We start from the raw sequence: 461,373 nt of genomic DNA, 5'->3' as shown, positions 1-461,373 counted from the left end.
GTATTTCTCTAAAAAGTTCGTTTGATCCATGTATGGTTTTAAATCTAAAATCTTCATTGGATGTGTCACGTCAATTTCCTGTGCTACAGGGATTGGTACACCACCAGTACGGTTAAATCCTTGAATATCACCATTCTTCAACATTCCAGGCAACTCACCCCAAGCATTATATACCGTTTTAATGTCATCACTTAAACCTGCTTCTTTAAGGAGTAAATCGGCACCCGCCGCAGATCCAGAACCAGGTGCTCCAGGGGAAAACGTTTTTCCAACTAAATCCTCTAACGTATCGACTCCTGAGTCGGCTAAGACGATAAAGTTCCAGCCACTAATCTGTTGTGCAGGACCTAATTCATAAAAATCTTTTAGTTCGTTTTCATATGGATCCTCACCTTGCCATGCATTATATAAATCACCAGAGAATGACATACCAATTTGTGCTTCTCCTGATCCAACTAGTCTAGTATTTTCAACAGAACCACCTGAAGTAGACGGAATAACTCTTAAACTATCGGAATTTTCGTTCACATATTCAGCTAGAGATGAACCTTGAATATAAAAAGTACCAGATGTTCCACCAAGTGACATTGACAAGTTAGCTGATGAAGAGTTATTACCTGACGTTTCAGAGTTTCCACAAGCAGCTAATAACAACATTAGAGCGATAACAGAAATAAATTGCATAACTTTCTTTCTATTCATTTTTTTCTCCCCTTTATATAATTCAGTTTAATTGTTACCAATAAAATATATTTTCCGCTGACTTTTCTAAGTTGGTAATTATTTCGTTAGATTGAGCTACTTTGCCATAAGTTCTAGCAAACGTTTTGTAAGTAGCAAATTGTGTTTCTTCATTTAAAGTAGCACAACCATCTTCTACTAACGCAACATTGTACCCTCTATCAGCAGCATCTCTAGCAGTTGTTTCTACACAATTATTGGTTAAAATGCCACCAATTACTAAGAACTCGGCACCAACATTTCGAAGCAATTGATCTATCGCAGTAGAGTTAAAAGCTCCTGAGGAGTTTTTATCGAGAACAAACTCGTTTTCCAGCGGAGCTAATTCATCTATGACACTATGTTGAAAATTGCCTTTCACGAGTGCTTGTTCTTCTCCTACCATTCCACTTCTTCTCGCATCCCGAAGTGCCCGCCTTTTAAACTGATCTTTCCCATTCGGTAGTAATGGACCTACTCGCACATGAAAAATTGGTAGATTTTCATCCCTAAAATAGGTAAGTAACCTTTTTTGCGCGGGAATTACATTTTCAACAATGTTACGCATAAAATAACGTTCCATGCCTGGAAATTGCTCTTTTAAAATTTTTCGGAATAACCCTGTTTCATGTATATAATAATTTTGCATGTCAATTAGTAATAAAGCAGCCCTATCTCGATTAACTTCTAGAGTTGGTAAACTACCAGGCCATTGATCCACATCATGTTTCCAGCTTGTCATCATTCCCCCCCCTTTTTTATTTCGTTTGCATCGAGAATGGATCCCGTTTATCATCAGATAAGTTCACCATAATATTTTTTGTATACGTAAAGTCGTACAAAGCATGCCAACTTCTTTCTCTACCGTGACCACTAAATTTGATTCCACCAAATGGTGCTCCTACTTGGGACGTTCGGTATGTGTTAATCCATATGTTTCCGGCCTCTATTTTGGAAGCAACACGATGCGCTTTTTTAATATCTCTAGTCCAAATACCGGCTGCTAAGCCATAGTCGGAATCATTCGCAATTGAAATCGCTTCCATTTCATCTTGAAATGGAATGATGACTAAAACCGGTCCAAAAACCTCTTCATTTGCAATCGTCAGTGAAGCAGGGTCTTCTGTATAAAAGATCGTCGGTTTTACAAAGTATCCATCACTATCTACGACCGGATCTTCAAGTCCTCCTGTTAATAATTCCGCCCCTTCATCAATCGCCTGTTTTATCATCCCTTTAATTTTATTTAATTGCTGTTCATTGGCAACAGGGCCCATTTCAGTACTTTCCTCAAGAGGATTACCTAATTTAATCTTTTCTGTTCTGTCAACTAAAGCGGTTACCACTTTATCTAAAACATCACGGTGGACTAATAGTCTCGATCCGGCTATACAAGTTTGTCCTGCTGCCCCAAAAATACCTGCCATTGCACCTACAATCGCTTCGTCTAACGAAGCATCATCAAATATAATATTCGGCGATTTTCCACCGAGCTCTAAAGTAGTAGGGATTAACTGGTCACTTACAGCTCTTGAAATTACTTTTGCTGTTGAAACCCCACCGGTAAAACTAACTTTTGCCACTTTCGGATGTTCCACTAAGCTACCGCCTGTCGATCCATCTCCTGTCACTACATTTACTACACCAGGTGGGAATCCGGCTAAATCTACCAGTCTGGCAAATTCCAATGTTGATATAGACGCCTGTTCTGACGGCTTTATGACAACAGTGTTCCCTGTAGCTAATGCTGGAGCAAGTTTATTTGCCAACAGCGGTAATGGAGAATTCCATGCTGTGATTAATACACAAACTCCTAACGGCTCCTGCGTTGTGAAATCCAGTAAATTTTTATTATCAACTGGTATTGTATTCCCAAGTAGTTTATCTGCATATCCAGCAAAATAACGATAGTTTCTGGCAGAAAATCGCACTTGGTTTTTTGTCTCTCGTATTACTTTCCCATTGTCAGTAGATTCGACTAACGCTAATTTGTCTGCATTTTCTTCAATTAAATCAGCTAAACGAAACATTAATTTAGATCGTTCTAATCCATTTAAGGATTTCCATTCACTAAATGCCTTACTAGCTGCTTCAATTGCCGTGTCGACATCATTTTTCGACATTTTCGGAATCTCAGCCCATACTTCTTGATTAAACGGATTATACGATGGCATCGTATCACCGCTTTCACTCCCTAACCATTGACCGTTTATGTAGGCAAGGTATTTTTCCATATCTAATCCCTCATCCTTTTTTATTTTGTATACTTGTATACTATTATAAGTCGAAATATTCAAAAAAATAAAATCGAATTCTTTTATACAATGATATAAAAGAATTTTATATAGACAGAAAATAGGATTATGAGCACATAGTTTTCAATTTTAACAAAGCATTGTGGATCAATAATTTGTTTAATATAATTTTAAAATAGATAAAGATGAAAGGGCATGAACCCGTTAAAAAACGAGCTCATGCCCAATCATTCATTGAACAATCTCATGTGAAAAACACTTCAAAAATTGTCACATCTTCTATAGGATTATTCTCCAGATCCAGCTGATCTCCAGCTTTGATACTCTAAGTCATCCCAAAATGTTGTATCAGCCGTTTCAATTGAACCGTCGGCAATGGAACGTACTGCAGCATCCAATGTCACTACCGCTTGTTTAATTAAGTATCCTTGACTCTTCTGTCCTAACACATATGGTTCATAGTAGTGGTCAGCCATACCACGCATTTCAAATAGTAAAGTTGCTACATCGTAACGTAAAGCAATTCCGTTTCTACCAATATTAGGGGTATTCCCACCACGATATTTTCCTAGGTGTCCCCAACCTTTCGATTCCACAGCATCAAACACAACAGAGCCTAACCTTTTTGATTTTTCTACCACTTCCGGATCCACCAATTCGTTCGTTGGGTATAAAATAGAACCAGAAACTAGCTTCCCTTCTCGCTCACTTTGTGTACCTTGATGGTGAAGATCAATTAAATAATCAATGTCATAACTCTCTAATACATTTTCATGGAGCGCTTTTGCCTCAGGCTGCATTAGCAGTGTTGGCTTATCATGTTCACGGTTTAAATCAAATTCATTCGCGTTATAACGAGTGAAATTCCGATCTCCATCTGCCACATAATCGTCTAAGGAGAAGTTAACATCCCCCATCGCACCGTCAGGATTCATCATTGGTAAAATAAGAACATTTACGTTATCCAGTACATTCTTAGTTTTGCTCGTACCCAAATGCTTTACAAATTCTAACGCTCCTTCAGTGGATAACTGTTCGTTTCCATGTTGTTGGGTTAAAAATAAAATTGTAGGATTATCAGGATTTGAAATGTACTTAACGAGGTAAAGATCACGGTCTTTCACGGTTTGCCCAATCACTTCAAGCTCCATTTGTGATTGTTTTTCATCTTGCTTCTGTAGAAATGTTACCATCTCTTCATACGTAGTAAGACTATCCGTTCGAATAGATTCGTTGCCGTTGTAGTTTGGTCCTTCCCCTACCGCTTGAGCCGGCAGTCCTGTAACACTAAATGAACCTAATACCATCGCGCCTGACAATGTTAAAGATAAAATCGATTTTTTCATGTAATTCCTCCCTAAAATAGATTCAATTCTAGCGTAACGAATTACAAAAATAGATTAATGAGGGGAAGGAACTATCTTTTCTAAAGAAATTCGGACAACGTTCCGCAAAATTCATGGTAAATATTATTAGGATTGTCGTAATGAGAAAGGACGAGAAGTAGTAGAAACACGAGGGCTATATTTCCTATAAGAGGAACCATTAATACGATGTATACCGTTGTAGTGCTTCGTGACACTCGTCAAATACGTCGATACTTTTCTCCCAATTCCTTATATTTAATACATGACCAATTATAAATGCTATATTCGGAACATGTAAAAAGTCACTAATTACATTTCATGGTAACTATTTTTCTCCCACTATATACCACTTACATCAGTCCTATAATAGACAAAAACAGACATGTCCCACATAGCCACGTTTCATACATGCTATCAGCATACGTACCGTTTGACTATATTTTTACTTGTTAACTTGTTTTATGTTTTAAACGTTCATGAATCTGTTCGTTCATTACAGTTTTCGTAATATTCGCTTCCTTAAAACGATGATATAAATAGGCTATTTCATACTCCGTTAGCTTAGGTGCTTTATGAAGCATTTGTTCATACGATATTTTCCGTTGAATCGATTCGTTTACATTTACATCATACATTACACATTCATCAGCTTTAACATTACGTAAATTCATATCTACCTTTAACGTGCACTGCTTAGAAAAAGATACTAAGGAGACAATTTTTTCTCCGTATTTATGTTCCATGCAGTTCTTTAAGGCATTGATAATACCATCATTTTGAAATAAGGGGTTCACCATCTTAACGTTTCCGTTAATGAGCCAAAATTTACATTCTCTGGACCCATATATTATGCCTTGTTCATATCTCGTTTCAATCACAAATATGCCATAGGGAGTAATGACAACATGATCAATATGAGAATATCCAGTACTCGATTCAGGATTTTCAATTAATAAATCATGTAACACTTTATAATTCTTAGAACCCCTGGACATTTGAATATCGATTTTGAATTCATCTATTTCCTCTTGACTACCGGCCATCTTTTCCGTGTGCTCTTTTTTTATATATGGAATTACTTTTTTTTCTTCAATTCGGTGTTCCCATAATCTTTTCAATAGATTAGTAAGCTTAAACATGATTACACTCCTAAATTAATGTTACTCACTTTATATACTTCACATATCGGCTATGTTCGACACATGTTTATATAGAAATAGGATTTATTAAAAATAAGGTAATTGGTCCTATCAATAAGAAACATTCAATATGTACCACTGTTTAATGAACGAATCATAAGAATAAAATCATTCAACTTAGTTCATTCTCTCACTGTACAATCATGTTACGGTACGCCATTTGCAAACTAAAAAACACTTGTTGTCAGGATGAAGAGACCTATTTAAATGAGACAAAGGAAAACACACCCCTTAAGTCGTAATTATTATTTGACTTACAGGAGGTGTTTTTCTTATGGGGAGAACTAAGAATTATTACTCATATGAAACAAAAATGAAAGCTATTGAAATGAAAATGTCTGGACAATACTCCAATCGTGAAATTATGGAGGAGTTAGGTATAATAAATGACTCTCATCAGGATATGGTTGATGTGGTATAGAAAAGGAGAAATGTTCCGGTTTTCTCAGCCTATTGGTAAACAATATAGTTTTGGAAAAGGTCCTGACGGACTAACAGAAGTTGAACTTTTAAAGAAAGAGAATCAATCTTTACACATTCATCTAGAAATCTTAAAAAAGTACAAGGAAATCGAAAGGAGTTGGTACCAGAGATTGTTTTAGAGCTTGTAGAGGATCTAAAAGAAAAATATACGATTTCTACGATTTGCAGTTGCATTGGGGTCCCCCGTGCTACTTATTACCGCTGGCGGAAACGAGGAGTTCGTAAACCAAGTGAGTTGAAGCTGCAAATTAAAGAAATTTGTGAAAGGCATCAGTTCCGTATAGGTTATCGGACGGTAAGAGCCTGGCTTAAAAGAGATTATAATGTGAAGGTTAATCGTAATACGGTACAAAAGATTATGCAGAAGTACAAATGGCAATGTAGAGTTAAGCCAAAGAGAAAAGTAAAACTGGCAGGAGAAAGTCAGATTGTCGTTCCAAATCGTTTGGAGCGTAATTTTAAGGCAGCTAAGCCTAACGAAAAATGGGTAACAGATATAACGTATCTTCCATTCGGACAATCCATGATGTATCTATCTAGTATTATGGATTTGTACAATAATGAGATTATTGCTTACCGTATTAGCTTGAATCAGGATGTAACTCTAGTATTGGATACTTTAAGAGACGCTGTTGCAAACCGTAACGCCGAAGGTGTTATTTTACATAGTGATCAGGGATCCCAATACACATCTTACGCTTTTCAAAATTTAGCTAAAGAAAAAGGCATTATCACAAGCATGTCTCGGAAAGGCAACTGCTTGGATAACGCCGTCATTGAATCCTTCCACTCAACCATAAAGTCAGAAGAATTCTACTCTCAGCCACGAGAGTTTCTTACAAATCCTATTGTAGTGGAAAAAGTAAAGAATTTCATCTATTATTACAATCAAATACGACTTCAGGCAAAATTAAACTACCTGTCCCCACTTGAATTTGGGGAACAGGTAGCCTAGGTGTTTTTTTCTGTTGTCTCAAACTCGTAGATCAGTTCAAGGAGACAACAAGTGTTTTTTTATTATTTTAAATGTAATGTTGGTTCTAATTCTGCCTCAAATGTCCTTGGCCAAGGTAGTTGGACGTGAACATCCACAAGCCTGTCAATTGTACGATAGAAGTCTTTTTCCCCTCTAGTTCCAATGTAAACTTGTTTTCCATCGAAATGATTATACCACTTTTCTGTTTCAGCAGTTAAGTTTTCGATCACGAAGTCATTTACTACATCATAATAAGTACCTAAATTCCAAGGACTTGCCCCAAGTGATGCTGCATATGCATTAGCGGCACTATGAACGACGTTTTTATATCCTTGGTCCTTAGCGAAACGGTGCAATAAAAACTCATAATGGGCTTTTGCTGTCTTTTCATACAGTGGAACCCCAAAACCAGCCTCTTGTGTTACGAAGGAATCCCTAGCTATTGCGTGACCTAATGTAATGCCGAGGGCATTCCCGGCTGTATTCCAACCGCTATACGCATGAACTTTTGTTAAGTCTATTTGTTCAGCGAGTCGGGTAACAAATGGACCATCAGCACGATTCACCAGGCGAACATCACCGATAGCAACTTTCTTCCCTTCATCAATAAGGGATTGAATCTTTCCGATTAACTTGTCGATCTCGGCTTGGCGGTCATGATCTTTCTGTGGCGTATTAAGTACTAAGTGTATATCAGCTTCTGATGGATTATTAGTTATAACACTACCAGCTGCAAGAATATGTTTCTCAACATTAATATCAAACGTTGTATCTTCGTAAGGAGCTATCCATTCACTTCCATGTACACCACCATACGTAATATGGATTTTGGATGATGTGTTGAACAAGTTCGTTACAAATCTTGATACAAGAACGACATCAACTTCATCAGCACCCGGAAACACAGACACTTGGTCGTTTACATGAAGGGATTCCGCTTTTTCAACTAATACCTCTCGTTCAGCGCGGTGAAGACCATGTGGTGCAGCATCATCTTGGGCTAAAATGAGATAATCAATATGCCCTTCATCCACCCAATCTATTAATGTTTTATTCACTTCATGATTTCGAGCTCTTGCCGCTTTATAATCTTCTAGCACTTCGGCTGGTATAATTCGCTCTAATTCTTCCAAATCTTCCCGATGTTCTTCCATCCCTAAATTATGAACTTGATCATATAGAATAGCCCAACTCTGGATTTGACTGTAATACTGCAGATACTCATCACTAATGGCTGTAACGGCTAATCGTTGGATCGTATCATAGACGTATAACGGTTTTTCTGGATATTTTTCCTTTAACTGTTTAATAACCTCTATATTCAGCATTGCATCTTCCAACGATTTTACACCCGTACGTGAAGCGATTAACCCGCCATATGCTAACATACTCGTCGAAATTACAAAGCCATCTGCATCTTCTGCATGTTTTAACAACCACTCGCTAATCTGTTGTCCATCACCAGGGGTTGTAAAGTAACCTAGCATTTCCTTTGGTGGTGTGACAACATTGACACCAGCCGTTTTTCCTACCTGTTGTGGAAAATATAAATTAGCAGGGCGGTCATCTAATGGTACCATGAGAAGATTAGCTAAATCTTTATTTGTACTCTTCGCTTCAACTTCAGAAAAGGTCGGAAACAATAACGTTACCAATAACGTGTACACAAAAATTTTCTTAAACATCCTCAATCATTTTCCTCCTCTTTTCAATTAATTCGGTTTCCCAAGTGTCTGTTTCATACGCTCTAATGGATCATCTTCAAGGCTATCGTCCCACTCAAGTGCTTGATCAAATGCAAGTAACTGTTCGCGAAGTTCCGCATACTGCACGTCCTGAACAGTCGTTTCATTTTTCAATGCGAGTGCTGCTGCGACACCAGCTGATTGACCAAGAATCATAAAGACAGGTTCCATACGAATCGATCCGTAAGCTATGTGAGAGCTAGATAGACAAACAGGAACTAATAGATTTGTGCATTCTTCCGCTCTTGGTCGGATAGATCGATATGAAATGGGGTATGGATAGATAGGAATTTCAACATCCCCTTCATTCACAACACGTCCATCAATAACCACTCTCCGTACATGGTGGGAGTCCATATGAAAAGACGCCATCCCGATGGAATCTTCTACAACAGTATGTTTTAGGCAATTGCGGTCTGTCATAACGTAATCCGAAATCATTCGTCTCGCTTCTCGAATGTATAATTGATGCGGCCAATGACCAGTATCCTCAAATTCATCCTTCGGTAGACCCCATGAAGACACTTCTTCACGTATGTCTTTTGGAACCCTGGAATCATTTGCCAGGAAATAAAGCATACCTAAATCGTATGTGAAATGATCTTGATAGATCTTTTCTCTCGTTTCATAACTTCCCTCTGGCCACTCATAGTTCATCCCGATATTATCAGTGGAGAAGGCACCGTGGTTATTTAAATCGGTCTTACCGTTTGGCATTGGGGTATGCAAATTCATCGCATCCCACACTCCAGCTTTAATATAACGAAGGAGTAGTAAATAACGATCACTATCATAGTTTGATGGTTTCGGAAACGGAATCCGATTGTCTTCGTCTTTTGTTAAACATATGCGGAAATTATAAGCTTGAATCCGCTTATCCCCTTCACCATTAAACCCTAATAATTCATGGTCGTTTTCGGTAATACCTTGCAACAAACCACTTTCCTTTTTCCCTTCAATGACATACGGGTCAATCCACTTTTCAAATTTATGATGAGGACTACCGAAGTGAACTCCGTTATAAATCTCCTTATAGGTAGAATTAGATTCACGGCCAACGGCATATGATATACCTGCTTTTGCTAATAAATCTCCTTCATAACTAGCATCGATAAACATGTCACCAACATATCGCTGCCCATCCTCCATCGTAATCTCTTTGATTTTCCCGTTTTCTTTTAAAACTGATTCAAGATGTTGATTTAAATAAACCGGAATGTTTTCATCTTTCAACCACTTTTCAAAAACGTATTTTGCGGCTTTAGGTTCAAACCTCCACTGTTCATCCGTTTTATAATACTTCCCGATGTCACGGTAAAACTGGCGTGATAACCCGCCTACCGCTTCGGGTGCCCCTAAGTCAGTTGCCCCCAGCCCACTGGCTGTCATACCTCCAATATGTTGACTAAATTCAGCAATCGCAACGGACAAACCCATCCGACTTGCTTGTACGGCAGCGGTTATGCCTGCAGGGGTACCTCCATAAATGATTAGATTCTTTTTCACTATTTCCTGGTTGATAGATTTTTCAACCGGTCTATAATAATAAAGATTTTCAAAACTCATTGTGTAAATGCCTCCCTTAGTGGCCAAATCAAACGTTATTATTTCACACTACCCGCGGTCATCCCTTCAATGAATTTCTTTTGTGCAAAGAAGAAGATAATTAATAAAGGAATGGTAGCTAAAGTAGTCGCACTCATTAGATGGTGCCAAGCTGTTCCAGTTTCGTCCGTAAATAATGATAGTCCCACTGGTAGCGTCATAAGTTCTCTTGATTTAATGAAAATAAGTGGATATAAAAATTCGTCCCAATTCGTGACAAATGTGAAAATGGTTAGCGTCGATATGGCTGGAATGGACAACGGCAACATGATTCGCCAATAAATTTTAATTTTCGAACACCCATCCATTACAGCAGCATCTTCTAACTCCTTTGGTATTGCCAAAAAGAACTGACGCATTAAAAAGATACCAAAGGCTCCCGGCGCCCCAAATACAGGGAGTAAAATTAAAGGAATGTGACTGTTCACTAACCCTAAATCCCTCATGAATAAAAATAATGGAATAATCGTTACTTCCGGCGGTATCATCATGACACTTAAAAATAGGATAAAAATAACGTTATTACCCCGAAATCTAATACGGGCAAAGGCATAACCAGCTAATGATGAAAACATGATGACTAGTACGGTTACGACAACAGCAATGTAAATGCTGTTCCAATATTGTTTTAAGAAGGTGACTTGACTTAACACTTCCGTATAGTTCGCCCAACGTATTGGATTAGGAATAAATTGTGTGAAAATACGGGTAGGTTCTTTTAAAGAAGTAGCAATCATCCATAGCAATGGACCGATCATGAAGACCGTAATTATGGATAACCAGATATATTTTAAAATAAGCCGTTTTCTAATCTTCATAAAAAACCCACCTCTTTCTCACAACCCAGGATATAATGGTGAAGACTAGTAAAATAAAGAATAGTACAAAGGCTAATGCTGAAGCATAACCCATTTCAAAATGGTTAAAAGCCGTCTCCCAAATATAGTATACGAGTACCTTTGTACTATCACTTGGTCCCCCACGGGTCATAACATAAATTTGACCGAAAATTTTCATCGCACCGATAGTGGTAATGATGATGACAAGGAAAATTGTTGGGGTAATTAACGGAAGTGTAATGTTGCGAAATTTCCGGAAGCGGGATGCTCCATCTAATTCTGACGCTTCATACAACTCTCCTGGTACTTGTTGCATTGCTGTTAAAAACAATATCATATTTAAACCAACATTTTTCAGCACACTGACAACAATGACCGCAGGTAAAGCCGTATTTTCATTGAAGAGCCACGATGGACCATCGATTCCGATAAAGCCAAGGATTTGGTTAATAAATCCATACTCAGGAGCTAATAAATATTTCCATACGATTGCCCAAACGATTAGAGATGTAACAACGGGAACAAATATAGCAGTTCGGAAAAAGCCAATTCCTGCAAACTTTTCTCTTAATAAAGAAGCTAGAAACATAGCTAAAATAATGTTCAAAGGAACTAACCCTAAACTAAAAAGAACGGTGTTCCATAGTGCATTCGAAAAGTCTGCATCTTGAAAGATTTGTTGATAGTTTTCCATGCCAATAAACGTTTCTTCCCCTAGTAACGGCCATTCGTGTAAGCTCATAAAAAGGGCATAAAGCAGAGGCCCAAACATAAAGATTGTAAATCCTAGTAGCATTGGTGATATAAATAACCAACCTTCTAGATTGTCCCTCCACTTCATGCGTACATGATTTCTTTTCTTCTTTTGCTTGTTATGCCTGACATTTTTATTCGTTTCTGTTGATATAGTAGACATAGAATCATCCTTATGCGATTGTTTCTTTCTGCTTACGGAATGCTAAAACTGTCTCATAGATAGAATCTGCTGTATTACCGATTGTAACAGCTCCAAGCATAACAGCATTAATGCCAATTTCACGGAATGTAATTAAATCTTCAGGTATTAGCTTCTTCTGTGATGGGACAATGAGAGGCAATGAGGTATGGTCACGGTACGTTTGATATGTGACGATATCTAAGAAGTCTAAACTCTTCCCATAGTCCTCTTTTCGTACAATAGATAGTTCGACCGCATCAACGCCTAGTGATTCAATTGCTTTCACATGGTGTGGGTTGAACTGATAATCAACTGCTACTGTTTTCGCCAAATCATTTTGTTGAAGGATAGTTGAATCCACATCCTTCCCATATAAGCTAAAATAGTTAAATCCATAGTTTTTTAATACCTGGGTACTGACTGTACGAACTTGGTCAATATCATCACCAATTACGACTCCTATTGGTCCAGCAAAATCCTGGCGCACCTGTTTGAACAAATGTTCATAATGTTCAGGTCCTTTAAACTTGTTTCCTGTAGCATGGTGGTGAGCATAAATATGAAACTTTAATGCGTCAGCACCTGCCTCAATAGCTGCCTGTGCCAGCTCTTCCTTATTGTCTGGTAAACTAATAATGATAGACAGATCTTCTTTCTGTAATAAACGTTCTATATGTGGTTCCATTTACATGTCCCCTTTTTACACTTATTGTAGGATGTCGTTCACTTCTTCTTCCATTTGGTCTAAAATTTCTTGTGGTGTCCCCATACGAGAGAATAGTCTATCGAATCCATTAATAATTTTACTTTCAATTTTTGTCCAATCTTCATGTAATGGATAAATGTACCCATTGTTCATTTGATCAATTAACGCAATTTGAATCGATTCTCTTGGTGGGTTATTCGGAATGTTGACAAACTCATCAGATTTCAATACGCTCTGTCTCGGTGGAACAAAGAACGCAGATTGGGCTTGAATTCCCGTTTTACTACCTAAAAATTTCAATAATTTTTTCGCTTCATCCGGATGCTCACTACCTTGGAAGGCTACAATACCTGCCTGACCCAATAACGGAAATCTTCCTTCTGGTCCTTTTGGTAATGGAGCTATATCCCAGTCAAAGTCTTCGATCCCTCTTACGTTCGCTATATAGCTATACATGAACGGGAACATTCCAACTTGACCACTCTCAAAATTTAAGCTTTCACCTGGTGGTACGTGAGATTCATCTTCAAAAATCATTCGGTCCAGCATTTCAAACGTATCTACACCTTGAGGAGAATTCCATAGAAATTCAGACATGTCGTCAGAGAACATTGCCCCACCGTAAGATAACGTGTGTGACGGCATTGTTGAAAAATTCGTCCACTCATAGAAAAGTCTTGCACCGTATTGACGATCGCTACCTTCTCCATTTGAGAGAGCCTTTGCCGCTTCTTCAAACTGCTCCCAAGTCCACTCACCTTTTTTTGCAAGTTCAATTGGCGTTTCTAAACCTGCTTCATCAAACATTGTCTTATTAAAATACATAATCATTGGTGGTGTAGAGAATGGCAAACCTAGTAATTGACCATCATGCTTCCATAGATCCAATGTTGATGGTGTAATATCTTCAAAATCAAAATCAGGGTCATCCTTAAACTCTGAAATGTCGGTTAATATGTTATTTTTGACAAACTGTGGTACCATTCTTTCCGCCACCCAACCAACATCAGGTAGTTCGTTTCCGGCTGCAAGTACAGAAAGTTTTTGTTGGTAATCACCATGTGGAATACTTTCAATAGTTACATTAATGTTGGGGTTCTCATCATAAAATTCTTCTAATAATTCTTCATACATAGCAATATGTTGGTCATTCCCCCACATCGTAAACGTTAATTCAACTTCTCCTGAGTCATCTTTACTCACTTCATCGTCGCTACAAGCAGCTAATAGAAGCATCAACAACAAACTAAACAGGATAAATGATATTTTTTTCATTTTCTTCCCCCCTTATGTCAAATCGTAACAAAAATGTAAGCGCTTTATAATGTCGTTAAATTAAGAAAAGGTTTGTAATATTAAGAACATTACAAACCTTTTCGGTATTGATTTGGAGTTTGGCCGGTTACCTTCTTAAATACAGAGGAAAAATGTTTTGCATTTGAGTAGCCAGCAAGAGAAGCGATATCATACACTTTTAATCTCGTATTTTGCAGTAGGTCTTTTGCTTTTTCCACCCTCTTTTTTAATATGTAGTCAGACAGTGTACTACTTGTCTTTTGTTTAAATAGTTGACTTATATAGTTCGGGTGTAAATTTAACGTTTTGGAAATAAATTGTAAGGACAGTTCTTCTTCGAGGTTATTAGAAATCAGTTCTTTAATTTGACGCACTTGTCTTGACTCTTCCGTAAGGTGTTCCTTTGATTTCTCCACATCTTTTCCAGCAATACGGTACAACGTATCAGCCAGTTCACTACGGTTAACCGGCTTTAAAATGTAATCTTTTACACCTAATTTAAGTGCATCCCGCGCATAAGTAAAGTCATCATACCCACTTATGACAATGACAGGAATATTCGGTAATTTCCTACGTAACAATGAGATAAATTCGATACCATTCATTTCAGGCATCCGTATATCCGTAATGATAATATCAGGGATAATTACATTAATCATGTCTAGTCCCTTACGACCATCAGATGCTTCCCACATCACCTTATAACCTGTAATAATGTCTTCAAGTAACACTTTTATTCCTTGACGAATCACCTTTTCATCTTCAATTAAGAGGACATTTTTCAAACTTATCACCTACCCTTTATCGGAATTGAGATGTGAATACGTGTTCCTTTCCCACTAGCTGAATGAATGTGAAATTCACTTTCACTTCCATAAATGAGTTTTAACCTGCTTGCTATATTTTCAAGCGCAATCCCGTTTTGGTTTGATCGTTTTTGAGTAGACGGATTCGTTCGTTGTTCAATTGAAGCGGCGAGTTCATTTTGTTTTTTCAGAGGGATACCGGCCCCATTATCTTCCACTGAAATATGAAGATATTCATTTTGTCGCTTTACTCGTACCGTTATATGAATTTTTTCTATCGAATTCGTTAATCCGTGTGTAATGGCATTTTCAATCAATGGTTGAAGAATATACTTTGGAACGTAATATTGTATTAATTCTCCCTCAATGTCCCACACATCATTAATCGCGTCTCCTAATCTATGTTTCATAATATTGACATACGTTTTTGTAAAATCAATTTCCTCTTTTAACGTTATTTGTTTTTCATCATTACGCAGGCGGTATCGAATAAGTTTTCCCAATTCGGATATCATGTCAGATAACTGGAGCTGTCCATTTTTTAGCGCAGTCATGTTAATGGATTCTAGTGCATTAAACAGGAAGTGAGGATCCATTTTCGACTGTAGGGCCTTATACTCCGCTTCGGAATTTCGCACATTTAACTCGTACATCTCCTCTACTAAAGAATTGATTTCTCCAAGCATATTATTGTATGCTCCCCCAAGTTCCCCAATATCACCTGTAGTAGTTACATCTATTTGGTTTGAGTGATTGCCTCTTTGAAACTCTTCTATCCGTTTCTTCAACCTCTCTAATGGTTTTAGTAGATAACTAGACATGTAATAGGACAACATAAGGGATATAAACAAACAGAAAATAATCATCGTTATTAATAAATTATTAAATTCTTTAATTTCGCTGTATAGATAATCCTTCGGAATTACATTACGAATTTCAATCCCTGTTTTATTCGATGTGTTGGTTACACATAAATATTCCGACTCTGATTGTTCACTTTTCACCCACGTACCATTAGCTTCACAGTTCATGAGAAGGTAGTCTTTATCTTTTTTAAATAAGGGCTCTCCATCCCGATAAATTTGCCAATGGTCACTGTGAAGTTGTTCTGTAATCTTTTGAACATATTCAGGCGAGAAATCTACTTTCATAAATCCGAGTTGTCTTTGATTGTCTGGATCCCGTAACAGACGAATTAAACTAATATATGTTTTATCTCTATTATTACGGTAATACGATGGAATTTCTCCTGGATAAACAATCCAGTCCCCTTTCTTTTCCTGAACTTTAGAATACCAAGCTTGACCAGGTAAATAGATCGATTCCATTATTCGATAGTCATCCATGTGGCTAAATACTTGTCCATTGTTGGCAAATACGTGCATGCCATACATTTGCTCACGGTTATAAATGGCACCGGATAAAAATAAGGAGAAAGCATTTACATGATTGTAATTTCTGTATTGAACAGGAGTGTTATCGTCATATTGGCGTAATATATTTAACAGTTGATCATTGTAAAGTATCGTTAGCGTTGTCCGTGCAGCATCTTCTAACATTAAATCAAGGTTTTGATTGAGTTGAGTAATCGATTTTTCTGTTTGTGTAATCACTTCCTCACTCTTCGCTGACGTAAATATTTTATGGACTGCTACCCCAACTGATAGAAGAGAAAAAAGGACAAGTACAGAAAATGTTAGAAAAATTTTATGTCGCAGTATCACCCCTTTTTCACCTCACTATATTTGAAAGCGTTTACTTTATAAGTAAACCTATTATAACACAGTTCATTTCCCACCTTTACGATCATTTTTATCCCCACCTTTCTTCCTAGCATAATTGCTAACATGTCCCCATACCCTTTATTAACCATCATCGTTGTACATGTTTTCACGTAATAATGAAAGGAAGATAACATGCTGAATTCATTTATTTCTCATCCTTTTGTAGAAGTTACAGATCGCCAGCTCCAGTGGAAAGACGCAATAACCCTTGCAGCGTCACCACTCCTTAAACATTCATACATTGAACAACAATATATCGATTCAATTATCTCCCAAACTAAGAAAATTGGACCCTACTACGTTATTGGACCTAAAGTTGCCCTTCCTCACTCCCGGCCAGAGGACGGGGTCAACCAGTACGGCATTAGTTTCCTACTAACCAAAAATCCCGTATCCTTCTCCTCTGAAGCAAGACATGATGTTCACTTCATCATATTTTTGGCTGCAGAGGACAATTCAAGTCATTTAAGTACGTTATCGAGAATTGCCTCCATGTTAGGCGATGAGAATAACAGTAAAAGACTACTAGAATGTGAGAGCAAGGAAGAACTACAAAAGCTTTTACTACAATACTTAGGAAAGGAGTGTTGACATGAAAATTTTAGTTGTTTGTGGCAACGGATTAGGAAGTAGCTTTATTGCGGAAATGAATGTAAAAAAAGCACTCGCAGAACTTGGGATTGAGGCAACCGTCTCTCATACGGACCTTACGACGGCGAAATCAGAAGCAGCGGATTACTATATTGGGACACCAGAAATCGTCGATTTACTTGAAGACGGTACACGAAGAATCATTCGATTGGTCAACCTGTTCAATGTTGCCGAGATTAAAAAGGTTTTACAACAACATTTGGAGGTGTAATTCATGGATATGATAAATCTTATTATGAAAGACATATTAGGATCACCAGCAATATTAGTCGGTTTATTTGCTTTTATTGGACTATTATTACAGAAAAAGCCCGTGGCTGAGACCATTTCAGGCACATTAAAAACTGTTATGGGTTTTATTCTATTGGGGGCTGGGGCAGGTGTGCTTATCGGTTCCTTAGACCACTTCGGAGCAATGTTTAAAGAAGGCTTCAATGTTGACGGAGTCATTCCAAACAACGAAGCGATTGTTGCTCTCGCACAACAAACTTTCGGCACCGAAACAGCACTAATTATGCTATTTGGTATGGTAGCAAATATCGTATTTGCTAGAGTTACACCATTTAAATATATTTTCTTAACTGGACATCACACAATGTTTATGGCTTGTCTCATCTCTGCAGTGTTAGTGACAGCAGGAGTAACGGGACCTATTCTTATTATAATTGGTTCTACTATTCTAGGTTTACTTATGGTGTTAATGCCGGCACTCCTTCAGCCTTATATGCGAAAAATAACGGGATCGAATGATATAGCATTAGGTCATTTTGGATCAATTGGCTATTTTACAGCAGGGGTTGTTGGTCAACTTGTTGGCGATAAAGGAAAAACGACAGAAGAGATTCGAGTACCAAAAAGTTTAGGCTTCCTAAGAGATACGTCTGTTGCCGTCTCTTTAACAATGGCCATTATGTTTTTCATTGTTTCCTTTGCTGCTGGTCCATCCTACGTTGAATCTGAACTCAGTGGGGGTACTAACTTTCTGATATTCGGTTTAACCGAAGCTATTGTATTTGCTGCCGGTGTTTACATTGTGTTAGCTGGTGTACGGATGATCTTAGCGGAAATTGTTCCTGCCTTTCAAGGAATTGCCGACAAGGTAGTCCCGAATGCAAAACCTGCCCTCGATTGTCCGGTTGTGTTTCCTTTTGCACCTAACGCTGTAGTAATTGGCTTTCTATTCAGTTTTTTCGCAGGTATTATTTGTATGTTCCTTCTTCCAATATTCGGCCTTAAAGTAATTGTGCCTGGCTTAGTTCCTCATTTCTTCACGGGAGCAGCAGCTGGTGTATTTGGTAACGCTACAGGCGGGAGAAAAGGAGCAATGTTCGGTGCCTTCACAAACGGGATCCTCATAAGCTTCCTTCCAGCTCTATTATTGCCAGTACTCGGGTCACTAGGATTTGAAAACACAACCTTTGGGGATTCCGACTTCGGTATTATTGGAATTTTATTAGGTGGTTTCGCCAAGCTATTTATGTAAACATAAAAAGAGTGAGCGTGGTCTCGCTCACTCTTTTTATCATGTTTATATTAACCTTATGGGAAGGTTACGATTGTCAAGAACGTCAAAGTGTGAACTTTGGCGCTCATTTTTGTTCCTTCTATTATGCAAGGAACACGGCTCCGTAAACTAGCGAGCCAAGGATAACGAAGGCTGGGTGAACTTTTACTTTTTGCATAAGCACATAACTTACAACAACTAAAAATATTGTTTGCCACAATCCTGCGCCTTCATATGACTGTTGAAAAAATTCGTATGCCATTAATCCTAATAAAATAGCAATAGTAGGTCGGATTAAGGCGGTCATCTTCTTTACTTTCGGTGAATCTTTAAATTTATATAACACACTTAATAGCACAACCATCAGGATCAATGAAGGAGCTACAGTAGCAAAAACTCCAACGATTGAACCGAGAACTCCACCTTCCAAATAACCTATATAACCTGCCATTTTGGTCGCAATTGGTCCGGGAAGTGAATTGGCAAGAGCTAACATTTCACTAAATTCAGTTACTGTTAGCCATTCATACCTTGTTATAACTTCATTCTTGACTAGTGGGATGGAGGCTGGTCCTCCCCCATAGCCTACAATTCCAGGTATAAAAAACGCTAAAAAAATCTCCCATAATTTTTCCATTATACCGACTGTCCTTTCTCGTGCTTCTTCTGTTCCTTAACTTCTTGAATTGGTGCTAATAGGGCATACAACAATAATGCACCAATGACAATCCCTGGATGAATATTGAGCCACTGTATAAGAAGAAAGGATAACACAATAAAGGCAATCGTTTTTAACCAGCCGAGATTTTTTTCCGCTTTTTTCGTAAAATCAAGTGTCAGAACTGCTAACATAACCCCAACAACGGGTACAACTGCTTTTGTCATACCTGCTACCCATGGTTCGTCTTTTACAAACGTTAATGATGTTAATAATAAAATCATGATTGCTATTGTAGGAACAATCGTTGCAAGCACAGCATTAATCATACCGAAGATACCTGCTACCCGGTACCCGATATAGCCCGCCATTTTTGTGGCGATTGGTCCCGGTAACGAATTCCCCAGTGCTAATACATCGGCAAATTCATCATCGTTCATCCATTTATATTTTTCTACCACTTCTTTATGGACGAGAGGAATGGAAGAGGGTCCTCCACCATATCCCAACATTCCTACACGAAAAAATGCGAGGAACAGGTTTCGTTGCTTCATATTTATATCAATCCTCTAAGTTGAAATTTTGATATAACACCTAAGGAACCCTTAGGTGTTATGATATTACCAAACGGCAATCGCTCCATCAGTACGAGATTCTGTACCTCCAGCAAGAGTGCCAGTCTTCGGATCTCTGACGATAATTTGGCCACGGCCAAATGGTCCACCTTCCGTTGCTACATGAATGTCATGGCCTTTGCGCGCCAATGCTTGTGCAATATGGTTCGGGAAGTTTGGCTCTACTAATACCTTTTTGTCTTTCTCCCATTGCCAACGCGGTGCATCAAGGGCAGCTTGTGGGTTCAAGTCAAAGTCAATCATGTTCATGACAACTTGCATATGACCTTGTGGTTGCATGAAACCTCCCATAACACCAAATGGTCCAACTGGACGACCATCTTTTGTTAAGAATCCTGGGATAATTGTATGGTACGTACGCTTTCCACCAGCTAGAGCATTTACATGTTCCGGATCCATCGAGAAGTTATGACCACGGTTTTGTAAGGCTATTCCAGTGCCTGGGACAACTACTCCAGACCCAAAGCCCATATAGTTACTTTGGATAAAGGAAACCATGTTCCCTTCACCGTCAGCAGTTGCTAAATAAACAGTTCCACCTTTTGGTGGCTCTCCAGGTTCTGGCTGTAGTGCCTTCTCACCGATTAACGATCGACGAAGAGCACCATATTCCTCACTTAACAATTCGTCTGTCGTAAACTCCATTTGATCACGTTGTGTAATATGCTTTTGGCCATCGACAAACGCAAGCTTCATAGCTTCAATTTGTTTATGGAACGTTTCTGGTGTATCTCTTTCGCTATAGTCAAACTCTTTCGCTATGTTTAATGCCATAAGTGCAATTAACCCTTGGCCGTTAGGCGGGATTTCCCAGACGTCGTACCCACGATATGAAACAGAGATTGGATCTACCCATTCTGGTTCAAATGATGCTAAATCGTCTTTTGTAAGGAAACCGTTATATTTTTCTGAGAATGATGCAATCTTGTCAGCTAAAGCACCTCGGTAGAAAGATTCTCCTTCTGATTCGCCAATCTCTTCTAACGTTTTCGCATGGTCTTCTGAAGACCAAACTTCACCAATTTCCGGTGCACGATTGTCTTTTGCGAATGTTTCGAACCATCCTGCAAACTCTTCATCTGTTAACGTCTCTTTAAATTTTTCGTATCCGCGTTTCCAATAGTAACCTAAAATTGGTGAGATAGCGTATCCTTCACGTGCTATATCAACGGCTGGTTGTAGTGCTTCTTTTAAAGATAAGTTTCCGAATCGTTTAGATAATGCAGCCCAAGCTGATGGCGCACCTGGTACTGTCACTGGTATTAACCCATGCTTTGGCATCTCTTCTATGCCACGTTCCTTTAACGCTTCTATGGAAATGTTCTTCGGTGAAAAGCCACTCGCGTTTAACCCATATAATTTGTCCTTCATCCATACAATCGCGAACGCATCACCGCCTATGCCGTTCGATGTTGGTTCCACTACTGTTAACGTCGCTGCGGTTGCAATAGCGGCATCTACAGCGTTTCCGCCTTTCTTTAAAATATCAAGGCCTGCTTGAGCCGCTAACGGCTGTGAAGTAGCAACCATTCCTTTTGTGCCATATGTAACCATCCTTTGTGATGGATACGGATTAAATAAAGAATCAAAATTCATACTATTCATCCTCCCTCTTTTTTATGTGTTGCTTATGCTTTCTTTTTCTGTAGGTTCAAACTTCACTAATGATAAGTATACGGATAAACCGAAGGCAATTAGCACACCAATTTCAAATTGTAGTCGGAGTAAAGATAAATACCCTATCCCTGAACTAAATATAATTGTTAACGGAAAATGTATGCTTAATGTGCTCTTCGTCCAGAGTAGTTTTATAAAGGCTGGTAAAAAAGCAGCGTATACAATACCAAACAAGAAAAATAAAGTTAAAAAGTCGTGAAGCCAGCTTGTACCATACATAAATGGAACGAGCAAAAACAGCCCGTACGGAAATCGATTTTGATCATTCTCCCGGTAACGATTAAAAATTCTCGTCTCCATTTCAAATGTATCTAACAATATATATATAAATAAAATAGCTAAAGTCATATATATAAATTCTTGATTTAAAAAGGAAAACAAGTTTTCGAAGACCGTAACAATCCCATGGAAAAAGCCTATATAAACCATCGCATATGTGATAGCTGCAAAAGCTATACCAATAGATGACCAAACGAATGCTACCATATAAGGCGATCGGTACGATTGTCTACTTCGTAACTTCACTAACGCCTGCCATGTAATTGGGTCAATGATAAGCTTCCCACAAAGAATAAGAAACGACACGATAAAGAACATTCCAACGCTTTTTCCGTCTACATATAATAAATACGGATGGTAAAGCCGAACTCCATTATAAACTTGTTCTAAACTCTTCGTCATAAATATATAAACAAGCAATCCAGTAATCGTTAGTAAAAATAGACCAACCTTTACATGATGGCGGTGCGGTGCACCTGGTTTAAACTGAACCATAAATATAGCCAATAGTAAAAAAATAAACATACTAACCTGCATCGATATCAAAAACAACGCATGTAATATATATGCCCCACCTAAGGCTAATAAATAAAGTTGGAAAAACGATAATAATCGTAACAGAGCAACGGTAAGATCATATCCATCCGTTGTAAAATGTTGAAATAGTTTTTCCCCTAAAGTAGGTTCCATTTTTCCAAAACGATTCCGAAATACTACTGTTATAAAAAAAACAGCTAAAAATAACGCTATACTATAGACAAAATTATGAAGGAACCCATGGCGAAGCGAAATCGCAATTGGTATAAATAAGATGAATGGGGACAACCATCTTGACAACATTAAAATAGATGGTTGGCTTCCCATCGTAGGAAATAGCGGATTAACGTTCTTCATTTGACTTTCCCTCTTGACGAAACGCTTTTGGTGTCAGCCCTGTTTTTTTCTTAAATACAGAACTAAAATAATGTAGACTACCAAACCCACATTCTTCCGCAATTGTCGAGATGTTGTCACCTTTTCCTTTTAACCTCTGCTTAGCAACTTCTATTCGGTAATTCAAAAGAAAATCTGAAAAGGTTACCCCCACCTCATTGCGAAATTTTCGACTTAAATAAGACGGATTAGCATAAAGTTCTTGTGCTAAAACAGATAGGTTTAATTTTTCGTGATAATGCTCCTGAATATATTGAACAGCCTTGGTTACTAAATTGGAATGGTCCATTTCCTTTGCATACTTTTGTAAAATTTCCAGGAATTCACTTTCAATTACAGGCTTTGTGATATAGTCGCTTACCCCTACTTGAATTGCCTCCCGTGCATATTCAAAATCCTGATGGGCTGAAAGCATAATTATGTTTGTATAAGGGGATTGATCTTTCATGATTTTCGCTAACTCTAAACCTGATTTCCCTGGCAATTCAATATCCAGGATCGCCAAATGGATTTCCTCGTGTTTAATCACCTCTAATGCTTGGCTTCCGTCCATACCTGTATAGGTATCCCAATGTGGATAGGTATTACTGATCATATGCTTTAATTGTTCCAATACAAATGGCTCATCATCTACGAGTAATATGCTCATAAACACTCACACCCTCACTTGTTTCTTCCGTATGATAAGGAAACTGGATGGTTACCCTAGTCCCCTCTTTTAAAGGTTCCAAGTTTACATTTACTTGTTCACGATTAAATAACAATTCCAATCGTTTTTGGATATTTTCTAACCCGTGACCCGAATCGGTTTGTTGAGGAGTAGAATCAAGCCCTGTACCATTATCACTAACTTCAATAATGACAATGTCCTCATCTCGATAACAATGGATGCTTAATATTTTCTTACCTACTTTTTTCTCTAAACCGTGTTTAAACGCATTTTCGGTCACCGTTTGAAGGATGTATGGCGGGACAAGTGCATCAAGTACATCATCCTTAATATCTTTCTGAATTGTTAAAAATTCACCAAACCGATTTTGTTGTATCGTTAAATAATAAACGGTGTAATTTAATTCCTTTTGAAATGGAATTAAATATTCTTTCACTTGGTATTTAAACTTCAGCAGGTTCGATAAGCTTTCCAATGTTTGAATCATCAGTTTCTTCTTATCTAACCGAGCTAAGCCTAATATTAAATTGATCGTATTAAATAAAAAATGAGGGTGAATTTGTGCATTTAATTGCATATATTGGCTATGTTCAAATTCTTTTTCTAACTCTGCTTTTTGCTTTTCTACAGTTAATAGTCGGAATTCCCTCTCATATGCCATATTCATAAACAACACGATAGAACCAATTATCGGTACAAATACAGCTATAATGATTAAGGCAGAAAACATCTGCTGTGTTAAAAACATCCTTATCACTCTTCATAAGTTTTATATTTTATTCTACAGCAAATTTCGACAAATTTCACTACTCGTTAATCTGTATAAAAACATGATACCTTTTGCAAGCCATCCTTTTGTTCTAAGACAGGTTCATTTTCTTTACAGTATTCCGTAGCTATCGGACAACGTGTATGAAAACGACAACCTGATGGTGGGTTAATTGGTGATGGAACATCACCTTGTAAAATAATCCGTTCCTTCTTTTTCTTCCGATTCGGTTCTGGAATGGAAGAAAGCAACGCTTTTGTATAAGGATGTTTCGGATTTTCAAATATTTCTTTCTTCGATCCAATTTCTACAATTTTCCCTAAATACATGACCATCACACGGTCGGAAATGTGACGTACAACCCCTAAATCGTGGGAAATAAACAGGTACGTGAAATTATATTCTTTTTGTAACTTTTTCAACAAATTCAAAATTTGGGCTTGTACAGATACATCCAAGGCGGAAACTGCCTCATCACAAATAATGAGTTTTGGATTTGCAGCTAATGCTCGTGCAATCCCAATACGTTGTCGTTGTCCACCACTAAATTCATGGGGAAAACGAGTAATATATTCAGGTCTTAATCCTACTTGCTCTAGTAATTCTTTCACTCGCTCTTTTCGCTCTTTCGCAGACATATTATGAAGAATTTGTAATGCTTCTTCTAATATGCGTCCAACCGTTTGACGTGGGTTTAAGGATGCAAACGGATCCTGGAATATAACTTGAATATCCTTCCGGACATGACGCATTTGACCATTACTTAAACTAAGTAAATCTGTCTCGTCAAACATAACATTCCCTTCCGTCGGATCTTCAAGTCGAAGTATAGCACGCCCAGTTGTAGACTTCCCACAACCAGACTCTCCTACAATACTTAGCGTCTCCCCTGGATATACATCAAAGGAAATATCATCAACAGCTTTTACATGATTCACTGTTCTGGAAAAAAAGCCACCTTTGATTGGGAAGTATTGCTTTAAGTTCGTTACCTTCAATAGGGGTGTTTTAGTTTCCTGCGCTGGTGTTGACATATTCTTCTACCTCCCCTGCGTTTTCCCATTCCTCTGTATACGCTAAACAACGTACAGTACGATCACCAACTGACACGAATTCAGGTGATTTCGTATGACAGATATCTTTTGCTAGTGGACATCTTGGTGCAAAACGACATCCTTCTGGCATATTATCCGGACTTGGGACTGTCCCTTTTATTGCATACAATTCTTCTTGATCTTCGTCAATTCGTGGAATTGATTTTAGAAGCCCCTTCGTATACGGGTGAAGTGGTTCATCAAACAATGAATCTACATCCGTATATTCCACAACCTTGCCGGCATACATAACGAGAACTTTATCACATGTATCTGCTACAACACCAAGATCGTGCGTAATCATAATTACTGACGAATTAAAATCTTGCTGTAATTTTTTCAGTAAGTCTAATATTTGGGCTTGGATTGTTACATCCAACGCTGTCGTCGGCTCGTCTGCAATTAATAGAGACGGATTACATGATAGAGCCATCGCAATCATGACACGTTGGCGCATTCCTCCACTTAATTCATGGGGCTCTTGTTTTGCCCGTTTTTCTGGGGAAGGTATCCCCACAAGACGTAGCATGTCCACCGCTTGATCCCATGCTTCTTTTCGTGGTAGTTGTTGGTGAATACGGATTGCTTCTGCAATTTGCTCTCCCACAGAATATACGGGATTAAGAGATGTCATCGGCTCCTGGAATATCATGGAAATTTGATTTCCGCGAATTTTTCGCATTTCTTCCTCTGTTTTGTCCAGTAGGTTTTCACCGTTAAAAGAGATGTTATCAGCCATGACCTTACCCGGTGGTTCCGGAACGAGTCGCATTAAGGATAGTGAGGTCATACTTTTACCACAACCAGACTCCCCTACAATTCCTAATGTTTCTCCTTGCTTTAATTCAAAATCAACGCCATCTACAACTTTTAGTTCTTTATCATCTACATAAAAGTAGGTTCGTAAATTTTCTACTTTTAATAATGTCTTTTTCTCTTCCATTTATAACCCTCCCTTTTTGGGATCTACTTTTTAGTTCAAATCCACTCGTTTGTTTAGAAAACGGTACGTAATATCAACTAACATATTTACGAAAACGAATATAACAGAAACAAATAAAATGGAACCTTGAACAAGTGGTATATCTCTCATTCGAATCGCATCAACCATCATTCGTCCAACTCCATTAATAGCGAATACAGTTTCTGTTAATACTGTTCCACCAAGTAATGCACCAAACTGTAATCCTACGACAGTAACAACTGGAATCAAAGCATTTTTCAGTGCGTGTTTATACGTAATGTATTGCCTCTTTACCCCTTTTGCACGTGCAGTACGAATGTAATCTTGACGGATAACTTCTAACATACTAGAACGAGTCATTCGGGCAACAATTGCTGCTCCACTCGTTCCTAACGTAATGGCTGGCAAGACGACGTGGGCAAAGCTTCCCCACCCTGCAACCGGGAATATTTGAAATGTAACGGAAAAATATAAAATTAACATTAAACCTAACCAGAAGTTTGGTAAGGATACACCAATGAGCGCAAATACCATAATCCCGATATCAGATGGCTTATTCTGTCTCATTGCTGCAATAATTCCAGCAAACATACCTAGTACAATAGTAATTAAAATACTCCATACCGCTAACTCAATAGTTACTGGTAAACGAACTAAAATTTCATCAAGTACAGGACGACCGGAACGAATGGAAGTTCCTAAGTCTCCTTGGATAACATTTTTCAAGTAATCAAAATATTGAATGTATAAAGGTTGATCCAGTCCGAGCTGTTTTCTGAGTGCATCAACTTGTGATTGTGTTGCACTCTCGCCAGCTAGTAACACAGCAGGATCACCTGGTACCATTTGCATTATTAAAAAGATAACTAACGTAACCCCAAGTAATACCGGGATCATTTGCAAAAACCGTCGTACGATAAATGCGGCCATGTTTAACACTCCTTATTGTTTCATTCTTGGATCGAGAACATCACGTAAACCATCACCTAATAAGTTAAAGCCTAATACAACAAATGCGATTGCTAAACCAGGGAAAGCAGCAACGTGTGGTGCAGAATATAAAAAGCTTCGTCCCTGTGATAACATCGCTCCCCATTCCGGTGATGGCGGCTGTGCGCCCATGCCAAGGAAGGATAGTCCTGCTGCGGACAAGATAGCTGTAGCTAGACGTAAAGTCCCTTGCACAATGATTGGTGATAAAATGTTCGGTAATATATGAACGAATATGATTCGACCATCCGTTGCACCTAGTGATCGAATCGCATCTACATATTCCATTTTCTTTTCAGATAACGTTGAGCCTCGAACAATACGTGCAAACGTCGGTATAGAGAATATACCAATTGCAATCATAACGTTAATTAAGCTTGGTCCCAGAGCACTAATAATCGCTAATGCTAATAAGATTCCCGGGAATGCTAACAGAACATCGATAAAACGCATGATGGCTGTATCTAACCATCTTCCGTAATACCCGGCAACTAGTCCTAAAATAATTCCAACAATAGCACCAATTGCAACGGAGATAACACCTACTGCCAGTGACAGCCTTGACCCCATAATGACACGGCTTAATATATCTCGGCCCTTGTCATCTGTACCCATCCAATGATCCCAAGAAGGTCCTTGAAGCTTTTTCATTAAATCAACTTGAGTAGGATCATAAGGTGCAATCCACGGGGCGAAGATAGCTACCAAGGCAAATAATCCTATAATAAGCCCACCCGCTACTGCCATCCTATTTTTCATAATCTTCTTCATTACGTCAAAAAATTGTTCCAGCTTTACATTTGTATAGGAAACGTTAACGACTTCCTGTGTTTCTGCTTCCTTTGCTACATTGTTGTTCATGATGACCACCTCGTTTCTTTCAAATCGTTATACAAAAATTATCAGAAAATGTCGATTATTTGTTATGTTTTTTCTATTTTGTCATCATTCCTTAAATTTAAGTAAAGAAAACAGAAACACAAAATTCAGAAATTTTTTATAATAGGAGAAACGCGCAAGGTGGTAGTCCATCAAATATTCCTCTACTAGCTCCAACAAGTCGGAAGAAAGTTATATGAAGTAGATAACCTTTATCTTTCTATGAAGCCAGCTTCTTCCACTTTATGTTGCTAGTAACCTTTCAATTTGCTTAAATGCACTTCTTTCTACCATGGACAATCCACAATCGCGTCGTTATCATCTGCATTTCTTAATAATGATGATTACAATTCATGCAATATGGTAGAAAGGCATGTATACGAGCGCTAGCTACTGCATGGCGGTGATTACCTTTGGAATTGTTTGAACGAATGTTCGACAACTTCCACATAATTGTTGGGCAGTCTTGTCCATACAAAAATAAATCTATATTAGGGGGAAATACGATGAACTTTAAAAAGCCGTTTTATCTACTTATGATGACAGCTTTACTATCCGTCTTCATCGTCGGATGTGCACAAGAACCAGATAGTGATTCAAATAGTTCCGGTAATGGAGCTGATGGTGGAGAACTAATTATTAGTGTCCTTTCGGATGCAGCGCAATTAGACCCACATAAAGGAACAGATATTCCTTCCGCGATCGTATATCACGGAAAAATTTATGAAGGTTTAGTAAAGCAGAACAAAGAAATGGAAGTACTTCCAAACCTTGCAACAGGTTGGGAACAACTTGATGACAACACTTGGGAATTCTACCTGCGTGATGACGTTGTCTTCCATGACGGCGCAGAATTTAACGCTGAAGCCGTTAAGAAAAATTTCGAACGTATTTTAGATGAGGAAACTGCATCTCCTCGTAAAAAACTGTTTGAAATGATTGAAGAGATTGTAGTAGTAGATGATTACACTATTCAATTCGTTACAGAGTACCCATTTGCTCCGTTACTATCTAACTTCGCTCACTATGCTGGTGGAATTGTGAGTCCTAAAGCAATTGATGAGCATGGGTCTGATTTAGGACAAAATCCTGCTGGTACAGGTCCTTTCGTATTTGAGAACTGGATCCCGGGACAAGAAATTGAACTTGTTAAAAACGAAAATTACTGGGGCGACAAGCCAAAAATTGATTCTGTTGTATTCCAAGTGATTCCAGAAGATGCAACACGAATTTCACTTGTTGAAACTGGAGAAAGCCACATTGCTGATCCAGTACCAGTTACAGAAATTGAGCGAGTAGAAAATAGTCCAAACATGAATTTAGTTCGTAGTACTGGTCTAGGTATTGACTATATCGGTTTTAACACACAAAAAGCACCATTTAATAACAAGTTAGTACGCCAAGCAATTAACTACGCAGTTGACACTGATATCATTTTAGAAGGTGTATTTAACGGTGTAGGAACAAAGGCAGAAGGTCCTATGGGTCCTGGTGTTTGGGGTTATAGCGACAAAGTTGAAGGTTATGGTTATGATCTGGAGAAAGCAAAACAACTTCTTAAAGAAGCGGGCTATGAAGATGGATTTAAAACTTCTATCTGGACTAATGATAACCAGGCACGTGTAGATGTAGCTGAAGTTGTTGCTTCACAATTAAAAGGAATTGGTATCGATGTTGAAATTAAAGTAATGGAATGGGGCGCATACCTAGAATCAACGAAGAAAGGTGAACATGATATGTTCGTTCTTGGTTGGTCTAACATGACTGGTGACGCTGACTACAACCAGTATTTCCTATTCCATACAGATGCTCACGGTGCTGAAGGTAACCGTACGTTCTACGATAACGCTGATGTCGACGAGTATATCGACCTTGGACGTAAAGAATCAAACGTTGAAAAACGTCTAGAATACTATGAAAAAGCACAATTACAGGAAGTAGAAGATGCACCAATGATCTTCCTTCGTAATGATGAAGACATTTCAGCTGTTGGTAAAAATGTTGACGGATTCTGGGTTCACCCATCTGGAATTTATATGATCAATGACGTAACAATCAACTAATGACTAAAGAGCCTGACACAACGATGTGTCAGGCTCTTTTATACTGTATATACCTTCCTCAGAACATATAAACTAAGAAACACTATTAGGATACCCCCGAAATAGATTACGTCATATCTCGTCCATCGAATGGAATCATAATAACTACGATCTCGACCACCGTCAAATCCTTTTGATTCCATTGCAATTGCCACTCTTTCTGCCTTTCGAATACCACTAGCTAATAAAGGGACCGTATAACGTTTCATTTCTTTCACTCTTTCTTTAAACCCTTTTGGTTTGCCGAGTCCTCTAATTCGGTGAGCAGTACGCATTTGATTTAACTCCTGTCGGAACATTGGTAGGAATTGATAAGCTGCCATCACACCATAACCGAAACGAGGGGGAAGTTTACAATTTTGAATTAAACTGAGCATAAGCTTTGTTGGCTCAGTGGTGAGAACAAACAACATTGACCATGAAACAAATACTAGAGATCGTAACCCCAGGGATAATCCCACCATTACATTTTCGAGTGCTACAGGAAAGCTGCCAATATGAAATAATATTGTAGCACCTGTTTCATCAGGAAAAACAACTTGTATCCATAAAAAGCTAAAAGCAAATAAGGTGAAAGGAAGCAATATGAATAATAAGAAACGGATCGGAATGTTTCCTAAGAGAGTAATACTCATAATGGTAATGATGAGCAAACATAACGGTGTCCAAGGATCAAAGACGAAAGCCAAAAATCCAATCACAACAAATAAGCTAGCAAGCTTAGCAACTGGATTCACTTTTTGTAAAAAGTGATTACTTTTTTGATAGTTTGCTAACATACACCCCCCCTTTCTTCACTTCCATAATTGCTTTATCTAAATTGTAGGAAACTGGCAAAGTTAAGGAAGCTTTTTCTAAAATAGATGTTCTTTGAAAAAAGGATTCTACGTCACCTTCATACTGAATTTCTCCCTCATTTAATAAAATAACTTTGTTTGCGTATTGATAGACGAGATCCATATCATGAGTAATCATAAAAATCGTCTTTCCTTTACCATTTTCCCTTTGCAATAAGGTCATTAACCGATCTGTATTCACTTCGTCTTGACCAAATGTTGGTTCATCTAGAATTAATAAATCTTGAGCATGAGCAAGCATCGATGCTACAGAAAGTCGTCGTTTTTGTCCTTGACTTAATGAAAACGGGTTAGAGAATCGTTTTTTCTCGAGTTGAAATTGCTTCAATAGATGATCAACCTGTTCATTCATCATTTGCTCTTCCAGACCAAGTAATGTCATTCCATAGGTTAGTTCTTCTTCAACCGTATCACAAACAAATTGATGCTCAGGATTTTGAAAAACATACCCAATTCGTTTTAATAGATCATTCGTATGTGCCGGTTTTCCATGCAGTCTGATCTCACCTTCAGCAGACAGTATTCCGATTAAAATTTTAGCTAACGTACTCTTTCCTACACCGTTTGGTCCTACGACTGCTATAAATTCTCCTTTATGTATCGTCATATTAATATTTCGTAATGTAAGGTTTTCGCTATAACCAAAGGAAATATTCCGCAATTGTATAACAGGTGGACCCATTTTGCTCTTCTTGTTTTCAATTATAAGTGGGAGGTTGGTCTTTTCTGGAAGCTTTGCTTTCTTCCATTCTTGTTCCCATTCCATTAACGTAAAAGGAACACGGGTCCAATTAACTCCTTGCTTTTCTAAGTCCTTTGCAAAACGATACACTTTCGGAATCCATATGCCTTCTTCTTGTAATGTTTTTGTATATTTTTCGAACACTGATTTAGGTTTATCGTCTGCAATCATACTCCCTTTCGCACCCATTGCAATAATACGATCGATATAAGGCAACACATGATCTACCTTATGTTCAATAAAAATAACAGTTTTATTGAACTCAGTCGCTAATTTATTTACAAGTTGAAACAGGCTTTCTGTTGCCTGCGGGTCTAAATTGGCTGTTGGTTCATCAAGAATCAAAATATCTGGATCCATCGCTAGTAAACATGCAAAACCGAGCTTCTGCTTCATTCCTCCGGATAAATCATGAATGTTTGCATTCCGCCATTCCATTAATCCTACTTGGTCAAGCGCTTCATTTAAACGGTAATGCATCTCTGCTTTACTTAACCGTAAATTTTCTAATCCAAATAAAATTTCATCTTTTACGGTTAACATACAAAACTGTGCCTCAGGATTTTGAAACAGTACTCCAATTCGCTTACTTACTTCCCATAACGATATACTTGTTACCGATTTTGATTCAATGATAACTTCACCTGACTTGTTTGCGTCAATCGTCCTCGGAATAATACCATTAAGGGTAAGAGAAAGGGTGCTTTTTCCACCCCCACTCGGCCCTAGAATAAGCACCTTTTCCCCTTTTCTTACGTTCAGATTTACATTTTGTATGGTTGGATTCCTTTCAAGGGGATAATGAACGGTTACATCACTGCTCTTGAGAAGCATACTGTTCATTCCTTTGCTCGTGATATATTTTTCCAAGTGCAAAGTTAGCAAGCACCCCTGTACGACTTAAACCATCTGCAATGCTCTTACTGCCCCAACCGGCTATAAGTGCTCCACTAATAACCATTGCCATAAACATAAGTCCTGTTAGAATATTGGAATATTGGCTATAACCGTACAAGAAGTAAATGGTCATGAAATTCGCTGATGTCCCAAATATACCGGCTAACATTAACACTGGAAGTCGATAGTTACGATATAAAAATATAGCAAACGCTAACTCTGCTCCTATACCTTGAGTAAAGCCTAGAAGTAATACGACCCCTGCATTTACAGAACCGACTAAAACCTCAATCGTTGCTGCAATCAACTCTGCAATAAGAGCTACACCCGGTTTACGAATAATATAAGCGCATAGAATAGGCGCAATAATCCAGAAACCAGAAATAAATCCCCACCCTACTGGTCCAAATGTGGCCTGAATAAACTGACCGAAAAATATCCATACCAAATATAAAACACCAAAAACGGCGGCAATAGCTGCCATAACAATAATTTCCCGTAAGTTTAATCCTTTGGTCGTCTTCATTTCACTCTTTCACCTTGAACAGGCCAATCTTGAACACGATATGCCATATCAAAGAACATCCATTCCAACTGACTACTCGTCATAAAGTGATCATACATTTTTTGTTTCTCTTCCTCTGTTGATTGTTCTGCTATTTCATCAAGTCGTTGTAAATAAACATTCATTCGCGGCTCTTCTTGGGCCCCGTAGAATGTAATCCAATCATAGAATGGGTGGTCCTCATGAATCTCAAACTCTTCTAAAATTCTCTTTCCAACATACAAGTAAATCCAAGGACATGGTAACGTTACTGCTAAAGTTTCACCTAATGTTCCTTCTTGAGAAACGTTTAACATATGACTAACATAATGTTGTGCCGTTGGTGCTAAAGGGTATCCTTGCAAATCTTCATATTTTACTCCAGCTACTTCACAAAAGTTGTTATGGGGATGAATCTCACTGTTAAGAATAAAATCGATACCTGTGTTAAACATTTCCATGTCCTCACGATTTGTACACTTAGCCATCCCAAACGCCCGGGACTGAATCATCGCATTTAAATATTCGAAATCCTGCTTTACGTAATGAATTAACTGATCTTTCTCCACCTCTCCTTTTGCAATTCCTTGAATAAATGGGTGATGAAAACACGCATCAAAAATGTGATCCGCTTCGTTACGTAATTGTTGTGAAAAACTCATAAACAAATTCCTCCTCTTTCCTATGTATTGTTCAACTTAATGAGGAAGTCACATAGGGGAGAATCTCTATAAACATAAAAAAGCCGCTCCTGGTGGAGCGACTTGGAAATTAGATAGGAAAAAGAATACACGAATGCATATAAATTACAGACGCATAGACTAATAACAATAAAAGTCGTCTCCACTTCCCTCCGCTAGTACTAACTAGATCAGGTTCAAAGGGACTAAGGATTACATCCTTTTCTCAGCCAAATGGCGCCCCTAGTGGACTTCCATATTAAGTTGTTTAACACAATATCACACTGCTTTGACCTTGTCAAAAGTATATGTATGATGCAATTTCAACAATCATTCATTTTTATATAAAGAATCATTGGTAAAAATTTAGACTGATGTTATTGGTTGACCCAGACCTATTAGTCTTAAATCTGTTAATTTTATCACTATAATAAGGGACAAACACTTATAGTTTTTCCTTGAACAAATAATCTACGATTCTCTCAATATGGATATCAGTAGTATTTAATTGATGTATTTGCAAATCTTCTTCTTTAATCAACATAGGAAATGGTGCTGATGTATTTGGAAATATGAATTTGATCGGTAATGTGAACGCAGCTTATATACGTAGCCTTAATGATTGGAACCATCACATTGATCATTTTAATCAAGTTAAAAATACATCACTAATAAAAACATTTGTTCAGAAATTAACTATGACAGAACCAATCACTTATCAAGATATTAAAGATAAAATCGGAAATCGTAATAACAACAATACGAAAGAACTATCAATACAACTCCAAGATGGAACGACAGTATATCTCATGTTAATAAAAGGCGGGTACATACATTACGGTATTGGTGGCGTTTATTTTCATATGAATGATGAAGTTTTTTCACAATTGTAGGAAGAAATAGATAGATAGATGTATTTAAAAGGGCTCTAGTTACATTAGAGCCCTTTTTATATGATACAATTTTTTATAATGAAAAAAATTATAGAGGTGTTTTAAATGAAAGAAATGCAAGCTTTCTCTAAAGAATTTGTAAAATATATGAACTGGGAAATAGATGATGAAAGTTACGAAAAGAGCCGAGCTTCCTTATTAAACAATTACATGCTCCTTACTACAGAGGTTGGCGAAGTAGCTGAAGAGTTGCGAACGATGTTTAACTTAACGAACAAAGATATTCAAAACGGAATCTCCGAAGAAGAGGCGTTTCAGCATGCAATCGAAAATGTAAAGGATAACTTAGGTAAGGAAATGGCTGATTGTATTGCATACTTAATGAAAATCGCAAACTTTTTTGAAATCGACTTAGAAAACGCATATTATAAAAAGATGGAAGAGGTAAAGAAACGGAAAAATAAAGACGTTCGATATATAAAGTAAAGTAGCCGAGGTGAAGTTCATGCACAACAAAAAACGGATTCGTGATTATGGAGTTACCATTGGGGAGCTTGCGACTGGACCGCGAAATGCCATAACAGATGTTGAAGGTGTAACGGTTGGACAAGTTACCCTTAGTAATGGCGAGCAACAGACTGGAGTTACTGCCATCCTTCCCCATCAAGGGAATACATTTCAAGAAAAGCTGATTGGTTCGAGTCATGTTTTAAATGGGTTTGGGAAAACAACTGGCACTGTTCAATTAGCAGAACTAGGTACATTAGAAACCCCAATCGTATTAACAAATACATTGAGTGTAGGAGTTGCGATGGATGCAGTTATATCCTATATGTTAGAGCATAACCGGGAAATAGGCCGTACAACAGGAACAGTTAATCCAGTTGTTGGGGAATGTAACGACATGTTACTTAACGATATTCGGGCAGGATTTGTTGGGAAGGAGCATGTATTACAAGCATTAGAAACAGCAGATTCAAATTTTGATGAAGGAGCAGTTGGTGCAGGAACAGGAACATTATGTTATTCGTTAAAAGGTGGTATTGGTTCTGCATCTCGAAAAATTAAACTCGATCACGGCATATATACAATTGGTGTACTCGTTCAATCTAACTTTGGCATTTTACGTGATTTAACGGTAAACGGTAAATATGTTGGTCAGGAATTAAAGGATTATATAGAAAGAGATTATGAAGAAAAAGACAAAGGTTCCATTATGATGGTCGTTGCTACTGACTTACCCGTATCTGAACGACAGCTAAATCGAATGATCAAACGTACGGCAAATGGATTGGCGCGAACTGGTTCAATTATGACAAACGGCAGTGGCGAAATTGCCATTGGGTTTTCAACCGCAACAACCATTCCCCATGCAAACAACAAGGACATCATTTCAACTAAAATGATACACGACGATGATTTAGATGTTGCTTTTCGTGCCGTTGGAGAAGCAACAGAAGAAGCAGTACTTAATTCTTTAGTAACCGCCCATGAAGTAGTAGGACGGGACGGGAATAAGCGCCCTGCTTTCAAAGATCTATTAAAAAAATATCAAATATCATTAGTATAAAAAAGGAAGGAGCATGAAAACTCATGCTCCTTCCTTTTTTATATTTGTTTTATTCAGTTTTTAATACAACTGAATTCATTTTATCGGGGTTAATTTTTATTTTCACTAAGGTATCATGTATAGAACTTTCAACCTTTTCGTTTTTAAAGGTAACTATGATCTTTTCGTCGCTTTGCCCCACATCCACTTCACTATAAATCTTCGAATGTGCGTAAATATAGTGGCGGTTGTTAGTCTCGTCATTAATTTCATATATTCTTGTTGGAGTTTGATCTGATTCGTTTAACCACTTTAGTATTTTATCCTTATCTTCCTGTTCAATTACGTCCATTTCAAATGAGTAAGTAAACTCACTGTTCGTGTTGCTAGTAGTGCTCGTATTGTTCTTACATCCAATGAAAAATAATATAAATACTGACAGAATGAATATCTTTATATTCGTACTTCTCCCCTTCAATTCAGTCACTCCCTCTCATGGAACATAACACTAGACCCGATTCAAATGGGTTTCCTTAAAACTGGTTGGGTACTTTAAACCGTATCCAATCATTCGATCCATACCGATGTGGGCTGACCATATTAATCCTATCATTACTAAAGTTTCCATTGTTGAAAAGACTCCCATTAAAATGAAAATAGTAGGAACGGTGTAAGTATGAAATATATTGTATGTAAGAGCACCAAACTTTTTACTAATTCCGTATCCTACCATAGACACATCTGGAATAAAAAACAACACAATAAATAAAAGCCAACTAAAGTTTAACGAGGCGTAAAAATATACACTTACCAATAACACAGCTAACCCTTCCATATGTAATAAGGCTTTATTCAAACGATTCCCCTCCTGCTTTCTCTTGGCAACCTGGCTATTTTGCATAATAAATGAGTTGTTTATGCTCTTCTAGAGGAAGATGAGGCATATGACGTTCAACCAATAAAAGGACTTCTTTGATAAGTGTCTCTAATTCTCTTAATCCGTTAGTAGGGGTATCGAGCAAAACATTTTCCATCTGTTCTACTAGTCTCTTAGGTTTTATATTCATTTGGTCAATCGTATTTTGCATCCATTTAAACTGTGGATGTTGAATATACATATGATTCAAACCAAATAATATGCCAAACAATTTCCGTTGTATAGTATTTATAACATCATAAAGCATAACCCAGTCCTTTCGTTGAAGAAGTCCGTTCCGATTATTCCACTGATTCCCAAAATCTAAATTAGCAATAATCATTTTTTCATATAACTGAACCGGGTATGAGTCTACTTTTTCTCTCATTGCTTTTATTTTATTCTCTCCAAATAAACCAATTCCTGTTTTGACTGCTGTGACAATACATTGTTTTCCATAATCCGTATCATATCGTTCTACAACATCCCGTATAACATTCTCCACTGTGGATGTTAAAAAACTACTAACCTCTATTTTCATACCATTGGTAATATAGCTTTCTGACCATTCCTCTTCTTCGTAGGGATGATAGGATAAAAGGTTTCCTTCTACTTTTTCTATCGGTTGTTTTCGATCTTCATCTGTAATTCGTTCTGCCCAAAAAAGGTTGAGTTCAATATCAGAGTACTTGTCATGCCATCCCCTTGATACAGATCCTGCTAACATAACCGCATCTATCTTCGAATTCTTCGAATATATCCCTGCAATTTCCAAAGCTTTTTGTTTTAAATTCACGACACCACCACTTTATCTACAATATTGTTAATATTCATTCATCACCCATTTACCTATATCAACAAATCCTAATCTTTTATATATTTTTCCAGCTTCTGGGTTGTCATAAAATAAGCAAAGTTGTTTTCCTTCCTGTAACAATTCATTGCACAACCTTATCATACAAGCACTTGCATATCCTTTTCGCTTATATCCCGGAAGTGTACAAACCCCTATTACCATTGCAGACATACTATTTTCCGCTGTTGTCATGGCAGATGAAACCATCTCACCATCTTCCTCTACATAAAAAACACGGGAGAACCCATCCTTCATATTTCGGGTCATACTTTCTTGACGGCCTTCTCTCGTTTCAAATTCAGGGATTTGATCGTGTAATTCAAGAATACGCGGGATATCGACAATACTACCTTTTCTCACTTGCACATATTGCTTTTCAACCTCTTGGAGTTGTTCACATTTGGCATAAAAAAATTCACGGGATTTTCCTGGTTGCATTTGTACATGTGGCATGATTTGATTCACGACCGATGAAATACCGGAGATGATTTTCTTTTGCTGTGGATGTTGTTCAATCGTTTGCGCAATGCCTTTTGTATCAAACTGCCCTTGTGCATAGACAATAAAGTTTTGACGGTAACGAAGCAATATCGCCCTCATCTTCCCATTGGCGTCAAAGTCTCCCCACACCTCTTGGAAGTCTTCATCAAAGCCGAATGCCTCTAAATCTCCTATAATAAATAAATTTTCTGCTGGTTCATCACTTATGAATGAAACACAATTATCTCGATCAGTTTCATTTAACTTCCTAATCATGCCCCTCTCCCCTTCACTCATAGAAATTGTATATAATAGTACCAAACTTTACTAAAAAGACAATAGGAAGTAAACAATTTTTTCCACTACTCAGCACGAGAACGACGGAATAAACATACATATCCCAATTGTACAAGCATACATTTTATTGATAGTTATATCCTTTAAACTAAATGTAGGGACGTTTGCTATGAAATATATATTCGGGAAAGGTCAGCAAGTTATAGCAGGGGGTATCATTCAAGGGTTTGGTATGGGTGTGTTCCTATTCCCTAATGACATTCCTTCAGGAGGAGCAGGGGGATTAGCTGTCCTAATTAACCACTTATTTCATGTTCATATAGGAATTGCATTGTGGATAGTAAATTTTTCTCTCCTCCTCTTAGGCCTAAAATATCTAGGTGGAAAAAGTGTTTTCGGTACGTTAATTGCAATTACCGTTACATCGATATTCATATTTGTATCACAGAACATTTTTTCAATCAGCTATCGATTGGTTTGGGTTGATTTAATTATCGGTTCTATTTTCTTAGGATTAGGAATTGGATTATTGTTACGGAATAACGTTTCAAATGGTGGAATTGGGGTTGTTGCACTTATCATTTCAATAAAAAAAAACGTCCTGCCTGGACGTCCTCTGTTTTGGATCAACTGTAGCATTTTTATTTTAACGGCGTATGTGATCGATTGGGATATCCTAATTTACGCCTTTATTAGCCAATGGATATCAACAAAAATGGTGGACCTCGTTTGCGGTTATGATTACATAACAACATACACATTAAGCTGGGAGCGAAAGTCATAACTTATATATAGTTATAACGGAACGCTCCCTTTTCTTCGTTTTTACCACCTGTATTTTTCACATGAATAAGCATCCAAGCAAGTAAACCAACTAAAAGGGTAAATGCGGCTAATGATAAAAACATTCCTGTTCTTGACCAATCCATTAACCGGGTGAAAATCGGCGGACCAATTGCTACACCTAAAAATCGTACCGAACCATACAAAGATGTAACAAACCCTCTTCGTTCTTTTCCAACAGACCCTGTAATTAGACTATTGATACAAGGTAGCACGAGTCCTGTACCAATACTACTTATAGCGAGTACAAACAAAAACGGAACAATCGATTTAAAAAATACAAGTAAACTATATGATAATGTCATCATCAAAAAGCCAAGGACAATTAATTTCTTCATTGTCGCTTGATTTTTTCCGATTTTGCTTCCAGTGATATATGATGATGTCCCCATGACTAGTAACGGAATGGCTAAAATTAATCCTTTTACAACCCCATCAATATTGTATTCTTTCTCCAAAATATCAGATAAGTAAAATAAAATGCCAAACAATGTAAACAAACATGTCGCTCCTGCTAAGTACGTAACGAACAACCACCGGCCTTCAAATTTAAACACACTTACAAGGCCACGGACATATTTCCCAAAAGGCGTTGGCGCTTTATGTTTTTTCCGTTCTTTAATGAACACCCAACTTAAAATAATCGAAATGGAACAAATAGCTGGAAAGGCAAAAAAGACACTATACCAAACAATAAGTCCTAACAGTGAACCAAGTATCGGTGACAGAACTTTCCCAAAACCATTCGATGCTTCTACAAGACCAAGAACCCGACTTCTTTCTCCTCCCTTAAACAAATCACCGGTAAGTGCCATCGCCACTGGTGCAGTACCTGCTGCACCAATCCCTTGCAGGATGCGCCCTATAATTATCCATAAATAACTATTAGAAAAGACGGTAGCTCCGAAACCAGCTAATAATCCTCCTAATCCATAGAGGATTAGAGCAGGAACTATAATGACTTTACGGGAAAAACGGTCAGATAAGTAACCTAAAATCGGTATAAATATCGCCGCTGCAATAGAAAAGACAGTAATGGTTAAACTTACTTGCATCTGGGATATGTCTAAATCTTTTTTCATTTGCGGCAATATAGGTATGAGCATCGAATTACCTAATGTCATAATGAATGGTATGGATCCTATAGCGGCAATAACCATCCCTTTATTTCGTTGTGACACAGTCTGCACTTCCTTTTCATATTACTTAATATTTAATGGTGGTGGTACAAGCCATCCTTTTTCTTTTACAATTTTCATCAGCTTTGTTTCATATTCTGATTTTAACGTATGAAACTCTCCATACATTTCTGCAACATCCTCCCGAACAGAAATCCCCATAATAAAGCTGCACATCACTTTTCCAGACATAATTTCCTTCTGTACGAGCATCGCAATTTCTGGGTCATTAAACCTAGCTCCTGCTGGAATATCTTCTAAATGTACATCTGGTCTCCCTGGAGGTGCTGGTGGCAATCGAATCCCATTTGCTTTCAAGATTGCTTCTATATCTTCTTCCTCTGGTTTGACACAGTTTTCTCGAAAATCTTCAAGGAATATTTTCAAGTCGTGATCTCCTGTATGATTCATTAAAATTTGCGATGTAACTAAATAACTTTTTGTTGCAAATAAGTGCGACCATAAGTGATATATTTCACCGGAATGTAACGGTTCATCTTGAGGGTTACCGCTTAAAATGCCCAAAAAAACCACCCTTTCTTCTTTTTTTCACAGTCTTGTTATAGTTTTGCTTCCACTTGAAAATTTATGCCCATCACATTTTTATAAAGGACAGGAACCTATATAAATTCCAAACATAGGCTAAAAACAGTTAAGATTTCATTTTTATCACAGGGAGTGGAAACAATTGAAAAAACTACTTAGCCTACGGGTTATGGTTCTCTTATTTTTTGTGGCCGGGACATTACTCGTCGGCTGTAACCAAAGTGGTAAAACAGAAGGAGATAAAGATAATGTCGTAGTTATTGGCTATCAAAAAAATTGTCCCCTTGTCATTTTAAAGTCACTAGGGACACTTGAGGAACGGTTAGAAGAAATCGGTTATACAGTCGAATGGAAATTATTCCAAGCAGGTCCTGCCCTTTTAGAAGCATTAAACGCAGGTAGTATTGATTTTGGACGAACAGGAAATACACCTCCAATTTTTGCGCAAGCATCTAATGCACCGATTGCCTACGTATCTGCTGGAAAACCAAAATTTAAAGGTAGCGCCATACTAGTTCCGGAAGATTCTCCGGTTGAATCTCTGGAAGATTTAAAAGGAAAAACCGTAGCGTTTGCGAAAGGATCCAGTTCACATTACTTTACAGTAAAAGCACTGGAAAGTGCAGGACTATCCTATGATGATATAACACCTGCATTTTTACCACCTGGTGATGGACGGATTGCTTTTGAAACGGGAAGTGTTGACGCTTGGACAGTATGGGATCCATACACAGCTTCGGCTCAGATTGACGCAGACGGTCGAGCACTCGTAGACGGAGAAAGATATACAACAGACCGTGATTTCTTTATTGCGACATCAACATTTGCTAGTGAACATAAGGAAGCGTTAGATGTTCTATTAAATGAAATCCAACGTTCATCTGATTGGGCAAATGAAAATCATGACGAGTTAATTCCGATGTTAGCAGAGGAATTAGGGATATCAGAAGAGGCAGTAGAAATGGCCGTTACCCGTCGTGTGTATGGTTTGGATCCATTAACAAAAGACATTATTGACGAACAACAAAGTATCGCTGACTTGTTTTACGAATTAGGTATTATCCCGAAAAAGCTCAACGTTCGGGATGTTATCCCAGATTAAGGACCTAATGAAAGGGGTGGTATGTTGAAACGAACGAAGAAAACTTTTGTATCGCAAATTATTCCTTGGGCAATCCCCCTTTTCCTACTTGTATTATGGCAATTGCTAGCCCAGATGGGGTTAATCCCTGGTACAATATTGCCTGCTCCAACAGAGGTATTCCTAGCAGGAGTTGAGTTATCCAAAACCGGTGAGCTAATGGAGCACATATCTATAAGCTTATGGCGTGCTTTAGCAGGCTTTCTTATTGGGGGAATCGTTGGATTCGTACTTGGACTCTTTAACGGGATTTTTCGAAGTTCTGAACTCCTATTTGACACATCCGTACAAATGTTACGGAACATCCCCCACCTTGCGCTAATACCATTAGTCATTATGTGGTTTGGAATTGGAGAAACTTCAAAAATATTCCTGGTCGCACTAGGGGTATTATTCCCTGTCTACATTAACACATATCACGGTATTAAATCCGTAGACAAAGGGTTGATTGAAATGGGAAGAGCGTATGGACTAAAAGGGCCTTCCCTGTTCTTTAACATTATTTTTCCCGGGGCCCTTTCCTCTATATTAGTTGGGGTTCGTTTCTCGCTGGGTGTAATGTGGTTGACTTTGATTGTAGCAGAAACAATATCTGCACATTCAGGTATTGGCTTTATGGCCATGAACGCACGAGAATTTATGCAAATGGACGTTATCGTCCTAAGTATCGTCATTTACGCTTTATTCGGAAAGCTTTCTGACATGATTGCCCGTTTCTTTGAAGACCGTTGGCTTCAGTGGAAATCTTAAGTGAAAGGGGATTGATGGTGGAAAACAATAATCAAACTGACGTGCATGTTCAAATTGATAAATTGAAAAAGTCATACGGTGATCTAAATGTATTAAAAGGGATTGACTTAAATATTGCGAAGGGTGAATTCATTGCGATTGTTGGTAAAAGTGGTTGTGGAAAAAGTACACTTCTTCGGCTCATTGCCGGACTCGAGTCTTACAATGAAGGCGGACTTTACATTAACGGAAAGAAGTTAACTTCCTTAAACAAAGAAGCGAGATTAATGTACCAAGACGGACGCCTACTCCCGTGGAAAAAGGTCATTGACAATATAGGGCTAGGGTTAAAGGGAGATTGGTATCCAAAAGCATTAGATGCGTTAAGGAGTGTAGGACTAGAGGATCGAAAAAATGATTGGCCATCTCACTTATCTGGAGGACAAAAGCAACGAGTCGCTTTAGCAAGGGCCCTCGTGTATCAACCTGGATTATTATTACTTGATGAACCGCTCGGTGCATTAGATGCATTAACTCGTATCGAAATGCAGGAATTAATTGAATCAATTTGGCAGCAGAAACAAATTACATCAATTCTCGTAACCCATGATGTCGAAGAAGCGGTAGCATTAGCAGACCGAGTCATTCTCATTGATCAAGGTAACATTACATTAGATGTCAAAATTGATTTACCTCGTCCTCGAAAGCGAACACAACTTACATTTTCAGAATACGTTGATCAAATTTTAACAACAATCCTTGGCAGGAAACGAGAAGGTGATGAAGAGGATAGTAATGATTTACGCTTAATTGTGAAGTAAATGCAAAGTGCTGTAGCTTTTATTACCTACAGCACTTTTTTTTGATAAATTCATTGTTTCGTGATACTTTGAAAGTACTAAAATACTGGAGGTATTTAAAACATGATTGTTCTAATCATTGTATTTGTCATCGTTCTTTACTATGGCCTAAAGCGTTATAATAATCGAATTGATCGCATTGAAGAAGAGGTTCAACAACTGAAGGAAACGCTATCAAATTTACATAAGTAAAAATGTTGGTCAAAGTGTAGCAGGATAACCTACCTATTCATACTTTACTATCAAATAAGTATGTTGGAGGTGGTTTCTGTTTTATGATGACTACAGGAGAAAGAATAATACCTTATTTCCCGATTAGGCCACAAAAATTGTATTATAACCCAACCTACCGTGTAAGTTTACGATATCCAGCACACTGGGCTAAAATTCAAGGTTATGATGAACGGTACGGTGCTCATGATGGATACTTTCAAGTTGGTTTAATTGCTAGTCACAACGCTTCCATTGACGAGGTTGTTCGCCAAGAAGCTTTCCATTCATTAAACCCTTACGGTACGAGACCGTCAATCATTCCTTGGCGAATACAAGGGCAAAACGCCCGTTTCATATTCCCTTCTTTTGACCAGCCGACGGATATGATGTTCCAATCAGCCCTTATCGTGCAATTAAGACGGCCTGTTCAAACTTCTACAGGCATGTATGATTATTTCATTTTATGGGCAGACAAATACCATCTTTTATTTATTAGTCAGACAACTCGATTTTTCTAAAATATTGACCTTTAACGGGTCTTTTTTATTGAATAAAAACACATCGTATATAATGGGGAGGATTAGAAGGATACCTTATTATTTCAGGTTGTTTATTTATGAAGGTTGAATAGACCATCATTGTTTTGTATAACTTCCTATCATAATGCTTACCCTACAGGTGATATGTAAAGACATATTACATAAAGGAGTGGATTATAGTGAAAGAACTGCTTCAACAAGTAAAGGAAGAACTTGAACGTGCATTTGATGAACCAAATTCCTACAACCTTGACCGTAGTCTTCAGCTTTTACAAGACGCGAAAAATCAATATGGTGATAAAGGGACAATGATTAATGATATGATTCGCTCATTAACACAAGCAAAACACGCCCAAGGCCAGCTAAATGATGTTGATGATGAAAACATATCTCCATCTGCTGCATTCGGACAAGCTTACAATGCCATTGAACAAGCTATCGAGTCATACAACGATCCAAACAACGACCCTTTTTAAAAAACCTTGGTGTAACCAAGGTTTTTTTATACATTCTTTATGTTTTGGTTTATTAGGTAATTTTTTAAGTACTCAAATATTTGAATGTTCTATTACAGATTGTCTCAAAATAAAATCGGGATTCACGTTCAACACGAACGGAACCCACTTAAAAAGCGGGGAGGAATGTAACGTGCAGATGAATTCCATCCAACAGATTAACGAATGTCGTCAAATTATCCAACAATTAATGAATCAAACGCAACAAAGTAATCAACAATATCGTCAAATGTTGCAACGAGAAAATCAAAATGCTCAAGTACTCCAGCAAATGCTTAATACTGAACGCCAAGCTGCACAAACAATTGAGCATTCTTTAAGAGAGCATGAACGTGCAATCCAACAATGTCAACAAGCGTTAAATATTTGTAACCAACTTCAACATGAAATTACATCACAACAAACATTTAACAACCAAAACATTCACGGAACACATCAAACGTTTACGAGTCATACTCCTTTCCAACAATAAACAAGGAACTCCCTGCAACAATATACGAGCTTGGGTTATCCCCAAGCTCGTTTAAAACCCTATATTTATTAGGATTTTTCGACTATGAAACGGTTAGTTAACCTTCCTAATTTTTCAATTTCTACACTTACTTCATCACCATCTTGAAGAAAGACTTGCTCCTCTTCAGGATATCCTAACACAACCCCTTCTGGCGTACCTGTTAAAATGAGATCCCCTGGTTCTAAACTCATATAATGTGACACATATGAAATGATTTCTTTACAATCAAAAATCATATCAGATGTATTAGAATGTTGCCGTACCTCCCCATTTACAACTGACTTTATCTCAAGATCGTTTGGATTTGGGACCTCATCCTTCGTCACAAGATAAGGACCAACAGGACAAAACTTATCATATGTTTTCCCCAGTAACCATTGCGGTGTTCTCATTTGTAAATCACGTGCCGATAAATCATTCACCGTACAATAACCAAACACATAATTGAGAGCATTTTCCTTTGAAACATTTTTTGCTTTTTTGCCAATCACAATTCCTAATTCCGCTTCATAGTCAAGTCTTTCTGTCACGGCTGGAATTTCTATATTTTCCCGGTGAGATGTAATCGCATTATGAAACTTATTAAATAAAATCGGTACTTCGGGATAAGCAGCACGAAGTTCATCAGCGTGTCTACGGTAATTCATTCCAACGCAAATAATTTTAGGTGGATGAGGAATTGCTGGTCCCCAATTGATATCATCCCTATGGACGGTATAATTATGATGACCTTCCTCTACTTCTTCATTCAAGAATTCCTTTACCAGCTGAAGGCTTTTCTCCCCTCCGCCAATTAGTCGTTCCACCGTACCAGGTAATTTTTCACTTGCCATGGAAGCTGATGTTATATCCAATATGACTTCCCCAACCTTCACTCCTAAGTGTAGCGTTTCGTTTCGGAAAAATGTTATAAATTTCATGATAAGTCCCTTCCTTTTTGTTATTTCTGCTTGTACTTATTTAACTTATGGTAATTTACGATTGTATTCATATGAATTCCTTCATGAAACAAACTAAAGCTTAAAAATTCCGCTACAGTTTCTAAATGTATACCACTTTTTGTAGTGTGAGGACGTGTTACCTCCTCATCTAAACGATAACTAAGTTGTTGTTTCACTCTCTTTGGCTGCTCTTGAAGTAACCCTCTCAACTCGTTTAATGTCGGAACCTCTAATTCCCAATCCTTTGGGGATGTGCCCGGGGAGAAGAGTGATGAATAATCATGAGGAATATGTTGTGATAAACCAATCGGACCAAATGCAAGTTGTTCTTGAACAAGGTAAATGTGTCCTACATTCCAACGTATACTATTCCGGAAACCGTCATGGACTACATCTGCATCCTCTTCGTTAACACGCTCTAAAACTTTTAATGTAATTCCTCTTACATGTTCTAACTGATCAAACAAATAATGATTCATATACACACTCCCTTCATTACAAAATATGAATTATATGTAACTTCTATCCCTGCAACCATAGTCCTTCAAAACATAGAAAAAAGCTGAATAACTCAGCTCTTCTTTTCCTTTATAATTTCATGTTGTAAGTCCTTTTTACCGTTAATCACCAAAACAAAGGTTTAGGTATATATAGAAACATACATATAACCAAGCCAAACATTTCTATTTTCCTGCTGGAGTAAGATGTTATCTTCACCTTCGTTTCTTCATAAAAGAGACAAAAGTGGTTAGAATAATTTTGTATACTAGATTGAAGGTAGGGGTTTCAGCATGGAAACGGAACACAACATTCGTCTTACTTCCGCCGAATTGTCAAGTCTCTGGACAACTTATTTAGCTGATACAATTTCCATTTGTATTTTCGAATATTTCCTAGCGAAAGTTGATGATACGGAAATTAAACCCATTTTAGAACATGCGTTGAAATTATCGAAAGACCATGTGGACATTATCGAAAAGATTTTTACAGAAGAAGGGATACCTATTCCTCGGGGATTTACAGATGAGGACGTAAACCCTAAAGCACCTCGCTTATTTCAGGACACCCTTTTCTTAAATTTTGTTAAACATATGGCAAAAGGCGGGTTAGCAACGTACGGTTATATACTTCCACTCACCGTAAGAAAAGACATTCGAGAATTTTATTCTTCCTGTCTTGCTTCAACCACGGAGTTATATAATGAAGCAACTTCACTATTATTGTCAAAAGGCATTGAGCTAAGACCTCCTTATATCCCATACCATAAAGAGGTTGACTTTGTAGGAAAGCAACGTTTTATGGCTGGTTGGTTCAGTGATAAGCGACCACTAACAGGACAAGAAATCATGAACCTTTTTGCAAATTTTCAAACGAACTCGATTGGAACCGCGATTATAACAGGCTACACACAAGTAGCAAGGTCAAAAAAACTTCGTGAATTTTTCCACCGTGGGAAAGAACTCGCAAAAAAACAAATGGAAATTTTCGAGCAGTATTTAAGTCAAAATGACCTACCTGTACCGATGACTTGGGATCATATGGTGAGCCAAGAAACAGAACCTCCGTTTTCAGATAAATTAATGCTCTATCATGTTGGCGTTATGAATACTTCAGGCATTGGAAACTATGGTACCTCTATTTCGATGAGCCAACGTAGAGATATTACGGTAGCATATACCCGCTTAATGGGGGAAATTGGTCTGTTTGCAGAAGATGGACTTCAACTTTTAATTGAAAACAAATGGTTGGAAAGACCCCCACAAACAATTGACCGGGACAAGTTAATCTAAATAAATTCGAGGAATTACAAAATTGTAGCTCCTCTTTTCATAACTCAATTAGATTGAAACATATTGAAACTAACACATATTGACAAGGAGTTTTGACTATGGATGATCAACAAGTGCACTACGGGGATGATTATAAACCTATACCCGCTACCTCAATAAGTGACGGAATTAGTTTAGAAATTGCTCCTCATGTTCATTATCATACAATCCAAATTGTAAACATTTGTTTTGTGAAATTAGATACACCAGGAGATTTTGTATTAATTGATGCGGGAATGCCTGATTCCGCAGAACATATTATTACAGCAACAGAAGAAAAGTTTGGGGAAGGAGCAAAACCTTCCGCAATCATACTGACACATGGACACTTTGACCATGTGGGAGGCATTATTGAACTAATTAAACGGTGGAACGTTCCTGTCTATGCTCATGAAAAAGAACTCCCCTATTTAACTGGGAAAAAACATTATCCAAAGCCTGACGGTACGGTTGAAGGTGGACTTATTGCGAAAATGTCTCCTATGTTCCCGAATGATCCAATTGATTTAGGGGGACACGTTCAAGCACTACCTATCGACGGCACTATCCCTCATATGACAGGATGGCGCTGGATTCATACACCTGGTCATTCACCAGGGCATGTTTCATTCTTCCGTGATTCTGATCAGACGTTAATTGCCGGAGACGCCTTTGTTACAGTCCGGCAAGATTCACTCTACAAAGTATTAGCCCAGGAGATCGAAATCAACGGTCCTCCTCGATATCTTACAACTGATTGGAAAGAAGCTTGGAAATCTGTAAAGACATTAGCTGAATTAAACCCATCCGTAGCCGTTACCGGTCATGGTGGCCCAGTCTCAGGTGAAGAGTTATCAACTGGTTTAGACATTTTAGTCAACGAATTCGACCGTTTAGCAATTCCTGACCACGGTAAGTATGTAAATGATAAAGAACACTATAAAAAAGACCATTAAAGAAGGGACACTTCTCGTTTTAAGCGAGAAGTGTCCCTTCTTATAAAAATGATTCTCTTTCCCTGGACCGGATTGTTTCAAATTAAGCTGAAATTCCCACTTGCCATTGAGAATCGTTTTCAATTATAATGATATTGAAAATCATTATCAATTAAACAACAGACAAGGAGAGAGGAACAATGAAACAAAAACTTGCATCAATCCCACTTTTACTAATGGCTTTAATTGGGGTAATCTTCATCACTGGTTGCGCCAGTAACGAAAGTGGTGCAGAAGAAGACCAAGAGGTTGTAAACTTATATACGAGTCGTCACTATGATATTGACGATGAGCTATTTGAACAGTTTAAAGACGAAACAGGTATAACAGTAAACGTAATTAAAGGGAAATCCGACCAACTGATTGAACGTATCACCCGCGAAGGTGAAGCTACTGAAGCAGATTTGTTTTTCACTGCCGATGCTGGACGACTACATAGAGCAAAAGAAGCAGGCTTACTTCAGTCTATCAATAGTGATCAATTAAGTGAAAATATTCCGGCAAAGTTAACAGATGAAGATAAACAGTGGTTCGGCCTGACAAAGCGTGCCCGTGTTATCGTTTATGCGAAAGACCGTGTAGATCCAACTGAATTGTCAACTTATGAAAATTTAACGGATGAGAAATGGAATGACAAAGTATTAATCCGTTCTTCATCTAACATTTATAATCAATCCTTACTCGCTTCCTTTATTGAATTACATGGTATAGAAGAAGCAAAATTATGGGCTAAAGGTATGGTGAATAACATGGCGAGAGAACCACAAGGTGGAGATCGTGATCAAGCGAAGGCTATTGCAGCTGGCGAAGGTGATGTAGCAGTCATGAACACGTATTATCTTGGGCATATGCTAAACTCCACTGATGGTGAGGAAGTAAATGTAGCAAAAGAATTAGGAATCATCTTCCCTAACCAGGAAACAACCGGTACTCACGTTAACGTCAGTGGTATTGGTGTGACAAAACATGCCAAAAACAAAGAAAATGCAATTAAACTAATCGAGTTTCTATCTACACAATCAGTCCAAGAGCAGTTTGCTAGTGTAAACTATGAGTATCCAGTCAATCCTGATGCTACTGCCGGGGAACTTCTACAATCATGGGGAGACTTTAAGGAACAAGATTTAAACCTTTCCATTCTTGGTGAAAATAACGCAGAGGCTGTTAAAGTCTTTAATGAAGTGAACTGGAAGTAAATTAAAAATGTTGCCGTATCATTTTGATACGGCTTTCTCTAATAGGTGGGCACAAACATGGGTATCTTACAATCTATCAAAAAACATGCAAATAGCTGGGCGATTCTTAGTATTATTTTACTAATTATCGTAATCCTACCGAATAGCGCAATTCTATTTCAAATGTTCACAGCGCCAAATGAGAATTGGGAACACATTCAACAATTTATGTTGATAAAATATGTAGGTAATACCCTGCTAATTGTTACATTAACAAGTGTACTTACTATTATTTTGGGAACAAGTTTAGCATGGTTAATGGCCGCATATAATTTTCCGTTACGTCGTTTTTTCAAATGGGGAATCCTCCTCCCCCTTGCCTTTCCACCTTATATTGCAGCCTATACATATCATGGGATATTAGATTATACTGGCGTTCTGCAAACAACTTTACGAAAACAGGGGATTTATATTGACCAACGTTTTGTAGACATTATGAATATTCAAGGAACGATCTTTATTTTCACTTTGTTTCTATATCCTTATGTTTATAGTTTGACTCACGCCTATCTAGTAAAACAATCAGCATCATTAATTGAAAATGCTAGATTATTAGGAAAAAGTGGTTTTCAAATATTCATCCAAATCGTTATACCTATTTCTCGTGTAGCAATCGTCGGAGGCGTTAGTCTCGTCGCACTAGAAGTATTAAATGATTATGGGGTAGTGGAATATTACGGAATCCAAACGTTTACAACCGCCATCTTTCAGACATGGTTCGGATTAGGCGATTTACACTCTACCATGAAATTGGCGGGAATATTAATTGGTGTCGTTTTAGTTATTTTAATCGTTGAAAAAATTTTAAGAGGACGTAAACAATTTAGCTTTTCTACTTCAGACGGAAGATCCTTACGAATGAAAACTTTATCACCCCGAAAGGGAATGCTCGTTACCGCCTACTGTTTTGTGATTTTTTCTCTTGGTTTCCTAATACCAGTCACACAATTAATCGGATGGATGTTAAGGACGTATAACAAAGTATTAAACGAACAGTTTTTTTCCATTATAAAAAACTCTATTTTGGTTGCATCGGCTGCCTCACTATCAATTGTGGTGATTTCGTTAATCGTAGCTAATTTCACCCGATTAACGAAAGGTTGGATAGCAAATGCTTCTTCAAAGGTAATGATTCTCGGCTATTCCACACCAGGATCAGTGATTGCTGTCGGAGTTTTAACTATGATGATTGCTTTAGATCAAAGGGTCATTGAATTGTATAGTTTTTTAGGTGTGCATCCGTCATTCGTTTTCAGCACGAGCTTGTTTATGCTTATCTTCGCATATATCATTCGTTTTTTAGCAATTGGTTATAATTCGATAGAATCTGGCTTCGAAAAAATTGGCAACCAGTATACAGAAGCATCTCGAATGCTAGGTATGAACGTCACAAAAACTTTCTTTCTGATTGATATAAAATTGATTAAGCACGCTGTGATGGCAGGGTTTATCCTTTCATTTGTGGAAACATTAAAAGAATTACCGTTAACACTGCTTTTAAGCCCATTTAATTTTAGTACGCTATCTACGAAAGCTTTTCAATATGCAAGTGATGAAATGATACAAGAAGCTGCCCTTCCGTCACTTTTGATTATCTTCATAAGCGGACTCTTTATCTTCCTATTCCATCACTATTTCGAGAAGGAGTTGTAAAAATGTCATACGTGACGATTGAAAATTTGCAGTTTCATTACAACGGGGTTAATGACCATACAATAGAACATTTCAATTTATTGATTGAGCGAGGAGAAATATTGTCCATCCTCGGTTCAAGTGGAAGTGGGAAAAGTACAGTTCTTCGGTTAATTGCTGGACTCGAAATCCCAAGTCAAGGTACCATTAAAATTAATGGAGAGGTGATGGCCAGTAAGGACCACTTCATTGAACCTGAGAAAAGGGGGATTGGCATGGTATTTCAAGATTATGCTCTCTTTCCTCACATGACCGTTGGGAAAAATATTACTTATGGTTTAAAAAAATGGAGTCGACTACAAAAGAAAGAACGTTTACAAGAGATGCTATCCCTTGTTAACTTAACAAACTATACCTATCGCTACCCATATGAATTAAGCGGTGGACAACAACAGAGGGTTGCACTGGCCCGTGCATTAGCCCCAAATCCATCTCTATTGTTACTAGATGAGCCTTTTAGTAACTTAGATGCAGACTTACAAAATAAAATTCGGGAAGAACTACGGGATATCTTAAAGAAGACAGGAATTACAACCATTTTCGTTACCCATGACCAAAATGATGCAAGAATATTAGCTGATAAAATGGTATTGTTGAACCAAGGTAAGATAGAAAAATACGGTAATCCATGTGATATGTTAATCTCATCGTAAACCAAAATGCTCATTTCCCCGGAAATGAGCACTAAATTTATTTCGAAATTACTTTTTTCATTTCCTCTACAAAGCATTATCTTTTACAATAAGAAAATAAAGCAAAAGGAGGGTGAAAAATGAATAAAATACTTGATCATATTGGCATTGCAGTTCGTGATATGGAGAAAAGTATTCAATTCCACATTGAAATACTAGGTGGAACATTAGTCGATCGATATCGAAGTGACAAGCCTGGAGTAGAGAGTGAAATTGCGGTGATTGATTTAAACGGCAGCCGCATTGAATTGTTATCACCGACGAACAATACAACGTCACCTATCGCCCGTTTCCTAAAGCAGAAAGGGAAAGGTGTACATCACGTAGCATACCGTGTTCATAATTTATTAAAGGAAATTGAAGATGCGAAGCAAAACGGTATTCGAGTACTAGAAGATACATATCGTACAAACAAGCATGGACGTCGCCTTATTTATTTAAATCCCGCGGATACAGAAGGAACTATTATTGAGTATTGTGATTATCCCGAGGGCAATCAACTAAAAGCTGATCAAGGAATCACTTAATTAACGATTCACGAAATGAGCGTTAATCCTAAATAGCATTAACGCTCAATACATTCTATCTATCGTTTCGTTTCCACCCCCAGCTTTTTTACGCCAATCCTTAATCCAACTTTCTATTATTTTGATCTTCTCTGGACTATTTTTATTTTCGTAATACCACTTCAGACGAAAACCTGCCCATAGGCAAAATAGAGAAAGATCCTCCACATCAGAAATACCATATCCATTTGACCAACCTTTTTCAAATGTTTCGAGGGTTGATATTGAAGCAGAGTGAACAAGATGATCATGCTCTAGACGGAGTAACGACAACGTTCTTGCAACATCATAACGGTAATCACCTATGGAAGCATTTACCCAATCAATTACCCCACTTATGTTCTCACCGTCTGTTAAAACGTTAAGAGGATGATAGTCCAAATGAAGTAAGGATGGTGGTGTTTTGTCATGTAAAGAAGCAATATGTTGTTGGATATTCTCTTCATCCTTTGTTTTCGGTAAAAGCCAGTTTCCGTCTATATTGCCACGAATACGATGAATTTTTGCTTGAACTTTTCCAAATTGAAACCCTATTTGTTCAGCATTTTCAGGACATTGTTTTAATTCATCAATTACAGTTCGTCCTTTTACCCAATCCATCAACATGATCGAAAATGATTGTGTTTTCTCTAAGAAATGTATGTCCGGAACAGGAATATGATGTTTTTTCAAAATGTCCATCGTCTGCCTCTCTACCACAAACTGATGATGCTTATCGACCGGTAGTACCCGTAAAGCGTAAGTTCCATTGTCAACTGTTTTTACTTTCCACACAAAACTGTCGAGTCCATCGAGGATCCGGTCATAACTTATTATCCGTTGATGCAGTTGTAACTCGTGTAAAACATCCTCTATCCTCATTGGATCCTCCCCTTTTCTTATGTACAACCCTTATTCATCATCTCCCATATCATTTCATATGATGGTACTGTATAGTGGTTCTTTTGTAAGTAATGTATAGAACTTTATGTCATGTGGAGGCGATCAATTTGGATAATAGTGTAATTATTCTCGTTACGGTAATTGTGTCTAGTTTATTAAGTTTCGTATGGGTAGCGCAAATTCGGGGATTACAAAAACCTAAAGTTTTACAAGACGAACACGGACAAAAATACTTTCAAATTGGTTGGATCGGGCCTGTATTAACCTCCGTTATTTTTTCAATTATTGTGCTTATCGCATTCATTGAATTCGCCTTACATTTTGGTCACGTTTTTCTCATTTCTTTGTTCGGGACAATGATTGGGCTTGCATTAACAAAATAACGAAGAAAGAAAAAATCCCCGTATATGAATACGTTCTTTACAAGACAATATGACAAAAAAATACTTATGAATAAATGCGCCCCGTCTTTTGGGAACAGGGCGCCTATTTTATGAATCTATTTCCTATCGTCTCTTTAGCTGTAATGGCCGCTTAAGAGAATCTATATCTTCTTCTATATTCATTACCTTTTGTTCAATCATTACCTTTGTTTCCTCTATACCTTGGTTAAAATAATGTGGTGCAATTTTTTCTTCTATAAATACGAGGAGATTTTCCCCCGCTAAATCACCAATGTTTTCAGATCGTTCCTCTGAAAAATAAGTTTGGATTTCTCTTATCATATGATTTCGTGTTTCTTTCGTTAGTTTTTTGTTCATGATTATCCCCTTATATATTGATTTACTGTATGTATATTTCAATCTCATCTTCGTATTTAACGAGTAAACGTTCAAAATGCTCCTCTATTCTTTCAGTTACATTTTCTATTTTTTCTTCGTCTTTTGGCCATTCATCTACAAGTACAGTTTCAATATATTTATTTACATACGTGCTTCTCTCTGTAGATTTTACCATGTATATATCATAATATTCTTCTGGACTCATACCTAAAGATTCTGCTTGATCATCAACAAACTTACGAATGGAAGGGGAATTTTCACCCTTAGGAGGAAGTTTATCAAAAAAGGTTACACCCTCTTCTACCTCTTTTGAAACGTCGATTCCTAAACGTTTTGCCTCTTGGATGACGACTTCCTCTTTCACAAACCTTTCTTTCACAAACGTGGGTAATTCTTCATCTGTTACACGGTATAAAAAGCGAATATCCCTAACGGTAATCTCTTTACCCAACACAACCGCAACAATGTCTTCATCATCATACGTATTCGATGAAGATGGGCTTGAACAAGCTACTGCGAATAATATGGCAAGAAGAAAAAAAACATTTCTCATAACATCCCCCATTGTTTTAAAACACTTTCTCCTAATTATTATATTAACATAATATACCATTTACATTTGCGGTTCAAACAAGAAACAAAACTACGACTTTTTTTCCTTATTTTTTACTTAAAACATGTTGGAGACAAAATAATTCTTCTAATCTACCATTCTTTTGAACGGTTATGTCGGAATTATTCGTACGATGTCTGACATTTTTTAACAACATATTCAGGAATTAAGACCTATAATACAAGCCGTAACAAATAATACATAAGGAGTGAAGGTATGTTTAAAAGGAAGGTATGGGCGTTATTGCTGGTGTTTTTGGTAATATTACCAGCGCAAGTGTTTGCATTGCCAGTTGGAGATGGTGGTCCAACTATTGGAAAAAAAGAAAGGATCACACTTGTCGCGTTGGGGGATTCGATTGCTTATGGAACTGGAGCTGATGACAATTATGGGTACGTTGATCGTTATGCAGATTATTTAAGAGAAAGAGGGAATCAAGTAAATTTACAGAACTACGCTATCCCTGGCTTAACAACAGAAGAACTTCAATCGTTGGTTGAATATAGCCCAATTTTGAAAGTTGCAATCAAAAAAGCCGATATTGTTACGATAAGCATTGGCGGGAATGATCTATTAGAATGTATTAATTTGGAAACAGGAGATGTGGATGAAGATTGTTCAAGTGCAACAACTGTTCTAAATTCCTTTCACGAGGTTATAAAGACCATTAAATCTTACAATAACGATGTTGATATCAAAACGCTAAACATATATAACCCCATTTTAGATGTACAATCAGAAAATTATAAAAAAGCAGAAAAAATTCTTCATTTTGTAAATACATCTTTCCGTTCTTCTCATAGCCAAATAATGGATGTATATTCAGCCTTCCAACATAATCTGTCGAAGTACACCCATATTCTAGAGGGTGACATCCACCCTAACGACGATGGCCACGAAGTAATCGCAAAACTGCATTATGAAGACTAATTAATATTAGAACCCGGCGCTAACCCCGCGCCGGGTTTTCTATTATATGTTTTGACCTTTCAATTGTTTAATAGGAAGTTGATAAATAACGTCAATAATTCTTGTGCCAATGTACTGACAAATAAGTGCATATACGATAATCATCCAATCAACGACAATTCCGGTTAGTAAAAGTAAACTGCTGTTAATCCAAAATAATATTCGTCCAGGTGTTCGTCGCATTACTTTTGCGACGATTAATGCCAAAATATCCATTCCTCCGGATGACGCCCCCATACGAAACAATATCCCAAGACCAACACCGAATAGAACAGCACCGAAAACGAGATCTATATATATATTTGTAAGAGGTTCTCTCATATAGCTAGAAACAAAATCGATCATAGCCGATGTTACGGTGACACAATACATCGTCCATAAAGCGTTGCTTCTGCCTAACCATTTCGCCGCTACTAATAACAAACTCGCATTCAACACGAGTAAACTAATCGCATATGGGACATTACATAAATATTTTAATAGTACTCCTACACTAGCAGCCCCACCAGAGGGAATGTAATACGGGAACAGAAACGTTGCCATAGCAGCTCCTTGTATAATCGCTGCTGCTCCTAGAATTATCGCTTTTTTTATCGTATCCATCATGATATCTCCTAGTTTTCTAAACGAAATTTATATAATACTCTTATACTACCTTATAAACATAATAAGTCAATGATAGGCTGACATGTATGTCGGCCATTTACTCTTATATCAATCTAATATCCTTTTTCTTAGCGATTTCGTTGCTTCCTTAACATCATGTGCCCGGGATATTGCAGAAATGACCGATACCCCATCAGCACCAGCATTCATAACAAGGTGGGCATTTTCAGCAGTGATCCCACCTATACCAACGATTGGAATCTTCAATCCGTTTTGACGAAATGAATATATAATAGAGGGATCTTGCTGTTTCACAATGTCCGACTTTGATTGGGTTGGGAAAATAGGTCCTACCCCTAAATAGTCTGCACCATCTTCAATTGCCTTCTTCCCTTCTTCAATTGTATGGGCTGACACCCCTAAAATTTTATCTCGCCCTATTTGTTTCCGAACGACGTGGGCTGGTTCATCATCTTGACCGATGTGAACCCCATCTGCATCTAATTCGACAGCTAAAGGGACATCATCATTGACAATGAAAGGGACATTGTACGTCTGACAAATGGCTTGCATTTCACGACCTAACTCTAATTTAGCCCTGCTGGTTAAGGCTCCTTCCCCTTTTTCACGGTATTGAAACATCGTAATACCGCCAATGATTGCTTCCTCTAATACGTACACAGGGTTACGCTCACTATCTATACTACCCATAATAAAATACACTTTTAAATCATGGGATAGTTTATTACGATCAACCATAGCGCACCTCTCCTCTACAGTGATTGCTTGTAGGCCCAATGATTCGTCGGACCATGACCTTGCCCTATTCCTAACGTTTGCTCAATGCCCCTTTGAATAAACAATTTTCCGACTTGAACTGCTTCTTTCATCGATTTCCCTTGCGCGAGTTCAGCCGTTATCGCGGCCGAAAAGGTACATCCAGTTCCATGTGTATGGGGCGTTTCAATTCGTTTTGAAGGATGTTCCACAAACTGATCCCCATCATAAAACAAATCGATAATCTTTGCTCCAACACCGTGACCACCTTTTACAACGACAGACTTTGCTCCCATCGATACAATCCGTTTTGCAGCTTCCTTTTGATCGGCTACCGTATTGATAGTTAACCCTGTTAAAATTTCTGCCTCTGGGATGTTTGGTGTTACGACCGTAGCAAGAGGAAGTAGCGACTCCTTCAATGATTTTACTGCATCGTCTTGCAGAAGCTTGGCTCCCCCTTTTGCAACCATCACTGGGTCCACTACAATATTCGATAGATTGTACTCTCGAATTCGACCACTCACAGCTTTAATAATGTTACTTGAAAATAACATACCAGTTTTTGTAGCGTTTGGTGGCAAATCCTTGCCAATGGCATCAATTTGTTCTACAATTCCTTCTTCCGGAATTGGATAAACCCCATGAACACCTATTGTATTTTGAGCTGTAACAGCAGTTACAACTGACATACCAAAAGAACCAAGCTCTTGAAATGTTTTTACATCCGCTTGAATACCTGCACCTCCACCACTATCTGAACCTGCAATCGTTAACGCTTTTACCACAGTCATGACTCATTACCCCTTAAGTTTCGTTTCTATAATTTTAGCTCGCTGAAAATCCGTTTCATCTACTAATGATAGTTGATCAAGAAATGCAAGTTGGAAACTCCCTGGTCCGTTTGTTGATTCGTTTTCCTCAGCTTTTTCAGCAGCAATTCCATATAGTGCAGTTGCAGCAGTTGCTGCTTTAACAAAATCTTTTTCTACAGCGGCAAAGGCACCAATTACCGAGGAGAGTAAGCACCCTGTACCTGTTACTTTCGTTAATATTGGCGTTCCATTTTTGACAACGTTGATGCACTGATCGTCCACAATAACATCTTCCTCACCTGTAATCACAACTGTACATTCAAATAATGACGCCACACTTTTCCCAATCTCAATTGCGTTTCCGCCTTCTGCAGCATCTACACCTTTCGTCATGACATCTTCTCCTGCAATTACTGCTACTTCGGATACATTACCACGTAGGATAGAGACGTTTACTTCCTTTAAAATCCGTTGTGCTACTTCCGTACGATATGGCGTCGCTCCTGCCCCTACTGGATCGAAAACAACTGGAACGTTATGTTTGTTGGCTGATTTCCCTGCCATAATCATCGCTTCTACTTCTTCAGTAGTTAAAGTTCCAATATTGAGGACAAGTGCACCCGATATTTGAGCGATATCTTCCACTTCCTCTTTCGCGTAGGCCATAATTGGTGATGCTCCTAAAGCCAACAGCCCATTTGCCGTAAAGTTTGTGACGACCACATTTGTAATATTGTGTACTAACGGTTTCGTTTCCCGTACTGTTTGAATTAGTTTCTTCATGTAAATTCCCCCTTTCCTTAATCCATTACAAGTCCGCCATCAACGACAAGGTTTTGGCCAGTAACAGCCCTAGACCAAGGTGAAGCAAAAAACAACGCTGTATCAGCAAATTCTGCTGGTGTCGTCACTTTTTGTAATGGTGTAGTGGTTTGGATAATATTGAACACTTCTTCTGTCGTTACGCTACTTGCATCTGTTTCCTTTAATAATCCGCCAGAAATCATATTTACCGTAATTCCGTATTGACCTAACTCACGGGCAAAATTTCGTGTGAATCCAACTAAGGCAGCCTTTCCTGTTGTATATTCATGATACGGAACGACAGGGTTTTGAAATAAATTCGTTCCAACGTTAATAATTCTTCCAAATCCGATTTCCTTCATATCTTGCAAGCACGCTTGAACTGTATTTAATGCCCCTTTCACACTACCTTCAAGCTGTGTTTCAAACTGCTCCCAACTTATATCAAAAGCAGTTTGTTGTGCAGTTGGATCAAATTTAAAGCCGACTAACGCATTATTTATGATCGTGGTGATGGAGGTACTGAAAACTTCCTTCGCTCGATTTACCATACCTTCCACTTCTTCTTTATTTCTTACATCAGCTTGAATTGCAATTACGTTTTCTCCTAGCTCATTTGCCAGTGCAATCGCTTTTTCCTCACTTTGATAGTAATTGACGACAACATTTGCCCCTTCTTTCGCAAATGCACGTACAATTTGTTCTCCTAAGCCTCGGCTACCTCCTGTAACTAAGACTGTTTGTTCTTGAATGTTCATTACAGATCCTCCTTTTTTTTGAGAAACCTGCCTGTAATGCCCAATTCTACGTAGTTTTAAGTATAAAAAAACCAGGCCTAAAAAAGACCTGGTTTAGTAGCAATACATAACGTAATATGTATAAACAGCTACTTCCCTACGCTGGCATGATCCAGATCAGGTCTTAAGGGTCGAAAAGTTCCATTCCTTTTCTCTCAGTCTGAAAAACAGACTCCCCTAGTAGTTGCATTTATTTTATTATATGAATACAAAATTTTCAAATGATAAACAAAATTTTTGTTATCCTACAAGAATTCCAAGTTCATTGTTTTGTTACAATGAACTTAACGTCTAATACCCAAGGTGATGTATGATGAATATCTTTGATAAATATTATATTCTCTTTGTTTTTGTATCGATCGTCTTAGGATTTGGATTAGGCCAAATCAATACGGTCCCCGACCTCGCAGAAGCCGTTATCGTACCTCTATTAATCGGAATGTTATATTTCACCTTTTTGGAAATTCCCATTCGAAAAGTAGTGTCTTCTTATAAACACATTCGGTTCACGAGTGCTTCTCTTATAATTAACTTTCTATGGTCCCCATTTGTCGCATGGATCTTAGCACAATGTTTCTTAACCCAACATTTTGCTCTGTATGTTGGGTTTCTTCTATTGATTGTTACACCTTGTACAGATTGGTATCTCATTTTCACAAAAGCATCTAATGGAAATGTTCACTTATCGACAGCGATATTACCGTTGAATTTCCTCGTCCAAATTGTGTTATTACCGGTTTTCTTATATGTTTTTGTTGGAATAACCGGGATACTACATCTTGTAGACGTAATAAAAAGTATTTTTCTCATGTTCATATTTCCTATGTTTGGTGCATTCTTGACAAAACAGATTGGTAAGACTAAGACTGTTCAACGTCTTCAATTAAGCATTTCGAACATACCTACAGTCCTTTTATTGTTAGCTATCACTGCAATGTTTACCTCCCAAGGAGGCATGTTTATACAACATATTCGCTCCATTTGGTGGATTTGTATCCCGTTAGCCTTATTCTTTTTTATTAATTATGTAGTTAGTTTTATTGTTGCAAAGAAATTACAGTTTCCAAAACGTGATCGCATAAGCTTACACTTTACAACATTGGCTCGTAACTCTCCACTCGCTTTAGCTTTTGCGATGACTACTTTTCCCAATGAACCTTTGATAGCATTATTGTTAGCGACGGTCCCTTTACTTGAACTCCCTTTTTTGGCGGCGTTATCTGGACTATTAAAATGACTTCTAACCATATCATTAACACTGTAAATAAAGGGCGAAAAATTAAAAAGAAAGGCTTGGAGTTCCAAGCCTTTCTTCTAAACTTGTTGATGTTCTTCTTTAATTTGTTGAAGTAATTCCGGCTGAACAAATAGATCCAAAGCAGTTAGTGCTAATCCTTTTGCTCCTGTAACAAGTGCATGGTCCCCTTGTTCAGACTTGGCAGCTTCACGAAATGCCTCTGTATGTGGAACTAAATCTTCAGGGCCGATTTTAATAAACGGGTGAATGGTTGGCACTACTTGACTTACATTTCCTGCATCTGTTGAGCCAATGCCTTTCCTTTCTACCTTATATTGTTCGCCTAACGCTTCAATCTTCTTACGGAATAGCTGTTCAAAGCGTGGTGTAACTTTAAAATCGTCCACACCGTTTTGAATTCTCTTCATTTTATATGTGGCACCTGTCATAAGAGCAGCGCCTTTAGCAATTTCCTCTACCTTTTTTGTCACTTTATCACAAGCTTTTCTCGTAGCAGCTCGGATAAAAAAACGAGCACGAGCATATTCTGGCACAATATTTGGTGCTTCTCCACCGTCCAAAATAATACCATGAATACGAACATCATCTGTAACATGTTGACGTAAGGCATTTACGCCATTATACAGTTGAATAACGCTATCAAGTGCGTTAATTCCCGCCTCTGGAATTACCGCCGCATGAGCAGGCTTGCCGAAAAACTCAAAATCAACCGGGTCAACTGCTAATGTAGGACTTGATCCACATGTTCGACCTTGAGGGTGGATCATCATACATGCATCTAAATCTTGAACTAATCCGTGGCGTACAAATGTCCCTTTTGCACTACCGTTCGGACCGCCTTCTTCTGCCGGCGTCCCTAAAACGACGACTTCTCCGCCAATTTCCTCTAAGTGCGTCGCTAAGGAAATCGCTGCGAGAACAGATGTAGTACCAATAATGTTATGACCACAAGCATGACCTAAACCAGGTAGTGCATCATATTCTGCTAAAAAGCCGATCTTCGGCCCGGGTTTAGATGAACGTATCCTTGCAAGAAACGCAGTTTCATGCTCAGGGATGTTTACATCTACTTCAAAGCCATTTTTTTGAAGAAGGCTCCGGAGGAGAGAGGAAGCGTACACTTCTTCATTTCCTATCTCCGGATTTTCATGAATAGAATGACTCGTTTGAATATACTCGTCTTTATGTTCTTCAATAAAATTTACGATTGAACTTTCTAACAAAGCAGTTGTCATATTATAACTCTCCTATTACCAGCCGATTTGATCTAAAGGTACAAATGTTGGAATTAATGAATCACTATAAACGTCACGGATATGTTGGGCTACTACTTCCTGCTGATAAATGTTAGCAATTTTTTGATATGTCTCATTATCAACTTCTTCTGCTCTTGCTGCTATGATATTAATATAAGGTGTTGCTGTATCATCTTCAATAAAGATGGCATCTTCGACAGGCGTGAAACCAGCCTCTACCGCCACACCGTTGTTAATAATTGAGATGGCAACATCCGGAAGTACACGTGGAGTTTGCGCCGCAACAATCGGTTCAAAGTCTAATTCTTTTGGATTAGCTGCGATTTTTTCAATTGATCCATTTCCATCGAAATCATCTGGTAATTCAATTAACCCTGCTGCTTCTAGTAAAAGTAATGCACGCCCCATATTCGTTGCTTCTTTCGGTAATGCAACCTTTGCTCCATTTGGAATATTTGTAACATCCTCATATTTCTCAGAGTAAATTCCCATAGGAGCAATTAACGTCGTAGCTACAGGAGCTAAATCTAAGTTATGTTCTTCAATAAACGAGTCAAAATATGATACCGTTTGGAATGCGTTTAAATCAACATCACCGTCAGCCAATGCTAAGTTTGGTCGTACATAATCAGCAAATTCTACTAAATCTAACTCAATGCCTTCTTCAGCTGCTAGCTCTTCAATCTTTTCCCATATTGGGAATCCGGAACCGTTTAGACCTATTTTCACAACCTTGTTTTCATCCCCAGATGCAGATGATCCACACCCCGCTAATGCTAATACGAATAAAATTGATAGAAATCCGATAAGTTTTTTCATGTTTTTTCCTCCTGTTTAGTTATAATCTTCTTAATCTTTTTGATAAATAATTTCCTATTGTTTGAACAATTTGAACGATGACAACGAGTAATACGACCGTTGTAATCATGACATTTGTTTCAAATCGTTGGTAACCGTATGAGATGGCGAGATCCCCTAAGCCCCCACCACCAACAAACCCTGCCATTGCAGAAGCTCCAACGAGCCCAATTGTTGCAATGGTAATGTTTAATGCGATAGAACTTAATGCTTCCGGTAAATATACCCGCCAAATGATTTGCCAGTTGGTCGCCCCCATCGCTGTTGCCGCTTCAATGACACCTTTGTTTACGTCATGTAAACTACTTTCTACTAGACGGGCTATGTATGGACCAGTAAAAAAGACAAGTGGTACAACGGCAGCTGCCGTTCCAATTGAAGTTCCAACTATTAATCTTGTAACTGGCAAAATGGCAACAAGTAATATAATAAATGGGATGGAACGAAAGATGTTAATAATCGCGTTTAAAACAGTAAACACCGCTCGATTTTCCATTAAACCGTTTGCCTTCGTAACAACTAGTGCAATTCCGAGTGGGAATCCAATTAAGGAAGCAAGTGCTAAGGCAATGGAAACCATTTGCAACGTTTCAACTGTGGCCTCCCATATTCTAGGTGCGAATTGAATCAAATCAACTTCCATGTTGGTCCACCTCCTGAATTAATACGGTTGATTGTATGTAATCAATTGCTCGTAAAATTTCCGCATCTTCTCCTTGAAATTCAACGATTAAATTTCCAAATGGAACTTGTTGTAGTTCTGTAATTTGTCCATATAAGACATTCACTTCCACATCAAATCGCTTTGATACTTGAGATAAAATAGGCTGACTAGCTGTTTCTCGGACAAACGTTACCCGATAAATGTGACGCCTTCCACCGTGTTGATCGATATCTTTTAATATCGATTCCGGAATGTCATCTTTCATTACACTTTGAACAAACTTTGCCGTCGTTTTATGTTGTGGGTTTGAGAAAACATCGAATATTGATCCATCTTCAATCACTTTCCCATCTTCCATGACCGCTACCCGGTCACAAATTTCACGGATGACGTTCATTTCATGTGTAATCATTAGAATCGTAATATTATACTCGTCTCGCACCTTCTTTAAAAGACGGAGAATCGATTTTGTCGTTTCCGGGTCCAGAGCAGACGTTGCCTCATCACACAAAAGGATACTTGGTGAAGTTGATAAAGCTCTCGCAATTCCTACCCGTTGCTTTTGCCCTCCGGAAAGTTGATCAGGATAGTGGTTCACCTTATCTGTTAAGCCTACGAAATCTAAAATTTCCTCAACTCTTCTTTTTACTTCCTTCTTTTTTGTGCCAGCTAGCAGTAAAGGAAACGCAACATTATGATAGACCGTTTTCGTTTCCAGTAAGTTAAAGTGTTGAAAAATCATCCCTATGTCTTGACGGACTTTTCGCAATTTATGCTGCGGGAAGCTCGATATATCTTCATTACCAACAAGTATTTGACCTGATGTTGGTGTTTCCAATTGATTTACAAGCCTAATTAATGTACTTTTACCTGCCCCACTAAAACCGATGACACCAAATATTTCACCAGTATTTATTTTTAAACTCACATTATCAACAGCAATTATGTCACTGCCATTATGTTCATAAATTTTAGAAACTTGATTAAACTGAATCATTACGTAAGCACCCCTTTCTTGTTGTATTTTTTGTCCATTAAAAAATCCTCTCTTCTTTGAGACAAGAAGAGAGGATTGTATGTATACATGCAAAATCCGTCTCTTCTTATCTCTCAAGTGCGTTATACACTTGCTGGAATTGGCACAGTATCTGACATAACGTTCAGATCCGCTGCCGAGGTTTCATAGGGCCAGTCCCTCCACCTCTCGGGATAAGAAGAATAAATAATATTCGTTTTTAATGTGATAGTGATAATAATAAATCAAAATTCAGAAAAAAGTCAACGGTAATTTTTAATTTTTTTAATTTTTGATACATGATTCTCATGAAACCCCTATTTCTCATTGCTCCCTTTTCTACCCAATCGTTTATTTTCGGTAAAATAAAAATAGGGCAACGATCATTAATAACAAAGCAAATGTACGCTGCATATCAATTGGAATCGTCTTGCCAACAAACCCGTAATGGTCTAATAGAGTACTCATAAATAGCTGTCCAATTATTACAGCCATAAGGGAAGTCGCAACCCCTATTTTAGGTGCTGCATATATAATACTCCAAACATAAAATGCACCTAATAGTCCTCCTGTAAGTTGCCACCTTGGTACAGAAAATGTTGCTAAAATGTTACCTCGACCAAAAAACAACATCAGTAGGAATAGAGCAACTGTACCAATAAAAAAAGACACAAACGAAGATTCTAAAACCCCAATTCGCCTTCCAAGTGTTCCGTTAATACCTGCCTGAGTTGCCACTGCAACACCGCCTAGGAAGACGAAAACAATCATAAACCAATGCAATCTTCTTTCCCCCTGTCACACTATTCTATTATTATAGCGATTCAATTGATTATAGGATCACTTTCCAAGTTTCATACAGACATCTGTTGTTCACAGTGCTTCATATCCAACTACGTGTCTTCAACTGTGTTTGAGGGTATGGGTTGTCGTTCATTCTCCTGCTTCCTCCAGAAAAAAACGCGTGGCTATTAAAAATCACCACACGCACGTCAGTTTGAAGTCATCTATTATACATATCTTCGAGCTTTTGCTGATTTCAAGGTCATGTTTTTCTTGCCCGTTTTTGAATTTAACCGTTTGAAACCGAATTCATAATTGGCTGGAGTTACTTTGGTATCTGTAGGTATGGTTGTAACGGTTATGGAAACTGCTGTTTGATTTTTCTTATCTTCTTCCCATCTCATTGTTTAAACCACCTTTTCTACAATATATTTTACCATTTTTTCGGTAAGATTGTCTATTTTCCCTAGCAACATTAGATAGGAAGATGCTATATGGAATTGTTTTAATCTTTCTTCTGTTACTTTTCCATATTGATTGAATAATAGAGCATACCCTAAACGAAATTCTCCATAATTTCTTACAAAAACAAACTCTTTATGTACGCCTCGAAAGTTGCGCTTTATTCGATCATCCCAAAACTGTGGATTTGGCTGGCGTAATGCCCATTGAATAATCCGTTTTTCTTCTTCGGTTGGATGTGACTCATCATTTAAATCTACGATACAGAGGTACGTTTTATTCTCATTATCGTACCGACCCACTTTAGATTTTCCGAAATATTGCTCGTACTCCCGTTGCCCCATCTGTAAAACCCATAAACTTTTTAAATCTTTCCTGTCCATCCCGAACATTTGGGCCGTTGTTTTATCAAATTCATTCATAAAATGAATGATTTTCTCATTTATATGAAAGTCTGTACTAGATTCCACTGCATCTAACATGGCTGCAATTTCATCTTGGCAAATAATTTTCGGGTATGATTTGTTCTCTTTTTTATATAATAGCTTGACCAACCCTAAGGAAAAAATAATATAGAACCCTATACTTACGACAATCGCTAACCAATGTAAAAGTTTATGACTGTCTGCCCCTGGTATTATCTTCTCTGAGAACGGGAACAGAATGAAGCCTGACAATAAATGTAAACTTTTTTCTGGTAGGGTAATCATAAAAATAAAAAAACTTATAATACCTAATATGCTAGAAACAAAAGTTACATTCAACAAGGGTCGTTGTTCCATTCCACCACCTCTTCTGCGTCGGTCATTTACAAATCAAATTTTATCAGAGGAAATCATAAAAACATATAAAAAATGGTGAAAACAGGAATATTTACCCTTTTTCACCATGATCATTCATAGGCGGTTTGGCCGACGGAATTGGTGCTTCCACTTCCAATATAGCATAAGTGACCTTTTTTTCTTCATCGACGAAAGCGCCTTCTTTTATTGTAATGGGATCATGATTATGTGTGCATTCTCCCGTTTTTTTAATAAATGAAATGCCAATCGCCCCCCGCGAAAAACCTCAATCTGTATCTATATATATTATGCCAATAAGCGATTATCCTGAAACCTTTAAATTTTCCTTATAAAAAATAAGACCTGTTTCGCCATTTTTTTTATCAGAATGAGAACATATCATGCAATGAATCATCAACAAAAAAGCTTGAACAAATATTTATAATATTTGTCACAAGCTTTTGATGATTATACCTCTAACAAGTGTGGAGTATTCGTAAATCGAATTCCTATTGTGTCACCTTTTTGATATAAGTCCATATTTGAAATATCAAATTCATCTACACTTACTTCATGTTCTCCGATTTGAACGTAGTACCGAATGAAGCTTCCGTTATAAATGTATTTTGTAATTGTACCTTTAATAGAACTCGTATCATCAATGGTTATACTTTCAGGCCGAATAACGGCCTTCGTCTCGTCAAGAGAACCTTGTTCCTGGGAAACAATGTCAAATTGGACATCTTCACTTTTGAACTGAACGTCATCTCCCTTAGATTCGATACTACCTTCTAAAATATTTACATGACCAACGAAATTGGCAACAAATTCATTTGCAGGCTGATTATAGACAACATCAGGCCTATCCAGCTGTTGAATAACCCCTTTATTTAATACAGCAATTCGGTCAGAAATACTTAACGCCTCTTCTTGATCGTGGGTAACAAATATGATTGTAAGGTTTAATTCCTCCTTAAGGCGTCGAATTTCTTCACGCATATCCATTCGTAGATTGGCGTCTAAATTTGATAACGGTTCATCTAATAATAATACTTTCGGTTTTAAAACGAGACAGCGAGCAATGGCGACTCGTTGTTGTTGTCCACCACTTAGTTGGCTAGGCTTTCGATCTCCATATCCAGCAAGCTGTACTTGTGCTAAGGCATCCTTAATTCGTTTATCCCGTTCCGCTTTGGACACTTTCTGTTGCTTCAAACCGTAGGCTATATTATCGTACACAGTCATATGAGGAAATAGTGCGTAATTTTGAAACACCATTCCCGTTGATCGTTTATTTGGTGGTACATCATTTACAACAGACCCATCAAGTATAATGTCTCCAGAATCCTGCTCATGAAAGCCACCAATAATTCGTAATAATGTTGTTTTTCCACATCCACTCGGCCCTATAAAAGAAATCAGTTCACCTTCTTTTATATCGATTGAAATGCCGTTAACAGCCTTTACATCTCCAAAGTGTTTATATAAGTTATCTAACACTAAGATTTCTTTTTCCATATTAGCGCAATCCCTCCTCTACACTTTTACTCCACTTTTCTTTTCTAGGATTTTCAATAGACCGATACAGCCTAGCACAATGACAATTAAGATGAATGACATCGCTGAAGCCATGCCTATACGTGCCTGTTCAGCTAAGTTTAAGATGTACGTAGCAGCTAAGTTCGTACCAGGAGATACTAGGAAAATTACTGAACTGATTGATACCATCGCTGTCATGAAAGCATACACGAATCCTGCTACAAAGGCAGGGGTTAACAATGGTAATACAACACTCCAAAATGTTCGGTACGGACCTGCACCTAAATCTTGTGAGGCTTCTTCCATTGATGTATCGATTTGGTGCATTTTACTAATCCCTGCTTCAAGACCTACACCAATTTTACGAAATGCCATATTCAACACGAGCAGCATGACGGTTCCAGTTAAGAAGAACGGTGGGCCATTAAAAATAAGTACATAACCAATTCCCATAACCGTACCTGGAACAGCTAAACCAAATAATGTTAAAAATTCAAGAAGTTTCTTGCCCGGGATGGCCTTTCGGGCAAACAAAAATCCTTGTAATATCCCCAATCCGGCTGCTAATAGCGCACCAAAAAAGGAAACGACAATACTGTTATATAAAGAGTCCCAACCAGTTTGATTAGAAAAATGCTCTAACGTAAAAGCATTGTTAATACCAATAATTTTCACAAAAGCACCGAGCACTACCATAATAAACATAAGGGAAATAAATGCGATAAATATAGTAGTAACGGTCGTAATCACCCTTTTTACCGTCCCTTTTAACGGTGCATTGTTACCGCCTGATTCTCCACTTATCGTTTCAAGGTTTGTATCTTTTAAGAAATATGTTTGAAAAATAAAGACAAGTAAGCTAGGTACGATTAAAAAGACACCGAGAACAGCTGCCATCTCAATGTTTTGCTGTCCAACAACTAATAAATACGCATCAGACGCTAAAAAGGGTAAGCCTCCCCCTATAATCATCGGGTTCGAAAAATCAGCTAACGCCATAACAAAAACAAGTAATCCTGCTTTAATTATCCCCGATTTCGCCAACGGAATGGTAATGTTAAAAATCGTTTTCCATTGGTTTGCACCTAAATCTTGTGAAGCTTGCTCTAAACTTGTATTTGTTGTTCGTAATGTACTTTCTACTAACATATATCCAACCGGAAAGTACCCAATTATTTGTGCGAACACAACTCCCCAGAAACCGTATATACTAAACTCCCAGCCGAACCAACTATTTAAATACTGGGTAACCACACCATTACGGCCAAGCAAAATAATTAAGGACAATGAAAAAATAAATGGGGGTGCCACTAACGGCAATAAAGCGATACCTCGATATGTTTTCGCAACAAAGCTTTGTGACCTTGTAACATACAGAGAGACAACAACGCTTAACAATACTACAGCAGCAGTAGAGATAAGAGCGGCTTTGACACTATTTAATAGAGAGTTTATGTAATATGAAGTTTGAAAAAATTTTTCATAGTTGGCAACTGTGAAATCACCTGTGCCAATCCCGAAGGATTTTAAAAGCACTGCAAATACAGGAGCTACGATAAAGATGATAATAGATAATGCCAATATAATAGTTGCTATGGCAAATAAAGGTTCAGACCACAACCTTTTCCACTCTCGTAGAAAAGGTCGTGTCTGAAGAGATCGTTGTTGCGATCCTATTTCCATGAATAGACACCTCGTTTAGTTAGAAAATTTCGTTCTCCATTCTTCCATAACCCGTTCGCGGTTTTCTGCTGCCCATACTGCATCATAGTCGATTAAGTACTGGTCAATGTTTTCTACTGTTCCAACAAAACCAGGCTTTGTAACCATTGAACGATGTTTCGACGCTTCTTCCATACCATTTTCAGAACCAATGTAATCAATGATTTCTTTTACTTGGTCTTGATTTTCCGCATCTTTAAACATCCAAATAACGTCTAGATCATAACCTACACCTTCTGTTGGAAAAACCGCCTCAACAGGGTATCCTTCTTCCACACGGTCAAACACTGCTTGATCCCACGTAATTCCAATTGCATATTCACCTTGGGCTACCATTTGAGCAGGTGCAGATCCTGACTTTGTATATTGTGCAACATTTTGATCCAACTTCTCTAAATACTTCCAACCTTCTTCTTCACCCATAATTTGCATAATGGTAGATACAAATAAAAATGCTGTACCTGAAGTACCTGGGTCCGGAAGAACAATCTCCCCTTCATATTGTGGATCCAATAAATCTTCCCATGACTCCGGCTTATCTAGCCCTTTACTTTCCAAAATATCTGTATTTATTGCTAATAGGTTAAACCAATAGGACCAACCATACCATTTACCGTCTGGATCTTTAAAATTATCTGGTACATCTTCCCATGTTGGAGAGTGATAGGATTCTAAAAAATCATTTTGTTCTGCTTTTAATGCAAAACTATGTAACATTCCCCACTGCATTTCAGCACCAAAGTTTGGTGATTCGGATTCAATACGGCTCCATGCTTCACCACTGGACATACGTAATACATCTACTTCAATACCTGTTTCTTCCTTTAATCCTTTTACTAAATCCTGCATTTCTTCTGAATCATTATGTGTATAAACTTTAATCGGTTCTTGACTTGAATTTGCATTATTACTACCACATGCTGCAATCACCATCGCTAAAACAATAAGTAATGCATTTATGCCAAATTTTTTCATATTATCACCTTTCTATTAACCTATTTTTATAAACTCATTCGTATAATCGCGAATAATAGCATCAGCATTTATTAAATGATCTGTGGATTGTCCTTCTTTCGATACAATCCCAATACTGCTTAATGATTTTGCATTTCTTCCTAATAACATATCTCCATTCGAGTCTCCGATCACAATGGTTCGTTCTGGTTTCACATCCATTCGTTTACAGGCAACCTTTACCATTTCAGGAAACGGTTTACCTTGTTCAACCGAATCGTGACCAACAATCGCTGAGAAATAATGATCAATTTCAAGTAGTTTTAATTGGTGACGAGCCCTATCATAATTATCAGAGGTTACAACCCCCATTTTAATTGATCGATTTGATGCTTGTTGCAAAAAGTCTCTCAAGCCGCGAATTGCCTTTACGCTATCATGCCAATTGAAATCGGATTCGACTTCTTGATAACTATCATTAACAAGTTTAAACGCGTCATTCCATGGTACACCATTAGAATATAATTCACGGGATAGGATTGATATGATATCTTGCAGTGACCCAATGGCCAAAGGTCCTTTTGGGTCCCATGTACGTTCTTCATAAGAAAAACCTAGTGCATTTGCATACGTTTCTTTATTGCATGATATGTCTGTCTTATGAACGATTTTATCAATCAAATCCTTCGTCCACGTGATCCAAAGACTCCCAAAATCCACTAATGTACCATCTTTATCAAATAAAATGCCATCTATTTCATAGACTTTTTCATTTATCACAATTTTCCTCATAAGTACCCCCTTTCCACAAACACACAAAAACACATGATTTTTTATGCTTTTAATTGTAGTTATGTGTGTTTATTTGTTGTTTTTCATTCTAATTAACGTTGTATAAACTGTCAACAGCAAAAACGGTTTTATCTACATGCAGAAGTATTTAAAGCTGTTCATATCAGGGGTTAAAGGATTTTTTAGAAAATAAAAAAACTTAGAATTATTATTCTAAGTTTTAACGCTGTTAAACGATTACTTCTACACCGTTATCTTTATATTTCTCTAAAATTGGCTCATTTAATTTTGAATCTGTAATAATACGACTCACTTGATGGAAATCACACACTTTCACAAGTGAAACAACATCAAACTTACTACTATCCGCAAGTACAATACCTTGCTGTGCATTTTCTAACATCTTCTTTTTCACTTGTATCTCACCAATACCATAATCAGTAAAACCTTTATTTAGCGATATTCCGCTCATACTCATAAAGAACGTATCAATATGAAAATTGGATACAAATTGCTCTGCTAAATCACCAATTGTACAAAGTTCTTGGTTTCGTACAATACCTCCTGCAAACAAAATTGTATAATCTGGCATATCCGAAAGTTCCTTTGTAATTTCCATAGAGTTTGTTAATACAGTAAGTTGTGTGAATCTCGTCTTTAATGCCTTAGCAAATTCTGTATTGGTTGTACTAACATCAATGGCTATCGATTGACCTTCAGTCACATATTCGATTGCTTTTTTCGCAATTTCTTTCTTTTCTTCGATGTATTTCGTTTCTCTCACCGTTGATGTCAGCTGTTTACTATTTACTTTCTCCAACACTGCTCCACCATGCACCCGTTTTAAATGTCCCTCTTTTTCTAAGTGCTCCAAGTCACGTCTAATCGTTTCCACAGAAACACCAAACTCCCGCACTAAAAAGGATACGCGAACAGATCCATCTTGTTGAAGTTTTTGCATAATAATTTCATGCCGTTCTTTTGCAAACAATATTACACCCTCCCTCAAAAACTGTGAACAAAACCACATATTTGCAAACTAATACAACTATACAATAATCAAAACACCCACTCAACCACTTTTTCTTTCTTTGTACTTTCATCCACATAAAAGTTGTTCCGTTGTAATAGTTCAAATGTGATGTTTTTTAAAGTATACAGAGAGGATCTCCTTGTCTATACTATTCAGGTAGTACTCAACGAACAAGACAACTTTCATGTTTTTCCCATTGTCTGGGTATACTAACGACAAACATCGTAAGAACAGGAGAGACATAAATGGATAACTTCGATGCTGTTATTATCGTACCAGCCTTTAATGAAGAAGATGTTATTAAGGAAACAATACAAAAACTACTATGGGCGAGAAAACAATTAAACGGTCTAGATATTTGTGTTGTCAATGATGGATCAACAGACAGAACGGCAGAAATTTTAGATGAATTTGACGACATTACAGTTATTCATCTCCCATATAATGTCGGAATAGGCGGAGCAGTTCAAACCGGTTATAAATACGCTGTTCAAAAAGGATATGACCTAGCTATCCAGTTTGATGCTGATGGTCAGCATAATGAAAAAGATTTGGAAAGTTTAATCCACCACTTGATTGAACATGACTTAGATATGGTTATTGGCTCAAGATTTTTAACCCAAACCGATTACAAAGGAAGCCCATACCGCAGAATTGGTATATGGTACTTTCAAATTTTAATTTTTTTACTTACACGTCAGAAAATTACCGATGCAACATCTGGATTCAGAGTGGTAAATAAAAAAGTCATGAAAAAATTTTCCACCAACTATCCTAAAGACTATCCAGAGCCTGAAGTTATTATTGATCTAGTCAAAAATAATTATAAGGTTGCAGAGAAAACGGTATATATGTCTGAACGACAAGGCGGAAAAACATCCATCTCAAAAATTCGTTCCCTTTATTACATGCTTAAAGTATCTTTGTCCATCTGCATGCGTACCATTCTCAAGGAGTGATTTATCATGGACGTCTCACTAGTATCCTTTATTATTGTGTTACTTATTTTTGTATTTGTATTTGAATCAGTTCGAAGAGGAATTTTAGAAACGAAATACTCAATCCTTTGGTTTAACACTTGTTTTGCATTGGCGGTTCTCATTATGTTTGAAGGGTTAATTAATAAAATTGCAGATGTTATGAATGTATATTACGCTCCATCATTACTCTTTTTATTTGGGCTTCTATTTGCCCTCATCCTCATTTTTGATGCAACCCGAAGGATTTCAAAGCTACACCGGCAACTAGACACCCTCACCCAGGAATATAGCTTACTCCAACTGAAAATAGAACAACAAAAGAAGCAAGGCAGGGCAAATGAATGATCTACGGTTTTATGATCGGGAACATTTTTTTGTTAGTTCTGGGACAAATGTTTTGGAAATTATCGGTTGAAGATGTGAAGCAATGGGACGTTGACGCCTTCACAACCGTGTTTACTAGTCCCTTTTTTTGGTTTGGAGGTTTCACGTACGCCATTGCAACGGTTTGTTGGCTTTATGTGTTGTCCAAGATGCCCTTAAGCGTTGCGTATCCTTTTCAAAGTATTAGTTATGTATTCGGAGCAATACTAGCAGTTGTAATTTTTAAGGAAACAGTAACCGCTCAGCATTGGCTTGGGATTTTAGTCATTATATTGGGCGTGTTTTTAATTTCTAGATAGGTGGTTCAAATGGAATTAGGAAAAAAACATATCCCCATTACGATGATTCTACTAATAGCGTTAGCTTTTCATCTCTATTTATTACTATTTGGTCGGACAATTGAATTATCTGCACCAGATGAAATTAAATATATTAAAATGGCTGAAACCTTTATTGAGGAAAATTATTATTCCTATCAAGGACAAGGACCCGACGCCTATGTTACACCTGGACACCCCTTTTATCTTGTATCTATCTTTATGATTGCGGACTTTTTAAATGTAGATAAGTTTTTCTTAACAGCAGTTTTTAATATGATGCTAAATTTACTCACTATTTTCTTTGTTTATATGATATCGGAGAGACTCTTTCATAATCGAATCATTTCTATCCTGGCTGCAGTGCTGTTTTTAGTTACAATTCCTCAATACCATTATTTTAAAAAACTCTTAACCGAGACACCGGGATCGTTCACTCTTTATTTAGCTATATTGCTTTTTATTATGGCTTTTCAAGAAAATAAAACAAAGTGGCACATTCTCTTCGGCTTTGCGGCGGCCGTTAGTTTAATGGTACGCCCAACCCCTGCACCAATGCTTCTATTAGCATTTGGACTAGTGTTATATAAATATAAGTGGAGAGAAGGTATAAGGATAGGGTTATTATGGTGGGTTGGACCTTTGTTTTTGATTTTCCCATGGATTATCCGCAATTATCTCGTCTTTCAACAACTACATATTTTTTCTTCTCATGCAGGTAATCCAATGTTATTAGGGACAGATCCCTTTTATCAAAATCCAAGTGTAAACTTGGCAAAAGAAGCGAGAGAGCTCGGCCTAAGTTATAAGGAATACGCCAAACAACGGATTGTAGAGGGGTTGAAAAACGATCCTGTTCTTTGGATATCTTGGTTTACGTTAGGAAAAACATTGTGGATGTTTAGAGAACCTGATCACCTATACCGATTTCACTTTTCATCATTCATGAATGCTATGTTTTACATTCACCACTTTTTCATTTTAATTACCGGTACAATTAGTGCTTATTTTTTAAGAAAAAACAATGCAGTAGCCGGGTTAGTGGGTATCATTTTCATTTATATAGCCGTATCTAATGTATTTTTACCCCTAACGCGTTACGGTCAATATATTATCCCTCTATTTTGCATTCTTTCAGCTGTCGGCATTTATCACTTATTCAAGTCTCTTCAATTTGGAGTCTATGATAAACTGTGACATAACGCATGGACTCACACATGCGTTATGTTCAATTATCAATCTTTAGTTCGTTTTCTTTTTTATTCTCTTTACTAACTTCTACTTTTTTCTTTTATTTAATGATTCATGGTATTGTGTAATTCCCCATTGCTACCTTTACAATGTCATAAATAAGCCCCATAATGAGATATTAGATAATTAAATGATAGCCTAAAAAAGCTTATTTACGTACAGCTAGATATAAAAGGTGGTTTCATGTTAAAACAAGCTGAACAATATTTACAAGATATATTTGGTTTTCCTTCCTTCCGAAAAGGACAACAGGAAATTATAGAACACGCACTTAATCAACGAAACACACTTGGGATTATGCCTACAGGAGGCGGAAAGTCACTTTGCTATCAGATTCCCGCTCTCGTCATGCCAGGCACTGCCATTATTATTTCACCTCTTATCTCGTTAATGAAAGACCAAGTTGATGCACTGCAAAATGTCGGGGTGCCTGCGACATATATTAATAGTACACTCTCACGGGGCGAGGTTGATGAGCGGTTACAACAAATGAAGGATGGAAACTATGATATCGTCTTCGTTGCTCCAGAGCGATTTGAATCCGGAGCCTTTTTAAATTGCTTATTTTCCATTCAACTCTCTTTAATCGCCTTTGATGAGGCACATTGTATTTCCCAATGGGGGCACGATTTTAGACCAAGTTATCGATCCATTATTCCGAAAATTCAACAGTTGAGTCGAAAAGCTGTCATTATGGCGTTAACAGCAACTGCAACCGAAGAAGTTGCGTCAGATATTCGTACATTACTTGACATCTCAAAGGAACAAACAGTATTTACGACTTTCGCAAGAGACAACCTTTCCTTCAATGTACTAAAAGGAGAAAAGAAACGCCCTTTCGTCCTCGATTTTATCCAAAAACGAAAAGACGAATCCGGGATTATTTATGCGACAACGAGAAAAGAAACAGACCAACTCTATGAACATTTGAAAAAGCAAAATATCTCTGTTGCGAAATACCATGCTGGTCTTAGTGAAGAAGAGAGACAACATGCACAAGAACAATTTATACTAGATAATGTATCCGTTATGATAGCAACAAATGCTTTTGGTATGGGAATTGATAAATCGAACGTCCGTTACGTCATTCATTACAATATGCCTCGGAACATTGAATCGTATTACCAAGAGGCTGGTCGTGCTGGTCGTGATGGTGAAGAAAGCGAATGCTACATTCTATACTCTTCTCGAGATGTACAAATTCATAAGTTTTTAATCGAGGAAAGCCAATTAAGTGAAGAAAAACGGAGCAATGAATACCAACGTCTTCAACAAATGATTCAATTTTGTCATACAGAACAATGTTTACATACATTTTTCCTTTCCTACTTCGGGGATCATCAAGAAGAAACGGATTGTGAGAAGTGTAGTAATTGTCAAGACGAACGGGAAAAAGTAGACATTACAATTGAGGCACAGAAGATTTTTTCTTGTGTAAAACGAATGGATGAAAATTTTGGTGTCACACTTATTGCTCAAGTACTCAAAGGCTCTAAAAACCAACGTATTAAAGAATTAAAATTTCAAACTCTATCTACGTACGGCATTATGCAAAATCAAAAGGAAAAGGACATCGTCGTCTTAATTCACTATTTATTAGCCGAAAACTACTTATCTCTTACCGAAGGCAAGTACCCTGTCGTTAAACTAACGCCAAATGCTGTTCAGGTATTAAAAGGGGATAAGAACGTTTACCGAAAAACGGTTAAAGTTTCTAATCAAAGCGAAAAACATAACGAATTGTTTAACCAGCTACGAACATTACGGAAGACTATGGCCGAGGAATATAACGTCCCACCCTACATCGTTTTTTCTGATGCAACATTAAAAGATATGGCAACCTATTTTCCTACAGATGAAAACTCAATGTTGGAAATTAACGGTGTAGGTAAAGCGAAGTTTGAAAAGTACGGCGAACCGTTTATGAATACCATTCAACAATACGTTAAAAAACATAAACCTGAACGAAAAAAGAAGTCCAAATCATTGATCCAAGTAGATGTCACAGGCGGAAAAAAGGAAGAACAACTGACGAAGTCAGCTTCTATTGATGATTTGTTCCCAGACACCCCTAGTCATCTCATTTCTTTCAAGTTACATGAACAAGGCATGTCTATTGAAAGCATTGCTAATAATCGAGACTATTCACCTGCTACAATTGAGAAACATCTCCTCCGAAGTGCAGAGGAGGGATACGAATTACAATGGGACGCCCTTTTTAAACGTGACGAAGAAAAAATGATTTTACAAGTGAAACAAACCGTTAACGAAAACAAATTAAAACCATTAAAAGAGGCTTTGCCTGACCACATTAGCTACTTTACTATTCAAGCTGTTCTACAAAAAAATAGTAAATACAGCAATTCATAATTTAGCCGATTCCCGCAGAGGAATCGGTTTTTTAATGCTTAAATGACTACATCAATATCCAATAAATTACAGTGAATATGGATATATCATTTCTCTCATGAAAGTTGGTGGAAAAAATGGAATTTTTACTTATTCTCCTTACCTTTCCTGTTCTCGTCATAGTTGTTACTATAATTGGCAGCTTCTTCGTTAATCACTGGATTGTAATACCGTTAATTGTACTCTTTTTATCTACACTGCTTATGTTTATATTTTTTAATGTAACGTTTTTTATGTGGGTCCTATTATATACACTCATATCCTTCATCATTAGTTTCATCGTAATGATCATTCGAAAATAAATAATAACAAATCAACAAACCCTTTTTTACCATACATTTCTATGTAACACACCTTGATTACGAACGTCTAAATGTTGTAAAGAAACTTATAGATAGTTGAGGTGTGTATAATGGGGAAGCGGACTGATTATATAAAGAAGAAAAAGCATAAAAGATTACGTTTCTTTTTCATATTTATCACAATTCTTTTTATAGGTGTAGGTGGATACGCTTATCACCTCTACAATGAGATAAAAAGAACCGTTGATGTAGACATATATAAAACCGTCGATAGTATTGAGTTAAACCCGAAAAAGGCCGAAGAAGGAAAGGAAACATTGCATATCCTCCTTATGGGTGTTGATGAACGGATTAATGATATAGGACGTACAGATACTTTAATTCTCTTATCCTTAAATCCAAACACTGATCGTATGCAATTGATGAGTATCCCCCGTGATACGAGAACGGAGATTGTTGGTAAAGGGATTCAAGATAAAATAAATCACGCTTACCCTCTCGGTATAGCTGCTGGTGGAACAGAAAAAAACGGCATAAACATGACTATCGCCACTGTTGAAAACTTTTTAGATATTGAGTTAGATTACTATATTAAAATGAACATGGAAGGATTACCCCAATTGGTGGATGCGGTCGGAGGTATCACAGTGAAAAACCCGATAAGTTGGGTTGATTCAGGTTATTATAAAAAAGGCTATCATTATAAAAAAGGCACAATTACTTTGGACGGAGAGCAATCAATCGGTTACGTCCGTATGAGAAAACAAGATCCAGAAGGAGATGTAGGGCGTAACAAACGTCAACGGTTAGTGATTCAAGGGATTATCGATAAAGGAGCAAGTTTGAGTTCAATTAACCATATTGATGAGATCCTTCATACACTTGGGAACAATATGAGTACGAACCTTTCCTTTCGTGAAATGAAAGATTTGTTCACAAACTATCGTAATACACGTAAACATGTTGATAGTTATCAAATATCAGGTCGAAATGAAAACATAAATGGTTCTTGGTATGTCATTGTACCTGAAGAAGAACGCCAAAAAGCACATGAGAAACTTATTACGTTTCATGACCATCAATCATAAAGAGCACACTAGGACGAATTCCCAGTGTGCTTCTTTAACTTTACAGTTGAAAATATTACTTTAGATTACGTACGTTTGGAGTTAGCGGTCACCATCATTAACCGTTTATTTACTAACCTCGAAATAAGTAAGGTCAATATGCCGAAAAGAAGTATGATATAGCCACTTAATTTAATTGATACTCCAAATGATGGCATAGACTTTTGCACTAATATAATTAGACTGGTGGTTGTACCAAACAATGCAGCAATGCTTACGAAATTTTTTATATTTTTTCGTTTCGATTTCATATAAACACCGTGCTTTAATATAGATAATGTCCCTACTGCAAATGCCCCAATTAAGATAACGATAATAATAAGAATGGCTATTCCAGAGCCCAGTTGTACCGTGGTAGGATTCACATTGCCAAAATATGAAAAAGCAACATCAATAACACCTTTTCCGATCAGAAACCAACCTAAAAGTTGCAATAGGATATAACTACCAAAAAGAAACATTTTGCCTTTCGTTTCCTGCGGCACTTCCTCTATAAGCTTATTACAATACTCTTTCGGATTCTCCCCAAATATGTCCTGTGCAGTATTCCCTTTCTTTTGTTCTTCTATTAAATAATCCAATTGTTCTAGTAGGATTTCTTCTATCTTCCGTTCGGACAAGGTAAAGTGAAAACGGATATAGGCCAGCATATCTTCATAATAGTTGCGGTTTTCTCGTGTTAAGTGCTCACGCTTTTCATTATTTAATAAGATAAGTTCTTTCGTATTCATCCCTCTCCCCCTTATGTGTTTGTTACATCCTCTCCCCTTATTACCTAATTGTACCATACATATGAAAGGCTAATTTTCACGATACGATAAAGGTCCTGTTTTTTCCCATTAACTGTATACAGAACGAATGTTCGGTTATAATAGAGGTAATATAAAAATAGAAGAAAGAAGGGATAATGCGGTGATATCGTTAGTATATGATCGTGAAGAAGTATACATATGCTATATAAATTGTGAGGCACGTGGGTTTTATGAACATATAGTTGTGCAGCTACGAATCACCATTCAATTTACATCATGCAATTGTATTGTAGTGTTAACTGGACTTTTGGATAAAGATGAGACTAGTGTAAGCTTAATACCGTTTATTGAAAAGCCGGTATCGAAAACTAACGACTTCAATTTTGAGTTTACAGAACGGTTTCTACAGAAACATAAAATGACTATTTTCGAAGGATTAAAACCATGGTTTCATCACGATATGTACAATAGATTACTCAATGAAGATGTTGTATCAAACAGGCATCCTAAGGTTAAGCAAGAATTAGATAGCCGTCAAGACAAAGCTTTTGGATACTGATTAAGTTATACAAACATTCGTTATAGATTGGTATGGGTTTTTCTTTTACTACTGCTCGGCCATTTAGATAACGTATGGCTATTGTTACACCTAATAATGACTGGTTGCGTCGTAAACACCAAAAATTGATAACGACGATACATTGTGAGTATGTCTACCGTTTCTCACTAGTGGGGGTTCGATTATTAATAATTTTCTAAATTTTTTGTTTGTTTACACGTGTACATGCTATAATAACATCAAATATACTTAACAATTTCCTCTGTCATTCACTAAGTGTTATTAATGGAGAGATATTCATGATTAGTAAACTAAGGGCGTTCATGGAAGTAGCTAAAACGAAAAATCTAACTAAGGCTGCAGAAAATACCTTTACATCTCAACCTTCTATCAGCATGAAAATAAAAAGCTTAGAAGACGAGTTAGGTACAAAATTGTTTGATCGATCAAAAAAGATGATGATATTAAATGAAGAAGGAAAAAATTTTTTACGATATGCTGAACAGATTATTCACCTATATGATGAAGCAATTACTGTCATTAATGACTTTAATGATTTAAACCGAGGCACATTAGCCATATCTTCCGGATCTTATTTTGGATCTTATTTATTACCTGAATTGTTAGGAATTTATAAGGCCCGTTTCCCCAAAATCGATATCCAAATCAAAATTGCCTTTTCCCAAATAGTGATTGAAAACGTGATTATGAATAATCATGAACTCGGTATTATTGGGGAAACAGACCTCGTTAATAAATACCCAAACTTGTTATGTCACCCTTTTTTTAATGATGAACTTTTATTAATTTGTTCTGTTAGTCATCCTTGTGCAAAGTTAGAAGAAATTGAACTCACAGATTTAAAAGAAGAAACGTTTATTAAATCCGATAAATCATCTGCATTACTTCGAATGATTGAGGAACATTTGCGTGCTGAAAATATTGAGTTTAAACATTCTATTATTTTAAGTAATGTTGAGGCAATTAAACGCTCCGTTGAGAACAATTTGGGGGTTACAATTCTGCCGAAATTATCCGTTGAAAGGGAAGTTGAACTTGGTTTATTAAAAGGACTTCCAATTAAAAATATGAATACGAACAGACGGCTATTTTTCATTTACCGTAAGGACCGAGTATTATCCCAAGCATCAAAAGAGTTTTTAAAAATGTCATTACGCCATTTTCAAGGAGAAGATTTTTATTATCCAGTACATGAACAATAATTCAATAATCTTATTAAAAAGGGCTCTTGTGGTAAGAGCCCTTTTTTTATTGACTAATATTTGCTTGCTCCTTATCTATGAATACTAGTTGTTTAGCCCCTTTTATTTGTAAAATCAAAATCGTTATAACTATTAATAACCCGACAACATTTAAGAGATAGTCCTGGTAGAATAAGAATAATGCAGAAATGAACAAAAGAGTTCTTGCAAGCATATTGATCTTCGTCTTTAAAAATCCTTCAATCGCAGCAGACAATGCTATAAAACCGGCTAAAGTTGCAACAATCGTAACAGTAACAGCAACTTTGGAACCTGTTATAAGTAACGGACTATATACAAACATAAATGGCAGAATAATCATCGCCAAAGCAAAGCGTAAAGAATGAAAACCTGTTTGAATAGGATTTGCTTTAGCAATAGCTGCACCAGCATATGCCGTTAAGCATACAGGAGGAGTAATGTTTGACAGTTGGGTAAACCATAACACGACTAAGTGAGCAACTAATATAGGTACCCCGAGTTCAGCAAGTGCTGGTGCTGCCATTACGGCTAACACTACATATGCAGCAATAACTGGTAGGCCCATACCTAGAATTAAGGCTGCAATTGCTACAAAAATTAACGCCATGAAAAGATTTCCACCTGACATAGATACTACAATAGAAGAAAATTTCATCCCTAATCCCGTCAATGAAATAATTCCGACAACAATTCCAGCACATGCTGTAGCCGCTACAATTGGTAGTGATTGCTTAGCACCACCTATTAAGGAGTTGGCGAAAGCTTGAAGGGACATACGGGTATTTTTTCTCAAGTTTGTTATGACTAATATTGACATAATACCAATAAACCCCGCGAAAATCGGTGTATAGCCATCAATTAAAAGATATACGAGTAAAATTAAAGGAATGGTTAAGTGCCATCCTTCTTTTATTGTTTCTTTCACTTTTGGTAATTCTTCTTTGGAAAGACCACTTAACCCTTTGTAACCCGCGCTAAAATGGACGGTAAACATGACGTAAGCGTAATACAAAAAAGCTGGAATAATACTAATAAGCAAGATCTCCCAATAAGGAACACCAGTAAACTCCGCTACAATAAATGCAGCGGCCCCCATAATAGGTGGGGTAACTTGTCCTCCTACTGATGCAGAGGATTCAATTGCAGCAGCCTCGTGAGGTTTATATCCTGTTTTTTTCATGAGAGGGATTGTTAATGAGCCTGTTGTAACTACATTACCAATCGCAGTACCAGAAATAGACCCCATCAACCCACTCGCTACTACAGCAGATTTTGCAGGTCCACCTCTCATACCTCCAGTACTCCCAATGGCTAAATCAATATAAAATTGTCCTGCTTTTGTATTCTCTAAAAATGCTCCAAAGAGAACAAATAAAAACACAAACGTTGCTGAGGCGGATAGTGCTACTCCAAAAATACCAGATGTAGTAAGATATAAATTTTCCACAACCCGATCCATCGCATAGCCTCTATGTGAGAAAACTCCAGGCATGGAACTGCCGTAGAAGCCGTAAAGTAAAAAGGCAACAGCAACAAATACTAAAGGTAAGCCTAAACTTCTTCGCGTCGCCTCCAGAATAAGTAATATCAAGGCAAATCCGAACAAAATATCGAGGGTGTAAACTTCGGAAACCCCCCACCACCTTGTCGTGATTCTATCATAATTGATAAATATATATAGGATAGACATGACGGATACGACAATGAATATCCATCTAGAATGATCAAGTTTACTAAAGCCTTTCTTACGTATCGGATATATCAGGAATATTAGGACTAATGCAAATAATAAATGAACACTTCTCTGTAACATCCCTTCCAATGAACCAAAATATGCAGTATATAAATGGAAAGAAGACATTCCAATCGCAACAATACTTATTAGGATCCCTAGAACTTTTGGATTTCTAGTCATATAAATACACCACCTATATGTTGGGCCTGAGGAATATCTCAGGCCCTATTCTGTACTAGTCCATATACCCAACTTCTTTGTAATATTGTTCTGCTCCTGGGTGTAACTCAATTCCTGTATCTTTCCATGCCGTTTTAGGATCAAATTCGTTAAATAATGTATGAACATCGATTAATTTTTCATGTTTCTCATTAAGAATTTTTGTAAGAGAGTACACAACTTCATCTGAAACATCCTCGCGTGCAAATAGAACTACTGGCATTGTTACCGTTTTAATATCTTCATCTTGCCCTTCATACGTACCAGCTGGTAACGTCGTTTCAACTAATTCATATTTTTCTCTTAACGTTTGAATAATATCGTCATCAATCGATAAGAATACAGCATCTCTTGCTAAGGTTGACTCTGTAACCGTTGGTGCTGGAATCAGCGTATGGGTAGAATACATGTTAATATGGCGATCTCTCCATAATGACACTGCTTCTGACATCGTGACGAAGTTTACTTCTCCACCCCAATCTTGAACATCTTCATATGTGAATCCATACTCTTGGATAACCTTTTGAGCAATCCATTCGTCTCCAGTACCTCTTTTGTTCGGTACCCACTTCACACCAATTTGATTATCTACGATATCCTGTAAAGAAGTGATATCAGAATCTGCATCAACAATTACTTGCCAAGCCAAGTTGTATAATCTCGCGATAGCTTTCAAGTTACCATATTCTTCTTCGTATGGATCTGTCCCTTGTAGTGCGGAGAATAAAGTAGGACCATAACTAAAGCCGATATCTGCTTCCCCTATACTTACTGCTGCAGGATTTGCTGTTCCTCCACCAGGAACCGCAGAAATATTTGTACGTTCAAGGTCCTCATTCATCATATCTGCAAGAGCACCACCGATTGGATACCAGCTTCCCCCTTCAGAACCGGTTGTAATGGTTACCGGGCCGTCTTCAGTTCCACTTGATGATTCACTATTACATCCAACAACAAAAATTAGCATTAATGTACCAACGAAAAACAATAAATTTTTCATTTAAAAATCCCCCTTAAAATTTTTTTAAAAACACTTTCAAAGGTGGAGTGAATGATTTCACCCTTGAAAAAGCTTATAAATTATTGAATTTGGATTTGAAATATTTTGTCAATGCCACAATATCTTCATTTGCTAACCCTTCATTAGCTGCATTTTCATAACTGTCATAGACAAAATGACAGACGTTTAAATCAATCCCATTCCTCTTTGCCCAATTCAACGCTAATTGTAAGTCTTTTATCCCCAATTGAATTGGAAACCAAGCTGAATAATCATCATGTATGACTTTCGGGAACCTTTTCACGAAATGATGTGAAGTTCCCCCCATTTTGCTGAGGGTGTCATATAACATTTGTTGGTCAATTCCATAATGGGCCCCCATTGCAAATGCCTCAGATGCGATAAGTACATTCCCCATCGTCATCATATTATTAATCAATTTCACAGCTTTTGCAGAACCGATTTCTTCCCCTACAATAGTAAAGTGACTACTTATAGCATTTAAAATTTCTTTCGCAGCATTTATGTGAGATTCAATCCCAGCAACCATTAAGTTTAAGTTTCCACTTGCTGCTTCCACCGGTCCACCGCTAATCGGACAATCAATTATGCTTAGCGGTTGGTCTTTATAGTGACGGGCCATTTCTTGAATGACTTCAGGCGATATTGTGCTTAACTCAATCAATGTGACTGACTCTTGAATCGTTCGTAAATCGACTTGATTTAAAAACACATCTGTTACAATTTCATCATTTGGTAAACTTGATATAACGAACTGTGAATCACTAAATAACTCATTAACATTCCCTTTTCCTTCTGCACCATGAGATTCAAGTTCTTTTACTCTTTCCTCATTAATGTCATATACTACCACTTCGTAGTTATGGTTAAGGAGACATCGAGCTACTCCGCTTCCTATATTTCCTAAACCAATTAATCCTATTTTCATAAATTGATAGCCTCCTTTATGTAGGTTACGTTTTCAGGCTAAACGGATCCCGGACATTATCAGACATATCTAGCATGACATTTTTTACTTTCGTATAATCTAGTAACGTATGCCAACTTCGTTCTCTTCCATTACCACTTAACTTCATACCTCCGAAAGGCGCTCCGACTCCTAGCGTCCGATATGTGTTTAACCAAACAGAACCGGCCTCGATGTTTTTCGCCATTCGATGTGCCCGTTTTACACTATTTGTCCATACACCAGATGCTAGGCCATATTTGGAATCGTTCGCAATTTTAATCGCGTCCTTTTCTTCCTTAAAGCGAATAATGGATAGTACCGGTCCAAACACCTCCTCTTGAGCAATGGTCATACTATTGTTCACATCGCCAAATATAGTTGGACGGATGAAATATCCTTCTTGTAAACTTTCATCTTCAATTGGATCTTTGCCAAGCAGCAACTTAGCACCTTCTGAAATTGCATCATTGATCATTTGGGTAATTTTTGTAAATTGCGCCCGGTTAGCAACAGGTCCCATTTCGGTTTCTGGGATTAAAGGGTTACCGAGTTTGATCTTACTGGCCTTATTTACAATCTTGTCTACGACTTTATCGTAGATTGAATCTTGCACTAACAATCTAGAACCAGCAACACAAGTCTGTCCACTTGCTGCAAAAATACCTGCTACTGCCCCTAATACTGCATCATCTAAATTAGCGTCTTCAAAAATGATGTTAGGAGATTTCCCTCCTAATTCCGTCGTTACTGGCGTCAAGTTTTCACTAGCTGATCGGGAAATCATACGAGCGGTATTAAGCCCACCTGTAAATGAGATTTTTTGAATGTTAGGGCTGCTCGTAAGTGCTTCCCCAACATTCCCATCTCCTGTAATAATGTTCACAACACCTGCGGGAAACCCAGCTTTTTCAATTAACTTTCCAAATTCTAGAGTAGACACACTAGCATGTTCTGACGGTTTAACCACGACCGTGTTACCAGTTGCTAACGCTGGTGCTAACTTATTGGCGAGTAAGGTGATTGGTGAATTCCAAGCGGTGATCAATGCAGCGACACCAAGAGGTTCAACAATTGTATAATCAAACAAATCAGGATTATCCATCGGGACAACTGTCCCTTGTAACTTATCTGCATATCCAGCAAAATAGCGATAATTTCTAGCGGCAAACATCATTTGATGTTTTGTTTCCCGAATTACTTTTCCATTGTCAGTTGACTCAATTTCAGCCATATAGTCAGCATTTCTTTCAATTATGTCTGCAAGGTTATGAAGTAGAGAAGATCTTTCTTTTCCTGAAGTGTTTTTCCATTGTTTGTGAAAGGAATGATTAGCAGCGGTGATGGCTTGATTTACATCACCTTTTGTTGCTTGTGGAATGGTTGCCCAAATTTTTTGGTTATATGGATTTACAGAATCAAATATCTCTCCTGAACTACTGTCTACCCATTGACCGTTAATATACATCTGATATTTCTTTGACATTCGTTGTCCCACCGTCCTTGAAATATTTTATTGGGTAGAATACTAGTCTTTGCAGTAATGGGGATCGACCCATTAACGGAAAATTCATATTATTCATACTACATCCTAATATAAATGTTTAGTCAGTATAAAACAATTTAAATATATTATAGATAACATAAAGAAACGTTATAGTTTACTATTGACATAGAATGAGAACGTAGAGACAAACGGAAGAAAAACATAACATTTACTTATACAAACAATTATGTATTCAAATTGTTTTCTTTCTGTGGGACATGTATATTAGATTTATAACAATCTATATATAATAAAGGAAAGGGGAACTTACATGAAAGTATTGTTGTTTGGTTCTAGCGGTTACATAGGTAGTAAAATCGTAAAATTATTAAAAAAAGACGGGGTTTCCGTCGTCGGAGCTGATATAACAAAAGCTGTGACTACTGATGAAATTGTAGATATACGGTTTCCCGAAGATACCTTCAGCTTAGTCGGAAAAGTAAAACCAGATGTGATCATTAATATGGCTTACATTTTAGCAGGGGGGGCAGCGGCAGACCCACATAAAGTGATGCGATTGAACATTACTGGAGTGAATGGAATTTTTGAAGCTGCAGTCCATCATAACATTCCACGTGTCATTCATTCGAGTTCAATTGCAGTATATGGAGACCAAAAAGATTTTGGCAGTGAGGAAGTTACCGAAGATACACACGGTAAACCAGCCACCCTTTACGGCTGGATGAAACAGTATAATGAAGCATGTGCAAGACATTATGATGCGCATAGTGACACAAGATTTATTGGCGTAAGAATTTCGAGTTTATATGGCGGTGGACGAGTTGGAGGAAAATTCAATCCAATCGGCACGTTAACAACTGCACCTCAAGATCATTCCCCAATTACAATTCCTACCCCTAGTCACCACGAAGCCTGCTTCATTCACGTAGATGATGTCGCGAAAGTATTTTATTTACTCACAACTAGTGAAAATCCTAAATATGATATGTATAACACAGGTGGAGATACCTTTACTGTGAAAAAGTTAGCGGAACTTGCATCAAAAGTAATGAATCGGACTATCAGTTGTGATGAACATGGAGAAGATTTTCCACACGTTAGTCGGGTAAATAATGACCGGTTTGAATCTGAGTTTCCATTCAAACGAATTAACATTACAGATTATATAAAAGAGACTTTTTCGGAAAATAGAAATGAAGTAATATAACGATAAAAAGGGGCAAGGTCAACTTATGACCATGCCCTTTTTATGTTAAAAAAGCTATAGTTTACGATCTACTCCAAACCTTTTTCCCCATTCATTTAACTCATTTCTCAATTGTTCAGTTATGACAATACCTTCTTCATAATAGTGAACCTTCTTTTGCTTAGACCTTTCGCCAGGCAAGCGAACGGATTCATTTTGGTCTTTCATAAAGTCGTCCAACGACTCCACTCTTTCTTTAAAAACCTCCATTTCAACAATCCCTTCAATTTTTAACACAATAGCTGCTTGGGAATGAAAATGATGGCCGAATAATTCATTGATATGCTGTTTTTCATTCACCATTACCCCTCCACTTAATATTGTCGTTAATAACTCAACAATTATCGCCCACCCGAATCCTTTATGATAACCAACAGGTAAAGCAGCCCCTTTTAGTGCTTCAGTGGGATCCGTCGTGAAATTTCCATGTTCGTCAACAGCTGTATAACTGGGAATCTTTTTCCCTTCTTCAACATAAGCTTTCAAGTTCCCTACCGAATGATAAGCCATTGAGGAATCGAAATTTATGTTATATTCCTTTCCAGGCGCACCGAAACCTAGTGGATTATTTCCAATTACCGTCTTAGAAGATCCGGGCATGCTCATTACCGGTTGAGCCGAGGATAACAAAAGTGTCACATATCCTTGTTCAGACATATCCTCGATAAAAGGACTAGCAGATAAAAAATGATTGCTATTTGAGACATTACAAAATCCAATTCCAAATTTGTCTGCCAATTGCTTAGCTCTAGCTGTTATGTAATACGAACATAATTCTCCCAAACCGTTGTCCCCATCATATGATTCGATTGCCTGAAAACTGCTTTGTCGTGAAATATTCGGTTTGACATTGACTTTTTCGTTTGCGATTGCCTCTAATCTTTTCGGAAGGTCATAAATATCATGATGACCTACCCCTCTCAACGTTGCCCGCTTATAGATATCCGTCACAACTTTTGCGTCTTTCTCCTCAAGTCCGCTTGCGATGAATAATTCGCAAATATACTGAAATAAATCTTCGACATTGGTTTTCATCCTATCCCCCCTTTACGATTCACCGCTACTCTTATCGAAAGTACTCACTATATGAAACTAGTGAATGAAAAATCTAAATACTCTATAATTTAAAACATAGCATACTTCATCTCCCCCAACAATCAACATTATCAAAAAATCACTTTGATTTATGATCCTTTGTAGTAATAGGATTATGAAGATATGTTCACTGGAGTCCCAATAGGTATAATAATAGCAAGCTCTTCAACATCCGGATTAAACATACGGATACATCCTCGTGACACGTACTTACCGATGGAAGAAGGGTCATTTGTCCCATGAATGCCGTAATGTTTTTTCGATAAACTCATCCACATCGTTCCGTAGGGACCTCCCGGGTTAGGCGCTTTGTTAATGATAATAAAGTTCCCAGTAGGAGTTTGGTGTAACATACTTCCTACAGCTACCGGATAGACTTTTTGTACTTGATTGTTGTGTTTTAACGTTAACGTTCTAGCGGCTAAACTTACATAAATGGAATAAGGAATAGATTCAATCGGTGGGAAACCAGGTATGTTCAATTGTTGGCCAATGAACAAAACATCTGGATTGATATTTGGGTTAGCAGTAATTAGAGATTGGAGCGGTAATCGATAATCCTCTGCAATTGACCATAACGTTTCTCCTGCTTTAACTATGTGTATCATTTTCTCCCTCCTTACAATATATAATATGCTATTCAGATTGGAGGGAAATGTCACGAATATACACGGAGTTTTTACTTAAGTAATCATTTTACAGAAGGGGTCTTGTCATGAAAATAGCCCCTCCAATGAGAAGCGGCTCTGTTCATGCTTGAATCGAGGAAATCATGAAGGAAAAAAATAATTTTACTCAGCGCAACTATTATTTATGAAAATTTCTTTGAAAATACGATTTTCCAAAGAATTGTTATAATGGCAAAAGACAGGGTGACACTTAAGCCAATAATGAAAATACCGATAAAAACTCCCTTGCCAACTCCAAAATTAACATATTCGTCATTCGGAAAAAAGAATACTCCTAGTAGTAGATCATAGATAGCGATAGTAATAATTATCATTATTGGAAATCTAACAATAGAGCTATTAAAACGTTTCTTCAATCCATTAGTAATGAACAGTACCAGTATTCCAACTAAAGCAATTGATAGCAATATAAAACCTAAACCACCTGTCACAGTTTGTATAAAGTTCCAACTATTCATATACATATAACCTCTCTTCAAACACTCTTTCTTTATCTTTTCATAAAATATATGTTGTTGCAACAATATAAAAAGCCTATTCTAGTTAGAATAGGCTTTTCATCGTTTATCGATTTAACATCCAAGCTGGTTTTCCAAATCCTTTAAACTGTTCATCAATTGTTGCTTCAAAGTCTACAGATTTAATGGCGTCTTCGATATCTTTTACAAATTGTGCATCTAAATCTTCGGTACGTACTGCAACACGGTTACGATAGTCATCTGGCATCTCTTCTAAAGCAAGTGCATCAAGTAAGTTCATATCAGCAGCTAGAGCAAAGTTTCCAGGAACAGCGGATAAATCAACCGTTTCTACGGCACGTGGAAGCTGTGCCGCTTCAATTGGAGATAATTTTAAATTTTTATAGTTTTCTACCACATCTTTTTCAGAAGCTTTTAATGGATCTACATCTTCACTAATTTTGATTAAACCCGCAGCTTCTAAAATTAACAGTGTACGAGCAAGATTTGTCGGGTCACTTGCAATCGCAATTTCGCTTCCCTCTTCAATGTCTTCAATGGAGTCAAACTTATTTGAATAGATACCCATTGGAGCTGTCGGAACGATAATAACTTCAGATAAATCTAAATTATGTTCGGCAGAAAATGCATCCAAATATATTTTATGTTGGAACAAGTTTGCATCTAATGAACCATTAGCTAACGATTTATTCGGTTGTACATAATCACTAAACTCAACGACATCAACTGTGTATCCTTTTTCTTCCAAAATTGGCTTAATCGCCTTCGTTACCATATCACTATATGGTCCTACTGTTGCACCAAATACAATTTCCTTCTTGTCTTCAGAATCACCTGACGCATTATCACTACCACACGCTGTTAGAGCCGTAAGTAATAATACTGCTAATAATGTAAATAAACCTTTTTTCATCTTGTTGTACCCCCACTTTTTTCTTTTTTTATATAAAAATGCTAATATAGCAATTTTACCGTTTGTCTAACGCCCTTGCGATACGGTCACCTGTAAACTGTATGACTTGTACAAGAGCAATTAAAATGACGACAGTCGTAAACATGACGGTATTGTCATAGCGATAATAACCAAATCGAATCGCAAGGTCACCTATACCTCCGCCACCAACAATACCTGCCATCGCGGAATAACCAATTAGACTAATCGTTGTAATGGTTAGGCCACTGACAATGCCCGAACGGGCTTCTGGTAGAATGACATCTTTAATGATCATCCATGGTGAGGCCCCTGTTGAGATTGCTGCCTCAATAACACCTTTGTCAATCTCCCTTGCTGATGACTCTACAATTCTCGCAAAGAATGGGATCGCCGCGACCGAAAGAGAAACAGAGGCTGCCGATGGCCCAATGGTAGTCCCTACAATCCATTCCGTAAATGGTAATAAGAAAACGAGTAAAATGATAAACGGAATTGATCGAACAAGGTTCACAACAACACCTGCAATCCCTTTTATAACCGGATTCTCTAAAAACAACCCTTTATCTGTCACATATAGCAAAATGCCAAGGGGCATTCCGATCAAAATGGCAACCCCAAGGGATATACCAACCATATGTAGCGTTTGTAAAAAGGCTTTTATTAAATCTGGCCACAATTCAATAATTCTATCCATGTGAAATCACCTCCACATGTTTCGTTCGTTCATCTAAGAATTGAATAGCTTTCTCGATTTCGGAACGCTCGCCGAGCAATTCCATTACAAAAATCCCTAACGGTATATCGCCTATATATTCAATTTTTCCGTGTAAAATATTGCCCTTCACTTGAAACTGTTGTAAAGCCTCAGATACTACCGCCTCTTCAGCAACTTTCCCTTTAAATTGCAATTTCACCAATGTACCCGTTCGTTCTTGAATAATTCTCTCAGGTAAATCAAATTGAATAACACCTTCGATAAACTTTTTCGTTAAATCTTTCGTTGGGCTCGAGAAGATATCATAAACAGGTCCTTCCTCTATAACTAATCCGTCTTGCATCACTGCTGCCCGGTGACAGATTTCTTTCACGACTTCCATCTCATGAGTAATAATAACAATGGTAATATCGAGTTCTCGATTAATTTTTTTCAACAGTTTTAGTATCGACATTGTTGTACTAGGGTCTAGCGCAGAAGTAGCTTCATCACAAAGCAGCACTTTCGGGTCATTGGCTAATGCCCTCGCTATACCAACACGCTGTTTTTGCCCCCCACTTAGTTGAGCAGGATACTGATCCTTTTTATCCAGTAATCCTACCATATTTAAAAGCTTATCAACCTTTTCTACAGTCTCTTTTTCTGACTTACCAGCAGCCTTTAACGAGAAGGCAACATTTTCTGCCACAGTCTTTGCCGAGACTAAGTGGAAGTGTTGAAAGATCATACCAATTTTTTGGCGGGCTTTCCGTAACTCCTTGCCTGACAATGCTGTCAGCTCTAAATCATCGACAAAAACTTTGCCGGTTGTAGGCCTTTCAAGTAAGTTTATACAGCGGAGAAGGGTACTCTTACCGGCACCGCTATAGCCAACAATACCAAAAATTTCACCTTGCTCAATTGATAACGTAACATTGTCCACGCCAATAACTTTCGACTTCTTCTTCGTTACGTACTCTTTTACAAGGTTTTCTATCCTTATCATGGTTGAGTCACCTCATTAATTGTCTAATGCTATAAAGCTATAAAGCTATAAAGCTTTAATCTGTAAAAATCCCTCTTTCATTCGAAAGAGGGTTCATATTGAATCCTTATCTTTCAGAATGAAACACATTCTGCAGGAAGTAGCACCACTCCACACGGAAGGTTGCCGGACGTCTTAGGGCCTGTTCCCTCAGTCACTCTGGATAAGTTATTATTTAGTTAAATGATAATGAATATCCTATCGTAGTCCAAAAGTATTGTCAATTAAATTTTACAAAAAAAACGATGATTTTACCTTTTGAAAATTTTCAGATTACGGATTCGTTCAACAGCCTCTTTTAATCTACTTTCATCCGCTAGTAATCCTACTCGAACGTAGCCTTCACCGTTCCTACCGAAGCCAATTCCTGGTGCAACAACGACATGTGCTTTATGCAAGAGTAGATCAGCAAATTCTTCAGATGTATAACCATCCGGCACTTTTAACCAGGAGAAGAAGGAGCCCTTTGGTGCTTCCACTTCCCACCCAATTTCTTTTAATCCATTAATCAATACATTTCTCCGTGACTCGTAAAGTTTTGTCATATCTTCTGTACATTGTTGTGGACCTAGTAAAGCATCCGCTGCTGCTTTTTGAATTCCTCCAAACAAGCTTACGTAAAAATGATCCTGAATCAACTCTATCGCTCGAATTACATCCGGATGTCCGACAGCAAAGCCGACCCGCCAACCTGCCATATTATATGATTTTGAGAGAGTGTATATCTCTATCCCAACCTCTTTCGCTCCGGGTGTTTGTAGGAAGCTAATTGGTTTTTTTCCATCAAAACCGATCGTAGCGTATGCGAAATCATGGACAACGCAAATATCATATTTATTTGCTAGATTCACGGTCTCTTCAAACAATTCTTCTGTCGCTATTCCTGCAGTTGGATTGTTAGGGTAATTAAGAAACATAAGCTTTGCTTTTTCGAAAATTCCCTGCGAAATATCTTGATAATTCGGTAAATAATCATTCTTTTCTAGAAGAGGCATTGTTTCCATTTTTGCATTGGCCATCGCAATACCAGACCAATAATCTGGATAACCTGGATCAGGTACTAATGCAACATCTCCTTTATTTAATAGACATTGGCTAATTTCAACTAATCCTGCTTTTCCTCCAAACAAAACCGCGACTTCTATATCGGGATTCACATCAACATCATATTCTCGTTTATAAAAAGTTGCTGCTGCATCCTTTAGAAATTGATGACCACGAAATGGCGAATACCCGTGGTATGCAGGATTAGCTGCTGCCTCTTGTAATGATTGTACAATGTGGTCAGGAGTAGGTTGATCTGGATTCCCTTGTCCAAGGTTAATCACATCATGACCTTCGGCTTGGAGGTTTTGTACCTTCCTCGTTAAACTTGCAAAAAATTGCTTCGGTAGCCGTTGTAAGGCATCGGAAAATTGAATTTGTTTCATTCCATCACTTCCCATTTGCTCAAATAAATTCTAACTATTTATGTTAGCGACTCAGGACTTAGTTGTAAAGGACTTTTTTAAATTTTCAAAGTTGACAGAATTCCATTTCCAATGACATAATAACGTTATCTTTTTATACATTACTTTTTATAGTATGTGGAGTGGTCTTATGAAACTTTCTGTTTCACTTCTTCAAATGGATATTGTCTTTGGAAAACCAGAAGAAAACCGAAAAAAAGTTCAAGATTTCGTAAAACAAGCTATGCGAGATAAACCAGATGTGATCGTTCTTCCCGAACTGTGGGACACCGGCTATGATTTAACAAGACTCCAAGATATTGGAGATGTTGATGGTAAAGAAGGAATGGCATTACTTTCATCATTAGCAAAACAATACAATGTTAATATTGTTGGTGGTTCTATTGCGAAAAGGACAGATGAAGGTACAACGAACACAACATTTGTATTTGACCGGCAAGGAAATAATGTTGGGGAATATAGTAAAGTACATCTATTCCGTTTAATGGATGAGGAAAAATATTTAGTACCTGGAGAGTCAACTGGATTTTTTCACATTGATGAGGTGTCCTGTGCTAATTTTATTTGTTATGATATTCGCTTTCCAGAGTGGGTACGATTACACGCAGCAAAGGGTGCCCATGTTCTATTTGTTACGGCAGAATGGCCGAAACCACGTGTAGAACATTGGCGTTCCTTACTAATTAGCCGTGCAATTGAAAACCAAAGTTATGTCATAGCATGTAATCGGGTAGGCCATGACCCAAATAATGAATTTGGTGGACACTCCATGATTATTAGTCCGTGGGGGGAAATCGTTGTCGAAGGCGATACATCAGAAACGATTTTAAATGGAACGATTGATGTTCAAGATGTAGAACACGTCCGAAAAACGATTCCAATTTTCGAGGATCGATTGCCCTCTTTATATGAAAAATACGAAAAAAACTAGCTAAACATTAAAAACGAGGGACAAATCCCTCGTTTATTTTTTCCTCTTATATTACAATTAACGCCCTTTATAATCCGTCCTTAATCGTACAAAATATTCGACTCTTTTTCACAATCTGTCTCAACTTCATTATGTCATTTGTATCTTAAATATAAAAAACCTCCTCATTTAATAAAGTTAATTCTTGATCCTATATTGCAATTGTATGGAGTGGAAAAAACTTTAGATTGCATATCATTTCAGTTTAAAGGGTTGAATTCCGATACATTCAAAATCATTCCACCTTTTCCACACGACGATATTTTAATAGTAGTAGTAAGAACATAATATATAGCAAAAAAACGACTAGAATAAGAATCAGGATAAGTCCGTTTAACAGGCTATTATGAAAGTTCATGGTGAAGGGTAAGTACATCTCAGTGATAAGTACAACAATTATATACAGTGGAAACAATCTTGAAGTTTGTTGAAAAAGGGAGTGATGATTGAAATGTGACGCTACTTTTAACATGTACTGAAATAAATGGTAGGTTAAGATGATATACATGAATCCAACTCCATTGTTATATATCCCCCACCATGACCACTCGTCATGAATGTCAAACTTAGGATAAAACATTGACGGAAGCGCCAATACAATTAGAAGTGCGGTTAATTGTCGCAGAGTAGCATTTACTTCCACCACTTTTGAAAGCTGATCCAGCCCCACATAAATGAATCCTATACCGGCAGGGTCTGCGAGTACGTCAATAGGACCAATTCGAAATTCAAGAAATAAGAAGAGAAACCCAATAAAAAGCTTTAAAAATCCATTCCTCACTATGACTCCTCCCTTATCAATCTTTTTAACTCTTGATCTGTAAATTCAGGACGAACTGGATCAAAATGAATATAGGAATGGAATGGTCTACCAGATGCACTTATCCCACTAATTCGGAAGTATTTCCGCACGAAAACTTTCTTGTTTGGATTTAATTGTGCATACATCGTAAATCTATCTTCTTCACTAAGTTCCAACGGTAATAAATTATCATGAAATGGTGTTCTATCTATATGTTCCCATTTTTCTTTCAATTCATGGCTGAACCAGTTAGGTTCATTATGTGTCCCTTCAAAATCTATATCGTTACTCCCTAAGGCTATATACAAGTCCTTTTCAAGCCCATTTTTCGCACTAACAATGTTTGTAATTTTCATAGATTCTTTTGCGATAAATTGTGATTCCCACCGCTCACCTAGAAAGGTTTTCGTTTCATAAAGGTCATCATGTAGTGATATCTCTTCTATTACTACAATGTTTCCAACATTTACTGTGAACGGGTCACCTATTTCCGGAAAAACCTTGGCTTCACTAAAAGCCCAAATCCCCTCTTCATTCTTTTGATTATCAAATATAGCTTTCGGAATATGAATCATCACTTTCATGATTGTATGATGTTGAAATTGCTGTTCAGGTTGGTTATGCGATTCGTTATGTGGAAAGTAAGATGTAGGTGTAAAGTTGATACCATTAACCTCTATAGAGTTAATCATAGTGGGGTTATGTTTATTCGTTACATAATATAGCGTAACATCGGTGTGATCACTTTGAACAATGTCATAGTAATGTTCAAAAAATATCGGTTTGTCTAATTGTTGGTTCACATAATACACAATATTCCCTATCCAACAGGCAATAACAATGAGAATTCCTATTAAAAATACCTTTCCATTCATCCCATCTCCCCCCCAATTGTTACAGTAATATTTTACCATAAAAAAACCTATCCAAAAGGACAGGTTTAAAGTGATTACTGTTCTTCTTTCGATATATCTTTGAATACATTTTCCATCTCTTCAGACATTGCTATGCGAAACTTTAGCTCTACACGACGTGACTTTGACTTATTTTCGCTCCCATTTTCTATGATCGGCTCGCTTTCAGAACGTCCAATTGCTGCAATTTTCTGACGCAATGCTTCCTTATTTGGGAAATCGCCAAATTCATCACTTAAAATGTAGCTAACAATACTAAACGCACGTTGTTGTGACAACTCTAAGTTATACATATAAGACCCATCTGAATCTGTATGTCCTTCAATAATAATTGAGTCAACCATTTCGCGATTTTCTTCATGAAATAAAACAGAGGCATAGATGGGGATAATATTTTGTAATTGTTGCTTAAATTCGGGGCGTAAAACAGCCTTATCATAATCAAACAATAAATCACTATCAAACTTTATCGCTCCTGAATTCGGATCAACTTCTACCTCAACACCTTGTTCTCGAAAAGCAGCAGACAGGTCATCAATAACCCCTTCTCGAAACCCAATTAATGCTTCAATCTGCTGTTCCTGAGCCTCGATTTTCCCCTCTTTATCACTAATCTCTACTTGTTTTGTAAAAAGCAATGTAACGAGTATAAGTAAAATAACCAGTAGTAATGTTGCTAATATATCTGTGAACGCTGGCCAAAACTTCCCTTCTTTTGTCCCGGATGCAAACAAACGGTGGTATTTTGACTTCATCGTTTACCGATTCTCCCTTTGACTTGGATACACGACTGCTGAATTTCGTTGATTATTCCACCTTTGAATTTGTTCCGATAATTGTTGAATCGCAAGTTGTAGGTTTTCCGTTGTATATGTATTGTTTGATAATTGGTTGTGCAGAAGATCATTTAACTGCTTTATTTGATGATCAACACCATTTTGATTATTTTTCATAATGCTACTTTCTAACCGTGATAAAGAGCTATCAAAATTTCGACTTAGGGAACTGTCCATATTTCGAACGGTATCACCAAATTGGTTTGTTATTTCCTGAATTTCCTGTCGTACTTGATTCCCTTGTTGATGTAGATTATCTTGTAGCGATTGTTTTAAAGACGTAGACAGTTCGGCAGTTTTCTGAACTAAATCGCGATTTGTTTTGTCATACTGTTCAAGTGTATATTCAAACTGGTTTTTCATTCGTTGATTGTCAGCAATAAAAGAGTGGATTGCATCACGAATATTTACGAGTTCAGCTTTTTGTTCTTGGGCAAAGGTTGAGAACTCTTGCCGTTCTTTCGATATTTTTTCATACTGATTTTCTAAACTTCGGAAATGATTCTCCAATTGACGCACATTGTCCGCAAATCCTTTTGTTACTCCAATTAATTGGTCGAATGCTCGATCGCTCAATATTTCCTTCATCGTTGTCGTCGCTTTTTCCACATTCATAATGTAGTCCTTATTTTTTTCTTCTATTAATGACATAGATTGGACAACTTGTTTTAACTCCCGCATACTATCATCATAAAAAGATTTCGTATGTTCACTTTGTTTCGTTGAGTTGTCAGCAATTGATTCTAAATGGGTATTGGCTTGTTGAACATAATTTGCAACATCGCGATAGAGGTCAGAGGACCCTTTTTCAATAGCTCGTAATACATGTTGTTGTTCCTCTTGGTAGTGATTTAGTTGATCAAACCTTTCATTTAAGCTATCCATCCGTTTATTAAAGTTTTCTCCAACTGTTTCCATATTGTGAAAGATACTTTGTAGTGTTTCGGAGCTCTCTTCAAACTTAATGTTATATTCATTTAAATTTTCTGACGCCCGTTCCATTGTATCTGAGAAGTGATCCAATTCTCTTAAACTACCATGCATATCTTGAATCGCATTTTTCACATCTTCTAAGGATGTAATCATTCGATTTTCCCAAGTATGCTGGTCATATGGATGTAACAAGTTTTCTACTTTTAACGTTATACGTAGCATGACATGTTCTGCATCCCAATGTTTTTGCACAAAAGATAGAATTAAAGATGCCATAATACCAAATACACTGGTAAAAAACGCAATGTAAATCCCGTTTAATACATTTTGAATAGAAGATTGAATTTCTGTTCCACTTACATCTATTCCATACAATGCGCTAATTAAGCCAATGAATGTCCCTAATACACCTATTAATATAACCGTTGACGTTGAAGATTGAATTCGGTGAATACTACTCATCACACTTTTCGTTACAAAATCAATGGAATAATTGGACATAAACCCTTCCACAAAGGTTTGAATGTCAAGATGGTTCGTTTCTTTTCTTTTTTCTGCTTCATATTGCATTTTCATATCATGCCAAATATCGCTTTTTTCCGGATCTCGTTCTAACTTTTCAAGTTGTGTATGTAAATGACGATAAATCAACATATTTTTCAATGTTATACGAACTACCATAATAAAGATGAGTATAAACGTTATAAGGATTGCGATGTTTCCGACAACGTTATTGCCTGGAAGAAAATCAAGCACAAATGTTCACCCTCTCCTTTTCCGTAACCTGCCTGTCTTCTAACACTTTATTAGTCACGATAATGAATTAGAACATGACTATTATTCCTCTTCAAAATCTTTTCAACATATTACTTCATAGTACCTTTGACACAGTTTTCAATTGACATTGAATTCATTGTCCGATAACCTGTAATTATAAAATGACAAAAATGGAAACCGACAGATTTTATTTAAACTCTTACATTAAGTTTCTTTAGCTTCTATCCAAGACCAATTGGGTAGATGAAAAAGTAATCTATGATATAGCAGTGACGAATGAAATAAATCGGTATGTTTCACAAGCGAATTCTCATGCAATTTTTATTTGAATTCAGATGAAACATACTGCTTTTTTTGTATAGGGAGGTTTCATAGCACCGATGTGTAAAACCATTGGAACAGTTGAAGCAGAAATCGGAAAGGCATTAACCCACTGGGAAAAGGATTTTTTAGGCCGTGGATCTGTATCTGTAAAAACTGATATACTCCGTGACATGATTATCGTCTCTTTACGTGGCATATTAACACCTGCAGAATATTCTGTATGTAACTCCATAGAAGGTACACTTTCTATAAAACGAAATCGTGCCGATTTAGTAGAGTCGGGTACATCTCAGCTTTACGAGATTATTTCGAATATAGCCGAGGAAAACATTAAAAGTTTTTATACAGATTTAAGTACCGTTACAGGTGAACGAATAATGGTATTTAAAATGGAAATAGATTTGGAGACAAAATGGAAAATAAATTAGTGGAAGATCTTGAAAATACCTTTTGGTACGTTAAAGATAATCCGACAACAGATTGACCTCTTGGATGAATCACAAGCAGGTCTAAGTTGTCGGTTTTTTTATGGAATGGAAAACTAGGAGGGGTGAATATGAGTAATAGTGCGAAAAGAACGTTAATAATCACACCATTAAACGATCAATTAAAACCGTTCTATACAACGATAACGAACAAAAATTTAAAGGATTGTATAATCTCCCATTGTTTTGGAACGCTCATTTCTCAACCTTACAGTAATACATTAAGAGAGATCATGAAGATGATCCTGTCTCAACCTATTGATGCTATATATGTTATAGGTGAGGTAGAGCAACCCCTGACGATAAACATTGAAAAATCTTTAGGAAAAATGGGGATTACAGAAGAGGACTTTCAAATATTACACATTCAACCGAAACAATGGATTGAGTGGTTGAATAGGCCTATTGATGTTGAGGGAGTTGTCCAGGAAAATGTACAAATGCTTAAAGAACACCCTTTAATTCCGGGTTCCATTAACATTTACGGATGTACTGTTGATACAAGAACAGGAGAATATCAATTTATCTAACAAACGGTAGCTTTAAACTTAAGCTACCGTTTGTTTACTGTTGTGTCGTTATGAGGATATATCCCTTTTTCGATAAATAGTGCTTGTATTTTATCCGTTATTTTATGATCGACAATAATGATACGCTGTTTCTTTTTCCACTTTTTCTTCGTACGTATGACGAGTTCATCTTTCCCGTTCATTTCCTCACTCATACCGTAATACTTATGGGCCATGTCAATTTTGTTGATTTCAAAACTGATGATCTCTTTCCATTTTAAATCATCTCCATTTATAAGGATGCGATCATCAAAAAGAACGAATGACTCTAAATCTTCTAATAAATATTGAAATTGAAATGCTAATGCGACGATAAACACAAGGAAACCAGTATCCTCCGACACAAATGCTACATACAGAAAACCAGTCATCATAAATACGGAAATAAAGAAAAAGATAAGAAAAGATTTGTTTGCTCTCCGATAGCCAAAGGGGTCCAGATTCTTGCCACTAGGATGGCGATAGGCATTTAATTCTTTTTCATTCACTGGAAAAACAGGTGTACCTTTTGTATTCCGATACTTTACATATCGAACTAGCGCAAAAATTATAATACCGTAACCAATTATGCCAAAACCATATAGTAAGAGGGCGTTCAGTATGAACATCAGACATGCTCCTTCTTTTTTCGTATATATTTACTCTACGAAACTATGGAAGAATTGTCTACTTTTACCGATTTCATTTCTATTTTCCTATAAAAAATGTACACTAAATGTATGATTGTGATTTTATAAAAAGGAGTGAGTCCATGCTTGCAATTCAACACGCTAGTGGATTTATTGGAAATGGAGAAACGATTAAGGATGTAACGATATTAATTGAAGACGGTAAAATTCAATCTATTGGAGAAAACATTCATATCCCGCCTAACTACGACGTTATTGATGCTAGTGGAAAAGTTGTTACTCCCGGCCTCATCGATGTACATACCCACCTTGGTGTATTTGAACAAGGTGTTGGAAAAGAAGGACACGACTTTAACGAAACAAGTAGTGCAACTACGGCTGAAATACGTGCTATTGACGGCATTAATCCGTTTGAAAAAGGGCTTGAAGACGCACGTAGCTCCGGTGTTACTACTGTGCAAATCCTTCCAGGGAGTGCTAACGTTATTGGTGGGGAAATGGCAATCGTAAAAACTGCAGGCACAGTAGTTGATGAAATGATTGTAAAAGAGCCTTCTGGTTTAAAAGCCGCAACTGGCGAAAACCCAAAACGTGTTCATGGAGATAAGGGAAAAATGCCAACTACACGTATGGGCGTAGCTGCTCTATTAAGAAAAAAATTAATAGAAGGTCAAAATTATCTCAATGAACGAGAATCCGAAAAAATCGGAAGGAATTTGGAGTTAGAAAATATCGCTAAAGTGTTAAGAAAAGAGATTCCGTTACGGGTTCACGCTCATCGGGCAGAAGATATTGCAACGGTCCTACGTCTTAAACGAGAGTTTGATATTGAGTTAACTATTGAACATGGTACAGAAGGGCACTTAATGGCTGATTATATTGCTAAGCATAATGTAAGCATTGCGGTAGGTCCAACGATGACGTCCCGTTCAAAAGTGGAGCTTGAAAATCGTGGTTGGCACACTTTAACCGCTTTTGCTGATGCGGGTGTTCCCTTTGCAATTACAACAGACCACCCTGTTGTCACAATTGACCACTTAATAACGAGTGCTATCATGGGAATAAAATACGGCTTACCGGAAGCAACTGCCCTACAAGCGTTAACGCTAAATGCAGCTAAACATATTGGAATCGATCATCAAGTAGGATCCCTTGAAGTAGGTAAGGATGCAGATGTTGTAATTTGGAATGGAGACCCCTTTGACTTACGTAATTGTGTTGTGACAACCATTTTAAACGGTAAAGTTGTATATAGTCATACATTATAAAAAGAACGACATAGAACAACATGCAAAAAAAATGCACAGGATACATAGTTCCTGTGTATTTTCTTAATTTACCACAAAATAGAAAACAAATGGAGTTATTAAGATAACCACGCCAACAATAATAACTGCAAAACCGCCAAATTTATTTAATAATGGTTGGATAATCTTTTTTATAATATCCGATTTATTTGTCGTCGTTTTATAATAAAAAAGAGCTGTCCTCTTTTCCTCTTCAGTTATTTGTAACGGATGAAAGACAAAGTCATGATTTACTGGTTGATTATAGATCTCATTCACTTTCGCAATGTGTTTATCAAAGTTTTTCTCAAATTTTATTTCTTTTATAGCAACCTTGTCACTTCCTAGACGATTAACGATTTTTTCCTCTTTTTATTGTCCCTTTCCACTGGTGATTTATAACTACATTTCCAACCCCTTAAAAATAACAAATAAAAAATGCCCAACATTAGTGAGCATTTTGAGGAGCTTGTTTTTCTTTTTCTGGTTTTATTGCTAGAAAGGTCCACAATGCACCAACAGCACTAAGGATAGCAAAACTAACATACATAATAGCAGGGAAATTTTTCATCATCATCGCAGCTACAGGTGGCCCGGCAGCGACACCTACAAATCGCATACTGCTATATATGGAGGTAATTGTACCTCTCTCCTCTTTTTCGATTCCTTCAGTAATTAATGAATCTAAACTCGGTAACGAAATACCGATTCCCAACCCGGCAACTGAAAGTAAAATTAGCATGATCATTAGTGTCATATCAGCTCTCACGAACACAAATGCACCTGCTGCCGTTGCATTGCCAATTAAAATTACCCATTTCATGACCACTTTACTGCTACCAATTTTCTTACCTGTAACAAATGAAGCGGTACAGAGGACGAGTAACGGCACTGCTAATACGACACCTTTCATAATACCGTTAATGTCATATTTATCTTCTAATATAGAAGATAAATGAAACAAAAAACCAAACAGAACGAACATATTTATACAGCCTATAAAGAAAATAGCTGTAAGCCATTTGCTATTCTTTTGAAATATTTCTTTCACTTTTTGTAAGAACTGCTGAAACTTTTCTTTTTGTACATCATTTTGTTTCGGAGGTTTAACAAATACCATAATAAGGAATATCGCAATAGCTGATAAAATAGGAATCGATACAAACGGTACGAACCAAATAATAAAAGCTAGTGCTGCTCCTAATATTGGACTCAGAACCTTACCAGCTGTATTTGCCGTTTCAATGACGCCTAATCCATGACTAACCTCTTTTTCATCTTTAAACATATCTCCAACCGTAGGGATGACAACCGGAAATGCTCCCGCTGCTCCTACCCCTTGTAAAAAGCGTCCGATGAGAATGAGCATGTATGGGTTATCCAATTTCCAAGCTGCAAATGCTGATAGTGCTCCACCAATACCGGTAATAATTAAACTCGGAATCAGGACTTTCTTTCTGCCGAATTTATCTGACAGATACCCTGCAATTGGAATAAGGGGAATAGCAATAATGGAATACACCGTAATAATCATACTTGATTGAAAAGGTGTAATATCAATTTTTTTCTCTATTGTTGGTAAAACTGGTATAAACATTGAATTTCCCAATGTCATGACAAGAGGAATTGAAGCTAATGCAAGCAATGCCAATTTTTGTTTATCCACGGTGACATCCTCCAGCCTATTGTAGTATACATATTTCTAATTCCCGTTTTATACTTTGCCCAAAATTTCGTCATATCATCTATGTCATACAAATAATTTTTCCGAAAAACTTGTCTGTTTCTCCAAAACATAGGAGGAATTTGCCCTATCTTATCGAAATAAGTTAAATAATTTCTAATAAAAAAGGAGGTTACCTATGAATGAAACAAAAATGACGGTGAGGGTATTAAAAGACATTATCGCAGGAAAAGAACCAAAGGCATACCATTATGACTTAAACATACAATCCTTTGGTGAATTGGTTAACGAAGCCATGGGTCGAGGGTTACTCGTTAATGGGATCGTGTCCAGAAGCCGATTCGGAAATCATATCCAATATGTTCTTTTAAATGAGGCTGAAGTAACCAAAGTTGGTGAAGAATACATATCCGATAACACTTTCTTCAAGAGATTGATTAGAAAAATGAACTTATTAAGACTTTTATCTGGAAGTCGTGATGTAAACTCATAAAAAGACCCTTTGGGAACCAAAGGGAAAAGGTCGGATGAAGAGAACGTTATCGTACAATTAAGCATATAGTTTTAAGATACCTACAACAACAGCAGCAATACTTACGCCAGTTCCAATCATCCACTTTAACATTTTCAGTTGGGCTTCATGAAGAATATTTTCCATTTCTTCGCGGCCAACAAAGGATTTACCTTTCATGGAATCTTCGATTAAAATGATCACTTCATTTTCATTCACAATTTTTTTTGCTTGTAATGATTCATCTATTAAAACACGAACATCATTTTTATCCGTCTTATCTTCTAATATTTTTTCGTGACCTTCTATTGTACCATTTAAATCTGTAACCTTTGTTTCGAGGGCTGAAATTTTTTCTTCTATACTAACCATTGTTATCACCCCCTCTTTATAACAAATGAAATCCGACAAAATTTGTGCGGTTATTTTCATTACAATCGTATTAAATGAATCCTTTTACCCTGTTGATTTGTCTATGATTACTAGGGAGGAATAAATATGTATCCATTGTTAATACATGCGTATGATTGAATTACACCAACTAATCCTTTTGTTGCAACCTGTTTTGGACTTCTCGTAACAGCCTTGATTGCATTTGTTGTTCATTTTGAAAGTAAAAACAACAGGTTATTGGGCTTCATTTTACTAGTTGGGTCCATTACATCCATTATTGGTCCCTTTATGTTATCGATTATCGGTTTTTATGATTAATATCGAATAACCTCAATAAAACATCAAAAGCTAAACATATGAGAACAGTCATATGCTTATTTACTTTATTCTTTATATTTAATCCATTCATTGCTGACGCAGATGAAATGGTATCAGTAAAACTTGTCAATTATATTAAGGAAACGTCAAAGATTAACATAAAGATAAAAGGAAATTATGAAACGTTAAGCCCTACTCTACAGTTAGAGGAAGGAGTGAACTATACGTTATATACGAAGAGAGGGCAGCTTTACTTAACAAGGGCTGGAGAAGACACGAATAAACTTGGTGACAATCTAATATTAATTCCCCAAACATATGATAAGACTCACCTCGTATACATTAACGACCGAGCCTACTTAGGTGCCATGGAGTTTACAATAGAAGATAAAAAGCATATCCGGCCAATCAACCATCTCCAATTGGAGGAGTATTTAAAAGGTGTTGTACCTTTTGAAGTTTATCCAACATGGAATATGGAAGCATTAAAAGCTCAAAGTTTGGCAGCTAGAACATATGCTATCACCCAGTTAAATCAAAACATGGATGATACGATCCGCTTTCAAGTATACGGAGGATATGAAGAGAAATTCAATCGAACCACTAAAGCTGTAGAGGAAACAAAAGGAGAAATTATCACATTTAGCGGAAAGCCGATAACAGCCTTTTATTCTGCCAGCAACGGTGGGATGACCGAAAGTAACGAGAACGTGTGGGGAGGAAAGAGACGCAGTTATTTCCCAATAAAACAGGATCCTTTTGATCCTGTGAATCCATGGGAATTCACCCTACACAAAAGACAAATCCAATTAGGTCCTATTGATTTAGTTACTCCATTACATTGGAATAAGTTGCAAGAAAAGGATAAACAAATTTCCAATAGTATAAAAAACTGGTTAAGGAAAAAAGGATACGGGAGTCAAATAAAAATTATTCGCATACCACACTTTAATATCTCCACAAAAGACAAGACAGAAGGAAAGCGCTCCACAAAAGGTTCGATTACTATTGATTTTATGTACCAATTCTTCGGTTTTGTTTTATTTGACAGCATTGAATTAAAAGACGTTCCATTATCACGTATTCGCCCCATGATAGGTGGAACGTTATTCAAGAGCTACTTGATTGACTCGTTTCAAGAAAGTGAACAACTTTACAAAGTAACAGGAAGAGGATATGGTCACGGGGTTGGGATGAGTCAATGGGGTGCTCACTATATGGCAGAGACAGGCAAGAACTATAAAGAAATTATCGACTTTTACTACCCCGGCACCCAAATTACAAAATTGTATTAAACATCGGACGGTTGGTGGAATAGACGATTTTTTTCACCTTATTCGTAAAAGTAACCATTGTTTCTTTACTACAGGATGATTCATGGGACAATAAATACATTGAATATGTATTTCTACACAAATAGGATCCAGTACCCAATTGTTCCTTTCTCTTCGTTATAAAATTGGGCTGGATCTTAACTATTTGAATTGTCACTTTCCGAAATAATTTTTGGCGTACGTTCCTCATTTGTCAAAGGATTTTTCACTCCCAACCTTCTCTCTTTTCCATTCCTTCGCTCTTCTATCAATGCTTTTAATAAAAGAATCTTTTCCCTTCATATATCTATCAATATCGAAAGGATATCGAACCGCTAACTCTTCCTTTAACTGACAATATTGAAGAGCTTCCTTTGGGTGGGAAATTAAGTAATCCCGAAATGATAGATGTCGTTCAATTTCCATATTACCCTCTGGAAAGACATGGATATGATGAGTCCGTTTAACGCCTCCCTTTATAATGAAACGTCTATCAGGAATACCATGTTCCCCAAATGATTTATATCCTTTTTTTATCATTTCGTTATTTTGCTTATCTACTTGCTCCAAACTCTTCACTTCTACTAAAATATCAATAATTGGTTTGGCACTCATATTCGGAATTGAGGTACTTCCAATATGATAAATATTTTGTGAATTCGTTCCAAATAAAGATTTTAAATTGTGAGCTTCTGCCTCAAACTTTCTCCTCCAGTTCTCTTGATAAGGAATAACCTCAACCTTCCGCATAACACAATTCCTCCACACATTCATCACTCGATTGGTGAGTTATTACGATAAGAGACAACACCTAAACAAAGAACGACAAGACCAATTTGCCAATATAGTCGATCAGGAGCATGTAAAAATATGTAATAAAAAAAGTGATACATCGTCTGCCATTCTTTATAAGGGTATATAAAGAAAACCGGAATAAAGCCAATGATTGTAGAAACCAATCCAATGATAATAAGAAGGAAACTTAATTTCTTCATTCCTCCACCTCTCTTTTCCCGAAACTTTGATTTATAGGTTGTTGTTCCAATGTAAAACCTTATGCATATAGGTTCCTAATAATGAAAATGAATGCTGTATCTTCTGCTATTTCCACATCTCCATATCAAATTCCTTCCCATTAGTTGACAAATGCGATTTCCTAAACCTTAGGAGTCTAATCACTAATTACTACTATCCTCTCATCCTACTTCCGGTTTATATTACCTCCCCTTATCCAAAATCGTCTATGGATTTAGGTCACTGCAAAAACCTCTTAAAAAACTTTGGCGAGTTGATTGTAGAAAATTTCGATATATGAAATAATATAAAGGATTTAAAGGAGGATGAATAATGTCTGAATTTCAAAATAACTTAGAAAAGTATGCTGAACTAGTAGTTCGTATGGGTGTCAATTTACAAGAAAGCCAAACCTTAATGATAAATGCTCCTACAGAAGCGGTTGATTTTGTCCGTGTTGTAGCTAAAAAAGCATATCAATTAGGCGCAAAAGATGTACATATGAATTGGATGGATGAAGAGTTAACTCGTTTAAAATATGAACACGCGCCGCTAGAGACATTAGTCAATGTACCACAATGGCGGGTGGATATGTTGGAGCATTACGCGGAAGATGGTGCAGCCATCCTTTCGATTAAGCCAACAAACCCAGACCTATTGAAAGGAATCGACCCTACTCGTATAGCCTCTGCGAATAAAGCAAGTGGTGAAGCTTTAAAGAATTTCCGCCAATATACGATGAATAGCCGCCTTACATGGTGTGTTGCGGCTGTGCCAGGAAAAGCATGGGCTCGTAAAATATTCCCGGATGTGGATTCTGAAAAAGCAGTAGAACTTTTATGGGAACAAATTTTCAAAATTACCCGTGCAGACCATGAAGATCCTATTTCTTCTTGGAATGACCACAATAAAAATTTAGCCAAAGTAAGAGATTATTTGAACGACAAGCAATACAGTAAATTAGTTTATACAGCACCTGGCACAAACTTAGAAATTGAACTACCTAATAACCATATTTGGAAAGGTGGTTCAGGATTATCTGAAAAGGGCACACCTTTTAACGCAAACATTCCCACTGAAGAAGTATATACAATGCCTCATAAATATAAAGTCAATGGAACTGTCAAAAACACAAAGCCCCTTAATTATGGTGGAAATGTTATTGATAATTTCACACTGACATTCAAGGACGGGAAAGTTGTTGAATTTACTGCGGAAGAAGGATACGAAACGTTAGAAAATTTACTAAACACAGACGATGGCGCTAGTCGACTTGGTGAAGTAGCACTAGTCCCACATGAATCACCAATTTCTCAGTCCGGACTAATTTTCTACAATACGTTATATGACGAAAATGCCTCTTGTCATATTGCTTTAGGAAAGGCATATCCTACAAGTATTGAAGGCGGCACTCAAATGGATGATACCGAACTCGATAAGCACGGCGCGAATAATAGCTTAACTCACGTCGACTTTATGATTGGATCAGGGGAATTGGACATTGACGCTGTAACACAAGATGGAAAAATTGAACCACTATTCCGTAACGGTACGTGGGCATTTCAAATCGACTAACCTTTAGAGCCACTGTGACATAAGATACAGTGGCTTATTTTGTAAAAACTTTACGCCAGCATCATTAACCATAAAAAGAAGGTCACAACAGTATATTCGTTTCTCCAATTTGATTTGAACAAAACGGACCCCCCCTTAAACAATAACTACACTCATAAGTCAATTAACAGTGCTACTGAAATTATGGTTTTTGTAAGTTATGAATATATGAAAAGAGCTTTAGAAATTGCTATCATATAATTTAAGAAAGTTTGAACTTAAAGAGGAGTAATAATATGAGTTATATATTTATGGCCATGGTTATAGGTTACATTTTCGGGTGTATTCAACCTTCTTATATCGTAAGTAAATGGAAAGGGAAAGATATCCGCTACGAAGGTAGCAAAAATGCCGGCGCATCAAACGTCACCATTATATTCGGCTGGAAGTTTGGACTTATGGTAGCTTTAATCGACATTTTGAAACCTATATTGGCTATGGCAATAATGGTCCTGTTCATTGGGAATCAGGTGACGGTAAGTACTCTACAATTGTTGTATTTTATTAATGGATCATTTGTCATTATCGGCCATAATTACCCTATTCATATGCAGTTCCGTGGAGGAAAAGGAACGGCTTCACTAATAGGGTTTATCTTTGCATTAAATTGGAAAATCGCTCTATTAGGATTAGCTATTTTTATTCTCGCTGCAGTAATGTCTGACTATATTGTTATCGGGGCCTTTTCATTATACTTCTTTTTAATTGGCTATACTTATTTCGGTGGATACGGACTCTATGCCCTACTTATCACTTTATTTATTACTTTGGTTGCCATTATTAAGCATGTGGAAAATTTCATTAGAATCTACAATAAAAAAGAAGCAGGATTACGACAATTCATTAAGCATAATAAAATAGAAACAGGTGCCTAAACAGATTGGACCTATAAATTTACAATAAATATTTTTTAGAAATTATCTATTTTCCCATAAAGGGTTTATAAGTATAATTTAATATAGTCCTATGTTTCATGTAACATAGGTTATATTTAATCGTCTAAAATATATAGGAGAACCTCAGAAACATCCTCTTATTTTAAGATGAATGAAGGAGGAAAAACATGCATCGTACTATATATGTCCTTTTACTATTCCTATTCCTTCTTGGATGTGGGGACGAGAGTAAAGAATACACAAAAGAAAATCACGAGAAGAAAGCAAATGAACAGGAAGAAAAAGAAGAATTAGATGACGAAAATGAAGAACAAAAAATTGAGGATGAAAAACCTAGCGGACCAACATTAGAGTCTATATTCTTTAATCAGATTGAAGTTGTAGATGGCCAACCGACAATCGTGAATCCTGAAAACAGATTGGCTTTAGTAAACAAGGAATTTGCTCTACCAAACGACTATAAGCCTGAAGACCTTGTAAGGCCTGATGTTCGGTTTGTATTTGGGGATGAAGATGTTGAAAAAAGTTATTTACGTGAGGAAGCTGCTACAGCATTAGAGGAAATGTTTCAAGAAGCGAATCAAAATGATATATTCTTATTTGCTGTTTCAGGCTATCGTTCTTATAAACGTCAAGCTGCTCTTTTCCAAAATCAAGTGGATCGTGTGGGCGAAGAACAAGCCTTGCTGGTCGTCGCTCAACCAGGGACGAGTGAACATCAAACCGGTTTAGCGATAGACATTAGTTCAGAGAGTGCTGGCTTCGGATTAACAGAAGAATTTGGGACCACAACTGAGGGCAAGTGGTTAATGGAGAATGCTCACCGCTTTGGCTTTATTTTACGGTACCCCGAGGGGAAAGAAAATATTACGAACTACATCTATGAGCCATGGCATTACCGCTATGTAGGAAAAGAGATAGCAACTGAAGTCTACGAAAACGATTGGACACTTGAAGAATATTTTGAGAACGTCCAAGAAATTTAATGAAAATAATGGTGTTGCTCTTGAATTTTAAGAGTTGCACCTTTCTTTTTTAGTTGAAAAAGCCCCTCCTTCACTTTAAATGAAGAAAAGAGGCTTATATATTTTGGGGTGCATAAACCATATTATTTTATTTCACCCGCTTTTGTGCCACTTCATACGCAATGGCATATTCGTTCATTTGCATCATCACCTAACCCACCCTTGCATGTTTGATTATTTTGGTCGACGTTCTTGAATTAACGTTTGAATGGTATATTCATTAATCATCGTTCTCTCTCCTTATTCTCTTTTGTCTTACTTAGGTCGACGATCTTTTATGATTTGTTCTAATACATAAAAATTCACTTCAATCACCCTTTCGTTTATGTTGATTTCATTATAGCCTGCAGGAAAACATTCCATAACGGTAAGACGATTGAATTCACATCGGTCTTTAGACCTACATTCTTTTAAGACCATAAAAAAAGAAGTAGCCTTACATAGGCTACTTCTTCGAGTTGTTAATCCACTGAAAATAACTGACATCTAACCATCTACCATGTTTAAAACCCACTTCATGCAATGTACCTTTATGTTCAAATCCGAACCTTTTATGAAATTCAATACTTTGCTCGTTTTCCGTTGTAATAATAGCAATTATGGAATGGATTTCTCGCTTTTTCGCTTCTAATAAAATCATCTCCATTAACTGCTTACCAATTCCAAATCCATGAGAATTGGGATCTATATAGATTGACAACTCCATAGTATGTTTGTAAGCCTCTTTCTTCTGATAAGGTAACAAGCTGGCATATCCTACTACTTCATTATCTTTATCAGCTACAAATAACGGAAAATCTTGAAATTGATGAAACCATTCTTTCACTTTTTCTACCTTTTTCTCTTCAATATCAAATGTAGCAGTCGTTTCATGGATATAGTAGTTCATAATGTTTCGTATATCAGATAGGTCACGATGCTCGCCTTTACGGTATCTCATCTGTCTTTCCCCTTTCATATGTATCCTCCTCTTATTGTATAGGAGATGGTTCATGTTTTACTAGTAACACTTGTCCTTTTGATTCTATTAACATAAACTTTTTATATATTAAAGTTACGAAAGGGGGAAGATCCGATGAAAGTTAAGATACGTACGGTGGTCCAAGAGGACGTCTCCTCTCTTCCACAGTTAATTGCACAAGTGGAACATGAATCTTTATACATGCTTTACGAAGGTGGAGAACGAAACATAACAGAGGAAAAGACGGAAACGTTGATTCGCTCTACAATGAACCAACATAATAGTACTATACTAATTGCTGAAAAGAACCACCAGCCTGTTGGTTATGTAATGGCATTCGGAGGTAATGCTATCAGAAATCAACACTCCGCATATGTTGTGATTGGAATCGTGAAACATGAACGAGGTCAAGGAATTGGTAAACGTCTATTTGATGAACTATTTCGGTGGGCTAATGAACAAAACTTACATCGGTTGGAGTTAACCGTCGTAACGGAAAATGAGCCTGGCATTAGCTTATATAAGAAAATGGGTTTTCAAATTGAAGGGACGAAAAAACATTCTTTATTTATTGATAAAGATTTTTATGATGAATATTATATGGCAAAATTATTATAATCTCGTATTATGAAAAATAAAGGTAAATATATTGTTTTCTATCCCATCTCTGCTATAATTTTTACGTTATGTATTTTTTGTAACAGCAGTTCGAAACCATCCTGCTTTATCAAAACTAGGGAGGAATCAAAATGGAAAAAGCGTGGTTACCTTCTTCTGGTCCGATGCCAAGGCCAAATAGTGTTGAAGAAGGAAGAGAAATTTTAAAGAATGAGGCGTTTCCTAGTCCGAACGTCCAAAAAATTAAATTTAATGCACTAGAGTTTACCGCCGTTTGTCCAAAGACAGGTCAACCTGACTTCGGACGGGTTGAAATCGAATATATACCGGATGAAAAGTGTATTGAATCGAAATCATTAAAATTTTACCTATGGTCATATCGTGACGAAGGCGCATTTTGTGAAACGTTGGCAGCACAAATTGCTGAGGATGTCGTTTATGCCATTGACCCAAAACAAGTAGAAGTTACAGTGTATCAATCTGCTCGTGGAGGTATTGAGTTAACGACTACTGCCATTCGTACAAAGGATGAACAACATGCATAATTCTTTAGCGGATCGAAATTTAGTCTTGTTTAATGTTCTGTTTGCAACATCTATTGTGATTGCAAACGTCATTGCAGGCAAAATTATTATGGTAGGAAATTTCATTTTACCAGCCGCTGTCGTTATGTATGCTTTTTCTTTCTTGTTTACCGATGTTATCCATGAACGCTACGGAAAAGAAGAGGCTAGACGGACGATTTTAATGGGATTCGGGGCACAAATCTTTGCGAGCATTATGATATTTCTTGGGATGGTTTTACCTGTTGCTCCATTTGCCGCCGATACTCAAACTGCATACGAAACGTTGCTTGGCCAAAACTATCGTTTCGTACTAGCCAGTTTAATCGCCTACTTTATCTCACAACACGTAGACGTATATGTCTTTTCTTACTTAAAAAAGAAAACGATGGATAAACATAAATGGTTACGAAACAACGGTAGTACGTTTGTGTCACAGTTTGTTGATACGTTAATCTTTATTACGATTGCTTTTTACGGTACACCAGAATTAATCGTTATGGTTTTTTCACAATATATTGTAAAACTCGCTATAGCATTGTGTGATACACCACTTTTTTACCTTCTATCCAAGGACAAAAAGACAACTCACGTAGAACAACATACGACTGTATAAACCAGCAATTTTTGCTGGTTTTTTTGTTCTTCGTATAAATAATGGACAAAACTGAGGAATAATCAGGTTTTTCTACTAAATAGGGGATTCATTCCGTTATATTACGGCTTCTGCTATTAGCTCATATGATCTAAGTTTATCGTCAAAGTGATAATTATTCATAATAATCATAAACTCATCTGTTTTATATTCATCACTTAATCTATCTAGTTGTTCCTTTACTTTTTTTGGTGTGCCAATTATCGTTCGTTTTCGATTTTCTTTCATCTTATCGATTTGTTGTACTGAAAATCGTTTTTGTTTTACTTCATCAGTTGGTACAATGCGGGTATCTGTTCTCATCTCGCCAACTGATAACAACCACATATCTTGGCTTAGCGCAATTTCCTCTGCCTTCTCCTCTGTATCTGCACATACAACAAAAATACAGACATTAGCTTTTGGTTCCTTTCGGTTGGAAGACGCCTGAAAGTTATTGTAGTAATACTGTAGTGCCCTCTTGCCGTTCTCAGCGTTTATAAAATGCCCATATGTAAACGCAGTCCCATTTTCCGCAGCAACTCTCGCTCCTCGATGGGTAATTCCAAGCAACCATAAATCCGGAACCACATCGACTTCAGGATATGCCTTGACACCATAAAAAGGATGGTCCGGAGGTAATGCATTCGTTAAAAAGTATTGTAACTGTTTCACTTGACGTGGAAACTCATTTAAACTTTTCTTTACGTTATCCGTCAATGCAAGTCGTGTTTTGGCATTCCCCCCCGGTGAACGCCCAACACCTAAATCAATTCTGCCTGGGTAAAGAGCTTGTAAAACCTTAAAATTTTCCGCTACTTTATAAGGGCTATATTGAGGTAATAACACTCCCCCTGTACCCACTTTTATACGTTCCGTATTTGCTGCAATATGGGATATTAAAATATCTGGTGATGTACCTGCTATTCCATTCGTGTTATGATGTTCGGCTACCCAAAATCGAGTGTACCCTAATTGTTCAGTATATTGCGCTAAACGAACCGTTTCGTGCAAAGCATCTTGTGGATGATATCCTTTTTTAATAACCGATTGATCTAGTACACTTAATTTCAAGCTTACTCCCAACCTTCTATGTTTAAGTATATTTGACATCATATGTTTCTCTGACTATGTTATCAAATTATTCATGAGACATTAAAACTTCTGCCCTTCACTTCCTATGCTCCCCACCCCTTCAAAGAAAATGAGCGATTGGCCTCACATTAATTTGTTTGATTTTAACCTCTCTTGGAAAAACTGAAAATAAAAAGGAGGGATTTTATGTTAAAAGAGTTACGTGAAAATGATTACGATTCCGTTGTGAATTCCAATGATACAGTTGTACTTAAATTTACTGCTGACTGGTGACCTGGTTGTAAACAACTGGATCCAGTTGTAAGCAGTGTAGCAGCGGAAATGGAAGGACCTGCATTTTATAGTGTGGATGTTGATGAAGCACCAGGTATTGCCCAAAAATTTGGTATTATGAGCATCCCAACAATGGTATTAGTGAAAAATGGAGAAGAAAAGGACCGAGTATCTGGTGTAGTTCCAGAGGAAGCAATTAAAGATTTTGCATCACAATAAACGAATAGCGACCCAAAAGGGTCGCTATTACTTTACGTCTTATCTCCCTGCATTTTTCAGCAATGACGATTAACATGGAAGTCACAGTCACATGTAACCAACAGAAGAACTGAACCATAAGTATTTCGCTACTCTTCTAATCGAACATTACGTAAGTAAACTTTTTAATTTTTGAATGTTTTGTTGTTTACGAGCGATTTCCATCATTTGAAATGGGCAGCCTTTTAGATTAATCCGAGAAGGGACTGTTTTTAAATTGTAATCGGTCGGGTCTAACTGTTCACTTACCTCTTCCCAAAACAAAGGCGTTGCTACCGTACCCTCCTCAGTAGCTCTTGGAGAATATGGTGCAATAATCGTTTTTCCCTCAGCATGCTGAATATAATCTACATAAAGGCGATTTCCACGATTCTTTTTTAGCCGTTCAATGGTAAAGAGCTCAGGATGCTGAGTAACTAAAGTCGTCGCAATAGCTTCAGTAAATTGTCTCGTTTCATCATATGTTAGGCTTTCTTCTGGGATAGGGATGTGAAGTTGTAACCCCTTATTGCCCGATGTTTTAACAAACGGAATAATCTCCAAATAATTGCACATATCCTTAATCACATTGACCGCTTTGACAGCTAAAGAAAATTCCTTGCGTGAAGGAGGATCTAAATCAAATACAATTTCATCGGGAAATGGTCGGTTTATCCGTTGAAACGGAATGTGGAATTCAATAGCAGCTTGATTCCCAAACCAACAAAGACTTTTTATGTTATTACACACGATAAATGTTTCATCCCCTTCTATGTCTATATCGACAAAAGATGGGCTATAATCTGCTCGGTGTTTTTGAAAAAAAGATTCGTCTTGAATTCCATGAGGATAACGGATAACCGTTAACCGTTTTTCTTGTAAAAAAGGTAACATGTAAGGAGCTATTCGACGTAAATACATGACATGATCCATTTTCGTTAAATTCGGGGTCGGCCATAACGGTTTATCGGTGTTCGTTAACTCGACATCCTCTGGCAACATAGACAGGTCAATTTGGACTTTATGTTCTGTATTCTCTTCGACCTCTAGGTCAAACCGAAATTGATCAAATAATGGCTCCCTTAATTCACCATCATACGCATCTAAGCAATGGATTTGGACTGTAATCCCTGGAGGAACTGTAATTATTCCATCTTTATTTTGTTTACCATGCTCCTTTACAAAAGCTGATAATGTATCGTATTGTTCCTCTGTGAAGCCATGTTTAAAGCTGCCTATTGGAACAACTTTGTCTTCATCGTTAAAAACACTTACTTGAAAATAATCATTATTCGAATCAAAGCCCGTAATGACGCCCGTTATATTCCGCCAATTTTTTATTTTTAACCAGTGGTTTACCCGCTTACCTGTTTCATATTTATTTGCCCCCCTTTTTGCGACAACCCCTTCCCCGTAGTTTGTCGTTACCTTTTCCCACAGCTCACTAAAATCCTCGTATTGTTGAACGATACCGATTGGGTACGCAGGTGTAACGTATAAGGGCCATTTCATGGTCTCGAATAATTGATATAATTGCTCTTTCCTTTCAAGAAAGGTGTTTCTATTTAACCCATTCCCACTTTTCATTAGCAAATCAAAACAAGCAAATGTTACAGGTCTTTCCTTTGCATATTGTTTTATTTTCCTTTGTTGCTTGAGACGCCCCCGTTGTTGTAATAATGGAAAGTTTCCTTGATAAGGATTGTTTAATAATACAATCTCACCATCAAGTTGGAGGGGCAAATAGGCTGAGACTTCATCCATCTTTTCTTTGCAAAAATTAATAATTTCGGGAAAGTTAGCTGATAGGTCGTTTCCATTACGGGAAATTAATTGTACTTTTGATGTTGTCCAGTGCAGCATAGCACGAAAACCATCATATTTGACTTCAAAATACCAACCACTTTTATCTGGTATCTCATCCGATAATTTCGGTAACATCGGTTTCCACATTGTTATGTACTCCTTTCCTTCTTCCATATTATGACCGCCCTGAAAATTCCTATAAGAAAGAACATATTTTTAATGTTTCTACAAATCCTAACGAAAAAGGAGTGATAAGGATGCACACGATGTGGAAAGGCACCATTAGTTTTGGCCTCGTTAACATACCCGTTAAACTCCATACCGCTACCGAAAATAAAGACGTTAAGTTACGTCAGTTGCATAAAGAATGTAAGACACCTATTCAATATGAAAAAATCTGCCCTGTATGTGAAAAAGAAGTTAATAACGATGATATTGTAAAGGCTTTTGAATACGTCAAGAATAAATTTGTCGTCTTAGAAGAGGAAGAACTTGCAGAGTTAAAAGAAGAAAAGACGGATAAGTCCGTTGAAATTATAGACTTTGTCAAACTAGAGGAAATTGACCCTATATTTTTTGAAAAAAGTTATTATTTATCCCCTAATGAAGGGGGAAATAAAGCCTATTCTTTATTACGAAAGGCGTTACAAGATACTGGTAAAATCGGTGTAGCTAAAATTATGATCCGATCAAAGGAACAACTCGGAGTAATTCGTGTGTACGAAAATACATTAGTAATGGAAACAATCCATTACCCTGATGAAGTTCGAAACGTACAAAACGTCCCAAATGTACCTGCAGAAGATAATATCGCAAAAAAAGAATTAGATACAGCGAAAATGTTAATTGATCAGCTTACGACAGAATTTGATGTTGAAAAATATAAAGATGAGTATCGCACTGCACTACTAGAACTCATTGAAGAAAAGAAAGCGAACGAACAAGTTGAAACCGGAAAAGAAAAACCAAAGCCAGACAATGTGACGGATTTAATGGAAGCTTTACAAAAGTCGTTAGATAAAACGAAAAAAGGAACAAAAGGAAAGAAGAAAGCACCAACGAAAAAGAAGACAACAACAAAAAAGAAAGCGGCATCCCAATAGTTTCACACGCCAAAACGCTCAATACTGAGCGTTTTTTGCTTATATAAAAGTACTTTCATTTCTGACAGACAAAAAAACGCATGCACTTACGTTATGATGCATACGTTTCTTTCCTTTTTATATAATTACACTAAACGTTTTCGAACTTTTCCGGAGAAAAAGTCGATAACAGCTACGACTACAATAATGGACAATATAATTAAGCCCAGCTGTTCCCAGTTACGGTTTTGAGCCGAAATAACGATTAACGTACCAATACCGCCGGCACCAACCAAACCTAACACTGTTGAAGCTCGAATATCAATTTCAAATCGGTATAAAGCGAAGGATAAAAATTCGGGTAATACTTGCGGAAAAATACCATAGAACAAAATTTGCATTTTATTTGCTCCATTCGCTTCCATTGCTTCGACCACTTTCATATCTATACTTTCAATCACTTCAGCATATAGCTTCCCTAACATTCCGAAAGCGGTTAATCCGATTGTCAAAATTCCCGCAAAAGGTCCAGTTCCAACTGAAATTACGAAGATAATCGCTAATATTAATTCAGGAAATGTTCTGTCTAAAATTAGTATCCATTTTCCTAACGTATTCCAAGCAGGTGTTTTCACCATGTTTCTTGCGGCCCAAAAACCAAAAGGTATAGCTAAAATGGCAGCAATTAACGTACCTGCATAAGCGATAAAAATCGTCTCTAAAATCAAGTCCGTTACTTTTCCGAGTTCATTAAAATCAGGGTTAAAAAACTTCGGAATGATCCGTTTAAAGTTTTCGACAAATTTCTCTAACATGTACCAATCAACTTTTTGATTCACACCGGAAAACGCCCAGTAATATATGATACCAAGAACAACCGCAATCATAATATTACGTACTCTTTTTCGTTTATAGCTTTTTGGTTTTGGCGGTAAGACAAACTGTTCCTTATTCATTAGACAACTCTCCTTCTCAGCATATTACTCACCGTTTCAATGATAATAACTGCGATCAGCAACAGAACGAGAATTGCCATTACGTTTTGATATTGTAAGAAGTTTAGTTCAGTATCGATAATCGATCCGATACCACCGGCACCTACAAACCCAAGGACAATCGATGCTCTTACGTTTAATTCAAATACATATAAACCATAGGAGATAAATTGAGGTAATACTTGTGGCACTACCCCATACCATATTACTTGAATGATATTTCCACCTGTTGAATGGATGGCTTCCAACTGTCGTGGATCAATTGTTTCTATCGTTTCGCTTAACAGCTTGGCTAGTAAACCTAAAGAAAAGACCGTTAAAGCTAATATCCCCGGAAGAATTCCGATACCAAACAAACTAACAAAAATAATGGCTAATAATATATCAGGAATTGTACGTAAGATGTTCATTACCGTACGGAAAAATTGATAAACATATTTATTACGAACAATTGTATTCGCCGATAACAGGCTTAACGGAATACAAATAATAATCGCAAAAGTAGACGCCACGACCGCAATTTGAATGGTTTCAATTAATGGATCAATTGCGTAAGGTATGTAATCCCAGTTTGGCGGAAACATACTAGCTAGTTTATTAATAATAACATCTAAATTCATAAATAATTCAAGGAATCGCGCATTTGTTTCACTTAAGCTATAGAAGTAAAAAGCTAACACGATAAAAAACACCATTGATATTTGAATTTTTAACCTCTTCGGATATAAAGAATAATTTTCTTGATCTACTTTGTTATTCTTCTGAGGAAGACTCATCCTTTTCACTTCCTCTCAAATCTTCGTCACGAATTGGTCGATCATATATTTGTTCAAATGTCTTCTCAGTTACCTCGCTAACCGAGCCATCAAACACAACTTCACCTTCACGCATACCAATAATCCGATCAGCATACTCCATCGCCATATCAATAAAGTGTAAATTAACAATCGTTGTGATGTTATCTTCTTTATTAATTTTGCGTAAATATGTCATTACCTGGTGAGAAGTAGGAGGATCCAAGCTTGCTACAGGCTCATCCGCTAAGATAATTTTCGGTTCCTGTGTTAACACACGCGCAATACTTACACGCTGTTGTTGACCACCACTTAATTGGTCGGCCCTGTTATAAATTCGGTCTGCCATATTGACTCTATCCAAATTACCGTACGCCATTGCACGATCTTCTTTTGAATATAAATTAAAAATACTACGTAACGTACCTGTATGACCAAGTCGTCCACTAATTGTGTTTTTCATCACACTTGAACGGTTCACTAAATTATAGTTTTGAAAGATCATACCAACCTTTGTCCGTAATTTGCGCAAGTTTTTTCCTTTTAGATTAAGGATGTTTTCACCGTCAACGATAAGTTCCCCTTCTGTGGGAGAAACCATGCGGTTTATACTGCGGATAAAAGTTGACTTACCCGCTCCCGACAGGCCAACAATTACGACAAATTCACCTTCGTTAATCGTAACATTCACATTTTTCAACCCTTCATGGCCGTTGGGATAGACGAGTGATACATCATTGAAAGTAATCATAGATAGGCTCCCCTTCTTTCCTTAAAAAATAGGGAGAAGTTAAGGCTTCTCCCTATTAACGTTTACATATTCAATTCATTTTAGCACAACTTTTTAGTCGAGTGGAATGTTTCCACCTAGTTTATTGTACGTCATACGTACGATATCATAATCACTGTCATCTGCTTCTACAATTGCATCCCAGTTGTATACCTCATTCATAATTTCAATCATTTCATCATCATCATTGAAGCTTAGGAATGCGTCTAAAATTTCTTGTGTAAGCTCATCATCTAGAGCTCCTGGTACAGTAACAGTGTCATTTGGAATTTGATCAGTATAACCGATAATCTTTAAATCCTCTTCGATATTAGGATATTCATCAGTCATTGTTGCACGAACATCATCAAATGTTGTCCCGATGTCTGCCTGTCCTTCTAAAACAGCAATTGCTGTATTGTCATGACCACCTGTTTTTTGAACACCTTTGAAAAATTCATTTTGTAGTTCAGTCGTTGTTTCTAAACCAAACTTATCCATTAACTGTGCTGCAGGATAAAGATAGCCTGAAGTAGATGATGGGTCACCAAATGCCCAAATCATATCTCCTGCATGCTCTTCAAGGTCATCTAAACTATTCACAGGGGAGTCTGCACGAACAACATATTGAGCAACATAAGAAGTGCTGCCGAAACGCTCAGACTTTAAAATGACGTCAACATCATATTTACTACTCGCTAAAACATACCCAAACGCTGGCAAGAAACCAATATGTACTTGGTTATTTCCCATTGCCTCAACTAATGAAGCATAGCTGGTCATAGTTTGAGCTTCAACTTCTTTGCCTAAAACATCTCCTAGCTTGTCAGCAAGTGGTTGTGCAGTTTCCGCAATTTTTTCAGCATCTTGTGATGGTACAAATCCCATGACGAGTTTATCTGGATTGATTGACTCTTCACCGTTCCCTGCACCGTCTCCACCATTTCCTTCATCTGAACTTCCACATGCTGTTAACATTGCTAGCATGATAGTAAATACAAACATCACACCAAATTTCATACGCTTCATTTCTTTTGCCCCCTCTTGTTTTTAAAAAGTGTTACACAATTGAATAGTGCGTGAAATCAGGAAAGTTGTCTAGCCTTATTATGTAACATTTACATTTTCTTTAAATTTTACTTCTCATTTACAACGATTTTCGACAACTTTTTTCACAATGTATAGAATACCATATTTCTATCAAAATGAAACAGTTTTAACGAAAAAAATTCTTTTTTTCATAATCTTAACTCCTAAATTATGGATTTATCATTATAATATCCACACCAAAACTAAACAAATTCAATAAATAATTACATATCGTTCGTCTTTTCAGATGAGGTGCTTCCCTGATTCCTTCATAAGACAAACTACACCTATCCCCCTAGATTGTTCCACCTTCTCCCTTTCATTAATTAACTAGGAGAAAAGGGGTACCTTGACGCAAAATACATTAGTATCCCATAATATTCATTCATGTTTTAAAGGAGTATTTATGGTAAGTTTAAACAACCTCCTCTCGTATTTTTACTTTAGAGTTTTCTCAATGGCCTGTCCATTAATTTAGGTTGGATAAGGCATTATCTATAAATCATCAAAGGATTCGAATGAGGTAGATGAGGAGGTTACCGAACTCACCTATTTCGCCAATTAAAGCAGTTATTACTGAATACGAAAACCATCACAAGTATTATAGTCTATCCCTGCTTTTTATCGTGAACTCGTAATGATGGCTGGAACGCTCCTCCCAGTGAGACCGGCACCCAAAACGGTTTATTAAATTTGTTTATCTTTATTTCCCTTTTGAACACGATGATTGTACACTCGCTTCCTTAACAAATCCTGGATAATTACGTAATAAATAAGAATCGGAACGACAATAACAGCAACAAGTGTATCCCCGAACCACCCAAGACTATGAAAGATGGCAGCACAAAATAGTATAACTAAAAATAATCCATTAAGGATAAGTAGCAATCGCAATTTCTTCACCTTCCCTCTCTTTCATTATATGGATAAGTACTTGGGCAAGTGTTACGTTTGAAAAAAAAAGAGTTCTCAATTCATGAGAACTCTTTTTCCATTACACCTCACTATGTAAAGATGATCCACACTCTTTACAAAAGTTAGAACGGCTTATATTATATTGTCCGCACTGTTTGCATGGGGTGGTGCTCGCGTCATTTTTTACTGGTTGTTGCTCTACATGCAAGTTTGTACCGCATCCTACACAAAAATTCGCATGATTTCTATTTTCCGTGCCACATGATTCACATTTATGTGGGTTTTGAGCTGTTATCGGGGATTCCTGTTGGGAGTGAATTGAAGATGTACCATTTACATTTGGTTTTTGGAACCTAGATACAGTTTCTTCGACAGTCGGTGCACTCTCTTCAGTCGCATTTCCTATTAACGTCTCCTCCAGCTTGTGTGAATGATGTATCTGTTGTTCAACAGGCCTTTTAAATGGTGATTGATCACTAGTATCTGTTGATTCCTTTTGGTTAACATTTAAATTTACATTTTCCTGGCTTCGGTCTTTATAGTCTAATTTTTCTTTCTGTATTTCCGGTTGTTCCTCATGAAAGTTTTCATTTGCACCAGGCAGGGGGGATTCCTCCTCCTTCGGCTCAAATGAATAATTTGTTTGAGAAGTAAGATGAACGTTTTGTAGAACTGCCGCTAAAATTTCCCTTTGTTCGATTCGACCACCGATAAAAAAGAATATAGAACTGAACAGAAATACAGCAGCTAAAATATAAAAGATTATATTATCCCAAACACTAATACTCTCCATCCAAAAACCAATGAAGCCTAATGCACTAGAAACTACTCCTATAAACCCTATCATCCGTAATACTGTCCCCACCAACAATACCCCCTATTATGTATTCACCTAATTATTACACGAGCATCCGGAATGTACAACGACTAGTTTTCTAGTGTTCGACAATTTTCCCTACTCGTACCCTTTTACGTATAACTCTTTTCGGCGGTAAGGATTTATTAGACGTGGAAGGGCAATACCAACAAGGATTAAACATACACCTAACCACATAAACGGTGTTACTTGTTCATTTAAAATAAACGAAGCTGCTAAAACGGCTGCCGGTAACTCTGCAGCACCTAATATTGTCGCTATTCCTGATCCGATTTTTGGAGTGCCAATTCCAAATAAAATAACAGGAATTAACGTGCCAACTATACCTAGTAATAAACCATATTTCCATAAACCTGTTTGAATGGATCCGTTAAATAAAAATGCTGGTGATAATACGTACATGACCATCAGCATTCCTCCAGTAATTAAAAGCAGGCTTCTTTGTACTTGAGGTAGACCTACGCCAACATGTCCACTCACATAAATAAAGAGAGCGAATGTTATAGCTGCCAGAAGACCAAATGTAATGCCACGGCTGTTAGGCTCCCAATTAAACTGTCCGATCAAACCACTAGCAAAAATAGTACCAATAAGAATGATGGCAGTCGCTAACCATTTATCTATCGTCGGAAATTCCTTCTTTACAAAAGCTTCAATTATAATGCCAATCCAAGTAAACTGAAATAATAAAACAATAGCTATAGCTGCAGGTGTTGACTCTAAGGAGATTCCATAAAATATTCCTGTTAAACTTGTAGAAAAGCCAATTGTAAGCAAAGTTAAACTTTGTTTTAGCGTTAAGGTTTTTTTACTAGAAAAGAGAAACGCAACAAGCAAAAGCAACCAACCAAAAAGATATTGAGCACCTATGACTTCATTAACGGTGAAACCGGCTGCATATGCTCGTTTTACTATAGTTGATAAAACTCCGAAACATATTGCTCCCATTAAAACAAATAGTGAATATTTCCAATTTCCCATGTTGTAACCCCTCTTTCAACGTTATAAGCATAACAAATATAGGAGTTTTCAACACATCTTTTGCATACATTTATAAAAGCATGATGTTTCACAAGTGCTATCATTTAACTATAATAAATAGAATACACCTATTTTTTACCGCCAATCTCTTTGTTAAGGAGGAACAATATGAAGTTTTATTCGTTGTTTGCCCTCTTTATTTTCCTTACAGGATGCTTTCAATCTACACACGTAAATCAACCAACAAAAGAGGAAGAAAAGCAGTTGCCAAATTCCATCTCCTTACCAGCAGATGGACAAATGTTAAACGTAACGCCCCAAGATGTTCCGATGCTTTACACCTTTTTAACAAGTGCAGAAGAGCCCCTAAAAGAAATACAAAAACTTAGGATTAAATCATTAAAACGAAACTACGATGGACCGCCTATATACCTGCTTTCGTATGCGTGTAAACGTAACGCTCCTTATTGTTCACACATTGTTATACAAGATAACAAGGAAAGGAAACTTTCTGTTCCTACAGCTGATTTCACCCAATTTGACCAATATGCTTTTTCACCAGATAAAAATACTCTTTTAGTTAAGTTTAAACGATTAAATAAAGAGGATAAAATTCGCCACCACGTTATCGCCATCGATTTAAAAAAAATGGATATTATCCCCCTGAAACATCCAAAATTAACGATAGATATATTTAATTACCAATATAAAATCGTCCATTTAAATTGGGAATCAAACAATAGGATCAAATTTCACTTAAAGGCAGACCCATCATTAAATCACATTGAGTGGATTGAACATCGTGATGAATACATGTTTATAGATTTTAGTATATAAAAAGTTAGAAAGGGAAGCGTGTTATATGGATAAAATAAATGAAATCATACATAAAATTAACAACTCGCAAAACATCGCCGTGTTAACTGGGGCAGGGGTTAGTACTGATAGTGGTATACCCGACTTCAGATCTACTGGTGGACTCTGGTCATCAGGGGAGTCCCGAGAATATTACATGTCAACTGATTACTATTCTAAACACCCAATGGACTTTTGGAGAAAGTATAAGGAAATCTTTCAAATGAAACTTGCTCAGGAATATACACCAAACATTACACATTCCTACTTAAAAAGACTCGAGGATGTCGGGAAAAACGTTACAATTATCACACAAAATGTTGATGGCCTGCATAAAAAAGCAGGAAGTAAACACGTAATCGAGTATCATGGTACATTAACAACTGCTTCCTGCCCTAATTGTAGTCAACGTTATCCATTATCTTATATTATGAAAGAAGAGGTCCCGTATTGCGAACGATGTCACATCCCCCTTAAGCCAGATGTCATATTATTTGGTGACATGATACAAGAACATGAAAAAGCAGAAGCAGCGATTAATCATTCTAATTTAATCCTTGTCTTAGGCACTTCACTTTTAGTTGGTCCGTTTAACTTGTTACCTGAGTTAGGAGTCATAAGAAACATTCCATCTATTTTAATAAATCGAGAGTCTACTTCGAAAGATGGTTTATTCGATATTGTAAAACTCGGTGAATTAAAGCCAATAATGACCATACTAAACAACTCCTTAACGGGTGAATCATAACCGTTAAGGAGTTGTTTTAGTTATTCCCCTATTATTCTATCTTTAAATAAAATTAAAATTCCGTTAACATTTCTATGCTATATTTTTCATATCTTGAATTTCACTACTATATGAAAGAGGGATAGGATATGACAAACGTCTTTCACCACATCTTTACTAGGAGTTTCCCCTCTTATTTGAACTACAAAAAATATTCACGACGTAAAGATTATAACCAATATAAGAAATTTACAGAATTACAAAAGATTTTGCGACACGAGATGTTACATACATTTTTTCAGCCCGTAATCAATTTACAAACCGGACAAAATGTTGGATATGAAATTTTAAACCGCCCTCCATCTTCATATGCTTTCCCAAACACGGAGTCGTTTTTTGATTATATTGGCCAAACAAATCAAGTTTTTCAAGTTGAACAATTATGTAGAAAAAAATCCCTAGAAATGTATTCTAATTCCTGCAAAAAAAGACACATAAATCACAGATCATTAATTTTCATTAATGTTCATCCCCAAGTTCTAACACACACTAATTATAAAAGCGGAACTACATTAAACTTATTAAAGAAATTTAATATTTCTCCTAATCAAATTGTATTTGAACTTACAGAGAAAACAGCGGTAACCGATTACGATCACTTCACAAAAGTGTTAGCAAACTACCGTTCCCAAGGTTTCCGAATTGCTATTGATGATGCTGGTTCTGGTTATAATAGTCTTCAATCACTAGTTTATATAAAACCGGAATTTATTAAACTTGATAAAACGTTAATTCGTTGCATCGACCAAGATAGGGTAAAACAACAACTGTTAAAACTTTTAATCGATTTTGCTAATCAATCAAATACAACTGTTATTGCAGAAGGCATTGAACGGTTTGAGGAATTAATGTATTTACGTCAACATCGTGTTCATATGGGACAAGGCTATGCTATAGGTAAACCAAGCTCCATAATAACAGAAGGGAAATTCCCTAAACATGTTGTTGAAAAGCGAAGCACAAGTTATCTGCCAAATTAGATATTAGATAGGAGTTTACTTTATGGATATTATGATTGGAGAAATTGCTGAGACTGTTCCTTGTGTTTCACCTACCACGAAAAGTCGTAACGTAGATAAAATTTTTAAAAAGCACAAAACATTACACGGCATTGTCGTGTTACTTAACCACGTACCAGTAGGTATTGTTATGCGATCTCACTTTTACCAAGAAATCGGTACATTATATGGATACAACATTTATATGGGACGTCCAATACATTTAGTTATGAATGACAAACCATTAATTGTCGAATACTCCACTAATATTACGAAAGCTAGTAAACTTGCCATGAACCGAATAAGTACAAATCTATATGACCATGTCGTTATCACAAAAAACGGCCAATTTCATGGGATAGTAAGTATACGAGAACTTCTAATTAAGTTTGCAGAAATTCAAGTTAATTTTGCCAGGTTTTCAAACCCACTCACCGGACTACCCGGAAATAATGTTATCAACGATAAATTGAATGAAGTTATTAATGAACGGGAGTATTGTATTTTATATATAGATATAGACCATTTTAAAACGTATAACGACCGATATGGTTTTACGAAAGGAGACGAATTAATTAAGCGGACCGCGGACATATTGAGAAGACGTATACAAGGAAAATCTTTCTTAGGCCATATTGGAGGTGACGATTTTATCATTATACTATATCATCACCATTATCAATATATATGCAAATTGATTATAAAAGATTTCGACGAAGCTATGAGTGAATATTATAATGAGCGGGATCTACAAAATCGTTACGTAATCTCAGAAAATAGATTCGGACAAATGGAAAGAGTCCCTATTACGACAATATCAATTGCAACTGTGACAAATGAAGTTTACAACTTCAAGAGTAAAGAAGATATCGTTTATAATGCAACTATGTTAAAAAAAACATGTAAAATGGAAGATAAAAGTTGCTACCGTGTAAATCATAACTTACACGAGTTCGATCATACCCAAAAATTAGAGTAAATATAGGTCAAAGGTGTACATCATGACTGCCCGTATTGTTCAAACCACGTTTTCACCTCGGCTAAGTAATTATCGATTTGGTCTGACAATGTATGGTATTTACTGTCATAAATCCTTAACTTTACTTGTTTTTGTTCGGCTTCCAACATTTTCGCTAACCGTTTCGTTTGGTCAATTGGAATAACTGGATCATGCTTCGCGTGAATTAATAACATTGGAACATCAATTTTATCGGCCCAATAGACGGCAGACCTCGCCTTGTAGGAATCTAAATTTCCTTTTAAGAAGCCTAATCGTTCATATAAAAAATATTTAAAAGAGGATGGGGCTTGATTGTAACCGGATACTAAGTCTGAAATACCTGCTACTGATGCAGCTGCTTTAATATTTGCCCCTCGTTTTATCGCCTGATATGTAACCATACCACCTCTAGATAAGCCATACATAAATATATTATCTTCATCTGCACCTTCGATTTCAGGTACAACCTTTAGTAAATTCAACACATCTGTAACTTCCCCGTCCCCAAACGAGAATTCTCCTTCACTTCCGGCAACTCCTCGGTATTGGGAAGCTAACAATATGTATCCTTCACTGGGCCAATAGGCTAGCTTTTCAAGCATACTTTTCGTTATTGCTCCAGAATCAAGAACCCCCCCATGATTAAACACAACAACAGGAGCGTCTTTCTTCATTTGCTTTGGCATAAGAATATATCCCGCAATTGTTAATTGGCCACTTTTATATTTAATAGCAAACCCTTCCACATCTCCACTATATTGCTCTGTTAACTGAATCGGTTCTTTTTCTACCAGTATTGATGCTTTTTTATCATCGGAACAAGCAGTAACAAAAACGAATCCAACGACAAGAAGGAATAAAAGATAATTTCGCATTGCTTCACCTACCAATCGAATTACAATACCATTGTCCATGATACATTTTTATTCTCAACATACCGATTGTATAAGTACTTTCTATAGTAAATCATAAAAAACAAGTGAACCTTTTGGTCCACTTGTTTACATAACTTTTGTTACCAAATGATTATCGCAACGGTCGTAGATAAAATGAGCCCGATCATAACAGGTAAGAAGTTTTTCCGAACTAACTCCATGACAGATATTCCACAAAACCCTGCAATTGCTATAACGGATGACCAAGCAATAATTGTACCTCCACCAGTCCAAATGGACCCCATTTGACCTATTGCAGCTAAAGTTGAAGGATCCATCCCAGTTGATGACAGGGCTCCTGATAGCGCCCCTGTTAATGGCAAACCTGAAAACCCAGAACCATCTAAACCTGTGATAATACCAATTAACAAAATACTGAATGCTGCTAACACCGTACTGTTAGGCAAGATTTCTTGAGATGCATTCACTAAATCGAACAGGAAGGCTGGTGAATCGTCACCAAGGGATAAAATGTTCCCCGAAAACTCAGAACTACCGAGAAAGAAAAAGCCTGCAATAGGTATTACAGGACCCATTGCCCGAAATGCGAAGACAAACCCTTCGGTAATGTGTTCACTTATATGATCTAAAGCTTTATGTTTTCCAAATGCTACCGTAGCTAATAACAGAAGAATTACAGCGACCCCTCCAATAAATGCTGCTCCATCTCCACCTTCGAATCCGCTCATTCTACCAGAATTTAATTTCGTAAATATCATATACGTAATAACCGCTAACATAGCTAACGGAACAATTACGGCAAATATTTTGCTCCAAGTCGATAGGTTATTACCTTTTGCTTTTCGTTTACTTTCATCAAGCCCTTGCATTGCATGAATTTCTCTTTCAATTCTTGGATCATCTTTTTTCCGGAAATGTTTTCGGTTAAATAGATAAGCTAAAACAATCGCCGTTACACCGGTAACGATAGATAACACTAATGCTTTATCAACGAGTACGGCTTTATCTATTCCCGCTGCTTTCGCAGATAAATCTGGCGCAATTTGAATAATGTAGTCCGAGGATAGCGCCATCCCTTGACCTGCTAACGCAATAGCTACAGCGGCTACCATAGCTGGCAACCCTGCTCGAATTGCGGCGGGAACTAATAACGCACAAATTAACGGAACCGCTGGTGTAGGCCAGAAGAATAAGGATATAACATATGTTACGACTACTAAAACAAAATAAGCAATGTGGGCGTTTGTCATAAATTTTTGAATGGGCTCTATCATTCTACGATCTGCCCCTAGATCTTTTAAAGCATGTAATAGGGCAACCATAAAAGTAATAATTAAGAAGATGTTAAACAATTCTTTTGCAGCAACTAGGTTTGCATTAAAAACTGCTGTAAAACCACTCACAACGCTACCTTTATATACCCATGCTATTAAAAATGTACCGAATAATGTTGGAAGGACAACTCCTTTTCTACATACCATAGTGGTAATGATCAAAAGCGTAATTATCCCATATAATACGTGGCTAATACTTAAATCCATTTTTTCCACCACCTTTGTGCCTCTGTTAAAACACATTTCATTGTGTTCTACAGAATATGCACAAACACCTAGAAGGGTGATTTATATAAACAGAACAAAATGATAAAAAAAGTTTAGGATTCTCAATTGATGGGTATTTAATAAGTAAACTCCCTTTTATTCCAAAAGAAAAGAACAGAGGTGATTACACCTCTGTTCCCCATTCAATTAATACAATCCTAATGGATTGATATTAGAACCGTATCTCTTTACTTCAAAATGCAAATGAACTCCTGTTGAATTTCCTGTTGAGCCCATCATACCAATTTTTTGACCTTTTTTAACTGTTTGACCTGGTGTTACATTTATCGAAGATAAGTGGCTATAACTTGTTTCATACCCGTTATTGTGATTAATTACTACGTGATTACCGTATCCACCACGCCAACCGGCATATGTTACAGTACCATTATCAGCGGCATATATGGAGCGATTGCTGACTCCGGCAATATCAATGCCGTTGTGCATTTGCCCCCATCTCCAACCCATTTTACTTGTAACTGTACCACCGGCTGTTGGCCAAGCCCAATCTCCTGTACCACGGGAAGGAATGACCTTCGTTCCTCGAAGGATGACTTTCGTGATAGGTTCACGCAAAACCTCTTCCTTAATCACTTCACGGTTTATAACCTCACCATTTTCGATTGTTAGACGGTAGTGAACTTCTTTCATGCCTTCTTTTCCTTGGGTCTTAACTTTTGTTTGTCCTTTATATAGGCTATCAGTATTTTCATAAACTGTTTGGTAACTGATGCTTTGTTGCTCGACTTTTTCTTCTTCCACAATAACATCAATATGAGGTTTACGGCCTGTTACGACAACTTCCTGTCCAATTTGTAATATCGAATTTTGATGTAAGTCAGGGTTCATGTTTAATAAATCGTTCATTGACAAATCATATTTTGAAGCGATAGTACCTAACACTTCACCCGACTGGATTTTATGAATCTTATCCGTTAGCGTCCCTCTTTCTAAAAGTTTAACACCTTGTTCTACAGTTAATAGATCATGGGGACGAACTTTATCTTTCGTAATGGAAACTTCACCGGAGAACGAAATGTCTAAAATAGCTGAATTACCATTTGAGAGTACCTTTTTTTCTTCTTCTGGTGAATAATCAGGGTCTTCAAATTTTTCTAATATATCTTCTGGAACATATTTTGTCTTAAATTGTTTCAAAGCATTTTCCGCATTTTCCCGATCTTTAAAATACCCAATCAGCTCACCATCAACTTCTAGTTTCACACCTTCGATTGCATAGGATACTTGTCCATCCAAAGCTGCTAAAACTTCCTCATTGTCGTATGACGGCTGAAACGTAATTTCAGGTATGTAACTAATATCCTGAGAAACGGTTAAGTTCATCCCCTCAAAGTTTTCTTCTTCTTGGGACATATTTTTCTTAATATACTCCTCGATGACATTTTGATCGCTCACTACACCTAAATATTCCCCATTCATATAAACATGATAAACACGGGGCCACTCTTTAATAGAATCTGCTTTAATGATTCCGAATGAGATACCCAATCCTAAAAGTAAGGTGAGGAACATTAACTTTATAATCATGGTGTAATTGAGGAATTCTATCTTTCTCATCCTTGATCCTATCACGTTTTCTCCTCCTAGACTCACTATTCATCTTTCGCTCATCTAAATCTATTAATAAATTTACCACATCAATAGTCCTAAAAAAACCTTTATCAACATAATGTAACAAACTTGTATAATTCTTGTTAAATATTGTCATATATTATGTTTAATTGTTACATTACTCAACTAATTTTATATAATATCATATTGCTAGAATTGCCAAAAGAAAAAAAGACTTGTTTTCAACCCTTCACCGCCTTTATTTTACACTTATACTATAACAAATTAATGCGGTGAACGGTTACAGGATCGACGGAAAATCATGATGAAAGTTGATGAAAAAAACGAGACTCCTGCGGGAAAAGCAATCCAGGCGAAACCCCACAGAACGAAACGCAAGTGGAGTTCAAGGAGGCTCGCGGATCGCCCGCGGAAAGGGAGGCTTTTTCATCAAGGATGAAATAACATTTAAAAAGGCCGCCGAGACTTTCTCGACAGCCTGAAGACTTTTGGAAACAAGTCTTTTTCATAATGGGACATTTACCGTTATAGTTGCTTACTATTTTATTTTACATATAACAATATAAGGAGACCTATGGATTCGTCTCTTATTTCTTGCCGAAGATAAATTCAGGAAATCCAACAGATACAATATATCTATAAACTTCCTATATTGCAAATCAGCTTTTTTAGAAATAGAATTTTTTATTGGGCTACTGGGGTTGTCGCTTTTTCAATCGCTTCGTTTAAGTCATCAATTAAATCTTCCGGTGATTCAATGCCAACTGACAGTCGAATCAATTCTTCTGTCACACCAGTTTGTTTCAACTCTTCCTCATTTAGTTGTTGATGTGTCGTAGATGCCGGATGAATAATTAAGGATTTCGCGTCTCCAACGTTTGCTACATGTGACCATAAATGAATGTTATCTATAACACGGCGACCAGTTTCTCGACCTCCCTTTATACCAAAGACTATGATTGAACCTGCGCCTTGATCTAAATACTTTTTCGATAATTCATAGGACGGATGGCTTTCTAACCCAGGATATGATACCCAATCTACAGCATCATGGTCCGCTAAATACTTCGCTATCGTTAACGCATTTTCATTATGACGTTGTACTCTTAAGTGCAGTGTTTCTAAACCTTGCAGCAAAGTAGAAGCATTATCCGGACTTAAGCAAGGTCCAATATCCCGTAGCAATTGAACACGTAATTTCGTTCCAAATGCAGCTCCTTCTACATCAATTCCAAACCGAATATTATGGTAACTACGATCCGGTTCTATAAAACCTGGGAATTTTTCGTTATTCCAATTAAACTTCCCACCGTCTACAACTACACCGCCTATAACTCGACCATGTCCTCCAATCCACTTTGTTGCTGAATGAATAACAACATCTGCACCCCATTCAATTGGTCGACAACCATAAGGTGTCGCGAATGTATTATCAACAATTAACGGAATTTCGTTATCATGGGCAACGTTTGCAACAGCTTCAATATCTAATACATGCAAACTTGGGTTACCAATCGTTTCGGCAAAAACGGCTTTTGTTTTAGGTGTAATAGCACTTCTGAAATTTTCTGGATCTTCCGGGTCAACGAATGTCACATTTATCCCGTATTTCGGTAACGTATTGGCAAATAAATTATATGTTCCTCCATATAAATTTGTAGCTGCTACAATTTCATCACCTGCATGTGCAACATTTAAAATGGACAACGTAATAGCTGCCATACCTGAAGATAAAGCTACAGCATTTGTTCCACCTTCTAGAAGAGCAATCCGCTTTTCAAAGACGTCTACAGTTGGATTCATAATTCTTGTATATATGTTTCCCTGTTCTTGTAATGCAAACAAATTTTGTGCATGTTCTGTATCCCGAAATACATAGGAAGTTGTTTGATAAACCGGAACTGCTCTTGCACCTGTTGTTGGATCGGGTTGTTGTCCCCCATGTAATAACTGTGTTTCACGCCCAAAATGATCTGAATTAGCCATTAAAACCACTCCTTTAATTTTTAGTAAACCAATAAGATTACTCAGATTTATTTTTTTATAAGGCATAGAACCTTATCGTTCACCATTTGTCTCGCATTGGGGTTTATAGTGTCGTGTAAGGTAAAGAAGAAGAGGAAAAACTGAAAAACCCTCTTCATAAGAAGAGGGTCAATATACAGATCCTCCTCTTATCTTTCAGACCTAACGTCTGTAGGAATTGGCACCTTTTCAAGCCGCTGCTTGAAGGTTGCCGGGTTTCATCGGGCCTATCCCTCCACCACTCTCGATAAGAGATTAAATTGTAAATTTATTCTTAATTATGTAATGATTGTTAGGTGAATTATATATTGTAAATTCAAAATTGTCAATAAATTTAGCGTTACATTTTATACTTTTATATATAAGCTATTGTGATATACATTATGCAAAGGATTTTTTTTACAGTTTTCACACATTTTTCGTTAATGGTTTTTTTTTGTTCGTGAAAACTATAATTAGAGTTTAACTAATGGAAGGAGATCAAAACATGTTATCAGCAGACCAAATATCCACCTTCCGTTCCAAACTAATGAAGGCGAAACAGCATATTGAAAAACGTTTAGAAGACAATGACCATTTTGATTTGGAACATGGACATTACCATGATGCTGTGGGCGAATTATCTAGTTATGATAATCACCCAGGCGACGAAGGCAGTGAGTTATACGAGCGTGAGAAGGATATTGCGTTAAATGAACACACAGAGGATGAACTTAGAAGTATAAATAATGCTTTAGAAGCAATAGATAAAGGGACTTATGGTAAGTGTGAAGTATGTGGTAAGGATATCCCGTTGGAACGTTTAGAAGCCATGCCTACAACAACTTACTGTGTCGAGCATACTCCGGAACAATTCATAACCGACCAACGTCCTGTGGAAGAAGATGTGATTGGTCCTCCATTTGGGCGATTTGAATACGACGAAACGGAAGGGGAAGTATTCGATAGTGAAGATTCGTGGCAAGAAGTGGCTAAATGGGGGACGTCCAACTCACCTTCAGACTTTGTTGTTGCACCGGATCATTATAATGAGACATATATTGAGTCTGATGACCCGGTTGGCTATGTAGAGGATTATGAAAATTTTGCTGCAACCGATATTGAAGGGAAAAATGTAAAGGTGTATCCTTCACCTCAACATAAGGAATATGAAGAGGCCCTCGATGAAGAGGGAATGATGACAGTTTTTGGTGATTTAAAGCCTTATGAAATTGACCCCTATACAGAAGAAGAGGCAGAAAAGAACGAAGATAAATCCTCTCCCTAACCGGAGAGGTTTTTTATTGCTTGTTTCACGATTTCTTTTTAAGATAAGTAATAAGGAGTGAAACAAACATGTATAAATTTGGTTATATATTAATGGGGTTATGGCTCATCATCTGCACTATATTAGCGATTTCAGCAGAGAGTGTAGAGTGGTTACTGTTTTTCAATTTCTTTCTGTTCGGTGTTGGATTTTTTCTCGTTTTCTTTATCGTTGTATGGATGATTAACCGTTGGGGGGAATAGTGTTTCGGCCGAAGCACCCCTCTTATGAGACCGGCTTCGCATATACAATATAACGCTGGGGTGCATTGCCGATATAACGAAATGGATAACATGTCGAAATCGTTAAAAGTTCCTCTGGATATGTAGAGCGGATGACAGTTGTATCATCTGCATCGACTACCTCCGTATCAACAATTTTATAGACGAATGACCCATATGAAACATCGATCATGACCTCATCACCGACCCTCAAATCACCTAAACGTTTAAAAACTGTATCTCGATGGCCTGATAACAAAATTTGATTATTTTCACCTGGCATTGATGATGCTGTGTAATAACCAACACCATACTCTAACTGTTCCTCATTTGTTCCTTCAATGATTGGAAGCTCACCCTCGATTGTTGGTAAATAGAGAACACCGAGTACATTGACCGGGAGTTCATCACTGTTTTCATCATCTCCTATGTTTTCATCTACCTTTTTTATAGATATTGGTTTTTTTTGCTTTGTTTCAAGGGCCACTTTTGCTTGTTGTAATGCAATATGTTGATTGTTTTTAACATTATCTATCTTCCAAACTGAGGACAAAAGCATTATAACACCTGCACTTATAAAAAGAATTGCAATCTTCTTGATATTGATCACTTCCCCTTTTGAAAAACCTATATAAAAGCAGTGTTTTTATTACTTATATTTACTTTGAAATAGCATTCGACATGCCGGTATTCAATTTTTTATGTACGAAAAAAGTAGATGAGTAAACCTATCCTCACCTACGTCTCACTTCTTTTTTTGAACAGATTTTCTATTTCTTCTCCGTTTACAGGTGGACTAAAGTAATACCCTTGGTACACGTCACAGCCATGTTTCCGCAGGAACTGACGTTGCTCTTCGTTCTCAACACCTTCAGCCACGACCGCCATGCTTAGTTTTTTCCCCATTTCAATCACTAATGAAGTAATCGCCATATTATTTTTATTTTCAGGGATGTTTTGAACAAAACTACGATCAATTTTTAATGTATCAATTGGTAACTGTTGAATCATACTTAACGACGAATAACCAGTTCCAAAGTCATCAATAGAAATTTTAACACCAAGTTCTTTCAATCGGTTTAATTGCTCAATTGTATGATCTACATCCCTCATCATAATTGTTTCTGTAATTTCTAATTCTAAATACCAAGCTGACATTCCCGTTTTTTCCAAATGTTTTTGTATCATTTCCATTAAATCTTGTGATAAAAATTGGTTGACTGATAAATTTACACATACCCGCATGGAAGGATATCCCTTTTGTTGCCAACGAACATTTTGTTTGCAAGCTTCTTCAAGAACAAAATCACCTACTGTATTTATAAAACCGGTTTCTTCAGCAATGGGAATAAATACGTCCGGTGGAATTACCCCATACTCCGAATGATTCCAACGTACTAAGGCTTCAACAGCTACTATCTCATTTGAGTTTGTACACACCTTCGGTTGATATAGCACATACAATTCTTTTCTTTGTACAGCTTTACGTAAATCATTTTCTAATTGCAATCGATTATACCGATTGCGTATGAGTTCAGGCATATAGACATGGTATTGATTTTTTCCTTTCTCTTTTGCTGTATACATCGCATGGTCAGCAGCTTGTAATAAACTGTTTATATCCTCTCCATGTTCTGGGAAATAACTTATCCCAACACTTGTAGTCACATTAATTTCTTTACCTTCAACGTAAAATGGTTCTTGAAACACCTTAATAATTCGTTCAGCTAGGAGGTGAACAATTGAATAGTCCTCTACGGTAGACAATATGAGAGCAAATTCATCTCCCCCCATCCTTATCAATAAATCGTTTTGTCGGACAACGTTTTTCAAGCGGGCTCCCACATGTTGTAAGAGTAAGTCTCCAATATCATGGCCTAACGTATCATTAATAATTTTAAATCGATCGATATCAAAATAAATTAATGCTGCATGACTTCCTTGGTTCCGTGCTTCAAAGATTGCTTCTTTCATCGAGTCTTCGAACTTTCGCCGATTAGCCAATCCAGTTAGTAAGTCATGATAAGCCATATGAGACAGTTCCTCTTCCAATTGCTTACGTTCCGTTATATCTCGACTAACGATGATGATAGACTGTAATTTTTGTTCTTTCAATACAGGGGTTAAATTCGTATCAAGCCACACGTACTCCCCCTCAGAAGTCTGTCCGCGAAACAATGTAGATATTGGTTTTTCATCTTGTTTTACTTCGTAAATTTTTTCTTGTAACATATCAACGTCTTCCGGGTGAACAAAATGGAGGTCTGTCTTACCTATTAAATCCTCCGGATCGAATCCGAGCAATTGTTGATAGGATGGTGAAATGAAGGTAATCGCACAATCTTCATTTAATACAATAATAATATCGGATGTATTCTCAGCAATAATCCGGTACTTTTCTTCACTTTTCTCTAATGCTTCCTCTGCACGTTTTCGGTCTGATATATCAATTCCCGATGCAATAATTTCAACGACTTTACCGTCCTGCTTCACTGGGCGTAATGCAACTAAGTAGGTAATCCCTTTATATTCCCCTACATATTCAACTTCCTTACCACTCCAAGCTTGGTTAAACCATTTCTCCATCTGTTCTGCCCGTTCTTTAGAAAAGAAGGACTGAAGTGATTTTCCGGTAATCAAGTCAGGGGTCAAACCCATTCGATACAATAGTTCTCCATCACTTAATTGAACGATAAATTGCTGATTTTTCTTGACTATTTTAAGGGTCATACCTTGTTGCTCACGTAACGTTGTTTGTAAATTGGTTTTTACCTTTTTTATTTCGTCTTCTGCTAATTTTGCCTCTGTAATATCCTTGGCAATACCGTATGTTCCTGTAATGGTGTCGCCAACATAATTAGGAAAGGACGTTACATATACATAACGAACCTCCCCCCCTCTTCTTACAACCCGGATATTGTATTGCTGCATGTTTCCTTTTAGTGCTCCACGAAAGTGACTCACTGCTTTTTCAATATCCAAAGGATGGATAAATGGAATAAAAGACGACCCTAACAAATCTTCTTGTTTGCATAAAGTTAACTTTTCTAACGAAGGATTCCCAGCGATAAATTTGCCGTTTTTATTTAGTTCAAATACAGCATCGGGATTATGCTCAAATAAAGAACGATATTTTTCATTTTGATAACGGCTTTCTAGTTTTTGTTTTTCCAGCTTACGAGCATTATATTGTACCCTGTCATACTGTTTTCCTAAAAGCCAAGCAATAAGAATAAAAAAGATGTGAATGAGTACATCACTTACTTTGACGAATCCCAATTCTAAGTAGTCAATATATATATTTACCGTTGCTGCTAGTGTAGTCAATGTCGTTGCCGTCAGTCTTCCTTTATATTTCAAACAAGGACACCTTCCCCTAGAAAAAGTGATATCTTTCTTAGAATATCTAGAACTTCCTTAACTATCCTTTTTTTGTCGATTTTACAACCAAATTCCGTTAACATAAAAGACAATTGAATCGTTTGTTATGTAATCGTCGTTTCATTCCTAACACATTATTTCATGCACAACAATTTACGTTTATCGTATAACAGCCCGTAACGGGATGTTATGTATAAGACCGTGGATGCAGGTCAGACGTGGGTACGTATGTAAACAAAAAATGAGCTAGGAGGTACCTAGCCCATTTTTATTACGATTTATTTTTCATAAATTGGAGTACTTCTTTATCAATTTTCCCCCGCTCTAATTCACGCTCTTCAAAGTTTTCTACATGAATAAAGCTTGTTAGCCCTTTATAGAACGTATCTTCGTCAACATCCTCCGCCTTTAAATAGCCTAAGCGTACAAGTTCTTCACTTAATTCCTTTTTTACCTGTCCCTCAATCGCTAACACATTCTCAGGCTTCGTTTGGCCAAAGTACAGTTGTTGTAGTTGATAAATGCGAATCAATTCTTTAATTGGATCTGGATGGTCATCGACTCGAAGGTCGACATAACGATCGTTATGACCTCCGTATCCACCCTTTTCTTTAACAATGTAAATGGCTGCAGATTGCTTACCTCTACTATCTCCGCCAGCACCTTGTCCAGCATCCAATGCCTCTAAAAGACGTTCCGCCAAGGAACCTTTCGCATTTTCGAAAGTATTAGCCATTGCTTCTACTGTTTCTTCGCTCACTAAAATGTTACCTTGGGCAGCATAGTGCTTCCCCGCCTTACCACCAGCCCATGGAACACAATTTTCTCCTGTATATGTATAAGCATTTCCTTTTGCATCAATAATCCCGAATTGACGCTCTTCTCTACCTTCATCTTCTGCTACTAAAATTTCAGCTGCTTCTTCTGCTGTCTTGCCTTCTTCCATTAAGTTCAATCCATTTGGACCATATGATGGATTAGCCAATGCTTGTGTTGCAACAGCTCCTACTCCCGCTTTTGCCCATGGTACAACAGAACCGACACCAATAAATTTCGATTGTACAGCTACACCTAGTTCTTCAGTTTCTGGATCAAATCCTACAATTGAGAATGTTGCTACAATATTTTTTGGTATATGTGTCATTATTCTTCATTCCTTTCTATATATTTTTGAGAGCAAACGAAACAGTAAAGTGCATTTTCAAAGTACATACCTTCAAAAAATCCACTTAAGCAATAAACATGCTTCTCACACATATAGCATTTACCTATATACTCCTTCATTTTATCAAATCTTTCCCCCTTTTTCTTAATTTTTTTATTCGAGATTACTTTCCACTGAGTAAGTCTTTGTCATTATGTATATTCAACATTTGGAAATTTTTTAAAAAAACGAGTCATATTTGTAGGATAAAAGACTTATATATAAAGTGTGTTCATTATAAGAAACGGTTAGTTCTTTATTTAACACATATGATTATTAAGCAGGAAATAACTTAATGTAACTTAATTGTTCTTTAAAGAGAACAATTAACATTAAAATAACGAGCCTTTTCATATAAATGATATCAAAGATGTATTTTTCAAACTGAATAGGTAAAGAGGGTGAGGAAAATCCGTTCTACACGATTACAAAGGTATGGTAAGCGAAGGCTAAAAAGAGTTTTATTGGTGTTTCAAATTATGGCAATTTGGTATTCGATGATCATCACCGGTATCTACCTAACCTCGAATACTGGAGCAGCGTTTAATGATGTAGAAACAATCGCTAATTATCTTCATGCAAAATGGGATGTGGATTATTGGGATAAAAGCTCCTTAACATTTGACGGTACAAGAGCTTGGGGAGATTGTAACACCATTTACTCGACAATTATAAACGACGATGATGCAGAAGATATGAAGTACTCAACCTGGCGCTTCTTTCTCTACGAAGTAAATGACAAACATGAGTTCATGGGGGATCCCGTTGACACAGGGACCGTTTCTTTCCTTGAATCAGGGGAGGAAGGCGTAATTGAATCTTCGGCTATTGAAGAAGGAAAGAAATATCGCTTTGTAGTTCGAAGACCTAAGGACCATCCTGGGAAAAACAATCAAGATGAAGACGGGTATTCATACATGAAAAGTGACAACATTATTTATCTTGAGAACTGTGAAAAAGACGCTGTCATTATGAATGAAAAGAACAACAATAAAAAGGCCTCAAAAGCGAATAGCGAGGACGAAGAAAATGATGAAGAAACTACAATTAGTCAAACGGGAAATGGTGAAACAGAAAGCGATGAGGAGACGGCTGAAAACGATGACAGTAATGAGCAACAACAGGTACAGGAAAATGACGTCACTAACAGTGAGGAAGACGTAGGCCTAAGTGAGGAAAACGAAAATGCCGACTCAACGTTAGACGATACTGAGGGTGAACAAAATGATGATTCTACTCAGGATGCTAGTTCAGAAGATACATCCGAAGACAGCACAGACACAAGAAAAGAATAAATTCACGAGGTGATATTCATGAGAAAAAAAATTAACTATAAAAAGGTTGCTAGTAGAACAATTTCTACAATTCTAGCTCTAACACTATTATTTATGATTTTCGTATTCATTTCTTCAAAAGCATCAGATGGCGAACCTAAATTATTTGGATATGAGTTTAAAACGGTTCTATCTGGATCGATGGAACCAACATTTTCTACGGGATCAGTCATTGCACTAAAACCTGTTGAAGACCCTTCCGTATTAAAAACGAACGATATTGTAACGTTCATGCAAAGGGATAATTCGTTTGTCACACACCGGATTATTGACGTAATTGACCGTGAAGGGCGACTTTACTTTCAAACAAAAGGGGATAACAACGCTCAACCTGATATGAACTTAGTTCCTGCAATTAATGTTACTGGTGTTTATACTGGTTTTTCCATTCCAATACTCGGTTACTTTATTGAGTTTTCCAGGTCAAATGCTGGAGCTGCATTACTACTAATTATTCCAGGCGTACTGCTAGTCATTTACTCTGTGATTACGTTACTAAAAGCTTTTAAAGAAATCGATCCGCCGAAAGAAACAAAACTAGAAAATACAAATTCGTAAAGGATTGTTCCTCTTATGCTTTGACATAAGGGTTCAATATAAATATTACATACCTCGACATGAGGGAATAAGGAGGAAGATGAATGAGTATTAAGAAGAAAATTGGTATGGGGGTAGCGTCTGCTGCTCTAGGCATTTCATTAGTTGGAGGTGGAACGTGGGCAGCATTTAACGATACTGCAACAATCAACAACCACTTTGCAGCAGGTACACTAGATTTGGAGGTCGGAAAGAGTCATAATAAGCCTATTTCGTTTGACCTTTCCAACTTAAAGCCTGGTGATAACATTCAAAGAATTTTTGAACTAAGAAATACAGGTACACTAGCTATTAAAGAGGTATTGCTAGATGTTACGTCTGACAACTTCGTTGATGACACGAATGCTGTAAATGGTGGTTCAAACACAGAATCAGAATTTTTGGCGCAATTTAAAATTGATTTTATGAACGTAGATGGAGAATCTACTAATTGGGAACCTAGAGAAAACGTCGTAAAGGACGGTGAAACTTTAACATTAGCGGATCTTGTTGATGGTTCATACGTAAATAAAATTAAAACTGATTACCTTGCATCTGACGGTTCTAATCGGATCAACCTTGCCCCATTAGTCGTTGATGATACTGATTATCGTGGTATTCCTGTAAATCCATCAGATATTGACGATGTATTTATTCAAATTACATTTATCGATAACAACGATCTTAATAACGATGGAACATATGTCCAAAATAAATTCCAAGGTGATAGTGTAGATTTCTTCTTTAATCTGGAAGCCACTCAGTGGGATGGTGTTCATGTAGATACGAATCATGGAAATGGCGAAATTAACAACGAAGTAGAAAGTTCTGCTGACGGTGATAGCATGCCAGACCCTAGAACAAAAGGTGACGCTACACATAACGAAGAAGTAACTGATTAATTTGCATCTTACAAGAAAAGGTGGGTCCTCCCACCTTTTCTACCTATTAACTAGACATTGAGGAGCAAAGTTATGAGAAAAACTCACATAATGATAATCTTTTTCCTTCTCGTGTTGATACCGATTTCAACTATTGCTAGTACTCACGATAATGAACGCCAAGCAGTAATCGATATATCTGTAAAACCACAAAAAATCCTTTTTGACTTACGTAATACGAAACCTGGGGATTCGGTCGCCCGCTCTTTTCAAATTGCGAATAACGGGAAAGAGCAATTAACATATTTGATCAACAATACGTTTACAGATGGATCTGAACATTTTTATAATCAACTTTTACTACAGATAAAAGACGAAGGTGAAAATACCATTTTCAATGGTAAACTTAAAGATTTTCAGCAATTAGATGAGCGTACTCTACAAAGTGAAACGAGCGAAAATTTGTTATTCCTCATTGAGATTCCGACTGAACTTACAAACGAATTTCAAGGTTTAGGAAGCGAGTTTCAATTCAAAGTTTATGTTGAAGGAACGTTAGGTGGGGTATTGCCTGTAGATAAACGATTGCCTTCAACTTCTACGCCGTTTTTTAATTATTTCTTAATAGGATCCGTTTTCATTCTGATTGGCGCTAGTTTATATGTCTATCAAAGGAGAAATTCTATAAAGAACAAACAGGACTAAGCAGCCTTGATGATTGTCATACATAAATCAAGGCTGTTTTTTTAGTTTATAAAAGGGTGATGACATGAAGAAATGGATTTCCATTATTATCTATGCCGTAATCGTATTATCATTTGTTTTAACCAAAGATACACTTTTATTTACCATTCACTCGGGCAATGACTTAGCGATTTATATAAGTATATTCTTTTTCTCATTACTTGTATTCTTTCCAATCGTTCCGTTCATCGTTGCGACTGGAATTGTCGGTTCGTTGTTTGGAGTCGTAACAGGCACCCTTATTATTTTCACAGGTGTTATGACTGGGACGATGACAATGTTTTTTATGGCACGGTATGGATTCAGAGATTTCATGCGAAACTTCTTGAATAAGTATGAAAAGGCAAAACATTATGATACGTTATTTCAAGAACATGCATTTATTACGATATTAGGTGTACGTATATTTCCTATCTTGCCTTCACCGGTCGTCAACATTATGTGTGGTAGTACAAACGTAAATTGGGTTATGTTTACAATTGCTACTTCATTTGGTATACTGCCTCGAATCATCATATTCACGCTTGCTGGTTACCAAACTACTGAAAGTATCACAGGCTCACTTTTACTGTATGGTGCCTATTTTCTCATCGTGACAATCGTTATTTACAACAAGGTTAAACGAAAACCATCTGCCGTTCGCACATAAAAAACGTTCAATCGGTAGTTGATCCCGTTGAACGTTTTGTTATTCTTTCTGTTCCTGTTTCCACTTATTATATTCAATAAAATCTTTAAACTCTTCTTTTGATACTCCTGAAGTCATTGCCTCTTGAACTAATTGTAACCAGTCAGCATCAAGTGTTTGTTTCAACTGGTTTTCTTCTTCTTGAAATAGTAAAAGATTCACTGGTATACCAAGAACTTGGGCTACTTTTTCAAGAAATTGAACAGATGGATTGGATTGTATATTTCTCTCTATGGAACTTATATACGATTTTGCGACACCTGCTTTTTCAGCAAGCTCTGATAGAGACATCTTTCTATATTTACGGTACTTTCTAATCCGTTCTCCGATCATAATATGGACACCTTCCTTTTCATTATTATACCATATATGGAAGGTTATTGTTTGTTATGGAGAACATTTTTTGCTCTGCTCTACTTCTGATTATTCTCTCCTAAATATTTTAGAATCTCCTCCTTACTTATCCCTTCTCTTAATGCTTCAAGAATTAACTCAACCCATTCTTGATCCAAGTTCAAACCAGCCTTGCGTATCATCTCATTCCCCCTAAAATACATCAGTATTTCAGGCAGCTCAGCCGTCTAGTAGTACACACCTGATGTATTACTTAAACCTGTAGCTTTGCGCCCCTATCTTTCAACAGGGTTGCCTTTTTCTGAAACACTCACTGGTATACCAATTCCATATATATGTAACTTTTTTCCTATATAGAAGTGAAAATGAAACTCCTATCTCATTATGTAGTATGTATTCGTCTTATAGGTGTGAATGATGTTTCCAAACTGGGGAAATGTATTAATATAATGATTATAAGAACGAGGTGGTATGGAATGAGAATTGTGATTTCCACTTGCATTGTTTTTTTATTGAGCCTACATATGACAGTACATGCCCAAATACCAAATCATTTTGGGGCAAAGGGCGCACTACAGGACCAATCGATTGATTTAAACAAAGCGATTACATATGCTCTTGAAGATGAATTTCTAGCTCAAGTACGTTACGATGTCATCATGGAGCAATATGGAACGCCAAAGCCTTTTACTGAGATTCAGTTTGCTGATAAAGAAAATGTAAAAGATCTACTATACTTAGCCGGGAAATACGACATTTCAGTTCCTACACATAACGCCAATGCTGAGCACTATGTAGTACGGGAGTCATCCTTAAGGCAGGCTTTCAAAACAGTTATTCATGCAGAACACCGGAACATTTCAATGTATGATAAATTTTTACGTGAATACACTTTCCCTAAGGATGTTATGGAAACATTTATGGACATTAGGGAAGATTCCCGACGACATTTATTACAATTAAAAAGTGAAATGAACAAACTTTAATCGAAAGAAACGCTGTTGAGTAGAACTCAACAGCGTTTCTTTATTTTGCCCTAGGTTTGCTATCAAAATCAATTTTTTTATGTGTTCCGTCACAAAATGGCTTTTTCGCTGACTGACCACAACGACATAGTGAGAAGCTCTTTTTCGTTTCAAACACATTTCCCTCAGCATCCACCAGTTCAACATCACCGCTCACTCGAAACGATCCGTTATCGTTTACTTTAATCGTTACCTTTTCAGACATGTTAACCCCTCCCTGTTATTTCTCTCTCTATAATAAAACATTTAACGAAAAATTGAAAAAAATAAACCCTACTCGTATTCAGACAACCAGTTCGCTACCGATAATAAATCGGAAAACACTGCATCCGCCTCGATATTTACTTCCTCCCTATTCCCAATTAATACAGTTTTCGTTCCTGCGCGTTTCCCTGCAAGAATATCAGCTTCTCGATCACCAACCATAAAACTCTGTTTTACATCAATGTCATATTTTTCAGCTAAATCAAGAATCATTTTCGGCTTTGGTTTACGACATGGACAATTCGCATGGGGCTTATGGGGACAGTAAGCTATATCATTGATGACTGCTCCGTACTCCTTTAAGTCTTCACGCATTTTGTCGTGCACTTTATGTAAATCCGATTCTTTCATGTGCCCGAGACCGATCCCACCTTGATTTGTGACAACAAACACTTTATAGCCACTGTCATTAAATAATTTTATCGCTTCACCAACACCATCTAAAAAATAAAAATCTTTCGGCTTATTGACAAACTTTACTCGATTCGTCAGTACTTCGTTAATGACTCCATCTCGATCTAAAAACATCGCTTTACTCATTCATGTTCCTCCTAATATCAAGACTTAACTTATTGAATACATTATATAAGAATAGAAAGGAGGCGTTCCCATTGAATTATGATTACTCCATGATTCAATCTCCTAGAGTTCCAACTCGAAACCATCCTTCCATTTTGAAGGTATATGGAGAAGGAAAAGTGAACATCGAACCTAATGTAGCTTATATTACACTTGGTGTCATAACAATACACGAAAGTTTAAATACTGCTTTATCAGAAAATGGATTAGCATCTTCCCGTGTAATTGACGCACTGCTTCAGTTACAGATAGATAGGGAGCATATTCAAACAAAGGAGTTTCACGTTAACATGGAATATGACTATGAAAATGGCAAACAAATATTCCGTGGATATCGTGTAACACACATGATGATCATTCAGTCCAACAACATTTCTAATATAGGTCAAATCGTTGATAAAGCTATATCGAATGGTGCTAATTATGTCTCAAACATTCAGTTCACCGTGTTACAATCGGACGTGTATTACGAAAAAGCATTACGTATGGCGTTGCAAAATGCACAAAAAAAAGCGTCATCGACTGCTGAAACAATCGGTGTATCACTTCACCGTACACCTGAACGGATTACGGAGTTAACAAGCACAAGCACTCCGCAAACAATGATAAATACAATGGTATCTAATGTTGAATTCCCAACCGAACCAGGTATGCTTTCTGTTTCAGCCAGGGTAGAGGTCGAATATACCTACTTTTCCTAGGATTGACTGAAATGCGTAAACATTTCAGTCTTTTTTTGTAGATAAACGCCTATTTTTTCAACCTTTTAAAAGGAATCATTGGTGCAGAACCCCCCATTATGAACCTATTTACGTTATTTTCTTCTACAATAATATATCTTATGTGCAAAAAACCAATCCGAAGAAACTTTCATAAAATGGTTATGAATTCACATAAGGGGGACTTTCAATGTATAATCAATTTCCACAATTTCCAGATCCAATGCAAGCGCAACATGGTGAGCAAGAACGAGTTTGGCCAGTTGTTCCTTTCTTATTAGGAGCAGCAGCAGGAACAGCTGCACAAGGGTTTCAAGGGTTTCAAGGGTATCAACCGTGGGTCGGATACGATTATGGCTATCCTTTTTATCACGGTTATGGACATTATCCTCATTATGATCACTATCACCATGGACATTACCATGGACATCACCATCATGGTAAGCTTCATCCATGGCATGGGCATGGACCTGGACTATGGTAAACAGAGAACGCTTGGTTTTCCAAGCGTTCTTATTGTTTGTTTTTATTTTTATATTGTCTTTTCAAAAAGCTAAAAGCGTTCGTATCAATAAACCAACCTTCTACAGATTTAGGTGACTGGGTTACTAAATGTTTTAACGTTTTGAGTAAGGAGTTCAATAGTTTCTGATCTTTTTCAGATAACTGAAATTGAACACCGTATTTATATATATCGAATCCAACATTCTCTGACCAAACGATTGTTCCTGAGAGCGTAATAGTCTTGCCACATAGGTTGGTTTCAAGGGTGTAAAGTACATCTGTTTCTAAATGTAATGGAGATATAAATTTCAAACCTTTAACACTAATATTTTCAACTAATACTTCAGCAATTTCCTCACTTTTCTGTAAGGATGGTTTACGAAGTATTGCTTTCAGGGGTAAGTGTAAAATGACACGCTTGTGTTTCCGTTCATCCGTTATGTCCTTTTCGTTTTTTGTTGATAACATTACTTTTTCTTCTAGGAAATTCGTCATCTTTAGATCCATAACAGGTTTACTAAACAGGTACCCTTGTACTTCATTACAACCGTTCAAACGAATTAAATCGTATTGTTTGACTGTTTCAATACCTTCAGCAACAACAGTCATGCCTAAGTCTTGTGCGAGATTAATAATATTTTTCACAATGGTAAGATCTCTTTCATTTTTTTCAAGATCTCGAATGAATGTACGGTCAATTTTTAACGTGTCAATAGGGTAACGTCGTAAATAGGAAATAGAAGAATATCCGGTACCAAAATCATCAAGCGCAATTCTGAATCCCATCTCCTTCAATTTTTCTAATTCTCTTTTCACTACCGTTTCAGCTGATAAAATCGACGATTCTGTAATTTCAATTTCAATAAACTGAGGAGACACACCTGTATCTTCGATAATTTTACCAATTGTTTCCGTTAATCCTTCATTTAAGAAATTCTTTGCAGATAAGTTCAGGGAAATCGTTTTTACATCATATCCATCTTGCTGCCACCTTTTAAGTTGAGTACAAACTGAGCGAAACACAAATGTAGAAATATCATCAATCATATTCCCTTGTTCCGCAATACTAATAAACTCAGCCGGAGATACAATCCCCCATTTCGGATGGCGCCAACGAATTAAAGCCTCCGCACCAACAATACGATTCATCGGTAACGCTAACCTTGGCTGATAAACCATGAACAGTTCGTTCTTTTCAATCGCATAATGTAGGTCCTTCTCTATAGATAATAAGCGATATGATTCATCGTTCATTTCCGGTGTATATATTTGATAATTGTTCTTGCCATAACTTTTCGCTTGTCTTAACGCAGCATTGACATGGTACATAATTGTATCAAACGTTTCCCCATCCTTTGGGTAAAAGCATATTCCCATACTAACAGTTAAAAAGATTTCTTCTGTTCCAATCGTAATGGGCCTTTCGAATTCTTGAATAATTTGCTGAAGCAACTTCTCATACGACAAATTTTTTGTAGTCAGTACCACTAAAAATTCATCACTTTCCAAACGGAAGAAAACACCATTTTTACCTGTGACATGTTGTATTCTTTGGGCGGCAACTCTTAATACTTCGTCCCCAATCATATGACCTAAAGAATTGTTAATTCGTTTAAAACCATCTAAATCAATATTTAACACTAATGTCTTTTGTTTGTTTTTTTGAATAATATGGGCGAAATATTTTTGCAATTCCTTTCGGTTAGGTGCCCCGGTTACTTCATCATAATTAACTGTTTCTTGTAATTTTTTTTGTATCAATTTTTGTCTCGTGTTATCTTGAATAATTCCAACTAATTGAACTAACTCATTATGTTCATTCAAAATAGGGATTGTTTCATCTACTACCCATACAATGTCCCCATTTGGTCTTACAATACGGTATTCATGAAGCAAGTTTTCCCCTGACCACAGCTTAGCTTGACGGTCTTCTACTACAGATTGATCATCGTGATGAATAAATTTTTTCCAGAGATCGGAATTATTAAAAAACACTTCTTTATTTACACCGTAAATGTACTCTATTCCTTTTGAGACATATAACACTTTCTTCTCAATCACATCGTATGACCAAATGCCAACACGAAGATGATTAACAATTTTACTTAGCTCTTTATACCAACCATTAGCAGATTGATAAAACGCATCATTATCTTTTCCCACTAAATACTCTCTCCTATGAATCTTGATTTTACCCCGCTTACACTTTCGCTAACAATATGTATCATCGAAAAGTATCCTAGCTACTAAGACTCTTCTATTTTCACACAAAAAAAGCACAATGATTCAAAATTGAATCAGTTGTGCTATCAACTGTGCATTCAATTTTGCGGCAACCCGGCTACCATAATTTCATACGAATCGTTAGGCCCGTGGCTTTGCGTCCCAGTTTTTCAACATGGTTTGCCAACTTATCACAAGATTGTATTTATAGTTATTTAGTAATAGGTAGATAGTCTTGTATAATGAATAAAATTATACGTTGTTTATAAAAAATGTTCAACTACATTTTGCTAAATATTTTGTGAATAGGTAGAAAGAAATAATAAAAAAGAAGATTTCATTCTGGAATGAAATCTTCTTTCTCTCTTTATGATATATTAATCAGTTGGTTTTGGTTGGCTAACGATTGTATATGTGCCATCTTTGATAAATCCATATTTCCACCACTTACGATCACTCCACAATGCTGTGATTGAAGGCGATGGCCGTGAACGAGTAATGCTGCAAAAGCACTTGCTCCTGCACCTTCAATTAAAGTTTTACTTCTTTCTAATGCACAAATCATTGCGGATGCAATGTCTGTATCCGAAACGGTTACGATGTCATCAACATATTGTTCTATAATGGGCAATGTTAAAACTCCTGGTTTTTTTACCGCAATTCCGTCAGCAATCGTACTAACTTGTCGTAAAGCAAACGGCCCTTGCTGGTGATAGCAGTTATACGTAGCACTAGCACCCTCAGCTTGAACTCCAATAACCTTGATTTTCGGATTAATAAACTTGGCTGCAACTGCAATACCACTTATTAATCCTCCTCCACCTATTGGGACGATTAACGTATCAAGCATTGGTTGTTGTTGGAGCATTTCCATTGCAACTGTACCTTGACCTGCCATTATATCAACATCATCAAAAGGATGGATAAATACACTATTGGCTTCCCGCTGTTCTTTCATGGCGGCTTCATATGCCTCTTGAAATGATTCACCCGTTAACACAACTTTAGCCCCATAACTCTTCGTTGCAATCACTTTCGCTTCAGGTGTCTTTTCCGGCATGAATATTTTTGCTTCAATCCCTTTTTTTGCTGCTGCTAGAGCTACACCTTGTGCATGATTACCAGCAGAAGCTGCGATAACTCCCCTAACAGCTTGTTGCTGCGTCAGTTGGGCAATTTTATAGGTAGCTCCACGTACCTTAAACGCCCCTGTTTTTTGTTGATTTTCCATCTTAAAATAAATGTTCTTACCTGTAACACGGTTCATCGTTTTTGAAGTTGTTAAGGGAGTACGATGTACGACATTCCCTAACTGTTCCATCGCATCCGTAATTTTTTGTCCATTTAAGCAATTCCCAACGTCTTCACTCTCCTCAATTATCATTTTACTTTTTCATACTGCTCAATTTTTTGTTCGTGAGTTAAGGTAACAGCAATTTCATCCCATCCGTTTAACAACATTTCTTTCTGATAAGAAGAAATGTCGAATTGTTCGTGAAATCCATTTTCATCCTTAACCGTTTGATTTTCTAAATTAACTGTAATGCTATAAGAAGTGCTTTCCGCGTTATTGATCAACGTTTCCACACCATCTTCACTTAATATAACTGGCAGTATACCATTTTTAATACAATTATTGAAGAAAATGTCAGCAAAGCTAGGTGCTATAATAATTTTAAAACCATAATCAAGTAATGCCCATGGTGCATGCTCTCGAGACGATCCACATCCAAAGTTTTCACCAGCTACTAAAATGGTAGCGTCGTTGTATTTCGGATTATTCAACGAAAATTCTGGTCGTAGATTGTCTTGTTCGTCGAAGCGCCAATTGTAAAATAAAAATTGACCAAACCCTTGACGTTCAATTCGTTTCAAAAATTGTTTTGGAATAATTTGGTCTGTGTCAATATTTGCACGGTTTAATGGATATACAAGGCCTTCATGTTTGCGAATCGGTTCCATTCATTCCCCTCCTCCTAACTTAGAGCCGGTTTTGCATATTTTCTAACGTCAACAAATCGGCCCTCAATCGCTGCTGCTGCAGCCATTTCAGGACTTACTAAGTGCGTTCGAGCACCATTTCCTTGACGTCCTTCAAAGTTTCGATTTGATGTTGATGCACACCGTTCTCCTGGTGGGACGATATCATCGTTCATTGCTAAGCACATACTACAGCCGGCTTCTCGCCATTCAAATCCAGCCTGTTTAAAAATAACATCTAATCCTTCTTTTTCGGCTTCCATCTTTACAGTAAAGGAACCGGGTACGACAATCGCTTGCACATTCGGATGGACTTTTTTCCCTTGAATCACGTTAGCTGCTTTCCGTAAATCACTTAGGCGTGAATTCGTACAAGATCCGATAAATACATGTTCAATTTCAACTGAAGAAATTGGTTGATCAGGTTCTAGACCCATATAGGATAGAGCCCTTTCAATATCTTCTTTTTTGCTTTCTTGTTCAACTGTTTGTGGATTCGGTACTGAGGCACTTACAGGTATACACATTCCTGGATTTGTCCCCCATGTTACTTGAGGCTCAATTTCCTCAGCATTGATTTCCACTGTTGCATCGTAAGTTGCTCCCTCATCAGTGGCCAATGCTTTCCACTGTTCCACAGCAGCTTCAAAGTCCGCTCCTTTTGGTACATGACGTCTTCCTTTCATGTAGGAAAAAGTTGTTTCGTCAGGACTAATTAATCCTGCTCTAGCACCAGCTTCAATGGACATGTTACACACTGTCATACGTTCTTCCATTGACAACGAACGAACAGCTTCACCTGTATACTCAATAACATATCCTGTCCCGAAGCGAATACCGTATTTAGCTATGATTGCTAAAATAAGGTCTTTTGCTGTTACACCAACCCCTAGTTGGCCATTTACTTTTACGTTTAATGTTTTCGGCCTTGCTTGCCATAATGTTTGTGTAGCTAAAACGTGCTCTACTTCGCTCGTTCCAATACCGAATGCTAGCGCTCCAAAGGCTCCATGAGTAGAAGTATGGCTATCTCCACAAACAATCGTCTTCCCCGGCTGTGTTAAACCGAGTTCTGGTCCAATTACGTGGACAATCCCTTGATCAGGATGATGAATATCGGCTAATTCTACGCCAAATTGCTCACAGTTTTCTTTTAACTTTTCCATTTGTGTCTTTGAAACTTGATCTTTAATTACATGACGATCACGAGTTGGTACGTTATGATCCATCGTAGCGTACGTCCGATCCGGTCGTCGTACTTTTCGTCCCTTCAACCTCAAGCCTTCGAAGGCTTGAGGAGAAGTAACTTCATGGACGAGGTGAAGATCAATGTACAACAAATCCGGTTTTCCATCCTCTTGATGGACTACGTGCTGATCCCATATTTTTTCAATGATCGTCTTCGGCTTTGACATATTGATCAACTCCTTACTCATTTCCGATTAAGAATAACAATTCATAATACTTTCCGTTGCATTGGTGGAAGAAAGAGCATCAACAAGACGTTCTGTCATTTCCTTCGTTCCAACTATTTTTCCATTTTTCACGTGTAGATCTGCTGTGTGATACCCTTCGTTTAAAACGGACTCCACTGCTGCTTCAATTGCTAAAGCCTCTTCTTCCATTTGGAAAGAGTGACGCAACATTAAGGCTGCAGATAATACCATTGCAACTGGATTCGCAATTCCTTTTCCAGCTATATCCGGTGCAGAACCGTGTACTGGTTCATATAATCCTACACCATCTGAACGTAAGCTTGCTGATGGTAACATTCCTAATGAGCCAGTTAAAACAGAAGCCTCATCACTCAGGACATCCCCAAATAAATTTTCCGTTACGATAACATCAAATTGTGTTGGGTTTGTAATGAGTTTCATTGCAGCAGCATCTACTAGTAAATGCTCCACTTCTACATCTGGATAATCCCTGCTCTTCTCTTCTACTACTTCTCTCCAAACTCGACTCGACTCCATAACATTAGCTTTATCTACAGAAGTTAAATGCTTTCGCCGTAGGCGTGCTGCTTCAAATCCTTTTTCTACAATTCTTTCAATTTCAAATCGTTGATAAACTAGAGTATCAACGACTTCCTTGCCATCATGTCTACGTTCACTAGGCTTACCGAAGTAAATGCCTCCAGTTAGTTCACGAACAATTAATAGGTCGCTCCCCTTCACAACTTCCTCTTTTAAAGGTGATGCATGTAGCAGCTCTGGAAAGCCTTTCACAGGACGTAAATTTGCAAACAATCCTAACGCCTTTCTTATGCCTAGTAATCCTTTTTCAGGTCTTAAATGAGTTGGATAGACATCCCACTTCGGTCCTCCAACTGCCCCTAACAGAATGGCATCCGCTTTTTCACAAGCACTGATCGTTTCTTCCGGCAAAGGTGTTTCGTGTCGATCTACTGCAACTCCACCAATATCATAAGTTTGAAATACAAATGTATGATTAAACTGCTTCGCGACTGCATTTAATACATCTTTGGCAGCATGAATGATTTCTTGCCCGATGCCATCACCAGGTAATAAGGCAATTTGCTTTTTCATGACACATACCTCCTATGGGTTATTAATAAATAAAAGCGAGTAATGTTAAATATGTGCCTGTTTCTGTTCGATATTTCTATCACTCATTAAGACGCGATTAATGGCGTTGATAAACGCGTTTGCTGATGCTTCCAGTACGTCTTGGGCAGTGCCACGTCCGTTTGAAATTTTACCATTCACTGTAAGGGTCACATGGACTTCCGCTAGTGCATCACGACCTTGACCAATAGAATTTAATTGGTAATCAGCTAGATGAATATCCTCTTGAACTAGTGATTCAACCGTATTGTAGATTGACTCTACACTCCCTTGACCTGTTCTTGCCGTCTCTACTCGGTTCCCGTCTGGTGAGGTAAGGGCAACAGTTGCAGTTGGTAAATTGGATGAGCCACTTTGAATTTGGAATGCTTCTAACTTATACTTTGGAACATCAACAGCATCTGTTTGTAAATCCATTAAAATAGAGAATAGATCGTCATCGTTAACTTCCTTCTTTTTATCAGTTAAAAGTTTAAACGCATCAAAGGCTTCTTTTAATTTATTTTCTTCCATTTGGAAGCCGAGAGATTCTACTTTATTTTTAAATGCATGGCGACCTGAATGTTTACCAAGCACGAGATTGTTAGAATCAATCCCTACCATTTCCGGGGTAATAATTTCATAAGTGGAAGCATGTTTTAAGACCCCATCTTGGTGAATACCTGATTCATGAGCAAAGGCATTACGTCCAACGACCGCCTTGTTCGCTGGGACAAACATACCTGTGAATTTGCTAACAAGATCACTCGTACGTTTAATCTCTTTTAAAACAAGATTTGTGGAGTGCTGATATTTATCATTGCGAATATTCAACGCAACCGCCACTTCTTCAATAGCTGCATTACCTGCACGTTCACCGATTCCGTTTATCGTTCCTTCGATTTGTGTTGCTCCATTTTCAATCGCTGCAATGGAGTTTGCAACAGCCATTCCTAAATCATCATGACAGTGTGCTGATAATGACACTCGGTCGATGTTCGGAACATTTTCCCGAATATAACGGAACATATTTCCGTATTCCTCTGGTGTCGTATAACCTACTGTATCTGGCAGGTTAATAACAGTTGCCCCAGCGTCAATCACTTGTCGAATAATTTTCACTAGAAAATCTAAGTCTGAACGACTAGCATCTTCAGCTGACCATTGCACATGTGGAAATTTTTTCTTCGCATAGGCTACTTGTTCAACAGCCGTTTGGATTACTTCTTCAGGCGTCTTTTTCAACTTATATGTCATATGAATAGGTGAAGTTGCTAAAAAGACATGTAGTCGTGGTTCATCTGCATCCTTTAACGCTTCCCATGCAATATCAATATCTGACTTAATTGTTCTAGCTAGCCCAGTGACGGAAGTGTTTTTTATCGTACGAGCAATGTTACGAACACCTTCAAAGTCCCCTTTGGAGGAAGCAGGAAATCCTGCTTCCATAATATCTACTCCAAATCGTTCTAGTTGTTTGGCAATCTCCATTTTTTCTAACTGATTCAAATTTACGCCAGGAGATTGCTCCCCATCTCTTAACGTTGTATCGAAAATGTTAACGTGTGCCATGTGATACCACTTCCTTCTTCTTTTTGTTATCTTTCTTGACGAATGGCATCAATTCACGTAACTCCTTTCCTACTTGTTCGATCGAATGTTGTTTTTCATTTTCATTAATTGCGTTAAACTGTGGACGGTTCACTTGGTTTTCGAGGATCCATCCTTTGGCAAATTCACCATTTTGAATATCAGCCAATACTTCTTTCATACGTTGTTTCGTTTCTTCGTTAATTACACGTGGTCCTGACTTGAAGTCACCCCATTGAGCGGTATCGGAGATAGAGTAACGCATATATTCCATACCGCCTTCGTACATCAAATCAACGATAAGTTTAAGTTCATGTAAACATTCAAAGTAAGCAACTTCAGGTTGATAACCAGCTTCGGTTAACGTTTCATATCCTGCTTTTACTAGACTAGTAAGTCCTCCGCACAAAACAGCTTGCTCTCCGAAAAGATCTGTTTCTGTTTCTTCTTGGAACGAAGTTTTCAGTACGCCTGCACGACCTGAACCGATTCCTTTTGCGTAAGCTAATGCAATGTCGGCTGCCTCACCTGTTACATCTTGGAAAATACCATAAAGTGCTGGTACTCCTGCACCTTCTTCAAAGGTTCTTCTTACAAGGTGTCCAGGACCTTTTGGTGCTACAAGAAATACATCAACATCTGCTGGTGGTACTACTTGATTAAAATGCACGTTGAATCCATGCGCGAAGGCCAACGCGTTTCCAGCCTGTAAATTTGGCTTAATTTCCTCTTCATAAACTTTTGGTTGGTATTCATCAGGTAATAGTACCATTACTACTTCAGCTGCTTGAACTGCTTCAGCTACAGTTTTTACATCCAGTCCATCCTCTACTGCTTTATCCCATGATTTTCCTTGTCTTAAACCAACAACAACATCAAATCCACTTTCTTTTAAGTTTTGGGCATGAGCATGACCTTGTGATCCATAACCAATAACTGCTACCTTTTTATTTTTCAATACCCCTTCTTGAATATCTCCGTTATAAAGTACTTTTGCCATCTTAAATCATCCTTTCAAATTTTTTTATTTTACTTGTGTATAAGAATTAAACTCCGCAACTTGCGGTTGGTGTCCCCTTAAAAATGCAGTAAGACCAGTTCTTGCTAGTTCTTTAATTCCGTATGGGCGAAGCAAATCAATTAATGCTTCAATCTTATCGGTCTTACCTGTGACTTGGACGGTTAAACTTTCCTTACTTACGTCAATGACGGAAGCTCGAAATGGTTCAATCATCCCTTGAATTTCACTTCGAACTTGCCCGTTACTTACAACTTTTATGAGGGCTAGTTCCCGAGCAACAATCGCTTTATCTGTTATATCTGACACTTTTAAAACATCAATTTGTTTATTTAATTGCTTCATTAATTGTTCTAACTTTTGGCTATCTTCGACTTCAACGACAAAGGTCATTCTTGATAATCCTTCGGTCTCGGTTTGACCAACAGAAATACTGTCTATATTAAATTGACGCTTCTGAAATAGGCCTGTAATACGATTTAATACTCCACTACGATCTTGTACAGTTGCGGTTATAATCCGTTTCATCGTTTCACCCCAATCATTTCATGTAATCCTTTGCCTGGCGCAATCATTGGGTAGACATTTTCTTCTTGCAATACGCGACAATCTAGCAAAACAGGTTCATCACTTGCTAATAATTCAGGTAAAAGTTGCTGTAATTCCTCTTGGGATTCAATTTTCAACCCTTTTATTTCATAACTTTCGGCTAGCTTTACGAAGTCTGGTTGAATGTTCAGTATGGATTGTGAGTAACGTTCGTCATAAAACTTCTCTTGCCACTGTCGTACCATACCTAAAGCTTCATTGTTTACGATGATGACTTTTACGGGAATCTTTTTCTCCTGCAACAATGAAAGTTCTTGTAACGTCATTTGAAAACCGCCGTCCCCTACAATGGCAATGACAATATCATTTGGCTTCGCAATTTGTGCCCCAATGGCAGCTGGGAAACCAAATCCCATCGTTCCAAGTCCACCTGATGTTACCCATCGATCCGGTTTAGCAAATGTATAATACTGGGCCGCCCACATTTGATGCTGTCCTACGTCAGTCGTAACAATTGCTTCACCATTTGATTCTTTGTAAATCGTTTCAATTAACCACTGAGCTGTCATGGCTTTCTCCGGTCGGTTATACCAAAGTGGATATTCCGCCTTATAAAATTCAAGTTTCTGTTGCCATTCTTCAATCGTAGGAGATTCAGTGGCTTGAACTAACAATTGATTTAACGCTTCTTTTGAATCAGCAACAATTGGGATATGTGTTTCTACGTTTTTCCCTATTTCAGCTGGATCAATATCTATATGTGCTACATGTGCTTTGGGAGCAAAGTGTTTTAAGTTCCCTGTTAAACGATCATCAAATCGTGACCCAATATTGATGAGTAAATCACATTCATACAGAGCCATGTTAGCTGCATAAGTTCCGTGCATTCCAGCCATACCAAGTGCTTGTGGGTGATCTCCAGGGAAGCTACCAAGCCCCAACAGAGTTGTCGTGACGGGAAGCTTGTGTCTTTCGGCAAACTGTTTTAAATTTTCAGTCGCTTTACCATGTAAAACTCCAGCTCCAGCAAGCAAAACAGGTTTTTTAGCCTTTTTTAATGCCTCTGCTAATTTTTTAACTTGCAATGGGTTCGGCTTCGTTGTCGGTTGATAGCCTGGCAAGTGAAAATCTGCTTCCGTATCAACTGCGTTATATGGACTAGCAGATATATCTTTCGGAATATCTACAACTACAGGTCCTTTCCTGCCGGTTGTCGCGATATGGAACGCTTCTTTCACAATACGAGGTAAGTCCTCAATATTTTGGACTTGGTAATTATGTTTCGTGATTGGGGTTGTAATCCCGATTACGTCAGCCTCTTGGAAGGCATCGGTACCAATAACAGTGCGTGCTACTTGGCCAGTAAATATAACAAGTGGTAAAGAATCCATCATCGCATCTGTAATACCTGTAATTAAATTTGTTGCCCCTGGTCCAGATGTTGCAATTACGACACCTGGCTTCCCAGAAACTCTCGCATAGCCTTCTGCTGCATGGATGGCGCCTTGCTCGTGACGAGCGAGTACGTGATCAAAGGATTCCCTTGCTTTATATAGTGCGTCATATATTGGTAATACAGCACCTCCTGGATAGCCAAATATGGTATCAACTTCCTGCTTGATTAACGATTCTACGAGAAGATCTGCACCTGTTTTCTGAACTGGACCGGATTGTACTTCCGGCTTTGCTTCTACCTTCACGTTTATCCCTCCTAAAATCAATTTCTAAAGAAAAACGGGTTAAAAAAAGACCTATTCCTCCCTAATAAACTGCACAAAAGTATATACGTGCAGAATAGAAGGGGAGAAAAGGTCTTTGCTTTTCACGGTACCACCCTTTTTCGTAGAATTCTTACGAATCCTACCTCGTGAGCCATTACTTAAAACATGAATGCCTCGTTTGGTAACAGGTATTTTTCAACACCTGGTTAAGTCTAGTGGGAATGCCGTTCGACTTAACACTCCGGGACGAAGTCAGAATAAGGCGTATTACCGGGCTTCCAGCAACCCCGGTTCTCTGGAAATACGTTGTCTTATTCTTTTGTTCCCGTCATCGTTTTTGCTATATTAAAATTTTAAATTTTCATAACTCCACCAGTATTAGCAGATGTAACTAACTTAGAGTACTTACCTAAATACCCTGTTTGAATTTTTGGTTCTGGTTCTTTCCAATTTCGTTTACGTTCAGCTAGTACTTCATCATCTACGAGTAGTTCAATAGAACGAGTCTCTAAATCTATGACAATTTCATCGCCATTTTCGACTAATCCAATTGGCCCTCCCTCAGCAGCTTCTGGAGAGATATGGCCAACTGAAATGCCCCTAGTTGCACCTGAGAATCGACCGTCGGTAATCAATGCTACCTCTTTACCTAAACCTCTTCCAGCTATTGAAGCTGTAGGGGCAAGCATTTCCGGCATTCCTGGTCCACCTTTAGGCCCTTCATATCGAATGACAACGACATGACCTGATTGAACGGTCCCGTTATCAATTCCTTCTTGTGCTTCTTCCTGGGACTCAAATACGATCGCTTTCCCTTTAAACTTTTTAATTGATGGATCAACTGCCCCTACCTTGATGACACTACCATCTGGAGCAATATTTCCATAAAGGATTGATAATCCACCGACTGGGCTATAAGGGTTGTCAATGGTTCGAATTACATCTTTATTAAGTATTTCAGCATCTTTCACATTTTCATAGATCGTTTTACCTGTAATCGTTATACGATCCTTATGAATAGCGCCGTCTATTTTTGATAGTTCTTTAATAATGGCACTTACACCACCAGCTAAATGTACGTCGTGCATTGAATAGTCTGATGCTGGACTAATTTTTGATAAATAAGGAACACGTTCAGCAATTTGGTTTACACGATCTAGGTCATATTCAATACCTGCCTCATGAGCAATTGCTAATGTGTGTAGCACCGTATTCGTTGACCCACCCATTGCCATATCTAGTGCAAAAGCATCATCTATAGCCTCTTTTGTGACAATATCACGTGGACGAATATCTTTCTTTACAAGTTCTACTAAATGTTTTGCAGCCTGGCGTACTAGTTCATGTCTTTCTTCTGATGTTGCTACTATTGTCCCGTTACCCGGAACCGTTAAACCTAGCATTTCGGATAAACAATTCATCGAATTGGCGGTAAACATACCGGAACAGGAACCACATGTAGGACACGCTAACTTTTCTAATTCGGATAATTCGGACTCGCTCATAGATCCTTGCTTATATGAACCTACACCTTCAAACACTGATACTAACGATAAATTTTCACCTGTAGGTGACACTCCTGCTTCCATCGGTCCGCCTGATACAAACACAGATGGTACATTAGTCCTTACTGATGCCATTAACATTCCCGGTGTAATTTTGTCGCAGTTTGGGATATAAAACACACCATCAAACCAGTGTGCATTAATAACAGTTTCAGCAGCATCAGTAATAATCTCTCTACTTGGTAATGAGTACCTCATACCAATGTGACCCATCGCAATCCCATCATCTACACCAATCGTATTAAATTCAAATGGAATTCCCCCGGCTTCTCGGATTGCTTCTTTTACAACTTTAGCAAATTCATTTAAATGCCGGTGCCCAGGGATAATGTCGACATATGAGTTACATACACCGATAAACGGTTTACCTAAATCACTTGTCTTGACTCCTGTTGCATGTAGTAAACTCCGATGGGGAGCACGATCAATTCCTTTTTTTATCATGTCGCTTCGCATCGTATACCTCCTAACTTACGTAAGCATCGCTTTCATTCTGATAACATTGAACTCCGTCTGTAGTTACGACCTTGCGGAATTCACTTAGCAAATGATTTGTTACCTCTCCTGGTTTGCCATTTTGAATTTGTCGGCGATCCACTTCTACAACTGCGATCACTTCTGCAGCTGTTCCTGTTAAGAATACTTCGTCAGCTACATATACATCGTGCCTTGTGAATGGTTCTTCTTTCACTTCATACCCTTTTTCTTTCGCAAGATCTATAATGGCGTTTCTTGTAATACCTTCTAGTGCCCCTAAGTATACCGGCGGTGTATAAATAACGTTGTTTTTCACGATAAAAATATTGTCAGCCGATCCTTCTGTTACATATCCTTGATCATTCAGCATTAGAGCTTCATCTACCCCTGCCTGATTTGCCTCAAGTTTTACGAGTATGTTGTTTAAATAATTTAACGATTTCACTTGTGGACTTAATACGTCTGGTCGATTTCGTCTTGTTGAAACTGATCCAAGTTTTAATCCTTTTTCATATAGCTCTTTCGGGAAAAGAGCGAGTGCTTCTGCTATGATAATCACTCTTGGGTTTGAGCAGTGTGTCGGGTCAAGACCAAGGTTCCCTACCCCACGGGATACAACCACCCTGATGTAAGCATTTTCCAGTTGGTTTTTCCGGATAGTCTCTACAATAATCTGTTTAAATTCCTCTTTTGTGTAAGGAACATTAAGCATAATAGATTGTGCTGATTCATAAAGCCTCTTTAAATGCTCATCTAACTTAAAAATGTTTCCACTATATACACGGAGTCCTTCAAATACTCCATCCCCATATAGAAATCCGTGATCATAAACAGATACAACAGCATCTTCTTTTTTTACAAATTCGCCACTTAAAAATATCCATTGACTGCCCATTTCAGCACCCATCTCCTTTAAAGTGATAAAATTCTTTTTGAAAAGAAAAAAACTAAAAATTTTGAATCTTTTCTCCAAAAAATATTCTATAAAAATTCAGCGTTAATGCCGTCTATAAAAGCATGTTTTCTTTATGAATTTTTAATATTGTCGATAATCATAACGCCATTTTTATACGAGGTCAACAGGTAAAACGAAAATTTTCTGAACTTTATGATTTATCAGAAACTTAGTAAGCGTTTACAACTTAATTACATCAAGGTTTGTTCCGTTTTTAGATATTTTCATTATTTTTTAATGAAAACGCTTACTTCATAAGGGATTTAAAATAGGGTAACAAGGCGTGAAAAAGGGAAATATTTGACCATTATTTTGCTGAAATATTGTTTTTGAATTTCTCTTATAAAAACGATTCGAATATTACATTCTCCTTATACAATGGTTTATCAATTGAAAAGGTAGGTGGTAGGCAAAAAGAGCCTCTGTTCCCTATATTCAGTAATATTAAACTATAAAAGTCTATTTGGATAACAGGAACAGTTTTGATGTATACCGATAACTTAGCATTTAAGCAAACTAAGGTACTGCTATTTTGATATAACGACAGTAACAGTCCCTAAAAAATGGACAAAGATCACTCTTTCAGTTATGGGAAGCAATAAAGACGAGCATAATAGTACTACTTTGTCATTCACGTTATGATGGGAGGTATTACAGTGGTAGATGATACGGAAAACCAATCACCCATATATAAAAAATGGTGGTTTTGGTTAATCATTTTCACAATCATAGCATTTATAGCCATGTCTGGTGGTGAAGAAAATGAAGTAGGTCTTGATCCAAATGAGGCGGAAGAAGACTCAAATCAAATAGCTAATGAATTAGAGGAGGATCATGAGGACCGGTTAGATGATGATAACGATCCTAATAGTGAACAAAACGGTATAGGAGATGAGCCTTCCAATGATACTACTTTTAACACAGGTACATACAGAGTAGGTGACGAAATTCAACCCGGGTTGTACCGCAGCTCTGGGAATATTACATACTGGGCTAGATTATCAGGATTTAGTGGAGAACTAGACGACATCATTGCAAATGGAAATCCAGCCGGGGTAGCTATTGTGGAAATAAAGGAAGGCGATGAAGGGTTCGAATCCTCTGGTGAGGGACAATGGATATTCATAAAGGACGATTATGAAGGAGAACTACGAACTAAATTTAGTGATGGCACTTACATCGTAGGAAAAGATATCGAACCAGGACGCTACCGAAGTAATGGGGGTGGTGAATTCGGTGGATATTGGGAACGTTTAGCAAATTTTAGTGGCGAGCTAGAGGATATTATCGCTAATGGAAATTCTGAGGAACAAACTATTGTAGAAATTAAAGAGAGTGATAGAGGATTTCGTACAAGCGGTGGATTAACTTGGACTAAAATTGAGTAACAACACCCCGTCTCAATGAAAGACTAGTTCTTATATTGAGACGGGTGTTTTGATAGGATTAAACCTCTCTCCTTAATGCTTTTAACACATCAATTTTTGTTGCCTTTTTCGCTGGATTCATTCCTGAGAAAATCGTTACTGCTAAACATATGGATACGGCTATCACAATTAAAGAAACAGGAATATGAGAAAATTTAATTCCAAGGGGGGCTTCTGAATCAAACATCCCCCTCAATACCATCGGCAAGAAGAAATTGATGCCGAAACTTACTGCGTAAGCAATGAGTGTACCTATAATGGCTCCTATAAACCCTATATAACAACTCTCTAGTAAAAAGATATGTTTAATCGTTTTTGGACTTGCACCTAATGCTTTCATTATCCCTATGTCTGGCGCCCTTTCTGTAACAGCCATCGTCATCGTATTATATATACCAATAGAAGCTATAATAATTGCAATGGTACCTACAATAATCAATCCTGTTTTTACAATGATAAATATCGTATTTATTTCTTTCATTTCACTTACAATGGAATAGCTTAAATAGTTTTGATCTTCTAACTGATGAACAATTCCTTCAACATTATTCACATTATTTGCATAGATAAATACTTCATCGAACCCATCGCCCATCTCTCCCATTTCATTCTTTTTTCCTTCTGGAATCATAGGGGCTCCCCGGCTTATTTCTGTAAATTGCTCAATTTCATGTAATATCTCATTAGAAATAAACGCTTTACGAGATTGCATCCAACTACGTGTAGGTTCTTTTTCTATTCCAACTATAGTAACGGGAATAGAATGGGTGTGCTCTTCCCCTTCCACATGCTTCACAACTTTTAATGCTACTGTTTTACCAATCAAACTCTCTGTATATTGATACTCTTCTTTTACACTGCGATCTTCCTCAAAAAGTTCATCAGGTTCTATTCCTTTCATCGTTAACCCATTTTGGAAATGATAACCGACTACAATTTCATTGTCGGTTTCAGGTAAACGACCTTCCGAAAGTTCAAAGCCTGCTTTTATCTCTGCAGAAAAATCCGTTACCATAACATCACCATGTACCTCATAATCTTCGATTGAAAAGATGGGCATCTGCCGCAGTCTGATTCTTCTAACTACACTTTTCACATTGCCCATTGATTCGAAATATCGTATATCTTCTTCCTGAATCCGTTCATAGCCATTTCCAACATCTTTACCGTGCACATCAATCTCCGTGACAAGACGTTTTTCGGTAACTTCTTCTATGATTGAGGAATGTAGGCCAAATCCTACAGAGGCAAGCAAAATAAGAAAGGCAATCCCGATTGCTGTAGCTAATACCGTCATAAATATCCGTAGTTTACTCTTTTTCATATTTTGACGTACAAAACGAAGTTGGTCTTTAAAATGCATAATTCATTCCCCTCTCCACAATTTCCCCATCTTGAATTTCAATCACTCGGTTTCCTATCTTCGCTACTTTTTCATCATGGGTTACAATGAGGAACGTGATCTCTAGCTCAGAATTAAGTTCTTTAATGAAGCTTAGCAAGTCTGCCTCTGTCTCACTGTCAAGACTTCCAGTAGGCTCGTCAGCCATGATAATGGGCGGGTTCACCACTAAAGCCCTCGCTATACTTACCCTTTGTTGTTGCCCTCCTGATAGTTCACTAGGGTAATGATCGTAAAACTGTTCTAATCCAACTCTATTTAATGTCTCTTCTGTTATCTTTTTGCGCTCATGTTCCTTCGTTCCCCTTAGAATAAGAGGTAACTCAACATTTTCAAACGCATTCATGCTCGGAATCAATTGATAATTTTGAAAGATGAACCCTATATTATGTAACCGGAAATTAGAATACTCCGTTTCATTAAATTCACTTACTTTTTCATCGTTGATAAAAATCTCTCCTGAGCTTGGTTTACTAAATCCGCTTATTAAATTTAATAAAGTCGACTTTCCTGACCCACTTCTACCAATAATGGACACAATCTCCCCTTTATGTACGTCAAAATTTATATCCCGTAATACGGATATAACTTGTTGGTTCCCCTTTTTCCCCGTCGTAAATTCGTGACTTAACCCTTTTACTTGAATCATAATACCCTTCCTTCCACCATAACGTCGTATATTATATAGACGTATTTAATATGAAATTTTTTCAACATTAGCTGTTGTTTATAAATAATTTTATTTCAATAGAAAAAAACAGACTTTAACAGTCTGTTTTCCTTCCTTTTATTACGAACTTTTTCGAGAATGATGTTCCTTTTCGACAATCCAGTCGATATCCTGCTTAAAATATTCCTGGATCGTTTCTGGTTTCACTGGTCGACTAAAGTAATACCCTTGCATTTCGTGAATGCCAATCTGTTGAAGGAAGAGTGATTGCTCTTTTTCTTCTACCCCTTCTGCAACAATCTTTAAATTTAATGTTTTACATAGCATTACGATTGTTTCGATGATTGAATTCGCTTTCTCGTCCTTATTAATTGCATCAATAAATAACTTATCTAACTTAATTGTATCTACTGGTAATTGTTTGATACGCCATAAACTACTATATTCTTTCCCAAAATCATCAACCGCGATGGATGTTCCTTTTTGTTTCATTTTTTCTAGGCTGCTGATAACACTATCATCTTCCGAAATTGAATTTTCGGTAATTTCCAGTTCGATATTTTCGCAAGATAGTCCTTCCTCTTCAATAATTCCGATTAAACGTTCAATATGCTTCTCATCGTGTACTTGTTGTACAGATAAGTTGATAGAAATCGATCGAATTGGATAACAATGAGACTGCCACTTCTTGAATTGTTTACATGCCTCTCGTAATACCCATTCCCCTAGCTTTGTAATAAGCCTATTCTCTTCAGCAATGGGAATGAAGACATCTGGTGTCGCTTTATCCCAACGAATCAACGCCTCTACACTGTGAATCTTACCTGTATGTGCGTTAATACGAGGTTGATAATGTAACTTGAAGTCTTCGTCTTTAACTGCTTTTCTTAGCTGTTGTTCTAAATATAAGCGAGCATGAAAAGCTTGGCCAATTTCATCGGTATATAATTGAAAACCGTTGCGTCCGTTCTTTTTACGGTGAAACAAGGCTAAATCGGCATTTTGTATTAATTCTTCGGTCGTTTTTGTATGTAATGGACACATTGCTGCACCTATACTTACATTCATTCTTACTTTAAAATCATCAATTATCGCAGGACTATTAAAAGATTGTAATACTTTATTAGCAATCTTTTCGACTTTGTCCTTTGTATTCGCTGAAACGATAACCGCTAGTTCATCTCCACCCCAACGTGCAATAATATCATCTGCCGGAATTTTCTTTGAAACACGCTTTGCAAATTCTTGAATAACTTTATCTCCTACTTTATGTCCTAATGAGTCGTTAATTTTTTTGAAATTATCAATATCAATAATCATTAATGCGATTGGCTTGTTCTGTTTCATACGAATCTCTAGAGCTAAATGGAAAAATCTTCGGTTACCAAGTCCCGTTAGTTCATCATGGGTAGCTAAATGTTGAGCTTTTGTTTCTGCCCGTTTTCGATCTGTAACATCTCTAGCACTAATAAACATTACGTCTTTACCTTGAAAATGAATAACTTTCCCCGTCATTTCCACAGTCAATTCGTCTCCACCTTTGGTAATAACTCTCCGATCGATAGGTGGTAACTCTTTTCCTTTATAGATGAGTTCATTTCGTTTTAAGGTGAGAGGTTGATCAGTAGGATGTATAAATTGCATAGCATCTTTTCCAATGATTTCTTTACTAGATTTATAACCAAGTATTTGAACGGCCTTCTCATTACAATAGATGATCCTTGTATGATCTAACAACATAATTGGTTCTGGAGAAGATTGGATTAAGTTCACAGTACTTTGTTGTTCTATATCAAAACCTTCTATTTTTTCAAACCGTTCTTGGCGATTTCTATAGAAAAGGATCGTATAAAGCAGTATTATAATGATAAGTCCGTTTATTGCAGCCGTTATTAAAAACAGCCTCTCACTCATAAGCTGGAATAGTAATGTTTGTATCAATACATATAAGCCTACAATGAGAAAAAGACTGTTACGAAACGTTTTCGGCGTTAAAATTATATTTTTTTTATTTGCCATGCAAACGCCACCTCTATTCAATGTCCTCGACATAAAGTAACATTATTCAACATCTTACCATATTACCGTTGGAAATAAAGTGAAATTGATAAAATTGATTAATTCCGTATACATTTATCCCAATCATTACCACGTTTATTTATGGAATATTACCTACTAAAAAATGATATGATAGTCATGGATTCCAACAATACGTTAAATCTTTTTTCCTTATAAGTTTTATATAACTAGAAAAAGAGATCGAATAATATGCTAAAATGTATCGAAAGACCTATTTTTGGAATAAATATCAAACTTTTATTAAGGTTAAGGATTTCTTATAGTAAAATATACTGAATAAGGATTTGGTGGTAAGATGAACAATACATCAGGATTAAATATACTTCGACAGGAACCACTTGAAAGGGTTACCGGCAAAGGTATTGAAGTAGATTTACTAGCCTCAGGGGACGGAACTGAAGTTATCTTACATAAGTTAGAGCCTGGTGCAAAATGGGGCATAGATTCCGGCGGTGAGGAATGGGATGGCCTCGAGTATTTTTATATTCTACGTGGTGAACTGCTTTGGAACAGCGATAAAAGTGGTGAGGTATTAACTACTGGTAACTCTGTTTTCACTACCAATATAACAGAACATTACGAGTTTATCGCTCAAACGTATGTAGAATTTCTTTACGTCTCATCGAGACCTGTATTCCATATCTATAGTATTATTTTAAAGAGATTAAGAGAATTAGCCATTTCTGTAGAACAAAAAGATGGCTATACCGCGGATCATTGCAACAGAATTATGGAATTATCAATGAAAGTAGGAGAAGAATTAGATTTAAGTGCAAGTGAATTATATCAGTTAAACCTTTCATCCTTTTTCCATGATGTCGGGAAAGTTTCAGTCCCAGAATCGATTCTTAATAAGCCGTCAAAATTAACGAGTCAAGAATGGGAAACGATGAAAACTCACACAACGAAAGGTAGGGAACTCCTTGAAGAGTCAGACCTCCCTGATTTACAAAGTGTTGGGTACATTGTCGAACAACACCATGAAAGATATGATGGTAAGGGCTATCCGCACGGTTTAAAAGGTGATGAAATTGATATAAAGGCAGCGATAATAGCTGTAGTTGATTCGTACGATGCTATGACTACAGATAGAGTCTATCAAAAAGGTCGTAGTAAAGAAGAGGCATTAAAGGAAATTAAGCGATGTCGTGGCACAATGTACAACCCTAAAGTAGTTGATATATTTTTAAGGATTGCTGAAAAAATCGATTAAGGAGGTGATACAAATGAAAAAGCTTATCGTAACATTAACTCTTGCACTCATGTTGACGTTTATTGCTGTTGATACTAGTTATGCAGCTTATGTCCCTGAAAGTGATGTGTATATTGAAATTACACAAGAAGAAGCGAGAGAATATGCCGACTTGTTAGGGTTCGAAAACTTCCCTTTAGGTGAGGAAACTGCTAGACTATCATTTGAATTACAAGAAGCAACGATTGGTAGTGTTTTCACTGAATTAGGAGTAGATTACTACTACATATGGTTAACTATTGATGGTGAACCCGTATTAGCTGTAGACCCTCCAAAGGCTTACCCTTATGGCGGAAACTAAACCTGTTAAAATTACAAAAACACACTGTCATCCCATGACAGTGTGTTTTTCTTTAACCATTTATATTTTGATTTAAATGCACCAGCTTATTTTGAAACAATTTTGATTTAAAGTATTGTTGGTAAACGTCAGCCCTACACATAATAATGTCACAACTAAAAAATTGCTCATCAATTTCCATAACCATAATCGGAAATTCTGTGTGGTCATAGTAAACGACTACATTTACTTTTTCATCAATCATGGATTGAACAGCAATTCCATTCTGACTATGTAAGGCTAACGGAGTGTATAACAGGAAATACAACTCTGCCCGGTTTTTCCCCATTTTCTTTTCATAAAATATCATGTCTACTTCATCTGATTTTAATGGTTTTTCTTCCACACTGTGGTTGGAAATATTGTGTGCCATAATGGTTTGAAAATATTCTGAAGTATCGTCCGGAAGTTCTTCAAATGTCGTCCGCTCATATGGTATATAAACCTTTTGAAACCGCTTCTTTAAAAATTTATACATAAAAAATAAAAAGGGGATAGCACTTATCGAGATCATCCCAATAACATTTTCTCGTAAATAAAACCAAACAAACAAACCTATTACACTGAGAACAGCAAATAAGAATAAAATATAGCGAATCATGTTAGTTCTCCTCTAATCATTTAAATAACTTTTTTATCTTTTTATTAAACATAGACGCTTTTCTCTTTTTCTATTTAGTACCTTTTAAAATATCAAACGGTCCTCCTCATTTTCATATCATAAAAGCCTTACAGTCATCATATCTTATGTTCTTTCCCCTTCGCAAGAAGAAATATCCTTTGTCTCTTCGCCTTTATACACCTAATAAATATAGCAATACTGATATGGTTAAAGCACTAATCACCGTCGTAAATAAGGTAATACTCGACACTACTTCCGGCTCCGTATCAAACTCCACTGCGTACATAGTCGTTATGGCAGCTGTAGGCATAGCTGCAATTACAATGAGGACTTTGTCTAGTAATGAATTAGTAGGAAGTAATTGAAGGATGGCAAACGCCAGTAACGGTGATATTAATAACCGAATAATCGTCCCATATAACACCTTCGACCATTGAATGTGTTTTATTGTAATTTCTGCTAACTGTAACCCTAAGACAATCATCACTGTTGGAACAGCTGCATTCGAAACAAACTGAATCACTTGATAAATATTGTCATGAAGATTTATGGATGCTAGATTCATAGAGAGGCCTAATATTAAAGCATATGTAGGTGGCATTTTACATACTGTTTTCATGGCTCCTGCGATACTGCTTTTCCCTTTTGCCGCGTAATATACTCCAAAAATATTCATAATAATCGTCGTTAACACAAAGTAAGGTATTGCATAACGCATCCCTGCATCACCAAAAGCAAACAAAATGATTGGTAAACCATAATTACCAGAATTCATAAAAGCTGTAGCTAATATAAGTCCATTTTTCATTCGCTCAGTTTTAGCCACAAACCGAGCAGTTATAAGATTAACGAGGATAATTGAAAAAAATAGCAGAAACGAAAAGATGAGTATGTTTACGTATTGCAAATCTAGTGTAGTTGTATAAAAACTTTCAAACACTAGGCAAGGTAACATTACATAAAGAGCTACGGTAGCTACTGATTTTATATCCACTGGCATCTTTTTTCTCAGGAGATATCCAGCCCCATATACGAGGAATACAGGTAAGACAACTTGTAAGAAAATCATAATGATCACCAATCTTTTTATATTTATTTTCAATTTCACACATAATTACATCGTAATCGTTATTCTAAAATAGAACAACCCCTGCAATCATGCAGAGGTTGTTCCAAGTATTTTAATGATGAGTCATGCCACTATAATAATCATACGTATCAAGGGCGAGTGTTACACCTTGGGAAAATGCTGCTCCTCCTCCTAATGCAGCACTTACTGCGACAGTTTCCATAACTTCTTCCTCAGATGCACCATGCTCCACTGCACCTTTTGTATGATACATAATACAATATTCATCTTGTGCATATATACTTACCGCTAGAGCCATTAATTGTTTTTCCTTTTCTTTTATCGCTCCTTCTTGAAAACACGCCTCTGTAAAATCAAAATACCCTTGTGTCATTTTCGGTAGTCGTTCACGAATACGATTTGTACCTTCTTTATAGTCAATTATTGACTCCTCAAAGAAGCTGTCCATTTCCTCTGGAAATGTGTCCATTGTATCACCCCATTTTATGTAATGTATTCATCTCTTAGGTTGTAACGATTTATGCATCCGATACGTGGGATAAACTGGAATATGATGTTCATTTCGGTTTAGAAAGAACATGTCCACATATATAAAAAGACCTCTGACACTAAGGCTTGTCATAGTCTTAATCAGCCAATTTCATAGCAGCTTTTGACGCTTTAACATCAACCTCTAATTGCTCATTTAAGTCACTCGGATTGTAATATCCCTTTTCCATCATATATTGGCTAATTTGTTCATGGGCGTTGATTGCATCATTTAACTGTTCACGCAACACTTTCCTTACATCTGGTGTTACAGACTCTGTTAAAGCAAAGGTGAGATTTCGAACCGCTGATTTCGAACTAATGAGAAAATCTGTAGCAATTACTTGATCAGTCATCCCAGCCATACCTGCAATTTTTTGTAACATATTTGTCAAGATGAAACACCTCCATTTTGTAAGAGTTTATTTAATTGTTCTACATGATCCTTTCCCTTGTCAGCTTCTGTTTCAAGAATTTCTTTTAATTGTTTACACCCAACAAGACCTTTCATCGTAGCTGTTTTGGTTAATGTTAAATTTTTTAATGTCAAAATTTCATGCAATTCTAGGCGTTCATGAAGAGCTAACTTGTCGACCATTTTTCTCACCCCTAATAGAAAATCAAACTTTTACATAGGTTACGTAGATACTCATTTGTTATTCAAAAATGAAACTGATACAACGATACTTAGTGTATAGGCTAACGTTACAGAGACAAAATATCAGTAGAAAAAACGTGAGGAGGTTTTTGTATGGGAAAGGAAAATTTAGCATTCCATGAAACGATGGATACACATGAATTATTAAATATGAAAACAGTGGCTTTGTTGAAATCAAAGTTTATCCAAGGGGTCGTGTTTGACCAAGATTTACGAGAGCTCTTGGAAAAAAACGTTCAAATGTCCATAAAGGATATTAAAGAGTTACAACGCCTCTACCCTTATTCGCAAAAAATCGATGAGGTGAAAACATGAAAGATTATCTAGATCCTATTAATGCTGTAGGTATGCCAGAAAAAATCGATTCTGCTATCGCACTTGATTTATTAATCACCACAAAAGAAGCCATTCGAAATTATTCTGTTGCACTAACAGAGGCAGCTAGTCCAGAAGTTAGAACAACAATTCGCAATCAAATGGAAGCTGCTATTGATTATCAAACCGAGATCATCGAATTAATGATGGAAAAAAAGTGGTTCCATCCGTATGACTTGGATGAACAGCAACTCCTTGATTTAAAATCGTCACAAACTGCAATTGATATAGCTAATCTTACATTATTTCCGGAAAACCATAATCGGAAAGGGTTATTTCCTACCCCACCTAAATAAATGGACTGAGGAGAGATAAATATGAAAGCTGTAACGTATCAAGGCGTAAAAGAAGTCGTCGTAAAAGAAGTGGAACCCCCTCACATTCAAAATCCTGATGACATTATCGTCAAATTAACGAGCACGGCTATCTGTGGTTCTGATTTACACCTTATTCATGGTATGATTCCGAACGTCCAAGAAAATTATGTTATTGGACATGAGCCAATGGGAATCGTAGAGGAAGTTGGTCCTGATGTTACGAAAGTAAAAAAAGGAGATCGTGTCGTTGTTCCGTTTAATGTAAGTTGCGGTGAGTGCTGGTTTTGTCAACATGAACTGGAAAGCCAATGTGATAATGCTAATGATAACGGAGAGATGGGTGCATACTTTGGATACTCTGGAACAACCGGTGGTTATCCAGGGGGACAAGCAGAATATATGCGCGTTCCATACGGAAATTTCACTCCTTACAAAATACCAGATGATAGTGAAGTTGATGATGATAACCTAGTATTACTTTCAGATGCTGGGACTACTGCATATTGGAGTGTTGATAATTCTGGTATGAGAGAAGGCGATACCGTTATTATCCTTGGATGCGGTCCAGTGGGGTTATTAGCACAAAAATTTGCATGGTTAAAAGGAGCGAAAAGGGTCATTGCTGTAGATTATGTTGGCTATCGGTTGCAACATGCAAAACGTACAAACAACGTGGAGATTGTCAATTTTGAGGATTATGAAAATGCTGGTGCATATTTACATGAAATGACGAAAGGTGGAGCTGATATAGTCATTGACTGTGTTGGAATGGACGGTAAAATGACTGATTTAGAATTTTTAGCTACAGGACTAAAGCTCCATGGCGGATCTATGAGTGCGTTAGTAATGGCTAGTCAAGCTGTTCGAAAAGGCGGTAATATTCAAGTAACCGGTGTGTATGCATCTCGTTATAATGCTTTTCCACTTGGTGATATATTTCAACGGAATGTCAATATTCGAACTGGACAGGCCCCTGTCATTCATTATATCCCTTTTCTACATGACCTGGTAGCTTCAGGTAAAGTGGACTTAAGCGATATCATTACACACACATTATCATTGGATGAAGCGAAGTATGGGTACGAGATTTTTGATACAAAGACAGAAGACTGTATTAAAGTCGTTCTTAAACCTTAACAGAAACCTTGCTCCAAGTAGAAGGTTTCCTACATAAAAAAGCAGGCTACTCCATGAATTTGGTAGCCTGTTTTCTTTATCTTTTAGGAAGGTACAGTTTTATTAACTTTTTACTTTTATCCGAAAGACAAGTTCGATATCGGTGGGACCATATACTTTTTTACGATTTCAGTTTTTTTGCAAATTCATCTGCGTTAATTGTAAGTAACTGTTTGCTCGTTAACTTTCTCTCCTCTTGGTATTTCTTTACTAAGTAATAACCAACACAATACCCTAACATGTTTGGATAAAATTGAAGTCCATACAAGAGAGTGTTATGTTTCGGATGTAATGTCGGCAACTGACAATTAGGACGGACCAATTTCCTCCACATTTCACTTAACTCATTCTCCGTATAATACGTAGTCCATGACGCCATATACTTTTTTCCATACCTTTCATAAACAGCCTGTTCTGCCAAGCCTTCCATAATAATTGAATCTAATAGAACGTAATCCTTTTCCTTCTTTGCATAGGCCGAAACCCGACAAACGTGATGATATTCGTGTGTAAGGAGAGCTTTAATTTCTGTTTCTGTATTTGTTTTTGATAAAAATAAAAATAATTTATCTTTAAACGCTATCCCTGATTTGCCGTTAAACTCTTTCCTTATTTTGCGATTGTTTCCGTCTGCAAGAAAAATAAATATAGGAATATTTGGTCCTCGCCAAATCTTACGTAACTTTTTCTCCTCATCCGAAACAATTTGCCATACTTGCTTTTTTTGCAATGCCTTAACAGTTTCGATACCGTTTCGATAAGGGATATACATACCATGCAATTTTAAATATTGATATATGTCGTGAGCCGTCTTACCATCAAAATAGTCTTCTAATTTTTCACAAATGTCTATTGGATCATCAAAAGATTGGAGTAACATTTCGTCGGTATTGATTACGCTCAACCCCACCACTCCCTTACAAATACCGTGGTGAGATAAAGTATGCTGAACGAATTGTGTATGTTACAAGCAAAATATAAAGTTAATTGACGATAAAAAACGGATACTTTGAAGCACCTGTTTTAAGCCATCTCAATTTGGTTTGGACCGTATGTTTCGTATGTTGCTTTACCTTATCTAAATTTCAATATTTTTTATACTAGGATTTTTGCGAATTCAATATAGCAAACGATAACTAAAGAATACCTTTCGTAAATTCCGTCCGGTATAATGAGTTATATACGTAGTTGATCATCGTTGTATAATCGAATACCGGTAATCCAGTTTCTTCCTGAACTGCCTTTGCGTAAGGTGGTAATAAACTACATTCCAACAAAAGAATTTTCATGGATGGGTTCTCGTTTTGTAACTCCAATGCAGTATGAACGACTTCTTCTTTTACCTGCTCAAAATGTAACTCACCTGTTTCTTGAATCGCAAAGTCATAAAAGTGCTTGTTGTTTTCTAAACCCTTTATAACAATTGGAAAAGATGATGAATCTATATTAATACTATTTAATAATTTGTCATCTAACGTTTTTGAGTTTGCACAAATGATGCCGATCTTTTCTTCATCACTAATCAAATGTTTCAAAAAGTGTAGTTGCAGTAAACTCGTTAAAAAAACAGGTACACCTAAGTCCTTCATCAATCGTTTTTGAAACATTGCCATATAACCACAATCAGCAGTAATCGCTTTAGCCCCATTCTTTACAAGGTTTTTACCTGCCTCCAATATAGGTTTGTAATAAGCTTCGTCTAAATTAACAATTTTAGAAACTGTTAATCCTTTTACAACTTCATATCTTACAGGAAATGAAAACGTATAGGCATTTCCGACATCACCGGGAATAAACGGGGCATAAGTATCAATCATAATGATACCGATAACTTCACCATAACTGACCTGACTTTTTTTCGCGTAGTATATCAAAAAATTCACCTACTTTTATCTACAATGTATTTTGGACTCTATATATATCCGTTTGTTACGTTTGTCTAAATTATTACCCCTTTAGCATTTTTGGTATTTTTCCAACTATTGCTTGTTTATAACTCCCCTCTATCCATATAGTTTTTTTTGTATAGGTCGATATATTAATAAATAAGCATACGAGGTGTAAACATTATGAAAAAACGATTTTATATTTTACTTATTCCTGTTGTTATCGTAATTTGTAGCTTTGGTCCCTCTATAATGGTCAATACGGAAACTTCTGATCAAACCAAAGTGCAAATTCTGCCAGGCAATTTAGATGTTGAGGTTATCTCCTCACCCAATAACTTTTCTACACATGATAACCAGTCCTATATATACGCCAATTTCGGGGAAATACTGATTACTGATGCTACAGGGAGCGGGAAAGGATGGCACTTACAAGTAGAGAGCAGTCCAGTTACGGTCCACTTTGATGATGGTACATATGAAACTATACCCAAAGATAAAGCGAAAATAGAATTATCCAATGAACAAGTAATGGTAACATCTAATGGAAGTACATTACCACAGCTATTCCAGTCGAATTTTATTCCACTGAACGATGGCCAGCCTGTAACGTTGCTTACAGCTAAGAGGGATGAGGGAATGGGAATTACTACCGTTCAATTTCCTAATGATTCATTACGTATTCAAGTTCCAGAAACAGATCGCAGTGTTGAGTATGACTTCACGCTCACATGGCATATTCAGCAAGGCCCATAACAATATGTATGTTTTTATGACCTTTGACGCAAAATATGGAAAAGCTTTTCCGAGGTGATTTGATGGGATTTATGCAATCATTATCTGCATGGAATCAGGAAAGAAAGGAAAAAAGATTATCCCAGTATGAAGAACAAGGGCTTTGTCCAGATTGTCGTGGCAAAGGATTTCATATGCTGGTCCAAACTGAAACCTTTTATTCCCCACCTTATGATTGTTATGGATGTAATGGTAGTGGTTCTTATACCGATTGGTCAGCTAATCAACTAACTTAACCATAAGAAAAAATGTTCAAGGTTTTCAATCTCAGATATTTAAAAGCCCATAAGAAAAACGAGCTTATAACAAAAGCTCGTTTTTCTTACTTTATGTTTAGTCTTCTTTCTGGACTTTAAAAACAATCAAAGTTATATCATCTTTTTGAGTGATACCTTGTGTAAACGATTCGATTTCATCTAAAACGGTATCTTTAATCTGAGATGCATCATGATTTTTCACTTCATCAAGTGTATCAATGAGTCGCATACGCTTAAACTGATTTCCCTCTTTGTCCATGGCCTCAACGATACCATCGGTATAAAAGAATACAGTGTCTTTTTTTCCTAATTGTAATTCCTCTTCTTTATATTGTTGATTTGGCAATCCACCTAACATAATACCTGAACACCGAGGCAAGTCCCTTATAAAATCATTGTGTATCCATAAGGGTAAATTATGTCCTGCATTTGCATAAGAGAGTGTGTTAGTTGTTGGATCCCAATCTGCACAAAAAACAGTAACAAAAGAGTGTAATGTTCTTAAATCAGAATATAACGCATCATTCATTGCTTCTAATGTTTCACTAGGGCTGTCAGTGCTTTCGCATGCACTTCGAAAGGCTCCTCTAGTTAATATCATTAACATAGCAGCAGGAATTCCTTTCCCCATTACATCACCAATAATAATCCGTACTTTTCCATTCTTTAAACGATAGAAGTCATAATAATCCCCACCAATTAGACGTGCAGGGATGGAAGTACCTATAAGGGTTGCACCGTCAATTGTTGGTGCGTTCGCATTGAGCAATCTTTGTTGTATATCTTGGGCATTTTTTATTTCGCGTTGTAACGTTGCTTCATCCCACAAGGAGCCATTTTGATTATTGATCATGCCCCATTCTCCCCTTGAACGACTTTCAGGAGTTGAAACAAACCAACCGTTTCAAATACTTCTTGTAATTCTTCGTTTAAGTTTTCAAATAGTAACGAAAAGCCCTCTGATTGCGATAGGTAAATGACTTCCATTATGGATCCAATGCCGGTTGAGTCCATAAACGTAATTTTTGAAAAGTCGATAACAACTTTTTCACAGTCTTCTATTTGCTTCAAACTGTCATTAAACTCGGCAATAGTTGTGATGTCTAACTCACCCATTAAGTATAGGCGAACCTCTTTTTCTTTTTTTTCAACCTCGATACTAAAAGACATAATATAACCCCTTATTGTCCAATTTGTTCGATGGATGCAGGTTCATCCAGATGTACATCCATTATCAATGTAGTTCCTTTTGAGTTCGTATGGAGCATAACTTGGTCCATATATTTTAATATTAATGTAAATCCATGTCCAAGCGACACTTTACTAGAGTATCCAGATAATAATGTCGATTTTGGTAAATCAGCTATGTTTATACCGCTTCCTTCGTCCTTTACCATAATTCTAATTTTATTATCAACAATCGAAACTTCCATTTTACCAGACATCGCATGTTTTAAAACATTTGTTGCTGCCTCTGATGTACATAGTAGCAATTGAAATTTACGTTTTTTATCTAAATTGTAATCATCAAGTAAGACGTCAAGTTGTTGACGACAAGTAACAATATCTTTTGTATCTTCAATGATTTGTTCCATTATAACATTTTCATTATTTATCGTCTCTAGTTCATGTTCTTGCAATAGTAATAGTTTACCTGAGGTAACAGAATATATCACTTCACGGTATAAACTGTGAACTCTTTTCTCTTGTTTATTTTCATATTCTAATACATATGTCACATCAAATAAGATAATATGACAACTTTGACCAGTTGGGACACAGTAGACATCATATATGTTTCCTGAGCCTTCTACAAAGTCTCGAATTCGTCGCTTTGTTTTGATCGCATTTGTTACTAGTTTTAATATTGAATTTTGTGCTGGTATACTAATTTCTTTTCCATCTTCGTCCCTAAACGTTCCATCATACGTTGCAATTAATTTAGCACCGAAATTATTTAATAAGCTAGATTGATATAACTTTTCACGGGTTTTACTTATAACCATCTCTTCTATGATTGTATCCTTAAATTCATTTTCTGATGGTAATAAAACAGATCCTCTGGAAAATTCCAACAACTCCAAAGCTTTATCCACTAGATTAGGATCAAGTTCTTTACCTTTTAATTTTTTAAATTCTTCTTTCGGATTTTTCACTTTATCATCATACATATACCGATCATATAAATTGGCTAATGCTATTATTCTAGCACCTAATGATATTTCAGTTCCTTTCAGGCCTTTAGGATAGCCTTTACCATCCCATTGTTCATGGTGTTGCATGATATGGATTGCTGCATTATCCATTCCTGAGATTTTCTGTACAATTTCCGCACCAAAATCCACATGTTTGCGATATTCATTTTCCTCTTCAATTGTAAGGGGGCCCTTTTTGATGAATATCTCCTGTTTAATATGTTGTTTCCCTATATCATGAAAAAGAGCAGCATAATGTATTTGATCAATCTCATCTTGCGATAGATTTAGTTCTTCTGCAAATTGCCGCGCGATTCGCCCAACTCTAGTTGAATGACCTGGTTGGAGTGACAATTGTTTCTCTTTCATATTCGTAAGGGTTTCAATAGAAGTTAAATATGTTTTGCGCAGTTTAATAAATAGATTAAAAGCATAACGTAATGATAAAAAGAACAAAACTACAAAAATTGTAACTATAAATGCTAATATATCATTCCCAAAATGATATGTTGTTCCCAAGAGAATCGTAAGAGCAATTGTGACTAAGTAATTCAAAAAGGCATACTGTAGGAGTTCAGCCATAACATGAATATATGGTTTTTGATGAAGTGTTGATAAAACAACGGATAACAACACTTGATTACATAAAATGTATGTTGCAATAGCAATCATCATATAAGGTATATCTGTTAACGTAAACATATTTTCGGAAGTAGGGAGAGCCGTATAAATAAAACCAGCTACAAAAATACAGATAATATATTGTGCAACATTATATAAAGATTTTATAATATCAATTTTAATAAAGTAGAGCCCAATGAGAAAAGCAATTAATTCAACAAATACCGCTTCATAAACACCTAAGAAGACTACTGCAATCATGGAGATTGCTAAAGTACCGGAGAAGAATTTACCATCGGGAAGCTCCACCATATATTTCTCAAGGAAACCAGCCACAACACCAAAAATTAAAACGGGTAATATGTAAGTGAAGTCAAAATTGATTCCACTGTATAAAAGTAGGACTAATCCCAATAATATTACTGAATATATATAAGATTTTAGTTTTAGTGGCATTTAGCATCGATCCTTTTGTTTATTACACAATTGGGGGCACAGAGACATAAGTATAATCACATTTAATTAATTAAGTGAGACTTATGGGTACCAAGGGTACTTAGCTACTGCAGAAAGACCCATAGCAATTACAGTTAGCAAAAAGAAAGCTTTTCTTTTCATAGGTATCACCACCTCAGTTTTTGGTAACTAGGCTACCATAGTCACGTGACTTTAGGCCCTTAGTTTTGCGCCCCCATTTTTCAATAGGTTTGCCTTTTTCAAAAATTCTTACAATAACATAAGTCTCTGTACCCCCAATTCTATGATAACATTTTATGAATGATTTTGAATTGGGTCTTTAGTCACTCTTTTATATATAAACCAACATAAACCAGCAGTTACAAGAAGATCACCTACACTGGCGACCATCTGCCAATATACAAATGGCTGTACAATTGGAATCACATCTGTCAAAAATGATAGATTCGTATTTTCCGTTAAAAATTGATGCTTGCGGTATCCCTCTCCCAACTCTTGTATACGGTCACCAAGTCCAATCGTTTCAATCGCTTCAATGGAAACCGGCATCCTTCCACCATTTGTCACAATCGCTAAAAAATTCAAGATCAAACCTGTAAAGAAAATTTTAAATCCTGGTAAATGGAAGTTCTTCCATACAGCATATATTAAAATAAGATATGATCCGATAATCCAAAACGAGAACGTTTGTTCAATAAACGTAACGCGGTTATAAAGCATCATTGTTCCAATTTGTATAAAAACAGATAATAAAATGATTGGCTGGTGCGTTAAATTTGTTTCTAGAAATTTTGTTATGGACCCTTTTTTAAATAGTGCTATTATGAATGCAAGAAATATATATTCATAAATCATCTATACTAAACCTTCCTTCTATACTTTTACCGATTATACAAATATATCTTTTCCTAATATCTCCGTCAATTGCAATATATCAAAGACAGCCTGTATGTCTTCGTTCACGTTTGCAATCACCACTTCAATATCTTTACTTTGTAATTTTTGGACAGTTTTCATTAGTAATCCTATGCCAGTTGAATCTACAAACTTAACATATTGAAAATCTAGTTTTACATTTTTCCCCTCTAATAATGAGGATAAAAAGGGACCTTCTACCTCTTCTGTTGAATCGATATCTAAATCCCCAAACATTTCTGCAATTATGTTGTTATTTTCTTTATGGATAACATAATCAAACACTGCAATCTCCCCCGTTAGTTAATGATGATGGTTTCTTCTTCGGTTAGTCTGGCAATCACATTTGTTTTTTCTTCAAGAAATGTGTACGTCTTTGTCCCAATAACAATCGTTGTTCCATCATGAACTTTCCTCATGTTAATTGTTTGATTTTTGGGCACCATAATCGTTGTTTTCACACCGTTTTTTACGCCTACTTCACTTAACGAAACACCTTGTAAAGCATAGATTAGCCCGCCACGAACTACTCCATCGACCGTCAACTTTCCACCACAACGAATAGTCGTTTGGAAACTTCCTTGTCCTGTTATGTTTACATCACCACTACAGTAAATTGTACTGTTTATTGCATATGGGACCGTGATGGATGAGTTTGGTTCTAATGGAATTTCACTTAATTCAAATAACTCCTCTGTCCATTGTGACAATTCAGCTAATTTCGTTGTACTTTTATATTCATTTTGCACATCTAGTGAAAAAAGAGTTTCTATCGCTTTACTATGATCTAACCAAATATCTTCCAACCTATTTTTTCCTTTATTTACTACTGTAACATATTTTTTAACAATAGATGGAAATGTTTTGAACTTTTTTTCGACTAAAAGTAACAATAAAGGACGTATTCCCCGCTTTTCAAAATCAGTTGTTTTGAATGCAGCCGTTTTCGTTAACTGATTAACTGCCTGAATAATTTGTTTTAATTGGTCATTTAACACGGCAAGAATTTGATTGACTTCTGACATTAACATCGAACTTTTCCCTGCGGAAATATTACTATTCAAGATGTTTCGTTGACCGATAATTCGATAACCTGCATTCACAGTTGCTCCATTTACATTACCAAAGAGGAAGACATCTCCCTCTGCATCTACCGTCATTTCTTCATGAATTTCACCACGAATTTCTACATCTCCAATAAAACGAATGTTACCGCTGGATAAATTTACATCACCACGATGAACGAGCTTAGGTAATATGGATATTTTTTGACGTCTTCCCTGCTTAACTAAATGAGGTCGACCGTGTTCGGTGGCTACAATTCGCTCCTCATCGTCCATCAAAACAATACCCTGACCGGCTCTAAATATGATTGGCTTCGATTGTTTTGGGGGGATGGACTCACCAAATACATTTTGCCCTGGAACACCTTCACTTGGTGGATGAATTCTACCTATTATTTGGCCTTTTTGTACAGAAGGGTAAGTTTTAAAGTCACGAAAATCGACAGTTCCGTCCTCCATCTCCTTTAAGTCTTCCATTTCCTTAAGCTGCACCAACCATTCAATCCACCCATCATTACCTGGTGTAGGCTCCTTACCTGTAGCGACTGTAAATCGACCCGGTTCTGTTGTCACTAATGCTTCCTGAATTTGTTCAGCATTAATTCCGCTAGTTATACCAAGTTCATGTAACCGTTCTACAACGTTTTCATATGTTAAGTCGTTAATCAACGTTTTTGTCTCTTTTACTTGGATATGGACATTTGGAGCCGGTTCATGATCAACAATCTCTCTATCAATTTTATAGCCTGGGACGATGTTTAAAATAGTGTTCATTTTCAGGTTGTCAACTGTTATATCCCATTTCGTCCCAATTGTTTCACTCTCAGCTTCTAGCTGCAGATGGTCGGTACGCTTTATTACTGTTGTTCCCTTAACCGGCTTATAATTTTTTAGTAATGTAACGCCTTTCTCAACAGTAACCGTTGGAATTTGAGTTTCCGATTCTTGAGCATATAATTGACGATTTTGCACCCAAGCTTTTCCTTCCCAATCACTGGCTTTTTCGGAATGTTTATTTTCTCGTGACGAAGCATAACTCGGTTCATGCATCGCTGTTTGATAAGGTTGCTTAATCGTGTCATCTGCTTCTGTTGTGGCTTGCAGTTCTTGTCTTGTAAGGCGAACAATGGCTTCTCTAGAACGAAATAAACCCTTTTTTTCATATTGAACCACTTCTATATCAACTTCATTTTTGGACACGCTTAATATATGTAACCCCTTCATTATAGCGTCATCAACATCTTTACCTTTAGAGACAATGGTTTGAGCCATTTTACCGCGCTCCTTCACTATAAAACTGAACTTTTGATATAAAAAAACACCCATTCTAAAGATGGGTGATGAATGCAATCAGCATTATCCCCTTCTTCGGAGGCCCGGCGGTCATAGACTATTCATCCTTAGACCCGTAGCTTTGCGTCCTTACCTTTCGATAAGTTTGCCGTTTCGGAAAGGTTTCGTATAGTTTTCCTAATTTTATACCATAAGTGGAAAGGTGACAAGATAGAATTGAGAAATTTGTCGGTACATTAACTTCCACTTTTAGGTAAATAGGACTAGTTATATATCCTGCTTTCCTGAATTAACGATGGTGTAATAAAAAGAGAGAAACTTAATTAAAGTTACCCTTTTGAATTCCTGATGAAACCTCATTAATATATCCATGGCATCCTCGTCTTGCTCCTTTGCCATGTTCCGACAATCCTTAGTATTTCATTTTTTTCATCGAAGTAGTTAATATGATTCTCTTCCAAAAAAAGAATTCTTTTTTTATAGTACTTTTAGAAGGGTCTCTTTCCATGATATAACGAATGAATGTTTACTTATAGAAAGTTTAAAACAGGTTAGGAATGTATAAGAGTCGTTTGGGTAAGATAAGCACATAACTTGCAAGGAGGAATTCGATGAAACACGTACTAGAACAAATGCTGTCAAGGGCGAGGTCAGCATCCCACAAGTTATCAGATAATTTGAAGAATAAATTCGAACAATTAAAAAGCAATAAAGTTACCGTAAGTGATTTAGCAACCTTAATTTTACTACACCCAGAAACGAAAATAACCCGCAGTGAATACCTATCATTAGTTTTTCATGACTGTTGGTTAGTGGTGGATGACTATAAGTTATATTTAGAAACAAAAGGTGGCCGACATGAGAAAGTATTACAATGCAAAATCATTCACGATGGTAAAGTAATCTCTTCCTTTCATTCCTACAGTTCTAAATCCAAGCTAAGGGATAAAATAAAGATCCCAGATGGAATACATGTGTAGAGTGAATATAGGAAAAAAACTGCACTTTCATCACCTGTTTAACAAGTGTGTCCATATAAAGTTTTTGGTTTAGTTTCTGTCACAATTAAACTCAATAATATTTCCATTTGGATCATTAACAAAAAGTTGGTGCCATTCTGTTTGATTATCCGGTTTATTAGCATATACAATTTGGTATTGATCTAATCGACGTATCAACTCTTCCATATTCTCTACACGAATCGCTACATGACCGTCACGACTATCAATTTCTCGAGTTTCTCTATCTGTTTTACCAGCATGAACAATAATATGTATCTGAGTATTCCCTACATCGTACCATAGACCAGGGAATGGAAAATCTGGTCGGTCATGATTTTCTTTAAATCCTAAAACTTCACTATAAAAATGTCTCATCGAGTCTATATCTTTGGCAACTAACGAGACGTGATGAATACCTTTGTACATGTGATCGCTCCCTTACGATTGTAAAAGCAAATCAGGCAAATTCACTTAGTGGATTCATATTATTTAACTTTTACAGCTGTTCCATATGCAACAATCTCCGATGCTCCTGACATTATAGCTGAAGTTTGCAAACGCATACCAACGATTGCATTGGCACCGAGATCTTCCGCATTTTTTACCATTCTCCCTATCGCCAACTGTCTGGCCTTTTCAAACATATCATTATATTCCTTAATTTCTCCACCAACTATTGTCTTTAAGCTTGCCATAATGTCTTTTCCAACATGCTTTGATTGAATTGTACTTCCTTTCACAAAACCTATTACCTCTGTCATGTCTTTACCTGGGATTTCGTTAGTAGTCACGATAATCATCATCGTTTTCCTCCTTCTTTTCATCTACTCTTTCCTTAACAAACACCATTATAAGAAAGATGAAAAATACAACATTTGCCAATATTAGGGTTACTGCAATTTTAACATTAATGAATAAATAAACGAACCCTAATAGCTGCGCTGACACACATAATGTAAAAAGTATATATTTTAAGATGTTCAAGGGATATATATACCTCCTATTTCTTATTTACTAAAAGAAGCCAACCATTTTTCTAATATATTTTTCACTTTCGTACTTATTGGTTTATCAATATTTTGTAAATAATACTTTAACAATTTTTTCATTTGAATCGGTTCTTCCTGGTCTTTTAACATATGGTTTACATTTTCTAATTCATATATATCCACATTAGGTATAAGCTCTTTCACCTTTTGTAATGTTCGATAGTCTGTTTGAGCATCTTTTGTACCCGTCATAGTTAGAACAGGGCATGTGATGTTCGACATATCCGTATACAAGTCATATTCCAAATGTTCTCTCAACCATTTTGCAGGAAAAGGAAAGAACCATTGCAACTTTACAACGTCCTTATTAGTGTTTTGCACTTTATCATACAGTTTTTGGGCATTTTTTCTATTTTTTATCTATGTTAAATTTTCTAGCAATCCATCCTTCAAAACCTTTTTTATTTGTTAACTCGTTTGCTAAAAGGGATCGTTGGAAAGTAAGCATTGGGCCCATCATTCCACCTCCACCGTACAACAAAATTAATTCTGCAACATGTCCCCGGGCACAAACCGCCGTACCAATGAGTGTGCCTTCACTGTGACCGAGGACAATCACTTTGGCATCACTACATTGGGATGTTCCTTTAAGAAATGGACTGCACTCGTTGCATCATGAACGAAATCCCACAGACCTGCACGATTTGGATCTCCTCCACTTTCCCCAATACCACGTTTGTCATAACGTAGTGTAACGAATCCTTTGTCTGTTAAGAAATGGGACAGTTCCTTATACAAGTTAAAATGATACTTTTTCTTTTTGGGATTTCCATCTCGGTCATTGGGTCCTGTGCCTGGAATAATTAAAATAGCTGGTTGCTTCTTCTCCTCGTCTGTGGAAGGAACAGTCATGTACCTTTCAATTGTACATCACTAACGACAGTGACTTCTTTTTCCGTGAAATCCATTTCGTTTCTTCCTTTTTACTCTACCTTCACTAGCGAAGCGTGATTATATTAGACACTCGTTGTGCAATTTTTTTTGCTATTAATTGTTTCCCACCGTCGAGCGCTTGGCCACCATTAAAACACTCAGAACGAAGGAATCATTTTGCCATTTTATCGATTATCGTTTAACTCCAATATATATAATTATATATTCATATCATTGATTATCATTAACTATGTTTTACATTTTCTGGTTAGTTTTTGCTCTTTTTTTATATCAAAACGTTGAAAGGTTTATGGTATACTGTTTTATACATGGGAGGAATTATTATGAAAGAAGTTATTACACTAACAGCCGAATTAGTAAACGTAACTCACGACATTTTGTTAGATATATTTGGTGTATCCATGACAGATAAACAATTACACTTTTGGATTGTAGGAATTATTGGAATGATTACTTTTTTCCTTGTCTATTTTTCTTTTAAACTTATTCATAAACTGAAGTGGAGTCTTACCATTTTGGCATTTATATACACATTTACGGTCATGGTTGTCTTCGTCTTTGCTATAGAGATACAACAAGCTGTCACTAATAGAGGGAATATGGAATTTGCTGATGCAATGATTGGATTATGGGGGTTTATAGTATTCTTTTTCTTCTATGCTGTAATAGTACTATCCATTATGCTCGTCACCTATTTGGTAAAAAAGAAACGAACTAAAAAAATACAACGCTTTACAAGCAGAACTAGAGTAAAACATTGATTAAATCCTCAAACCCAAAACAGTCGATAAAGAATTGAACATCGAAAAAGGAGCTTGATTTTTCAAGCTCCTTTTTCTTAGCTTAAATCATTACATTTGTATGATTGACCACCTATAAATGTTCCCTAATAAAACTTATATATGTATTTCGCTTTCACCTAAGACAGTGTCACCCCACATTAATTGCAAATAATCCTTATGATATACAGGACCGACTCCCTCTGGTGTACCCGTAAAGATAATATCCCCTTTACTAATCCCGAAGTGTTCAGCGACATAATCAATAATGTACTGTAAATCAAATATTAAGTTTTGGATATTTCCTTTCTGAACTTGTTCCCGATTTTTAAGCAAAGTAAATGATTGCTGTTTACATTTGGCCAAACCGGGAAATGGAATGAACCTTCCAAGTAATGCAGCATTCGGGAATCCTTTTGCTAATAGCCACGGATGTCCTTGTTGTTTAAGTACTGTTTGAACATCCCGAAGAGTAAAATCAATTCCTATTGTCATTTCATCAATTAATTCATCAACGGATAACCCTTTTTCATAGGCTCGTCCTACTTTTAATACGAGTTCTGTTTCGTAATGTATTTCTCCTTTACCCTTAGGCAGTTTAATAGGATCACCGACAGCTGCAGCTAATGAATGGGTTGGTTTAGAAAATACGAGGGGCTTCGCTGGTACTGAATTGTTCAACTCTTTTGCATGTAAGACATAATTTCTGCCGATACAATAAATATTTTGAATCATTTCTATATCATTCTCCTTTTCATTTACCCATATTTCCTATTATAAATAAAAAAGCTTCGCAATCTAATGATTACGAAGCTTTTTATTTATATTCAACTATATATTTTAAGGGGGGAATACATAGATTACAATTTATCTTTTAAACTATTAGTCTAAAGTTGTCGGAGTCAGGTTATATAAACGCTTATAAATTAATCCTTCATAACCTTTTGATAAGATCTTTCTTGGGTTACCTGCTGGTTAACAGTCTTTCATCACTTCTTTTACCAGGTGTGGACCATGTCCTGTCGTTATAAGCTGATAGACTTCTTCACCTAGATCTTATTTCTATACATTTATTTAAACCAGTGAACTGGTTGTGGATCTAAGTTTGTGAAAATATGTTTTGTTTCTGTATATTCTTCTAAACCTGGTTTTCCAAGTTCACGTCCAATACCAGACTGCTTATATCCACCCCATGGTGCTTGTGCAAAATATGGATGGAAATCATTAATCCAAACAGTTCCCATACGTAATTGACTCGCAACCCTTTTTGCTTTCAATCCGTCTGTTGTCCAAACAGCACCTGCAAGGCCATAGATTGTGTCGTTAGCAAGGCTTACAACTTCTTCTTCTGATTGGAAACGTTCAACCGTTAATACTGGACCAAATACTTCTTCCTGTATAATACGCATGTCAGCAGTACAATTTGTAAATATTGTTGGTAGATAGAAGAAACCATTCTGTAGTTCGTCCTCTTCTGGACGGCTTCCGCCAACGGCAAGGGTCGCACCTTCCTCTTTTCCTAACTCTACATATTTTTCTACTTTTGCACGGTGTTCAGCAGAAATTAATGGACCAGATTGTGTACTTGCGTCAAGCCCATTTCCGAGTTTAATCTTTTTGGTTCGTTCTACTAGAGCTTCAACGAACTCATCATGAATAGAATCTTCAACTAGCAAGCGTGCTCCTGCAGAACATACTTGACCAGCGTGGAAGAAGACAGCATTAAGAGCTTGGTCTACAGCCGTTTCAAAATCTGCATCAGCAAATACAAGATTTGGATTTTTCCCTCCAAGTTCTAGTGCAATGTTTTTCACATTGTTACTAGCTGCTTGCATAATTTTCTTACCTGTTTCAATTCCACCAGTAAAGGAGATTAAATCAACATCGTTACTTTCAGAAAGTTCAGCCCCAACAGTAGCACCTGTACCTAATACAAGGTTTGCTACACCTGCTGGTACCCCAGCTTCTTCCATTAATTCCGTAACTTTAATTGTAGTTAATGGTGTGATTTCACTTGGTTTTATAACAATGGTATTTCCGGCTGCTAATGCAGGAGCGATTTTCCAAGCTGCCTGTAGCAGAGGGTAATTCCAGGGCGTAATTTGTCCACAAACTCCAACTGGCTCACGGACAATTATACTATCGGAATTAGGAATTGGAGAATCAATAACTTCCCCTCCATCTTTATCTGCCAGTCCAGCGAAATAACGGAATACTTCCGCAATATCATCCATATCTGCTTCACTTTCTATCAACGTTTTTCCCGTATCCAATGTTTCAAGCTTTGCAAGCTCTGCTTTATCTCTTTCAATCAACTGCGCAATTTTATAAACAATTTTCCCACGTTCATTTGCAGGAGTATTCGCCCAATCACCTTGATCGAATGCTTTTCGTGCAGCTTCAATTGCTACCTTTGCATCTTCCCGATTACCTTCAGGAACTTTCGCAATCACTTCTTGGTTAAATGGATTAATAATTTGGCGTGTTTCTTTAGTTAACGAATCAACCCACTCACCGTTAATAAACATTTTTTTACTAATCATATGTAGCCCCTCCGTTTAATCTTCATCTATCATTAAGTTTGTTAAATAATAATTTAACGTTTTGAACATTTTTAACTCTAACATAAGCCAATTTTTTTTGTAAACCCCTTTTATTGTAATGGTTATTTTTTAAAAATGTATTTTTCTTTTTAAATAATAAGGTAGAAAGTCGAAATTTGACGGAATTGAAGAAATATTTTTCCTTTCCCGGGTTTGACATAAACTGAAAATACGATATAGTTATGAATGTGCAATTAACAAAAAACGAAAATAACGTTAAGAATATATTTAACACATTTTACACAGGAGGTTGGAAATTGAATACAGAGGATGCACAACAAAAAATTGAACAAGCAAAAGAATTAGTCATTAGTTCCATCTCAGAAACGATGGATTTATATGGAGTAAGTTCTTCTGCCGGACGACTTTACGGTGTATTGTATTTCCAAGGTAATCCGTTATCATTAGATGACATGAAAGATGAACTCGGGATGAGTAAGCCAAGTATGAGTTCTGCAGTAAAGAAACTTCAGGAAAATGAAATGGTTCAAAAAACATGGAAAAAAGGAACAAGAAGAGATATGTATGTTGCTGAAAAGGACTTTTTCAAATCCTTTTCCAATTTCTTTTGTAAAAAGTGGGAAAAAGAAGTTGTAGTTAATTTAAAAGCTACATATAAAGCTCTTGAAATACTTGAACCTCTCCTTAATGATAATGAAGAAATAGATGAAACAACTAAAGAAGAAGCAACAACATACTATTACCAAATTAAAGAATCCCAACTCTACTATGAATGGTTACAACAACTAGTAGAAGGATTCAAATCCGGGAAGATATACGACTGTTTTCCTAAGACCTAAACTATGTTAAATTAGGCAATTGCCTAAAATATATATTCATACAAACAACAGGAGGTATTACATGTTTTTGAAAAAAACAAAAACTCTATTATTTACGGCAATATTACTAACATTAACACTAGCATTAGTCGCATGTGGGAGTGATAGTGACGCTTCAGGCAAAACAAAAGAAACGATCACTTTCGGTGAAGGTGATTGGGATAGTATCCGCGTACACAATGCAATCGCAAGTGCAATTGTAGAAAAGGGATTTGAATATGAAACAGACACAATGCCTGGATCTGAGATTGTACTGCTAACTGGTACAGCAAAAGGTGATATTGATGTATACATGGAAATATGGACTGGTAACTTTCTAGAACAATATAACGATTTTAAAGACAGCGGAGATTTAAAAGAAGTATCTGTAAACTATGATGATACAGCTGAAGGGCTATATGTACCAACCTATGTTATTGAAGGAGATCCTGAAAGAGGAATTGAACCAATGGCTCCAGACTTGAAGTCTGTTAAAGATCTACCAAAATATTGGGAGCTATTCGAAGACGAAGAGGATCCATCTAAAGGTAGAATTTACGGTTCTATTCCTGGCTGGGCAGCTGATACAGCGTTGGCTACAAAAGTAGAATCATATGGACTTGACGAAACATTTAACTATTTCCAACCTGGTTCTGCTGCATCACTAGCAACATCACTTACAACAGCAATTGAAAAAGGGGAACCATGGGTAGGTTACTACTGGGAACCTACATGGATCGCTGGAAAACATGATTTAACACTTTTGGAAGATACACCGTACAACGAAGAGGACTGGGTAAACGGCTATGAAACTGCGTTCCCATCACAAAGACTTACAGTGGCTGTAAATAGCGAGCTAGAAGAAACTGCGCCAGAGGTTACAGCATTCCTAAGTAACTATGAAACTAGTGCCGAGATTACTAATAACGCTCTAGCTTACATGCAAGAACATGATGCTACAGTAGAAGAAGTTGCAGAATGGTTCCTTGCGGAATATGAAGATGTTTGGACAGAGTGGGTTTCAGAAGATATTGCTGAAAAAGTAAAATCTGACCTGTAAGGCATCAGGAAAGAATAGCCGCTTAGTACCAAGCGGCTATTTCTTTGCAACAAAACCAAATGGAGGTGGAACTGTTACTATAAGAGGTAACAGGTTAACATGAATGAATTTCCCGAAAATTTACAGTTTGATTTAGGTAAGTATGCAGCACAGCTAGTTGATTGGCTTGTTGAAAACTTTTCAGGCTTTTTTGATACTACGACAAGCATCTTACGTTGGACATTAACCAACTTAGAAGATTTACTACTATGGTTTCCATGGTGGTCAGTGATAATTGTTGTTTTTCTACTAGGATACCGCTATACAAGTTTAATAGGAGGAATCACGTTCTCCTTCTTACTATTCCTCGTTGGAACATTCGGCTATTGGGATTTAATGATGATGACACTTGCCATTGTCATTGGATCAGTTGTTATTTCACTTATAATTGGTATACCAATTGGTATTTTTATGTCATATAGTCGTATTCTTGAGAACATTATGAAACCTATACTTGATTTAATGCAAACAATGCCGACCTTCGTTTATTTAATTCCCGCCCTAATACTATTCGGAATGGGTAAAGTACCAGCGGTATTTGCGACGATTATATATGCAGTCCCACCTGTAATACGCTTAACAAGCTTAGCCATTCAAAATGTATCAAAAGAAATGGTTGAAGCTTCGAACTCATTTGGAGCTAGCTCATGGCAAACGTTGAAAAAAGTACAGCTTCCTCAAGCACTTCCTACCATTATGACAGGAATTAACCAAACGACAATGATGGCACTGGCAATGGTTGTTATTGCTTCAATGATCGGTGCAGATGGTTTAGGAATGGAAGTACTTGTTGCCATCAACCGAATTGACATCGCACGAGGATTTGAAGCAGGTCTAGGAATCGTATTTCTAGCTATTATTATTGACCGTATTACACAAGGTATTGCGAATAAATCAAACGTATCAAAATAATCCTTAAGAGGAAGGTAGAATATGGATAAAGTACAAGTGAACAACTTAACGAAAATTTTCGGAAGTCGACCAAATACTGTTTTAAAAAAGCTGCAAAACGGTAAAACAAAAGACGAAATATTAAAAGAGACCGGGCATACTGTCGGTATTAACAACGTTTCCTTCTCAGTAAAACAAGGAGAAATGTTTGTTATCATGGGACTGTCTGGTAGTGGTAAGTCAACATTAATTCGTTGTTTAAACTTATTAAACAAGCCAACCCACGGTGAAATCAAAGTTGACGGGGATAACATTGTGGATTATCAGAAAAAAGAACTTCGTGAGTTTCGTCAAAACAAAATTTCAATGGTATTCCAACACTTTGGCTTATTTAATCACCGCGATGTTATTTCCAATGTTGAATATGGATTAGAAATTAAAAATGTTTCAAAAGAAGAACGCTATGAAAAAGCGAAAACCGCACTTGCAAATGCAGGGTTAGCCGGATGGGAACATAAGTTTCCAAATGAGCTAAGTGGTGGAATGCAACAACGTGTAGGTTTAGCAAGAGCACTTGCAAATGACCCTGATATTTTACTAATGGATGAACCGTTCAGTGCCTTAGACCCGCTTATTCGTCGGGATATGCAGCTTGAACTTATGGAACTTCAGGAAAAGTTACAAAAAACAATTATTTTTATTACCCATGATATTAACGAAGCCTTTCGCATAGGTGACCGTGTTGCAGTAATGAAAGACGGGCAAGTTGAACAAATTGGAACACCAGAAGAGATCATTGAAAACCCGAATAGCGAATATATTAGTGATTTCGTTCAAGATATTGATCGTTCTAAAGTATTGCAAGCACAAAACGTTATGACACAACCAACGGCCCTTGTTTCTATTAAAGAAGGAATTAAATCAGCGATTAAAGAAATGAAAGATAACAACATTTCTAGTGTGTTCGTCGTTGATAAGAATAGAAACTTAAAAGGACTCCTTACGATTGATAAGGCAATTGAAGGTTTAAATGAGAAGAAAAAGATGGAAGAATTATTAGACAAAAATTACATTACAACAGAACCTGAAACATACGTTCAAGATTTAATTGCCGATGCAACAGAATCAAAATACCCAATTACAGTTGTAAATGAAGATGGTAGATTATTAGGGATTGTATCAAGAGTAAGTGTTTTATCAGCTTTAATTCCTTAAAATAAGGAACAGCCGTAACATTTCGTTACGGCTGTTTTTTATATTCTATGAATAAACATTCTTCTTTTCGAGATAAACACCATTAAGCAAATCTAAGTTTTCTATTGATAAATCTCGCTTTCCATCTTCTATATCTTTAATCATTCGTAATGTTGTCTCCGTTAAACCCATTCGTACATGCTTCTTATGGCCTTTAGCAATAATTGGCTCTAAATGATACGGAACCTCTGTTTTACGTTTTCTAACGGCTAAATCACGCCATATCCCTGTCCTAGTTTTAGTATAATTTCGCAAATGTGAAACAAGAGTATCAAATTGACGATTGATGTCATCTAGTTTAGCTGTTTCTTTAGGGTATAATAACCCTGGTTCCCAATTATCAAATCCCTCTGGCTTAATTCCTTCTAAATGGGCAACTTCTAACACTTCTCTCGCCAATTCAATAAGCATATCTCGGTATTGATGAGAATCCAATATGTCCGCAATTTTTTCATTTGTTAAAGCTGTAGCTGTTAATATTGCCCCATATGCTAGTTTTCCCCATAAATAACCTTCTATATTATCTGTTGCTTTTGCATCTCCCCATACCTTTAAACGATTCACAATTTCTTCTACTCTAGGAGTTATGTCTTTGTTCAATTCTCCTATATATACTGCTCCTACCCCACCATAATGGATGTATCCTGGTCTTATGTAATCCGCAAATAAGTTTACGAAACAGCCCACTGTTCGTTCTTCACCGATGATTGCAGCTATATCTTGCTCACATAAACCATTTTGGAAGGACACTACAATAGAATGTTCATTTAGTAAATGTTGAAATTGGTTGACAGCATCTTTTGTGTGTAATGCTTTAACACAAAGGAAAACAACGTCTAATTTCACTTCTCGTTTAACCAATTCTTCTAATGTTAAAGCTTTTACTGGAACAGTAAAAACGTTGTCTTTACTCTCAATTGTTAACCCATCAGTATTCATTTTTTCCACGTGATCTTTGTCAATATCTACAAATGTAACATCCTCACCTCCTTTAACAAGGTAAGAACCAATCACACCACCTATTGCACCCGCTCCGATAATAGTAAATTTCATACTGTTTCCTCCTAACCGATCATAAAAAGGAAGGGATTGCCCCTCCCAAATTAATATGCGACATTATATACACCAGGTAACTCTAAATCTACGCCTAATTCTGTTGCCGCTTCTTTTACCCAGTAAGGATTTCTTAACATACCTTTCCCTATACAAATCATATCTGCCTGACCATTACGAATGACCGCTTCCGCTACATTCGGGTCTTCTAATTTCCCTACTGAAATAACAGGAACATTTAATTCTTTCTTATAAACTTCCGCATAACTCGTTTGATAGGCTGGGTATACTTCAGGGCGGGTCGGACAATCTCCTCCTGTACTGACATCAAATGCATCAATACCAGCATCCTTGAATTTCCGGCAATAATCTAACATTTGTTCAAACGTATAACCACCGTCCGAGAATTCAACGGCAGATACTCGTAAAATTAAAGGCATATCTTCAGGGATGACCTTTTTCACTGCACGTATCACTTCTAATGGAAACTTAGTATAATCCCCATATTCATCACTTCGTTTATTACTTGCCGGTGACATAAACTGGTGCAGCAGATAACCGTGAGCACCGTGTAATTCTATCGTATCAAAACCTGCATCCACTGCTCGCTTCGCACCATCTGCAAACTGTTTAACAATACCTCTGATTTCTTCTACCGTTAGTTCTCGAGGTACAGGACTCTCCTCGGAAAACGGAATAGCTGAAGGACCTACAATATCTCCATCTTTAATTACGGATTTACGCCCTGCATGAGCTAATTGAAGACCGATTTTTGAGCCATAACGATGGACTTCATTTACAATTTCACGAAACTTTGTCACTTGCTCATCATTATATATCCCTAAGCATTGTTCGGTAATTCTACCTCTTGGTTCTACATTTGTCATTTCTGTAAAAATAAGTCCTGTCCCGCCTATTGCTCGGGAAACTAAATGGACAAAGTGCCAATTTTCCGGAATTCCTCTTTTATTCTCGGCTTGGTACTGGCACATAGGAGATAATGCAACACGGTTAGGTACCGTTAATTTTCCTATTTGGATTTGATCAAACATACTTGGCATAAAACACACTCCAATTTATGATTTTTGAATAGATATTAATGTATTTTCAACTGTTTTAATTGCTTGTTTTAGTGAATAGTTTATGCGATTCACTCGGCGTTTCAAATGGGTTATCGTTTCAAAATACAAATCACTATTTAGCTCTATATCTTCTAGAGTCGTGATTTTATTTAAAGATGGAACAGGTGATTGCTTCATGGCTGGATCATGATCGAACAAATCGCCTGATACATAGTTTAATGGTACAAGTAACCTTGATAACTCCAGTATCGTTTCATTAGCGAGTTGTTCATCTGAACTATTCTTTACATTTTTAATAACATCATGGAATTTGGCTGTTAAGTGTTCCAACTCCTGTAATCTAGCGACTGTAAGAGATAAATCAAACTTATCTCCATACTTCTCTGAATACTGTAAAACTACTTCTTTGATTTCCCTAACCCCTTCTACCTGGTTTATAGGTAGAATGCGCTCTGTTAGTGCTTTGTATAGAACTTCTACGTATATTTTACAATCACGTTCTAAATTATTTGGATCGATTTTATCTAGTGTATCTTCGGTTGTATGCCACCACCAACCAAATCCTCCCCCACGACCAGCGCCAAATAATTGACTAAAGGCTTCTGAGGCAGGGTCATTGGATTTCGGTTGTTCTGATAACCCCATGAACAGTGAAGGGGTACCCGTTCCCCAAAAAGATTGGTCCCCAGCTCTACCGTATCGTGAACCTTCAAAGCACTCTCCTGTTTGTGACTCTATTACTTCCTTAGCTAAATCAACCATTTCAGCCATGCTATTTCCTTCTGATATGATAGAGGCATTTTTCGCCCCTACAGAATCGATGTTTACATGTAATACACAGTTTTCGTGTAGGTCTTCCCAATTGTCATCACAATAAGAAGCAGATCCAGCATATCGCCCGTGGGAATGTCCTGACCAAAACGCGAAACGTACCGATCTATGAAGATCATTTTGATGTTCAGATAGAATGCGCGCTACCTCAACCATTGTTGCATTCGCAGTCCCATTATCCATAACCCCATAATGCCATGAATCAATATGTCCACTATATAGGACAAATTTTTCTGGTTCTACTCTTCCTTTAATATCTGCAATTAAAGTAGGTATCTTTCTCCAGCCAGTATCAACTGTCGTCTTTAAAAAGGCCTTAGTCGAATTTTCACTCACCTGCTGCTTAATTTGTTGACCGTCATCATAATTAACAGACAATACTGGAATATTCGGTAGTAATTCTTTTGTATCTGGTGTCGGATTACCCCAAACAGGTGATACAATCATTTCATGTGTATATTTTGCATTTATGAAGAGTGCAGCGATTGCACCAGCTTTCTCTGCCTTTTGCACTGCTCCAGGAATGGCTAAGCCATCTATTAATGCAATTTTTCCCGTTAAATCTCCAAATTTAGCGTCTGTCATTGATCCGGCATATACAACCTCTGCGGTAACTCCCTCATCATTAGTGGGAACTGCCATTGAATGAGTAATACTTTCATAGCTTTCTCCATTTATCATTAATGATGAGTCACCGGGTAAACTAATATAAGCGTCAGTAAAAAACAATTCCGTTTCCAATCCATAACTTGTCAGCTTTTCTTGTACGTAGTGAAAGGCACGCAGTTCTTCTTCCGTTCCAGATAATCGTACTTCCTTAGAAATATTTTCTGTATACTCCATTAAACGTTTTTTGTCGACTTTATTTACTATATGATCTGTTGCTACTGCCATTACTTCTCCTCCTTTAAAAAATGGTTTATTAATAGAGCAACGAGAGCACTTCGCTTTGGCATTTCTGATACATACAAATGTTCATGCTCTGCGTGTGCTCCATCCCCTACGGCACCTAAGCCATCTAAAGTAGGAGCAATCGGAGCAGTAAAGTTACCATCACTACCTCCACCTGTAGCCTTTTCAGTTAATTCAAAACCTAATTCATCTTTTGCCAATTGTTTTGCAATATTAGCTAAATAAGCTACTTTTTCTGATCTTTCAAAAGGAGGACGATTTATTCCACCATTTACTTCTACTTCTACCCCTTCAGTAGTCGGTTCGATTTCTTTAATAAGAGGTAACATGCGATCAAATTCTGATTGATAGCGAACTCGTAAATCGACATCAGCTTTTGCACTTGCTGCGACTACATTGGACGTAGTACCTCCTTCAACGACACCTACATTCACTGTAGTACCTTTATCAAAATCGGTAAGACTATGAAGGTATGTAATGTGGGAGGCTAGCTCGCCAATGGCACTTTTCCCCTTTTCTGGATCAATACCCGAGTGTGCAGGCGTCCCTTTTACGTTTACTTCAAATATTCCAACACCTTTTCTTTCTGTCTTCAGTGAACCTTCTGTTGACATCGCCGGTTCTAAAACGAACACCGCTTTACTCTTTTTAGCTTCCTCTTCTATTAATTTTTGTGAAGTAGGGCTACCAATTTCTTCATCACTATTAAATAAAAATACGACTTTTCCCGCTTGTTGGTTCAATTCTTTTAAAGCATGTAACGCAAAGACACCCTGAACTAGTCCACCTTTCATGTCAAAAACACCAGGACCATACGCTTTCCCGTCCTTAATTTCAAAAGGCTTCCGTTTTATGTCTCCCTCACGCCATACGGTATCAAAGTGGGCTAATAAAAGTATTTGATCATCGCCTTCTCCCCATGTGCCCTTTACATGGTTTCCATATTGCTCGTTTTGAATAAATTCAGCTTTCCCCCCTGTGTACTGTTCAAAAAACTTGGCAATTTCTTTGGCGGCTTGGTCTGTTAGCTTTTTGTCCAGGGAAGGAGTCTCTAACTCTACGATATCTCTTAACCGCTCTACCATTTCATCATGTTTATTTGTTAATAACTCTAGTACTTCATTCATTGATTTAACCCCTCTTTCTTTTTCGTTTGAAAAACACGTCCTGCAGTATAACCTCCATCAACGAACAGGGTCTGTCCTGTAACAAAACTCGCATCCTCTGAAGCTAAGTATCGTACTCCATTAGCTATTTCCTCAACACTACAAGTTCTTCCCATCGGAGAATACGAAATTTTCTCTTCATGTTCCTTAATTGCTTCCTCAGTTACGAGTGTATTTTGTAATGTTTCAGTCTCTACTAGACCTGGAGCTAAAGCATTTACACGTATGCCATACTGAGCCCATTCAATTGCTAATGTTTGTGTTAACATTTTAAGCGCAGCCTTAGACGCTGAGTAATGGGCTACCCCAGGGCGAGTAGTTATACTAGCCGATGATGTAATGTTAATGATATTACCTTCAATTTCTTGATCTACCATGTAGGTGGCTACCTGTTGACTTAAGAAAAAACTACTTTTGAGATTCAAGTCCATTAACCGATCCCATTCATCTTCTGTAATATTCAGGGCATCTGTAGACGGGTATATACCTGCACAATTTACTAATATATCAATTGTCCCAAATGTACTCAGCGTATGGTCATAAATAGTTTGTATGACTTCAGATTGTTGTAGATTACAAGTTAAATATGTAACATGGTCACTATTATAAAGAATTGCAAACTCTTCCACTGCTTGGTTCAGCTTTTCTTCGTTTATATCTACGAGAACAACTTTTGCACCTTCTTTTACAAACATTTCCGCAATACCTTTTCCAATCCCACTAGCACTTCCTGTAACAATGGCAACTTTATTATTAAATTGAGACATGAAACCTGCTCCCTTCCACAACAATACTGATATTGAACTAAATGACAAAGACAAGAACCACCATAGAATCAAGGAAATCCTACGTGGTTCTTGAATTTAGATATGTTAAGCGGCTTTTTTATCTTCTTTCGTATCTCCGAAGAATGGTCGTAACGATTCTTCCGGAACTGGTTTCGTAAACTTACTTACTACTAGTAAAATGATTAGTGAAACAAGTACACCAGGAATAACTTCATTTAATCCAAACGGTTTTCCAATAAGGAAATACACCAATACAGTTGCCACACCACCTAGCATAGCGGAAATAGCTCCTGCCTTCGTTGCACCCTTCCAGTTCAATCCGACTACAACGATAGCAAAGAAGAAACTCGCAACTAATGATGCTTGTAACATTACGATAAACTGAACCATATCAAACGGCTTAATCGCAAAGATTAATGGGATACAAGCTAGAACAATAACCGCCACTCGATTGACACGCATTTTTTGACGGTCTGTAGCGTTTGGCTTAATCACCCCGAAGATATCATGGGAAACCCCAGAAGCCGATACAATCATGATTCCAGAAACGGTACTCATAATAGATGCTAATATAGCAACCATTAATAATGCTCCGACTAGTGGAGGAAGTACATTGATTGCCATTACAGAAGAGGCTGCATCACCATTTCCTAGAACCGGGAAGATTGAACGCATTGCCATACCACCTAGAGCAACGGAGATAGCAACAATCGCCTGGAAAACAAATGAGAACCCAATAGCTAATCGAACTGTTTTTTGGCTTTTTAACGTATACATTCTGGCTAATTCATATGGTGCAATGGCCATGGATAAACCAAACGCTAATCCAAATCCAATTAAATCCTTCACACTGAAATGCCAACCTGTAATACTTGCATCTAAGTCGGTTAACAATGTTCCTACATAGCCAAATCCACCTGCTTGTGAGAATAAAAGTGGAATAGCTGCAAAGAAACACCCTGCCATAATAATGGCTTGTACGAAATCGCTGTAACTCGTGGCCTTCATACCACCTTTTAATGTATAGATCATCGTAATACCAATCGTAATAATGGCGCCCCATATCATCGGTATGCCGAAGATTGTATTCATTAACACGCCACCTGCTACATATTGACCAATTAAATAAACGGTATAGGCAACGATAATAAGAACTGCAGCGATAACTTTTCCAGCCTTACTGTTATATCTCGCCTCAACATAGTCTGGTACCGTAACACCATTAAAGCGCTGAAACTTTGGTGCTACCCATATGGCTGAAACAACCCATCCAAGCCATAATCCTGGCCAAAACCACATAAAACTAGCACCTGTTAAGTAATGCACACCCATCGTACCAACGAACGTACCGGCACTCATTTGAGTGGCTGCAAGTGCTGCTCCACCAATCAATGCGCCAATTGATCGATTTGCTACTAAATGGTCCTCACTCGTTTTATTTCCTCTACCTGACCAAAAACCAATACTTAAAATAACTATGAAATATCCGATTATGACGTAATAAAACACAGGACTTATTTCAAACATACAGTCTCCCCCTTTATATTTTCAAAGTCGTATTACTCCTCTTCTTGTGCGTTTTTCTTAAGAGCCCAAATAAAATATCCTGAGATAAAAACAACAGCATAAATCACTAATCCCCAAAAGCTAAATCCCATTATGCAGCCACCTCCATCTCTTTTTTACGTTCAGCTCTGAACCAACTAACGAGAATTCCAACTAACACTACGAAGATAATACCGGAGATGACGCTATAAGAGTTAAACAGAGGTGTTGGTTCCGGTCCATAGATATAATTCACGTGACTCGGTACATTAATTAAGTGGTTCGTCACTTCCCCTTCAGCTGTTTCATTTTGAACAGGAAATGAATTTTTGTGAATGTAATTTCCCTCTGGAGCTACAAAATTCACATTTACGACTGCGCTTTCACCAGCTGTCGGATACATCGGAACTACAATCGGTGTCTTAAATTCCCCTTCGGACGAGTGAACAGAATAACCAATGACATATTGCAAATTATCAGTTGAAACATCCGCAACTGTCACTTCCAGCTTATCAAGTACTTCACCCTCATTTAGTTGGTAGTCTAATGCTTCCCCGTTAGCGGTAAATGTTAAATCACTAACCATGTCTGCATCTACTAAACTGTGATTAATCACTCCATCAAGACTAGAACTGTTTGAAATCGTAATGACTTCCTCAACGTAGTAACCATTATCATCTGTTACTGTGATCGTAATGTCTGCTTGATCAAGTAGTGGGTCAACACCATCAGCATGGATACTAACACTTAACAATAAGAAAAAAGTTAAAAATAAAAGCACAGTTTTCTTCATCCCAAATCCCTCCATTGAAAAAAGTTTTTATTAATAGATTTCATTAATAACAAAATTTTAAAAGTTTTCAGATTTATTTAAGCAAAAAAATTAGGGGAGGTTAACACCCCAGTCGTATGATTGTTTATGTAACTCTAGTATCATAGAAGAGTCAGTCGATAGAATTCCATCAATTTCACTCAATTCTTCCTTCATAATTCTGTATAACTCTTTATTGGAAGACGTAATAATTTGGACGTATAAATCAAACGCTCCAGTTGCTGCTGCAACAAAACGTACTTCTGGAATTTTTACGAGCTTTTGAACCACTTCATCTAATTTATTTAATTGAACCTTTAATCCAAACATCGAAACAGATTCCATCCCCGTTTTGAATGGGTCTACAACACCTACAATTTTCATAATCTTGTTTTCTATTAAACGTTGTACTCGATTTCTAACTGTTCCCACCGTTATTCCTAGTTCTTCGGCAATCTCCGTGTATGAGCTTCTTCCATCCCTTTGAAAGAAGGCAATAATTTTTTGGTCTAGTTCATCAATTCTTACATCTTCTTTTTCTAAATGTTTATTCATATGAAACCCTTTCCTACTAAAAAGATTACATTAATGATAATAGAGTTTTTTGAATTTTTCAATATAAATATTGCATTTTTTTTATTTTTTTGAATTTACATTGTATTTTTTTCAATATATGGAAGTTGGTTTTAAAAAAATAACAATTTGATCATTTCTCACAAAAATTATCCCTACTACTCTAAGTAGTAGGGATAATAGATTACCCTTTATCAAACATTGCACTACATATTTAAGAATACTTCAGTCCATCCGCGAACACTGTTAATGTGCCATATACGGTCAAAAGATTGAAGTTCTTGAATTGAAAATGTTCTTTCTAACACGATTCCTGCGTTCATTTGCGCTTGCCGAAAGGTTCCAGGAAGTAAACCATCCTCAACAGGTGGAGTATAATAGTGCCCCTCTTTTTCAACAACGATATTTCCATTTATAAATTCGGTTATGAAGCCTTTCTCATTCCAAAGTAAGGTATCATAATATCGGTCATCTTTGTGCGGCTCATATATGGATCGGTTTGTCGTCTTATGATAGAGAAACGGATCTCTTCTGTCGACTGGACTTTCCGCAATTCGAACTTCTTTCTTCTCATTTGATAATGAGATAGGATGGGCTTCTACTTTAACCTCACCATCTTCTGCAACTAATAACCTTACTTTACATGTTTCATCACTCGTTTCATCACGGAGTTTGCATAAAGCCTTAACTATCTTTTCTTCCTCATAATCAAATTGAAAATATTGCGCAGATTTTTGTAGTCGTTCAAGATGAAGTTGTAACAATGTATAGCCCCCGTTTTCAAGCAACATACTTTCTAAAAGATAAAATGGTTGACGAGGCACTGTCGAAAGAATTTTTCCTTTCGTAATCATTTCCTCAAATTCCCCATTTGCATTAGAATCCCACGTAATCCCACCACCAACTCCGTATTCCGCTTTTTTCGTATTATGATCTATCCATACCGTTCGAATTGGAATATTAAATATAGCTTTTCTTTCAGGTGTTATGTAACCCATTGAGCCACAATATACCTCTCGTGGAGAATCTTCCAGTTGGTCAATAATCTCCATTGTACTTATTTTCGGTGCCCCTGTAATTGAGCCACATGGGAAAAGTGCGGTGAATATATCTGTAATTGATGTCATATCGGTTAAGTCGGCCTCTATGGTTGAAGTCAGTTGGTGGACCGTGGGATATGTTTCAACTTCAAATAATTTCGAGACATTGACAGATCCAGACTTGGCGATTCGACCTAAATCATTTCGGATTAAATCGACTATCATTACATTTTCAGCCTGCTCCTTTTGAGAAGTCGTTAATGACGCTTTTAATTGTATATCCTCTTCAAAGGTAAGCCCTCGCTTTGTTGTACCTTTCATCGGTTTTGTAACAATACGGTTGTTTTGAACTGCGAAAAATAGTTCAGGTGATGCGGATAATATGCTAAAATCCCCTAAATTTATATAACTACTGTAATCACCTTGTTGAGCATCCTTTAACTGTTTAAAGTAAACATAATCATCTTCTTCGAAGGGGACATTTAAACGTGTCGTATAATTAACTTGATATGTGTTGCCATTTTCAATCTCATCATGGATTGTACAAATATCCTTCTCATATTTTTCCTTCGTTACATTCGGAGTCCAATTAAAAGATGTATTTACCTGTGATGGTGTATGATCCTCTAATTCGTCGAATTCCCGATATATACTAAAGGATAAAAGTGGCATAATCGGTTTTTTCTTCGTTTTCATTTTTGAATGAAATGCTGGAGCTGCCTCATAGCTGACATAACCTGCTGCAAAATAGCCTTGCTCAACATATGATTCCACTTCTCTCATTTTAGGACGAACCTCTTCAATCTCCCGCGCCTCAATTGTTGCAATTGGATTGGAAAAAACAACTGGAACATTCTCGTTACGAAAAGGATCTCGAAAATGAAATTCCATATAGCCTTGCTTCATACTCTACTCTCCTTTCGAACCAACCTATTCATAAAGTTTTGCAGGAGGGTTTGTCCATGTTCTGTTAAAATAGCCTCGGGATGAAACTGAACACCTGCAATAGGCAGTGTATTATGTTGTAGTGACATGATTTCTCCCCGTTTTGCACGTCCTGTAACGTAAATTGGACTTTGAACAGATGAGGAATGGGCTACTAAGGAATGGTATCGAGTTACAGTTAGTGGATTTGGTAACCCGTCATAAATCCCTCGCTCATCATGATAGACGAAATCCACCTTTCCGTGCATTGGTTCGACCGCCTTTGTGACTGTACCACCAAATGCTTCAACAATAACTTGGTGGCCTAGACAAATACCAAACAATGGTTTTTTTCCCTGAAAGTATTGAACTACGTTAAGGCAAATACCCGCAGTATTCGGTTCACCTGGACCTGGAGATAAAAAAATAGCCTCGGGATTTAGTTTTTCTATTTCACGAATGGTAATCTCGTCATTGTAATATACAACAACCTCTTCCCCATTTTCTTGTAAATATTGAACAATGTTATATGTGAAAGAGTCATAGTTATCAATCATTAAAATCATGTTGTTCCCCTTCTTTTACAAAGATAATACAAACATATTCATTATAACGGATTTGCGAAAATTCATCATTTTTTGTTGAAATTGAAAGAAGAATATTTCCCGGGAAACGAGATGCTAAACAACTTGTATTTTCCAATAAAAAACGTCGTAATCAAATGATTACGACAATAAACGGTTATGTTCAACCTATTACAAAGGTATAGTATCATCAAGTCCCCATTTTGTAATCATGAACGTAATTTTCAGCAATCACGTATCCTGCTTACATACACAGAAGATTATAGCCCTTACCTTTTCTTTGGTTTAAACGTGAACAATCGTTTCAAACTCTTTTTCTTAGACGCTTTTTTCTTTTTGCTATAAATAGCAAAGGTGTTCTTACCTTCATTTTTCGCCACGTATAATGCTTCGTCTCCCTCTTTTACTAGCATTTCCATCGTTTTATGTGTATCCTTACTTCCATAGAATGAAATGCCAATACTCGTCGAGATATGAAGAGTTCGTTCGCCAATTTGGAATGGTTGTTCCATAGCTGCTATGATGCGATCGGCAACATGAATCGCATCTTGACGGTTTTCAATTTCCGGTAATATAACTTGGAATTCATCTCCACCCATTCGAGCTACTGTATCTTTTTCGCGTACGCTTTTTACAATTCGGTTTGAAAACTCCATTAACACTTCATCACCGACATCATGCCCGTACGTATCATTTATTCCTTTAAAATTATCACAATCTAGTGCAAAAAGAGCAGTCATTTGACCTCTCCTTGCTGTTGTTTGTAACGCTTTTTCCAAACGATCTTGAAACAAGATACGATTCGGCAGACCCGTTAATTCATCATGTAATGCCATTTTCTCTAACTTCTCTTCTTGTTCTTTGCGAATAGAAATGTCTCTCGTAATGGTCACGATTTGATCAAGTTCCCCCTTTTCATCTAGTACAGGTACCCCAATGGACTCAAACCAAATCGCTTCGCCTTTCTTCGTTAACTTACGATGTTCAATCTTAGTAGGTTCTTTCGATACATTTATTTGTTCCAGCCATTTCTGAACTTTCGACATATCTTCTTTATGGATAAATGAAAGGATTGATTTATTAACAAAGAACTCTGGTGAAACGCCTAAAATGTTCTCATGGGAAGGAGAAGCATATCTTATGAAGCCATCCTCATCTAAAATTCGAATTAGGTCGGTAGAGTATTCAGCAATAATACGGTATCGTTCCTCGGTTCTACTTAGCCGGTCCTCTAATTCCCTTAAACTCGTTATATCTTTGTAAACAGCAATACCACTAACCATGACTCCATTTTCCATAACAGGGGCATAGGAAGCTAACATTTCAATAATTCGACCATTTTTAGCTTTTCTTTTGGAGAGATGATTTTCAATTATCTCTCCTTTTTGTAATTTGCTTAGAATAGACGGGAAGTCTTCCCTTTCTTCAGGTGGCACAATAGTGATTGATTGGTCCATTAACAATTCTTGTTCAGTCCATCCTAATATTTCAGTGAAACGATTGTTGACAGAAATAAAGTGCCCTTCTGCATCGAATGTAATAATAACGTCGGCAGTGTTATGGTAAATTAATTCTAAGTGTTCATTCATTTGTTCTATTTTTCTTTGATTATTCACCTCTTCGGTTATCTCCCGAGAGACAGATATGATATTTGTGCAAATCCCATCATCATCAAAAATAGGTGTAGATGTGGACTCCAACCAACCAATTCTTTGTTCACCATCTCTCCAAGGAAAGAGCATTTTTTCTTTATATTTAACAGGTGCTCTTTTTTGTATCGCCTCTTTATATTTAGCTGTAATTTTATCTGCAGATTCCTTTGGCATTAAATCGTAAATAGATTTACCACTATAATCCTTCGGAAAGCTTAACGTATTGATAGCTACCTCGTTAGTAGTTACATACGTAAACGTTTCATTTTGTTCAACCTCAATGAGAAATACCATTTCAGAAAGATTATTAAAAATGAAATCTAAATATTTAAAGTTTTTTATTTTTGAAAGCATATTTCTTTTCCTCTCTAATTTAAATAGACGCTATATTACCAAAGTATCATTTTTGGTTCTATTTTACTAGTCATATATTCCTATTATCATTTTTTTCAAAAATTCTTTTTTTAATTCCCGCTGTAATTCTTGATGCTTTTTCTTCCAAGGCTGAGCCCGCTCTAATTGTGATGCCACTTGAAATAATAAATGATCTTCCCCTATTCGTCCTGTTAGCATAGAGCCTATTGGCACATTACTCGACGACCAATATAAAGGAACGCTCATAGAAGGTTGTCCTGTGACATTCGCTATAGGTGTAAAGCTACAATAATTCGTGAAATTATCCAGCATATCATGAATTGGATCCCTTTGGTCTTGTAAAAAACCTATTGAAACGGGGGTTGTATTCAGGACAGGGCTCAATAGTAAATCATAAGATTGGTAATACGAATTAATCTTTCTTGCTTCTTGCTGTAATGCAATTCTTGCTTCCTCATATTGAAAAGCTGTTAGCTTTTGCCCATATTGGTATACATTAAAGGATAGACGTTCAATTTGTTCTTCACTCAACTCTTTTCCTGCTAAGCTTCCTAAATGCTTCACGACTACAGATCCACTACCAAGCCAAACTGTAATAAAGTGTTCCGCAAATTGTTCAAACTGAAATGACGGAGCTGCATAATCAACTTCGTGTCCGAGTGATTGTAACAAATTAGCCGTATGCCTGATTGAATTCTTCGTTTCATCGTCTACGAACACTTTTTCATCCCAGTCGTATGTTACACCAATACGGAGTTTTTTCGGTGGTTGATTTACTGAGGACAAAAAAGAGTGTTCCTTTTTAAAACCTGGATATGTATCAAACCTGCCTCTTCCTTGTATGACATCTAGTAAAGCAGCACTGTCTCGTACAGATTTTGTAATTGCATGGTTTACACTTAAGTGATTTACATAATCTGAATAGGGGACTTGTCCTCGGGATGGCTTAAACCCAAATAAGCCACATGCAGAGGCCGGAATTCTAATGGACCCTCCCCCGTCACTACCGTGCGCAAATGGTGCAAGTCCTGCAGCAACAGCAGCCCCTGCCCCACCACTTGATCCTCCAGCAGATAGTGAGGCATCCCAAGGATTTTTTGTTGGACCAAACAATTGTGGTTCTGTTGTCGGTAAAAAGCCAAATTCAGCTGTGTTTGTTTTCCCTAAGAAGATAATACCCGCGTTTTGAAATCGCTTAACTATTTCATCACTCTCTTTGGCTATATAATCTTTTAACATATGTGATCCAAATGTAGTTGGATGCCCTTTCACCGGATTTAAATCCTTAATAAAGGTTGGGACCCCGGCAAGCGGACTTGTTTTATAGTCAACATGCTTGGCCACCTGCTGAGCTTCTTCAAACATTGTATGAACCACGGCATTAAGAAGGGGATTCAATTGATGTATTTGTGCAATGTAATATTGCACTACATCGTAAGTTGATAGTTCACCCTGTTTGATCAAGTTGGCTATACCTATTCCGTCTAGTTTTGCAAATTCATCCATATGAGACATTATCCTCCTTACCTTCACCTATTTGTTATCTTATCATTAATGCTTAATAAAAAAACATCCTACCTCTGATGGTAGGATGTCATATAGTATTAAACATTTTTTAATTCTTCACCTAAATATTTCGCTAATTCGAGCATTCCAAATTTACCTGCTTTTGCCTCTGCATCACTATTATAGTTTGTATTTGTATTGATGTCGTATGTGAAAATTTGACCATTCTTATCTTGAATAAACTCAATGCCCGCCACTTGAATGCCATTTGCAGCTAACACTTTTTCATACTTTTCAATAATTGGACTGTTGAAGTCTTCAACTATTTGGAATTTCGGCTTTGAAACTTCTTGCTCTTCCGGCTCTTCCCCAACTGGACAAAACAAGTCATCAATCGTACATGCGTCAGCTGGACATAGTTCGAAACCTTCTGACGTATCTACTCTTACCGCATAAACAAATTTTCCTCCGACAAATTCACAGCGAGTGATATATGATTCAGGGGATTCAATATATTCCTGAATCAATGTAATTCCATCTACAGGTTCTTCAAAACTTGGTCCGTTAATATATTCTTTCAATGCAGCGACTGAATGAAATAATTGTACACCCAATCCTTTACCTGCCCTATTATGCTTCGTTATAAACGAACCTTCAAATGATTCCGCTGCTTTTACAATCTCCTCTTTTCCAACCGCAGCAACGGTTTTCGGCGTTTTTACACCATATTTTTCAAGTTCAATATATTGAAGGACTTTGCTTACTTCTAGTTGCAACGCACGACTTCCGTTTATTACTTTTCTACCGTGCGTTTCCAACCAGGCTAGAACAGAACTCGTTAATTCAGGTGCAAAACGGTTACCACGGGTATGAGATGACGCACTCATTCGACTGTAGAACACACCTTCAGGAGGTTCAGCAGTTAAATCAACTGTACCGCTACTTAATAACCACTCTTCATAAGGAAGGTTTAATTCTCTTAATCTATTCGTCAAATGTTCTGTCCACTCTTCGTTTTCATGAATTACATAAATTTTACTCACTTAGATCACCTCTTCGTTTTTTGCTTTTAATTGTTCTACTAATGGCATAACTTGTTTTGAAAAACGTTCCATTTCTTCCAGTTGCGGAGAGAACTGAAGCAATAACAAGTCCACTCCTGCTTTCTCATATTCTACAATTCGCTTTGCAATTTGCTCAGGTGTTCCTACTAACTTAGGGCGCAAGCCTCTATTTGAAACAGAATAATCTTGTAATTGAAGCTTCTGTTCAAGTTGTGATTTTGTTGTAAAATCTTTAAATCCTGCATAACCGCTAGCATCTTTTACGTCGGTTATTCGTGCTAACTCTTCCTGTGCCTCTTCCTCAGTATCGCGGCAGATAACATACGCAGCCATACCAAAACTATGGAACGGATGTTGCCCTGCTTCCTGTCTCTTTACTCTCATATCTTCTATTTTACTTTGAACTTCATCTATTGTGCCACCGTGCATAACATATGCATCACAATGAGAAGAAATCACTTGCTTACCCTTATCACTTTCCCCACCGGCATAAAGAATTGGGTTTGGATTTTGAACCGGCTTTGGAGAAAGTTTAGCATTTTCTATATTGTAAAACTTTCCTTTATATGAGAATGTATCTTCCGACCACATTCCTTTTAACACTTCGATAAACTCCGTTGTTCGGTCATATCGCTCATCATGCTCTGTAAATACTCCATCGTACTGCTTAGCCTCTTCTGCCCACCAAGCTGATACAACATTTAAGGTAAATCTTCCTTTACTAATATGATCAATGTTTGCAGCCATCTTGGCTGTTACGGCTGGATTATGGAATCCCGGACGGACCGCAGTCATAATTTCAATTTTTTCTGTTACCGCAGCGAGGCCAGCAGCAGTAGACCACGCTTCCAGTGAATCCTGTTCTGGACCTTTAATATCATTTAAATATAATTCCGCAATTAAAGTAGTATCATAACCCCACTTTTCAGCGGATTGTATAACATCCTTTGCATATTCAAAAGTTGGTGGCATTCCCTCATCATCAACGTTACGTAACCAACCACCGAAAATAGGCAACCAAAATCCATACTTCATAAGATGTTCACTCCTAGTAAATGTATTATGATAATAAATAAAAAGCTCTCTTCCTATAAGAAGAGAGCATATGTATAGCTTAGACTCTTCTTATCTCCCAAGCGAACGCTTGCTGGAATTGGCACAGTATTCGACGGACGAACCCGCTGCCGAGGCTTCATAGGGCCATGTCCCTCTGCCTCTCTTGATAAGAAATTGATTTATAAATTGTTAAAGTATTATAGTGATAATAATCGAAATTGTTTTTGTTGTCAATCAATTTCGATTGGTTTAGTTGGAATTACAAAAAAGCTGCTTCGTGTAATACGAACGAAGCAGTTTACTTTAAGAAGCAATCATAGCTAGGAGAAAAAACGAATATAGAAACGAAAGGAGTTGATTGGAAAATGGACTTAAAAATTTTACTATTAACTTCAAACAATTACGCAGAAATTGTAAGAGAGCAAAAATCAGAATTGCCTGATTTAGAAACCATAAAAAGGTATGAAGAAAAATGTTCTAATGAAACACTTTTGTATAATCTAGGAGTTATAACTCCAAATGGAGAATTAGTTGGGTTTGGAAGGTATGTCTCTGGAACGTGGGATCCAATACTAAAGCCAGGATATGTTGAGGTTACAGTAAAAGTCGATAAAGAATGGCGTAATAAAGGTATTGGTAGTTGGATTCTAGATGAAATTGAAAACCGGGCCCATAAAAATAATGCAAAGGCTCTTCAAACTAATATACAAGATATAAAAGAAATGGATATTGAATGGGCTAAAAAGAAAGGCTTTGAGATAACTAATCACACATTTGAATCCCAATTGAATCTATCGTCATTTGATATGAGTCAATATGATTCTGTTTGTAAAGAGTTAGAATCTTCAGGAATTCGTTTTACTAACCTCGCTGAATATCCCCAGAATGCGGACTCCAATAATCGTTTTTGGGATTTTTGGTGGGAACTCGTTACTGATGTGCCTGGTATGCAAGAGAAACCACGTCCAGATAATGAAAGAATGATTAGCCTTGCAAAAGATTTCGATAAAAAAGGGTTTATTTTAGCTGCTGATGGAGAGCAATGGGTAGCTTTATCTATGATACTGAAAGAAAATGATGACCTCTGCTATAACTCTATGACTGGAGTTAAAAAGGAATACCGTGGTAAAGGACTTGCTTTAGCTATTAAAGTAAAAGCAATTGAATATGCTTTACATCACAATGTGAAGTATATTAGAACTCATAATAATTCGAAAAACTTACCTATGTTATCTGTTAATAAAAAGTTAGGCTACAAATCAAAACCTGGTTTTTTCGGGTTAATGAAACCAATTAAATAGCGATTAAACTAACCTCAAGAGACGAGCGCAAATGCTTTGGAGAATATTGTACTAAACGTATATAAAGCAATAAATCTAATGATGAATGAGAAAAAGTTATTGCACTAAAGAGGCAGGTTAATGGAATAAGATTAAGAGGTGAAAATTTGAATTTTAATAAAATTCTAGAAGAGCCAAAAATTAAAAATTTCATGGGCACCATTCAGAGGGAAGCAGTCAGAGCTATTTTAATTACTAACAATAATATTCTACTAGTTCAATCAAATAGAGGGGACTATAAATTTCCTGGAGGCGGAGTTGAAGATAATGAAAGCCACTATAATGGATTGATACGAGAAGTGAGAGAAGAAACTGGTTACATTAACTGTATTGTCAAAGACAAGGTTGGCATAGTAATTGAACGGAAAGTTGACGAATATGACAATAATGTATTATTCCAGATGACTTCGCACTATTACTTTTGTGAATTAACAAACGAAGAAAAACTCACTCAACAATTAGATGATTACGAGTCCATACTGGGGTTTACTCCAAAATGGGTATCCTTGGATGATGCAATTAAGCAAAATGAAAATCTTATAAAAGAATTTGAGAAAAATAGTTGGTTGAAGCGTGAGACATTCGTTTTGAAAGAAGTGAAAAATAGGTAAGGTAGCAGGTGATAATATTCCATAAACGGGGGCTATTCTTCAAGAAGGAGAATGGCTTTTCTTGTTCAAGTAAAGGGACAGTTATGTTGAAGAAAGTCACTGAATTTTCTTTGTGCTAATATATATTTAAAATAGGTTGCTTGGAGGAGTTAAATTGGCATTTTATTTTCTTTTATATTGGCATTTTCTTGTGATGATTATGTTGGTGTTGCTTTTAAGTGGATTGATTAGTTTTTTATTTCCTCGTTTGAACATTATTCTTTTCGTGCTAATGAGCGGCTTTATAGGCTATTTATATTCGGTGATTATAGAGGTTAAGGACATTGCTATTTTATCAATCATTGCAAATATTATCTTTTCTCTAATCGCAGCTGGATTGGTTAAATATATTTTTTATCTTAAACAGAAAGCAGAAAATCTTCAGTAGTTTTTATAGAAATTGAAGTCAGTTTATTTCGCTATTGGGGGCTTTAGTTGAAGAAGACAATAAAAAGAAACGCTCAGAGATTAAAAAATCTGAGCGTTTTTAGTGCCAATTATAATGTGATTTTCATTGCTATTTCTGTTTCTAAATATATTGCGTTTTAACCGACTATTTGTAATTTTGTACTCCAAAACAGAACGGTTTAGTGTAATACGAAGCAGCTTTTTCTATGATTACATAAACAATAGCCCAATAGTGATAAATACTCCACTTATGACCATGACAATGAAACAAAATCCCATAATATCTTTCGCCTTTAAGCCTGCAATAGCTAGTGCTGGCAAAGCCCAAAATGGCTGAATCATATTTGTCCAAGCATCTCCCCACGCTACTGCCATAGCTGTCTTCGCATAATCGACACCTAGATCCTTTGCCGCTTCTAACATAATAGGTGCTTGAACCGCCCATTGTCCTCCACCTGACGGAACAAAAAAGTTAACAATACCAGCACTAATAAAAGCAAAGAATGGGAAGGTAAATTCATTTGAAAATGTAACAAACCATTCTGAAATTTTCGATGCCAGACCAGAGGAGACCATCATCCCCATAATACCCGCGTAAAATGGGAACTGAATGATAATACCGCTAGCACCTTTAACAGCGTCAGTAACACTATCAATATATTTCCGCGGTGTCCCGTGTAACAATATACCTAAAAACAAGAAAATAAAGTTTACAATATTTAAATTTAAGCTAAAGCCATTTGCGAAGAAATATTTAATGATAAACCATAAACCTAATAATCCGATAATCATGGACAGTAACCAACTATTTTCTACCCGTTCAGCTGGGGTACGATTCTCCACCTTTTCAACAGTTGCTGCTGTTGGACTATCATCAAATAATGACTTATCTACATATACTGCAGTTTCTGAATTCATCATGAAGCGATTTACGATTGGAATAACGATGAAGAGTGACAATACGATGAAGAGGTTAAATGTTGAAAAAATCGTTTCATTTGTTGAAATAATCCCAATCATTTCACTTGTAAAGTGACCTTCCGTTGCAATGGTTAACGGCACTGACCCTGCTAAACCGCCGTGCCAAACTAAGAAACCACTATAAGCACTGGCAATTAATAGACGATAATCTACCTTATCAACTACTTTTGCTAACTCTTTTGCAAAAAGGGCTCCTATAACAAGTCCAAACCCCCAATTGATCCAACTGGCTAAAAGAGAGACGAGGGTAACCACGATAATGGCCTGACCAGGTGTCTTTACAAAACTTGCTATAAAGGCTAATCCTTTTTTAAATACGGGACTACTCGCTAAAACATATCCTGTTACTAATACGAGAACCATTTGCATGGAAAAGGTTAATAAATCCCAAAAGCCATCCCCCCAATATTCCACCATCTCTACTGGAGTGCTTCCTACAACCACTATTCCCATCAGAAATACAACAATGGTTAAGATCACAACAAATAAATAAGGATCAGGTAAATAGCGTTGCATGACTGCATTTGATAAATTCGTGAAACGTTTAAGCATCTAATACCTCCTTTTAAAGTCATACTCCCAACGCTTTAAATAAAGCGCTTACATTATAAGTTATATTTACATAAAAGACTCGAAATTCCTTCTTTTCATCTAACTTTCATTGTATATATCAATATTTTCTTTATTCAGTATGATAGAATATGTTTCAATAGAAATATATCAAAAGGTAGAGGTTAAAATATGACTAGCACTGAATTACATCCTATAAGCCGTTTATTCGGTTTACTATGTTATATAACAACAACGATGTATTTATTTGAAACACTATCCCCTAATGAAACAATTGCATACACGTACAGTGTATTAAGTGCTTTATTGCTTGGGGTAGCTTTTTTCTATATCTCAACTATTAACAAAATAATCGTTTTTGTATTATTACTCATAGGAACGATTTGTATCTATGTTGAAAACATGACAATCCAGCAGGCTATTCTTGGGTTTGGAGAAAACATTAAGATACTTGCTCTCTTTTTGTTAATCCCTTTAATTGGCATCTTTATGAAGACAGCTGGTTATTTGGACGCACTGAAGTCTGTCGTACAAGCAAAACTAGGAGAGCAACACCCATATCGTTTCAGTTTTATTTTAACGGCGTTCATAAGTGTTTTATTAAACTACGGGTCAATTGCCATTGTGAAACGGATAGCAGAAGAAAGTTTATCAAACTACCAGAGTAAGAAATTAACGTTAAACATTATGCGGGGGTTTGGAGTAAGTATGCTATGGTCTCCTTACTTTGTAAATGTTGGTCTTGTATTAATTGTCTTTCAATTGTCATGGTTTCAAATTGGAGGATACGGTTTTATCATGGCAACTGTTTATATTATGATGACTTGGTTGTTCTTTAAAAGGGTTCAGTTTGACAATGACCCCGACATCACTGAAACGGACCAAGATTATACTGAACGACTTTCCATGCTTCCATTCATATTGTTTAGTGTTACATTAGTAGGGTTATCCTTTATACTAGACGTACTTCTCCCAGTCAACATGCTCACGATTGTTTGTATTCTTGCACTCATCTTTCCGATTTTGTGGGCACTCGTTACGCATACAACATCTTCTTATCTAAAAGAAGTTTCCGAACAAGTACAAACATCTTTTATAAAGGTGAAAAATGAACTAGCCGTATTTATTAGTGCTGGATTCTTTGGGCTTGCCCTAGCGCAAACGAATATTGGAAACACAATTGCGGATTTTCTTTTAACAATATCCTTTGGATCTATATATCTTATAAGTCTACTCATTGTTATCATGATGATGGGATTGGCCCAAATCGGTATACACCCGGTTATCATTATCGTCGGTATTGGAAGTGGGATAGCACCAGAAAGTTTAGGGGTGAGTTCAATCTACATGGCACTCTGTCTCTTAGTTTCGTGGACAGTAGCAACCCAAACTTCGCCTTTTTCAGGACAGATTCTCCTTACGTCTCGACTGTTAAATCAACCTGCTCGTATATTAATTAAACAAAACATGCTCTTCGCCTTAGTAGTCGGTATGATATTAATTACAGTTTTATACTGCCTTCACTTTATAGGTTTGCTTTAATTGATCAGATTACATTAAAGGGTATCCCAAGTGAAACATCAGATTAGATTAAGGGGGATAAAATGAAAAACTACAATTTAAAAGGTGATGTTGAAACTGCAACATTGGGAATGGGATGATTTTGGGGAGTAGATGCTCGGTTCGGGCATTTAAAAGGTGTCGTTCAAACTCGGGTTGGTTATACTGGGGGCTCAACACCGTCCCCAACGTATCGTAATATAGGAGATCATACAGAATCCATCCAAATTCAATATGACCCTGGTTTAATCACTTTTGAAGATATTTTACACACATTTTGGGGGAATCATAATCCATTACGAAAACAACAGTATAAGGGTAAACAATACATCTCATTGCTTTTAATTCATAGTGAGCAACAAGAAAAAACGATAGCTAAACTAAAACGTGAATGGGAAAGCCGGCTAAATGGAACGATACAAACAGAAATGAAACCTTACAAAACCTTTTATATTGCAGAAAACTACCATCAAAAGTACTTTTTAAAACGGTATCAGAAAGCTGCCGAAACTTTACGCACCATATTTCCTGACGAAGAATCGTTTACAGATGCAACAATTACAGCACGGTTAAATGGATTCGTAAAAGGTTATGGAAGATTGAATGATATAAAAGAAGAAATTCGGTATTGGGGACTTGAATCTAACAGGTTGAACCAATTGTCTGCTGTATTAAATAGACTTCGTTGGTAATAAACTATCTCTTTTTACGCGAAGTAAGCTAAGTCCAAACGAGACTTAGCTTACATGAATAACTCTTTTTCAATTTGCTTCATTTCATAAAAATATCCTTTCCTATCCATCAATTCCTCGTATGAACCACTTTCAACAATAGTATCTTCATCCATAACGACAATTTTATCCATTCTTTCTAATTCTGTTAACCGATGGCTAACGAAAATGAGCGTGTCATCTTTAGCTTCTTTAAATATATGTTCAAAAATATGATGTTCATTTACTGCGTCTACAGAAGACGTTGGTTCATCTAATAACCAAAGTTGTCCTCCTTTGAGCATCGCTCTGGCAATAGCTAACCTTTGCTTTTCTCCTCCTGAAAGGTTTTCGCCTTTCTCTTCTACAACATCATCTAAAGAAATGGTATGTAAACGAACCTTTGATAGTATCAAGTTCATTTCCATGTCGGTTAACCCATCTTTTGCTAACAGTAAATTATCTCTAACTGTTCCATGAAAAAAATGATTTTCTTGCAGAACGACATTCGCAAGTTCCCAAATTGATTCTTCATTTACTTTTTGAATCGGGGTGTCGTTAATTTTTATTCCCCCTTCCTCAACGGTATAAAATTTGAGCAGTAGCTTTAGCAACGTGGATTTTCCTGATCCACTAGGTCCCACTATGGCAACCTTTGATCCTGCAGGAATATGAATTGACACTTTCTTTAATGTACTTCGCCATTCCCCTGGGAATGTTAAAGAGAGATTGTTTATTTTTATGTCTACAGGTTGAGTTCGGTCGAGATGAACCTTGTCCATGTTACTCTTTTCTCCATCCCGTTCTATTCCAGAAAACAGTCGTTGCGCAGCATGTTGATTATCTTGAAAGTAGATGGGAAATGAAGCCATTGGAACAACTCCTTCAAAAACGGTTAAAGATATCATAACTAACATTGCTAGTACCATACCGCTCAAATCACCATTTGAAACAAAATATACGCCTAGACTGAGAACAATCCATGCGATTAGTAAAGAAACAAAAGAATTGATGGACTGGCTATATAATTTATTGATTCCTTCACGCTCTTGTTCTTCAATATAATGATCTGATAACTGTTGTAATTGTTCACTTCTTTGTTCTAATTTCCGAAAAATCTTTAAATCTCGAAAGCCATATAAAAATTCCGTAATCTCAGTAGATAACTTTCCTCTTCCTTCCCGAATATGTTGATCAATTTTTTGTTGTCTTAAAGTAAATATTGCCGGCACAATGATGACCGTAAAAACTAATCCAACAAATAAAACGGCTGCAACTTGTATATTTACGAAAGCTGTAAAAAATATGGTACTAAAAAAGACCATAACTAAAACGAAAGGTGGATACAAAACCCGTAAAAATAAGTGTTGTAAACTTTCAACATCACCAACGAATCTAGAAAGGAGATCACCACTCCGATACTTTTGAGATATTCGCAAAGCAATCGGTTCAATCTTTTCAAAAAATGTAACACGTATATTACTTAACATTGTAAAGGTGGCACGGTGGGAAAAGTATCTCTCGGCATAGCGGCTTACCGCTCTAGTAAACCCAAGCAGTTTTACCGTAGCAATTAAAATAGACAATGCAAAGATCGTAGGGGTTATAGCTGCCTTTGAAATTAAATAACCACTAGAAGCAAATAGTCCAACAGCAGTTATTCCTGCCATATATCCAAATAGGATTGTCAAAATAATATCCTTTTTTTCCATCATCGTCACCTTTATAACAATGATTAATTCTTTCATGTTGCTTTCCTCCCACCTCTCTGAAGCGATATCATTTCCCTATATTCTGGAACAGACTCTAAAAGCTCCTCATGGTTTCCTTTTCCAACCAACTCACCGTTTTTCAAATATAGAATAACATCGGCATCTCGTATCGTGTGAAGTCTATGAGCGATAGTAATCATAGTGGCATGCTCGGCTAAAATGTTAATCGATTGTTGGAGTATTTGCTCCGTATAAAGGTCAAGACCTGTAGTTGGTTCATCAAATAAAATTAGAGATGGTTTTTTTAAAAAGGCCCTTGCAATGGCCAAACGTTGTTTTTCTCCACCGGAAAGTTCTCTGCCTGTCTCCCCAATCTTTGTAGCAAAGCCTAGTTTGAATGATTGAACCAACGGTAGTATACCGGCCCGTTTCGCTGCTCCTGCAATTTCATCCATCGAAACATCACCTTCTCGGCCAATGGCAATGTTTTCAGCAATGCTTCCCGCATAAATATAAGGATTCTGTGATATATAGCTAATGTGGCGAAACCATTCATCTTCTCTATAATCAAATAATGATGTTCCATTTACGAGAATGTGACCGTAATTAGGTTTCAATAAACCAGATAGTAAGTGCATTAAAGTTGTTTTTCCTGCTCCACTTTGACCGACAATCGCAACTCTTCGGTTGGAAGCGATATGAAAGCTTATATTATTTAACGCTAATTGTGCATCATCATATTGAAACGTAACTTGGTCAACTGTTAGTGTTGGCGGCAATGCACTTTTTACTAATTCCTTATCTCCCCATTGGATTTTATCTTCTGTTACTTCTAATTCACGTAACACTTTCTTCGCAGCACCTAAACTCGTTTTCCCATTATGGAATGCACTTCCCATGTCCTTTAAAAGATTAAAGAATTCTGGTACTAATACGAGAATAAAAAAGGCAGCAAAAAACGAGATATTTTCAAAGATGATAAGCTGAAGTGCGAGTTCCAACGCTACAATCCCTATACTTAACATTGATATAAGTTCCAACATGAATGATGAGGCAAATGCGACTTTTAAAATTTCCATCGTTCCATCGCGAAATTGAAGGCTATTTTTCTCAATGACTGTTTTTTGCTGATGCGATTGATTAAATAATTTTAATGTAGTAATACCTTGCAGAATATCTAGGAACGTGCCTGAAAAAGCATTTAACTGTTCCATTTTTTCTTCTGATTTCTTTTTCGTTTGCAAACCAATAATAACCATAAATAGTGGGATAAATGGTGCTGTTATAAGTAAGATCCAAGCTGAAGTAGTATGTTGCGAAAAAACGACCAGCCAAATACAAACAGGTATGACCGTCGTTTGAATCATTTGTGGTATATATTGACTAAAATACCCTTCCATTTCATCTATTGCATCTAGCACAATACTTACCTTTTCACCGGTTTTATTCCTAATCGACATTTGCATAGGACTACTTACATAATGCCGGAATAACTGTTTTCTCATCTTTCGCTTTACTTCTGCTGCTAATTTCACGCCTTTTCTTTTACTAACATAACTTAAAAATATTCGTATTGTTAGTACGCCAAAAAGCAAGCCTAAATACAGTAGTAAATCAGAAAAATGACTCCCTTGTAAGAAGGCACTATCTATAATAAAAACAAATAAATAGGCTTGGCCTACAATCGCACAACCTGTTAAGACAGCTAACGCTAGCAGGATTATATAATGTTTTTTTTCAACGAACTCCTTCATTCCATTTCTCTCCTACTACAGATGTCCATTTTATCGTCTCTTCTTGTAAACATTACCTTCATTATTACCAAATTGTTAAACACAATTACTTTTGTTCAATAATGAGCAAAACAATATTAAAAAATAATTTTAATGAAAATAATTAGTAAAGAAATTCATGCCTATGAGTAGTCCCTATCAAAAATATACAAAACGGTCATAAGTTTTATTTTATCGGGTTTTCCACCTGGTTATACGCAATAAAAAGGATACCAAGATTTCTTGGTATCCTTTGGATGATTATTGCTCCAATAATTCTTCTACAGAAACACTTTGTTTGTGTTCCGGATTATCAATGGGATGTACGGTTGCTTTACCTGCCCCTTGATCGACATGTTCAATATAAACATGATTTCCGTTATACGTTACATTGGCCATTGAAGGTGATGACATAATTTCTTGTGCTCTTTGTGCATCCACCTGAATCCCTCCTTTTTCGATATTATTCCACCGAATCAGAGGAAACATTCTTGGGCAATAGGTAGAACATTTAGCGTTTCGATAGGTAATCGATAATACCCATTGCACAAATAGGCATATCGATTTCAACGTATTGGAACACTTTATCTGAGGGAGAGACCCCTCTATCTGCCAGGTATTCCTGAACCATTTTCAGTAATTGATTGGTAAGTAGTTCTGTTAATTGTTCGGAGCTGGCATTTTGATTATCCGCTACGACCTGTTCACCTGATACAATGAACTTTGGAAGCCAATAAGTAATTTGATCATAAACGAGTTGAGGATTGTTTGTTTGTCCATAGTGACCAAAATACACTTTGTCCACACGAAATGTTTCTATTTTTTTCATTGATTGTAGCATGGCTGCAGGGTCAAACTGATTAGGAGATGTAGAAGGAAGAATAAATTCAAATCCGTGTTGTATTGTTGGGGTATAAAGCACTCCTATTGTATCGCCGGTAAACATCCCTTTACTATACGAATCAAAAATAGAAAAGTGATGCTTCGCATGTCCAGGAGTATCTAGGAACGTGAGTACTCTATTGGAACCAATATCCAATATTTCACCTTCCTCTTTGGTGATTAACCTTTCTTCGGGAACTGGAATAATTGGATCGAAAAGCGATGCAAATTTATCTCCATAAACAGCTTTTGCACCTGCAATTAACTTTGAGGGATCAGCTAAATGCCTTTTACCTCTTGGGTGTACGACGACTTTTGCATTTGGACACTTCTCTAATAATAAACCGACCCCACCTGCATGATCTAAATGTATGTGAGTAACAATGACATATTCAATGTCCTCCGGTTTAATGTTTAATTGTTCCAATCCCCTTATTAAATAAGGAATAGATGGGCTTGCACTCGTTTCAACAATCGTTAACTTTTCGCTATGAAGAACATAGGAACCTGTCCTACTTTCCATATTTAAATCAAACAAATCAATTAACGTTACATCATCACCTAAATCAACTATCTTAGTCATTCTTAACCACCTTTCACAATTAACGTATATTATCTATTTCGTAAATCAATACGTATATCCTCCCTAAAATATGATACTCTACAGAAACGAAAAAACCGACAAAACATTGTCGGCTTTTTATGTACTTACAAATTAAAATCTCTTTTTCGATGGTTCTGCTAAAACAAGTCCCTTTTGACGTATTCCATCAATAATCCGTGGTAATGCTTCTATGGTTTGAGGCAGCTCATGAAGTAAAACAATATCACCTTTTGAAACATTATCTACAACGTTCTCAACAATATCATCTACTTCATCTAACCCATGTTTCCAGTCCCAACTCGCTACTTTCCATAAAATAATTCGTAAGTTAAGTTCATTTGCTACTCTGTGCGTATTGGAATCATACAAACCATAAGGCGGACGGAAGATTTCTATCCTATTACCGATCATCTTTTCCAACATTTCTTTTGACCTTCGAACTTCTTCATATTGTTCCTCATATATTAATTCCTCAAAGTTAGGATGAGAATGGGCATGACTTCCAATTAAATGACCATTTGAAAGTACGCGCTTCCAAGGAGTTCCATTTGTCAGTAAATTCGATTGCCAAAAGAAGACCCCTTGTACATTCTTTTCATCTAAAATCGATAATATTTCTGATAAATATTCCGTTGGTCCATCATCAAATGTTAATAAAACACTATTATCATGATTTTTGACGATCACCTGATCGTCATCCCAGTCATTGATGACTGATTCACGTCCTCATATTCATGTATATTGTTTTGCCACGTTGATACACCATCCTTGATTTTTGTGAATTTAGTATATCCAACTACATCATAAGAGACAAATGATGTGCCCTCCCCATTGATAAAAATTACCTTAGTGTTTGTATTCTATTCGGGTACTCTATACAAAAAGAGGTGAAAAGGATTGGAGCAAGAACAATATGAACCGGCAACTTTACCACATACGTTGCTGGAAAAGTTAAAATCATTTGAACAAGAATTACGTCAACAGACGAATGAGGAAATTATTCTCATTGCCTATGAAGAACATGACAAAAAATAAGAAGGAGATATCTCCTTCTTATTTCACTCAATTATACGACGAAAGCACTCTCCATCTATAATAAGTTCAGCAATAAAATTGGAAAACATATATATAACTCCCAAAATACCAGCTACTTCTTTTGGGTTATACAATGTATGCAAGTGTTCAGGGGTAAAAGTGACCGGATATGGAAATCGGTTATGTACTAATTCTCTTGCTTTCCTCCGGAGTTCATGTTTCTTCAAAGTGTATTCATTTGTCTGTAAAAACGGCTTAATATGCCTCCAAGAGAAATGTAAAAATTCAGGGTAGTTTGCTAATGCTCTATAATCACTAGCAACATCATAACTTCTCTTCTCTCTCATAATGTCCATTAAAAGCTGTTGAGTAAAAGGAGTAGCTTGCTTAAATTGAACGAAGCGTATATTTGGTAAACCTTCTAAAATACCAGGTTGAATAATACCTAAAGTTTCCTTACCACCCAATACTGGTCGATAACCTAAGCTTTCTTCCCATGCTATACTAATCAGTAACAACTTCGAATTTACATAATTAAATAAAAAAATCACATCACGAAGTTGACTTCGGTGTAAATCATCCAAACTAAAATTAATTTTAGGTGCTTGAAAGGAGATATTCGGAAACCTTAATTCTTTGGCAGCATTTTCTACTGTAACGGTTAACATGTTAGGTCCCACTTGCTTCCATGCCATATGTAAAAACGCATCGTAGTGTGCAAGTGTTCGGAACATAAAGTTAACGATTGGCACTTTTAATACGTGTTTCATATTTTCATATAAATAGTGCAAACTTCCCGTGACATCATCTTCAAACACTTCTGGAATACCAAATCTCATATCCAAGTCAACCTCCCCCACTCTTTCCTTACGCCACACTTCCAAATATAAACGATTGTACATACAAAAACGGGTTTTTCACATTCCGTTTGGTAATAAGGTGTTAAACCTTACCAAAAATATGGTATCATTAGATTATAACGTCTAGGAATATAGGCACAAAGGAGTGGCACCTATTGAAATATACAGGTAGAATAGTAATGGTTTCCTTTGTCATCCTAACGACAATTGGTTGGATGATTCACTATTATGTAAGTTTTGACTTAATTCATTATAAACAGTTTTATTTTAACATTCCGTTTATTTTATTAGCTTATTTTTTAGGCAAGCGTCACGATGAGGCTACATATTATTCAAGACGAGATCACTTAACAGGGGCATTTAACCGTTATTATATAACGAAGTGCTTTAAAAAGAATTTACAGAAGAAGACAAATAAGATGACATTGTTTATTGCCGATGTTAACAACTTTAAACCGATAAATGACCAGTATGGACACGAAATGGGCGATAAGGTTCTTTGTAAAGTAACGGATGCGATTCAGAAAAATATTCGTGATACTGATTACCTTTGCCGTTGGGGAGGCGATGAATTCCTCGTCATTACACCTAAGGTTAATGAAGAAGGGGCTCAAAAAATGGTTCAGCGATGGAAAGAAAGTCTAAAGCCAATATTGAAAGACTTTCAAGTAGAAGTGACCATATCAATTGGTGTTGCTACGTACCCTAATGAAGGCAAGTCCTTAGACGATTTAGTACGTCTAGCTGATAAACGAATGTATGAGGAAAAAAAACTCAAGATTTCTGTTTAAGAATGACGCTCTCCATGGTAAACACCATAGGGAGCGTTCTTTTTGTCAGCGTATTATTATGATAACAATAAAGCATTGTGAAACTTCTCAACTCGATTTTGTCTCATAAGTTAGCAGAAATGCTGCTTTAGCTAAAAGTGTATATTTTTAATGGGAGCCTTTTTACCGTTTTAAATGTCTTCATATCCAATATATTGGGTATTGGAGATAAACATGACTGATTACTGCAAAATAAAAAAAGTCTAAGAATCAACTTGCTTAGATTCCTAGACCTTTATACATCTTATGTTTTCGCTTTACTTTTCATTAACGACATAATATATATCGAAATCGATACAAACACAGAGAATGCCCCTACTAAGTATATAAAACTATATCCAAAGGCATGGGCAATAAAACCAAACCCAATAGCTCCAAACCCTACGCCCATATCAAAAAATGAGAAAAATGTGGCGTTAGCCATTCCTCTACGATTCATTGGTGCCTTTTCCACTGACCAGGCGTGTAGCGCGGGTTGAATCGTTCCAAAGCCAAACCCATAAAAAGCAGCTGCCGTATACAACACAACTGAATTTGGCATCCACACTAGCAAGAACATAGCCGTTGCAATCATCAAGCTACCCGGCAAAAAGACGTAAATGTGTCCTTTCCGATCATATATTTGCCCAGCAAATGTCCGGGATACCATCAAAAACATAGCAAATATAAAGAAATAAAGCTCAATTCCTTTAATGCCTTCCTCCGCAGTATATAACGGTAAAAAGGAAGCCATACCTCCAAATGTAACCGTAATAAAAAACAACAATATAGAAGGTTGGATTGCACTTTTTTCAAAGATATCAAATTTTAAAGGAATTGACTTTTCCTCAACTTGCTCTACTTTTTTATACGAAATACGAGATGAAAGAATTAAAGCAATGAGTCCAAACATAGAACACATTAAAAACAATTGAGTGAATGATATATGACCTACTAGGGTAAGTCCTAATGCAGGACCGAAGGCTAACGCAATATTTCCCGATAAGCCAAAATAACCCATTCCTTCTCCACGGCGCTTTGGTGGGATTAAATCGGTTGCAATTGTGCCAGTAGCGGTAGTAGAAAGGCCCCACCCTAAACCTTGAACAATCCGCATTATAACTAAAAGTGCAATACTTACAATAAACGCGTATGTACCTACAGAAATGACGAAAATGGCTAACCCCCACATGTACACAAACCGTCTTCCTTTTGATTCTAACGCATGCCCTGCATACGGGCGTAGCAATAAGGCGGAAAACATAAAAATCCCACTTACAAATCCTATTAATTTATCACTACCACCTAAGTGTTGAACAAATAGCGGGAGTGTAGGTAACGTCATTTGAAAGCCTAAAAAAATAAAAAAGTTTGCCATACATATGAGGGCAAAATCTTTCGTCCATATTCGCTCTTTCTTTACATTAACATTCACTTCTGTATATTCCGACATAATCTCACCTTTCTTCGATACACGAAATAAATTATACAGGAGAAAAAAGGAAATATCTAGTGAGATTGAGAAAATAAAAAACTGTAATCATCGGATTACAGAATTAAATTTTTTCCTTATCGATCTATTTTTTTATTATATCCCTTTCCTAACATCCCTCTCCCTGTAAACATTTTTTATACATATAGCAAAAGAAGAGTCTTCTATCATCAAGTGTTCATTTATTGAATTTCAATAGTACTCGTAATCTCTATACCGTTTAATGCTTGTGATGCCAATTGATCGGCCTCCCTGTTCTTCTTGCGGGAAACAAGCTCGTATTCGGGTTTTATGCCAAGTTGGTTTAATTGTTTTTCAATTCGATCTATCCATTTCGATAATGCTTCTTCATAACAAGCCCATTCCCCTTCCAATTGGTTTATAACGACTAGTGAATCACCGATAAATGTAACAGGTAAATGATGAACACCTAACAGTTCCAGCTCCCTTATCCCAAGATGAATAGCAGCAAATTCTGCTTCATTATTCGTATTTAGTTCTTCGACAAGAGCATTTTTTCGTAAACGATATGATTTACCGTTTTGTTCATAATAAATTGCACATCCCAATCCGGAAGATTTTGTTCGTCTGTCAAATCCCCCATCAAAATATACAGTTACATTGTGGGGGTCTGTTTGGATTTCCTCCATAAAACCTTTTAAGTCTTTCACCGTCCATGAATTTTCATCACTATCGACGAACAGAATGCTTTTTGCTCGACCTGTTTTTTCTAAATCCTCTGCAATTAGAAGGGCTTCAGCTGCACGCAATCCATCAGAAGTGAAAGACACCTCTGTCCCTTTCGGTGTTTGATAGGATAATTCAATTTTATATTTCATACAATCACCCTTGAATTGTTATTTCCTTTTTATTTACCACTATCATATTATTCTCCAAACGAGGTTCTGTATGAGAGGTTTATTTAAATAAAATAAAAGTCGGAATTGGCTGTAGAAACGGAGAGAATTACAGTGCGCATTTATACGAGAATAATTACTATGGTTAAGTGTGAACCTAACCAAAAATGTGGAAGGAGGATTTTGTATGACCGATAAGGAGCGGAAAAATAAATTGCCTGACTTTGATTCCTTAGATGATCGCTTCATAAGGGAATCTAATGATAGTCCACGTATCGCTGCAAGAACAAACTTTGACGAACAGAAACCAACTGAAGACGATGAAATTCCTTATCAAGAAAACAATTCCGTTCAGAAACGTTTGCTTAATGAATTTTTTGATGATTAATATACATCCAAACAAAACTAGAGGTCAAATATTGAATTTGACCTCTAAGAAAATATGTTTACTGTATATTGAAGTTCGTTATGACCTCTTTAAGACTTTTATCTTTCATACTGTTTAATCGTAAGTGATAGCCTTCGAATTCAAGATTTTTCGTAACTTTATTTGGCACGATTACACAATTTAGCCCGGCCCCGATGGCTGCCTTTAAACCGTTGGCAGAGTCTTCAAAAGCTATGGCTTCACTCGGTTTTATACCGAACGCTTTGATTACGTTCCGGTATAGGGCCGGATCAGGTTTTACCATTTCAACATCATCACTTGTTTGGATGACATCAAAATACTTTATAAAACCTAGGTGTTCAAGAAATGATGTGACCCATTTCCGGTTAGAGCTTGATGCCAATCCAATTTTTAACCCTAAGTCCTTTGCGGTTTTCAAGTAGTCTTCTACCCCATCTCGGGCTACTGGATATTCTAGTTTTTGTCTATGTATACGATTCGTTTTCTCAACAATGTCCTCTTTCGTCAGCCTCTTGTTGGATTTACGCACAATATAATCTAATAAGTCAGTTGAATCCGTTCCGATGAAAGTTGCATATTCTCCAATTGGCATTTCCCTTTCCTCGACATTTAACACGTTACAAAAACTCTCATATAGAGCAAATTCAGTATCAATAATTAACCCGTCAAAATCGAAAACAACCGCTTTAATCATCTTTACGTTTCCCTTCAAGCAATGTGGCATTTTCCTCTCCATACAACTGAATCCACTCATTTCTAAACTGTTCCACATTTTCTTTTATAGGCGGGTTTGATAGAAATGCTTCAATTAAATCAGGTGAGACTGTAACGCCATGTGCCCCGGTTAAACTTACTTCCTTTATTTGTTGTACATTTTTAAAGCTTGCAGCTAATACTTCGCAAGAAAAATTAAACTTTTGGAAAATAGCCATAATTTCATATACAACACGAATTCCATCTCCCGTTAAATTGTCAATTCGATTCACATACGGAGCAACATAATTCGCACCTGCTTTGGCGGCAACATAAGCATTCATGGGGGTATAGACTGTAGTAGCTAACGTATGGATATTTTCTTGACTCAACGTCTTTATCGCTTTGATTCCTTCCTTTGTTACCGGAATTTTCACGACTAGATTACCACGTAATGTATCATGAATATACCGGGCTTCTTCAATAATATCTTCTGCTCTCGTTGATAACGTTTGAACGAATAGTAGTTTATCCTCCCCTATAACATTCCGAATCTCCTTTAGAAGTGGCAAAAAAGGCTTTTGCTCCTTAACGATAATACTAGGGTTTGTTGTTACTCCATCAATCGGAAAATATTCATTTAACGATTTGATTTGAGAAACATTGGATGAATCAATAAATAATCGCATTTTTTCACCTCATTATTTATATTTTATCAAATTACGGGGTAACAACCCGAATTTGATCTCCGATGTTCACATCTTGAATCTCTGTATTCTCTAAATATAGGGAACCAGGTAACTCCGGACTCGTTGACCCATCAACTTTTAACGTTATTTGCCCTCTCCTTCCTGCAATTGGAAGTGTCAAAAACAATATTTCTTCATTTGGTATTTTCACTGGGAGCGTTCGTTCAATAGCTGCTGCATAGTCCTGTACGATAATACGATAATCTTGTATCCCGATTAGTTTTTTGTATTTATCTTCTTCTAGTTGAAAGGGATAGCCATTTAAAGACATCCAATATGATTACGACGAAATGTTCAATTCTTGCTAGTTTAGTAGATTCAAAGTCATGTTTAGCACTGATTTCTCTTATCTCTTCCTCCACGTCTTCATCTAGTAGGTATGTTTTATACAAAGTGTCAAAAATGTAAATGAAGAAACGGTTGTCACCAATGAGTTGAATTCCTTCATTGGGCATCACTATAATCGGTAAATTATATACTTCTTTCATAAACTCTTAAAATAAGTTTTCGTTTTCTATCTGTCATATAAATCCTTTTCCTCTTTTATTTACTACTGAAGCGATTCCTGTTAGATTATCATTACATTTCTTAATATAGTTCTGTACTGATCTTCATGATCTCTGCATGATCATGCATAGATATAAACTGATGTTTTGGCATTTCATCAATTAAGTGAATAACCCGTTCACCTACCATTAAAGTCCAACACATTATCACCTCTTTGCAAAAATGAACGCCTATAATTAATAAATTTTACAGGAAATTAATGTATTATACTACTATATATTCCAAAAAAAAACGACATTCATTAATCTTCTGACTTAATTTATTATCCGCGAGACTTTCCACCTCATATATTAAAAGTAGTCCCTGTTAAATTAACAGAAGTAGGAGAGCTTGTTTCTTGTTTAGCTTCTGATTGTTCGAGTTATATTACCTTCCCTGCCAAGTGGAACTGATTTTCTATAATCCAGTTAAGCCATCTACTTTGACACCACGAGTAATAAGCTACATCGAGTGCATCGTTTTGGTTTTTCACATATACAAAAGCCATTCTAAAAATATCTTGTTCATATTCCTGAAATAAAGCTAAAAACGCTCTATCATTACCTTTTTGAGCTTTCCTTACTAAATTTAACAATCAGTAGCTACCTCCTTAATTATCTTTCGCTTATTAGACGAACATTTTAGTGGTTTGGCTTTTATTTTTTGAAGTGTATCGTGTTTTTTTATGTGCTATTCAACTATATAAAAGGGAATAAACACTGTTAAATCAATAAAAAATGGGATACGAAATCAGTTGCGATTTGTATCCCCTAAATAGCATATTATTGTATATTTTCTATCCCATTACTGAACCGTTAACATACCTAGTTCTTTTCGTTAACTAACTTCCGACACTTTTAATTTTCCACTATTACTCTTGTTTTTACTTAAAATATACTCTAATGCTCCAGTACCAGAAAATACACCAAATAAAATAAAGACTAAACCAACGATGTTATAAAATGTTACCTTTTCTCCTAAAAAGATAACGGCTCCTAATAGAGCAAAAAATGTGCTTAAATTAATAAAAATTGCCGTTTCTGCTGGTCCTACATTCTTTATGGCAAAATTATAAATCATGTGACCACATGCAGTACACAATATCGCACTAAATAAAAATACAGATCCTAATTTCCAATCAAATAGACTTGTCATTTCGGAGACTTGCCTTCCTAATATTAAACTTAGGCCAAAGATAAATATTGACCCAATTATTAACATGTAACCCGTTAACAGTCTCGGATCAAAAGCAGGGTTATACTTGCTAATGAGAATAAAGCTTATAGCTTGAACTAGAATACCTACAAAGACTAATATATCGCCAAGAGATATACCCGATATTTCTCCAGAGCTGGATAAAGTTGTTATCGCAACTCCAACAAAACCTAATACAAATCCAATCACACGCAGAGGTGTTACCTTGTTTTTTAAGAAAAGAATTGATAATACCATCGTCAATAATGGATTTAATCCAATAATTAATCCTGCATTAACGCCTGTGGTAAGTTTTATACCAGATGCGAGAGAGAGATGATGGATAATAACGTTAAAAACTGTTATATAGAGAATTATTGTAAATTCTTTTCCCGTAGGTAGGCGAAAAATACCCATTGCTACACTAATGATGATGACCACTACACCGGCAGTGAAGATCCGGAATGAAGTTAGCAAAATGGGATCAATGTTTTCAACAAGTACTTTAAGTGCGGAGACATTTAACCCCCACATTAACATGACAAATAATAATAAAAAGTATATTTTCTTCATAATTCACCAAATTTCTTCTAGATGTATGTTATATATGTTAACACGTACGAACAAATCTGTCTTTTTATAATTTTTTCTGTTTTGCAAAGCGTACGTAAAACAAAGCTGCTTTTTTCCAAAATTTCATAAAAAAACCGTAACTATGCATTGTTACGGTTTTGAAATAAAAATCAATATGTTAGACTTTGTGTTTTACAATTTAGTGGGAGGCCACAATCACTTCTACACCTTGTTCTTCTATTTTTTGAATGGTGTCGGCGGAAATCGCTTCATCAGTGATAATGAAATGAATTTGATCTAATTTAGACGTTCTAACTAAAGCTTTATAGTTTACTTTTGTACTATCAACTAATAAATATATTTCCTCCGCAACATTCAAAAACTCTCGCTTCATCATAGCCTGCTGTTCATGGCTTTCGCTTATCCCCCACTTAGGATCTAACGCTTTACAGGATAAGAATAGTTTCCCAATACTATGATCTGTAATGGCGTTCTCTGCTGAATGTCCTAAAAAAGCATGATGATCATTATGATAATAACCACCAGTACAAAATACCGTTACATTATCATTATTTCTTAACTCTAACAGAGCTAATAAACTGTTCGTTAACAATGTTATATGTTTATGTTTTATTACCTTAATTAGCTCAAAGCAAGTAGTACTGGAATCTACGGCAATAATATCACCATCATGTATAAAATGAGAAGCCTTTTTTGCAATGGCATGTTTCTTATCTATATTTAGCGTGGTCCGATCATCTAATGGAAGTTCCCTTGAAGTATCATCTAACGATATAGCACCACCATGGATACGCTTCAATTTCCCCTCTGACTCTAGTTTTTCTAGGTCCCTTCGGATTGTTTCTTCTGTTACTCCAAATAACCGACTTAATTGTGTTACACGTATTGACCCAGATTGATTGACTATCTTTGATACTTCTTGTTGTCGATCATTTGCCAAAAGCCCTTCTAAATAAGGGTTCTTTTTTGCCATAACATCAGACCTCCACACGAAAAAAAGAACTATTTTAAATACTTGTTACAGAATGATCGATAATGAGAATCCCATATATCAAAGTCTGAAGGTATGTATGTCTTTACGCGAATTGAATTTCTAATCATTTTACGTGCTACATCTAAATCTTTAATATGGTTATTTGCTATGAACTGCATAGCTATATTCCCGTATGATGTAGCTTCTTGAGGTCCTACCCAAGCCGATTTTCCAAGTGCATTGGCAGTAAATTGGCATAACAACTCGTTTTGAATTCCGCCGCCGACTATATATAGACCTTCATATTCTTTGTTTGTAATAGAAGATATTTTTTCATAAGTGTATCGGTATTTAAAAGCCAAACTTTCTAATATACATCGAACAATCTGACCAACGGTTTCTGGAATCGGTTGTTCTGTTTCCTGACAAAATGACTGAATTTCTTTAATCATATTTAGGGGATTAAAAAATCGCTCATCATCAGGGTTAATAAGTGACCGAAAGGGTGTTGCATTTTTAGCATCTAAAACTAATTGACGATAGTCGAACTGATTCCCTTCGAGGTCCCATATCCGTTTGCATTCTTGGACAATCCATAGTCCCATAATATTTTTCAATAATCGAAACGTATCTTCTATTCCACCCTCATTCGTAAAATTCGCCTGATATGTTGCTTCATTTATATACGGTTCATCAACTTCTGTTCCCATTAACGACCAAGTACCACAGCTCAAATAAATAAAATCTTTATGTGTACTAGGAACGCCTGCGACAGCGGATGCGGTATCATGTTCACCAATCGCAAGAACTTTTGTTTTAGGGATGTTCAGCTCTTTCACAACGTCTTCTGATATATCTCCAACATGAGTTCCTGGCTTTACTAACGGATTGTTAAAGATTTGGGTTGGTATATTCAACTGCTCCATTATGTCCTTATTCCATTTGTTGGTTACAGGATTATAAAGTTGAGTCGTCGTTACATTCGTAAACTCATTATATTTTTTACCTGTTAAAAAATAGCGGATTAAATCTGGAATCATTAAAAGAGATGTTGCCTCTTTTAATATTCGTGATTGATTTTTTTGCAGTGCGTATAATTGGTATATTGTATTAATTTGTATGAATTGAATTCCTGTTTTTTCATAGAGTTCCTTTGCGCCAACAATTGACGTGACTTCTTCAATCGCACCATCTGTATGGTGATCACGATAGTGTAATGGATTCCCTAAAAGAAGGCCGTTCTCGTCTAGTAATCCAAAGTCTATTGCCCAAGAATCGATTGCAATACTCTCTATTGATTTCTCTTCATGAAACGCCTTTTTTAAACCGATTTTAATTTCATGATAAATACGTAATATATCCCAATATAATTGTTTGCCTGCTTTAACGGGGGTATTGTCAAAACGGTGTACTTCGGTAATATTTATACAATCGTTTTCTAGTTTACCTAGCAATATTTTACCGCTACTTGCACCTAGGTCGATTGCTAAAACTTTCACCAACTAGCACCGCCTTTACCCCGCTTTACTATTTCTTGTGGGTACGAGCTATTTAAATAGGCATTTACTGGATCTACAGGAACTCCCTTTTCTTCCCTTATTGCATAAAGTAGAGGTGTCACATCGACATCAAAAGCCCTTCTTAATTCATGTTCAGCCGCTAATACATTCTGTTCTTGTTGAGCTTGATGAAGACGATTGCGGTTAACTAGCAAAGCTTTTGCATACAATGTTTGAACATTTGTAATCGATCGAATCATTGCTGGAATTTTCGGTTCTAGGTTATGGCATTGATCCAACATGTAGGCAATACTCTGGGCATTTTGGACAACATCTTTTGTTTCATCATGTAACGCCTCAACAATTTGATGGAAAATTAAAAACAACTCATAGGGGTTATGTGCTGCTACAATTAGGTCGTCATCCGCGTACTTCCTACTGTTAAAATGAAAACCACCCAGTCTATTCTCTTCTAATAAGTAGGATACGATATACTCAATGTTCGTTGCTAATGGATGATGCCCAGTATCTACTAAAACTTGTGCTTTTGGTCCAAGTTTCATAGACAGATTAAAAGCTGTGCCCCAATCAGGTAAATCTGTATGGTAAAAGGCTGGTTCAAAGAATTTATATTCTATAAGCATTCTATGGTCTTCATCAAGTTGACGATATACTTCCGTTAAGGATTCCTCCATCCACTTTTTCCGTAGACGAAAATTCCCTTGACCAGGATAATTCGTTCCATCTGCAAACCATAAACTTAAATCTTTAGACCCTACTTCACGCATAATTTGAATACATTCTATCATTTGCCCGACAGCTTTTTTTCGTATTTTCGAATGAACATTTGTTACACTACCATATTTATAGTCATCATCTTGGAATAAATTAGGATTAACTGCACCTATTGTCAAACCTAAATCATTTGCATAATTTTTCAACGAACTGTAATCATCAACACGATCCCAAGGAATGTGAATGGCAACTGAAGGTGCAGCCCCAGTATATTTATGTACTTGTGCAGCATCAGCTAGTTTTTCATATGGGTCCCTTGGCACTCCCTCTTGTTGGAACACTTTAAACCTCGTTCCAGAATCACCGTAACCCCATGACGGTGTTTCTATTTTTAAATCTAGTAGTTTTTTCTTAACATCATTTAAATTAATGCCACGTTCTTCTTGTTGTTTCTCAAACAGTTGATAGGCCTGATCCATCATATGCATAATCCTCCCATCTACTACTTTTTTAATCTAGATTATACTTTTTTTGTAAACTTTTAATGAAGGAAATGCCTTCCTTTACTAACGTTTCACCATTAGGGGCTAACTGTCTCCACACCCATGTATTCATATTATCTGTTACGTCTACAAACGATTCGAGTGCTGCATAGCCACTATAATTCATTTCTCCTAAAGCTTTGAAGATGTCATCCCAATTGACTAAACCTGTACCCGGAATTCCTCTATCATTTTCACAAAGATGATAATGAACTAAGTCATCTCCCGCTGTTTTCGTTGCTTCATAAAAGCTCTTTTCTTCTATATTCATATGATAAGTATCGAGGTGAATCCTTATATTCGGCTCATCAATCATCTCTTTCAGTTTCACAGCTTGGTCTGCTGTATTGATTAAATATGTTTCATAACGATTTACTGGTTCTAAACCAATCGTAACTCCGAAATCTTGAGCATACTTCGCAACTTCTTTAAGTGACTTAGCGGAATGTTCCCATACGGTCGTGTCAGGTCTTTTTTTTGCTGGTTTTACATGTTCTGAATAAATAACACCTGAAAAACTTGTAGCCCCCATATCGTGGGTTGCTTTAACACAGCGCTTTAAATAATCAATTCCGTTTGCTCTAACGTTTTCATCATCACTTGTAATGTCTGTACCCTCAAGTAAAACCGTTGAAGTTACGGCCTCAAAATTCAACTCTTCTAACCGTTGTTTCACTTTAATAGGGTCAAAAGAGTCTAATGTCATTAACGGAATCTCAATGAAATCTAAACCGAGTGACTTCGTGTAGTTAATTAAATCCAATTGATCATTTGTCCATTCTGAGCACCAAGCATAAGCATGAATTCCTAATTTCATAAATAATAACCTCCTTAAATTGTATATATTAATTAACTCTCTTCTAATAGCTTTAATTCTTATAAAACACTCACAAGAGAATTAATTAATGAGAAGGCTGGATATGTATCCAGCCTTCTCATGTTTTTAAAAGTCGAAGTCTGCAGCATTATCTTTCGTAAAGTCTGTAGGAGGACCTAGGATAACCTTGTCACCGCCGTCTGTAACGGTAATAGGTCCGATATTATCAATTTCTTGGCCATCTTCTGGTGTTTCACCATTTAATACCATGTTAGCGATTACAATTGTTAAATAACCTAATGCCTCAGGATCCCATAAGATTGCTTTATCTAAAGATCCATCTTCTAAATATGGTAAGGAGTCAGTAGGTAATGCCGTACCGACTACTGCGATTTCATCTTGTAATCCTCTTTCTTGTACAGCCTGAGCAGCCCCTAATGGTGCAGGTGTACTATAGCCAATAATCCCTTTTAAATCAGGATATGCGGAAATTAACTCAAGGCCTTTCTGATATGCAACTTGTTGTTTCTCATCAGAAGGAACCCGTTCAGTTACTAGATTTAATCCAGGATATTCACTTTTTGCATAATCGAGTCCAGTATCAATCCAGTTATTAATATTTGCTGCAGATAGACCACCTGTAATAATTGCGAAGTCGCCAGTATCTGTTCCCATCGCTTCTACTAAGCTATCAAAAATATGCTTAGCATACTCTTCATCATCAATTTGGTGTACACCGATGTCAACTACCTCTTTCTCAGCGGGTGTATCCCAATCTAGCACAAGGATGCCTTCATCTCTTGCCCTTTTTAATACTGGTGTTAAAGCTGCGGGATCGTTTGGTGCTACAGCAATCGCATCAACACCCCGACTAATTAAATCTTCAATTACTTTAACTTGTTGGGCTGCGTCAGGCTCTGTTGGTCCAGTATAAATAACATTTATACCAAGATCTTCTCCTGCTTTTTCAGCTCCTGTTTCTGTTGCGTTAAAATACGGAATACCTACTAATTTTGGAACAAGTGCAATCGTAAATTCTCCATCGTTGTCTTCTCCATTACCAGTTCCACCTGCATCATCGGAACAGGCCATTAATGCTAAAGATAAAATGAATAGACTTGTTAGCAGTAATAATCTTTTTTTCATAAAAAATCCCTCCCTTTAAATGTTAAAAGAAATAAGGACTACTTTCCCCCTTTGCCTTTTATTTATATATATACCCCAAGCAAAAGCTTGAAGATAAATAACTATGCTTCTATTTCTGTATCTCTTTTTATAACTTTTGGAACATTTTTTCGACCAACATTGTTCAGGATGAAGTTTAAAGTTAGTACAAAGATTAAAATCCCACCAATAAAGATATTAACAATATGGGGAGAAACACCATACAAATTGAGAGCACTAGTTAAAATTTGAAAAATCATAACACCAAGTACTGTTCCCATGACTTTTCCATATCCACCTTGTATTTTCGTTCCCCCTAAAACTACCGCTGCAATACTTAATAGTAGATAGGAGGAGCCATAATCTACCTTAGCAGAGTTGTATCGAGATGCCATAATCAAACCCGCAATTGCAGCTAATAATGCAGCATAAAGATAAACATAATATAAAACCCTACGAGTATTAATACCTGAAAAAAACGTAGCTTTCGGGTTACTTCCGATCATGTAAACACTTCGTCCCCATGGTGTATTGTTCAAAAGTACATATGTCACGATTGCAAAAATTGCAAAGATGATAATCGGAAGTGGGATGACACCTATAGTGGCATTTCCAAATACATAAAACTGTTCCGGAAATCCTGAGATCGCCCCACCCTTTGTAATTTGCATGCTAACCCCTTCGTATAAAATCATTGTTCCAATTGTGACTAAAATAGGAGACACACCGATATTTGAAACGAAAAAGGCATTAACACATCCACAAAGAATGGCTGCTCCTAAACCTAATAGAATAGCTGCTAATATTGGTAATCCTGCTGTTAAACCTAATGCAATCACAATTCCAGCTAGTGCTGAAGTATACGTTAGAGATAAATCTATCCCACTCGTTAATATAACGACCATCATTCCTAAAGCGATTAGACCAAACTCCGGTAACTGAAAGGCCATAGCTCTTAAGTTACTTTCGCTTAAGAAGCCAGGTGCAGTTAAGGAAAAAACGGTAAACAGTAAAATGAAAACAGCTAATAAAATGTTTTCTATCGTTAAATATTTCACACCCTATACCTCCCATTTAAAGTGAAGGATCAATTTTGGCTAATTTGTCTTCATCTCTATTTCGTTTTATAATGTCAAAACTTACAGCTAACAATATAATCGTTCCAACAATGATTTTGTGCCAAAAACTCGGAATATGTGCTAGTGTCAATCCATTACTTAAAACCGCCAGCAAACTGACTCCGAGTAAGGATCCCCATACACTTCCAACTCCTCCCAGAATACTTGCGCCTCCGATAACAACAGCTGCAATGACTTGAAGCTCAACCCATGAAAAGGCATTAGGGTCAACTTGTCTCATGATAGATGTATGCACAACAGCTGCAATCCCAGCTAGAAACCCTACATATGAATAAACAAACATTTGAACTCGTTCAATTTTAATCCCAGAACGGATTGAAGAAGTAACATTTCCACCAATAGCGTATATATGTCTACCAATATTCATGTACTTTAAAATAAACCAAGTTAAAATCACAATGACGAGTAAGAAGTATAACTGGATTGGAATGTTCAAGATCTTTATTCTTCCAAAATCTATAAAGCTCTGAGGAATTTTTGTAATCCATACACCACCAGTGATATACATTGTAAAACCTGTAAATACGGACATCGTACCTAAAGTTATGACAATTGGGGGAATTTTAATTTTGGCAACAAAAAATCCATTTATCGCCCCCAATAATGTTCCTAGTAACGCCGACGCAATTAAAACTAAGAAAACGCTGTCACTAATATGTATTAAAAAATTCCCAACGAGCACTGTACAAGTCGCTGTAATAGCAGCAACTGATACATCGATACCTCCGGTAATGATGACCAATGTCATACCCGCAGCTAGTATTGCAATAACCACATTGTTTCGCATGAGCTCTATTAGATTATTAAAAGTAAAAAACACCGGACTCATGGATGCCAACACGATCATGAGTATCACAAGTGTAATTCCTATGCCAGCTTCTTTAGTTTTAAAAAGACTCATATACCCTCTTTCCTCCTTCTACTTTGCTTCACCTAATAAAGCTTTATTCATAATTGATTCTTGAGTAGCTCCCTTAGCCTCAACTTCATCTACTATTCTTCCTTTTCGCATAACGATTACTCTATCACTAACAGCTAATACTTCTGGCAATTCTGAGGAAACCATAATGACTCCAATGCCTTCATTTGCTAAATTACGTAATAATTTATGAATCTCTGTTTTAGCACCTACATCTATCCCATTGGTCGGCTCATCAACAATTAAAACTTTCAAATCGGTCGAAAGCCATTTTCCAACTACCACTTTTTGTTGGTTTCCACCCGATAATTGCTCGGCACTTAAGTGAGGAAGCGGAGGTCTAATATCAAGTTGTTCTACAAATTGTTTTGCTAGTTCCTTTTCCTTTGATTTTCTGATCATTTTAAATTTATTTATTAATTTGTTTATAATAGGGAGGGATATGTTGTGAACAATGGATTGATTTAAAATTAAACCTTGTGTCTGCCTGCTTTCTGGAATATAGGCGATGCCATGTTTAACCGCATCCTTCGGAGTTTTTATATTTATCCGTTTCCCCATGATTTGGACTTCACCTTCGTCAGGGACCTCTACTCCAAAAATCGACTGCACCAATTCGGTCCTACCACTTCCTACCAGTCCAGTTATCCCTAATACTTCACCTTTTCGCAAAGTAAAATTGATTCCTTTAAAATTTCCTTTTTTACTTAAATTCTTAGCCTCTAAAAGAGTGTCGCCAATTTCCTCTGCCTCGAATTTCTCAAACTCTACATTACGGCCCACCATTAAAGAAATAAGTTTGTCCTCATCTAACTCAGCCTTATCATATCTACCGACAAACTTTCCATCACGTAATACAGAGAAACGGTCGGCTACAGTAAACAATTCCTTCATTTTATGACTAACAAATAAAATTGCTATGCCTTTCTTTTTTAAATCGAAAATAATTTTATAAAGGAGTTCCACTTCACCTGAGGATAATGATGATGTTGGTTCATCCATGACAATTAACTTCGACTCTAAAGTCAATGCTCTTGCTATAGCTACTAATTGTTGCCTTGCAATGCTTAATTTCTCAAGTGGCAGATTAAGATCAATGTCCACTCCTAATACGCTTAAAGCATCTTTTGCCTTCTTTTTAATCTCGTTCCAATTTACCTTTTTAAATCCTGCTATTTCTGTTTTACCGATACAAATATTTTCCGCAACAGTAAGATTTGGGAATAGGCTTAAATCTTGATATATAATTGAAATCCCATGATTCTGTGCTTCCTTGGCATCTGTCTTATGTAAATCGATTTCTTTATTTTCAATACGAATGACAGCACCATCATCCGGTTGAACTATTCCTGCTAACACTTTAATTAAAGTAGACTTTCCAGCACCATTCTCGCCTACTAATGCGTGAACTTCTCCGGACTTTACTTCAAGCTCTACATTTTCTAACGCTTTAACACCTGGATAGGTTTTACTTACATGTTTCATCTCTAGAAATAGCGATTCTTCAGACATTTAAATACCTCCTTTGTAAGGGCTTACAATATAACGAATATTCAAAAAGGTGACTACCCAACTTTTGGTTATTTTTATACTAATCTGTTTTTTCAAAAAAATCAACAGAAAATAAAACATTTTCAAAAACAATTAAATATAAACAAAACTAAACAACTAAATGCAGTTGGAAATTACCCCTCTAAAATACAAAAATATCCTTCCCCTGAACCACAAAGCTAAGCGAGATGAAGGGAAAGATATTGTTGAGCAACGATTAAACAATTTTTTTGTTAAGTGATTGTAAAAGGTTATGAACATAGACTAATAAACACCTTCTCAATCAAAAGCGAAAAGATGTGTTATTGTCATTGTAATTATGACGATCATGTGTTTATAGACTTATTATCCTCTTCCCTTTTGTTATGCTTCTTTATACCAATTGACAAATAGGCAGCGAGCATTAAGCCACTTGATTGAATTGTAAATATTGCACCTAGCCCAGTAAATCCACTAACACCAGCAAAAACAAGAGGGATAGCGATTTGGGATAAACGATTTCCTGCTAATCTTAAGCCAAGAACTTCGCCGGTATGTCCTTGAGGAGCTAAATTAAATGCTATAATAGTCGTCAAAGGTTGTGCAACACCTAAACCAGTACCTATTACTATTACAGCCATTAAAATAAACGGAAATAATGTTATATATGGGATTATTCCATAAGAGATACCACCGAAAACAATAAAAATGGTTAATATATTTACTCTTCCATACTTTTTTATGAGAATAGGCATACCCAAACGTGACAAGACACTGGACAGTGATGTCAACATTAAAACCCACCCTATTTCAGAGGGGGTTAACCCAATCGAGTTCCCATAAAGAGGATAATATACTAGAAATAAGTCAATTGAAGCTAGATTCATCATGCTGACAAACACGGACCTCTTCATACCTGGAATTGCTAACAACTTTGATAGTTTAATTGATTTTTGAACACTTTCTTCAACTGTCTTATTTTTTGAAGTGACAATGAACATACTAACTAAAAAAGGAATGTAAGCAAATAATGAAAATATTATATAAGAATTCCGAAAGCCAACATGTTCTACACAATAGCCTCCAATTAGTGGACCTAACATTAATCCTATAGATGCACAAATACTGAATATACTTATTGCCCGGTCTCTATTTTGAGATGATACAGACCTGCCAACACCATTTTGTATAGCGACTAAAGCCAAAAGTTGGGATCCACCAGCTAATAACTGTGTTATATATAAAATATTTAAACTGGAAAAGAAAAAAGGAAGAGAGAGTGCAGTTGCAACCCCTATTCCTCCAATCATAATTGGTAACTTTTCACCTACACGATCGACAAATCTACCTGCTAATATGGCTATTATTAATGGTGTAACAGAGTACATGGATGTAATTACTCCAATTTCTAACATTGATGCATTTAATTCTTCAGCAAATAGTGAGGTCATTGGTCGAGCTGCCGACACCGATATGAGTAGAAAAATAACCGAGGTGTAAAACAAATACATCTGTTTCATTTCAAATTCCACCTTAACATCCGTTCACTATCGTTAAACAGTCTTTAGTAAACGGTAATCAGGGAGTGACACTCCATATTGTTCACTTAGAGACTGAATAAACGAAAAAATTCTTTCAGGTACTTTTACATATTCTTCTTTTTGATTTAATTTTTTCGTCCACTCCATCTCACCTGGTAATAATATTTGATCAACATCCTTAACCTTTGGAGAGTTTTTTATTTCCTTAACGAATATTCCAATTCTTTCTTTGAATTTCGGTACTTCCATGAAATTTGAAATATTTAAAGAAACGAATAAATGACCATTATTTCTGACACCGTCTTCTTCGATTAGAGGAATATCAAAATCAAAATTCGCACCAGTTAAAATACCGGATAATATACTAATCATAAAAGTAATCCCATAGCCTTTATAGTCACCAATTGGTAATATTAAACCTTCCAATGCTTCATGAGCATTTGTAGTAGGATTTCCTTCTTTGTCCAATGCCCACCCTACTGGTATTGATTCTCCATTTAATGCTTTAAGGCGAATTTTCCCCCTTGCTGATACACTATTTGCTATATCCAAAGTAATGGGGTGCCCTAAAGATGATGGTACAGATATGGACCATGGATTATTGCCTAGTAAAGGAGTTTTTCCCCCGGTTGGTGCTATTGCCGGTGATGCATTTGTCATTACAATGCCGATTTGGTCTTTTTGGGATGCAAGTTCCGCATAATATGCCGCTGTTCCAAAGTGATTGCTTTTTCTAACACCAACTACTCCTACTCCCTTAGATTCACTTATGTTAATTGCCTGATTCATCGCAATTGTACTAACAACACTCCCTAACCCATTGTCACCATCTAACAATTTAACATTTGTATCATTTTTCACAGTATTAATCGCTGGACTAGTATTATAATTTCCACATTTTATTTGTTTGATGTATGTTTGTAACCGATAGAATCCGTGAGTATATATCCCTTTTTGATCTGAATCTAACAGTGTCTCCATTAATATAAGTGCATGTTCTTGTGATACATTAACCTTTTCTAGTATCTTTACTCCTAACAACTTATAGTCTTGGTTTTTGATCTCATACATTTTCTCCATTTAGTCCTCTCCTTTCATCCTGTATTTTTATAAACCGACAACTTTCTTCACCCTATTCATTAACTCTACTACTAATAGAATCAAGGTTAACTATATCTTTCTCATCAGCAAACTTGCCCTGCTCCACGTATGCAACTATATTTTTACACGCTTTTGAGGCTACTAATTCCATAGCTTCAACAGTCCCTCCTCCGAAGTGAGGAGTTAAAATCACATTAGGTAAGGATGCCAAGTTATGACCTTGATTAATCGGCTCCTTTTCAAATACATCTAAACCGGCAGCAAGTATCTTTTTACTATATAAAGCTTCATATAAAGCTTCCTCATCTACTACTCCACCACGACACGTATTTATCAAAACGGAGGTTGGTTTCATTAAATTCAATCTTTCCTCATTTATTAAATGGTAAGTTTCCTTTATTCTCGGAACATGTAACGAAACTACATCAGATTCAGTTAGTAACCTATCTAATGAACAATAATTGACTTGTAATGTTTCTTCTTCTTTAAATGATAAACGTCTTGTATCATAGTACAGTATGTTACAATCGAACCCCTTAGTTAATTGTGCTACTTTCCGGCCTATGTTCCCAAGACCAATGAGGCCAACATTTTTCCCCGTCAATTGATATGAAAAATCTCTTAATCCGGTTTTTAACCACACGCCTTCATTTGTAATTTGGTTATGTGCGGTTATAACATGTCTTAAAGAAGCTAACATAAGAGTAATGGTTAATTCTGCTACTGCAGTCGCATTTAACCCGCTCGTATTCGCTACTGGTATAGCTCTTGTATTTGCTCCATTAATATCGATATTATTTACCCCTGCACCTAATTTCTGAATAAACTGACATCTTTCAGCTCTTTCAAGCCAATCTTTTGAAATGCCTTGGGTAAAGGTAACTAAAACATCTGCCATAGAAATGTATTCATTACGATCTTTTTCTTCATTACAAAATATAATTTCATAGTGATCCGGTAAATTTTGTCGAATGAATTGTTCCATTTTAGGTGACAATGGGTCCATAACTAAAATCAATCTTGTTTGTGACATTACGTTACTTTTTCCTCCCTTATAAACCAGTTTATAAATCTCTTATTGCTTTAAACTGACCATGATATGCCTCTGGATTAATTTTTGCTTCTATTATATTAGGCATGCCATTCGTTGAAGATAGTGCTTGTTTTAGGGCATCACGTAATTCATCCTTACTACTAACACTCCATCCATTAGCTCCGTAACTCTCTGCCAACTTTATATAGTTTGGGGCGACAAATTCATTACCCACCTCTTTGTCATAACCTTTTGTTCTCTGTTTTACATCCATTAGGCTCAATCGTCCATCTGAAAAAATGATTTGAATAACTGGCCACTTAAACTGTACAGCCGAAGCAATTTCTTGTGCTCTCATTAAAAATCCACCGTCACCTGTTAAGGATGCTACAGTCCTATTAGGATAAATGTGTTGTAAAGCCATAGCCGCCGGTAATGCAAATCCCATTGTGGCTAAACCATTTGACATGAAGAATGAATGGGGATATTCGGCTTTCCAAAGCTGAGCAACAATTAGCTTACTGGCACCTACATCTGCGGTCATAATCGTATCTTCTGGTAATATCTCTTGGGAAATGAAAACAACATCATTAGGTGTCAACCCATCTACATTAGTGTGAAGTTTTTCTAAAACAAAATCCCGATACTCCAGAATATCTCTCTTGGTCCATTTATTAGAAGATGTATGCATTTGGTCGTTTATGAGATCAAGTGAAAAAGCAATATCACCAACAACTTCTGTATTCGTCGTATACATCTCTTCATTATTAGGGACCGAACTAATTGAAACAATGTCATGTGGATATTCCCACTTTTTAGGGAGTAATTCTACTGGATCCAAACCAATAGCAACAATCAAATCACATTTATCTAACACTTTTGACTCTAATTTTCCTCCCATAAATACACCGAGTGAATAATCATCACTATCTGGAAAAGTTCCTTTGCTTTTGGAGGTTTTAAAAACAGGGATTCCCCATTCATAAACAAAAGATTTTAATTTTTCATATTGCTCACCATTACCAACATTAATGCCAGCGCCTACAATAATGACTGGATAATTGGCTTTCTCTATAAGATTAACGGCTTGCGTAACATGACGGTCATCAGCAGTTAATCGAAAATCATTATCTGGAAAATCTACTTCGATTGGAATCTCTACATCTTCTCGAATAATATCATTCGGTATATCAAAATGAACGGATCCATAATTAGGTGTAGTAGCTACCCTATACCCCCTATTTAACATATGATTCCAATTTTGCTTTGAAATGGTCCCTGATAGTTTCGTAACAGGCTTAAACACATCATTGTGCCAAATCTTTTGACGTAAAGCATAATCTACTTGATTATGACCATACCGATCTGTTATTGCTATCATAGGGCTTCGATCTAATAATGCATAAGCTAATCCTGTTGTAAGTTGTAATGCACCAGGACCTAAATCCGCTACAACGATACCGGGCTTTTTCGTTACTTCGCCTACTACACTTGCCATAATTGCTGCCGTTGTCTCATTTTGCGTAAGAACAAAGTTCACATCATATTTATCCATGTAATAAAGTAAATCATTGGATGTCCCACCGCCTGGAATTCCAAACGCCACGTCTATACCAGAATCCGAAATTTTTTTAATAATAGCTTCACCTAAATTCATTAAATCCCCCTCATTTCACTTATATTTTTTTAAAATTCACATAAAAATGAACCACAAATATTGGATTAACTATTGGACAACTGACAAAGACAGAATATTCTTGCTAATTCGAAAACATTGTATTATATTTAATTTAATAAATAAAATATATATTTTATTAACAATCAATAAATTTTTTTTATTTCTTGGAGGTGCCTATGGATCTTAAGGATTGGTTTATGATTAAAACCATTTATGATGCAAGAAATATTACAAGAGCTGCTGATCAATTACATATATCTCAGCCAGCACTAACGTACAGATTGAAGCAAATAGAGACAGAATTATCTATTAAAATATTTTCTCGAAGTAGAAGAGGAATTATATTTACACCAGAAGGCGAATATTTAGTTGAATATGCCACCAGCATGATGACACAGTATCGCCAGTTTAAAGATAGACTAATGGATATGAAGGGTAGTGTTCATGGTGAACTTCGCATCGGTATATCTAGTAACTATGCCCACTATAAATTACCCCCTATCTTGAAAGAATTTTTGGATATGTATCCAAATATACAAACGAAAGTTAATACAGGCTGGAGTGCTAGTATTTTAAAATCCTTTTTAAATGAAGAAATACAAATTGGCATTGTACGTGGTGAATATGATCATGACTGGGATGGGCCTAAGATATTAATGAATGAAGATCCAATGTGCCTAATTTCGAAAAAACCTCTACATTTCAACAATTTACCGAACCTCCCACAAATTTCCTATAAAACAGATCAAAACTTAAAGCACCTTATTGATAAGTGGTGGAAAAATAACTTTAATAGACCACCGCATATTATGATGGAAGTTGATAAACTTGAAACTTGTAAAGAACTGATTAAGCAAGGTCTTGGATATGCGGTAATTCCTCGATACCTACTTCAAAATGAAGAAGAAACATTATTTGTACAAAACTTAAGAACTCCTGAGGGTGAACTGATTTATCGAAAACTATGGCTTTTTTATAGAGAAAAAGAAATGAATTTATCTGTTGTAAAGTCCTTTGTAGACTTCATTCAAGCTAAATTAAAGGAACAGCATTTGTAAAGTACTACTCCCCCATCCAGTTCGGTTTTCTTTTTTCTAAAAATGCTGATGCTCCTTCATTTAAATCTTTACTCTTAAAATTTACTACTCTTAATGTATTTAGATAATCAATCGCCCTAACAGATTCCATTAGGCGAGTTTCATTGTAAGCCGTTAAGCCCATTTTAACTGCAACAGGGCTTTTTTCTGTAATTGATTGAGCGATCTTGTTCGCTTCCATAAGAACTTCATCGTGTGAACAAATGCTGTTAACTAAGCCTATATTTTTCGCTTCCTCTGGTCCAAATATATTTGCTGTTAAGCTCAGTTCTAATGCTTTACGTTCCCCTAATACTCTTCTTACATGTGGAAGTACAACAAGTGGAAATAAACCTATGTTAATTTCGGTAAGACCAAATTTTGCTCTGTCAGAAGCAATCGCCATGTGGCATAGACAAACAAGTCCAAAACCACCACCAAGTGCGTACCCATTTACTGCACCAATGATTGGCTTTGTATAATTTAATCCTAATTTAAATAGCTCCCCTGTTCCCTCTTTTCCTTCTTCATAAACATCAACCGCTGATTGATTTAATTTTCCTTTGAATTCTTTTATATCAGCACCAGCACTAAATGAATTGCCGGCACCAGTTATAATAACAGCACGTATACTAGAATCCTTTTCCGCTTTTCTAAGCGTGTCTACTAACTCTTTACACATAGGAACACTTAAAGGATTGTTTCGATTCGGGTCATTTAAAGTAATGGTTAACACTTTATTTTTTTTTCTAAGTAGAACATACCCCAAAATTTAGCTCCCCCTTTCCACAAAACACCATCACTCTTAATTAGACATATTTTTAGTTGAGTCTAAGTCAGATGGTGCAGCTTTTTTATTTTTATGCTTTTTAAAAATAGATCCAAAAACCACAATAGCTATTAGCGCTAAAATAATTAAGCAATATCCCCTATCAAGAAAAATAGTGTAACTTCCATCGGATAACACTAATGTTCGACGAAGGCTTTCTTCAATAATAGGCCCTAATATAAAGGCAAGGATAAACGCAGGTAAGGAGTAGTCTAGTTTTTTCATGAAAAAAGCAAATATTCCCGCAATAACGGCTACCCAAACGTCCATAATATTGTTTCTTGCAGCGTAAACACCCACTAAAGAAACTAGTAGAATAATCGGGGTTAAGGCAAAGTTAGGAAAAGTTAACATTCTTGCCCATAATGATGTAGTGTATTTTCCAATGTAGTACATTAATATAGTTGCTAACAAAAATCCCCAAAATATACCAGCTATTAAACCGAAGTCGTTTTTGAACACGGATGGTCCAGGTGTAATCCCTTGAATAAGGAAGGCACCTAAAATAACCGCCGTGGCTGGGGAACCAGGTATACCTAATGTTAATAAAGGTACTAGGGCTCCACCTACAGCTGAATTATTAGCTGCCTCTGGAGATGCGATTCCATCAGGCTCACCTTTACCGAAGTTCTCTGGCTTTTTTGAATTACGCTTAGCATCCATATATGCAAACCATGCTGCTGGACCAGCACCAAGACCTGGTAACACACCTGTAAAAGCGCCGATAAATGAACCCCTAGTCATACTCTTACTAACACCTTTAAATTCTTTCCAAGTAATATGTGTTTTTAAATTTTTGGAGTCTGTGACGTACTTTTTATTTAAATCTCCCATCATTAACAATACTTCAGTTATTGCAAAGACCCCCACTACAAGGGCTATATAATTAATACCATCCATTAAACTTAGTACACCAAACGTAAACCTGGATGTTCCTGTTAGTACATCTAATCCAACTAAGCCTAACAAAAGCCCTAGTAAGATCGAGATTATACTCTTAGGTACATCATGGGTTCCAAGACTTGCAACGGATACTAGCGCCAAAATCCCTATTAAAAATATTTCTGGATCTGCGAAATCAATAGCTATTGAAGAAAGTGGAATTGCCAAAGTCATTAAGATAATTACACCAATGATCCCACCTATTACCGATCCTGTTAATGAGTATCCTAACGCCTTTCCTGGATAACCTTTTTTAGCCAAAGCATTCCCATCAATCATAGTTGCTGCAGCAGCTGGGGTACCTGGAACTCCCATGACCACAGCAGAAATTGAACAACCATACTCTGCTGATTGGTATACAGCAACGAGCATGAGTATTGCAGCCAAAGGTGATAGTTCATATGTCAAGGGTAGCAGTAAAGCAATACCAATTGTAGCACCCATTCCCGGAAGCGTACCGATAAAAAGACCATATAAAATGCCGATTATTACAACTAATAAATTTTGCCAAGTCAAAAGCTGTGAAAAATCAAACAATAAAAGATCCATAATCTACCCCCCAAGAAGAACTAAAATATAGTAAATAAAAAGACATCAAAAATGAGGAAAATGAAAACAATTAAAATGAAAGAAGAAATGGAAGCAAACAACATTCGTTTCTTTCCTGATTTTTTTGGCTGATAAATATAGATTAATGATGTTATGAAAAAGAAAGAAATTATATAATAACCTTTAAATGTCTGCCATAAATCAGCGAAATACCTACTTAGAAAATGCCAAACACCAACATATAATATCGTTAACACGATGGTGTAAATAACATACCGAAGGTTGACCAATTCTAGCTTTTGATCCTCTCTTTTTTTTGTGGTAATAAAGCTAAAAACACAAAATATGACTAACAGCAGACTAATAGCTTTTGGAAAATAATCAGGACCTACTTTCTGTTCCTCAATTGATGAAGGTAGAGTAGCAGCTGATATATAAAATACTATTGCCAAACATGTAATGATGATCAAAGATATATAAGTACCAATCTTATAACTCATTCTTCAGCCTCCTTTTTTAAAAAAGAGATGGGGGGAATTGACTTTTGCCAACTCCCCGGAATTCTATGAAATATTAACCTTAATTATCTTTTTCAAATAGACGTTTAGCAGAATCATAATAATTATTGAAAATTTCGGTAAAGGTCTTACCGTCATTATAATAATTATCTTGGTTAGTATTCTTTCTATATTCGTCCCACTCAGGATCATCAATTACTTTTTGGATGATTTCATTAAACTTATCAATCCGTTCTTCTGGAACACCGGGCATTGCATAAAACGCTCTCCAAATGAATTCATCCGATATATCTGTATATCCCTTCTCCACGAATGTTGGGACATCTGGATGTTCTTCTACTCTCTCCTTAGAAGTTACCGCTAAAATTCTAACTTGCCCTTCTTCCGCCGCTTGATTTACTACCTCACCCGAGGATGTAATAGCATCCACATTATTTCCTAATACAGCACGGAGAGCATCGCCACCACCATCATAAGAGACATAGTTAAAGTCAATATCTGTACTGTCTTCAACTTTGAGAGCAAACACATGATTAGTACCGTTAATACCAGAACCACTCACTTTAACTTTTCCTGGATTATCTTTAGCGTAGTTCACAAAGTCCTCTAAAGTTTGGAAAGGACTATCGACTGGTACTGATAAAGCTTGGTAGTTAGATACTAAAGTAGCAATTGGTTGAACGTCATCTTTATTAAATGGAATTTTTCCTGAGGCCATCGTAAAAGGTAGAGTTGAGGAATGATAGAGAATTGTATAACCGTCAGCTGGTTTTGTCTTAGCATGATTTAGTGCAATTGCACCACTACCACCTGGTTTATTTTCAACAACAAACGATACGTCAACGTATTTCTCCGCAATTTTCGCAAACGTTCTTGACATAGTATCACCAGATCCACCCGCTGAAAAAGGTACAACTATAGTAATAGGTTTATTCGGATAATCATCTTCTTGTTTATTTGTATTTGTATCGTCATTTGAATTTGTATTTGTATCGTCATTTGGACCTGAAGAATCATCAGTTTCGGTGCCCGTTTCGTTTGCGCCACAACCGAAAAGTGCTAATACTAAAACTAACAAACTAATTATAAAAAAACTTTTTTTCATCAAGCTAAACACTCCTTTTTTGATCGATCCCCTTTTTTAAAAATTGATTGCCCTGCACTCCCTCTCTAACTAATTCATTGCACACCTCCTTTACTAATGTTTCTCTATATATGAAATCAATGATTAGAAGATTTTATCTGTTTTTAACAAGTGTCTTCCAATTAGATTCTTTTGAATTTGCGACGTCCCACCACCTAATGCACCAAACCTTGCTCCTCGTACCATTCGTTCGACTGGGTACTCTTTTGTATATCCATAACCCCCGTGAAGTTGCATAGCTTGATTCGTTACACGTATTGCCATTTCATTAGTATATAGCTTCGCAACTGAAGCCTCTATTTTATCTGGAAATCCCTTGCCCGCGTTTATTGCAGCACGATATAGTAAAGATTTACTTGCCTCAATCTCCACGTACATATCAGATAACATCCATTGTATCCCTTGAAAATTAGCTACTGGCCTTCCGAATTGTTCTCTCTCTTTTGTGTACTTGAGTGCTTCATTAAATGCCCCTTCCGCTAACCCCAATGTAATGGATGCATTTAAACATCTTTGTGTATTAAACGCCGTCATCAACTTTTTAAATCCATTTTCTCTTACAAGTACGTTATCAATGGGGACTGCACAATTATCAAATTCAACTTCCCACAAGTATTCTCCACCCATAGTTTGATAACCTTGCCTTACATGTAACCCAGGCGTTCCTTTTTCTACTAGTAAGCATCCAACTCCTTGACTTCCTTGTTCTCCTTCAAATCTAGTAAAAACGAGAAACAAATCGGCAACATCTGCACGGCTTATTAATTGTTTCGTACCATTAACGATATAGGAATTCCCCTCTAACGTTGAATTCGTTTTCATATTGCCTGCATCAGAACCAACTTCCGACTCAGTTATACATATCGCTAATATCGTTTCTCCCTTTGCTATTCCAGGTAAATATTTTTGTTTTTGTTCTTCGCTTCCATACGCAACAATCGCTTTGGATTGAACACCAATCTCTCCCAACACTGCCATTCCGGTTATATAACATCCTTTTGCAATCTCTTCTAAAATTAATACTGCATCCATTACAGTTCCGTCTGAACCACCATATTCTTCTGGTATTGAAATCCCTAATATCCCCAAGTCCCCCAATATCTTCATATTATGAAATGGAAACTCTCCAGATTGTTCAAGTTCACTTGAGTTAGGTTTAAACTCTTTTTCAGTTATATCTCGAATTGTTTCTACTAACATCTCCTGCTCATCAGTTATATTGAATAATTTTTGATTCAAGTTAATCCTCCTCCTAATTAATCTATTTAGACTTGTAACCGTTTTCAATTTTATTGGAATGGAACTCTTTTCTATATTTACGTTAAAGGTTCCTTCATTTTTGATCCACTACATAAAAACTTTTTACTAGATTTGTTACTTCAAATATAGATTTAGCTACATGGATACCGTTATGTTTTAAATTATTTACTTTTTCTTCATATCCACCTTCACCACCCGAAATTAAGGCTCCGGCATGTCCCATCGGGACGTCCTTAGGAGCATTTTTACCTGCTATAAATGCAACAACCGACTTCGAGACATATTTTTTAATATATTCAGCAGCTTCTTCCTCTTCAACGCCGCCTATTTCGCCAACCATTACAATTACATCTGTTTCATCATCTTCTTCGAACAGTTGGATGACGTCTTTAAAACTTAATCCTTTAATTGGGTCTCCACCTATCCCTACAATCGATGATTGACCAATTCCTTCTAATTTCATCTGATAACAAATTTCGTATGTTAATGTACCACTTTTTCCAACTACTCCCACATTTCCAGGCAAGCAGATCTGATCAGGTAGAAATCCTACCTTTGATTTACCGGGAGATGTTACACCAGGGGAACATGGACCGAGTAGTATAGAATTTGACTCTGTTAAACGTTTATATACTCTATACATATCATGCTGGGGTATTCCTTCTGTCACACAAACAATTGTCTCTATCCCTGTTTCAATGCTTTCCATAATTGCATTAGCAGCTATCATTGGTGGAGCATAGATTAAGGATAAATCAACTTGTATATGGTCTAATGCTTGGGATACAGTATCAAATATTGGCCATCCATTTACTTGTGTTCCTCCCTTTTTCGGGGCAACACCTGCCAAAATGTTGGTATTATTTTTTTTCATATTAAGGGCATGCCTTTGTGCAATAGTTCCTGTTAAACCTTGAATCAGGACATTCGTCTTTTCATCTATCAGTATACTCATTAACATTTCACACCTTTGATACTTGATGAATTTTTGATAACGCTTCCATTAACGAATTTGTTACAAATAAACCGTCTTTTTCTAACATCTCCTTTGCCTTTTCATAATTGACTCCTTCAAATCGGACAACCCAGTCCAAATCCTTCGGTAATTCAACATGTTTCTTAGCCTCTAATAAACTTTCACTAAATTCTGCTAGATCCGTAATTCCTGCAAAAATGCTAACGAAAACACATTTAATATTAGGAAACTTTTTAAGTTGGTTTAAAAGCACGACTAACCTAGTCGGATCACCTTTCAGCTGCCCTGAACGAACATCAGCAAAATTAATCGGCCTAAGTTTTTGGTTTATAAGCTCATCTGTTAAAGCCATAGATAACCCTGCCCCAGTTGATAACAATCCGATAGTCCCTTCAGTATCTAAAATAACTGTGTCGTAGCCGTACTCAAGCTTATGCCACAACTGACTGTAATCAATAGAATTTTCGTAGATAACATTTCTAATAGCGGGTTGTCTAGGTATTGCATTATCATCTACATAGAAGTGGACATCAAGTATGGACAGTTCACTGTTATGGTTAATAGCAAGTGGATTAACTTCTAATAATGTACAGTCATATTTTAAAAATATCGTATATAGTTGATGAAATACTTTTTTAATTTCTTTCCACATAGTTTGTGGAACACCGCTACGAGAAAGAATTTCAGTAAGTTTGAAATCTTCAAGTCCGAAAGTCTTGTTAACTTTATAGGTATATAGTTTACTTGTGCCCTTAACATCCTCTACATCAATCCCACCACTTCTACTGAAAAGCAATTTAATATTTTTTTCTGTCGTGTCCATACTAAAAGCTACATAGTATTCATCTGAAATATGAACTACTTGCTCAGCAAGGATAGCCTCAACCTTCTTTCCTTTTATTACGGTATTCATTTTTTCATTAACCCAATCCCTTATGTCCTGTTCCGTTTGTAAAACTGCTACTCCCCCAACTTTAGCGCGTCCACCAACTAATGTTTGAACTTTTAATACAAGTGGTAAACCTAAATGTTGAATGGCATCTTCAATATCATGCTCATTTTTAATTAAATGTCCACGGGGGATTGTTAAACCTTCTTGACTAACTATTTGCTTGGCATCATATTCAAAAAGTCTCATCCTTCCACCCCCTAACTTTATTTAAATGGAAACCCTTGTTTTTCTAAAAAACTTTTCATATTCATTCGTCTAGGAACCTTTCGTTTGTTGGTCATTACTTTAGTCCAGTTGTCATTACGTGCATTACTTGTACGGTTTCTATAGTAGTGTTCCATGATACTGTCATACTCTTGAATATATGGGAAGGTTTCCGAAAAGGGTTTATATTCGTTCTCGAAAAAGACTGCATCGATCGGTAAGCGTGGTTTTAATTCTGGGGTCTGTTTTTTATCGTAATATCCAAAACACATCCCAAAAATTGGATATACTCTGTTGGGGAGATTTAATAATGCACTTACTTCTTCAGGATGATTTCGGATGCCACCTGTATATACAATTCCTAGCCCAAGGGCCTCTGCAGCTATAGCAGCATTTTGAGCAGCTAGTGAAGCATCAACTGTTGCTATTATAAACATTTCCGTACTATCCAGAGACTCAGTTAAATCAACCTCTTCAATGTTAGACAACTGTTCTAATCGATTTAAATCTGCACAAAACACGAAGAAATGTGAACTAGATACAACCTGTTCCTGATTACCTGCATATTCAGAGAGCAATTTTCTTTTCTTAACATCTGTAACGTTAATGATTGAGTATGATTGACCATGGCTAGAGGATGAAGCTGCCTGGGCACTTAAAATGATATTTTTTATGTCATCATAAGGAATTTTCTTATTACTAAACCGTCGGATAGATCTATGATTTTGTAATAATTCAACAGTATGTTTTTTTACACTTTTCATCTAATCGCTCCTTATGTACATTTCTGAAAATTCTATAATTTCCGATTATTAAGACCTATTATATTACATAACCATAATTAAAAAAAATACATATTTTATTTGTCAGATATAAAGAAATTTTATTTCTTGGTAGGTGCAATTATTGGTCAAACTCACCTGCTTTTTATTAAATATAATAAGGCACAATAAAAAAAACCGAGGCCCAGAGGGTTCGGCTTTTTGAACATGTACCCAAGATTACCTATCGCTTAGTTTTGGTTTCGAATTGTAAAGGACGGTAAATCATATCGGTTTGCGGGAGAGGCTGTCACCGTCACCTATTGATGGCCCATAATACAGCTTTGATAAAAGAGCGTGCTGAGAAGAGGGGTTGTAAGTCAGGACGATAGATAGGGAACGGCTTAATTACAGGCAGCCTTTTTAAAATATAATAATGAAAAAAAGTTAGCGATAAAGACCTTTAATTAGTTGATAATTCATTTTTTCGTAAACTAATACCAGTAAACCCATATAGAATCGTTAGAAGTGGACTCACCAAACAAAACAGAGCAAAGGGAAGATATTGCAAAACTGGTACTCCTAGTACATTTGCCAAGAACACTCCGCTCACACCATAAGGAATTAGTGGATTAATTACAGTTCCTGCATCTTCAAGTATGCGGGAAAGATTTTTCCTTGATATCCCCCTTGCATCAAACTGCTCTTCATACACTTTTCCAGTTAGAATTATAGATAAATACTGTTCACCTACACTAACGTTTATACCAATCGCAGTAACCGCTGTCGCAAACACTAATCTTCCCGTGGATATGATTAATTTTTGTATGATTTCCATTAAACGTTCCATAATTCCTAACGCTTGAATTAATCCTCCCATGGTAAGTGTTAATAACACAAGTGAAACAGACCACATCATGCTTTGTAATCCACCACGGGATAACATAGAATCAAGTTTTTCGTTGCCTGTATCCGCAACATATCCATTTTGCATAACATCCATAATGGCTGTTAATGATACACTTTGCTGAAAAATAAGTGCTGATGCAATACCAGTTAAAATACCGGCAACGATTACTAAAATTGCAGGTGTTCTCCTCCATGCTAAGACGAGCATAACAATCGCTGGAATCATTGACATTGGATGAATGATGTTGAGACCTTCTATTAAATCTTGTACATGTGTTACATTTTCTACAGTCGTCTTGTCAGAGAACCATCCCATTAATCCAAAACCTATTAAACATAGGATGGAGGCAGGAACAGTAGTCCACAGCATATGTCTAATATGTTCAAATAGATCTACCCTACTTATAGCTGCAGCAATATTTGTCGTATCGGAGAGAGGTGACATTTTGTCCCCTAAAAATGCACCAGAAATAATAGCACCCGCTATCATAGCAGGAGAAAGTCCCATCATTGTTCCGATTGCCAGCATTGCAACACCAATTGTTGATGCTGTTGTAAACGCACTTCCTAGGAAGGTGCCAACGATAGCTGTAATAATAAACACACTTGGTAAGAAAAAGTTCACAGACATTATATGACTACCATAATAAATTAAGGTTGGAATCGTACCTGATAGCATCCAAATCCCTATTAATATACCAATTAACATAAATAGAAAAATTGGGATAACTCCTACATTAAGCCCCTTTTTAATTGCCTCTTCAATAAATGACCAAGGACGTTTCGTAAATAGGGAAAACATCATGAATAAAATGATACATAGAAAAATCGGAATATGTGGATGTACTTTTAAATATAACAATGAAACAGAAATAATAAATAGTACACTTGTTAATAAACATACTGCTTGAGCTTTATTGACTTGTTGCAATTTTGAAAACCTCCGATGTAAATTCTTGTTGTGTAGAAACCTTCTAAAAATCAAAAAAGTACCTTCATCCCTAAAACTAGGGACGGAGATACAAATCCACGATACTACCCTAATTAAATGTTTGTCTACTCTTGAAAAGTAAAATAATAAACCAACTACACGTTATCACTTAAACGCTTTTTAGCTTTTATGCGCTAAAGCCATTGTATATAATATTACATGGAAGGAAGACTGTCAATATTTTTAATTTATACACCCCACCATGGTAAATTTGCAAAAGGATAATAATCCCTGTCATCTTCCTTTAGCGCTTGTAAAAACCCATCAAAATTATATTGTGGATGAAAGTTTAGTTTCTCTGCTGCTTTTTGAATTGACCAGTATGTTGTTCCCCACATCCTTAAAATTCCTTCTACATCAACCTCTTTTGCAGTAAATATTTCTTTTGAACCTGGGTAATACTTTTCAATAATGTCCCTTGGTTTGCTATACAGCAGTTTTTCATCTTCTACGGTGAATGGAACAGCTGACATTATATTAAAGTAATCAAAACCGATTTCTTCATTGGACAATCCTTGTATGAAAGCATGTGCAACATCACGGTCATCAACGCCACCAACAAGCAGGCGTAAACCATACTGAACAAAGGTTTCTGGCACGAACATCCCAAGACGGAATGCAATGGTCTGAATGTTATGCTTCCGATAATAAAACTCCCCCAGCTCTTCACAAAGCTTTTTCGTAAGGCCATAGACGTCTGCTGGCATTAATTCAAGTTCTTCAGTAACAAGAGAATAAGCGTTTTCATGATTTGGTATACTTTCACCGTAAACACCCATTGTACTGCATAGTAGTACTTTTTTTACATTGTTTTTAAGGGCTGCTTCATAAACATTTTTCGTTCCAGTGACATTTAAATCCCAAAAATCATCATTTGAATAATTCTCCAGATGAATACCATGAAGAGCAGCACCATGAACAATTGCATCAATATCTTTTGTCGCTTCCAATATTACTTGTGAATCCCTTACATCTCCTCTTATAAATGGATATGCCGTCTCAATATCCCTGTAATCTAGTAATACAGGCTCATGGCCATTTTTTTCTAAAGCCGGGGCTAATACCCTACCTAAATTACCTCCAGCACCTGTAATTAGTACTCTCATTATGTCATCCCCTTTTTTGTAATTTATTAAATTATAAAACAAACGATAAATTCAAAAAAGCAGAGAATAGAATCCCCTGCTTTTTCATTTCAAAAGATACTTGTTAGTCTCTTATCCGTAAAAGCCGTAATCCGTTTAAGGTTACAAGAATCGTTGCCCCCATATCAGCAAATATTGCCATCCATAAGGTGAGCCACCCTGGAATAATGAGTACTAAAGCAAGTGCTTTGATCCCTAGAGAAAATGCAACATTTTGTTTAATAATTTGAAGTGCCTTCCGACTTAGACGAATCGTAAATGGCAGCTTTGTTAAGTCGTCTGCCATTAATGCTATATCCGCGGTTTCAAGTGCAGTATCCGTCCCTGCACCTCCCATAGCAATTCCGACAGTTGACGTTGCTAAAGCTGGAGCATCGTTTATTCCATCTCCTACCATAGCTACTTTACCTTTTTCGTTCAGTTTCTTCACTGCTTCCAGTTTTTGTTGTGGCAGAAGTTCTGAATACACTTCCGTTACTCCTACTTCCTTACCAATAGCTTTTGCAGTTGTATCATTATCCCCTGTAAGCATAATCGTATTGTGAATGCCAAGCTCTTTTAACGTTTGAACCGCATTTTTGCTTTGCGTTCTCAGTTCATCCGCAACCGCAAACAATGCTAAAACTTTACTTTGATTCCCTAAAATCATAACGGTTTTTCCTTCGTCTTGAAGCAATTTTACCTGTTCTTCAATTTCCCGTAACGCTTGATCATTCAGCAGTTCTTTGAACAGACTTAAATTACCTATATAATATAAAGTTCCGTTGAGATTAGCTTTTACCCCTCTTCCAGTTATGGAAGAAAAGTTTTCAATACTCACGTTATTAGTATATATTTTCTCTTTTTCTGCCTTGCGAATAATAGCAGATGCAACTGGGTGTTGTGACCTCTTTTCAAGTGCTGCAGCAATGGAAAGGGCTTCTCGGCTTTCACCTTGTAGAGGAATTATATCTGTTACCTCAGGCTTCCCTTTTGTTAATGTTCCCGTTTTATCAAAGGCGATCGCATTTACTGATCCTGCTTCTTCTAAATAAATCCCACCTTTAATTAAAACACCGTTTCGGGCTGCATTACCTATTGCCGTAACAATCGCAACAGGTGTAGACACAATAAGAGCACAAGGACATCCTACTACAAGAACAGTTAGACCACGGTAAATCCAATCTCCCCACAATTCACCCATAAATAATGGAGGTACAACGGCGATACCGATGGCTAATAGAATAATAGCTGGAGTATAATATTTTGCAAATCTATCAATAAATGCTTGTGATGGTGCTTTTTCTGCTTGAGCTTCTTCAACTAAATGAATGATTTTTGCAATTGTTGTATCTTCAACCCTTTTTGTTACCTCAACTTCTAACAAACCTTCCTCATTCAAAGTCCCTGCGAACACTTCGTCCCCAACTTTTTTTGTAACAGGTACACTTTCCCCTGTAATAGCGGCCTGGTTTATTGCTGATGCGCCTTTTATTACCTTTCCATCCATTGCCAATTTTTGCCCAGGCTTCACTATCATAATATCGCCAATGTTAATATCATCAATGGAAACCGTTATTTCTTTATTATTTCTTCTAATTAATGCTTCCCTTGGAGCAATATCCATTAGTGAACGAATTGATTGGCGAGCCTTATCCATAGAGTAACTTTCTAATAACTCACTAATGGCAAACAGAAATACAACAGTCGCTCCCTCTCCCCATTCACCTATAGCGGCTGCACCTAGTACTGCCACTGTCATTAACGTATTCATATCAAATTGTAATCGTAGAAGATTGCGGAACCCTTTCCGAAAAAGTGTCCATCCCCCTACTAACATTGCAGTACCAAACGAAGCAACTTCGTAACTGCTATTTGTCATGATAAAGCCTAATATGAGAAAGAAAAGGGAAATAACAATACGAATATGTCCTTTGTTTTTCCAAAACGGTACATGCTTCTGTTTGGCTCCATCAGGTTGAATCATGTATCCTTCAAAAGCGCCCGCTTTTTCCATTTGTTCTACAGTAACATCACCATAAACCGTAATTTTCCCAGCATTAAAATTAATTTTAGCGTCCTTCACACTAGCAATTTTTTTCACATTCTGCTCAAACTGAGCAGCACAATCAGCTCAGTCCAGACCTTGAACACGAAACTTTTTAATAACTTCTGACATTGGTTACATCCTCCTCCATATGAACAAATCCGTTTAAGATTAATTGACGAACATGGTGATCATCCAAGGAATAAAACACTAATTTCCCTTCTTTGCGGGACTTAGCTAATCCCATGTTTCGGAGCAAACGGAGGTGATGTGAGGCTGTTGCCGTTGTTGATCCTATTACATTTGCTACATCACAAACACATACTTCCTCCTCCTGACATAATATATAAGCTATTTTCATTCGTGTATCATCTGCCAACGCTTTAAACATTGTAGCTACAGATAATGTATTTTTGTTCTGCAGTTTCCCTTTGAGTCGGTTCACTTTATTTTCGTCGTAACAATAAATATCACACTTATCTTTGGAAGCCACTTTAACCCACCCTTTTAATATTCAAATGTTCTTTTGAATATTATAATATGCAATAGAAACTTTATCGTCAAATAATTTTAACAACTAAATTCAAATATCATCACCAAAAAAATCACTACCCGAAGGTAGTGATTCCCTTTTAATTGAAGTTATAAATAGGCCTGTTCAGATTCATGGACCATTTCATTCTTCACTTTACTAATTGATAAAAGAATGAATGACATAATGATGCCAGCCAACGACATTAAGATAAACAAATATATAATGTTGATGTAATCATAAAGTAACCCGCCAAACCAGGGCCCTACAAAAAATGCTAAACTTCCCCCCATATTTACGAAGGAGAAATACGTAGTTTTATAGCCATCGTCTGGAAGTTTCGCTACAGATGCCTGGATTGTAGGTGCTAGAATAATTTCACCGACAGTCAGTAACGCAAAAGCTACAAACCAAGTATATTGGCTAGTTGTAGACCAAAAAAGGATTGGACCGATAAAATACATTGCCCCGCCAAATAATAAAAGGATATTTCTCGGTACTTTATCAGTAAATACAGCTGCAAATGGCTGTAAAATAATAACCATTAACATACTCATCGTCAGTAATTGTGCATATAACATAATCCCTTCTTCAAAGGAAGCATCGATATATTGCACAATGTTTGTATCCATTTGCGATTCAATAAAAAATAATAAAAAGAAACTACTAATTAATCCGAGTAACATTTTATCCGTAAACACTTTTTGGAAAACAGTCTTACTTATGAGATTACTCTCCCTCTTCTCCACTTTTTTCTTTTCATTTTGACTGAGGGTAATCATAGACAAGACCGCTAACACAAATAACGTAAACGAAAATATGTATAGGGGGACACGAATGCTTTCCACTGTGGCAATTTTGGCACCGATTAAAGGTCCTGTTACCCCTCCTAAGTTAAAGACCCAATAATTAATATTAAACGACTTGTTTACAAAATCTTTAGGAGAAAATAAAGTTATTAAACTTTGGTTTGTGGAATTGAATATACTCCATCCAATTCCAGATAAAACAGAAATCAAACATAATAAGAAATAACTCGTTGTTAGTCCATACAGTAACATTACTACACTTGAAACGAATAAAGAGATAATGTAAAACTTACGAACGCCATATACATCACTCAACCTTCCTCCTATAAAGCTAAAACAGAGTGATGATAAAGGAGTGAGGCCTAACAAAAAACCAACTTCTGTTGCAGATAAATGCAAATCATTTTTAAATAAAATTGCTAAAAATGGAATGATCATAAATTTAGCAACGGAAAGGATATAGTTCATCGTAAACATAAAAAGTAATTTTTTCGGTAGATTTGCTATATTTCTCAGGGAATATATAGTCTTTTGTAACCGTTTCAAGGTGAACACCCCTTTTTTCAGGAGACAATATTTAACATAATATATCATATTTTCTGATAACTTATAACTGCTATTCACATTTTCATGACTATTAGACTATTTTTAATCTATCGAAAATTGTCCTCTCTATATAAACTCTTTATTGCGCCGATTACTCATTTTTCTATAAATCATCACAAAATATGAATAGCTAATAACAAGTTGGAGATAGTAAAACAAAAAGGAGATGACCGCATGAGACATTTCATTGCACTTGCAATAAAATTCGTGTCCTCATTAGTGTTATTATGGTTCATTTTAGGAGGTCTTTATGGTTTAACATTTGGCAATATCTTCACTATTGCATTGGTTTTAGGTCTAGTCTCATACATCCTAGGAGATCTCATCATTTTACGTTTAACGAACAACACAGTTGCAACAATTGCTGATTTCGGATTAGCTTTACTTGTAATTTGGATTATGAGTGAGGCTTTAACCCCTATTGAAGGACTGTTTACACAATCACTTATTGCCGCCGCAGGATTAACAATCTTTGAATACTTCTTCCATAAGTACGTCCATAACAATGTATTGAAAAATACCGGTAACGGTGTGGACCAACCTACCGGAAACCTTCGTTATCAAGTTGAAAGTGCGGAGGAACTAACAGATATGCATCGACATGATGACGAAAATAAGTAATACGTAAAAAACGGGCTTTCTAAATTGAAAGTCCGTTTCGTTTACCCCATGGTCATTTTATGGTATCCGGAATGCAAATAATCCGTTACAAATCCTCTGGCCTATTAATATTCCGGAATGGTAATTCATTATTCAGTTGTATATACTTTACGCGGATGTGGTCAAATAGCTGTTGTAACGATAGTTTTTCATTTGTTAAATTTTCAGCAATTTGCTTGTGAACGGAATGATGATAACAGGCAATGAGAGGCTGCTGTTTCTCCCCGACAATCGGGACCACTGCATTAATGTTATCTTCAATATTATAAATTAGTTTCTCTATTACCCATTGTTCAATAAACGGAACGTCTACTGGTAGTACAATATACCATTCAGCAGAGACTTCCTCTATTGCAGAATAAATACCGGCTAAAGGGCCCTGTCCCTGAAATTTTGCTACGTCATTGATTACAGTAATTGAATCATCTTCAAACGAAAACTGATTATGAAATTCAGGTCGGGTTACAAATACAATAGAATGGCAATACGGGGCTAACGTGTTTATAGAATATTGGTAAAACGGAATCCCATTCCTTGTTGCAAATGCTTTTGGAGACCCAAAACGTCGAGACTCCCCGCCTGCAAGGACAATCCCGGTAATTTGATTTGGCATAATCATACCTCTCTCTTATTTATTACGAAAAGGATATAATAAGTTCGAATTACTGCGACAATAAATGTTCAGCAAGCCATTCCTTTATTTTTTCAGTATCAGTTGGTTTAAAAATAGGGCAATGATCATCTGTTTTATCTAATTGAATTGTTGTAATCACCGCTTCCACATTGGTTACTCGGTTTAATAAAGGTAGGTCCAGTTCATCTCTAATTAAGACGATTTTAGGAAAATCATATTCCTTAAATCCTTCTAATATAAGCAAATCAATATCCATCATACGATAAAATGCTAAAAGTTGATCCATGTTCCATGATTGTTGTTTAATGGATAACTGAAATGACCCATCTCCTTCAACACCTGTCATAACAGCTCCTGCCTGCGCATGCTTTGCGGTATCTGTATTTTCAACAAATTTGGGTATTCCGCCATGACCATGGTGTTTTAATGTTGCTACGTTTAAGCCTTTTTCGGTAAAATATGAAATCCACTCACTTATGTACGTAGTTTTTCCACTATTTTTATAACCAACAACTTGAAAAATTAACATGTAAACATCTCCTAGCAATGCTATTTATGGTAGGATGTAATTGAAGAACTTGAAAGGATGAATGATTTTGGGTAATTTCACACACTTCAATGATCAAGGTAGAGCAAAGATGGTTGATATAAGCGATAAAAAAGAAAGTGCTCGAAAAGCTATAGCACGTTCTAGCGTAATTATGAATAAGGACGTTTATGAAAACATCACTCTTCAAAAAAATAAAAAAGGGGATGTATTAGCTGTTTCTCAAGTAGCTGGAATTATGGGTGCTAAACAAACGTCTTCAGTTATCCCTATGTGTCACCCGATTCCGATTAGTGGCGTTGATCTTTCCTTTGAGTGGGCTTCCTTAGATGATAATCAATACGAGTTAATTATTGAAGCTGAAGTGAAGACGAAAGGAAGTACGGGTGTAGAAATGGAAGCTTTAACTGCTGCCTCTGTTACTGCTTTAACTGTATACGATATGTGTAAAGCTGTTGACAAAGGAATGATTATCGGACAAACGTACTTGCTTCAAAAAAGTGGTGGAAAGAATGGCGACTATATCCGTTTTAAAGAGGACACTGATTTATAATTCGGTGTCCTTTTTTGTTTATTTATTGTAACATTCCTTTTGTCCGATTAATGGAAAATAAAAGGAAAAAGGAAAACACAATACTTATGACAACATAATTCCAAGCAATCCCCGTATGACCGGTTTCTAGTGCAAGGTAAATGGCTGTTGGTATCGTTTGAGTACTACCAGGGATATTTCCAGCAAACATAAGTGTTGCACCAAATTCGCCAAACCCTCTCGTAAAACTTAAAATAACCCCGGTTATAAGTGAGCGAAGAGAGAGTGGAAGTGTAATCAATATTAGAAGCTTCCAGCTAGTAGCACCATCCACCTTCGCAGCACCGATCACATTCCGATCAACCGATAACATCCCCGTTTTTACGGATTGATACATTAATGGGAAAGCTACAACAGTAGCGGCAATAACTGCAGCTGTAGATGTAAATAGTACACTTCTACCAGTAACCCATTCTATCATGTTGCCGATTGGACTATTCTTTCCAAATACCATGATCAATAGAAATCCAATCACCGTAGGGGGTAGAACAAGTGGCAAGAAAATAACCGTTTCAACAAACGCCTTTCCTTTGAACCGTTTAGTAACCATAACATGAGCAATTATTACCCCACACAATAACGTAATAAAGGTAGCGATAGTAGCAACAATTAGAGATAATTGAACCGGGAACCATGACCATTCCATTATGATTCCCCCATTCTTCCATCCGTCTGAAAACCGTAATCTTTATACAGTTCCAAACTCTTATCATTTAGAGCGTATTCGTAGAATGTGTTCACAGCTTCTTCATTCCCGATATTGTTAGCTATTATTGCTAAGTAATATTCAATCGGTTCATGCATGCGGTAGTCAATTGTTTCCAGGATGTTCACATCGGATGGCGTCGCGTCACTATAATAAGCAATACCGACGTCAACTGCCCCTTTCTCCACAAGTGTGAGAACATGGGAAACATTTTTCGTGAAAACGATTCGATTTTCTACTAATTGATCCCACACTTCTAATGACTGTAACGCTTGTTTCGCATATGTTCCAGCAGGTACTGCTTCAGGGGAACCAATCGCTACTTTTCCGTCAGAAGAATGTAAAAAATCCGCAAAATTATTTACATCGACTTCTTTATTGTTGACGATGACCAACTGATTTTCAAAAATAAGCGTTCCATGATGAATATATTTTCCTTCCTCGAGCTGTTTATAATCGTCTTTGGATGCCAGAAAGAATAAGTCTACTGGTGCACCTTGTTCAATTTGCTTCCGCAAAGAACCTGTACCACCAAAGTTATACGTAATCGTAATATTTGGATGGTCTGCTTCAAACCTGTCTTTCAATTTCATTAAACTTTCTGTCATACTGGAAGCTGCCGACACTGTTATTTTCGTAGGCTTTTCATTAGTACAACCTGTAAGGAAAAGCAAGCTAAGTAATAGAAATACGTTTATGAAATTTTTCATTGTTATATCCTCAATTTTTATAAATCTTTATTTATCTCCATTACAATGTGACCTAGTTCTGGAGAAATCAACTTTTCCATAGCTAGTTTCACCGCCCCAGAAGAGCCAGGAATAGAAAAGACCGCCGTATTATTTGCAACACCAGCTATTGCTCTGGATAAAATACTCGCAGATCCGATATCAAGTTCATAACTTAAATACCGGAACAACTCCCCAAACCCTGGTAATTCTTTATCCAATATCGGTTCTACAGCTTCAATCGTTACATCCCTCTTCGCTATGCCGGTGCCACCATTTACAATAACACATTCAATGTCTGAATGAGTTATTGTCTCGTTCAAAGTTTGTACAATTTCACTTTTTTCATCGGGAATAATTTTATAAAAATGGACCTTATGATGATCCTTTTCCAAAAGCTCATGCAAAAGTTTACCACTTTTGTCTGTTTCTTTGTCTCTCGTGTCACTAACCGTTACTACTGCACATTTCACACTTCTAGGAGATTTTTTTCGATGCTGTTTTAACATAAACAATCCCCCTCCTCTACATTAACCACCACTTACAGGCGGGATTAATGCTACAATATCCCCGTTTTTCACCTTGTCTTCGTCAAGAGCATACTCTTCATTAATTGCAACCATCACTTGATCCATTTCTGATAACTGATAACGTTGTTGAAGTTCCCTTTTCAAATGACTAACAGTCATCCCATCTAGTTCTAATTCAACTTCATTGCTTCCTGCTTCTTCTTGTAAGTGAGCAAATAGTAACACCTTAATCATGATAATTCATCCTTTATGTTCGGTTTTCCTTCTGGATAAGGTACTTGCTCTAACTGGTCCCCAATCCACGTTTCTCCATCTTCCCAATGTTCTTTTTTCCAGATAGGTACAATTTGTTTTATTCTATTAATAGCGTATTCATTAGCCTCATAGGCCGCTTTACGATGTGGTGATGATACTGCAATCATGACAGCTGCATCCGAAATATCTAATCGACCGACACGATGAGTAATAGCAACTTTTGTGTTTGGCCACTTCGCTTGTATTTCATCACCAATTTTATTCAGCATTTTTACAGCCATAGGCTTATATGCTTCGTATTCTAAATATATCGTTCTTTTTCCTTTTGTCCATTCACGAACTGTTCCTATAAAAGTTGTAATAGCTCCAGCTTCTCTTCTTGTTACTTTTGCAACTAAGTCTTGGAGTTGAATTGGTTCCTCTACAATTTCAAAAAGCTCCTCTTTCACGAGTATGCTCCTTTCTTTTTCATCAACAGTTTCCACAACCCTAGGGTACTATAAAAGATTGACTTAATGACCTTCCTGATCCTCGAGCAGGATTGCTTTCACTTTCATCCCTTTTTCATATCCCCTTGTACCACTTGGTAAAACAATTAATACATTGGCCAATGCAAGTGATGTTACTGCACTTGACTTATCTAAGCCAGCAGGCGTAACAACTAGCTGACCATCCTCAAAGGTTACATGACCTCTTACAAATCGATCAAATGGGTTCGGTTTTGGAAAATTAGCCCCGAGCGTTGCTGTTTCTTTTCTCAAATAAGGATGTTTACATTGAAGATAGGTGCGAATGACAGGTCTTGTAAACAATTCAAATCCGACATAACATGCTGATGGATTGCCAGATAACCCAAACAAGAGTTTCCCATCTTTTTCAGCAACCGTGGTTACACTTCCCGGCCGCATTCCTACCTTATTAAATAATACTTTTGCTTCTAATTTTTCATATATAGCAGGTAAGTAATCATAATCACCAACAGAAACACCGCCTGTTGTAATAAGAAAATCGACCTCGTCCATCGCCTCTATTACTTGTTCATAGCATGTTTCGAAATCATCGCTAAATTGGCCGAAATAAACCGGTATTCCTCCTGCTCGTTCGATTTGCGCACAAACCATATAAGCATTACTATTGCGAATCTTTCCTGGTTGTAACGGTTCATCGATTTGAAGTAGTTCACTTCCAGTAGCAATTACACCAATCTTTGGCTTACGACTAACAGGTACTTGTTTATATCCAAACGTAGCTAGCAATGCAATAACTCCTGGGTTAATATAAGTTCCTTTTGGGGCAAGTACTGTCCCTTTTTTCGTATCTTCCCCTTTAAAGGAAATGTTATCGCCTGATGTAAATGATCGTTTTAGTTGAATATAATCTTTACCCTCTTTAGAGATTTCAGTTGTTAGTTCCAACATAACAACTGCGTCACAACCGTCGGGAATTTGGGCACCTGTCATAATTCGTACAGCTTGACCTGGTTGTACAGTTTCTGTAAAGACGCTTCCTGCCCCAATTTCGCCTACTACCTCTAATTCAATTGGATGGTTGCGTGATCCATGTTCTGTATCTCCAGCTCTAATAGCAAAGCCATCATAAGGTGAACGGTCAAAGGACGGCACATCATGATCCGCAATGAGATCTTCCCCTAAAAAGCGACCAAGTGCCTGTTCAATCGGGATATTATCTGTCTTTCCTGCGAAAGCAAATTCCATTACACGATTCAGTGCCTCTGTTACTTTAATAGGTTTTCTTCTTTCCACCATTACTTCCCCTCCTTCTTAACCAATAAGCTTATAATACACACTTTTCGCTTTTTCTATTGAGTTGGTCCCATGCACTAATGTTCGACCGTCTCTAAAAAACACCAATCGATAAGATTGATATTCTAAAGAAACTAAAAAGGAGTTATGTTTCGTCTGACCGAGATGTTTTAAGCGTTCTGCTAATTGATCTAAATTGAATTCCCGTCCTGCACGAATTTGGACCGTTTCTCTACCACATAATACTTCAGTTTTTGTTTGAGATTCGTATTGTAAATGAGGAAAGGTTGGTTCGATACCACATGTAGGACAGTTTTCTTTTTTTGCCCGATCTACTTTAATTGTTTGATAACGATTGTTCCAAAGATCAAATGTGACAAGACGAGAGCGTAATGCCTCGTAATCTTCTACAAGTAATTTTAGCGCCTCTGTCGTTTGGTGAGCTGCTACCATTTGAACAGCTGGGGAGATGATCCCAACAGAATCACATGTTGCTCCAGAAAGTGGTGCAGCATGTAATAAACAGTTTATGCATGGAGTATGGCCAGGGATAACTGTGTAACTCATTCCTGTACTACTCACGCATGATCCAAATATCCAAGGTATTTCGTTTTTTTGAAGCAGATCATTCATAATAAAGCGAATATCAAAATTATCTGTTGCATCAATTACTAAATCTATTTCGTGTAATAAAGGAAGAAGTGATTCTCCTGTCGCATCCATTACATGAGCATCAATTTCTACATCTGAATTGATATCACTTAATCTCCTTTTTGCAGCAACTGCTTTAGGGATTTGGTCCACTACATCCTGTTCCGCAAACAGTTGTTGCCTTTGTAAATTACTGAATTCCACGTAATCCCGGTCTATTATCGTTAGTTTTCCGACTCCAGCCCGAACGAGACTCTCAGCATTTGCCGTTCCGAGCGCACCAGAACCTATCACCATTACATGTTTTTTGCGTATTTTCTTTTGTCCTTCTTCACCAATCGACCGAAACAAAACTTGACGGGAATATCGATCCTTCACTTTTTTCCTCTTCCTTTCTCTTCGTAGGGAGGGATATCGCTCATTTTCTTATCGATAGAAAATTTATAGTCGGTTTACTGCTTCTCTCTATTTTATCGCTTTACATAAAGCGTAGCAACATCATAAGAGGAGCAGTGAAACCGACTATTTTACTATCTATATAGAATAAAAATGAAACGTACCAGCTTAATCCACAGCCATTTCTAAATCTTCAACTTTTTTCTCGTAATAATGAACATCCTTCTGTGCATTATATCGCTCGGCTTTTTCTACTTTAACCGCAACACTATATTGTGGAATTCCTGAAGGTCCATCGTAAATTCCCTTTGGAATTAGGAAGTTTCCTTCTGGGAAATGAAGACCAACATTTCCTCTCGCAATGTCTGCGAAATGAGCTTTTCCTTGGAATGTACCATGCTGATTATGAACAACAATTGGCTCTCCATTTACGATATCCAATTCTTTAGCGTCCTCTTCGTTCATTAACACATCATAACGACCAGCAGCGTTAAATGGATCTGTTTCTTTATATACCATTGAGTTAAACTGTTTTCCGCGTCGGGTTGTAATATAGAATGTACCCTCTGGCTTTTCAAGCTTTGGTATATCAATAGGAATTAAGTTTCCTCTACCATCTGGTGTTGGACACACTCCGCCTTCACATAACCATGCTCCACCCCACTGGAATACATCGCCTTGTTTCTTTAAATTTTGAATCCCATCATAATCTGGATTCGCTTTTGCAATCTCGTCACGAATTGCTTGACCATCTTTAAAATCGACAAGATGAGCCGTTTCAGGCTTTACTCGTTTAGCAAGGTCAATATAGATTTTCCACTCTGCACGAGCTTCTTCAACCTCTTGTTTATTCCCTTCAATCTCAGGAGAGAAGTAAACCATACGTTCAGTTGAAGTAGATGTACCTCCACCTTCTTGCTCATAACGAGTTTTAGCTGGAAGGACGATTACCGCTTCTTTCGCATCAACTAATGTTGAAGTGTTGAAAATAATATCTTGGTGTACGCGAATATCTAATTCTGATAACGCTTTTTCGATAAAGTCTGGGTTTGGCATTGTTTCTAGGAAGTTACCACCACTCATGTAGTAAAGTTTTAATTTTCTATCATGATCTTCTGGTAGAACTGCATTTTCAAGAGAGACACCGACGATATCACCTTGCCATTTTGGTAGTTCAAAGTTCCATAATTTCTCGATTCTATCAACATTGTTGTCATCCCAGCCTCCACCAGGTAGTACAAATGGGTCTGCTCCCATTTCTCCGCTTCCTTGCACGCTTGAGTGACCACGGAATGGCATAAGTCCATTATACTTACGACCTAAGTGACCACGAAGAAGTGCTAGGTTTGCCACTTGAGAAATATTGTCTGTTGCAAAAGAATGCATTGTTAATCCTAATGCCCATGCATATACTGCGTTTTTACTATTAGCGAGTAGTTCAGACAACTCTATAATTCTCTCTTTTGAGATACCAGAAGATTTTACAAGCTCGTCCCAAGATTGTTCTTGAACTTTCGCTTTTAGTTCCTCATAACCATTCACATGCTCTTGAACAAATGTATGGTTGATCGCAGAACCCTCTTCTTGTTCTTCCATTTCAAACCAATGTTTCATAACTCCGTGCATTAACGCAATGTCTCCACCAATATTTACTTGATAAAAGTCATCTGCAAGCTTCGTACCAAAAATGGCTGATTCTGTGTTAGATGGCACCCAGTATTTATCCATTGCCGGTTCTTTATATGGATTAATGACAATAATTTTCGTACCCTTTTTCTTTGCTGCTAGCATATATTTCGTAGAAACAGGTGAGCTGTTTGAAGCTACAGAACCCCAAAATACTAATACGTCACTGCCAATCCAGTCTTGATAGTTGGCACTACTAGCACCTATGCCTACTGAACGTTTTAGCGCTGTTTTAGATGGTGAATGACAAATTCTTGATGCATTATCAATATGATTTGTCCCTAAAAAGCGTGAAACCTTCGCAGCTACGTAATAAGATTCATTTGTAATTCCACGGGAAGTTAAATAGAATCCATACTGTTTAGGATCAAGTTTTTTCATTTTTTCAGCAATCATATCCATTGCTTCGTCCCAGCTAATGCGGGAAAACTTATTTTCACCTTTTCTACGAATTAAAGGATATGGAATTCGGCCTAATTGGCGTAGTTCCTTACTGCTATATTTCTTTAGCTCATCCACATCAGCATGAACAACTTCTTCCTTCATTGCTGGCATTGTACTAAGGCGTAATACATTCAAACGGGTTGTACAAATGTGAGGTCCCTTTAGTGTTTGATCTTGAAGTCCAGATACACCTAGGGCACAACCATCACAAACCCCTTTTGTAAGAATGTTTTTAGCATAATTTAGATTGTCTTTATTTTCCCACATGATCTTCATTGTATCTCTAATATGTTTCGGTTTTACCTTTCCTAATCCAAATGGAATTGGACTTACCCAATGCTCGGGTGCTGGTTTTTTTGATATTTTTATAGGGCCTTCATGTTGTGTTTTCCCCATTTTGTTCACTCCTTAATAATAAAATTTTCCAATAAAAAACCACCGCAATAAGTTTCCTTAGAAATTATCAACGGTGGTTGAGTCTTTAGCAGGATCGCTACCAAGTTCCAAACCTATTTATTTATTAAATTTTTCTTCTATGTTGTCATCAAAAACGAATATGGACATCCCAAAGTCACGATCAATATCAATGTCGACAAACAGATCTACAAACTTGCTACCTAAAAATTCTTCCATTTCTTCAGGAGGATGTTTTTGATACATATCTTTCACCATTTCGGTTCGTGCAGCCCTTAAGACTTGCTTACCTTCCTCAGCACTAGCGATAAACCTCTCAACCGGTGAAAGATTCCCCTCCATTTCACAAATAGCCCAATTTTTACAAAAGGTTGTTGTGATTTTGCTAGGACCTTTTCCCATATGCTTTTTCCTGAAGGAGCGTACAAGATTGCTAAACTCTGCTTCGTACTTATTCATCGTTCTCTCTCCTGCCTAGTCATACTTTGATACAGGTTGTATTTTACCATATTCTTTTGAATTTGAGAAAAGTTTTTAGCTTGCTAACGTATTCGTTTGGTTCTGTGCTTCTTTTTGGGCGCGAAGTTTTGCAATATCTTTCTTCGTTAAAATTGAGATAATTAAAGCAACGACAAACAATCCTGCAAAGAATGTCAGACTTGCTTGATAACTACCTGTTGTATCTTTCATCCAAGCGGCAAACATTGGACCAGCTAAGCCAGCAGCAGCCCATGCTGTTAAAATGTAACCGTGAATGGCACCGAGCTGTTTAGTACCAAATACGTCACCGATAAATGCTGGAATTGATGCGAATCCACCACCGTAACAAGCATATACTAGTACAGAAAAGATACTAAACATTACTTGACTTGTTACACTTGGTAACAAGAAGAAGATTGGTATTTGAATAAGGAAGAAAATCATGTACGTATTCGCACGACCTAGGTAATCAGAAGCACTTGCCCATATAATCCGACCTAGTCCGTTAGCAATTCCTAATGCACCAACTAAAGCAGCTGCTTCTGTTGTAGTAATTCCAATACTTTCAACTGCTAATGGCTTCATTGCAGAAATAATGGCAATTCCACATGTTACGTTAATAAAGAGCATAAGCCATAAGAAGTAGAAGCGTTTCGTTTTAATCGATTCATTTGCTGTTAATTGCGCTAAATCTTCCTTAATCTTCTTCTGACCAGAAGCGACTTTTTCTTTGAAGCCTGCAGGAGCCCAATCAGCAGGTGGTTTTTCAAGATAAAGTGAAGAAGCCGTCATTATGACAAAATATGAAACACCTAAAATGAAAAATGTATTCGCAGTACCTACAGAAGAAATTAACGAATCCATGATAGGACTACTAATTGCAGCAGCAAAACCAAATCCCATAATCGCTAATCCAGTTGCTAAACCACGACGGTCTGGGAACCATTTTACTAACGTAGATACTGGCGCTATGTATCCTACACCTAAACCAATTCCGCCAAGAACTCCATAAAAAATGTATAATAGTGGTAATGAAGACATATTGACTGCAAGACCAGATCCGAAGATACCTACTCCAAAGAATGAAGCTGCTAATAATCCAGCTTTTCTAGGACCATATTTTTCTACAAAATGACCTAGGAACGCAGCAGATAATCCTAAAAATAAAATCGCCAAACTAAATGTTAATTGCACTTGCTGTGAACTCCATCCAAACTCTTCCATCAATGGTGTTGTAAAATTACTCCACGCATAGACTGATCCTATTGAAATATGAATTCCAACAGCTGATGCGGCAATGAGCCATCTGTTTTTCACTTTTTGCATTCTGTTACACATCCCTTTTTTGTCTTTTTCCATCAAAAAACCGTTAACCCTCCAAATATGAACGCAAATATTGCATTCATTTAAATTCTGGAAGATTAACGGTTAGTAAACAGCAGGATTCGCTACTATCGGCCCAACAGTTAAAATCTCGTTTATAAAAATTAGTAAGAAATTTGACCGATGACAGGATCGCTATCTCGTATCAAATTGTTACATCTTTGTGAATCCTTCAAAATAATAGCACGAAAACGTTTAACCTTTCAACAACTTTTTCGACAAAATATTGTTTTTTTTGAGGGGCTATTGGGAAAGTGTGACACTTGTGTTATGAATGATATTATGGTTATATGTGTAATTGATTAGATTAATATCTTTTAATATTTAAAAGTGGGTGTGATACTATGGTACAAAATATGAGTAATAAAAAATCTATAGTGAAATATCATAATAGGAATTTCCATAATGTAGAGGATGAAATTGTTACTGAATTCCCAATTACGATACACATTAATGGTGAAGAATTTGCAACAATGGTTTGCACCCCGACTCATCTGGAAGAACTGATTATTGGATTCCTGGCCTCTGAAGGTGTTATCTTTTTCAAAGACGAAATCACAGACCTGAACATCGATGTAAGTGCAGGGTTTGCCTACGTTACACTAAAATCTAATGTTAACATAAACCAGCAACATTCAAAGCGCTTCATTGGTTCTTGTTGTGGTAAAAGTAGACAGTTTTATTTGCAAAGTGATGTACGAACAGCGAAAACTTCAATGGCGAAAACAACATTAGAAGCTGAACAGTGCATAAACCTTATGAACATGATGCAAGAAAACAGTGTAGTTTTTAAAAATACTGGCGGTGTTCACAATGCTGCCTTATGTAATCCATCTGAAATCATTGTTGATCGAACAGACATTGGCAGACATAATGCATTAGATAAATTATATGGACATAGTATTTTAAACAAAATACCCGTACGGGATAAAATCATTGTTTTTAGTGGTAGGATCTCTTCCGAAGTTCTCCTAAAAGCATCAAAAATTGGTGTCGGAATTGTTCTGTCGAAATCAGCTCCAACAGATTTAGCTATCCAACTGGCAGATGAATTAAACATCACGACAGTAGGTTTTATTCGGGGGCAATCCTTTAATATCTATTCACATCCTGAGAGAATAAAGAATACGAAGTAATTTGTATGTTTAATAGAAAACAAATATCATTCAAAATTGAAAGGGGGAGAACAACATGAATCAGTCTGTATATGACGCTTTGAAGCGTCCTTTAAGAGATTTGCGGATTTCAGTTACGGACAAATGTAATTTTAGGTGTACTTATTGTATGCCTGCCGAGATCTTCGGACCTGATTACCAGTTTCTTCCGAAGGAACAATTGCTTTCCTTCGATGAAATTGAGCGTCTTGCTAACATTTTCGTAAAAGATCTTGGTGTACAAAAAATACGCATTACTGGTGGCGAGCCGTTAATGCGTCGAGATTTACCTATATTAATACAAAAATTACGTAATATTGATGGCTTAGAAGATATTGCGATGACGACAAATGCTTCTCTCTTACCAAAATACGCTAAAGACCTAAAAGAAGCTGGACTCGACCGCGTATCAGTTAGCCTTGATTCCTTGAACGACGAGGTCTTTGGCAAAATTAATGGCCGTGGTGTTACTGTTCAAAAAGTATTGGATGGCATTGATGCTGCTTCTAATGCTGGACTAGGAGTAAAAATTAATATGGTAGTAAAAAAAGGTATGAACGACCATGAAGTGATTCCTATGGCGAAATTCTTCCGGGAAAAAGGACATATCTTACGTTTTATTGAGTATATGGATGTAGGAAACTCTAACAATTGGAAATACGATGAAGTATATACGAAAAAGCAAATTTTAGAAGATATCCATAAAGTTATGCCGATTGAGCCAATTGAACCAAACTATACAGGAGAAGTCGCAACGAGATACCGTTATATCGGAACTAAAGAAGAGATTGGTGTCATTTCTTCTGTTTCAGATGCGTTTTGCTCCACATGTAATCGTGCACGTGTTTCTGCTGAAGGAAAACTATTTACCTGCCTATTTGCGTCAAATGGGCATGATCTAAGATCGTTAGTTCGCTCTGATCGAAACGACACTCAATTAGCTGATGAAGTAGTAGGGATTTGGCGAGGACGTCGTGACCGCTACTCTGAAGAACGAGGAAGCAAATCAGTCAATAGAAAGAAAGTTGAGATGTCCCACATTGGCGGATAACGTAAAAAAGTCGACCTTTTTTAAAAGGTCGACTTTTTTTAAAAAATGATAAACGTGATTTTCTTTCTTCATATAGAATTACATTATATTCAGGCATATTCCAACGATAATGCGTCCACTTGCTTATAATCTATCCCATGGGCATTGGCTACTGCTTTATAAGTTACATACCCATCGATAGTATTAAGCCCCTTCAATAACGCTTGATCATCGGTAATTGCTTTTTTATAACCGTTGGCAATCTTAAGTGCATAAGGTACACTTACATTCGTTAAGCCAATAGTTGATGTGCGAGGGACTGCCCCTGGCATATTAGCAACAGCATAATGTACAACACCATGTTTTTCATAAGTAGGGTTATCATGAGTCGTAATATGATCGACCGTTTCAAAAATTCCACCTTGATCAATTGCAACGTCCACAATAACGGACCCTGGATTCATATCCTTAACCATATACTCCTTTACAAGCTTTGGGGCTTTTGCTCCTGGAATGAGCACTGCTCCAATAACTAAATCGGACTCAGCAATTGCCTCACCTATGTTATGGTGATTTGACATGACTGTGTTCACTTGACCGCCAAATAGATCGTCAAGTTCACGCAGTCGTCCAGGATTTAAATCGAGAATGGTTACCTCCGCTCCTAAGCCAATTGCAATTTTGGCAGCATTTGTTCCAACTACACCACCACCAATGATGGAAACTTTTCCTCGTTTAACTCCGGGAATACCGCCTAACAAAATCCCCTTGCCACCTTTTGGCCGTTCGAGAAATTGAGCCCCAATTTGGGTAGCCATTCTTCCGGCAACTTCACTCATTGGTGTTAGTAGTGGAAGTGTCCCATTTTGTTGCTGAATCGTTTCATACGCAATACTCGTAACCTTTTTCTCAATTAGCGCTTTTGTTAATGCAGGTTCAGCTGCTAAATGTAAATAAGTAAATAAAATAAGTCCTTCACGGAAATAATGATATTCTTCTTGCAGTGGCTCTTTCACTTTCATAACCATATCTGCTTCCCATGTTTCTACTGCATTTGCAGTAATTTGTGCGCCTGCTAATTTGTATTCCGAGTCCGTAAAGCCTGATCCTAGACCAGCACCTGTTTCAATTAAAAGCTCATGGCCTGCTTTTGTTAACGTATTGACACCCGATGGTGATATCGCAACCCGATTTTCATTATTCTTTATCTCACGAGGTACCCCAATTCTCATAAAGTTAGCCTCCCATCTTAAATTCGACTCTTTCAGAACTACGAAACAATTACAGTAAAAAGTGGTACCGGCTCCAGCTTGAGTCCGGTACCTTTTCGGTCATCATATCTGCCAAATGGCTTCTTTTAAAGTATGAACAAGAAATTCAAAGTCTTCATCCGTTAAGTTGAGTGGTGGGCTTAGCGTTAAAATATTATTGTAGCCATCGACCGTATCACCATTTTTACCGATAATAAGGCCACGTTCTTTGCAAGCACCAATTACTTTGTTAACTTTATCTGTACTTGCTGGCTTTTTACTCTTCTTATCCTCTACGAGTTCAATTCCTAGCAACAGCCCCTTGCAACGTACATCCCCTACATTTGGATGGTCATATAACTCTAGTGTTTCCTGTCGCAATCTTTCTCCTAATATAGCTGACCGTTCTACGAGTTTTTCTTCTTCAAGGATTTCCAGGTTTTTAAGAGCTACAGCACAGGAAGCAGGACTGCCTCCAAAGGTATTCACGTGACGGAAATGATCATATTCTTCTGTCCCTTTAAACGCATCAAATAAATCTCTTCTTACAGCGGTGACTGATAACGGAAGATATGCACTTGTAATCCCTTTTGCCATTGTAATAATATCCGGTTTAATGTCGTAATGCATAAAGCCAAAAGGCTTACCCGTTCTTCCAAACCCATTAATTACCTCATCAATAATCAGAAGTGCGCCATGTTCATCACATATTTTCCTTACTTCTTTTAAATAGTTATCATGTGGAACGAGCACGCCACCACCAGTAATGATTGGTTCCATGATAACACCGGCAATTGTTTCGTCTAGTTCCCATCTCATAACCCGATCGATTTCTTTTGCGCTTTGCGTACAACATAGACCATTTGTATGATCAAAGTCGCTCCGGTAACAATCAGGAGGTGCTACATGTAAAAAGCCTTGACCTAATGGTTCATACTTATATTTTCTTTGTGCTTGCCCTGTTGCAGCAAGTGCTCCCATCGAATTGCCATGGTATGCACGGTAACGAGAGATGAATTTATAGCGATCTGGATTTCCCGTCTGGCGGTGATATTGACGAGCAATTTTGAATGCGGTTTCGTTTGCTTCCGACCCACTGTTTGAAAAATAAAAGATGTAATCATCACCAAGCCATTCATTTAGCTTTTCCCCTAATTCAATAGCAGGCAAATGGCTGTGAGTTAACGGATAGAATGGCATCCGTTTTAATTGCTGATAGGAGGCTTCAGCTAATTCCGTGCGACCATAACCTGCATTTACACACCACAGTCCTGCCATACCATCTAAATAACGATTTCCTTCACTATCAGTAATCCATGCACCATCAGCATTTGTAACGACCATCGTTTTACTTGGTTCATACTTGCGCATCGAATGCCAAATATTTTCAGCATCAGCTTTTAATAGATCTTTCGTATCTTTAACAGCCAAACCCTTCACCCCTTTCACTTGAGTACATTTTGATTTAGCCTATTTAAAATCTAGAAGTGATCATTTTCTTACGTGTATAAAACTGTACACCGTCTTTTCCATTAGCATGCAAGTCCCCGAAGAAGGAATTTTTCGAACCAGAGAATGGGAAAAATGCCATTGGTGCAGGGACCCCAATATTTACCCCCAACATACCTGGTTCTGCATCTTCACGGAACTGACGAACAGCTTTCGCATCATTTGTATAAAGTGTTGCTGAATTACCAAATCTGGATTTGTTAATAATCTCTAACGCACCATCAAGATCATCAGCTCTTAAAATACTTAATACAGGAGCAAATATTTCGTCCTTCGCTATCGTCATATCTGGTGTCACATGATCAAAAATCGTGGCACCTAAAAAGTAGCCATGATCAAACTGGTCACTTTCTTTTCTACCGTCACGAATTAGTTCGGCACCTTCCTCTAACCCTTTGTCAATATATTTCAATGCCTTATTTCGATTAGCTTCGCGAATAACAGGCGTTAAAATTACATCATCGTCGAAACCATTTCCTATCTTCACTTCATCTACGCGTTCCTTAAATTCTTTAACAAATTTGTCTCCTTCATCGCCTACGACAACAACTGCACTACATGCCATACAGCGCTGTCCAGCACTTCCGAAAGTAGAGTTTATGATGTTTTGGAAAGCTGTTTCTTTATCTGCATCTGGCATTACGATATGATGGTTTTTCGCCCCAGCTAGAGCTTGAACTCGTTTTCCATTTTTCGCCGCCTTTTCATATACATATTTTGCAACCGGTTCTGAACCGACGAATGAGATTGCCTTTACATCTTCATGGTCCAATAGTCCATTCACAACATCATGTGCACCATGAACAACATTGAATACACCATCAGGAAGACCAGCTTCTGAAAATAGCTCTGCTAATCTATTAGCTAATAACGGTGTTTGTTCAGATGGTTTGAGAACAAATGTATTACCGCAAGCAATTGCTAACGGGAACATCCAACAAGGGACCATCATTGGAAAGTTGAATGGTGAAATGCCACCGACTACCCCTAATGGGTAACGGAACATTTGTGAATCAATATCAGTTGCTATTGTAGATAAGTTATCACCCATCATATGACTCGGTGCGCCTGCAGCAAATTCAACACATTCAATCCCACGAAGTACTTCTCCATATGCCTCTTTATAACTTTTTCCATTTTCTTGTGTAACTAATTTAGCTAACGACTCATGATTTTCTGTTAAAAGCTGATGATATTTAAATAAGATACGTGCTCGCTTAGGAACAGGTGTCTTCTTCCATGATTTAAATGCTTCCTTAGAAGTGGCCACAGCCTGATCAAGATCAGCAAAAGTTGATATTGGAACACGAGCAAGCGTTTCCCCTGTAGCTGGATTCATTACTTCCTGATACTGATCTGTACTTGAATCAACCCATTTTCCATTAATAAAGTTTTTTAATGTCACCGTGTTCTGTTTTGCTATTGTCATGTAACAAAACCTCCTCAATTTGTCTTCAAAAGTTGGCACTTTGTAAATTCATTTCTAGTTTATCCCTTCATCACAACATCTTCATTAGACATAAAGTAAAACGTTTAGCTCTATTTGTATCACCTTTGTAAAATTGGATTGTTCCTTTCATAGCAAACATAAATCCGATGCCCTTAATAGCGATAATTTACAAAGGGTGATACTTTCCAGAAATAGCATCAATGGCAAGGGAAAATGATCTATCACTCGTTTTGCTAGATGCGATCCAATATGGTCTGTAAAAAAGTTCTTGTTTCGTTAATTGCATCTCTGGCATTTGTAAAATCTTCATCTTCAACGAAATGGAGCGATAAATATACTTTTCCGCCTCTTTTTGGGCAGTTATTACATCTAACTTACTAGATATTAATTCATCCTCTGAAGCCTCATATCTGTTAAATTGAGGTGTTGCATCGATTAATGCACCTGTTCCTGAAAGCGAATCGATTGTACACCCTATGTTCCCATTCCTGTTCATAAATCTTAAAAATTTATGTTGTTTAACCGAGTATTCAAAAAAGTAATAAGGATAATACACTAGACGGTCTACTTGAAAGGATATCTTCGGATCTAACTGATCTAAAAGTGTTTTTATTTCTTTTTTTTGAAATTCAATTTTGTTAGTGATGATTGTTTTCATTTTTATTACCCTCTAACTGGTTGATGATTGTGTATAAAATCTGAGATGTTTGAAGCCTCTGGCCCAATATCACGGGATACGTTTTTATCAATTGAATTTGGTATTCTACGTATTCCTTTCGCTTCATCAAAAGCGTTTAAAATACGTTGAGATGGTGATCTACCAAAATAATTGCCAATGACCATTCCGAGGATTGAGATAATCAGTCCTGCCAAAAATGGGTGAATGGCAGTGAAATTTTGCAGTTCTGCTGACGTCCAAATGATATTCGTCAAGCCACCACCAATCATTGCACATAGAACCCCTACTTTATTAGATTTTTTCGAGTACACAGACGCTACGTACGGTACCATAAAACTATTACCGAGCACTCCAAACGCAAAGATGACGAGTGCAAAAACTGTAGGTGGTTGGTAAATAGCGACAATTACTCCTATAACACCTGCAGCTAAAATACATAATCTTGAAACGAGAACCATTTTGTTTTGGCTGGCATTTTTGTTAATAAACGGTTGGTATATATCACGAGATAAAATTGTGCCTGCTTGCATTAAAATTGAATCAGATGTTGACATGATTGCTGCCATTACAGCCGACAGTAAGATGGCTGCGATAATTCCGGGGAAAAATTGATAAGCCAAAGTTGGAATAACCATTTCAGGGTCTGATAGGTTAGGCAACAAAATAATGGCCATGAAACCTAACAAGTACGGAGCAAATACAAACAATTGGTTCCAAGTAGCAGCATATAATATAGCGCTTTTAACCGTTTTTGTACTTTTCATAGACATATGCCGAACAACTACGTGTGGAAGACCCATATAGCCGATAGAATAAATTAGAACTGCTCCTAACACTACGCCCCACTGTCCTATGTAAGCTAAATCTTTACCCCAAATACTTAAGTAAGATGGGTCAATTTCAGCCAGTTGTGCATTTAATCCAGAAAGACCACCAATTTGCGTAAAACCTAAAACAGCAATAGCTAGAACACCTACAACCATAATGATGCCTTGAATAAAGTCCGTCCATATAACCGCTAAATAGCCACCGGTAACGGTATAGGCGATAATAACTCCTACCCCAATAATGAGTGCCCATGCGTAAGGTAAACCGGTTAACGATTCTAACGCTTTACCAGAAGCGATAAACTGTGCGAATACATAAGCAAACAAAAAGATAATGGATATAATCGATCCAACAACACGAACAGCCGAACTTTCATAGCGTTTCGCTAAATATTCTATTGGGGAAAGTGCTCCTAAGAGTTCGGACATCCTTCTCATTCTTCTTCCTAAAACAGATAGGTTTACAATTCCTCCACCTGCATCACCGAATGCATACCAAAGTGCGTACCAACCTTGTTGAAAGGCTAAAGCAGGTCCACCCATAAACATGTAACCACTCATTGATGTACTCTGCATCGTTAATGCGGTAACTGCAGGACCAACATTTCTCCCACCAAGCAGGTAATGATCTACCGATTTCGCTGCTTTTCTTGAAAAATATAAACCTACCAGTAACAGGAAAAATAAATATACTAAAAAAACAATTGCATCAGATTTCATATTACTCATCTCCTTTCTCAACTTTTGCTGAAGCTACTGCCTCTTCCCATTCATCTTGTTTTTTGAGCCTAAAATACATAATTAAAGCATATGCGAGCCATATGAACGGCCAAGGGAAGAACCACCATACTGTTTCTAACGGAAGGTTAAACATGTTCAAACTCCCTTCTAATAGATTTTCCGACACAATGAATACGCTTACAAACTTTGATGACAAATGTGAATATTTTGTGTCAATTTAAGTATGAGGCATGAAAGCCTTTGAAATCATTAGACTAATTGTTAAGACATTACAACCTATCTTTTTACAAGGTGACAAATATAAAAATGTGAATAAAAACACTAACGATCTTTCTGTTAGTGTTTCAAGGGACCAATATTATGATGAGTCTTTGCGATGGTCTTTGATGAATTTATGAGCATACAACGCTACTTCAATGGCTAATCTTTTTTCCGGATCCATAAAATCTGACCCGAGAAGTTCTTTTAATTTTTCCAGCCGATGATACAACGTTTGTCTAACAATAAAGAGCTTTTTTGCGGCCTCTTTTTTTGAACCGTTTACATCCAATAAAACTTTCAAGGTCTCCAATAATGCTCCATTTGTTTTTTGGTCTTGAGAAATAACAACTTCTAAGTATTCGTCTACAAAATCTTTCAAATTCTCTTGCTTACTTAAGAGAGAAATTAATCGATAGATGTGAAGTTCCTCATAGAATGGTTGATTGATGTTTTTTACTTTCCGTTGAATTTGTAATGCTTCCTTTGCCATGACATAACTTTCATGAACATGATCTAATTTTGTCAACAATTTTCCCACCGAAAATTTTGGAGGCACACTCATAAAATCAATCCGTTCTGTATTTTTCACTTGATTAAGGGCCTGTGATATTCGTTGTTTCCAATCCTTTTCATTTCGTTTATTTATTAAAATAAAGATAAATTGATTGGCTTCAAACAATATAAGTGGGTAGAATCCTTGTTGTTCAAATATGGACCGAAAAACAGCGAAGTAATATGTCATGTTCTCCTCGTCTACTCGGTTGAAAAACGTACAAATTGAGACACAAACACCATTTGGTTTTACCGAAGGCTTTAAAGAGTCAAGGAAATCGTTTATATCTTCCAGTTGAAGTTTGCCCTCAAGCCATTCTTTTGCCCATTGATTTTCTTGACCTTTTTTCTTTTCTTCGACATATAAAACACGTAGAAGATCTTGTGATAATGCAGTAGCGCAGCGATCCAATACGAGTAAGTCAAATTCTGTTAAAGCGCTATCATTTGCGATAATAAACAAATTAGCGAATGTATGGCCCATTGCTTGTACTTGTTGATGAGCGATGTTTGAATAATTGGATTCTAACGTGCTGTCGACTGTGTAGTTAGAAATGTAGGGGTCAATGTCTTTCAGTAGTAATTCCTTTTTATCATTTGATGTATCTGGAAAAAATAAAATTCCATTTTCTGAGTTGGGGACATATACGACTTGTAAGTGTAAAGTTTGATGCAAAAAACGTAACACACGTTTAAAAGCGTCGGGAAGCAGTAATATTTGATTTAACTTACTAGATATTTCTTCGAGGTCAGTTAACATTTTGTAATGGTTGTTCATAATGATTGAGTTTAGCTCTTGACTAATGTCAATAAACCGCACTTCTGTCGGGAAGATAATGAGTGGAAAATTGTTCTGATTGGCTAGTTGTATCATCTCCTCAGGGATGAATGATGTGTACTTTCCTAATTCGATACATAGACCCGCTGCTCTTTTATCGATTAACTGTTTAAGAAATGATAAGCTTGTTTGCCTTTTCTCCTGCCAACCTACCCCAGTTGACAATATCAGCTCGTTGCCATTTAAAAGCTTACCAATTTCAGTAACCTCCATAATATGGACCCATTTAATCGTTTGATGAAGTCCTCTTTTACCTGCAACTACTTCTGCCTCTTTAAATAACGGATTTGATAACACATCTGCTACTGTATACTTCTTAAGGGAAATTGTTCTCCCCAATACCGATCCCCCCGTTCTTACATAAATTATGAAGTTGCATTTTTCTCTAATAATCTCTCATTACTATGTACGAGATTAGGACATTATGTCCAAAAATAACCTACTTATCACAGTTCTCATTTTACCTTTGCCTTTTATTTGTGTCTATGCAAAAAAGTGTAATCTACTATATTATCCTACTTCAGCTCAATAGATTAAGTCTAAGTACCTATATAGTGTCAGGATCAACGATTGTATTCTGCTACAGTTACATAATCCTCGTATAAAAACATACTCATACACTTTCGGACTGCTTTTATCTATACCAATCTGCCTTTTCCATATTGACAAAAGGAATATCCGTATCAATATTCCCTTCAATTCTCTCCATCCTGTAGTCAAGTCCCTTTAACCAGCTGGAGAAATTTAATTTTGTTGGTTTCTGATCACCACCAAGGGAAATCCATGCTTCCATGTCATTTGGAAAATATGCGGACGTATGAATCGTACCTGCCCAGCTACCATACAATTTAGAGAATACACCAGCATTTGTGTCATTAAAAAGACGGAAGGCTTCACTTCCACCTAAGCTGTTTACTTGATGTTCCTCAATAATTTCTAACCGTTTCTTTGAATCATTTAAAATATGGCGATTCTCCTCTGTTAAAATCTCAAAATGATTTGTACAAGAATACCCTTCCCGTACCTCTACCCTACGAGGCGAAGTTTCTACTATGTACGGTGTCTCTTTACGTCGATCAAATAATACGTAACTAAAAGATCCACGATGAGGAATCTCTTTCAGCAGGTTAACGGCCTCCTCAGTATTAGCACATCGTTCCAAAATCATCCTTCCAATCATGTGACAAATAAACCCACTTCCTGGACGTTTTCGATTCATGAAAGTATACCCAATCATAAGCCCTTTTTCGTTCATCCCATCACATCTACCTGTAATTTTCTGACTTAAACCAATCGTTGAGAACCCACCATCACTAGGTTCAAACACCACGTAGCGTCCATCATACGTTTTTGGATGATAATCATAGTTACGAACCATGAAATCTTTCCCTGCAAAAATAGAACAGCCGGATGGGGTGATGTTCACCCGGTACCCACCGAATTCTAGCAGTACCCGTTTCATTGGCCATTGCAACGCAGTTTGCAAGCCTAGTAATTCTTCCCAAATAGATGGAGCAAAACGTTGAAACATTTGCTTTGTTTCTTCGATATCAATCTTAAAGAGGGGCTTTCGAACTTTCCATTGCCTCTCCCGATTTTTTAGTAAGAATGAATTTAGTAGTAATTTTCCCTGGTACACACCAAAATCATAATGTGTGCCGCGAAATTGAATGACATCTGTAAATACTCTTTTCATAATAAACTCCTTCATCTGCACATTACTCTTTAGAATCCGTTCGTATTTATCCCATTTAACCAACATGATCACCTAATTATTGTATACAATAGTTCCTGTTTTTCAAAATTAATATGCAATAGGATTATAGGACAATAATAAGTGGTTGTGTAACATCTACACAGGTTAAAACGATGAGAAAGTTTTCTAGAAATAAATAAAAGAGTAAAAAGAAATGATGCGTCATTTCTTTTTACTCTTAGGCGGCTCGTTTTCTTTAGTTACCACTCATTTGTTAAAACGACTTTTCCGATAGCCTTATTCGTTTCAAGTAAAGCATGCGCTTCAGAAACTTGATCAAAAGTGAAAACTCGTTCATCAACTAATGGTTTAAGTTTGCCTTCCTCTACAAGTTTCGTAACTTCACGTAAAATACTTCCGTGTTCTTGCCTTTTCTCTTCGTTAATAATCTTTAAGAGCATAAATGTAATATGTAAGGATAGTGCCTTAGCATGAAGAGGAGACAAATCATGTGTTGACCGTGCTGCAATCGCTAATACCGTTCCGTATGTGGTGGCTGCTTGAAAAGACTTATCCAGGTTTTCTCCACCGACCGTATCAAACACAATGTCGAATCCTTTCCCTTCTGTATGTTCTTTTACATATTCATCTACTGACTGTTCTTTATAGTTAATGGCTACGTCTGCACCTAAACGTTTGCCAATGCTTAATTTTTCCTCAGAGGAAGCAGTAGTAAATACGTTTGCACCGGCTAATTTTGCTAATTGAATTGCAACATGACCTACTCCACCTGTAGCTGCATGAACGAGAACAGATTGTCCATTTTGAACATTACCACGGTTATAAAGTGACTCCCACGCAGTAATTGTTACCAACGGTAGAGCTGCTGCTTGTGCCATTGATAAATTTTTCGGTTTAAGAGCTAGAAGACGCGCATCTGCAAGCATATAATCTGCTAGGGCACCACCTAATCCTTTAAAACCACCAGCACATCCATAAACCTCATCACCAACCTTGAAATCGGTTACTCCTTCTCCGACTTCTGCCACTACCCCTGCTACATCGCCGTGTAAAACAGCCGGGAACTCTGGTGCAACTGCTGGCACTACACCGCCACGCACCTTTGTGTCAATCGGATTTACACTTGTTGCTTTCACCTTGATTACTACATGTCCTGGCTTCGCTTCAGGCTTGGGAACATCAGTAATCTCAAAAACAGATGGATCTCCAAACTTTTTAATTACTTGTGCTTTCATTATAATCACACCCCTCTCAATATTATTTTACACTAAGTAGCACCAATTTTTAAAATAATGCGAATATTTAGCCGCAGTAGTAAAATACTAGACAGCGATATGATTGTGACATATTAAGGAAGTCAAAAATTTCACTTCCACCACTGAGAAAATAGATGATAAAAACTAACGTAAGCAAAATGTGCTTATTTTCGGTTTAAAGAATATGCTAAATTGTAAAAACCCGGTCTCACAATCACGTTCGTTTGATAGTAAATGCACATGATGATTTATTGTTTTATGTTTTCCGGAACTTCACGATTAAATATCTTAACCTTTCTAATATAAAACAGTATGATTGGGAAAAGTAATAGAACAAGACCGGTTACCCCATACCATGATAATTGTGTCCAGAGAAACCCAGTTGCTGTTCCCCCTGTGGCAACTCCTACATAATAGCTCACTAAATAGAAACTGGAAGCACTACCCTTATGATGTTTTGCTGTTTGACTCACAATTGCCGCTGCCATTGAATGGGCAATGAAAAAACCAAAGCATATTAAACAAAATCCGATTACAATCCAACTCGTCGCCTGAATCAACGTTAAGAAAATAGCGAAGACCATAATATATATTCCTAAAACCAACATTCGAACTAATCCATATTGAGAAGACAACCTTCCTGCGATTGGGGAGCTAATTACACCGAATCCATAAGCAAAATAAATAAAAGAAATCTCTTTCAATGATAAGTAATATGGTTCACCAACTAAATAAAATGGAAGATAAGTCCACAACCCCATAAATACTGTTTGTAAAATAAAACCCGTTAAAAATAACGGGATTAATTCCATGTTCGTTAAATGGAACAACATCCCTTTAAGATCATCTATTATTGCTCGTTTACTATGTACAAAATGCCTCGATTTTTCAATAAGCAAGATAAATAGGACAGTCATACATCCACAAAAGCCACTTAAGATAATAAAGGCGACTTTCCAATCAAAGGTATCTGCTAAATATCCAACTACAACTCTGCCAGCCATACCTCCAAGTGCATTGCTTGCAATATATATAGACACAGATTGTCCAACACTAGCATCGTCAATTTCTTCACTAATGTAGGCAATAGCTGCAGCCGGTAATCCAGCTAAGAAAAAACCTTGGATAAAACGTAGCACTAACAATCCAATAAAATGATCTATTACAGTCATGCTTAATAAACATACTAAGGATCCAACCAATCCAATAATCATAACTTTCACACGACCATAGCGATCAGATAAAAAACCTAAAAGTAATAATCCTATTACCATGGAAACGACTGAGGATGAAAGAAGTAAACTTGATGTTGTAGGAGAAACATGAAATTTTTTTACAAATAACGGAAGCAACGGATGAACAGAATATAGTATTGAAAAAACCGCAAAAGATGCTAGTGCTAACGCTATCGTAATTTTCCAAAATGATTTTTCGGTTGGTTTATAAGGTTCTATAAATCTTCTATCATTTGTTGTCATCTTATCACTACTTATAATTAGTCTTATCGAGTTTATATAGATACTTTTTTAATATACCTAATGATTACAAGAAGATGAACGATTTGGTCATATTTATAATATAGATCTTTTTGGTCTCCACATATGAAATTGAAAAGAAGTCGTTAACCTAAATCTATTAGCTTAATTACGGGCATATTTTTTTACAGGTCTTCCTACACTTCCATACTGGAGATCAATTTTAATCATCCCGTTCTTTTCCAAATAGTCTAAATATCTCCTAGCTGTTACTCTAGCTAAGCCTACTCCTTCTGCAACTTCCTCTGCTGATTTAGCCCCCTCCTGCTGCAACATATAATTAGTAATTTGTTTTAATGTTACATGATTTAAGCCCTTTGGTAAGATTTCTTCTTCTTTTTCCAAATGTGTCTCCTTATCATGAAAAAGACTTTCATCTAAGGCTGATTGCGAAAACTCCTCCTTTTGTTTGAAGGAAGCTCTTTTTATCCGATATTGTTCCAGGGTTTTTTTAATTCGTTCAAAATTAAATGGCTTAATAATATAGTCCTCTATACCGTAATGAAGCATTTTTCTAATCGTTTTCCGATCATTTGCCGCAGTTATCACAATAATGTCCACGTCTACATCCTGAGTACGTATTTCCTTTATTGTAGAAAGACCATCTTGTTTAGGTAAATAAATGTCTAAAATCACGAGATCAGGATTTTTTACTTTAATCTTTTTTATTCCTTCAACACCATTTACTGCTTCTGCAATTACCTTATATCCTGGAACTCTTTCGATAAATTGCCGATTTACTTGTAAAACCATCGGATCATCTTCAACTAAGACTACTTTTACTTCAGTTTCCGACAACTTGAACTGCCTCCTCTATTTTCATTGGAAAGGTAATGATGAAACTTGTGCCTACATCTACTGTTGAAGTTATCTCTATTACCCCATTTCCCTTTTCAATGATTTGTTTTACTAGATTCAACCCAATTCCAGAACCTTGTTCGTCTTTAGTGGAAAAATTCTTTTCAAAAATTTTTTCTATATTCTCATTAGCAATACCGCATCCGTTATCCTCTACTAATATGGAACATATATCATCATCCTGTTCTATGCTAATATATATTTCTTTTTTCTCTCGCTCTACTCTTTCTAGTGCTTGAAAGGCATTTTCTACAAGATTACCTAATATAAGAACAAAATTATGGTGATCTAGCTGCTCCGGCAAATTCATAAGTTGGCTACGTCGGTCTATTTCAACATTTATCCCTAACTCTTTCCCTCTACTCACCTTACTTAACAATAATCCTGAAATACTATTATTTTCTATATTTTCATTTAAAAATTTCGTTAATTGGTCTTGTTCTTCAAAAACTTTAAAAACGTAGCTCAACGCTTGTTTATGATCCCCCAGTTGAATGAGCCCAGCAATCGTATGTAATTTATTAAGGTGCTCATGATTTTGAACTCTTAGCGCATCTACAAACGCCCGTACACCCGTTAATTCTTCAGCCATTTTCCCAACCTCTGTACGATCCTGGAAAAATGCTACAGCTCCAACTGTTTCATCATTCACCTTGATGGGCACACGATTACTAACAAGCAAGGCATCATTTACTTGAACATCCTGATTAAAAACTGCTTCTCCTTTATACATGATTTCTGGTAATAAAGAATCTGGAATAACTTCTGTTATCTTTTTACCAATAACATCCCCTTTTACCGCCAACATCTGTTTAGCCCGGTCATTAAATATCGTAATAATTTCATTGTTGTCAATAGCAATGACACCTTCATGCATTGATTGAAAAGTGGCATTTCTTTCGACTAGCATTCTCACTATTTCATGTGGTTCAAGCTGAAAGGTTTGTTGTTTAATATGTTTAGCTAGCATCCATGAACCGAATATTCCAAATAGTAGAGCAAGAAATACTGTAACCGTAAACATTTTACCAAGACCCAAAATCGCTTCCGTTACTGTAGGCAAAATGTTCCCTGCAATTACAACCCCTATTTGTTCGTTATTTTCATTTAAAATCGGAAAAAACGCCCTAACTGCTGTACCCAATTCTCCCTTTGCCTTTGATGTATAGATATGGGACGCAAATGCCGCCGCTTCATCAGCACCATTTGAAACAGTACCTAGCATTCCATTAACGGGATGTGCATACCTTATTCGATCCATATTTAAAACGGTTATGTAATCTATATTATTAATAACACGAATCTGCTCCACAATAGGATTAACTGTTTTCCAGCCCTCTGGACGCTCAATATTTTGAATTACGTCTGGTAGTTGTGCAACCGTTCTCGCTGTCATCATTGCCCTTATCCCATATTCATCTTCTTTAGTTTTAATATAGTTTCCACTAAGGATGATCCCGGCAATGGTCAATGAAAACAAAACAATACTAAAAGATAGAATGGTAATTTTCCAACGTATTGGTAATATTTGCAATGGCATCGATTGCATTCCTTCCATATTTTAAACATTCATAATAATCCAACATATTATAACACGGAATTATAAATATGATAAAATAATTGGAGCGCATACATAATTGAGGGTGATTGTGTTGAAAAATTATTTGTGGATTGTTGGCTTTGTCTTTATTGGTTTAATTACTGCATTTTATTTCGGATTTCATTTTATCCCCTATAAACAATCAAGCCTTGAGCATGACGATGAACAGATGGGAATAAAAGACCAAATTATTATTAAATTCTCTCATGTAGTTGCCGAGAACACTCCAAAAGGGATAGCTGCACAACGATTTGCACAGTTAGTAGAAGAGAACAGCGACTATAGAATAAAAGTAGAAGTTTATCCAAATGGAATGTTATATTCGGATGAAGATGAGTTAGATGCACTAATTGAAGGAAATGTTCAAATGATATCACCTGCCCATTCCAAACTGGAAAAACTTTCTCCAGACTGGCTTGTTTTGGACATACCTTTTGCCTTTCCAACATATGATGCCGTCTCAGAAGCTTATGAAGGGAAGATTGGTCAAGAGCTATTTTCTATGCTCGAGAAAAAGAATATTAAAGGATTGGGATTCTGGTATAACGGATTCAAGCAAATGACTTCAAATGACCCCCTGATTCATCCTGCTGATTTTAGAGAAAAAGTTTTTAGAATTATGCCAAGCGATGTTATAGAAATGCAGTTTCATGCTTTTGGTGCTGAAGCTGTACCAATCCCTTTTAATAAGACATATCAAAGTCTAGAGAAAGGAGAAATTGATGGACAGGAAAATACTATCTCTAATATATACTCCAAAAAATTTTATGAAGTACAAGAGAATTTAACAATTAGTAATCACGGTTACTTAGGATATGTAGTTTTAATTAATAACGATTTTTGGAAGAGCTTAAGCCCTGATATACAAGCAATCATAAAAGAAGCAATGGAAGAAACATCTGATTGGATGAAAGAACTTGCAAAAACTATAAATGATCAAGAATTGGATAAAATTAAAGAAAATTCAGATATTAACATTCACTATTTAACATTGGAAGAGAAAAATTTATGGTTAGAGGAACTTTCCTCTTTTTATAATTCATTGGACAAAAAGATAAGAAGTGATCTTGTCAATGAAGCGTGGAAAATACATGATAAATATTTAGAGTAGGAGGAGAGTTCTTTAGCTTCTTTTTCAAATTTTCGAAAAGGAATGCTTTAGATCCCCCCTAGTAAATTATTCTATGTTTGCAATGACAGCACCGATCACCTCTTGCATGCTTGATGAACCGCCAATATCACTCGTTTTAATACCTTGAGACGTGGTGGTTTTAATCGCATTTAATAGAGTTGTGCCAAGTTCTTGATAACCTAGATGGTCCAGCATCATTTTAGCTGTCCAAAGTTGGCCAATAGGATTCGCTACTCCAAGCCCTACAATATCAGGCGCTGAGCCATGGACCGGCTCAAACATAGATGGATATTTTCCATTGATATTGATATTGGCAGCAGGAGCAATCCCTATGCTTCCCATAATTGCTGCGCCCAGGTCAGTTAAAATATCTCCAAATAAATTACTCGCTACGATAACATCCAACGAGTGTGGTTTAGAAACAAGGAAAGCTGACAATGCATCAATATGATTGCTTTCGGTTTGAATGTCCGCATATTCTTGTCCAACCTCTTTAAAGACTTGATCCCAAAATGGCATGCTATGGACAATTCCATTCGATTTCGTCGCACTTGTGACTTTGCCCTTCCGTTCCTTCGCTAGCTCAAATGCATATCGAATCGTTCTCTCTGTTGCTTTACGTGTAAAAACAGCATTTTGAACAGCGATTTCATCCTCACCACGATGTATTCTTCCACCCACTTCACTGTATTCGCCTTCACTGTTTTCACGAACAACGATAAAATCAAAATTTCGAGGATTCGCAAGGGGAGATTGAACTCCTGGAATGTATTTTACAGGGCGAAGATTAATCACTTGTTCACATTCACGACGAATTTTAATTAGTAATCCCCACAACGAAACATGATCAGGTACTAATGTTGGGTTGCCAACAGCCCCTAAATAAATGGCATCGGTTTCCTTAAGCTGCTTCATACCATCCTTTGGCATCATCTCTCCATTCTCTAAGTAATACTCAGAGCTCCATGGATGAACTTCATAATGGAATTTCAACCCTCCATGTAATTCAGCCAGAGTATCCAATACTTCAAGAGTTGCTGGTACAACCTCTTTTCCTATTCCATCTCCTGGTATAACTGATATTTTTACATTTTCCATTCTGTCTCTCCCCCTTAAGCAAACTAGTTAAATCCACATCTATATGGAATGAGGATAGAATTTTAGCAGTTCATAAACAACTAAAACCTATCCTCGCCATTTTTAAGCTGCAAAGTTATGTGTATGATCTTTTTTAGATAGGAAGATTTGAATTGCAAATGCGACAGCAACAAACCCTAGTCCAATTAAGTCTGTTTTCAGTCCAGCATAAATCGATAGCACAGATGCTACGAGCAACAAAGCACGTGTCACAATGTGTGCGTTTCGACCTGCAAACCACCCTTGGACACCTGCTGCAAGAAGATAGATTCCAATTGCAGCGGTGATTACCGCAATTCCGATTTCTAAAAAGCTACCTACCATTAATATTTGTGGGCTATAAATAAACATAAATGGAACGATAAAAGCTGCAATTCCTAACCGGAATGCTTCAACCCCTGTTTTCATAGGGTTAGTACCTGTTATACCTGCCGCTGCATAGGCAGCTAATGCAACTGGTGGTGTAATTGCAGACAATACTGCATAGTAGAACACAAACATATGCGCAAATAACGGTTCGATTCCTAAGTTAATCAGACCAGGTGCTACAACAGAAGCTGCTACTGCATATGCTGCAGTTGTTGGCATCCCCATTCCGAGGATGATTGCAATGAACATTGCAAATACTAATGCTAGCAATTCACTGTTATCAGCTACAGACAAAAGCATAGAGCTAAAGCGTAAACCTACACCTGTGAGAGAAATGACTCCAACGATAATTCCAGCACATGCACAAACTGCTAGTAGCTGTATCGTATTTTTCATTCCTAATTCTAATGCACCTATAATTTTCTTTAAGCCCATTCTTGTTTCTTTCCGGAATAGACTTACAACAAAACATGCTACGATGCTATAAGTACCTGACATAATAACCGAGAATCCTTGTAAAAGTAGGGAGATTAATAGAAGAATTGGCAAGAATAAATAAGCTTTTTTCATGATTGATTTAAAGCTTGGTAAATCCTTTCTAGCAATTCCTTTCATACCCTTCTTAATAGCTTCAAAATCTACCATAAAGTATACAGATAAAAAGTATAATAATGCTGGAATCGTTGCTGCAATGATTATCTCACTGTAGCGAATTCCTGTAATTTCCGCCATTAAGAAAGCTCCAGCACCCATGATTGGAATCATAATTTGACCACCAGCAGAAGCTGTCGCCTCGGTTGCTGCTGCAAAACGAGCCTTGTAACCTACACGCTTCATTAATGGAATGGTTAACGATCCAGTCGCAACAGCATTCCCCGCAGAGGTCCCATTCATCATCCCCATTAATCCACTTGAAACAACGGCAACCTTTGCTGGACCTCCCCGCATTCCTCCTGCTAAAGAGAATGAGAAATCAATAAAGTAACGTCCAACCCCTGACATTTGTAAGAACGATCCAAAGATTATAAATAATAAAATATACCTTGAAGAAACATCAAGTGTTACTCCAAATATTCCATCAAGCCCATAAATATACGTAGTAAATCGCTCAATCGTGTATCCACTATGATTTAAAATACTAGGTAAGTATGGTCCAATAAAAGCATATAAAATAAAGATACCTGCGAGGATCGGTAACACCCAACCACTTGTTCGTCTAGTTAACTCTAAAACTAATAATATCCCTACTAAAGCAACAATGAAATCCATTGTAGTTGGTAATACACCAAAACGGAAAAGCAATTGTTTTAAATTGATAAAAATATACAAAAATACACCAATACTTGCGAGGATAAACATCCAGTCAATTACGTGAATTTTGGAAGAAGCTTTTTTCCAACCCGGAAAAAGCATAAATCCTAGCATTGATCCAAATAGTAAGTGAGATGCTCTAAATACCCATGGATCAATTGGATGGAAGTTTAAAACATACAAGTGAAATAACGCACCGATGACCGCTATTGTTGTAAACGTTATTTTTCTCCATCCCCAGAATACCCTCGACTCTGTAGCACTATCAACCGACGAATCATCTTCAGTCTCTGCAAGAAGATCAGTAACTGGTTTTGTTTCAACTTCCTCTTGTTTGTTTTTTTCTATGTCATTCATGTAGACACCTCCTATGCTAATTAGGCTGACTCATTGGGATTTTGACACCACCTCTGTGGGGTCTGACCGCGATAATGAGTCAGCCTACTTCAATTCTTTTTAGTTAGTTGTTCCACTCCGGCGGATAAACAGATTCTGGCAATTCAATTCCAATTTCCTCATAATACTTAATTGCACCTGGATGTAGTGGAATATCTTCATTAATTGTAATTGCCTCTGCAACTGCTTCTTTCATTGATTTATGTGTTTGAATCATCACATCTTGTTTTTCATGATATGATTTTACTAAGTCATAAACAAAGTCTTCGTTTGTATCTTTGCGTACGATTCCAAAGTTGAACATTGCAATCGTTTCAATATCTCGGTCTAACGTTTCATACGTATCGGCTGGGATTGTGAAAGGGAAGAAATATGGGAATTCTTCTATAACTTTATCTCTCTTTTCCCCATCGAGACCAAAGAAGTTTAATTTACGTTGAACTTCGATCTCTGATACAGCAGAAATTGGAATACCTGCCGCATAACCAATAATATCTAATTGTCCATCCATTTGCTGTGAAGCCATATCACTTGCACCAGCTTGAACATTATCCGTATCTAAACCTAAAACTTCATGAATAAGCGGGACATATGTACCTGATGTACCACCAGCAGGACCTACACCAACACGTTGTCCTTTGATGTCCTCTATTTTTGTTACACCTGAGCTTTCAAGTGCCCACCAGTGAATTGGAGTTGTGTACATTGGGAAAATAATCCGAACATCTTGTAGTTTTTTCCCTTCTGTCCATTCACCAGTACCTGTATACCCTTCATAAGCAGGACCTAATGTTACAAAACCGACATCCTGTTCACCCGCTTGAACTAATTGCATATTGTGTACAGGGCCACCTGTTACCTCAACGTTTGCTGTAACATCAAGTTCTTGTTCTAAAAGACTAGCTAAACCTCCACCAACGATAAAATAAGTTCCACCTTGGGAAGCGGTTCCTACTTTAACGGTGTTTGGATACTCCTTGTAATTCACTTCCCCACTGTCACCAGACGTTTGAGTTTCACCACTACTACATGCAGCCAATATTAACAGCGAAAGACCCGTTAATACCGTTACTACTCTTTTCCAATGTTGTTTCATGACAATTTCCCCCTTATTTAGAATAACTTTTCACCTCTTACACTTTGGAAGAATGCCTTTATAAATTCAGTTTCAACCCGATTAAACATTATGATTAACCGGCTTAAAACCTCTTCCCAATTTTATTAATCTGTTAAACTATTGATGATATTAGAATTATGAAAGATTCCCCTATACAATCGAAAAGCAGAGTTTGTTTGCCCTTAATTAAATATAAAGCGCTTTCATTTTGTGTGCAATATAAAAACCATAATGTTCTTATTGGTCTTTTTGGTCTAAGAAAAGAACAATTGTGTTTGTTTATCTGTTTGAGTTGCTTAAACGTTACTTTCGCTTTTCTATACTCAATTCCGAAATTTCAGTTCTCATGTTTTCCGAAACAATCCTTTATGAGTGAACAAATATTCCCTTTTGATAAAATGACTTCAAAGGTATTATAAAGATAGGAAATAAAAAACGATAAAATTGGAGGTGAACAATTGATACAAGTATAAAGTTAATTTGGAATATTTTTATTAACAGTTGCCGTGAGGACATTCACCTTTATTGAACTAAACTTATCTTTGAAAATAAATTGAAAAGGAGAAATGAATATGCCATACGTAAATATTAAAATAACAAATGAGAGTGTTACACCAGAAAAGAAAGCAAAACTTATTGAAGGTGCAACACAATTACTCGTTGATGTGTTAGGTAAAAATCCAAACACAACTGTTGTCGTTATTGATGAAGTCGATACCGATAATTGGGGCATTGCTGGGGAATCGATCACCGTCAGGAGAAAAGATGGTAAATAGTTATTGCATTAAGATGTAACAAAATTGGTCTTTATCTCAAATGTAATAAAATGTGACCATAAACTTATAATGAACTCGGATAATTTCAGTTGATTCTCGTCTCGGACACAGTTCTATTAAGATAATATAAGATAACTATTTATGACTACATCACCACCAAAAAGAACACCACTTTCTAACAGAAAAATAAAAAAACACCACTATGAAATAGTGATGTTTTTGCTAAAAACCCTTGTTCCGAGGGTTTTACGGGTTTGGCACCCAATGACTCCGAGTGGGCTCGAACCACCGACCTCCACCCTGTCAAGGTGGCGCTCTCCCAGCTGAGCTACGGAATCGTATTATATTATCGACGATTATAAATATATCGAGTTTTTCCAAACTTGTCAACTAAAATATTATAGAAGGTTGTAGAATTGTTATAGTTGTTAATCAAGATGAAAAACTCCCGTTGGTCTGTGGTTACCATGGGAGTTTTTATTTTTCCATTGTATGAGCTATAATTTCAGCTGGTTGTGTTTTATTTATTTGACTATGATACATCTCTAGTTGATCAAAATAGTGCCGAACAGATGATGATTGGGTGAAAAAGTGAATGAGTTCCTCTTCAAATGAATCTTCACGTTCCCATGACTGCAAATCCCTTGCAAGTCCTAATTTATTCAAATGTTTAAAATTAAACTCCTCTTGTCCTGGTAATGTATGATACACGAAAATGGGAACTTTCTTAAACAGGCTCTCACTTATGGTAACCCCACCAGGCTTCGTTATAATTGCATCACTCATATTATATAATTCATTCATTTTTTCCCGATCACTGATATAAGGGATAGGTGTAATATTCGTACGCCCCCACTTTTTTACAGTGTTAAACAACCTTTCATTTTTTCCGCATAAAACATAATAATGAATATCTTGTTCTTTCAACCTTTGCAAAAAAGACTCCAACATTCCTACTCCAAGACTTCCACCTGTAACTAGTACTTGCTTACAATCCTTTTCATGTATTTGCTTCTTATTTTGATAAAAAAGGGGATGTACTGGAATTCCCGTTACATAAATATTGTTTTCTTTTACTCCTCTATGAACAAGTTCTTGTTTCAATTGGTTGGATGGAACAAAATGATAATCAATCTCTTCAAGCCCCCATAAACAATGAATGAAATAATCAGTATAAACATTAATAACCGTTACATTCGTCGTTCCTTTCATTTTAAGTCGACTTAAGATATATGAGGGAAGAGCGTGTGTACAAACAACTACATTTGGCGTTTTCTCAGCAAGAATGGTTTCCATTGCACTTTCAAAAAAGAGTTCATAATGATAAAAACGTTTCGTCGTAACATTTTCATCTCCTCCAACTGTCAGTTGGTAGACCTTGCTATACATTTCGGGTAAATAATGAATCCATTTTAAATAAATTCCTGAAATAAACGATTCCATTTTCCCGAAGGTATATTGCAAAATATCAATTTTCTCACATTGAATATTTGGGTCGGATTGAGTAAGACCATGTGCTAGCGCATCAGCAACTTGGTGGTGACCTGAAGGAATTTGTAAAAAAGGCATGAACAATACCTTTCTCATAATGGACCCCCCAATTGTGTAATGTAAATGAACATGCTTATTATGCGCTAAACGTTAATCTATTATCAGCAGAGATCGAATTGGAAGGACCACCAACATTTACTAGCTCAAAAGCCGTAAATTTCTAGTATAATCTTATGAGGAGGTGACGATTTATGCTATTTATAGTTTCTCTTATAGCTATTCTTCTATTCATTGGTATTTATAAAGCTTATCAAAATACAAAACGGGTTACCGTTAATAAGATACATCTTCACGACGAAAATCATCAGCACTATAAACCCCACTATAAATTAAACATCCTACAAATCTCCGACATGCACTTAGAAAACATTTCTGTTTCTGCACAAGAACTTTACAACAAATTAAAAAATGAAAAAATAGATATAATCGCATTAACTGGAGATTATCTTGACAGAAAGTGGTCTATTCCCAAGCTTATTCCATATTTGGAGATTTTCCAGAAATTAAACCCTACCTATGGGACATATGCTGTTTTTGGTAATCACGACTATGTACTCCGCGAGAAAAACTTTCAAAAATTGAAGAAAACTCTTGCTGATTATGCTTGCATTCCAATGCAAAATGAAAATATAACATTGGACATACATGGTCATCCAGTAAATATTATTGGGATTGATGATTACAGTACGAATCGAAGCGACTTTCAAACATCTTATCGTGGTATTACGAAAGGCTACAATCTTGTTTTAACACATGATCCTAACGCAGTTTTAGATATGAAGCAATTTCATTTCGACTATTTACTCTCCGGCCATTTTCATGGTGGGCAAATTTTATATCCAAAGGCATTTCATTTAGTTAAAATGGGGAAATTACCGAGACTTAATATGGTTAAAGGACTACACCATTATGATGGTAAACCATTTTATATTAGTGAAGGACTAGGACAAACTGGTGTTAATATCCGTGTCGGAAGTCGCCCGGAAATTACTCTGCACCAACTGCCGCTCACTCAAGAACTGGCAACACAAGGAGCAGATGTCGGATAAATTATGTACAAAGTCGGTAACCCACTTACAGTGAGTTATCGGCTTTTTTTATATATGTCGATTGTCTCTTCAGGTCACTATATCGATTTACTAAATCCGCTTTAGACATAAACAAATAAACAGGTTCAGGTAATTTACGTATTTTCCCTATTGACGGTCTTGTTAATGATAAAAAACAAATCGGTAAAAATGTACATACTTTCATCCATTTATAAATAAGGTTTTTTATCGTGACCTTCTCAAAACCTAATCGTCTACTCCCTTTACTTAACATCGTTATACCTATGACTCCTTTAATTTCGTCATAACGCTTATGGCTTTGCACATATGTTGCAAGACCTGGCATTGATTCTTTTACGATTTGATAAATCATAAATCCTTTTTTCACATCATCTTTTATGTGTTGTATATCATGTAAAATCCGAACATTATGCAAGTGTATTTTTAGCAATAGGTCATTTTTTCGGATGGTTGTTCCATCTTTTAAGGTCACTTCGCGACCTTTATATCTCGTTAATCGCACACGAAAAATATTGCCCGGATTTTTATTATGTTTACCTATATATTTTAACCTTGTGAAGCTGTAATACAGAGGGTCACAAAAGTACCATACTTTGATGAAATAACGTCTCATCCGTCTTCATCCCTTTACCATCATTTAATCTTTCTTATTTTGTTTTTATATCGCCATAATTATTTATGAATTCGACAAATAGAAAACTGGAAAAAAGCCAATTTTTTCATAATCAAGTTATTTAATCATAATATTCGTAATAAGTTGTTCTGGGATTCAACCCCAATCAATCAATCGAACTTGTATTTCCTTTATGATTCTGGAAGTCTATGAAAACGAAAATGTAATTTGGGGAGCGACTTTCATGAACCAAAAATTCGCTTTGTTAATTCCGGTTATATCAATACTTATAGGGTGCTCTGCAAAGGTTGCAGAAGAGGGAATGAATAGTTTTTTCTTAGAAAACAAAGGTCAGTTACAAGAATCATTTTTGCAGCAACGTAAACACCATATCGTAAGTAAGGGAATCATTACACATAGTCTTCCCTCAAGCACTGAGCATAACAATCGGATTGCAGAGGATAATGTTAGTCATTCTGAACGTTCAAACGACACAAATGAAGAGGATAATAACAAGAACTATGTTACTGAGCCGTATGAAGGCACTTATGAAGTTAAGGTTGATAGTGGAAATGTACGAACTGGACCGGGTCTACATTACGACATCGTCACTACATTACCTTTTTTAACCCCTTTAGATGCATTCGAAAAGGCTATCGTTCAAGGAATAACATGGTACCACGTGAGAGTTAGCGGTCAACAAGGATGGGTTTCGAGTGTAATTGTACAAGAACTGTCATCGAGTAGCCGTGTTTTAATCGATGCTCCCCTTATATCTCAATTACCGGAACTACCACGGGGCTGTGAAGTAACTACTTTAGCCATGCTTTTAGTTCATGCAGGGGTTACCGTTGACAAAATGACTTTGGCTGAAGAAGTGACGAAGGATCCAACTCCATATGAAAGACAAGACGGAAAAGTTTATTTTGGAAACCCCCATGACGGGTTTGTTGGAAATATGTATACTCTTGACGAACCTGGATTTGGCGTATTTAACGAACCTATTGAAGAACTAGCAAGGAAGTACCTGCAAGACCGTATCATAAATTTGTCGGGAGAAAGCTTCGATAAAGTACTTCAGCAGTTAGATGCAGGAAAGCCGGTATGGGTTATTAATACAAGTGAATTTAGATATTTACCTGATAGCTATTGGCAAACATGGGAAACACCAACCGGTAAAGTTAAAATTACATACCAAGAGCACTCTGTCCTCGTTACAGGCTACGATGACGATTATATATACTTTAATGATCCCCTATTTGCTCAAAAAAATAGAGCCATGCCGAAGGAGTCCTTTATTGCTGGGTGGAAACAATACGGAAGTCAGGCTATTAGTTATCATTAAAATGAGAGACCGGGCGACGGTTCGTTTTTTACATAAGGCTTTGATAAATATTCTTTTTCAGCTTGTCTTTCAAATCAGCTATCGACAGGGGGAAGAAAACCGTCCCTGCAGATTGCGGGGCAATCTCCCCAGCATCAAATACAATAACTAACTTTTCATTCTTTATATAAAAAGGTTGTTTTTTATCAATCGTTGTAAATTCCTTCTTCCCTTCAAAAAATTGCATTCCTTCTCTCTTTTTATGAACCATTTCCTCTTGAATCTTGCTGGATATCATGGATTTATATGGTACCCCTTTTTTAAACAAATCTTTAAGACGTAACGGCTTTGCCTTCTCTTCGTTCAGTATATTTAACGTTCTGACTTTTTCCTCTTCTTCATCGCCTAACCTTTTGTAAATTGTAGTTCGTACAGAAACAACTGTTCCATTCGCCACTAGAACAGGTTCAACGGTCAATCGGTTTGGTGAAGAGTTCTTTGTATTTTCATTTGTTTTGCTTAGTTCCTTTATGTCATTTAGAAACTTTTCCTTCTGCTCATCGGCAACCTTTTTTAAATAATAATTTAATTTCATCTGAAAAAAGGTGTCTTCCATTCCCTTAAATTCTGGTATATTCATATCAATCCGATAATTATGTTTTATTTCACGAACCTCATGTACCTCCATTTGTACTTCGGTCATTTTTTGATTTACAACTTCTATCTGTTGAGCGAATATAAACGGATTGTTGAACGATAAAACAATCAATAAGCAGAGCATCACCTTTACAATCAAAGACACGCGTATGACCTCCTTTTAACCAGCCACAACAATTCGTATGTGTTATTATTCGTTTTCAACATAAATTCATACTCACACTTCCTAATGAAAAAAGGTTCCTCATTTGAGAAACCTTTAACTTAACCGCTCTTCTTGGTCACGACGCTCCACTTCTTTTCGAGGTAACTGGTCATCCCAATCCCTTTGTCGGTGTGCCAGCCTACTAGAAGCATTAGCAGCGATGCTAGCAACAATGTCATCTAGAAATGTATGAACATACTTGCTTCTTTTCGTATCAAGTTGTTTAATAATACCAAGTTTATGTTTATCAAGATGACCGTATGTTGTTACTGCAATACTTCCATAACCTAATGCTGCTCCTAAAGCAATCGTTTCATCTACTCCAAATAGCCCCTCATCTGTTTCAACAATCGATTGTAACGGTTCAGACAACGCTTTTCGTTCTGCTAATTTATCCAACTCAATCCCTACTAGTATTGCATGCTGAATTTCCCTTTTTTCTAACACTCGATCCACACTCTCAATACAATCACTTAGCTGTAAGTCTTTATTGTATGGATATTGCATTTCAAATACAATCTCAGCAATATCATCAATTAGGACACCACGTTCTGTTAACAGTTGTCTTGCAGCCCGTTCCACTTCTTGACTCGGAATTGGTTTCGAATGATTGCTCACAGTTACTTCCTCCTTTTCCTCCCCTTGAATAAAATATTATATCATCCTCAGCAAAAGAAAAATGTCGAAAAATCTGTTGGAATTTGCTTCTTTCTCTTTTATGTTAAAATGATGATTGTGACTGGATTTTACGGAGGTGCGACGGTGAAAAGAAAGGGTACGATGATACATAAAGAGATTGAAAGTAAATATTTACTTGAAACGTTAACTGTAAAAATATATCGACCAGAACATTTTTCAAAGCTTTATAAATATCATTTGTGCATTATGCAAGACGGAAACGATTATTATCAATTAGGAAGAATTGCTACATTTAGTGATCGTTTACATAGTAACAAGGAAATTGAAAACACTGTCTTCGCTGGCATTCATTATAAGGATCGTTATGACCGGAGAGAGAAATATCATCCAAAAGGTGAGAACCAGGAAGCATATATGAAATTTCTTCGCTTTGAAGTTGTTCCCCTTTTGGATGAAGAAATTCCTAGTTATTATATGAGTGGAAGCAGGGGCCTCATTGGCGATTCGTTAGGTGGTACCGTATCATTGATGACCGCTCTACAATATCCAAATACGTTTGGGAAAGTTGTTATGCAATCTCCTTATGTAAACGAAAATGTTAAAAACGCAGTGAAACAGTCAGAGGAAATTGCTGCAATGACGGTTTACCATACAATTGGAACAGATGAAAAAGCCGTACAAACAACAAGTGACGGAACAAAAGATTTCCTAACTCCTAACCGGGAGCTGCGAAACTTATTAATGGACCGAGTCGATGATTACACGTATTACGAACTTGAGGGTGGAAATCATACGTGGAAACATTGGCAAAAGGATATGCCGAGAGCATTAGTAAAAACTTTCGGAAAAAAATGAATCATAACTTTCGATATGAAATTCAATTTTTTGATATAATGTATATTAACTCACTTTTCCAATGCAACGAAATGAAAATTTTGAAAATATAAAAGGAGGTTACCTTATGAAATATGGCATTGTCATTTTTCCATCCAAAGAAGTTCAAGACATCGCTAACTCTTACCGAAAACGATATGATCCAAATTATTCTCTCATCCCCCCACATGTAACACTCAAAGAAAAATTTGATGCGGATGATGAAATTATTGAAGAGTTAGCTACCGAACTCCGTAAAGTTGCGAAAGAGACAAAACCCTTTCCATTAATTATTAAAAAGGCCGGATCCTTTTATCCCGTAACGAATACGGTATATTTAAAGGTTGAACCAGTAGAAGAATTGCTAAAACTTAATGAAAAGCTTTATGAAGGGAAGTTTCCGAAGGAACGTTCATTTGCTTATGTTCCTCACGTAACGATCGGCCAAGAGTTATCTACCGATGAGCATTCTGATGTATTCGGTGTGCTGCAAATGAACAAGTTTGATATTGAAGAAACGATAGACCGTTTTCAACTTCTATACCAATTAGAAAATGGTTCATGGACCGTTTACGAAACATTTAAATTAGGTGGAGATCGTTAATGAAAATAAAAATTGCTATAACAGATGAAGAACGAAATGATGCTTACTATGTGAGAAACACTGTATTCGTTGAGGAACAAAATGTTCCTCCTGAAGAAGAAATTGATGAACATGAAAATGAAGCGACTCATTTTGTAGGATATGTGAACGAACAACCGGTTGCAGCTAGCAGATTACGCTTCATGGACCAATACGGAAAACTGGAAAGAATTTGCGTACGAAAAGAGTACCGCGGAAACCATTATGGGAAAGAAATCATCCAGTTTATGGAGGATGAAATTAAAAACCAAGGTTTTCAGAAGGCGAAGCTTAATGCACAAACACATGCTGAAGGTTTTTATCAATCAATAGGCTATAAAACCATTTCTGGTGAATTTATGGATGCCGGAATCCCTCACGTAACCATGATCAAACAATTATAATCGTACATAGACCTGTTTCTTTCGCACAGGTCTTTTTTTATGTATCTTTTTCAATAAAAGGGGAGACGATAAAAAAAGCAAATCAATGGACGGAAAGTAGTGAGGTTCATGGATTACACGAAAATCTTCGTCGAAACCCTTGTAGGGTTTGTTGCCTTGTTCGGGTTAACGAAGCTATTAGGTAAATCACAAATCACACAAATTACTGCCTTTGATTTCATTGCTGCACTCGTACTAGGGGAATTAGTCGGTAACGCATTATATGATGATAAGGCAGGAATACGAGAAATACTATTTGCTGTTGCCTTATGGGGAGGACTTCTTTATACAACTGAATTGATTACGCAAAAATTTAAGAAGACGAGAGCATTTTTGGAAGGACGACCGGCTATTGTCATTAATAAAGGGGAAATTAAAAAAGATGTACTGAAACAAGTGAAACTGGACATGAGTCAGCTGCTCCATCTTCTTAGATCCAAAAACGTATTCTCCATTCGTGATGTAGAATTTGCTGTTTTTGAAACAGACGGTACAATCTCCGTACTAAAAAACTCGAGGAACCAAACACCGACACGTGACGACTTACACATAACTTCTCAACCAGCCACATTACCCTATTCCATTATTTTAGATGGTGAAATTGTCAGAGATAATTTAAAAGAGGTAAACTTAACAGAAGAGGATGTAAAGAAGAAACTTGAACAACAAAATATTAAAGATTATAAACAAGTTATGTTTGCTGAATGGAAGGAAGGCGAAGGCTTGTATGTTGAACCATATTAGCCTCCTCCTTCATCTATATAAAACATCCAGCGAAAACGCTGCATGTTGTACTTTATTTCGTTTTTCTTAATTAATGCAGTGACATAAGCAGTGACTGCCGTACGGTATAAGAGAAATTGTGATAATTGATGACATTGTACATGATATTTCTCACACATATAAGCCACTAATTCTTCATGACTAATTCCTGCTTCCCTTTTTCCAACACAATATTTTATGTCCGATAAAATGTTTTCATGATACCTTATATTTTCCTGAACTGTTTTTTTAAATGTCTGTTCAAATTTTCCATGTCCAGGTACTGCACCTTCACAATTCAGTTCGAGAAGAATATCTAAACTACGTAATGTTTTAGCTGCATCGGTTATATATGGTATTTTATGCTTAGTTAACTGTTCTGTACCAAAGTATGAATCCGCAGCATAAAAAATACCATTTATTAACAATCCAGCTTGAAAATAACTATGCCCGGGTAAAATCATAACTTCTCCTACGAAAGTACTGAACTGATAATCCCCTTCTTCAACTTCAATATCTACTTTTATCGGTTCCCCTTCTAAAAATTTGTTACGAATGTCTCGTATTGGGTCATTGCCCCCAAACAGATATAAAGGTTCTAAAATTGGGTATTGCATAATAATTGATTCAAACTTTGGGGCAATCGTTGTAATTGATTGGTGCGTTTGTAAATATTTGGCTCCTCCGTAATGATCTGCATGGGCATGTGTAATAAATAGGTGTGTAATAGGCAAATTATGTTCAGTTAAAATGTGTAATACTTTTTTCATCGTGGATGAGTCGATCCCTGCATCAATAAGCATACCTTCATTACCTTGATGTATATAGCCAATATTTACTGGTGCATCAAAGTAATAACAAGTGTCATTTAGTCTAGTAAAGTTCATACCATAAGCTCCTTATATCCGTTTGTTAATATATTTTCCCTTCCCCGTCAGTTGGACGACAAGATCATCATCCACTGGAAAATCGATTTGCCCAGAGGCTTTATTACCTACGTTTTCCATTTGCAACAAACCTGAAGACTGTCTTCCCTTATTATGACTTTTTTTAACCTTTGTCAGTTTCTCTAACTGGAACGGAGTTTGTACGTCTTTAACTGTCCTCTTAAAATATTGTTCATACTCAAATTGTTTTATAGGAAGAATATACCCCATTTTTTCGACTCCCTCTCACCATTTCCTCTCATATTATTTTTATGCAAACCGCACTATGAATCCTCTAATTTTTGTTCGATTTTTTTTATAGATTCTTCCACAATCCATATTTGCTGTGTAAAATGAGCTTCCCAATACTCCATGTTAGCTTCTAAATCATACATTTGACGTTCAGGCCTTTGTAGCCAATGTTCATTTTGATCAAGAAATCGATCAAATGCTTGCAAAAAACGGAAAATTTGATTTCCTTTTACTCTGTTACCGATAGTGATCACTCCCTCCTATAAAAAAAGACAGCCCTTTAAGACTGCCTTCTTTATTATGGGACTTATATCCAAGAAAACGGAGGACGTTTTGGGTCTTCATCGTCATCCTTTGCGTCCAATACACTACTGCTCTCATCATGATTTGCACTATCTTCAACCATCTCATCTTGTCTGCGCCGTGAAAATGGATTAGGCGAGCGTCTTAACGGCGGCTCAAAAATGACGTTATCCGCCTTAATTACTAGATCCTTTACATGTATTTCTCTTTTTTTATCAGACATATGGAAACTATGCCTCCTTTTCACTTAGTTATCTACACGGTACAGTTTATGCGAATGTACTGGAATCGAATGGTTATTTGCCCTGATATTTTACAAAAGGGAAACAAATGTAGCTAAACTAAAATCCTAATAAACGGATATCATCTATTTCGCTAATTGTTATCTTTACGTTATATGGAGCTTGGAAGAGTCTCATGCTTACCTCTTCGTCTTCATAATTTACAATATAACCGGTATATCGTTTTTCTTTTGTAAATAATTCACACTTCATTTGTGGAACATTTCTTGGCATATTAAGAAAATACTCTACTTTCTCTGCAATGGAAAGGTCACGAAACTTTTGTCTGTTACCTTTACTTTCATCTGGCTTATTCACATCATCGCCATCATCGTTCCTTTTATTGTTCTTTTCTAAACTACGGCTGTAGTAATAATTTTGCATCGAAACTTCAATATCCTCTTCCTTAGGTTGGGCGATATATAGTAAAGGCTTTTGAACTACTCGGTCCTCATTAGCCATTTTTCTACCCCTTTCAATTAATCTTCTACAAAATACTATATGTATCATTCGCCCATTCGGTGAAAGGAGCTGAATTTATGTCTTCACCAACAAAAAAAAACGTTCCGCTTATAAAGCGGAACGTTTTTTAAAATCTTTATCGTCCAAGAATGCTGTAACCAGAATCTACATGAATAATTTCACCTGTTACACCACTAGAGAGGTCGCTCATTAAATAATAAGCAGTGTTACCTACATCTTCTTGAGTAACTGTACGGCGAAGGGGAGCACGCTCTTCAATTTCCTTTAGAATAGAGTTAAAGTCGCCAATACCTTTTGCTGAAAGTGTGCGGATTGGACCTGCTGAAATTGCATTTACCCGAATGTTTTCTTTTCCAAGATCGTTAGCTAAATACTTCATTGTTGCATCAAGGCTTGCTTTTGCTACTCCCATTACGTTATAGTTCTCAACGACACGTTCGCCTCCAAGATACGTAAGGGTTAAAATGGAGCCACCTTCCGTCATAATCTTGCGTGCCTGCTGAGCTACAGCAGCTAAAGAGTATGCGCTAATGTTATGAGCTAATAAGAAGCCATCTCTCGTTGTATTTAAAAACTCACCTTGAAGTTCTTCCCTTTTTGCAAACGCAATACAATGAGCTAAGCCGTGAATGACACCTACATCGCTTTTGATGTCTGTAAATGTTTTTTCAATCGCTTCATCATCTGTCACATCACACTCGTAAAAAAGGGATTCTTGTCCCTCTAACGTTCCAGCTAAATCACGAACCGGCTTTTCAAAACGTTCATTGGCATATGTAAAAATTAAGCGAGCACCTGCAGCATGTAATGAGCGTGCAATCCCCCAAGCGATACTACGTCTATTGGCAACACCCATAATTACATATGTACGACCCTCTAAAGAGAAATTCATATCGTAACCTCCTATGATTACAAAAAAATTATTATTTGTTATTAGTACCTAGTACTATTTTATACAATTCCCTCTGAAATCTCAAACATTTCTTATTTATAAGGAAAACTCCTCACTAATCATTGTTTACGATTAGTAAGGAGTCTAAACGACTTTTCCTATTCACAAAACTCCAAAATAGTACGCAACTCTTCTACATATTCACTGGATCCTGTAACAATTAACCGGTCTCCAAAACGCAATTCTGTATCTCCATGCGGAACAATCGAATCTTTTCCACGGAAAATCCGAACCATAATAACATCCCCAGTAAATGGGAAGTTCCGTAGCATAATCCCGTCATATGCTGTGTTGTTCATATTTATTTCATATAGCTGACTTTCATGGTTTGTCAAAATATCCACAACACTTGGAGCAACAATCATGGCTTTTAACAGTGCTTTCGTTGATAGGAAGACAGAAAACACTTCCACTTCGTTCGTTTTTAAATATTGGTCTAAATCAGGAGATTCAACCCGAGCAATAACCCGATCTACTCCTTTTTGTTTTGCAAACACTGCAATGTCTGAGTTTAATTGTTCATCACCGGTAGATATAACTAGAATATCCACTTCAAACACACCCATTGAATCGAGTTCGGACGTACTGTAACTTTCCACTTCTTTAATGTCGAATGCAGTTTTTGAAGTATTTTCATCCAACTTTTCCATTTTTGTATGGTAAAGGTGTGTTTCATATAAGTCAATGTCTAATTCTCGCACTACAGGCAATGTCATTTGGTTAGAACCAATGAAACCAATCACTTGTTTGTGCTCTGTGTCCTCTGGGCGTTTGAATATCTTATTAAAGAATACAGGTGCTATCAAACAAGTTATGACAGCAACAACAATTAATGTTCCTGACATTTGGCTGTCAATCATACCCATTCTTTCCCCAATTTTAGCTGCTGCAATCACGAGGGATAACGTAGAAGTTAATATAATTCCAGAACTCATAACTGTTCTCCAATCATACCACTTTCTAAGAATGAGTACAGGGATAATCTTAGAGATAAATAGTGCTATTACTAGCAACGGAATAAGCAACAGCATCTTCCGATCTGTTAATAATGACCATAAATCAATCTTAGCCCCTTCGACAACGAAGAAGATAGGAATTAAGAACCCATAACCGAAGCTATCCAGTTTCTTCACCATTTCTGTATTCGGTGAGAGTAATGATACAAGAACACCTGCTAAAAATGCTCCTAAAATGTTTTCTGCACCTACTGACTCGGAAATAGCAACTAATACAATAATTAATGTAAAAATCGCCCGTGTATCAATTTGAATCGTGCCTTTTGTCAACGTTTCTAAGAATGAAAATCGTTGGAACTGTTTCCCTACAAAGTAGAACAAGACACCTGCACCAAATAAGATTAAGAGTAACCACGTGTTGCCGTCTCCTGAATCATAAATCGATACAAATACAGCTAGTAAGATCATAGTTGCTAAGTCAGCTATAACTGCGATAAGCAAAATCGTCTGACCTACATTAGTCTTTGATAGATTTGCATCTTTTAGTGTTGGTAAGACGATACCAAGGGATATGGTAGAAATAATTAATGTCATTAAGAAGGCATTTTCAATAAATCCCCAAATGACAAACAGATAAGATAAACCTAAAGATATGACAAAAATACCGACAAAGACTAATGAAGCTGCAACAACAGGGTTTGGTTGACCGTTGTTACTTTTAATTTGTTTATTTGCTTTCCCTTTAGCAAAGGGTGAGAAATCTATTTCTAACCCACTAAGGAACATTAAAAAGATAAACCCTAGTGTCGATAACGTTTCTAACCATGAATCTTCATGAACGAGATCAAATCCACTTTTACCTAATATTAACCCAATAATAATCTCTGCTACCACTACGGGTATAAGTTTCAATTTAAAACGGTGTAATAAAATTGGTGTTATAAACGCAGCTAATATGACAATAACAAGTGAACTAATGGATGTCGCATGATGTTCCATTCACTCGTCCCCCTCTCCTTAAATCAACATATTCATAAACAATGTTGCCATCCCGAAGTAAATTAGTATAGAGATAATATCATTAATTGTTGTAATAAAGGGGCCACTGGCTACTGCCGGATCAATGTTTAGTCTATGCATGAGCAATGGGATAAAAGACCCCGCCAATGTTGCAATAACTAGTGTAATCATAATAGATATTCCAACTAAAATGCCCAAGTACAATTGACCTTGCCATAAATAGACAATCAATGTGATTAAAACTCCGCAGCTTATGCCCGTAATTAATCCAGTACCTGCTTCTCTAAACAACAATTTATATTTTCCTTCTTTTTCTATTTCCCCCGTTGCAATACCTCGGACAGCAACAGCTAATGCCTGTGTGCCGGTGTTTCCTGCCATACCGGCTATAAGAGGTAAGAAAATGGCTAGTATTGCTTTTTCATTTAATGTATTTTCAAACCTACCAATTAAGCTAGCGGTTAGCATTCCTAAAAACAATAAAATGATCAGCCATGGCAAACGTTTTTTTGCTGCGGACAGTGCGTTGACATCTGGTGTATCAACGTCTGCTACAGCGGCCAATTTCGAATAATCTTCGTTTGCCTCTTCTTCCATTACATCCATAATATCATCTACCGTAATAATTCCTAGTAGATGATTTTGGAAATCAACAACAGGTAGTGCTAAAAAGTCATAATCACGCACCATTCTGGCAACCTCTTCTTGATTTTCACCGACAGGTACTGAGACGATTCGTTCGCTCATAATATCAGAAATGTACCAGTCATCTTCTGCTACAATTAAGTCACGTAAAGAGATAACACCAACTAAATGTTTAGCATCATCGATAACATAAACATAATAAATCGTTTCTGCTCCCGGAGCCTCTTTACGCAAATGTAACATTGCTTCCCGTACGGTCATAGACGAATGTATAACAACGAATTCTGTTGTCATAATGCTACCAGCTGTCTTTTCCTCGTAATGCAACAGCTCTTTTATTTTATCAGCGTGCGGCTTATCCATAATTGCCAAAAAGCTTGCCACTTCGTTTTTATTTAATGTGTTTAGTATATCTACAGCATCATCAGTGGACATCTCAGCGATTACTTGGCTAGAGTATTGGGGATTCATTTCCGTAAATAAAACCTCAACATAACCAGCATCTAAATGTTCTACAATTTCGGCAATTTCCTCTGGGGAAAGATAGGTATAAATTTGTTTTCTCACTTTTTCAGATTGATCTTCAAATATTCTTGCTTGGTCGTATGGATGAAGTTCCAAAAACTCGGCTCGGAATTGATCGATCTGTTCATTTAATAATGTACTTTCAATACGGTCCCATAGTTTTTGTCGTTCAATTTCCTCTAAATGTTCCATGAATATACCTCCTCCCACCCAGTTAAAATGGATAAAGACCGTTTTATCTTAAAGGCTTATATAGACTTTTGTCAACGAACAAAACTTATAACAATTTAGCTATGTTGATGAAAACTCCTTTATTTACAACAATACTAAATCGTTAACAAAAAATTTAGGGAGTTTCATACAAATCCTGATTCATCGGAAAGGGAAATTTTGGATGATAGATAAAAAACAACCTATGAAAGTAGATTACTTTTTAATATGTATCGTCATTATACTTGGAATTATAAGCTGTTTTACCCTCTATACGATTCAACCTTTCCTACCACCTTCAATTGTTGGAACGAAATTTTATCTTCGACAATCGATTTGGTACGTCGTTGGTGCTACCGTAATTGCTGTATTTATGCTAGTTGATTATGAACACTTAAGAAGGTTGTCTTGGGTATTATACAGTATCGGAATTCTATTATTAGCTGGATTGTTCATCCTACCAGCCCCTATTGTTTTAACATTAAACAACGCAACGAGTTGGTATTCAATTCCAGGGTTAAATTTAACCTTTCAACCAGGGGAATTTATGAAACTTCTCTATATCATTACAATCAGTCATGTCATTACCGCTCATAATGAAAAAAGAAAAAAGCGACTATTTCGTGATGATATTTGGTTAATTGTTAAAATTTCTTTAATAGCACTCCCACCAATATTACTTGTTGCCATACAACCTGATTTAGGAACAGCTTTAGTTTTATCTGCAATTACTGCGTTTTTAATTCTCGTGTCCGGCATTCGATGGAGCATTCTCATTACAATTTTTTCGGTATTTATTATCATTATTGCTTCCCTTATATCACTTTACTTTTTTTTCCCAAGTTTTGTCGAGAACCAACTTGGGGGAACGATTTTCAATCACGTTTTCGAACGTTTTGAAGCTTGGATGGAACCAGAAAGCCATTCAGATACAGCAGGAATGCAAATATTAAAAGCAATGTTATCGATTGGCTCAGGACAGCTCGTAGGAAAAGGATTCATGAATATACAAGTATATATACCTGAACGCCATACTGATATGATTTTCTCTGCGATTGCAGAACAGTTTGGTTTTGTCGGTGCCAGTTTATTAATTACAATATTCTTTTTATTAATTTATCGAATGATTCATATAGCATTGGAATGTAAAAATCCATTTGGCAGCTACTTATGCACAGGTGTTATTGGAATGTTTACTTATCAAATTATTCAAAATATCGGCATGTCCTTGCAACTATTACCAATTACCGGTCTCCCTTTACCGTTTATAAGCTATGGTGGTACCTCATTGCTAGCTTACCTCGTTGGGGTAGGAATTGTCTTAAACGTACGTTTAAGAACCCACATATCTATGTTTGATTAAAGGAGAGCTGGAGAAGATAACAATATCAATACTGTTAAAGGGGATAAGGAGTGTTTTGGATTGAAAGTAGATGTTTTGGGAGACATCCACGGTTGCTATGAGGAATTACTAGCCCTTCTTAAAAAATTAGGATACGAGGCGAATGACAGAGGTATCTTTGCCCATCCAGAGGGGAGAATACCCGTGTTCGTAGGAGATTTAACAGACCGTGGACCACAATCCCTAAATGTGGTGAAACTTGTTTATAATATGATAAAACAAGATAAAGCCAGATATGTTCCCGGAAATCATTGTAATAAATTGTACCGTTACTTCTTAGGGAATAATGTACAAATTAAACACGGACTTGAAACGACCGTAGCGGAGCTTGAATCCATTTCGAAACAAGAACAGGAAGGGATAAAACAACAGTTTATTGAGCTTTATGAAGACGCTCCTTTATATCTTATATTAGATAAAGCAAATGCTGTTGTAGCTCACGCTGGTATTAAAGAGGAGATGATCGGAAAAACAGGAAAACGGGTGAAAACATTTGTTTTATATGGGGATATAACAGGAAAAACAGATGAAAAAGGAATGCCTGAACGGCGTGACTGGGCAAAACATTATACCGGTAAGCGCTGGATTATATATGGTCACACTCCAGTTGCCAAACCACGCATCATTGGGAAAACCGTTAATATTGATACAGGTTGTGTGTTTGGCGGCTTATTAACAGCTTTTCGCTTACCAGAAGAAACATTCGTTTCCGTTCCTTCATTACAACCCTTCAATGAAGAAAAGTTTCGCACGTTTGACTAAGTTTACTCCTGTTCTTTATGGCCTTTCAACACCGAAAGGTCTTTTCTATTCTCCTTTTTAATTAAGAATAGGTCTTTGTCGATAGGACAAAATAACGAAAAGCAATGTCAAAAATATCCCTTATAGGTTGTGGCGATATGAAACTACGCTCTTCGAAACATGACGTTTCTAATTTATTCCAATCATTATCTACATCAAACGACTTTATTCAAAGAGAAGTAAAACAGCATTTTATACTTTCATACTTTAAACCAATTATAGATACGAAAGTGTTGCATCGGGACTTATTACCTAATTTACAAGCTAACATGAAATCTTTAGAGGACATTAAAGAAGGGATACCATTTGAACAAGGCATTATAACGAGTGACCCGAAAACAATCCAAGAAAATTTATTAAAAGGGTTTATTTCCATACACCTTAAGAAAAATGCTGCAAAAATATTACTTATCCCAATTCCTCTAAATCAATCAAGGGATGTCTCAATACCAGAAATTGAGTTTTCAGTTGTTGGACCTAAAGAATCATTTGTTGAAACATTAGATAAGAATTTGCACTTAGTACGTAAACGGTTAAAAACAGAACAGCTTAAGGTTGAAACCATTAATGTAGGAAGCTTAACAAAAACGAAAGTTGCAGTATTATATTTAGACGGTATTGCGAATAAAGAGAATGTCCAAACCGTCATTCAAAGAATTGAAGATATAGATATTGATCAAGTTATTGACAGTTCGTTTGTATCACAAATCATATCCGATAACCAAAATTCACCCTTTCCTCAAATTTTGAATACTGAACGTCCCGATCGTGTTACCTCTATATTAGCAGAAGGAAAAATAGCCATTATTGTTGACGGTTCACCACATGTTCTTATTTGTCCTACGACATTAGTAGAATTTTTTTCAGCGTTTGAAGATTACTTTTTAAATTGGCAAATTGCGTCCTTCTTTCGTGTTCTTAGACTGTTTGCCGTTAGTTTTTCCATCTTAATTACACCTATTTATGTAGCCGTATTGACACATCATTACGAATTGTTACCTAAAGCTTTATTAGGACCGTTAATTGCATCTAGAACACAAGTACCGTTACCGCCTATTTTAGAGGCCATCTTTTTAGAAATGACGATTGAACTGTTACGAGAAGCTGGAGCAAGGCTACCGACAAAAGTCGGTCAAACGATTGGTATCGTTGGTGGTATCGTTATTGGTACAGCAGCTGTAGAGGCGGGTTTAACTAGTAATGTATTGTTAATTATTGTAGCCTTAGCTGCACTTGCCTCTTTTACGACCCCAGTATACAACATGGGGAATACAATTAGAATCATTCGTTTCCCATTTCTCATCTTTGCTCACATATGGGGATTGTTAGGGATTGCGTTATGCTTTAGTTACATATTAACGCACCTTTTGCGCCTAACTTCTATAGGAAGACCCTTTTTACAACCTTTGTTTCCGTTTAACTCAAAAGATTTAAAAGATGCGTTCGTGCGACTTCCGTTTTCTATGCAATCGAAACGACCAAAAGGGGTACTAGCACAAAACCGTCAAAGGTTTAATCGTAAAAAGGTAAACGAGACGAACGACATTGATGAATAGTTGAGGGATTATAAGATGGGACAACCTATTAAAGATCAGTTTAAAGTATCACCCAACCTCGTATTTTTTCTTATTACATCTGTGCAAATCGGGATAGGTTTATTAACTTTTCAATCACAGATTATAGAACCAGCCGAACAAGATGCCTGGATGTCTGTGATAATTGCCGCGATAGCTACCCATTTCATATTATGGTTAATATATTGGATGTTGAATAAGGAAAAAAGCGATGTTATAGATATTCATAAAAAAGTATTTGGAAAGTGGGTCGGAAATTTATTTAATACCATTCTCATCGTTTACTTTTTTCTCTTATCTACGACAATTGTTCGAATGTATATTGAAATTATTCAAGTATGGATGTTTGAAGAACTCAATACCTGGTCTTTGGCACTTGTAATTTACCCACTTATTTTTTACGTAATTACCGGTGGTTTCCGTACTGTAACAGGAATATGTTTTTTCGGCCTTGTTATACCTTATTATTTAATATTAACGTTGCTGTCACCTTTAGAGTTTTCACATTTTCACAACTTGTTACCTATATTTGACCATTCAATCAAGGATATTTTTATGTCGTCAAGGTTGGCGATTTTAAGTTATTTAGGCTTCGGCACCCTACTACTTTTCTATCCTTTTATTCAAAAACCGGAGACATCACAGAAGTGGGCACACCTAGGTTTAATCCATACGACATTTATATACTTGCTTAACTTAATGATTACTTTGTCATACTACAGTTTAGATTACTTAAAAGATGTAATTTGGCCAACACTCGGGATGTGGAAAATTGTAGAACTCCCCTTTGTAGAACGGTTTGAATATATTGGGATTGTTTCTTGGTTCGTTGTCTCTTTACCAAATATGTGCTTAACGATGTGGGCAGCTAGTCGCGGATTGAAGCGAATGGCAAATTACAAACAGAAACATAACATTTATCTGCTCGCCATTATTTCGTTTATGATCTGTTTATATTTAAAAGATCGTACAATGATTGATAAGTTTAGCACGTTCATATCAAACACCGGTCTCATATTAATGTACGGTTACATTCCAATCCTTTGTTTCTTCTATTTAATACGAAAAAAGGTGAATCCACGTCATGAAAAAAGTTAGAGTAGTATTTTTTTATATTGCTTTTTTCCTTGCCATTTTTTCTAGTAATAATATAGAGACATATATCGTTGACGAAATTCATTTAATCACTGTGCTTGGCTACGATTTAATTGAAAAAGACCGACTCTTAGGAACTGCATATGTCCCTCAATATGGACAAGATCAACAAATTACCGAATTTCAATATTCAGATGAAGGATCTATGGCACATGAGGTGGTAAAGAAGTTAAATGAACAATCTTCAGAAACGTTAGTTGCAGGTAAGTTAGAAGTTTTATTATTAAATGAAGAGACAGCGAAAGAAGGTGTTATCAAACTCATTGACAGTTTGCAACGTGATCCAACTATAGGTTCCAACTTAAATATCGCTGTATTCGAAGGTTCTACAGCTGACGCGTTAAAAAAACAATATAGCTACAAAGGAACAGGCATTTACTTATCTGACTTAATTCGTCAAAATATGGAAAGTGGTATATTACCTGACATGAATTTGAAAGAGTTTGTATATAGCTATTACGAAAAAGGAGTTGATCCCTATCTGCCGATTTTGAAGGCTCAAAAGGACCGTATTGTCGTTAACGGGGTTGGATTATTTGATGAAGATAAATATGTTGATAAGATTGACACGGAACAAACGATGTTATTTAAAATGCTCGCAACTCGTAGCGGCAAAGGACCTTTCATTTTCAAAGATGAGGAAAATGATGGTGAGGATGAATCGTCATTACGAACACGTACTAAGCGAAAAATAAAAGTGGAAATGAAGGAACAACCTAAAGTCACGCTACATGTAAAAGTGGAAGCATCTATTGAGGAGTACAAGCAACAAGAAGTAACAAATAAAGTACTGAAAAGACTGGAGAAGAAAATTACGAAAAAAATTAAAAGTGACGGCGAAGAGCTAATTAAAAGGTTCCAAGAACACGGTATAGACCCGTTAGAAATTTCCGCTTATGTAAGAAGCAAAGACCGAAACTGGGATGAAAAGAAGTGGGACGACATATATCCTTCTTTAGAAATTGAAGTAAAACCAGAAGTAAACATAACCGAATCAGGTGTCATCCGGTGACCATCCCTCTAACGTGTTATATGAGTAAACGCTCCATATCTTCGGCATAATCGACGGTAAAACGTAGATTTTCTCCTGTAAAAGGGTGGGGAAACGTTAACTCGTGACAATGAAGTGCTTGCCTTCCGATTAATTCTACTGATCCACCATATAAATCGTCTCCTAACAAAGGATGACCAATATGTGCAAAGTGGATTCGAATCTGGTGCGTTCGCCCTGTTTCTAATTGAACTTTTAATATCGAAAAAGTACGTTCCTCCTTTACAAGTTCATAATGCGTAGTCGCTTCTTGTCCATCTTGACGAACTTCTCGTTCGATAATAGATGTAGGTTTACGACCGATAGGGAGATGAATAGTTCCCTGCTTCTGTAACAAATGTCCGGAAACAAATGCCATATAGGTACGTTTTACTTGGCACTTTTTTTGGGATTCTGCTAGGATGGCATGACTTACACGATGCTTTGCAATTAACATTAGGCCAGAAGTATTTTTATCAAGCCTAGTGACGATATGAACAGTATATGATAATCCTAACTTTTCGTAGTGATGAATTAACCCATTGGCAATGGTAGCACCTCTGTAATGGTTCGATGGAATTACAGGTATACCTGCCTCCTTGTTCATAACAATAATGTCATCATCTTCGTATACAATATTAAGTGGGACAGGAATTGGCTCAAGATTTCTTCCCTTTTTCTCCTCCGGAAATATTACTTCTATGATATCCCCTTGATTGACTGTTTCACGGACGGTTACATCTTGCCCATTCCGTAGGATTCGTCCCTCTTCTTTCACTGCTTTTAATATTCGACGTGAAAATGCTCGTACGGACATTAAATAATCCCGTACGAGCATTCCGTGTTGTTCCTTTTTAATACTCCATTTCATAATGGCACCTTCTATCTCTCACGTTGTTCACCTGCGATAAAGGACTCATGGACTCTTTTCCAAAATGGAAACGGTCGAAAACGAGCAAACCTAACTTTTTCACGTGCAACACGACATTGTATGGTTTTTACATCTTTATATGTTTTCGTAAAATGGTCCACAGTAATAAAAAAACTACGATCATTCAACGGCTTCAATACACAAGTATGATGCTTCGGTAATATGAGTGGGGATCCCACTGTACGAAACACCCGATTATTGATGGATGCCATTTCTGTAATTTGGATTGATTCTAAGGACGGGTGAATAATTGCCCCACCTAACGCTTTGTTATATGCCGTACTGCCAGATGGAGTAGAGATACATAATCCATCTCCACGGAACGTTTCAAAATGCTCTCCTTTAATTTCTAAATCTAATACGACTGATCCCTCTGGTGTTTTGACTGAGGTTTCATTTAACGCAATATGTCGCTCTTCTTCTCCACCGTTTTTCGGTTGGATGACAATCTCAAGAAGTGGATACTCAACAACTTGAAACGGCGTCTTCGCAATCTCGATAATCAGTTTTTCCAATTCCTTTGGCATCCAATCGGCATAAAATCCTAGATGCCCAGTATGAACACCTATGAAAGCTGTCTTGTTTAATCTATGAACATAAGAATGGAACGCATGTAATAACGTACCATCCCCCCCTACAGATATAACAAGATCTGGTTCAATTTCATCATATTCCAAATCAAACTCACATAAATAGTTTTTCATCTTCGTACGAATGTCATTAGAAGTAATATCACCTTTAGATAAAATTGCGAACCTCATCTTACCCTTCCCCTCTTTTGCGAAAATCAATCCAATTGCTAATTTGTATCCTGTTTCTTTTTAAAGATTCGTTGCGCTTCTTGTATCTCACTACGAATTTTGGACATTTCCTCATCAAGCTGAAACGCCGCTTCAGCTGCTCTGCGTAACCTACTTTCAATATTTCGCGGAATTTGGCCAGAATATTTATAGTTGAGGGAATGTTCATTTGTGGCCCAAAAATTCATCGCCAATGTCCTAATTTGTATTTCAGCTGTCAGCTTCTTTTCTCCGTGTATCGTTTCAACGGGATATTCAATAATCACGTGGTATGAACGATATCCACTTTCCTTTTTACGTGTTATATAATCCTTTTCTTCTATAATGTTAAAATCATTACGATGTTTCAACATATCTACAACTGAGTATATATCACCAACAAATTGACACACAACCCTTAACCCTGCAATATCTTGAATTTCATTTTCAATTTGATTAGAGGGAATATTTTTTCGGTTCGCCTTTTCCATAATACTCCTGATTGGTTTAACCCGACCTGTTACAAATTCAATGGGTGAGTGTTGGGATTCATGCTCAAACTGTGATCTCATTCCTTTAAGTTTTACTTTTAATTCGTTGACGGCTTGTCTATATGGTGCCAATAATATCTCCCAATTCAAATGCAATCCCACCTATTCTTTCATTCCGTTTCACATATGGTACGTCTAGGGTTCACTAACTTATTGTACCATAAATATTGGTAAGGGCTAACCTTTGCATTCAACTATAAGACTGTACATAATAAGGGATAAGTGTTCCAAAAAGGGGGCAACACCATGGAAGAAGAAATAGAAATAGAATTTAAAAACTTATTAACAAAAACGGAATATGAAATACTGTTGAAACACCTTAATATGTCAGGTGAAAGTGGAAAAAAACAAATGAATTACTATTTTGAAACCGATGAGTTCGATTTAAAGCAAGCGGGTAGCGCACTTCGTATCCGGGAGAAGCTAGGGACATATACATGTACGCTAAAACAACCACACGCCAAAGGGTTATTAGAAACACATGCCCAACTGACGAAGGAGGAATTATTCAATTGGAAGAAGGGGAACATACAACTTCCACATCCAATTGAGGAAAAATTAAAGCAACTTCAAATTCCCATTCATAAATTGAAATATAGAGGTCAGTTAGAGACTGAACGAATTGAAAAGAATTGGAACAATTGTACCGTCGTTTTCGATATTAGTCGTTACAATGGAAATGTGGACTATGAATTAGAGGTAGAGGCTAACAGTTATCAAGAAGGCAAACGTATCTTTCAACGACTACTTAACGAAGTGCATATACCGGAAAGGAAGACTCCAAATAAAATTGAACGTTTTTTTCATACAGTAGACTAAACAGAACATTTGCCGATAAATACAGGCGTTGCTAAAATAAAAGAAATTAAAAAAGAAGGGTAGAGTATTGTATGAATGATATGAGTGATACGATTTATGATGGAATTGGTGGCTTGGAAACCATTAAAAAACTTGTCGAAGCATTTTATGTAAGGGTCGCTCAACATCCTGATTTAGCCCCGATTTTCCCAGAAGATTTAACAGAAACCGCCCGCAAACAAACTCAATTTTTAAGTCAATTTTTCGGTGGTCCTCCTTTATATATTCAGGAACATGGACACCCGATGTTACGGGCACGGCATTTACCCTTTGAGATTACTCCTACCCGACGTGATGCTTGGTTGCATTGTATGATAGAGGCAATAGATGAAACAGATATTCAAGAGCCCTATCGCAATGCCATGATTGAACGGTTAACAATGACTGCTAACCATATGATGAATACTCCAGAAGATCGGAAAGGAGAATCCCTGTGACACAGAAAGGTACTGGGCATACAAACAACACGAACATAGACAGTCAATCCCAGTATGGTTTTTTTAACATGTTAAAAAAACCTGTTGAAGTATATGTATTCGTTGATCCTTTATGTGCGGACTGTTGGGCAATGGAACCGATCTTAAAAAAGTTAATTATTGAATATGGCCGCTTCTTTAAAATAAGACCCATTATTAGTGGCAAAATGTCTTTTCTATGTGCGGAAAATAAGCAAAAATTTGCAAAAGAATGGAATAAAACAGCGAGTAGAACTGGCATGAGCTGTGATAATGATATTTGGATAGATACACCAATTTCCTCTCCTTGGCTTACTTCATTAGCAGTAAAAGCTGCAGAACTGCAAGGTGGGAAAGCAGGGACACGGTATTTAAGGAAAGTAAGAGAATATTTATTCGCTGATAAACAAAATATTACAGAAGAGCACGTATTATTAAAATGTGCTGAGGAAACACATCTAGATATGGAAGAGTTTAAACAAGATTTAAAATCTGATGCCGCAAAACGTGCTCTTCAATGTGATTTAAAGTTAACAAAAGAAATGGAAGTAGAGTACTTGCCAACCATTGTTTTCTTTAATGAAAGTGAAGATGAGGAAGGGATAAAAATATCAGGGCTTTATTCATATGATGTCTATGTATCTGTTTTACATGAAATATTACGTAAATCCCCCCGTCCTGCTGTTAAGCCAACCTTAGAGGAATTTCTTCGCCATTTTAAATTCGTTGCAACAAAAGAAGTATCAACCGTATTTGATTGGACATTAGAAAAAGCGGAAAAGGAAATGAAAAAACTACAGTTAAAACGACAAGTAGATAAAGTTCCTGTAAAATACGGAACGTTTTGGCGTTATAAAGAAGAATATTAAAAAAAGGTGCTACTCCGATTGAGTTAGCACCTTTTTTATTTAATTGAAGGATGAAAGGGAGTTGTCATCCTTCATATCGTTTATAAAACGACAAAGGGGGATGGGAGAAAGTTATCTTCACAGCCGAACAAAGGGGCTTTGTCCAAGGGTGTGAATTTCCCTTCGGCTAATAATATAGCATCATCAAATGTTAGAATCAATATAGATTGTGATGAATTCACAAAACTGTCACAGACTAAATCAATAGCATGTTTTATCACTATCAGCCATATGCTTGTAACAAAAAGAAGTGAGGTGAACACACAATGCGGAAACCCTTCCCATATTTTTTATTTTTGTTATTTATTGGGGCAGTCATTGTAAATATACTAGGATTAATGAACGTTTATCCCCGTTATATCACCTTACCTTTATTATTTGTAACATCCTACATGCTCATTTACAGTTTTTTTTATCGAAGAGCATTTCGCGGTTTTAGAAGGCGTTTTTAAAAAAGCAGTCACCCAATCGCTTTGGGGACTGCTTTTCATTTATTCTGTAATTAATTGTTCAAATTCATTTAACTTTTCTTCAAATACATCCAGTGCTGCTAAAATTGGTTGTTTCGATGTCATATCTACTCCTGCACGTTTTAACACTTCAATTGGGTAATCACTACTACCGGCCTTCAAGAAATCGATAAACCGATTTACAGCAGGTTCTCCCTCGTCTAAAATTTGAGCTGCTAGTGCTGTTGCTGCTGAATATCCTGTCGCATACTGATACACATAATAATTGTAATAGAAATGAGGAATACGGGCCCACTCTAAACCAATTTTTTCATCAACAACGATGTCATCTCCAAAATAACGTTTATTTAGATCATAATAAAGCTCTGTCATTTTCTCAGCGGTAAGGGCCTCACCTTTTTGGGCGCGTACATGAATATCATGTTCGAATTCCGCAAACATCGTTTGACGGAATACAGTGCCACGGAAACCCTCGAGGAAGTGATTCAATAGATATAGCTTTTCCTGTTTATCATTGGTTTCCTTTAATAAGTAATCGTTTAAGATTGCTTCATTACTTGTTGAAGCAACTTCAGCAACAAAAATGGAGTAATTACCATAACGGAACGGCTGGTTTTTTCTCGTATAATAACTATGAACTGAATGTCCAAATTCATGGGCCAATGTGAATAGATTATTAATGTTATCCTGCCAGTTCATTAAAATGTACGGGTTCGTCCCGTATACTCCAGATGAGTATGCACCGCTTCGTTTTCCCTTATTCTCGTCAATATCTACCCAACGGTTGTTTAGCCCTTCTTCAACAATGTTTACATATTCAGACCCTAAAGGCTGCAAACCTTTCAGTAAGGTTTCTTTCGCCTCATCATACGTAACCTTCATGTCAACATCTTTCACTAATGGGACGTACAAATCATACATGTGCAACTCATCTAGACCTAGAACCTTTTTCCGCAACTTTACGTATTTGTGTAAAAGTGGCAATTTTTCATTAACTGCTTCTACGAGATTATCATAAACCGTTTCAGGAATATTGTTTGACCCTAATGCAGCTTCTCGCGCAGACTTATATTTACGTGCTTTTGCAAAAAAATTGTCCTTTTTAATAGCACCACTTAGTGTAGATGAAAACGTGTTCTTATACTTACCAAATGTATCGTACATCGCATTGAATGCTGCTTCCCTTACACTACGGTCTTGTGATTCTAGAAAGCGTATATAACGTCCATGTGTTAAATCAATTTCCTCACCGTTTTCATCCTTTACAGAAGGGAAATCAATATCAGCATTGTTTAACATGCCGAAGGTTTGAGCAGGGTTTGCCGTTACTTCTGATACTTCAGCCAGTAACTCCTCCTCATTCTCACTTAAAATATGAGAACGTTGACGCAATGTATTTTGAATATAATGCTCGTAAACTTTTAGTTCCTCATCCTCATCTAAATATCGTTGAACTTTTTCATCACTTAATGTTAGTATTTCCGGAACAATGAAACTCATAGCACTTGAAGCTTGTGTTAGTAAATTTTCTGCCCTTGTATTCAACTCTTGATAGAATGAATTTGTTGTATCTTGGTCATATCGCATATGTGCATATGTAAATAACTTCCCCAGCCTCGCGGAGATTTCATCTTGTAATTTTAGTAAAGATAATAAAGTATCGGCAGATTCTGTCACCTTGCCTTGATATTCTGAAATTTTTGGGTATAGTGCTTTGACTTCTTCAAATTCTGTTTCCCAGTCTTTATCTGTAGGAAATATATCCTCTAATTTCCATGTTCTTTCTTCTGGTATTTCGTTACGGTTTGGTAATTGCTTCCCATTTGACACAGTGAATTCCTCCTTCTATTCATACACTTTCTTTCAATTCTTGAAAAAATGCAAATATCCTGCCTTCCATCTTATTATATTGCAGTAATATTCATAAATGTTTATAGGATTTAACATGAACGGGAACAGCATGACGGTGAAGAAAACTTAGTACCTGCAGAATTTTTTCAACAAGGGTCAATAGAACCAAAAACCTAGTTCTTTATACCCAATAAATTATTTCTCAAAAATAAATCATCTTTTACTTTACCATTTCTTGTATTTTACGTTATTATATAGGTAATATATCATAGGACAATTTTACTCGAGGTGATTAACCATGGAGAATCGAAAATTTTCTAGATTAACATTATCGAATAATAGATCTCAACTTCGCTTGGAACAAATTCCAAACAAAGCAACCAACATATCTGTTAAGGACATTAGTCTAAACGGGTTACGATTCATATCAAATTTAAATTTACCAACCAATTCTAATTTTAAGTACCACATTGATTTTTCATTTAATGGACCCGAATTTGCCCTTAAAGGAAATATTGTTTGGCAAAAACAAACACATAATGGGTTTGAATATGGGTTTCAAATTGATACTTTTCCAATTGAGTATTATCATGCTCTTGAGAATTACTTATATGAATCACAACCACTTGCCATGAGCAATTAATACATAACTATACTTGAAGTCTCTGCAATATAAGTGCATCTTGTCGCAAGGCTTCCTCTAACAATTCGTATAAGTGAATGTTATCTACTTTCATAAATGTGTACTTTCCAACAGTTTCGATAATGCCCAAATGTTGTAACAATAACAAGTACTCGTATATTGGTTCTTTGTCATCATGATAAAAGGGAATATTCCGATACATAATCCACCTTTCTACATACTCCAAACATTGGTTATAGGTAAAAGTTTCTCCAATTTCCTGGTCTTTTATGAATCCGATGCAAAGGAATGCTTGCCAAATATAGAGGGGTGTTTCAATTTTATAATGACTGCTTATCGGTACGTTAATATATGCGGGTAACTGTTGAGGATGAAAACCTTTCTCGTATAGCCAATTCCGAAATATCTGTTCCTGCCTAGACAGCCTTTTAGGAACAGTCAAGCGGAACATTTTCTTAATTTCGAACCATTTATTTATGAAAGACGATTTCATATTTTCAATATTTTGAAACCAATGGGCAAAAGTGAATCTATGCAAAGGTTGTATACGGGCACTCCCGTATACTTTTCTTTTATATGGGTAAGGTTCGTCAAAAAGAAGGCACCGTTTTACATTTGGGCAATAACTAAGCAATCTTGGAGAAATGGATTCCTTTGATAGTTTTTGAAAAAACAACCACTCGAAGCGTTGCATTATTATATGGTCACTTTTATATGATATACGCCTCATACCAATCAACCATATCGGATGAATACCAATTGATAAATATTGCCTTGATCTATTCACTATGACTTCCCCAGGGATAGTGGAACATTGAAATTCAATAGCATAGTATTTGTTTTCCCACTTCACCAGCAAATCCGGCCTTTGCTTTATTCGTCTAATATAATATTCTAACTTTACGAAAATCCCCTGCTGTTGAAACCAATAATACAAATCTCTTTTTCCATTCTCATGATATTTTCCTTCACCCCCTTCTACATGATGTCGACAGCGTTTATTCGGTTTATGGGAAAAATGGGGAGTAACATAATTTCCGGTCTTTAAAATGACCGGATCACCACAATCGGGACATGAAAATGTTTTTTCTCTCATCCCTTTTATCTCCTCATTATTATAATGAAGTAGACATACTTTTCTTCCTTCACGATCATAAGCACTAAACAACGGAATACCTCCTTCTAAAACAACATTTTTTATATTAAGGATATGATGTTTTGAAACGTGAAAAAAAAGAGTATTTATGTAAAATAACGACTGTATTAATAGTTATCTTTAAAATTCCGTTGTACAAACTTTATCATTTCATATAAAAAAAATGAGAAAGGATATTTTCCATAAAAAAACTAGGAACTTTATTGTCAGTTCCTAGTTCTTATAATAGGGGTGAGGATAACCTTGATAATGACTCTAAAACACGTTGATGGAATGGCCGTTGTTTAAACTCTTCATAAAAGATCTCGGTGGAATGGTTAATATCATTTAAAAAGTCATGCACTAATCTTTCTGTACTACTGGTTCTATATAAAAAGGCATTCGCTTCAAAGTTTAAATGAAAACTTCTCATATCCATATTAGACGTTCCAATTGAAGCCAGCTCCTCATCAACTATCAGGACTTTGCTATGTAAAAACCCTTCATTATAACGATACACCTTTACACCGGCTTCCAGAAGCTCTGGATAATAAGATTGAGATGCGTAATATACTATATGTTTATCAGGGCGATTTGGTACAAGCAATCTCACATCAATCCCACTTAAAGCTGCAACTTTTAAGGCCGATAAAATGTCGTCATCAGGTATAAAATAAGGTGATGCGATGTAAATGGACTTTTTCGCTGAGACCATCATTGAGAAAAACAACATTTTAATTGTTTCCCACTGACTATCAGGACCACCTGCAATAAGTTGAACTCCACCCGATTCTTCATTAACGTACTCAGGAGACAAATAGGCTTGCTTCAACAAAGCGTTTCCCGTCATGTAATACCAATCTCGTAAAAAAATCAATTGTAAACTACGGACTGCTTCTCCCCTTAAAAATAAATGGGTATCACGCCAATTTCCATAATATTGATTACGCCCTATATATTCATCTCCTATATTCAACCCACCAATAAATCCTACTTTTCCATCAATAACGATAATTTTACGATGATTACGGAAATTCACTTTATTACTGAAGAAAGGTAACTTTACTGGTGAGAATGGGATAAATTGAACACCTGCTTTTTGCATTTCTCCTTTAAAGTTATTGGAGAGACGCCAACTACCTACGGCATCGTAGAGGAATCGAACTTCGACTCCACTTTTCGCTTTTTCAATTAGGATATCTTTAATTTCATTCCCAATGTTATCGTCTCGAACGATATAGTATTCGAGGTGGATATGTTGCTCGGCCGTCTTTAAATGATTCATAATTTCAGGAAAAGCTTGATTTCCGTTTGTTAATACTTTTGTTTCAGTATGAATAGAGATTGGGGAATTCCCCATGTTTTGTGCAAGTTGAAATAATGTTTTCTTGTTCTCTCCCAAATTTAGTAGTTCTTCATTTTTAATAAATCGTTTGCCTTCTACTTTCTTAAATGCAATCTCGTCTAGTTCTGCTTTTTCTTCAAACATTTTCTTCTTTCGATAATTCCGACCAAACAGTAAATAAAAAAAGAAACCGACCACTGGAAATGCGGCTAACACTAACAGCCAATTTAACGTTTGCCGGGGGTTTCGATTCTCTAGAAAAATTAGAAATGAAATTAAAATCGCAGAAATTGTGATAAATACTGAAAAGGAAGTAAGGAGCCAACCTTCCCAAAGTGATTGTGTGAAAAGCGTTAACGCAATCACAATGGATAAAAACAGTAATATTTGTATACGTTTAAACATTCTTTATACCATCCTTATATGTGTCCTTATGTAGACTATAATAACATCTTACTGTAAAAATGCTTAATATAAATAACAAACGGAAAATATTATTACTTTACCCATCACCATAATAAAAAACCCTTGTCATTCTGCGACAAGGGTTAAGAATACAGATATTGTTTACAACTTTGAAAAGTATTCTTTTATACGGTTTATTGCATTTTCGCCAAAAATCTCATTTCCGTATTCTTCTAAACGGTGGATTGTTACATGGCTATCCTCACCATACTCATATAATTGGCTTAGCACATCTTCAACCTCGTCATCATTTAACATTCCATCAAAAGAAACATATAGGAAATAGTGATTCTCAAAATGATACAAACGATTTTCAATATCAGTTGAATCAATCATAGCATGACTTAATTGAATGACATCTTCAATATCTCCGAACTTAATGATAAAGGAGAATTGTTGTGGTTCATCAGCTTCTTCATCGTTATCTTCTAGGCCTTCTTCAAGGTTTTGTTCAAGTAAAGAGTCCACTTTTTCATCGACTTGCATATCAATTAACTTACCATCATCAGTTGGCAATTCAATTTTTTGTCCATCTTTTGTTAAGTGAGCCTTTGTCACTACAATTTCTAAACCCTTATCCATTGCTTGTACTTGAATCCAAAGAGGTCCATCTACATTAAACTCCTCTTGCTCGTTCACTTCATCCATCATTTCCCAAAAAAGTTGTTCGCTTTTTTCACGGTTATACCATATTTCATCCCGATCAAAACCTCTGTCTTCGATATCTATATAAGAAATATAAAACTTTAAGGTATTCTCATTAATACGCTCTATTTCCATCTTTACCTCTCCCTTCTTACCAAATGAAATATTATTTGAAGGGATCTTAACCCTTTTTCATCTTTCTACTAACGGTTTACCCAGAAATCTCCTTCGTTAATCATCAAGGGTTTATCCTACTTAATATTATTTTATGATACAACATGACTATTTGAAAACAGAAATGCTTTAAATTAGCGAAATTAGTGAAACACACCATTCTTGACTTTTCTTAACCTATAATCTATATTTGTAAAAGTCTGATAAAATGTTTATTTAATGACTAATTAATAATACATTTTAATACATTTTTTAGTTTTTGTCACGGATTATAGGGGAGGATTCACCGATGGATTTTTTAGACTTAGAAATCATAAAAGCTATTTTAATTATCATTGGGATTGATATTGTTTTAGGTGGTGACAATGCCATTGTTATTGCGTTAGCGAGTCGGAATTTACCTGAAAAACAAAGGAATAAGGCCATTTTATGGGGGACAGCCTTCGCAATAGGTGTTCGAGTTATTCTTACTGCAGTTGCCCTTTATTTATTACAAATCCCGTTCCTAAAATTAGTAGGTGGACTTTTACTCATTTACATAGCGGTTAAATTACTGGCCGATGATGAGGCAGATCCGAATATCCAGCCAAAAGATAATTTATTATCGGCAATTAAAACAATTGTTTTTGCTGACATTGTAATGGGATTTGATAACGTTCTTGCGATTGCAGGAGCTTCACATGGGAACATTTGGTTAGTTGTAATGGGACTATTGGTATCTGTTCCCATTATTATATGGGGAAGTAAGCTAATATTACATTTTATGGAGAAGTACCCCATCATCGTGTATATCGGTGCCAGTATTTTAGCCTACACAGCAGCGGAGATGATACTCGGTGAGGAACGTTTACATCATTTTTATGATCAGTACCATTTCACTCACTATTTACTACCTATTATTACAATTCTATTTGTTATCGTTGTTGGGAAGCTATTAAAAGAAAAGCCAGTTTCATAGAGAAATTAAATTAAAAGACTCCGCAAAATATGCGGAGTCTTTTAATTTACAAGACGTTGTGCTTCTTGTAAATGAAATGACCGTACTTTTCTTGGCAAGAAACGACGGATTTCATCTTCGTTATACCCAACTTGTAGTCTTTTATCGTCTACTATAATAGGTCGACGCAAAAGCCCAGGGTTTTCCTGTATGAGTTGAATTAAATCTTTAAGAGGCATTTGCTCGAGATTAACATTTAATTTTTGAAAGACTTTAGAACGTGTAGATATAATTTCATCAGTTCCGTCTTCAGTCATTCTCAAAATTTCTTTTATTTCGTCAGCTGTTAATGGCTCTGAGAATATGTTACGTTCGTTAAATGTTATATCATGGTCTTCCAACCACGCTCGTGCTTTACGACAAGACGTACAGCTCGGTGATGTAAATAAAGTAACCATGTTTTTCACTCCTTTAAAAGGAATATTGTAGCCTAATATTATACATTTAAACACCTTTTACATTAAAATAACTTTAATTAAGGTTTGATATAATTATACTACATTTTACGAATTAACGGTAGATATTATTTTGAAATCTTACTAATTTGTTCAAAATTTCTCATACTATGAAGATATACCCGTATTATGTAATGTTCAAACCTAAAAAGCCAGACATTCTCGCCTGGCTTGTTCTACTTTTCAGGTTTTTCAATGTTATCTAAAATATCATTGTCACGGTCCTCATCTAATGTTAATACTTCATCAACTGGTTGATAGGATTTTCCGTATAGTTCTTTATCCTTATAGGTATGAATGTCTTCATACATTTTCTTCATTTTCTCATATATATCTTCTTCTGTCTCATGTTCTGGTGACCAATACAATATTTCCATCTCATTTAATTTATTGGTCGCCAAAGACCTTCTTGTATAGCCAATTGATTGTGCATGTTCAAAGCCTTCACGCTTATAAAAAACTAGTCGTTTCTCCGTGTCGCTATCCTCGTAATCCACCGGTTCAACCTCTAAGATTATAGGTTTTCCTTTTGCCTTTAGCTTTTCTAAGAGTTTATGGCCAATACCTTGACCCCTTGCTTCTGTTGATACCCATACATAATCAATAAAAATAAATGTATTAAATTCAGCATACATTAGGACGTGATGTGGTCCTTCATCTTTATGATATACGTCTCCTTTTTCTTTTAAAAGCATTTCCATATGCTCTCTTGATTTCATTTCTTCTACTGGAAAATACTGATTTAATTTCTCGTACCAATTCATTGATCTACTCCTTCATTGGTTTTTACCATTTTATTATAACGAATTCATTACATGATGTTAAACCGATTTCATAAATAAAACTTTTTCTATGAAAACACTTCAAATATGGATAAACATGGCATACAATGAAAAAAGAATGGTGAGGAGGCGTTTGATATGGCGCAATTTTTCTTACAACTAGCAGTTTTTGGTACTGTTGTTATCATTTTAACTGCTTTTTTACCCATCATCTTGCAAGGTATCGGAGAGCATTTGATTGGTCGGAAAGAACGTCACCAATTTTCGTCCCGTTCCAAAAGCATTCAAGACAATTGGAAGTCGGTAGGAGGCAAATAACAAAACGATCCGGTCATTTAGCCGGATCGTTTTGTTTTAATCTAAAGGTGTATAGTCTACATTTTTCGTATATTTATTATTTGGGTTCCAAAGTAAAAACTCATAAATTCCATTTTCATTTAACGCTTTAATTTGAGCTTCTACTTCCTCTTTGCCATATCTTTTTACAGGTTCGTTATAGTATAACCAAGGCGCTGAGAAATCTTGAATCCAAGGTCTTGACGTTGGTGGGTTTTCTAACTCACCAAGGCGCTCATTTTCAACTTTCGCATACTCAGTAATGAGTCGATATGGTTCCTTATCAGGAAAGGAAATTCCGAAATACGGTGTCCAATGGCTTGGATAAATCATTGAAGAAATGACATCTACATTTTCCGATATTTTGGTGAAGTTCTGCCCTATTCCAGGTGCCTCTGGAATCGTTGCAGAATATCCAAATATATCTACAGAAACGTCGACGCCATACGGTTCTAATTTATCCTTTGCATAGGCAACAAAGTCGGTTACTGCTTGAACCCGTTTTTGTACATTATCCAAATCAGCATCTGCATAATCACCTTGGGAATATTGCAGTTCTTCATCTCTCCGTTCAAAACCTTCAGGGAAGCGTACATAGTCAAATTGAATATCCTTAAATCCTAACTTTGCCGCCATTATTGCAATCTCTACATTGTAGTCCCAAACATCTTTAATAAACGGATTAACAAACGCCTCATCACGATTATTCTTCCATACTTTACCATCTTTTACAAATGACCATTCGGGACGACTTTCAGCAAGCAAGGAATCTTTAAAGACAACAACACGTGCAATTGGGTAGATACCTTCCTCCTCTAAACGCTCTAACATTGCTCTAGGATCCCTAATATAACCTTGTGCAAACTCATAATATGGTGAGTCTTCATCAGGTTTAAAAGTTAAATTACCATAATCCTCTTTCACGTCGATTACCATCGAATTCAAGTCTGTTTCCTTTACAAAGTTAATTAAATCGTTAAAGCGGTTAATTCCCGCTGATGGTCCTGTTACATATATTCCTCTTACGTACTCGGGATAGTCAAATTTCAGTCCAGTGTCATAAACAAAGCGAGGGATTGGAGTTGGCAGTTGTCGCTTTTCCAAGGCCAGCTTAGATGTTTTGTGTAAATGAACTGTCAAGTTTTCATCTTCGTTTGCAATAGCAGTATTGCTATGTAGAATTACAGTGGAAAAAACAATACATACAATGATAAACGCCCAATATCTTTGATGTCTTTTCTGCACTTTGATCAGTCTCCCCTATTTGTTTTATATCTCTATTATATTAAATAAGTATCATTTTTTGTTGGCTTTTATTAAAATTTCTTAATTTGATTCATTTTATGCATTTATTAAAAATAAACCTCATCAATACATTCCTGCATGATGAGGTTTATTCTCTAATTATTTTCTAATTCTCTTTTATATTGGGCAAATTCCTTAGAAGTACATAGCACATAATGCTCTGGACGGATCTCTCTCCATTCCGGTTCCTCACTTGTATCATGAATAGAAGGATCGTATGCAACACGCTTACGATTTCTTTCATAGTCAGGGTCTGGTAACGGAATAGCAGAAAGTAACGATTTTGTATAAGGATGAACTGGGTTTTTATATAATTCGTCACTGGAAGCTAATTCAACCATTTTACCGAAGTACATAACCCCAATCCGATCACTAATATACTTAACCATTGATAAGTCATGGGCGATAAATAAATACGTAAGACCGTGTTCCTCTTGTAGTTCCTTTAATAAGTTAACTACTTGGGCTTGAATCGACACGTCTAATGCAGAGATTGGTTCATCAGCAATGATAAACTCCGGATCTACAGCTAATGCTCGGGCGATTCCGATTCTTTGACGTTGTCCTCCACTAAATTCATGGGGATAACGGCTCGCGTGTTCTTTATTCAACCCAACTGTCTCCAACAGTTGGTGGACTCGTTTTTTACGATCTTCTTTTGACGGAGATAAACCATGAATATCGAGACCTTCAGCAATTATATCTTCAACCGTCATACGAGGGTTTAAAGATGCATAAGGGTCCTGGAAGATCATTTGCATATTTTGGTTAAATTCCTTTAATTCAGATTTAGATTTTTTCCCATGGACATCTTTACCTTTAAATTTAACCTCACCATCTGTAGCGTCATATAAACGAATGATCGTACGTCCTGTTGTGGACTTTCCACATCCAGATTCACCAACTAATCCAAATGTTTCCCCTTTGTAAATATCAAATGTAATGCCGTCTACTGCCTTAATAACATTTTTCCGTCCAGTTTTAAAATGCTGTTTTAAGTTTTTAACTTCGAGCAATTTTTCCTGACTCATGATTCATCACCTTTCTCTACAGTAAGATCAGGTGTAGTTCCTGTTTTCGCAAATCCTTTCATCCGATGTTTTACAGCTTCCGGTGGTTCTACCTTCGGTGCATTTTCATGTAATAACCACGTAGCAGCATAATGGGTGTCTGATACTTTAAACATCGGTGGCTCCATCTCTTCATCGATTTTCAGAGCATAAGGATTTCGAGCTGCAAAGGCATCACCTTTAGGAGGATTTGTTAAGTCAGGAGGAGTTCCTGGGATTGCAACCAACTTATCTTCTTGATTATCAAGAGTTGGCATAGATCCTAATAATCCCCACGTATAAGGATGCTTCGGATTATAAAATATTTCATCAACAGTTCCAATCTCTACTATTTTTCCTGCATACATTACAGCTACACGGTCTGCAACGTTCGCAACTACACCTAAATCATGGGTAATGAAAATAATAGATGATTCTGTTTTCTTTTGAATATCTTTCATCAATTCTAATATCTGTGCTTGAATTGTTACATCAAGCGCAGTGGTTGGCTCATCCGCAATTAATACCTTCGGATTACACGCAAGTGCTATCGCTACTACAACACGTTGTCTCATTCCACCAGAAAATTGGTGAGGATATTGATTTATTCTCAATGCAGGCTCAGGAATTCCAACAAGTTCGAGTAGTTCAATCGCACGCTCTTTAGCTTCGGTACGACTCATTTTTTGGTGTTTTATTAAACCTTCCATAATTTGTGTACCAATTTTCATCGTTGGATTTAAGGATGTCATTGGGTCTTGGAAGATCATAGACATATCTTTACCACGAACACGTTGCATTTCTTTTTCTTTTAATTTTGCCAAATCTTTTCCTTCAAAGAGAATTTGACCATCTTTAATTCGTCCAGGAGGGTTAGGAATAAGACGCATTAAAGCTTTTGTTGTTACAGATTTCCCTGAACCTGATTCACCAACAATTGCAAGCGTTTCTCCTTTGTGTAAATCAAAACTCACACCTCTTACAGCTTTAACTTCTCCACCGTAAGTATCGAAGGAAACGTGTAAGTCTTTCACTTCTAATAATTTTTTCATATTTTCACCTACCTCCTAATCGCGTGACTTCGGATCTAGTGCATCCCGAAGACCGTCTGCGACAATGTTAAATGCGATCATAATAGCAGATATAATAATTGTAGGGAAGATCATTAGATATGGGTTTGTTTGCATAGCTTTAAACCCATCGTTAATTAACGTACCTAGTGATGCAAGTGGTGGCTGCAACCCTAAACCAATAAAGCTTAAGAAAGCTTCAAAGAAGATAGCGCCAGGCATCGTAAACATCGTATTAATTATGATCATACTTAATGTGTTTGGTATTAAATGTTTTGAAATGACACGTTTATCTGAAGCACCTAATGTTCTTGCGGCTAAGACAAATTCTTGGCTCTTCAGTTTTAACACTTGTCCTCGGACTATCCTTGCCATTCCTATCCAACCGGTTAAGGCAATAGCGAGGGTAATGGCCAATATTCCAGGGTCCAATACAATAATCATTAAAATAACGAGAACTAAGTTTGGTATCCCAACTAATATTTCAATAACACGTTGCATAGCATTATCGACACGGCCGCCATAATATGCAGATATACCTCCATAAGCAACACCAAAGACCATATCAATTATCGCTGCTAAAAAGGCGATATATAAAGATACACGTGTTCCTAGCCAAACTCTCGTAAATAAATCACGACCAAGTGTATCCGTACCAAACCAGTAGTACGTATCGTGAAGCTCTTTATCAGCATAAATGTCGTAATACACGACTACAACAGCTGAATCTTCTTCCCCGTTACCTTCACTTTTTACTTTAAAGTCTATATACGTCTCATCTTCTTGACTGAATCGTTTCAATCCTTTTGCTTTGGCTTCTTCTAACGTAGCATCGCGAATGGTGTCTCGTTTTGTACCGTCAAGGCCCAACCAACGAACATCTTCAACCATCGCAACACGTGGTGGTAATTTGGAATGGCTTAAATTTTGATCATCCAGGCCGTGTTCATTTAAATAAGGCCCTACGATAGCCATTACTGTAATAAATAACAATACGAAAATTCCTAAAAGTGCACCTTTGTTTTTACGAAGGCGAATAAAGGCATCTTGCCAATACGTTAAACTTGGCTTATGAATTTTCTCACTTTCATTTTCCTTTTTGTCGGCGGGAACAAACAAATCTTTGTCTAATTTTTCTTTATCCATTAGTCCTTACCTCCCGCTAAACGAATACGTGGATCAATTACACCATATAAAATATCGACCACTAAAATAATTAATATAAAAAAGAAAGAAAACATTAATGTCGTTCCCATAATGACTGGGAAATCATTAATCATAATTGACTTAACGAATTGCTCTCCAATTCCAGGTATTGCAAAAATATTTTCAATAACTAGGGACCCTGTCATTAAACCAACTGCCATTGGACCTAGTACGGTGATTAACGGAATTAACGCATTACGTAAACCGTGTTTAAATACAACTGTTGCATTACTAATCCCTTTTGCACGGGCAGTAACAATATAATCAGACCCCATAACTTCAAGCATTTCTGTTCTCATAAACCTTGCAGCTATCGCTAGAGGGAAAATAGCTAAAGAAATTGTTGGTAATACCGTATGCTTAAACTCTCCCCAAAAAGCAACTGGGAACCAATCTAATTTTACAGCAAAGTAGTATTGTAATAGGCCTGCAAAGATAAACGAAGGTATGGATATACCGAGTACTGCAAAAATAGTAGAGGAGTAATCGATAGGTGAATTAGGATAAATAGCAGCAATTAAACCTAATAGCATACCTAAAATTGTACCTATTATTAAAGACTGTAACCCTAATTGTGCAGAAACAGGGACTCGATCTTCCATAATGGACACAACACTACGATTATCATATTGGAAAGAGATACCTAAATCCCCTTGTACTAGTCCTCCTAAATATTTTGCATACTGAACTGGTACAGGATCATTAAGGCCATACTTTTCTAATATAATTTCTTTTTGACTTTCAGACAACTTGTCTTCCATAGTTAAGGGCGTACCGGGCAACGTTTTCATAAGGAAGAAAGAAAACGTAGCAATTAACCACATTGTAATCAATAGGTATACGAGGCGCTGAATAATATACTTTGTCATTGTATCCCTCCTATTCACAAATTTTTTCCTATCTTGTCTATTAATCTCTAATTTTCAAATTATTTCAACATACCTTTTAACAGGGAAAAAGAGAGTATACGCCAGTTGGCGATATACTCTCTATTAGAGCCCTTAATCTCGTATGAGATTATCTTTAACATTTATTCTTCAATATAAGCCCACTTATAAGAGTAGTCCGCTCCCATTGGGTGGATTGCTACACCCTTAACATATGGACGTTGTAATTGTGCACTTGAACGCTGGTAAAGTGGTGCAATTGCAGCATCTTCCATAAGAACTTTTTCAGCCTCAAGGAATGCTTCAAAGCGCTCAACTGGAGAGCCAAGCAACTCATTGTTTGCTTGTTCAACTAGAGTATCAAACTCTTCGTTTGAAAAGCCCATTTTGTTGTAGCCGTTTCCAGTAGTCCACATTTCTAACCAAGTGTTAGGATCTAGATAGTCAGGACCCCATCCAGAGAATTGAAGCTCGTAATCTCTGTTAGTGTCACGATCTAGACGCTCTTTAAATGGAACGTTTGTAAGGTTTACAGTTAAACCTTCAAGATTTGTTTCAAGCTGGTTTTTAATGTATTCTTGCATTTCTTTTGCAGTATCACTGTCTCCACCTAGAAGTTCTAATTCAACAGTGTCTGTCCCTAGAGCAGCTAGTGCATCTGCCCAGTGTGCTTGCGCTTCTTCAACATTGTGAGTTAAAAGGTCTCCGTTAATGCTCCGGAAATCTTCACCTGTTTCAGGATGTGCACTGAATCCTTCAGGAACAGCTGCATTAGAAACTTTAGAACCGTTTGCTAAAATTACATCAACAAGATCTTGCTTATTAACAGCTTTAGCAATTGCAAGACGAACGTCTTTGTTCGCAAGTGGGGTATCTTCTGTTTCGTTTCCATCACCGTCAGTGAACGCCTGGTTCATTTTCAGGTAGAATAGAACCGCTTCTGGAACTTCACGGTAATCGTCATGAGTTCTGTATCTTTCGACATCTTCAGAAGCAAGACCTACACGGTCGATGTCACCATTTTCATATAGGTTAACAGCAGTTGATCTTTCTTTTACTACTTTAATGTTAATTCCGTCTAATTGAACTGTGTCTGCATCCCAGTAATCTTCGTTCTTTTCAAGCGTCCAACCTTCTTCGTGCTTCCACTCAGTCATTACGAATGGACCGTTGAATAATAGGTTTTCTGCTTCAAGAGCATATTGATCTCCTTGCTCAGTAACGAAGTCCTCATTTAATGGAAGGAACGTTCCGAACGTCATAAGAGATTCGAAATAAGGAACAGCTTTTTCAAGAGTAACTTGAAGTGTATAGTCATCAAGAGCTTCTACACCTAAGTCTTCTAATGGAAGTTCACCTTCGTTAACTTCTGTAGCATTTTTAATGATTCCGTTCATCATGAATGGACCGTACTCAGAACCTGTTTCAGGATCAATTGCACGTCTCCATGCAAATACGAAGTCATTTGCAGTTACAGGGTCACCGTTTGACCATACTGCGTTATCACGCAAGTGGAAAGTCCAAACAGTTCCATCTTCACTTATTTCAGTTTCGTCCTTAATTGCAACACCATCAACTGGTAAGTTGTCAGGACCTAGTCGATAAAGACCTTCCATAGTTTCGTTTAACCATTGGAAAGCAATTGCATCAGATGCTAGTGAAGAGTCCATAGTAGGAATCTCAGCACCATCTAAAAGATTAAGTACTTTTGGTTCGTCTTCTTGTGAATCTTCAACATCATCTTCAGCATCATCATTTCCGCCACCAGAACATGCTGCTAATACTAATCCAACAGTCAGCATAAGAACTAGTAGCAGTGACCACTTAGTCTTTCTCATTAAAAATGACCTCCCCATAAAATGTAATTTTCTGAATTTTTCGCAGACAAATATATCTACGAGTTAGATTATACAAGTTTTTAGTCTAATTTGCATTACTTTTTTTTGGTAAAAAGCACGAAACACTTAATTTTATTACGTTTCAATGACAAAAAATAGTCAAAAGGACCTATTTATCTTAACCATCTTTACACGATATATAACATTTGCAATTTTCGTGTAAAGTAACTTCTCCCATGTCTGATATCCCTCCTTTTCTACTATAAGTTATCCCTTTCAATGCTCTAGACTTACCTACATTTATGATATAATACATAAGATTTCGAAATGGAGGATGAATGAGTTGAATGGAATAAAAAATAAATGGCTGCTGTTACTTGTGAATATTGGAACTGTCATAGTCATTGCATGGTTCACATCACCTGGATTTCAATTGGAACATTACATTAACGTTTTGTTTTATGTAACATCCTTTTACTTATTTATCGGGTTTATCATGTATGTCATTTATGGTAAGTTTTTTGATGCGATTACCTTAAGCTTCCAAAGAGTTGGAAAAACCCTTTCAAAATCGAAGGATTACTTAGAGGATATAGACGACAGACCATTACCGTCAGAAATTATAAATAAGAATGTATTAACGTTATTTCTATTTCAGGGGGTAAGTTTGCTCTTCATACTACTTGCATTACTTTATTTGTACTATCAATAAACTTGTGAAGAAAAGTTGCACATTATCTTGTTTTTTTCTATAATTTGTACACAAACATATACGACAAACGAAGAAAAAGTTTAGTACAACAAATCCTCTGTTTTATAGAGAGTCTGTGGTGGTGGAATCAGACAACAAGATTATGTTGGAATTGGGGCTTTGGAGTTGTGTATCAAACACCGTAATCCCTACGTTATCGGGAGCTTCATTTTTGAGGCACTAAGTGATCTTTATCGCTGATAAAGATAATTAGGGTGGCAACGCGGTTTATTCGTCCCTGTTTTATGGGATGAGTGAACCTTTTTTTAATTCGTTAAAATTTTATAAAAGAGGTGGAATACATGAAAACAATTTTTTCGGGTATACAGCCGTCAGGTACACTAACAATCGGTAATTATATCGGTGCTATGAAACAATTTGTAGAATTGCAGGATGATTACCAATGTTATTTCTGTATTGTGGATGAACATGCAATTACAGTTCCTCAAGACCGACTTAAGCTCAGAGAAAACATTCGATCATTAGCAGCTTTATACTTGGCATCTGGCATTAATCCAGAGAAGTCTGTACTATTTATCCAATCAGAAGTTTCAGCGCATACACAACTAGGTTGGATGTTACAATGTGTTGCCTATATAGGTGAGCTAGAAAGAATGACACAATTTAAAGATAAATCTAAAGGGAAAGAAGCGGTTTCCGCCGGACTATTAACATACCCTCCTCTCATGGCAGCAGATATCTTATTGTACAACACAGATATTGTCCCGGTAGGAAACGATCAAAAACAGCACTTAGAATTAACGAGGGATTTAGCTGAACGATTTAACCGCAAATATAATGATATATTCACGATTCCGGAAGTTAGAATGCCGAAAGTCGGCGCAAGAATTATGTCATTACAAAACCCGACAAAGAAAATGAGTAAATCAGACGAAAACAACAAAGCATCAATCTTTATTTTAGATGATGAGAAAACAGTAGAGAAAAAGATTAAAAGTGCTGTTACAGATTCAGTAGGTACGATCAAATACGACCCTGAAAATCGACCTGGGATTTCTAACTTGATTACAATTTATACGAGTTTTAGTGATGAAACAATCGAAAGTATTGAAGCAAAATACGAAGGTAAAGGGTACGGTGCATTTAAAGAGGATTTGGCGAACGTTGTAATTGAAGGACTCTCGCCTATCCAAGAACGTTATTATGAATTGATTAATTCCAATGAGCTTGATGAGGTATTGGATCATGGTGCTGAACAAGCTAACTTTCAAGCAATGAAAATGATTCGAAAAGCGAAAAAAGCAATGGGTCTTGGGCGGGTAAAAAAACGTAAGTAAACAAAAAAGGGCCGTAAGACAGTACAATCGTCTTACGGCTTTTAATTATATGCTTGATTTGACGAAGGATTTGAAGAGCTAATGTGACCTTGCTCTAGTTCCCATAACTTTTCAAAAAACGGTTGTCCTCTTACCATTTTACGACAAATTTCTTCATGATCACTACTCCAACCATCCTTAAACCCATCGTATAATTTCTGCCACACTTCCTCAAACTCCATTTGTTGAATTTTTTCATAGTTTCCCGGTGCCCATTCTGTTAACCAGTAACGTAATTCTGCTACATGTGCGGTTTGTTTTAATTGATCAATTATCATCATTAAAATTTGTTTTAATTGCCGTTCCTTCCGAGTTAACCCAACCATTTGCTCTGGTGGAAGGGAAAGTGGATGATACTCCTTTTGTGGTGGAGTAAAGGAAAAAGAGGTTGGTTCTAACTTATTGATCATGTCATATACTAACCTCTCTTGTCGTGGTATTAAACGGCTTTTTCGTATTGGTACAGAATAGCCCATCGTATCAACTGCTATGATTGATATTCCGTCCGTTGCAACAAAAGCGTAATCAATTGGTACTCTCTCTTGATTGCGACGCAGGTAAGCTCTTTGATAAACATTTTCTAATAAAGACTTCGGCAGCTCTTGTAAATCGTTCTCAATATAATGAAACAAAACTTCCGTTACATAAAGTAATGGCACTTGATCCAGGAGTTCAATTCCGTCCTCTTTTCTCCATTCGTGAAAGTGGCATACATTATATCCATTTTCTTCTCCTTCAAACCAATTCACCCATACATCATGAAGATACATCATCCGAAACCCTCGCTTTATAAATCTTCTTTCTATGTACATTATGGCCAAATGTGGAATTTTTATTCTTATAAACCAAAGGTTGTCTTAATCAATAGGATATTGAAAAACTGTCATCGTTATAATTAAAATACCTAAGGGGAATAGATAACATTCAGGTCTACCCTTGACAAAAAGAAAGTATTCGAACCAGGTAAAACCTATCGGTATAAGATTTAAATAAGCAATTAATGTGACACCACCGGCTGTCGCAAAACCGAATCCTATTAAAAACCAAAATATATACCACATAGCTTTTTCTCCTCCGGGCATGTCCAATATATTACCATCGTATGATTTAATAGAGACTGATATACGTTGTATTGTATATAATTAAAAATTTCTTTACTTCATAGAGAAAAACCGTTAACTTATACATGGTAGGAATATGAAAGAGAGGGGAACATATGACCCAAAGACGTTTACTACGTAAAAGACGTAGAAGAAAACAAAGACGCAATTTTACCATTCTATTCTTCTGCCTGTTCGTAATCGGCACTATATCCTACTCTCTTTATGAGTACTATGCCGGTAAGAGTTCAGCATCTGATCATAAATCTGAGGAGCAGCAAAAACAGAGCGAGGAATATGAAGATGAATTTCAAGGGGAAACTGATATAACTGGGAAAACAAACGTCTTAATTCTTGGTGTTGATAGTAGAGATGAAGAGAAAGCAAGAACAGACACAATTATGATTGGCCAATATGATACCGAGCAAGAAACGGCCAAGATTGTTTCTATTATGCGTGACACATATGTATATATTCCGGGCTATGGATACAACAAAATTAACTCTGCATTCTTTCACGGAGGACCTGAATTACTTAGACAAACACTAAAAGCAAATTTTGATATTAATGTTGAATACTACGCGATTGTAGACTTCCAAGGGTTTATACAAGTTGTAGATACGATAGCTCCTAAAGGTATTGAAATAGATGTAGAAAAGTATATGAGTGAAAACCTTGATGTAGAATTGTTTCCGGGATTGCAAAGGTTAAATGGTAAAGAGTTATTAGATTATGCTCGATTCCGACAAGACCACGAAAATGATTTCGGCCGAGTTCGCCGACAACAACAGGTGATAGGTGCTTTAAAAGACGAATTTCTATCTATAGCTGGTGTCATGAAACTCCCCCGGGTTGTTGGCACAATCCAACCATATGTAGATACAAATATGAAAACAACGAAGATATTATCAATTGGAAAAGAATTCGTCCTTAACCCTGTAGGTGATATTGAATCATTAAGAATCCCTATTGATGGTACTTTTTGGGATGAAACTTACGAACATGCTGGTGCAGTATTAGCTATTAATGAAGAAGAAAATCGTAAAGCATTACAACAGTTTTTGAATGAGGATGAGTGAGAATACAAAAAAAGCGACCAACCCTTGGGATTAGTCGCTTTTTTCTTATTGCTCAAACTTTTTAAATATTAAGCTTACATTATGTCCACCGAAACCTAGTGAATTACTCATAACTGCTTCAACATTTTCTTCCTTCGCCTTATTCGGTACATAATATAAGTCACAATCAGGGTCTTCTGTTTCATAATTGATGGTTGGTGGGATAACACCTGATTGAATCGATTTCACAGATATAATGGACTCTACTGCACCAGCAGCACCAAGGAGGTGTCCAGTCATTGATTTCGTCGAACTTACATTTAGGTTATATGCATGTTCATTGAACACATCTTTAATTGCCATTGTTTCAAACTTATCATTTAATTCTGTACTAGTACCGTGAGCATTTACATATTGTACAGAGGTTGGTTCAAGGCCTGCATCCTCGAGCGCTTGCTTCATCGCACGAGAAGCCCCTTCTCCTCCAGGAGCTGGTGCAGTAATGTGATACGCATCCCCTGTCGAACCATATCCTACAATCTCAGCATAAATCTTTGCACCACGTTTTTGTGCAGACTCTAACGTTTCTAGTACTAAAATACCTGCTCCTTCACCCATAACAAATCCGTCACGATCCTTATCGAACGGACGGCTCGCTTTGGATGGATCCTCATTAAAAGATAATGCACGGGCTGAAGAGAATCCTGCGAATGCCATATTTGTAATAGGTGCTTCCGTTCCACCAGTGATCATAAAGTCAGCATCTCCACGTTGGATTACTTTAAAAGCGTCTCCAATGGAGTTTGCACCAGAAGCACAAGCCGTTACACTACAAGAATTAATTCCTTTTGCACCTAATGTAATAGAGACTTGTCCTGCTGCCATGTCTGGAATCATCATTGGAACAAAGAAAGGACTTACACGGCGATAACCTTTACTGAAGAACTTTTGTGATTGCTCTTCATATGTAGCCATACCACCAATTCCAGATCCAATCCATACACCTACTCGCGGAGCAATATCCTCTGTAATCTCAAGGTTAGCATCTTTCACAGCTACTGTTGAAGCCGCGACTGCGTATTGTGTGAATAAATCCATCTTTCTCGCTTCACGTTTATCCATATAATCTGATGGTTCAAAGTCCTTTACCTCTGCAGCAACTTTTGCTGGAAAGTCATCACGATTCACTCTCGTCGTAAAATCGATCCCTGAATTACCTGCTACTAAATTATCCCACATTGTTTCTACATCATTTCCTACGGGTGTAATTGCACCCATTCCTGTAATTACTACACGTCGTTTCTCCATTTTATTTCCTCCTTCCTTACTTTCCCCAACGAATTGCAACTGCTCCCCATGTTAGTCCGCCACCAAAGCCGACTAAAACCACAAGGTCATCTTCCTTAATCTTACCGTTTTTTACATCTTCAGATAAAGCAATTGGGATAGAAGCTGCAGATGTATTGCCGTATTTATTGACATTCACCGCCATTTTTTCTTCCTCAATACCAAGTCTTTCCCTGGCAGCCTCCATAATACGAATGTTGGCTTGGTGTGGAATTAAATAATCCACATCTTCTTTATTAAGACCAATCTTTTCGACTACATTAACCGCTGACTCTCCCATTTGTCGAACTGCAAATTTAAATACTTCTCTTCCATTCATAATGATATACTCATCTTGGTATAGATGCTTGGAGCCTGTACCATCAGCACCTAGTTCAAAGGATAGTATTCCTTTTCCATCCTCCACTTGACCGAGGACAGTTGCGCCGGCACCATCTCCAAATAAAACACAAGTATTACGATCTTCCCAATCAACAATTTTAGATAACTTCTCTACGCCAACAACTAACACATTCTTGTATACACCTGATTCAATAAACTGTTTAGCTGTTGCTAACCCATACATGAAGCCTGAACATGCAGCACTTATATCCATTGCCGCTGCCTTTTTAGCCCCAAGTCTTTCTTGAAGTTGACATGCAACAGAAGGAAAGGGATAATCCGGGGTAACTGTTGCCACTAAAATTAAATCTAAATCTTCTCCATTGACTTCTGCGTCTTCCAACGCACGAACGGCCGAAAAATATGCCATATGTGATGTATCGATGTCATCACTTGCAATTCTTCTTTCTTCAATCCCCGTTCTAGTTCGTATCCATTCATCATTTGTATCTACTATTTTTTCTAAGTCCGCATTCGTCAAAACTTTTTCCGGAACATAATGGCCAACACCAATAATTCCTGCGTTCATTTATGTTCATCCCCTTAATGGTAAAATAAAATATATAATCAATTATTATGACCTGGTATTAATTTTAATAAAAGAATTTACTTATTTCAAGTTAAACGATTCGTTTAGATAAAGGATAGATTAGGTAGAACCAATAATACGACCAAAGGCTTATTTATTCATTTGGCAAATTTCCAGTATCTATATACCGCTGAACGACTTTCTTAATTTTATTTTCTATCTTCCAAGGAACTTCTTCACTAAACTCACCCATTGTGATAACTCCATCGGCAAAATCAAAAAATAAAATTCCGCTTGTTAATTGATCGTTAAAAAATCTTTCAGCTACAACGACATATAGACGATCGACGTGTTGTACTGTACTCGTTAGTATTGTAGATTCTCCTAGATGTATTTGATCGGATATAAACCCAATAGCGTAAAGGCCATTTTTTTTAATTTCATTAATAACTGGTACATTATAGCCATCTCCAGCAGGATAAAATACATCAACATGTTCTTCTTCCATTTCATGAAAAATATCCAATGCAGTTTCCCTATCATCCCAACTGTTTACATATTCAATATCTACTTTAATATCAGGATTTACATACTTTGCTCCTTCGTAAAAACCTTCTACTTCGGGTTGCCATTCATATGCTGCTATTACCCCGACGTGATTGGTATTCGTCATCGATGCAGCGACCATACCAGCAAAGAACCCCATCGCATGTGCATTGAAATTAATACTCATCACATTAGAGCTAAAGGTGTTTCCATTAAAATATACGAATTGTATATCCGGGTAGTCATCACTTATTTCTTGAAAAAATCTTCCGAAATTACTACTATGTCCAAATATTAACTTTACATCATTGTCAGCAAATTCAGCTACAGCCCGATTCACTTCAATTTGTGATTTAACTCCTTCTTGGTAATATACATTGGCTCCTAGCTCTTCCTTTATTAACATCAGGCCATTATGCCCTTTTTCTCCCCAAGTTTGATCCTCAATTGACCCTTCTATTAATAAACCAACATTTTTTGTTTTCTCTTCTACATTTGAACAGCTTGTCAAAATGAATACTATAAATAACATGTGTAACCATCTTTTGTACACGTAGTTGCACTCCAATCAGTAGATCTCATCTCATTCTCCTATTGTCCCTAGTACTATTTTACCGGTTTTACATGAACAATTAAACGAAAAATGCTAAAGTTCATAATAAAACGGAAATTTTTCTTTATGCTGTTCAATGTAACGGAAAATTTCTTCATTCGTTTTAGTTCTATACATAATAACGTTTCCCTCTTTTAAACTTAATGCTCGTTCGGAAGCCTCGCCTATGATACGGACAGGGGAACGCAATATCGTATTTTCATGTATACATGTGAAAAGCCAATTGACGAAATCATTGATATCGACAACAGCATTCTCGTTCTTTCTCTTTTCTAACGTGTCTAATGGCATCCATGGACCCACTAAGGTAGGAACTGCTAACTTCATATATCCCTTTTCATTTTCTCCATCATCTACAAGTTCATCCATAATTTGAATGACATGATCCTTATCCTCTCCTAAAAAAGAATGAGGTGGTGTTCCTATTGAAATGAAATAATTCATTCTTTCACGCTGTACGTTATCTACCTCTGCTTTATATTGAAACTGTGCGTTTCGACCAATCATATCCATTAAAAATTCTTCTCTTGGATTAGGGTGCGGATGTATACCCGTCACATCCCACCCTTCCGCAAGGCATTTTTCTGTCACATGGTACCCGATCCAATGAAAACAGTTATAAATAGCAACTTTCATGCGCTTCCCCCCACACAAACTACAATAAAAAATATGTAAGTAAGATAGTTATTATTTATTTTTTCATAACCCTTTGGTAAAATAATTAACAGAATGCACAATTAAATGAGGTGAAACCATGCGATATTTAGTTACATTGCTTTGGAGTTTTCTATTAAGCGGAATGGTTGTATATGTAGTAAGTAGCATGAGCGGTATCGAGTTTAGTGGTACTGGTGTAGTATTATTGGCCATTGCATTTACAGTATGCTCAATCGTCTTAGGTGACGGTGTTCTAAAAGAAGAAACCGACGTATCGTAAGTAGTTTCCTCCTTCCACTTTTGAGGAAGGAGGAATTTTCTATTTAAAACCATGGTAAAAGAGTTAGGGCCGTAAGAGCAGCAAGTGGAATAACTAACCTTTGGAACCTACCGCCTGGATACCCGTTATGAGGGTTCCAGTAAGGATACGGATATCCCCATTGACGGTCCATCATGACGTTTTGACTACCGAATTGCATATGTTCTGAACCAATCGGAACTGCCAAAGTAACATTTTCTGTGTCTACGTCTATGATAATTCCGTCAAATTTTCCACCATCCGCTGTTTCAAGCAGCACATATTTGTTGATATGTGATTTACACATAGATAATAACTCTTGCTTTGAATGTGTTGGATACATATGTCTCAATCCTCCTTCATATGATTACTTTATTCAATAGTTGTTTATCCCGTGTCTTTCAGTTGGAGAATTTTCAGTAACAAATTTTCAGGAGGTTATGGAGGTTGGATGTTTATGAATGAATTATGGATAATTATTAAATACTTTTTACTGGGCCTGTTTCAAGGATTTACTGAACCGATTCCAATCTCTTCTAGTGGACATTTATTGTTTGTTCGTAATTTCTTTAACTTAGATGAGCTTGGCATCACTTTTGAAGGATTCGTTAATTTCGGGTCTTTAATCGCAGTCCTAATCATTTATCGCCAAGATATTATTAGAATGGCAATCAATAGCTTTACATTCCTATTTACTAGGAATGAAAAAGGAAAGAAAGATTTCTTCTTTGTTCTTTTGCTCGTTATTGCAACACTGCCTGCAGCTATATTTGGACTTTTATTTGAAGATTGGATTAGTGAGACGTTTAGTTCAGTGAAGATGGTAGGAATTACACTCTTTATTACGGGGGTAGCCCTGTGGATTATTCGAAATATACGTGGAAATAAGCAAGATGGAGATTTAACGTATAAAGATGCTATTATTGTTGGACTAGCCCAAGCAGCAGCCCTTATGCCTGGTATTAGCCGTTCGGGAGCAACCATTGTAGCGGCAATGCTTCTAGGTATGAAACAAGAAACCGCCCTGCGTTTTTCATTTCTCTTATATATACCTGTAAGTGTAGGAACGATGGTGTTCTCAGTTTCCGATATTGTACAAAACCCAAATTTTGATACTATGTTCATACCATTATTAATAGCACTTATTGCAGCAGTTATTGCTTCTTATTATGCTTTAAAATGGTTTATGGGGATTATGGCACGAGGAAATTTAAAATATTTTGCCTGGTACTGCTTTATCGTAGGTATACTAGCATTTCTCTTTCTATAAGATAAAAAAGGATTCGTTCAAAGAACGAATCCTTTTTTGGTTTTAATCTGGAATACCTAAAGCAATCTTTGCATAACGTGACATACGATCCTTCGTCCAAGGTGGATTCCAAACGATATTTACGTTTATATCTTTTACTTCTGGAATATCAGATAAAACGCGTCGAACATCTTGTTCAATGTGTCCTGCCAGTGGGCAACCCATTGCTGTTAATGTCATTGTAACGGTAGCAGTACCTTCATCATCAATATCTACACCATAAACTAAACCAAGGTTTACAATATCAATCCCTAGTTCTGGGTCAATAACATTTTCTAAGGCACCCATCAAATTCTCTTCAAGTGCTTTATCCATAGCTTTGTTAATCCCCCTTTACTTCAATTATATACTCATTATATACAAAACCAATAAGTATTTAAAATTTGATTCACCATCCATTATACTTTACAATCGTTCCTCAAACCAGTGTACTGTTTGTAAAATCGCATCTCTACTCACTTTGTGTCCTCTTCCTATATCCCGAATAAAACGAATATTTTCCTCAGTAGTATATGTTTCTTTTACTTCCTCATAAAAAGAATAAGCTTGGTCAAATGGAACTACTGGATCTTCATCCCCGTGCCAAAACAAAATTGGACGATTGTTAAGTTTATCTGTATGGTTCGCCAAATCAATTTTCCCAATCATTGCATACATTTTCTCAATCTCATCATCTGTAATCGGTAAGGATGAACCAAGTTTTTTCTTTATGTCATCCAATAAAAATGTTGCCATATCTGTTAACTTCGGTGAACCCATTAATACAGCTGCCGTTTTAATCCAGTCATATTGACCTAAGGCTGCACTTGTTGTGATTCCTCCCATACTCGTACCGGCTAACCCTATTCGATTATCTTTAATCCAATTGTTTTTCTCTGCTTCTGTTTTTATAATGGATATTTCTTGAATGTTTTGAAAGATAATATTCCAAAACTCATATTGTATTTCTTCAGTCGAAATACCATTATCTCTTTCACCATGGTGAATGCTGTCAGGTAAAAGAACACGGTATCCTTTCTGTGCCATTAGATATGCAAAAGGCAGGTTATGCTCTTTTGCACTTGTAAATCCGTGATAGTAAATAATTAGGGGCAGTGGTTTGTCCGCTCGTTCTTGTTCAGTTACCACTAAGGTTGGGATACTTTGTATCATAATATTCTCCACAATTACCATTTGCTATAATCCTTCTTTCGTTGTTATTTGTCTAATATTACAAATTTATCAGAATCCTTTATGTAATACCATTTTTTCATTCTTTTTAAATGGAAAATCTCTATATGAATAAAATATAATCATCCACGAAATTATGCTTTACTTTACGTATATAATTCCAACATTTAAACTATATACCAACAGAGGTGAAATAAATGAAAAAACATTTAATTGCATTAGATTTAGATGGCACACTTTTAACGGATGAAAAAACCATTTCACAAAAATCAAAGCAAGTGTTATCCGAAGCAGTAAAGAAAGGCCATATTGTTGTCATTTCTACTGGGAGACCACATAGAGCAAGCATTCAATATTATAAAGAATTACAGTTGGATACCCCTATGGTAAATGTGAATGGTGCTGTTGTACATCATCCTTATGAGCCCAAATGGGATATTGTTCACTCCCCAATGTCGATTCGTACAGCGAAAGAAATTATTCATACATGTTACGAGTTAGGCGTAAAAAATATTATGGCAGAAATTCAAGATGATGTTTATTTAGATCAGTTGGACCATGAGATCATGGAATTATTCCATCTAGGGGACGGCAAACATCCTATTAAAGTCGGAAGCCTTGAGAATCACTTACAGGAAGATCCCACTACTATCTTGATTTATCCCCATGAAAATCAAGTACCATTAATTCGGGCAAGTTTAGATGAAAAACATGCCGAGATGATTGAACACCGAAATTGGGGTGTTCCATGGAACATCATCGAAATTGTTCGTGCCGGTATAAATAAAGCGGTAGGACTCCAAAAAATTGCTCATTATTATGATATCCCGAAAGAGCAAATTATTGCTTTTGGTGATGAAGATAATGATTTTGAAATGATTGAATACGCTGGAGTTGGTGTGGCAATGGAAAATGGAATTAATGAATTAAAACAACGTGCGAATTACATTACGAGAAGTAATGAAGAAGACGGTGTTGCATCGTTTCTTGAGGATTACTTAAAGCTATAAGTATTTCCAAATAACGATTAAAAAGCCAATAATTCCTTTTCATGAACTTCGCGTTTATGTTTAAACTATGCTTGAACGCTGCTTTTGCGTTCAGGCTTTTTTTAATGGGGGGATATGCCTTGAGCAAACGAAGCAAATCAAAGCGATTTGTTGCTGAAGGTGTCAAATCAGTGAAACAACATGATAAACGGTTCCCATATCGGGAACGGTTTACGGACGCGGAGCGGAAGAATGAAGAAGTTGACCAGCATACACTAGGGGGAATTTAACGATGGCAAACAATTTGTTGGAGCAAGCAAGACAAGCAGTAAATCGTGTTGTGGAAATGGGGCAGAATATGAATCAAGCTGACCACCAAAAAGAGATAGAGGTGGCAAAAAACGTGATTCACTCTGCTTATGCACAATCTTCTGCAGAAGAGCAGGCTGAGCTGCAAGAGCTTGAACAACAAATAGAAAACCATTTACAGTAACCCCTAAATTCATGCGGCGCAATTTGCGTCGCATGAATTTTATCTTTACATATAAAATAATTCAGAATAAGATAAATATTAAATCAATTCACAGGGGGATGCTAACATGTTTGTATTAAAAAACGACCAATTTATAAGGCGTAATGAAGCAACTATTGATATTGAAGACCGGGGGCATCAGTTTGGAGATGGTGTTTACGAAGTTTTTCGTCTGTATAATGGAAACATATTTATGTTATCTGAACATTTAGATCGACTAGTATATAGCTTAACTGAACTTAAAATTCCATATGACATTTCTAAAAAAGCGTTGAAGAATCAGTTACATGAATTAATCAACAAAAACGGGGTTAAAGATGGTGGCATATATCTTCAAATCACAAGAGGGGTAGCACCACGAAGTCACCCTTTTCCTCAAGATGTACATCCTCAACTAATTGCGTATACAATACCAGTAAGCAGGCCTACTGAAGCTCAGGAGAATGGTGTAAATACTACATTAGTCGAAGACTTACGCTGGGGACGTTGTGACATTAAGAGCTTAAATTTATTATGGAACATTATGGCGAAACAACAAGCGAAAGAACACGGTTATTTTGAGTCCATCCTCTACCGTAGCGAACAGCATATAACAGAAGGATCTTCTTCAAACTTTTTCGGTGTAAAAGAGGGAGTTGTCATTACCCATCCAGCAAATCGCTTTATTTTAAACGGAATTACAAGGATTGCCATTAAACAAATTTGCTCCGAACTACATATACCGTTTAAAGAACAAATTCTAACCCTTAACGATTTACAACAGTTAGATGAAGCTTTCCTATCGTCAACTACTCTTGAGGTGGTACCCGTGACATCAATTGATGACATTCAAGTTAACGGTGGTGCCATTGGAGATATTACCAAACAAATATTAGAACAATTTATCCTTAAAACGAAAAGTTAGGATAAAAACGGGAATAAAATACAATAATCCAACAAATGCTAATAAATATGGAAAGTCCGAAGAAGGTAAACTTTAACTTCCGCCATTTTACATGGTCATGGTAAAGAACATGTATGAAAATGTAAGGGATAACCATAAAAATGAATCCAAAACATATTGCAAAAACGAATAAGCCTAAACTAGCTAGATAATGATAGGTAACTAAATGGAATGAACCAAATAATGAGAAAATCGGTATCATCATAAAGATCGGAGTTAGAATTAAATAGCAATAAGTATGGTATGGGTAACGTTTGACAAATTCGTGAACAACAGGCCCGTCTAACCAAGATTTAAATAGGGATAAATAATGCAAGAAGAGTTCATGAAATGCAGTAACATTACGTCTGAGTCGGGATTCGATTTTTGACATTGTTTCATTCTCCTTTCTATTTAATAGTTATTCTTAGTCTTGAACGGTTATGAGTGTATATCTAGTTTCATATCTATCATTTCCATTTACCGTCTTTCTCAAACTTTCCATTCATGCTAATATAATAAGAGATTATGAGGGAGGGATACGAATGGGTGTAATAGCAGAACCTACTCCAAATCCAAACGCAATGAAATTTACTGCAGACCAAGATATTTTTGAAGGTGACGGGAGCATTTCCGTTATGCCTGGTCAGCAAAGCGACTTTGACATTATGAATGACCTCATGAATGTGGAAGGCGTAGATAACGTTTTCGGTTACAAAAATTTTATTACGGTAAATAAAACGTTTGATACACAGTGGGAAGAATTAGTCCCAAGAGTAGAAGAAATTTTTGAAAAACACGGATTGTAAATGATAGCTTAAAGGAAAGGCATACATGAACATCCACACGAAGCTCAGAGTTTTGAATATACTCTGGGCTTATCTTTTTTTGTTTATACATAGATAAATGAATTAGGTGATGAAGATGGTGAAACCTTCTAAAGGGATTGGCCTTGTGCTTGTTATAGTTGGGGCTACTTTTTGGGGTGTAGGTGGTACGGTATCACAAAAATTATTTCAACAATTTGGTGTGAACGTTAACTGGCTTGTCACAACAAGATTATTAATAGCTGGAATTTTACTATTAACCGTTCAATATGTTTATAAGGATCGATCACAAATCACGGCTGTCTTAAAAAACAGAAAAGTGGCTGTCCAATTAATCATTTTCGGGATAATAGGTATGCTTGCAGTTCAATACACATACATGGCATCCATTAATTACGGAAATGCAGCCGTCGCTACGTTATTACAATATTTAGCCCCTGTAATGATTATGGTGTACTTACTTATACGAAAACAAACGATATTGACAAAAAGAGATTTCTTTAGCGCAACCCTTGCGGTAACTGGATGCTTTTTCTTACTGACTAATGGGTCATTTTCTTCTTTATTTGTCCCGATTCCGGCTATGATTTGGGGGGTATTATCCGGTGTCGCATTGGCGTTTTATACGTTATATGCAATACCTTTATTAAAACAATACGACTCTCTTGTTATTGTTGGCTGGGCCATGATTATTGGTGGCGTCGCCTTAAGTATTATCCATCCTCCATGGCAGGTGACTGTGACAACCGTATCTATTGAACAGTTCCTTTATTTAATATTTGTTATTGTATTCGGTACAATGATTGCCTTCTGGTTTTATATTGAAAGTTTACAAAGCCTATCAGCGAAAGAAACAAGCTTACTCGGTAGTTTAGAACCATTATCAGCAGTTGCGACAACCGTTTTTTGGCTCCATGAACCATTTGGTAAGTTCCAATGGATCGGAACCTTTTGTATTATTTGTATGATCTTTATGTTATCCGTAATCGAGGAACCTCCTTCCAAGAAAGGTGCAACCCATCATAAAAAAGACAGCCCCTCCAAAGTCAGGTCAATATGACCAATTTGAAGGGGCTTTCCTTTAGAGTTATGTTCTACATTCAGAACTTAAGGTAATGTAATATTGACGTTTTGAACAAATGGGGTACCTTCAATGACTTGTTGATTTAGTTGAGCAGGGAGTAAAGTTACAAGCACAGTATAGTTCCCTGCTTCTACCTTATTCCCCTCATTGTCCTTTAAGTTCCACGTTTCCTCCCATGTTTCTGATTCACCGGCGCCAATTTGTTTGTTGATTAACGCTTCAGTGAAAGCTTTTCCGTGAGAGTATTTGTACACTTCGGCCCCTTGTTCATTTTCTACAACGATTTCGTATTGTTGCCCAGAACTAAAGGTTAGTTCGACATCTTGGTTACCTGAATTCGTCAGCGTAAGTTGAAATGTCACACTATCAGCAGTTTTCTCTGTATTAACGGTAAGTTCTAACTCCTCTAACAATGACGTGATATCTACTTGCTGGCCATCTTTCTTTTGCCCGATAGAATCTCCTCCTCCATTGCTTCCTTGTAATTCATCTTCTGCATTTGAACCAGAAGATTGTCCACAAGAAACTAACATAACTAGGCTAAACGCTACAGGAAATATTATTCGCTTTACCAAATCGTTCACTTCCTTTTTGGCTATTGGTCTTTTCTTAGTATGTTAGTCGAGTTGCAAAAACAAACGTTACACGATCTTTTCATCTTCTCTACGAAAGAAACCAAATATACCAGTCGTTTGTACAATATTCGTAAAGGCATTCGGATCTACTTCAGTAATAATTTTTTCTAAATCGTAAAGCTCATACCTTGTAATGACCATAATGAGCATATCCTTTTCTTCTTTTGTAAAAGCACCTTTCGCAGGAATTGTTGTTATCCCACGTACCATATTCGATTGTATAGCTGTTACTAAATCGTCTGCTTTCGTTGTAATAATCATTGCTGTTAATTTTTCATGACGTGTATGGAGTGCATCAATCACTCGTGTAAGAACATATAATGTAACCATCGTATACAAGGCTTTTTCTGGGTCATATAACCATCCTGCCATAAAAATGATAAATCCATTCATGACAAGGAAATATAATCCGATTGGTCGGTCTTTCATGCGAGATAACACCATAGCCACGATGTCCATTCCACCTGTTGAGGCACCCCATTTTAACGTTAAGCCTATACCTACTGCTGCAATCACACCACCAAATACTGCGTTCAGTAAAATATCGTCCGCTAACTTTACCAGCGGTATCGTCTCCAAAAATAAAGTTGTAGCTGCTACAGATATTAAACTGTAAATCGTAAATCCTTTTCCGACTTTTTTCCATCCTAATATAATAACAGGTATATTTAGTAAAAATAGGAGTATACCAGTAGATAAATCAATATTTAAAAAGTCCTTAAATATACTCGAAGTAAGCTGGGCTATTCCTGTAAAGCCACTCGCATAAACATTTGCCTCAATCAAAAATAAATTTAATGAAACTGCATTCAACAATGCACCAAATATGACAATCGCAAAGCGTTTCGCTTCAAATAAAAACATAGTGTCCTCCTTTTTATGCTATACTCGATGGTATAAAATGCTTTTGTTAATTTTAAAATTTTTTAAGTAGGTGATAAACATGAGTATTAAAATCATTACAGATAGTGGTGCTGACTTACCAAAGTCCTATTATAGCGAATATGAAATCGACATGGTACCTTTAAACGTCCATTTAAATGAAAAAGATTATGAAGACGGTGTCACCATTGAATCAAAAAGTGTATATGACGCTATGAGAGAAGGTGCTGTCCCAAAAACTTCTCAACCATCTCCAGAAGCGTTTATGAAAACGTTCTCTACCTATGTGGAAAGAGGGCTTCCATGCTTGTACATCGGATTTTCATCGCAACTATCTGGAACATTTCAAAGTGCGACAATTGCTAGACAGCAAATATTAGAATCCCATCCTAATGCACAGATTCACCTTGTGGATTCAAAAAGCGCTTCAATGGGATTAGGGTTTATTGTCTTAAAAGCTGCCGAACTTGCAAAACAAGGTGCTTCAATGGATGAAATTGTAAAAGCGGCTGAATTTTATGCCAACCATATGGAGCATATCGTGACCGTTGATAATTTAGAATACTTACTCCGCGGTGGTCGCTTGAGTCGAACGTCTGCAATAGTTGGCGGATTACTAAATATTAAGCCAATCTTAATTATTGAAGAGGGAAAACTTATCCCACATGAAAAAATTCGTGGAACGAAAAAAGTGTATAAACGAATGGTGGAAATTACAGGCGAACGTGCAAAAGAAATATCGAAACAAACCGTCATTATAGGTCACGCCGATGCTCCTGATAGTGTAAAAAAACTTGAATCATTAATTCAAGATACCCTTAACCCTCAGGAAATTGCTATTCATGATGTTGGTTCCGCAATTGGAGCGCACGCAGGTCCTGGCGCCTTAGCAATATTTTTCTTAAATGACCTATATGAGTAATTTACCCGTACTTAGATATTTTAAAGTATCGATTCTACGCAACTGTACTTTTTTTCGTCAACGGTTATTTTCAGGTCAGTCTGCCACAAATTAGCAGTAAGAAATTGGCTGAATAACCGTCCGCAATGGCTTGATATATGTTACGATCAAACCATCGACAATAAGGAGGTACAAACTAATGCGTTTAAGTGATTTAATTCGTCTGTACGAACAGGAACGAAACGAATGGCCAGCCTCTCCGAATGAGCTAGTAAAATTTTGTCATGAAAAATATGAGCAAGGGGCAATTGCATCAAACGAATTTCAACGTTTGTATGATCAATTACATAGTAAAAGGACTTCTCCTGTTTACGTTATACATTAAAAAACCTAAACCTGGCTTTATCCCAGGTTTAGGTTTTTTCTTATTTTCATACAGTTTAAAATAATTTAACACCGAATGGTAAACGGCCGAAGCCAAGTACTAGAGCGATAAACAAAACAATGCCCCACTGGATCCACCATGCTTTTGCAGGTAAGCCACGTTTCCGCTTAACTGTAATCATTTCCATACTAAAGATTACCCAGAAACCCGCAATCATTTTAATAACAAGCTCTCCACTGATGTTTTCATAGTAGGTGAAAAGTAAAATACCAGAAAATAAGATTAGTAAATAAACAAGCCTTAAAACCATTTGCAAAATCTTTGCTGGTTTTTCCTTCCCTTTGTTAGTCAAAGAGAAAATAACAGCAAATAATATTAACGCTAGAACCCATGACGTTATATGTAAGTGTGTCATCTACATATCCTCCTATTGTTAAAAACTCATTTACATATTAACACGTTTTCATACTGCTGTGAAACAAAACTAATAGACTAAATACAACATAGTAGAGGAACTGTTATAATAATATTTAGTACTAACTAACTATGGAGGGATAAAATGGCAACTTCAAGTCGACATGTAATTGAACAGACTGAAAAATTCGGTGCAAAAAATTATTTACCACTGCCTATTGTTGTTTCAAAAGCAGAAGGAGTTTGGGTAGAGGACCCTGAAGGGAATCGCTACATGGATATGTTAAGCGCATACTCTGCTGTAAACCAAGGCCACCGTCACCCGAAAATTATAAATGCTTTAAAGGAACAGGCCGATCGGGTTACCCTCACTTCACGAGCATTCCATAACGATCAACTTGGTCCTTGGTATGAAAAAATTTGTCAAATGACAGGGAAAAACATGGCTTTACCGATGAACACCGGTGCTGAAGCTGTAGAAACAGCCATTAAAGCTGCACGTCGTTGGGCTTATGATGTAAAAGGAGTTGAAGACAACAAAGCGGAAATCATCGCATGTGTAGGTAATTTCCACGGCCGTACGATGACTGCAGTATCCCTTTCATCAGAAGAAGAGTATCAAAGAGGATTTGGCCCCCTTTTACCAGGGATAAAATTAATTCCTTACGGTGATGTAGATGCCTTAAAAGAAGCGATTAACGAAAATACAGCCGCTTTTCTATTAGAACCAATTCAGGGGGAAGCTGGAATTATTATACCTCCAGAAGGATTTTTAAAAGAGGCTGCAGACGTATGTAAAGAACAAAACGTCCTCTTTATTGCCGATGAAATTCAAGCTGGCTTAGCACGCAGTGGAAAAATGTTTGCATGTGAATGGGAAGATGTAACTCCCGACGTATTGATATTAGGAAAAGCACTTGGTGGCGGGGTATTTCCAATTTCTTGTGTTGTTGCCAATGATGACATTTTAGGTGTATTTAATCCTGGTTCACATGGGTCAACGTTCGGTGGAAATCCACTAGCTAGTGCTGTATCTCTTGCGTCATTAGAAGTTTTAGAGGAAGAGAAACTCCATGAACGTTCCCTGGAACTTGGAAACTACATGTTAGACGAATTACGTAAAATTGATAATCCAGTCATAAAAGAGATTCGTGGTAGAGGTTTGTTTATTGGAGTTGAGTTAAATGAATCTGCCCGCAAGTATTGTGAACAGTTAAAAGAAAAAGGATTATTGTGTAAAGAAACGCACGAAAATGTCATCCGTTTCGCACCCCCGCTTGTGATTGAAAAGGATGACCTTGATTGGGCACTGCAAAAAATTAAAGAAGTACTATAACGAAAAAACGTAGACGGCAGTCTACGTTTTTTGTTTCTTACGTTTAAAAGATTGTTTTTGGCCATAAGTTAACGTTCGCCATAACCATTCCAGTGGCCCAAAGTGAAAATACGTTAACCACCATTTGCTTAAGATGACTTGAAATATGAAAATAACGAATACAATGATCACGCTTCCAATTGGCCTTACCTGTCCGTACAAACCGAGACCAGGTCCGTAAAACAAGAAGAAACAAATGATAGACTGGGAAACATAATTCGTTAAGGACAATCGACCGACATATGTAAACATGACTAATAGCCGTTGCCATAGCCTATTTTGGTATAGTAATGTAATGCTAGTTAAGTAAAACACACTTGATGCAGCACCACCAATATGATCTTGAATATATCCTAGCCATGAAGGATTTCCTAATAAATATGGACCTGCTTTAAATAGCAATGCAATGACAAACGAGGTAATACAAAGATATTGCAAAGTAACCTTATGTTTTATGACATCATGGAGCCATCCTTTTCGCCAAATAAATATCCCAATTAAAAACATCGGCAATACTGCTAACATTAAAAAGATATACCCCATTCCATCATTCACATATAACCAATCTTCATAATTTTGTGCTAATACGGTCGTAATCGAACTTGATTGATATCGTTCAAAAGCTTGTTGAATCATATCATTGTTCACAAAATCTAAGTGATTGCGAACCGAGTATAGTAGCCATGTAACAACAACACTCGGTATGACTATGAGCGCCAATCCCCATATATAAATCGTCTTCACATTCCGCTTAAAAAAGAATAATAATAAAAAGCCTATAATGCCGTAACTGAGTAAGATGTCCCCATGCCAAAGTAAAAAAGAGTGAGAAATGCCAAGCCCAATTAGGATGAACAATCGTCTTACAATCACGACTGAAACATAATTCGCACGATCAGCTGCTCTTTCCCTCATCATTTGTAAACCAAAACCGAACAATAATGAAAAGAGAGTATAAAAGCTTGCTTGAAAAAAAATATCGATAATAACTTGTATCGTTTTATCAATTGGGGCATTCCAATACACTTCTTCTCCTCCATAGAGAAAAAATGGCGCATGAAATGCTGGAACATTTACCATGAGAATACCAAATAAGGCGAAACCTCTAACAGCATCTATCCAGTTTAAACGATCTTCTTCACGTATAGGTTTATGACCATTCATCTAATCCTCTCCTTATTTTCTTTATTTTACTTGAATCGAATATGGTCGTCATGTGTTTTTAATACTTTGAACATATGTTTAGCCTAAACATAGGATGATATATAAAGGAGGAAAAAGACGATGCCAGCCTTTGTAGGAGCCGTGAAAATTAATAGTATTGCATCTTCAGCAATTTTCCATATAGGTGACGTCTATTCAATGGCACCTTATAGTACAGCGAAAACATTTGCAGGTGGCGGTTCATTTAACACTGGGGATGGAATTAGAATCAATTTAGGTCATTCCTACACACACGTATTAGATAAAGACAGAATCGATTCCTCCATTTCAGCTAACGCATAGGGGGGCAATTAATTATGAATTACACAATATATCAAAACATTTCCATCCAATTTTTAAAGGTCAATTCGGTCACTAATTCCTCAGTTCTACAAATTGGCAGCTCTGGTTCCATTCAGTCGTTATCCCAGTTATATAATACAGGTGACTATACCGAACTCGCTGAACCAGCAGAACCTATGGATTACCAACCAATGGTTCCCCTTGCCCCTCCGACGCAATCACAATAATGATTCATCCACATAACATAATATAGATATACGCCCATTAACGGGAGGGATCGGGGTATGTACTACAACGAATGGAATGCGTATTTTGCATCCTTGGGGAATACAATTCAGCAACAACAACATGAGATTCTGCAGTTAAGACAACTCGTAAAGCAACTTGAGGAACAGGTAGCTTCATTACAAGATAGGCCGACGACAAATATTGAAAAAATCGAATATCATTTCGACCAATTAAAGGTTGAAACATTAGAAGGAACATTAAATATTGGACTTTCACCACAAGGAATTTCTACACCAGAGGATATTTCGATACCGAGTGAAACCAATCAATCTACCCAACCACCTTCCCCAATCGTGCAAGATCTAGTCCAACAAATGGATCCGTTCCTTCGACAGGAGCTCCCGGCCATCATTGATGAAATTGTTAAAGAACAGAATCGTGCTACCCCACCAGGATTGCAAAAAATGATATTACAAGATATTTATCATCAATTGCCAGAACGGGTTCAATATTATCTTTCACAGCATAACGGTTTAGTTGATGATAAAACACGGGACATGATTTTAGAAGAAGTAAGACAAGAGATTATTCAATCTGTTAAAACATTTATTGAAAATAATGGAGGAGAAGCATCATGAATTTTACTGTTCATAATTACGGTTTACATGTTGACCATGTTCGAATTACAGGTGTATCATCATCCTCCCTGTTTTTAGTGGGAGATATGAATAAAGTTAAACTATCTTCAATGTATGATACACCTCCTGAATCTTATGTAGTGACATCGAATGTTCCTTTAAGAAGGAGATAACATGAAACGAAATTCTAAAGTAGACCACATCTATATCAACTCAATTAGTGAAAGCTCAATCTTTCAAATTGGGGATGGCAAACATGCAACACCTAACATAGATGCACTAGCCGTTCAAAAAGAAGGGGCGGTTTATCAAACAGATGCATTTCCATTATCCCAATATCCTATTTTTTCAAGGCCGTTCCCAGAAATTGTAGATGTACCAGGGGTATACGCGCGATTTATTCATCATAATCGAAGCATACATGTACGCTCTCTAGACTTTGAGGGTGTTGCTGGTTCTTCTATTGTACAAATTGGTTCCTTAGGTGAAGTAGATGCACGTGCAAAAACGAAGCACATTCGCATCATTCAAGAAAAGGTATCGAACACTTCCAATTCTGAAGCATAATTTAATAAATGAATGAACTCTTTTATAAAGTAGGTGTATACGAAATGCCCTCAATGGTTGGACCGGTAAAAATTAATAGTAATGATAGTGGTGTTGTAAACTTTGGTGATTCATTTTACGTATCACCGAAAAGTACAGCAAAAACAAACTCAGGTTCTGGATCATTTAGTACTGGTGATTTTATCTGTACGAACAACTTTATCAGTACAACGAACCCGTTTGACCCAGATTTCCAAGATTCAAACAGCGCTGGAAATGCATAAAAAAGAGGAACTATACATTAGTTCCCCTTTTTTGTGCGTTTGGTTAGCCGATTACTTTCAACAAATATGACTTATCAAAAAAGTATAAATATGCCTGTTGGACGGGTTTTTGTAATATATTCTCCACTGCCCTTTTATACAAAGTTAGTTGGAGTTCATAACGTTTTTTTAATGAAACAATATTCTCTTCTGTCAATTCCTCGGGAAGTGAATCCGTTTTATAATCTAACAAGATGTACCCTTTTTCCGTCGGTATTAGACAATCAATCACACCTTGAAGCAGCACTTTTTCGTCTGTATAATCTTCTTGCCAATCGGGGTAGACTTCATTAGCCGGTAATCCCAAACTAAACGGTACTTCCCGTTGTACTTCTGAAGCAGACAGAATCATCTTACCCATATCCGTCTTAAAAAAGGAAACAATAGCTTGAATATCTATAACTGTTGCTTCATCTTTTGTAAGTAATTCACGGTGAACTAATTGATCAACATAATCTACTACTTCGTCCCTCGTATATGTTTTGGTTAGTGGTATATGTTGCATAACTGTATGCATCGCACTTCCCTTTTCTGCAGCAGTTAACTTTTTTTCCTCCTGCATAAAGCGGGGTCGCTTCACAATTGGACGACGAAACTGTTTTACCAACTGATCACTGCTATATTCATCCTTCATCTCCCGTTGTCGTTTCAACTCCGTTACCGTTTGTTTTGCGCGATAGTGAGCTGCTTTGGCAAAAGGATACTGAAAAGTAAACCGTTGATCAACTTCATCATAAAACGGGCCTTTTTGATCAGGTGATTGCCACTCCTTAATAGATGTTTCTAAATCTTCCTTACGTTCTTTCGTGATAGTGTCAGGATCTGTAAACGTTACAGCGTGTTCAATCGTCACTTTCCAAGCTGACCTGTCCTCCCATATTGCACTAGCTACATTTATGTCATGGTCATTTTCCCGTAAAGCAGAACCAGATTCGTGGCGTAATATCGCTGGTGCAACCCAATTAAGGTAGGAAAGCGTATCAAGACGAAAGTAGGCAGGTAGCACCCAATCTTTATGATCTATAATGAGCTGCCATTTCTTCTTTCTCTTTTCAATATCATTTACTACACCAACCATAAACAGTTTTTCCTTTGCTCTCGTCAGTGCGACATATAACACACGCATTTCTTCAGCTAACATTTCCCGTTGTTTAGCGACCTTTAAAGCATTAAACGGTAAAGTTGAATACATAATCCGTTTTTCAGGGTCTACAAACTTAACACCTGCACCTAGGTCTTTATGAAGCAAATATTTACCTCGTAAATCTTGCTGGTTAAATTCCTTGTCCATACCACCTACGATCACAACCGGAAACTCAAGTCCTTTACTTTTATGAATCGTCATAATCCGTACAACATCTTCCTGCTCCCCTAAAGCACGTGCAGCACCTAAGTCTTCGCCACGCTCTTCCATCCTTTCAACAAAACGTAAGAACCGGAAAAGCCCTCTAAACGAAGTGGATTCATAGGAGCGTGCTCGGTCATATAAAGCACGTAAATTCGCTTGTCGTTGTCTCCCTCCAGGTATACCACCTACGAAATCGTAATATCCTGTTTCACGGTAAATATCCCAAATAAGCTCAGAAAGTGATCCTTGTCGCGCCCTTGTTCTCCACGTCTCCAGCTTCATCAGAAAGCGATCTACGGCATGTCTTAATTTTTCACTCTCACCTCTACGTTGGTAAGATTTCAACGCAACATAATAGCTCTCTTTTGGGGCTGCTAACCGTATTTTCGCTAATGCGTCTTCATCAAGACCGACAATTGGTGAGCGAAGGACAGATGCTAAAGGAATATCTTGTTGCGGATTATCAATAACTTTCAACAGACTGATCATGACCTTTACTTCAATTGCCTCAAAGTAACCTGTTGACAGTTCTGCATAAACAGGGATCCCTTGCTGCTTTAACTCTTCAACTATTGTCGGTGCCCACGTCATCGATCTCATGAGGATAACAATATCCCGAAATTGTACATTGCGAAGCTGTTCCGTTTGTTTATCAATCACTTGTAGCGGCTGGTCATCTTTTTGTCCGATCCACTGCTTGATTTTTTCTGCATAAGCCCTTGCTTCGATTTGTGCCTTTTGTAAGTCACGAAAATCTTCTCCGTCTTCATTTTGGTCAATTTTGTCATCGTCGTTGTTATCGATGATGAGTAATTCCGCTTCAGTGTTATTCGTAACAAGATCTTCATAAATCTGGTTGCTAAAGATTAGTTCGGCATCCTCATCATATTGGATTTCTCCTACTTCCTCGTCCAATATTTGCCGGAAAATATAATTCGTTGCCGATAAAACTTGGTGTCGGCTTCGGAAGTTCCTTGATAAATCAATGCGAACATTATCATTATCATCATGGGCAAACCGTTTATATTTTGTAATAAAAAGGGTCGGTTCGGCATGGCGGAATCGGTAAATACTTTGTTTCACATCTCCAACCATAAATAAGTCTCCACCATCTTCTCCAGCTGTAATTAACTGAAGTATGGTTTCCTGAACGAGGTTCGTATCTTGATATTCATCAACTAAAATTTCTCGAAACTGCTGCTGATACTGTGTCGCTACAGATGATGGTATATTTTCAGATGCAGTCGATGATGAATCAAGTAAGATATTTAAACAATAGTGCTCGAGATCGGCAAAATCAACGATAGCTTGTTCCTTTTTCTTTGAACGATATCGCTCGTGAAACTCTACTACTAACTTGGATAACTGTTTCATAACCGGATGGAGCTGTTGTAAATCTTGTAAATAGTATGTTAATGAACGGGAAAACCATTGTTTCTGTAAATCTTCCCATCTCTTCTTATACCTTTTACGAATGTCTTTGACACGTTCTTGTTTACTCGTGTTGCATTCTACCTTTTTTCGTGAAAGAGTGGTAAACTTACTATTTTCGTGGAAAAAGGTATACAAAGATTCCCATCCTTCTGTTAATAATTGTGCCGCACGCTCAAACTTATCAATATCAGCGTCAATTGCATCAGCATAATGATATGGACCATCTGACTCTCTCGTTATATCTAAGGCTTGGTTGGCTTCAGCAATCATGGCTTGCAATTGACGCTGTACATCCTTTTTCATAATAGGCATCCAGGCTAAATCATCTTCTCGTGTATCAGGCGTTACATTGTACATTTCAGTCATTTCGGAGAGCCATTGCTCTGGTGAAGGGTTTTGCATCGCAAAATCATAAAGTTTTAACAACAGCTCTTCTACTTCCATATCACTTCGATCGCTTGAAAAGCGATCGACAATTGCGAAAAACTGTTCTTGTTCTTCTCCCTCTTTGCCATACCATTCCTCAAATAACTCTTCAAGTACTTCTTGGCGGATTAAATCCGCCTCCACATCATCGGCAATTCGAAAATGCGGGTCAATATCAAGTTGATAACTATATTTTCTTATGACCTCCATACAAAAGGAGTGAAGGGTGGATATACTAGCCCTTTGTAATAGTGATAGTTGCTTCTTTAAATGTGCCGATGATGGATGTTCTTTCAATGCCGATTCCAGTGCAGCACCAATTCGATGACGCATCTCTTGTGCAGCTGCATTTGTGAAAGTTACAACCAATAGTTCATCAATGTTCAATGGATTTTCCTTTTTTAATAACTTTTGGATAATCCGCTCTACTAAGACTGCTGTTTTTCCAGACCCTGCTGCGGCAGCTACAAGTACATCGGTCCCTTCCGTGTAAATAGCCCGCTCCTGTTCCTTAGTCCATTTCATGTGATCCCCCTCCCTCCTTTTCTTCTAATTCTTGTAAAATGTCTTCATCTTCTCGTTTTTTCAATATCCGAAACTCGTTTTCTTCTAACGTTGCATCGAATTGGCATAAGGACTTGAATGAACAAAACGTACATGCAGTCTGTTGATCTTGCTGAAACGGGTTTAAGTCTACTTTCCCATTGACAATTTCTGTACCAGCAGAGGTCATTAATTGACGTACATATTGGTTTAACCGATTAAATAGGGCTTGTTCAATCGTTTTGGATCCTTTTCTGAAACTACCATCTTTCTTCAGCCCTACTGGAACAATATCGCTCGCACCAGTTGCAAGGTCCATGTCCATTTTTTTCACTATATTTTCATCTTCTAACAGTAAGCCCTTCATCTTAAACTTCTTAAACATTTCATCTTCAATATCACTCATGTTAAAGGACTTTGGCTCTGAAATAAGCGGATCATGAACATGAAAATAAAGAACTCCAGCAGGACTTGCTGATTTTCCGATCCATTTCTCTGCATTCGTCAGTACCACATCTAAATAAGCAAGCATTTGTAATGATAATCCATAGTACACTTCTAAGAGGTTTAAATCTTTGGCGCTAGATTTGTAATCAATAATGCGCAAATAAACATCATCACCAATTTCCGCTTTATCAACACGGTCAATTCGTCCCCGCAATTCTAATTTGTATCCATCGGGTAAGTCCAAGTACAACGGCGGAAGCTGTTCCTTTTGCCCGAACCCTAATTCAATTCCAGCAGGGGAGAAATCAGATCGCTTCGCCTGTTCTGCTAAAATATTTGCAGCACGAACGACGACCTTTTCTAACTTGCGTAAAATATATTGATAACGATTTGAGCTAAATAAAATTTGATGTTGTAATATTGGCGACAATTGTTCAATTGCCTGTTTCGCATAATGGTATATTTCTTTTTTCGTTAAATCTTTAAATGTTTTCCCATCTTGTAATAACCATTCGGTAATTTTTTTCAAGGCTTCATGGAACAGTGAACCAATATCTGGGGCGTCCAATTTATAAATTTGTCTATCTTGTAGGCCTAGTGTATATTTAGCGAAATATTGATATCCACATTTGTAGTACGTCTCTAAACGGGACACACTTGTTTGCACTAATTCAGGGTAAACCTTCTTTGCTGTATCAGCTGTTAAGAGAGTTGGCTTGTTCTCATAAAACAGACTCATCATAACCCGCTTCGATTCACCTTCAGCAGGTTCGTTTTCTATAAACCATTTAAGGACGTCCCAATACACATCGTGTATCGGATAGCCTCGTAAATGCTTAGCTAGCTGGTTCGTTAAAATCGATCGGGCCTTTTGTGGGACTGTAATAAAACGGTATGGATTTTGCTCATCTTCATCCTCAAGTAATAATGTTTCCTCAACTTTCGGAAACATTTCTTTTATTCGATTTATTAAAGGAGACGGTGTTTTCGCTTTTCCTTCTTCATCACTTAGCGGGTAGCTGATCCATAAATAATCTGATGGTGTAGTAAACGCTAAATATACGTAAAACCGATCATCAAGGAGTTGACGATTGCCCCCATCAGCTAGAGAGATGCCATTCTCTAATAACAATGAGCGCTCTTCATCAGAGATCATGCCATCGACTGTTGGCTTCTGCGGCCAAACCCCTTCATTTACACCTAGTAAGAAGGCACATTTTACATTAGAAATACGAGAACGATCCACACTAGCGACAATTGCATGGTCCATACTTGGAGGAACATGAGCAAAATTTAATGATTCAAAACCTGTTTCCAATGTCGTACGAAATACTGATAGCGTCATGTCTTCTTCGCCTAACATTTCAACCATTTCGTCAAACAGTTGGATAACAGCATCCCATACTTGCTCTTGTTCTCTTGCTCTTTCAATCTCTCCTGACTCATCATATTGATTACGCCACTGTTCTAATGTTTCAGGGACGCCTAATTGTTCTAACCAACGGAATATCGTTGCACATTTTTCTTTTACAGTTCCCTCTTTACGAAGTTTGTCATCAAAAGGGCCTAGAGCTGCTACTACTTGTCGGCGCAAACGATTAATTCGTTCTTCCTTTTCCTTCTCCTTACTTGTTTGCCCCCCAGCATCAAAGCCACGAAAACGTCGATAAATCCACGTTTTTTCATTCATCCATTTCTCCCTGGTTCGGATGCCGTATTCTAAAACATAGTTTTCTAACTCATCAACAGCTTCCTGATCTAATGGGTGATCATAATCTGTTTTTGGAATGAAATCGGTTTTTAATACACGGAACACAGCATCGTAACGCCAGTTTCCCTCGATCACATCCAATATCGAACGGATCAACTCGATGAGAGGATGGTTTAACATCGTTCGCTTCTCATCTAAAAAGACTGGAATCTCGTAATCTGTGAAAATGGCTTGTATAACGTCGTGATACACATCAGCATTACGAATTAATATAGCCATGTCCTTGTATCGATAACCTTCATCACGTACTAAACGTAAAACTTCCTGTGCGACACCTTCCACTTCCGCTCTTGGGTGAACTGCTTGCGCAAGTTTTATAGGTGCCTCACTGTCGTAAACTTTCGTAGGGTGCTCATCAAAATGCTTCTCCAAATGGGCAAAATATGGCTTGTCCATAAACCGGGACTTTTCGGGTTTCAAGACAATTGGTTCTTCTTGTTGTACTTGAAGATGCTCGGCTACTTCTAGTATCTGTTGGTACGTTTGTTTTGTTTGATAAAATAAATCAAGTTCGTCAGCACTATCGGTGTGCTGCAAGTCATGAGTTAGCGTAATCGTTACATGATCCACCTTCTTTATCAATGCTTCAATTACCATTAGTTCTTGAGGAGTAAATCGATAAAACCCATCTAAATATACTTCAGCTCCATTCAAGAAAGATGCCTCTTCTATTTTCCTCGCCAGTAAATCGAGTTGATCTTCACTATCAATATAATGTTCTCTCAAAGCGGCTATTAATTGTTCATAAATGTAGGCAAGATCTGTCAGCTTATGTTGCAATGTCTTTTCATGTTCGTGCTGATGAACATATTGGCCTAACTCATTTGTAAACGTCATAAGATCTTCTGGAGTAATACGATATCTCTTAAATTCTGTAATCATACTCTCAAGTTGTTCCATGAACCCTTGCTTTTCCATCGCCTTTTGGAAGACTTTCCATTCCCCGTCCCGCTCTTCTGTTATTTTTCTTAGCATCATTTGAATACCGGTAGATGTAATAAATTTCTTCGTACCTCCACCTGTTTCCTGAAACACTCTCCATGCCAAACGGGAAAAACTAAACACTTGCGCACGAATTGTCCCATCAATCCCACGCTTTAGTAAACGATATTCTTGCTGAAAGGTCATCTGGTCCGGCACGATGTAAAGAATAGGTTTGCCTTCAGGATTTCCTTTTAACTTTTGTTCAATTTCTTGAAGGCAAAACTCCCCTTTTTCGGTCCCGGACCTACCTAATACGAAACGTAATGTCATACAAATATAATCCTCCCTCTTTTGAACGAAACGTTTTCAATCCGCATAAATTATCAATAGTTGGGCAATAAGGGGGCATTCCTATGTTAAAGAAGTCCGCCATTAGTTGTTCCGTTCTCATCATTTGTGGAATTTTTATTGCGAGCAATATTTATACGATGCTGCCACTTCAGCATATGATTGCAGATCAATTCGCAGTTTCACTACAATCTACATCGCTAGCTAGTTTTTGTTTCGTGTTTACGTATGCCTTTGGGTTACTCATTTTTGGCATCTGTACAGACAAATATAATGAGCGGTCCATCCTACTAATAGGGATGCTCATTTTATCAGTTATCACCTTTGCCACTACTTTTGTAAAAATGCAGTATACGCTCCTTCTTGTATGCAGAACGTTACAAGGTTTTTTTGCTGCAAGCTTTGCTCCTGCAGCGTTTAGTTATATTTTTCGATTTTATTCAAAATCCCTTCAAACGGTATCTATTGCCTTATTAAATACAGGATTTCTTTTTGCTGGAATCTTCGGGCAAATCATATCTGCTTATTTTGCGTTTCAATATACGTTTTCGTCCGTGTTTTATATGTTTGCGATTTTCTACGTAATTTGCTTAATTTCTTTGTTTCTTACTCTTCAGCACTCCGACAAAAAAACTCAACCGAATGCTCGATTACTTAAACATATTGTAACATTAATTCGATTTTCACCATTACAAAAATTGTATATTACCGCCTTTTTCCTGCTGTTTACGATCATGTTATTTTATAGTGGTTTAGAATTATATTTAGTCCTTCATGAACAATTATTTTCTTACACCTTGCAAACATTTCGAATGGTCAGCCTTGTAGGCATAGTCCCCGCCTTTTTTGCACGTCAGCTTGTCGATCGTTACGGAGCTATCCAAGTACTCATTTATAGCTTGCTCCTTATGGCATTCGGATTTATGTTTCCAATGATTCATTTACACGCATGGACAATTACGGTTGCTTCCATATCTATGATTGCTTCAACGTCCTTAACGATACCTATGGTTGTTATCCTTGTCGGAAGATTTGCACCATCAGCTAAAGGTAGAGCAATTTCACTATATTCATTTACTCTTTTAACTGGTGCAAGTTTCGGAAGTATTGTTTCCCCTTTTATACCTTTTCCTCTTATTTTAGCAACCATTTTCCTTATGTTCATATGTCTTGCTCAACTTATTCGTCTTCTTCGAAAGCAAGAGAAGAGACTGATCTCACATTAAAACCCGTCTTGCTCAAGACGGGTCAATTTTCATTTGCGTTATTCGATTTTTGTTGTAACCTTTTTTCAATAATTTTACCGACCATCCAAAACAACAAGATACATATCCCGACTACAATTGATTTCACCGGTTGTGTGGCAAACGATTTAATACTTGCGCCTACATAAGCGATTGTAAAAATCATCACCGCTTTACCGAGGACAACCGCTAGGATGAATTGTTGAAATTTTATTCTTGATAAGGCAGCTACTGTATTGATGATGGCTGATGGTGAAAAAGGAAAACATAATAAAATAAATAAAGGTCCGAATCCATGTTTTTCAAACCAAAATGTTACCTTTTGTACTTGTTTATGGTTTCGAATAAATCGAAAGAACTTTGTTTCACCCAATCTTCTAATGATAAAAAACACAATAATTGCGCCTAATACTGAACCTAGCCATGAATATAAGAACCCTTCAAACAAACCATAAGCCATGGAATTGGCCAGAACGAAAACAATTAAAGGTAAAAAAGGTAGAAGTGCCTCCAATAAAGGTAATAAAATACCTGGCAGTGGACCTAACTTTTCATAGCTATCAAGAAGCTGCATGACATAAGCATCTAATTGGTCATTTTCAATAATTTGTTTAAAATCAGAAAAACTGTTCACTTGTAATGACATATGTTTTTCTCCTAACTTGTCTCGTATCCCATATGCACTCCTCAATAACCCGGCAATTTAAGACAGTAATTACTAATTACTAACTATTACCAAGCTATACTATAGTAAAGTATAAATAAAAATTCGTGTCTTGCCTATGCCTTTCTGTACATTTTTATCCTCTCTCGACATCGATCACATTAGTCACACTTTTTTCGTTTTACTTTATTCATTTTTTGTATATAATAGAACATATGTTCCTTATTTTTTCAATTACTGGGGGGAAGCAAATGCGCTATATTAAAGAACAGGATTTTCTCATTTCATCAAGATTTTTGTTTCTTTCCATGACAATATTAGTTCTCGAAAAAGATCTCGAAACAATCGAAACGGGAGACTTTAAAATAAAAGAACCATATTTGGAGCTGCTTCGCAGGATGATACATGAGGCTCGTTCTGAACGTAAAATACTACAAAGAAAGATGAAAGAAAACAATTTACAGGTGATTTTTGTCCATAAAAATGATACGTTTTCCACATATCTTTTCTTAGCGAATGGATATGAGGAAGAAAAACGTTATTTTAATCCTGCTGTTCGGAAGAAGGTACAAGAACTCCTGTATGAGCTTATGCGAAATGCGACATTGCCTACAACCGAAACAAAAAATGAAATATATTGATCCCCCCGTTATTCGGGGGGTATATTTACATCTTTGACATCGGTGGCATTGTATCGTGGATATAGTACGGTGCTGGAATCAATAGTGGCTTTGGACCATAAGCAGGAGGAGAGTGATAGTAACGGAATTGTCCTTTTCCATCAGGCGCGATACCTTGTGCCCATGGGCCATTTGCACTTTCATCTCCTCTTGAGAAGTTATAAAGGTCATATGCAACCGCCTGCTTTTCTAATTTTCGTGGGAAAGTTGTTGGTACAACAATATCTTTTTCTCGATTTTCTAACTCAGCAATTGCGGCTTTCCATTGATTTTGATGGGCAGTGTCACGTGCTATTAAAAAGGATAATGTATCTTTTACACCTGGGTCGTCTGAAATTTCATATAAACGAACAACTTGCAAACGTCCTTGTGATTCTGCATTTAAATTTGCACGGAAATCAGCTAACAGATTCCCACTTGCAATTGTATAATTAGCATTCCACGGATATCCTACACTGTCTTTAGCTGTAGCACCTAAACCTGTTACAATGGCATGTTGAGGATTCATGCCTCCTAAAACAGCCTCCATGACAGGATTTTTAGCTGCTTCTTCTTGTTCCTTAACTGGAGCATTGTCTAATAGTCGAGCAATTAAAGTGGCTAACATTTCAACATGGGCTATTTCTTCTGTACCAATATCTAAAAGAAGGTCTCGGTATTTTGAATCAGCACGACAGTTGAACCCTTGAAAAAGGTATTGCATCATTACAGTAATTTCTCCAAATTGTCCACCTAACACTTCTTGCAATTTCTTTGCATAGACCGGATCTGGTCTAGAGGGCTTTGCTTCATGTTGAAGTTCCTTAATATGATAAAACATCTGCCTACCTCCTTTACGCTATCACAATAGCTTATGAGTAGGCAGCTTGCCCACGTTCATACTCGAAAAAAAAAGGACAGTTATAAGAACTGTCCTTTTATATTATTGAAGATAACTTGTTTGTTGGTGTTGTTGTTGGTCGGTAGTTTGGAATGTACCAAACTGATTTTTGTTATCGTCGTTTTTCGTATCAGTTGTATTAGTATTATTTGTTTGCCCTGTTAGCTGTGAAGATTGTTGCCCCTTACTTATACCGGAAATCATTGGCAGGAATTGCTGAACAGTTTTGCCAATTCCTTGTCCTTTTGTCATGCTATAGTAAGCAGCAACCCCAATCCCTACAGAAGCAGCTAATGGTAACCAGTTTCCTGTTTGATTTTTCACTCCTTCACCCCCTGTACCCTTTACTTTATCCGAACCGTAAAGGAAACATGTAGAACTGAAATTGGCTAATTTGCTCCTACATTTCCAATAAAATAATGGAGTATTTTTTTAAAAACGAGGATCCATTTGAGGTGATTTTGCTAGTGGATTATAAGTAGTCTGTAGGCGTTCCGCCACAAGGTCATTTTCAGAATTCCAATGATTTTGCAGTCGTTCTGTAAATTTATAACGAAATTGTGCAGTTCTATGAACTTGGTTCATCATAGAACCGTACGATATAGGATAAACAACAGATTGTCCAGAAACAAAAGTGATTTTAGATTGGTTATGTTCCATTTCTTGAACGTTTTCAATATGGGAATGAGCAATCCAAGAGCAACTTGGTTTTACTGGGGAAGAGGTAGGGAAGAAATACATACCGCTATGAGGATCTATAGCAATTGGGGATTTATGAGTTATGCCAGCAATATCTTTCGTCCCTTCTTGTCGTCCTCTTAGGCTGGAACCAAAAAACTTACACGCTTGATCAATCAACGTCCTTGGGGGAATATTCACGACATATTTCTCACGCTGTTCTAAAACTAATGAACCGGCTACACCATTTTCTAACCATTTAGGCAAGATGGTTAACGTTAAAGGGGAAATTTCATAATAATTTTTTATGTTCTCCATGAAAGATCTCCTTTCCTTATTCATTTTTCAGTAATAATATACCATATTTTTCATAAATTTGGAATAAAGCATTAAAGAATAGGACAATGTTTCAAAACAATGCTTAAAAAAGATAATTTTATTAGCTTAAAACGAAAATCTTCGCAAGCTTTTGCAATGAAAACCAAAATTTCATCAAAACATTTCATAATGGGGAAGGCGTATGGAAATGTCCATACGCCTTCAATGTCATCTATATGAGAAAAACTCGGAGTGAGCAAATTTATGAAAGTAACGCCCGGTCACTAGCAATTTCTTTACCTTTTACATCTTTAAAGATTTGAATTAAATCTTCTACTGTTAGCTTCTTCTTCTCTTCTTCGTCTGCTTCGTAAATAATATTCCCTTCATCCATCATGATCAGTCGATTCCCTAATTCAATCGCTTGATCCATCTGGTGTGTAACCATGAGCGTTGTTAAATTATGCTTCGAAACCATTTCTTTCGTAAGTCGTGTAATTAATTCAGCACGTGCTGGGTCTAAGGCGGCCGTATGCTCATCTAAAAGCAAAATACGTGGTTCTGTGAAGGTAGCCATTAAAAGAGACAACGCTTGCCTCTCTCCTCCAGAAAGCAATCCTACTTTTGAGCCCAGGCGATTTTCTAATCCTAACTCTAAAGAGGCTAAATGCTCTTGAAATTCTTTACGCCTTTTAGAAGTTACCCCTCTTCGCAAGTTCCGTTTCTTTGTACGACTAAATGCGATTGCCATATTCTCCTCAATCGTCATATGAGGGGCAGTTCCAGCCATGGGATCCTGGAATACCCGACCAATCCACTTTGCGCGCCTATGCTCCGGCTTAAAAGAAACGTCGTCTCCATCTACCATCACAGCACCGTAATCAGGAAACAAAACACCGGCAATAATATTGAGTAACGTTGATTTTCCGGCACCATTACTTCCAATAACCGTTACGAAATCCCCTTCTTTTAAGGTTAAAGCAAGCCCTTGCAGCGCCTTTCGTTCATTTGGGGTACCTTCATAGAAGACTTTATTAATCTGATTTAGTTGAAGCAATGAAATCGACCCCCTTTTCCTGCTCACGTAATGTTTTTCTTGCTGCTTGACGCTTTTTCTTCTCTTTTATATAGGCCCACCATTTTGGGAAAACAAGTGCACCGATAACGATAATGGCCGTAATTAATTTCATATCACTTGCATCTAAGAAATCTGTACGTAAAGCAATTGCAATAATAAATCGATACACTATCGCCCCTAATGCCACCGCCAACGTTAAACGGACGATTTTGTCTTTACCGAACAATCCTTCACCAATGATAACAGAAGCAAGCCCGATAATAATCATACCAATTCCCAAATTCACATCACTAAACCCGTTGTATTGAACAACAAGACCACCACTTATCGCTACTAAACCGTTAGAAATACCTAAACCAATAATAATATACATATTTGTATTGGCTGAGAAGCTTTTCACCATACGTGGATTGTCCCCAGTAGCTCTTAACGCCAAACCTGCTTCTGTTTGAAGGAGCCAATCAATTAGTTTCTTAAATATGAACATAATAATAATCATCGAGCCAATAACGTAAAACGTACGTGGTAAATGTTCACCTACCCCTATCCACATAAAAGGGGCACTTATGAGGGCATCCAAATTGAGGGCCGCCCACCAAGATTCTATTCGGGTAAACACCGTCTCTTGATTCATCAGTGGAATGCTTGGCTTTTGCATAATTTTCAAGTTAATGGAATATAGAGCAGTCATCATTAATATGCCGGAAAGCAGTGCATTGATATTTCCTTTCGTATGCAATAGTCCTGTAAAGCAACCTGCGATGAAACCTGCAGCACCACCGACTAAAGTAGAAAGGAACGGGTCTTGCCCGTTCACAATCATAATTGCACTCACAGCTCCACCGGTAACGAAGCTTCCATCAACCGTTAAATCAGGAAAATCTAATATACGAAAGGTTAAATAAACTCCTAATGCCATAATCGCGTATATTAAACCTGACTCCAAAGCGCCATATAGTGCGTTTATCATTTCTAGTCACCCTTTTAATCTTGTTGTGTCGTTACAATATCTGTTGCTAGATCTTTTAGTTCGTCCGTCAGTTCAACTCCCATTTCTTCCGCAGCTTCTTCATTAATCGTTAATTGTAGAGTTTGTGGGAAAGTAGCAGGAATTTCACCCGGTTCTTTTTCACCATTTAAAATTTGCACAGTTTTTTCTCCAGCTTCGTAGCCAATATCATAGTAGCTAAATCCGTAAGCAGCGAAACCACCACGTTCTACTGAATCTAACTCACCGACGAAAACTGGAATATCTTCCTGATGTCCAACGATTAAAACAGATTCCAAAGCGGAAACAACTGTATTATCAGTAATGATGTATAAGGCATCTACATCCCCTACAAGAGATTCCGTTGCTTGTTTTACTTCTGCACTTGTAGATACAACTGCCTCTTCAACATTAACATTGTTATCACTTGCATATTCTTTCACTGCATTAATTTGAGCTACAGAATTAGACTCACCAGAGTTGTAAACAACTCCGACACTTTCATAACCCATATCTTTAATTAACTGTATCGTACTTGGAATTGCATCCGGATTTGAATCAGAGGTCCCTGTTACATTTCCACCAGGTTTCTCCATAGTCTCAACCAGCTCAGAGCCAACTGGATCTGTTACGGAAGTGAAAATAATTGGGATTTCCTTTGTTGCATTCAACGCACTTAAAGCACTTGGTGTTGAATTAGCAAATATTAAATCAACCTCATCATCGGCTAATTTCTTTGCAATAGCATCATTATTGCTTGAGTCACCTTGTGCAATATTTACATCATAAGAAGCGTTAATGCCCCCATCTACAAGCGCTTGCTTAAATCCTTCAAACGCAGCATCCAAGGATGGGTGCTCTACAATTTGTGTCACCCCGATAACTACATCACCGTCACCGCTATTAGATTCACCATTTTCATTCTCTGTTTCAGTAGTACCACATGCTACAGCGAATATAAGAATACTCGTCATCATCATCATTAATAATTTCTTCATCTCTTTTTCCCCCTTTAAATAGACAATCAACTTCAACGCTTTTATGCGTGTGTGCTTTTAAGTATTAAAGTATTTAAAGTATATTAAACATTGCCCAATATTTCAAGCCTAATTTCAGATAAGATAGATAAATAATACTAGGTAAAAAGTGGTATTTTACCAAAGAAATAAAAGAGCGCAGGAGTACAAATCCTACGCTCTTTTAATAAAATTTTTATATGACACAAGCTCACCTATGTGGAATCAATCAGTTTGATGTTAAGAGAGAATCGACTGTGTCGCATTACGATCGGTTAAATTGTTCTTTTAAGGCCCTTCTTAATATTTTTCCTGTAGTGTTTTTTGGCAGTTCATCCATAAAGGTAAAAGAAGACGGTACTTTATATTCTGCTAAAAAGTTATAACAATGAACTCTTAACTGATCGTACGTCACCGTTTCCCCCTCTTTCGTAACGACATAAGCGTTTACTACTTCACCTAAATTCGGATCCGGCTTTCCGATAACAGCTACTTCCGCTATTGATGGATGATCATATAAAACTTCTTCCACCTCACGTGGATATACATTATATCCACCTACAATAATCAAATCTTTTTTTCGATCTACAATGTAAAAATATCCTTCCTCGTCTTTCTTGGCCATATCTCCAGTATATAACCAACCATCTTTAATCGTCGCTTTCGTTTCTTCTGGCATTTTATAATAACCTTTCATGACATTAGGTCCTTTCACAATTAATTCTCCAATTTCACCGATCGGAACTTCATTTCCTTCGGCATCAACAACTTTGTTTTCAACATTTGTTATGCTTTGACCAATAGATCCAGCTTTTCGTGGGCGGTCCAATGGATTAAAGCAAGTCGCAGGTGAAGCTTCAGATAAGCCATACCCCTCTGAAATAATTACTTGAAACTTAGTTTCAAAATTATTTAACAAAGCGACTGGCATTGGAGCTCCCCCAGATATGCATAAACGCATATTCGAAAAATCATCTGCCTTTCCTTCAGGATACTGTAACAAATAATTGTACATGGTTGGTACGCCTGCAAAAATTGTTACCTTATAATCCCTTGCGGCGTCAAACACTTCATTTGGGGAGAACTTTGGCATGATGAATATGGAACCACCATTCATTAGCGGAGCATTTAGAGCTACCGTTAAACAAAAAACGTGAAACATCGGTAATGCAGCTATAATACGGTCTTGATTATTCATATTTAAATAGTCGGCAATATCTTTTGCATTCGAGTAAATATTTTGGTGAGATAACATAGCACCTTTCGGTTTCCCAGTGGTACCTGAGGTGTATAAAATAACAGCAGTGTCATTATCGTGAAGAGTAGGACGGTCGAGTTGAGGGCTACCATTTTGTAAAAGTGTAGAAAAGGAGTAAACTTTCGGCTGAATTGATAAATCTTCAACACTTACATTTGGATTCGTTTCCACCAGTATGTAGTGATTTACATTCAGTTCATGATCAAATTGAGCAAACTTTTCTGCTAGAACATCCATCGTAATAATGCCTTTTACATCTCCGTTGTTTATAATATAGGTTAACTCATCTGCGGTGTATAATGGGTTGATTGGAATAACAGTTGCTCCAATTCGAAGTGATGCATAAAGGCTAATGACAAACTGGGGGCTATTTCCTAACACAATGGCTAGGTGGTCACCCTTCCCATAACCCATTTCGTTCAAACTAGATGCAAACTTTGTAACCGAATCATCTAGGTCACGATAGGATGTCTCTTTCCCTAAAAAAATGTAGGCTGTTTTATCTGCTTGCTTCTCCGTTGTTACTGTTAACTGATCAGAAATATTCATTTATTCCCCTCCCATTACAATGAATGAATAATCATTCATTTTTAAAGAAATATTCTATATTAATTATAAAATAGTAGGTTGTACATCACAATGAAACATACAATAAAAAAAGGTCATCTCCCCTAAAAAGATTGTCGTATCTTTATAGCAGATGACCAGTTTTTCTATTAGTACACTAACGTAACGAAATCATCTTTTGCGACATTGCCGAAGTAATGTTTTATATTCACATCTGTTAGTGCTTGTTTAATTGCATCTCGTTCATATCTTGTACCAATCAAGATTTCTTCTATATCATGAACATCCCCGACACCGAAGAAATCTCCAAAAATTTTACAATTTTGAATGACTCCTTTATTAACATTTAATCGGACATCAATACTTCCTGCCCCTTCAAATCGTTTTGAATGTTGAATATCAAATTTAGGAGACTTACCGTAGTTCCACTCCCATTGCTGGTAACGTTCTTCAGATAATTTATGGATGTTTTCCCAATCCTCTTTGGTTAATTTGTACTTTGGAACATCTTCTGCAGACTCAACATCAAAAATGAAGCGAAGAAGCATGTTTTTAAACTCTTCCATACTAAGGTCTTCTGTTAAAAATTCAGAGATATTTGCGACCCGACTACGAATTGATTTAATTCCCTTAGATTTAATTTTCTCCGATTTTACTTTTAAGGCAGAGACAACGTGTTCAATTTCGGAATCAAACATTAAGGTGCCATGACTAAACATTCTTCCTCTTGTCGAAAATTGTGCATTCCCTGATATTTTTCTTCCATTTACTAAAATGTCATTTCTCCCTGATAACTCAGCATTGATTCCCAATTTTTGTAGTGCGTCCGTCACTGGTTTCGTAAATTTTGCAAAGTTACTAAAACTGTCTCCATCATCTTTCGTCAGGAAGCTAAAGTTTAAGTTTCCAAGATCGTGATAAACAGCTCCTCCACCTGAAAGACGGCGGACAACATGTATTCCTCGCTCGTCAACGTAGTCTGTATTAATTTCCTCTATTGTGTTTTGGTTTTTTCCTATAATAATGGACGGTTTGTTTATGTAAAATAGCAAATATGTATTTCCGTCTTCAATATCTAAGTTTTTCAGTGCATATTCTTCAATTGCTAAATTAATCCGCGGATCAGTAATTCCTTCATTATCAATAAATAACATTGTCATCCATACATCCTCCTTTATTCTAATTATTATCTTAACGAGTTCTGTAACATAAAGCAAAAGGCTCGTTCTCTACAGTTAAGCTTCCCATGACAAACCCTCATCAGCTAGATATATTTTACCGTCATATTCTTCTGAAGCCTCCCGCTTCAATTCACTCACATTCCCGAAATGCGGTAGGTGTGTTAGCCAAAGTTCGCGTACACTTGCCCGATTCGCAATTTTTCCACATTCATCACTTGTCATATGTCCTGCACTTGTACTATCCATCCCTTTATAGAAGCTTGACTCAGCTATGAGTAAATCAGCGTTTTGACAAAAGGGAATTAAATCCTCAAAGAAACTTGTATCCGCTGTATATACTATTGTACTCTTTCCGTCGGTAATTTTCATCGCATAGCATGGGACAGGATGAACGGTTTTTAGAAATTGAAACTGAAATGGACCTATTGTCATCACATCACCAGCTTTATACGCTTTCCCTTCTGTGGCGGTATGGAATAATGACTGAAACCGCTCTTCATTTTCATGATGTCCGTATATAGGCCATGTTCTGTTACGTTGATGTAAAAGGTTATCAATCAGAAAAGCGTATTGAAGTGAACCAACATCTGCAATGTGATCATGGTGATAGTGTGATAACACAATGGCATCTAAGTCAGAAATAGATTTATACTTTTGCAGTCGTGATAACACTCCACTTCCACAATCAAGTAAACAAGTAAAGCCATCACATTCTAATAAATAACTAGACGTAGCCCTTTCTACCTGCGGGTATGCACCCCAATAGCCGATTACTGTAACTTTCATTCGAAAAGTAACCTCCTAAAAAATAAAATTGTTATAAAACAGTATGTAATCATTTAACCTTTGTTATAATACAATAAAAGTAACAAAACAAACATTTATAAACGGAGGGATCAGATGGTTTCAACTAGCGTAATGGAGTTTTTTCGAAATTTGCCAACAAAGTCATGCACAAAATGTGGAGAACGAATAGAGGAAAAAGCAGATTGTTATGGCAACATTTGCGATAATTGTGATCATCCCGCTCGATGATATGAAAAGGGAGCAGTTCTAGATGAACTGCTCTCAATTTTTTGTTACTTATTTAAAAAGGAAAGTGCATCCTCTTTCGCACCGATTCCTTGATTTATGCAGTCTGGAATTCCGATTCCCTCATATGAGCTGCCGGCTAAAAAGACTCCCGGTAAATATTCCTTCATATGATTCTTAGTATCCTCCACCCGTTCCTTATGACCAACTATATATTGTGGCATTGCTTGTTTCCAACGGGTTACCAAAGAGAACGAAGGATTAGCATCAATATTCATGACATTTTTTAAGTCTTCCCTTACAATTGTTTCAATTTCATCATCAGATAAATGAACAATCTCCTGATCACTCGGCTTTCCTACATAACTGCGAAGCATAATTTGTCCATCTGGTGTTGTGTGTGGCCACTTTTTATGTGTCCACGTACAGGCTGTAATTCGATGGTTACTATTTCGTGAAACAACAAACCCTGTACCATCCATCATGTTCGGGATATCTTGTTTGTTAAAGCCTAACACTACATTAGCAACAGATGTAGCTGGCATTTCTTTATACGTTTTTAAGAAGTCATATTGACTTAATATTTTCTGGGTTACGAAGTGAGGAGTTGCTAGCACAATCGAGTGAGCAATCGTTTCTTCCTTCCCTTTGACGGTAATTCGATATTTATCATGCTCTTTCGTAATATGTTGTACAACAGATTGTTTATGAACTGTAACAAAGGGACTTTTCTTCAGTTCATCTTCAAGTTGGGACACCAGAGAGGATAAACCCGACTTTAATGTTAAAAAGACCCCTTTCTTTTTTTGAGATTTTGCTTTTTTTGGTACTGTTTTGTTTAGTCCTTTAATTAAGCTTCCGTATTCCTGCTCCAAATTATAAAAGTTAGGGAACGTAGCCATCAAACTCAAACGGTCGATATCACCAGCATATATCCCGGATAATAATGGTTCAATTAAATTTTCCACAATTTCATCACCGAGTCGTCTTCTAAAAAAGAGACCTAATGACTGGTCATCTTGCGGTTGACTTTTCGGTAAAAAGAAATCACCGCCAGCCCGAAGTTTCCCCTTCCACGAAAATAAATTTGAAAAAAGAAAGGGTTTTACAGACGTTGGAATTCCCATAAATGAACCTTGTGGAATTGGATGGAGTTTCTCTTTTAGCAAAATGTATGCCTGTCCAGTCGCATTTCGTACTAAGTCATCTTCTAACCCAACATCTTTTACAAGTTGCGCTGCACTTTGCTTGCGTTCCAGAAAGGAGTCAGGTCCCCGCTCGATAACATACCCATCCTTATGTACTGTATCGATCTTGCCCCCTAAATGTTCGTTCGCCTCAATAAGCATGACATCATAGGGTAAGTTCTTTTCTTTTATCTCTTTTTGTAGGTAATAAGCAGCGGACAATCCTGTAATGCCGCCACCTATAATGACAATTCGCTTACGTTGTTCATTCATGCTAAGCCCCGCTTTTCGCTTCTTTTAACACGACGTTTGCTAACGTTCGGATAAAATCTGGGTGTGTGTTTGGCATTTCTGGACGATAATAACTTGCCCCAATCTCATCACAAACTACTTTACACTCATAATCGTTATCATAGAGAACTTCTAAATGATCTGACACAAATCCTACTGGGGCATATACAAAAGCTTTATAACCTTTTTCTTCATATAAATCTTTTGTTAAATCTTGAACATCTGGTCCAAGCCATGGGTCAGGTGTGTTTCCTTCACTTTGCCAGCCGACTGCGTATTCAGATAAACCAGCTTGTTTCGCAATGAGATCTGCTGTTGTTTGCAACTGTTCTGGATAAGGGTCACCATGTTGAATAATTTTTTCAGGCAGACTGTGAGCGGATACTACAAGAACCGATTCATTCTTTTCCTCATTTGGCATATTGTTATATACCTTTTGAATGGCGTTAACCCAATAATCAATAAATCCAGGCTCATCATACCAACTATTCACTGCATAAATGTTCGGTCTACCGTGTTTTGCAGCTTCTTCCTTTGCACGACCGTTATATGATTTAACACTAAAAGTCGAGTAGTGAGGGGCTAAAACCAGGCTTACTGCTTCTTCAATTCCGTCTTGGGCCATTTGCTCAACTGCATCTTCAATATATGGATCAATATGTTTTAAACCTAAATATGCTTTAAACTCTATCTCATCTTGACTTTCATTTAATTCGTCCTCTAATGCTTGTGCCTGTTCTTTTGTAATTTTCGCTAATGGTGAAATACCACCAATCGCATTATACCGACTCCGCAAATCTTCTAACATTTCAGGGGTAGGTTTACGACCATGACGGATATGTGTATAATAACGCTCTAAATCAGACTCTTTGTACGGCGTTCCGTAAGCCATAACAAGTAATCCCATCTTCTTTTTCCCCATCGCCAACACCTCACTTGTTTATTTCTGAGTATATGTGTGAATAAAGTTTGTCAGTTTTTTCAATGTTTCTGGTTTAATATCTGGGAAGATCCCGTGACCTAAATTAAAAACATAGCCAGGATTGTTCATACCTTGATCTAAAATGTCTTTCATCCGTGTTTCAATCGTTGGCCAATCTGCTAATAATATAGCCGGATCCAGGTTCCCTTGTAATGTTTTCGTAATTCCCATTTTTCTTGCTTCTTCAATCGAAGTTCGCCAATCTAAACCAATAACATCGACAGGTAAGTCATTCCACTCTTGAAGTAAGTGTCCAGTTCCTACTCCAAACATGATTGACACTACCTCTTCTTCCTTAAGTGCGGCAAAAATTCGATTCATCGTTGGTTTTATAAACGTCCGATAATCTGCAGCATTCAAAGCACCAATCCAAGAGTCAAAGATTTGTATTACTTTAACACCTGCTTGAATTTGTGCTTTGACATAACGAATAATCATTTGTTCCAACTTGTCCATTAAAGCAAACCATGTTTGTGGCTCACTGTACATTAGTGCTTTTGTTTTATTATAATTTTTAGATGGGCCACCTTCAATCATGTAGCTTGCAAGTGTAAAAGGAGCACCACTAAAGCCAATTAACGGTACATTTAATTGTTCATCCGTTAACAGTTTAATCGTTTCCAAAATATATGGAATGTCTCTTTCAGGGTCAAGCTCTCCTAACTTGTGGACATCTGCTTTAGAACGGATTGGTTGGTCAATAACAGGACCAATTCCTGATTTGATTTCAACATCTACACCAATTCCGGGAAGTGGCGACATAATATCTTTATACAAAATAGCTGCATCTACGTTATATTGATCAACAGGTAGTTTCGTAACATATGCACATAGCTCCGGTTGATGTGTGATTTCAAATAACGAGTATTTCTCTTTCAGTTTTCGATATTCCGGTTGTGATCTGCCTGCTTGTCTCATATACCATGCCGGGATATATGAAGTGGATTCCCCACGATATGCTTTTAAAATCGTATCGTTAAATGTATTCATGATTTTCACCCTTTAATTTCTCCGAATTTTGTCCATTACCAATATAAACGAAAACCTATGTCATGTATACTCTGGAAGATATATTGTCACGAAATTTTCTTACCTTTACTGAACTTTGACCCGGTTGGAGGTTTCTCCCGCCTTGTTTGTATACGGATTGTAAGGTATAACATAATAGGTTGGCACATCCAATATGCCAATTTCATTATCAATCAACAAAGACTCGCCGATTACTTGACCAACTACACGATCCTGTCCTGCTTTTTCTTCATAGACTCGATAGATAATCCGTTCATCACTGGACCCAGACCAAGACAATTGAACCGATATTCCGGAGAATAAACTGAATGTCCGTTTAGCTGTTAAATCTGTTATGATTGGCAACTGAACTGGATCCGGAAGTTCCTTTACCTCCGTTGGTTTCAGAAACGCTTTATCTAAAGATTTCTGTTTATCCACCTTTGATAATATATCTTTAAACAATCGTGTAGGAACACCACTACCACGTGTTAAGTAATGATTTTCATCTGTTCGGTCATACCCCATCCAAATGGCACCAACATATGCAGGTGTATAACCTGCAAACCAAACATCCTTATATCCATCTTGTGATGGATGTTGCGTTGACCCTGTTTTTCCAGCTAAAGCTTTGTTAAATTCTCCTTCACGGCCTGTTCCTTCCTTTACAACCGCTTGTAACATTTTTGTCATATACCAAGCCGTCTGGGGATTAAACACCCGTGTATTCGTCTTAGTCGCTTTTCCTACATAAGAACCATTACGATCTTTTATAGCAATAATTGAATATGGCTCTTCGGTTACACCATTATTCGAGAGAGCACGGTATCCTAGAACAATTTCTAATGGTGTTAGTCCTTCTTCTAATCCCCCAAGTGCGACAGCCAATCCTTTATCAGGCAATTCAATTCCCATCCTCTGAAAGTACTTCTTACCATGGGTGATTCCAATCTCATTCAGTAGCCAAACTGCCGGGGCATTTTTCGATGTAACTAGTGCATCATACATTGTTACTTCTCCATCGTATCTATCATCATAGTTTTTTGGAGTATAATCACCATATGATGTTTTATGATCTTGTAACAATGAATACGGTGAGTATCTATTAAGTTCCAGAGCAGGTCCATAAACAATTAAGGGCTTTATTACTGATCCTGGCTGCCTTTTCACAAATACCCGGTTTAAGTCCCCTCTCTTATACTGTCTACCTCCAACAGCAGCAACAATTGAACCTGCATTTTGATCTAATAAAACAAACGCCCCTTCAATATTAGGTTGAGATCCTTGAAAATATTCGTCGTTTTGAAACGCTTCATATGCAGTTTCTTGTATAAAAGGGTCAATAGCTGTAACTACCTCATAACCACCCCGATATAATTCAGCCTTACTTATGTGATATTTTTCTTCTGCCTCTTGCAGCACAATATCTATATAAGTATCAAGCCATGGGCGGTCTATTGTTTTGCTATAATTAACCCCTAAAGTACGACCTTGCATCGAAACAGATGTTTCAGCATCAATCATCCCTAAAGCTTGCATGCGTCTTAAAACGATATTTCTACGTTGTAAAGCCTGGTCGTTGTTTGTAATCGGTGAATACGTATTTGGTGCCTTCGGTAGAGCGGCAAGTAGGGCTCCTTCCGAAATCGTTAAATTTTGCACCGATTTACTAAAATATAGTTGTGCTGCTTCTTCAATCCCATAAGCCCCATGCCCAAAGTAAATTTCATTTAAATAATATTCTAATATCTTCTTTTTACTTAATTTTCGCTCTAAATAAATTGCGCCCATCGCTTCCTTCGACTTACGCATTACCGTTTTTTCACTTGATAAAAAATGATTTTTGATTAACTGTTGTGTAATCGTACTCCCGCCTTGCACTTTATCAAACGCTACGATGTCTCGGTAAACCGCCCGGAGCACGCCAATAAAATCGACACCGGCATGTTCATAGAATCGATTATCTTCTATCGCAATAAACGCATTTTGAACATGTTCAGGTATCATCTCGATTGGAACAAATTTCCGATTTTCATCGTATATTTTTGCAACTACATCTCCTTCTGCAGTTTGTATAACGGTCGACTGAGAAAAGACAAAACTTTTCTCATCAACAACTGATTTTCCACCTAAAAGAATCGCAAAATATCCACTTATACTAAAAAAAAGTAAAGTAACAACTATAATAGAAGCCCACTTTAAAATTGGGCGGTCACGAAGAAATTGAATAAGAAACTTTTTCAAAAGCTACACCCCACAGATGCTATTCAAACATAATACCAATATTATACGATAACTCACCAAAATTGGACAAAATTAAAAAAAGAAGGGCAACTCTTCAGCCCTTCTTTGATTTCTATATGTTACCTACATATACTTTCCTTGCATTAACCCATTTCGATGAGCATATACAGCAGCTTGTGTACGGTCTTGCACACCTAGCTTATTTAAAATATTGCTTACATGCGTTTTCACTGTCTTTATCCCTATATAAAGCTTGTCACTGATCTCCTGGTTCGTTAAACCATTCCCAATACAAATTAACACTTCGAATTCCCGTTCCGTTAACTCTTCATGGGGGGATGTTTCATAATGGCGAAATCTATTCATCATCTTTCCCGCAATCTTTGGTTCTATTACCGTCTCACCTTTCGCAGCTTTTTTAATTGCGGCAGCAATCTCAACTGCTGATGACGTTTTTAACATATAACTAAAAGCCCCAGCCTCTATTGCCGGAAATACTTTTTCATCGTCATAGTAACTCGTTAAAATAATAATTTTACAATTGGGAAGCTTACTCATGATTTCTTTCGTTGCTTCAATCCCATTCCCATTTTCCATCATTAAATCCATTAAAACGACGTCCGGTTTTTTCGTTTTTGCCACTTCAATACCTTCTGTTCCATTTGACGCTTCACCAACAATATTTAATTCATCTACTGTTTCTAAGTAAGTTGTAAGCCCTTTGCGGACCACTTCATGATCATCGACCACAACAACGTTTATCTTTTGTTCCATCCCATTTCCCCCTACTGTGGAATTAAAATAGAGATATATGTCCCTTCTCCCTTTTGTGACCGAACTGTAAATGTTCCACCTAATTCCTCACAGCGCTCTTTTATCGTCTTTAACCCATAAGACGTTTTGTTTACCAGTTTTTCATTAACATTAAAACCGTCACCGTTATCAGTAATATGTAAATAAATGTCATGTTCCTTCTTTTTTAAGTTAATCGCAACCTTTGTTGCATTAGCGTGACGTAAGATATTTGAAAGCGATTCTTGTATCATTCGGAATAAATGTTCTTCTTTTGCATCTGACAGCTTTCCAATGTTTTCTACATCGACATGAAAATCAATTTGACACTTTTGTTGTAGTTCTTCTATTAAGTTATATAATCCTGTTTTCAACGACTCTCCTGATAAATGCACAGGACGTAAATGCAACAACAATGCCCTCATTTCTGTTTGGGCTTGTAAAGCCATATTGGTAATCTCTTCAATTTGGCCCTTTGCCTTGCCCACATCTTTATCCATAATACGAACCGTGGCTTCGGACATCATCGTTAACGCAAACAACTGTTGGCTTACCGCATCGTGTAGATCGCGAGCAATTCGCTGCCTTTCTTCCACAGTTGCTGCTATGTGAGCATGTTGTGCATATTCTGATTTTTCATCTGCCATTCGTTGTAATGATTTTACTTGTTCCTGCATTTTGTTTGCTAACTCATTTAATTCTACAGTAATTTGCCCTATTTCATCACCTGTTTCAGAGTCTAATATTCTAGATGAATATCTGCCTTTCGCCAGAGCCGAAATGAGCACAGAGATTGCTTCTAACCGTTCTTTAAAAGGGGTTCCATATTTGAATCCGACATAAACCGATACAGGTGTCATAACGAAAATACTTAAACTTAGAAAAAGGAAAATACTTTCGAGGGTAAGCCATACAGGTTGAAACACAGAGTAACTGAAAAACAACAAAAAAGCGATAATTAATAAAGAAAAATAAATCGTTTGTAATTGGGACTTTACAAATCGAAATCGTAACGTATTTATTTTCGCAAACATATGCCCCACTCCTATACCCGGTCTACTCGAATGTCACCGACTTGAAAATCTAATTTTATCTTAAGTTTTTTGCTTGCCTCACCATAATCGGGTGTTTCATACATAATATATTTATTCAATCCTTCTGCTTTTTGGTCAATAATTTGAATGTCACCAACATTAGCAGTCGCCTCAATGTTAAAAGCTAAGTCTTCTGGCACCATCATTTTTATATCCCCAACCCATCCGCGAATTGTAATTGACGTTTCTTTTTCAGGAATAAACGCTTTTGTGAAATCAAAACGATAATCACCGACACCAGACCATAAATCCATCGGTTCCACTTTCCAATTTTCCTGTGTAAACCGTTGATTGCCCACAAAATGTTTTTCACGATAGTCCGTACTACTCCCTGATTGATTCATGTTACCTACTGAAACGACTCTTACACTCTCTTTTTTTTTCTTTGAAAATTGTAAGAAATTCATCCCAATATATATGAACAATAACGGCCAAAGTCTCCAAACATCACTATATGCAAATGTGAATGTTCCAAATTGCCCTACAAGCAATAAAGAGCCGTATATGAGAAGGAAGGATCCGACTGTCCAGCTACCTCCCCGCTTTCTTAAACGATTGAACAACAGTTTTATGCCTACAATTAAAAAAACTACTGGCCAAAAAATTGACAAAATGCCCGCTATTTCCACGGAAATAATACCAATATTTGATAATAAAAGCGTAGTGCCGAGTAATATGAAAAGTATTGCAACAATCATTTTAAACAATGTACGAATTTTCATTTTATCTTCACCCTTTTTTTCGTCTAACTAATATTTTGACTCATTGCGTTTATTGTCCTGCAATATTAGTTAATCGAACGTATTCTATATATAAAATGCTTTTACTCTTTACGAAAGTTTCCTTATATCCATAATAATCTAAAAATAGTCATAGCATAACGAGCTATGGATGGGTTCTTCCTCGGTCTCTAGACGGAGAGTGACAGAATTGTTTAAATCATTGTGTTCTCGGGAAACGTATAATAGATATTTTAAAAAAAGGGGTGACATCAAATGGACAATGAAAAATCAGCGTTAATTGAAGGATTAAACGAGGACCTCGCCAATGAATATGCTGCTGTCATTATGTATACATATAATGCTGCAGTAGTGAAGGGGCTATTTAGACCAGTATTGAAACCTTTTTTTGAAGGGGAAATTACTGATGAGGCGAGTCATGCCCTTTACTTATCTGAAAAAATTAAAACATTAGGTGGAACACCAACGACGACACCGAAGTCGGTTCCACAATTAACAGGGATTCGTGAAATGTTGGAAGCGGCAAAACAAGCCGAAATTGATACAATCGAACGTTATATACAGAGAAAAGAGCAGGCTGAACAACTCGGTTACACTGAGCTTGTAATAAAACTCGAAGATATGATTGCAGATGAAACACATCATAAAGAAGAGATGGAACGCCTTCTTGATGATCCACTACTTCAATAAAAGATAAAACTCCGAACAACATGTTCGGAGCTTTATTTTGCTATAATACTATTAAACTACTTTGTTAGGGGGATACATAATGTGGAACGAAATCTTTGAAAAGATTGAATCATCGTACCAAGAAATGGTAGATACAAGGAGATATTTGCACCAGCATCCCGAACTATCTTTCCAAGAAAAACACACATCCCAGTTTATTGCACAACAATATGAAGAATGGGGGATACCATACGAAACAAATATTGGAGGTTATGGGGTTGTTGCAACGTTGAATGGTGGAAAAGATGGAAAAACAGTTGCATTAAGAGCGGATTTTGATGCATTACCTATCCAAGATGAGAAAGATGTTCCATACAAATCAACAGTACCAGGTGTTATGCACGCATGTGGTCATGACGGACATACAGCCTCACTATTAGGAGTAGCAAAAGCCCTTCTTCCTTATCAAGAGGACCTTCCCGGTACAGTCGTATTTTTACATCAACCAGCAGAAGAGTATGCTCCAGGCGGAGCAAAACCGATGATTGATGACGGTGCGCTAAAGGGGGTTGATGCTGTATTCGGTACCCACTTATGGGCTGATGCACCTGTTGGGGTCATTCAAACAACAAAAGGACCATTTATGGCAGGGGCAGATCGGTTTGAAATTACCATTAAAGGTAAGGGAGGCCACGGAGCACTTCCACATCAAACGAAAGATGCAATTGTTATCGGTTCCCAGCTCGTAACGCAGCTACAACAGATTGTCAGCAGAAGATTAGATCCATTAAGTACAGCCGTTGTGACAGTTGGAACATTTGAAGCAGGGCAGGCATTTAACGTCATTGCCGATCAAGCACGGATATCAGGTACAGTTCGAATGTTTGATGAAGATGTTCAAACTAAAATTATAAAGACAATTGAAAATATGGTGAAAAGTGCATGCCTACCTTATGAGGCTGACTATGAACTAAATTATTTAAAAGGATATCCACCTGTTATGAATCATAGAAAAGAAGCGGAATTAATTTTAGATGGCTTTACAGAAGTTAGCGGAATTGAAAGAACAGAAGAAATCCTTCCTGTAATGGGGGGAGAAGATTTCGCTTACTATCTTCAGCATAAACCTGGAGCCTTTTATTTTACAGGGGCACAAAAAGAAGGACATGTGTACCCCCATCATCACCCAATGTTTGATTTCGATGAACGTGCATTACCACTTAGCGCAAAAACGTTAGTGCAAGCATATCGCCTGTACCAACAGGAAAACGGCTATACGTAAGAAAATGTATGCTGGGAATATTATCATTAGGAAAAGCCCAAATCGACATGTGGATTTGGGCTTTTTCATTGGGTGGGCTTATTTACTTACTCTGTAATAAACGTAGGCGATAAACGTTCATAACCGTCTCGCCTAATTGGTTCATTAATTTTCTATTGGCCCATGCCCCAACGATAGCACCAAATCCTGGGACAAGTTGCAACATTTTGACTACATCCAACGAATCTCTATATTCTTGTTGGAGAGTTTGCCAATCCATATGGTTGAATGTTAACTTTTCCTGTTCCCAGTTTACTAAAACATACAAGGCTTTTCGGCGCTTTTCTTCACTTGAATAGGCAACCATAAAGGTATGTAGCAAAAACATTCTTTCTTCATACCGACGTACATCGATTCCGTATATTTGCCCTGCATCGAACAAAAATTTCATTTTTATACTAAGAAGCATCGGAAAATCAGCTAAACCGAGGAACACTCCGCCAGCTCCTGTACCAGCTCCCTCAACCATTGCTGTCTTTCGGTATTGATTTAACCGTCGTTTAACCTCCCGTTCTCGTTCTTCAAACGTCCAATACTCTTTTGCATCTACAGAATAAATATAAGAGGAGCTTGTCAAAGATAATTCCATCATTTTGCGTACACTATCCGTTATCGTTCGATGAACCTTTTGAGGAATTTTTTCATTGATTTTCGTCTGAATCTGTTTCGATCCTTTTATAATCATTGACGAATTCCGCTCCATTTTTCGCTTCCAAATGAGCGCTTCACGTAAAGCTTCCTGTTCATATTGGCCCATTTCATTTAACCCTTTCATCTATGAAGCACGCAACTTCTTCTTTACATAAAACTGAATAAAAAACATCGTAAACAACCCGCCAAGAATCCAGAGTAAAACCATCTCTTGCCATGAAGCAGCCATAGCAATTAAGAGACCTAATAAAAATGTTTTTACTACTAACAACTGAAGTAACAAATGGGTGATTGCTCTTTGACGGACATTTTTAGGAATTGGGTATAAGTCTAACCAATCCATTGTTCGGTAATGGTTCCATAACGTAAGAAGTTGAAAACCACTTAAGTAAATAAACAGCAAGGCAAAGACTAATTTGAACCAAACACTTGGGATCCAAAAAATAAAAAAGGCAGCTAGCAAGAATAAACGGACATACATACCTAAGTAATCACTACTACGGGCAAATGTAATTCGATATAAGTAATCATATGTCCCCTCATGTTTAAATGGTACTAATGACACTAAGAAGCGAACGAGGAATCGGCGTTTTTTTACCCGTTGTTTTAAATGGGGTACATCAGTAAACAAGTTCGCCAATCGATAAAAAGATTGCATTCTTGCCATATCTTTTTCAATCAACACATCCCAGGCTAGTCCCTTTTTCGCTGTTGTCATGTAATTAAATAACAATATTCCTACAAACATAACGGTTGTAATAGTCGCATACAAGTATGCGTTCCCCTGTAAAAAAAAGAAGATCGTAAAGATGTTCAATAATAAACGGACTAATACATCAAAAAAGTGGGATTGACGGTCCCTTTGTTTTAACATCCACCAGGAAGCCAATATATTCCATGCCTTAAAAACAAATAAAACAATTAGTAGATATAACAACCAAACGGCATGTTGGTTCGTTACGGACAAATATAACGGGGCAACAGCGGCAACAACTAATACAAGCCAATACATCTGAATTGAAATGCTATACACTAAGCTTTTGTTAAAATATGGTTTCAACTTATGTTCAGCCGGCAATAAAAAGACTGTGTCTGCTTCCTTTAGCAACGTCCGCACGGGACTATGGGTCAGTAATATACCTAACGTAATCGCCATAATCCATTCTACCGGAAATGTACGCGGTAACGTTTGGATCCATTGTTGATAGTAATATGCCGATGCTGCTACAAAAAATAATAAAGCGAAAGCTAAATGATCGTTAAACATCAGACGCATATAACGACCCAATTCCTTTACATGACTCGTTAGTCTCTTCTTCCATAACTCATTTGCGTTAAACATTGTCATCTTCCTTTGTTAGTTGAATATACAAATCATCCAACGTAGCTGAAGGCATTCGAAACTGTTGGCGCAGTTCATCTAATGTACCCTTCGCTCTCACTTGACCTTCATGTACAATGACAAACCGATCACAATAACGTTCTGCTGTTGCTAAAATGTGTGTAGACATCAACACACCTGCTCCTTGTTCCTTCATATTGTTCATCATTGTTAAATACGACTGAATACCTAACGGATCAAGACCGAGAAAGGGCTCATCTACGATATAAAGGAGAGGCTGAATTAAAAAAGCGCACATGATCATGACTTTTTGCCGCATTCCTTTTGAAAAATGCACGGGGAAAAATTTTAGTTTCTTATCAAGACGAAATTCTTTTAATAGTGGTTGTATTCGTTCTTCAAATTCCTTTTCAGAAATGTCATACGCCATCGCTGTTAAACGTAAGTGTTCATACAATGTAAGCTCTTCATATAAAACAGGCATTTCAGGAATGTAAGCGAATTGTTTGCGGTATTGTTCCGGTTGTTCGTGAAAAGTCTTTCCATTGATTGTGATATTGCCCTTCTTTGGCTCCATCAGACCAATAATATGCTTGATTGTCGTACTTTTCCCGGCACCATTTAAGCCAATTAAACCTACAATCTCATGGGGGCGTACATCAAACGATATCCCATGGAGTACATTTTTTTGTGTATATCCACCTACGAGTTTGTCTATATGTAAAAGCGAATCCATACTATCCCTCTTTTCCCTTAACTTAGTGTAAATTTTACCATCAATACATTGAAAATCAAAAGTTTGTATAAAATTATATTCCTTGTACACAATAATGATTGAAGGTTTTGGGAGCAGTTTTGTGAAACATTGTCTTAAGCCGATAAACCATTCGAAATGGGGTGTCCGTGAAAGACAATTCTTTCACCACGTATCGTTTCACAGCATCTGAAGCAAATTACCTGGTTATGTAAAATTCCCAGTGTAATTCCCCATCTCATGAATCAGTTGCTACCCTTTACCTTCAAACAGAGCACTCTTTAGTGCTCTGTTTTTCTTTACAACCAAATGTTTCCTTTATACAATAAAGGAAACATAGTGAGGAGGGTTATAATGTCAGATTGTATTTTTTGTAAAATTATTAACGGTGAAATACCTTCTGCTAAGGTGTATGAAGATGAACATATTCATGCGTTTCTTGATATAAGTCAAGTTACAAAAGGGCATACTTTAATTATTCCGAAAACACATACCAAAGATATATTCGAACTAGAAAGTGATGTTGCCGAAAAATTATTCGCTCGTGTTCCAAAGGTAGCAAATGCAATTGACCAAGCATTTAAACCGAAAGGATTGAACATATTAAATAATAATCGTGAATTTGCTGGACAAACAGTCTTTCATTTACATATACATCTTATTCCGCGATATGATGAACATGATGGGTTTGGTGCAAAATGGACTACGGACGGCAACAGTACCCCTGAAGAATTACAACAAATTGCCAGCCTCATTACGGATGCACTTTAACATTGGACAAACCCTTACGAATAGACATCTGTTAGGAAAATAGGAGTCTTTTCATGTTTTTTAACGATTGTCCTAAACATTAAGCTAGAAAAACGTTATAATAAACATTAGAGAAAGGGGTAATGGATATGGCAAAAGGAAAATCTCTATTGCTCGGCTTCTTTTTCGGAAGTGTTGTCGGAGCCTCAACTGTACTGTTAAGTACCCCAGCTTCTGGTGAAGAAGTTCGTCGCCGGGCGAGGGAACAAAGTCTTAAATTAAAAGAAACCATTACGGAATTAACGAACGAAGGAATTGATTTAAAAAATCAACTAACACGCACCTCTAAAGAGGGAGCTGCGCTGTTAAGAGATTTATCGCAAGATGTGAAAAAATCAATTGATAGCTGGAAAGAAACGATAGAACCCCACCAGCAAAACATTCAAGAACATCTTCGTCAAGTTGAAGAAAGTTTAAAAGAACTTGAGGAGAAAATGAACAATTCGTCAGATCAGACGAAAAAGAGCGAATAAAAAAGTATAAAGTACTGACTAAACCCCAGTTCGTTGACGAACTGGGGTTTAGTATTTTTTATTTTAAAAAATGTTTTATCCAAAATAAATACCCCCCTTTTCATGTCATTCATGAAAAGGGGAGCATATTATATTTCAGTACTCAATCTCTAGTTATTATTCGTTAGGTTGTAAATCTTCAATAGAGTCTACATCCATGTAAGATGGAACAACAAGTCCGATTTTTGCACCTGTAAGATTTTCCCCTAAATCAACAAGGTCATCTTGGAACTGAGCGTAAAGGTCACCGTGAGTACCTGGTAACCATGCAGCTACCATTCCATCTGTATTACCTGTTGCTACAGACTCCCACATTGCTGCGTTTTCAACAGAAGTGATTGTTACATCAAATCCTTTACTTTCAAGGACTTTCGCTACTACATTTGTAGAAGCAATTTCGGAATCCCAAAGTACATATACAAGCTCAACTTTAACGCCGTCTACATCTTCAACGCCTTCAGTCCACTCTGCTACTTTGTCCTGATTGTTATCAATCCAGTTTTGCGCTGCCTCAGCTTCGTCAGCACCATTTTGAATTTCAAGCATAACAGATTCCATATCAGCAGCAGTCCAGTTAAACTGGTCTAGAACTTTGTAAGCGTTAGGCTTTTCATCTTCTAGCCCTTCGCGAACCATTGTTTTAATCACTTCTTCATCACCAAATACTTTTTCCGGATCATCAAGATATTTCAAGTCAAACTTAGCGAACTTCCAGTGTGGAGTCCAACCAGTTACGATAATCGGTTCTTCATTTGCAATAGCTTCGCTAAGCGCAGTTGCCATCGCACCACTAGAAGAAGTAGCTACTTCCCAGCCTGCAAGACTGTCATATACCTCAGTTGCTTCTTCTGCAGATCCAACAACACCTGATCCTGGCTCAATACCAGTAATCGTGTAATCTAATTGTTCACTGACACTTTCAGTGACTTCATTGTCATCGCCATCGTCATTACCATTACCTGCATCTTCGTCATTAGAACCACAAGCAGCTAATAATAGTGACAATAAAAGTACTACTGTTAAACCTAGATGTTTCCACTTTAAGTTAAACATAAATTGAAATCTCCCCTTTTGTATATTTTTATATTAAACTTTTCTAAATGAAAAGTTCATACCAGATTAATAGCTTCCCTCTTGCTTATTCAAGCTTTGAGTAAAGCGATCAAAAATAATGGCTAAAATAACGATACAAAAACCAGAAACAAATCCTGGACCGGCTAAGTTACGGGAAAGAGCTTCCTGCACTTCTTTTCCTAATCCCGGTGTTCCAATCATGGACGCAATTACAACCATGGACAAAGAAAGCATTACTGTCTGGTTAATTCCAGCCATAATTGTTCGTTTTGCCATCGGAAGCTCAAGTTTAAATAATTTTTGGAAAGGTGTACTTCCAAATGCTTCCGCCGCTTCGATCAGTTCATCTGAAACTTGTCTAATGGCCAAATTCGTAAAACGAACCGTAGGTGGTGTTGCAAAAATTAATGTTGCAAAAATACCTGGTACAATTCCAATACTGAAAAAAGCAACTGCTGGAATTAAATATACGAATGATGGCATCGTCTGCATTAAATCTAAAATGGGTGTAATTGTCTTTTCAAGTTTATTGCTCTTTGACATCATGATGCCAATTGGCAGTCCGATTAAAACCGAAATCATACTAGCCGTTACAACCAATACTAACGTTTGCATTAATTCTACCCATAACCCTTGGTTGTAAACAAAAACAAGTCCTACTAATGAAAATGCTGGTAAGCCAAATCGTTTTCCTGAAAGAAAGAATGCTGCAACAACGACAATAAGAATAATAATTTCGGGTGGAATTTTTACTAGATTATCCGTTACGGTATCTTGTAAAAATGTTTTAAAATCTTCTCGTAAAAACTGAAACGGTGCAGCTAACACTACTTTCAGCCAATCAATAAAAGCATCTACCCATTCACTTACCGGGATTTTCGGTATTTTATCTAATAAATCAAACATCTTATTCATTCACCTCGCTACCGGCTAGCGCGGCAATGACCGCACCTCTTACTATAATTCCCCGTAGTTTACCCTCTTCTACTACGGCAATCGGAACTACAGAATCGTAAATTGTGTCCATAATCTCTTGCATTGGTGTATCTAATACAGCTGTTGGTACGTCCGTTTTTAAAATTTCTTGTAAATTTGTTATGTTATTTTTCTTAGCATTTGAAGCGTCATCTGCTGTCACGTATCCTTTTAAGTTACGTTGTCTATCCACCACATAAATGCTAGATAAACCTTCGTCTAACATACGATCAAGCGCTACACGGGGACCGTGTTTTTCAATATTGATTGTCTCAGGACGCTTCATAACGTTTTCCGCAGTAAGTACTTTTGAACGATCAACGTCTTCTACGAACTTTTCAACATATTCATTCGCAGGATTTGTTAAAATTTCTTCAGGTGTCCCAATTTGTACAATGGAACCGTCTTTCATAAGTGCAATTCTATCACCGATTCTTAAAGCTTCATCTAAATCGTGGGTGATAAATAGAATCGTTTTTTTCATTCTCTCTTGTAAATCTAATAATTCGTCTTGCATTTCTTTTCGGATTAAAGGGTCTAATGCTGAGAAAGCTTCATCCATTAACAATACTTCAGGATCGTTCGCTAATGCACGTGCTAAACCTACACGCTGTTGCATTCCTCCTGACAGTTGTGATGGATACTGATCAACATATTTTCCTAACCCAACTAATTCAAGTGCTTGTGTCGCTTTTTCTTTTCGTTCCTCTTTTTTAATGCCTTGTACTTCTAAGCCGTACTCTGCATTTTCTAGTACGGTACGGAACGGGAATAACGCAAAACGTTGGAATACCATTCCTAATTTTTCTCGTCTTACTTGACGTAACTGCTCCTTATTCATATCTGCCAGATTTACATCATTAATAAGGATGTCACCTTCAGTTGGTTCAATTAGTCTATTAATCAGGCGTACTAATGTAGACTTACCACTTCCAGATAAACCCATGATAACAAAGATTTCTCCTTGCTCAACTTCAAAGGTTGCCCGATTTACCCCAACTGTATTACCTGTCTTACCTAAAATCTCTTCTTTTGAAAACCCAGCGTCGAGAAGCTTTAACGCATCTTTCGGTTTCTTTCCAAATACTTTCGATAAATTTTCTACTTTTATAATAGGCACAATGTTCACCTCACTCAATCCATTAACGTACATTACATTCAGATGCCTTTTTTTGTGACCATTTCCTTAACACCCTTTATACTATACTCCTTACAGTACCCAAAGTACAAACTGCAAAAACGTTTATTTAAGAACATATTTTTTGTACAGTTGAAACTGTATAGACTAACTACACCTTATTCTTTTAAATACTACTAAATACTCATAAATTCTCCTCACTTTCCAGTTTTTAAAATGTCCATCATTTTAGTAATGTGTTTAGTAGCATGAGTTTGAAGGAGGCCACTCTATGCCAGGTACAAACCATGGAGCATATATAGAAATGATTCAAAATGAAGTGATTGCTGAGTTTTCAAAAACATTGGAAATGTTTGATCTTACTCCTGCAGAAGCAAGACTGTTTGTTACCCTTTATATAAATCAAGCACCAATGACCTTAGATGAAATGAGTGATGCTCTAGGAAAAAGCAAAACTTCCATGAGTACAGGAATACGTAGTTTGTTAGATTTAAACTTAGTAGACCGGGTTTGGAAAAAAGGTGTAAGAAAAGACCTATACCAAGCTAAAGAAGATTTATATCGCAAATTTATGAACGCTTTTTTACAAAAGTGGTTAGATGCAGCAGATAGACAAAAACAATCATTAGAGGAAATTGAACAAACGCTTCAAAACGAACATGATGTGGATGGAATAAAACCGTTACAAAAACGAATTGATGATATGATAGAATTTCATCAACTTATTGAAAAGACGTTTAAAAGTGTAAAACCGAATGGGAGAAAAACGCTATAATTGAAAAAGCGAGGAGGTTAACCTCCTCGTTTTTTTATGAGCGAACATCTTGACGAATGAAAATATAATAGGAAAGAGCAAAACAGACAAAACAAAGGGCTGAAATTCCAAACAACTGTGGCCATATAACACTTAAGCTTTGGCCAATTCCTAAGGGAGATGGCACTGCTCCAATGACTTGCTCCATTGTGATTGGACCTAACGTACGAAAGTTAGGTGTTAACAATACAGTGGTAATTTCTGAATATAGGTAATTCGGAGATAAACGCATAAAACTTAACGCCATTTCTTCGTAATTACCTTTTTCCATTGATTGATGAAACAGTTGGTCAGGCATAGAGGCATCAATCATTAGGTTAACGAGTATAGAATAGAAAATACTTAAGAAAAGCCACATTGCAATTCCTGCAAGAGCTGATGTTGCAGCTTGTTTGAACCGAATCGACAAAAGAATGGATAAACTTAGCCAAAAAGAAATGTAAATGACCGTCATGAGAAGAAAAATAAAAATTCGTAAAAACTCTTCTAACGTAGGTGGAATTCCTAGTAACAAAATACCACTTGCTATTACAAGAAGGCCAAGGGACATTATAAATGTACTAATAACGAAAAGGGCAGCAAGAAATTTCCCTAAAATAATATAGTCCCTCGGTATTGGTTGCGCCATAACCCTTAAAAGTGTCCCTTTATTTCTTTCTTGATTAACCGCATCAAAGCCGAGACTAATTCCGAGTAATGGACCTAAAAAGCTCATGAAAGTAATAAATGGAGGAAGTGTTCCATCCTTTCCTGTAATCGAAAAAATCTCTAAATAGAGAAATAGTTCCTCATTATTGTCAATACTCTCTGCTACGCCTCGTATCGAAGTTAAGGCTGTGTATAGCGATCCGATACACGTTAATAAAATAAGCGCGATTAATATGTTAAAGCGAAAACTTTTTATATGATCGGTTATTTCTTTTTTTACTATGACCCAAATTGGACTTTGAATAAAACGACGGAAAGTTTCGGCTAGATTAGGCAATGTCATGTACATCACCTTCTCGAAAATAACGATCATATATTTCATCAAGTCCGAGGGAAACGTGTTCAAAACCAAGAATTGGAACTTCTCTCTCCACCAGGTGCTGTATCAAATCTCCCTCATCACGTTTATCTAAATGGACAAAATATCCTTTATCACTTACCGAAACGTGTTTTACGTCATCTAGTGACTCCAATACATTTGTAACTCGATCATTAATTATTGGAACTTTTATGTTATATATATATGTTTCCTCTCCTAATAACTGTCGTTGTAGTTGTTCCATATTACCACAAGCCATGAGTTCACCATTCACAAAAATACCTACACGGTCACAAATTCTTTGCACATGGTGTAAATGGTGTGAAGAAAGCAAAACCGTAATTCCTTTTTCTTTACTCAATTCTTCGATTAATGTAAGAAACTGTTTGATTCCACTTGGGTCAATTCCAAGGGTTGGTTCGTCTAAAATCATCACTTTTGGGTTCTTCATTAATACATCTGCAAGTCCTAGGCGTTGCTTCATCCCTCGGGAGAATTTGCCTACTTTCTTGTCAGCTACATCCCCCAACCCAACTTGTTGAAGTAACTCCAAACCTCGTCTTTTCGCCTCTTGTTTCCGTAACCCATTCAATTCACCCGTTAACATTAGGTTTTCTATACCTGTCATATCCTCATAAAAACCAACTGTATCAGGTAAAAACCCAACTTGTTTCTTTACCTCAATTGGTTGATTTGTTGCATGAAGCCCACAAACAGATACTTCACCTTCCGTAGGCTCAGTAAGCCCTAAGACCATAAAAATGGTAGTAGATTTACCAGCACCATTCGGGCCTAGCAGCCCAAATATTTCTCCTTTTTTTATTGACAAGCTTAACTTGTTAACGGCTTTAACCTCCCTATATTCCTTAGTTACATTTTGTAATTCAATAATGGTGTCTTCCATGTTTATCTCCTCCCGTATTTCCGAACGAGATAATAGATTCCGATAACTACGGCAATAATGATCAATACCCCAATCCAACCCCATACACTAGAAGTTTTCACACTCATTCGGAACTGTGAATTAGAAGAAGCTTCAGGAGATGAAACAGACATTTCTACTACATAGTCCCCTGCGATAGCCTTCTCTGCCGCATGGATAGTAGCTCGTACCTCCTGGCTCTCTCCCGGTTCAATCGAGTCAATTGTTTCAGAATCGAAGGTCACATCCCAGTTTGGCGGTGTGTTACTGCTCAATGATAATTGGCGGAGTGTCGTTGTACCCGTATTTTTCACTTCAAGTTTCATCGTTTTTTCTTTACCTGCCACAATAGTTTCACTTAATCGACCGTCCGGGGTTGTCAGTTCCACTCCATAAGAACCAGTAATATGGGCTTCTAGCTTTACGCTGGATTCAGTCTGTCCGGCAGACGCTGTTATCGGTACCTCGTAGGTACCTTCTTTCACCTGTTCAGATGGATGTAATTCTACTTTTATATTTTCCCTAGCATTTGAATTAACGGCTACGCTTGTTACACTCGAACCATTCACTTTAAAATCAACCGTCCACCCTCTCGGCGCATCGGCACGCAGTGCATAATGTTGTTCTTCAGCTGTTCGATTATACAGTTCTAAATCATATGTGAAGGAAGCATCGCTGTCTCCCTCCATATTCGGTTGCTTTGTTGTTAACTCTGTTTGAAACACACCTCTTTCGTTAACGTTTATCGTAATCGGTAGAAACGAGGGGGTTTCTCCATCTGCCTCAGCAACCATTTGAAATTCGTAGCTTCCTTTATCAATTCTTAACGGAACTTCTACATCTAAAGTAATTATCTCCGAGTCATCTGGTTTCACTGAAAGGGAATTAACTGCATATCCACCTGATGTAATATTGTGATTCCAGTCCTCTGGTAAATTTCTCACTGATATGTTTACATGCTTGATTGATGTGGAGTTGTTTAATACTTCAACTTGCATGTTTGCTTTTTCCCCAGGAGTTAAGGAAATTCCCGAATATGGTGTATGTAATGTCACCCCCGACACCGCATATCCTACATATGTTGGAATTATAGTTAAAACAAGTGTAAGTGTGAAAAGAAGCACCAAAAATGACCTTTTCTGCATCCCAATCATTCCTCCCTATTTTTTTATTGATACGTCTAATGAGGAAAATTGGATTTGACTTTTTTAAAAAAATTTTTATTAAATATTATATAGAAGGAATTTAAGTAAGGAGTGAGGCAAAATGTCATCAACGGATCAAGAGGATCGCCTCTTATTACAAGGGATTTCAAATGGTTCTATTAACGATTTTCAGACGTTATACGAGCGTTACATATCTTATGTATATAAAATTGTAAATTCCTTGTTATCCGATGAACATGAAGCTGCTGATTTATGCCATGATATATTCTTAGAAATATATCATAGGGCCCATACTTACGAGATTAGACGGGGTTCCGTGAAAGCTTGGATTGCAGTTAAAGCGAAATCGAGAACAATTGATTATATTCGGAAAAAACAACGAATTGTATTGAAGGATAAGCTTCATTTTCAAAAGAAAGAAAGCCTAAATAGTACTGAGGATTCTGTGATAAAACAATTAGATGCCGATCGGTTATTACAAGCGATTAAAACATTGCCATCGTCGCAGCAAGAGGCCATTTACTATAACTACTATCATGCGTTATCTCATCGGGAAATAGCTGATAGAATCGGTCGTCCCCTTGGAACAGTCAAATCACTTATCCGCTATGGCATACAAAATATTAGAAAACAACTTACATCCTCTAGTCAGAGTAGGCATAAGGAGGGAGAAATATGAGAGAGTTTCACATTTACGAGGAAAAATTGATTGATTATCTGGATGGTACCCTTCATCAGGGTGAAGTTGCGAATGTGGAACAACACCTACGTTCTTGCTCTGAGTGTCAAAGCAGATGCGAATATTGGGCTAGCACTTTAAAAGGTTCATTTCCGAGCATACCTGAGTCGAGAAGAAAGTCCATATGGAAGAATTTACAGTCGGCATTATTTCAAAAACGCAAGGCCAAACTAACTATGTTATATAAAGGTACACTCACGGTAGCCGCGTGTTCACTTTTTTTCTACATCGGCTTACAATTTGGAGGAAGTGAAAAGGCCTTAGATCAGCAGTCTTTTACCATTGATGACCGTACTGAAGTGTATGATGTCATTCATAGTCATAATGGAGATAGTAAGGGATATGCTTGGTACAATCCTAACCATAAAGAAATGATGTTATATATTCATGAATCACCACAAACTGAAACCGCGAATTACGTATTTATTGAAACAAAAGATACAACAATTCAATCAAATAAAGTCAATGTGGCAAACGGAAAAACACATATATACATTCAAGATGAGAACCTTGCCGAAATATATCGTGTCATTATACAAGGACAGCAAACCGAAAGAACGAGTTATGAACTGAAAATTATACCTACTACTATAGAAGTAACGAGGTAAGAAGCATTTCCACTCTTTATTAAACGACAAATAACTGGCATAATAGCTATAAAGGAACTGCAAGGGAGAGTTTAATAGTGGAAAATGATAAGGATTCCTTCCTAGAAGGAGCAATATACAGTCATAAAGTCGCACAACTTAGTAAAGCCTTGTGGAAATCCATCGAAAGAGACTGGCAGGAATGGGTTAAACCGTTTAACTTAAATATAAATGAACATCACATTTTATGGGTTTCATACCGACTTGGCGGGTCAAGTATATCAGAGATTTCCAAATTTGGCGTTATGCACGTCTCTACTGCTTTTAACTTTTCAAAGAAATTAGAAAAGCGTGGTTTACTCACTTTCTCAAAAAGGGAAAATGATAAACGAAATACTTATGTAGATTTAACAGACGAAGGAAAAAAACTGTTGGAGGAAACACTAAGCGTATTTGATCCATCTGATGCTAGTATTGTAAAAGGGTCATTAAAATTAAAAGAACTGTATGGAAAGTTTCCTGAGTTCCTGGAAATTATAGCAATAGTTAGAGAAGTTTATGGCGACGAATATTTAGATATTTTAAATCGTACCATTACTAGTATTGAGAAAGATTATCAAGAGGATTAACCCTATACATATAGAGGTTAGTCCTCCTTTTTATTCTTTCCGAAAAATTATTATAACAAATAGATGATTTTTTTCATAAAACTATTGATTTCCACCATGAAACGTCGTATTATTCCATGAGAATAAAAAAAGACACAACCATTTATGTTTAAAGGGGGACCTGGAATGAATTGCTGGAAAACAGTAAACATTACCAGGGAATTAGGACAAAGCCGAATTTATATCCTATCGTGTATAGTAAGTATGTTAGGGTTTATTTTATTGTTTTTACCTTTTTCCCTATATCATCAAAACGTGTTAATTAATGATTATGGAATTTTACCTTTACTATTTGTTTTGTATCTATTACCACTCATGCACAAATTATGTCACATTATACCGTTAATCATGTTTTCGAAAAAAGTGAAGGCTCGATTTTATTTAAAATTAAACATATTACCATCCGTGAAATATCGTACCTTTAAAGCATTTACAAAAAAGACATCGGTCTTTGTAGCTCTGGGCCCTACTTTATTTTTGACGATTCCAGCGCTTGTTAGTGGATTAATCTTTCCAAGTTTTTACCCTTACAGTGCATTTTTTGCAGCTTTAAATATGGGACTCTCCATAACTGACTTTTTATATGTAGTACAATTTTCCAAGGCGCCAAAACAATGTGTTATTGAAAATGCTAAGGATGGCTTTGATATTTTAATAAGATAGTATTCTTATCTAGGATACTATCTTATTTATTATGAATATTTCCCTGTTCAATTTTCATATTTTTTGATAAAGTGGTATACATAGTTGCATGAGGAGGGGTTTATGATGGCTTTGATTTATGTACCCTTTGCTATATTTATCTTGTTTATTTTTAATTCGTTAACATATTCCTTTTGTTTAAAAGGTGAACTGTCAAACGAACGACAATCTAAAGTATTTCGAATGATAAATGTGTCGATTACCATATTGCTCATTTCTTCGTATTTAGAAGTATTACACACATAAAAAGGAAGCATCTAAGATGCTTCCTTTTTATGTTTTCATCAGTGGTCGGTCATTTAGTACCAGGCTGCCCCAACAATAATTAACAAAATGAACAGCACGACAATTAACGAAAATCCTCCACCATAGTATCCTTTATGGCTCATTAAAAAGACCCTCCTTTTTCCTTTTGTACAATATCGTATGCGCGTATAATGCTTTCTGAATAGGCGAATTCATTAGGGGATCTAATTTTTATGAAAATGTTTTTTTATGAAAAATATGTTATAGTGTTCAAGAAACCATATTATTATGTTTAGATTAGGAGTGTTAGCATGAAGAAACTAACCACTGCAATCATCTTAGCAATTACTGCACTTACATTAGCTGCATGTACTAGTAATGATGATTCAAAAATGGATGACAGTGATGCAGTTGTGGAAACGAAAGCAGGTAACATTACAAAAGAAGAATTTTATCAAGCGTTGAAAGCGCAAAATGGTGAGGCTGTACTACAAGAATTAGTAATGAGAAAGATCCTGGAAGATAAATACGAAGTTACAGAAGATGAAGTGAACAAAGAAATTAAACAATTGAAGGAAAACTTCGGTGACCAGTTTGAAATGGTATTACAACAAAACGGTTTTGAAAGTGAAGAAGATTTATATGATGTCATTTACTTCAATAAACTTCAAGAAAAGGCCGCTACAGAAGGTGTTGAAGTTTCCGAAGAAGAAATTGAAGATTATTATAATAAGTTAACCGTCGAGGTAAGAGCAAGTCATATTTTAGTTGATGACGAAGAAACAGCAAACGAAGTCATTGAAAAGCTCAATGCGGGTGAGGAATTTGCTAGCCTATCAGAAGAATACTCAAACGACACCGCTGCAAATGAAGAAGGAGGAGACCTGGGCTTCTTTGCAATTAACGGTAATATGGACCCAACGTTTGCAAATGCAGCTTACGATTTAGAAGTTGGGGAAGTGAGTAAGCCTGTTCAAACCCAATTTGGTTGGCACGTAATTAAGGTAACGGACAAGCGTGATGCTGAAGATGTAGGGTCACTTGAAGATATGCGTGACGAGATTCGGAGTATGCTTGTAAATGAAAAAGTCGATCAACAAGCTTTACAAGGAAAAATTGATCAACTCGTACAAGATGCTAATATTGATGTGAAAATTGATGAATTTAAAGACTTATTTAATAATTAAATAAGAAATGGCCTTGTCATCGAAATGACAAGGCCATTTTTATTGTCCTGATAACTCCGGTTCCTTTGATGTTTCGTCTTTATTTGTTCGTTTCTTACGTTCCCGTTCAATCCGTTCCATATAAACTTGCCCTTCTTTTTCAATAAATTGCTGTTCAAGTTGTTTCTCCGCACGCATTGCACGTAGTGCCATATATCCACTAAACAAGATAAATGCAATTAACACATATATGACCCAATGAACACCTAAAATCACATGACCTACCCCCTGTCCTTTTTGTACAAACATATGCTTTTTCTAAAACATTTAGAACAAGGTGTAATGGAAAGCCTTTGTTAACATTAATAGTAAAAGATCATTCAAGTAAGATATGATGGATGCGAAGATGATATGATGAATCGTGCATTACATAAGGTGAAGAGTTCACAGAACGCATTTTGCCATTAGATAACAGGCGTTCCAGCCTCCATCAATCTCCCTCCTATTAAATAAAAAAGAAAGAGCGTGAAAATGCACACGCTCTAGCTCTTGTCAGTTTCTTTCGGAACATATTTAAATATTTCGCCTGTTTCCACTACTTTAATAAATTTCATTAACCATTTGTAATAGTTTTTTGCATATACTAATCGGTCGATATCAGACTCAATCTTCTCCTTTAGTTCCTCGTCAGAGGTATTTTCCGCGAGCTCTCTTAATTCGATAATCGCTTCTTCTGCTTCTTCAATATTCGTTTCTGTATGATGCCTCCAACGATTACCGAAAAGTGAAGTAAACGACTTATACCAGTCTTCTTCTGATTTATATAAATCTTTACGAACACCCTTTTTAAAAGCAGGTTCTACCATTTTCATTTCTGATAATGAGCGTACACCTGTGGACATACTTGTTTTACTCATTTCGAGTGCATCTCGCATATCATCTAATGTCATAGGCTCGTCCGCGAAATATAAAGCTCCGTAAAGCCGACCAACTGATGTAGTAATACCATAGAGACTCATATTTTTTGCAATGACTTGAATAAATTTTTCAATTGTTTCTTCATAACTTGACCAATCTTTATTATGTTTTCCGTTTTCCACAGGAAACCCTCCATGCAGTTGTCAGGTGAATTTTCTGAATGATATTTTACCACTATTCGGTGAAATGTGCTAATTGATTATAGAAATTGAAGCTTTTTCTTTTTTTTCTGACGAAAGCTTATGCAGCATACTCACCTCAGAGTCATGGCAAGTAAAGTAAATAATTTGTTGGGTTTCAGCTACAGAATGCAATATTTTATACATAACGTTCCTGCGATGGTAATCAAAATGAACAAAAGCATCATCAATGATAAACGGTAAACCGTATTGATCACTCATGACCTCGTTTAAGGCTAAACGTAGTGAAACATAAAGTTGTGCAGCTGTCCCTTCTGATAACTCCTTAACATTAAATAAAGTGTGATGACTATCAAGCACTTGTACAGCTTCATTCGGAGTAGGCGGTACAACTTTTACATATTTTCCATCAGTTAATTGATAAAAATAGATTGATGTTTTTTCCATAATTTCAGGTAAGTATTCATTTTCATAAACTTCCTTTGTTCTGACAATTACTTCTTTAGCTGTTTTATAGATTGCCCATTTTCTTGCTAATGAGCGCAATTCGTTTTTATAAAGTGCAAACTGGTGTCTATGATTTGATAATTGTTCATTTTCTTCTAATTGTTTACACGAAGCTAAAAGTTCGGCCCGCTGTTCTTGTAAATATTCCTTTTCCTCTTGTAACTCATTTAATAACTGAACTAGCTGTTGCCGTTTATAGGCTATGAGATCCCAGTCTATATTTTCATGTGCAATATTGCTAGCTTCATTAGGAAAAATAAGTTTGATTTGAGTTAGCCAATCTTCTTGTTTTTCTTTAAGTAGGTTATATTTTTCATACTGTTCCCCTTTGAAAAGAAATTGTTCTTCACTCTCTACTTGTGCATGCTCAAGTAATTGCTGAAGTTGCTCTTCATAGGGAGATAACTTTTGTTGAAGCTCTTGAATTTCTTTATCCAGTTCTTTTCGTTTGTTTCGATAAAAACGTAACGTTTCCCTCTTTTGCTGCTCAACATTTTTCAAATTAAGCAGTTCTTTGTTTAGGTTTATTGATTCATGTTGATTGAGTATATTACATTTTTCGGCTAAATTTTGAATATAAGTATCAATCTCTTTTATTTGTTCATCGAGACGGATAATGACAGCCTCCTGTTGCTCGAGCTCATATGCTTTCTGTTTATATTTTACAAGCTTATAATACATACTAGGCCAGTGGGATACATCAATCCATTTCAAGAATGGAAATTTATTTTGCTCAAGTTGTATTTGTTCTTGAAGATGTGCCTTTTCCGTTTGTAAGCCTTCTTTTCTTTGTATGATATTATGAAGACTTGCCTCTAAATGGTTAAAGTCATTGTTAAGGATGACAAAATCTTTTTTATTTTCTTCATGAGACTGTAAACGGTGTCTTGCCTCATTCAACTCTGTTTCCGATATGTCCCGAATATTATTAACTAACTCATTTTCAGTTTGAGATTCGATTTGTTCCCGGATGAGTTTATTGTTGTGAGATAAATATGCACTCCCTGCCACACCGACTAATAATGAAATTAGCCCCGCTAAGTATTCGACTAAACCTCCCCTAAAGAAGCCATACACTATGAAACTGAATCCTATAAGAGACGTAATGGCAATCAAATGCTTATTCGCCTTACTACCTTGCTTTAACATATTGTGTAATTTCGTCTCTTGTTGCTTTGCTTTCATTCGGTTTTCCTGAAAGAGCTGTTGTTGGATTTGATCAACTCTAGCCTGTTCAAGTAACTCTTTCATACTATGTAACATATCAGTCGGTAGTAATGTTGCTTTCTTTTTCTCAATCTGAGCCTTAACCTGTCCTAGCTCCCGTTTTGCTTTTTCTTCCTCATCAACTAATTGGTCTTGCCTCAATTGCAATTGTTGCTTTCCTTGAGCGAGTGTCTTCCACGTTTCTTCAACTTGAACAGGGATTTGAAGTGCCTGCACATCTTCAATCGTAAGGTCAATTCCTAACAGTCTTAATTCGTGTGCTAACACATCAAAGTTACGCTTATATTCTTCACTCTTTTCTTCTCTTTCCTTCTGTTTATAATCATAGTCTTTCACCATCTCATCAATATGAAGCAGTCGTTCATATACATCTTCATTAAGTAAATCCGTTGATAGGTAGTTCATTTCCTGTTCTGCTTCCTGCTTACCGTTTTTTACTACATTTAAGTCACTAATTAACGGTAACATCAGTTCTTTTAACTGCTCATAACGTTTTATCCCGTTGGATGGAAAAGAAGCAAATTCCTTGTATTGTTTCATCTCTTCTCTTAAAAACTGATATTGTTGAATCGCTTCCTTTGCTTGATAATACTTTCCTAAGATCAAGTTCTCTTTTTCAAGCTGCTCTTTCTTATCTCGAATTGTCGTTAATCTTTTATCAATGTTTTCAATTTTTCTTATCAATTCGTTGTAGGTACCTTCTTCTGCCTCAAGCCTTGTAATTGTTGACTGTATATCTTTCATTTTTTGAATGTGTTGGTTAATGTGAGGAATTTTCCCTTTCTTTTTAAATAAATCACCTGTTTTCTTTTCTAAGTCTTTTTCTAAATAGGCAATTTTATCCGATCCAGTCATTCCGATTCCGAACAAAACTTTCCCTAAGTCTTCTCCCTTTAGCTGACGAATCTTTTGTAATTCATAGTTACCGAAAGAAAATATCCCCTCATATGTGAGTCGGTCCATTCCTTGTAAAAACGTGGTTAACCACGTTTCTTCCTTTTTTTCTCCTTTACTAGTAAAGCAAATTGCACGCCCCTTATTTTTATTTGCTACTCGTTCAATAACAATAGATTCACCAGTAGAAGTAGTAATAAATAACTTACCTCCAATCGCTCCCCCACCCTTAGGTTCATAGAGCTTTTTCATAGAGGAAGGTAAGTCAAATAAAATGTATATAATAAATTGTTTAAAAGAGGTTTTTCCTGATTCATTTGGCCCTTCAATGATTGTAAAGGATGAATGAAAATCGATATGCTTTTCTTTCCATTTTCCAAATTGATAAATATACCCTGTATTGATAATCATGTGCCTTCCCTCATTCCTTTAACAGCTCTTCCATGACAAGTTCTTCTGCTTCCGTTAATATATCCTCCAATTCTTCCTTCGTGAAAGGATCTAAAAACTTTTCTACATCACGATGTTTTGTTAATTCCGTCAAAAACAAACCACTATTTTCCACCTCATCAACCGTGCGTAGCAGTTCACTGGCAAAGTGTTTCCCTTGTAACATTTGTTCCCGGTTCCATTGTACTTTGTTAATCGTTTTAATCGTCTCAATCCAAATCCACTTTCTCTCGTCTGCTTCTCCTTCATTCAAATAATCTTGTAATTGCTCTATTGACTCTTGGTTTACGTATCCAATTGTTTCCCGCTCTATATGTAAGTTGATTCTTACTACAGCACATCTACCATCTTCTCGCAATGTATTCATTGCTCTCTTTATTTGATGTTCAATTTGGTCTACTGTAGTACAAGTGGTTGCGTCGACAGTCAATTGTTCAAAAGAAATAGTATTCGTTTGTAAAAAGGACCATGTTTGTCCTTGTTCTGTTACTTCAACTAGATAACATCCTTTTTCCCCCATCTCTTTTATATGACGCCCTTGGATATTGCCTGGATAGATTGCTAACGGACTCTCATTAATTATTTCTCTAGTGTGAATATGACCGAGTGCCCAGTAGTCCATCCCTCCCTGAGACAAGTCTGACAATCGGAAGGGGGCATATACGTCATGCTCTGAATTAGAGGAAATACTGCCATGTAACATTCCAATGTTGAGTATATCTCGTTTTTCCGCAATATACTCATGTATTTTTCCCTCTGTAACTGCTCTCTCTCCATAACTAAAACCGTAAATATCAGCTAGATGAACACCGTTTTTTCTATACGGAAATACAGTTACACGTTCTGAATCGAAAACATATGTATTTTCGGGATATTCAACTTGAAAATACTCTCCAGACAGGTGATCATGGTTTCCATAGGAAACGAATGCTTGTATCCCACTCTCATGAAGCTTTTCTAATCCCCTTTTAAATTTTAATTGTGCTTTTAAATTACGTGATTGTTCATCAAAAATATCTCCAACAAACAAAACGAAATCGACTTTATAATTTACGGCATAATCGATTAGCCGCTCAAAAGCGGTAAACGTACTATCTTTTAGTTCATCAAATATTTTGTAAGGTACGGAAGACAGTCCTTTAAAGGGGCTGTCCAAATGCAAATCAGCTGCATGAATAAACTTTATCTTTGTCCTCATAAAAGACCCGCCTTTATCAATATGTGTGATATCTTTATTTTATCAAAGCTAATATACGAATGCACGTTCGGTGCGAGAGGTTAAAAAGAAGCCGCACATTATGCGGCTATTCTTTTTTCGTTAACTGTAACGCCTTCTTGAAATCTTTAATTGAAGATGTTCTATTATATAACAAAACTCCGCCTTTATATACCTTCGCTGCAATAATGGCAAAGATGATAATAGTTGATATTAACAATCCAATTGATAATATCATTTCCCAAGCCGGAACATTTAACATACCGACTCGTAAAAACATTAATATTGGAGCAAAAAACGGGATAAACGACGTTACCGTAACAACACTTGAAGTAGGATCATTAATCCCATACATTGCAACCATAAATGATGCTACTACTATAAGAACCATTGGTAGTATTACCTGCTGGACATCCTCAATTCTACTAACTAATGATCCTAGCATAGCTGCCATCATGGCATACAATAAATATCCCAGCAGAAAAAATATGACCGCAAACAGTAATGTACTTATTTGTATATTTGTTAGCCCAAAATATTCAAAAAAACCATCCATGAATTGCCTTTCATTTAAACGTAAAGATGTATATCCAGTTATGAGGATGATTGTAAATTGTGTTAACCCTAATAGTGCAATCCCTGAAATTTTCGCAAACATTTGCGTAATCGGCGACACGCTCGATACGATAATCTCCATTACCCTTGATGACTTCTCAATGGCCACTTCACTGGCAATCATATTTCCATAAATAAGGACTGCAAAATATATGATGAATATCATAAAATATACAAGTCCACGCGCCTGATTTAATTCTTCAGCTGTTTTCGCGTTATCCTTTAGAGCGACCTTTTCCATTTGAACTGGGGAAAACATTTTCTGTAATATATTTTGTTCAATGCCTGCTTCAGCTGACACCATTTCTGTTTTTAAGTTGGATAAGTACTGTTGCAACATATTCGCTAGCCGATTTCCTGATATATCCATTGCATAGTAAGTAGCGCTTGGTAATTCTTCCTGGTCTGTCTCCAGATGAAGAAAAACATGATATTTCCCCTCTCGAATTGCCTGTTTGGCTTCTTCTTCCGATCCAATAAAAAGAGAAAGGACAATGTCTTCTTCTCCGCTACTGACCAGTTGTTGTAATGGAGTGAAAAAGGTATTGCTTTCATCAATTACCGCAACCTTTGTTTGTTGTTCATCATCCCCAAATAATTGTAAGATATTTTGCAAATTCGTTAACGTAATAATCAATAGTAAAGTCATGGAAGTCATAATTAGAAAAGGTTTGCTTTTTAAGTGGCTTATATATGTATACGCTAGAATTGTACGGAATTTATTCATAAGAGGCTCCTACTTTCTCAATGAATATATCATTCAATGATGGTTCCTCTAAGTCAAAGGTGCGGACAAAGCCTTTTCCGGATAGTGCTGAAAACACTTGTTGTGAAACCTCTTCTGTTTCTATTTGTACTTCGCAACCTTGTGCCACTTTATGGAACCTTGTCACACCTTGAATATCACGAATAAAGGACAAGTCAAAGTCTGCATGAACAATGACATTTTTCTTCCCAAAATCTTTTTTGATTTGACCTAAACTTCCGTGTACAACAGGCTTTCCTTTATGTAATATACAAAGGTTTTCACACAACTCTTCCACATGGTCCATACGATGGGAAGAAAACACAATCGATGTCCCTTTTTTCTTTAGGTCAACTACGGCTTCCTTCAACATTTCCACATTTACCGGATCTAACCCTGAGAATGGTTCATCGAGAATTAACAATTTCGGTTTGTGAATAACGGCGGTGATGAACTGAATTTTCTGTTGATTTCCTTTTGAAAGTTCTTCAACTTTTTTATCTTTATATTCAGGAACTTTAAACCGTTCCAACCAATAGTCAAGTTCTTTGTTACTATGTTCTTTCGTCAAGCCGCGTAACTTTGCTAAATATATTACTTGTTCCTTCACTTTTTGCTTTGGGTAGAGTCCCCTTTCTTCTGGTAAATAACCAACTAGATGACTTTTTTCATAATCAATTGAATCACCGTTCCAAGTTATGTTCCCATCGGATTGTTGCAGTAATCCTAAAATCATTCGAAAAGTTGTCGTTTTTCCAGCACCATTTGCTCCTAGAAATCCGAAGATTTGATTTTCTGGGATTTTTAAAGATAAATCATCTACAGCCTTAAAGGATCCAAATCTCTTCGTGACCCCATTTAACATTAATGTCATGCTCTTCCTCTCCCCTACGTACCTTTTTAATAAGAACAAATAACAAATGTTTGCAGGATTTTCCAACTCTTGACCGAAATGCATTAAATAATATTATTGGAGGTATGCATTATGCAGGAATATACCTTAACTGTATTCGAGAAAAACGGACAGTTATTACTAGAACAAAGTTTTCAAGCGAATAATGACCAATCAGCAAAACAAAAGGGTACGGAAATATTAAACAAAGAAAATTTTGCGCAATATACACACCGTTGTGTTTCAGAAGATGGTCGTTTAATTTTATTTTCACGATAACAACGACATTTTCTTACTATTCTCGATAACCGACAAGATTCCTTCATGAAACTAAATAAAAAAATCGCCCATAAGGGCGATTTTTTTTATTCATTCTCGCTATATAATTCTTCTAATGGCTTTGTAATAATACGGCTCACATCACCGATTACGGTATTCAAACGCTGCTCTTCTTCCATTAGTTTGGAAATTTCCGTGTTTTGCTGAACAAGTTCAACAGTTTTTCTAGCTTGCTCAACTTCTTCCTCTGAAATTTCTTCACCTTGCATTTGTTTTTGTTGTAAAGTGATTTGAGTTTGACGGAAGTTGTTAAACATGTTCTTTGTAGACTCGTCTCCCATTACAGCATCATATGCGCTCTTTAATGCTTTAAATTCTTCACTTTCACGTAAACCTTTTTCTAAGTCATATGCTAAATCGTATAAATTTGACAAAATGAAACCTCCTAAAATTTTTCCTTAACAATACTTTACCCACTGTATCAAACATTTCCTCCCATGTATAGTCAACTGTTTATTGAAACCATAGTAAAACCGTCATTCCTTGAAAAAAGCCGATAAATCCCCCAAGAAGCGCCCCTAAATATGTAATCATTCGCAGTTCTCTACCAGTGATCGTCAGCACCATACTTTCGATTCGTTCAATCGGAAAGCCTTTTACTTCATCAGCAACAATTTCTTGAATGTGCATCCTCTTCATCATCGGTTCGACATTGGAGAGTGCTTTCCCCATAACTCTTTCCAGCATTTGTGGTATCCATTTCTCACGAACCGATATCCCAACCTGGTCATACAAAGTTGAAACACGGGTTTGGAATAACCGTTCTACAGATAGTACGTGAATGATAGGACGAATGATATCGTTATTTATATGAACAACTGTGTTTATTTCCTGGATCTCCTTCTCCATTATCTCTTCCCATTGTTGTTCTAAAAGATAAGTGATTAGTTGCTCAGCTTCGGTGGAGCTTATATAATCCGTCAGCATTGGCTGGATTTGTCTTCCTAATTTTTCAGGTCCAACAAAAGATGTAAGGACATTACCTAAGAAACCTTTATTGTCCATATAACGTTTAATTACGGATTCAATATTTTCCTTTCCACTATCACTTTCTATATATTGTTTTACCTTCAGCAAAACTTGTGCACTAATGGTAGGAATATAATCTTTCCCTTTTTGATACATCGACGTTGGGACGATTTCCCTTAACATAGTATGTTTATTTTTTTTCAGCCAACTGTTTACGTTTCCGTTTACAATTTCCGACAGTTTTTTATGCACCAACGAGTCATGCACTTGTATACCCAATTTTGTGCATAATTGCCCCACCGTCATATCTTGTCTTAAAAAAGAATCTAACTGCTTTAGAATCCATCTTAATAATCGTTTTCGAAAAGTTTGTGAAAAGAAACGACGTTTCACTCCATCAGGTGTCAACAAGTGGCGTACTACAACGTCTCCCATTTGCCGCGCTAATTCTTCTCTTCGCTTTGGAATTAAGCCAGGTGTAAAGGGGATTTTATAGTTCCCAATATATTTGGCCTGATGGGGGCGAAATAACATTTTAATAGCAAGGGAATTGGTTATTCCTCCAATAACGGCCCCGATGATAATCATCATAAAAACAAAGAAGAAACTACTCATTTAACATACCTCACTCAAAATTCTTTGTCTATTAAGTATATGATAATTTATCCATATGACAAAGGCATTTTATGAATTAATGGAAACGTATCATTTTCGTATTTGGAACAAAAAATAAAAAGGCAAAAGGAGGGAATGATGATGGCTGATCCAACAAACGAAAAAAGCTTCAAAGATAGTCGTACAAAAAGAGATGTTGATGTGGATCGCATGATTAATGAAGGTTTAGGTGGCGGTACTACACGTCCCGTACATCAACAAGCCCAAATTGAAGAGGCGAGAAAACTCCCTCACAACGATGAACCTTTTCCTGATGCCGAAAAAACTAGATAATATAAGAAAGGCTGCTATTGATTTAGCAGCCTTTCCTTGCTTACCTTTGTTCTTCTCGTACAGTAACTCGAGATTCAATTTGACAAGCCGGGCAATGAAATGCATGCAAACATAAATGGTTTTCCTTTGATTGGACTAATCCATCAACCATTTTTGCGTCTTCGTCTTCCCAATAGGGGCTATAATCGTCGTAATAATCGACTACTCTGCCGATATCGTACATATTACCATTACAATTGGGGCAAGTTTTTTCTAATTGTTCCAATCCGTTACATAACGGACAAACATACATATGTTACTCCCCCTCAGTTATGAAAAAACGCTATATAAAAGAGAACGGCTATGTATGAAGGAGGAATCCAGGATTCCTCCTTTGAAGCCATCATTATTGTTGTTGTGTTCCACCCATTTGTTGTTGAGCCATAGATACTAGTCGTTTAGTGATTTCTCCACCGACAGACCCGTTAGCACGAGAAGTTGTGTCGGCACCAAGTTGAACGCCAAATTCTTGTGCAATTTCAACCTTCATTGAATCAAGTGCTTGTTGTGCACCAGGAACTAAAAGGTTGTTTGAGTTATTGCTGTTGTTACTTGGCATTGTTTATCACCTCCTGTGTATCCATAGTTTAGGCAGGATTCCGAAATGATATTACGAAAATTTATTGGTAATTTTTTTTTGTATATCCAGTTCATTTCCTATTTAAAACCCTTCGGCCTAAAACTAAACCGAAGGGTTTTCACTTACACATTTGGTGAAGTCATATTTGCAGGGTTTACAAATTCATCGAACTGGGCTTCTGTTAATAACCCCGTTTCAATGGCTGATTCTTTTAATGTAATATTTTTTTCAAACGCATTTTTTGCGATCTTAGCTGCATTCTCATACCCAATGTGTGGATTTAATGCCGTTACAAGCATTAATGAATCATTTAAGTATTGATTAATTTTCTCTTCATTCGGTTCTAGACCAACAGCACAACGGTCATTAAAAGACTCAATACTGTCAGCTAATAACTGAGAGGACTGTAAGAAGTTATATGCAATAACCGGCTTAAATACATTCAATTCAAAATTCCCTTGGCTTGCTGCAAAACCGATAGTTGCATCGTTACCCATTACTTGAGCAGCTACCATTGTAACAGCCTCACTCTGTGTCGGGTTAACCTTTCCTGGCATGATGGAGCTTCCCGGTTCATTCGCTGGGATTGTAATCTCTCCAATTCCACAACGAGGACCGCTTGCCAGCCAACGAACATCATTAGCAATTTTCATAATATCTGCAGCAAGCGCTTTTAACGCACCATGTGCATAGACAAGCTCATCGTGACTCGTTAACGCATGGAATTTATTTTTAGCAGATACGAACTGCTTGCCAGTGTATCTCACAATGTTTTCACATACTTTTACAGAAAAATCCGGGTGAGCATTTAAACCCGTCCCAACTGCTGTTCCGCCAATAGCCAGTTCACGTATATGTTCGAGGCTCTCTTTTAACATCTTATCTGTTTTCTCTAACATACGATGCCAACCGCTAATTTCTTGTCCTAACGTTAAAGGTGTAGCATCCTGTAGGTGTGTCCGACCAATTTTAACAAGGTCAGCATACTTAGCTGCTTTTTCTTGTAATGTTTGTTTTAATTTTGTTAAAGCAGGTAATACAACATCTTCTAATTTTATAACAGCAGCTATATGCATCGCTGTAGGGAAAGTATCATTTGAACTTTGTGATTTGTTTACATCATCATTTGGATGTAGTCTTGTCTCTTTTCCTTGCTCTTTTAGCCACTCATTACCGACGAACGCAATCACTTCATTCACATTCATATTAGATTGAGTTCCACTACCTGTTTGCCAAACAACAAGTGGGAAATGGCCATCAATTTTACCGTCCACAATTTGATCCGCTGCATAGGAAATGGCTTTGGCTTTTTCTTCTTCTAACAAACCAAGTTCAACATTTGCATTAGCAGCACTTTTCTTTAAGATTGCGAATGCCTTAACAATTTCAATTGGCATAAGCTCATTTCCGATAGGAAAGTTTTGCTTACTTCTTTGTGTTTGTGCCCCCCAATATTTTTCCTGCGGTACTTTTACTTCGCCTAGTGTATCTCTCTCAATCCGGTAGTCCATGTAACTTCCTCCTCTTTCATCCTTAAATAATCTCCCCTTTAACCATACCAAAAGTTTAGAAAATTGCCTACTTTTTCACAATAAGAATCATACAAAAAAAATCGTAATTAATTACGATTCTTATCCTCCAAAGGAAAACGAAGGAAGTCCTTTTATACCTAAGTTCACTTTAAATACACAACCAGCATTTGGGAATTTTTCCAAATCCTCTTCACTTGTACGAATTCTCGCTGTTGTGATAAACAGTTCTTTCAGTTGTTGTCCACCAAATATACAAGATGTTACGTTTACCGCTGGGACATCAATATAGTCTAGGAGTTTCCCGTTAACTGGGTCCCACCTGGATACAACAGAACCACCCCAATGTGCTATCCACAACTTTCCTTCTTCATCACTCGTCATTCCATCAGGTACACCTGTTTTTGCAGGTATATGTATTATTTCCTTCTGATTCGAAATGTCACCCGTTTTAAGGTCAAATTGAAATCGTACAACCTTCCTCGTCGGCGTATCAATAAAATACATAAATTGATAGTCAGGTGACCACGTAATTCCATTTGATGTACTAACCTTGTCTACCTTCTTTGACACTTGTAAATCTTTATTTAACGAATATAATGCTCCTTTTTGGTCAATTCCAATTGAATCTGTTGTTCCGGCCCAAAACCTACCTTTAGGATCACACTTGCCATCGTTAAACCGATTATCAACGAGATGTGATTCTGGGTCTACAATATGTTCTAGCTTATTTGTACGTAAATGAAAATAATAAAAACCGTGTTGGAGTGCTACGACAACACTCGTCTTATTACGGGGGACAACCGCTCCAACAAATTGATTTAGGTTATACGTTATAGGTCTTTTCTTCTTACGAAGCATAAACAACTTTCTTCCTGTAATATCAACCCAAAATAGCCTGTTATGCTTGCTATCCCAAGAGGGACTTTCTCCTAATTCTGCTAGTGCTTGACTAGCGATTTGCAATGGCATAGAAAACACCTCATTGTATTCTATATATTTGCCGCTTCTCGTTCTCCTTTTTCGATATCAACATATTGTAATAAAATCATGCCGCCAATAAAGAAGAAAACGAGAGATAAAATACCTAATCGACTTGAACCTGTTAATTGTCCGATAAACGCAAACATAAATGGGCCAAAAATTGCTGCAAACTTAGATGATACCCCGTAAAACCCGAAAAACTCTGCCCGTTTATGTTCTGGTACCATCCTTCCGTAAATGGATCGACTTAACCCCTGGGCACCACCCTGCACAATTCCAACACACATCGCCAATAAATAAAAATGAAGAGCTGTTGTCATCAAGTACCCTAAAATCACGATGCCCATATAAATAAATAACGCTAACGTGAGGGCTTTTTTCGGTTTCCATTTACCGGCTAACCAACCGAATAAAAATGTAAAAGGAATCCCAATAAATTGGGTGATTAACAAGGCGGCAATTAAGTCGGTGGAGTCAATTCCTATTTCACGTCCATAAATGGTCGCCATCTTGATAATTGTAGAAATCCCATCATTATACATCCAAAAGGCTAATAAAAATAATAACAGTTGTTTATAATGGCGTAATGTTTTAAATGTCTCTCCAACCCTTTGAAACCCTATGGCAACGTAAGAACGTTTACGCTTTTCTCTTTTACATCGTTCTTCTTTAATATGTTTAAACATCGGAATGGAAAAGAAAAACCACCATAATCCTACTGTTACAAAAGCTGCCTTTGCAGCAATTTCTGCGTTCGGAAAACGGAACCACTCATACTTCATAATCATTGCTAAGTTGATTGCTAGGAGAAGACCACCACCGATATACCCAAAAGCATAGCCTGATGTTGATATCTTATCAATTTCCTCATTATTCGCAATCTCTGGTAAAAAAGCGTCGTAAAAGATATTCCCTCCTGAGAACCCGACCGTTCCAATTATCATTAATAAGGATGCAAATATATATTGTCCTTCTCCTACAAATGCAAGCATGATACTAGCGATAATTCCCATATAGGCAAAGAAACGTAAAAACTGCTTTTTCGCTGCAGAAAAGTCACTAATGGCACCTAAAATCGGTGAGAGCATTGCTACGATAAAGACAGCAATTGATTGAGTGTACCCCCAGTAACTTGTTGCTAAATGATTGGATAAGTTCGCGGCGTAGTAGTCATGGTAAAAAACAGGAAGTACTGCAGCCATAATTGTTGTAGCAAATGCCGAATTTGCCCAGTCATACATGACCCAACTTCTTATTGCTTTTTTATTCAATCGTTTCCCCACGCTTTCATTCCTTCTTCAAAACCTTTTTATCGGCTAGAAGATATTATATTGGTTTGCTCCTCTAAATTATTAACCGCTTCACTCGTTTTTTCGATTTCATCCATTAGACCACCTTGATTCTCCATATGTGTTTCTACCATGGCTTGAAGCTCCTCTAAAATCGCGGTTGTTTCCTCTATAATTGAAGCCAATTCATTTACAGATTCATCGATACCTGCGGATGAATGTTGAATAGCTTTAGCCTCATGACCAAAATTGTTCAAATGATTTATAAAATCTCGTATGTTTGACCTAATATGCCTCAACTCTCCATCTACCTTTTGAATTACGATTAAATTTTCCGTCAACCGTTGATCGTTTTTACTCACTCTATCGTCGGTTTCTTTAGCAATTTTGTTAATGCTAGTTAACCGTTCATTAATTTCCTTTGCTGTTTCACTTGAAAAGTCTGCTAATTTTCGAACCTCTTTTGCAACAACTGCAAAACCTCTTCCTGATTCTCCAGCTCTAGCTGCTTCTATACTCGCGTTTAATGCGAGTAAGTTTGTCTGAGCTGCAATGTCTTCAATAATTCCAGTGAATTGCGTAGCCTCTGTAATTTGATCTGATAATGTTCCCATCTTTTCTTCCATTGTATGAAATGATTGTTGGAATTCGGACATCATTATGCTTAATTGATCAATTGACTGCTCACTTTCAACTGTTGATTGATACACTTTTTCTCCATGGCGTGCCAGCTTTTGAAAGGAGGTAATCATTTGATTTATTCGGGCATTTGATTCACTCGTTAGTGTAGTAATATTAGATACGGAATAAACTTGAGTATCGGCAGCACTACCAATTTCTTTAAATGATTGCCCCATTTCCATTAAAGCATTTGTGTGACTCTTACTTGATTTATCGATACTTGCAATTGATTCGTGAACGGTAGTTGCTGTTTTTTTTACCTGCCTATTTTGTTTCCGTTGCTTTTGTAAAAGAACTTCTGTCTTATGTAATGAACCTTTTATATGGTGTAATAACTGTTTTGACATGACAACTTGCATGAGAAGGACAATAAACACGAGGGTGAAGAAAATAAATGTTATAAAGATAGCTCGTGAACCAATAGTAGAGACTTCGTCACTATGAATGACAAAATACGCTAATAGTCCTATTCCTAATAAAGCTCCAGATGTCAAAACCTTAAGAGAAACCGACATCGCAGCTGTTGCTAATAAAAAGAATGGAAATAACATATTGGTTATGTAATCTGAACTATGTATAATAATTCCTGATACAACAGTAATTCCAATAAGCGAAATATAAGGTATCCAAGATGTGTATCTATTATTGAGATAAAGTAAAAAAACAACAGAATAAAAGCTAAGTCCAATCATTCCGATTGCGACCATATTTATAATTGGAGCACCGACAATGACCTCAGCTATAAGACCAATTATAATTGCAAATAATAGTAAACGAAGCAATAATTGTTGTTGCTTCTTTCTAATATTACTTTCATAAAAAGATATACCCATTGTTATAAACCTCCCCACTATAGATTCCTTACGAAACATAATAAATCCTCTTCACCAAAAAAAACTGCCTAAATTAGGCAGTTAATTATTCCCAAGTATATGGTTCATAAAGTTTTGCCCACTTCATAAACTCAGCCTTGTCACCATTATCTAACGCATAATTCATCTTTTGTTCAAAATACACCTTATTCCACTTATACACTAACTCATCAAGGACTAATCTTGCTGAAAGTTTCAACTCATAAGATATTTCACGTCTTGCTACGAACCGTTTTTGTGAACTCGGCCCAAATTTCATTAAAGAATACGAGGACTTTTGTTTCTTCATCAAAATTCCCCCTTCTCTCCTTTTTTCTATTATCAATGATAACGGATTATTTTTCAATATATTCTGAATATTTTTATTTTCTTAATTATGAATATAATTGTTTCTCCCTTAAACCTTCGTCCCAACGACCCCATAATAAAAATATATTCATGTTTTTCAAAATGAGATTGGGTTAAGACTATGTAAAACGAATTGTTTTCTTTTGACTGTGGACTTCGTTGTATATAATTTGATACGCTATATGTTGCTATTGTGAAATAACGGAGGAAATGTTTAATGAACGAAAATGAACATTTGAAACGCGGAGAAAAAGGTGCTTGGTTAAGTATCACAGCGTACTTAGTCTTAGCTACCGCAAAATTAATAGTAGCTTACATTGGAGACTCGGAGGCTTTACGTGCAGATGGTCTTAATAATGCCACTGACATCGTCGCATCTGTTGCCGTATTAATTGGCCTCAAGATTTCGAGAAAACCACCTGATAGTGATCATCATTATGGTCACACGAGGGCTGAATCGATCGCTTCATTAGTTGCTGCATTTGTCATGATTACGGTAGGTATTGAAGTTGTCTGGAATACAGTTTCAACATTACTAAATGGTGAAACAAGTACGCCATCCATGTTAACAGCGTATACAGCTATTGCTAGTGCTTTTGTCATGCTCGGAGTGTATCGATATAACCTTCAACTCGCCCGTAAAATTCAAAGTAGTTCTTTATATGCTCAGTCAAAGGATAATTTATCGGACTGTTTAGTTAGTTTTGGTGCATTTGTGGGTATTATTGGGGCACAATTTGGAGCGTACTGGTTAGATCCTGTTACGGGGGTAATTGTTGGGCTGATTATTTGTAAAACAGCCTTTGAAATATTTAGGGATGCCAGTCATACTCTTACAGATGGTTTTGATCAAAAAGAGTTAACAAATATTAAAGGAAGTATTCAGGAAGTACAAGGAGTCAAAAAAGTCCGAGATATTAAGGCACGCAAACATGGAAAGCACATCTTAGTTGAGGCAACGATATTAGTTAATCCAAGCTTGACAGTAGAAGAAAGCCATGAAATTTCCGATAATGTCGAGGATTACTTAGATAATGAATTTGGTGTAACACATGCTCATATCCATATAGAACCCTACAAAAAGAAAACATAATACTGAACTAACTCTTATTAGATACGAAAAAATACTGTTTATTGTGATCTAGATTCATTACAAGAAAAGAGTCACTGCTCATCAGCAGTGACTCTTTTTAATAACATTGGAACGATTCAACAAGTTCCGTATCAAAACCTGTATATACCCACCTTTGCACACGGCTGCTCCATCTGTATCCTGCAACAGATCTCCTTCCAATAAAAACGGGGTAAAACCAGAAACGGCTACCGTTGGTTAATCGAACAAAAGTGATTCTACGTAGACATCCATAAAAGGATTCTGGATCCACGGCTTGTATTGTGGGCCCTCCACCTTCGAATGAACCAAATTGGCCTGGAAAATCAAGTCCTTGTCCTGGCATGCCTGTCGGTGGAGACGGTAATTGCATTGGCTGCTGTGGACCATATGGAACGCCTGTCGGCGGTTGAAACATTTGATAAAATGGATCAAATGGTTGTTGAGGAAAGTTTTGGGCGTTCATTGCGATACATCCCCCTCTATTTGGCTTCATTATAGCCTATGTAAGAGGTGGAAAATGGTGACATTCATCACATTGTTAGTAAATAGACGGTAACAATTGCACCTAAAACAGAAAAAATGACATTCACCTCAAAAAAGGCGATACAAACCGCAACAATTCCTCCAATTAAACCAATAAAAGGTTGATCTTGAATGACGTTCATGATTCCCGGGAAGATAAGCGCTCCTAAAGCTGCATAGGGAATCGCATTCAACCATCGATTTACCCAATTTGGAAATGAAACTTTCCCTACAATAAATGCTGGGATAAAGCGAGGAACCATCGTTACAACTGCCATCCCAATAATAATGGCCATTATCATTGTTTATTTTCCTCCTTTAACCAAAAGACACCTAAAAAGCTTGCTACAACTGTTGCAATGACAATTGCCCACCCGTCACTTACATTCACATTTACAAGGGCAAAATTCAAGAGCATACTGACTATTGCAATGAAACCGACGCGCCATTCTTTTTTTACTGATGGTATTAGTAACCCGATAAACATTGCGTATAGAGCAATCCCCATACTTTGACTTAGTTGGTTTGGGATGATTTCTCCCAATACTCCACCTAGAAATGAACCACCAATCCATGCAAAATAAGAGACGAGAATTAATGTTGCATAGTAATAATGGCCATAAGGTTTTTTCGCTTCACTGGAATTTAGTGTGGAAACAGCAAACGTTTCATCGGTTAACCCGAAGGACATGAAAAACTTCCATTTAAACGGTAATGGCTGAAGTTTGTTCATGAAAGATAAGCTCATGACAAAGTGACGGAAGTTTAATACAAATGTTGCGATGACAACTTCAAGAAATAAAGCACCACCTGCAATCATATTAGCTCCCATAAATTGTGCAGCCCCGGCAAACACAAGAACACTCATTAACGTTAATTCCAATAAGCTTAAACCAGACTGGGATGCCAGCACACCATATGTAACTGCAATCGGCAAATAACCAAGAAACAGCGGAAAACCTGCCAATGCACCTTGTCTTATAGCAGAAAGGATTGTTGGCTCTGCATACGTATTATCGATCGATTTTGCTTCCATTTACAAACCCTTCCAATCACAATTACAAAATTGATATTATTATATAAGATTTACGCTCGTTTGAGAAGACTCATAATGAAAGTTTATTATTTTACAGATTACTAACCGCCGCTTTTTATGAATCTATAACAACGGGTCTTTACCTGTATACACCGGGAATATGTTCGGATGTAATAAAGCAGAAATTTTACTTATTCCTTGCAACAAACGTGGAGATGGACGACAGTATAAATCTTCGTCCAACACAAGTATGTTCCCTTTATTTATTGCATGTAGAGAGTTCCAGCCTTCACGTTTTTTCATAAGTTCTGGATTCATCTTATCGGTCTGAACCCCTACCCAAATCATACAAATATAATCCGGTTTTCGATTGTATACATCTTGCCACGTTGTTTGCACACTAGCTTGATTCACGTCAGCGAATACATTTTTGCCACCGGCAAGGATACTAACCTCTGTTAACCAATTTCGACCTCCGGGGGTGAAAACTGGTTTTGGCCACCACTCCCAATATAGACTTTTGGGACGTTGTATCCCTTCTGCATACTGCTTATATTTATGGAGAAACGCAAAATATTTCTTCGCTACCGCACGAGCTCTCGGCTCTGTACCTGTATACTTCCCTACCGTAATTATGTCGTCGCCAATCTCCTGTAATGAGTTCGGATTTAATACAATATAAGGAATCCCCCTTTCCTTTAATGCCTGCACATTCTTCTCCATACCTGGAACACTTAAGGAAGCCATAACGAGATCAGGCTTAAGCTGTTCCACCTTTTCTATATCAATATTTAAGTCTGGACCAACTTTTGGTAGATGTTGGACTTGTTCTGGCCAATCTGAATAATCGTCCACAGCTACTAACTTGTCCGTTAAGCCTAAATAATGTACAATCTCCGTATTACTTGGACATATGGAAACAATCCTCATCACATGACACTCCTTTTGAACAATTGAGTACAATCCCACTTCAAGACAATAAACTGTTTTGTGGTAGAAGAGGATATAGAAAAGAGACTAGGCAAACTCAAAGTTTCCCCCCCCACAAATAAGATTAGTGAAAAATTGATTGACTTTATTAGCTTTTCTATATAACTTTTAATGACATCCATACTTATTTTACCGTTCCGTATGGTTTGTGTTAACCATATTGTAGCAATAGCTATAAGGAGAGTGAATGATGAATTTAACTATGCGAGAACCAATTAACACATTAACCCATTTCATCACCTTTATCGCTGGAATTGTCGGGTTGATTGTCCTCATCGTACTATCAAGGAATGAACCTTCTAAGTTAACAGTCATGTGCGTTTACGGAGTTAGCTTAATCCTATTATATGGGGCGAGTTCCATCTATCACTGGGTTACCATTTCCCCTAAAAAACTATTAATCTTCAAAAAAATTGATCACATCTCTATTTATATTTTTATTGCTGGTTCTTATACTCCTGTTTTTTATTACGGCTTAGAAAGTGCGTGGAGATGGGTGATGCTCTTAGCGGTTTGGATATTAGCGATTATTGGTATTCTACTAAAAGTTTGGTTCATTCACGCTCCGAGGAAAATTTCCACTATATTTTATATTGGTCTAGGTTGGGTCGCTATTATCCCTTTCGGCCAACTTATTCACAACTTACCAACAACAGCCATTATGTTAATGATTATGGGCGGTCTCGCTTACACTGTTGGTGGTGTAATTTATTCATTTAAGATTTTAGATTTTTTCCCTAATAAATTTGGCTTTCACGAAATTTTCCATTTATTTGTTATGGCCGGATCAGTTGCCCACTTCTTTATGATTTACCTTTTTATTCTTCCAATGTAAAAAACACTCCGTGTCGGAGTGTTTTTTATATCGTAGGATCTAGTACAATTTTCCCGAATTGTTCACCTTTATCAAGATACTTTAGTGATTCTAATGCTTTCGAAAGCGGATAAACAGAATCAATTATCGGCTTAATCTCATGCTTGTCAATGAAATTTAACATATCAAGGAACTCTTCATGACTTCCCATTGTGGACCCTAATAAGCTGTATTGGCCGTAAAAAAAGGATCTGATATTTAATTGTACTTCGTCTCCTGCTGATGCTCCAAACGTGACCATTGTTCCTCCTTTTCGTAATACGCTTAAGGAACGATTAAATGTGGCAGCACCAACACTTTCTATGACAATATCAATTGTCTCATCAGCTAATTGTTGTTCCCAGTTGTCGTTTGTATGAATGACACGGTCTGCACCTATTTCTTTCGCTTTTTGCAGTTTAGCTTCTTGTCGACTCGTTACAATAACCCGAGCTCCGATTGCTTTTGCAAATTGCAATAAAAAGGTCGCAACCCCACTCCCGATACCCGGAACAAAAATCGTCTGATCAGCTTTTGCGTTTGCTCTTGAAAACAAGACACGATAAGCAGTTAAAGCCGCTAGCGGTAATGCCCCCGCTTCTTCCCATGTTAAAAATGAAGGTTTTGGTACAACATTCTCTGCCCTGATGACAATGTTCTCTGCAAATGTCCCATGGTCTGGGAAACCTAATATCTCAAACTCTTCCGGTGGGGCATCACTATTGTTACGCCAGCCAATTCCAGGGTTAATGATTACTTTATCGCCAACCTTTACATTCGTAACTTCTTCACCCACTTCTTCAACTACCCCTGCTCCGTCAGAACCGAGGACTAAAGGTTGGGCTTCAGCTGTTCTTCGGTTAGGGACAAATAAGTCACGGTGATTAATTCCAGCGCTTTTCAGTTTTATTTTCACTTCATGTTTCCCTGGTTGTCCATCATCTATTTTTCCATATTTGACTCCTCTTAATCCCGTCGGTCCATGATGAATAAGTGCGTTCAATAGGATTCCTCCCTTTACTCTGTTTTACGTGTACTATTTTATAAATCGTGATGACTAGCTCAAGAAATATTAATATGAAATCATAGAACTTCTCAAGCGCTCAGAGAATACTTCTAACTTTTCAATACTCGATATATCTTCCTCAAACAATGGCATTTTTAAGATCTCTTGTCCTATAAACGTATTATCAATTTGTTTCAAATAGTCTTGCTCTTGCATCCTTCTCTTTTCCATAAATTCCCCATCTACATTTTGCGGAATAATTTTATTCACAATTAAATGTTTAATATGCAATTCATGATTCGCCATTAGTTTTATCGCCTTCTCTGTTTCCACAATTGGTAAACGTTCTGGGATTAAAACAAAAATAAAACCTGTCTTCGTTTCATCCAATAGGATCTCTCGCACTTCCGCGAACTTTCTTCTTCTTTCGTGTAACACTTCAAATATAGGATCATCAACTGGTTCACCATCGTTTAACAGTTGACTGTAATTTTCGTTAATCTTTTTTCTCCGCTCTAACATTCCGTCCATCCACACTCCCATTAATTCAGGAAGACTTAAAAGGCGAACAGTATGTCCGGTTGGAGCAGTATCAAATACAATCAAATCAAAATGTTTACTTTCCGACAAAATAATGGAGACTAACGTATCAAACATAGCCGCCTCTTCCGTTCCTGGTGATGTTGTTAACGTATCAAGTTGGCGGTGTACTTCGTCCATCATCGTAGACTTAACCATATCTTTCAAATTACTTTTTACGGTACTAATATATTTCTTCGTTTCTATTTCTGGATCAACTTCTAAAGCATATAAATTCGGTTGAATCTTTTTCACCTTGCCTCCGATATCTTGATGAAAGATATCTCCAACATTGTGGGCTGGATCGGTTGATACAAGTAACGTTTTTTTATCTTGCTTTGCAGATGCCATTGCTAATGCTGCAGCAGAAGTCGATTTTCCAACTCCACCTTTTCCACCTACGAATACAATTTTCTTTTCTAGTATGTTTGTCATATGCTTCACCTCATCATCCGATTAACAGCAACGAATACCGTTTAACGGTGACTTATCCATTCCCATTCGTAAATGCCAATCGTGAAATTTTTCTAATATAACTGGATATAATTCTAACGTATAGTAGAATGCAGGATTTGGTACACCTAGCATTTCGGAAAATAAAAGAAGCAAAAATAAGTCATCTTCGTCTCTTAACTCACGTGCTACCTCTGCCCGATGGGGTAAGCTTAATACTTCGTCGTAATACTCGAACAGTTTTTTGATTGAGAATTTCCCATCGCCCATTGTTTAGCCCCCTTCTTGTATGTGCTGAGTAATAACGTGTAAAAGTTCCTCTTCTAATTCAACGAGAGTATTCGTTACATATTTTCCATTTATAAATATTGATCCATTTTTCATGTACACAGTAAGATAATGTACACTTTCCCATAAAGTAAGATTTCTTTTAGCCATTTGCCGAAAAAAGTAGCCTAGAATCGATAAATGATTTCTCGGGTCGACCAATTCTATATTTATTTGTTCTTTATAGATATCGTTTATTTTTCGGTACATATTCCCCACACGTTCTCGTTGGAGACGGTTTTCTTTAAAGGTTTCTTTCATACTGATGAACCCTTCATCAGACAATCCTCCACATCAACCACTACCAATTCCAGCAAGTATACGGATAATCAAAATGTCCGCCACCTGTTTCCCCTCCCTGTAATGCATAAGTGAAAGACTACCTACAAAAAGGAAAAAGAGGGATTGGATAGCCCAATCCCTAAACATATAGCCTTTATTACATTACACTGACTGGTCAATATCTGTATTTTGCGATTTTCCTGTAAATAGGTAAAACGCTTCTAGTAAAATCCAAACAGCAAAGATTAAAATTACTAATCCAAATGAGAACAATAAACCGTCAGCTGATTCACCACCGGTAAAGATGTTCCACTGGAACAACACTTGCTGGAACATAGCCCATAGTGTCATAAACAGCAGGAATATCATCGGTGTAATTGTGAAGAAGTAATTTCGACCTTGGCGTTTCAGCCAAATTGAGATCAGCAACAACGTGATACCGGCTAATAGTTGGTTAGAAGTACCAAACAGTGGCCAAATTAAGTACCCACCAGAACCGAAACCATTTGGTCCTTCTGGAATCAATGTAAGTGCCGCAGTAGATACAACTGCAACTGTTGTTGCTACGTGCTTCTTCGTTAATGGTTGGAAGTTGTATTCTGCACCTAATTCAGACAAAATGTAACGCATTAAACGTACAGAGGTATCAAGAGTTGTGGCAGCAAAACTTACAACAATTACAGATACAATTGTTGCAGCAGCTGTTTCCGGAATTCCAATACCAGTTGCTAGCTGAGCAGCACCGTTAACAAATGTACCTAAACCATTTCCTCCAGCATCAGCAAAGCTTGAGTATACCGCTGAGAAGTCTGCTGTTGTACCAAAATAGGTAACTACCGCAATAATTGCGATTAGCGCTAATGCCCCTTCACCAACAGCCCCTAAATAACCAACGAAACGTGCATCTGTTTCCTTATTTAACTGCTTAGATGAAGTACCAGATGATACTAAGCCGTGGAATCCTGAAATGGCACCACATGCAATGGTGATGAATAATAACGGGAACCATGGTACATCTGGTGAAGAATTCGTTACTGGAGCCGTAACAGTTGGGTTAGAGAATAATAACCCTAGATATAAAATCAATAACCCAACTATCAATTGATGGGAATTGATATAATCCCTCGGCTGTAACAGCTTCCATACTGGTAACGTAGACGCAATATAAACGTATATCATTAAAATGATGATCCAGACGAAGAATGCCATTTGGACACCATTCAGTCCAAGAGCAACAATGTTCTCCTCGCCACCGAAGTACTTAATAAAGTCAATTTGTAGTGCTGGAACATAACTTGCTAAAATTGCCGTAAAGTACATTGTTGCTAATGCCGCAAGAGAAGGTAGCAACATGTTTCCACTTTTCTTATGTACCTTATATCCAATCCAAACTGCTAAAGGAATTTGGATGAATACAGATAGTACACTTGCAGGGAATAGAGTAAATAATCTCGCAATTACCCAAGCAAATACGGCGTTAACCATTAAGACTAAAATCAAAATGATAAATAAGAACAAAACCTTTGCTCTGTTTCCAATTAACTTGTTCGCCAGTGTACCAACAGATTGCCCTTTGTTACGTACTGATAAAACTAACGCACCAAAGTCATGGACACCTGCTGCAAACACAGTACCTAAAACTACCCATACGAATGCAGGTAGCCATCCCCAATACACGGCGATAGCTGGTCCAACAATAGGGGCTGCCCCAGCTACAGAAGTAAAATGGTGCCCCCATAATACGAATTTATTGGTAGGGACAAAGTCTACCCCATCTTTATATTTATGGGCAGGGGTGACATAATTCGGGTCGAGTCGATAAATCTTCTCAGCAATAAACTTAGAATAATAACGATAACCAAGTGCAAAAACGAGCATACCTATTGCTGCTAATACAATACCACTCATAACAGATTACCTCCTTTTTATTTGTACTACTTTTATCCTAATGAATAATGAAAACGGTGTCAATTAATTTTCTGAATTTTTGAATTGTTATTCAGGCTCCTATTTAGAATTGTCTGCATATTAAGTTGATTTATATTGTGCTAGAATAGTTTAACTACTATGATAGATTGATAGATGGAGGTCCTATGACAAAATTTAAGGATTATCACCGAAATATTAAAGTACGCATTGCTCACATTTTTTTCTCTGATATTATCGCCGGGGCAATTATGCCTTTCCTAGCTATATATTTTGCAAATCATTACGGTGCAAAAGTAGCAGGCCTTTTATTGCTTATGAATGTGTGCATTGGTATGTTCGTTGGCCTATATGGTGGTTATTATGCAGACTTAGTTGGTCGCAAAAAGTTAATGGTTATTGCAGCAGTTATTCGAACTATAGCTTTTGTTGTTATGGCTGCAGCTAATTCTCCATGGATGACATCACCAGAATTAACTTATGTAATGACGATTTTAATTGGGGCTTCTTTTGGCCTCGATGGCCCTGCAGCAGAAGCTATGTTAATTGATATTACAAAACCGAAGGAACGAAAAGGGGTCTTTTCATTAATATATTGGAGCTTTAATTTAGCCTTTACTCTTGGAAGTATTGGAGGCGCCCTAATGTTCCAACATTATTTATTTGAATTGCTAATTTTCATTACAGTATCAACATTAATAGCAACCCTTCTCATAGTTTTCTTTATTGAAGAAACTTTAAAAGTAAAAGAAGCACCTAAACAAAAACACGTTTTAAAACATATGTATACAAGCTATAAGGAAGTAGCTAGTGATAAAGTATTTATTTCCTTTGTCCTCGCTGGAATGTTATTGCAATCTTTGGAACTTCATTTAGAAAATTATATTGCTGTGCGTTTATATGCTGAAATGCCCGAACAATCGTTTTTCCACTTTACATTCAGCGGGGTAGAAATGCTCGGATTTCTAAAAGCAGAAAATACTATCATTGTCGTACTTTTAACACTATACATTACGAGATGGATTACAAAATATCATGAAGGTAGAACTTTATTATCTTCAATTGTTGTCTATACAATAGGATATTCAGTAGTTAGTTACTCCAATAACATATGGGTGTTATTTATTTTTATGTTTTTTGCAACGGTCGGGGAGCTAATGCGTGTACCGATTCAGCAGGAATACTTAGCAAGCATACCTACAGAAGATAAACGGAGTGCCTATTTAGCCGTTAACGGAATGTTGTTTTACGGAGCCATGATGATTAGTTCCATGTTTATCACATTAGGATCTTTCTTAAGTAATGAAATGATGAGCGCATTCATTTTCGGATCAGGAATGGTAGCTTTTATTATCTTATTTAGGCTCATACCTGACTTGGAATTACGGAAAAAATCAGCTAGTCAAAAGTGATATTCTGACCTCCTCTTGTTTTCGACGATTAAATGGGAATTTTAAGAATAGTTTTCCATCTAATAGGTAATCATGTTAATGATGAATAACAATGAGGAGGTATTGCAATGGACATGCAACGTGCTCGTGAAATAATTGAATCACCTGACATTATTAATGTCACGTATAACGGAGAACCCATTTACATACAAAACGTAAATGATAATGAAACTGCAACCGTTTATCCGCTGGACGATCCTCAAAAAGAAGAAGAAGTACCACTAAATAAGTTAGAAGAGCAGTAAGGAGTAGGGGTTTATGAACCTACTCCTTTATTGTTGTTTTTCAGGATAATTGTTTATTGACAATTTATTCATTATTTATTATAGTTTGCATTAAGGAAACTTTATTGTTTGAGGTAACTTATTGTTACCTACTCAAAAAATTCGTTTAAATTAAGCACAATAAAAATAGTGCCTTCATATATTACAATTGATTTCATCTTTTATAACAAAACAGGAATAGTTAATACATTTTTAGATGGTTAATTTCTAAAAAAGTTACTTGTATTAATTATTCCCTATATTTTTACTAAAAAGTTGCCCTCGGTAAACTTTTGTTACTTTATCTAATTTAAAAAGGGGTGAGTAAAAATGAATGATGCTTTAACCGTAAGCTCATTACATGTTTCCTATCACGGAAATGAAGCAATAAAAGACATAAACTTTTCCATAGAAAAAGGAAAACTTGTTGGAATAATCGGACCAAACGGTGCTGGAAAATCTACACTTCTTAAGTCTTTATTAGGCTTAATTCCAATCGATAAAGGAAACGTGAAAATATTTGGAGAGAACGTAGATAAAGTGAGAAAAGGAATTTCTTACGTGCCTCAACGTAACGACATTGATTGGGATTTTCCTATTACTGTGTTAGATGCCGTCTTAATTGGAACGTATCCGAAGCTTGGCCTCTTTAACCGTCCAAAAAAGAAGGAGCGAATAAAAGCATACGAATGTTTACAAAAAGTTGGAATGGCTGACTTTGCAAAACGACAAATTGGCGAGCTCTCTGGTGGGCAGCAGCAAAGGGTGTTTCTTGCACGGGCCCTAGCACAAGAATCGGAAATTTTCTTCCTTGACGAACCATTTGTAGGTGTTGATATTTCAAGTGAAAATACAATTATTAATGTATTAAAAGAATTACGAAATGAAGGAAAGACAGTCTTCGTTGTTCATCATGACTTAAGTAAGGCGGAAAACTACTTTGACCAACTTATACTTATCAATAAAGAATTGATTGAGTTCGGCGATGTTCACCAAGTATTCCGCCCTGAAGTTATGGTAAAAGCCTACAAAGAACAATTATCCTTCCTTGAAGAAGTTGGTGTTAGTGTATGATGAACTTTATTGAAGCAATCGGACAATACGAATTTTTGCAAAAAGCATTATTAACATCAGTAATGGTCGGGATCATTTGTGGAGTAATTGGTTGTTTTATCATCCTTCGGGGGATGGCCTTAATGGGGGAGGCAATATCCCACGCTGTCCTACCAGGTGTTGCGATTTCTTACATGTTTGGAATTAACTTTTTCTTTGGTGCTGTTTTTACTGGAGTATTAACAGCGATCGGAATTGGGTTTGTCAGTCAAAACAGCCGAATTAAACATGATACTTCTATTGGAATTTTATTTACTGCTGCATTTGCCCTTGGAATTATTTTAATAACACTTATGAAAAGTAGTACTGATTTATATCACATCCTGTTTGGAAACGTGCTAGCTGTAACACCATCCGACATGTGGTTAACGTTTACCGTCGGATTAATTGTTCTTATAGCAGTGTACTTGTTCTATAAAGAACTTCTCGTTACATCCTTTGACCCGACAATGGCTCAAGCATATGGGCTATCTACAAGGATGATTCATTACGCCCTTATGACTTTACTAACAATGGTAACCGTAGCTTCATTACAAACTGTAGGAATTGTGTTAGTTGTAGCTATGTTAATCACACCTGCAGCCACTGCGTACCTGCTTACAGACCGCTTGTGGATTATGCTCTTCATATCTGCTGGTGTTGGTGTTCTCTCTTCCATTGTAGGTTTGTATTTTAGCTTTACGTACAATTTAGCTTCAGGTGCCACTATTGTTGTAACTGCAACCTTATTATTTACGATTGCTTTCTTCTTTTCGCCAAAATATGGGTTAGTCTGGAGATGGATCAAAACAAAACGAAGACGATCTGCAATAGCAGATTAATGATATATTAAATATTTGTTAAGGGAATTAGGAGGAAAATATAACATGAAAAAGACATTAACGGTTCTGTTTTTGAGTTTATTTATGGTAATTGCTACAGCTTGTGGTACTAATAATGAAGAAAAGGAACAGTCAGATAAAGATGAACAAGGAAAATTAGAGGTCGTCACAACGTATTCCATTTTATATGACATTGTAAAAAATGTTGGCGGAGATAAAGTAAATGTTCACAGTCTTGCACCAATTGGAGGAGATCCCCATGAATATGAACCGTTACCAGTAGATGTTCAAAAAACAACTGATGCAGATATTGTTTTCTATAACGGCTTAAATTTAGAAACAGGAAATGGATGGTTTAAAAAACTTCTTTCTTCAACTGGGAAAGATGGGGAAGATGCGCCTGTTTACCAAATGAGTAAAGGGGTAGAGGCAAAGCTTTTAACATCAAAAGGGAACAAAGGAGCTGAAGACCCGCATGCTTGGTTAGATGTTCGCAACGGTATTGTTTATACACAAAATGCAAAAGACGCGCTAATCGAGGTTGATCCTGAAAATACAGAATACTATGAACAAAATGCTGAAAACTATATTGCGCAATTAGAACAACTACATGCAGATGCTGTTGAAAAGTTTAGCCAAATTCCGAAAGAAAAACGTTTTCTCGTAACAAGTGAGGGTGCTTTTAAATACTTTTCTGATGCTTATGATTTTGAAGCAGCTTACATTTGGGAAATCAACGCTGAAAATGAAGGAAGCCCGCAACAGGTAAAGAAAGTAGTTGATATTATCCGTGAAAATAATATCAAAGCATTATTTGTAGAAACGAGTATTGATTCACGTCCGATGGAAACTGTATCAAGAGAAACCAATGTTCCAATTGAAGGAGTACTTTTCACCGATTCACTTGGGGAGCCTGGGGCTGATGGTGATACGTATATTAAAATGATGGAATGGAATATGAATACAATCTATGATGCGTTAACAAACGTTGAATAATAAAAGGTGTGCCACTCATGATAAGTAGTTCAGTTTTGGAGTACATTTTTTGAAATAACACTCCAAAACGGGCTACTTTTTTATTATGAATTCGTTAACAAAATAGATTATAAAAACGTATATATTCCACAACTATTTTCGTTATTAATAATATTTTCTCAATTGTATTGTGTTATAGGTAATTTATTGGAGAAGAATAGTATGTAAAAGATTAAACATTGGTTTGTATTATATTTTAGTAAGGTGATTCAACAAGTGATAGTGATAAAGCGCATATGAAGTATGCGCTATTTTTATTGAGCAATATTATGATTAGAAAACTAAATTATTTTTTACATATCTAAAACTTTCCCTAAAGTATTTGGGTATGTAAAATGAAGGCATAGTTGTAAGAGGGGGTGTTGAAGTGAGTAAAGAGTTAATTCAGCAAGTGATCAACGGCGATAAAAAGGCATTCCATAAGCTTTATTTGACACATAAAGACAAAGCCTTGAGAACGGCAATAGCTATAACAAGAAATCGTGAAATGGCTAAGGATGCCCTTCAGGAAACATTTATACGAGTTTTTCGAAACTTTTCAAAATATGAACCCACTCACCCCTTTGAACCTTGGTTGTTTAGAATATTAATTAATGAATGTAATCGCTTATTAAAAAAGGAGAGTAAATTCTATCAAATAAATCAAAGCGGCTTAGAGGAAGAAAAGTTAAAACTTAAACCTAAAGATGATTATGATGATCTTTACGATGCGATACAAAGCTTAAAAGACAGTTATCGGATTCCAATACTTTTGAAGTATATTAAAGGGTTTTCTGAAAAAGAAATTTCAGAAACGTTGGATCTAAAAGTAAATACTGTTAAAACCAGATTATATAAAGGACGGATAAAATTAAAAAAACAAATAGAAATCATTGAAAGGAGGAACGATGATGTCTAATAAGTTCGAGGATAAGATTAAAAAGTCTCTGATTAGTAATACGGATTACTCAACAGATGATGTCGATGATGTTTGGAACAATCTTGAACAGGAATTATTTGTACCAAGACAAAAGAAACATAAAAGGAATTTTTGGAGTAATCCATTTGTTTACCTGGCTGCTTCAACAATGTTAATAGCAATAATTACGATACCACTATTTAATAACCAATCAAAATACCAGGAATTTGCAGGGACTGATTTTTATACAAATAAAGATTATGTATTTAAAGATATTACTATTATAGATGAACCAGATCAGTCAAAAAAATCAAAGCCAGGTAGTGAAAAAGGTGAAAAGAATAATGATAAACTCACTATTACCATAGATACAGAATTTACAAAGATATTCAACACAGTTAATTCATTGACTCAGGAATCAGATATTATCATAGAAGGACAGGTTCTAACTACCAATTCTTTTGTTGTTAATGGATTATTATATACAGAGTCAAAAGTGGAGGTTTCAAAAAGTTTCATTGATAAAAAACTAACTGGAAAAGTCCTATCCTTTATTGAGATAGGAGGATATGCCTCTGACGAACAAGTAGATAAATTAAGTGTTCCAACTGCTATTAAGAAAAATAATGCCTCATCAGTAAATGAGTTTGTTTTAAAAGGGGTTCCGACAATGAAACCCAAAGAAAAAGTTTTGATTTTTGGAATTCAACCTAAAAAAGAGAAATTAATCAGTAAGGAATATTACCTTCCTATCGGATCATTCCAAGGTAAATTTGTTTTTTTAAATGGGCAATATAAAAGGACTAATGTAGGTCTTGATATAAAGGGGTTAAATATATTGGGAAATCAGGTAAAAAAAGAAATCAATCAATCAAAAAATTAATGAGGAAAATAAAACTTTTTGTATCTTTTCGGGGTATGTAAAGGTGAATAGTAATTTACGAGGGGGAATAAAAATGACAAAAAAGCAATTTTTTATAAGTGTGGGGATTATTCTGAGTACCGCGTTGGCTGGTTGTGGCACCAATGACAATAACCTAGCAAATGCTAGTGAAGGAAATTCACCTGAGGCAAATCAAGTAGTTAACGAAGAAGAGAATGATTTATTTACAAAAGAAGATGCAGTCGCTAGTACAATCGTATATCATAATGCTTCAAATGAAGTTAAATCAAACTTTGATTTTCCAACTACAATTAAGCCTGAAGAACAATTTTCACAAGAAATCGAAATAGGCGGTAAACAAGGCAACACAACTCAACTTGAAATGGCAGTTAATGTAGAAGGTGAAAACGGCTCTTATATTGTGACTTTAACCGAGGATTACAATATAACTGTAAATGAGACAATGGCGACAAGTTATTGGAAATATGAAGTATCGAAGAACAGCGTAAAGCTCTTAGAGAAAAAAGAAGAGGGAAATATAGTCAAAATTATTAAATAGGAAATATTTGTACTAAGAGACCTATCTGCTGTGTAAGAATCTAGATTAAGTGGTAAAGAGCTTGGAAATATGCCCAAGCTCTTTTTGTCATTTGAAATAAATTATATCTTCTAATTTAAATTGCTTGTCTGTAATGCCTATTCGTTGTGCAGGAGTTAATTTCTTATTCCCCATTTTCATCGGTTTGCAGAAGTTGTAATACGTTCTTAAGATCGTGACCATATACTGTGCATATACTGGGTTGAGGTTAGCGTAGATATAGCTTTTCTTATCACCACGAGCTGTTGTAAGTGGTCTTTCTAATGACGATATTCTCCTTCTAACAAGTTGAATGAAACTATTTACAGAGTGATCATTCACATTCATAATCATTTTTGCAATATCGCCGGGTTCGTAGGAAGATAAGTCAGTCATACAATCTACGGTGTGAAAGCCCCTATCCTTTGAAGCGAGTGGATGTTCTAAAGGGTTATCTTTATGAACTATATAACGCAAACCGTCCTTAACCTTTACTTCTGAAAATTCATGTTTATGGAGAACTTCTTCTAGGTAATGACTGGCTAATGTCCGTAAGTTTCTTGTTTTATATCCTTTTGCATCTCCCCATTCATGGAGGTGATTTTTTGCATCCTCAAATTCCATCTCACACTGTTCTCTGCCTTTAGTCTTATCAGATTGGGCGATAAAATGGTGAGCATCACTTAACCTGATTTCGTTCGTAAAGACTCGATAGAAGGCATTTCTTATTGATTTATCATCATCAGTGATTAATCTCCATTCTTTCGCGTTGACAAGGTTCTTTATTAACCAAAAATGAGCAGTATTTGTGTAACCGACATTAACATGCAAGCCATCTACATATTGGCTGCGTTTCTTTATTTTGTTTAGTTCATACTTATATCCTCCTACATCCTCTGTATCATTATCAGTCGGTTCTTGTGGATAGTACGACCATTCTAATCTGTCGTTTTTCCGACAGAATGTATTTAAGTGATCTTCTTTATAAAGGATGGTGTCTCTTTCTAAATCGTCCAATGTAATGTTCGAATCATATGCAATATCTGAACGAAAAACATACCGTGAAGAAGCATCTGCAGTTACGACGAGATAGGTCTGTAGTTGTCTCTCCTCTAGACCTGGATATTTTTTAGCTTTTTGCCCTTTGTTTATGACGTTATTTAAATAGTAGTTCATCTTGTCCGTATTGAGCCAAACCTCGTTAAATTCCATCATCTTGAGTGGTTTCGTTTCATATCGTTCTAAAAACTCTAGGCAGCGTCTGTAAAGCCACTTTAATTTGTGATAATAGGTACCATTACCAATTTGCAAAATCTCACAAGCTCGTTTAACACTACCTTTTCCTACAAGTAATCGGGCAAAGGTAGGGAGTATCTCGTTTTTCTTCTGATGATAAGTAGTTGACCTTTCTCTATTCGGTAGAACATTTGTGTACTTCTTGCAGGTTTTACACTGGTATTTGTGTGATTTTGCCTTGGTTTCCCCGCGACTATAAAAATTCTTCGTGTCTTTAAAGGGTGTCGTTGAAGAATCCGCACAGCCATCCTTATGGAATTGATAATCTGGTTCTATATCGAGTACGCTTCCTACCTGAACTAATCTTTTGATTTCCTCTGCAATGGACCAGTTTGAAAAAGGATTAACACTACAATTAAGTGTAATTCCTTCCACTAATGAGTTGTCATTGCAAATTACTTCTTTGTTGTAGTTACTCGAACCACCTATCTTGTATCTGCTAGGTTTCCCTTTAACTGATTCAAATTTCTTTTGCTCTTTACCGAAATTATGACAGAAAGGGTTGATACAGTAATTGTACTGAATAGAATGCGTTTCCCCATTTAGAGTGAATGTTGTTGGTAAGTACAGCATAGGGTTATAACGGAAAGCAAATTTTCTAGGTTCTAATTGTTCATAGTCTTTGTGCCTTTCTTCAATTTCAGTATCAGAAATAGGTGTACAAACATCAACAATCACATCATCCTTAGTTGCTAATCTTTTCAACTTTGCCATAAGTTAACCCTCATTTCGAGTTGGTTTTAACCTTATCTTCGATCCCCATTCTTTGCACTATCCGTTTGTTGTTTCGTTTCTCTTCAATCCATGTAAGAAATTTCTTATCCGTAAGTATGTTAGTTAAGAAGAAATCAACAGTGTCACTTTCTGATTTTTCCGCGTACTCGGCGTATTGCTTGACGATTTCTCTTGTTCGTTCTGAGATTTCCCAGATTACTCTTTTAGCATTTTTGTTCTCTGGTTCTAAGTATCGCATATGTATTCACCAAACTTTCGTTCGTATTTTCGCAACTATAATAGCAATAGAAATCACGAGACTACAATATATATTTCAGTATTGGGAATAGGGTTACGAAATATACTACGAATTAAGATGTAATTTAATAATAAATACTAATTTAACAATAATAAAAGGCATACGAATTGACTTCCGAATTCGCATGCCTTTTGCCTTGTGATTTTTTATTTTGTACTCCAAAACTGAACTACTTACACTCATGATTGGCACACCTTTTATTTATCCTCTTTATCCCGTTTACGGTACTCTTCTGTATCATATGGAAAGATTTCTGAAGAGCTTTCCGTCCTTAACTTACCCGGATTTATTTTTACGTGACGATCTTCTTCTGAATATGTTTCTCGTCCGAAAACACGATTTTCCATATAGTAAGCATGGAAAAAGGCCTCGCCAAATCCAACCGCTATAGCACTTGAAATGGAGGCTAGACCAATATCAAAAGCCCCTTCTTGGAATGCAAACCCGTAAAACCAAAGAAATAAGAAAGCCATCGCTATATCTCCAATAGAGGCCATTACATTTCCAAACCTTGGCAATATAATTAAATCCCCTGCAATATAAGAAAGCCCTGTTAAAAGAATTGTCATAAGCAGCATATGAGCAATCGACGTTCCCTCAAATGCACTAAAGATGGAAAATATAATGATACCGATTAAGATGAACTTTATCCCTAAAGCTAATATGTGCTTCATTTATCATCACCTCATCATTATCATTTGCAATGAATCCTCCCCTATTCAGCGATTTACAACATCTAGAATAAAAATAGGAAAAAGATTATGTTCTAACTAATACTCATTTCTTTTATAATCAACATTATGTGAAATATTTTTACTTCGAGAAAGGCTGACTATATTTGAAATCCAAACATCATAATCAACACGATCTTTCTTTATTTAGTCTCACATGGCCAATATTTGTTGAAGTTTTATTACATATGGTTATGGGAAATGTAGATACGCTCATGTTAAGTCAATACTCAGACAAATCAGTGGCTGCAGTTGGAGTATCCAATCAAATTTTATCAGTCATGATCGTCATGTTCGGTTTTATCTCTACTGGTACTGGGATTGTCATCGCACAATACTTAGGTGCTAATCAAGAAAAAGAAGCAGCTACTGTAACGGTAACGGCTTTAGTGATGAATCTTTTTTTCGGTTTACTATTAAGTGTTGTCATTTTTCTATTTAGTAAACCTATATTAGCGCTAACAGGTTTACCGCAGGAATTAATGGGAGAAGCAAACCTCTATATTGCTATTGTTGGTGGGTTTTTATTCTTGCAGGCATTAATTATGACATGTAGTATTGTTTTGCGAAATTATGGACATACGAAAGATGCCATGTACGTAACGCTAGGCATGAACGGACTAAACATTATCGGAAATTACATATTAATATTTGGTCATTTCGGTATGCCCCAATTAGGTGTTACTGGAGTGGCAGTTGCTACTGTTTGTAGTCGGTTCATTGGTTTTTTAGTTTTAGTGATTTTAGTCCGTAAACGCGCAAATGAGCCTTTGCCGTTCCGTCACGTTTTTTCGATTCCCAAAAAAGAAATCAAACAAATTTTACAGGTTGGAATTCCTGCTGCAGGGGAACATTTAGCTTATAACACGTCCCAAATGATGATTATGGTATTCATTAATATGATGGGAACTGAGGCTATTACAACGAAAGTGTATACCCAAAATATTATGATGTTTATTTTCCTTTTTTCCGTTGCAATCGGGCAAGGAACTCAAATCATGATTGGCCATTTAGCAGGAGCCAGAAAATATAAGGAAGCTTATAATCGCTGTATACGAAGCTTACAAATTGCAATTGTTATTTCCCTCACAGCAGGACTAGTTTTCTTCTTCTTTGCTGAACCTGTTTTATCAATATTCACAAATAATCACGAAGTAATGACGTTAGGAGCCCAACTATTGTTGTTAACTATCATCCTTGAACCAGGGAGAGCATTCAATTTAGTCGTCATTAGCTCATTACGTGGAGCGGGGGATGTCCGTTTCCCGGTATACATGGGAATCTTGTCAATGTGGGGTGTGAGTGTTACGGTGTCTTATATTCTCGGCATACACTATCAGCTTGGATTAATTGGTGTATGGATTTCGTTTATTATGGATGAGTGGTTTCGAGGGCTCATCATGTTGAAGAGATGGCGGTCAAGGGCATGGGTGAAGAAAGGGTTTGTAAAGAGCACTTAAAAGTTAGAAAATAACAGGATAAGGACGCTTGGCTACTACAAGGTAGTGCTAAGCGTTCTTTATCAACGTTTAAATGTTTCTACAGATAGAATGTTACCTTGTTTCGCATCAACTTCAACTTTTATTCGATGTGGAGAATCTCCTAACTTAGATATATATTCAACAATCCATATTCCATCATTCAGCTGCATAAGCATGTTTTGATCTAACGTACTTTCTTCTAATTGCCTATATGTGTCTTCACTCACTTGTTGCCAACCATCATAAAACAAAATGTAGTACTTCCCGTCTTTCACTTTTCTAATAGCCTCACCGGAATGGCTTTTTATCCATTGCAATACTTCCGGGTGCTCATTTACTTTATTTATGACACCCTCCTTTGTCATAAGTTGTTCATTAGTTCCTTCAATAGTAAACGTTTCTTTAATGATAAGGGTATTTTCTCCACCTTCTTCAATGGTTCGAAAAAGACTGTTCACCTCATATACTCCGCCGCTGGCAGGATACTCACGACTATAAATATACTCTTTAGGCAAGAATGTCTTAACCGTCTGTACTGTTTTCCCCGGCTTTAGTAGTTCTGTATGTATATCATCCGTACATTCACTAACTTTTCCTTGAGGTTTTTGAATTAAGTTCCGCCCAGTTTCCTTAGATTTAATTGATATCCTCATATGAGTAACACATGATGAGCTTCCTGCTCTATATTCAATTGCTTCATTGCCATTATTCGTTATGGAAGCTTGTACAACAATTTCATCATTAAGCGTAAAATGTTGTTTAGTCATTTCAAGCTTCATGTTTAGATCATCGTAATTTTCAGTAGACATAATGGCTTCTGGCTTTTGTGCGGAGTGATCATTTATATTATATTGTTCTTCAGATTCACAACCTACTAATACAACCATTAGTACAATTAATATAATCCATCTCATAAACTTACCCCCATATCCTCTATCTCTAAATTAGACGATTTCAAACAAAACAGGTTACATGGCATAAAAAAAGAGTGGAAGTTTGATGATGACTCCCACTCCTCCTCTTTATTTTACAATAAGTACAGGACATTTTGCCCGCTTAGCTACTTTATGACTTACGCTACCAAGAACCATTTCTTGCAGTTTATTTAAACCTCGACTTCCTACTACAACAACATCAAATTCGCCTAAATTAGCATGTTCAACGATGGTAGGGCCTGGGTCACCCTTTAATCGTTTTACACTATACGAAACCCCAGCATCTTGTAGTGCTTTTTCAGTATTACTAATTTCGACTTCTCCTGCTTCATTAATCCCAATTTTATTCCAGTTTTGCAACGTATGTTCTTTCGCTCTTGTCGTATCTGTAACATAAACAAGTTCGATCGATGCCTTCTCATTAAGTTTTGCTAATTCTATAGCATGTTTCGCTGCACGTATTGAATGGTCTGACCCGTCTGAAGGTAGTAATATTTTATTATACATGTTCTTCCCTCGCTTTTAATGTGAACTTAATTTTCGTCTTAGTCGCCCTGTTAATTCAGAACTCACTTTATTTAAACCTACCACGTAAACATTAATTCCCCGATCCTCGAATTTCATCACTAACTTATCTAATGCTGCTACGGCAGAATCATCCCATATGCGGACGTTATTTAAATCAAATATTACTTCACTTGCATCTTCAATATCATAATTAAATGTTTCAAGTAGTTCGGTTACAGAGGCAAAGAATAATTCACCTTTAAAATAATAAATCATACGGTTCTCTTTTAATACCCTTTGAACTCGAACTTTTGAAATTTTCGCGACAAAGAAGATAGCACTTAATAGTATCCCTGTTAACACACCAATCGCTAAGTTATGTGTAAAGATAACCGTTGCCACTGTTGCAATCATCACTATGTTATCACTTAACGGAATAATTTTTAATGTGCGTAATGAATTCCAATCGAATGTACCGATGGCTACCATAATCATAACACCTACAAGTGCAGCAATCGGGATTGCTGAAACAATGTCACCTAAGAAAACAATGAGTAAAATTAACACAACACCCGATGTTAAAGCCGATAAACGTCCTCGACCACCAGATTTCACATTAATAACAGACTGTCCTATCATTGCGCAACCTGCCATTCCTCCAAAGAATCCAGCGGCAATATTGGCAATCCCTTGTCCTCTTGCTTCTTTATTTTTCAGACTTCCTGTCCCTGTTGCTTCGTCCACAATTGTGGCCGTTAATAATGATTCGACTAAACCAACCACTGCTAGTCCTAATGAATATGGGAATATAATAGCTAGCGTCTCAAAACTTAGCGGAACATTTGGGAATAAGAGTTCTGGAAAGGCCTTCGTAATGTGACCCATATCTCCAACTGTAGGAACACCATATCCCATTGATATTGTTAACGCTGTGATTACAACAATAGCCACCAAAGCAGAAGGAATAACTTTTGTAATTAATGGTAGCAAATAAATAATAGCTAATGTACCGGCAACAAGTAAATATACCATCGTTCCATGACCAATGAAGTGATCAAGCTGGGATGTAAAAATCAAGATAGCCAGGGCATTTACGAAACCGACCATTACCGATCTCGGTATAAATTTCATATACCGTGCAATTTTAAATACACCGAATAAGATTTGTATAATACCTGTTAAAATGGTAGCGGCAAGTAAATACTCGACACCCCATTCGGCAACTAAGTCAATAAATAATAATGCCATTGCTCCTGTGGCAGCAGATATCATACCAGGTCGTCCACCAACAAATGAAATAACTACTGCAATCACAAATGATGCATATAACCCTACCATCGGGTCAACACCAGCAATAATGGAGAATGCTATCGCTTCCGGTATAAGGGCTAACGCCACAACAAGACCTGCCATAATATCTCCGCGTATGTTTCCAAACCATGATTCTTTCCAAGATTGTAACTGATCCATAATTCTCGTTCTCCTCTTTGTTGTATTACTCTATTTTTTCCTTAAGATTTATTAAACATGTAAAATCATTTAAACAAAGGAAAAAAGCTGCTTACATAACACAGCTTTTTCAGATCACCTTTATTTAGTTACCCCTTTGTTAACGGTTTCACTCAATCTTTGTGCCCCATGATGAACAGGGCCTACAAATTGATTTAATGGAAATGAATGGCGAATAGCAGCTGTAATAAATGATTTTGCATCATATACAGCTTCCTTTACACCTTTCCCGTTTGCTAGTCCCGCCGTAATAGCGGCTGAATACGTACATCCTGCCCCGTGCGTATAAGTTGTGTCAATCCGTTCTCCTTCAAGAAGCTCCATTCCCCTTCCATCGTAGAGAACATCAACAGCTTTTGGATGGTCGAGTTTTCCTCCACCTTTAACCAAAACGTGCTCCGCTCCGAGTTCATGAATTTTGACTGCCGCTTCTTTCATCTCTTCAACGGTCGTAATCGTACCTAGACCACTAAGTTGACCCGCTTCGAATAAGTTAGGGGTAACAACAGTTGCCAAAGGTGTAATAATCGTTTGTAAAGCTTCAGCTAATTCTGGATAAAGAACTTCATCTTCCCCTTTACAAACCATGACCGGGTCCACAACAACGTTTTGTAATTGATGCTTTTGAATTGTTTCAGCCGCAAGTTCAATAGACCCTACTGTCGGTAGCATACCAGTCTTTAGTGCCTCTACTCCAACACCTTCTACAATCGTTGATAATTGAGAACGAACAGTATCCAACTCAATCGGAAATACTTCATGTGACCAATTGGCATGTGGGTTCATAGCAACAATAACCGTTAAGGCAGACATGCCGTACACACCGTGCTCCTGAAATGTTTTAAGATCCGCCTGGATTCCTGCCCCACCACTACTATCAGACCCAGCAATTGTTAAAGCTTTTGGTAATGACATTTGTCTCCTCCTTTCATTAGTTTAAAATTACATATTGTTTTATGATAACATAAATTTAATGAATGTATTTTATATATGTCAAGATTACTGCTTAAATATTATCTTTAACTAGACGACATAAAAACACGTGAATCCTTATACAAGGATTCACGTTACAAGAGCTTAACCGGGTTTTACTTAACGAACATTAATATATGCAATCATCGGACCGTTATGATCTTTATCGGGATGTGAAGTACAAATTAACCGATAAATGCCTTCCTTATTGAAACGAAGATTTAGTACCGTCTCTTCTCCTTTTTTCACATTTCCTTTAATCTCTGTCCCTTCGATAAAGAAAGGATGTTCATTGCCATTTACACCATAAATAACAAGTTGTACCTTCTCACCTTTGGGGACAAATATCGTTCCAGGATCCCAACGATAAGCTTCAATTTCTTCACCACTACTTGTTTCTGTCTTAAATTCACCAGTCACCATGTGAATAACTAAATCATCCTCATGATCAATACCTGTTTCCACTGAATTTTCCTTAAACAAATACCAAGCAAAAGAAAGAAAGATACCTGCTATCACGAGGATAAACCATTTTTTATGCCGAGCGTATATAGACACGTTTCCCCTCCTCTACATATTATGCTTGTTTCATTATATGCAGTCGGAGGGGAGAAACTTGTCTAAAGGAACAAAAAAGATGTTTGTTCTTACCTGCCAACCTTATTATCAACTGTTAACACGATTCTTGTTAGGAAATAGCCGATTAAACTGTACATCAGAAGTGCAAAAAGAGACGAAAATTCTATAATAAAGTTTCCATCTAACACTTTTGTTGGAAAAATCCCTTCAAAGGGGTGGAGTAATGGTTGACTTGTTTTATAAATCCATTGAACGAAAGGGGCATTAGTAGAAGCACCAAATAGTTTTAATACGATACGAAGTCCTAAAATTGTTTGAGCAATACCAATTACACCATGAATTAAATAGATTACAACACTTACACCTTTCATTTACAATACCTCCTAACAATTTTTCATGAAATTTCCATAGCTATCTCCTTCATTAATATACCTTTTAAGGATGGTATCAATATGCGATGAAACCATTTCTAATATCAAAAATCTATCAATCGAACGATTCCTCCCTATTTTGCGCATTGAAAAGATTCCCGTGTATTAAAAGAAGACCTTGAAGATTGGTAATCAACCCTTACTTCCACTTATATTTCCTTGTAAAAACCTTAAGCAATTCCTGTATTTAATGGAGGGGAACCGTCACAACCTTTTACGATCAAATGCTAATTGATTTTCCCTCAGATTCGCCTAATTAATATTTATGAACAGTGGATTATTTCATACTCAGAAAATGAGTACTTATGAAAAGGAGATAAATTTAAGAAATAGATGAGGATTCACAATAAATGGTCATACTACACAAGCTGGCTGACTATTTGAGGATGGATGCGAAAACGGCAAGTATGCACAAAGTATTACAAATTTCTCCCCTCACAATATACAATTACGTATAAAAATATGAATGGTGTCCGTCGAACAAAAAAATCCTCGTAAGATGCTAATCAAATAGTAAAATCTACGGACACACTTAAAAAGTTAACAGCGTGATTAACGACAAACCTAATCAAGGCTGCCCAAAAAAATGGTCCATTAAATAGCAATTTTTTATCCTATTTAATAATACCCTCTAATACAGCCAATATGCCATCACGCACCAAAATAAGAACTCCCATTTACTGAAAGAATTAACACAACATAATCGATCATTTACATATAGGGAGTAAGTTGCGACATAATAACGTTATACATGATTTGGAGGGGTTTACTGTGTATAAAGATGAGTTTGATCAGTTAGCTACTAAAATCTATACCCAATTAGGCGGAAACGTTCAATTATCTGATGAGGATAAAGAGGTTATTAAACGCGCACTAAAAACCTCATACGACAATGGTTATGAGGAAGGGTTAATGGATGGTGAAGAGATTTCTGAAAAACCGATATCAGGGTAATAATGATGGGGCTTCCCCATCTTTTTTCCATGACCTGCAGGCGATTCGTTTTTTTTCAGTGTACTGAAGTTATGTCTTATTTGACAATTCCCAATCAAAAAAAGAAGTGTCAATAGACACTTCCTTTTTATAGAATGGTTTATGAGTGAATTTTGTTTGAGGTGCGTGTTTCTTCAGCAGTCTTTACTACTTCTTCTAATGTTTTCCCCATACCCGCCTCTACTGCGGCAACATAGCTTCCCTCAAGTAGTGGAGCATCTGCAATCTTAACATTCTCATATCCTGTGATTTCTAAGGCCAACTCTGCATTCATGATAGCACTTCCGAGGTCAAATAAAATCACAACCCCTTTATCACTGTATGCCTTTTCAATCGCATTTTGTATCTTTTCTACACTTGTACCAATTTCCAGATCATCTGTTCCACCAGCAATTTCAATTGGAACATTCTTTTCGACTTGACGTACGAGTTCGTGAATTCCTTCAACAACTTTTACGCTATGTGAGATTAATACAATACCTACATATGACATATATGTTTATGAGCCCCCTTTAATTGCTTCGCCCAGTGATTGGAATAGGTAATAGGATGAGACTGAACCCGGATCTAAGTGACCGATTGATCTTTCTTTTAAATATGCAGCTCTTCCTTTTATCGCCATCAAGTCCTTAGTATCGTCCATTGCTTTTTCTGCAACTTGGATAAGTTTATCTGCATGAAAGGTTGTACGATCTTGTAAAAACTTTACGACTGGCGCCCAAACATCAACGAGTGTTTTCTCCCGCTCATTAGCTTTTCCTCTTTGAATTATTCCTTGCAATGCTTGGTCAATAGCTAGAACCAAACTATTGTAGTCTACTACATCCTTATCTTTAAGAGCCATTGACATCTTTAAAAAAGCAGTTCCGTATAGCGGTCCTGAGGCGCCTCCCACTTTTGACATTAAAGTCATCGCTACATCTTTTAATATATCTGATACTGACGTATACTCGGAGGAACTCGTTTTGTTAACCACTTCTTGAAACCCCCGAGCCATATTGATTCCATGATCCCCATCCCCAATGGCTTGGTCTAACTCCGTTAAATATTCCTTGTTCCTTTGTATTTTTTCGTTTGTTAATTCGATCCATTGTCTTACTTCATTTACTTGGAAATTCATCGCTAACCCTACTCCCTTTTGATTATTTACGGAACGCTGGTGCAGATGAAGGAGCATCTAACAATTCTTTTAATTCATCATCCAATTTCAAAAGTGTTACAGAACAACCAGCCATTTCCAAGGATGTCATATATTCTCCGACAAATGTTTTATAAACATTAATCCCTTTATCACTCAAAATTTGTTGTACTTTGTTATTTAAAATATAAAGCTCCATTTCAGGTGTAGATCCTAGTCCATTTACCATAACTGCAACTTCACTGTTCGAATAATCGATATCTTCTAACACTTTTCCTGTTAATTCCTCTGCAATAGCATCAGCAGAAGAAATGACTTTTCGCTCTATTCCTGGTTCTCCATGGATTCCCATGCCAACTTCCATTTCATTATCTTCTAACGTAAAACTTGGTTTTCCAGCAGCAGGAACCGTACATGGAGTTAAGGCCATGCCCATCGAGCGAACATTCGCTACGACCTTTTCTGCTACACCTTTTACTTCTTCTAATGACCCACCTGCTTCCGCTTTTGCGCCTGCAATTTTATGTACGAAGACAGTTCCTGCAATTCCGCGCCGACCAGTTGTAAATGAACTATCTTCAACAGCTACATCATCATTAACAACTACTTGTTCTACTTGGATTCCTTCAGCTGCTGCCATTTCAGCTGCCATTTCAAAATTCATAACATCCCCTGTATAGTTTTTGATAACTAAAAAAACACCGTTTCCGCTATCAACTGCTTTTATCGCTTCATGTACTTGGTCCGGTGTAGGTGATGTAAAAACTTCTCCAGCTACAGCAGCATCTAACATTCCTTTACCAATATAGCCAGCGTGTGCTGGTTCATGTCCGCTACCCCCACCACTCACTAACGCAACCTTATTAGCAACTGGTGCATCCTTTCTCGCAATAACCGTAGTATTTGGTACTTGTTTTACATCATCTGGATGTGCTGAAACAATACCGGCCAACATATCTTGGACCACTTGGTTTGGATCATTAATAATTTTTTTCATGAATATTCCCCCTAGCCCCTTTTAATTTTCTATAAATCAATCATTTATAGACGAAATGAACTACATTTAAGAACGAACCTTGATGTTACTTTCATTATGAAAGGTAAAATTTTCCTCGTCAACATTTATGTCACATCATTCAAATAGACGTCAATATAGTAAAATATATTAAACAGGCCCACTTTTTATACATACTAGATTACTTGTTTTACATCTTCCTCGTTCCTTGCCCGTTTACGTACAGTTAAGAGGATTAACCCCATAAATACGAGAGCTATCCCAATGGTATTAGTAAAAGTCAACGTTTCTTTCAACAGGAATACGCCTAAACAGGCAGCAGTCAACGGTTCAGCTAGTGAAAGGGTAACAGCATGTGACGCTGGAAGATCATTTAGACCTTTTGAAAACAATAAATAAGCTAATGCGGTAGCCAACAACCCTAAGTGTAAAATCGTTATGAAACCTCCAACCTCTAGTATCCATTGCAATGGAAAGAAGAAAAATATAGGTAACAACAATAGAGCTGCCAGAAAAAAGATAACCCCTACAACGGCTTCAGAATTTTGGCTTTGTAACAACTGCTTGCTTACTAATGTGTAAACAGCAAAAGAAAGTCCAGCGCCTATCGCCATAAAGATTCCAACACCATTGAACGATTCAGACTGAAACGGATTGAACAAAAGTAGCACTCCAGAAATGCCGATCATAGTCGCAAACCACCATTGAATTTTCGGCATCTTTTTGTAAATAAAAACTTCTAATAAACCTGCCAGAATAGGGGCACTGCCAATTGCAACAACTGTTCCGACAGCAACTCCACTCATCGATACTGCTGAGAAAAATAGTGGTTGATAAGCCGCCATACTTATCCCCCCTATGCCCGTAATAAGTAACGGCCAGTTCCCTTTTTTTAATTTCCCCTTTAAGCATACAAACAGTAATAAAGCTCCTCCCCCAACAGCTAAACGTAGCGCCCCAATAATAAGAGGGTTAGCCTCACTTGGAGCAAATGCTTGTGCAGTACCTGTTGTGCCCCATAACATTGCCGCAAATAAAACTAAAAAAACACCTGCATTTTTACTCATTCTCCATCATCCTCGTATATAATTTGCCTAACATAAAAATACACGATATCTAATATTATATAAATGATAATATACCAAAAATTTCTTTATTATCACCCATTGCATATTTACACGCATGGACGTATAATAATTAAGTCTTCAAAAAACTACTGAACGCTTTAGTAGGATAAAAAAATTGTGGTATAATTAATAATATTCAAAAATATTTGGGGGTAACAGAGATGAAAAAAAGTTTTCTATTAATTTTTGCAAGTCTTATACTTGTATTAGCAGCTTGTGGTACAAGTGAAAATGGTGAAAACGACGGACAAGGTTCCGACGGAGGCGACGAAAAAGAGAAATTACGTGTAGTAACTGATGCTGCATATGCTCCTTTCGAGTACATGGATAAAGGAGAAATTGTTGGATTTGACGTTGATTTTATTACTGCAGTACTTGAAGAAGCTGGCTATGAATTCACAATTGAGAACGTTGGTTGGGATCCTTTATTCGTAGAGATTAAAGACGAACATGCTGACTTTGCAATTTCCGCAATTACAATTAACGATGATCGTAAAGAAACATATGACTTTTCAGTTCCGTATTTCGAATCTAGAAATATGATTTTAGTACCAACGGATAGCGATATTGAAAGTGGCGATGACTTGAAAGGTAAAAAAGTCGCTGTGCAAAACGGTACTACTGGTCAAGAAGTAGTTGAAGAAATCCTAGGTACAAACAATAAAAATATTTCAAAATTTGAAAACAATAACTTAGCAATCCAAGAGCTTCTAGCAGGTGGAGCTGACGCTGTTGTTGCTGATAATACAGTTGTGTTGGAATATGTAAAAAATAATCCAGATAAAGACTTAAAAACAGTTGAAGATCCAAACTTTGAATCTGAATTTTACGGTTTAATGTTCCCGAAAGGGAGCGAGCTTCAGGAAGACATTAATGAAGCAGTGAAAACTGTTATTGAAAACGGTACTTACGCTGAGATTTTTGAAGAATGGTTCGGTAAAGCACCAAATGTTGATGCTTTAATTGACCAACAGTAATTGTAAAATAAAACGATAAATAATAATGAAATTGCGTAACATAAAAACGTGTTACGCAATTTTTGAGTTTAAAGAGGAGAGGTATCATTGGACTTTCGGTTTGATTTGATTGCAGAGTATGGTCCCTTATTTCTAAAAGGGGCATTTTTAACAATTGGGGTCTCATTACTCGGAATATTACTCGGGTGTATCTTAGGCTTATTCATTGGTTTAGGAAAAATTGTTCAAAATAAATGGATTGCCTTGCCTTTTGCTTGGTACATTCACTTTTTCCGTGGTACACCGTTGTTTGTGCAAATTTTATTAATCCACTTCGGGGTTGTTCCTTTATTTGCGGGTACGACCAACGCATTATTAGCACTTGTTTTATCATTATCTTTAAATGCTGCAGCTTATATCGCAGAAATTTTCCGTGCGGGTATTCAGTCCATTGAAAAAGGACAAATGGAAGCAGCCCGTTCATTAGGTATGACTCATAGACAAGCTATGAGACATGTTATTTTACCTCAAGCATTTAAACGAATGATTCCACCGTTAGGGAATGAGTTTATTATTTTAATTAAAGAATCTTCATTAGGTGCTGTTATTGCTGCTCCAGAATTAATGTACTGGGGGCGTGCCATGCAGGGCCAATACTACCGTCCATGGGAACCGTATTTGACTGTTGCCTTCATATATTTAATACTAACGTTATCTTTAAGTTATCTACTGACTAGACTAGAAAGAAGGTTAGACACAAAATGATAGAAGTTCGTAATTTACAGAAGTCGTTCGGGGAATTAGAAGTATTAAAAGATATAAGTGTAAATGTAAAGCAACAGGAAGTTGTCGTTGTTGTCGGCCCATCAGGTTCTGGTAAATCTACGTTTTTACGATGCTTAAACTTATTAGAATCTGTAACAGGTGGACAAGTATTAATTGAAGGTGTTGATTTAACAGATCCGAAGACCGATATTAATGAAGTCCGTACTGACGTGGGGATGGTATTCCAACAGTTTAATTTATTCCCACATAAAACGGTGATGGAGAATATTATACTTGCTCCTATGAATGTTAAAGGGGTTTCTAAGCAGCAAGCTAAGGAAACAGGCATGCAACTACTCGAAAAGGTTGGCATGGCTGAAAAAGCAAACGCATATCCTGATTCACTATCCGGAGGTCAAAAACAACGCGTTGCCATTGCTAGAGCACTTGCGATGGAACCAAAAATTATGCTGTTTGATGAACCTACATCTGCATTAGACCCAGAAATGGTAGGAGAAGTGTTAGAAGTTATGAAAGATCTCGCCAGGGAAGGTATGACAATGGTTGTCGTCACCCATGAAATGGGTTTCGCAAAAGAAGTCGGTGACCGTGTTCTCTTCATGGATGGCGGTTACGTTGTTGAAGAAAACGTACCGAAAGAACTTTTTGATAATCCTCAACATGAACGAACAAAGTCATTCTTAAGTAAAGTATTATAAGTAAAGATCGGTTAATTTATTTAACCGATCTTTACTTATCTCTATTCATGGTTGGAACTTGAACGTTTAAACACATAACTTACCTTTTCATAATTCATTTTATGTTCATAGAAACGATGGGCATGATAACGTTCAAGTCCTGATGATAACGCTACATGATCATAATCTCTTTCAGTAGCCCATGAATGGACATAATCTAATAACCGTTCACCATAACCTTTGGAACGATGCTCCTCTTTTGTGACTAAATCACAAACCCAAACAAAACGTCCGTAATAAAGTGTTGTCATCGGCTTAAATCCAACAACTGATACAAGCTGTTCCTTTTCAAATAACCCGTACATCTTATATCGGTCCAGCTCCACCGCCTCTTGTACTAACTGGATATATGTATCCAGTTTAAGGTGGGGGCGTAATTGGTACATGATTGGAAAGGCACGCTCCCAACTATCCTTCGTAGATAATTCTTCGATATTATCCCCCATTATAGTCCTCCTTTAATATTGTTTATAAAGAGTAGAAATAAAATATCCATAAAAGATAAATGCAAATAACACTGTTACTAAGATAAACACTAATTGTAGCGGTGCAGGCGCGACGTAAACAGTACTACTAACAAGAATACATAGAAACCATGCTGCACATAGACTAACTAAAAATTTCTTCCCTTCCCTTTCCCCTGACATTTGAAAAGAGATGAGCGAATATAACACAAATACGAAAAATAATAGAAAGAACAAACGAACCCCCCCTTCACTTTTGCTCCCCTTTTCCTTGAATTAATGCCTCTTTTTGCCTTTTTGTTAGTTGTTTAATTGCATATTCACGTTTTAATGCTTCGGACTTTGTTTCAAACTCTTCAACATATACTAATTTGACCGGTAATCTGCTGGCTGTATATTTAGCCCCTTTCCCTTGTTGGTGCATATCAATTCGATATAATAATCGATTTGTATAACCGGTATATAATGAGTTATCTTTGCAACGAAGAATATATGTATAGTGCATATTTTCACTCCTAAATACGCAGCAGTCTATTATTACAATAATAACAATAAAGAGGTGGTTACTGACCACTACGCTGATTAAAAGCTGCGTTAATCTTTTCAATATACTCCCCCTTACGTCATATCAAGTTGTTCATATTTGTTTTTTCCAAGTAATTTCCAAAACATCAACAATAATTATGTTAAGAATTGGGCACTATATTATATAGATATACCAATC

481 protein-coding genes, 1 tRNA gene, 3 pseudogenes, 10 riboswitches and 1 other annotated feature (1 of these 496 only partly in view) are annotated in these 461,373 nt (G+C 36.8%); of the genes and pseudogenes, 160 read left to right on the top strand and 325 right to left on the bottom strand.

Annotated elements, in window-relative coordinates:
• The 5 genes from NLW78_RS03600 to NLW78_RS03580 all read right to left on the bottom strand — a co-directional run.
• Positions 1-702, bottom strand: the 5' portion of a protein-coding gene (locus NLW78_RS03600; protein WP_254495619.1) for a TAXI family TRAP transporter solute-binding subunit. 297 nt of this gene lie to the left of the window's left edge; 702 of the gene's 999 nt are visible here — the first part of the coding sequence; it begins with the start codon at positions 700-702; the stop codon falls past the left edge of the window.
• A 34-nt stretch (positions 703-736) separates the two neighbouring features.
• Positions 737-1,462 carry a cysteine hydrolase family protein gene (locus NLW78_RS03595; protein ID WP_254495618.1) on the bottom strand — a complete coding sequence of 242 codons (726 nt, stop codon included), beginning with the start codon at positions 1,460-1,462 and terminating at the stop codon, positions 737-739.
• 16 nt (positions 1,463-1,478) lie between these two features.
• The gene (locus tag NLW78_RS03590) at positions 1,479-2,954 is read right to left on the bottom strand and encodes an aldehyde dehydrogenase (RefSeq protein WP_254495617.1); all 1,476 of its coding nucleotides are present in this window, start codon (positions 2,952-2,954) and stop codon (positions 1,479-1,481) included.
• A 308-nt stretch (positions 2,955-3,262) separates the two neighbouring features.
• The gene (locus NLW78_RS03585) at positions 3,263-4,321 is read right to left on the bottom strand and encodes a M14 family zinc carboxypeptidase (protein WP_254495616.1); all 1,059 of its coding nucleotides are present in this window, start codon (positions 4,319-4,321) and stop codon (positions 3,263-3,265) included.
• A gap of 470 nt (positions 4,322-4,791) precedes the next feature.
• Positions 4,792-5,481, bottom strand: coding sequence for a nuclease-related domain-containing protein (locus NLW78_RS03580; RefSeq protein ID WP_254495615.1), 690 nt, complete (start codon positions 5,479-5,481; stop codon positions 4,792-4,794).
• A 334-nt stretch (positions 5,482-5,815) separates the two neighbouring features.
• Here NLW78_RS03580 and NLW78_RS03575 point away from each other — a divergent pair.
• Positions 5,816-6,979: pseudogene (locus NLW78_RS03575) on the top strand (IS3 family transposase).
• Positions 6,980-7,041: 62 nt separating this feature from the next.
• Here NLW78_RS03575 and NLW78_RS03570 read toward each other — a convergent pair.
• The 8 genes from NLW78_RS03570 to NLW78_RS03535 all read right to left on the bottom strand — a co-directional run bounded on the left by NLW78_RS03570 (position 7,042) and on the right by NLW78_RS03535 (position 16,658).
• Positions 7,042-8,685, bottom strand: coding sequence for a DUF4127 family protein (locus NLW78_RS03570; protein WP_254495614.1), 1,644 nt, complete (start codon positions 8,683-8,685; stop codon positions 7,042-7,044).
• A gap of 27 nt (positions 8,686-8,712) precedes the next feature.
• On the bottom strand, positions 8,713-10,311 hold the full coding sequence (locus NLW78_RS03565; protein WP_254495613.1) for an FAD-dependent oxidoreductase: 1,599 nt from the start codon (positions 10,309-10,311) through the stop codon (positions 8,713-8,715).
• 38 nt (positions 10,312-10,349) lie between these two features.
• A complete protein-coding gene (locus NLW78_RS03560) occupies positions 10,350-11,168 on the bottom strand; it encodes a carbohydrate ABC transporter permease (protein ID WP_254495612.1) in 819 nt (272 codons plus the stop codon).
• On the bottom strand, positions 11,158-12,105 hold the full coding sequence (locus NLW78_RS03555; protein WP_367617651.1) for a carbohydrate ABC transporter permease: 948 nt from the start codon (positions 12,103-12,105) through the stop codon (positions 11,158-11,160). The genes NLW78_RS03560 and NLW78_RS03555 overlap by 11 nt, the downstream gene beginning before the upstream one ends.
• 10 nt (positions 12,106-12,115) lie before the next feature.
• Positions 12,116-12,811 carry a beta/alpha barrel domain-containing protein gene (locus NLW78_RS03550; RefSeq protein WP_254495611.1) on the bottom strand — a complete coding sequence of 232 codons (696 nt, stop codon included), beginning with the start codon at positions 12,809-12,811 and terminating at the stop codon, positions 12,116-12,118.
• Positions 12,812-12,832: 21 nt separating this feature from the next.
• Positions 12,833-14,107 carry an ABC transporter substrate-binding protein gene (locus tag NLW78_RS03545; RefSeq protein ID WP_254495610.1) on the bottom strand — a complete coding sequence of 425 codons (1,275 nt, stop codon included), beginning with the start codon at positions 14,105-14,107 and terminating at the stop codon, positions 12,833-12,835.
• Positions 14,108-14,196: 89 nt separating this feature from the next.
• The gene (locus NLW78_RS03540; RefSeq protein ID WP_254495609.1) at positions 14,197-14,913 is read right to left on the bottom strand and encodes a response regulator transcription factor; all 717 of its coding nucleotides are present in this window, start codon (positions 14,911-14,913) and stop codon (positions 14,197-14,199) included.
• A 5-nt stretch (positions 14,914-14,918) separates the two neighbouring features.
• Positions 14,919-16,658: a histidine kinase gene (locus NLW78_RS03535; RefSeq protein ID WP_254495608.1), complete on the bottom strand. Its 1,740-nt coding sequence runs from the start codon at positions 16,656-16,658 to the stop codon at positions 14,919-14,921.
• A gap of 192 nt (positions 16,659-16,850) precedes the next feature.
• Between NLW78_RS03535 and NLW78_RS03530 the strand changes: the two genes are divergently transcribed.
• From NLW78_RS03530 to ulaA, 3 genes are read left to right on the top strand one after another with little or no spacing between them, the layout of a single operon-like run.
• Positions 16,851-17,309 carry a PTS sugar transporter subunit IIA gene (locus NLW78_RS03530; protein ID WP_254495607.1) on the top strand — a complete coding sequence of 153 codons (459 nt, stop codon included), beginning with the start codon at positions 16,851-16,853 and terminating at the stop codon, positions 17,307-17,309.
• Between the two features lies 1 nt (position 17,310).
• Positions 17,311-17,580 carry a PTS sugar transporter subunit IIB gene (locus NLW78_RS03525; RefSeq protein WP_254495606.1) on the top strand — a complete coding sequence of 90 codons (270 nt, stop codon included), beginning with the start codon at positions 17,311-17,313 and terminating at the stop codon, positions 17,578-17,580.
• Positions 17,581-17,589: 9 nt separating this feature from the next.
• Positions 17,590-18,852 (top strand): PTS ascorbate transporter subunit IIC, encoded by a 1,263-nt coding sequence (gene ulaA / locus NLW78_RS03520; RefSeq protein ID WP_254496085.1) that lies wholly within the window; start codon positions 17,590-17,592, stop codon positions 18,850-18,852.
• Between the two features lie 124 nt (positions 18,853-18,976).
• On the opposite strand, the gene NLW78_RS03515 is transcribed toward ulaA, so the two are convergent.
• From NLW78_RS03515 to nikC, 10 genes are all read right to left on the bottom strand, one after another.
• A complete protein-coding gene (locus tag NLW78_RS03515; RefSeq protein WP_254495605.1) occupies positions 18,977-19,510 on the bottom strand; it encodes a chromate transporter in 534 nt (177 codons plus the stop codon).
• Complete coding sequence (locus NLW78_RS03510; RefSeq protein WP_254495604.1) at positions 19,510-20,085, bottom strand: chromate transporter; 576 nt, start codon at positions 20,083-20,085, stop codon at positions 19,510-19,512. Before NLW78_RS03510 ends, NLW78_RS03515 begins: the two co-directional genes overlap by 1 nt.
• A 66-nt stretch (positions 20,086-20,151) precedes the next feature.
• Positions 20,152-21,762 (bottom strand): gamma-glutamyltransferase family protein, encoded by a 1,611-nt coding sequence (locus tag NLW78_RS03505; RefSeq protein ID WP_254495603.1) that lies wholly within the window; start codon positions 21,760-21,762, stop codon positions 20,152-20,154.
• A 21-nt stretch (positions 21,763-21,783) separates the two neighbouring features.
• Positions 21,784-23,016: a hypothetical protein gene (locus NLW78_RS03500; RefSeq protein WP_254495602.1), complete on the bottom strand. Its 1,233-nt coding sequence runs from the start codon at positions 23,014-23,016 to the stop codon at positions 21,784-21,786.
• The gene (locus NLW78_RS03495; protein ID WP_254495601.1) at positions 23,003-23,704 is read right to left on the bottom strand and encodes a response regulator transcription factor; all 702 of its coding nucleotides are present in this window, start codon (positions 23,702-23,704) and stop codon (positions 23,003-23,005) included. The genes NLW78_RS03500 and NLW78_RS03495 overlap by 14 nt, the downstream gene beginning before the upstream one ends.
• The gene (locus NLW78_RS03490) at positions 23,682-24,473 is read right to left on the bottom strand and encodes a sensor histidine kinase (protein ID WP_254495600.1); all 792 of its coding nucleotides are present in this window, start codon (positions 24,471-24,473) and stop codon (positions 23,682-23,684) included. The genes NLW78_RS03495 and NLW78_RS03490 overlap by 23 nt, the downstream gene beginning before the upstream one ends.
• A 65-nt stretch (positions 24,474-24,538) precedes the next feature.
• Positions 24,539-25,528 (bottom strand): ABC transporter ATP-binding protein, encoded by a 990-nt coding sequence (locus NLW78_RS03485; RefSeq protein WP_254495599.1) that lies wholly within the window; start codon positions 25,526-25,528, stop codon positions 24,539-24,541.
• Entirely contained in the window at positions 25,503-26,531 is a 1,029-nt protein-coding gene (locus NLW78_RS03480) for an ABC transporter ATP-binding protein (RefSeq protein ID WP_254495598.1), read from the bottom strand. The genes NLW78_RS03485 and NLW78_RS03480 overlap by 26 nt, the downstream gene beginning before the upstream one ends.
• A gap of 30 nt (positions 26,532-26,561) precedes the next feature.
• Complete coding sequence (gene nikB, locus NLW78_RS03475; protein WP_254495597.1) at positions 26,562-27,482, bottom strand: nickel ABC transporter permease; 921 nt, start codon at positions 27,480-27,482, stop codon at positions 26,562-26,564.
• A 12-nt stretch (positions 27,483-27,494) separates the two neighbouring features.
• Positions 27,495-28,403: a nickel transporter permease gene (gene nikC, locus NLW78_RS03470; protein WP_254495596.1), complete on the bottom strand. Its 909-nt coding sequence runs from the start codon at positions 28,401-28,403 to the stop codon at positions 27,495-27,497.
• Between the two features lie 524 nt (positions 28,404-28,927).
• On the opposite strand from nikC, the gene NLW78_RS03465 reads away from it, so the two are divergent.
• The gene (locus tag NLW78_RS03465; protein WP_254495595.1) at positions 28,928-30,484 is read left to right on the top strand and encodes a glutathione ABC transporter substrate-binding protein; all 1,557 of its coding nucleotides are present in this window, start codon (positions 28,928-28,930) and stop codon (positions 30,482-30,484) included.
• 38 nt (positions 30,485-30,522) lie between these two features.
• Here NLW78_RS03465 and NLW78_RS03460 read toward each other — a convergent pair whose 3' ends face one another.
• Genes NLW78_RS03460 through tenA form a run of 4 tightly spaced genes read right to left on the bottom strand, consistent with a single transcriptional unit; the run spans position 30,523 to position 34,225 of the window.
• A complete protein-coding gene (locus tag NLW78_RS03460; RefSeq protein WP_254495594.1) occupies positions 30,523-31,302 on the bottom strand; it encodes an energy-coupling factor transporter transmembrane component T family protein in 780 nt (259 codons plus the stop codon).
• Positions 31,277-32,998, bottom strand: a complete 1,722-nt coding sequence (locus NLW78_RS03455; protein WP_254495593.1) for an ABC transporter ATP-binding protein — start codon at positions 32,996-32,998, stop codon at positions 31,277-31,279. Before NLW78_RS03455 ends, NLW78_RS03460 begins: the two co-directional genes overlap by 26 nt.
• A complete protein-coding gene (locus NLW78_RS03450; protein ID WP_254495592.1) occupies positions 32,937-33,545 on the bottom strand; it encodes an ECF transporter S component in 609 nt (202 codons plus the stop codon). Before NLW78_RS03450 ends, NLW78_RS03455 begins: the two co-directional genes overlap by 62 nt.
• Positions 33,542-34,225: a thiaminase II gene (tenA, locus tag NLW78_RS03445; RefSeq protein ID WP_254495591.1), complete on the bottom strand. Its 684-nt coding sequence runs from the start codon at positions 34,223-34,225 to the stop codon at positions 33,542-33,544. The genes NLW78_RS03450 and tenA overlap by 4 nt, the downstream gene beginning before the upstream one ends.
• Positions 34,226-34,394: 169 nt before the next feature.
• Positions 34,395-34,498: riboswitch (TPP riboswitch) on the bottom strand.
• A 317-nt stretch (positions 34,499-34,815) separates the two neighbouring features.
• Between tenA and NLW78_RS03440 the strand changes: the two genes are divergently transcribed.
• The 3 genes from NLW78_RS03440 (at position 34,816) to NLW78_RS03430 (ending at position 36,706) form a co-directional block, all read left to right on the top strand.
• Positions 34,816-35,136, top strand: coding sequence for a hypothetical protein (locus NLW78_RS03440; RefSeq protein WP_254495590.1), 321 nt, complete (start codon positions 34,816-34,818; stop codon positions 35,134-35,136).
• A 105-nt stretch (positions 35,137-35,241) separates the two neighbouring features.
• On the top strand, positions 35,242-35,622 hold the full coding sequence (locus NLW78_RS03435; protein ID WP_254495589.1) for a MazG nucleotide pyrophosphohydrolase domain-containing protein: 381 nt from the start codon (positions 35,242-35,244) through the stop codon (positions 35,620-35,622).
• A 19-nt stretch (positions 35,623-35,641) separates the two neighbouring features.
• Positions 35,642-36,706 carry a DmpA family aminopeptidase gene (locus tag NLW78_RS03430; RefSeq protein WP_254495588.1) on the top strand — a complete coding sequence of 355 codons (1,065 nt, stop codon included), beginning with the start codon at positions 35,642-35,644 and terminating at the stop codon, positions 36,704-36,706.
• Between the two features lie 49 nt (positions 36,707-36,755).
• Here the strand turns inward: NLW78_RS03430 and NLW78_RS03425 are convergent, their stop codons facing one another.
• Genes NLW78_RS03425 through NLW78_RS03410 form a run of 4 tightly spaced genes read right to left on the bottom strand, consistent with a single transcriptional unit; the run spans position 36,756 to position 39,213 of the window.
• Positions 36,756-37,163: a hypothetical protein gene (locus NLW78_RS03425; protein ID WP_254495587.1), complete on the bottom strand. Its 408-nt coding sequence runs from the start codon at positions 37,161-37,163 to the stop codon at positions 36,756-36,758.
• A gap of 30 nt (positions 37,164-37,193) precedes the next feature.
• Positions 37,194-37,541 (bottom strand): DUF4260 domain-containing protein, encoded by a 348-nt coding sequence (locus NLW78_RS03420; RefSeq protein WP_254495586.1) that lies wholly within the window; start codon positions 37,539-37,541, stop codon positions 37,194-37,196.
• A gap of 34 nt (positions 37,542-37,575) precedes the next feature.
• Entirely contained in the window at positions 37,576-38,397 is an 822-nt protein-coding gene (locus tag NLW78_RS03415) for a DUF4037 domain-containing protein (RefSeq protein WP_254495585.1), read from the bottom strand.
• Between the two features lie 27 nt (positions 38,398-38,424).
• On the bottom strand, positions 38,425-39,213 hold the full coding sequence (locus tag NLW78_RS03410) for a GNAT family N-acetyltransferase (protein ID WP_254495584.1): 789 nt from the start codon (positions 39,211-39,213) through the stop codon (positions 38,425-38,427).
• Between the two features lie 190 nt (positions 39,214-39,403).
• Between NLW78_RS03410 and NLW78_RS03405 the strand changes: the two genes are divergently transcribed.
• Positions 39,404-40,018 (top strand): YitT family protein, encoded by a 615-nt coding sequence (locus NLW78_RS03405; protein ID WP_254495583.1) that lies wholly within the window; start codon positions 39,404-39,406, stop codon positions 40,016-40,018.
• A gap of 1 nt (position 40,019) precedes the next feature.
• Here NLW78_RS03405 and NLW78_RS03400 read toward each other — a convergent pair whose 3' ends face one another.
• Together NLW78_RS03400 and NLW78_RS03395 are read right to left on the bottom strand one after the other, a co-directional pair.
• Entirely contained in the window at positions 40,020-41,237 is a 1,218-nt protein-coding gene (locus NLW78_RS03400) for an MFS transporter (protein WP_254496084.1), read from the bottom strand.
• Positions 41,238-41,279: 42 nt separating this feature from the next.
• On the bottom strand, positions 41,280-41,780 hold the full coding sequence (locus tag NLW78_RS03395) for a DUF3231 family protein (protein WP_254495582.1): 501 nt from the start codon (positions 41,778-41,780) through the stop codon (positions 41,280-41,282).
• A 163-nt stretch (positions 41,781-41,943) separates the two neighbouring features.
• Here NLW78_RS03395 and NLW78_RS03390 point away from each other — a divergent pair, with 163 nt between their 5' ends.
• The 7 genes from NLW78_RS03390 to NLW78_RS03365 all read left to right on the top strand — a co-directional run bounded on the left by NLW78_RS03390 (position 41,944) and on the right by NLW78_RS03365 (position 46,270).
• Positions 41,944-42,903, top strand: a complete 960-nt coding sequence (locus NLW78_RS03390; RefSeq protein ID WP_254495581.1) for a sulfonate ABC transporter substrate-binding protein — start codon at positions 41,944-41,946, stop codon at positions 42,901-42,903.
• Positions 42,904-42,927: 24 nt separating this feature from the next.
• Positions 42,928-43,692, top strand: a complete 765-nt coding sequence (locus tag NLW78_RS03385; protein ID WP_254495580.1) for an ABC transporter permease subunit — start codon at positions 42,928-42,930, stop codon at positions 43,690-43,692.
• A 14-nt stretch (positions 43,693-43,706) separates the two neighbouring features.
• Positions 43,707-44,492 (top strand): ATP-binding cassette domain-containing protein, encoded by a 786-nt coding sequence (locus tag NLW78_RS03380; protein WP_437181941.1) that lies wholly within the window; start codon positions 43,707-43,709, stop codon positions 44,490-44,492.
• Positions 44,493-44,594: 102 nt separating this feature from the next.
• Positions 44,595-44,723, top strand: coding sequence for a hypothetical protein (locus NLW78_RS15535; protein WP_302328407.1), 129 nt, complete (start codon positions 44,595-44,597; stop codon positions 44,721-44,723).
• A gap of 83 nt (positions 44,724-44,806) precedes the next feature.
• Positions 44,807-45,262 (top strand): peptidase M56, encoded by a 456-nt coding sequence (locus NLW78_RS03375; protein ID WP_254495578.1) that lies wholly within the window; start codon positions 44,807-44,809, stop codon positions 45,260-45,262.
• 200 nt (positions 45,263-45,462) lie between these two features.
• Positions 45,463-45,759 carry a hypothetical protein gene (locus NLW78_RS03370; RefSeq protein ID WP_254495577.1) on the top strand — a complete coding sequence of 99 codons (297 nt, stop codon included), beginning with the start codon at positions 45,463-45,465 and terminating at the stop codon, positions 45,757-45,759.
• 178 nt (positions 45,760-45,937) lie between these two features.
• On the top strand, positions 45,938-46,270 hold the full coding sequence (locus NLW78_RS03365) for a hypothetical protein (RefSeq protein ID WP_254496083.1): 333 nt from the start codon (positions 45,938-45,940) through the stop codon (positions 46,268-46,270).
• 68 nt (positions 46,271-46,338) lie between these two features.
• Here NLW78_RS03365 and NLW78_RS03360 read toward each other — a convergent pair whose 3' ends face one another.
• Positions 46,339-47,232, bottom strand: a complete 894-nt coding sequence (locus tag NLW78_RS03360; RefSeq protein ID WP_254495576.1) for a fumarylacetoacetate hydrolase family protein — start codon at positions 47,230-47,232, stop codon at positions 46,339-46,341.
• 20 nt (positions 47,233-47,252) lie between these two features.
• On the bottom strand, positions 47,253-47,732 hold the full coding sequence (locus tag NLW78_RS03355) for a DinB family protein (protein ID WP_254495575.1): 480 nt from the start codon (positions 47,730-47,732) through the stop codon (positions 47,253-47,255).
• Between the two features lie 312 nt (positions 47,733-48,044).
• On the opposite strand from NLW78_RS03355, the gene NLW78_RS03350 reads away from it, so the two are divergent.
• From NLW78_RS03350 to NLW78_RS03325, 6 genes are all read left to right on the top strand, one after another.
• The gene (locus NLW78_RS03350; RefSeq protein WP_254495574.1) at positions 48,045-49,043 is read left to right on the top strand and encodes a DUF3231 family protein; all 999 of its coding nucleotides are present in this window, start codon (positions 48,045-48,047) and stop codon (positions 49,041-49,043) included.
• Between the two features lie 98 nt (positions 49,044-49,141).
• A complete protein-coding gene (locus tag NLW78_RS03345) occupies positions 49,142-50,017 on the top strand; it encodes an MBL fold metallo-hydrolase (protein ID WP_254495573.1) in 876 nt (291 codons plus the stop codon).
• A gap of 179 nt (positions 50,018-50,196) precedes the next feature.
• On the top strand, positions 50,197-51,252 hold the full coding sequence (locus tag NLW78_RS03340) for a Fe(3+) ABC transporter substrate-binding protein (RefSeq protein WP_254495572.1): 1,056 nt from the start codon (positions 50,197-50,199) through the stop codon (positions 51,250-51,252).
• A gap of 57 nt (positions 51,253-51,309) precedes the next feature.
• On the top strand, positions 51,310-52,944 hold the full coding sequence (locus NLW78_RS03335) for an ABC transporter permease (protein ID WP_254495571.1): 1,635 nt from the start codon (positions 51,310-51,312) through the stop codon (positions 52,942-52,944).
• Positions 52,945-52,946: 2 nt separating this feature from the next.
• Positions 52,947-53,636, top strand: coding sequence for an ABC transporter ATP-binding protein (locus NLW78_RS03330; RefSeq protein WP_254495570.1), 690 nt, complete (start codon positions 52,947-52,949; stop codon positions 53,634-53,636).
• 119 nt (positions 53,637-53,755) lie between these two features.
• Entirely contained in the window at positions 53,756-54,202 is a 447-nt protein-coding gene (locus NLW78_RS03325; RefSeq protein ID WP_254495569.1) for a VOC family protein, read from the top strand.
• Positions 54,203-54,247: 45 nt separating this feature from the next.
• Here the strand turns inward: NLW78_RS03325 and NLW78_RS03320 are convergent, their stop codons facing one another.
• Positions 54,248-55,102, bottom strand: coding sequence for a phosphotransferase family protein (locus NLW78_RS03320; protein ID WP_254495568.1), 855 nt, complete (start codon positions 55,100-55,102; stop codon positions 54,248-54,250).
• A 128-nt stretch (positions 55,103-55,230) separates the two neighbouring features.
• Between NLW78_RS03320 and NLW78_RS03315 the strand changes: the two genes are divergently transcribed.
• Positions 55,231-55,506 carry a hypothetical protein gene (locus NLW78_RS03315; protein ID WP_254495567.1) on the top strand — a complete coding sequence of 92 codons (276 nt, stop codon included), beginning with the start codon at positions 55,231-55,233 and terminating at the stop codon, positions 55,504-55,506.
• A gap of 123 nt (positions 55,507-55,629) precedes the next feature.
• On the opposite strand, the gene NLW78_RS03310 is transcribed toward NLW78_RS03315, so the two are convergent.
• Both NLW78_RS03310 and NLW78_RS03305 read right to left on the bottom strand, forming a co-directional pair.
• Positions 55,630-55,884, bottom strand: coding sequence for a DUF2164 domain-containing protein (locus tag NLW78_RS03310; RefSeq protein ID WP_254495566.1), 255 nt, complete (start codon positions 55,882-55,884; stop codon positions 55,630-55,632).
• 22 nt (positions 55,885-55,906) lie between these two features.
• Complete coding sequence (locus tag NLW78_RS03305) at positions 55,907-56,458, bottom strand: SurA N-terminal domain-containing protein (protein WP_254495565.1); 552 nt, start codon at positions 56,456-56,458, stop codon at positions 55,907-55,909.
• Between the two features lie 276 nt (positions 56,459-56,734).
• On the opposite strand from NLW78_RS03305, the gene NLW78_RS03300 reads away from it, so the two are divergent.
• A complete protein-coding gene (locus tag NLW78_RS03300; protein ID WP_254495564.1) occupies positions 56,735-57,448 on the top strand; it encodes a GDSL-type esterase/lipase family protein in 714 nt (237 codons plus the stop codon).
• A gap of 42 nt (positions 57,449-57,490) precedes the next feature.
• Here NLW78_RS03300 and NLW78_RS03295 read toward each other — a convergent pair whose 3' ends face one another.
• From NLW78_RS03295 to NLW78_RS03275, 5 genes are all read right to left on the bottom strand, one after another.
• Positions 57,491-58,090, bottom strand: coding sequence for a YitT family protein (locus NLW78_RS03295; RefSeq protein WP_254495563.1), 600 nt, complete (start codon positions 58,088-58,090; stop codon positions 57,491-57,493).
• A 111-nt stretch (positions 58,091-58,201) separates the two neighbouring features.
• Positions 58,202-58,852 carry a thiamine phosphate synthase gene (gene thiE / locus NLW78_RS03290; protein WP_254495562.1) on the bottom strand — a complete coding sequence of 217 codons (651 nt, stop codon included), beginning with the start codon at positions 58,850-58,852 and terminating at the stop codon, positions 58,202-58,204.
• Between the two features lie 14 nt (positions 58,853-58,866).
• Positions 58,867-59,664, bottom strand: a complete 798-nt coding sequence (gene thiD / locus NLW78_RS03285; protein ID WP_254495561.1) for a bifunctional hydroxymethylpyrimidine kinase/phosphomethylpyrimidine kinase — start codon at positions 59,662-59,664, stop codon at positions 58,867-58,869.
• A gap of 6 nt (positions 59,665-59,670) precedes the next feature.
• Positions 59,671-60,468, bottom strand: a complete 798-nt coding sequence (thiM, locus tag NLW78_RS03280; RefSeq protein ID WP_254495560.1) for a hydroxyethylthiazole kinase — start codon at positions 60,466-60,468, stop codon at positions 59,671-59,673.
• A gap of 17 nt (positions 60,469-60,485) precedes the next feature.
• Positions 60,486-61,247 carry a 3-oxoacyl-ACP reductase gene (locus NLW78_RS03275; RefSeq protein WP_254495559.1) on the bottom strand — a complete coding sequence of 254 codons (762 nt, stop codon included), beginning with the start codon at positions 61,245-61,247 and terminating at the stop codon, positions 60,486-60,488.
• A gap of 116 nt (positions 61,248-61,363) precedes the next feature.
• Positions 61,364-61,475, bottom strand: a riboswitch (TPP riboswitch).
• A gap of 124 nt (positions 61,476-61,599) precedes the next feature.
• Here NLW78_RS03275 and NLW78_RS03270 point away from each other — a divergent pair.
• Positions 61,600-62,523 carry an arsenic resistance protein gene (locus NLW78_RS03270; protein WP_254495558.1) on the top strand — a complete coding sequence of 308 codons (924 nt, stop codon included), beginning with the start codon at positions 61,600-61,602 and terminating at the stop codon, positions 62,521-62,523.
• Positions 62,524-62,600: 77 nt separating this feature from the next.
• Here the strand turns inward: NLW78_RS03270 and NLW78_RS03265 are convergent, their stop codons facing one another.
• The 12 genes from NLW78_RS03265 to NLW78_RS03210 all read right to left on the bottom strand — a co-directional run bounded on the left by NLW78_RS03265 (position 62,601) and on the right by NLW78_RS03210 (position 74,362).
• A complete protein-coding gene (locus NLW78_RS03265) occupies positions 62,601-63,779 on the bottom strand; it encodes a M20 family metallopeptidase (RefSeq protein ID WP_254495557.1) in 1,179 nt (392 codons plus the stop codon).
• Positions 63,780-63,794: 15 nt separating this feature from the next.
• A complete protein-coding gene (locus NLW78_RS03260; protein ID WP_254495556.1) occupies positions 63,795-64,619 on the bottom strand; it encodes a MetQ/NlpA family ABC transporter substrate-binding protein in 825 nt (274 codons plus the stop codon).
• 19 nt (positions 64,620-64,638) lie between these two features.
• A complete protein-coding gene (locus tag NLW78_RS03255) occupies positions 64,639-65,301 on the bottom strand; it encodes a methionine ABC transporter permease (RefSeq protein ID WP_254495555.1) in 663 nt (220 codons plus the stop codon).
• Positions 65,291-66,319, bottom strand: coding sequence for a methionine ABC transporter ATP-binding protein (locus tag NLW78_RS03250; protein ID WP_254495554.1), 1,029 nt, complete (start codon positions 66,317-66,319; stop codon positions 65,291-65,293). The genes NLW78_RS03255 and NLW78_RS03250 overlap by 11 nt, the downstream gene beginning before the upstream one ends.
• Positions 66,320-66,422: 103 nt before the next feature.
• Positions 66,423-66,538: riboswitch (SAM riboswitch) on the bottom strand.
• 150 nt (positions 66,539-66,688) lie between these two features.
• Positions 66,689-67,108: a DMT family transporter gene (locus tag NLW78_RS03245; RefSeq protein WP_254496082.1), complete on the bottom strand. Its 420-nt coding sequence runs from the start codon at positions 67,106-67,108 to the stop codon at positions 66,689-66,691.
• 239 nt (positions 67,109-67,347) lie between these two features.
• A complete protein-coding gene (locus tag NLW78_RS03240; RefSeq protein ID WP_254495553.1) occupies positions 67,348-67,524 on the bottom strand; it encodes a hypothetical protein in 177 nt (58 codons plus the stop codon).
• Between the two features lie 3 nt (positions 67,525-67,527).
• Entirely contained in the window at positions 67,528-68,364 is an 837-nt protein-coding gene (locus NLW78_RS03235) for a hypothetical protein (RefSeq protein ID WP_254495552.1), read from the bottom strand.
• A gap of 468 nt (positions 68,365-68,832) precedes the next feature.
• Positions 68,833-69,882 (bottom strand): ABC transporter ATP-binding protein, encoded by a 1,050-nt coding sequence (locus NLW78_RS03230; RefSeq protein WP_254495551.1) that lies wholly within the window; start codon positions 69,880-69,882, stop codon positions 68,833-68,835.
• Positions 69,883-69,900: 18 nt separating this feature from the next.
• Entirely contained in the window at positions 69,901-71,586 is a 1,686-nt protein-coding gene (locus NLW78_RS03225) for an ABC transporter permease (protein WP_254495550.1), read from the bottom strand.
• A 15-nt stretch (positions 71,587-71,601) separates the two neighbouring features.
• Positions 71,602-72,600: an ABC transporter substrate-binding protein gene (locus tag NLW78_RS03220; protein ID WP_254495549.1), complete on the bottom strand. Its 999-nt coding sequence runs from the start codon at positions 72,598-72,600 to the stop codon at positions 71,602-71,604.
• Between the two features lie 15 nt (positions 72,601-72,615).
• Positions 72,616-73,371, bottom strand: coding sequence for an HAD family hydrolase (locus NLW78_RS03215; protein ID WP_254495548.1), 756 nt, complete (start codon positions 73,369-73,371; stop codon positions 72,616-72,618).
• A 229-nt stretch (positions 73,372-73,600) separates the two neighbouring features.
• Positions 73,601-74,362, bottom strand: a complete 762-nt coding sequence (locus NLW78_RS03210) for a DeoR/GlpR family DNA-binding transcription regulator (protein WP_254495547.1) — start codon at positions 74,360-74,362, stop codon at positions 73,601-73,603.
• A gap of 287 nt (positions 74,363-74,649) precedes the next feature.
• Between NLW78_RS03210 and NLW78_RS03205 the strand changes: the two genes are divergently transcribed.
• The 7 genes from NLW78_RS03205 to NLW78_RS03180 all read left to right on the top strand — a co-directional run bounded on the left by NLW78_RS03205 (position 74,650) and on the right by NLW78_RS03180 (position 81,135).
• Complete coding sequence (locus NLW78_RS03205; RefSeq protein WP_254495546.1) at positions 74,650-75,363, top strand: glycosyltransferase family 2 protein; 714 nt, start codon at positions 74,650-74,652, stop codon at positions 75,361-75,363.
• A gap of 6 nt (positions 75,364-75,369) precedes the next feature.
• On the top strand, positions 75,370-75,729 hold the full coding sequence (locus NLW78_RS03200; protein ID WP_254495545.1) for a DUF2304 domain-containing protein: 360 nt from the start codon (positions 75,370-75,372) through the stop codon (positions 75,727-75,729).
• Positions 75,726-76,067, top strand: a complete 342-nt coding sequence (locus NLW78_RS03195; RefSeq protein ID WP_254495544.1) for an EamA family transporter — start codon at positions 75,726-75,728, stop codon at positions 76,065-76,067. Before NLW78_RS03200 ends, NLW78_RS03195 begins: the two co-directional genes overlap by 4 nt.
• Positions 76,068-76,076: 9 nt before the next feature.
• The gene (locus NLW78_RS03190) at positions 76,077-77,282 is read left to right on the top strand and encodes an ArnT family glycosyltransferase (RefSeq protein ID WP_254495543.1); all 1,206 of its coding nucleotides are present in this window, start codon (positions 76,077-76,079) and stop codon (positions 77,280-77,282) included.
• Positions 77,283-77,519: 237 nt separating this feature from the next.
• Positions 77,520-79,706 (top strand): DNA helicase RecQ, encoded by a 2,187-nt coding sequence (gene recQ / locus NLW78_RS03185; RefSeq protein WP_254495542.1) that lies wholly within the window; start codon positions 77,520-77,522, stop codon positions 79,704-79,706.
• A gap of 116 nt (positions 79,707-79,822) precedes the next feature.
• Entirely contained in the window at positions 79,823-80,047 is a 225-nt protein-coding gene (locus tag NLW78_RS15635) for a DUF2651 family protein (RefSeq protein ID WP_367617650.1), read from the top strand.
• A 110-nt stretch (positions 80,048-80,157) separates the two neighbouring features.
• The gene (locus NLW78_RS03180; RefSeq protein WP_254495541.1) at positions 80,158-81,135 is read left to right on the top strand and encodes an LCP family glycopolymer transferase; all 978 of its coding nucleotides are present in this window, start codon (positions 80,158-80,160) and stop codon (positions 81,133-81,135) included.
• Between the two features lie 65 nt (positions 81,136-81,200).
• On the opposite strand, the gene NLW78_RS03175 is transcribed toward NLW78_RS03180, so the two are convergent.
• Positions 81,201-81,905, bottom strand: coding sequence for a DUF1129 family protein (locus NLW78_RS03175; RefSeq protein ID WP_254495540.1), 705 nt, complete (start codon positions 81,903-81,905; stop codon positions 81,201-81,203).
• Positions 81,906-82,086: 181 nt separating this feature from the next.
• Here NLW78_RS03175 and NLW78_RS03170 point away from each other — a divergent pair, with 181 nt between their 5' ends.
• Positions 82,087-82,485, top strand: coding sequence for a hypothetical protein (locus NLW78_RS03170; RefSeq protein ID WP_254495539.1), 399 nt, complete (start codon positions 82,087-82,089; stop codon positions 82,483-82,485).
• A gap of 299 nt (positions 82,486-82,784) precedes the next feature.
• Positions 82,785-83,708 (top strand): LysR substrate-binding domain-containing protein, encoded by a 924-nt coding sequence (locus NLW78_RS03165; RefSeq protein ID WP_254495538.1) that lies wholly within the window; start codon positions 82,785-82,787, stop codon positions 83,706-83,708.
• 46 nt (positions 83,709-83,754) lie between these two features.
• Here the strand turns inward: NLW78_RS03165 and NLW78_RS03160 are convergent, their stop codons facing one another.
• The 4 genes from NLW78_RS03160 to NLW78_RS03145 form a co-directional block, all read right to left on the bottom strand.
• Entirely contained in the window at positions 83,755-85,644 is a 1,890-nt protein-coding gene (locus NLW78_RS03160; protein WP_254495537.1) for a TRAP transporter permease, read from the bottom strand.
• 55 nt (positions 85,645-85,699) lie between these two features.
• Complete coding sequence (locus tag NLW78_RS03155) at positions 85,700-86,683, bottom strand: TAXI family TRAP transporter solute-binding subunit (RefSeq protein WP_254495534.1); 984 nt, start codon at positions 86,681-86,683, stop codon at positions 85,700-85,702.
• 73 nt (positions 86,684-86,756) lie between these two features.
• Complete coding sequence (locus tag NLW78_RS03150) at positions 86,757-87,632, bottom strand: NAD(P)-dependent oxidoreductase (RefSeq protein WP_254495532.1); 876 nt, start codon at positions 87,630-87,632, stop codon at positions 86,757-86,759.
• Positions 87,633-87,657: 25 nt separating this feature from the next.
• Positions 87,658-89,136, bottom strand: a complete 1,479-nt coding sequence (locus tag NLW78_RS03145; protein ID WP_254495530.1) for an aldehyde dehydrogenase — start codon at positions 89,134-89,136, stop codon at positions 87,658-87,660.
• 331 nt (positions 89,137-89,467) lie between these two features.
• Here NLW78_RS03145 and NLW78_RS03140 point away from each other — a divergent pair, with 331 nt between their 5' ends.
• Positions 89,468-90,364, top strand: a complete 897-nt coding sequence (locus tag NLW78_RS03140) for an NAD-dependent epimerase/dehydratase family protein (protein ID WP_254495528.1) — start codon at positions 89,468-89,470, stop codon at positions 90,362-90,364.
• Positions 90,365-90,418: 54 nt separating this feature from the next.
• On the opposite strand, the gene NLW78_RS03135 is transcribed toward NLW78_RS03140, so the two are convergent.
• The 7 genes from NLW78_RS03135 to NLW78_RS03105 form a co-directional block, all read right to left on the bottom strand.
• Positions 90,419-91,438 (bottom strand): Ldh family oxidoreductase, encoded by a 1,020-nt coding sequence (locus NLW78_RS03135; RefSeq protein ID WP_254495526.1) that lies wholly within the window; start codon positions 91,436-91,438, stop codon positions 90,419-90,421.
• 173 nt (positions 91,439-91,611) lie between these two features.
• Positions 91,612-92,106, bottom strand: coding sequence for a L,D-transpeptidase family protein (locus tag NLW78_RS03130; RefSeq protein WP_254495524.1), 495 nt, complete (start codon positions 92,104-92,106; stop codon positions 91,612-91,614).
• A gap of 203 nt (positions 92,107-92,309) precedes the next feature.
• Positions 92,310-92,645 (bottom strand): hypothetical protein, encoded by a 336-nt coding sequence (locus NLW78_RS03125; RefSeq protein ID WP_254495522.1) that lies wholly within the window; start codon positions 92,643-92,645, stop codon positions 92,310-92,312.
• Between the two features lie 106 nt (positions 92,646-92,751).
• Positions 92,752-93,579 carry a MetQ/NlpA family ABC transporter substrate-binding protein gene (locus NLW78_RS03120; RefSeq protein ID WP_254495520.1) on the bottom strand — a complete coding sequence of 276 codons (828 nt, stop codon included), beginning with the start codon at positions 93,577-93,579 and terminating at the stop codon, positions 92,752-92,754.
• Between the two features lie 55 nt (positions 93,580-93,634).
• The gene (locus tag NLW78_RS03115; RefSeq protein WP_254495518.1) at positions 93,635-94,294 is read right to left on the bottom strand and encodes a methionine ABC transporter permease; all 660 of its coding nucleotides are present in this window, start codon (positions 94,292-94,294) and stop codon (positions 93,635-93,637) included.
• Positions 94,287-95,300, bottom strand: coding sequence for a methionine ABC transporter ATP-binding protein (locus NLW78_RS03110; RefSeq protein WP_254495516.1), 1,014 nt, complete (start codon positions 95,298-95,300; stop codon positions 94,287-94,289). The genes NLW78_RS03115 and NLW78_RS03110 overlap by 8 nt, the downstream gene beginning before the upstream one ends.
• Positions 95,301-95,403: 103 nt before the next feature.
• Positions 95,404-95,509, bottom strand: a riboswitch (SAM riboswitch).
• A gap of 81 nt (positions 95,510-95,590) precedes the next feature.
• A complete protein-coding gene (locus NLW78_RS03105; protein ID WP_254495514.1) occupies positions 95,591-96,769 on the bottom strand; it encodes a pyridoxal phosphate-dependent aminotransferase in 1,179 nt (392 codons plus the stop codon).
• A gap of 169 nt (positions 96,770-96,938) precedes the next feature.
• Between NLW78_RS03105 and NLW78_RS03100 the strand changes: the two genes are divergently transcribed.
• Positions 96,939-97,739 carry a carbon-nitrogen family hydrolase gene (locus NLW78_RS03100; RefSeq protein ID WP_254495512.1) on the top strand — a complete coding sequence of 267 codons (801 nt, stop codon included), beginning with the start codon at positions 96,939-96,941 and terminating at the stop codon, positions 97,737-97,739.
• 274 nt (positions 97,740-98,013) lie between these two features.
• Here the strand turns inward: NLW78_RS03100 and NLW78_RS03095 are convergent, their stop codons facing one another.
• The 4 genes from NLW78_RS03095 to NLW78_RS03080 form a co-directional block, all read right to left on the bottom strand.
• Positions 98,014-98,559, bottom strand: a complete 546-nt coding sequence (locus tag NLW78_RS03095; RefSeq protein ID WP_254495510.1) for a hypothetical protein — start codon at positions 98,557-98,559, stop codon at positions 98,014-98,016.
• Entirely contained in the window at positions 98,559-99,455 is an 897-nt protein-coding gene (locus tag NLW78_RS03090) for a hypothetical protein (RefSeq protein WP_254495508.1), read from the bottom strand. Before NLW78_RS03090 ends, NLW78_RS03095 begins: the two co-directional genes overlap by 1 nt.
• Before the next feature lie 74 nt (positions 99,456-99,529).
• Complete coding sequence (locus tag NLW78_RS03085; protein WP_254495507.1) at positions 99,530-100,249, bottom strand: OmpA family protein; 720 nt, start codon at positions 100,247-100,249, stop codon at positions 99,530-99,532.
• A gap of 3 nt (positions 100,250-100,252) precedes the next feature.
• Entirely contained in the window at positions 100,253-102,019 is a 1,767-nt protein-coding gene (locus NLW78_RS03080; RefSeq protein ID WP_254495505.1) for a MotA/TolQ/ExbB proton channel family protein, read from the bottom strand.
• A 401-nt stretch (positions 102,020-102,420) separates the two neighbouring features.
• Between NLW78_RS03080 and NLW78_RS03075 the strand changes: the two genes are divergently transcribed.
• Positions 102,421-102,792 (top strand): Na-translocating system protein MpsC family protein, encoded by a 372-nt coding sequence (locus tag NLW78_RS03075; protein WP_254495503.1) that lies wholly within the window; start codon positions 102,421-102,423, stop codon positions 102,790-102,792.
• A gap of 128 nt (positions 102,793-102,920) precedes the next feature.
• Positions 102,921-103,379, top strand: a complete 459-nt coding sequence (locus NLW78_RS03070; protein WP_254495502.1) for a carbonic anhydrase — start codon at positions 102,921-102,923, stop codon at positions 103,377-103,379.
• A 23-nt stretch (positions 103,380-103,402) separates the two neighbouring features.
• On the opposite strand, the gene NLW78_RS03065 is transcribed toward NLW78_RS03070, so the two are convergent.
• Positions 103,403-104,026, bottom strand: coding sequence for a hypothetical protein (locus NLW78_RS03065; RefSeq protein WP_254495500.1), 624 nt, complete (start codon positions 104,024-104,026; stop codon positions 103,403-103,405).
• Between the two features lie 143 nt (positions 104,027-104,169).
• On the opposite strand from NLW78_RS03065, the gene NLW78_RS03060 reads away from it, so the two are divergent.
• Positions 104,170-105,315, top strand: coding sequence for an amidohydrolase (locus NLW78_RS03060; RefSeq protein WP_254495498.1), 1,146 nt, complete (start codon positions 104,170-104,172; stop codon positions 105,313-105,315).
• Between the two features lie 466 nt (positions 105,316-105,781).
• Here NLW78_RS03060 and bcbE read toward each other — a convergent pair whose 3' ends face one another.
• Positions 105,782-106,999, bottom strand: coding sequence for a bacillibactin exporter BcbE (gene bcbE, locus NLW78_RS03055; protein ID WP_254495497.1), 1,218 nt, complete (start codon positions 106,997-106,999; stop codon positions 105,782-105,784).
• A 196-nt stretch (positions 107,000-107,195) separates the two neighbouring features.
• Between bcbE and NLW78_RS03050 the strand changes: the two genes are divergently transcribed.
• Positions 107,196-107,510: a hypothetical protein gene (locus tag NLW78_RS03050; RefSeq protein ID WP_254495495.1), complete on the top strand. Its 315-nt coding sequence runs from the start codon at positions 107,196-107,198 to the stop codon at positions 107,508-107,510.
• Positions 107,511-107,567: 57 nt separating this feature from the next.
• Here the strand turns inward: NLW78_RS03050 and NLW78_RS03045 are convergent, their stop codons facing one another.
• Positions 107,568-107,900, bottom strand: a complete 333-nt coding sequence (locus NLW78_RS03045) for a hypothetical protein (protein WP_254495493.1) — start codon at positions 107,898-107,900, stop codon at positions 107,568-107,570.
• 377 nt (positions 107,901-108,277) lie between these two features.
• On the opposite strand from NLW78_RS03045, the gene NLW78_RS03040 reads away from it, so the two are divergent.
• Positions 108,278-109,534 carry a SpoIID/LytB domain-containing protein gene (locus NLW78_RS03040; protein WP_254495491.1) on the top strand — a complete coding sequence of 419 codons (1,257 nt, stop codon included), beginning with the start codon at positions 108,278-108,280 and terminating at the stop codon, positions 109,532-109,534.
• A 225-nt stretch (positions 109,535-109,759) separates the two neighbouring features.
• On the opposite strand, the gene NLW78_RS03035 is transcribed toward NLW78_RS03040, so the two are convergent.
• Positions 109,760-110,302: a GrpB family protein gene (locus tag NLW78_RS03035; protein WP_254495489.1), complete on the bottom strand. Its 543-nt coding sequence runs from the start codon at positions 110,300-110,302 to the stop codon at positions 109,760-109,762.
• A 23-nt stretch (positions 110,303-110,325) separates the two neighbouring features.
• Positions 110,326-110,547: a hypothetical protein gene (locus NLW78_RS03030; protein WP_254495488.1), complete on the bottom strand. Its 222-nt coding sequence runs from the start codon at positions 110,545-110,547 to the stop codon at positions 110,326-110,328.
• Positions 110,548-110,899: 352 nt separating this feature from the next.
• Here NLW78_RS03030 and NLW78_RS03025 point away from each other — a divergent pair, with 352 nt between their 5' ends.
• The 3 genes from NLW78_RS03025 to NLW78_RS03015 all read left to right on the top strand — a co-directional run bounded on the left by NLW78_RS03025 (position 110,900) and on the right by NLW78_RS03015 (position 114,062).
• Entirely contained in the window at positions 110,900-112,141 is a 1,242-nt protein-coding gene (locus NLW78_RS03025; protein ID WP_254495485.1) for an aminopeptidase, read from the top strand.
• A 275-nt stretch (positions 112,142-112,416) separates the two neighbouring features.
• Positions 112,417-113,055 carry a glycerol-3-phosphate acyltransferase gene (locus NLW78_RS03020; protein ID WP_254495483.1) on the top strand — a complete coding sequence of 213 codons (639 nt, stop codon included), beginning with the start codon at positions 112,417-112,419 and terminating at the stop codon, positions 113,053-113,055.
• A 188-nt stretch (positions 113,056-113,243) separates the two neighbouring features.
• Positions 113,244-114,062, top strand: coding sequence for a M15 family metallopeptidase (locus NLW78_RS03015; RefSeq protein ID WP_254495481.1), 819 nt, complete (start codon positions 113,244-113,246; stop codon positions 114,060-114,062).
• Positions 114,063-114,546: 484 nt separating this feature from the next.
• On the opposite strand, the gene NLW78_RS03010 is transcribed toward NLW78_RS03015, so the two are convergent.
• Positions 114,547-115,059, bottom strand: coding sequence for a GNAT family N-acetyltransferase (locus tag NLW78_RS03010; protein ID WP_254495479.1), 513 nt, complete (start codon positions 115,057-115,059; stop codon positions 114,547-114,549).
• A 117-nt stretch (positions 115,060-115,176) separates the two neighbouring features.
• Here NLW78_RS03010 and NLW78_RS03005 point away from each other — a divergent pair, with 117 nt between their 5' ends.
• From NLW78_RS03005 to NLW78_RS02995, 3 genes are all read left to right on the top strand, one after another.
• Positions 115,177-115,680 (top strand): GNAT family N-acetyltransferase, encoded by a 504-nt coding sequence (locus tag NLW78_RS03005; protein ID WP_254495477.1) that lies wholly within the window; start codon positions 115,177-115,179, stop codon positions 115,678-115,680.
• A 131-nt stretch (positions 115,681-115,811) separates the two neighbouring features.
• Complete coding sequence (queF, locus tag NLW78_RS03000) at positions 115,812-116,225, top strand: preQ(1) synthase (protein WP_254495476.1); 414 nt, start codon at positions 115,812-115,814, stop codon at positions 116,223-116,225.
• The gene (locus tag NLW78_RS02995; protein ID WP_254495474.1) at positions 116,218-116,859 is read left to right on the top strand and encodes a queuosine precursor transporter; all 642 of its coding nucleotides are present in this window, start codon (positions 116,218-116,220) and stop codon (positions 116,857-116,859) included. Before queF ends, NLW78_RS02995 begins: the two co-directional genes overlap by 8 nt.
• Before the next feature lie 96 nt (positions 116,860-116,955).
• Here the strand turns inward: NLW78_RS02995 and NLW78_RS02990 are convergent, their stop codons facing one another.
• On the bottom strand, positions 116,956-117,951 hold the full coding sequence (locus NLW78_RS02990) for an LLM class flavin-dependent oxidoreductase (RefSeq protein WP_254495472.1): 996 nt from the start codon (positions 117,949-117,951) through the stop codon (positions 116,956-116,958).
• Between the two features lie 309 nt (positions 117,952-118,260).
• Between NLW78_RS02990 and NLW78_RS02985 the strand changes: the two genes are divergently transcribed.
• Positions 118,261-118,464 (top strand): thioredoxin family protein, encoded by a 204-nt coding sequence (locus tag NLW78_RS02985; RefSeq protein ID WP_302328446.1) that lies wholly within the window; start codon positions 118,261-118,263, stop codon positions 118,462-118,464.
• Positions 118,465-118,611: 147 nt separating this feature from the next.
• Here the strand turns inward: NLW78_RS02985 and NLW78_RS02980 are convergent, their stop codons facing one another.
• Positions 118,612-120,462, bottom strand: coding sequence for a DNA ligase D (locus NLW78_RS02980; protein WP_254495468.1), 1,851 nt, complete (start codon positions 120,460-120,462; stop codon positions 118,612-118,614).
• 83 nt (positions 120,463-120,545) lie between these two features.
• On the opposite strand from NLW78_RS02980, the gene ku reads away from it, so the two are divergent.
• Positions 120,546-121,391 carry a non-homologous end joining protein Ku gene (ku, locus tag NLW78_RS02975; protein ID WP_254495462.1) on the top strand — a complete coding sequence of 282 codons (846 nt, stop codon included), beginning with the start codon at positions 120,546-120,548 and terminating at the stop codon, positions 121,389-121,391.
• A gap of 125 nt (positions 121,392-121,516) precedes the next feature.
• On the opposite strand, the gene phnE (NLW78_RS02970) is transcribed toward ku, so the two are convergent.
• From phnE (NLW78_RS02970) to NLW78_RS02940, 7 genes are all read right to left on the bottom strand, one after another.
• Entirely contained in the window at positions 121,517-122,326 is an 810-nt protein-coding gene (gene phnE / locus NLW78_RS02970; protein WP_254495460.1) for a phosphonate ABC transporter, permease protein PhnE, read from the bottom strand.
• Positions 122,326-123,141 (bottom strand): phosphonate ABC transporter, permease protein PhnE, encoded by an 816-nt coding sequence (gene phnE / locus NLW78_RS02965; protein ID WP_254495454.1) that lies wholly within the window; start codon positions 123,139-123,141, stop codon positions 122,326-122,328. The genes phnE (NLW78_RS02970) and phnE (NLW78_RS02965) overlap by 1 nt, the downstream gene beginning before the upstream one ends.
• Positions 123,119-123,910, bottom strand: a complete 792-nt coding sequence (phnC, locus tag NLW78_RS02960; RefSeq protein WP_254495451.1) for a phosphonate ABC transporter ATP-binding protein — start codon at positions 123,908-123,910, stop codon at positions 123,119-123,121. Before phnC ends, phnE (NLW78_RS02965) begins: the two co-directional genes overlap by 23 nt.
• Positions 123,911-124,003: 93 nt before the next feature.
• Complete coding sequence (locus NLW78_RS02955) at positions 124,004-124,957, bottom strand: phosphate/phosphite/phosphonate ABC transporter substrate-binding protein (RefSeq protein ID WP_254495449.1); 954 nt, start codon at positions 124,955-124,957, stop codon at positions 124,004-124,006.
• A 747-nt stretch (positions 124,958-125,704) separates the two neighbouring features.
• Positions 125,705-125,920, bottom strand: coding sequence for a hypothetical protein (locus NLW78_RS02950; protein WP_254495447.1), 216 nt, complete (start codon positions 125,918-125,920; stop codon positions 125,705-125,707).
• A 91-nt stretch (positions 125,921-126,011) separates the two neighbouring features.
• Positions 126,012-126,797, bottom strand: coding sequence for a zinc ribbon domain-containing protein (locus tag NLW78_RS02945; protein ID WP_254495445.1), 786 nt, complete (start codon positions 126,795-126,797; stop codon positions 126,012-126,014).
• A gap of 90 nt (positions 126,798-126,887) precedes the next feature.
• Positions 126,888-127,790, bottom strand: a complete 903-nt coding sequence (locus NLW78_RS02940) for an EamA family transporter (RefSeq protein ID WP_254495443.1) — start codon at positions 127,788-127,790, stop codon at positions 126,888-126,890.
• A gap of 168 nt (positions 127,791-127,958) precedes the next feature.
• Between NLW78_RS02940 and NLW78_RS02935 the strand changes: the two genes are divergently transcribed.
• From NLW78_RS02935 to NLW78_RS02920, 4 genes are all read left to right on the top strand, one after another.
• Positions 127,959-128,627, top strand: a complete 669-nt coding sequence (locus NLW78_RS02935; protein ID WP_254495441.1) for a hypothetical protein — start codon at positions 127,959-127,961, stop codon at positions 128,625-128,627.
• 25 nt (positions 128,628-128,652) lie between these two features.
• Entirely contained in the window at positions 128,653-129,393 is a 741-nt protein-coding gene (locus NLW78_RS02930; RefSeq protein WP_254495439.1) for an NAD-dependent protein deacylase, read from the top strand.
• A gap of 176 nt (positions 129,394-129,569) precedes the next feature.
• The gene (locus tag NLW78_RS02925) at positions 129,570-130,412 is read left to right on the top strand and encodes an EAL domain-containing protein (RefSeq protein WP_254495438.1); all 843 of its coding nucleotides are present in this window, start codon (positions 129,570-129,572) and stop codon (positions 130,410-130,412) included.
• 22 nt (positions 130,413-130,434) lie between these two features.
• Positions 130,435-131,409, top strand: a complete 975-nt coding sequence (locus NLW78_RS02920) for a GGDEF domain-containing protein (RefSeq protein WP_254495428.1) — start codon at positions 130,435-130,437, stop codon at positions 131,407-131,409.
• Between the two features lie 20 nt (positions 131,410-131,429).
• Here the strand turns inward: NLW78_RS02920 and NLW78_RS02915 are convergent, their stop codons facing one another.
• From NLW78_RS02915 to NLW78_RS02900, 4 genes are all read right to left on the bottom strand, one after another.
• Entirely contained in the window at positions 131,430-132,305 is an 876-nt protein-coding gene (locus NLW78_RS02915; protein WP_254495426.1) for an alpha/beta hydrolase family protein, read from the bottom strand.
• A gap of 140 nt (positions 132,306-132,445) precedes the next feature.
• Positions 132,446-133,867 (bottom strand): hypothetical protein, encoded by a 1,422-nt coding sequence (locus tag NLW78_RS02910; protein ID WP_254495424.1) that lies wholly within the window; start codon positions 133,865-133,867, stop codon positions 132,446-132,448.
• Between the two features lie 207 nt (positions 133,868-134,074).
• Positions 134,075-135,520, bottom strand: a complete 1,446-nt coding sequence (locus NLW78_RS02905) for a peptidoglycan DD-metalloendopeptidase family protein (RefSeq protein ID WP_254495418.1) — start codon at positions 135,518-135,520, stop codon at positions 134,075-134,077.
• 684 nt (positions 135,521-136,204) lie between these two features.
• Positions 136,205-137,506 carry an O-acetylhomoserine aminocarboxypropyltransferase/cysteine synthase family protein gene (locus tag NLW78_RS02900; protein WP_254495411.1) on the bottom strand — a complete coding sequence of 434 codons (1,302 nt, stop codon included), beginning with the start codon at positions 137,504-137,506 and terminating at the stop codon, positions 136,205-136,207.
• A gap of 185 nt (positions 137,507-137,691) precedes the next feature.
• Positions 137,692-137,799: riboswitch (SAM riboswitch) on the bottom strand.
• A gap of 233 nt (positions 137,800-138,032) precedes the next feature.
• Here NLW78_RS02900 and NLW78_RS02895 point away from each other — a divergent pair.
• Both NLW78_RS02895 and NLW78_RS02890 read left to right on the top strand, forming a co-directional pair.
• On the top strand, positions 138,033-138,812 hold the full coding sequence (locus NLW78_RS02895; RefSeq protein ID WP_254495409.1) for a yteA family sporulation protein: 780 nt from the start codon (positions 138,033-138,035) through the stop codon (positions 138,810-138,812).
• 68 nt (positions 138,813-138,880) lie between these two features.
• Positions 138,881-139,054: a hypothetical protein gene (locus tag NLW78_RS02890; protein ID WP_254495407.1), complete on the top strand. Its 174-nt coding sequence runs from the start codon at positions 138,881-138,883 to the stop codon at positions 139,052-139,054.
• Between the two features lie 22 nt (positions 139,055-139,076).
• Here NLW78_RS02890 and srtD read toward each other — a convergent pair whose 3' ends face one another.
• The 3 genes from srtD to NLW78_RS02875 all read right to left on the bottom strand — a co-directional run bounded on the left by srtD (position 139,077) and on the right by NLW78_RS02875 (position 143,597).
• Positions 139,077-139,682, bottom strand: a complete 606-nt coding sequence (gene srtD / locus NLW78_RS02885) for a class D sortase, LPxTATN-specific (RefSeq protein ID WP_254495405.1) — start codon at positions 139,680-139,682, stop codon at positions 139,077-139,079.
• A 128-nt stretch (positions 139,683-139,810) separates the two neighbouring features.
• On the bottom strand, positions 139,811-142,432 hold the full coding sequence (locus NLW78_RS02880; RefSeq protein WP_254495403.1) for a GGDEF domain-containing phosphodiesterase: 2,622 nt from the start codon (positions 142,430-142,432) through the stop codon (positions 139,811-139,813).
• A 292-nt stretch (positions 142,433-142,724) separates the two neighbouring features.
• Entirely contained in the window at positions 142,725-143,597 is an 873-nt protein-coding gene (locus NLW78_RS02875) for a DUF1028 domain-containing protein (RefSeq protein WP_254495402.1), read from the bottom strand.
• Between the two features lie 539 nt (positions 143,598-144,136).
• Between NLW78_RS02875 and NLW78_RS02870 the strand changes: the two genes are divergently transcribed.
• The 5 genes from NLW78_RS02870 to NLW78_RS02850 all read left to right on the top strand — a co-directional run bounded on the left by NLW78_RS02870 (position 144,137) and on the right by NLW78_RS02850 (position 147,841).
• Entirely contained in the window at positions 144,137-144,952 is an 816-nt protein-coding gene (locus NLW78_RS02870; protein ID WP_254495400.1) for a hypothetical protein, read from the top strand.
• Positions 144,953-144,970: 18 nt separating this feature from the next.
• Positions 144,971-145,549, top strand: a complete 579-nt coding sequence (gene sipW, locus NLW78_RS02865) for a signal peptidase I SipW (RefSeq protein ID WP_254495398.1) — start codon at positions 144,971-144,973, stop codon at positions 145,547-145,549.
• An 83-nt stretch (positions 145,550-145,632) separates the two neighbouring features.
• Positions 145,633-146,469, top strand: coding sequence for a TasA family protein (locus NLW78_RS02860; RefSeq protein WP_254495396.1), 837 nt, complete (start codon positions 145,633-145,635; stop codon positions 146,467-146,469).
• Positions 146,470-146,541: 72 nt separating this feature from the next.
• Entirely contained in the window at positions 146,542-147,153 is a 612-nt protein-coding gene (locus tag NLW78_RS02855; protein ID WP_254495394.1) for a TasA family protein, read from the top strand.
• Between the two features lie 64 nt (positions 147,154-147,217).
• Positions 147,218-147,841: a TVP38/TMEM64 family protein gene (locus NLW78_RS02850; RefSeq protein ID WP_254495392.1), complete on the top strand. Its 624-nt coding sequence runs from the start codon at positions 147,218-147,220 to the stop codon at positions 147,839-147,841.
• Between the two features lie 39 nt (positions 147,842-147,880).
• Here the strand turns inward: NLW78_RS02850 and NLW78_RS02845 are convergent, their stop codons facing one another.
• Both NLW78_RS02845 and NLW78_RS02840 read right to left on the bottom strand, forming a co-directional pair.
• Complete coding sequence (locus tag NLW78_RS02845) at positions 147,881-148,213, bottom strand: helix-turn-helix domain-containing protein (RefSeq protein WP_254495390.1); 333 nt, start codon at positions 148,211-148,213, stop codon at positions 147,881-147,883.
• Between the two features lie 80 nt (positions 148,214-148,293).
• The gene (locus NLW78_RS02840) at positions 148,294-148,416 is read right to left on the bottom strand and encodes an anti-repressor SinI family protein (RefSeq protein WP_254495388.1); all 123 of its coding nucleotides are present in this window, start codon (positions 148,414-148,416) and stop codon (positions 148,294-148,296) included.
• 28 nt (positions 148,417-148,444) lie between these two features.
• Positions 148,445-148,540: riboswitch (cyclic di-GMP riboswitch) on the bottom strand.
• A 170-nt stretch (positions 148,541-148,710) separates the two neighbouring features.
• Between NLW78_RS02840 and NLW78_RS02835 the strand changes: the two genes are divergently transcribed.
• Positions 148,711-149,220 (top strand): ferritin family protein, encoded by a 510-nt coding sequence (locus NLW78_RS02835; RefSeq protein WP_254495386.1) that lies wholly within the window; start codon positions 148,711-148,713, stop codon positions 149,218-149,220.
• A gap of 40 nt (positions 149,221-149,260) precedes the next feature.
• On the opposite strand, the gene NLW78_RS02830 is transcribed toward NLW78_RS02835, so the two are convergent.
• Complete coding sequence (locus NLW78_RS02830; RefSeq protein WP_254495384.1) at positions 149,261-149,464, bottom strand: CDGSH iron-sulfur domain-containing protein; 204 nt, start codon at positions 149,462-149,464, stop codon at positions 149,261-149,263.
• A gap of 68 nt (positions 149,465-149,532) precedes the next feature.
• On the bottom strand, positions 149,533-150,063 hold the full coding sequence (locus NLW78_RS02825; RefSeq protein ID WP_254495380.1) for a D-glycero-alpha-D-manno-heptose-1,7-bisphosphate 7-phosphatase: 531 nt from the start codon (positions 150,061-150,063) through the stop codon (positions 149,533-149,535).
• A gap of 71 nt (positions 150,064-150,134) precedes the next feature.
• Here NLW78_RS02825 and NLW78_RS02820 point away from each other — a divergent pair, with 71 nt between their 5' ends.
• Positions 150,135-150,803 carry an SIMPL domain-containing protein gene (locus tag NLW78_RS02820; protein ID WP_254495378.1) on the top strand — a complete coding sequence of 223 codons (669 nt, stop codon included), beginning with the start codon at positions 150,135-150,137 and terminating at the stop codon, positions 150,801-150,803.
• Between the two features lie 208 nt (positions 150,804-151,011).
• Positions 151,012-151,305, top strand: coding sequence for a hypothetical protein (locus NLW78_RS02815; protein ID WP_254495376.1), 294 nt, complete (start codon positions 151,012-151,014; stop codon positions 151,303-151,305).
• A 29-nt stretch (positions 151,306-151,334) separates the two neighbouring features.
• Here NLW78_RS02815 and NLW78_RS02810 read toward each other — a convergent pair whose 3' ends face one another.
• From NLW78_RS02810 to ilvE, 11 genes are all read right to left on the bottom strand, one after another.
• Entirely contained in the window at positions 151,335-153,488 is a 2,154-nt protein-coding gene (locus NLW78_RS02810) for an EAL domain-containing protein (RefSeq protein ID WP_254495368.1), read from the bottom strand.
• Between the two features lie 165 nt (positions 153,489-153,653).
• Positions 153,654-153,743, bottom strand: a riboswitch (cyclic di-GMP riboswitch).
• Positions 153,744-153,915: 172 nt separating this feature from the next.
• Complete coding sequence (ilvA, locus tag NLW78_RS02805; RefSeq protein ID WP_254495366.1) at positions 153,916-154,932, bottom strand: threonine ammonia-lyase; 1,017 nt, start codon at positions 154,930-154,932, stop codon at positions 153,916-153,918.
• Positions 154,929-155,510, bottom strand: coding sequence for a 3-isopropylmalate dehydratase small subunit (gene leuD / locus NLW78_RS02800; protein ID WP_254495364.1), 582 nt, complete (start codon positions 155,508-155,510; stop codon positions 154,929-154,931). Before leuD ends, ilvA begins: the two co-directional genes overlap by 4 nt.
• A 14-nt stretch (positions 155,511-155,524) precedes the next feature.
• Positions 155,525-156,943, bottom strand: a complete 1,419-nt coding sequence (gene leuC / locus NLW78_RS02795) for a 3-isopropylmalate dehydratase large subunit (protein ID WP_254495362.1) — start codon at positions 156,941-156,943, stop codon at positions 155,525-155,527.
• A gap of 27 nt (positions 156,944-156,970) precedes the next feature.
• Positions 156,971-158,077, bottom strand: a complete 1,107-nt coding sequence (gene leuB, locus NLW78_RS02790; RefSeq protein WP_254495360.1) for a 3-isopropylmalate dehydrogenase — start codon at positions 158,075-158,077, stop codon at positions 156,971-156,973.
• A 45-nt stretch (positions 158,078-158,122) separates the two neighbouring features.
• Positions 158,123-159,667, bottom strand: coding sequence for a 2-isopropylmalate synthase (locus NLW78_RS02785; protein WP_254495358.1), 1,545 nt, complete (start codon positions 159,665-159,667; stop codon positions 158,123-158,125).
• The gene (gene ilvC / locus NLW78_RS02780) at positions 159,654-160,685 is read right to left on the bottom strand and encodes a ketol-acid reductoisomerase (protein WP_254495356.1); all 1,032 of its coding nucleotides are present in this window, start codon (positions 160,683-160,685) and stop codon (positions 159,654-159,656) included. Before ilvC ends, NLW78_RS02785 begins: the two co-directional genes overlap by 14 nt.
• 24 nt (positions 160,686-160,709) lie before the next feature.
• Positions 160,710-161,231 (bottom strand): acetolactate synthase small subunit, encoded by a 522-nt coding sequence (ilvN, locus tag NLW78_RS02775; RefSeq protein ID WP_254495350.1) that lies wholly within the window; start codon positions 161,229-161,231, stop codon positions 160,710-160,712.
• Positions 161,228-162,952: an acetolactate synthase large subunit gene (gene ilvB / locus NLW78_RS02770; protein ID WP_254495349.1), complete on the bottom strand. Its 1,725-nt coding sequence runs from the start codon at positions 162,950-162,952 to the stop codon at positions 161,228-161,230. Before ilvB ends, ilvN begins: the two co-directional genes overlap by 4 nt.
• A gap of 374 nt (positions 162,953-163,326) precedes the next feature.
• Positions 163,327-164,994, bottom strand: coding sequence for a dihydroxy-acid dehydratase (gene ilvD, locus NLW78_RS02765; RefSeq protein WP_254495348.1), 1,668 nt, complete (start codon positions 164,992-164,994; stop codon positions 163,327-163,329).
• 10 nt (positions 164,995-165,004) lie between these two features.
• Positions 165,005-165,910, bottom strand: coding sequence for a branched-chain-amino-acid transaminase (gene ilvE, locus NLW78_RS02760; RefSeq protein ID WP_254495347.1), 906 nt, complete (start codon positions 165,908-165,910; stop codon positions 165,005-165,007).
• Positions 165,911-166,626: 716 nt separating this feature from the next.
• Between ilvE and NLW78_RS02755 the strand changes: the two genes are divergently transcribed.
• The gene (locus NLW78_RS02755; RefSeq protein WP_254495345.1) at positions 166,627-167,358 is read left to right on the top strand and encodes an Rv1352/Rv1906c domain-containing protein; all 732 of its coding nucleotides are present in this window, start codon (positions 166,627-166,629) and stop codon (positions 167,356-167,358) included.
• Positions 167,359-167,416: 58 nt separating this feature from the next.
• On the opposite strand, the gene NLW78_RS02750 is transcribed toward NLW78_RS02755, so the two are convergent.
• The 3 genes from NLW78_RS02750 to NLW78_RS02740 form a co-directional block, all read right to left on the bottom strand.
• Entirely contained in the window at positions 167,417-168,760 is a 1,344-nt protein-coding gene (locus tag NLW78_RS02750) for an ABC transporter permease (protein WP_254495343.1), read from the bottom strand.
• On the bottom strand, positions 168,750-169,448 hold the full coding sequence (locus NLW78_RS02745; protein ID WP_254495341.1) for an ABC transporter ATP-binding protein: 699 nt from the start codon (positions 169,446-169,448) through the stop codon (positions 168,750-168,752). The genes NLW78_RS02750 and NLW78_RS02745 overlap by 11 nt, the downstream gene beginning before the upstream one ends.
• A gap of 141 nt (positions 169,449-169,589) precedes the next feature.
• Entirely contained in the window at positions 169,590-171,488 is a 1,899-nt protein-coding gene (locus NLW78_RS02740; RefSeq protein ID WP_254495339.1) for a sensor domain-containing protein, read from the bottom strand.
• Between the two features lie 355 nt (positions 171,489-171,843).
• Here NLW78_RS02740 and NLW78_RS02735 point away from each other — a divergent pair, with 355 nt between their 5' ends.
• Positions 171,844-172,761 carry an HD-GYP domain-containing protein gene (locus tag NLW78_RS02735; RefSeq protein ID WP_254495337.1) on the top strand — a complete coding sequence of 306 codons (918 nt, stop codon included), beginning with the start codon at positions 171,844-171,846 and terminating at the stop codon, positions 172,759-172,761.
• Positions 172,762-172,774: 13 nt separating this feature from the next.
• A complete protein-coding gene (locus NLW78_RS02730) occupies positions 172,775-173,101 on the top strand; it encodes an 8-amino-7-oxononanoate synthase (RefSeq protein WP_254495335.1) in 327 nt (108 codons plus the stop codon).
• Positions 173,102-173,153: 52 nt separating this feature from the next.
• Here NLW78_RS02730 and NLW78_RS02725 read toward each other — a convergent pair whose 3' ends face one another.
• The 5 genes from NLW78_RS02725 to NLW78_RS02705 form a co-directional block, all read right to left on the bottom strand.
• Entirely contained in the window at positions 173,154-173,741 is a 588-nt protein-coding gene (locus NLW78_RS02725) for a hypothetical protein (protein ID WP_254495333.1), read from the bottom strand.
• 193 nt (positions 173,742-173,934) lie between these two features.
• Entirely contained in the window at positions 173,935-174,831 is an 897-nt protein-coding gene (locus tag NLW78_RS02720; protein ID WP_302328405.1) for an AEC family transporter, read from the bottom strand.
• A gap of 112 nt (positions 174,832-174,943) precedes the next feature.
• A complete protein-coding gene (locus NLW78_RS02715) occupies positions 174,944-175,321 on the bottom strand; it encodes a carboxymuconolactone decarboxylase family protein (protein WP_254495331.1) in 378 nt (125 codons plus the stop codon).
• Positions 175,322-175,478: 157 nt separating this feature from the next.
• On the bottom strand, positions 175,479-175,775 hold the full coding sequence (locus NLW78_RS02710) for a spore coat protein (protein WP_254495329.1): 297 nt from the start codon (positions 175,773-175,775) through the stop codon (positions 175,479-175,481).
• Entirely contained in the window at positions 175,772-175,978 is a 207-nt protein-coding gene (locus NLW78_RS02705) for a hypothetical protein (RefSeq protein WP_254495327.1), read from the bottom strand. Before NLW78_RS02705 ends, NLW78_RS02710 begins: the two co-directional genes overlap by 4 nt.
• A 153-nt stretch (positions 175,979-176,131) precedes the next feature.
• Between NLW78_RS02705 and NLW78_RS02700 the strand changes: the two genes are divergently transcribed.
• Genes NLW78_RS02700 through NLW78_RS02690 form a run of 3 tightly spaced genes read left to right on the top strand, consistent with a single transcriptional unit; the run spans position 176,132 to position 177,867 of the window.
• Positions 176,132-176,353 (top strand): spore coat protein, encoded by a 222-nt coding sequence (locus NLW78_RS02700; protein WP_254495325.1) that lies wholly within the window; start codon positions 176,132-176,134, stop codon positions 176,351-176,353.
• The gene (locus NLW78_RS02695; RefSeq protein WP_254495323.1) at positions 176,350-176,709 is read left to right on the top strand and encodes a spore coat protein; all 360 of its coding nucleotides are present in this window, start codon (positions 176,350-176,352) and stop codon (positions 176,707-176,709) included. The genes NLW78_RS02700 and NLW78_RS02695 overlap by 4 nt, the downstream gene beginning before the upstream one ends.
• A gap of 21 nt (positions 176,710-176,730) precedes the next feature.
• A complete protein-coding gene (locus tag NLW78_RS02690) occupies positions 176,731-177,867 on the top strand; it encodes a zinc-dependent alcohol dehydrogenase (protein ID WP_254495321.1) in 1,137 nt (378 codons plus the stop codon).
• A 160-nt stretch (positions 177,868-178,027) separates the two neighbouring features.
• Here NLW78_RS02690 and NLW78_RS02685 read toward each other — a convergent pair whose 3' ends face one another.
• Positions 178,028-178,810, bottom strand: a complete 783-nt coding sequence (locus NLW78_RS02685; RefSeq protein WP_254495319.1) for a DUF2268 domain-containing putative Zn-dependent protease — start codon at positions 178,808-178,810, stop codon at positions 178,028-178,030.
• Between the two features lie 232 nt (positions 178,811-179,042).
• Entirely contained in the window at positions 179,043-179,780 is a 738-nt protein-coding gene (locus NLW78_RS02680) for an aspartate/glutamate racemase family protein (RefSeq protein ID WP_254495310.1), read from the bottom strand.
• Positions 179,781-179,975: 195 nt separating this feature from the next.
• Here NLW78_RS02680 and NLW78_RS02675 point away from each other — a divergent pair, with 195 nt between their 5' ends.
• Positions 179,976-180,548 (top strand): WxL domain-containing protein, encoded by a 573-nt coding sequence (locus NLW78_RS02675; protein WP_254495303.1) that lies wholly within the window; start codon positions 179,976-179,978, stop codon positions 180,546-180,548.
• Positions 180,549-180,610: 62 nt separating this feature from the next.
• Positions 180,611-180,823 (top strand): methionine aminopeptidase, encoded by a 213-nt coding sequence (locus tag NLW78_RS02670; RefSeq protein ID WP_254495301.1) that lies wholly within the window; start codon positions 180,611-180,613, stop codon positions 180,821-180,823.
• Between the two features lie 97 nt (positions 180,824-180,920).
• Here NLW78_RS02670 and NLW78_RS02665 read toward each other — a convergent pair whose 3' ends face one another.
• From NLW78_RS02665 to NLW78_RS02640, 6 genes are all read right to left on the bottom strand, one after another.
• The gene (locus NLW78_RS02665; RefSeq protein WP_254495300.1) at positions 180,921-181,697 is read right to left on the bottom strand and encodes a PP2C family protein-serine/threonine phosphatase; all 777 of its coding nucleotides are present in this window, start codon (positions 181,695-181,697) and stop codon (positions 180,921-180,923) included.
• Complete coding sequence (locus NLW78_RS02660) at positions 181,694-182,014, bottom strand: STAS domain-containing protein (RefSeq protein WP_254495297.1); 321 nt, start codon at positions 182,012-182,014, stop codon at positions 181,694-181,696. Before NLW78_RS02660 ends, NLW78_RS02665 begins: the two co-directional genes overlap by 4 nt.
• Before the next feature lie 11 nt (positions 182,015-182,025).
• Positions 182,026-184,116 carry an HD domain-containing phosphohydrolase gene (locus NLW78_RS02655; protein ID WP_254495295.1) on the bottom strand — a complete coding sequence of 697 codons (2,091 nt, stop codon included), beginning with the start codon at positions 184,114-184,116 and terminating at the stop codon, positions 182,026-182,028.
• 181 nt (positions 184,117-184,297) lie between these two features.
• Positions 184,298-184,382, bottom strand: a riboswitch (cyclic di-GMP riboswitch).
• A 49-nt stretch (positions 184,383-184,431) separates the two neighbouring features.
• On the bottom strand, positions 184,432-184,992 hold the full coding sequence (locus tag NLW78_RS02650) for a DUF5317 domain-containing protein (RefSeq protein WP_254495293.1): 561 nt from the start codon (positions 184,990-184,992) through the stop codon (positions 184,432-184,434).
• A gap of 33 nt (positions 184,993-185,025) precedes the next feature.
• Positions 185,026-185,337 (bottom strand): STAS domain-containing protein, encoded by a 312-nt coding sequence (locus NLW78_RS02645; protein WP_254495292.1) that lies wholly within the window; start codon positions 185,335-185,337, stop codon positions 185,026-185,028.
• A 14-nt stretch (positions 185,338-185,351) separates the two neighbouring features.
• Positions 185,352-187,388 (bottom strand): flagellar assembly protein A, encoded by a 2,037-nt coding sequence (locus NLW78_RS02640; protein ID WP_254495288.1) that lies wholly within the window; start codon positions 187,386-187,388, stop codon positions 185,352-185,354.
• Positions 187,389-187,483: 95 nt separating this feature from the next.
• Positions 187,484-187,569, bottom strand: a riboswitch (cyclic di-GMP riboswitch).
• Between the two features lie 451 nt (positions 187,570-188,020).
• Between NLW78_RS02640 and NLW78_RS02635 the strand changes: the two genes are divergently transcribed.
• Positions 188,021-188,389, top strand: a complete 369-nt coding sequence (locus tag NLW78_RS02635) for a hypothetical protein (RefSeq protein ID WP_254495286.1) — start codon at positions 188,021-188,023, stop codon at positions 188,387-188,389.
• 69 nt (positions 188,390-188,458) lie between these two features.
• Here the strand turns inward: NLW78_RS02635 and NLW78_RS02630 are convergent, their stop codons facing one another.
• The 6 genes from NLW78_RS02630 to NLW78_RS02605 are packed head-to-tail and all read right to left on the bottom strand — an operon-like array spanning position 188,459 to position 190,311.
• Complete coding sequence (locus tag NLW78_RS02630) at positions 188,459-188,836, bottom strand: VOC family protein (RefSeq protein ID WP_254495284.1); 378 nt, start codon at positions 188,834-188,836, stop codon at positions 188,459-188,461.
• A gap of 59 nt (positions 188,837-188,895) precedes the next feature.
• Positions 188,896-189,210 (bottom strand): YbjQ family protein, encoded by a 315-nt coding sequence (locus NLW78_RS02625; protein ID WP_254496080.1) that lies wholly within the window; start codon positions 189,208-189,210, stop codon positions 188,896-188,898.
• Complete coding sequence (locus tag NLW78_RS02620; RefSeq protein WP_254495281.1) at positions 189,191-189,394, bottom strand: hypothetical protein; 204 nt, start codon at positions 189,392-189,394, stop codon at positions 189,191-189,193. The genes NLW78_RS02625 and NLW78_RS02620 overlap by 20 nt, the downstream gene beginning before the upstream one ends.
• A 23-nt stretch (positions 189,395-189,417) precedes the next feature.
• Complete coding sequence (locus NLW78_RS02615) at positions 189,418-189,750, bottom strand: alpha/beta fold hydrolase (RefSeq protein ID WP_254495279.1); 333 nt, start codon at positions 189,748-189,750, stop codon at positions 189,418-189,420.
• A gap of 58 nt (positions 189,751-189,808) precedes the next feature.
• Complete coding sequence (locus NLW78_RS02610; RefSeq protein WP_254495277.1) at positions 189,809-190,018, bottom strand: hypothetical protein; 210 nt, start codon at positions 190,016-190,018, stop codon at positions 189,809-189,811.
• Complete coding sequence (locus tag NLW78_RS02605; protein WP_254495276.1) at positions 190,015-190,311, bottom strand: serine aminopeptidase domain-containing protein; 297 nt, start codon at positions 190,309-190,311, stop codon at positions 190,015-190,017. The genes NLW78_RS02610 and NLW78_RS02605 overlap by 4 nt, the downstream gene beginning before the upstream one ends.
• A gap of 365 nt (positions 190,312-190,676) precedes the next feature.
• On the opposite strand from NLW78_RS02605, the gene NLW78_RS02600 reads away from it, so the two are divergent.
• Positions 190,677-191,114 carry a hypothetical protein gene (locus tag NLW78_RS02600; protein WP_254495274.1) on the top strand — a complete coding sequence of 146 codons (438 nt, stop codon included), beginning with the start codon at positions 190,677-190,679 and terminating at the stop codon, positions 191,112-191,114.
• Positions 191,115-191,249: 135 nt separating this feature from the next.
• Here the strand turns inward: NLW78_RS02600 and NLW78_RS02595 are convergent, their stop codons facing one another.
• A complete protein-coding gene (locus NLW78_RS02595; RefSeq protein ID WP_254495272.1) occupies positions 191,250-191,867 on the bottom strand; it encodes a fumarylacetoacetate hydrolase family protein in 618 nt (205 codons plus the stop codon).
• 335 nt (positions 191,868-192,202) lie between these two features.
• A complete protein-coding gene (gene betB, locus NLW78_RS02590; RefSeq protein ID WP_437181948.1) occupies positions 192,203-193,672 on the bottom strand; it encodes a betaine-aldehyde dehydrogenase in 1,470 nt (489 codons plus the stop codon).
• A gap of 320 nt (positions 193,673-193,992) precedes the next feature.
• On the opposite strand from betB, the gene cudC reads away from it, so the two are divergent.
• The 4 genes from cudC to NLW78_RS02570 all read left to right on the top strand — a co-directional run bounded on the left by cudC (position 193,993) and on the right by NLW78_RS02570 (position 197,758).
• Positions 193,993-194,535 carry a choline uptake/conversion transcriptional regulator CudC gene (gene cudC / locus NLW78_RS02585; RefSeq protein ID WP_254495268.1) on the top strand — a complete coding sequence of 181 codons (543 nt, stop codon included), beginning with the start codon at positions 193,993-193,995 and terminating at the stop codon, positions 194,533-194,535.
• A 61-nt stretch (positions 194,536-194,596) separates the two neighbouring features.
• On the top strand, positions 194,597-195,613 hold the full coding sequence (locus NLW78_RS02580; RefSeq protein WP_254495266.1) for an ABC transporter substrate-binding protein: 1,017 nt from the start codon (positions 194,597-194,599) through the stop codon (positions 195,611-195,613).
• A 99-nt stretch (positions 195,614-195,712) separates the two neighbouring features.
• Entirely contained in the window at positions 195,713-196,564 is an 852-nt protein-coding gene (locus NLW78_RS02575; RefSeq protein WP_254495265.1) for an ABC transporter permease, read from the top strand.
• 21 nt (positions 196,565-196,585) lie between these two features.
• Positions 196,586-197,758, top strand: coding sequence for a quaternary amine ABC transporter ATP-binding protein (locus NLW78_RS02570; RefSeq protein WP_254495263.1), 1,173 nt, complete (start codon positions 196,586-196,588; stop codon positions 197,756-197,758).
• Positions 197,759-197,803: 45 nt separating this feature from the next.
• On the opposite strand, the gene NLW78_RS02565 is transcribed toward NLW78_RS02570, so the two are convergent.
• From NLW78_RS02565 to NLW78_RS02500, 14 genes are all read right to left on the bottom strand, one after another.
• A complete protein-coding gene (locus NLW78_RS02565; RefSeq protein WP_254495261.1) occupies positions 197,804-198,850 on the bottom strand; it encodes a ketopantoate reductase family protein in 1,047 nt (348 codons plus the stop codon).
• A gap of 50 nt (positions 198,851-198,900) precedes the next feature.
• On the bottom strand, positions 198,901-199,911 hold the full coding sequence (locus tag NLW78_RS02560; protein WP_254495259.1) for an NADH:flavin oxidoreductase/NADH oxidase: 1,011 nt from the start codon (positions 199,909-199,911) through the stop codon (positions 198,901-198,903).
• A gap of 15 nt (positions 199,912-199,926) precedes the next feature.
• A complete protein-coding gene (locus NLW78_RS02555) occupies positions 199,927-201,657 on the bottom strand; it encodes a M28 family metallopeptidase (RefSeq protein ID WP_254495253.1) in 1,731 nt (576 codons plus the stop codon).
• On the bottom strand, positions 201,657-202,802 hold the full coding sequence (locus NLW78_RS02550; RefSeq protein WP_254495251.1) for a M20 family metallopeptidase: 1,146 nt from the start codon (positions 202,800-202,802) through the stop codon (positions 201,657-201,659). Before NLW78_RS02550 ends, NLW78_RS02555 begins: the two co-directional genes overlap by 1 nt.
• Complete coding sequence (locus tag NLW78_RS02545) at positions 202,799-203,608, bottom strand: SDR family NAD(P)-dependent oxidoreductase (RefSeq protein WP_254495249.1); 810 nt, start codon at positions 203,606-203,608, stop codon at positions 202,799-202,801. Before NLW78_RS02545 ends, NLW78_RS02550 begins: the two co-directional genes overlap by 4 nt.
• Before the next feature lie 105 nt (positions 203,609-203,713).
• Positions 203,714-205,156, bottom strand: coding sequence for a sodium:solute symporter family protein (locus NLW78_RS02540; protein WP_254495246.1), 1,443 nt, complete (start codon positions 205,154-205,156; stop codon positions 203,714-203,716).
• A 130-nt stretch (positions 205,157-205,286) separates the two neighbouring features.
• Complete coding sequence (locus NLW78_RS02535) at positions 205,287-205,967, bottom strand: hypothetical protein (protein WP_254495243.1); 681 nt, start codon at positions 205,965-205,967, stop codon at positions 205,287-205,289.
• 90 nt (positions 205,968-206,057) lie between these two features.
• The gene (locus NLW78_RS02530; RefSeq protein WP_254495240.1) at positions 206,058-206,540 is read right to left on the bottom strand and encodes an Lrp/AsnC family transcriptional regulator; all 483 of its coding nucleotides are present in this window, start codon (positions 206,538-206,540) and stop codon (positions 206,058-206,060) included.
• Between the two features lie 224 nt (positions 206,541-206,764).
• Positions 206,765-208,504, bottom strand: coding sequence for an aminodeoxychorismate synthase component I (gene pabB / locus NLW78_RS02525; RefSeq protein ID WP_254495237.1), 1,740 nt, complete (start codon positions 208,502-208,504; stop codon positions 206,765-206,767).
• Positions 208,501-209,088: an anthranilate synthase component II gene (locus NLW78_RS02520; protein ID WP_254495234.1), complete on the bottom strand. Its 588-nt coding sequence runs from the start codon at positions 209,086-209,088 to the stop codon at positions 208,501-208,503. Before NLW78_RS02520 ends, pabB begins: the two co-directional genes overlap by 4 nt.
• Positions 209,089-209,375: 287 nt before the next feature.
• Positions 209,376-211,112, bottom strand: coding sequence for a PAS domain S-box protein (locus tag NLW78_RS02515; RefSeq protein ID WP_254495231.1), 1,737 nt, complete (start codon positions 211,110-211,112; stop codon positions 209,376-209,378).
• A 66-nt stretch (positions 211,113-211,178) separates the two neighbouring features.
• Positions 211,179-212,639 carry an amidase gene (locus tag NLW78_RS02510; protein WP_254495228.1) on the bottom strand — a complete coding sequence of 487 codons (1,461 nt, stop codon included), beginning with the start codon at positions 212,637-212,639 and terminating at the stop codon, positions 211,179-211,181.
• Between the two features lie 98 nt (positions 212,640-212,737).
• Positions 212,738-213,682: an ATP-grasp domain-containing protein gene (locus NLW78_RS02505; protein ID WP_254495224.1), complete on the bottom strand. Its 945-nt coding sequence runs from the start codon at positions 213,680-213,682 to the stop codon at positions 212,738-212,740.
• Positions 213,683-214,738 (bottom strand): LLM class flavin-dependent oxidoreductase, encoded by a 1,056-nt coding sequence (locus NLW78_RS02500; protein ID WP_254495221.1) that lies wholly within the window; start codon positions 214,736-214,738, stop codon positions 213,683-213,685. It abuts the gene before it with no gap.
• An 87-nt stretch (positions 214,739-214,825) separates the two neighbouring features.
• Positions 214,826-214,932: riboswitch (SAM riboswitch) on the bottom strand.
• Positions 214,933-215,124: 192 nt separating this feature from the next.
• Between NLW78_RS02500 and NLW78_RS02495 the strand changes: the two genes are divergently transcribed.
• Together NLW78_RS02495 and NLW78_RS02490 are read left to right on the top strand one after the other, a co-directional pair.
• A complete protein-coding gene (locus NLW78_RS02495; RefSeq protein ID WP_254495219.1) occupies positions 215,125-216,060 on the top strand; it encodes a GNAT family N-acetyltransferase in 936 nt (311 codons plus the stop codon).
• Between the two features lie 146 nt (positions 216,061-216,206).
• On the top strand, positions 216,207-216,710 hold the full coding sequence (locus NLW78_RS02490) for an NUDIX hydrolase (RefSeq protein WP_254495217.1): 504 nt from the start codon (positions 216,207-216,209) through the stop codon (positions 216,708-216,710).
• A 657-nt stretch (positions 216,711-217,367) separates the two neighbouring features.
• Here the strand turns inward: NLW78_RS02490 and NLW78_RS02485 are convergent.
• Positions 217,368-218,690, bottom strand: coding sequence for a short-chain fatty acid transporter (locus tag NLW78_RS02485; protein WP_254495215.1), 1,323 nt, complete (start codon positions 218,688-218,690; stop codon positions 217,368-217,370).
• A gap of 189 nt (positions 218,691-218,879) precedes the next feature.
• Between NLW78_RS02485 and NLW78_RS02480 the strand changes: the two genes are divergently transcribed.
• The gene (locus NLW78_RS02480) at positions 218,880-220,250 is read left to right on the top strand and encodes a hypothetical protein (protein ID WP_254495213.1); all 1,371 of its coding nucleotides are present in this window, start codon (positions 218,880-218,882) and stop codon (positions 220,248-220,250) included.
• A 131-nt stretch (positions 220,251-220,381) separates the two neighbouring features.
• Positions 220,382-220,960: pseudogene (locus NLW78_RS02475) on the top strand (peptide-methionine (S)-S-oxide reductase); the annotation flags it as partial.
• 50 nt (positions 220,961-221,010) lie between these two features.
• Here NLW78_RS02475 and cydC read toward each other — a convergent pair.
• The 5 genes from cydC to NLW78_RS02450 all read right to left on the bottom strand — a co-directional run bounded on the left by cydC (position 221,011) and on the right by NLW78_RS02450 (position 226,635).
• Positions 221,011-222,726 carry a thiol reductant ABC exporter subunit CydC gene (gene cydC / locus NLW78_RS02470; RefSeq protein ID WP_254495212.1) on the bottom strand — a complete coding sequence of 572 codons (1,716 nt, stop codon included), beginning with the start codon at positions 222,724-222,726 and terminating at the stop codon, positions 221,011-221,013.
• A complete protein-coding gene (cydD, locus tag NLW78_RS02465; RefSeq protein ID WP_254495210.1) occupies positions 222,723-224,444 on the bottom strand; it encodes a thiol reductant ABC exporter subunit CydD in 1,722 nt (573 codons plus the stop codon). The genes cydC and cydD overlap by 4 nt, the downstream gene beginning before the upstream one ends.
• Positions 224,445-224,723: 279 nt before the next feature.
• Positions 224,724-224,903: a small acid-soluble spore protein H gene (locus NLW78_RS02460; RefSeq protein ID WP_254495199.1), complete on the bottom strand. Its 180-nt coding sequence runs from the start codon at positions 224,901-224,903 to the stop codon at positions 224,724-224,726.
• A 70-nt stretch (positions 224,904-224,973) separates the two neighbouring features.
• A complete protein-coding gene (locus NLW78_RS02455) occupies positions 224,974-225,927 on the bottom strand; it encodes an MBL fold metallo-hydrolase (RefSeq protein ID WP_254495197.1) in 954 nt (317 codons plus the stop codon).
• Positions 225,928-226,059: 132 nt separating this feature from the next.
• Positions 226,060-226,635 carry a polysaccharide deacetylase family protein gene (locus NLW78_RS02450; RefSeq protein WP_254495194.1) on the bottom strand — a complete coding sequence of 192 codons (576 nt, stop codon included), beginning with the start codon at positions 226,633-226,635 and terminating at the stop codon, positions 226,060-226,062.
• 210 nt (positions 226,636-226,845) lie between these two features.
• Between NLW78_RS02450 and NLW78_RS02445 the strand changes: the two genes are divergently transcribed.
• On the top strand, positions 226,846-226,983 hold the full coding sequence (locus NLW78_RS02445; RefSeq protein ID WP_254495192.1) for a hypothetical protein: 138 nt from the start codon (positions 226,846-226,848) through the stop codon (positions 226,981-226,983).
• A 23-nt stretch (positions 226,984-227,006) separates the two neighbouring features.
• Here the strand turns inward: NLW78_RS02445 and NLW78_RS02440 are convergent, their stop codons facing one another.
• The gene (locus NLW78_RS02440; protein WP_254495189.1) at positions 227,007-227,822 is read right to left on the bottom strand and encodes a halocarboxylic acid dehydrogenase DehI family protein; all 816 of its coding nucleotides are present in this window, start codon (positions 227,820-227,822) and stop codon (positions 227,007-227,009) included.
• A gap of 176 nt (positions 227,823-227,998) precedes the next feature.
• Here NLW78_RS02440 and NLW78_RS02435 point away from each other — a divergent pair, with 176 nt between their 5' ends.
• Positions 227,999-228,634 carry a GGDEF domain-containing protein gene (locus NLW78_RS02435; protein WP_254495185.1) on the top strand — a complete coding sequence of 212 codons (636 nt, stop codon included), beginning with the start codon at positions 227,999-228,001 and terminating at the stop codon, positions 228,632-228,634.
• 283 nt (positions 228,635-228,917) lie between these two features.
• On the opposite strand, the gene NLW78_RS02430 is transcribed toward NLW78_RS02435, so the two are convergent.
• Together NLW78_RS02430 and NLW78_RS02425 are read right to left on the bottom strand one after the other, a co-directional pair.
• On the bottom strand, positions 228,918-230,105 hold the full coding sequence (locus tag NLW78_RS02430) for an MFS transporter (protein ID WP_254495171.1): 1,188 nt from the start codon (positions 230,103-230,105) through the stop codon (positions 228,918-228,920).
• A 221-nt stretch (positions 230,106-230,326) separates the two neighbouring features.
• Complete coding sequence (locus NLW78_RS02425) at positions 230,327-230,983, bottom strand: ribonuclease H family protein (protein ID WP_254495168.1); 657 nt, start codon at positions 230,981-230,983, stop codon at positions 230,327-230,329.
• Between the two features lie 205 nt (positions 230,984-231,188).
• Between NLW78_RS02425 and NLW78_RS02420 the strand changes: the two genes are divergently transcribed.
• Positions 231,189-231,389 (top strand): hypothetical protein, encoded by a 201-nt coding sequence (locus NLW78_RS02420; protein ID WP_254495166.1) that lies wholly within the window; start codon positions 231,189-231,191, stop codon positions 231,387-231,389.
• A gap of 58 nt (positions 231,390-231,447) precedes the next feature.
• Here NLW78_RS02420 and NLW78_RS02415 read toward each other — a convergent pair whose 3' ends face one another.
• The 19 genes and pseudogenes from NLW78_RS02415 to NLW78_RS02330 form a co-directional block, all read right to left on the bottom strand.
• Positions 231,448-232,104 (bottom strand): HAD family hydrolase, encoded by a 657-nt coding sequence (locus NLW78_RS02415; protein ID WP_254495163.1) that lies wholly within the window; start codon positions 232,102-232,104, stop codon positions 231,448-231,450.
• On the bottom strand, positions 232,097-232,792 hold the full coding sequence (locus tag NLW78_RS02410; RefSeq protein ID WP_254495160.1) for a transaldolase family protein: 696 nt from the start codon (positions 232,790-232,792) through the stop codon (positions 232,097-232,099). Before NLW78_RS02410 ends, NLW78_RS02415 begins: the two co-directional genes overlap by 8 nt.
• 31 nt (positions 232,793-232,823) lie before the next feature.
• Positions 232,824-233,123, bottom strand: coding sequence for a PTS glucitol/sorbitol transporter subunit IIA family protein (locus tag NLW78_RS02405; RefSeq protein ID WP_254495157.1), 300 nt, complete (start codon positions 233,121-233,123; stop codon positions 232,824-232,826).
• Complete coding sequence (locus NLW78_RS02400; protein WP_254495154.1) at positions 233,083-233,340, bottom strand: hypothetical protein; 258 nt, start codon at positions 233,338-233,340, stop codon at positions 233,083-233,085. The genes NLW78_RS02405 and NLW78_RS02400 overlap by 41 nt, the downstream gene beginning before the upstream one ends.
• A 100-nt stretch (positions 233,341-233,440) precedes the next feature.
• The gene (locus NLW78_RS15525; RefSeq protein WP_302328403.1) at positions 233,441-233,563 is read right to left on the bottom strand and encodes a hypothetical protein; all 123 of its coding nucleotides are present in this window, start codon (positions 233,561-233,563) and stop codon (positions 233,441-233,443) included.
• A gap of 298 nt (positions 233,564-233,861) precedes the next feature.
• Positions 233,862-233,993: pseudogene (locus NLW78_RS02395) on the bottom strand (RNA polymerase); the annotation flags it as partial.
• A 242-nt stretch (positions 233,994-234,235) separates the two neighbouring features.
• Positions 234,236-235,165 (bottom strand): DMT family transporter, encoded by a 930-nt coding sequence (locus tag NLW78_RS02390; protein ID WP_254495151.1) that lies wholly within the window; start codon positions 235,163-235,165, stop codon positions 234,236-234,238.
• A gap of 199 nt (positions 235,166-235,364) precedes the next feature.
• Positions 235,365-236,159: a DeoR/GlpR family DNA-binding transcription regulator gene (locus tag NLW78_RS02385; RefSeq protein WP_254495148.1), complete on the bottom strand. Its 795-nt coding sequence runs from the start codon at positions 236,157-236,159 to the stop codon at positions 235,365-235,367.
• 29 nt (positions 236,160-236,188) lie between these two features.
• Entirely contained in the window at positions 236,189-237,658 is a 1,470-nt protein-coding gene (gene rhaB, locus NLW78_RS02380) for a rhamnulokinase (RefSeq protein WP_254496079.1), read from the bottom strand.
• Complete coding sequence (gene rhaI, locus NLW78_RS02375) at positions 237,655-238,875, bottom strand: L-rhamnose isomerase (RefSeq protein ID WP_254495143.1); 1,221 nt, start codon at positions 238,873-238,875, stop codon at positions 237,655-237,657. Before rhaI ends, rhaB begins: the two co-directional genes overlap by 4 nt.
• 28 nt (positions 238,876-238,903) lie before the next feature.
• Positions 238,904-239,752 carry a sugar phosphate isomerase/epimerase family protein gene (locus tag NLW78_RS02370; RefSeq protein WP_254495140.1) on the bottom strand — a complete coding sequence of 283 codons (849 nt, stop codon included), beginning with the start codon at positions 239,750-239,752 and terminating at the stop codon, positions 238,904-238,906.
• Positions 239,753-239,878: 126 nt separating this feature from the next.
• The gene (locus NLW78_RS02365; protein ID WP_254495137.1) at positions 239,879-240,898 is read right to left on the bottom strand and encodes an autoinducer 2 ABC transporter substrate-binding protein; all 1,020 of its coding nucleotides are present in this window, start codon (positions 240,896-240,898) and stop codon (positions 239,879-239,881) included.
• 101 nt (positions 240,899-240,999) lie between these two features.
• On the bottom strand, positions 241,000-241,974 hold the full coding sequence (locus NLW78_RS02360; RefSeq protein ID WP_254495134.1) for an ABC transporter permease: 975 nt from the start codon (positions 241,972-241,974) through the stop codon (positions 241,000-241,002).
• Between the two features lie 16 nt (positions 241,975-241,990).
• Entirely contained in the window at positions 241,991-242,956 is a 966-nt protein-coding gene (locus tag NLW78_RS02355; protein WP_254495131.1) for an ABC transporter permease, read from the bottom strand.
• Between the two features lie 18 nt (positions 242,957-242,974).
• Positions 242,975-244,486 carry a sugar ABC transporter ATP-binding protein gene (locus tag NLW78_RS02350; protein ID WP_254495121.1) on the bottom strand — a complete coding sequence of 504 codons (1,512 nt, stop codon included), beginning with the start codon at positions 244,484-244,486 and terminating at the stop codon, positions 242,975-242,977.
• Between the two features lie 365 nt (positions 244,487-244,851).
• Positions 244,852-246,024: an MFS transporter gene (locus NLW78_RS02345; RefSeq protein WP_254495118.1), complete on the bottom strand. Its 1,173-nt coding sequence runs from the start codon at positions 246,022-246,024 to the stop codon at positions 244,852-244,854.
• A gap of 33 nt (positions 246,025-246,057) precedes the next feature.
• The gene (locus NLW78_RS02340; RefSeq protein WP_254495116.1) at positions 246,058-247,125 is read right to left on the bottom strand and encodes an Ldh family oxidoreductase; all 1,068 of its coding nucleotides are present in this window, start codon (positions 247,123-247,125) and stop codon (positions 246,058-246,060) included.
• A 52-nt stretch (positions 247,126-247,177) separates the two neighbouring features.
• A complete protein-coding gene (locus NLW78_RS02335; protein WP_254495114.1) occupies positions 247,178-248,179 on the bottom strand; it encodes a 2-hydroxyacid dehydrogenase in 1,002 nt (333 codons plus the stop codon).
• A gap of 31 nt (positions 248,180-248,210) precedes the next feature.
• Positions 248,211-249,836: a thiamine pyrophosphate-binding protein gene (locus NLW78_RS02330; protein ID WP_254495099.1), complete on the bottom strand. Its 1,626-nt coding sequence runs from the start codon at positions 249,834-249,836 to the stop codon at positions 248,211-248,213.
• Positions 249,837-250,033: 197 nt separating this feature from the next.
• On the opposite strand from NLW78_RS02330, the gene NLW78_RS02325 reads away from it, so the two are divergent.
• The gene (locus tag NLW78_RS02325) at positions 250,034-250,915 is read left to right on the top strand and encodes a LysR family transcriptional regulator (protein WP_254495094.1); all 882 of its coding nucleotides are present in this window, start codon (positions 250,034-250,036) and stop codon (positions 250,913-250,915) included.
• Between the two features lie 4 nt (positions 250,916-250,919).
• Here the strand turns inward: NLW78_RS02325 and NLW78_RS02320 are convergent, their stop codons facing one another.
• The 13 genes from NLW78_RS02320 to NLW78_RS02260 form a co-directional block, all read right to left on the bottom strand.
• Positions 250,920-251,702, bottom strand: coding sequence for an enoyl-CoA hydratase/isomerase family protein (locus tag NLW78_RS02320; RefSeq protein WP_254495092.1), 783 nt, complete (start codon positions 251,700-251,702; stop codon positions 250,920-250,922).
• A gap of 36 nt (positions 251,703-251,738) precedes the next feature.
• Positions 251,739-253,253 (bottom strand): tripartite tricarboxylate transporter permease, encoded by a 1,515-nt coding sequence (locus tag NLW78_RS02315; RefSeq protein ID WP_254495090.1) that lies wholly within the window; start codon positions 253,251-253,253, stop codon positions 251,739-251,741.
• Between the two features lie 20 nt (positions 253,254-253,273).
• Positions 253,274-253,753, bottom strand: coding sequence for a tripartite tricarboxylate transporter TctB family protein (locus NLW78_RS02310; protein WP_254495088.1), 480 nt, complete (start codon positions 253,751-253,753; stop codon positions 253,274-253,276).
• Between the two features lie 79 nt (positions 253,754-253,832).
• The gene (locus tag NLW78_RS02305) at positions 253,833-254,849 is read right to left on the bottom strand and encodes a Bug family tripartite tricarboxylate transporter substrate binding protein (protein ID WP_254495086.1); all 1,017 of its coding nucleotides are present in this window, start codon (positions 254,847-254,849) and stop codon (positions 253,833-253,835) included.
• Between the two features lie 150 nt (positions 254,850-254,999).
• A complete protein-coding gene (locus NLW78_RS02300; RefSeq protein ID WP_254495083.1) occupies positions 255,000-256,154 on the bottom strand; it encodes an acyl-CoA dehydrogenase family protein in 1,155 nt (384 codons plus the stop codon).
• A 94-nt stretch (positions 256,155-256,248) separates the two neighbouring features.
• The gene (sucD, locus tag NLW78_RS02295; RefSeq protein WP_254495065.1) at positions 256,249-257,130 is read right to left on the bottom strand and encodes a succinate--CoA ligase subunit alpha; all 882 of its coding nucleotides are present in this window, start codon (positions 257,128-257,130) and stop codon (positions 256,249-256,251) included.
• Positions 257,131-257,137: 7 nt separating this feature from the next.
• Positions 257,138-258,289, bottom strand: a complete 1,152-nt coding sequence (locus NLW78_RS02290; protein WP_254495060.1) for an ATP-grasp domain-containing protein — start codon at positions 258,287-258,289, stop codon at positions 257,138-257,140.
• Positions 258,290-258,306: 17 nt separating this feature from the next.
• A complete protein-coding gene (gene nfsA / locus NLW78_RS02285) occupies positions 258,307-259,071 on the bottom strand; it encodes an oxygen-insensitive NADPH nitroreductase (protein WP_254495057.1) in 765 nt (254 codons plus the stop codon).
• A gap of 460 nt (positions 259,072-259,531) precedes the next feature.
• Positions 259,532-260,908, bottom strand: a complete 1,377-nt coding sequence (nhaC, locus tag NLW78_RS02280; RefSeq protein WP_254495054.1) for a Na+/H+ antiporter NhaC — start codon at positions 260,906-260,908, stop codon at positions 259,532-259,534.
• 248 nt (positions 260,909-261,156) lie between these two features.
• Positions 261,157-262,074 carry an NAD-dependent epimerase/dehydratase family protein gene (locus NLW78_RS02275; protein ID WP_254495051.1) on the bottom strand — a complete coding sequence of 306 codons (918 nt, stop codon included), beginning with the start codon at positions 262,072-262,074 and terminating at the stop codon, positions 261,157-261,159.
• 103 nt (positions 262,075-262,177) lie between these two features.
• Positions 262,178-264,271: a heavy metal translocating P-type ATPase gene (locus NLW78_RS02270; protein WP_254495048.1), complete on the bottom strand. Its 2,094-nt coding sequence runs from the start codon at positions 264,269-264,271 to the stop codon at positions 262,178-262,180.
• On the bottom strand, positions 264,255-264,632 hold the full coding sequence (locus NLW78_RS02265; protein WP_254495044.1) for an ArsR/SmtB family transcription factor: 378 nt from the start codon (positions 264,630-264,632) through the stop codon (positions 264,255-264,257). The genes NLW78_RS02270 and NLW78_RS02265 overlap by 17 nt, the downstream gene beginning before the upstream one ends.
• A 149-nt stretch (positions 264,633-264,781) precedes the next feature.
• Complete coding sequence (locus NLW78_RS02260; protein WP_302328438.1) at positions 264,782-265,948, bottom strand: MFS transporter; 1,167 nt, start codon at positions 265,946-265,948, stop codon at positions 264,782-264,784.
• A gap of 312 nt (positions 265,949-266,260) precedes the next feature.
• Between NLW78_RS02260 and NLW78_RS02255 the strand changes: the two genes are divergently transcribed.
• A complete protein-coding gene (locus NLW78_RS02255) occupies positions 266,261-266,707 on the top strand; it encodes a YndM family protein (RefSeq protein WP_254495033.1) in 447 nt (148 codons plus the stop codon).
• Between the two features lie 85 nt (positions 266,708-266,792).
• Here NLW78_RS02255 and mobA read toward each other — a convergent pair whose 3' ends face one another.
• Complete coding sequence (gene mobA, locus NLW78_RS02250) at positions 266,793-267,359, bottom strand: molybdenum cofactor guanylyltransferase (RefSeq protein WP_254495022.1); 567 nt, start codon at positions 267,357-267,359, stop codon at positions 266,793-266,795.
• A 49-nt stretch (positions 267,360-267,408) separates the two neighbouring features.
• Positions 267,409-267,909 carry a molybdopterin-guanine dinucleotide biosynthesis protein B gene (gene mobB / locus NLW78_RS02245; RefSeq protein WP_254495020.1) on the bottom strand — a complete coding sequence of 167 codons (501 nt, stop codon included), beginning with the start codon at positions 267,907-267,909 and terminating at the stop codon, positions 267,409-267,411.
• 67 nt (positions 267,910-267,976) lie between these two features.
• Between mobB and moaC the strand changes: the two genes are divergently transcribed.
• A complete protein-coding gene (gene moaC / locus NLW78_RS02240; RefSeq protein ID WP_254495017.1) occupies positions 267,977-268,480 on the top strand; it encodes a cyclic pyranopterin monophosphate synthase MoaC in 504 nt (167 codons plus the stop codon).
• Between the two features lie 22 nt (positions 268,481-268,502).
• Here moaC and modB read toward each other — a convergent pair whose 3' ends face one another.
• The 10 genes from modB to NLW78_RS02190 all read right to left on the bottom strand — a co-directional run bounded on the left by modB (position 268,503) and on the right by NLW78_RS02190 (position 277,898).
• Complete coding sequence (gene modB, locus NLW78_RS02235; protein WP_254495003.1) at positions 268,503-269,165, bottom strand: molybdate ABC transporter permease subunit; 663 nt, start codon at positions 269,163-269,165, stop codon at positions 268,503-268,505.
• Positions 269,165-269,935: a molybdate ABC transporter substrate-binding protein gene (gene modA, locus NLW78_RS02230; protein ID WP_254494971.1), complete on the bottom strand. Its 771-nt coding sequence runs from the start codon at positions 269,933-269,935 to the stop codon at positions 269,165-269,167. Before modA ends, modB begins: the two co-directional genes overlap by 1 nt.
• 17 nt (positions 269,936-269,952) lie before the next feature.
• A complete protein-coding gene (locus tag NLW78_RS02225; protein ID WP_254494958.1) occupies positions 269,953-270,462 on the bottom strand; it encodes a MogA/MoaB family molybdenum cofactor biosynthesis protein in 510 nt (169 codons plus the stop codon).
• Positions 270,463-270,483: 21 nt separating this feature from the next.
• Positions 270,484-270,717, bottom strand: a complete 234-nt coding sequence (moaD, locus tag NLW78_RS02220) for a molybdopterin converting factor subunit 1 (protein WP_254494955.1) — start codon at positions 270,715-270,717, stop codon at positions 270,484-270,486.
• On the bottom strand, positions 270,714-271,187 hold the full coding sequence (locus tag NLW78_RS02215; RefSeq protein ID WP_254494951.1) for a molybdenum cofactor biosynthesis protein MoaE: 474 nt from the start codon (positions 271,185-271,187) through the stop codon (positions 270,714-270,716). The genes moaD and NLW78_RS02215 overlap by 4 nt, the downstream gene beginning before the upstream one ends.
• Positions 271,188-271,250: 63 nt before the next feature.
• Complete coding sequence (locus NLW78_RS02210; RefSeq protein ID WP_367617656.1) at positions 271,251-272,501, bottom strand: molybdopterin molybdotransferase MoeA; 1,251 nt, start codon at positions 272,499-272,501, stop codon at positions 271,251-271,253.
• 18 nt (positions 272,502-272,519) lie between these two features.
• Entirely contained in the window at positions 272,520-273,530 is a 1,011-nt protein-coding gene (locus tag NLW78_RS02205) for a MoeB/ThiF family adenylyltransferase (RefSeq protein ID WP_254494945.1), read from the bottom strand.
• 186 nt (positions 273,531-273,716) lie between these two features.
• Complete coding sequence (locus tag NLW78_RS02200) at positions 273,717-276,074, bottom strand: FdhF/YdeP family oxidoreductase (protein WP_254494943.1); 2,358 nt, start codon at positions 276,072-276,074, stop codon at positions 273,717-273,719.
• 117 nt (positions 276,075-276,191) lie between these two features.
• Positions 276,192-276,551, bottom strand: a complete 360-nt coding sequence (locus NLW78_RS02195) for a Na-translocating system protein MpsC family protein (RefSeq protein ID WP_254494941.1) — start codon at positions 276,549-276,551, stop codon at positions 276,192-276,194.
• A gap of 75 nt (positions 276,552-276,626) precedes the next feature.
• Positions 276,627-277,898 carry an L-lactate MFS transporter gene (locus tag NLW78_RS02190; protein ID WP_254494939.1) on the bottom strand — a complete coding sequence of 424 codons (1,272 nt, stop codon included), beginning with the start codon at positions 277,896-277,898 and terminating at the stop codon, positions 276,627-276,629.
• Positions 277,899-278,299: 401 nt separating this feature from the next.
• On the opposite strand from NLW78_RS02190, the gene fdhD reads away from it, so the two are divergent.
• Positions 278,300-279,091 carry a formate dehydrogenase accessory sulfurtransferase FdhD gene (fdhD, locus tag NLW78_RS02185; protein WP_254494937.1) on the top strand — a complete coding sequence of 264 codons (792 nt, stop codon included), beginning with the start codon at positions 278,300-278,302 and terminating at the stop codon, positions 279,089-279,091.
• A 55-nt stretch (positions 279,092-279,146) separates the two neighbouring features.
• Entirely contained in the window at positions 279,147-280,160 is a 1,014-nt protein-coding gene (gene moaA / locus NLW78_RS02180; protein WP_254494929.1) for a GTP 3',8-cyclase MoaA, read from the top strand.
• Positions 280,161-280,249: 89 nt separating this feature from the next.
• Here the strand turns inward: moaA and ald are convergent, their stop codons facing one another.
• The 12 genes from ald to NLW78_RS02120 all read right to left on the bottom strand — a co-directional run bounded on the left by ald (position 280,250) and on the right by NLW78_RS02120 (position 295,146).
• Positions 280,250-281,371, bottom strand: coding sequence for an alanine dehydrogenase (ald, locus tag NLW78_RS02175; protein WP_254494927.1), 1,122 nt, complete (start codon positions 281,369-281,371; stop codon positions 280,250-280,252).
• 102 nt (positions 281,372-281,473) lie between these two features.
• Positions 281,474-282,820 (bottom strand): aspartate aminotransferase family protein, encoded by a 1,347-nt coding sequence (locus NLW78_RS02170; RefSeq protein ID WP_302328401.1) that lies wholly within the window; start codon positions 282,818-282,820, stop codon positions 281,474-281,476.
• A 43-nt stretch (positions 282,821-282,863) separates the two neighbouring features.
• Complete coding sequence (locus NLW78_RS02165; RefSeq protein WP_254494925.1) at positions 282,864-284,327, bottom strand: CoA-acylating methylmalonate-semialdehyde dehydrogenase; 1,464 nt, start codon at positions 284,325-284,327, stop codon at positions 282,864-282,866.
• Positions 284,328-284,514: 187 nt separating this feature from the next.
• Complete coding sequence (locus NLW78_RS02160; protein ID WP_254494918.1) at positions 284,515-285,006, bottom strand: hypothetical protein; 492 nt, start codon at positions 285,004-285,006, stop codon at positions 284,515-284,517.
• Positions 285,007-285,011: 5 nt separating this feature from the next.
• On the bottom strand, positions 285,012-286,574 hold the full coding sequence (locus NLW78_RS02155; RefSeq protein WP_254494916.1) for a sodium/proline symporter: 1,563 nt from the start codon (positions 286,572-286,574) through the stop codon (positions 285,012-285,014).
• Position 286,575: 1 nt separating this feature from the next.
• Positions 286,576-286,728, bottom strand: coding sequence for a hypothetical protein (locus NLW78_RS02150; RefSeq protein WP_254494914.1), 153 nt, complete (start codon positions 286,726-286,728; stop codon positions 286,576-286,578).
• Between the two features lie 225 nt (positions 286,729-286,953).
• A complete protein-coding gene (locus tag NLW78_RS02145) occupies positions 286,954-288,585 on the bottom strand; it encodes a PucR family transcriptional regulator (RefSeq protein WP_254494912.1) in 1,632 nt (543 codons plus the stop codon).
• Between the two features lie 295 nt (positions 288,586-288,880).
• Entirely contained in the window at positions 288,881-289,942 is a 1,062-nt protein-coding gene (locus NLW78_RS02140; RefSeq protein WP_254494910.1) for a C45 family autoproteolytic acyltransferase/hydrolase, read from the bottom strand.
• 260 nt (positions 289,943-290,202) lie between these two features.
• Complete coding sequence (locus NLW78_RS02135; protein WP_254494907.1) at positions 290,203-291,198, bottom strand: zinc-dependent alcohol dehydrogenase family protein; 996 nt, start codon at positions 291,196-291,198, stop codon at positions 290,203-290,205.
• 269 nt (positions 291,199-291,467) lie between these two features.
• Positions 291,468-292,697 (bottom strand): MFS transporter, encoded by a 1,230-nt coding sequence (locus NLW78_RS02130; protein ID WP_254494905.1) that lies wholly within the window; start codon positions 292,695-292,697, stop codon positions 291,468-291,470.
• Between the two features lie 162 nt (positions 292,698-292,859).
• Positions 292,860-293,552: a response regulator gene (locus NLW78_RS02125; RefSeq protein WP_254494904.1), complete on the bottom strand. Its 693-nt coding sequence runs from the start codon at positions 293,550-293,552 to the stop codon at positions 292,860-292,862.
• Entirely contained in the window at positions 293,539-295,146 is a 1,608-nt protein-coding gene (locus NLW78_RS02120) for an ATP-binding protein (RefSeq protein WP_302328437.1), read from the bottom strand. The genes NLW78_RS02125 and NLW78_RS02120 overlap by 14 nt, the downstream gene beginning before the upstream one ends.
• A gap of 118 nt (positions 295,147-295,264) precedes the next feature.
• Here NLW78_RS02120 and NLW78_RS02115 point away from each other — a divergent pair, with 118 nt between their 5' ends.
• Positions 295,265-296,323 (top strand): DctP family TRAP transporter solute-binding subunit, encoded by a 1,059-nt coding sequence (locus tag NLW78_RS02115; protein ID WP_254494900.1) that lies wholly within the window; start codon positions 295,265-295,267, stop codon positions 296,321-296,323.
• 66 nt (positions 296,324-296,389) lie between these two features.
• On the opposite strand, the gene NLW78_RS02110 is transcribed toward NLW78_RS02115, so the two are convergent.
• The 3 genes from NLW78_RS02110 to NLW78_RS02100 all read right to left on the bottom strand — a co-directional run bounded on the left by NLW78_RS02110 (position 296,390) and on the right by NLW78_RS02100 (position 300,653).
• The gene (locus NLW78_RS02110; RefSeq protein WP_254494898.1) at positions 296,390-297,442 is read right to left on the bottom strand and encodes a tartrate dehydrogenase; all 1,053 of its coding nucleotides are present in this window, start codon (positions 297,440-297,442) and stop codon (positions 296,390-296,392) included.
• Between the two features lie 102 nt (positions 297,443-297,544).
• Entirely contained in the window at positions 297,545-299,518 is a 1,974-nt protein-coding gene (locus tag NLW78_RS02105) for a TRAP transporter permease (RefSeq protein WP_254494896.1), read from the bottom strand.
• 103 nt (positions 299,519-299,621) lie between these two features.
• Entirely contained in the window at positions 299,622-300,653 is a 1,032-nt protein-coding gene (locus NLW78_RS02100) for a TAXI family TRAP transporter solute-binding subunit (protein ID WP_254494894.1), read from the bottom strand.
• A gap of 593 nt (positions 300,654-301,246) precedes the next feature.
• On the opposite strand from NLW78_RS02100, the gene NLW78_RS02095 reads away from it, so the two are divergent.
• A complete protein-coding gene (locus NLW78_RS02095) occupies positions 301,247-301,450 on the top strand; it encodes a 2-hydroxymuconate tautomerase family protein (protein ID WP_254494893.1) in 204 nt (67 codons plus the stop codon).
• 265 nt (positions 301,451-301,715) lie between these two features.
• On the opposite strand, the gene NLW78_RS02090 is transcribed toward NLW78_RS02095, so the two are convergent.
• A tRNA-Val gene (locus NLW78_RS02090) sits at positions 301,716-301,788 on the bottom strand.
• Between the two features lie 139 nt (positions 301,789-301,927).
• Positions 301,928-303,037 carry an MGDG synthase family glycosyltransferase gene (locus tag NLW78_RS02085; RefSeq protein ID WP_254494891.1) on the bottom strand — a complete coding sequence of 370 codons (1,110 nt, stop codon included), beginning with the start codon at positions 303,035-303,037 and terminating at the stop codon, positions 301,928-301,930.
• Between the two features lie 155 nt (positions 303,038-303,192).
• Between NLW78_RS02085 and NLW78_RS02080 the strand changes: the two genes are divergently transcribed.
• Positions 303,193-304,050 (top strand): metallophosphoesterase, encoded by an 858-nt coding sequence (locus NLW78_RS02080; RefSeq protein ID WP_254494889.1) that lies wholly within the window; start codon positions 303,193-303,195, stop codon positions 304,048-304,050.
• A 25-nt stretch (positions 304,051-304,075) separates the two neighbouring features.
• Here the strand turns inward: NLW78_RS02080 and NLW78_RS02075 are convergent, their stop codons facing one another.
• Positions 304,076-304,684 carry a YkoP family protein gene (locus NLW78_RS02075; RefSeq protein ID WP_254494887.1) on the bottom strand — a complete coding sequence of 203 codons (609 nt, stop codon included), beginning with the start codon at positions 304,682-304,684 and terminating at the stop codon, positions 304,076-304,078.
• 244 nt (positions 304,685-304,928) lie between these two features.
• Here NLW78_RS02075 and NLW78_RS02070 point away from each other — a divergent pair, with 244 nt between their 5' ends.
• A complete protein-coding gene (locus NLW78_RS02070) occupies positions 304,929-306,029 on the top strand; it encodes a C39 family peptidase (protein WP_254494885.1) in 1,101 nt (366 codons plus the stop codon).
• Between the two features lie 28 nt (positions 306,030-306,057).
• Here NLW78_RS02070 and NLW78_RS02065 read toward each other — a convergent pair whose 3' ends face one another.
• Together NLW78_RS02065 and NLW78_RS02060 are read right to left on the bottom strand one after the other, a co-directional pair.
• Positions 306,058-306,810, bottom strand: a complete 753-nt coding sequence (locus tag NLW78_RS02065; protein ID WP_254494878.1) for a DUF3298 and DUF4163 domain-containing protein — start codon at positions 306,808-306,810, stop codon at positions 306,058-306,060.
• Positions 306,811-306,924: 114 nt separating this feature from the next.
• Positions 306,925-307,488 (bottom strand): phosphatidylglycerophosphatase A family protein, encoded by a 564-nt coding sequence (locus NLW78_RS02060; RefSeq protein WP_254494876.1) that lies wholly within the window; start codon positions 307,486-307,488, stop codon positions 306,925-306,927.
• A 144-nt stretch (positions 307,489-307,632) separates the two neighbouring features.
• Between NLW78_RS02060 and NLW78_RS02055 the strand changes: the two genes are divergently transcribed.
• The 4 genes from NLW78_RS02055 (at position 307,633) to NLW78_RS02040 (ending at position 310,191) form a co-directional block, all read left to right on the top strand.
• Positions 307,633-308,364 carry an alpha/beta hydrolase gene (locus NLW78_RS02055; RefSeq protein ID WP_254494874.1) on the top strand — a complete coding sequence of 244 codons (732 nt, stop codon included), beginning with the start codon at positions 307,633-307,635 and terminating at the stop codon, positions 308,362-308,364.
• 106 nt (positions 308,365-308,470) lie between these two features.
• Positions 308,471-308,986: a YjcG family protein gene (locus NLW78_RS02050; protein ID WP_254494870.1), complete on the top strand. Its 516-nt coding sequence runs from the start codon at positions 308,471-308,473 to the stop codon at positions 308,984-308,986.
• Positions 308,986-309,408 (top strand): GNAT family N-acetyltransferase, encoded by a 423-nt coding sequence (locus tag NLW78_RS02045; protein WP_254494868.1) that lies wholly within the window; start codon positions 308,986-308,988, stop codon positions 309,406-309,408. Before NLW78_RS02050 ends, NLW78_RS02045 begins: the two co-directional genes overlap by 1 nt.
• Before the next feature lie 108 nt (positions 309,409-309,516).
• Positions 309,517-310,191, top strand: coding sequence for a DUF421 domain-containing protein (locus NLW78_RS02040; RefSeq protein WP_254494866.1), 675 nt, complete (start codon positions 309,517-309,519; stop codon positions 310,189-310,191).
• Here NLW78_RS02040 and NLW78_RS02035 read toward each other — a convergent pair.
• From NLW78_RS02035 to mgtE, 8 genes are all read right to left on the bottom strand, one after another.
• Positions 310,188-311,096: an MBL fold metallo-hydrolase gene (locus tag NLW78_RS02035; protein WP_254494864.1), complete on the bottom strand. Its 909-nt coding sequence runs from the start codon at positions 311,094-311,096 to the stop codon at positions 310,188-310,190. The genes NLW78_RS02040 and NLW78_RS02035 overlap by 4 nt on opposite strands.
• Before the next feature lie 12 nt (positions 311,097-311,108).
• Positions 311,109-311,366 carry a hypothetical protein gene (locus NLW78_RS02030; RefSeq protein WP_254494862.1) on the bottom strand — a complete coding sequence of 86 codons (258 nt, stop codon included), beginning with the start codon at positions 311,364-311,366 and terminating at the stop codon, positions 311,109-311,111.
• 53 nt (positions 311,367-311,419) lie between these two features.
• Positions 311,420-311,641 carry a hypothetical protein gene (locus tag NLW78_RS02025; protein WP_254494860.1) on the bottom strand — a complete coding sequence of 74 codons (222 nt, stop codon included), beginning with the start codon at positions 311,639-311,641 and terminating at the stop codon, positions 311,420-311,422.
• Between the two features lie 53 nt (positions 311,642-311,694).
• A complete protein-coding gene (locus NLW78_RS02020; RefSeq protein WP_254494858.1) occupies positions 311,695-311,913 on the bottom strand; it encodes a hypothetical protein in 219 nt (72 codons plus the stop codon).
• A gap of 118 nt (positions 311,914-312,031) precedes the next feature.
• On the bottom strand, positions 312,032-312,433 hold the full coding sequence (locus tag NLW78_RS02015) for a CotO family spore coat protein (protein WP_254494856.1): 402 nt from the start codon (positions 312,431-312,433) through the stop codon (positions 312,032-312,034).
• Positions 312,434-312,569: 136 nt separating this feature from the next.
• Positions 312,570-313,346 (bottom strand): enoyl-ACP reductase FabI, encoded by a 777-nt coding sequence (gene fabI, locus NLW78_RS02010; protein WP_254494854.1) that lies wholly within the window; start codon positions 313,344-313,346, stop codon positions 312,570-312,572.
• A gap of 158 nt (positions 313,347-313,504) precedes the next feature.
• Positions 313,505-315,361: a monovalent cation:proton antiporter family protein gene (locus NLW78_RS02005; protein ID WP_254494852.1), complete on the bottom strand. Its 1,857-nt coding sequence runs from the start codon at positions 315,359-315,361 to the stop codon at positions 313,505-313,507.
• Between the two features lie 18 nt (positions 315,362-315,379).
• Entirely contained in the window at positions 315,380-316,744 is a 1,365-nt protein-coding gene (gene mgtE, locus NLW78_RS02000) for a magnesium transporter (RefSeq protein ID WP_254494850.1), read from the bottom strand.
• A gap of 202 nt (positions 316,745-316,946) precedes the next feature.
• On the opposite strand from mgtE, the gene NLW78_RS01995 reads away from it, so the two are divergent.
• From NLW78_RS01995 to NLW78_RS01975, 5 genes are all read left to right on the top strand, one after another.
• Positions 316,947-318,125, top strand: a complete 1,179-nt coding sequence (locus NLW78_RS01995; protein WP_254494846.1) for an FtsW/RodA/SpoVE family cell cycle protein — start codon at positions 316,947-316,949, stop codon at positions 318,123-318,125.
• Between the two features lie 60 nt (positions 318,126-318,185).
• Positions 318,186-318,926 carry a bis(5'-nucleosyl)-tetraphosphatase PrpE gene (prpE, locus tag NLW78_RS01990; protein WP_254494844.1) on the top strand — a complete coding sequence of 247 codons (741 nt, stop codon included), beginning with the start codon at positions 318,186-318,188 and terminating at the stop codon, positions 318,924-318,926.
• Positions 318,927-319,063: 137 nt separating this feature from the next.
• The gene (locus NLW78_RS01985; protein WP_254494841.1) at positions 319,064-320,521 is read left to right on the top strand and encodes a spore germination protein; all 1,458 of its coding nucleotides are present in this window, start codon (positions 319,064-319,066) and stop codon (positions 320,519-320,521) included.
• A gap of 15 nt (positions 320,522-320,536) precedes the next feature.
• A complete protein-coding gene (locus NLW78_RS01980) occupies positions 320,537-321,637 on the top strand; it encodes a GerAB/ArcD/ProY family transporter (RefSeq protein ID WP_254494839.1) in 1,101 nt (366 codons plus the stop codon).
• Positions 321,624-322,706: a Ger(x)C family spore germination protein gene (locus tag NLW78_RS01975; protein ID WP_254494837.1), complete on the top strand. Its 1,083-nt coding sequence runs from the start codon at positions 321,624-321,626 to the stop codon at positions 322,704-322,706. Before NLW78_RS01980 ends, NLW78_RS01975 begins: the two co-directional genes overlap by 14 nt.
• A 16-nt stretch (positions 322,707-322,722) precedes the next feature.
• Here the strand turns inward: NLW78_RS01975 and NLW78_RS01970 are convergent, their stop codons facing one another.
• From NLW78_RS01970 to yjbM, 3 genes are read right to left on the bottom strand one after another with little or no spacing between them, the layout of a single operon-like run.
• Positions 322,723-323,595, bottom strand: coding sequence for an RluA family pseudouridine synthase (locus NLW78_RS01970; protein ID WP_254494835.1), 873 nt, complete (start codon positions 323,593-323,595; stop codon positions 322,723-322,725).
• A gap of 11 nt (positions 323,596-323,606) precedes the next feature.
• Positions 323,607-324,416, bottom strand: coding sequence for an NAD kinase (locus NLW78_RS01965; RefSeq protein ID WP_254494833.1), 810 nt, complete (start codon positions 324,414-324,416; stop codon positions 323,607-323,609).
• A gap of 38 nt (positions 324,417-324,454) precedes the next feature.
• Positions 324,455-325,075 carry a GTP diphosphokinase gene (gene yjbM, locus NLW78_RS01960; protein WP_254494824.1) on the bottom strand — a complete coding sequence of 207 codons (621 nt, stop codon included), beginning with the start codon at positions 325,073-325,075 and terminating at the stop codon, positions 324,455-324,457.
• 156 nt (positions 325,076-325,231) lie between these two features.
• On the opposite strand from yjbM, the gene NLW78_RS01955 reads away from it, so the two are divergent.
• The 4 genes from NLW78_RS01955 (at position 325,232) to NLW78_RS15725 (ending at position 327,658) form a co-directional block, all read left to right on the top strand.
• Positions 325,232-325,804 (top strand): CYTH domain-containing protein, encoded by a 573-nt coding sequence (locus NLW78_RS01955; protein ID WP_254494822.1) that lies wholly within the window; start codon positions 325,232-325,234, stop codon positions 325,802-325,804.
• A gap of 71 nt (positions 325,805-325,875) precedes the next feature.
• Positions 325,876-326,280, top strand: a complete 405-nt coding sequence (locus tag NLW78_RS01950; RefSeq protein WP_254494820.1) for a globin domain-containing protein — start codon at positions 325,876-325,878, stop codon at positions 326,278-326,280.
• Positions 326,277-327,167, top strand: a complete 891-nt coding sequence (locus NLW78_RS01945) for a ClpXP adapter SpxH family protein (protein WP_367617648.1) — start codon at positions 326,277-326,279, stop codon at positions 327,165-327,167. The genes NLW78_RS01950 and NLW78_RS01945 overlap by 4 nt, the downstream gene beginning before the upstream one ends.
• A gap of 305 nt (positions 327,168-327,472) precedes the next feature.
• Positions 327,473-327,658 carry a hypothetical protein gene (locus NLW78_RS15725; RefSeq protein WP_496197727.1) on the top strand — a complete coding sequence of 62 codons (186 nt, stop codon included), beginning with the start codon at positions 327,473-327,475 and terminating at the stop codon, positions 327,656-327,658.
• 39 nt (positions 327,659-327,697) lie between these two features.
• Here the strand turns inward: NLW78_RS15725 and pepF are convergent, their stop codons facing one another.
• Positions 327,698-329,506 (bottom strand): oligoendopeptidase F, encoded by a 1,809-nt coding sequence (gene pepF / locus NLW78_RS01940; protein WP_254494818.1) that lies wholly within the window; start codon positions 329,504-329,506, stop codon positions 327,698-327,700.
• A 319-nt stretch (positions 329,507-329,825) separates the two neighbouring features.
• Here pepF and NLW78_RS01935 point away from each other — a divergent pair, with 319 nt between their 5' ends.
• A complete protein-coding gene (locus NLW78_RS01935) occupies positions 329,826-330,170 on the top strand; it encodes a PilZ domain-containing protein (protein WP_254494815.1) in 345 nt (114 codons plus the stop codon).
• 7 nt (positions 330,171-330,177) lie between these two features.
• On the opposite strand, the gene NLW78_RS01930 is transcribed toward NLW78_RS01935, so the two are convergent.
• From NLW78_RS01930 to mecA, 3 genes are all read right to left on the bottom strand, one after another.
• Positions 330,178-331,338, bottom strand: a complete 1,161-nt coding sequence (locus NLW78_RS01930; RefSeq protein ID WP_254494811.1) for a competence protein CoiA — start codon at positions 331,336-331,338, stop codon at positions 330,178-330,180.
• A 208-nt stretch (positions 331,339-331,546) separates the two neighbouring features.
• Positions 331,547-333,055, bottom strand: a complete 1,509-nt coding sequence (gene cls, locus NLW78_RS01925) for a cardiolipin synthase (protein ID WP_254494809.1) — start codon at positions 333,053-333,055, stop codon at positions 331,547-331,549.
• Between the two features lie 162 nt (positions 333,056-333,217).
• A complete protein-coding gene (mecA, locus tag NLW78_RS01920; protein ID WP_254494807.1) occupies positions 333,218-333,895 on the bottom strand; it encodes an adaptor protein MecA in 678 nt (225 codons plus the stop codon).
• Between the two features lie 328 nt (positions 333,896-334,223).
• On the opposite strand from mecA, the gene NLW78_RS01915 reads away from it, so the two are divergent.
• Entirely contained in the window at positions 334,224-334,892 is a 669-nt protein-coding gene (locus tag NLW78_RS01915; protein WP_254494805.1) for a TerC family protein, read from the top strand.
• Between the two features lie 41 nt (positions 334,893-334,933).
• Here NLW78_RS01915 and spxA read toward each other — a convergent pair whose 3' ends face one another.
• Both spxA and NLW78_RS01905 read right to left on the bottom strand, forming a co-directional pair.
• Positions 334,934-335,329: a transcriptional regulator SpxA gene (gene spxA, locus NLW78_RS01910; RefSeq protein WP_254494802.1), complete on the bottom strand. Its 396-nt coding sequence runs from the start codon at positions 335,327-335,329 to the stop codon at positions 334,934-334,936.
• 233 nt (positions 335,330-335,562) lie between these two features.
• Positions 335,563-336,150 (bottom strand): GNAT family N-acetyltransferase, encoded by a 588-nt coding sequence (locus NLW78_RS01905; RefSeq protein ID WP_254494800.1) that lies wholly within the window; start codon positions 336,148-336,150, stop codon positions 335,563-335,565.
• 156 nt (positions 336,151-336,306) lie between these two features.
• On the opposite strand from NLW78_RS01905, the gene NLW78_RS01900 reads away from it, so the two are divergent.
• Complete coding sequence (locus NLW78_RS01900) at positions 336,307-336,486, top strand: hypothetical protein (protein ID WP_254494798.1); 180 nt, start codon at positions 336,307-336,309, stop codon at positions 336,484-336,486.
• Between the two features lie 36 nt (positions 336,487-336,522).
• Here the strand turns inward: NLW78_RS01900 and NLW78_RS01895 are convergent, their stop codons facing one another.
• From NLW78_RS01895 to NLW78_RS01870, 6 genes are all read right to left on the bottom strand, one after another.
• Positions 336,523-337,749 carry a putative glycoside hydrolase gene (locus NLW78_RS01895; protein WP_254494796.1) on the bottom strand — a complete coding sequence of 409 codons (1,227 nt, stop codon included), beginning with the start codon at positions 337,747-337,749 and terminating at the stop codon, positions 336,523-336,525.
• Between the two features lie 155 nt (positions 337,750-337,904).
• Positions 337,905-338,840: an ABC transporter ATP-binding protein gene (locus NLW78_RS01890; RefSeq protein WP_254494771.1), complete on the bottom strand. Its 936-nt coding sequence runs from the start codon at positions 338,838-338,840 to the stop codon at positions 337,905-337,907.
• The gene (locus NLW78_RS01885) at positions 338,837-339,910 is read right to left on the bottom strand and encodes an ABC transporter ATP-binding protein (RefSeq protein WP_254494767.1); all 1,074 of its coding nucleotides are present in this window, start codon (positions 339,908-339,910) and stop codon (positions 338,837-338,839) included. Before NLW78_RS01885 ends, NLW78_RS01890 begins: the two co-directional genes overlap by 4 nt.
• A gap of 15 nt (positions 339,911-339,925) precedes the next feature.
• Positions 339,926-341,074, bottom strand: a complete 1,149-nt coding sequence (opp3C, locus tag NLW78_RS01880) for an oligopeptide ABC transporter permease (protein WP_254494764.1) — start codon at positions 341,072-341,074, stop codon at positions 339,926-339,928.
• Positions 341,074-342,003 carry an oligopeptide ABC transporter permease gene (opp3b, locus tag NLW78_RS01875; RefSeq protein ID WP_254494761.1) on the bottom strand — a complete coding sequence of 310 codons (930 nt, stop codon included), beginning with the start codon at positions 342,001-342,003 and terminating at the stop codon, positions 341,074-341,076. Before opp3b ends, opp3C begins: the two co-directional genes overlap by 1 nt.
• Before the next feature lie 161 nt (positions 342,004-342,164).
• Complete coding sequence (locus NLW78_RS01870) at positions 342,165-343,859, bottom strand: peptide ABC transporter substrate-binding protein (protein ID WP_254494759.1); 1,695 nt, start codon at positions 343,857-343,859, stop codon at positions 342,165-342,167.
• A 343-nt stretch (positions 343,860-344,202) separates the two neighbouring features.
• On the opposite strand from NLW78_RS01870, the gene NLW78_RS01865 reads away from it, so the two are divergent.
• The gene (locus NLW78_RS01865; protein WP_437181940.1) at positions 344,203-344,571 is read left to right on the top strand and encodes a DUF3899 domain-containing protein; all 369 of its coding nucleotides are present in this window, start codon (positions 344,203-344,205) and stop codon (positions 344,569-344,571) included.
• A 61-nt stretch (positions 344,572-344,632) separates the two neighbouring features.
• Positions 344,633-344,853 (top strand) — a binding site (T-box leader).
• A 59-nt stretch (positions 344,854-344,912) separates the two neighbouring features.
• A complete protein-coding gene (gene trpS, locus NLW78_RS01860) occupies positions 344,913-345,908 on the top strand; it encodes a tryptophan--tRNA ligase (RefSeq protein ID WP_254494754.1) in 996 nt (331 codons plus the stop codon).
• 41 nt (positions 345,909-345,949) lie between these two features.
• Here the strand turns inward: trpS and NLW78_RS01855 are convergent, their stop codons facing one another.
• Positions 345,950-346,720, bottom strand: coding sequence for a YjbA family protein (locus tag NLW78_RS01855; RefSeq protein ID WP_254494734.1), 771 nt, complete (start codon positions 346,718-346,720; stop codon positions 345,950-345,952).
• A gap of 84 nt (positions 346,721-346,804) precedes the next feature.
• On the bottom strand, positions 346,805-347,008 hold the full coding sequence (locus NLW78_RS01850) for a YuzI family membrane protein (RefSeq protein ID WP_254494731.1): 204 nt from the start codon (positions 347,006-347,008) through the stop codon (positions 346,805-346,807).
• 155 nt (positions 347,009-347,163) lie between these two features.
• Between NLW78_RS01850 and NLW78_RS01845 the strand changes: the two genes are divergently transcribed.
• Positions 347,164-348,126 (top strand): LCP family protein, encoded by a 963-nt coding sequence (locus NLW78_RS01845; protein WP_254494728.1) that lies wholly within the window; start codon positions 347,164-347,166, stop codon positions 348,124-348,126.
• Positions 348,127-348,171: 45 nt separating this feature from the next.
• Here the strand turns inward: NLW78_RS01845 and fabF are convergent, their stop codons facing one another.
• From fabF to NLW78_RS01825, 4 genes are all read right to left on the bottom strand, one after another.
• Entirely contained in the window at positions 348,172-349,413 is a 1,242-nt protein-coding gene (gene fabF, locus NLW78_RS01840) for a beta-ketoacyl-ACP synthase II (RefSeq protein ID WP_254494725.1), read from the bottom strand.
• Between the two features lie 16 nt (positions 349,414-349,429).
• The gene (locus NLW78_RS01835) at positions 349,430-350,362 is read right to left on the bottom strand and encodes a beta-ketoacyl-ACP synthase III (RefSeq protein WP_254494715.1); all 933 of its coding nucleotides are present in this window, start codon (positions 350,360-350,362) and stop codon (positions 349,430-349,432) included.
• A gap of 154 nt (positions 350,363-350,516) precedes the next feature.
• Complete coding sequence (locus NLW78_RS01830) at positions 350,517-351,461, bottom strand: BMP family ABC transporter substrate-binding protein (RefSeq protein ID WP_254494711.1); 945 nt, start codon at positions 351,459-351,461, stop codon at positions 350,517-350,519.
• A 93-nt stretch (positions 351,462-351,554) separates the two neighbouring features.
• A complete protein-coding gene (locus tag NLW78_RS01825; protein ID WP_254494708.1) occupies positions 351,555-352,157 on the bottom strand; it encodes a hypothetical protein in 603 nt (200 codons plus the stop codon).
• A gap of 118 nt (positions 352,158-352,275) precedes the next feature.
• Here NLW78_RS01825 and NLW78_RS01820 point away from each other — a divergent pair, with 118 nt between their 5' ends.
• Complete coding sequence (locus tag NLW78_RS01820; protein ID WP_254494706.1) at positions 352,276-352,458, top strand: DUF2929 family protein; 183 nt, start codon at positions 352,276-352,278, stop codon at positions 352,456-352,458.
• 43 nt (positions 352,459-352,501) lie between these two features.
• On the opposite strand, the gene NLW78_RS01815 is transcribed toward NLW78_RS01820, so the two are convergent.
• Positions 352,502-352,819 carry a hypothetical protein gene (locus NLW78_RS01815; RefSeq protein WP_254494703.1) on the bottom strand — a complete coding sequence of 106 codons (318 nt, stop codon included), beginning with the start codon at positions 352,817-352,819 and terminating at the stop codon, positions 352,502-352,504.
• A 114-nt stretch (positions 352,820-352,933) separates the two neighbouring features.
• On the opposite strand from NLW78_RS01815, the gene NLW78_RS01810 reads away from it, so the two are divergent.
• Complete coding sequence (locus NLW78_RS01810) at positions 352,934-353,746, top strand: undecaprenyl-diphosphate phosphatase (RefSeq protein WP_254494701.1); 813 nt, start codon at positions 352,934-352,936, stop codon at positions 353,744-353,746.
• A gap of 42 nt (positions 353,747-353,788) precedes the next feature.
• On the opposite strand, the gene NLW78_RS01805 is transcribed toward NLW78_RS01810, so the two are convergent.
• Complete coding sequence (locus NLW78_RS01805; protein ID WP_254494698.1) at positions 353,789-354,100, bottom strand: metal-sulfur cluster assembly factor; 312 nt, start codon at positions 354,098-354,100, stop codon at positions 353,789-353,791.
• A 90-nt stretch (positions 354,101-354,190) separates the two neighbouring features.
• Positions 354,191-354,937 (bottom strand): prolyl oligopeptidase family serine peptidase, encoded by a 747-nt coding sequence (locus tag NLW78_RS01800; protein WP_254494695.1) that lies wholly within the window; start codon positions 354,935-354,937, stop codon positions 354,191-354,193.
• A gap of 215 nt (positions 354,938-355,152) precedes the next feature.
• Here NLW78_RS01800 and NLW78_RS01795 point away from each other — a divergent pair, with 215 nt between their 5' ends.
• From NLW78_RS01795 to dat, 4 genes are all read left to right on the top strand, one after another.
• Entirely contained in the window at positions 355,153-355,965 is an 813-nt protein-coding gene (locus NLW78_RS01795) for a Cof-type HAD-IIB family hydrolase (protein ID WP_254494692.1), read from the top strand.
• Between the two features lie 119 nt (positions 355,966-356,084).
• Positions 356,085-356,234, top strand: coding sequence for a hypothetical protein (locus NLW78_RS01790; RefSeq protein ID WP_254494690.1), 150 nt, complete (start codon positions 356,085-356,087; stop codon positions 356,232-356,234).
• Positions 356,235-356,236: 2 nt separating this feature from the next.
• The gene (locus tag NLW78_RS01785; protein ID WP_254494687.1) at positions 356,237-356,437 is read left to right on the top strand and encodes a DUF3813 domain-containing protein; all 201 of its coding nucleotides are present in this window, start codon (positions 356,237-356,239) and stop codon (positions 356,435-356,437) included.
• Positions 356,438-356,543: 106 nt separating this feature from the next.
• Positions 356,544-357,380 carry a D-amino-acid transaminase gene (gene dat, locus NLW78_RS01780; protein WP_254494684.1) on the top strand — a complete coding sequence of 279 codons (837 nt, stop codon included), beginning with the start codon at positions 356,544-356,546 and terminating at the stop codon, positions 357,378-357,380.
• On the opposite strand, the gene NLW78_RS01775 is transcribed toward dat, so the two are convergent.
• Entirely contained in the window at positions 357,364-357,792 is a 429-nt protein-coding gene (locus tag NLW78_RS01775) for a hypothetical protein (RefSeq protein ID WP_254494681.1), read from the bottom strand. The genes dat and NLW78_RS01775 overlap by 17 nt on opposite strands.
• Positions 357,793-357,943: 151 nt before the next feature.
• On the opposite strand from NLW78_RS01775, the gene NLW78_RS01770 reads away from it, so the two are divergent.
• Positions 357,944-358,207, top strand: a complete 264-nt coding sequence (locus NLW78_RS01770) for a NifU N-terminal domain-containing protein (RefSeq protein ID WP_254494678.1) — start codon at positions 357,944-357,946, stop codon at positions 358,205-358,207.
• A 115-nt stretch (positions 358,208-358,322) separates the two neighbouring features.
• Positions 358,323-359,285 (top strand): EamA family transporter, encoded by a 963-nt coding sequence (locus tag NLW78_RS01765; protein WP_254494675.1) that lies wholly within the window; start codon positions 358,323-358,325, stop codon positions 359,283-359,285.
• A 47-nt stretch (positions 359,286-359,332) separates the two neighbouring features.
• Here NLW78_RS01765 and NLW78_RS01760 read toward each other — a convergent pair whose 3' ends face one another.
• Positions 359,333-359,884 (bottom strand): BsuPI-related putative proteinase inhibitor, encoded by a 552-nt coding sequence (locus tag NLW78_RS01760; RefSeq protein ID WP_254494672.1) that lies wholly within the window; start codon positions 359,882-359,884, stop codon positions 359,333-359,335.
• Positions 359,885-359,950: 66 nt separating this feature from the next.
• On the bottom strand, positions 359,951-360,808 hold the full coding sequence (locus NLW78_RS01755) for a YitT family protein (protein WP_254494658.1): 858 nt from the start codon (positions 360,806-360,808) through the stop codon (positions 359,951-359,953).
• A gap of 79 nt (positions 360,809-360,887) precedes the next feature.
• Here NLW78_RS01755 and NLW78_RS01750 point away from each other — a divergent pair, with 79 nt between their 5' ends.
• Positions 360,888-361,748: a DegV family protein gene (locus NLW78_RS01750; RefSeq protein WP_254494656.1), complete on the top strand. Its 861-nt coding sequence runs from the start codon at positions 360,888-360,890 to the stop codon at positions 361,746-361,748.
• 178 nt (positions 361,749-361,926) lie between these two features.
• A complete protein-coding gene (gene yppF, locus NLW78_RS01745) occupies positions 361,927-362,112 on the top strand; it encodes a YppF family protein (RefSeq protein WP_254494655.1) in 186 nt (61 codons plus the stop codon).
• Positions 362,113-362,167: 55 nt separating this feature from the next.
• Here the strand turns inward: yppF and NLW78_RS01740 are convergent, their stop codons facing one another.
• A complete protein-coding gene (locus NLW78_RS01740; RefSeq protein WP_254494652.1) occupies positions 362,168-362,527 on the bottom strand; it encodes a YisL family protein in 360 nt (119 codons plus the stop codon).
• A 144-nt stretch (positions 362,528-362,671) separates the two neighbouring features.
• Between NLW78_RS01740 and NLW78_RS01735 the strand changes: the two genes are divergently transcribed.
• Complete coding sequence (locus NLW78_RS01735) at positions 362,672-363,862, top strand: ornithine--oxo-acid transaminase (RefSeq protein ID WP_254494650.1); 1,191 nt, start codon at positions 362,672-362,674, stop codon at positions 363,860-363,862.
• A 21-nt stretch (positions 363,863-363,883) separates the two neighbouring features.
• Here the strand turns inward: NLW78_RS01735 and NLW78_RS01730 are convergent, their stop codons facing one another.
• Entirely contained in the window at positions 363,884-365,065 is a 1,182-nt protein-coding gene (locus tag NLW78_RS01730; protein ID WP_254494648.1) for a DUF418 domain-containing protein, read from the bottom strand.
• 120 nt (positions 365,066-365,185) lie between these two features.
• Here NLW78_RS01730 and NLW78_RS01725 point away from each other — a divergent pair, with 120 nt between their 5' ends.
• The 6 genes from NLW78_RS01725 to NLW78_RS01700 are packed head-to-tail and all read left to right on the top strand — an operon-like array spanning position 365,186 to position 367,103.
• Entirely contained in the window at positions 365,186-365,407 is a 222-nt protein-coding gene (locus NLW78_RS01725; RefSeq protein ID WP_254494641.1) for a spore germination protein, read from the top strand.
• 14 nt (positions 365,408-365,421) lie between these two features.
• Entirely contained in the window at positions 365,422-365,634 is a 213-nt protein-coding gene (locus NLW78_RS01720) for a spore germination protein GerPB (RefSeq protein WP_254494639.1), read from the top strand.
• A 57-nt stretch (positions 365,635-365,691) separates the two neighbouring features.
• Positions 365,692-366,273, top strand: a complete 582-nt coding sequence (gene gerPC, locus NLW78_RS01715) for a spore germination protein GerPC (protein ID WP_254494637.1) — start codon at positions 365,692-365,694, stop codon at positions 366,271-366,273.
• On the top strand, positions 366,270-366,446 hold the full coding sequence (locus tag NLW78_RS01710; protein ID WP_254494635.1) for a spore germination protein GerPD: 177 nt from the start codon (positions 366,270-366,272) through the stop codon (positions 366,444-366,446). Before gerPC ends, NLW78_RS01710 begins: the two co-directional genes overlap by 4 nt.
• 1 nt (position 366,447) lies before the next feature.
• A complete protein-coding gene (locus NLW78_RS01705) occupies positions 366,448-366,840 on the top strand; it encodes a spore germination protein GerPE (protein WP_254494633.1) in 393 nt (130 codons plus the stop codon).
• A 44-nt stretch (positions 366,841-366,884) separates the two neighbouring features.
• Positions 366,885-367,103 carry a spore germination protein gene (locus NLW78_RS01700; RefSeq protein WP_254494631.1) on the top strand — a complete coding sequence of 73 codons (219 nt, stop codon included), beginning with the start codon at positions 366,885-366,887 and terminating at the stop codon, positions 367,101-367,103.
• Between the two features lie 43 nt (positions 367,104-367,146).
• On the opposite strand, the gene addA is transcribed toward NLW78_RS01700, so the two are convergent.
• Together addA and addB are read right to left on the bottom strand one after the other, a co-directional pair.
• Positions 367,147-370,875, bottom strand: a complete 3,729-nt coding sequence (gene addA, locus NLW78_RS01695; protein ID WP_254494629.1) for a helicase-exonuclease AddAB subunit AddA — start codon at positions 370,873-370,875, stop codon at positions 367,147-367,149.
• A complete protein-coding gene (addB, locus tag NLW78_RS01690) occupies positions 370,862-374,365 on the bottom strand; it encodes a helicase-exonuclease AddAB subunit AddB (RefSeq protein ID WP_254494623.1) in 3,504 nt (1,167 codons plus the stop codon). The genes addA and addB overlap by 14 nt, the downstream gene beginning before the upstream one ends.
• Before the next feature lie 83 nt (positions 374,366-374,448).
• On the opposite strand from addB, the gene NLW78_RS01685 reads away from it, so the two are divergent.
• Positions 374,449-375,609, top strand: coding sequence for an MFS transporter (locus tag NLW78_RS01685; protein ID WP_254494621.1), 1,161 nt, complete (start codon positions 374,449-374,451; stop codon positions 375,607-375,609).
• 22 nt (positions 375,610-375,631) lie between these two features.
• Here NLW78_RS01685 and NLW78_RS01680 read toward each other — a convergent pair whose 3' ends face one another.
• Complete coding sequence (locus tag NLW78_RS01680; RefSeq protein ID WP_254494619.1) at positions 375,632-376,273, bottom strand: TVP38/TMEM64 family protein; 642 nt, start codon at positions 376,271-376,273, stop codon at positions 375,632-375,634.
• 269 nt (positions 376,274-376,542) lie between these two features.
• Here NLW78_RS01680 and NLW78_RS01675 point away from each other — a divergent pair, with 269 nt between their 5' ends.
• On the top strand, positions 376,543-376,932 hold the full coding sequence (locus NLW78_RS01675; RefSeq protein ID WP_254494614.1) for a YhjD family protein: 390 nt from the start codon (positions 376,543-376,545) through the stop codon (positions 376,930-376,932).
• Positions 376,933-376,957: 25 nt separating this feature from the next.
• Here NLW78_RS01675 and NLW78_RS01670 read toward each other — a convergent pair whose 3' ends face one another.
• The 9 genes from NLW78_RS01670 to NLW78_RS01630 all read right to left on the bottom strand — a co-directional run bounded on the left by NLW78_RS01670 (position 376,958) and on the right by NLW78_RS01630 (position 385,721).
• Positions 376,958-377,791, bottom strand: coding sequence for a manganese catalase (locus NLW78_RS01670; protein ID WP_254494612.1), 834 nt, complete (start codon positions 377,789-377,791; stop codon positions 376,958-376,960).
• Between the two features lie 102 nt (positions 377,792-377,893).
• Positions 377,894-378,175 carry a hypothetical protein gene (locus NLW78_RS01665; protein WP_254494610.1) on the bottom strand — a complete coding sequence of 94 codons (282 nt, stop codon included), beginning with the start codon at positions 378,173-378,175 and terminating at the stop codon, positions 377,894-377,896.
• Between the two features lie 108 nt (positions 378,176-378,283).
• The gene (locus NLW78_RS01660; RefSeq protein ID WP_254494608.1) at positions 378,284-378,847 is read right to left on the bottom strand and encodes a competence protein ComK; all 564 of its coding nucleotides are present in this window, start codon (positions 378,845-378,847) and stop codon (positions 378,284-378,286) included.
• Between the two features lie 262 nt (positions 378,848-379,109).
• On the bottom strand, positions 379,110-379,904 hold the full coding sequence (locus NLW78_RS01655) for an ABC transporter ATP-binding protein (RefSeq protein ID WP_254494606.1): 795 nt from the start codon (positions 379,902-379,904) through the stop codon (positions 379,110-379,112).
• Positions 379,882-380,895 carry an ABC transporter permease gene (locus tag NLW78_RS01650; protein ID WP_254494604.1) on the bottom strand — a complete coding sequence of 338 codons (1,014 nt, stop codon included), beginning with the start codon at positions 380,893-380,895 and terminating at the stop codon, positions 379,882-379,884. The genes NLW78_RS01655 and NLW78_RS01650 overlap by 23 nt, the downstream gene beginning before the upstream one ends.
• 14 nt (positions 380,896-380,909) lie before the next feature.
• On the bottom strand, positions 380,910-381,911 hold the full coding sequence (locus NLW78_RS01645) for an ABC transporter substrate-binding protein (RefSeq protein ID WP_254494602.1): 1,002 nt from the start codon (positions 381,909-381,911) through the stop codon (positions 380,910-380,912).
• 283 nt (positions 381,912-382,194) lie between these two features.
• Positions 382,195-383,736: a fatty acid--CoA ligase family protein gene (locus tag NLW78_RS01640; RefSeq protein ID WP_254494600.1), complete on the bottom strand. Its 1,542-nt coding sequence runs from the start codon at positions 383,734-383,736 to the stop codon at positions 382,195-382,197.
• Positions 383,737-383,903: 167 nt separating this feature from the next.
• A complete protein-coding gene (gene lplA, locus NLW78_RS01635; RefSeq protein ID WP_254496075.1) occupies positions 383,904-384,908 on the bottom strand; it encodes a lipoate--protein ligase in 1,005 nt (334 codons plus the stop codon).
• Positions 384,909-384,989: 81 nt separating this feature from the next.
• The gene (locus NLW78_RS01630) at positions 384,990-385,721 is read right to left on the bottom strand and encodes an MBL fold metallo-hydrolase (protein WP_254494597.1); all 732 of its coding nucleotides are present in this window, start codon (positions 385,719-385,721) and stop codon (positions 384,990-384,992) included.
• A 114-nt stretch (positions 385,722-385,835) separates the two neighbouring features.
• On the opposite strand from NLW78_RS01630, the gene yhfH reads away from it, so the two are divergent.
• Positions 385,836-385,970 (top strand): protein YhfH, encoded by a 135-nt coding sequence (gene yhfH / locus NLW78_RS01625; protein ID WP_254494595.1) that lies wholly within the window; start codon positions 385,836-385,838, stop codon positions 385,968-385,970.
• 44 nt (positions 385,971-386,014) lie between these two features.
• Here the strand turns inward: yhfH and hemY are convergent, their stop codons facing one another.
• From hemY to liaF, 7 genes are all read right to left on the bottom strand, one after another.
• Positions 386,015-387,427, bottom strand: a complete 1,413-nt coding sequence (gene hemY, locus NLW78_RS01620; RefSeq protein ID WP_254494592.1) for a protoporphyrinogen oxidase — start codon at positions 387,425-387,427, stop codon at positions 386,015-386,017.
• 1 nt (position 387,428) lies between these two features.
• Positions 387,429-388,367 carry a ferrochelatase gene (hemH, locus tag NLW78_RS01615; RefSeq protein WP_254494590.1) on the bottom strand — a complete coding sequence of 313 codons (939 nt, stop codon included), beginning with the start codon at positions 388,365-388,367 and terminating at the stop codon, positions 387,429-387,431.
• Between the two features lie 18 nt (positions 388,368-388,385).
• Positions 388,386-389,417, bottom strand: a complete 1,032-nt coding sequence (gene hemE, locus NLW78_RS01610) for a uroporphyrinogen decarboxylase (RefSeq protein ID WP_254494580.1) — start codon at positions 389,415-389,417, stop codon at positions 388,386-388,388.
• 105 nt (positions 389,418-389,522) lie between these two features.
• Positions 389,523-391,679: a transglycosylase domain-containing protein gene (locus NLW78_RS01605; protein ID WP_254494578.1), complete on the bottom strand. Its 2,157-nt coding sequence runs from the start codon at positions 391,677-391,679 to the stop codon at positions 389,523-389,525.
• Positions 391,680-391,802: 123 nt separating this feature from the next.
• Positions 391,803-392,453 (bottom strand): response regulator transcription factor, encoded by a 651-nt coding sequence (locus NLW78_RS01600; RefSeq protein ID WP_254494570.1) that lies wholly within the window; start codon positions 392,451-392,453, stop codon positions 391,803-391,805.
• A gap of 11 nt (positions 392,454-392,464) precedes the next feature.
• Positions 392,465-393,505, bottom strand: coding sequence for a sensor histidine kinase (locus tag NLW78_RS01595; RefSeq protein WP_254494568.1), 1,041 nt, complete (start codon positions 393,503-393,505; stop codon positions 392,465-392,467).
• Positions 393,506-393,516: 11 nt separating this feature from the next.
• Positions 393,517-394,287 carry a cell wall-active antibiotics response protein LiaF gene (gene liaF, locus NLW78_RS01590; RefSeq protein WP_254494566.1) on the bottom strand — a complete coding sequence of 257 codons (771 nt, stop codon included), beginning with the start codon at positions 394,285-394,287 and terminating at the stop codon, positions 393,517-393,519.
• A 273-nt stretch (positions 394,288-394,560) separates the two neighbouring features.
• Between liaF and NLW78_RS01585 the strand changes: the two genes are divergently transcribed.
• Positions 394,561-394,995, top strand: a complete 435-nt coding sequence (locus tag NLW78_RS01585; protein WP_254494564.1) for a ferritin-like domain-containing protein — start codon at positions 394,561-394,563, stop codon at positions 394,993-394,995.
• Between the two features lie 79 nt (positions 394,996-395,074).
• Positions 395,075-396,256, top strand: coding sequence for a M20 metallopeptidase family protein (locus NLW78_RS01580; protein ID WP_254494557.1), 1,182 nt, complete (start codon positions 395,075-395,077; stop codon positions 396,254-396,256).
• An 82-nt stretch (positions 396,257-396,338) separates the two neighbouring features.
• Here NLW78_RS01580 and NLW78_RS01575 read toward each other — a convergent pair whose 3' ends face one another.
• From NLW78_RS01575 to NLW78_RS01565, 3 genes are read right to left on the bottom strand one after another with little or no spacing between them, the layout of a single operon-like run.
• Complete coding sequence (locus NLW78_RS01575) at positions 396,339-397,052, bottom strand: EcsC family protein (RefSeq protein WP_254494555.1); 714 nt, start codon at positions 397,050-397,052, stop codon at positions 396,339-396,341.
• Between the two features lie 18 nt (positions 397,053-397,070).
• Positions 397,071-398,288, bottom strand: coding sequence for an ABC transporter permease (locus NLW78_RS01570; protein ID WP_254494554.1), 1,218 nt, complete (start codon positions 398,286-398,288; stop codon positions 397,071-397,073).
• Positions 398,281-399,024 (bottom strand): ABC transporter ATP-binding protein, encoded by a 744-nt coding sequence (locus NLW78_RS01565; protein WP_254494552.1) that lies wholly within the window; start codon positions 399,022-399,024, stop codon positions 398,281-398,283. The genes NLW78_RS01570 and NLW78_RS01565 overlap by 8 nt, the downstream gene beginning before the upstream one ends.
• A 372-nt stretch (positions 399,025-399,396) precedes the next feature.
• Here NLW78_RS01565 and NLW78_RS01560 point away from each other — a divergent pair, with 372 nt between their 5' ends.
• Both NLW78_RS01560 and NLW78_RS01555 read left to right on the top strand, forming a co-directional pair.
• A complete protein-coding gene (locus tag NLW78_RS01560) occupies positions 399,397-399,813 on the top strand; it encodes an HIT family protein (protein WP_254494549.1) in 417 nt (138 codons plus the stop codon).
• A 128-nt stretch (positions 399,814-399,941) separates the two neighbouring features.
• A complete protein-coding gene (locus NLW78_RS01555; protein WP_254494548.1) occupies positions 399,942-400,325 on the top strand; it encodes a YtxH domain-containing protein in 384 nt (127 codons plus the stop codon).
• Between the two features lie 156 nt (positions 400,326-400,481).
• Here NLW78_RS01555 and NLW78_RS01550 read toward each other — a convergent pair whose 3' ends face one another.
• From NLW78_RS01550 to NLW78_RS01540, 3 genes are all read right to left on the bottom strand, one after another.
• A complete protein-coding gene (locus tag NLW78_RS01550) occupies positions 400,482-401,417 on the bottom strand; it encodes a glycine betaine ABC transporter substrate-binding protein (RefSeq protein WP_254494545.1) in 936 nt (311 codons plus the stop codon).
• Positions 401,418-401,483: 66 nt separating this feature from the next.
• A complete protein-coding gene (locus NLW78_RS01545; protein ID WP_254494544.1) occupies positions 401,484-402,344 on the bottom strand; it encodes an ABC transporter permease in 861 nt (286 codons plus the stop codon).
• Between the two features lies 1 nt (position 402,345).
• A complete protein-coding gene (locus NLW78_RS01540) occupies positions 402,346-403,533 on the bottom strand; it encodes a quaternary amine ABC transporter ATP-binding protein (protein ID WP_367617647.1) in 1,188 nt (395 codons plus the stop codon).
• Between the two features lie 289 nt (positions 403,534-403,822).
• On the opposite strand from NLW78_RS01540, the gene NLW78_RS01535 reads away from it, so the two are divergent.
• Positions 403,823-404,326 carry a GbsR/MarR family transcriptional regulator gene (locus NLW78_RS01535; protein ID WP_254494541.1) on the top strand — a complete coding sequence of 168 codons (504 nt, stop codon included), beginning with the start codon at positions 403,823-403,825 and terminating at the stop codon, positions 404,324-404,326.
• 34 nt (positions 404,327-404,360) lie between these two features.
• Here NLW78_RS01535 and NLW78_RS01530 read toward each other — a convergent pair whose 3' ends face one another.
• Genes NLW78_RS01530 through NLW78_RS01520 form a run of 3 tightly spaced genes read right to left on the bottom strand, consistent with a single transcriptional unit; the run spans position 404,361 to position 407,459 of the window.
• On the bottom strand, positions 404,361-405,356 hold the full coding sequence (locus NLW78_RS01530) for an ABC transporter permease (protein ID WP_254494538.1): 996 nt from the start codon (positions 405,354-405,356) through the stop codon (positions 404,361-404,363).
• Complete coding sequence (locus NLW78_RS01525; RefSeq protein ID WP_254494536.1) at positions 405,343-406,296, bottom strand: ABC transporter ATP-binding protein; 954 nt, start codon at positions 406,294-406,296, stop codon at positions 405,343-405,345. Before NLW78_RS01525 ends, NLW78_RS01530 begins: the two co-directional genes overlap by 14 nt.
• 2 nt (positions 406,297-406,298) lie before the next feature.
• Positions 406,299-407,459, bottom strand: a complete 1,161-nt coding sequence (locus tag NLW78_RS01520; RefSeq protein ID WP_254494535.1) for a COG1470 family protein — start codon at positions 407,457-407,459, stop codon at positions 406,299-406,301.
• A gap of 121 nt (positions 407,460-407,580) precedes the next feature.
• Between NLW78_RS01520 and NLW78_RS01515 the strand changes: the two genes are divergently transcribed.
• From NLW78_RS01515 to NLW78_RS01495, 5 genes are all read left to right on the top strand, one after another.
• Entirely contained in the window at positions 407,581-408,159 is a 579-nt protein-coding gene (locus tag NLW78_RS01515; RefSeq protein WP_254494534.1) for an RNA polymerase sigma factor, read from the top strand.
• Entirely contained in the window at positions 408,156-408,827 is a 672-nt protein-coding gene (locus tag NLW78_RS01510) for an anti-sigma factor (RefSeq protein WP_254494533.1), read from the top strand. The genes NLW78_RS01515 and NLW78_RS01510 overlap by 4 nt, the downstream gene beginning before the upstream one ends.
• A 74-nt stretch (positions 408,828-408,901) precedes the next feature.
• Positions 408,902-409,435, top strand: coding sequence for an HTH-type transcriptional regulator Hpr (locus tag NLW78_RS01505; protein ID WP_437181947.1), 534 nt, complete (start codon positions 408,902-408,904; stop codon positions 409,433-409,435).
• A gap of 165 nt (positions 409,436-409,600) precedes the next feature.
• Complete coding sequence (locus NLW78_RS01500) at positions 409,601-410,137, top strand: DUF3267 domain-containing protein (protein WP_254494531.1); 537 nt, start codon at positions 409,601-409,603, stop codon at positions 410,135-410,137.
• Positions 410,138-410,242: 105 nt separating this feature from the next.
• Complete coding sequence (locus NLW78_RS01495; protein ID WP_254494530.1) at positions 410,243-410,422, top strand: hypothetical protein; 180 nt, start codon at positions 410,243-410,245, stop codon at positions 410,420-410,422.
• Between the two features lie 53 nt (positions 410,423-410,475).
• On the opposite strand, the gene NLW78_RS01490 is transcribed toward NLW78_RS01495, so the two are convergent.
• Complete coding sequence (locus NLW78_RS01490; RefSeq protein WP_254494529.1) at positions 410,476-410,565, bottom strand: YjcZ family sporulation protein; 90 nt, start codon at positions 410,563-410,565, stop codon at positions 410,476-410,478.
• 168 nt (positions 410,566-410,733) lie between these two features.
• On the opposite strand from NLW78_RS01490, the gene NLW78_RS01485 reads away from it, so the two are divergent.
• Positions 410,734-411,609: a peptidylprolyl isomerase gene (locus NLW78_RS01485; RefSeq protein WP_254494528.1), complete on the top strand. Its 876-nt coding sequence runs from the start codon at positions 410,734-410,736 to the stop codon at positions 411,607-411,609.
• 39 nt (positions 411,610-411,648) lie between these two features.
• On the opposite strand, the gene NLW78_RS01480 is transcribed toward NLW78_RS01485, so the two are convergent.
• The 6 genes from NLW78_RS01480 to NLW78_RS01455 all read right to left on the bottom strand — a co-directional run bounded on the left by NLW78_RS01480 (position 411,649) and on the right by NLW78_RS01455 (position 419,234).
• Complete coding sequence (locus NLW78_RS01480; protein WP_254494527.1) at positions 411,649-411,864, bottom strand: sporulation YhaL family protein; 216 nt, start codon at positions 411,862-411,864, stop codon at positions 411,649-411,651.
• A 266-nt stretch (positions 411,865-412,130) separates the two neighbouring features.
• A complete protein-coding gene (locus NLW78_RS01475) occupies positions 412,131-412,688 on the bottom strand; it encodes a GbsR/MarR family transcriptional regulator (protein ID WP_254494526.1) in 558 nt (185 codons plus the stop codon).
• Between the two features lie 69 nt (positions 412,689-412,757).
• A complete protein-coding gene (locus NLW78_RS01470) occupies positions 412,758-415,745 on the bottom strand; it encodes an AAA family ATPase (RefSeq protein ID WP_254494525.1) in 2,988 nt (995 codons plus the stop codon).
• A gap of 10 nt (positions 415,746-415,755) precedes the next feature.
• Positions 415,756-416,982 carry a metallophosphoesterase family protein gene (locus NLW78_RS01465; protein ID WP_254494524.1) on the bottom strand — a complete coding sequence of 409 codons (1,227 nt, stop codon included), beginning with the start codon at positions 416,980-416,982 and terminating at the stop codon, positions 415,756-415,758.
• Positions 416,983-417,088: 106 nt separating this feature from the next.
• The gene (locus tag NLW78_RS01460) at positions 417,089-418,342 is read right to left on the bottom strand and encodes an ABC transporter permease (RefSeq protein ID WP_254494523.1); all 1,254 of its coding nucleotides are present in this window, start codon (positions 418,340-418,342) and stop codon (positions 417,089-417,091) included.
• Positions 418,335-419,234 carry an ABC transporter ATP-binding protein gene (locus NLW78_RS01455; RefSeq protein ID WP_254494522.1) on the bottom strand — a complete coding sequence of 300 codons (900 nt, stop codon included), beginning with the start codon at positions 419,232-419,234 and terminating at the stop codon, positions 418,335-418,337. Before NLW78_RS01455 ends, NLW78_RS01460 begins: the two co-directional genes overlap by 8 nt.
• Before the next feature lie 111 nt (positions 419,235-419,345).
• On the opposite strand from NLW78_RS01455, the gene NLW78_RS01450 reads away from it, so the two are divergent.
• Complete coding sequence (locus NLW78_RS01450) at positions 419,346-419,531, top strand: YhzD family protein (RefSeq protein ID WP_254494521.1); 186 nt, start codon at positions 419,346-419,348, stop codon at positions 419,529-419,531.
• Positions 419,532-419,617: 86 nt separating this feature from the next.
• Here NLW78_RS01450 and NLW78_RS01445 read toward each other — a convergent pair whose 3' ends face one another.
• A complete protein-coding gene (locus tag NLW78_RS01445; RefSeq protein WP_254494520.1) occupies positions 419,618-419,965 on the bottom strand; it encodes a YlbF/YmcA family competence regulator in 348 nt (115 codons plus the stop codon).
• Between the two features lie 79 nt (positions 419,966-420,044).
• A complete protein-coding gene (locus NLW78_RS01440) occupies positions 420,045-421,175 on the bottom strand; it encodes a DUF445 domain-containing protein (protein WP_254494519.1) in 1,131 nt (376 codons plus the stop codon).
• Between the two features lie 141 nt (positions 421,176-421,316).
• Between NLW78_RS01440 and NLW78_RS01435 the strand changes: the two genes are divergently transcribed.
• Complete coding sequence (locus NLW78_RS01435; RefSeq protein WP_254494518.1) at positions 421,317-421,508, top strand: hypothetical protein; 192 nt, start codon at positions 421,317-421,319, stop codon at positions 421,506-421,508.
• Positions 421,509-421,548: 40 nt separating this feature from the next.
• Here NLW78_RS01435 and NLW78_RS01430 read toward each other — a convergent pair whose 3' ends face one another.
• From NLW78_RS01430 to NLW78_RS01400, 7 genes are all read right to left on the bottom strand, one after another.
• Positions 421,549-421,800: a hypothetical protein gene (locus tag NLW78_RS01430; RefSeq protein ID WP_254494517.1), complete on the bottom strand. Its 252-nt coding sequence runs from the start codon at positions 421,798-421,800 to the stop codon at positions 421,549-421,551.
• 93 nt (positions 421,801-421,893) lie between these two features.
• Complete coding sequence (locus tag NLW78_RS01425) at positions 421,894-422,106, bottom strand: alpha/beta-type small acid-soluble spore protein (RefSeq protein WP_254494516.1); 213 nt, start codon at positions 422,104-422,106, stop codon at positions 421,894-421,896.
• A 143-nt stretch (positions 422,107-422,249) separates the two neighbouring features.
• Positions 422,250-423,638, bottom strand: coding sequence for a class II fumarate hydratase (gene fumC / locus NLW78_RS01420; protein WP_254494515.1), 1,389 nt, complete (start codon positions 423,636-423,638; stop codon positions 422,250-422,252).
• A gap of 120 nt (positions 423,639-423,758) precedes the next feature.
• The gene (locus NLW78_RS01415) at positions 423,759-424,628 is read right to left on the bottom strand and encodes an SMP-30/gluconolactonase/LRE family protein (RefSeq protein ID WP_254494514.1); all 870 of its coding nucleotides are present in this window, start codon (positions 424,626-424,628) and stop codon (positions 423,759-423,761) included.
• Positions 424,629-424,648: 20 nt separating this feature from the next.
• Positions 424,649-425,881, bottom strand: a complete 1,233-nt coding sequence (locus NLW78_RS01410) for an MFS transporter (protein ID WP_254496074.1) — start codon at positions 425,879-425,881, stop codon at positions 424,649-424,651.
• Between the two features lie 68 nt (positions 425,882-425,949).
• Entirely contained in the window at positions 425,950-427,443 is a 1,494-nt protein-coding gene (locus NLW78_RS01405) for a methyl-accepting chemotaxis protein (protein WP_254494513.1), read from the bottom strand.
• 85 nt (positions 427,444-427,528) lie between these two features.
• Positions 427,529-427,771, bottom strand: a complete 243-nt coding sequence (locus NLW78_RS01400; RefSeq protein WP_254494512.1) for a hypothetical protein — start codon at positions 427,769-427,771, stop codon at positions 427,529-427,531.
• Between the two features lie 276 nt (positions 427,772-428,047).
• On the opposite strand from NLW78_RS01400, the gene NLW78_RS01395 reads away from it, so the two are divergent.
• Entirely contained in the window at positions 428,048-428,923 is an 876-nt protein-coding gene (locus NLW78_RS01395) for a cation diffusion facilitator family transporter (protein WP_254494511.1), read from the top strand.
• A 97-nt stretch (positions 428,924-429,020) separates the two neighbouring features.
• On the opposite strand, the gene NLW78_RS01390 is transcribed toward NLW78_RS01395, so the two are convergent.
• From NLW78_RS01390 to NLW78_RS01375, 4 genes are all read right to left on the bottom strand, one after another.
• A complete protein-coding gene (locus NLW78_RS01390) occupies positions 429,021-429,407 on the bottom strand; it encodes a transporter (protein ID WP_254494510.1) in 387 nt (128 codons plus the stop codon).
• Between the two features lie 67 nt (positions 429,408-429,474).
• Complete coding sequence (locus tag NLW78_RS01385) at positions 429,475-429,768, bottom strand: AzlD domain-containing protein (protein WP_254494509.1); 294 nt, start codon at positions 429,766-429,768, stop codon at positions 429,475-429,477.
• Positions 429,765-430,502, bottom strand: a complete 738-nt coding sequence (locus tag NLW78_RS01380; protein ID WP_254494508.1) for an AzlC family ABC transporter permease — start codon at positions 430,500-430,502, stop codon at positions 429,765-429,767. The genes NLW78_RS01385 and NLW78_RS01380 overlap by 4 nt, the downstream gene beginning before the upstream one ends.
• Before the next feature lie 123 nt (positions 430,503-430,625).
• Positions 430,626-431,432, bottom strand: coding sequence for a cobalamin-binding protein (locus tag NLW78_RS01375; protein ID WP_254494507.1), 807 nt, complete (start codon positions 431,430-431,432; stop codon positions 430,626-430,628).
• Positions 431,433-431,682: 250 nt separating this feature from the next.
• Between NLW78_RS01375 and trhA the strand changes: the two genes are divergently transcribed.
• Positions 431,683-432,327 (top strand): PAQR family membrane homeostasis protein TrhA, encoded by a 645-nt coding sequence (gene trhA, locus NLW78_RS01370; RefSeq protein ID WP_254494506.1) that lies wholly within the window; start codon positions 431,683-431,685, stop codon positions 432,325-432,327.
• 25 nt (positions 432,328-432,352) lie between these two features.
• On the opposite strand, the gene NLW78_RS01365 is transcribed toward trhA, so the two are convergent.
• The 5 genes from NLW78_RS01365 to NLW78_RS01345 all read right to left on the bottom strand — a co-directional run bounded on the left by NLW78_RS01365 (position 432,353) and on the right by NLW78_RS01345 (position 436,900).
• Positions 432,353-433,348 (bottom strand): zinc-binding dehydrogenase, encoded by a 996-nt coding sequence (locus NLW78_RS01365; protein WP_254494505.1) that lies wholly within the window; start codon positions 433,346-433,348, stop codon positions 432,353-432,355.
• Positions 433,349-433,417: 69 nt separating this feature from the next.
• Positions 433,418-434,365 carry an ArsA family ATPase gene (locus NLW78_RS01360; RefSeq protein ID WP_254494504.1) on the bottom strand — a complete coding sequence of 316 codons (948 nt, stop codon included), beginning with the start codon at positions 434,363-434,365 and terminating at the stop codon, positions 433,418-433,420.
• Positions 434,366-434,386: 21 nt separating this feature from the next.
• Positions 434,387-434,653: a cory-CC-star protein gene (locus NLW78_RS01355; RefSeq protein ID WP_254494503.1), complete on the bottom strand. Its 267-nt coding sequence runs from the start codon at positions 434,651-434,653 to the stop codon at positions 434,387-434,389.
• Positions 434,654-434,656: 3 nt separating this feature from the next.
• The gene (locus NLW78_RS01350; RefSeq protein ID WP_254494502.1) at positions 434,657-434,971 is read right to left on the bottom strand and encodes a hypothetical protein; all 315 of its coding nucleotides are present in this window, start codon (positions 434,969-434,971) and stop codon (positions 434,657-434,659) included.
• 183 nt (positions 434,972-435,154) lie between these two features.
• Positions 435,155-436,900: a carbon starvation CstA family protein gene (locus NLW78_RS01345; RefSeq protein WP_254494501.1), complete on the bottom strand. Its 1,746-nt coding sequence runs from the start codon at positions 436,898-436,900 to the stop codon at positions 435,155-435,157.
• 185 nt (positions 436,901-437,085) lie between these two features.
• On the opposite strand from NLW78_RS01345, the gene NLW78_RS01340 reads away from it, so the two are divergent.
• From NLW78_RS01340 to NLW78_RS01305, 8 genes are all read left to right on the top strand, one after another.
• Positions 437,086-438,330 carry an MFS transporter gene (locus NLW78_RS01340; RefSeq protein ID WP_254494500.1) on the top strand — a complete coding sequence of 415 codons (1,245 nt, stop codon included), beginning with the start codon at positions 437,086-437,088 and terminating at the stop codon, positions 438,328-438,330.
• A 107-nt stretch (positions 438,331-438,437) separates the two neighbouring features.
• Complete coding sequence (locus NLW78_RS01335) at positions 438,438-438,614, top strand: H-type small acid-soluble spore protein (protein WP_254494499.1); 177 nt, start codon at positions 438,438-438,440, stop codon at positions 438,612-438,614.
• A 348-nt stretch (positions 438,615-438,962) separates the two neighbouring features.
• A complete protein-coding gene (locus tag NLW78_RS01330; RefSeq protein ID WP_254494498.1) occupies positions 438,963-439,706 on the top strand; it encodes a metal ABC transporter ATP-binding protein in 744 nt (247 codons plus the stop codon).
• Positions 439,706-440,566, top strand: coding sequence for a metal ABC transporter permease (locus NLW78_RS01325; protein WP_254496073.1), 861 nt, complete (start codon positions 439,706-439,708; stop codon positions 440,564-440,566). The genes NLW78_RS01330 and NLW78_RS01325 overlap by 1 nt, the downstream gene beginning before the upstream one ends.
• Before the next feature lie 45 nt (positions 440,567-440,611).
• The gene (locus tag NLW78_RS01320; protein ID WP_254494497.1) at positions 440,612-441,562 is read left to right on the top strand and encodes a metal ABC transporter substrate-binding protein; all 951 of its coding nucleotides are present in this window, start codon (positions 440,612-440,614) and stop codon (positions 441,560-441,562) included.
• 406 nt (positions 441,563-441,968) lie between these two features.
• Positions 441,969-442,499: an RNA polymerase sigma factor gene (locus NLW78_RS01315; protein WP_254494496.1), complete on the top strand. Its 531-nt coding sequence runs from the start codon at positions 441,969-441,971 to the stop codon at positions 442,497-442,499.
• Entirely contained in the window at positions 442,492-443,382 is an 891-nt protein-coding gene (locus NLW78_RS01310; protein ID WP_254494495.1) for a hypothetical protein, read from the top strand. The genes NLW78_RS01315 and NLW78_RS01310 overlap by 8 nt, the downstream gene beginning before the upstream one ends.
• Positions 443,383-443,455: 73 nt before the next feature.
• Positions 443,456-443,941 (top strand): hypothetical protein, encoded by a 486-nt coding sequence (locus NLW78_RS01305; protein WP_254494494.1) that lies wholly within the window; start codon positions 443,456-443,458, stop codon positions 443,939-443,941.
• Positions 443,942-444,028: 87 nt separating this feature from the next.
• Here the strand turns inward: NLW78_RS01305 and NLW78_RS01300 are convergent, their stop codons facing one another.
• The 3 genes from NLW78_RS01300 to NLW78_RS01290 form a co-directional block, all read right to left on the bottom strand.
• Positions 444,029-445,969: an insertion element protein gene (locus NLW78_RS01300; protein ID WP_254494493.1), complete on the bottom strand. Its 1,941-nt coding sequence runs from the start codon at positions 445,967-445,969 to the stop codon at positions 444,029-444,031.
• 10 nt (positions 445,970-445,979) lie between these two features.
• The gene (locus tag NLW78_RS01295) at positions 445,980-446,228 is read right to left on the bottom strand and encodes a hypothetical protein (protein WP_254494492.1); all 249 of its coding nucleotides are present in this window, start codon (positions 446,226-446,228) and stop codon (positions 445,980-445,982) included.
• A 257-nt stretch (positions 446,229-446,485) separates the two neighbouring features.
• Positions 446,486-446,962 carry a YndM family protein gene (locus NLW78_RS01290; protein ID WP_254494491.1) on the bottom strand — a complete coding sequence of 159 codons (477 nt, stop codon included), beginning with the start codon at positions 446,960-446,962 and terminating at the stop codon, positions 446,486-446,488.
• Between the two features lie 164 nt (positions 446,963-447,126).
• Between NLW78_RS01290 and NLW78_RS01285 the strand changes: the two genes are divergently transcribed.
• Positions 447,127-448,479, top strand: coding sequence for an MATE family efflux transporter (locus tag NLW78_RS01285; protein ID WP_254494490.1), 1,353 nt, complete (start codon positions 447,127-447,129; stop codon positions 448,477-448,479).
• A 62-nt stretch (positions 448,480-448,541) separates the two neighbouring features.
• On the opposite strand, the gene NLW78_RS01280 is transcribed toward NLW78_RS01285, so the two are convergent.
• The 6 genes from NLW78_RS01280 to NLW78_RS01255 all read right to left on the bottom strand — a co-directional run bounded on the left by NLW78_RS01280 (position 448,542) and on the right by NLW78_RS01255 (position 453,373).
• Positions 448,542-449,414, bottom strand: coding sequence for a hypothetical protein (locus NLW78_RS01280; protein WP_254494489.1), 873 nt, complete (start codon positions 449,412-449,414; stop codon positions 448,542-448,544).
• A 108-nt stretch (positions 449,415-449,522) separates the two neighbouring features.
• On the bottom strand, positions 449,523-449,942 hold the full coding sequence (locus tag NLW78_RS01275; protein WP_254494488.1) for a universal stress protein: 420 nt from the start codon (positions 449,940-449,942) through the stop codon (positions 449,523-449,525).
• 15 nt (positions 449,943-449,957) lie between these two features.
• Positions 449,958-451,412 (bottom strand): SulP family inorganic anion transporter, encoded by a 1,455-nt coding sequence (locus tag NLW78_RS01270; RefSeq protein WP_254494487.1) that lies wholly within the window; start codon positions 451,410-451,412, stop codon positions 449,958-449,960.
• Between the two features lie 120 nt (positions 451,413-451,532).
• Positions 451,533-452,366, bottom strand: coding sequence for a bifunctional hydroxymethylpyrimidine kinase/phosphomethylpyrimidine kinase (locus tag NLW78_RS01265; protein ID WP_254494486.1), 834 nt, complete (start codon positions 452,364-452,366; stop codon positions 451,533-451,535).
• Positions 452,367-452,543: 177 nt separating this feature from the next.
• Complete coding sequence (locus NLW78_RS01260; RefSeq protein ID WP_254496072.1) at positions 452,544-452,906, bottom strand: cupredoxin domain-containing protein; 363 nt, start codon at positions 452,904-452,906, stop codon at positions 452,544-452,546.
• 164 nt (positions 452,907-453,070) lie between these two features.
• On the bottom strand, positions 453,071-453,373 hold the full coding sequence (locus NLW78_RS01255) for a YggT family protein (protein WP_254494485.1): 303 nt from the start codon (positions 453,371-453,373) through the stop codon (positions 453,071-453,073).
• A gap of 831 nt (positions 453,374-454,204) precedes the next feature.
• Between NLW78_RS01255 and NLW78_RS01250 the strand changes: the two genes are divergently transcribed.
• Positions 454,205-454,387, top strand: coding sequence for a hypothetical protein (locus tag NLW78_RS01250; RefSeq protein ID WP_254494484.1), 183 nt, complete (start codon positions 454,205-454,207; stop codon positions 454,385-454,387).
• A gap of 139 nt (positions 454,388-454,526) precedes the next feature.
• On the opposite strand, the gene dhaM is transcribed toward NLW78_RS01250, so the two are convergent.
• The 4 genes from dhaM to NLW78_RS01230 form a co-directional block, all read right to left on the bottom strand.
• On the bottom strand, positions 454,527-454,919 hold the full coding sequence (gene dhaM / locus NLW78_RS01245; RefSeq protein ID WP_254494483.1) for a dihydroxyacetone kinase phosphoryl donor subunit DhaM: 393 nt from the start codon (positions 454,917-454,919) through the stop codon (positions 454,527-454,529).
• 6 nt (positions 454,920-454,925) lie between these two features.
• Positions 454,926-455,546, bottom strand: coding sequence for a dihydroxyacetone kinase subunit DhaL (dhaL, locus tag NLW78_RS01240; RefSeq protein WP_254494482.1), 621 nt, complete (start codon positions 455,544-455,546; stop codon positions 454,926-454,928).
• 22 nt (positions 455,547-455,568) lie between these two features.
• Positions 455,569-456,561, bottom strand: coding sequence for a dihydroxyacetone kinase subunit DhaK (gene dhaK / locus NLW78_RS01235; protein WP_254494481.1), 993 nt, complete (start codon positions 456,559-456,561; stop codon positions 455,569-455,571).
• 194 nt (positions 456,562-456,755) lie between these two features.
• Complete coding sequence (locus NLW78_RS01230; RefSeq protein ID WP_254494480.1) at positions 456,756-457,646, bottom strand: DMT family transporter; 891 nt, start codon at positions 457,644-457,646, stop codon at positions 456,756-456,758.
• 221 nt (positions 457,647-457,867) lie between these two features.
• On the opposite strand from NLW78_RS01230, the gene NLW78_RS01225 reads away from it, so the two are divergent.
• The 3 genes from NLW78_RS01225 (at position 457,868) to NLW78_RS01215 (ending at position 460,146) form a co-directional block, all read left to right on the top strand.
• On the top strand, positions 457,868-458,683 hold the full coding sequence (locus tag NLW78_RS01225; protein WP_254494479.1) for a basic amino acid ABC transporter substrate-binding protein: 816 nt from the start codon (positions 457,868-457,870) through the stop codon (positions 458,681-458,683).
• A gap of 87 nt (positions 458,684-458,770) precedes the next feature.
• A complete protein-coding gene (locus tag NLW78_RS01220; RefSeq protein WP_254494478.1) occupies positions 458,771-459,427 on the top strand; it encodes an amino acid ABC transporter permease in 657 nt (218 codons plus the stop codon).
• Positions 459,424-460,146 (top strand): amino acid ABC transporter ATP-binding protein, encoded by a 723-nt coding sequence (locus NLW78_RS01215; RefSeq protein WP_254494477.1) that lies wholly within the window; start codon positions 459,424-459,426, stop codon positions 460,144-460,146. Before NLW78_RS01220 ends, NLW78_RS01215 begins: the two co-directional genes overlap by 4 nt.
• A 41-nt stretch (positions 460,147-460,187) precedes the next feature.
• Here the strand turns inward: NLW78_RS01215 and NLW78_RS01210 are convergent, their stop codons facing one another.
• From NLW78_RS01210 to NLW78_RS01200, 3 genes are read right to left on the bottom strand one after another with little or no spacing between them, the layout of a single operon-like run.
• Positions 460,188-460,631: a GNAT family N-acetyltransferase gene (locus NLW78_RS01210; RefSeq protein ID WP_254494476.1), complete on the bottom strand. Its 444-nt coding sequence runs from the start codon at positions 460,629-460,631 to the stop codon at positions 460,188-460,190.
• A gap of 12 nt (positions 460,632-460,643) precedes the next feature.
• Positions 460,644-460,886 carry a hypothetical protein gene (locus NLW78_RS01205; protein WP_254494475.1) on the bottom strand — a complete coding sequence of 81 codons (243 nt, stop codon included), beginning with the start codon at positions 460,884-460,886 and terminating at the stop codon, positions 460,644-460,646.
• Between the two features lie 13 nt (positions 460,887-460,899).
• The gene (locus NLW78_RS01200; RefSeq protein ID WP_254494474.1) at positions 460,900-461,154 is read right to left on the bottom strand and encodes a GIY-YIG nuclease family protein; all 255 of its coding nucleotides are present in this window, start codon (positions 461,152-461,154) and stop codon (positions 460,900-460,902) included.
• Between the last annotated feature and the right edge of the window lie 219 nt (positions 461,155-461,373).

The organism is Salirhabdus salicampi, from assembly GCF_024259515.1.
Classification (GTDB): domain Bacteria; phylum Bacillota; class Bacilli; order Bacillales; family Alkalibacillaceae; genus Salirhabdus_A; species Salirhabdus_A salicampi.
Note: the sequence above shows the minus strand (reverse complement) of the source record. Positions and strands in the feature narration are given on the sequence as shown.

Coding starts and splice junctions, on each gene's coding strand:
- NLW78_RS03595 (WP_254495618.1), bottom strand. CDS start 1,462: ATGACAAGCTGGAAACATGATGTGGATCAATGGCCTGGTAGTTTACCA.
- NLW78_RS03590 (WP_254495617.1), bottom strand. CDS start 2,954: ATGGAAAAATACCTTGCCTACATAAACGGTCAATGGTTAGGGAGTGAA.
- NLW78_RS03585 (WP_254495616.1), bottom strand. CDS start 4,321: ATGAAAAAATCGATTTTATCTTTAACATTGTCAGGCGCGATGGTATTA.
- NLW78_RS03580 (WP_254495615.1), bottom strand. CDS start 5,481: ATGTTTAAGCTTACTAATCTATTGAAAAGATTATGGGAACACCGAATT.
- NLW78_RS03570 (WP_254495614.1), bottom strand. CDS start 8,685: ATGTTTAAGAAAATTTTTGTGTACACGTTATTGGTAACGTTATTGTTT.
- NLW78_RS03565 (WP_254495613.1), bottom strand. CDS start 10,311: ATGAGTTTTGAAAATCTTTATTATTATAGACCGGTTGAAAAATCTATC.
- NLW78_RS03560 (WP_254495612.1), bottom strand. CDS start 11,168: ATGAAGATTAGAAAACGGCTTATTTTAAAATATATCTGGTTATCCATA.
- NLW78_RS03555 (WP_367617651.1), bottom strand. CDS start 12,105: ATGTCTACTATATCAACAGAAACGAATAAAAATGTCAGGCATAACAAG.
- NLW78_RS03550 (WP_254495611.1), bottom strand. CDS start 12,811: ATGGAACCACATATAGAACGTTTATTACAGAAAGAAGATCTGTCTATC.
- NLW78_RS03545 (WP_254495610.1), bottom strand. CDS start 14,107: ATGAAAAAAATATCATTTATCCTGTTTAGTTTGTTGTTGATGCTTCTA.
- NLW78_RS03530 (WP_254495607.1), top strand. CDS start 16,851: ATGCTGAATTCATTTATTTCTCATCCTTTTGTAGAAGTTACAGATCGC.
- NLW78_RS03525 (WP_254495606.1), top strand. CDS start 17,311: ATGAAAATTTTAGTTGTTTGTGGCAACGGATTAGGAAGTAGCTTTATT.
- ulaA (WP_254496085.1), top strand. CDS start 17,590: ATGATAAATCTTATTATGAAAGACATATTAGGATCACCAGCAATATTA.
- NLW78_RS03515 (WP_254495605.1), bottom strand. CDS start 19,510: ATGGAAAAATTATGGGAGATTTTTTTAGCGTTTTTTATACCTGGAATT.
- NLW78_RS03510 (WP_254495604.1), bottom strand. CDS start 20,085: ATGAAGCAACGAAACCTGTTCCTCGCATTTTTTCGTGTAGGAATGTTG.
- NLW78_RS03505 (WP_254495603.1), bottom strand. CDS start 21,762: ATGAATTTTGATTCTTTATTTAATCCGTATCCATCACAAAGGATGGTT.
- NLW78_RS03500 (WP_254495602.1), bottom strand. CDS start 23,016: ATGAAGAACGTTAATCCGCTATTTCCTACGATGGGAAGCCAACCATCT.
- NLW78_RS03495 (WP_254495601.1), bottom strand. CDS start 23,704: ATGAGCATATTACTCGTAGATGATGAGCCATTTGTATTGGAACAATTA.
- NLW78_RS03490 (WP_254495600.1), bottom strand. CDS start 24,473: ATGTTTTTAACACAGCAGATGTTTTCTGCCTTAATCATTATAGCTGTA.
- NLW78_RS03485 (WP_254495599.1), bottom strand. CDS start 25,528: ATGTCAACACCAGCGCAGGAAACTAAAACACCCCTATTGAAGGTAACG.
- NLW78_RS03480 (WP_254495598.1), bottom strand. CDS start 26,531: ATGGAAGAGAAAAAGACATTATTAAAAGTAGAAAATTTACGAACCTAC.
- nikB (WP_254495597.1), bottom strand. CDS start 27,482: ATGGCCGCATTTATCGTACGACGGTTTTTGCAAATGATCCCGGTATTA.
- nikC (WP_254495596.1), bottom strand. CDS start 28,403: ATGAACAACAATGTAGCAAAGGAAGCAGAAACACAGGAAGTCGTTAAC.
- NLW78_RS03465 (WP_254495595.1), top strand. CDS start 28,928: ATGAACTTTAAAAAGCCGTTTTATCTACTTATGATGACAGCTTTACTA.
- NLW78_RS03460 (WP_254495594.1), bottom strand. CDS start 31,302: ATGTTAGCAAACTATCAAAAAAGTAATCACTTTTTACAAAAAGTGAAT.
- NLW78_RS03450 (WP_254495592.1), bottom strand. CDS start 33,545: ATGAAGACGACCAAAGGATTAAACTTACGGGAAATTATTGTTATGGCA.
- tenA (WP_254495591.1), bottom strand. CDS start 34,225: ATGAGTTTTTCACAACAATTACGTAACGAAGCGGATCACATTTTTGAT.
- NLW78_RS03440 (WP_254495590.1), top strand. CDS start 34,816: ATGAATTTGATCGGTAATGTGAACGCAGCTTATATACGTAGCCTTAAT.
- NLW78_RS03435 (WP_254495589.1), top strand. CDS start 35,242: ATGAAAGAAATGCAAGCTTTCTCTAAAGAATTTGTAAAATATATGAAC.
- NLW78_RS03430 (WP_254495588.1), top strand. CDS start 35,642: ATGCACAACAAAAAACGGATTCGTGATTATGGAGTTACCATTGGGGAG.
- NLW78_RS03410 (WP_254495584.1), bottom strand. CDS start 39,213: ATGATTAGGAAGTTAAATGAAACTGATCGAGATAATTGTGTTTCATTC.
- NLW78_RS03405 (WP_254495583.1), top strand. CDS start 39,404: ATGAAATATATATTCGGGAAAGGTCAGCAAGTTATAGCAGGGGGTATC.
- NLW78_RS03400 (WP_254496084.1), bottom strand. CDS start 41,237: ATGGTTATTGCCGCTATAGGATCCATACCATTCATTATGACATTAGGT.
- NLW78_RS03380 (WP_437181941.1), top strand. CDS start 43,707: ATGGTGGAAAACAATAATCAAACTGACGTGCATGTTCAAATTGATAAA.
- NLW78_RS15535 (WP_302328407.1), top strand. CDS start 44,595: ATGATTGTTCTAATCATTGTATTTGTCATCGTTCTTTACTATGGCCTA.
- NLW78_RS03375 (WP_254495578.1), top strand. CDS start 44,807: ATGATGACTACAGGAGAAAGAATAATACCTTATTTCCCGATTAGGCCA.
- NLW78_RS03365 (WP_254496083.1), top strand. CDS start 45,938: ATGAATTCCATCCAACAGATTAACGAATGTCGTCAAATTATCCAACAA.
- NLW78_RS03360 (WP_254495576.1), bottom strand. CDS start 47,232: ATGAAATTTATAACATTTTTCCGAAACGAAACGCTACACTTAGGAGTG.
- NLW78_RS03355 (WP_254495575.1), bottom strand. CDS start 47,732: ATGAATCATTATTTGTTTGATCAGTTAGAACATGTAAGAGGAATTACA.
- NLW78_RS03350 (WP_254495574.1), top strand. CDS start 48,045: ATGGAAACGGAACACAACATTCGTCTTACTTCCGCCGAATTGTCAAGT.
- NLW78_RS03345 (WP_254495573.1), top strand. CDS start 49,142: ATGGATGATCAACAAGTGCACTACGGGGATGATTATAAACCTATACCC.
- NLW78_RS03340 (WP_254495572.1), top strand. CDS start 50,197: ATGAAACAAAAACTTGCATCAATCCCACTTTTACTAATGGCTTTAATT.
- NLW78_RS03335 (WP_254495571.1), top strand. CDS start 51,310: ATGGGTATCTTACAATCTATCAAAAAACATGCAAATAGCTGGGCGATT.
- NLW78_RS03330 (WP_254495570.1), top strand. CDS start 52,947: ATGTCATACGTGACGATTGAAAATTTGCAGTTTCATTACAACGGGGTT.
- NLW78_RS03325 (WP_254495569.1), top strand. CDS start 53,756: ATGAATAAAATACTTGATCATATTGGCATTGCAGTTCGTGATATGGAG.
- NLW78_RS03320 (WP_254495568.1), bottom strand. CDS start 55,102: ATGAGGATAGAGGATGTTTTACACGAGTTACAACTGCATCAACGGATA.
- NLW78_RS03310 (WP_254495566.1), bottom strand. CDS start 55,884: ATGAACAAAAAACTAACGAAAGAAACACGAAATCATATGATAAGAGAA.
- NLW78_RS03305 (WP_254495565.1), bottom strand. CDS start 56,458: ATGAGAAATGTTTTTTTTCTTCTTGCCATATTATTCGCAGTAGCTTGT.
- NLW78_RS03300 (WP_254495564.1), top strand. CDS start 56,735: ATGTTTAAAAGGAAGGTATGGGCGTTATTGCTGGTGTTTTTGGTAATA.
- NLW78_RS03295 (WP_254495563.1), bottom strand. CDS start 58,090: ATGGATACGATAAAAAAAGCGATAATTCTAGGAGCAGCAGCGATTATA.
- thiE (WP_254495562.1), bottom strand. CDS start 58,852: ATGGTTGATCGTAATAAACTATCCCATGATTTAAAAGTGTATTTTATT.
- thiD (WP_254495561.1), bottom strand. CDS start 59,664: ATGACTGTGGTAAAAGCGTTAACGATTGCAGGTTCAGATAGTGGTGGA.
- thiM (WP_254495560.1), bottom strand. CDS start 60,468: ATGAAGAAACTAATTCAAACAGTACGGGAAACGAAACCGTTAGTACAC.
- NLW78_RS03275 (WP_254495559.1), bottom strand. CDS start 61,247: ATGAACATTCAAGAACAAACAGTCTTAGTTACAGGAGGTAGCCGAGGC.
- NLW78_RS03270 (WP_254495558.1), top strand. CDS start 61,600: ATGAATATCTTTGATAAATATTATATTCTCTTTGTTTTTGTATCGATC.
- NLW78_RS03265 (WP_254495557.1), bottom strand. CDS start 63,779: ATGACAACTGCTTTGTTAGAAAGTTCAATCGTAAATTTTATTGAAGAA.
- NLW78_RS03260 (WP_254495556.1), bottom strand. CDS start 64,619: ATGAAAAAACTTATCGGATTTCTATCAATTTTATTCGTATTAGCATTA.
- NLW78_RS03255 (WP_254495555.1), bottom strand. CDS start 65,301: ATGGAAGTTGATTTGATTCAATTCGCACCTAGAATATGGGAGGCCACA.
- NLW78_RS03250 (WP_254495554.1), bottom strand. CDS start 66,319: ATGATTCAGTTTAATCAAGTTTCTAAAATTTATGAACATAATGGCAGT.
- NLW78_RS03245 (WP_254496082.1), bottom strand. CDS start 67,108: ATGATTGTTTTCGTCTTCCTAGGCGGTGTTGCAGTGGCAACTCAGGCA.
- NLW78_RS03240 (WP_254495553.1), bottom strand. CDS start 67,524: ATGAGATGGGAAGAAGATAAGAAAAATCAAACAGCAGTTTCCATAACC.
- NLW78_RS03235 (WP_254495552.1), bottom strand. CDS start 68,364: ATGGAACAACGACCCTTGTTGAATGTAACTTTTGTTTCTAGCATATTA.
- NLW78_RS03230 (WP_254495551.1), bottom strand. CDS start 69,882: ATGGAAAAAGAAATCTTAGTGTTAGATAACTTATATAAACACTTTGGA.
- NLW78_RS03225 (WP_254495550.1), bottom strand. CDS start 71,586: ATGGAAATAGGATCGCAACAACGATCTCTTCAGACACGACCTTTTCTA.
- NLW78_RS03220 (WP_254495549.1), bottom strand. CDS start 72,600: ATGAAAAAATTTGGCATAAATGCATTACTTATTGTTTTAGCGATGGTG.
- NLW78_RS03215 (WP_254495548.1), bottom strand. CDS start 73,371: ATGAGGAAAATTGTGATAAATGAAAAAGTCTATGAAATAGATGGCATT.
- NLW78_RS03205 (WP_254495546.1), top strand. CDS start 74,650: ATGGATAACTTCGATGCTGTTATTATCGTACCAGCCTTTAATGAAGAA.
- NLW78_RS03200 (WP_254495545.1), top strand. CDS start 75,370: ATGGACGTCTCACTAGTATCCTTTATTATTGTGTTACTTATTTTTGTA.
- NLW78_RS03195 (WP_254495544.1), top strand. CDS start 75,726: ATGATCTACGGTTTTATGATCGGGAACATTTTTTTGTTAGTTCTGGGA.
- NLW78_RS03190 (WP_254495543.1), top strand. CDS start 76,077: ATGGAATTAGGAAAAAAACATATCCCCATTACGATGATTCTACTAATA.
- recQ (WP_254495542.1), top strand. CDS start 77,520: ATGTTAAAACAAGCTGAACAATATTTACAAGATATATTTGGTTTTCCT.
- NLW78_RS15635 (WP_367617650.1), top strand. CDS start 79,823: ATGGAATTTTTACTTATTCTCCTTACCTTTCCTGTTCTCGTCATAGTT.
- NLW78_RS03180 (WP_254495541.1), top strand. CDS start 80,158: ATGGGGAAGCGGACTGATTATATAAAGAAGAAAAAGCATAAAAGATTA.
- NLW78_RS03175 (WP_254495540.1), bottom strand. CDS start 81,905: ATGAATACGAAAGAACTTATCTTATTAAATAATGAAAAGCGTGAGCAC.
- NLW78_RS03165 (WP_254495538.1), top strand. CDS start 82,785: ATGATTAGTAAACTAAGGGCGTTCATGGAAGTAGCTAAAACGAAAAAT.
- NLW78_RS03160 (WP_254495537.1), bottom strand. CDS start 85,644: ATGACTAGAAATCCAAAAGTTCTAGGGATCCTAATAAGTATTGTTGCG.
- NLW78_RS03155 (WP_254495534.1), bottom strand. CDS start 86,683: ATGAAAAATTTATTGTTTTTCGTTGGTACATTAATGCTAATTTTTGTT.
- NLW78_RS03150 (WP_254495532.1), bottom strand. CDS start 87,632: ATGAAAATAGGATTAATTGGTTTAGGAAATATAGGAAGCGGAGTAGCT.
- NLW78_RS03145 (WP_254495530.1), bottom strand. CDS start 89,136: ATGTCAAAGAAATATCAGATGTATATTAACGGTCAATGGGTAGACAGT.
- NLW78_RS03140 (WP_254495528.1), top strand. CDS start 89,468: ATGAAAGTATTGTTGTTTGGTTCTAGCGGTTACATAGGTAGTAAAATC.
- NLW78_RS03135 (WP_254495526.1), bottom strand. CDS start 91,438: ATGAAAACCAATGTCGAAGATTTATTTCAGTATATTTGCGAATTATTC.
- NLW78_RS03130 (WP_254495524.1), bottom strand. CDS start 92,106: ATGATACACATAGTTAAAGCAGGAGAAACGTTATGGTCAATTGCAGAG.
- NLW78_RS03125 (WP_254495522.1), bottom strand. CDS start 92,645: ATGAATAGTTGGAACTTTATACAAACTGTGACAGGTGGTTTAGGTTTT.
- NLW78_RS03120 (WP_254495520.1), bottom strand. CDS start 93,579: ATGAAAAAAGGTTTATTTACATTATTAGCAGTATTATTACTTACGGCT.
- NLW78_RS03115 (WP_254495518.1), bottom strand. CDS start 94,294: ATGGATAGAATTATTGAATTGTGGCCAGATTTAATAAAAGCCTTTTTA.
- NLW78_RS03110 (WP_254495516.1), bottom strand. CDS start 95,300: ATGATAAGGATAGAAAACCTTGTAAAAGAGTACGTAACGAAGAAGAAG.
- NLW78_RS03105 (WP_254495514.1), bottom strand. CDS start 96,769: ATGAAACAAATTCAATTTTCCGATGCCTTACAACGGCTACCGAAGCAA.
- NLW78_RS03100 (WP_254495512.1), top strand. CDS start 96,939: ATGAAACTTTCTGTTTCACTTCTTCAAATGGATATTGTCTTTGGAAAA.
- NLW78_RS03090 (WP_254495508.1), bottom strand. CDS start 99,455: ATGAATGGAAAGGTATTTTTAATAGGAATTCTCATTGTTATTGCCTGT.
- NLW78_RS03085 (WP_254495507.1), bottom strand. CDS start 100,249: ATGAAGTCAAAATACCACCGTTTGTTTGCATCCGGGACAAAAGAAGGG.
- NLW78_RS03075 (WP_254495503.1), top strand. CDS start 102,421: ATGTGTAAAACCATTGGAACAGTTGAAGCAGAAATCGGAAAGGCATTA.
- NLW78_RS03070 (WP_254495502.1), top strand. CDS start 102,921: ATGAGTAATAGTGCGAAAAGAACGTTAATAATCACACCATTAAACGAT.
- NLW78_RS03065 (WP_254495500.1), bottom strand. CDS start 104,026: ATGTTCATACTGAACGCCCTCTTACTATATGGTTTTGGCATAATTGGT.
- NLW78_RS03060 (WP_254495498.1), top strand. CDS start 104,170: ATGCTTGCAATTCAACACGCTAGTGGATTTATTGGAAATGGAGAAACG.
- NLW78_RS03050 (WP_254495495.1), top strand. CDS start 107,196: ATGAATGAAACAAAAATGACGGTGAGGGTATTAAAAGACATTATCGCA.
- NLW78_RS03045 (WP_254495493.1), bottom strand. CDS start 107,900: ATGGTTAGTATAGAAGAAAAAATTTCAGCCCTCGAAACAAAGGTTACA.
- NLW78_RS03040 (WP_254495491.1), top strand. CDS start 108,278: ATGAGAACAGTCATATGCTTATTTACTTTATTCTTTATATTTAATCCA.
- NLW78_RS03035 (WP_254495489.1), bottom strand. CDS start 110,302: ATGCGGAAGGTTGAGGTTATTCCTTATCAAGAGAACTGGAGGAGAAAG.
- NLW78_RS03030 (WP_254495488.1), bottom strand. CDS start 110,547: ATGAAGAAATTAAGTTTCCTTCTTATTATCATTGGATTGGTTTCTACA.
- NLW78_RS03025 (WP_254495485.1), top strand. CDS start 110,900: ATGTCTGAATTTCAAAATAACTTAGAAAAGTATGCTGAACTAGTAGTT.
- NLW78_RS03020 (WP_254495483.1), top strand. CDS start 112,417: ATGAGTTATATATTTATGGCCATGGTTATAGGTTACATTTTCGGGTGT.
- NLW78_RS03015 (WP_254495481.1), top strand. CDS start 113,244: ATGCATCGTACTATATATGTCCTTTTACTATTCCTATTCCTTCTTGGA.
- NLW78_RS03010 (WP_254495479.1), bottom strand. CDS start 115,059: ATGAAAGGGGAAAGACAGATGAGATACCGTAAAGGCGAGCATCGTGAC.
- NLW78_RS03005 (WP_254495477.1), top strand. CDS start 115,177: ATGAAAGTTAAGATACGTACGGTGGTCCAAGAGGACGTCTCCTCTCTT.
- queF (WP_254495476.1), top strand. CDS start 115,812: ATGGAAAAAGCGTGGTTACCTTCTTCTGGTCCGATGCCAAGGCCAAAT.
- NLW78_RS02995 (WP_254495474.1), top strand. CDS start 116,218: ATGCATAATTCTTTAGCGGATCGAAATTTAGTCTTGTTTAATGTTCTG.
- NLW78_RS02980 (WP_254495468.1), bottom strand. CDS start 120,462: ATGGAAGAAGGAAAGGAGTACATAACAATGTGGAAACCGATGTTACCG.
- ku (WP_254495462.1), top strand. CDS start 120,546: ATGCACACGATGTGGAAAGGCACCATTAGTTTTGGCCTCGTTAACATA.
- phnE (WP_254495460.1), bottom strand. CDS start 122,326: ATGAATAAGGAACAGTTTGTCTTACCGCCAAAACCAAAAAGCTATAAA.
- phnE (WP_254495454.1), bottom strand. CDS start 123,141: ATGAGTCTTCCTCAGAAGAATAACAAAGTAGATCAAGAAAATTATTCT.
- phnC (WP_254495451.1), bottom strand. CDS start 123,910: ATGATTACTTTCAATGATGTATCACTCGTCTATCCCAACGGCCATGAA.
- NLW78_RS02955 (WP_254495449.1), bottom strand. CDS start 124,957: ATGAAGCGTATGAAATTTGGTGTGATGTTTGTATTTACTATCATGCTA.
- NLW78_RS02940 (WP_254495443.1), bottom strand. CDS start 127,790: ATGGGAAATTGGAAATATTCACTATTTGTTTTAATGGGAGCAATATGT.
- NLW78_RS02935 (WP_254495441.1), top strand. CDS start 127,959: ATGAAGTTTTATTCGTTGTTTGCCCTCTTTATTTTCCTTACAGGATGC.
- NLW78_RS02930 (WP_254495439.1), top strand. CDS start 128,653: ATGGATAAAATAAATGAAATCATACATAAAATTAACAACTCGCAAAAC.
- NLW78_RS02920 (WP_254495428.1), top strand. CDS start 130,435: ATGGATATTATGATTGGAGAAATTGCTGAGACTGTTCCTTGTGTTTCA.
- NLW78_RS02915 (WP_254495426.1), bottom strand. CDS start 132,305: ATGCGAAATTATCTTTTATTCCTTCTTGTCGTTGGATTCGTTTTTGTT.
- NLW78_RS02910 (WP_254495424.1), bottom strand. CDS start 133,867: ATGGATTTAAGTATTAGCCACGTATTATATGGGATAATTACGCTTTTG.
- NLW78_RS02900 (WP_254495411.1), bottom strand. CDS start 137,506: ATGGCTAATTCAGATCATTTTGGGCGTGAAACACAGTTATTACATGGG.
- NLW78_RS02895 (WP_254495409.1), top strand. CDS start 138,033: ATGTTATCAGCAGACCAAATATCCACCTTCCGTTCCAAACTAATGAAG.
- NLW78_RS02890 (WP_254495407.1), top strand. CDS start 138,881: ATGTATAAATTTGGTTATATATTAATGGGGTTATGGCTCATCATCTGC.
- NLW78_RS02875 (WP_254495402.1), bottom strand. CDS start 143,597: ATGACACATATACCAAAAAATATTGTAGCAACATTCTCAATTGTAGGA.
- NLW78_RS02870 (WP_254495400.1), top strand. CDS start 144,137: ATGGCAATTTGGTATTCGATGATCATCACCGGTATCTACCTAACCTCG.
- sipW (WP_254495398.1), top strand. CDS start 144,971: ATGAGAAAAAAAATTAACTATAAAAAGGTTGCTAGTAGAACAATTTCT.
- NLW78_RS02860 (WP_254495396.1), top strand. CDS start 145,633: ATGAGTATTAAGAAGAAAATTGGTATGGGGGTAGCGTCTGCTGCTCTA.
- NLW78_RS02855 (WP_254495394.1), top strand. CDS start 146,542: ATGAGAAAAACTCACATAATGATAATCTTTTTCCTTCTCGTGTTGATA.
- NLW78_RS02850 (WP_254495392.1), top strand. CDS start 147,218: ATGAAGAAATGGATTTCCATTATTATCTATGCCGTAATCGTATTATCA.
- NLW78_RS02845 (WP_254495390.1), bottom strand. CDS start 148,213: ATGATCGGAGAACGGATTAGAAAGTACCGTAAATATAGAAAGATGTCT.
- NLW78_RS02840 (WP_254495388.1), bottom strand. CDS start 148,416: ATGATACGCAAGGCTGGTTTGAACTTGGATCAAGAATGGGTTGAGTTA.
- NLW78_RS02835 (WP_254495386.1), top strand. CDS start 148,711: ATGAGAATTGTGATTTCCACTTGCATTGTTTTTTTATTGAGCCTACAT.
- NLW78_RS02830 (WP_254495384.1), bottom strand. CDS start 149,464: ATGTCTGAAAAGGTAACGATTAAAGTAAACGATAACGGATCGTTTCGA.
- NLW78_RS02825 (WP_254495380.1), bottom strand. CDS start 150,063: ATGAGTAAAGCGATGTTTTTAGATCGAGATGGAGTCATTAACGAAGTA.
- NLW78_RS02815 (WP_254495376.1), top strand. CDS start 151,012: ATGTATAATCAATTTCCACAATTTCCAGATCCAATGCAAGCGCAACAT.
- ilvA (WP_254495366.1), bottom strand. CDS start 154,932: ATGATAATTGAGGAGAGTGAAGACGTTGGGAATTGCTTAAATGGACAA.
- leuD (WP_254495364.1), bottom strand. CDS start 155,510: ATGGAACCGATTCGCAAACATGAAGGCCTTGTATATCCATTAAACCGT.
- leuC (WP_254495362.1), bottom strand. CDS start 156,943: ATGTCAAAGCCGAAGACGATCATTGAAAAAATATGGGATCAGCACGTA.
- leuB (WP_254495360.1), bottom strand. CDS start 158,077: ATGAAAAAGCAAATTGCCTTATTACCTGGTGATGGCATCGGGCAAGAA.
- NLW78_RS02785 (WP_254495358.1), bottom strand. CDS start 159,667: ATGGCACACGTTAACATTTTCGATACAACGTTAAGAGATGGGGAGCAA.
- ilvC (WP_254495356.1), bottom strand. CDS start 160,685: ATGGCAAAAGTACTTTATAACGGAGATATTCAAGAAGGGGTATTGAAA.
- ilvN (WP_254495350.1), bottom strand. CDS start 161,231: ATGAAACGGATTATAACCGCAACTGTACAAGATCGTAGTGGAGTATTA.
- ilvD (WP_254495348.1), bottom strand. CDS start 164,994: ATGCGAAGCGACATGATAAAAAAAGGAATTGATCGTGCTCCCCATCGG.
- ilvE (WP_254495347.1), bottom strand. CDS start 165,910: ATGGGCAGTCAATGGATATTTTTAAGTGGCGAATTTGTAAAAAAAGAA.
- NLW78_RS02750 (WP_254495343.1), bottom strand. CDS start 168,760: ATGCATTTTAAAGACCAACTTCGTTTTGTACGTCAAAATATGAAAAAG.
- NLW78_RS02745 (WP_254495341.1), bottom strand. CDS start 169,448: ATGATTCAAGTAAAAGGGTTAAGTCACGAATTTACGACGGGGAAAAAG.
- NLW78_RS02740 (WP_254495339.1), bottom strand. CDS start 171,488: ATGGCAAATAAAAAAAATATAATTTTAACGCCGAAAACGTTTCGTAAC.
- NLW78_RS02735 (WP_254495337.1), top strand. CDS start 171,844: ATGAACAATACATCAGGATTAAATATACTTCGACAGGAACCACTTGAA.
- NLW78_RS02730 (WP_254495335.1), top strand. CDS start 172,775: ATGAAAAAGCTTATCGTAACATTAACTCTTGCACTCATGTTGACGTTT.
- NLW78_RS02725 (WP_254495333.1), bottom strand. CDS start 173,741: ATGATTCGCTATATTTTATTCTTATTTGCTGTTCTCAGTGTAATAGGT.
- NLW78_RS02720 (WP_302328405.1), bottom strand. CDS start 174,831: ATGATTTTCTTACAAGTTGTCTTACCTGTATTCCTCGTATATGGGGCT.
- NLW78_RS02715 (WP_254495331.1), bottom strand. CDS start 175,321: ATGGACACATTTCCAGAGGAAATGGACAGCTTCTTTGAGGAGTCAATA.
- NLW78_RS02705 (WP_254495327.1), bottom strand. CDS start 175,978: ATGGTCGACAAGTTAGCTCTTCATGAACGCCTAGAATTGCATGAAATT.
- NLW78_RS02700 (WP_254495325.1), top strand. CDS start 176,132: ATGGGAAAGGAAAATTTAGCATTCCATGAAACGATGGATACACATGAA.
- NLW78_RS02695 (WP_254495323.1), top strand. CDS start 176,350: ATGAAAGATTATCTAGATCCTATTAATGCTGTAGGTATGCCAGAAAAA.
- NLW78_RS02690 (WP_254495321.1), top strand. CDS start 176,731: ATGAAAGCTGTAACGTATCAAGGCGTAAAAGAAGTCGTCGTAAAAGAA.
- NLW78_RS02675 (WP_254495303.1), top strand. CDS start 179,976: ATGAAAAAACGATTTTATATTTTACTTATTCCTGTTGTTATCGTAATT.
- NLW78_RS02670 (WP_254495301.1), top strand. CDS start 180,611: ATGGGATTTATGCAATCATTATCTGCATGGAATCAGGAAAGAAAGGAA.
- NLW78_RS02665 (WP_254495300.1), bottom strand. CDS start 181,697: ATGATCAATAATCAAAATGGCTCCTTGTGGGATGAAGCAACGTTACAA.
- NLW78_RS02660 (WP_254495297.1), bottom strand. CDS start 182,014: ATGTCTTTTAGTATCGAGGTTGAAAAAAAAGAAAAAGAGGTTCGCCTA.
- NLW78_RS02655 (WP_254495295.1), bottom strand. CDS start 184,116: ATGCCACTAAAACTAAAATCTTATATATATTCAGTAATATTATTGGGA.
- NLW78_RS02650 (WP_254495293.1), bottom strand. CDS start 184,992: ATGATTTATGAATATATATTTCTTGCATTCATAATAGCACTATTTAAA.
- NLW78_RS02640 (WP_254495288.1), bottom strand. CDS start 187,388: ATGGCTCAAACCATTGTCTCTAAAGGTAAAGATGTTGATGACGCTATA.
- NLW78_RS02635 (WP_254495286.1), top strand. CDS start 188,021: ATGAAACACGTACTAGAACAAATGCTGTCAAGGGCGAGGTCAGCATCC.
- NLW78_RS02630 (WP_254495284.1), bottom strand. CDS start 188,836: ATGTACAAAGGTATTCATCACGTCTCGTTAGTTGCCAAAGATATAGAC.
- NLW78_RS02625 (WP_254496080.1), bottom strand. CDS start 189,210: ATGATTATCGTGACTACTAACGAAATCCCAGGTAAAGACATGACAGAG.
- NLW78_RS02605 (WP_254495276.1), bottom strand. CDS start 190,311: ATGACTGTTCCTTCCACAGACGAGGAGAAGAAGCAACCAGCTATTTTA.
- NLW78_RS02600 (WP_254495274.1), top strand. CDS start 190,677: ATGAAAGAAGTTATTACACTAACAGCCGAATTAGTAAACGTAACTCAC.
- NLW78_RS02595 (WP_254495272.1), bottom strand. CDS start 191,867: ATGATTCAAAATATTTATTGTATCGGCAGAAATTATGTCTTACATGCA.
- NLW78_RS02580 (WP_254495266.1), top strand. CDS start 194,597: ATGTTTTTGAAAAAAACAAAAACTCTATTATTTACGGCAATATTACTA.
- NLW78_RS02575 (WP_254495265.1), top strand. CDS start 195,713: ATGAATGAATTTCCCGAAAATTTACAGTTTGATTTAGGTAAGTATGCA.
- NLW78_RS02570 (WP_254495263.1), top strand. CDS start 196,586: ATGGATAAAGTACAAGTGAACAACTTAACGAAAATTTTCGGAAGTCGA.
- NLW78_RS02565 (WP_254495261.1), bottom strand. CDS start 198,850: ATGAAATTTACTATTATCGGAGCGGGTGCAATAGGTGGTGTGATTGGT.
- NLW78_RS02560 (WP_254495259.1), bottom strand. CDS start 199,911: ATGCCAAGTATGTTTGATCAAATCCAAATAGGAAAATTAACGGTACCT.
- NLW78_RS02555 (WP_254495253.1), bottom strand. CDS start 201,657: ATGGCAGTAGCAACAGATCATATAGTAAATAAAGTCGACAAAAAACGT.
- NLW78_RS02550 (WP_254495251.1), bottom strand. CDS start 202,802: ATGAATGAAGTACTAGAGTTATTAACAAATAAACATGATGAAATGGTA.
- NLW78_RS02545 (WP_254495249.1), bottom strand. CDS start 203,608: ATGTCTCAATTTAATAATAAAGTTGCCATTGTTACAGGAAGTGCTAGT.
- NLW78_RS02540 (WP_254495246.1), bottom strand. CDS start 205,156: ATGTTTGAAATAAGTCCTGTGTTTTATTACGTCATAATCGGATATTTC.
- NLW78_RS02535 (WP_254495243.1), bottom strand. CDS start 205,967: ATGAAGAAAACTGTGCTTTTATTTTTAACTTTTTTCTTATTGTTAAGT.
- NLW78_RS02530 (WP_254495240.1), bottom strand. CDS start 206,540: ATGAATAAACATTTAGAAAAAGAAGATGTAAGAATTGATGAACTAGAC.
- pabB (WP_254495237.1), bottom strand. CDS start 208,504: ATGAAGCAAGGCTATATGGAATTTCATTTTCGAGATCCTTTTCGTAAC.
- NLW78_RS02520 (WP_254495234.1), bottom strand. CDS start 209,088: ATGATTTTAATGATTGATAACTATGACTCTTTCACATATAACATTGTT.
- NLW78_RS02515 (WP_254495231.1), bottom strand. CDS start 211,112: ATGCTTTCAAAAATAAAAAACTTTAAATATTTAGATTTCATTTTTAAT.
- NLW78_RS02510 (WP_254495228.1), bottom strand. CDS start 212,639: ATGGATGAATTTGCAAAACTAGACGGAATAGGTATAGCCAACTTGATC.
- NLW78_RS02500 (WP_254495221.1), bottom strand. CDS start 214,738: ATGAAGTATGGATTTTGGTTGCCTATTTTCGGTGGTTGGTTACGTAAC.
- NLW78_RS02495 (WP_254495219.1), top strand. CDS start 215,125: ATGGACTTAAAAATTTTACTATTAACTTCAAACAATTACGCAGAAATT.
- NLW78_RS02485 (WP_254495215.1), bottom strand. CDS start 218,690: ATGCTTAAACGTTTCACGAATTTATCAAATGCAGTCATGCAACGCTAT.
- NLW78_RS02480 (WP_254495213.1), top strand. CDS start 218,880: ATGACTAGCACTGAATTACATCCTATAAGCCGTTTATTCGGTTTACTA.
- cydC (WP_254495212.1), bottom strand. CDS start 222,726: ATGAAAGAATTAATCATTGTTATAAAGGTGACGATGATGGAAAAAAAG.
- cydD (WP_254495210.1), bottom strand. CDS start 224,444: ATGAAGGAGTTCGTTGAAAAAAAACATTATATAATCCTGCTAGCGTTA.
- NLW78_RS02455 (WP_254495197.1), bottom strand. CDS start 225,927: ATGACTAAGATAGTTGATTTAGGTGATGATGTAACGTTAATTGATTTG.
- NLW78_RS02440 (WP_254495189.1), bottom strand. CDS start 227,822: ATGAGATTTGGTATTCCAGAAGTGTTTGAAGATGATGTCACGGGAAGT.
- NLW78_RS02430 (WP_254495171.1), bottom strand. CDS start 230,105: ATGTCGGAATATACAGAAGTGAATGTTAATGTAAAGAAAGAGCGAATA.
- NLW78_RS02425 (WP_254495168.1), bottom strand. CDS start 230,983: ATGAAATATAAAATTGAATTATCCTATCAAACACCGAAAGGGACAGAG.
- NLW78_RS02420 (WP_254495166.1), top strand. CDS start 231,189: ATGACCGATAAGGAGCGGAAAAATAAATTGCCTGACTTTGATTCCTTA.
- NLW78_RS02415 (WP_254495163.1), bottom strand. CDS start 232,104: ATGATTAAAGCGGTTGTTTTCGATTTTGACGGGTTAATTATTGATACT.
- NLW78_RS02410 (WP_254495160.1), bottom strand. CDS start 232,792: ATGCGATTATTTATTGATTCATCCAATGTTTCTCAAATCAAATCGTTA.
- NLW78_RS02405 (WP_254495157.1), bottom strand. CDS start 233,123: ATGTCTTTAAATGGCTATCCCTTTCAACTAGAAGAAGATAAATACAAA.
- NLW78_RS02400 (WP_254495154.1), bottom strand. CDS start 233,340: ATGAAAGAAGTATATAATTTACCGATTATAGTGATGCCCAATGAAGGA.
- NLW78_RS15525 (WP_302328403.1), bottom strand. CDS start 233,563: ATGTGTTGGACTTTAATGGTAGGTGAACGGGTTATTCACTTAATTGAT.
- NLW78_RS02390 (WP_254495151.1), bottom strand. CDS start 235,165: ATGAAGAAAATATACTTTTTATTATTATTTGTCATGTTAATGTGGGGG.
- NLW78_RS02385 (WP_254495148.1), bottom strand. CDS start 236,159: ATGGCAAAAAAGAACCCTTATTTAGAAGGGCTTTTGGCAAATGATCGA.
- rhaI (WP_254495143.1), bottom strand. CDS start 238,875: ATGATGGATCAGGCCTATCAACTGTTTGAGAAACAACAAGAAGAACGT.
- NLW78_RS02370 (WP_254495140.1), bottom strand. CDS start 239,752: ATGAAATTAGGAATTCATGCTTATGCTTGGTGCTCAGAATGGACAAAT.
- NLW78_RS02365 (WP_254495137.1), bottom strand. CDS start 240,898: ATGAAAAAAAGATTATTACTGCTAACAAGTCTATTCATTTTATCTTTA.
- NLW78_RS02355 (WP_254495131.1), bottom strand. CDS start 242,956: ATGAGTCTTTTTAAAACTAAAGAAGCTGGCATAGGAATTACACTTGTG.
- NLW78_RS02350 (WP_254495121.1), bottom strand. CDS start 244,486: ATGTCTGAAGAATCGCTATTTCTAGAGATGAAACATGTAAGTAAAACC.
- NLW78_RS02345 (WP_254495118.1), bottom strand. CDS start 246,024: ATGAAACAGATGTATTTGTTTTACACCTCGGTTATTTTTCTACTCATA.
- NLW78_RS02340 (WP_254495116.1), bottom strand. CDS start 247,125: ATGGAGAAAATGTATGAGATCAAAAACCAAGACTATAAGTTGTTAGGA.
- NLW78_RS02335 (WP_254495114.1), bottom strand. CDS start 248,179: ATGTCACAAACAAGATTGATTTTAGTTATGGACCCATTGTCACCTAAA.
- NLW78_RS02330 (WP_254495099.1), bottom strand. CDS start 249,836: ATGAATTTAGGTGAAGCTATTATTAAAAAAATTTCGGATTCTGGTATA.
- NLW78_RS02325 (WP_254495094.1), top strand. CDS start 250,034: ATGGATCTTAAGGATTGGTTTATGATTAAAACCATTTATGATGCAAGA.
- NLW78_RS02315 (WP_254495090.1), bottom strand. CDS start 253,253: ATGGATCTTTTATTGTTTGATTTTTCACAGCTTTTGACTTGGCAAAAT.
- NLW78_RS02310 (WP_254495088.1), bottom strand. CDS start 253,753: ATGAGTTATAAGATTGGTACTTATATATCTTTGATCATCATTACATGT.
- sucD (WP_254495065.1), bottom strand. CDS start 257,130: ATGAGTATACTGATAGATGAAAAGACGAATGTCCTGATTCAAGGTTTA.
- NLW78_RS02290 (WP_254495060.1), bottom strand. CDS start 258,289: ATGAGACTTTTTGAATATGATGCCAAGCAAATAGTTAGTCAAGAAGGT.
- nfsA (WP_254495057.1), bottom strand. CDS start 259,071: ATGAAAAGTGTAAAAAAACATACTGTTGAATTATTACAAAATCATAGA.
- NLW78_RS02275 (WP_254495051.1), bottom strand. CDS start 262,074: ATGAGAGTACTAATTACAGGTGCTGGAGGTAATTTAGGTAGGGTATTA.
- NLW78_RS02260 (WP_302328438.1), bottom strand. CDS start 265,948: ATGAACTATATCCTTTCCGTTGCTAAATTTATGATCATTCCATTTTTA.
- NLW78_RS02255 (WP_254495033.1), top strand. CDS start 266,261: ATGAGACATTTCATTGCACTTGCAATAAAATTCGTGTCCTCATTAGTG.
- mobA (WP_254495022.1), bottom strand. CDS start 267,359: ATGCCAAATCAAATTACCGGGATTGTCCTTGCAGGCGGGGAGTCTCGA.
- mobB (WP_254495020.1), bottom strand. CDS start 267,909: ATGTTAATTTTTCAAGTTGTTGGTTATAAAAATAGTGGAAAAACTACG.
- modB (WP_254495003.1), bottom strand. CDS start 269,165: ATGGAATGGTCATGGTTCCCGGTTCAATTATCTCTAATTGTTGCTACT.
- modA (WP_254494971.1), bottom strand. CDS start 269,935: ATGAAAAATTTCATAAACGTATTTCTATTACTTAGCTTGCTTTTCCTT.
- NLW78_RS02225 (WP_254494958.1), bottom strand. CDS start 270,462: ATGTTAAAACAGCATCGAAAAAAATCTCCTAGAAGTGTGAAATGTGCA.
- moaD (WP_254494955.1), bottom strand. CDS start 270,717: ATGATTAAGGTGTTACTATTTGCTCACTTACAAGAAGAAGCAGGAAGC.
- NLW78_RS02200 (WP_254494943.1), bottom strand. CDS start 276,074: ATGGGGAAAACACAACATGAAGGCCCTATAAAAATATCAAAAAAACCA.
- NLW78_RS02195 (WP_254494941.1), bottom strand. CDS start 276,551: ATGAATAAGTACGAAGCAGAGTTTAGCAATCTTGTACGCTCCTTCAGG.
- NLW78_RS02190 (WP_254494939.1), bottom strand. CDS start 277,898: ATGCAAAAAGTGAAAAACAGATGGCTCATTGCCGCATCAGCTGTTGGA.
- fdhD (WP_254494937.1), top strand. CDS start 278,300: ATGGTACAAAATATGAGTAATAAAAAATCTATAGTGAAATATCATAAT.
- moaA (WP_254494929.1), top strand. CDS start 279,147: ATGAATCAGTCTGTATATGACGCTTTGAAGCGTCCTTTAAGAGATTTG.
- ald (WP_254494927.1), bottom strand. CDS start 281,371: ATGAGAATTGGGGTACCTCGTGAGATAAAGAATAATGAAAATCGGGTT.
- NLW78_RS02165 (WP_254494925.1), bottom strand. CDS start 284,327: ATGACAATAGCAAAACAGAACACGGTGACATTAAAAAACTTTATTAAT.
- NLW78_RS02160 (WP_254494918.1), bottom strand. CDS start 285,006: ATGAAAACAATCATCACTAACAAAATTGAATTTCAAAAAAAAGAAATA.
- NLW78_RS02155 (WP_254494916.1), bottom strand. CDS start 286,574: ATGAAATCTGATGCAATTGTTTTTTTAGTATATTTATTTTTCCTGTTA.
- NLW78_RS02150 (WP_254494914.1), bottom strand. CDS start 286,728: ATGTTTAACCTTCCGTTAGAAACAGTATGGTGGTTCTTCCCTTGGCCG.
- NLW78_RS02140 (WP_254494910.1), bottom strand. CDS start 289,942: ATGAAAAGAGTATTTACAGATGTCATTCAATTTCGCGGCACACATTAT.
- NLW78_RS02135 (WP_254494907.1), bottom strand. CDS start 291,198: ATGAAAGCACAAGTAATTAAAAAGTTTGGAGATCCATCTGTTTTTGAG.
- NLW78_RS02130 (WP_254494905.1), bottom strand. CDS start 292,697: ATGACAACAAATGATAGAAGATTTATAGAACCTTATAAACCAACCGAA.
- NLW78_RS02110 (WP_254494898.1), bottom strand. CDS start 297,442: ATGGAAAATGTAAAAATATCAGTTATACCAGGAGATGGAATAGGAAAA.
- NLW78_RS02105 (WP_254494896.1), bottom strand. CDS start 299,518: ATGAATGACATAGAAAAAAACAAACAAGAGGAAGTTGAAACAAAACCA.
- NLW78_RS02100 (WP_254494894.1), bottom strand. CDS start 300,653: ATGAAACAACATTGGAAAAGAGTAGTAACGGTATTAACGGGTCTTTCG.
- NLW78_RS02095 (WP_254494893.1), top strand. CDS start 301,247: ATGCCATACGTAAATATTAAAATAACAAATGAGAGTGTTACACCAGAA.
- NLW78_RS02085 (WP_254494891.1), bottom strand. CDS start 303,037: ATGAGAAAGGTATTGTTCATGCCTTTTTTACAAATTCCTTCAGGTCAC.
- NLW78_RS02080 (WP_254494889.1), top strand. CDS start 303,193: ATGCTATTTATAGTTTCTCTTATAGCTATTCTTCTATTCATTGGTATT.
- NLW78_RS02075 (WP_254494887.1), bottom strand. CDS start 304,684: ATGAGACGTTATTTCATCAAAGTATGGTACTTTTGTGACCCTCTGTAT.
- NLW78_RS02070 (WP_254494885.1), top strand. CDS start 304,929: ATGAACCAAAAATTCGCTTTGTTAATTCCGGTTATATCAATACTTATA.
- NLW78_RS02050 (WP_254494870.1), top strand. CDS start 308,471: ATGAAATATGGCATTGTCATTTTTCCATCCAAAGAAGTTCAAGACATC.
- NLW78_RS02045 (WP_254494868.1), top strand. CDS start 308,986: ATGAAAATAAAAATTGCTATAACAGATGAAGAACGAAATGATGCTTAC.
- NLW78_RS02040 (WP_254494866.1), top strand. CDS start 309,517: ATGGATTACACGAAAATCTTCGTCGAAACCCTTGTAGGGTTTGTTGCC.
- NLW78_RS02035 (WP_254494864.1), bottom strand. CDS start 311,096: ATGAACTTTACTAGACTAAATGACACTTGTTATTACTTTGATGCACCA.
- NLW78_RS02030 (WP_254494862.1), bottom strand. CDS start 311,366: ATGGGGTATATTCTTCCTATAAAACAATTTGAGTATGAACAATATTTT.
- NLW78_RS02020 (WP_254494858.1), bottom strand. CDS start 311,913: ATGTCTGATAAAAAAAGAGAAATACATGTAAAGGATCTAGTAATTAAG.
- NLW78_RS02015 (WP_254494856.1), bottom strand. CDS start 312,433: ATGGCTAATGAGGACCGAGTAGTTCAAAAGCCTTTACTATATATCGCC.
- fabI (WP_254494854.1), bottom strand. CDS start 313,346: ATGAATTTCTCTTTAGAGGGTCGTACATATGTAATTATGGGTGTTGCC.
- NLW78_RS02005 (WP_254494852.1), bottom strand. CDS start 315,361: ATGGAACATCATGCGACATCCATTAGTTCACTTGTTATTGTCATATTA.
- mgtE (WP_254494850.1), bottom strand. CDS start 316,744: ATGGAACATTTAGAGGAAATTGAACGACAAAAACTATGGGACCGTATT.
- NLW78_RS01995 (WP_254494846.1), top strand. CDS start 316,947: ATGATAGATAAAAAACAACCTATGAAAGTAGATTACTTTTTAATATGT.
- NLW78_RS01985 (WP_254494841.1), top strand. CDS start 319,064: ATGAAACTACGCTCTTCGAAACATGACGTTTCTAATTTATTCCAATCA.
- NLW78_RS01980 (WP_254494839.1), top strand. CDS start 320,537: ATGGGACAACCTATTAAAGATCAGTTTAAAGTATCACCCAACCTCGTA.
- NLW78_RS01975 (WP_254494837.1), top strand. CDS start 321,624: ATGAAAAAAGTTAGAGTAGTATTTTTTTATATTGCTTTTTTCCTTGCC.
- NLW78_RS01970 (WP_254494835.1), bottom strand. CDS start 323,595: ATGAAATGGAGTATTAAAAAGGAACAACACGGAATGCTCGTACGGGAT.
- NLW78_RS01965 (WP_254494833.1), bottom strand. CDS start 324,416: ATGAGGTTCGCAATTTTATCTAAAGGTGATATTACTTCTAATGACATT.
- NLW78_RS01955 (WP_254494822.1), top strand. CDS start 325,232: ATGGAAGAAGAAATAGAAATAGAATTTAAAAACTTATTAACAAAAACG.
- NLW78_RS01950 (WP_254494820.1), top strand. CDS start 325,876: ATGAATGATATGAGTGATACGATTTATGATGGAATTGGTGGCTTGGAA.
- NLW78_RS15725 (WP_496197727.1), top strand. CDS start 327,473: ATGCGGAAACCCTTCCCATATTTTTTATTTTTGTTATTTATTGGGGCA.
- NLW78_RS01935 (WP_254494815.1), top strand. CDS start 329,826: ATGGAGAATCGAAAATTTTCTAGATTAACATTATCGAATAATAGATCT.
- cls (WP_254494809.1), bottom strand. CDS start 333,055: ATGTTTAAACGTATACAAATATTACTGTTTTTATCCATTGTGATTGCG.
- mecA (WP_254494807.1), bottom strand. CDS start 333,895: ATGGAAATAGAGCGTATTAATGAGAATACCTTAAAGTTTTATATTTCT.
- NLW78_RS01915 (WP_254494805.1), top strand. CDS start 334,224: ATGGATTTTTTAGACTTAGAAATCATAAAAGCTATTTTAATTATCATT.
- spxA (WP_254494802.1), bottom strand. CDS start 335,329: ATGGTTACTTTATTTACATCACCGAGCTGTACGTCTTGTCGTAAAGCA.
- NLW78_RS01905 (WP_254494800.1), bottom strand. CDS start 336,150: ATGAATTGGTACGAGAAATTAAATCAGTATTTTCCAGTAGAAGAAATG.
- NLW78_RS01900 (WP_254494798.1), top strand. CDS start 336,307: ATGGCGCAATTTTTCTTACAACTAGCAGTTTTTGGTACTGTTGTTATC.
- NLW78_RS01890 (WP_254494771.1), bottom strand. CDS start 338,840: ATGAGTCAGGAAAAATTGCTCGAAGTTAAAAACTTAAAACAGCATTTT.
- NLW78_RS01885 (WP_254494767.1), bottom strand. CDS start 339,910: ATGAAAAAATTATTAGAAGTGAAAGACTTACACGTTTCCTTCGATACT.
- opp3C (WP_254494764.1), bottom strand. CDS start 341,074: ATGGATAAAGAAAAATTAGACAAAGATTTGTTTGTTCCCGCCGACAAA.
- opp3b (WP_254494761.1), bottom strand. CDS start 342,003: ATGACAAAGTATATTATTCAGCGCCTCGTATACCTATTGATTACAATG.
- NLW78_RS01870 (WP_254494759.1), bottom strand. CDS start 343,859: ATGAGAAAGACTAAGTGGTCACTGCTACTAGTTCTTATGCTGACTGTT.
- trpS (WP_254494754.1), top strand. CDS start 344,913: ATGAAAACAATTTTTTCGGGTATACAGCCGTCAGGTACACTAACAATC.
- NLW78_RS01855 (WP_254494734.1), bottom strand. CDS start 346,720: ATGATGTATCTTCATGATGTATGGGTGAATTGGTTTGAAGGAGAAGAA.
- NLW78_RS01850 (WP_254494731.1), bottom strand. CDS start 347,008: ATGTGGTATATATTTTGGTTTTTAATAGGATTCGGTTTTGCGACAGCC.
- NLW78_RS01845 (WP_254494728.1), top strand. CDS start 347,164: ATGACCCAAAGACGTTTACTACGTAAAAGACGTAGAAGAAAACAAAGA.
- fabF (WP_254494725.1), bottom strand. CDS start 349,413: ATGGAGAAACGACGTGTAGTAATTACAGGAATGGGTGCAATTACACCC.
- NLW78_RS01835 (WP_254494715.1), bottom strand. CDS start 350,362: ATGAACGCAGGAATTATTGGTGTTGGCCATTATGTTCCGGAAAAAGTT.
- NLW78_RS01825 (WP_254494708.1), bottom strand. CDS start 352,157: ATGAAAGTTGCTATTTATAACTGTTTTCATTGGATCGGGTACCATGTG.
- NLW78_RS01820 (WP_254494706.1), top strand. CDS start 352,276: ATGCGATATTTAGTTACATTGCTTTGGAGTTTTCTATTAAGCGGAATG.
- NLW78_RS01815 (WP_254494703.1), bottom strand. CDS start 352,819: ATGTATCCAACACATTCAAAGCAAGAGTTATTATCTATGTGTAAATCA.
- NLW78_RS01810 (WP_254494701.1), top strand. CDS start 352,934: ATGAATGAATTATGGATAATTATTAAATACTTTTTACTGGGCCTGTTT.
- NLW78_RS01805 (WP_254494698.1), bottom strand. CDS start 354,100: ATGGATAAAGCACTTGAAGAGAATTTGATGGGTGCCTTAGAAAATGTT.
- NLW78_RS01800 (WP_254494695.1), bottom strand. CDS start 354,937: ATGATACAAAGTATCCCAACCTTAGTGGTAACTGAACAAGAACGAGCG.
- NLW78_RS01795 (WP_254494692.1), top strand. CDS start 355,153: ATGAAAAAACATTTAATTGCATTAGATTTAGATGGCACACTTTTAACG.
- NLW78_RS01785 (WP_254494687.1), top strand. CDS start 356,237: ATGGCAAACAATTTGTTGGAGCAAGCAAGACAAGCAGTAAATCGTGTT.
- dat (WP_254494684.1), top strand. CDS start 356,544: ATGTTTGTATTAAAAAACGACCAATTTATAAGGCGTAATGAAGCAACT.
- NLW78_RS01775 (WP_254494681.1), bottom strand. CDS start 357,792: ATGTCAAAAATCGAATCCCGACTCAGACGTAATGTTACTGCATTTCAT.
- NLW78_RS01770 (WP_254494678.1), top strand. CDS start 357,944: ATGGGTGTAATAGCAGAACCTACTCCAAATCCAAACGCAATGAAATTT.
- NLW78_RS01765 (WP_254494675.1), top strand. CDS start 358,323: ATGGTGAAACCTTCTAAAGGGATTGGCCTTGTGCTTGTTATAGTTGGG.
- NLW78_RS01755 (WP_254494658.1), bottom strand. CDS start 360,808: ATGTTTTTATTTGAAGCGAAACGCTTTGCGATTGTCATATTTGGTGCA.
- NLW78_RS01750 (WP_254494656.1), top strand. CDS start 360,888: ATGAGTATTAAAATCATTACAGATAGTGGTGCTGACTTACCAAAGTCC.
- yppF (WP_254494655.1), top strand. CDS start 361,927: ATGCGTTTAAGTGATTTAATTCGTCTGTACGAACAGGAACGAAACGAA.
- NLW78_RS01740 (WP_254494652.1), bottom strand. CDS start 362,527: ATGACACACTTACATATAACGTCATGGGTTCTAGCGTTAATATTATTT.
- NLW78_RS01735 (WP_254494650.1), top strand. CDS start 362,672: ATGGCAACTTCAAGTCGACATGTAATTGAACAGACTGAAAAATTCGGT.
- NLW78_RS01730 (WP_254494648.1), bottom strand. CDS start 365,065: ATGAATGGTCATAAACCTATACGTGAAGAAGATCGTTTAAACTGGATA.
- NLW78_RS01725 (WP_254494641.1), top strand. CDS start 365,186: ATGCCAGCCTTTGTAGGAGCCGTGAAAATTAATAGTATTGCATCTTCA.
- NLW78_RS01720 (WP_254494639.1), top strand. CDS start 365,422: ATGAATTACACAATATATCAAAACATTTCCATCCAATTTTTAAAGGTC.
- gerPC (WP_254494637.1), top strand. CDS start 365,692: ATGTACTACAACGAATGGAATGCGTATTTTGCATCCTTGGGGAATACA.
- NLW78_RS01710 (WP_254494635.1), top strand. CDS start 366,270: ATGAATTTTACTGTTCATAATTACGGTTTACATGTTGACCATGTTCGA.
- NLW78_RS01705 (WP_254494633.1), top strand. CDS start 366,448: ATGAAACGAAATTCTAAAGTAGACCACATCTATATCAACTCAATTAGT.
- NLW78_RS01700 (WP_254494631.1), top strand. CDS start 366,885: ATGCCCTCAATGGTTGGACCGGTAAAAATTAATAGTAATGATAGTGGT.
- addA (WP_254494629.1), bottom strand. CDS start 370,875: ATGAAATGGACTAAGGAACAGGAGCGGGCTATTTACACGGAAGGGACC.
- addB (WP_254494623.1), bottom strand. CDS start 374,365: ATGACATTACGTTTCGTATTAGGTAGGTCCGGGACCGAAAAAGGGGAG.
- NLW78_RS01685 (WP_254494621.1), top strand. CDS start 374,449: ATGTTAAAGAAGTCCGCCATTAGTTGTTCCGTTCTCATCATTTGTGGA.
- NLW78_RS01680 (WP_254494619.1), bottom strand. CDS start 376,273: ATGTCATTACAAGTGAACAGTTTTTCTGATTTTAAACAAATTATTGAA.
- NLW78_RS01675 (WP_254494614.1), top strand. CDS start 376,543: ATGCGCTATATTAAAGAACAGGATTTTCTCATTTCATCAAGATTTTTG.
- NLW78_RS01670 (WP_254494612.1), bottom strand. CDS start 377,791: ATGTTTTATCATATTAAGGAACTTCAACATGAAGCAAAGCCCTCTAGA.
- NLW78_RS01660 (WP_254494608.1), bottom strand. CDS start 378,847: ATGGAGAACATAAAAAATTATTATGAAATTTCCCCTTTAACGTTAACC.
- NLW78_RS01650 (WP_254494604.1), bottom strand. CDS start 380,895: ATGATAAACGCACTATATGGCGCTTTGGAGTCAGGTTTAATATACGCG.
- NLW78_RS01645 (WP_254494602.1), bottom strand. CDS start 381,911: ATGAAGAAATTATTAATGATGATGATGACGAGTATTCTTATATTCGCT.
- NLW78_RS01640 (WP_254494600.1), bottom strand. CDS start 383,736: ATGAATATTTCTGATCAGTTAACAGTAACAACGGAGAAGCAAGCAGAT.
- lplA (WP_254496075.1), bottom strand. CDS start 384,908: ATGTTATTTATTGATAATGAAGGAATTACTGATCCGCGGATTAATTTA.
- NLW78_RS01630 (WP_254494597.1), bottom strand. CDS start 385,721: ATGAAAGTTACAGTAATCGGCTATTGGGGTGCATACCCGCAGGTAGAA.
- yhfH (WP_254494595.1), top strand. CDS start 385,836: ATGGTTTCAACTAGCGTAATGGAGTTTTTTCGAAATTTGCCAACAAAG.
- hemY (WP_254494592.1), bottom strand. CDS start 387,427: ATGAATGAACAACGTAAGCGAATTGTCATTATAGGTGGCGGCATTACA.
- hemH (WP_254494590.1), bottom strand. CDS start 388,367: ATGGGGAAAAAGAAGATGGGATTACTTGTTATGGCTTACGGAACGCCG.
- hemE (WP_254494580.1), bottom strand. CDS start 389,417: ATGAATACATTTAACGATACGATTTTAAAAGCATATCGTGGGGAATCC.
- NLW78_RS01600 (WP_254494570.1), bottom strand. CDS start 392,453: ATGGAACAAAAGATAAACGTTGTTGTGGTCGATGATCATGAAGTGGTC.
- NLW78_RS01595 (WP_254494568.1), bottom strand. CDS start 393,505: ATGTTTGCGAAAATAAATACGTTACGATTTCGATTTGTAAAGTCCCAA.
- liaF (WP_254494566.1), bottom strand. CDS start 394,287: ATGAAAATTCGTACATTGTTTAAAATGATTGTTGCAATACTTTTCATA.
- NLW78_RS01585 (WP_254494564.1), top strand. CDS start 394,561: ATGGACAATGAAAAATCAGCGTTAATTGAAGGATTAAACGAGGACCTC.
- NLW78_RS01580 (WP_254494557.1), top strand. CDS start 395,075: ATGTGGAACGAAATCTTTGAAAAGATTGAATCATCGTACCAAGAAATG.
- NLW78_RS01575 (WP_254494555.1), bottom strand. CDS start 397,052: ATGGGCCAATATGAACAGGAAGCTTTACGTGAAGCGCTCATTTGGAAG.
- NLW78_RS01570 (WP_254494554.1), bottom strand. CDS start 398,288: ATGTTTAACGCAAATGAGTTATGGAAGAAGAGACTAACGAGTCATGTA.
- NLW78_RS01565 (WP_254494552.1), bottom strand. CDS start 399,024: ATGGATTCGCTTTTACATATAGACAAACTCGTAGGTGGATATACACAA.
- NLW78_RS01560 (WP_254494549.1), top strand. CDS start 399,397: ATGTCAGATTGTATTTTTTGTAAAATTATTAACGGTGAAATACCTTCT.
- NLW78_RS01555 (WP_254494548.1), top strand. CDS start 399,942: ATGGCAAAAGGAAAATCTCTATTGCTCGGCTTCTTTTTCGGAAGTGTT.
- NLW78_RS01550 (WP_254494545.1), bottom strand. CDS start 401,417: ATGTTTAACTTAAAGTGGAAACATCTAGGTTTAACAGTAGTACTTTTA.
- NLW78_RS01545 (WP_254494544.1), bottom strand. CDS start 402,344: ATGTTTGATTTATTAGATAAAATACCGAAAATCCCGGTAAGTGAATGG.
- NLW78_RS01535 (WP_254494541.1), top strand. CDS start 403,823: ATGCCAGGTACAAACCATGGAGCATATATAGAAATGATTCAAAATGAA.
- NLW78_RS01530 (WP_254494538.1), bottom strand. CDS start 405,356: ATGACATTGCCTAATCTAGCCGAAACTTTCCGTCGTTTTATTCAAAGT.
- NLW78_RS01525 (WP_254494536.1), bottom strand. CDS start 406,296: ATGGAAGACACCATTATTGAATTACAAAATGTAACTAAGGAATATAGG.
- NLW78_RS01520 (WP_254494535.1), bottom strand. CDS start 407,459: ATGCAGAAAAGGTCATTTTTGGTGCTTCTTTTCACACTTACACTTGTT.
- NLW78_RS01515 (WP_254494534.1), top strand. CDS start 407,581: ATGTCATCAACGGATCAAGAGGATCGCCTCTTATTACAAGGGATTTCA.
- NLW78_RS01510 (WP_254494533.1), top strand. CDS start 408,156: ATGAGAGAGTTTCACATTTACGAGGAAAAATTGATTGATTATCTGGAT.
- NLW78_RS01500 (WP_254494531.1), top strand. CDS start 409,601: ATGAATTGCTGGAAAACAGTAAACATTACCAGGGAATTAGGACAAAGC.
- NLW78_RS01495 (WP_254494530.1), top strand. CDS start 410,243: ATGGCTTTGATTTATGTACCCTTTGCTATATTTATCTTGTTTATTTTT.
- NLW78_RS01490 (WP_254494529.1), bottom strand. CDS start 410,565: ATGAGCCATAAAGGATACTATGGTGGAGGATTTTCGTTAATTGTCGTG.
- NLW78_RS01485 (WP_254494528.1), top strand. CDS start 410,734: ATGAAGAAACTAACCACTGCAATCATCTTAGCAATTACTGCACTTACA.
- NLW78_RS01470 (WP_254494525.1), bottom strand. CDS start 415,745: ATGATTATCAATACAGGGTATATTTATCAATTTGGAAAATGGAAAGAA.
- NLW78_RS01465 (WP_254494524.1), bottom strand. CDS start 416,982: ATGAGGACAAAGATAAAGTTTATTCATGCAGCTGATTTGCATTTGGAC.
- NLW78_RS01460 (WP_254494523.1), bottom strand. CDS start 418,342: ATGAATAAATTCCGTACAATTCTAGCGTATACATATATAAGCCACTTA.
- NLW78_RS01455 (WP_254494522.1), bottom strand. CDS start 419,234: ATGACATTAATGTTAAATGGGGTCACGAAGAGATTTGGATCCTTTAAG.
- NLW78_RS01450 (WP_254494521.1), top strand. CDS start 419,346: ATGCAGGAATATACCTTAACTGTATTCGAGAAAAACGGACAGTTATTA.
- NLW78_RS01440 (WP_254494519.1), bottom strand. CDS start 421,175: ATGAGTAGTTTCTTCTTTGTTTTTATGATGATTATCATCGGGGCCGTT.
- NLW78_RS01435 (WP_254494518.1), top strand. CDS start 421,317: ATGGCTGATCCAACAAACGAAAAAAGCTTCAAAGATAGTCGTACAAAA.
- NLW78_RS01430 (WP_254494517.1), bottom strand. CDS start 421,800: ATGTATGTTTGTCCGTTATGTAACGGATTGGAACAATTAGAAAAAACT.
- NLW78_RS01425 (WP_254494516.1), bottom strand. CDS start 422,106: ATGCCAAGTAACAACAGCAATAACTCAAACAACCTTTTAGTTCCTGGT.
- fumC (WP_254494515.1), bottom strand. CDS start 423,638: ATGGACTACCGGATTGAGAGAGATACACTAGGCGAAGTAAAAGTACCG.
- NLW78_RS01415 (WP_254494514.1), bottom strand. CDS start 424,628: ATGCCATTGCAAATCGCTAGTCAAGCACTAGCAGAATTAGGAGAAAGT.
- NLW78_RS01410 (WP_254496074.1), bottom strand. CDS start 425,881: ATGTATGACTGGGCAAATTCGGCATTTGCTACAACAATTATGGCTGCA.
- NLW78_RS01405 (WP_254494513.1), bottom strand. CDS start 427,443: ATGGGTATATCTTTTTATGAAAGTAATATTAGAAAGAAGCAACAACAA.
- NLW78_RS01400 (WP_254494512.1), bottom strand. CDS start 427,771: ATGAAGAAACAAAAGTCCTCGTATTCTTTAATGAAATTTGGGCCGAGT.
- NLW78_RS01395 (WP_254494511.1), top strand. CDS start 428,048: ATGAACGAAAATGAACATTTGAAACGCGGAGAAAAAGGTGCTTGGTTA.
- NLW78_RS01390 (WP_254494510.1), bottom strand. CDS start 429,407: ATGAACGCCCAAAACTTTCCTCAACAACCATTTGATCCATTTTATCAA.
- NLW78_RS01385 (WP_254494509.1), bottom strand. CDS start 429,768: ATGATAATGGCCATTATTATTGGGATGGCAGTTGTAACGATGGTTCCT.
- NLW78_RS01380 (WP_254494508.1), bottom strand. CDS start 430,502: ATGGAAGCAAAATCGATCGATAATACGTATGCAGAGCCAACAATCCTT.
- NLW78_RS01375 (WP_254494507.1), bottom strand. CDS start 431,432: ATGAGGATTGTTTCCATATGTCCAAGTAATACGGAGATTGTACATTAT.
- trhA (WP_254494506.1), top strand. CDS start 431,683: ATGAATTTAACTATGCGAGAACCAATTAACACATTAACCCATTTCATC.
- NLW78_RS01360 (WP_254494504.1), bottom strand. CDS start 434,365: ATGACAAACATACTAGAAAAGAAAATTGTATTCGTAGGTGGAAAAGGT.
- NLW78_RS01355 (WP_254494503.1), bottom strand. CDS start 434,653: ATGGGCGATGGGAAATTCTCAATCAAAAAACTGTTCGAGTATTACGAC.
- NLW78_RS01350 (WP_254494502.1), bottom strand. CDS start 434,971: ATGAAAGAAACCTTTAAAGAAAACCGTCTCCAACGAGAACGTGTGGGG.
- NLW78_RS01345 (WP_254494501.1), bottom strand. CDS start 436,900: ATGAGTGGTATTGTATTAGCAGCAATAGGTATGCTCGTTTTTGCACTT.
- NLW78_RS01340 (WP_254494500.1), top strand. CDS start 437,086: ATGACAAAATTTAAGGATTATCACCGAAATATTAAAGTACGCATTGCT.
- NLW78_RS01335 (WP_254494499.1), top strand. CDS start 438,438: ATGGACATGCAACGTGCTCGTGAAATAATTGAATCACCTGACATTATT.
- NLW78_RS01330 (WP_254494498.1), top strand. CDS start 438,963: ATGAATGATGCTTTAACCGTAAGCTCATTACATGTTTCCTATCACGGA.
- NLW78_RS01325 (WP_254496073.1), top strand. CDS start 439,706: ATGAACTTTATTGAAGCAATCGGACAATACGAATTTTTGCAAAAAGCA.
- NLW78_RS01320 (WP_254494497.1), top strand. CDS start 440,612: ATGAAAAAGACATTAACGGTTCTGTTTTTGAGTTTATTTATGGTAATT.
- NLW78_RS01310 (WP_254494495.1), top strand. CDS start 442,492: ATGTCTAATAAGTTCGAGGATAAGATTAAAAAGTCTCTGATTAGTAAT.
- NLW78_RS01305 (WP_254494494.1), top strand. CDS start 443,456: ATGACAAAAAAGCAATTTTTTATAAGTGTGGGGATTATTCTGAGTACC.
- NLW78_RS01300 (WP_254494493.1), bottom strand. CDS start 445,969: ATGGCAAAGTTGAAAAGATTAGCAACTAAGGATGATGTGATTGTTGAT.
- NLW78_RS01295 (WP_254494492.1), bottom strand. CDS start 446,228: ATGCGATACTTAGAACCAGAGAACAAAAATGCTAAAAGAGTAATCTGG.
- NLW78_RS01290 (WP_254494491.1), bottom strand. CDS start 446,962: ATGAAGCACATATTAGCTTTAGGGATAAAGTTCATCTTAATCGGTATC.
- NLW78_RS01280 (WP_254494489.1), bottom strand. CDS start 449,414: ATGAGATGGATTATATTAATTGTACTAATGGTTGTATTAGTAGGTTGT.
- NLW78_RS01275 (WP_254494488.1), bottom strand. CDS start 449,942: ATGTATAATAAAATATTACTACCTTCAGACGGGTCAGACCATTCAATA.
- NLW78_RS01270 (WP_254494487.1), bottom strand. CDS start 451,412: ATGGATCAGTTACAATCTTGGAAAGAATCATGGTTTGGAAACATACGC.
- NLW78_RS01265 (WP_254494486.1), bottom strand. CDS start 452,366: ATGTCATTACCAAAAGCTTTAACAATTGCTGGGTCTGATAGTAGTGGT.
- NLW78_RS01255 (WP_254494485.1), bottom strand. CDS start 453,373: ATGAAAGGTGTAAGTGTTGTAATCTATTTAATTCATGGTGTAATTGGT.
- dhaM (WP_254494483.1), bottom strand. CDS start 454,919: ATGTCATATGTAGGTATTGTATTAATCTCACATAGCGTAAAAGTTGTT.
- dhaL (WP_254494482.1), bottom strand. CDS start 455,546: ATGAATTTCCAAGTAAATGAAGTAAGACAATGGATCGAATTAACAAAC.
- dhaK (WP_254494481.1), bottom strand. CDS start 456,561: ATGAAAAAAATTATTAATGATCCAAACCAAGTGGTCCAAGATATGTTG.
- NLW78_RS01230 (WP_254494480.1), bottom strand. CDS start 457,646: ATGAGTAAAAATGCAGGTGTTTTTTTAGTTTTATTTGCGGCAATGTTA.
- NLW78_RS01225 (WP_254494479.1), top strand. CDS start 457,868: ATGAAAAAAAGTTTTCTATTAATTTTTGCAAGTCTTATACTTGTATTA.
- NLW78_RS01215 (WP_254494477.1), top strand. CDS start 459,424: ATGATAGAAGTTCGTAATTTACAGAAGTCGTTCGGGGAATTAGAAGTA.
- NLW78_RS01210 (WP_254494476.1), bottom strand. CDS start 460,631: ATGGGGGATAATATCGAAGAATTATCTACGAAGGATAGTTGGGAGCGT.
- NLW78_RS01200 (WP_254494474.1), bottom strand. CDS start 461,154: ATGCACTATACATATATTCTTCGTTGCAAAGATAACTCATTATATACC.